Origin of the sequence: Prevotella marseillensis (genome assembly GCF_900625065.1) — a bacterium.
GTDB classification, from domain to species: domain Bacteria; phylum Bacteroidota; class Bacteroidia; order Bacteroidales; family Bacteroidaceae; genus Prevotella; species Prevotella rara.
On sequence record NZ_UYXY01000001.1, the window covers coordinates 3061544 to 3414838 of the forward strand.

Below are 353295 nucleotides of genomic sequence, written 5' to 3' on the forward strand. Positions count from 1 at the left end.
GCGCGTACCTCGAAACGTCCGAGAATCTTTCCGACCTCATCCTCCGGGTTGGTGGTGCTGCCGCCCACGTGGCTCACCACCTCTTCCAGTGTCTGTTGGGCGGTGCAGGCTATCCATACCCGCGACTCGCAGACTTCTTCCAACCGCTTGACCAGCGATTGGAGTTGTAGCAGGAGGTCGCGGTGCTCGCCAATGAACTGGCTCACCTCATCGACAAAGAAGAGCAAGCGGAAGTTGCGGTTGTGCTTGGCGTCAATATATTCCTTCATCTCCGCCGCAAACGATTCCACAGATACGTTGATGTCGTTGTTTAGAATTTTGGTACGAATAACATCTGTAGCCAGCGTGGGGTCTACCTCCTTGGCCATCTGCAAGGCCAGGTCTAACCGCCCGGCGGCAAAACGTGAGATGTTACGTTCCCAATCATAACCTTTGGATTTCAGATAATCCTTGAACTCGCCGAACTTGCCGTCATCGTCCAACGCCTTTTCCAGATACTGCGCCAAAGCGAGGTTGAACGAATTGTAGCCACGCTGCGCGTTGAACTGGTTCCAGAAGATGGTGGTGAATGCCTGGGCCTGGTTGGCGTTGGCATCGTGTACGTCGCCGATGTTGAACATCACCATCTGCACATCGGCCTGTGTGGAATACCATTTCTTCAACGCTTGGATTTCAGAAAGGGAAACGCCGTGGTCGTCGAGCTTGGTCATGCCATTGGAATTGCGCATGATTTCCTCGATGGCTTCTTCCAGACGCATGAAAGCCATTTCGCTGTAATGGGCATTGAGGCAGTAGCTGACATATTTCAGGAAGTGGGACTTACCCGTACCGAAATAGCCGTTAATCCAAATGCCTACGTGGCTGCCTTGGTTCTGGCGGATATTGACCAGGATGTCATAGAGGTTGATGACGATTTCTTCGGTGAACACGTATTCCACGATTTCAGTCATCACGGTATCTTCACTGAGGTCGGATGCCGACACAGCCGGATTCACTTTGCGGTCGAGACCTTTTGAATATAGTTCTCTGAATTTCATATCGGAAGCGTTATTTGTTGACTAATAAGATGGCACGGTAGGTGTGGGAATCCTCCAGTATGTCGAATAAACTGAAGGAATTTCCCTCCTGATGTCCCGGATAGAAGAGGATAATCTTATACCGCGAGGTATCATTGTATTTCTCGTACCGGGTGAGAAACACGTTGGTACGCAGGTAAGGGAACATCTTGCCGATGCCGTGGATGAACACGTAAGGCTTGTTGTAGCCGTCGTTCAGAGCCATGTGGGCTTCAATCTTATCGCGCACAAAGCGGATGAAGTTGTCGGAGTTCGCCTCCGAAGTCAGTTCCGTGGTCACCATATCGGGATGGAGCCTGTCGCCCTCGAACGTGTCTTCCAGCAACGACGTGTCGCCGAACTTCTCATTCTGGAGATACTCGCAGAACACGCGGAACAAATCCAACACCAGGGCGTTGACAAAGTTGGTGGGACGCTCCAGCTTCTTCTTGAACTCCTGTATCTGCCGACGCATCTCGTATTCCTGGCTGGCAGGATACTGGTATATGTAATAGTTGTAGAAGATGTTGCCGCTCTTTTCATCGAGGAACAGCGGCGAACAAAGATACTCATACAACTCGTCTACGGTCATTCTCTTCATGGCAAATGGGATTTGATTTCGTTAATCTCATACGGATAAAGGAAACAGGCTTCCAGAAACCATTCCTCGCCCGTATGGATGTAATAAGCCGATTCTTCCGGACAGGGCCTGACCGGAGTCAGCTCGTCCGTTTTCTCCTGCAGCAGTCCGGTCTGCCGCAGGATGGTCAGATAGCAGCTGGCACATTTCTTTTTCGTGGCAGCTGACCAGCCGTCCACAAAAGCATCGTGCGCGGAGATTTCGTTGAACTCCATCTGTATGTCGTCAGCCGTGAGCTTATGGTCAATGGAGTTCCACTTCTTCATGGCCACATTGACATGAAAGTCAAATACGAGCTTATAGGCTTTCAGGATGGCATAAAACAGGCCAGCCCTTTGCCCTGCTTCGCTCCAATGCTGCCATTCTCTCCAGAATTGTGCCGGTACGGCTGCATAACGCCGCTTGAATTCCACAGCAAAACGCTGGCGCGAGGTGCGGGAATTGACTTGAAGGATCTGGTTGTTTTCAACCTCTTCCTTCAACAGACTTTCAGCATCCGCACTCATCAAGACGGGAAGGATGCGTTTGAACTCATAATAGAGAAACGTGCATCCCGTCAGGGAAGTATATGGACTATTGTTCTTTTGCATACAAATCATTCCTGGCGTATTAAATCATTTACTGTCACACCGAGGCATTTGGCAATCTCGATGAGGGTTTCCAAGTTGGGTTGTGCACTGTTGGTACACCACTTTGAAATGGTTGCCGGGTCTTTGCCTAACTGCTCTGCCAGCCATTTATTGGTACGTTTCTTTTCGGCAAGCACCACCTTCAACCGATTTAAGTCTTTATTTTCCATATTGCATCAGTATGTATATGGCTACAAAGATAATAAAATTACTACAAGAACATTCTAATATTGGAAAGAAACATCTGAATCAATCAAGAAAATGCTAATTTCGTCAATTATCTGCCACTCGCTACTTCTTGTTTCTTTTCCCGAAATACATTCAATAACATTTTGCGGACTTCTTCTGTCTTATGCATAAAGCCATCCTACTTACTCCGTGTCAATGACACCAAGTAAATTCGTCTGATAGGAATTTACAACGGTTTGGGTGTCCCAATCCGTTGCCACAGAGAGAGCCTGCAAGACTCCACTACATTCCATTTCGCAGGCTCTCACAATGGCAACGGTATTTGGAAAACAGATTGGACTGGGATGCTATCCTATGAATAGGACTTGCTTTATGGAGTTTTTCTTAGCCACCTTTGGGCATCTTGGCCGGGTACGTTTTACCGTGCAAAACTACTGCGGACGGGAGAAATGTCAAGCACCGTCATGGGCTTTCGGCTGGAGGGCTTGACGGAAGCCTTCCGCAAATTTTCTCGTCCCTCCAAAATTGGGGTATTCCGTCCGCACTCTCCGGCCTCATACTTGCCTTATTCTCCCTTGTGTCCGCAGTGGCCATTTGCACGTAAAACGGTATTCCCGGCCAAGAAGCTCAAAGGAGCTTCACAAAAGGGAAAAGTATCAGATTTCACCAACTCTTAAAAACAAGGATTTATGCGGACAAGAAGAATGACTATCGAGCAAGGCCGGAGAGTGGGCATAGACCGCTTTCCCAACTTCCACAAAAGCGGAAGCGTCAGGGGCATGAAACGGCTGTACTACGGCAAGGACTGCCTGTTGGTACGTTGTGGCAGCTACATCTACAATGTTTCCGCTGAACTGAGAATTTACTATCAAGCAACCATCTAAAACTTTTCAATTATGTATGAAACAGATTTTCCCGAATACGGGCAGCAATGCGAACTGGTCACACCGTGGCGTGGCTACCATCGCGGAACGATTGTGGGCAGGACTGCAAAAGGCTTTATCGTGCAGTTCAGCAGCGGAGCGGAAATAGAAGTGTATGACGACGAAATAGAATTTGACTGATATGAGCAGACTGATGACACCCCGGTTGGAGGAAGCCTTGGAAGGCTATCCCCTTTATTCCCAGGACGGCAAGGGAAAAGAAGCGGTTTGCCGTGCCATCTTCGCTCTTGGAGCGGTACGCTGGTTCATCCTTGAAGGTGAGAGAGAAGAGAACGACACTATCCTCTTTGGCATCGTGGTAGGACTTGCGGAGGACGAATACGGCTATATCTCTCTTAACGAATTGTCGGAAGTGGAGCTTGACCTTACGGCACAAGGCTTGGGTAAGCTACAAGTAAGGCTACAGGAGAATTTTACTCCTACGCCGTTAAAGAACTTGCAGGACTTCCGTCTGCAACAGTTCTTAGCCAGATTTTAACATTAAAATAACCCGTCAGCCATGGTGCAATCAACCGAGTGCCACGGCTGACATAAACATCAATAACCATGCGAACGAGAAACAAGATTATAAAGGAAGTCATCCAATGTGCAGAGGCAAACGGATGGCATGTGGATGCAGAGAAGCATCAGGACAAGAATATCGTCATTTTTGAGTTTTCCCAATTCACTCCTGCCGGACAGGATTTCTTCTTTTCTGCCACGATGCAAGGACGCAGCCTTGAAAGTCTGGTAAGCGATATGGAAGAGTATTACGAGGGTTTTGACGCTGATTCGGAAGCCTATCTATGGCTGGACGGTAACGGACACGGCAAAAATGGCGCACCTTACCGAATGAAGGATGTACTGGCCGACATGGAAGCGGCGGAGGGTATGGTCTGTAAACTGCTTGAAGCGGTCAGGGGGCTGGCAGATTGACCACGAATACAAACATGGCCTGCTATATCTCTATTGGTGTGGCAGGCTATGAAATTTTCATCCTATCTCCGTTTGCGCCCTTTCTTCGGGAGGCCGGCAGTCTTGTAGGCAATCAGGTCATCACCACGGAATTGTATTCTCTGGTTGTCCTGCATCCGGAAGAACGGCAACGGCCTTTCCGTATGGGTAATGTAATCATAGATGGTACACCGGTGTATGCCGAGGAAACGCGCCGCATCGCTTACCGAATACGACTGTTCCGGCTTTATCTCTGAAAAATGTTTGCATATATCCATATCCACTTTGTTTTGGCATTAAAGATACAATGCCGAAAATCAAAATGAAACAGGTTAAACATGGGAATACCACGTAGTTTGTAGGATTTTCAGGGAATATGTGTCCGTCTGTTCAGAAAGGTAATCATCTTTACATGAAATGGCAACGGGACAAAAATCTAAAAAACAGATAGGCATATATATTTCAGCGTTGACAAGGTTGACAAGAAAGCCAATGTACAAACTTGATTATACAGTTTACCAGAAATGCTTATTATTCAATACTTTATCTTTTTTTCTTATAGAAATAAGAATAAATATAGATACGTGTGTTTTTGTCAACCATTGGCTACAAAATTCATAGGATTTTCAAAAGCGTCAACGCTTGTCAACGTTTGTCAACGCATCGTTTTTGATGCAAGTAACTGATACGATGCAACTTGTATCTTGTCAACAACGTCAATCCCAAAATGTGTGCAGATTATATTTCGAAATACGCCTTAAAATAAGGCCACCCAATTGGATGGCCTTAACGTGCATAATCAGATAAACTTGTTCAATTCCTCTACCAACAGATGTACGGTGGTGGAAGATTCTTCCATAGCCGGATTACCATGTGAGACATCGGCAAGAACGGCAGAGGCATTCTTAATGGCCTGCGACTGCAAGTGGAGCAATCGGTTATACATAATAGCCCCGAATCCTTCCGTCTTGGAATAGGGTATTCCTGAAAGCCTTGACAGCATGTCGGCATAACTGTTCCTGTGCAACGCCCCTTTGTAGAGATTGAAGTGCAGCAGGAACCAATATTCAAACGCCTGGTTGCTATAGGCCACCTTGAAACCGTTTTTTTCGGCCAGTGTAATGGCTTCATTGAAGTCCTTTGCAGGAAAATCGTCCTTGTCGAACACTACCCAGCACTGGTCATAAGTCCGCTTCTTCTTTTGGTCGGCGTCACGGATACTAATGGCCTTGCTCACAAGACTGGTCGTGTTCATTGCCTGGCCTACCGCCTTTACCGTGGCGGCGGTCATTCTGAAGGCCTTGAAATAATCCGGTTCCGTGCGGACACCTTCACATACGATGAGAAACGACTGCTTTACTTCTCTCGTGCTTTGGCGGCGTGTCAATGAAGCGGAACGATGGTCTTTCTTTTTTGTCTTTCCCATGGTCATCCCTCCGCCGTAAATATTGTTTCCATATCACCTATAATGGGCGTGGCACCGAACTTACCTTGCAGGTAATCCCGCTCGAAAAGTGAACTGCCACGCACTTTATACTCGGCCAGCGAATAGGCTTCTGTCGCGCCGAAACTATCCTTTTGAGTGAACCATACCTGGTCTCTGCGGAACAGACCTGCACTGAGCAGGAACGTATCATGGGTGGTAAACAGCAGTTGCGCTCCTTTGGAATTTGTCTCCGCCGAGTTGAAAAGCGTGATAATCTTGCGCACAAGCAACGGATGGAGTTTGGAGTCAAGCTCATCCACCACCAGACGTTTGCCATTGTCCAGCGCATCTATGATAGGATATGCCAAGGAGAAATATTTGATGGTTCCCTCGGATTCGTTTCCGTTAAACGAAAAGGCTACATTATGGGTCGCTTTTCCTTCATCATCGTACTGACGATGGCTGCTTACGATGCGGTTGTCAATCTTGGCTATGTTGTCTATGCCCAAATCCGCATATTTGGCGAAACGAACTATACGCTCACGCATCTTTTCATCGTCCAGATGCCTGATGGCTTGCGACCACATTTTCTCGTCCTCGCTACAGAACAGGACTTGTGTGTCGCCAAGCCAATGCAGGATATTGACGGCGGTCGTTTCGTTGAACTGGGCGGCAGTGGAGAGAAGAAGCGCGTTGCCGCGAACCATTTTCTTGTTGACCAAATCCTGTATCAACGGGCTTTTAGCATGAACGGTGGTTGTTTCCCCTTCGCGGTAGAATATCTCTACCTCTTTGGCACGTTTCCTGTTCATACGGCGGTAAAGCCATTCGGCATGTATAGCTTTGGGGGCTACCTCAAAGCCGTAACGGTAGATGTATTCACCGACGGCGAAGGTGGCCTCCATCGTGGTCGGCTCATGGGCGGTGGAAATGTTCAGGCGGAAGTTCTCCACGTCTATGCTTTCGCCAGCCTGGCTGTTCTTGAACGAATCCATGATGAAACGCTTGTAAAAAGCGATGGCCTTCAATACATTCGTTTTTCCTGAAGCGTTCGCCCCGTAAATCACCGCACTGCGCACGAGTGACAATCCCATGTCGGAAAGCGGAATGACATCATTAGGTTCCGAAAGGGATTCCTTTAGGGTAGTGGCCACGAAGGATAGTTTAAGTTCATCCTTTATGGACAGGAAATTGCTGACACAAAATTCGAGAATCATATATTTAACCTTGTTATTTGCTGATTTTTTGCAAATATACAAGTTTTCTTCCGTATTTGGTAAAGATAGCTGGATTTTCATATCTACTAAATTGATTTATTTCCTTAGTTTGAACTATTCAGCATTGGGCCAACCGGGTATTTTGCAGTAAAACAGCCTGAACTTATAATAGTAAAACTTGTCTTACATATTAGAGGACAAAAGCATGTCACGAAAGATGCCACGAGAAAATAACTGAACGTCAGATGATTGCGTTAGGTTTAATCCGTGAGAATAAAGGCCTGACCATATCTGAAATGTCCCTAAAGACAAATGTGACATTACAACTTTTCAAGAATTAGGCATCATATCAAGGGAAGGCGGTCGCAAAGACGGTTCATGGATTATAAAGCAAGATGAGGAATAATGAACTGTTTCATTTCATGAGACCTCATTTGCTAAATCCATCTCGTCTTGAACCATTTCCGTTTCAAGGTCAAGCCCAAACATATCCTTCAACTGTAAGTAGTCGAAACACAACGCTTTCGGACGGTTGACCTTGACTTTCTTAAGCTGTTGGCCGCCTGACACCTCTATCGTGTAATCCGGCAGACCATTTGGCAATAGTATGGTGAACCTGTCCTGCTTCAGTCCAAGGAATGACGGATGCGATTTGAGGTAGGACATGATGGTTGACCAGTTGGAGCGGTTGGCCGTGGCATTTTGGTTACGGCTATTGAACAGGGAGGCCACAGCTGCCATATTCAAGTAAAGAATGGGACGTGCTTCCATGAACTCGATTTCTTCCTTGGCAGCCAACGGACGGAAGCTCTTCAGGTAACGGATGCGGTAATGCGCTTTCTCTACGCACTTACCCATCGTCTGGAAGCCTTGCAGCATGTTCCAAAAATCGGCAACTTCGGAACTTTCTTGGGCTAGCTCGTTCTGGACACGTATTCCTTTGACGGCGGTATCGAACAGGCCGGTATAGCTGAAAGGCACATCCAGCACGGTTTCCAACGTGCGGAACGTGGCCAAAGGAATCACCCAGTTACCGAAAATGCGGTCATGTATCGTCTCGTCTTCCATCTTGGCGGCCAACTCATGCTTCACGATGGAGTAGGTATCCGAAAAGTTCTTCTCGAACAACTCCCGGTGATTCAGTATCTCTATGGTCAGGTGTGTCAGTCCCAAGTTGCACAAGGCTACCAAATCTTCATAGTGGCTTTTCTCCTTTGGGCTGAACGAGGTCTTGGAAAAGGCAAGGAACAGGACACGGGTGTAGAGTGCCATGTCCTGCGTGGGCTTATCCTGTCCGCAAAGCACCACACCCGTACTGACAATGGTCTGCGCCGCCATGCCGTCCGTACCCGTGTTTTTCTTTGTCTGACCGCCACCACCCCAAAGCCCTTTCAGATAGGCTATCTTACGGATGTCAAGGTCGTTCTTGTACTCATCAAGTACCACGAGCGTATTGACCGCCTGCGACACCCGGTCGTTCATAGCAGGTACGGAAGTGACACCAAGGTTTGGTGGATCCACTCCGTGTAGAAAGAACGCCTGCAATGAAGTGGCAAGCGTTGTCTTTCCTGTTCCCTTTTCACCGAAGAGGTTTAGAATAGGGAAATGCCTCGTGCGGCGGAAGATTACATCCCGGAACAGGGTGGACAGCAGATAGCAGAAAGCAACGGTAGCGTTCTCTCCGAATACATCCATCAGTTGTTTCACATAATCGTATAACTTTATGCCGTTACGGTTCTCGTGCACCATCAGACGCTCGAACTGAAATATCTCCGGATTGTAGATGTAGATTTTGGACATGGCAGGAATGTAGTACGCCTTTCCGTTGATGTCACGGACAATGCCGAGGTCATCCACAGCTTGAAATTTTCCATTGACAAGAAGTCCATTCCCAAAGGCGAAGAAACCTTCTGTGGCGTTCCATCCTAATTTGCGCACCCGTTCCGCTGTATCGGTTTGGGAGTACAAGTACTCCTTGACACGGTTGAGCTTGTCGATTTTTGCCAACCACACATAGTTGCCCACGGAGCCGACCTTCTGCTGGAAGCTGTTTAGCGAACACAATTCGGATTCCCTCAGCTCAATGACACGGCATATATTATAGGTGTTGCGCATCCTGAATATGCGTGTGCCGTTGTTCTCGTCCTCGATGTGGAACAGCGGTTCCATGATGAAGTTGGAAATCCTTGACGGCTCCTCGTCGTCATCCCCGGTGGCGTAATAACAGTTCTCCCGAATGAACAGCCCGTGTTGGCGCAATAATTCCGCTTCACGCTGCCTCTCATCCATCGGTGTGAGTTTGTCCTGCCTTTTCCGCGCCTCTCCACGGGCTTGCGTTACGGCATCACGCCACAATTTGGCTTTTCCGTAGATTTTGGCCAGTTCGTCAATACACTGGTTAAACACCAGCTGGTCTTTCACATAGCGCATCAGGTCGGCTATCTCTGACACGCATTTCCGTTCTTCCACCAAAGAATCCGCTACAAGAAAGCGTTTCTGTGCCAGCCAGACAATAAACAGCCTTTCTTTCAATGAGATGTAATCCTCCCGGCAATGAATGAAGCTGTCGGCGTCGTTCTTTCCGGGTTTCACTTCCCGGCCTTTTTTACCGTCGGGGATTTCGGCAAACGGCAGTTCCCTGACGGTTACATGGAAGCCTTTCCTGACTGCGGCTGTCCCGTTTGCCATGACCGCCTCAAACCCAGGACCGAAGGGTTTGCCGTCACTGACATCGGAATCGGGGATAAAGCATAATGAAGAGGTGTATTTTTTCAATAGCTCAAACTGGCTGTCCGTCCATGCTGTACCCAATGCGGCCACGGTATTGTCGTAGCCGACGGACTGCATACGCAGCACGTCGGGCGCACCCTCCACGATGATGAAGTACTCCGCATTGCGTTCACGGCTCGCCCTGTTTATACCGAACAGGCATTCCCCCTTGGCATACACCGCGCTGTTTGGTGAATTGATGTATTTCGGTGCTTTCGGATTGTTTCCGATGTAACGGGCGGTATAAGCGATGATGCGTCCCCATCTGTTGCGTATGGGAATCATTATCCTGTGTCTGAACATGGCATAGACACGACAGTCATCTCCGCGCCGGAGCAGACCCAGCTCGAAAAGTACATCCTCGTCCAGTCCTTTTGTCCGGCAGAACTCCATGAACGCACCTCCGTCACGCGGCGCGTACCCGATACCAGCAACCGAACAGAACTCTTCCGGCCATCTTCCATAAGCATATTCACGGGCAAGGCGGCTTTCATCACTGTCAGGCATCAGCAGGCTGCCTACAAAGAAGTCCTGTACATGGCCGAGTATGGCAAGAAGCGTTTCCTTGTGCTGAATCTTTGCGACTTGCTCCTTGTCCTGTCCTTCCACATACTCAATGGGAATATTGTGCCGTCTGGCCAGGAACTCGATGGCTTCCATGAAGGAAAGGTTCTCTTTCTCCATGATGAATGTGATGGCATCGCCGCCACGGTTACAGCTGAAACAGTGGAACAGGTTCTTTCCCGGACTGACAGAGAAAGAACCTGTCCGCTCCTCATGGAACGGACAAATGCCCATCAGGGTCGAGCCTTTCCTTGACAGCCTGACATACGGCTCCAATACATCCCCTATGGCAAGCTCCCTGACCTTGTTGATTGTTGACTCGCTTATCATAAGGTGGTCAGAATTTTCCAACAGTCAATTATGGACTGGCCGGAGTATTTTGGACGGCTGGCATTATCGGGATTAAGCGGCTTGATATAGCCGCTTTCCTTATATTTTCTAAGCGTCTTGTAACTGACACCCAGTTCCGCGCAAGTACGCTTGACCGAATAAACCCCTTCAGGGTCACATGTTGGTACTAATTCTCTCATCCGCTGTAATGTTTTATCGTATGCCTGTTCCGTATGTCTCATGAATTACAGTATAGGCATATCCTGATATTGTTTTCTTATTTATTTTTATCTAAACTATTTTTGTTTATATCGGAAGAAGTATTATCGAAATAGTCCTGAACCGTGCGTTGCAGGAGGCGGAGGTCAGCCGTCCTGTATTCCACTTTGCCAGGTCTCTTGTAGCATACCACTTTCCCTTGCCGTCTCCATCTTTCGACATTCCGGCGGCCGAACATCTCGTAAGCCTTCCTCTGGCTGACAAATTCCGGATCTGCATTGTCGGATTTCAGGTATTTGACAATTCTTGCCGCAAGATCGTTCAGGAACGTGTCATAAGGGATTAGGCGGTCTAAAAACTGGAGGAACTGCATAAATCCAGGATTTACAAGGTACGCATTACGGTAATGGTCTGTTTCTCCCTGTCCGTCCGTGTCTTGAACTGACGGTTGTAGATGGCACCAAGTTCCGAGGCTTGGGTTCGGACGCTTTTCAGCCTGGAGATGTGGAAGGTGATTTCATCGCCAACTTCGAGTGCGACAAGCGCGGGACGGATTTTTTCCATGTTTTCTGCCATAATATTTGTTTGTTTAATGATTAATGTTTAACTTTGTAGTCACTAATTCAATTTGTATCATCGGCAAAATAACATAAAAAGGTTTATATAGCCAAATATTTGTTTGATAATTGTTGATTTAATATTGCAATTTAAGGTTTGACCCATGAATATAGATATAAAAGACGTACATGTGGGACAGGCTATTGACCAACGCCGCAACGAACTCGGCCTTTCTAAGTCCGAACTTGGACGCAGGCTTGGCATCCCCCAACAGCATATCAACCGCCTTCTGGAAAGGGAGACGATGGAGACCAAGCGGCTTGTCAAGGCTTGCAAGGCGTTGGACTTTAATTTTTTCGCCTTGTTCTGCCCGGTCAACCCCCAGATATCCGCATACCTCGCGGCAGTAGCATTGGACGGGGGAGATGCCAATAACAACATTGGCGATAGCGGACTTGCAGCCCAGCTTACCGCCGAACAGACCAAGGTGGAAAACTTGAACGGCACTATCAAGCTACTGAAGGAGCAGATAGATAGCCTGAATGCACAAATTATCCGTCTGGATTCCAACCTGAAGGACAAAGACGCAATTATAGAACTACTAAAAGAAAGGAGGCAAAATATGTAGCATTAAATACTGTGGTCAATATGATGATTGGCACATAGTAGCGCAGAATGTTTACACCAATATCGGTAGTTAGCTGATTTTCATATATATATTGCTATCATTTCGACTGCTATTGAGTTTGGATATTCGATGGGAACTCGATAAGAGAAATCAAATTCACGAGACTGTTTGCTATTTGTTTTCTACATAGTACATAACTCATTGAATATGAATATCTAATTAGAGTGGCCCAAGCAGCTGTAGAGGATACTCTATAAGAAATCTGCTTCTTTAATTTATATAGTTAAGACAAGCGTTTTCCATTTGTTTTCCCCAAACACTTAGATGACTGATTGTCAATATAATATTAAAGCGGCGCAGGCTGCTATGTGTCGTTCCTTGGAGCCATGTCAGCTGTGTCATATAGGCATGTCATGACCTTTTGCCGTGTCGCGTTTCTTAGGCTTTGCGCATGTCTTTTTTGTGGTTCATCCGATGTTTCGAGTGATATGTTAATAAGTTAGCGGAATTAATCTAATGCATACTAAATTCTGCCAATGGGCTTGTTGTTGATAAAGTTTACATATTACAGAATGGTAAGTGCACTATTTTGCTAGTGATTTCGGCAAACAAACCATCTGTTATTTTTGCATAATTTCTGATGAACATGAACTGATTTGTTAGTTGCGAGAATATAGTTTCTATTCTTTTTTCTTGCTCTTGCAAATGGAACGAATGTCGGTTTTCAATTCTTTTGGTTGAGCTGATATGGACATTTCAGTCTTATATGCTGTTTCGAATAGATCAAATTGCACATCAGTTTCTATTATCCCTTGTATCCGTGTATGCCGCAATTGTGATAATCTGGCTTTAATCCTTTATGTAATTGAAATCAACCGTGCTTGCCTTAGACAAATCGTATGAGTGGATAACTTTACTTAACCCACAGAGTGCGTGTAATTTATATCCGAAATAATTAGCGTTTTGAAAAGTATAAAATCCAAAGTCGAGAGCTTGTGAGAACTCATCGGTTCGTCCCGTTTTTACAATGCTTACTCCTTGAAACGCAACAAACTTGTATTGGCATGGAATCTACAAAGAAATGTTTCTTTCCATTATTCATTTTCATGGCGATATTCTTACGTATTTCTTCACATAAGCCTGTGGCTTTCTTCCTGCGGTCATTGAACTGTTTTTGGATATGAGATTGTGGATTCTGTATTTGTATTCCTGTAGCTTATACTCAAATAGCCATTTCTCTCTGTCAATGCTTTCCGTTTCGGCTGTCAAAGACAAGGCTATCACTTCCAAATCCGAAAACTTATGGATTGGACTGCGATGGGGTATATTGTTATGTTCATTGACGATATTTTTATAGTATTGCTTGCATATCTAAAGTATTTTTACGAATTTTGTATGAAGATTGTACATACGATGACTGAAGCTTAAAGGCTTAGGCATCACTAAGTTACTAAAAAATAACGATATATGCAACTTATTATTCATGTTTATCAAAGTAAATTAATTTCGCCAACGGCTAAATCAATATAATTCTAATAAATTAAGATACTAGAACAAGTGATGTTTTTAGAAAGATTGAAGTAAGAAAAAATATTAATTAGTTTATAAAAATAGAGGAAAATAGGAAATGAAAAGAATAATGTTATTAATTATTTTGTTTTGTTCTTTTTTGAACTCATTAATTTCTCAGACAATAATAAAAATGGAAGAGAGTAATGGTGTATATAAGATTCCTTGCATAGTGAATGGAGCAAGAATGAAGTTTATTTTTGACACTGGTGCCACTTCTGTATCAATGTCAAAACAAATGGCTAACTATCTATTAGAAAACGAATATATTTTGAAAGAAGATGTTATAAGTTCTGGCCAATCGTCCATAGCTGATGGAACAATAGTTGACCACGTTGTAATAAATTTAAGAGATATTGAAATTTCAGGTTTACATTTACACAATGTTAAAGCTGTTGTGTTAGATTCTCAAAATGCACCATTGCTTCTTGGTCAAAGTGCAATACAGAAACTTGGTAGATTTGAAATAAACGGAAATATTCTTAAAATATTAGATGAAGGCAAGTTAGATGAAAATCAAATAAAACAATTATTTACAGATGCTTTTAATGCATTAGATAATGAATTATACACAAAAGCAAAAGAGTGTTTTGAACAATTATATTTGTTGGGAGAACTATCTGATTATGGAAAGTATGAATATGCTCGAACATGTATGCGTTGCAAAGATTATGTAAAAGCCTATTCTGTTACTAACGAAATAAAAGATTTTGATTTTTTCAAAAAAAATGACATTAATATATTTTTCTTGTTGGGATGGGTAAATGAATACAATAACAAGTATGATGATGCCATTGTATATTATAAAAAGGCTTTTGATTTTCCTTCTGCTACATACGAAGATAAGGCTGGATATGCAGAATGTATGGCATTTATTTATAAAAAATTGAAAGATTATCAAAATGCTAACAAAAACTATCAAATGGCTATATTATGTTATGGGTATGAGTATGGAGTTAATGACCAATATATATTTGATGACTGCTTTGGTAAATTGGATAAAAATAAAAAATCCTATAGAAACGATAATATAGACAACTGTGTTTTTAATTATATAGAAACGGCTTATGATGCTGGCGTATATAGTAATAAAGATTATTTATATTCTATTTGTCTTTTAGCGAAAAATCAAAATAAGTATGCAATTAAAAGGTGTAATAAAGCACAAATTGATTTTGATGAATTTCTAAATGGATATTAATTTTTATTCGAAATACGCCGATTTTATAGTACCTCTTTCAGAAGTCTACGGCATGTATAGTGTATTAATGTGTTTGTCAGCAAAATAAGTATTAGTATAAACTTAAAAGAAAAGTTATGGAATTAAACGAATTGAAAGAAATATGGCTGTCTACGTTTCCTAATAGTAGCCATACAAATGACGTAAAACGTTTTATACGTTATGCTTTAGAACTTGCAAAAGTCAACGGTTCACTTAATCATGCAGAAATGAGCGCAAGAGGCATCAGCCCTCGTCGTATAGAGGAATATCAACGTCAATACGAATTTTTACGAGATGTCCTTGAAGTTCTTGATGAGAGATAAGATGAACGCATACGATACGTTATGCATTTTTTTGCATAACGTATCGTGAAAATATTTTCGTTATGAGAGAGCATTTTTATAATGCTTTGATGACTTATGTGTAAATTCTTACAATTTTTTATTTTCTTAGAAAAACACCTGAAATGAAATAACGGTATTCTTTATACAGTAAATATAAGTAAAAACAAGTATATGTTTGAATAGGAGAATAAACAAAAAGAGTACAGATTTATGCCCCTGTTTATCCTTTCGGCAGCCGTTGCTGCAATGTTTTTCGTGTGAAAAACATGCTTTTTCAGTTATTAAATCCCCCGTCAGCCGCAGAAATTACCAATTGTTAACTGCCTTTCGTTTTTAAACACTTACTTTTGCGCCCCGATATCAACAACTAACAACCGTAAAGTATGATGAAGGACAGTATAGATTTCGGAACAACAAAGGTGTCAAGCCTTTTCAGCAAGCTGCTCATGCCCACGTTGCTCGGCATGGTGTCGTCGGCCCTTTTCGTTATTACCGACGGCATATTCGTTGGCCGCGGCCTTGGCAGCGATGCTCTGGCGGCGGTGAATATCGTTGCGCCGCTGTTTCTTATAAATACCGGCATCGGACTTATGTTCGGCGTGGGCGCATCGGTGTTGGCGTCTATCCATCTGTCTCACGGCAAGCCGAAGACGGCGCGCATAAACGTCACTCAGGCCGTGATAGCCCTCAGCATGCTGGTGGCGGCGTTCAGTGCGCTCATCGTGTGGCGTGCGCCCGGCGTGGCATGCCTGCTTGGCAGCTCTGAGCGTCTGCTCGTGCCTGCCGTCGAGTATATCTACGGCGCCGTGCCGTTCTTTGTGTTCAGCGCCATGCTCAGTGCCGGAATGTTCTACATAAGGCTCGACGCCTCGCCGCGCTACGCCATGATGTGCAACGTGGTGCCGGCTCTGCTCAACATCGTTCTCGACTATCTTTTTATCTTTGTGTTCCACTGGGGCGTGATAGGCGCGGCCGTGGCCACCAGTCTTGGCTATATAGCCGGTGCCGGCATGGTGCTGTGGTATATGCTGATGATGGGGCGCACCATAAAGCTATGCCGTGTTAAGACCCATCTGCGCAGTCTGCGAATGACGCGCCGCAACGTGGGCTATATGTGCCGTCTGGGCTTCCCGTCGCTGCTCTGCGAGGCGGCCATCGCCACCATGATGTTTGCCGGCAACTATGTGTTCATAGCCTATCTCGGCGAGGACGGCGTGGCGGCCTACAGCATAGCGTGCTATGTGTTTCCGATAATCTTCATGGTGTATAACGCCATAGCGCAGTCGGCTCAGCCCATACTGAGCTACAACTACGGCGCGCGGCTCACCCGGAGGGTAAGCTCTGCCTTGCGCATGGCTCTGTTTACGGCCCTTGGCAGCGGCGTGATGTTTCTGCTGATAATGTATTTCTTCGCGCCGGACATAGTGTCGCTGTTCATTCCGGCAGGCTTTCCTGCCAACACGATAGCTGTGGGCGGCATGCCCCTGTTTGCGCTGGGCTTCGTGCCGTTTGCCGTCAACATCGTGGCCATAGGCTATTGTCAGAGCGTTGAGCGCGACGCTGCCGCCATGTTCATCACGGCCATGCGCGGCTATGTGCTCATGCTGCTGTGCTTCTGGCTGATGCCCAAGCTGTGCGGAGTGAGCGGCATATGGCTTGCCGTGCCCGTGGCAGAGCTGCTTACGTGCGTATTAATCTTTATGATGTATTTGAGAAATCGGAAATGATTTGCTACCTTTGCGGCTGTCTATGGCCTTATGGCGGCGGCTGCCGCGGCCTGTCGCTGTCCGTGCTGACTTGGCCGGGATGAATGCAGGTGCAGGTGTGCTGCCGTGCTGTCAGGCAGCGGTGCCGGCGTAACGGGCGTCTGCACGCACGACGGCTGAATGCCCGGTGCCGGCCGTTGGCTGTGGGATATTCGGGCAAAAGGCATGCCGAACGATTTTAATACGTGTGATTATGGAAACTTTTGAGGAGTGTCTGTGCCGGCGCAGCGGACTCAGCATGAGCGACGTTGAGGCTCTCAAGGCGCACATGACACGCATGGAGATACAGAAGGGCGACACGCTTGTGCGCAGGGGAGGGCGCAACACTGACATATATATTATAGTGGACGGGATATGGCGCGCGTCGTATGTCAATTCCGACGGCAACGACATAACCCTGTGGTTTGCGTCAAAGGGCGACCTGCTCTTCTCGTCGTGGTGCTTTGTGGGCAACATGCCGTCGATGATAGCGCTCGAGGCCATGAGCGACGGCGTTGTCTATGGCATAAGCCGCAGCGACGCCGAAGACTTCTTCATGTCGTCGGTTGAGGCTGCGCGCATAGGCCGCAGGCTCTATGAGAAGGAGATTTTCGAGATAGAGCGGTGGCAGCTCAGCAGCGGTGCGCCGAGGGCACGCGAGCGATATGAGACTCTGCTGGACGAGAAGGCCGAACTGCTGCAGCACGTGCCGCTGAAATACATCGCCTCGTATCTGTTCATAACGCCCCAGTCGCTCAGCCGCATCAGGGCAGAGATGGCGCGCGGCAGGAAGAAGAGACACTGACTCATGGCGGACGTAAACCCATGTAGGCAATTATGCCCCATACGGTTTTATCTTTTATGTATATTCCTGTGTTCAGCCGTCTTTCAGTTTTCAGTTCCCCTTCTTTCGTCCGTTTCCTATTGACATAGCCTGCCGTTCATGCTGATAACAAGACGAAATACAGCTCAATATAAAGCAAAATGCAGACCTAATCATAGCGCCTTATGGCGGTTAACGTGTCAGGCTGCATCACGATGACAGTGCGCCCACCTGCGGAAGTTTATGCCGCAGGCGGGCGCACTTATTTCAGCTGTTTTTCCACGGCTGTTTGCCCGTTTTGCAAAAGCTGTCCTTTTGCGCTGCAATATGTGGCATATTGGCGCCCGAAAGGATAGCTTTCGCATCGCCGTTTGCCGCCTTTTGCGCGGTGATGCCTGCCGCCGTCGTGTGTCGGTGCCGCTTGGCAGCATTGCCGGCCGTCTCCGTTGCCGCTTTTTCATGCTCAGAGTCTTGTTTCTGATGCCCACATGATGTTCCCCAAATGTCAGTCTTCCGCACTGCCTGATGCGCCCTTTCAGTGCCGCCGAGGCAGGATTACATGGGGGCAGAACACGGCAAAAGACAGTGAAGACGGCGTTTTCCGTTTTTTGGGTACATTTATCTGTAAATAATATACCATGCCGCATGCAGGAATATAATAATTTTGTAGCGTCAGAAAAAGGCATGCTCCGCAGCGCTCTTAATCGAGTGACGCCATGCAGGGGCATAAGCCTGAAGAGACAGCAAGAGCAGTTGTTGAACCAAAAAACTATGTAAGTATGAAAAAGTTTCTTTATTATGTCGTTGCGTGTTGCCTTGCCGTATCGCATATCTCGTGCGCCAAGGACAACGGCAGCGACGCCGCCGGCACCACACCGGCAACGCCTGGCGGACAGGCGGACGATGTAATGGTGGTGTACTTCTCGCAGACCGGCACCACCGAAGGCGTGGCGCGCCACATAGCCGACATAACCGGCGCAGACACATGGCGCATTGAGGCGGCAGAGCCTTACACCGCGGCAGATCTCGACTACAGCAATCCGCAGTCGCGCTCGTCGCTCGAGCAGAACGACCTCGACGCACGCCCGGAGATCAAGGGCAGCGTGCCCGACCTGAGCAAGTGCCGCACGATATACCTTGGCTACCCCATATGGTGGGGGCAGGCGCCGCGCGTTGTCTACACCTTCGTTGAGAGCTGCAACCTCAGCGGCAAGACCGTCATACCCTTCTGCACGTCAGGCTCGAGCGGCATAGGCTCAAGCGCAACCCTGCTGCAGGCGCTCGCGCCTGCAGCCACATGGACCGCAGGACGCAGGTTTGGCGCAGGCACTCAGCGCAGTGAGGTGGAACAATGGATAAAGTCGATGGAAACCGCAACAGATGAAGACAACAACATAAATTACAGCAAGATGAACATAAAGGTGAACGGCCGCACCCTCACGGCCACAATGGCAGACAACAGCTCGGCAAGAGCGCTGATAGACCTGCTGAAAGAGGGCGACATCGTGATAGACATGAGCGACTACGGCGATTTTGAAAAGGTGGGCAGCCTGGGCCACACGCTGCCGCAGAACAACGAGAACATAACCACGGAGGCTGGCGATCTCATTCTGTATCAGGGCAACAATTTCGTTATCTACTACGACACCAACACGTGGAACTTCACGCGTCTGGGCAAGATAGACGGCATAAGTAAGGCAGAGCTTAAAGAACTGCTCGGCAAGGGCAACGTAACTGTAACACTTTCGGCACGCAAGTAAGCGTGCCTTTTTTATTTTCCGCCGCTGTATATCATCTTTGTTATCGCGCCTATCTTGTTCTGTCGGTCGATGGAGAAGGTGCGGCTGTGGGCGTCGATAAACCTGAACAGGCTCAGGGCCATGTCTAGCTGCTGCGTCCTGAACGGCTCGGGGCGGTCGTCGGTCTCGGCATAATACAGCTCGGCAAGCATCTCCATGCGGCTTATGCGCTCCTCCTCGGGATACTTTTCGAACGATGACATTATCTCGTCATGCGTTGCCGTGTGATAAAACTCATACGAGCCGAAGTACTGGCGGAACAGGTCTTCGGCCGTCTTGCGGCGCGCTCCCGCCTCGTTCTTCTCGAGATAGCGCTGAAGCGCCGCCATAAACTCACGTATAAGTCGCGAAATGTAGTCTCTCTGAAGCATGTCTTCCTTTGTTTGTTATGTTTCGATGTCAGCTCTTTCTGATGTCTTTATGCTGCCTAAATGCCGGCAGACTCCTGCACGTAGCCGTACAGCTCCTTGTAGAAGGCGTGGCGAGTCATGGTCTGCACGCTGCCAACTATTATCAGTTTCATGCGTGCCCGGGTTATTGCCACGTTCATGCGGCGCAGGTCTGACAGGAAGCCTATCTGCCCGTCGTCGTTCGAGCGCACGAGCGATATTACGATGATGTCGCGCTCCTGCCCCTGAAATCCGTCAACGGTGTTCACCGTTATGCAGCCGCGGTAGGGCTTGAAGAACTCCGCCTTGCGCACCATGCGGCGCAGCAGCTGCACCTGGGCGCGGTAGGGCGAAATCACGCCCACGTCGATATGCTCGTCGGCTATGCGCTGACGGCCAATCTTGGTGAAGTAGTTTTTAAGGGCTTCGAGCGTCAGTTCGGCCTCAATCTTGTTTATCCTGCCGAAGCTCTCGCCCACAAACTCCTCCTTAGCGTCGCTCTCCGACGTGTCTATCCATGTTATGGGGTTGTCGTAGTCGAGTATGCCGCGGTACTTAACCTCGGGCGCCGACTCCACGCGTCCGTCGTAGAACCAGTTGCTCGAGAAGCGCATTATCTGTTCGTTCATGCGGTATTGCACCGTCAGCAGCGTAACCACCGACGGCTTGCGCGCCACGATGCGCTCCATGAGCGTTGTGCCCAGTCCGCCCTTCAGCGCGGCAATGCTCTTCACCGTGGGCGGAAGCTGACAGTGGTCGCCCGCCAGCACCACGCGCGATGCCCTGCGTATGGCTATCCAGCATGCAGCCTCGAGCGCCTGTGCCGCCTCGTCGATGAACAGCGTGCCGAACTTCTGCCCTGACAACAAGTGGCTTGCGCTGCCCGTAAGCGTTGAGGCAATGACCTTGGCCTCGCCGAAGAGCTGCGAGTTTATCCTCAGTTCGAGTTCCACGGCACGGCTCTTCAGACGGTCCATCTTCTGGTGCCAGCCGTTGTCGCGGCGCTTGCGCTCCTGCCGCAGCTTGCGTATGGCCTGGCGTATGCTCCACAGCTGCGGATAGTCGGGATGAGCCTCGAAGCGGCGTTCGTAGGTAAACGACAGCATCTTGTCGTTCACCTTCGTCGGGTTGCCTATGCGCAGCACGCTTATTCCGCGGTCTACGAGCCGCTCGCTAATCCAGTCTACCGCCATGTTGCTCTGTGCGCACACCAGCACCTGGCTCTCGCGCCGCAGCGTCTCGTATATGGCTTCAACGAGAGTGGTGGTCTTTCCCGTGCCCGGAGGTCCGTGCACAATGGCCACGTCCTTGGCGCGCAGCACCTTGTTGACAGCCTCCTGCTGCGCCCTGTTGAGCCACGGAAAGCTTATCGGGGCAAAGCTCAGTTCGGCAGCCGGCACGCCCGAATAGAACAGGTCGCGCAGATAGGCAAGGCGGTTGTCGCGTGCGCCTATCACACGGTCTAAAGCCTCGAACATAAGCCGGTAGCTCGTCTCGTCGAAAAACAGCTGCACGCCCAGTCCTTCGGTGGCCTGCAGCTCTGCCACGGGTGCGTTGTCGGGCACGGTGACCACAAGGCGGTCGCCGTCGGCATAGCTCACCGTGCCGGTGAAATCAAAGTATCTTATTGACTTGCCTTCTGCAGCCTCGCTCATGCGGAAGAAGCACACGGGGCGTCCGAACTCGAAGTTGTGCTCAATGTCGGTGTCGGCAGTGCGCACAACCTCGACAGAAAGCTGGTTGAGCGAATTGTAGTAGCTGCGCACGAAGCGCAGCGGATGCCACGCGTCGCCACGCTTCACCTTGCGCGCCAGTCCCGTTGTCTCGGTCTGACGGCGGAAGGCCTCCTTCTCGCTGTTGTACTCTATCTCCAACAGCAGGCGTTGCTGGCGCAGGGCCTGAACGGATGATGACTGAATGTTGTTCACAGATGCAAAGTTAACAAATTTCAGTCAACGGCAGCGCTTCGGCGCTCATATTTGCGGCAGAAACAGATAAAAGCCACGAGTCCCATGACGACGAAGGGCACGCCCACGAGCGCCGACCAGCGCGGAGTGGCCCCGTGCTCCATGGGCAGGCCGCCGCAGAAGGCCCCTATGGCGTTGCCCAGATTGAACGCCACCTGTATGGCAGCGCCGCCAAGCAGCTCGCCGCCCGGCGCATGCTTAAGTATAAGAAACTGCTGCGGACTGCTCAGGGCAAACAGGCAGCCCGTGCACACCACCATCAGTGCGGCCGATATCCAGCCGTAGCCGGCCAAAAGGAATATCAGCAGCAGCGTGGCTATGGTTATGGTCTGCGTGACGGCGGCCACATGTCCCGGCCGATGACGGTCGCACAGGCGGCCGCTGATAAGGTTGCCCGCCACCATGCCGAAGCCTGCGGCTATCATCAGTGCCGACAGGGCCTCATGAGGGAAGCCTCCCACCGACGTGAGCAGCGGACTGACGTAGCTGTACCAGCAGAATATGCCGCCGTTGCCCAGCATCGTGGCGGCAAGGATGAGCCATGGCGCGCCGTGGCGAAGGAAGGCAAACTGATGACGGAAGCCCTCGTCGGGCAGTGCACCCACCGACGACGGAATCCACTTCCACACATAGTATATCACGATGATGCTGATGAAGATGAGCAGCATGAACGGGAAGCGCCACGATATGTGCGAGCTGAGAGCCGTGGCAAGAGGCACGCCGAAAAGATTGGCCACGGTCATGCCCGCCACCATTATCGACACGGCACTCGTCTTGTGCGCCTCGTCGGCCAGCTTTACTGCCACGATGGACGCCACGCCGAAATAGGCGCCGTGGGGCAGACCTGAGATGAAACGGGCCACGACAAGCATGACGAAGCTCTGCGCCATGGCCGAGAGCGCAGCCCCGAAGAGGATGAGGCCGGCAAGAAACAGCAGCAGGCGCTTTAGCGGATACTTGTGGAACGCCACCAGCAGAGGGGCGCCGCAGCACACGCCCAGGGCGTAGGCCGATATGCAGTGGCCGGCAGTGGGGATGCTGACATCGAAATAACGCGACACATCGGGCAGGATGCCCATCATGACAAACTCGGCTATGCCCAAGGCAAGTGTGCCGAAGGCCAGAGCCACCAGACTTTTCTTCATTTGCTTAGCTTTGATTATTTATCCTGAAACACTGCTGTCCAAAGAAAATATCTTAGACATGATTTAAATTAATCGTTTACAATGAGTTACGCGAATATTATTTTTTCGAGATTTGATTTTTTACTTTTGCAAATCGTATTGCAAGAGGCGGAAATCATGAATCAGGGAAAGACCGTATTCGCTCAGATTATGTCGCTCATACCAAGATATGAGTTCGACAAATGCGTAAAGAGATACAATGGCAACAGACATGCCATCGGGTTCAAATGCAGAGACCAGTTCTTGGTGATGAGCTTTGCCCAGTTCACCGACCAGATTAGCCTCCGCAGCATTGATGCAACACTGGTTGCACTGTCTTCCAAACTCTATTCGAGTGGGATAAAGTATATCCAGCGTTCTACCTTGGCCCATATTAATGAGACAAAGGACTGGCGTATATACTATGACTTTGGGCAGATTCTGATTGCCTGGGCAAGGGAACTGTATCAGAATGAGCCTTCCCGACTTGACGTGGACGGCATCGTATATGCCTTTGATAGCAGTACAATTAAGTTGTGCCTTCAGCTCTGTCCGTGGGCACGCCTGCATCATGACAAAGGTGGAGTGAAGATGCATACGCTGTTGGATTTGCGTGGTTCCATACCAACCTTCATCTATCTGACAGAGGCTGCTGTCCACGACTCCAAGGCTATGAGCCTGATTCCTGTAGAGCCGGGCAGTTACTATCTCATGGATAAGGGCTATGTTGACTTCAGGCAGTTGTTCAACCACTTCCATCGTCAGCAGGCGTTCTTCGTAACAAGAGCCAAGGACAACATGAAGTATGAAATGGTGGAGGAACGCCTCGTTGACAAGCACACTGGTGTTATTAGTGACTCTGTAATCAGACTTACCGGTCCTAGAACCTCCAAGTGGTATCCTGAAACTCTCCGTATGGTCGTTTATGAAGATTATGCTACAGGCAATGTCTATAGATTCCTGACCAACGACTTCACCCACTCCTACCTGACTATCGCAGAGCTCTATAGGGAACGCTGGCAGGTGGAATGTTTCTTCAAATGGATAAAGCAGCGGCTGCATATCAAGTCGTTCTATGGTACGAGCCAGAATGCGGTTTTCTCGCAGATTTGGATTGCCATCTGCGACTATCTGCTGCTTGCCATTGCAAAGAAAGTGTATAATGTCGATCAAGATCTTTATATTTTATCGTCCGCTATAGGGAAAGTTCTCTTCGAGAGGAAACCCTTAGGCGAACTATTCGTTAAACCAAAACGTCCGATGAAAAACTCCGATGATGGTCAGTTGACTCTATGGGAAAATTTCTTTGGACAGTAGTGATCCTGAAAAACGCATGCAAAGTTAATGCAACTGCATTAAAACGCAAAGCCGCCGCCCCCTCATTTTTGCGCCACGGGCAAAAATCTTGACATAGGCCTAAGCCGCCTGATGGCGTAGGGCGAGAAATGAGATAACCATGAAGGCGCAATGCCGCGTGCCCGTGTCTGCGTATAGGGGCAGCCGCAGGCAGCCCAGTACATGCCGCTGGAAGATGCCGCTGAAATGTAAAGATATATTACCGGGCACGGTCGTGCCGCCCAATATGTGCCCTTTCAGGGGCTGAAAGGTGGCCTTTTACAACGCAAAACACGGCCTTTTGCAGTGCAAAAAGCCGTGTTTCATAACATACTGGATATCAAAACATTACGTCGGCTGCCAACAGCGGTGCCGGTGTCAGATGTTCTTGTCGTTCTTGTTGCCCTTCACTATCTCCGAGGCGTTGATGTATCCGCGGTCGATGGCCTTCACTATCAGGTCGGCAATGTTGCGCGCGCCCAGTTTCACGAAGAGCCGCTTGCGGTGGGCTTCAACCGTGTTTTCAGATATGAAGAGCATGTTGGCTATCTCCTTCGAGGTGTATCCTCCGGCTATCGCCCTCAGTATGTCGGTCTCTCTCTCCGACGGATGCTCTATGCGCTGCGTGTATCTCGATATCTTGCGCTTCACTCCCGGGCAGAAATACTGCTCGCCGCACATCACGGCCGCTATGGCGCTGACCATCTGCATGAAGTCGGTCGACTTGAACAGTATGGCGTTGACGTCCTTGTCGAGCATGCGCCTTAGCAGCCATATCTCCTCATGTATGGTGTTGACTATTATCCTTGCCCCGGCGTGGCGCGAGCGTATCTTGTCGATGAGCTCAAAGCCGTCGATGTCGGGCAGGCCTATGTCTATTATGTATATGTCGAAGCTGTGGCGGCCCATGGCGTCAATCAGGTCGGCCGCACAGCCAAACGTCTCGACGTTTTTGGCGTTGCAGCCCTGCATCAGACTCTTGAATCCCTCAAGAATCAGCGCGTGGTCGTCAACTATTGCAACCGACAGGTCCTGCAGCAAATATTTTTGTGCCTCGTTCATCGGGGCAAAATTATACCATACATTCATATTTGCAATAACGGAAATCCGTGGTTTTTTTAAGAAATTTTATGTCTTACGGCCTTGTCTTCTTTTCGGGCAGACTGCTTATGGTTAGTCTGACGGTGGTGCTTCCGCCCTCGCTCTCCGTGGTTATCTGTCCGTTGATGGCCGCCGCTCGCTGCCTCATGGTGCGCCGTCCGATGCCTGCCGATGCGTGCTGCTGTGGCTGTCCGTTGTCGCTCACGGTCAGACTGAGGCTGTTGCCTTCAAGCCTCATGGCCACGTCTATGCGCGTTGCGCCCGAGTGCTTCATGGCGTTGGCCACGGCCTCCTGCGCTATGCGGTATATCTCGAGCGCCGTAGCGTCGGCCACCCGGCTCCAGTCGGCATCTTCGGGCACGGCCTCATACGTTATCTCACACTGCCCTGCGCCTGCCGCCTGACACAGATAGTCGTCGAGCACCATGCTTATGTCGGCATAGCTGAACTCCGGCGGCATCATCTCGTGCGATATGCGCCTCACCTGCTCGCGGCAGTCGTCGAGCATGGCGGCCTGTCCTGCGGCGTCGCCGTTGCCCGCGGCAATCTTCAGCTGCACGGTGTACAGGCTGTTGCACACGCCGTCGTGAAGTTCGCGCGCCAGTCTTTCGCGCTCGTTCTCCAGTCCGTCCACATACTTCTGCATGAGCCTGCGGTCGGTGTCGGCCTGCAGCCTGCGAAACTCCTCGGCCTGCATGCGCGCCCTGCGCCTCTGCCTCATGATGTAGACCACGGTCAGGGCAGCCAGCACCGCCACAACGAGCAGTCCCGTGCTGACATACATGCGCGTCTCGGCCAGCTCGGCCTTCTTCTGCGCCAGCTCGAGTTCCTTCTCCTTGGCCTGATATTTCACGGTAAGCTCGCGCATGCTCTCGGCCTTCTGGCTCTCAAACAAGCTGTCCTTCAGGGCCACGGCCTTGGTCATGGCTCCGTAGGCCTGCTCCCACTGTCCGAGGCGTGCGTAGGCCTCGTGCATGTTGTTGTAGCAGTCGTACACCACGAAGGGCATCTGCTCTATGCCCTTGATTGTCAGAATCTTCTTGAACAGCGGCAGCGCCCCGCGCCAGTTTTCGTGATTTAGTTCAATGCTGCACAATATCTGATAATATGCCACGAGCGTCATCGTCGATTCCACCTTGGGCTCCAGCGTGCGGCACCGTCCGCGCCACATGTCTGCCCCCCGCCTGTCGCCCAGTCTGTCGGCCGTGGCCACCATATATGCCGCCGCGCTCATGGCAGCGTCGGTCTGTCCCAGCTCCATGGCGTAGCCGTAGCTCCGTGTCAGCATGTCGGCAGCCTTGTTGTTGTCGCCCGCCATGAGAAACATCAGTCCGTTCTGCGACAGCATCTGCGCCTTGAAGGCCTTGTCGGCACACTTCTGCGTCCAGTCTACCGACAGTCCGGCGTAATACATGGCCTCCTTCTTGTGCTGCATGTCTATGTGCAGCGTGGCGAGGTTGAGGTAGAGGGCAGCCGCTTCCTGGCGTGCGTCCTCGTCGGCTTTAGCCTTAAATTCGGCAGTGGTGCAGAGCTTCATGGCCTCGTTATAGTGTCTGAGCGCCTCGTCGGTCTTGCCCATGGTGCGCAGATACACGCCCATCGACGAGTTAATGCCCACTATTGCCGTGGTGTTGCGGCTTTTCTGTGCCACGTCGAGAGCCTCGCGCGCCACTATAAGTGCCGAGTCGTTCTTTCCGCCGGCATGCAGCGCGTCGGCCTTCTGCCTCAGTTCACTGAGCTTGTCGGCAGCCGCCAGAGGCACAACAGCCATCATTGCGGCCAAAAATAAAATCAGTCGTAATCCTTTCATGGTAATAACAGGTTAGGGTTCATTAATATAAGGCTTGTCTTAATAGCAGCAATAAAGAGGATGGCACGCACATCAGGCGCGGAGCCTGCGTGCCGTAGTATGTTCTGTGGGCGTGCGCAATAACAGCCGTTGCACACGCCTCGGCCGGCGGTTAGCCAAGAGTCTTTATCTCTTCGTCGAGCTCACGCCTTATCTGGCGCATCTCGCCGGCTATCCTTTCGCACATTTCCGCCATGTCGGCGTCGGCCACGCTGCCTATGTGTTCGGGCGACAGGGCCTTCAACTCGTCGACAGAGCGCGCCCCTATCATGGTCAGCATGGGCAGCGCCTTGTGTGCCACGCGGCTTATGGCGGCGCGGTCGGGCCCTGCCTTGGCCTTGTCGAGCGTGGCCATATGGCCGTCTATCTCGGTCATGAAGCTCGAAAGAATCTCGCGGCACGCCTCGTTGTCGCCTGCGGCAAACTCGGTTACGGCCCCGAAGTCGTGCCCTCCGGTCCTGCTGCCGTCGTCGTCTCCCGTGGCATCAGGTGCCTTGTCTGTGCGGCATTCATCGCCGTTGCCGTCTTCATCGGTGCCCCCGCCGCCGTCAGCATCAGCCTTTTCGGCAACCGTTTTGCCGACATCAAGTTCAATGCCTGTGGCAGCCTGGAGCGTGGCACACAGGCGGTAGGTGTTGAACGGCTTGAAAAGGCACGCGTCGAAGCCAGCCTCCAGCAGTCTTGGCTCTATGCTCGGCTCGTGCGCCGTCATGGCTATGAGCAGCGTGTCGTATCGTCCGGCTATGCGGGCAGCCATCTCCGTGCCGCTCATCTCTGGCATCTCTATGTCTATGAAGAACACGTGCGGGCGCAGGTCGGCAAGCTGCCTCAGTGCCTCGTCGGCATGGCTGCATGCCGTTATGTGCCATCTGCCGCCCGAAATGCCCGTGAGCATCTCGCGCAGAAGCTGCAGCTGCAGGCGGTCGTCGTCAACAATCAGTATGCTGATTCTGTCGGCCGTCATGCCCTCAGGCCTGTGTCCGGGCTTTCTGCCGGCGCCTGCCGGCCTGCTTTCGGCAGCCGCTGACCCGTCGTCGGCTATGCCGTTGCCATTGAACTCAAGCGGCAGCGACACATGGAACGTTGTGCCCTTGCCCTTGACCGACTCGAGCGTGATGCGCCCTCCGAGCAGAGTGGCCAACTCGCGGGCTATCGACAGGCCCAGGCCCACGCCCTCGGTGCCCTGCGCTCCGGGCAGACGCGTGAAGGCGTTGAATATGCGGCGCGCCTCCTCGGGCGTCATTCCGCGTCCCGTGTCGGCCACATCCACCTGCAGACGGCTGCCCTGCATGTGCGCCGATATGGCTATGCTGCCCTGGTCGGTGTATTTAAGGGCGTTGCTTATAATGTTGTCGAGTATCTGCTTTATGCGGAAGGCGTCGCCCAGACACAGGCGTGAGCCGCATCCGGAGGTGTCGCTCTCGACGGCAAGACCCTTGGCCCCGGCCTGCGGACGTATGCCTTCGGCACAGCTGTCGACGAGCTGTCGCGGACTGAAACTGACGCTGCGCGTCTCCACCTTGCCGCTCTCAAGGCGGTGATAGTCGAGCAGTGCGCTGACCAGATGGAGCAGATGTGTGGCAGAATTCTTGATGTTGCTCAGGTAGGATGCCGCCTTTCCGTCTCTTACATATTCGCCGAGCAGCTCTATGAAGCCCGATATCGAGGCTGCCGGAGCCTTTATGTCGTGGGTGATGGTGAGCAGCAGACGCTCGCGCTGCGCCATTATGCGCTCCGTCTCGGCCTTTGCCCGCTCGAGGTTCTCGTTGTAGATGCGTGCCCTGCGCATGTCGCGCCTGACGTAGAGCAGCAGCACCACGGCCGACATGACGGCCACCAGGGCAAGCGATATTATCTTGAGCATGACGCTGCGGCGCCCCGACAGGTCGGTGTCTATAGCTGCCTGCAGTGCGCGGTGCTCCTCGTCGCGTATGTCTTCGAGCAGCTGCTCTATGCGCCGGGCCAGCTGCACGCCCACCAGCTGCTGCGTCTGCCGCTTCTCGTCGAGCTGCTCCTGGCGTGCCCTGCGCGCCTTCAGTTCCTCGCGCTTAATCTCCTTGAGCACTCCGGCCACGGTGTCGGCTATGTTGATGCTGTGGCGTGCAGAGTCGGTTACGGCCTTGCGGCTGCGGTTGCTCACCTGTATGGTGTCGGCATGCTGCTTGCGGAAGGCGTCGGCAAGGCGTGCAAAGAAGCCCTTCTTGCTCTTCACGATGTCGTAGACCACCTCCTTGTTCTCCTGCACTTCCACGGATTTAGGATGTATCACAACCGAATCTTGCCCCTCCTGCAGCTTGATAACTTTCTCGCGGAAAAACTTGTCAGGGTTGTTTCTGGCCATCTCGTCTACAATCATCAGCGTGTTTTCGCGCTTCAGCAGGAGCATGCTGCGCAGCGAGTCGATCTTCAGGCATTGCGAACTGTCGCTGACCATGGCCTTCAGCGAGTCGGCCAAAGCCATGGTCTTGCGGAGCGATGCGTCGAAATTGTCGAGCTCGTCGGTGTTGCCGAGGCACAATGACCTCTCGCAGTTGTCGGTTTCGAGAAAGCAGTAGATAAGACTGTCAACCACGTCGCGCCGCTCCATAAACTCGCGCTCGGCCTTGTCTATCTGCATGAAGGCCCTGGTGTTGCCGTAGACCAGCCACACCGCCAGGGCGAGCACCAATATTGCAAGCGTGTATCCCGCCGCTATCTTAAACTGTACGCCTGTCTTCATCCGTTTCAAGTATTAGTCCAAGCGCAGACTTCAGCGCTGCCTGCGCGTCGTATTGCATGCCAACCGGGCGTGCCGGGAGCAATGTCCCATTTTTGCAAAGATAAAGTAAAAATATGTCAACGATGCATTATTTTGGCAAAAATAACCGCAAAATGTTCACTTTTTGTAAGTTTTATGCCTTTTTTAGTATCACCTTCGGGCATGATGCATATAAACAAGGCAAACCCCGTCAGCTGGCTGTTACAGCTTCCGGGGCTCGCTTTTGAGATAAAACGCCTTATCTCCGAAAAAATGAATTAACCTATTATTCTTGTCTTAACCGAACTTTTTATTCAGCTGTAGCTACTGTGTCTGCAGGAGCGGGAGTTGTTACTGTTGTGTCTGATACTACTGTGTTCTGTACTTTATTTTCGTTCTGACCTGCAAATACGTTGCTAACTGAAACCAATGCGAGAGCTGCTACTGCAGCGAAAACTAACTTTTTCATAATGCTTTCTTTTTTTATTGTTAATAATTTTATTTTCAACGTTCTCGCTTATTCATATTGCAACAGCCGTGCCAAACTATGCCAGAAGCAGCTATATCGGTGATTATCAGGCGGTTATGATATTTTTGGGAATTGTGGAATGTGTGGAAAAGTGTGGAAGAGGTGTGGAATTTTTCCACAAAAAAGTGTGGAAACGCCGTTCTACACCTCTACACACGCTCCGCTTTGGCACGCCGGTGAAGATTTTTCGGGGCGTGATCTGCTGTAAAATCTATACCGGTCATCAGGCCGGTGTAAGGTTTAGCCGTGCAGGCATGCTGACGCCTCCGGCCGCCTTATTATATTAAGTCATAGGCTTGCCGCCTGAGGCTATTTTCTAAAAGCATGCCTTTTGCCCTGCGATATGTGGCCTTTTGCAGCCTAAAAGCATACCTTTTGCAGGCTGATTTGCGGTCTTTTGCATCGCACGCGCAAACGCCTGTCAGTCAGATACTTGCAACTAGGGTATTGCGGATGCCTGCGCCACGGCACGCATGAACTGCCGCCCTGCGCCAAGAAGCATGGCAGGGCAGCCACGCGGCTACATGGGCCGGATGTTGAACTCGCGCCACACGGCCGCCTGGCGGTAGGCATCGAGCGAGGCTGAGGGCACAAGCACCGCTGTACGGCGCGACACGCCGAAGAAAGCGTCGGCACCCACTGCGGGCGGCTCCGTTGCCCCTACCGTTATCTGGCGCAGCGACGTGCACACCCTGAACGCCCTGTCGCCTATGGACGTAACGCCTTCGCCTATGACCACGTTGCCAAGATTCATACAGTATTTGAACGCCTCGCTGCCTATGCTGGTGGTGCCTGAGGGCATGGTTATGCTGCTTATGCTGCGGCACTTCTCAAAGGCTCCGTCGCCAATGCTTATCAGACTGTCGGGCAACACTATCGAACTGAGCGATACGCAGCCGCTGAACGCCTTGTCGCCAATGCTCATGAGCCGGGCAGGAAGCGATATCCGGGTAAGGCTGCCGCATGAGGCAAAGGCCTCGTCGCCTATGTAAGTCAGTGAGCCGGGCAGGGATATTGAGCTGAGTGAGCCGCACTCTCTGAAGGCAAGGTCGTCTATTATGGCAAGACCTTCGGGCAGGCTAACCTCCCTGAGCGAGCTGCATCCGCCGAACGTGGCTGCCTCTATGATGCGCACACCGGCCGGAACGGCAGCCGACAGAAGCGACCTGCAGTCCATGAACGCGCCGCTGCCTATGCTCCTGACGCCGTTGCCCATGCTCACGCGCGATAGCATAAGGCATCCGCTGAACGCCTTGCTGCCTATGCTCTCCACGCTGGCAGGCAGCGACATCGACGTAAGCTGGCTGCAATAGGCAAAGGCCTCTTCTCCGATATGCCGTATGCCCTCGGGCAGGCCTATGCGCCTGAGGCTGCTCTTGACGCTGAATGCCGTTATGCCTATGCCTGTTACCTTATAGCTGATGCCGCCGTGGCTTACCGTGGCAGGCACGTCTATCTCGCTCTCGTAGCTCTCGCACGAGCTGACGTCAACCTCGCCGGCAGTCTTGTCGGTTACGGAGTAAGTAAGGTTTCCTACGCTGAATGTCTGCGCCAGGGCGCATGCCGATGCCGACAGAAGGGCTGTCAGCACTACTAATGTCTGTCTGATGATCATGGTATGAACTGTTGAAATGTTTTTAATAATGTCGTATCGACTTGTTTGTATGCACGCCGTATGCCGTTATGCAGGCTGGCTGAAAGGTTACTGCGGCTGCTGCGGCATAAAAAAGAAGGTGAACGGCCAAAGCATCAGTGCCCGGTCTTCACCTTCAATATTGCTTGCGGCAGGATTCTGTCAATTCGGCCGATGCGCTTTTTGCATTTTAGCAAGTGTATCTTTGTAATCCGACGGTAGAGTATAGCTGACTGTACGCCCGACAGGACTTGACAAAAAGACACCGGTAATGTCAGAAAAGCGGCCCGAACGGATGACGGGAATATATGCATCCTTTATAATCCGAAATTACAGACTCCGCCTTATATATAATACGTCAGAAGCAGCCGGTGCCGTCGAAGCAGTGAGTGCAGAGCTTGCACTTGGGCAGACCGATGGCGTCGACGAGGTTTTCGAGCGTGTTAAACTTGAGCGAAGTGAGGCCCAGGCGCTCGCGTATTATCTCCACCATGCGCTCATATTCGGGCGAGCCTGTGGTGGCATATTTCTCAAGATTCTTGTTCTCGTCGCCCTCAAGCTCCTTTATTATGCGGCGCGTTATCAGTTCGAGGTCGCTCTTCGACGACGTGAAGCCGATGAACGGGCAGCCGTAGATGAGCGGCGGACAGGCTATGCGCACGTGAGCCTCGCGCACGCCGTAGTCGAACAGCACCTTAACGTTGTCGCGCAGCTGCGTGCCGCGCACGATAGAGTCGTCGCAGAACAGCAGACGCTTGTCCTTGAGCATGGCGCGGTTGGGTATCAGCTTCATCTTTGCCACGAGGTTGCGCAGCTCCTGACGGCTTGGAGTGAAGCTTCGCGGCCATGTAGGCGTATATTTAGATATGGCGCGGTGGTAGGGCACACCCTTGCCTTCGGCATATCCGAGAGCCATGCCCACGCCCGAGTCGGGTATTCCGCAGGCGCAGTCTACCTCCGACTTGTCCTGCTGTCCCATCTTCTTTCCCATCTCGAAGCGCACCTCCTCAACGTTGCGGCCTTCGTAGCATGATGTGGGGAATCCGTAGTAAACCCACAGGAACGAGCATATCTGCATCTGCTTCTCGGCCTTGCGCATCTGCTCTACGCCGTCGGCCCTGAGGCGCACAATCTCGCCCGGACCAAGGTAGCGGTCGATTTCATAGTCGAGGTTAGGAAAGCTGCTCGATTCGCTCGTGGCTGCAAACGCGCCTTCCTTGCGGCCTATCACGATAGGCGTACGGCCCCACTTGTCGCGCGCCGCTATGATTCCGTCCTCGGTGAGTAGCAGCAGCGAGCACGAGCCTTTTATCTTGTTGAACACATTCTCGATGCCCTCAACAAAGTTCTTGCCCATGATTATCAGCAGCGCTATGAGCTCGGTCTGGTTGGTCTTGCCCGAACTCAGCTCCGCCAGATGCATGTTCCTGGCCAGCAGATCCTGCTCAAGTTCGCTGATGTTGTTTACCTTGCCCACGGTTACGATGGCAAAGCGTCCTAAGTGTGAGTTGATGATGATAGGCTGGGCGTCAGTGTCGCTGATGATGCCTATGCCTGAGTTACCTGAAAACTTGCCGAGCTCGTCTTCAAACTTAGTGCGGAAGTATGTGCTCTCAAGGTTGTGGATTGAGCGCATAAACTGTTTCTCCTCCGCATTATAAGTGGCAAGTCCGCCACGCTTTGTTCCCAAATGCGAATTATAGTCAGTACCGTAGAACAGGTCTGTAACACAATTCGACTTCGAGATTGTTCCGAAGAATCCTCCCATAAGATATGTTTTTGTTAGTGTTCAAGAATCCGAATGGTTTTCGGTGGCTGCAAAGTTACAAAAATATTGGCTAATCATAAACAGCCGGCATGCAGTTTTTTTAACCCTGACAGGGCTTTATTATTCAGCCGGGATTCTCGCTTAATGTAAATCAGACGGCCATAAGCCCGATATAAAACGGCAACACAGCCGGGTGTAAAATGGCTGGTCAGGGACAAAAAATATCCGGCCCGGACACGAAGTCCGAACCGGAATGTGAACTATGTAAAACAAAAATTTATTGTTATGTCATCGTAACCTACGGCCATATCTGCTGTAAGGCGAAAGCTCAATCCTGCACTTTCCAGTCGGATATAGTCCCCGTCTCCGACGAGAAGCTGGCACCAATCTTGAACACACGGCGGCTGTCTGATTCGTATTCGCGGGCATAGCCCTTGTCTTCTATCTGACTGAGAGCCTCGTCTGCCGTGCCGTCGAGCTTGAACTCAAAGATATAGACATACTGCGGAGTCTCCACCACGCAGTCAACACGCCCCTGGCTCTGCACTTTCTCCGTGTAAACGGTGTAGACGCTGATAAGACGCATGATGAGATAGAACGTGTACTGGAAGTAGCGCTCGCGCTCCGCCTCGTTGTCCTTGCGGCGCATGGTGTAGGGGATGCTCGACAGGAAGGAGGTGAACAGCGTGCGCAGACTGTCAGCCTCGCCTGCCTCCATGGCGTCAATCACGTCGAATATCCAGCCGTTGAGACGCTCGCGCGGCTGAAGATACGAAGAGGCAATCATCGTGAGAAAGCCCTTCTTTACTTCGTCGTTGGGGAAGTCGAGAAGGAATGTGTTATGGCGCATGTTGTAGTCCTTTATCGTGAGGTAGCCGCTTTGGTATATCATAGGCAGCGGGCGCTCCACGTCGGCTTTATAGTCGATGAACTCCTCCATGGCGTAATATTTGCCCGTAAGCTCGTTCATGTTCTCGTTGAAGTGTGCAAGCAGGCGGATTAGATAGGTAGGAGTGCCCGAGCGAAACCAGTAGTCGTCAACGCTAAGACTGTCAAGAGCGTTGAGCAGACTGAATGGATTGTAGACGCCCGTCATACGCTTGCTGAAGTGATATCCGTCATACTGGCGTCTGAGCCGCTGGCGCATCTCATCCGGAGTGCATTGGTATTCAACGGCAAGGTCGGATATAGGACTGCTGAAATAATGCTCAAGCTCATCCTGCGTTATGCCGCAGAGCGTTTCGTAGCGCGCATCCATGCTGATGTCCTTTGGCTGGTTGAAGCCGCTGAACACGCTGACCTGCGAGAACTTGGTTACGCCTGTTAGCAGGACAAACTGCAGATGGGCGTCGGCTCCCTTAAACACGGAGTAGAAGGCCTTGAGAACGTTACGGTGGCGGTCTTCAAGCTCGCGGCTCATGTCGAGCACGTCTAGTATCGGTTTGTCATACTCGTCTATCAATACCACCGCGCGGCGGCCTGTCTTGGCGTGGGCAGTACGCAAAATCTCAACAAAGCGGTCGCCGTAGCCCAGCTCGTTCTGACGTACAGGCATGTCATAAAGATGTTCCCATTCCGACAGACAGAAGTTGAGTTTCTGCTCAAGTTCGCCCGCATTTGTGAAGTTTCCGCCGTTGAAGTCAACATGGAACACAGGATAAACGTTCCACTCCTTCTCCATGCCGTCGATGGCAAGACCCTTGAAAAGATCCTTGCGGCCAAGATAGTAGTTCTTCAGCGTAGACACAAGCAGACTCTTTCCGAAGCGGCGCGGACGGCTCAGGAAGTAGATTCCGCCCTCATGCGTGAGATCGTAAATCATATCCGTCTTGTCTACATAAACGTAGCCGTCTTCTATAATCCGGTCGAAGCTCTGTATTCCTATTGGGTATTTCATTTTTGCGTTTTTCCTTTCTATGTATGGTTGACTTATACGGCGGAAGTCCGCCCGTTCATTATGCAAATATAGTGAAAGGCGAGTGCAATGCAAAACAAAAAAACACTTTTTTTGAGTTTGCCTTGCCGAGCCGCCTCCTATATTATGTAAATATAGTGAAAGGCGAGTGCAATGTAAAACAAAAACCACTTTTTTTGAGCTTGTCTTTCCGAGCCGTCTCCTATATTATTAAATATAGTGAAAGGCGAGTGCATTGCAAAACAAAAACCACTTTTTTTGAGTTTGTCTTTCCGAGCCGCCTCCTAATATTATCTATTGTTATGCGGATATACACAATTTTCGCTGAAGACAGAAAACGCATCGGTATCAGCTGCTGTTTATGCGTGCACATAAAAAACATGAATTTCTGTCTTATTTTATGGTAAAATGTCCATAAAACATCCGTTTTTGACGCTCATACATATTAAATATTCACTTTTTTAAGTTTGTGAACCATTGTGAACTTGTTTTGCGTTTGCTTTTGGCGTATCTTTGCACTCACAAACGATAAACCTTATAAAGACTGTTGGGTATGATTAAGAAAAATATACTTATATGGATGACTGCCGCACTTGCATTCTGCGCATGTTCATCAAGTGAAAACAACGGAGATGAAGGCGAAATCGACCCGCCGTCGCCCCACGCCGTGCCTATAAAGATAAGCACTACGATGGAGAGCGTAGACGGCACGAGAGCCACAGATTACGGATTTGAGGCCGGCGACAGGATAGGTCTGTTCGTAGTGAACCATAATGCTGACGGAACACCGGGAACGCTGCAGCCGGTCGGCAACCATGTTGACAACATGAGGTTTACATACAGCGGAACATGGACTCCTGACGAACAGATATACTGGAAAGACGAGACCACACACGCCGACTTCTATCTCTACTACCCCTACACACCGTCGCTGACATCGGTAAACGCAATGCCGTTCAGCACGATGGCCAACCAGAGCAACACAAGCGACTATAAGGCATCCGACCTGCTTGTGGGAATTACAAAAGACGTGGCACCCACAGAGGCTGCCGTTGGCATAACTGCATCGCACGTGATGAGCCAGATGCTGATAAATCTGGCGGCAGGCAACGGATTTACCGACGAGAGCCTGGCCGCAGCATCAGTAAGCGTGAAGATAAACGGCATAAAGACACAGGCCACGGTAGACCTTGCAACAAAAGCCGTTACGCCCACGGGAACAGCCACAAGCATAACACCGCTGAAAGAAAACGGAAGCTACAAGGCCATAATAGTGCCGCAGACAGTGGCACAGGGCAACCTGGTGACTGTAACCGTTGACGGCCGCGACTACAACCTGCAGAAGGCATTCACATTTGAGAGCGGCAAGCGCCACAAATTCACCGTGACGCTGAGCAAGACAAGCAACGGAATAAACGTCGACATAGATGATTGGGAAGACGACGGCACAGATAATGGCGGAACGGCAGAATAATGTTTCAGGTCGGTTGTACTAATGTAGCATGTAAAAATTTAACGCCATTAAATAAAGTCTGCAGATGATTACCATAAAAAGCAACCAATACAAACTTTTAATATATATAATCACAGTCTGTCATTTATTGGCAGGCTGTTCTGACGATCTTTTCGGCGGAGACGAAAGCCGCGGCAGCGGCAACCGCATAACACTGTCGGGCGAGATTGACCAGCTGGCGGTTACGAGAGTAAACGACAGCGGGTTTGCCGACGGCGACGTGATGGGCGTGTATATTGTCGACTATAACGGCAACACGCCCGGCACTCTGCAGCCGAGCGGCAACAGGGCAGACAACGTGCGCCATACATATGACGCCGCCAACGCCAAATGGAACTCTGCCTACGACATCTACTGGAAAGATGACCACACACACATTGACGTCTACGGATACTATCCCTTCGGCAGTCCGGAGAGCATAGACGCCTACCCGTTCACCGTGGAGCGCGACCAGAGCAAGCCTTCGGAGGACGGCGTGATGGGCGGATATGAGGCCAGCGACTTTCTGTGGGGAAAGGTGGCCGACGTGGCTCCGACAGACAGAGTAATACGTCTGCCCATGGCCCACCGTATGGCCAACGCCCACGTAACACTTACCGAGGGAACAGGCTTTGCAGCCGGCGAATGGGCGCAGACAGAGCGCACTGTGCTCGTGGCCAACCTGATACGAGGGGCAAAGATAAACCTTAACGACGGAACGGTGAAAGCCAAAGGCAGCGTAGAGCCTACGGCCACAGTGCCTGCAAGAGTAGGCGACGAGTGGCGTGCAATAGTTGTGCCTCAGACAGTAGCGGCAGGCACAACGCTGTTCACTATAACCGTGGGCGGCATACCTTATAAGTTCAGCAAGAACGAGGCATTCACCTATACTGCCGGAAAGATGAGCAACTTCACCATCCGTGTTGACAAGAAAGCCGAAACAGGACAATACACTCTTACGCTCGTCAACGAGAGCATCACGCCATGGGAGAGCGACCTCGTAAGCCACGACGCCGAAGGCAAGGCGTATATTGTGATAAACACGACACGCGGACATCTTAAAAGTTCTATAATTGCTGCCAACAAAGACTACACAAAGCTGAAAAACCTGAAGATAACAGGAGAGATAGACGCAACAGATTTTGAGTTTATGAAAAATGAGATGACTCAGCTCGAGGCGTTGAATTTGAAGGATGTCAAAGTGTATGGAAGGTTTGGAAACCAAGAATGGAACGGGATAAGTGATAATGTAGAAAAAGAGGGCGTGATACCAGTAGGTGCTATGTCTGATAAAAAATCATTATTATATCTAGTGCTACCAGATAAATTGGAAGCTATAGGTTCTTCCGCATTTGATAACTGCACAAATTTAACGGGCTCTTTGCTCATTCCTGAAGGTGTAACACGAATTGGTAGTGGTGCTTTTAGTCAATGTAATGGTATAAAAGGAAGTTTATCTTTACCAAGTACTCTTAAATATATTTCTCGTGAGGCATTTTATGGATGTGATTTTACTTGTCAATTAATTCTTCCAATGAATTTACAATATATAGGGTTTTATGCTTTTTCTGATAATAATGGATTTTATAATAATTTAATTTTACCGGATGAACTAACTTATATAGGACCTTATGCCTTTAATTCTTGTGGAAGTTTAAAAGGTGATTTAAAAATACCACAAAAAATTAAAGAAATATCAGAAATGGCTTTTTATGCTTGCGGTTTTAATGGTACACTTTATCTTCATAATGGTATTACAAAAATAGAGCATTCGGCATTTAAGAATACTTCTTTCAAAGGAGAGCTTATACTTCCTATGAATCTTACAAAAATTGGCGATAATGCTTTTGATGGTTGCTCTTTTTCTGGTGAGTTAAAACTTCCGGAGAGTTTATTATCAATTGGTAATAACGCATTTAATGGAAATAGTAGGTTGTTTGGAATTTTGGAATTTCCTGATAAAATACAGACTATTGGAGATTACGCCTTTAGTTATTGTTCAGGCTTGCAGGGATTAGTTATTCCAAAAAATGTTGAAAGCATTCGCCAAGGTGCCTTTCTAAATTGCTTCGGCATAGGCTCTATCGTATGCGAAGGAGACATTCCACCTTATCTTGGTAGCGGTGCTTTCGACGGCGTGCCAAAGGATAACTTTACGGTTGAAGTGCCTGAGTCGGCTGTTCCACAATATCAGACAGCCACCGGCTGGAATGAGTTTAAGCGCATTGCCGCCCATCATGAGTTGGTATGCCGTCCGTCTACGGTATGCGCACTGAACAACGGACATACGCAGACATTGGTGCTGGATGCTGAAGGCGAATGGGAAGTGGAGAGCAAACCCGACTGGTGTGAGCTGTCGCCAATGAGCGGTAACGGCAAGACGGAAGTAACCATAAGTATAAACACTTTGTCGAAAGGTGCAGGCAACAGAACCGGCGAAGTGGTGTTCAAACTGAAAAATGAAGACTATACCCATACGTGCAGCGTAAGCCAGTATGACTACATCTATGGTGAAGACGAGTGGCTGACGCTGCAGAAGGCGACACGAGGCAATACCGGCGGAATAAATGTTGTGATTATAGGCGACGGATTCAACGCCAAAGACATAGCCGAAGGCGACTGTCTTCCTGCCCTGAAAGAGGCTGCACAATATCTTATAACCATAGAGCCTTATAAGACATACTCAAAATACTTTAACATCTACATTGGCTTTGCCATGTCTAACGAGAGTGGTATAGGTTCGGTGAACACCATACGCTACAACCGTTTCGGCACAACATTCACTAGCGGCACTGGATTAAGTGCCGACTATGACGAGATATTCAGATATGCTCTCAATGCCCCTACAGTAAATCAGAACAACCTGAACCAGACGCTGATAATAATTGTGCCCAACACTACCGAATACGGCGGCATAACGCAGATGTGGGAAGACGGCTCGGCTATAGCAATCTGTCCGCGTAGCACAGACGCATATCCTTACGACTCGCGTGGAGTTTTGCAGCATGAGGCAGGAGGCCATGCCTTCGGCAAGCTTGGCGACGAGTATATATACCACAATGTCTTCATCGACGCATGTCTTTGTAAGTGTTGTTCCCATGTGGGTGCTATTAATCAGGCAAAGTCGCTCGGCTGGTACGACAACCTGTCACTTACGGGCAAGATGCACGAAGTGCCATGGAGTCATCTGATATTCGACAACCGATACAGCAATCTTGTAGATATTTATGAAGGCGGATTTATGCACAGTCGCGGCGTGTTCCGTTCAGAGCAGAACTCGTGCATGAACAACAATGTGCCATACTTCAACGCCATAAGCCGCGAGAGTATAGTAAGGCGAATAAAGAAATATGCCGGCGAGACATTCTCGTTTGAGGAATTTGTGGCCAACGACAAGACTGATGCAAGCAGCGCAGTCAGTGCCACACGCGGCGTAGGCTCAACATCAACATATCACGGACGACAGATGCCGCCCAAGATACATAAGGGCAGTCCGCTAAAGAGCATAAGGAAAGCGCGCAGGCACAGACGCTGACCACGTTCGGGTCTATATAGATGGCGGCTAAAGTCTTAACAAATGATAAAGCCATAAGATTATGAGAAGACAGAACCAATACAAAATTTTAATATATATATTAGCATTCTGCCACCTGTTGGCAGGATGCTCTGATGATTTGTTTACTGACGACACAGGTCGCGGCAACGGACAGAAGATAACTTTGTCGGGCGAGATAGACCAACTGGCCATTACGAGAGTTAACGACAACGGATTTGCCGACGGCGACGTGATGGGCGTGTATATTGTCGACTATAACGGCAACACGCCGGGAACACTGCAGTTGAACGGCAACAGGGCAGACAACGTACGCCATACGTTCGACGAAGCTGCCTATAAATGGAACTCGGCCTATGATATTTATTGGAAAGACGACCACACTCACGTGGACATATACGGATATTATCCCTTCGGCAGTCCCGAGAGCATAGACGCCTATCCGTTCACCGTAGAGCGCGACCAGAGCAAACCATCGGAAGACGGCACGATGGGCGGCTATGAGGCCAGCGACTTTCTGTGGGGCAAGGTGGCCGACGTGGCTCCGACAGATAAGGTTATCCGTCTGCCCATGGCTCACCGCATGGCCAACGCCCGTGTAACCCTCACAAAGGGTACAGGCTTTGCCGACGGAGAATGGGAGCAGACAGAGCGTGTGGTACTAGCCACCAACCTGATACGCGAGGCTACGATAAACCTTGCCGACGGAACTGTAAAGGCAAGCGGCGGCATAGAGCAGACATCAACAATGCCGGCACGCGTAGGCGACGAGTGGCGTGCAATAGTTGTGCCTCAGACCGTACCGGCAGGCGCCACGCTGTTCAGCATAACCATCGGCGGAATACCTTATAAGTTCAGTAAGAACGAGGCGTTTACGTATACGGCAGGAAAGATGAGCAACTTCACAATCCGCGTCGATAAAAAGTCTGTAAGCGGACAATATGCCCTCACACTTGTAAGTGAGAGCATCACGCCATGGGAGAATGACCTCGTAAGCCATAACGCCACGGCAAAAGAGTATGTCATAATCAACTCTACCCCCGGTCATCTTAAAGACGCTATCACTGCTGCCAACAAGGATTATACAAAGCTGAAGAACCTGAAGATAACGGGACAGATAAACGGAGTTGATTTCTACTTTATGAGAGACGAAATGACATCACTACAGGCTCTCAACCTGAAAAATGTGAAGATATCCCGCACTGATGTCAAATTGCATTATGGCTCAGGAAGTTTACAACCAAGAACGTATGACGAGGATGAGATACCAGAGGGTGCCATGGCTGAAAAAAACAGTTTAAACAGACTTGTATTGCCAGACACTTTGAAGATTATAAATAGTTGCGCATTTGAAAGTTGTAAAAATCTGACAGGTTCTCTTATCATTCCAGAAGGTGTAACAGAAGTCAAGACTGCAGCATTTGGTGACTGTGCATTCAACGGTTCACTATCCCTTCCATCAACATTAAAAAAACTTGGTAATGGATTCGAGTCTACTTGGTATAATGGAACTTTCACTAACTGTAAATTTGTCGGTGAACTTATTCTGCCTGAATCATTGGAATTTATCGGTGAGAGAAGTTTTGAAGGATGTTCCGGACTATATGGAAATCTGCATCTACCCGACAAGCTGAAAGAAATTAGAAAAAGAGCTTTTCAGAATTGTAAAAATCTGACTGGCGACATCACAATTCCACAGGGTGTGAAGATTATTTCTGAAGAATGTTTCTCTGGAAGTGGATTTAATGGTAATCTGCAGTTGCATGACGGAATATCAACTATTGAAAAGTCTGCATTTAACAATGTTCCTTTACGTGGTGATTTAAAGTTACCAAAAGAATTAAATATTATCAGTGATTATTCTTTCTCTGGATGTGATTTTTCCGGCGTATTGTCACTTCCGAGTTCACTGACTTATATAGGCGAAGATGCCTTTTACGGAAACTGGCGCCTGATGGGAACACTCGAAATTCCGCAGGATGTGGCGAGCATTGGCAAAGAGGCTTTTGCTAATTGTCGTTCTTTGGAAGGAATTGTCTTTCCAGAAGGTATAGAAAGTGTGCGAGATGGAGCCTTTAAAGAGTGCTACGGCATAGGTTCTATTGTATGTAAGGGAGAAATGCCTGCCTATGTTGAAGGCACGGCTTTTGAAGGTGTTGCCAAGGATAACTTCACGCTTGAAGTGCCCGAAAGTGCCATAGCCCAGTATCAGGCGGCACCGGGATGGTGCGACTTCAAGCGTATAGCCGCCCATCATGAATTGGTATGCCGTCCGTCTACGGTATGCGCATTGAATAATGGACACACTCAGACATTGGTGCTGGATGCCGAAGGCGAATGGGAAGTGGAGAGCAAGCCCGACTGGTGTGAGCTGTCGCCAATGAGCGGCAAAGGCAAGACAGAGGTGACCATAAGTATAAACACTTTGTCTAAAGGTGCCGGCAACAGAACCGGCGAAGTGGTGTTCAAGCTGAAAAATGAAGACTATACCCATACGTGCAGCGTAAGCCAGTATGACTACATCTATGGTGAAGACGAGTGGCTGACGCTGCAGAAAGCAACACGAGGCAACACAGGCGGAATAAACGTTGTGATTATAGGCGACGGATACAACGCCAAAGACATAGCCGAAGGCGACTGTCTTCCTGCCCTGAAAGAGGCTGCTCAATATCTTATAACCATAGAGCCTTATAAGACATACTCAAAATACTTCAACATCTACATAGGTTTTGCCATGTCTAACGAGAGCGGTATAGGCACGGTGAACACCATACGCTACAACCGTTTCGGCACAACATTCACCAGTGGTGTCGGCTTGCGTGCCGACTATGACGAGATATTCAGTTATGCTCTTAATGCCCCGACCGTAAATCAGAACAACCTGAACCAGACACTGATAATAATTGTGCCCAACACTACCGAATACGGCGGCATCTGCCAGATGTGGGAGGATGGTTCGGCTATAGCCTTCTGTCCGCGGAGCACCTATGGCTATCCGCTCGACACCCGCGGAGTGATACAGCATGAGGCAGGCGGTCACGGCTTCGGCAAGCTTGGCGACGAGTATATCTACCATAACGCCTTCATCGACTTCTGCAACTGCACGTGCTGCGGCCATGTAGACGCCATCAACTGGGCAAAGTCGCTCGGCTGGTACGACAACCTGTCGCTTACGGGCAAGATGCACGAAGTGCCATGGAGCCACCTTATTTCCGACAGCCGCTACAGCGATGTTGTTGACATCTATGAAGGCGGATTCATGCACAGTCGCGGCGTGTTCCGTTCAGAGCAGAACTCATGCATGAACAACGAAATTCCTTATTACAGCACAATAAGCCGCGAGAGCATCGTAAGGCGTATCAAACGCTATGCCGGCGAGACATTCTCGTTCGAGGAGTTTGTTGCCAACGACAAACGTGATGCAGGCATCGTCACCCGCGGCATGGGTGTCGGTTCTGTAAGCGTCGGGCACGGACAGCACATGCCGCCCAAGATACATAAGGGCAGTCCGCTCAGCAACATGCGCAAGGCACGCCGCCACAGATAAAAACATGAAACGGAAATTGTGAATAACGTGAATAATACTATTTTAGTATAAATTTTTAAGTAAATTAAATAATAAAGACGATGAAAAAGCGTATTATACATATAGGTCTTGCACTTGTTGCGCTGATAGCAGCCGGATGCAGCCAGGAAGACGACACACCGGTAGACGCAAGGCATACGCCCATGAGGTTTGAGGTGACTCATCCTTCACAGCGCACAAGGGTGACCGACTCGGGATTCGAGAACGGCGACAGGATAGGTCTGTTCGCAAGCAGCACCGACAAGCCCCTCGAGATAGGCGGCAATCTTGTGAACAACGAGCCGCTGACGTGCAGCGGCAGCTCATGGACCGCAAGCCGCACGCTCTATTGGGACGAAGGCACGTACAACTTCTATGCCTATTATCCTTACATGACGTCCGTAAGCTCTATCGAGGACCTGCCCTTCAGCGTGCAGACCGACCAGAGCACGGCCGACGGCTATGAGGCCAGCGACTTCCTGTATGCACAGACCAACAACGTCAGCGCGTCAAATTCTCCCGTAACCCTGGCCTTCAAGCACATAATGAGCAAGCTCACCATACGCCTGATAAAGGGCGAGGACTTTGAAGGCGAGATGCCTACATACGCCGAGGTGTATGTGCACAACACTGTGCCTGAGTCGACCATAGACCTAAGTGCCGGCGTTGCCACAAAATATGTAAGGGGCAACGGCACCACGATAAGGGCCCGACAGATGAGCAGTTATATCTATTCGGCCATAATAGTGCCTCAGCGCGTGGCCAACCGCATGCCGCTGATAGAGGTTGTGATGGACGGCGTGTCGTATCTCTACGAGAGCACGTTCCAGTTTAAGCCCGGCACGGAACATCTTGTAAACTTCATCATATCAGGCAACCCTGAACAGATTAAAATTGAAATAGGAGGCGAGATTGTCGGTTGGCAATAGTCTTGCCGGTTATCAACTTGAATGAAAGCGACAATATATATACTATCCATACTAACTCTCATTTTAGGGGGTGTGGCTGTGGCTTTGGGGCTGCAGCCCACCCTCGGACAGACTGACAGCAAAAAAAACATCAACAGATACGGGCTGCATGAGGGGCTCGAGCTTGTTGGCCGCGTTGACGGCAAGGGATATGAGACCTTTGCGGTGGTAGACGAAAACGACAGACTGCTCTTCGCCATACCGCTGCGCAACTGCATGTTCGACGTGCGCTACCGCAACGGACAGCTGCGCTTCCGCGAGAACGGCACAGACCGTGAGGGATTTGTCGACCGCAACGGCAACGTTACGTTCTTCAGCACAGGCACCGGCATACCCTCTACGGTTGAGCAAGAGGAGAGCAGCACCATGGCGCAGGCGCCTGGACAGAGCACATACGAAGGCGGACAGAATAGCGGCAAGGCAGACAGGTCGGGCAGCATGACCGACGGCGACCTGAAACAAATGGCACGCAGCAATCCTTTCTATAAGGAGGCTGCCAAGATCCTTGCAGGCAAACTGTCGGTTGACGACGCCCAGCGCCGCCGCGTGATACTCAACTACTGCGAACACTTCCGCATGGCTTACACCACCAAGGACATCGACTTTCTGCGCCAGGTGTTCAGCGAGCAGGCCCTCATCATCGTGGGCAACGTGGTCAAGACCAAGGCCGGCAGCGAAGGCAAGTTTATGCCGGCGTCGCGTGTTGAGTATAACATCCGCACCAAGAAAGAATACATATCGCGGCTAAGCAAGGCTTTTGCCGCCAGCAAGAACATAAGCGTAAAGTTCTCCGACTTCCGCATAATGCGCCATCCAACAATGGACGGCATCTACGGCGTCAGCCTCCGCCAGCAGTACAAGAGCGACCGCTATGCTGACGACGGCTACCTCTTCCTGCTCTGGGACTTCCGCAATGAGTCGATGCCGCTGATACATGTGCGCACATGGCAGCCGACAGAGACCATCAGCGATGATAACGAAGTGATGAACATCAGAGACTTCAACCTGGAGTAACTAAAGACAAGTTAAGCTAAGACAAACGACATTATCACTTTAAACAAACCTATATGACAGGCAAGATGTTACATATACGCACGTTAAAGGCACTGCTGCTGACGCTCATGCTCTGCATGGCAGGCTGCGGCACGGCCCTGGCACAGCAGTTCAGCGTGACTAAGTTTCGCGTCTTGCCCAACGACGTGAGCGCCTTTATCACTCCGGTGCGCGACCTCAACGACGAGGCGTGCGCCCTGCTGAAGGTTACGGCCACGCCCGAATATGCCTTCTCGTCGCCTTTGGGCATTGTCATGCGTAAGGACAATGTAGGCGAGATATGGCTTTATCTGCCCAAAGGCACAAAAAAGATTACCATAAAACATCCTGAATGGGGCGTCATGCGCGACTATAAGTTTGAGAAACCGCTTGAGAGCCACATGACCTACGAGATGGTCATCAACTCGCCCAAGCCTGACATAGCCCTTAAGCACGACACTATTGTGCTGACAAAGACCATCGTCGACACAATAGCCGTGAAGAAGCGGCGGCCGAAGCTGCCGCTCAGGACTCATGCCCTGTTTACAGTTTCGATGCACGAAAACGGACCTTCGTGGGGTGTCATGGTGGCATTAATGCGCCGCCATGGCTTCTTCGTTCATGCAAGTGCCGACCTGCGCAGCATAGGCAAGACCGTAACCACCTGCGACAAGGAAGGATTTACCGACGGAAGCAGCATAAAACCATATTACACAGGACAGACACGCCACTCGACATACACCGTGACGGCCGGAGCGATACACCGCCTCGGGCGCATGGTCAGCCTGTTTGAGGGCATTGGCTATGGCCGCACGGCCACGGCATGGGAGCTGGCTGAGAGCGAAGGAGGCGGACTTGCGCTCAACGACGGCCTGACACACAAAGGCCTTGCAGCCGAGCTTGGCGTGGTGCTGTCGTTCGGACGGATAAGCGTGTCGGCATCTGCCGTAACAATAGCCGGACGCCAGTGGCAGGGCTGCATAGGTGTAGGCATTAACATTGGCAAAAGATGAAGACAAGGATATTATCACTCACCACACTGATAGCGCTGCTGCTGACGCTGGCCGCATGCAGCAGCGATGAGGCTCCGGATAACTTTGAGCCGCGCCTCGTAACGGGTGAGGCTTCGGGCGTAACGCGCACAGAGGCCGTCATCGCAGGCGAGGTGGTGCTGCAGGGAAGCACCGACATGCCGGAGCTGCGCTTCAGATACGGCACGACAGACCAGATGGACCACACCACGGGTGTGCTTGCCCCCGACGGCAACAAGGTGAAAATGCAACTGACGGGGCTTCAGCCGGGCACGATGTACTACTACAGACTTCATGCTACCAATGGCCGCGTGGAGCTGCATGGCAACACGATGACCTTTGTAACCGTGCCAAACGATAGGCCCACGGTGGGCGTGCCGACAGTGCTGAGTCAAGGCCCAATGAGCGTCATTGTAGAATATGAAATAACGGACGACGGCAACGAGACCATAACCTCCACGGGATGCTACGTAACCGACATTGAGACAGGCGACACGCAGAGCGTAGAGGCTGAGACGCCGGGCGCTGAAGGCGTTGGCATGAGGGTGCGCATAGGCGGACTGCGCCAGAACGCCACCTACGAGATAAAGGCCTACGCCGCCAACGGCGAGGGCGAGAGCGTGGGCGAGGCGCTGACCATAACCACGTCTGACGCTGTTCTGCTGGCCGATGCGGGCGAGTTTGAAGAGCTTATGGGTGACAGCAAATACGAGTATATTACGTTGTCTATTGCCGGCCCTATGAACGGCGACGACCTGCGGTGCCTGCGCCAGATGATGGGACGCGACATCGATGGCTCTGCCACGGCTGGCCGCCTTGCACAGGTAAACATGGCCGACGCCCATATCGTGGAGGGCGGAGGAGTGTACGGCTCGTCGCGATACACCGAGAATAATGTAGTGGGTTACGGCCTCTTTGCCGACTGCACCCTGCTTACAAGCGTTACTCTGCCTTCCGATGCCGTCAAGATAGAGAAAGACGCCTTCATGAACTGCACGGCGCTCAGAGAGATAACCATACCGGCATCAGCCACCGACATCAGTCCGTCGTCGGGCTGCACGGCGCTCGCCGCCATCAACGTGTCGGCCGCCAACACTGCATACAGCAGCATAGACGGAGTGCTGTTCGACGCCGGTGCCACAGAGATACTGTGGTTCCCCATAGGCAAGCAGGGCGACTATACGCTGCCGTCTACTGTCAAGGCCATAGGCGACTATGCCTTCCAGGGTTGCCACATAACACGCTTCACCCTGCCCGACAACCTCACGGAGATAGGGCAGGCCGTGTTCTACGACAGCAGCGTAGAGGAAGTGGTCATGCCGTCAGGGCTTAGACTCATACCCACAGCCACCTTCCAGAAGTGCGACAAGCTCACCACGGTGCGCCTCGGTGCAGCCACAGAGCTGATATCCGACTATGTGTTCGACGGCTGTCCGCTTGAGCATCTGTATGTCGACGCACAGTATCCGCCCGTGTGCAACAGCAACGCCCTGACCAGCACGCCCGACTTTCTGCCAACATGCACGCTGCACGTGCCCAAGGGACGGCGCAACTTCTATCGTGCTGACTCGAGCTGGAAGCGCTTCGGTACAATCGTAGAGGAATGACGCGTGCTGCTCATTTACAAACAAAACAGCATTTAAGTTTATGACAATGAATACACCTGAAATAGAGGAGCTGAAGCTGCTCATTGAACAGAAATATGGAAAGACGCTCGGCACGACAACCGACTTTGAGGAGTTTTCGGTTCATCTGAGCCACGACACCGGACAGAACGTGTCCGCGTCGACGCTCAAGAGGCTCTGGGGATATGTCAACGACAGCCATAAGCCGCGCATGTTTACGCTCGACATCCTGGCCCAGTATCTTGGCCATGCCAACTATTACGCCTTCGTTTCGTGGCTCAAGACAAGCACACGCTACAACTCGTCGTTCTTCAACGCCAAGCAGCTTATCAGCAACGAGCTCGATGCCGGAACTGAGGTGGAGATAGGCTGGAGCCCCAACCGCCTGGTGCGCCTGCGCTACGTGGGTGAGAGCCGCTATGAGGTGGTGTTGTCGCAGAACAGCAAGCTCGTGCCCGGCGACAGCTTCGTCACAGGATGCTTCATCAAGGAGCAGCCGCTCTATCTGCCCTACATCGAGCGACCTGACGGCCGCACGGCGCCCTTTGTGGCAGGCCGCAACGGCGGACTAACCATAATTAACGTCATCAACATCGAGAAATGAACAATTCAGACACCGAAATATTGGACGACAGCCCCTCAGGATACATGAGCGACATATACGGCGAGATGGACAGCGCCGTGCGCATACCCGTGCAGAACGCCTTCAGAGACATAAGCGAGTTCTATGTGTCGAGGTCGGGACACACGCGCCTGCTGACAGCCACACGCTTCGGCAAGCGCTATACGCTGAAATGCCTGAAGCCCGACTTTGCCTACACGCCCGTCTACCGTCAGGCCCTTGCCAAGGAGTTTGAGATAGGACTGCAAATGGACCATCCGCATATCTGCCGCACCATAAGCATGGAGGAGGTGGCAGAGCTGGGCACGGTCATCGTTATGGAATATATCGACGGCGACACACTGAAGAGCCTCATTGACAGCAAGATGCTGACGCCCGACATGGCGCGCAGAGTAACCGAGCAGCTGGCCGATGCGCTCGGATACATACACAGCAAGCAGATAATACACCGCGACCTGAAGCCTTCGAACATAATGATAACGCACAACGGCCACAACACCAAGCTGATAGACTTCAGCCTGTCGGACAGCGACTATTTCAACGTGCTGAAATGTCCTGCCGGCTCATCGGGCTACATCGCCCCGGAGCAGCTTCAGCCCGACGCCAAGCCCGACATCTATTCGTTCGGAATGGTGGTAAGAGACATGGCCCGGCTTACTGGCGACGCCTATCTGCGCCGTATAGCTGCAGCCTGCACCCGGCGCAACGCCTCTGAGCGTCCGGCAGACATGTCGGCCGTGATGTCGCTGCCGCGCACAGACAACCGGCAGCGCATCGTGGTTGCATTGCTGGCATTAGTTGTTGCTGCGCTCACTGCTTATGTGGCTGTTACGCTCTACAACCGTTCCACGGCATCAGACGACGCACGGCAGGACAACGCTCCGATAGAGATTGCTCCCGACAGCAACCGCGCCTTAGACTACACCCTGTGGCCCGAACGCGGTGAAAAGTAGAGCCAGTCCCCAGACAATTTACATCTTCTTCCGTAGTCTCCCCCGGCAAATAGGCGTAAATAGTATTTTTTCCTACGTGGTAAGGCGAGCGAAGTTTCGCTCCCAAGGCTCTATTTATACCTGTCGGTTTGAAGGCGAAATAGAACGACATAATATCCCTCCGAACGATACATCTTGTGAGTTAGAATACGAAGAATCGGATAATGATGATTTTAACCACAATCAGTCATTATCCTGCGCATAGCTTTATCTATTTTGTGCATTCATGTTTTTCAGCCGTCTTTTTGTCCGCTTATAAATTTTCGAAAAATACTAAACACTATTATTTTATTCATAGGGTTCGTATTTCACCTCTAACAAACAATATATTGTTTCTATACAAATGCTCCAGCCCATTATGGTTGTACAATCTTTGGCCTGATATTTATATAAAAACGATGCTGGCCATTAAAATACTACAAAAAATGTATATACACTTTTTGTTGCAACAATTTTTGTAATTACATTTTATGTATTATATTTGTGTTGGAAATCAAAAATAGAGCGTTATGGAAACTCCGTTTATATTTGGAAAGATTGCTACCGAGAAGAATTTTACCGACCGTGAGAAAGAAACAGCCGACCTGCTTCAGAGCTTTACGTCGTTAATCAATACAATTATTATATCTCCTCGTCGCTGGGGTAAGAGTTCACTTGTAAATAAGGCTGCAAAGTTAGCGATGGCGCAGGACTGCAACCTCCGAATCTGCCATATCGACCTTTTCAATGTTCGTAGCGAGGAGCATTTCTATTCACTGCTCGCCCAGAAGGTTATTGCCGCCACTTCCTCAAAATGGGAGGAAGCAATAGAGAGCGCGAAGAGTTTCTTTTCGCATCTTGTCCCCAAGATAACAATCGGTATGGACCCCACCAATGAGATTTCAATCGACTTTGATTGGGAGGAGGTAAAGCGCAACCCCGATGAAGTGCTCGACCTTGCCGAAAAGATTGCCAGGAAAAAGGGGCTGAAAATCGTGATTTGCGTAGATGAGTTCCAAAATATCGCAGAATTTACTGACCCAGACTATTTCCAAAAGAAGTTGCGTTCCCATTGGCAGCTGCACCAGAATGTGGCCTATTGTCTCTATGGTAGCAAACGCCACATGATGATGGAAGTTTTTAGCGACTCGTCCAAACCATTCTATAAGTTCGGTAATCTGATGTTTCTAAATAAGATTGAAACGCCTTGCCTCGTGGAATTCTTCAAGAGTCGTTTCGCTGATACAGGCAAGAACATCGACGATGAAGCAAGCCATTTGATAGCAAAGCTCGTGGATAACCATCCATACTACGCACAACAGCTGGCACAGCTTTCATGGCTCAGAACAAAGGATGTATGTACTGTTGAGATTGTGCGTGAGGCACACACGGCATTAGTGGAGCAGTTAAGTCTGCTGTTCGTAACAATCACTGAGACACTTACGACACAGCAGCTGAACTATCTTAAAGCCCTTATAGCCGGCGAAAAAGCCATCAGTTCGACTGAAGTGATGCATCGCTATCAAATCTCTTCAACGACCTCAATATCCCGTTCAAAGGCAGCTCTTATCAAGAATGATATATTGGATAATAAGGCCGGTGAAATCTCATTCCAGGATCCGATTTATGCCTATTGGTTGAAGACTGAATATTTCGCAAAATGATTTATAATTAAAAAACTTTATGATTAATATGCCAAATGACATAACCTTAAAATCTGTTCGTAATTTACTTGGAATGAAGTTCTTTATACCAAGTTACCAACGTGGTTATCGCTGGACCGAACAACAAGTAAAAGACCTGTTGAATGACATAAAGGAATTTATTGACAACGGAACAAATAATATATACTGCATTCAGCCATTGGTAGTTAAAGAACGAGACCAAGATATACTCTCGAAAATTAAGAAGGCTAATAGTATAGATGAGGTAAAGCAATTTCTATTAGGTTCTTGGGAGGTTATTGATGGCCAGCAAAGATTGACAACAATCAAAATCATTTTAACCGTTTTGCAAGAAAAATCTTATGAACTAGAATATGAAACACGTACAGAGTCAAAAGATTTTCTAAATGATATTTCCATAAAAAATAATGCCGAAGCTGAAAGCAATATTGATTTTTACCACATGCACAAAGCTTATGTCACAATTAGCAATTGGTTCAATGGGAAGGATGAAAGTTTAAAAACGATGTTTCTTGAAACAATAAAATCAAAAGTTCAATTTATCTGGTATGAGACCAAAGAAGCGCATCCTATCGAAGTCTTTACTCGTCTAAATATTGGCAAGATTGCATTGACCGATTCGGAACTTATCAAGGCATTGTTCTTGAATGCGTCGAATTTCAAAAATCAAGACCAAGACTCTGTCAGATTACAACAAATTGAAATCGCGAACGAATGGGATGAGATTGAATACACATTGCAGAACGACGAATTTTGGCTGTTTATTCAAAATGAGCTTAAATACTCCAAACCTACGAGAATTGATTATATCTTTGATTTGATAAGAAAACAAGATGCGTTAGAATTAAAAGAATTATTAACCGAAAATACCAAGATATCCAATATAAATCTCGATGAGAAGGAATTAAAAAAAATAGTGAATGAAAAATATAGCGAAGAAATTGGCATTGACGAGCACACTATTTTCCGTTACTTCTATCTTTATTTTAATCTGAACAAGCATAAAATAGATTCAGAGTGGCTTAGACAAACTTGGCTAATTATCAAACGTTATTTCCTGATCTTCAAAGAGTGGTTTAATGATTTGGAATTATATCATTATGTTGGTTTCTTAGTAGAAAGAGGCGAAAAGATTGAATCTTTGATAAAAAAATACGATGGAGAAAAAGAGTCGTTTGTAAATTATGTAAAGATAAGAATCAAAGACAATCTAAAAAGTTGCAATAATTTACAACAGGAATATGAAAAAGGTAAGCCCAAAACCGCATGTTATCCGATTTTACTTCTTTATAATCTCCAAACAGTTATTGCTCAAAACAAGAAGTTGGAAGAAAATAAATATGGCATGTCTATATTCTATAAATTCCCTTTTCATTTAATGAAGAAAGAAAGTTGGGATATGGAGCATATTGACTCTGATACCACTAACCCCTTAATCAAGTTCAGTGACCAAAAGGAATGGCTAACTGATTGTTTGAAAGAAATTAGTGATGATAATATAAAAAGAGAGATTCTTCAATTTATTAAGGCAAAAGATCAACCGGAGGACTTTGATAATTTGGCATTCAAAATTGATCAATATATAAATAAGGGCTGTGAAAGATTACAAGAACCTAAAAAAGAAGGTGACATCAATCAGAAAAATTTGATTTGGAATTATTGCTTGCTTGATTCCAGCACAAATAGAAGTTATGGTAATGCGATTTTTCCCGCAAAAAGGCGAAGGATTATTCAAAAGGATAAGGGGGAAAATGGAGTTTCATTCATACCTCCATGTACAAAGAATGTTTTCTTAAAATACTATAATCAACAGACAAATGTTTTGCGTTGCTGGGAAAGACAAGATGCCAAAGCATATCTTATGGATATAAATAATGTTTTGTCTATCGCTGATTTTATAGAAGACCAGAAAGAAAAGATTGATAAACTATAACAGAAGGATTGAGACTATGGGATATAATAAATATACGTTCTGGCAACTTATTTCGGAAAAGAGAATAGTTATTCCGATTATCCAACGCGATTATGCACAGGGTCGTGAAGGTAAAGAATATGTACGAAAGGGTTTTTTAGAACAGTTGGGTAATGCTATTTTTAAAAACGGGTCAATAGAACTTGATTTTGTCTATGGCACAGAAAATGATAAGACTATGTATCCGCTTGATGGTCAGCAACGTTTGACTACTCTTTGGCTATTGCATTGGTATGTAGCTTATCATGCAGGAAAAACAAATCTGGCTTCATTTACAGAAGATGAAAAGAAGAAACTTAAAAATCAATCTGGAAAATTAGAAAATTTTGAAGCATCGAAACAAGAAATAGTCAAGACAATTAGTACACTAAAAAATTTCTCGTACGAAACACGAACGTCTTCACGAGAGTTTTGTGAAAAACTGTGTGAATTGGAATACAAAAAAACTGACAATATCGTAAAACACATAATGAGTCAAACATGGTTTTTCTCTATATGGAAACAAGACCCAACCATTCAGGCTATGCTCAGAATGTTGAGTGGTACTAGTAATACAAATAGTCAGGATAGAGAATTAGTTGATGGCATTGAAAAACTGTTTGAAAACAATAAAGACTTCCCCGCGTATTGGAAATATTTGACAGAAAATAATCAAATCACTTTCAATTTTTTACCTTTGAATTCTAATGAAATTCCAATTTCAGATGATTTGTACATAAAAATGAATGCTCGTGGTAAGGCCTTAACAAGTTTTGAAAATTTCAAGGCAGATTTAATTGGTTGGATGAAAGACAGTTCTAATCCAGAGAGAGAGGTATTCAATCAACTAGTTGACTGCGATGGCCGAAAAATGCCTTATACTTTAGCATTTTCGAGCGATATTGACAATAAATGGACTGACATTTTCTGGGAAAACGGTAAAGGCTTGGGAAGAGTAGATGAAATCTATTTTGCTTTCTTTAATCGCTATTTTTATAATCTCGTTATCACGAAAGATGGTTTTAAAGATGACAATGCGTCTCAAGATGTTTATTATGCCTATTTCAGTGATTTAAAAAACCCAAAGGATAACGACAAAAAAATTGCTTATACCTCGTTTAATTTTTATAGGCATTTTTTAAACTCAGAAATAATCAATGATATATACACAATTCTGAATAACTTTTACAGTAGCTTTAGAAAATGTAAGAATATACACGACATATTAGGTTGTAGCTGGAATAAGGACTTTCATTTTATTCCAAAATTTTGCAAAGATGGTGAGGAATGGAAGACTATAGATGACAATTCTGGCAACAGGATATATGAGGTAACAACCCTCAATCAGATGGAGAGAGTCGTTTTCTATGCAATATGCAAATATTTTAAATCAGGTACAACTAATGAAGATGGCACTTCATTAAAAAATTGGATGCGTTTTATCTGGAACTTAGTTTCTGATTATGATGGAAATGATACTCCTGCAATAAGAAGTATTGGCGCAATGCAAGCAGCAATTAACATTATTAATAAGATTCATAACCCTCTAGATATTTATAACGAACTGAAAAATCAGAAAGAAGAACCCTCAAAATCAGAAATTAATAATCGTTTTAATGAAGAAATCGCCAAAGCAAAACAGATTCTTATAAAACAAGCGGATGCAAATGCGATAGGACCTGATGAGACACAGATTATCGAAACTGAGAATTATGCCTTTTTTAGGGGTGCCATTCGTTTTTTGTTTACTGATGAAAACGGGACTATGGATGATTGGAGCAATTTTTCAAAAAAATGGGAGAACGCTAACAAGTATTTTAATGTGAATGGATTAACAGAATATGGGCAAAATGATGCTATTGCTAACCGTATTATATTATCATATTGTAGCGACTGGGAGAAACAAATTCAATCATATCCACATAATGACAAATTTATATTCAGTTATTCTATTGCCACATGGCGTAACAACATTTTAATGAGAACCAATATTTACGCAAGGCCTATCCATAATTTACTTATGGGTAAATCTATATGTGATTCAACATTTCTTGTAAACAATGATAATTGGCGTAATATTGCGTTTAATAGAATTGTTAATACTAATTTAATTGCAAAAATTAATACTGGTTATTATGGCAATCGTGACAAGTATTACATTCGTTTGATTTATGATGGACTATCGCTATATCCGAGTAGCACAGGTATCATCTTGACACTAAACAATAGAGATAAATTTTTAAGTGAACTTATTGAAAAAAAGAAGGTAAAAATAACAGAAGGGAAGTTATTAGACACGCAGCCAGTTAAAATGTTCTATGGTTGGCATATTGATTTTGTATATAAAGAATACACATTTAGATGGCAACATTGGAATAGGATTGATATGTACGAAACAGACAAGCGATTGGAAGATTATCAAGAATACAAAGATAAATGTATTATTTATGGAGAACAAATACAGGATTCAAATGATTTAGTCACTAAACTAGAGCGGTGTATAAAAAATTATAATGATATTAAAAATAAATAGAAAAAAACAAGGAAGTTATATGTTACTTGTTGTGTAGGATATATAACTGCCTAAAATTTCGGCTCTGATTCCCATTCGGTTTCAGAGCTATTTTTGTACCTTTTCTCATCAAAAATGGTATTATCCACAAATCTTTGTACCGCATTTTGATATTCAAGAAATTACACTTACTTTTCAAAATGGAGGATAAGTCGAGAATGAAGCTAAAAATCATTAACTTACACATTCTCAGATACTTGCTAACTTGCTGGCCGTACATTTTAGAGCGCCATACTATTGATAATCAAAGATGTACACATATTGCATCGAATAATAGGATAAATGCTGATTTTAATCAATGATAATATTTATATTGATCTGAGCTATTCTTGATTAAAAATAAGCTATAATTTGCCAAATCTCTAAAATTTAATGTGATTTGGCAAATTATATTGATTTTTTGTGCTTGTTTATGTAAAAAACAAAATTCTATAGTTATGGTAATTGTCCGAATTTGCCCTGCTTTTGTATCTTCTGGAACGTTATTATCATTGATAATAAAATTTGCCCATATTGTATCAACAAATAATTTCACTACTTTCATACAAAAACTAAAAACATGGTAAAAAGTCAGGACAAAATTTTTTTGTAATCTGGAGATGAAGGCTTTAACGGATGTTAAAGAAATGATACTCAAAGTGCTCTTATTTTAACTTATGTTTGCTTTTATGCGGCTAAAGGGTGTGTGAGGATGATGTTTTTGGGGCATGGAAGGGCTTGTTTTGCGTTGCAATAGCACTGCTTTTGGAGCGTAAACCTATGACTTTTGCAGCGAAAGTGGCCGAGTAATATATTTTAACACTGCGGCTTTTGCTTTCAAAATGGCTTAAATGTCTGTATGCCAATGCTTTAGTGTGAATGCTCGTTTTTGATGTTTTTCAGACAAAATCGCGGAGACGTGAGGAGCATGGGCATTCTGAAGGCGTCAAACGGTATGGATTTTGTCTGAAATATTTACAAAATGCGGCGGCGCCACGGTGTGTGGTGTGCCGCATGACCTTCATAATGTCATTACATAGATACCGTCAGAATAAGCATCGTCAGTTGGCTTAGTCTGCTTATACAGCTGATTACTTTTGGCCTTAATAAGGGGAAAATGTGAAATTTATAGGCTTTTTAGATGCGGAAAGTGTGAAATTTATGGCTGTATATTGTATGGAAAATGTGAAAATAATGAGGTAATATGGTACGGAAAGTGTGAAAAATATGGGTTTTTATGATGCGGAAAATGTGAAATTTACTATATTTGCAGATGTATCAAGACGTTTGGAAATATGGAGAAGTTGCTGAAAAGAAAGATTGACAAATATCTGACTGACTGGAAGAACAGGCCTGACAGGAAGCCTCTTATCATCAAGGGCGCCAGGCAGATAGGCAAGACGCGCTCAGTAGAGTGGTTTGCCGGTCAGAATTATGCAAGCGTGATAGAGATAAACTTTATCGAGCAGAAAAAATACCGTGAGATATTCAACGACGGATTTGAGGTGGACGCAATACTGAAGAATATATCACTGCTGAATCCTGAATTGAAGTTTATCCCCGGCAATACCATATTTTTCTTCGACGAGCTTCAGGCGTGCCCCAACTGTGCCACGTCGCTGAAGTTTTTTAAGCTCGACGGCCGTTTCGACGTAATCTGCTCAGGCTCGCTCATGGGGATAAGCTATAATGAGATAGAATCTAACAGCGTGGGATATAAGGAGGACTACGAGATGCACTCGATGGACTTTGAGGAATTTTTGTGGGCAAAGGGCTATAACGACGAGTTCACGGCCGACCTGCTAAGTCACATGCTCGACGTAAGGCCGCTGTCTGAGCTGCAGATGGACACACTGATGAGCCTGTTCCGCGACTATGTCATAATCGGAGGCATGCCCGAAGTGGTCAGCACGTATGTTAGGAACAAGAATTTCAGCGGCACGCTCGACATTCAGCGCCAGCTGCTGAAAGACTATGAGGAGGACATAACAAAATATGTTGAGGGCCTGGACAAGGCAAAGGTGAAGGCGGTGTATAACCATATCTCGACCTTCCTGGCAAAGGAGAACAAGCGGTTTCAGATAACCAAGATAGCCAGAAACGCGCGCAACAGAGACTATATGGGATGCGTTGAATGGCTCGCCGATGCCGGAGTGGTGAACGTGTGCTACTGTCTTAATCAGCCCGAGCTGCCGCTGAAAGGCAACTACGACCCAAAGATGTACAAGATATACTTTAAGGACACAGGACTGCTGATAGCCTCGCTCGACGAGGAGGCACAGGAAGACCTGAGGGCAAACAGGAATCTAGGCACGTACAAAGGGGCGATATACGAGAATATCGTAGGCGACATGCTCGTAAAGCAGGGCTATCGGCTGTTTTACTATCACAGCGACAGGCCGGCTCTTGAGATGGACTTCTTTATAAGAAGCGCCGATTCGCTCATACCGGTGGAGGTGAAAGCCAACGACGGGGCTACGGCTTCGCTGAACAGACTGCTGAATGACGACAAATATAATGACGTGAAATATGGCATCAAACTGGGCTACAGGAACATCGGATTCAACGGCAAATTCTATACTTTTCCGTATTTCCTGACTTTCCTGCTGCGAAGATTCGTGGCTGAGAGCAAACGCAGCTGTTAGTGGAATTAGTAAAGCCGTATGGCGGCATGAGGTTTTATGGTGTGTAGAGCCTGTTTCTGTCGTGCCATATATTATTATGAAATGTGGCGCCGGGCATGTAAACGGGCAGTCTGTCGTGCCGCATTAATCGTTTAACAGGTAAAAACATATCCGCATGAGCGACATTTCATTTACATGCAAATATTATTCGCCGCTGGGAGAGATAACCCTGGCATGCCGCGACGACAGGCTTACGGGGCTGTGGTTTGACGGACAGAAGCACTACGGCAGCACGCTGACCGGTAGGACCGAAGAGGCAGACGTGCCCGTGTTGAGGCTTGCCGTGAGGTGGCTCGACGAATATTTCAGCGGCCATGATCCGCAGTTTGTGCCGCCGCTGAGCCTTATGGGCACGCCGTTCAGCCGCCTCGTGTGGCGCAAACTGATGGACATTCCATGCGGAACTACGCTGACATACAAGGAACTGACGCTGCGCATGGCTGCCTGCGGCGAGTGTGGCGCTGGGGCTGTGAGGGCCGTGGCGGCAGCGATAGGGCGCAATCCCGTGTCGCTCATAGTGCCCTGCCACCGCGTTATCGGTTCGGGCGGAAGCCTGACGGGATATGCCGGGGGCGTATGGCGCAAGGAATGGCTGCTGCAGGCGGAGCGCTCTATGGCAGAAGGCAGACTGGTGTAGTGAGGCTGTTGCGGTTCGGCCGGACAGAGGCTTCATGTGGGGCGCATTGTGGGGTGTGTTGTTATGTGCGTCGGGATTGTTATGAGGCAAAAATTTAGGCTGAACAATAACGCCGGATTTGGGCTGGGCTGACCGCTTGTCTTACGGGTGGTGGCGCAGCCCGTAAGGCTGTCTACGAAAAAGGCCGCCGTGACCCTTGCGGGCAGGCAGCCTCAGTTTAAAATAACATTATAAAATAAATTGTGATATGTTGTCGTCATGCCTTGCGGCATGCGTCCGGGTACACACTTTTAAATGGCATCGGCAGACTTAGAAGTTTACGCCGAAGTTGAGCGACAGACATCCGTTGTGCGACGTGTCGAACGTGTCGTGACAGATGTTAGACAGACCGATGTCGTATGTTATGTCGAAGTAGAACAGGTCGTAAGCCACGCCGCATCCTACGCGCAGACCTCCGTCAAAGCGCTGGAAGGCATCGTCGGAGAACGAACTGAAGGCCTTGCGCTCGTCATAGTTCTTCATCTTGCCGCCCACGCCGCATGCCAGGTATCCGCCGAACTGCGGCTGCACGGAGAAGTGGTCGGTGATGCTGTAGATGTATTTCAGCACGATGGGCATCTCTATGTAGTTGAGGTCGTAGGTCATTTTCTTCTTCTCGCCCATGTCGTTTATTATGTCTTTCTTTCCGCCTTTCTCGGTGTAGAAGAGTCCCGGCTCAAGGTAGAGCGGAATGTCTGCCGACAGCGGAATGCCCACCACTGCTCCTACGGTCAGGCCTGTCTGCGAGTCGCTGCCGTCGAGCGTAGGGTCGTCAGAGTTGACCGTTGAGAACGCCGGACCTATGCGGAAACCGTAATACATGTTGCCCGTGCCCAGTCCGCTGTCGTGGCGTCCGTAAGAATATTCCAGTCTTCCGGTGCTCTCGTTGTAGTAGCGGCTGTGGCTGTAGTGCTGTGCCGATGCCGGCAGTGAGAGTCCTACTGCTGCCAGTGCGGCTATGGCAAATCTCTTAATTGTTTTCGTGCTCATAAGTTTCTGAATATTGTTTACTTGGTGCAAAGAAACTAAAAAATGGCGAGATGTCAAAAGGAAAAGGCCTAAATTGCATAGGGAAACCCCTAATATGCGCCCTTGTGGCGCTGTCCTGTGTGCTTTTGGGGCGGCTGTATTTGCCGGCACGCGCAGCCGAAATAACCATTGGGCGGTTATTATTTTTATTTTTCATGACATTTATGTCTTTATTATTAATTTATTTATAAATTTGCAGAAAAATTTAAAAAACCATGGAAACATTACTTCCTTACGCACTGTTGTGCCTCACATCAATCTTCACGCTTGCCAATCCTCTCGGCACGATGCCCGTGTTTCTTACCATGACCCAGGGCATGAGCGAGGAGCAGCGCCAGTCTATCGTAAAGCGCGCCACCATCACGGCGCTGATCATCCTCATCGTGTTCACCTTTGCCGGCCAGTTTATCTTCATGTTCTTCGGCATATCCACCAACGGCTTCCGCATAGCCGGCGGCGTGATAATCTTCAAGATAGGCTACGACATGCTGCAGGCACGCTACACGCACGTGAAGCTCAACTCTGACGAGATAAAGACCTATGCCAACGACATATCGATAACGCCGCTGGGCATACCTATGCTCTGCGGTCCGGGCGCCATAGCCAACACCATCGTGCTGATGAGCGACGCCCATACAATAACGATGAAGAGCATACTGATAGGCTCGATAGTGTTTATCTACGTGCTTACATACTTCATCCTGCGTGCCTCCACGCGCCTTGTGAGCGTGCTCGGCGAGACGGGCAACAACGTAATGATGCGCCTTATGGGCCTTCTGCTTATGGTCATCGCCGTTGAATGTTTCGTCGGCGGAATGAAGCCTATACTTATAGACATAATAAGTCAGGGCGCGGCAGGTGCCTGACGTGATATAATATAATGCGGTATGACGCGTTGAATGCGGCAGTCGGGACAAGTGTCCGGGCTGCCGCATTTATTGTCTCAAAACGCTTCTTAGGCAGCATATAGCTCAGCCTGTTTGGCTTATTCCTGCCTTCGTCGTCCGTCTTTTGTCGGCTTCTTCTTGGAATATCAGCCACGCCTGCGGAACGTCAAATGAAAATTCCGCTCAGTATTAAAGCAAAAATTCCGGCCGGATTATAATAACAGATAGGGGTTAAAATACAGGCAGTATTCTGAATATAAGATATTGTGTTTGCGGTTTCATGTATGGCAGGGTGCCGCCGGATGTTTTCTTTGGCATGGTGTGTTATGTCCTTAAAAATGTCATATGGCATGGCGCCGGCAAAGAGCATATGGACGGCTGAGGGCACGCTGGGGCTGAATGGATAGAAACAATGCGACGGCTGACAGATTTTTGCCTTGAAATTGTCTGCAAATTGTATTGTTATGACGACTAATTTTAACTTTAAGGGCTGATTTTATAAAAGATTATTACATTTTTACAAAATATCTTTTGTTTTTATAAAATTTTGCTTATATTTGCTTTCGGAATGCTATAGCTTTTAAGAAACAACATGTATAACCTCTAAATCAAACGCATTATGAACAGAAATTTTATCTCCCTTATCATCGCTGTATTGTTTTCTTCGGCATCATTTGCCCAGCAGTATGAATATAAGCTGACCGGAATAACATCGAAGCACACTAACGACTATTACAAATACTTCTACGACGATGCCAACGGCCGTGTAGACAGTGCGGTGCAGTATCGCGAACTGGCAGGCTTTATCTACGACTATACGCTGAAATATATTTATGACGAAAACGGAAACGAGGTGCTCGAGAAGGGATACCAGAAGTTCTCGGGCGACGACTTCTATACATATTCTACGCAGGTGAGATACACTTACGACGAGAACGGACGCATCTTAAGCCGTGCCAACTATAACCTTAACCGCAAGAAGGGCGAGTTTGAACTTGGCGGTGTCTATGAGTATGTCTACGAAGGCGACAAGCTCGTTAAGCGCAACACCTACGTTGACGAGGCGCTGACGGAGAAATTCGAGGAGGTGATCTATACTTATGACGACAAGGGACGTCTGGACGAGGAGAATGTCTATTCGTCGTTCTTCGGCGATGAGATGACGTTCTCGAGCGGCACGAAGTATATTTATGACGACAAGGACCGTATGGTTGAGAAGATAAGCACCATTGGCGACTTCTTCACCGGCGCGAAGATGCCAGCCGGAGGCGAGGTGTGCACGTATGACGAAGCCGGAAACATTGTGGAATGGATGACATACAGCGAAGTGAAGGAGCAGCCGTCGAGCCGTGATGAATACACGCACGACCTGTCGCTCGAGACTGTCAACACGCTTTATCCCGTGGAGAACGAGTGGGACGGAACGGTTTATCTCAACTCGAAGAACGCCATACTCTCAAACATCGTTTATCAGACGGACAGAAACACGGGCGAGATGGCTGTGTATGACGAGCTTGTGATGGAATATGCTCCTGTGGCGTCTACCGGAATCAACGTGATACGTCCGGCTGTGAAGGACATGGTGCAGGCTGTTTATGCCGACGGCAGAGTGCGCCTGACGGGCGTGGCTGAAAACGAGCCTGTAAGAGTGTACAGCCAGACGGGCGTGCTGATGGACATGAAGAAATATAACTCGCAGGAGGGTATAAGCATCAGCAGCATGCCGGCAGGTGCATACATCATCTCTACAAGGCTGGGCTCTGTAAAGGTGTGGAACAGATAGGATTATATTAGCAAGATAGAAAATACAACGTCCGCAGATTCTGCCTGATGCAGACATCTGCGGACGTTGTTTTATTTCGACCGGCTTCAGGGCCGTATGTGTTCTGTGTTATGCCGCCGCTTATTGCGGTGCCGTGGCATTATTGCTGTTGCTTTGCTGATTTGATGTGCTCCTGCGCGAAGTGCCACACCACGATGCCTGCCGTTACCGACACGTTGAGCGAGTGCTTCGTGCCGAATTGCGGTATCTCAAGGCATCCGTCGCTGGCATCTACCACCTCCTGGCGCACGCCCTTCACCTCGTTGCCCAGCACGACGGCATAGCGTTGGCCGGCGTCGGGCACAAACTCGTTGAGCATGGTGCTGCCTTCACACTGCTCCACGGCCATCACCTTGCATCCCATGGCGTGCAGCTCGCTTACGGCTTCGGCAGCCGTCTTGAAGTAGCGCCACTCAACGCTGTCCTCAGCTCCGAGCGCCGTCTTGTGTATCTCTACGTGCGGCGGACATGCTGTGATACCGCAGAGCCACACAGCCTCTACGCGGAATGCGTCGCACGAGCGGAACACCGAGCCTACGTTATACAGGCTCCTCACATCGTCGAGCACCACGATGAGCGGCATCTTCTCAGAACTCTTGAACTCGTCTACCGTCAGACGGTTCATCTCCGTAACCTTTAACTTGCGCATCGATTCAAATTGAGAATTGATAATTGAGAATTGAAAATTATGATTTGACCAAGAAGGCGGGAATTGTGAATTAAGAATTATGAATTGTCAATTCAAATGAATTCTTCACTCTTCACTTTTAGTTTTTAACTTTGAACGCCAGCGCATACATTCTGATCTGCTTGACCATGGCCAGCAGACCGTTTGAGCGGGTGGGCGAGAGATGGTCTTTCAGACCGATGCGGTCGATGAAATAGAGGTCTGTGTCGAGAATCTCCTGCGGCGTGTGTCCGCTCAGCACGCGTATCAGCAGGGCGATGATGCCCTTGACGATGAGCGCGTCGCTCTCAGCCGTGAAATAAATCTTGCCGTCCTCATAGTCAGCCTGCAGCCACACGCGGCTCTGACAGCCGTCAATCAGGTTGCTCTCCGTCTTATACTTGTCGTCGAGCGGCTTCTGTTCGTTGCCCAGGTCAATGAGCAACTGATATTTGTCCATCCAGTCGGTGAAGTCAGAAAACTCCTCAATCACCTCGTCCTGTGCTTCATTTATTGTCATAATATCCTTTGTTTTTAATGTGTTTGTAAACAGTTTATTATTTTATCTTATATCATGGCCATATTATCATGGTCATTTTAATTGTCTGATATTTAATTACTTACACGTTATAATTACTTGTTTGTCATCTTTCTCTTGGTCATTATTTGGCCATTTAAGTTCTCCGCGCTTCTTCAGTTCCTCAATGCCTAAGATGAACGCCTTGTCAATAAGCACGGAGTTCCTTTTATAATTGTTGCTTATTTCGTAATATGTGCCATAACCTTTACCACTTGCAGTAAGGATATTTTGGTCAACCATGTGTTGTATATAAACTCTTACCTGGCGTCTTGTAAGATGACCGTCAAGAAGTTTCACAAAGTCTCCCATTTTGGCTTTGTTATATTTTGTGAGGAATGGTATAATTATAGATGTAACCTGTGAAGTGTTCCAGTCGCTCTTTTTTGAATATTCTGCCGTATTTCCTGTAAATTCGTAGTAACTCCGGCATAATATGTAATGTATGCCGTTGGTCTTTCCGCGCTTTTCTATCAGGTTTCTGTCCATAAGTTGCTTTATTACAGCCTTGTCTAAAGCTGTAGTTTTTTCATTTCTTCTTATTTTGTCTAAAACAACAATTTCAAAGACAGACAATTTATTGTCTTCGGCAAGATTCTGCTGTACTGATTCTATGAAAAGGGCAAAGGCCTTGTCTTGGATTATGGCCGACAATATAAGTTCAACGTTGAATGCATCACTGCCTGAATAGTCAGGAGCTTCTTTTCCTTCAGACAATGTTCTGTAGAATATCTTGTCTATGCCCTGACCGGAACGCTCTACAATACCTGTTTTTGATAGGACATCTGCCAGCAGGCGGTTTCTAGGTGTGCTTGGTACTGTGAGGATGTTGTCAATAGTTACTCCATGAGGAAAACCGCCGGCATTAGTAACAATAAGTTTTTGCGGATATTGCTTGATCACGGTTTCACTGTGCCGGGTGTAGTCTCTGTGGGTTATCGCGTTGTTTATGGATTCGCGTATAACCTCTTCGTTGAAATAAGGAACATCAAAGATGTATGGTCCTTCTTTAATCTGGAACTTACCGTTGCGCAGGTCGATGTCGTGCCACAGCCTGTCTATCATTATAAAGAACGGCTGCGAATAGGATATCCTATTGTCGAAGGTTATTTGCGATTCTGAATGGCGGTATTCAAGCATCACTGATGCCTGGGGATATACACGCTTGATAAAATCCTCTTTGCCGAGTAATATCACGGCGGCATTGGTTACTCCTTCATCAGTTATCAGTTGCAAGTCGCTAAGAATCTGTCTGTTGCTGAGTGTGAGAAATATCGGATTGTTCTGTTTTTTTGCATATTTTTCCTTAAGAACAGACAATGCGTCAGGATCTAATTCATCTAAAGTGGCATCACGACAAATCTGTTGTGAAAAGTCGGGCTCATTTTCCTGAATAATACTTAGATAAACTTCATCCGACATAGGTTTCAGTTCTTCGCCTACTCTCATTAGTGGAACGTCTTCAAACTTGAATACTGTTCCTGCCGGTCGTGACGGAACATCTATCACGAGAACACGGCCTTTTTTTTCGGCTTCATCTTCATACAGTTCGTATATTTTCGGTCTTATGCCTGTGTCGCGGTATATGTTTGCCTCCAGTTCGCCCGTGCTGTTTTCATTCTGTCTTGTTCCTACAACTTTATGCGGATACTTATCTTCCATGCCGATTACGAGCGAACCGCCTTTTTCGTTGCATAAGGCGGTAACATAACCCAATATGCAGCGGCGGCGTTCCGAAGGTTTCAGTCGCGAGCCTCCGTCATAGGCTACGTTTCCGTGTTCACCTTTCTTGAACTCCACTTTGTCTTCCGACTCTTTGCAGTATTTAAGTTGCTCTATCGACCACATAATATAAACAGCAAATATTTTTTTAATTTAGCATATAGGCTAATCACGTCATTTTACTTTAACTTCCGTCTTATGAAAGTGAAAAACGAAAAGTGAAAAATCCAAATGCAAAGTTGTTTTATGTCAACAAGTCATTTGATTCTAACTCCTTAACTCCCAAGAAGAACAGCATTTGACTTTAACTCCTTTAACTACTCTAACTCCTTTAACTCCTAAGAAAAATCAATATTTCGGCTCCACCTTAACCAGCTTAAACAGCTTGTCGCTCGGTCTAACCTTGTCGGGTACCTTAAACGATACGCGGGTGCCTTTCTGCGCTGTCTCAACGGCATGAGTGTCGTCGTGAATCTCCTCGACGGTTACATACATCACGCCCGTGGTAGGACCCGTTATAAGCATCTTGTCGCCTACAGAGAATTCGCACGCCTCGCACGTAAACTCTGCCACGCCGAGCTTAGAGAAATACTTGACGCCCTTGCCCACGTAAACCTTGCGCTCCGTGGCGTTAGAACCATAGTTCTTGTTCCATTCGCCAAGGCGCTGTCCCTGGTAGTATCCGTCCCAGAAGCCGCGGTTGAACACCGTTGCCAGGCGCTCGTCCCATTCGTCCTTCTTCTCCTCGGTGAACGTGCCGTCAAGCACACTCTGTATGGCCTCCTTGTAGCATTTCACCACGGTGTAGACATACTCAGCGCCGCGCGCACGGCCCTCTATCTTGAACACCCTTACGCCGGCCTTCATCATGCGGTCGATGAAGCGCACCGTCTTCAAGTCTTTCGGGCTCATTATATATTTGTTGTCAATCTCCAGCTCCGTGCCTGTCTCCTTGTCCGTCACGATGTAAGAGCGGCGGCACAGCTGCATGCACTCTCCGCGGTTTGCCGAGCGCGACGCGTTGTCAAGACTCAGATAGCACTTGCCGCTGATGGCCATGCACAGCGCGCCGTGGCAGAACATCTCTATGCGGATCTTCTTGCCCGACGGTCCGCAGATGTTCATCTGCTCCGCCTGCTCATGTATCTTTGCCACCTGTTCCATGTTCAGCTCGCGCGCCAGCACCACAACGTCGGCAAACTGAGAGTAGAACTTCAGCGCCTCGATGTTGCTTATGTTAAGCTGTGTAGACAGGTGAACCTCCTGGCCCACCTTCTGGCAGTAGGTCATCACGGCCACGTCGCTCGCTATCACGGCCGATATGCCGGCCTCCTTGGCGGCGTCTATTATCTGGTGCATCAGCTCTATGTCGTCGTCATAGATGATGGTGTTCACCGTCAGATAAGTCTTCACGCCCCTTTCGCCGCACGTAGCTGCAATCTCGCGCAGGTCGTCAATGGTGAACGTGCTTGCCGAGTGAGCCCTCATGTTCAGCTTCTCGATGCCGAAATAAATCGAGTCGGCACCTGCCTGCAGTGCTGCCTGCAGGCTCTCGCGGCTGCCCACGGGTGCCATTATCTCATAGTCGGAAATGTTAGTGTCCATAACTTATTGTGAAATCTTGTTGTCAATACCCATTTGTCAAAGCCTTTCGGCCATTATAAAAAATGCCCGCCGTTAAAGGACGACGAGCCAGCCTCAATGTTTTCACAACGGAATAATCCTTATTGTGATTTGCTTAAAATTCTGTCTGCAAAGATACTAATAAAATGCTAACACTCAAATAGTTTTTCATATTTTTATCATATTTGCCCAAGAGCCTGTTTAACCTTTATCGGTCGTAAGCCGGTATATGGTTTGTTTCTGCAGGCAGATTGATGTTTTCATCTGTCTATTTTACATATTGCTGTCTTGCCGTCTGCTATTTAGCAGGCATAACGGGCTATGTCTAGAAAATAGCGGACGGCAAGATATTCAATATAAAACGGCAATAGGGCTATCTTAGCTTCATTCCTATAAAAATAAGAATTTCTCTCTCGATTATAAAAAACTTAATATTTAGTCAGGCATTAAATCAGATTATCTGTTTGTCAACGTGTAATGTATAGCAAACTATCTTGCCGTCGGCTTTTTTGACGGTATATTCAACTTCTCCATTAAGGTTTAGCCCCTTTCGTTGTTCTTCCCATGTTATTTCTTTTACCGGACGGTTGTTTATGGCTATGATTATATCTCCAATTTCAATACCGGCCTTTTCTGCTATTCCGCCTTTGTATAATCCGTTCACTATCCATCCTTCATAAATATCCGTGCGGTCAAAAGTTGCCATATGGGTTACAGATGATAGCATATACATTCCTTTATTCTTGTTGCGTTTCACCCACACTGAAGAGTTTTCCGGATCTAAGACAATATCGTATAACGACCATATTTTATTTCCAATCAGACCTAAATATGGCTTACCAAATGACAGAGCGCCTTTTTTATTAACAGAATAATCTATTACGATGTCTTTAAGTGTATCTGTCATACAGAATTGCGCGGCTCTTATAATAAACTGGTCAGAACCGCCGCCAATGCCGCCGGCTTGTGTCCTGAAGTATGCTTTCGGTATGTCATCAATATTCAGAGAAGATGCTGCCTCGTTAGTAAGACTGATTGAGGAACCACATCCTAAATCCATTCTGAACCATCCTTCCAAGGTGTTCTTCTCGTCAATCTGAAGTTTGGCCTTTACATCAATACGGTTTTTCTCAAATCGTGCGTCAAGTTTTATATAGTTATCAAGCAAATCATCTTTAAACGGTTTTTTAAGCTGTTTTATGTATCCTTCGCTAAAATTGATTTCCAAAGGAGATGTCAGTAGGTGAGTGTTGCCTAACAAGCCGTCGGTATGTCTGCCGAGAATGTCGCGCAGCTTAATTATAGGAGTAATCTTGTTTTGATATTCCATATCGCCGCAGTGAATCTTGACGGGCTCGATGAATATCTCTACGCTTTGAGGTCCGCTGTTGCCTGCTCCCCCGATTTTGGCCCTGCCTTTTCTGCCGAAAGCATTTTGAAGATTATTTACTTTCAGATAATCTTGGTCTAAGTATAGAAAATCAGCCCCGGTGTCATAAATTAGGGTAACAGGTATGGTGTCATTAAGCGTACACTGAAAATACAGATGCCTGTCAAAGATAAATGGTATTGCCCCTTCAGGAATGGCCGCAATGCCTTTTAATGAGAAGAAAAACAGGAAGAGAGAAATAATATAAAGATTTCTTTTCATAGGCTTAAATATTTAATTAGTATTGTATTAATCTAAGATAAGCTGTCTCTATTATGTGCCGACGTGCTGTCTTTCCGTTTTAGGCAGCCGGCATGGTCAGTTTGCAGGCAGGCTTATTATGTTTCCGTTGAAGCTCTCCTTCATTCCCACTGCGGTCTCTGCCTGTTCCACCATCTGGTTAAGCTCCTTGTTGGGCTTCACCAGTGCCGCCATGCTCAGGAAAGTTCTGTAGTAGGCCTTCTCCATGTCGTGCTTGCCCACAAGTCCGTATGCCTGCGCCGTGTTGAATATCGTGGCCATGCTGTTGCGGTTAAGTTTAAGCGCCTCACGCCATGCGTATATTGCCGACCAGTATTTGCCCTGCTTGTAGTAGCCCTCGCCCAATGCGCGCTTTACTACAAACAGCACCGTATGGTCCGGCTGCATCAGTTCGATTGATTTTTCCAGATAGTCAATGCCCTCGGCCACGCTGTCCATGTCAACACACACGATGCCGAGCCGGTAAAGGCATCCCGCATTTTGCATTTTGCTCTTTTCGGCTGCCTTGGTGAGCCATCTGCGTGCCATAGGGTTCTTGCCCGTCTGCATGTAGGCCATGCCGAGCGAGTAGACAGTGTTGTAGGTAGAGTCGCCCAGTTCAAGCAGCCTGTTGTAAGCATTTATTGCCTTGTCGTAGTCGCGCATCAGGAAGTTTGCGTCGGCATATTCGCGCAGCACGGGCAGACACGCAGAGTCTGTCTGCATATATCTGGCCGTAATGTCATAAGCCTTCTGCGGCGACGATATGTTGTCGTCGCTGTTGTATATGCGTGCCATATATGCCGTCACGATGCCGTCCATAGGGCACCTGCTCAGCAACCTGTTACCCCATTCAATTTGTTTTGCCGTGTTGTCCATGTATCTGTAGCAGTCAAACAGCCGGCGCATCGTCTCCTGGCTCAGACTGTCGGCGCCTTTCTTTGTCATACCTTCGAGCATTGCCGCGCATTTGCGGTATTCGCCGCGCATAAACAGGCAGTGCGCCATCTTGTCCTTTATAGCGTCAGAGCTGTCGGCCTGCAGCGCCTCGCCGTAATATCTCATGGCGTTGAACGTGTCGTTTATTTTCATGCAACTGTCGCCCAGCGCTTCTGTTGCGTTATTGTCGGCTCTGGCTGAGGCTGCCGTCAGGGCCATTAGCAATAGTATAAGACTGATGATTTTCATGGCAATAAAATTTTTATTTTAGCGATATATTCTTTTCTTTATGCAGAAGGCAAATTTCTGTTTATGTTATGCAAATATAGCGAAAATATAAGAATGTAGTACAGAATATATTATTTTTAACTAAGTTATTTAGTTTATATTCATGGTCTTCATTGTTTGCCGTGTATTTTTCTTTGTGACGACATACGGTTAAGGTTATTATTCAAGCGCTAAACGTGGTGTTGCTTTTTGTGTCGATATGCCCGCATGTTGATATTATTCTTTAGAAAGTTTGGATTATTCGATAAATCAAGAAATTGAAGTAAGATAACATGAAAAAACTTTCATGACTTGCACAATCGCCATTGCAGACATACATTCTTTGTTTAATCAGAATCAGTCTCTTGCATGTTTTCTTAGAAATCCTTACCGTCTATATCTATAATCAGCACACCATCCTCTTCCAACATGTTTTTATTAACACCCAGTTCATCCCAAATTTTATTATATTTCTTTATCCATTCGTCGCATTTTACGGCCTTTTTACCCCATGTGGTGTCATTTTTAAAGTTAAGAAATATAAGTTTAACATCATTATAGTCTGTTTTCTTGTTCTTAGACAGTTCTTTCATCTTTTTCAAAAACGCCAGTCTGTTTGAAATCTGATAGTATTTGTGCAGCCATAATTTATTTTCTTCGTTTGAGTTATAATGTTTTTTAATGCATAACAGACTTTTTATTTTCATGCCGTAATTTTTGTTCTGATCCTGATTAGAGCCGTCAGGCTCACGGTTTCCGAGGCATATTTCATCCAAGTGCGATTTAGCTTCTATAAGATATAGATTATTATTTTCGTCTTTTGCTATACCATCCCATTGCGGTTGTCTTGTCGGCCAAAAATCTTTGAAATCTTCGCTAGATAATCCAAGTTCGCCACACATCTTTTCTCCGTTCAGTTGAAGTTCTTTAAAATTATCCTCCTTAATCGGGCATATCCAGTTGAGCTTAATACCAAGCACCTTATCCAACAAATCTTTATGTTCTTCAACCAATAATTGAATCATGCCTTTACTTCCTTTGGGATAATTGTTTCTATTCATAGCTTACACGATTTTGGGATAAAATAACATAAATAAGAATTGGCAGTTTCGCAAGTATTTTGTATCTTTATGATTGAAAATAAGATAGTTACAAATAGTACGAGCGATGATAACCAAATACAAAGTTACTGAATTATTCTGTATTGTCGATGAATCTGAGTATCGAATTTTCAATAAATCTGCATATTCCATCACCATGTGATGACGGTATAAGGCACAGAAACCATAAAGGTAGCATGTTGTTTCTTTGATAATAAGTCGGAGTCATCAATTGTAATAAAGGAGAATACTCTATGATTTGAACTTTTTTAATATTTCTTATCTCGAACTTGTTTATAATATTTTACTTTGGCTATTTTCATTAAGTTGAAAAATTTTTTGTTACATCTTTGTTTTTGCATTTTCAATATAATATAAATATTATAGATAAAAAAACAATAGCCCAAAAGATTTTGTAAAGGCACTAATAATATGATAATATTTAAAAATTTTTATATAGTTATTTTATTTTCTAAATTCGAAAAAATCCTGAATTTTTACTATGGAATATGTATTTTATATGAAAGTAGTAAAATTACTTGCCATAGTTTGATTATAATTGGATTTGCTGCAAGGTTTTTCCAATTAATTTCTTTAAATTTGCAATTAAAAATTGGTGTTATGGAGTTTAATGTAAGTTTTTTAAAACATATATCGAGTATAATTGCACCTTCTGGTTATGAAAAAGAAGTTATTGACGTATGGTGCAAAGAAATATCGCAATATGTAGATGAAATAAATCTTACAAATATAGGTAATGCTGTAGCAGTAAAGTATGGCTGTGGGGATAAACGAAAAAAAATAATGATAACAGCTCATGCTGATGAAATAGGAATTATAGTGACATATATTGATAACAATGGTTATTTGTATTTTGATGAAATTGGTGGAATAGATACCAATATTCTTCCTGGTAGAACCGTTTTGATTAAAGGTGTCGATAATAATATTGTTAGGGGTTGTATAGGTGTTAAACCTATTCATCTTCAGAAGGAGTCTGGTTCTAAACAATCTTTAAATCCCGAAGATTTATGGATTGATATTAATGTTGACAATAAAGATTCGGCTCTAAAACTAGTTGAAATTGGTAATGTAGGAACATTAGAATCATTAGCGTATCAGCAAGGAAATAAGTTGATAGGTAAGGCTATGGATAATAGGTGTTCTCTTTCTGCAATAGTTTCTATAGCTCAGAAACTTGCAAAAAAAGAGTGCAATGATGACATCTATTATATTGCTACAACTCAGGAAGAACTTAGGGGAAGAGGTGCTCAGACTGCTGCATTTACTATAAACCCGGATATTTGTATTGTTCTAGATGTAACCCATGCAACAGATTATCCTGGGATGTCACCTGTAAGAGATGGCGAAATAAATTTGGGAAAAGGGGTTGTTATTGCAATTGGTCCTAATATGGACAATGAAATTACAAAAAAAGTTGTATCTTTGGCGAAAAATTTAAATCTTAGCTATCAGCTGGAGGTTTGTGCACGCCCAACAGGTACAGATGCCAATGTGATTCAGATTAGTCGTAATGGAATATGTACTTTGTTATTAAGTATCCCATGTCGATATATGCATAGTCCTGTTGAGACTATAGATATTGAAGATTTAAAAAGCTGTTGTACTTTAGTGACTAAGTTAATAGAGAACAGGTATTATTTATAAACCCTAAATTCCGCAGCATTTTAGTTTAACTTATTTTATAAGTACCTGAGCAACAAAAAGTTGCTCAGGATTTTGCTATGTCAGATTTTTCACCTATCTTAGTGTTGCAAATCAAAATATGTATCAAACCCGACAGACATGGCAAAGGTAGCAATAAAATCTGAGAAACTCTCTCCTTTTGGAGGAATTTTTTCAATAATGGAGCAATTTGACTCCAATCTCTCATCTGTAATCGACTCAACCCTCGGTATGAGATGCAGGCTGTATGGTTATCAATACAGCGAAATCATCCGTTCGCTTATGAGCGTTTATTTCTGTGGCGGCTCATGCATAGAGGATGTCACCACTCATCTGATGTACCACCTCTCGCTTCATCCGACACTTCGCACATGCAGTGCCGACACGATTCTCAGAGCCATAAAGGAACTGACCCAGGATAACATTTCCTACACATCCGACACTGGCAAGACCTACGACTTCAACACGGCAGACAAGCTGAATACACTGCTCCTCAATTGCCTATTGTCCACAGGGCAACTGAAAGAGGGCGAGGGGTATGACGTTGACTTCGACCACCAGTTCATAGAGGCTGAGAAGTATGATGCGAAGCCTACATACAAGAAGTTCCTTGGTTATCACCCTGGCGTGGCGGTTATTGGCGACTTGATTGTCGGCAGTGAGAACAGCGACGGCAACACAAATGTCCGTTTCCACCAGAAGGACACGCTGAAGAGGTTCTTTGAAAGGTTTGAACAGAACAAGCTTATTATCAACCGTTTCAGAGCTGATTGCGGCTCGTGTTCTGAAGAGATAGTGGAAGAGATTGCTAAACACTGCAAGACCTTCTATATCCGTGCCAACCGATGCAGTTCGCTCTACAATGACATCTTTGCCCTCAGAGGTTGGAAGAAAGTGGAATTGGGCGGCATTGAGTTTGAGCTGGCCTCCATTCTCATCGAGAAATGGAAAGGGAAGGCATACCGTCTTGTGATTCAAAGACAGAAGCGGATAGACGGCGAACTCGACCTGTGGGAAGGAGAATACACCTACCGCTGCATCCTTACAAATGACTACGAGTCTTCCGAGAAAGAGATTGTCGAATTCTATAACCTCCGTGGAGGGAAGGAACGCATCTTCGATGACATGAATAACGGATTCGGCTGGAACAGGCTTCCAAAATCCTTCATGGGAGAAAACACGGTGTTTCTTCTGCTTACGGCACTCATACGCAACTTCTATAAATTCATCATGGCGAGGCTTGACGTGAAGAGGTTCGGACTCAAAGCAACAAGCCGCATCAAGGCGTTTGTCTTCAAGTTCATCTCTGTGCCAGCCAAATGGGTCAGGACATCAAGGCAGTATGTGCTGAATATCTATTCATGCAACAACGCTTATGCTGATGTGTTCCAGAATGACTTTGGATGACACCGACAACTTATGGTCGTGATTTTGCGTATTGCCTCAAGTCGCATGGTGGGGTAAGGGGATTTAATGCGTCTTTGTGGCGATTTTTGCTGCGTTGCACCCTCTTTTGCCACAGTGTCGCTACCTTTTTGACCTCTGTGTCATCTTATGAGGGCGGTTGCGGATTTGAGGTAAACTAAAAAAAATAATAAAAATGAAAAAGAAAATTACATTTAACTGGTCAGAAAAAAAATTTTCTGATGCAGAACGCGTAGGAGCTATGTATTGCTTTAAACGCTGTGATGTAAACCAGAATTAATTTTTGGTTTACAAAAAGATTGATGCCCCAAAAAATGGGGCATTTTTTTATTTTAAATTATTCTTGATAATTATGAATGGAGAATTAGATTACGATGATATACTTCATTTCCCTAAAGAAATAGTTGTAGAAAAAATAAATAATTATTATTTGGTTATTGCTGTTCAAACTGCAAATTGGATAGTTTTATATAATTCCAGTCAGATAGATTTTCTAAACATGTTGCGTTCTGGAATATGCGTTGGCGATATAATAGGAACTATAAAGACTGAAAAAGCGATGGTTGACCTAAAGATCGTTTTGGCTGCAATTTTTGCAAGAAAGTTAGCAGGAGTCAATGAAGATGTACCTAAAGAATATCTTGAAGGTTACAAAATGCTTAATATATATATTACAAATGCATGTAATCTTAAATGTAAACATTGTTTCATGCTATCTGGAAAGAAACTGGAAAATGAATTAGCATTAGAAGACTGGATGAAAGTATTAACTTCATTTAAAGAAAATGGAGGAGAATTTGTGACTTTCTCTGGTGGAGAACCTCTTATGTTTAAAAATTTTCCACAAATAATAAATCATGCCCATAATTCAGGATTGAAATGCACAATCCTTTCTAATGGTCTGTTGTGGTCTGATAAATTGATAAAAGAGTTAGCTCCAATTATTGATGAAATTCAGTTTAGTCTTGATGGAGTTGATGAAGAGACAAATTCTGCAGTAAGAGGAAATGGACACTTTGAAAAAGTTGTAGATACGATAGTAAAATTTGCTAATGCAGGAGTAAAGACATCTGTAGCTACAACATTTACTTATGATAATCTCAATGCGAATACGCAGATTAGGTACAAGAATCTTGTTGACGCGATAAAAGGAAAGACATTTGGTAATGATGTATTCTTCAAACTTAGCAAAAAGCTTCTTCCTGGTAGAAATGTTAATTTTACGGCTGAAGAGAATGAAAAATATTCTGCAATAATAAAAGATATAGAAAAGTACGTTGATGAAAATGCTGATTATGAGAATTTTCTTGCAGGCCATACACCAAATTTAGTAGCAATAAATTGTGGTCTTGGAGGTATATCTATCAGTGCAGATGGAAATGTTTATTTCTGCAATAGAATAAATGAAATGGAAACATTTGGCAATGTTACAGAAAAGCCAATGTCGTTTTTCATGGAAAAAGGTAAGGAAATACATTTGGCTACTTCAGTGGATAATGTGATACCATGTAAGGATTGTGAGTTGAGATATATTTGTGACGGCGGATGTAGAATTGATGATTTCGATTTTGCTGGTAAAATGCAATCTTCTGTTTTACCATATCATCAAGTCAGTTGCAATGATGATAAAAAAAGCAGATTAAAGAAAAGAATGATAGATAGCTTTAATTATTTTTACAAGTTTGACTAATGGAATATAGGCTGGTATGTATATTGAATAATACGACTGCGAATAAAAATGTAGAAATTGAAGTTTGTATAGAAACAGGCTCCAGGTCTTTGTCTCCGTTTCAAAGAAAAGTAAACGGAGACGATATTCGTCGTTCTAAAACTTTTCAGACAGATCATTTGGCTCAAATTCTGTTTATGATTGGGCAGGAAAAACAGCCGTTTATTTTTTTTCCTGTACAAATGACAAATGAAGAGCTTATTCAGGTTTTGTCTAATCATGAATGGATATACCAGCGTTCTAGAGGGAAAAATTCATCTCTAAAAAGAATAAAGAATATAAAATCTGTTTTGAAAAGTTCTTTATTTGCTGATAAAATACACATCTGTAAAGGAAAACTTATAGGTAGAGAAATTTACATATCAGATATTCGAATGTGGTGGAAAAATATGAATTTAAGATTTAGATATGAGGATTCTGCTACACTATATCCAATATGTTATACTTCTATTCCGATTAAAGATGATAATAACAATTTCTTTTATAGGGATAAAGAGAATGAAGATATATTTATAGAATCCATAAATTTAAGTATAGATAGATTATATAGCACTTTATCGTTAGAAAAACCTGACGTGGAGATACTTAAAGATTTTACATCTAAGGGGTGGAAACTCTATTTTCCTTCTTCGAAAGGGACGTATTCTGCTGCTTCATATCATAGAGAAAAGAATGGAATTGAGTGGTTTTCATCTAAAAATGAAGGAAGCGATGATTCTTTAAATATTGAAGATATACTTTATGCATATCTTAATAGCAGAAATTATACAGAATCAGATGGTAATTTTAATTTGTTTGATTCTGATAAGATAAAGAATCTTACTCCAGAGAAGTTTGTCGGTAGTTTGATTCCCAACAATATAAATATCGAGAATTTTTATAAACCTATAATACCTTTATCTGATAGCGAAAGAGAAAAAATAACTTCGATAGTTATTGAAAATGTGAATGTACATTTGAAACCATATCAGATGGATGGCGTTATGTGGTTGTCTCAGCTCAGAAAGAATCATAGGGGAGGGCTGCTTGCTGACGATATGGGATTGGGCAAGACATTACAGACATTGGCTTATCTTACTACAATAACTGAAGAAAATAACAGATTTCTTGTAATATGTCCAGCTTCACTTACTGCAAATTGGAAAAATGAGATAATGAAGTTTACTCCCCAATTATTAGAAAGAATTGAAATACAGTCATACGAAGCCGTAAGGATTCATGCCTCGGAATACCACAAAAGAGAATTTGATACAATAATAGTAGATGAAGGACAAATGGTAAAGAATGACAATACACATCGTCATAAAGCCATAGAGTCACTTAACAGGCATTATTTGATTATACTTAGTGGTACTCCCATTGAAAATTCTATTGATGAAATATGGGCACAATTTAAACTTATACAGCCAGAAACTGAGCTGATATATAATAAAATCAAGAGTTTGACTGATACTAACGATAGAAAGAGGGTAGTGGAACTGTCTAAAATGTTTCTGTCACCGTTTATATTAAGAAGGACAAAAGATGAGGTTTTGAATCTGCCTGATATGGTAGTGGAGAACGTATATATAGAGCTTTCGAAGGAAGAAAGAGAAATATATTCCAAAGTAAGAAAAACATTTCTCCTTGCTATGAGTGATGGAACTAGTGGACGATTGACCAGTATAGCACTTGAGGGGTTATTAAGATTAAGACAATGCTGTGTAAACACCAGTCTTTTGCCACTTAGTCTGAGTGGAAAAGCGATTATAGACAGTTCTAAATTCAATTTCGCAATAAAACTGATAAAGGATTTCGTTTCACAAAACCATAAAGTATTGTTGTTTTCACAATTTACTTCAGCTTTGGAGTTGCTTGTAAAGCATCCGGGGTTAAATAAACTGACCCCGTTGATACTTACAGGTGAGACGCGTAATAGACAAACACTTGTCAATACATTTCAGAATAATCCTTCTGCTACAGTTATGATGGTAAGTATAAAGGCTGGAGGAACAGGACTGAATCTTACTGCTGCCGATAGAGTAATTCTTCTGGATGACTGGTGGAATCCTGCTGTTGAGAGTCAAGCTTTTGCACGTACTCATAGAATAGGTCAGAAAAATAATGTTGAGGTATATCGTTTGGTTTGCAAAGATACGGTTGAAGAAAAAATTTTGGAACTGCATAAGAATAAAATGGAGATGTCAGAATTATTTAATACTATAAATGAAAAACTTACAATTGAAGAAATAAAACAACTTTTTGACTAATAAATCTATATATATGGAATATTTAAGTAATGCGCTGAAAGCTGTTTTTAAGGAACAGGATGGCGATGAAGTCCTTTTTTGTGCGGATATGTTACCAAAGTGTAGTCAATATAACAGAGGTGAAATTCCGCGTCCTGATACCGAAATGAATGAATCTCAAATTCAATATCTATTAAGAAAAGTAAATTCCTATAATACATTGGATCAGGAATCTATGGTAGGTCAGGTTGTTATTTCTGAATGGATGGAACCTTTAAAAGCTCATAAAGAGTTAAAATTCTTTGACCAGTCAGTATTCAATATGTTATTACATTTTGCTTGTAAGACTATATATTTAAAAAACAATGATCCGGTTTGTCATTATTCTAAATTATTAAGGTGGCATAATGTTTCTAATCTCTTTGGGGAAGATACATTCACAACTGTATATGCAGCATCTCTTGATATTGTAAATAGGTCTAAAAGGGAGTTCTTTGATTGGCCTGCATATATTGATCACGATAATAAGGAGCTAAATGCTCTGTTTAAAAATCGTATGTCAGATCTTCATATGCACTTGAAAGGTTCTTCATATAATTTTGATATGAGTTGGCTTTCGATAATGAACAATATTACTAGTATGGAGGATGTTTTTACTGAAGTATATAATTTGCGGAAAACTTACGGATGGGACAAGGACCTTTATGCAAAAATGTATAGAGCATGCGCTATACGTTTATATTTAGCTTCACGTACTGGGTTACTCTTGGAAAAAGATAGACTTACTTTTGCTCAATTGGCAAATATAATTGACGATAAAAAGTATTATGCAAATAAGGTTATTGCATCTAGTAAAAAAATTGACGAATCAGCTAAACGTCAATTATTAGAATCTCATTCTTTAGAATTTTTACTATCTAAAGCGAAAGAAACATCAAAATATTTTGAGAACAGATCTGATTATCAGGATTTGGATTATATTAGAATACCTCATTATAATAAGGATAATATAAGGTCTGTACTTTCATCAGAAAGAGAATTGATGTATAAAGTCTTCAAATTATTGTTGGAAGGGTGTGATGACTATAAAGATATAAGTTCGCTTTTCTACGCTTACCTATGTTATAAAATTAAATTCCGTAACTCAGTTTTACAATTAAATACAACTGTTGGTTTTTATAATTTTACATTGTTTGAAGAAATTAAAGACAAGTTTATCGTAAAAAACTATAAGAAATATCTTTATAAAGCAGCGATAGAATCATTTTTAATAAATGGTAAAGAAAGATATCTTGAAACACGCATAGTTCCTGATACGACAGAAGATGGAATAGCAGAAAAAATAAAAGAAATTGTAGAAAGTATTGACAAAAAATTCAGATTTAATTTCTCCATTATCTTTCATTTCATAAAAAGCCGTGATGAAAGAAATGATAAGGAGTATAGGCATAAGGAATTAAGAGAAGATATTAAAAAACGAGCTTTTGCTATCTATAAGTTCCGTAATAACGCCAAATATCTAGGAATAGGTTCTGAGGATTATGCTCTTGCTGGATATGTAGTAGGAATAGATGCTGCAAATTCAGAGATATATTGTCGTCCAGAAGTCTTTGCTCAGGCTTTTCGGTTTCTTAAAAATCATAATGTCAAAAATAATGGAAGACAAAGACCTAATGATTTGAATATTACCTATCATGTAGGAGAAGACTTTTTTGATATAGCAGATGGACTCCGTGCTGTTGAGGAAGCAATGATTTATTTTAATTTGAAGAATGGCGACAGATTAGGTCATTGCCTTGTTCTTGGTACTGATGTAAGAAAATATTATACGATGCGCTATAACACAATTTGTTGTACTAAACAGGTACTTCTTGATAATATGGCGTGGTTACACCATAAATGCAAGAGACTATTCGGTTTTACTTCTCTTTGTTATTATTTGGAAGGCATATTTAATCAATACTTTTATGAAGTATATCAAGGACAAATATATCAGGATGGTAAGATTAATTATGAGTTATTGGATGATCCTGATGTTAAAAAGGATATCAATGACTATTATCAATCGTGGGTATTGAGAGGAAATAATCCTAAATTTGCCAGTGACAGAGAAAAAAGTGATGATGAATTAGAGCAAGAATGGGATAACTATGCAGAGAATCATGAATATGGAATAAAAATTGCAGATTTTAATGTTAATGCATTAGAATTATTTGACCAATATCATAAAAATGATGTTATAGAAAGAGGTGCGGAAGCTGTAGCCTTTACAATAAAAGAAAGCTATGTAGAAGATTTTTATAAACTTCTTGAGGCAATACAGGAGCAATTGCTTCAAGAAATTGAAAAGAAGAGAATATCCATAGAATGTAATCCAACATCGAATTATAAGATTGGAGAGATGTCAAGTTATGATGAGCATCCTATATTGAAATTCTATAATAGTGGTTTGAATACTCCATACCCAAAACATGACATTGCTGTTTCAATTAATACAGATGATCAAGGTGTTTTCTCAACATCACTGGAAAGAGAATATTCATTAATAGCTTTAGCAATGGAAAAGAATCAGACAGAAGGATTTAAAAATTCACCTCGAAGAATCATTGACTGGCTTGATAAAATAAGGCAAATGTCTGTTGAGCAACAATTTGATAATGATATTTTTAATTATAAATAAATTTTAGTTATGAGAAAATTTTACAAAGAATTCGCTTTAAAGAAAGTTCTTGAATGTGGCGGTGCAGAATATTGGAAAAAAGTCAAGGTGGGAAAAGTTGTTTATTTAAATGATTTAGATGAAGAAAAATTTAAGGATTTTTCTAAACAAGTTGGAGTTAGTATAGATAAAAAAGGAAAAAAAATCATTGGTGTTATTCCAGAAGAAGAAGGAACACTTATTAAGGACTTCCTTGATATGGGATGGGATAAATTATTCTGTGCAATAATCAGTCAAAACGATGATTCAAAAACATTGGAGAATCGTTTCAAGGTAGCTATCTATATAGCTAAGGGACTATAAAATATATAAAATCATTAGTGTCCCATTTTAACGGGACACTAATGATTCAATATGTTAAATTTAATGCCTTTGGATTTAATGTAGATTTTGGAAAAACTAATTATGCAAGAATTGAACAAGAAAATATAATTTGTAAAGCATTAAATTCTGTGGACATAACTTTCAATGTTTATATTTATTTCGAGCGGAAATGTTATAATCTTTGTCTTCAATATAGCAAAGAATATAATAAATTAGATTTTGAATTATTAAAACTGAAAAGATTAAATGTGCATCACAAATATTATGTTTTAGGAAAGAAACCATGGGAATATGACAATGACGCTTTAGAAACTTTATGTTTAGAGTGTCACAAGAATAGGCATAAATTATCATCTGTACCAATATATCAAACATCAAATAATGAGATTCCTGTGAGATACGCTTCGATATGTCGGAGATGTAATGGAACAGGATATTTGCCACAGTATAAATATTATGAAAATGGAATCTGCTTTGAATGTGGAGGTGAAGGAGTTGTTTTAGATGATTTGTAAAAAATGATGTTGAATTAATATTGCTAAATGGAATTTATAAAGACAATTTTTCTTTGGAAAATACAAAATTCAGATATATTCTATTTCAATAAAAATAATTACTCACCTTAATATGTCAATGGTAAAAACTTATGACAAAAATATTTTTCAATCTGGAAAATGTAAAGTAAACGTATGTTAATTAAACGACAATAAGAACGTCGCTTCATTAACATACGTTTGCATATAAGCCGAAAAATGCCACTAAAATCAGTCATTTCTGGGCCTGAAACCATAAGTTTGAGCTTCAGAAATGGCACCTTTTCATCCGTAAACGGGCCACTTTTTATGCGTAAGTGGCCCGGTTATGTTTTTTAACACTTCTATTTTTCACTCTTATTTGCTGCAACTCCTTGTTAGTCAGTGTCTTAACAAAACGCTCCGTTTTTTGCCCTTTTCTGCCCCAAACCGCGGTATGGCGAAGAGCATGCGTGTTCTGAGAGCGTCAAACGGTCGGGAAAACATGAAGAATGTTTACAAATTAGTTGCGTTATATTCATCAGATCTAATCTGAAAACTGCTATAGTTTATTATTTCATAAATAATATAATTGTTTATAACGCGCCTCGGCAAAGCCAAGATGTTTGTTACTATGCAAAGATAAGAATTTTAAGGCAAATTATCGATTTAATGATTAATATTGTTTGCAATAAAAATATCCGCAGCACCTCAATGGGAGAGGGCTGCGGATAGTAATTCTTAAGATGTCCATGCGGCTGCCGTTATCGTGGCGGCCCGCCGTATGTGTCTGTATGGGCTACATTAAGTCCATGTCCTGATAGGTGTCGCTGCCGAAGTGATCCGTCGCGTTGTCGTCGTCGAAGCCGTCGCTGTCTGTCATGCCGTCGTCAGTCATGTCATGGCTGTCGCTGCTGTCGTCATACGGTTCGATGTCTTCATAGCTGTAAATGTCGTCGTCTTCGTCTGCCGGTGATATGTAGGGCAGGTCGAAGTCGGTGTCGAGCTCCTCGGGTATCTCGTATCCTCCGTCTACAAGATTTTCGTAGTAGTCGTCTACCTGGTCGTTGGCGTCGAGTATCTCGCCCATGGCGGGGTCGTCGGCACACATGTCCATGAAAGCCTCTTCCTCGTCGGGCGTCATATTTCCGTCGAGCCATGCCGAAAACATGTTCTCGTCAAGGGTAAAGTTGCCGTAGTCATCCATGTCGCATTTCCTCCGTTCTTAGTGTCTTTAAAAATTGTTCTTTAGCCATCTTGTGCTTGTTGTAGAAGGTGTTCATGTTCATTCCCATCATCATGGCCGTCTCCTCGTTGGTGTGTCCGCATAGATATCGCAGCCTTATCAGCCTGCTGTATCTTCTGTTGGGCATCAGCCTCAGTATGGTTTCGGCGTCGTCGGCCTGAAGAGATGAGATGTCTAACTCTATAGATGCGGGAATGGTGTCGATTCTTACACCCTGGCCGTCAAATTTTTCAGAAATTTGTTCTGTCGGCATTTTTGTCCTGCGCTCATATCTCTTGTAGCAGTAGAAGAGGCACACGGCCTTTAGCCATGTGAAGAGCGTGCTCTGGTATCTGAACCCTTCGAGCTTGCATTGTCCGCCGGCTTTGTCGGGAGTCATTATGTGGACGTATATTTCGCTTATAAACTCCATGCACGACGAGCAGTCTGTGTGGTAGTTGTCGTACACAGACTTGAAGAGCGGATAGCATTTACGGTAAAAGAAGTCCCTTGTGACCCGGGCGTCGCGCTGCAGCAGTGCCCGGACCACTTCACGGTCAGTGATATTCATGTCAGCTTATGTTGTTCTTACTTCTTGCCGCCGATGAGAGACTTCAGCGAGAACGGCTTTTTCTGATAGATCATCAGTTCGGCTTTCTCATCGTAGCATTTTACGGTGAGCACGCCCGAGCGTTCTCCGTCTGTCTTGTTGGGGTCGGCGGTAAGCGTCAGCTTGTTGCCGTTTTTGGTGACGTCGACCCATTCCGGGAAGGTGTAGGTCCAGTCGTCGTAGTTGCAGTTTACCGTCACCTCGTGGTTGTCGCTCTTCTTGCCTGACGACTTAAATTCTACCGACGACACCGACAGGCTGAGCCTTACGGGGTCTTTGGCCACCTCGGGCGGAACGGCAGAGTCGGCTTTCTCGAGCACGACGGTTTCTTTTTTCGTCACGGTCCTTGTCTTTCGCGTTATCAGCTTGATGTTGCTCCTGCATATTGCAATCTGGTTGTCGCACATGGCCTTCTTGGTGCTTGAGTCGTAGGCCTTCTTGGCTGCGCTGAACTTTGCAATGGCCTGTTTCTGCGAGCTTACGGTCTGCTTCAGCTGCAGCTTCTGTCCCTGTGCAAACAGGCGGTCGCCGGCGGTCTGTGCGTTGGCCTGAAGAGACAACACGGCAATGACAACGGTTAAAAGAAGTTTGGCAATAGTACTCATAGTTCAAAAAAAAGATTATGGATTATAACTTAATGCGTCTGTAATGTTCTTAACTCTGGTGTGGAATTCTTTGGCTATATCCTGCATGTCGCTGGCCTCAAAGTCTTTAGCCTTGGCTTCCAGTTCGGCCTTTGCCTTCAGCAGGGCGTCCTTGGCCTTGTCGCGGTTGAGGCTTATGTTCTTGGTGTCAGGCTTGTTCTCTGTTATCTTTTTGGCAATGGCCAGTGCCTCCATGTATTTCTTGTAGGCGTCGATATAGTGGCGTTCGTATCCCTCGTCGTGCCTGTCGCCCGTGGCGAGGCTCTTGTCGGCCGTGAGGGTGAGGGTTTCGGTCTTGGTGCGCAGCGAGTCGTTGGTGGCTTTTATCTCGAGAGCTATCTGCTCCTGCTCCACCTTCTTGTTGTGATATGACACGCCTCCTATGGCTATTATGGCAACCGCTATGGCAGCGCAGGCGGCAGCTATGGTTATTCTTGTCGACTTCTTTAGCTGTCGCTTCTTTCCGTCGAGGTTTTCTATAGCCACGCGCATCTGTGCCGCTGTCTGATAGCGCACGTTCTGGTCTTTGTCGGTGGCGCATTCTATTATCTTGCGCATGCCGCGGTCTTTGATCTGTGCGAGTGGAATTTTCTTGTGCAGCTGTTTCTCGAGCACTACGTGCGACTGTCCTTCAAACGGCACATGGCCTACGATGCACTGATAGAGCAGTATGCCCATGGCGTATATGTCGGTGGTCTGGTTCTGGTGTTTCAGGTCGCCTATGGCAAGCTCTGGCGCGGCATATTCAGCCTTGCCCATGAAGGTTCCGGCAGTTGTCAGTCCGCGGTCGTTGGTGGTGAGCTTGTTCACCTGCTTCGCAATACCGAAGTCGATCAGCTTGATGTGTCCGTCCTCGGTCAGCATGATGTTCGACGGGTCGATGTCGCGGTGGACGTATCCTGCGTCGTGCAGCGCTATGAGTCCTGAAAGCACGTTGAGCATTATGGTCTTTGCAAAGTGTACGGAGTCGGCCTGAAACTCTTTTAGCAGCTTCTTGGCAAACGGATTCTCGTGGCCGTCGGCGTCGGTGCACTTGCCTTCAAAGATGCTCGACAGCGGAATGCCGTTAAGCAGCTCGCTGACAACGTGGTAGTGCTTGCGTGTCATCGTGCCGTGCTTAGTCTCGGTTTCGATGAATCCGAGCATCTCTATCAGGTTGTCGTTGCGCAGGCGTATTGATGCCTCGCGCCGTGCCCTCTCTATGGCGTGTGGCGGCAGGTCTTCATAAAGAAACTTTATGGCGACGGGGCGCGATATGTTGGTCGCTATGTCTATGCAGACGCCCTTCATCACCTTGCCCATGCCTCCTTCGCCTATTGGCGGATTGGCGGTGTCAACCTCAAAACATATGTTTTTTCTTTTCTCTTCTTCTCCCTGTAGTCTTATTTTTGCCATTTTTTTATTGTTGTTTTTTTCAGTTCTTTGCTTGTAAAGGTGTTGTGTGTTAATAAACAGGCAGGCCGTACTTGTTCTCCTCGTCACTGTCGGTGGCAAGAAGTATTATCAGCCATATTGTGCCTATGAGCGGTATCAGCGATATGAAATACCACCATCCGCTGTGGTTAGTGTCGTGCAGGCGCCTGACAAGCACCGATAAGTATGGCACGGTGAGCAGCAGGATGCATAATACTGAACAGATAGATAATGATATCGTGCAGCCGTCGTAGCCTCCCAGCAGATAGCCTATGACGGAGAATATGGTGAGCGAAACGATCTGCACAATAAAGATGAAAAGCCAGAACCACCAGAATTCTGATCTCGATGCGCGCCCGCTGAAGGTGGCATATTTGTTTATGCATGATCTGACTGAATCTGTGAATGTCATGACAATATGTGTTATAATAAAAAAGTGCCGGAACCGCTTTGACCGCTACCTGAGGCGCAGCATGCAACGCGTCGCTGCTGCAGCCAGGTGTCCGGGCAAATCCGGTTCTGACACAACGTTGATGAAATGTTATTGATTCTGCTGTGTGCTAAGTTCTGAAGGAGTGAACACTACGGTCATCTCGTTGCCTTCCATCTCGTAGACATACTGAAGTCCGATAGAATTGCGCGACAGTATCTTTACAAGTTTCTGCATTCCCGGCTCTGTCAGCTTCTTTGACAGCGTGCTCTTCACCGAGTCTGCCGCAACGTTGCTGAAGCGGTCGTCGCTTACCTTTATCCTGTATGTGAAGAGGCTGTCGCCCTGCTTGTATTCACATTTTGTCAGCACCGTTCCGTTAGCAAGGTCTTTGCCCGGCTGTGAGTTTATCTCTTCAACAAAGTTCTGCAGCAGTTCAATGTCTTTGTTCTTTTGCTTGCAGCTTACGCACAAAGCCGCCGTCAGCACGGCTATGGCGGCAAATATGATTAACTTTTTCATGTTGTGTGTGTTTTACAGGATATTAAACGTGGTGGTGTAAATTACGTCGCCCGACTCGATGACTTCCACCTTGTATTCGCCGGCCTTCCAGAATCCTTCTTTAGGCGAGCCGAACTGTCCTAACTCTATCATCTGGTTCTTCTTCGACTTCTCGAGTGTTATGTTCATCTCCGAGGTTACTTTCTTTCCTGGCATGCAGATGGTCTTTCCGTTAGGTCTTGTAACCCTCAGCTGCAGGTCGAAGTCCTGTGCCTTCTCTCTCCATGGCGCAAACTCTATGCGTGCCTGTATGTATCTTGCGTTGAAGCTGCGCAGAGGCTGGTCGTAGGGCGTCTTCTCCACGCCGTCGGCATCGAGCAGGCGGAAGGACATGTTGACAATCTTGTCGGTGAGCACGCTTGGCGGAAGGTCCTTGCGTGCCTCCTCTTCCAGTCTGTTCATTGATTCGCGCTCAGCCTTTAGAGCCGTCTGGTATTCGTTCTTAAAGTCGGTGTCTACATCCTCAAATCTTGAGAAGTAGCTTGAAAACACTGCCGTGAAGTCTTCGGTCTTTGCGGCATATACCTGTATGGCTATCTCAACCTTCTTGTCTTCAACGGTAAGCTTCACGGTCTTGTGCTTGCGGTTTACCTCGTTGGCAGCTATTATGCTGGGTATGCGCTTATACGACATCTCGTCAGCGCCCACCTTGAATGCCTTTCTGTGGAAGGTGTAGAGTATGGGCGAGTTCTCGTCGAACGTTATCCAGTAGAGCACTCCCTCGCGGCGGAAGCATACACTGTTGTCAGACGTGTCGACAGAAGGTTCGTATTTCTTCTTCTGCAAATAGTTGTAAAGTTTTAGCTGTGCGTCTTTCTGAGCCGGAGTCAGATCGCCTGCCGATGCTGATGCCGTAAACGCTAAAAGCAGGCAGATAATGATTTTTAAAGTTTTCATCGTCTTATAGGTGTTATTGTTCTTATTCTTTTATATTATGGCTGTCCTTTCGTGGTTCATGTCGTACACTATCATGCGTATGTCAACATACGACGGCGTCGACGTCGACTTTCTAAGTGTTGACACAAACTGCCGCAGGACGTTGAGCATTTCGCTTGTTATCTGTTCTGATGAAAAGTTCTCGATGTATACGGCCAGGGTAACGGCGTCGTTGCCTACGGTTACGCTTTCTATTGTCAGTCCGTCGGCTATCCTCGTGGGGCACTCTCTTGCCGCTTGTCGCCATGCTGCCTGCCAGCCATAGCCTCCGGTCATGTTCTGCCGTTGCTCCACCTGCAGGCTCCATTTGCCGTCTGTGTTTGTGGCTGTGCCCAGCTTGCGGTTGTTCTTGTCGTAGAAGACGCATTTATACTGTGTGCCTGCCCTGTAAGAGTAAACCAGTCGGTGCCATCCCTGACTGTTGTCCACGGGGCGGCCTCCGGCTCCGTAGCATGCCGTTTCCGTAAGCTGGTTCTGCTTGTTGTACTTATATTTTACGGTGCTGTATCCGCTTGCCGTGTTTGCCGGCTTGCCGTCGGCGCCGTAATAAGATTCGCTGCTTAGCATGCGCATCCCGTTGTATGTGTATGTATACTTGTGTATCTTCTCGCTCTTGTCGGCAACGGCTTTACCGTTGATGTCAAAGTATGCCTTCGAGGTGATGTCGCCGGCTTCGTTGTATGTGAATCTGCACTCGCTCCATCCCTGTCTGCCGTTTATGCTCTTTCCGTATCCGTCATAGCACATTATCTTGGTCATGTTGCCCCGCTTGTCGTAGACGGTGCGGCCTTCAGCCGCGATGTTGTTGGCTACAACGGGCTTGCCGTCAATGCCGAATGAAATCTGATGGCTCACCTTGTTGGCAATTCTGTCGTACTGGTTGTAGTATTTGTGCACCTTCTCGTTGTCGCATCCTCGTGTGCCGTTCTGCGTGAAGAACACTTCCGAGGTCTTGTTTCCGCGCTCGTCGTATTCGCGCTTTATGACAGCAAGGTTCTGTCCGCTGATGTTTTTCAGCCTGCCGTCGGTTCCGTAGTATTCCTGTTGCACGCACATGTTGTTCGAGTTGTATTTCATCACCTCTTTGTGATATCCCCCGTCACACAGTGCCGGCCTGTTTCCGCTGCTGAAGTAGGAGCGTTCGGTTACGTTGTCGCGTCCGTCATATTTGTATCTGATCTCATATTTTCCTGCGGCAAGCTTTCCGTTTGTGCCCATGGAGCGTTCGGCCGTTACGTTGCCTTTCTGGTCGAACTCCCACTCATAGTATGCCACACCCGACACCGACATCAGTTTTCCGTCGGTGTTCTTGTGCCTTTCTGATATGCAGTTGCCCTGGCTGTCGTACTCGTATTCCACGCGTGAGCAGAAATTGTTGAGCACGCACGGGCGGCCTTCGGTGTCGAGGAAGTAGCGCGCTGTCTCGTTCCCGTTGTCGTCATATTCATAGCACACCGTTGACGCTCCCTGTGATGTCATGGCCGGCTTGTCCTTGTCGTCGAAGTAAGAGAACTTCGTGCAGTTTCCGCGGGCGTCATATTCTTTGGTGAAATAGCAGAAGTGCATGTCTGAGAGCATTATGCGCTCCTTGGCCGCGCCCATGTAGGTGAGTCTTGCCAGGCGTCCCTGCTTGTCGTATCTTGCCTCCAGGCCGGCGTATCCCAGTTTGGCAGGTGCGTATATCTTTCCGTTTTTGTCGAAGTAATATTCTGTGAGCATGTTGCCCAGCGAGTCGTATGTGCTTTTCTTGTGGGCAAAGTAAGCCGTCTCTACGAGTTCGCCCGACGCGTCGAGCAGCTTGTGGTCGATAATGTTCCCCTTGTCGTCGTTGACAAATTTCTGTTTCGAATATGTGGCTTCGTCATCCGTGTCGTTGAAGTATGCCGCATTTCCTTTGGCATCGACATACGAAATGCCCGACAGGTATCCGTTGTCATCATACTCGTTGACATATCCGCTGACGCCTTTAACGTATGTCAGCCTGCCGTCTACACCGAGATACTGTCTCTTCTTGCATGTGCCGTCGTCGTTGTATTCGTAGAGTATGCCCGCAAATGCGTCGTCCTTGCGTATCATCGGCTGGCCGTTTATGTCGGTGTATTTCTCTGATGTGCGGTTGCCCCATTTGTCGTAGGTCAGCAGCACCACCGGGCAGTTGTTGCCGTCGCTGCTCGGCTTTCCGTCCACTGTGAGGTAAACAATCTTAGACAGGTTGCCGTCATCGTCGTAGGTGAATTTCTTCACGCCGAGGCCGAATTGTGTGGCCTTGGGCTTGCCGTCTTTTCCAAGATAGTGTTCCTCTATTACGCGTCCTTCGTCATCAAGGACATATCTGCGGCCGAAGATGCCTTGTCCGTCGGGCACCCTGACATTGCCGAATCCGGCATATTCAACCTTCACGAGATGTCCTTCGTCATCATATTCGAGAATGTACTTTGATATCTTTCCCTTTCCGTCGAGAGAAACATCGAATGCGCTTTGAAAGAGCTTCACCTGTGCGTTGAGCGTCATCTCGGTGCCGAGTTCGTCGTCCAGCTTGAAGGTGCAGGTCTTCATGTTGCTGTCATAGTCTTTTACGTACAGCACCTTGCCGCTGCGGTCCATGAATTTCTCAGAGTCAACCTTTCCGCTTCCTTCGGTGTAAAGCAGCGTCATGTCAACTATGCGGTCTTTGTCTTCAGAGTCGTGATGGTCAACCAGCTTGCCCTTGCTGTTCACGTACGACACGCGGCGGAGCTTGTGTCTTGAATACTCGAAGCGGTACGACGCCTCGCGGTGAGACATTTCGCTGCTGCTCAGCCGGCCCACTCCTTCGGGTATGCCGTAGACTTCAACATAATCGCGATAGTATTTTACCTTTGTGCGGTAGTAGTCCCATGTGAAGAAGCCCACGAGCATCAGTATCACCGCTACGGCTGCTCCTCCGTAGATCAGCGGGCGCGGTATAGGGTCGGGGGCAATGGCTTTTTTCACGGCGGCCTTCATCTCCATGCACGACTGATAGCGTGCTTCGGGAATCTTTTGTGTGGCTTTGTCTACAACCTCCTGTATCTTGTTTGATATATAAGGATAATATTCTGCCATGCGCGGCATGTCTTCTCTCACCACCTTCTGCCTTATTTCCTGCGCCGTAAGCATGGTTGAGTCATACGGCGCGCGGCCTGTCAGCATGTGGTAAATCAGCACTCCGATTGAATATATGTCCGAACGGGTGTCTACGTTCCTGCCGTAAATCTGCTCGGGGCTCATGTATGTCGGTGTGCCCATTATGTATCTGCTGTCAGCCATGTTCGCCTCAGACACAATCTGCGCTATACCGAAGTCCATTATCTTAATATGCCCGTCTTCCTGTATGATTATGTTCGAGGGCTTGATGTCGCGGTGAACAATGCCTTTTGAGTGGGCATATTCAAACGCATCAAGTATCTCACATATCATGGGATAGGCTTTCTTTTCGACAATCAGGCCGTTTCTCTTGTTGATGAAGTCTTCGAGCGTTATTCCTTTGACATATTCCATTATAAGGAACACGCCTTCAGGCGTTTCAACATAGTTGAGGAATTTCACAATGCCCTGATGGTCGAGCGAGCAGAGCAGTTCGGCCTCTTGCTTGAATCGTGCGCGGAGCGCGGGGTTACGGGCTATTTCAGGCTTCAAGGCCTTTATTGCCACCTGTTGGTCAATGTTCGTGTTTACTGCAAGATAAACACTGCCCATGCCGCCTGAGCCCAGGTGGCGCACAATTCTATAATTAAGGATGTCTGTCGGTATCATGTTGCTTCAATGAATGATTTTCAAGGTAGACGTCAGGTTTTTTTATGCCATTGCGCCGGAACTTACGGTCTGTCGCATTTCTGCGGCTTTTTCTTACGGTTTTCTCTTGATTCCGGCAGGTTTCCAAAAGGTGTCCTTTTATGTAGTGAAAGGTTATCTTTCAGAAGACGAAAGCCCATGTTCCGCAGGCTGAAATGATATCTTTTGAAATTATAACTGTCAGCTGCCAGTCAGGATAATTCCGCCGGCGGGTAATGTCTCCAAGAGTCTTATATATCAGTAATGGAAGGTTATCACACAAGGATGACGAATTTCCACACGACCATGGATATGATGGACAATATTGCCGCACCCCATCCGAGCCTGCGGTGGTCAGACTTGTATTTGTATATTTTTTCGCCGCTCACCATCTCCACCTTTCCTGTGGCTACCACCATGCCAAGTATTATTCCTAAGAATCCGCCGAGAATGGCAAATATGTAGGCTGCTATCAGCCATCCCGTGGCATCCTTCTCTACATATTTAGCGTTTTCTTCATTGGGCTTGGATATGGTTGTCGTTTCCGACACGGTGTTGTCATCTTCCGTCGGCGTGTCTTCCGCGTCCTGTATGGCACGTGCACGCTTGTCGAGTTCTTCCACCACTTTGTTCCAGTCGAGATGTCCCTCAATCACTCCTGCGAGATAAATCTCCGGGGCAGGCCCGCTGGCGGGGATGTTTACCGAGGTCTTGCATACAGACTTGCGGTTTACGATAGTGCCGTTTGAGCTGCAGTCTGTAAACACATAATATTTTCCTCCGGTAAACTCCTTCAGCTCTATGTCAGCGTGGTGGCGGCTTATCTTTCGTGCCGAGTCGTTCACTATGATGTCGCACATCTCGCGGCCTACGGATATCTTCACCGGCATGTTGCGCGATGATATGTTGCTTACGTTGGTGCCGTTGCTCAGTGCCGACATAAACTCGTAGCAGCTTTGGTAGCGCTGCATCATGTTCTTGGCCGTAGCCTTGTCGAGCACCTTCTGCAGCACGTCGGATATGCCCTTCTTGTATTTGGAGAGCTTCGGAAATTCGTCGTTTATTATCGAGTCTTTCGTCTCAAACTCGTTGGAGAGCGTGTTGAAGGCATGGTGTCCTGTGAGCATATAGAAGAACACGCAGCCTACGGCATATATGTCCGAACGGTAGTTTATGGAGTAGCCGGCAGCCTGCTCCGGACTCATATATCCGTTGGTGCCGAGTATAGAGCCAGGTATGGTGTTGCCGTTATTGTTGTCAAGATCCTTGGCTATGCCGAAGTCCAGCAGGCAGATGCTGCCGTCAGGGCGCACCATGATGTTCGACGGCTTGATGTCGCGGTGCACGATGTGTGAGTCGTGTACGCACTGCAGCGCGTCGAGTATTTTCATCATCATCTCCACAGCCTGCTGTTCTGGTATGGGGCCATGCCTTGTTACATACTGTTCGATGTTCAGTCCTTCAACAAGTTCCATGACGATATAGTAGCACTGTGTGTGCTCGTCGCGGAAGGCCGAATAGAGCTTTACGATAGAGGGATGGTCTATTCTTACAAGGAACTTCACCTCCTTTTCTATTCTGTCTATTATCGACCAGTCGGTGGCAAATTCCGGGAGAATCTCCTTTATCGCCACTATGTTGCCCTTGGTGTCGCGTGCACGGAATATTCTCCCCATGCCTCCACGGGCAATAGGCTCGTCGTCAATGATATAGTTAGCAATTTGTCTCATCGAGATAATTATTTTTCGCCTTTTAGATTTTCATACACAATGCCATCTTTCTCTTTCCTGCCGGTGTCTCCGCTCTTTTCCTCGACAATCTTTTTCTTTATCTCTTCTGTCTTTGAGCTTCCTTTCTTGTCAGTTGTTTTTTGAGCTTCTTTCGTGATGGCTTTCTTTGTAGATATTTTGTTGTCTGTAACCTTTGGCTTTACGGTCTTGACGGGCTCGCTTTCCTTTACGGTTATCACCTTCTTCACCTCCTTTGTGCTATTGGTAGTCTCGGGTGCTGAAGGTTCAGCGGTCTCAGCTTTCGGCTGCGGCTTTGCCTGTGTCTGTGTCTTCTTCATTATTACCTCGGGCTTTGTCTGCGGCTTGCTGTCCTTGTTCAGGTACCAGTAGATGCCTCCGCCGGCTATTGCCACCATCAGCAGGCCTATTATGGAGTAAAGCAGCGTGTGGCTTTTCTTTGCGCGTGTTGAGGTGTAGCCGTTGGGCTGCATGCTGCCGCGCTTGCCTCCTCCGCCAGGAAACTCCACGAGCTGCACCGTTATGTTGTCTACTCCTCCTGCATCGTTGGCCTGGCTCACCAGCATGTCTGCACGCTCCTTCAGCGGCAGGTCATAGCGTGTTACGGTGTTGAGTATGGCATTGTTGCTGACCATGCCGCTGAGGCCGTCGGAACACAGCACAAACACACCGCCCGGCTCTGGCGTTATAGGCATCTGTCCTATCACGGGAGGTGTCATGTTCTCAAGTCCGAGGGCATTGGTTATCTGGTTCTTGTCCTGATGATGCTCGGCGTCTTCCTTGCTTATCTGTCCTGAGTCGACGAGCGCCTGGACATACGACTGGTCTTTGGTTATCTGATGTATGTTGCGGTTGGCCACGTAGTATATGCGGCTGTCTCCCACAGAGCCGTAGTAAACCTGTCCGTCCCTGATGATGATCATCACGCATGTAGCTCCCATGCCGCTTAGTCCGTCGTTCTGCGAAGCCCTGCGCAGTATGGCCTGGTTGGCGGCAATGATAGAGCTGTTGATAGCCTCTTCGGCTGTGGCGAATGTGTTGTCGGTCAGGATGTCCTGTATCACGGCCACGGCGAGCTGCGATGCCACGTCGCCGGCCTTCTGTCCGCCCATGCCGTCGCATACTACAACGACTCTTCCGTTTGGAGAGTCGAACGTGGTCATGCTGTCTTCATTAACGCTGCGCACCCTGCCCGTGTCGGTGCAGTTGGCTATTATATAGTTTTCCATGATTTTATCCTATTTGTGGTATTGCTATGAAAATGAACACGGTGCTGCCCAGGCGTATTATGTCGTAGTTCTTCAGTTCGCCTTCGTCTGAAAGCTCCTTGTTGACGAAGGTTCCGTTGCTCGACTGCTCGTCGCGGTATTTGAACTTGTTGTCCACGTTTCTGTAAAGTAGCGACATGTGGCGGCCCGACATCTGCTTGTCTTCCGGCACGCAGATGTCGCACGAGCGGTCGCGTCCGATAAAGTTCTTGCCCTCATAAATGTTGTATGACTTGCCCAGCGGATCGCGGTTGTAGGTTACCAGAAATCCTACCAGCTTGCGTCCCTGTGCCGTGGGCACGCCTTTTGGCTGTCTGATTATGGTGCCGTTCACGGGTCTTTGTGCCGACTGCTGCTGTCCGGGGAAGCGTGTCTCGCCGGCAGCGTCCATTCCGCCCATCACAGGCGAACCCATTGCCCCCTGCTGCGGCATTCCTGCAGGAGGGGCAACGCGTGTTCTGTATGCTGAGTCAGGAGCCTGGTCGAACGGAGGCATTCCGAAATCTTGTTTTGAGTTAAACTGTGTGCTGTTGCCGTCTTTAGGGCACAACGGACATTCGTCACCATAGATATTAGAGTCGTATATATGTCCGTTTGGACAAGTTTTCTTAGGCATATTCTTAATTGTTTTTATTGTTTGACTATCTGTGTTATTTCTCTATTTATCCAAGAAACTCCTCATTCTCCATCATAGAGTCGAGCGATTCGCTGTTCTCGTCGGCCTCGGCATCAGCATTGTTTTCGGCCAGGTCGCTGTCGTATTCAATGTTGTCAGGCTCGCCGTATGTTTCGGCTTGTGCCATTGCAGGATCGTCCACTTCGGGAGTGTATGTGCTGTCGTCAGTATAAGTATCGTTCTCGGCTATATATTCTTCAGGCTGTCCGTCGGCAGCATATATGTCGTTTTCGGCTATGTCTTCGTTGAATCCGTCGTCTATACGGCTTTCAGGGTTGGGCAAACCTTCCATTTCGGCTGAATATCTGTCGTTTTCTGCCAGATACTGGTTAGAGTTATATCCGTCTACCAGTCCGTTAGGGTTGTAGTCAGGATTGTTCTCTGCGAAGTCGCCGTGGTATGCCTCGCCGGTCTTCTCGTCTTCAAAGTTGTTGTATATAGGCTCCTGGTTCTGTGCTATATAGTTTTCATTTGCTTGATGCTGTTCATCGTATCCGTTTATCTCCTGTGGGGTGAATCGCTCGTTGGTTACCTGAGCCGTTTCGTGTCCCATGTGTATGTTGTCCGACTCGCTGAGCTGCATGAACTCGTCCTGGTCGAAGCGGTTGTTTCCGTTAGAGTCTACGGCGAGCAGGTCAGCCACGCCGTCGCCGTCGCCGTCGGCTATTGCGAATTTATGGCCGTTGATGGTGCCTTCCTCGATAGAGCCTATCTTTGTGTCGCCTACATAGAAGTTTGTGGTTTCGTCCCATGTTACGTTCGGCTCTTCTGCCGCCTGTGCCTCCTCATGATACACTTCTGCCGCCGGTTTTTCCACTATCACCACGTGTTCTGTCGTTGTGTGCGTAGCGGTGTGAGTCTCCTGGGTTTCTTGTGTTTCAGCTTCCTTATATTCGCTTCCTGCCTCGGCTCCGCCTATTATGTCTTCAGTTGTAAGCGTCTCGTCTGCCGTCTGTCCTTCAGGCTGTCCTGCCGCATAGGCTGCTCCGCCGGCCACTGCCGCTCCTCCTAAGAAGGCAGCTCCGCCAACAGCTATTCTTTTTGCTGCATTGCTCTTCTGGATGGCTTTATCCTCATAATCCTCAACGTTCATTCCTGGGTTAGTTCCGTTAGTATTCATAATCTTACAGTTTAATGGTTATTTTTTTCGTTTTCTGTTCTCAGAGGCTTCAGCCCTTAGCCGGCCTTGCCTTTATATTAGTATAGATTTGTTTAGGATGACTTTCTTACGGTTAACTCAAAATTTTTTCAGGCGGGCGTCGTTCATTATAGGAGATATAGACTGAAAACCTGCGCATATATTTATTTTTATGTATGCCTATTTGGTTATTTTTATCACGTAGGTTTCAGGGCTGTCGTCGCATACGAGGGCATAGAAGCCGGGTGAGAGATAGGTGAACGATATGCTGCTAATGCCGCCCGACATGTCGGTTGTCGACGGGTCAATGCAGTTGGTCTTTCTTGTCTTGGTGGTGTAGCCCTGGCTCTTTGTGCCGTTTTTCAGTTCCACGTTGTCGAGGGCTATCAGATGCCAGCTGCCCTGAAACTTGGCGCCGGCAGCCTTGAAGGTGGTAACGATGCCTTCGGGAAAGGGATACACCTTCTTGTCCACATAGGCCGTGACGCCGTCTTCGGTCATTGTCCTTGCCCTTGATATGGCAAACTCGTTTACGTAGACTCTGCCGGGCTTGTATGTCTCGCCGTCTTCACCTGTGTATGCTGTCCTGTATTCCGTTACGTCGGCTGCCAGTATCTTCTCTTTCGAGCCGTCCTCGTGCAGCAGCGTTACATATTGGTCGTCGGTCTTGGCGCCATAATGCTGAACTGTCATTATGCCGTCCTTGGATGTTCCGTCCTTCATCACTATCGTGTTGACAAATCCTGCCTGACCGAAGAGCGGCTGCGAGAGCGAGCGTGCCACCTTGCGTATCTCGCGTATGTTGCCCATGCCCAGCTCTACCGTTGCCGAACTTGTCTTTACAGCCAGCGTCTGTCCTATCTTCTGCGACACTATGGTTCCGCGGTAAGTCTTTCCTGCCGCCGTCTCCACCTCGTCGTCAACGCCCGTGGCCTCTTCAGCCTCAGGAGCCTTGCGCCTGATTTCCTGTATGTCGTTCCATTTTATGCTGAATGTCGTCGGCACGGCCTGCAGGTAAGTGTCGGTCTGCGCGTTGCCCTTTTCGGTCTTCACCACGTCGGTGTAGGTGTAGTTTCCGGTCGTTATGCTGTGCATCATCAGATAGCGCCCGTCGGCGTTTCCCTGCAGAGCCTTCGTCTCCATGGCCCAGCGCTTCCATTCGCGCGGAAGTTTTTCGTATCTTACATATTTGTCTTTCTTCGACTTTATTTCGCCGTCGCTGACCACCAGCAGTGCTTTTGTTGCCTCCACGGTGATGTCCTTGCCAGGTCTCTGAACCACGATGTTGCCCGTAATCTTTGAGCCGTTTTTCATTATCAGGGTGGTTTTCTGCTGTGCGTATGCAGGAATTATGATGGTCAACAGGAGAATAACTGCTGATGCAGTCTTGTATATAGTTGTCCGCATTATTGTTAAAAACGTTTTTATTATTCTGTGTTTTATCTGCTTTCTGCCGGCAGCTGTTGCTGTCATTCTTACTTAATGCCGGTCGGTATTTATGTCAGCCATCCGGCCTTTGGCTTATTGCCCATGCTGCCGGATGTGCTTATTGTCAGTTTATTACAGGCATGTTGTCCGTGCGTGCATTCACGTTGGCCGATGCCTTGGTCTGCCCTGCGTTGCCTTTAGCCTTTACGGCTTTGCCTGCGCTCTGCTTTCTGCTGCTGCGCCTGTTTGCGTCGTTGTCGCCTGCAGCGGCTTTGGTGCCTATGGGTATCGACATCTCCGTGGGGGCAACCTTGTTGGTGGAGTCTTTGTTCCATTCGCCCTTGCCTTGCTCTACATATTCCTTAGGTGCCGCAGGAGCTGCTTCGGGTGCCGGCGCCTGTCCGGCAGACATGAGCCATACCGCAGCAATGATGACAACAACCAGCAGTGAGGCTGCCGCAATAATTGTCTTGCGCATTGTTACGTAAGGGTCCTTTACCAGGTTCCAGTCGAAGTTCCAGCGGTCTCCGAGCCTTATCTTGTCGTTTCTTGTTACGGGTATGGATGTTCCTTTCAGCATTCTCCTTTCGTTGATGAAGGTGCCGTTGCTGCTTGTGTCGCTTATGGTCATCTTGCCAAGCAGGTTGAACGAGATGACCATGTGGTGTCTGCTCACGTTGTCCCTTTCGTCGGGTATGACAATGTCGCAGTCGTTGCCGCGTCCTACTGTTATTTTCTTCATGCGTTATGTCTGTCTTTTTTTATTTCTTCTTCTTTATCAGCCTTATCTGCTCTGACAGAGCGTCCTTTATGCGCCGCATGTAGCTGTACTGGTATGTTGAGTCTTTCTTCATGTCGACAACTATTGCTGTAAGGTTGTCGTGGCTTTCGCCGTTCTGTATGCCTATGGCGTTGACTCTTTCTGTCAGATAGCGTAGGGCTTCGTCGGGACGCTTTGAGGCGTTGAACATCTTTATAATCTCAGGTTCGGGCTCACAGTTCCATATGCCGTCGGAGCAGAGTATGAACCTGTCGCCGGCCCTGTAGGGTATCTTCTCCACCTGGACAGCAGCCTGCGGCCTTATGCCCAGGGCTTTTGTTATTATGTTGGAGAAGCTCGACAGGCGCGCCTGCTCTTCGGTCATCAGATTTTTCGCAACCATCTCGAACACCTTTGAGTGGTCGAAGGTTCTGAATATCTTTTTTCCGCCTCTCAGCTGGTAGATGCGGCTGTCGCCTATGTGTGTCAGATATGCCGCCTCGGGCGTTATGGCCACAACCGTCGTCGTGGTGCCCATGCCGCGCAGCGGCGGGTCGTTAAGCGCGCGCCTGTAGATGGCTGCGTTGGCGTTGGCAACGGCGCTGCTTACGGCCTCTGGCCCAATCTTCTCTGCCGGCACTTCGGCCAGGGTCTGCACTATCTCCGTGGCCGCTATGCGCGATGCTGTCTGTCCGCCGTTCATGCCGCCCATGCCGTCGCATACGGTCAGGATGACAGCCCTGCCGCTGACCATGCCGCCGTATGAGTCCTGGTTTTCTTCGCGTCCGCCTATGCCGGAGCGTCCGTATGCCTCGCATGTGTCTGTTGAGGCTATGAGTTTTATTTCTTCAAGGCCGATTGTAGATGTAGGATGGTTATCGTTCATTGTCAAGCGATATATGTTTCTGTATGATGGTTTACGGGCGTGTGGCCGGCGCATCAGAACATGCCCGATATGACGGTGCGTGACGAGTCGTCGCTGCTGCCCGATGGTGAGTAGAAGTTGTCCTGTATGTCAGCCTCGGGGCGGGCGTCTGCTGCCGTTGCGGCGCTTGCAGCCGCCATGCCTGTCTCCTCAAAGCCTTCGTCCTCAAAGAGGCCGGCCTCCTCCACGTTGAATGTCTTTACGAGCAGCTTGTAGTGTCTGCCTATGCTTATGACGTCGTTCTCGTTTACGGTCAGAGTGTTATATCTGGCGTCGGTGCCGTTCACTTCGGTTCCGTTGGCCGAGTTGTAGTCTGTTATGGTCATGTTGAAGCGCACGGGGTTGCCCTCCTTGCGTATGTAGAGTATGGCGTGCTCAGGCGACACGGTCTTCTCCCTTAGGCACACGTCGCATCCGGCTGCCTGCCCTATGGCGTTGCGTCCGAGATAGAGCGGAAACATCTCGCCAAGCAGTCCGTGGGATATGGAGAAGAGACAGCCCACTATCACGCGGTTCTGCATGGTTATCTGCCGGGTGTCTCTGTCGGCCACGGCTGCGCCTGACGCGCTTTGTGCCTGGAAACCCTGTCCCTGCGCACCGGCTATGCACGTGCGGTTGTCGTCGTTGCCCGAACGTGTGTAGAGGCTGCTGAACGCTGCCTCGTCATACTCGCTGCTTCCGGGATTGTCGTAGTCGACGCCCGGTACTATTGTCTTGTTCTGTGACATAATCTATCGTTGTTCAGTGTTTACACCATTTGAAACCTCATCAGGGTTTCGCCCATCTTTATCATGTCGCCCGTCTTCAGGCTGTAAGCCTTGCCCTTGGGTATGGCATGCCCGTTGACGTATACGGGGTTTTCTGTCTTCACGGATGTTATCTGGTAGACAATCTGCCCTGCGGGCGTTTTCACGGTACGCATGCCTGCATGTATGCGGCTCATGGCTATGTCGGGTGTTATCTTTATCTGTGCGGTGCTGTCAGAGCTCTTGCGTCCCAGGTTGTAGTAGTTGCCGTGGGGCAGGCTAATAGTGCCGAAGCTCATGCCCTGGAAGCTCACCTGCAGTATGCCCTTGCTCTTCTGCTGCAGCTCGGGTATGAGCCTTGTCTTCAGTCCGCCGTTGAGGCCCTCTACCACCACCGTCTTGTCTCCCTGTCCGTTGATGACCGACGTGGGCAGTCCCTGGGGCTCGCCTCCTGCCGTAACGGGGGCGCCTGATGCCGGCGCTGCCATGGTCTTCTCTGAGTGCTGCTCCTGCAGTATCACGCTGAACGGCACCTTGTATGAGCATTTGGGACAGCAGAATGTTTCGGGCGGACGGCGCTGAAGCTCGAATCGCCGGCCGCAGTATGGACATTTTATTATCATTGTTGCTATAGTTGTTTTTATTTTACGTAAACGACCACCATGCTGTCGTCGAATTTACCCCACATCTGCGGATGCTGCTGGCCTTCAGTGTCGCTGATTACTCTCGGGTTGACATAGTTGAACAGCTCGCGCGCCGTAACCTTCCTGTCGCCGTTCCTGTCGGCGGCGCCCCTGAAGGCCTCGAGTATGCGGCTGATGAAGAATGAGTTGGTCATGTCGGGACTTTCCCACGAAACCTCGTTGGCACGGCTCGACGTGTAGAGCATCACGCTTGTCTTCTGCGTGCTGCGCTGCGGCGTCCTGCCGCCTTTGCTGTTCTTCAGCGTTAGTCCTCCCGAATAGCATGCCATGGCCAGAATCACCTTGCGGCGGGCCTTGGCCGACTTCATGATGTTCTGTATCTCGTTGTATGTGATGAGGCTCGAGGCGTCTTTGGTCTCGTAGGTGGTAAGTCCGCCCTGCACGCCGTGGCCGCTGTAGACGAAGATTATCTCGTCGTTGGGCGTAGACTTGGCAAACTCCGACTTGAGCACTCTCAGTATGTGGTCGCGCGTGGCGTTAGAGTTGAGCAGCATGAACACGCTGCTGCCGTTGTATTTGTAGAAGAAGCGCGACACGGCACGGGCGTCGCCCACCGAGCAGGGCAGGGGCGGGGCCACCTGCGGATACTTGTACTCGCCTATGCCGACCGACACCACGTAGGTCTTCTGCGGAAATGCCGCTGCTGCCAGCAGTAGCATCAGCGACAGCGATATCAGCTTAATCATGCTTGTGTGTTTCATAATATGATGTCTTTTTAAGGTTGCTATTTTCCCTTGAACTTGCACTTGCAGCTGCTGTTGGGGCATTTGCCCTCGGCCAGGATGTTCTCATAGAGCTTTGTGCCGAAGTGGTAGCCGCACTTGGGGCAGCAGTATTTCTTCCTGAAAAAGCGCTCGTTCTGGTCCTTGCGCTGTATGAGGCTGCGGTTCTTCACGTCAACTATGATCCACGAGAAGCCTATGGCTATGATGCTGCCTGCCACCTTGATGGCAGCGCTGGCGGTGGTGTCGCCTGCAAAGTCCTTGGGCAGAAGCATCGTCAGCAGTATGGCAAAGATACTTCCCAGCGACAGCGACGCCATTCTCATCATCATTATGTTCGACGTCTTGGCCTCGAGCGACATCTTGTTGCGGTTGTAGGTCTCGTAGATGTTGCGCAGCTCGCTTATGTCCACGGCGTCGTCGGTCTTGGGCGGCTGCTGCGCCATAAGCTCCTTTATGCGGAAGGTGTGTCTTGCCCCGAGGCGCACAAGCGTGTTGAGGCTCACCGGAACCTCGCCCGTAAGCCGCTTGAAGCTGCCGCTGGCCGACATTATCCATGTGCCGTTGGTCGAGTTGTTGTCTCTAAGGGTCATTTTGCCGGTGGCCTCGTCAAGATGAAACAAGGCATGCTCGCGGCTTATGCTTGGTTCGGTCAGTTTAAATGGCTGATTACCAAATTTACCGATTAAGATATCCATATCTGTTTAAAATATATTTGCTGTAGATATAATTTGTTTCTTTACTGTTCTGTGACTTTTTGTAAAAATGCCTTCGGGACGTATGCCGTCACTATCGTGCCGAAGCCATTGATGGTTACCCCCACGCGGGTTTGCCTTTTTACGCGGCAGACAAAGCCGCTGAATCCGGTGAACTTACCGCTTATTATCTTCACCTTGTCCCCCTTGGATATGTCGCTCTCAGTGTCGGAGATGAACATCTTGTTCTCGTCTTCAGTTTCATACCATTTGAGGAAAGACTCCATCTGGTCGTCGGGAACTATGAGCGGCTTTATTCCGCTTTTGCCTATCGGACAGCCGTTTTCGTCTTTGTTGGGGATATAATAGTGATGAAGAAAACTGAGCCCGGGGCTTCCCACGTATTTTCTTATCATTCTCTCGGTGGTGTGTACAAACAGAAAGTTGGGTATCAACGATTCTGTTATCAGCTTGCGCTTGCCGCCTATTATGCGCATTTTGTTGGTTACGGGCAGGAACACTTCTATGTTTTCCGCCTCAAGTATGTCTTTGGCTTTTCTCTCCTGTCCGTATGCAGCCCTCATCAGGAACCACACAGCCTCCTGGTCGGGCTTGTCGGGCGGGTCGGCACTTTGTCTCCGGACACTACGGGGGGACACCCCTTTAGCTGATTTACACGTTCTGGGGGACACATCGGAGGCAAATCCGGTGTTTGAGGTTTGCCCGCCTCGCCGGGTGTTCTCATTAGACAACGAGCACATTTTGTCTTAGCGTATTGCGGTTAAGCGCTAAATACATAATTAAAAGACACACCCGTCAGGAAATGTTTGCTCAATTCTCAGATAACAAAGCTTATGCCTGTAAATATCTTTAAGTTAGTAACAAGTTGCAGGTAAATGTCTTTAATATGCAAAATAAGTAAATTGTATACCTTATCCGGTGTTAGCCTGATGGGCCTTGCACTTGAGGCCCCGACAACATTCTGTCACCAGCAGGACCTTATGCCCGCCGTTATCAGTGAACTGTGTTCAGCTTCACCGGAGGTAACAGATATATTAGTTCGTCGACAAAATTAAATAAAAATATAAATATAAACAAAAGATAACGCAAAATAATGAAAAATTTTTTAACCAAAATCGGTTATTAGTATTCGGTCTGTATTTTTTATATTGATCTGATTTTGGTTAGATTTTTCATAGGCGCTTTTTAATTCATAGTTTAAATGAGGCGTGGAGATGGCGGTAAAAACTTATGACAAAAATATTTTTCAATCTGGAAAATAAAATTTTTTATCGGTCTACAATAAATCAGAATACTTCTAAAAAGTGTGCACTTATTAATAAAGATAATAGATATAAAAAGAGATTGATATCTGTGACAGTTTATAGAAAGTTGTCTGAATGGATTTATCAAGGTGGTTCTATCTTTATCTGTTGGATAATAATGTAACTAGCGTCATATTATCTGTGTTGATTTTGAAGACAGAGTAGATTAGGAATGTCGCACTCCGGATGTAATGTTGTATGATGTTCACTATAGAACCGAGGACAAGAGCCTATACTACGAGATATATTATAAACTACTTCTATAACAAATTTCTCAAAGACTAATTTGCAGATAATCAGTATTCAAGATTTTAACTACTTACTGGAAATGTTATTTTTGTGGAGGTTACTGTCTTGCTAAGTTGGATTTAACCTAAAGGGCTGGCACGATAATACGTGTCAGCCCTAAATTAAAGGTTTATCGAACAGTAAATATTTTGGTATGACAATATTATTTTCTGATATAGAACTTATTCTGAATGAGAAAATCAAAAATAAGTCAGATTTTTTAATTCGTCATTTTACAAGAATTTTTTTGACATAGACATTATTACCAGCCTCTATACGAATAATATACAGACCTTTTGGATAACTTGCAAGTGAAAGATTGCCGCTATCAGTATATGCGACACATACACCTGAAGAATTTATAAGACTCAGGTTGTCAAAGTCTCCTTCGATTGCAATTATTTTGTTTTCTTGTATATATGATATTTCTATTCCATCTGCTATAGATTCGTTGATGTTAGAGGTCCCATCATAATAGAAAGGTAACGAAGTGTCAGAATTTCTTCCGTCAATATAATATGCTTCTACATAATAGTTTGCTCCTTTTATGGGTTGGGGGTCGACAAAACGTGCCTGAAGCCTATCAATTATCAAATTGTTGAGTTGTTCGCCATCTCGATAAACGTTATAATTAAACACCTTACCTTCATCCTCAGAGGGAGTAAATTCTGGGGTATCTGTTATACAGCCGGTGATGTCCCAACAACAGAAACCATTTTCTGCTTGGCCCTGCTCCGCATAAAAATCGGATATCTTTTTCCAAGTTTTACCATTATCGTCAGAATATAGATCACTCTTACCTGGTAGGAATGTTTCCGTAAGTACACAGCATGCGGGCATTTGTGGGGCATCGTAATCAAAGAATTTAAGGCCTATTTTTAGTTCTTTGCTAGCGTTAATCTTCAACGGCTCATCTAGAGCGACAGTGAAAACTTCATTGTAGGGGAGATTTTCTATTTTTTGTTCGCGTACAATTTTATTGTCTTCAAATATAATTACAGATGCGTTTATACCCAGTATTGTTTCTACATAACTATTATAGTTGATTATCGAAGAAATCCCCGAAAGATACTTACCGTCAAAAATTTGAAGGTCTTTATTGTCAAATGCATTTGCCACAATAAACTCGTTACCTTCGTTACCAATAGCCCATCTTCTTGTCATAGAAGGAACATTGATATGATTTAGCAAATAAGCAGATGACGGACTCTTCCATGTAAGGTTCAGAGATTGGTCTTCTTTATTAAGTAGACCGATGAGTCCTGTAGGAGCAGCAGCATCTGCATCTGAACTTATCTTTATGTTATCAGCATAAGCCATGTATTGTGCCAGGCCTAATCCAAACTTGCGCAAGCGCATCTTGAATATTTTTCCTGCCACAAATGATGAAAGATCTGCTGATAGAGTATTGAATGCATAGCCTGTAGATGATATGTCTTTCAATGACCATGCTTTCACTTCTTTCCAACTTTTTCCATTATCAGTGGTTATTTCAACACTGATGGAGTCTTTGTCAAGTGTTTGATTGTCTTCTTTAAGTAGAGAATACTGAAATAAGAAACTTACGTTGATTTTATTAAGTTTTGTGGCATCAAGTGGCCTTGATACGATACTTCCAGAATATGGCTCTTGTGAAATGACTGTAGACCAAAGACTACTCTTTATCAAACCATAATCTACAATCAAATCCCACATAGCATCCATGTCCGGTCCGTAATCCTTAACTCTTTCCCAGTAATTTGTGTCAAAATAAGTAGATTCAAAATCTTCTAATAATGGTATGGCATAAGTATCAGGAACAGAGGCTGTAAGAGGTTCAGACATAGGTGATACAATGGTTTTTCCATCAGCAAGATTATATACGCCTTCAATTGTATATATAGGATGCCCACCAACACCATCTTGTATCAACACAGTGGGTTTGTCCTCGGGAATCTCTGCAGTCTTGTTGCCATCTCGATAAATAATATATTTGATAAGTGTAATGTCTTCATATTTTGTGTCATCTTTTATCCATGAAAGTGTAACCTGTCCTGCATTCTCTGATATTGCAGAAAGTCCAATAGGTGTTGGAGGAATAGAAACATCAAATTTCTCTGATTTGAGAATCCAGCTTTTAGGAGTTTGTCCAGCCATAATCTGAATATCGGCATTGCCTGCAATTATATTGCCGTCTGCAGACATTGCAATAGGAAATGCCTGAGACTTCTTATTATAGTCAAACTCGATGTCTGGCATTATTCCACTTGCAAAAATGTCCATATAATATGTAAGGTCTAGTATGCGGTTGTCTTCATATGAATACCAGAAAGAACGAGTGTAAGCATCTCCCATGAAAGCAGAACCGTAATTATATGCAGCGGTAACGTTGCCGTTATTATCTATTGCAGCATTGCTAATAACACCTTTAAAGGCATAATTAGGTATAAGATGACTGACGGAATTTTCCACGTCATAAATATAAGCGTATTGAGAACTTCCTTTTATAATGATATACTTGCCGTTAGAACTTATATTTAATACGTCCATGTCTCCAAAAGATCCTGCTATTTCATTTCCGATATCATTATTTGTAATAATTTGACATGTTCCGTCTTTCCATAATGATATATAAGCATTGTTTAATTTGTCTACAGCTTTTCCAACAATTAAATTACCATCTTCAGAAATAAATCTAGGTATAGCGTATTTAAAATCATTCGGTACATTAAGCCATTCATGCTTCCATATTCCATCTTCCAGTTCCGTCCAAATGCACGGATAATATTGAGCACTGTTTCCTGTACTAATATAACCACACACTTTTTTACCGTCTGATGATATTCCCACAGATCTTGACCCATCTCCTAGATATTCAAAAGCAGATGTATTAAAGTCGCCATAATACAGACGTGTACATTTGCCGTCTTTCCATACAGCTGCAGTATTGGCAGGTCCTTCTGCTTTGCCGAATGCATCTTCATAATAAATAATAGTATTAAGATCTTTTGCTGTTCCGCATATAATGCCATTATCGGTAACATCTTTGAATTCACCAGATGTTTCCAGATTTTCTTCATCAAATTTGGTGATCCAGTTAAGTTTGTCTGTTGTTGTGTCATAAAGAAAACTTTCGGTGGAAATACCATCTAAGTTATTCTTGAAGTTTACTCCAACAACATATTGGCCGTTAGCTGAGATAGCTGATGTGAGAGTATATTCCCCTAGGTTCTTGAAATCTTTGTCTGCTTTTACAGTGCTATAACCTACTATAAAAACAGCTGCTAATAAAAGTAATTTTTTCATAATAAGGACTTTAAGTTAAACATGCGATTAATATCATCGCAATATTACGAAAAAAATGTTACAGTTGTTTTTTTTTTTTTATTTTGGTCTTTTTTAACAAAAGCAGACAAATGCCACTAAAATCAGCCATTTCTGAGCCTGAAACCATAAGTTTGAGCCTCTGAAATGGCACCTTTTCATCCGTAACTGGGCCACTTTTTATGCGTAAGTGGCCCGGTTATGTTTTTTAACACTTCCGCTTTTCACTCTTATTCGCTGCAACTCGCTGTCAGTCAGTGTTTTAATAAAGCACACCGTTTTTTGCCCTTTTCTGCCCAAAATCGCGGTATGGCGAAGAGCATGCGTGTTCTGAGAGCATCAAACGGTCGTGAAAACATGAAGAATGTTTACAAATAAGTGCTGCTGTCAGGTGTAGGGAATCTTGTAAGTGAGATGCCGGAAACAGTCATACGCCCTATGATGTCAGAGATAAAGCTCACATTCTTTTCTTGTTGAGCATACTTTCTTCAGCATTATGTTTGCTGCAGAGAGGAGTAGTCTGTTCACCTTTCTTGCGCCGTGAGGACATACGGCGGCGCAGCGCATGCATGATATGCAGGTCTTCTTGTCCACCTTTGCAGGGTTGTCTGTGCTGATAGCGCCTGTCGGGCATTTGGAGGCGCACAGGCCGCAGCTTGTGCATTGGGCTGTGGGGCGGGGCACGAAGCCTACGCTTCCGGCCTTCTTGTACGGTCTGTTGCCGGGTATTGCAGGCGTGGCAGAGTCGTTGCTGTTCAGCTTGGCGGCTATCTGTTCGGCAAATTTGTTAAGTGCGGTATAATCGTCCTGGTCGGGGCGGTTGGCGGCATATCGGCGGACAATAGAGTGTTCGGCTATGGCTGCCACGGCGGCTACGATGCTGAATCCTGCCTTAAGGGCGCAGTCTTGCAGTTCGGCCAAAGTGTCCTCATAGGCACGGTTGCCGTATACGCATACTATTACGGCCCTTGCGCCGTTGCCGCTTATCTGCGTTATGCGTTCAGCTGCCGGGGCAGGCACGCGTCCGCCATACGACGGCACGGCTATCACGGCCACGTCGTCGCCGTTGAGAGCAACGCCCTTAAAGTCGGCCTTGCGGTCGGTAAGGTCAATGTTTACTATGTCGTTGCCGAGCTTTGCGGCAATAAATCCAGCCACCTTTTCGGTTCCTCCCGTCGGGCTGAAGCATATTTTATATATTTTCATTATTCTTTGTCTGATGTTTGTTTTGTTGCAAATATAATAATTTTAAGGCAAAGTCAAATGAAAAAACTTTGCTGTTTTTTATTTGCCATTGCTCTCGCTTTTGGCTATCTTTAGATAAGATAGTGTGCGGCTCGGCAGTGTCAAATGAAAAAAACTTTGTTGTTTTTTATTTGCCGTTGCTCTCGCCTTTGGCTATCTTTGAATAAGATAGGATGCGGCTCGGCAGTGTCAAATCAAAAAACTTTGTTGTTTTTTATTTGTCGTTGCTCTCGCCTTTGGCTATCTTTAGATAAGATAGAATGCGGCTCGGCAGTGCCAAATGAAAAAACTTTGTTGTTTTTTATTTGCCATTGCTCTCGCCTTTGGCTATCTTTAGATAAGATAGGATGCGGCTCGGCAGTGCCAAATGAAAAAAACTTTGTTGTTTTTTATTTGCCATTGCTCTCGCCTTTGGCTATCTTTGTAGCAGAAATGGTTTAGATTATGAAATACACAACAGATAAACGATATTCGGAGCATGGCACGGAGGGGAGATGTGCGGTGTCGTCTCGCAATAAGGTTATTTGTCTTTTGCTCTTTGTCGTAGGACTGCTCATGCTCGGCGGAGGCATCTACGGGCTTGTGTCGCTGTCGAAGGCTTCAGGCGCTTTGGACCATGCCACCGGCGTGATAGACAAGCTCAGCTATAAGAGAGAATACCGGCACCGGAAGAGACGTACGCACTGGGAGATGCGCATAAGCTACGAGACAGAGCGCTACGGCAAGACGTATATATCGGAGAAGTGCTATCTGCCATTCTGTAGTGAAGGCGACAGCATTGAGGTGCTGTATAATCCGGATAACCCCTACGACGTGCGCATTCCGGGCAATGAGCGCTGCATATGGTTTACGCTGCTGGGCGTAGGACTGTTGTGTATGTCGGGCGTGTGGCTGATGCTCAGGCCGCAGCGGCAAAAAGAGCGGCATGCTTAGCGCCATATAATAAAATAAATGTTCTTTATATATTGCGTTATGTCCGTTTTGCTATGCCATATAATGACTGAGCAAAACGGATATAATCATGATTTTGTTTTGATAGGGGTTGATGTCTTGTTCTATTTTTTGCCTTTCAGCATCTTCAGCGCAGCCGTTAGTGCCGAGTCGGTCTTGCCCAGTGCGTCGCTTTCGGTATATTCTACGCAGACGTCAGGCTTTATGCCGGTGTTGATAATATCGGAACCGTCGGGATTGGTGAAGCGGCATTCTGCTATCAGCGACGAGTAGCCGTGCCCCCAGTTGCAGAATTTAGGACTGCTTATCACGCCCGCTGTCGGCGTGCCTACAATCTTGCCGAGCGACAGGTTCTTCATTGTTGCGGCAAAGTCTTCGGCTGCCGATGCCGTAAATCCGTCAACAAGAATTATAACGGGGGCGGTTATTCTCAACGAGTCGGGCGTGTTGTTCTTCATCACGAACCAGCCTTCCTGAACGGGCTGCATGGCCACGCCGTTATAGTAGTCGGCCAGTTGGCTGACATTTTTGCCGTACATCTCGTAGGCCGTGTTAGCCACTCTTGTCATAATCTTTAAGCCGTCGAATATGTTAGTGTTTCTGTCGGCGATATGTCTTATTATGTTGTGCCACGACTCGTCTGTTCCTCCTCGGTTTCCGCGTATGTCGAATATCACGCCTTTGGCAGACAAGAAATCAGAGAGGTTATTCTCAAAAGCGCTTTTTATTGTGCCGGGCAACGTGAACGTGCTCATCTTCATATACATGATGTTGCCTGGCAGCTTCTTTATGCGGCATTTGGCCGTGTCGCGTCTGATGCTCCAGTCGTCAGTGTCGTCGTAGTTCCTTATGCTTGTCATGAGTTTTGTGTTTATGGTCTTGCCCTTAGGAGTAGTTATCTCAATATGATATTCCGCGCCTTCCTTGCCTGTAAGGAATATGTCGAGAGCCTTTCTCTTTCTCCATTCCATGTTGGGAGCCGAAACATACGGATAGACATGCTTTTGCAGATATTCGTCGAGCGTCAGGCCGTCCACCTTCTTAATCTCGCAGCCAACAGGCAACAGCGGTTTTAGCTGCCTTGTAGTGTTGGTTATCAGCAGTTTGTCTCCAGCCCATGTAAGTATCAGCGGCACCCTGTAGCGTATGATGTTGCTGTCGTTAAATCGCGTGTGTCCCTCGTCGAAGTGAGCCATGAACTGCGTCATTAAGCCCGAAAACTCCTGTTCGCTTTCGGCATTCAAGACCTTAGTAAGATAGCATCTGTAAAGACTGTCAGGATTAGTCTCCTTGAATTTCTCAGGAAATGCAAAGTTGTTGCTTATTTCTTTCCATATCGAAGAAAGTATATATATTCTTTCGCTCAGAGTAGTGTCCGCCTTGGCCGTGTATGGCACGATGCACATTAAGGCCAAAGCCGCAATAATTATTCTCCTGATCATGTTACGATGTTTTTGCTGAATGTATAGAGTTAAGTTGACTATGCAAATCTTCAGTATGAATTATGCTGACTAATATGTGAAACTTGTAGCCTTAAAACATCCCCGTTTTAACCGCCACAAGAGTAATCACAATTTTCCATTCTCAATTCTCCATTCTCAATTGGCAAATGCCCCTTCACGCCTCGATGTTGTATTTCTGAATCTTGTTATACAGTGTCTTGCGGTCGATGGCGAGCAGTTGGGCCGTCTTGGTCTTGTTGCCGCCCGTGGCGCGCAGGGCGTCTATTATGCGCTGTCGTTCGGTCTGCTCGTCGTGCAGGGCCGTGGGCTCCTGTCTCATGGGGCGCGTCATGGCCTTCGACAGTTCCTCGGTGCCGATGTATGAGCCGCGCGTAAGCAGGGTGGCACGCTTCACCACGTTGTTAAGCTCGCGCAGGTTGCCCGGCCAGCTGTATCGCGCAAGCATCTCCGACGCCTTGTCGTCGAATCCCGCCACGTTGCGTTCCAGCTCCTCGTTGGCCTGACTGACAAAGAGGTCGGCAAACAGAAACAGGTCGGCGCCGCGGTCTTTAAGTTCGGGCATATATATGGTGAACTCGTTGATGCGGTGATAAAGGTCTTCGCGGAACTTTCCGTCGGCCACGAGCTGCGCCAGGTTGCCGTTGGTGGCGCACACCAGTCGGATGTCCACGCTTATCTCCTTGGGCGAGCCTAACGGGCGCACCTTGCGCTCCTGAAGGGCACGCAGCAGCTGCACCTGCACGTCGTAGGTCAGGTTGCCCACCTCGTCGAGGAACAGCGTTCCGCCGTTGGCCTCCTCAAAGGCTCCGCGCTTGTCGGTAGTGGCGCCTGTGAAGGCTCCCTTGGTGTATCCGAAGAACTCAGAGGCCGCCACGTCCTTGGGTATGGCTCCGCAGTCGAGCGCAAAGAAGGGCTTGCCGGCGCGGCTGCTCTGGCTGTGAATGCGGCGCGCAACATACTCTTTGCCCGTGCCGCTGGCTCCGAGAATGAGCACCGACATGGGCGTTGGCGCAACGAGGTTTACGTAGTCGTAGAGCTGGCGCGAAGCCTCGCTCGTGCCTTCTATGTATTTCTTGGCGGCCGTGTGCGGCTTCTGTTCTGCCGCCGCATTGTTGTCGTGGGCTGCTGATGTTGCTGCTGTATGTGTGGCACCTGCCGTGTCGGCTGCTGCTGTGTTGTGGCTGTCGAGCGCGTCGTTTATCTTTTGCAGCAGAATGTCGGGCTGCACGGGTTTGGCTATATAGTCGCACGCTCCCGACTTCATGGCCAGCACGGCGTTCTGCACTTCGGCATAGCTCGTCATCACGATGAAGGGCGTCTGCATGTTCTTCTTGCGCAGCCAGTTGAGCAGAAACAGACCGTCGTGGTCGGGCAGACGGAGGTCAGACAGTATGAGGTCGAAGCCCGTGCTGTCGGTCACGGCCCGTGCCGCGGCGCTTACGGAGCTTGCTCTCTCAACCGTGAAACCCTTTTTGCGCAGCCATGTCTGCATCATGGTTGCGTATGTAAGGTCGTCTTCAACTATAAGGATACTTGCCATGTAGGTCAGAATGTTGTTATGATAACAACTGCGTGTCGTCGTGCAAAATTAGCTTTTTTATTATACATGGCGCAATAAACCGTTGTTTTTTATTGCTTTTTAAAACTTTGAGATTAATGTCTGCGGCTTTCAGATATATTGATTTTTGATTATTCGACTGCTATTTGTGCTTTGCGTTGCGTGCCTCGCCGCAAAAAATGTTATATTAGCAGAACATAATCTACAATTTAAAAATCGGAAAATATTAATATCATGAAAATCAAGATTACATTACTGTTTGTTGTCATTGCCGTGCTTCAGCCGCTGAGGCTTTTCGCGGCAGGTAAAGGCAATGCAGGCAAGCCCCGCGTGATAGTGCTTACGGACATTGAGAACGAGCCAGACGACGCAATGTCGATGGTGCGCTTCCTGACATACTCTAACCAGTGGGACGTTGAGGGACTTGTTGCCACAACGTCGGTGCATCAGAAGAAGGAGACGGCAGCATGGCGCATACGCGAGATTGTGACGGCATACGGCAAGGTGAGAGACAATCTGCTGAAGCACGAGAAGGGCTATCCTTCGGCCGGCTATCTGCTGTCGGTGATAAAGGAGGGACGCCCCGACTACGGCATGCACGCCGTGGGCAAGGGCATGGACTCTGAAGGCTCCGAACTGATAATCAAGGCCGTAGACCGCAGCGACAGCCGTCCGGTGTGGGTGCTTGTGTGGGGCGGCCCCAACTGTCTGGCGCAGGCACTGTGGAAGGTTAAGGCCACGCGCAGCGAGAGCGAGCTTAAGGCTTTTGTGTCGAAGCTCCGCGTGTATGCCATTTCAGACCAGGACGACAGCGGCGTGTGGATAAGAAAGACGTTCAAGGACCTGTTCTATATCGTCAGTCCGGGCTTCCATCGCCTTGGCGGATACCATTACGCCACATGGAGCGGCATCAGCGGCGACAAGTTTCACGGCCGCTTTGCCGGAGCCGACTTCAGCATAGTTGACAATCCGTGGCTCGACGAGCACATACGCAGCAAGGGCGAGCTGGGCAAGCAGTATCCCTACATGAAGTTTCTGATGGAGGGCGACTCGCCCACGTTTATGTATCTCATTGACAACGGACTGGGCTGTGCCGAGCATCCCGACTGGGGCAGCTGGGGCGGACGCTACGAACTGTATCAGCCGCGCACGGAGCGCTGGTTTATTGAGCCTGAGACAAGACCGATATGGACCGACGCGCAAGACGAGGTGATGGGCTGCGACGGCTCATGGCACACAAGCAACAAGGCCACGATATGGCGCTGGCGCGAGGCTTATCAGAACGACTTTGCAGCACGCATGGACTGGACCGTGAATGACTACGACGAGGCCAACCATCCGCCTGTGCCTGCACTGGCATGTCCGGCAGAGATGACAGCCGCCACGGGCGACACCATAAGACTGAGCGCCCTGGGCACATCTGACCCAGACGGCGACAGCCTTTCGTACAGCTGGTTCTACTATCCCGAGCCTGGAACCTTCAACGTGGCTACGGCGCGCACGGGCAGTCCGCTAAAGATAGTGGGCCACGACAGCCGCGACGCCTACTTTATAGTGCCCAAGGGCGGCCGTCTCGGCACGATGCACATCATACTGGCCGTTACCGACAACGGCACGCCGCGCCTTACGCGCTACGCCCGTGTAATAGTGAATGTTGTTAAATGACGTTATTGAAAATAAATACTGTTTCAAATGAAAAGAATATTTTTAGCTTTGAGCCTGCCGTTGATAATATTGCTGTGCGGCACTCCGTTCCAGGCTGTGGCTCAGGATGACAGAACAAGAGTTATCGTGACGAGCGACGGCGAGATAGACGATGAGTGCTCCTTGGTGCGTTTCCTGCTGTATTCAAACGAATGGGACATTGAGGGTATCATAACATCAAGCTCGCAATATCACTGGCATGGCCATAAGTGGGCCGGTGACGACTGGATGGAGCCTACGCTGAATGCATATGCCGAGGTCTATCCCAATCTTCTTAAGCACGACAGGAGATATCCTTCACCTGAATTTTTGCGCAGCCGTACTTATCTTGGCAATGTAGAGACTGAAGGTGAAATGGACAAAGTTACTAAAGGCTCACAGCGTATTGTTGAGGTGCTGCTCGACAATACCGACAAGCGCCCGGTGTGGATACAGGCATGGGGAGGCACGAACACCATAGCCCGTGCGCTGAAGACCATAGAGGAGACTTATCCTGAGCGCATGGCCGAGGTGGCAGACAAGATGAGGCTCTTCCTTATATGGGAGCAGGACAGCACATATCAGGCTTATATACGCCCTCACTGGAAGAAATACAACATAAAGACAATCATATCTGACCAGTTTGAGGCCATCGCCTACCGCTGGAAAATGGTTCAGCCTGATTATATGCAGAAGTATTATGAAGGCGCATGGATGAAAGAAAACATATTGCAGAATCATGGTGCCTTGTGTGGTTCGTATAAGGCTCATGACAATGGCGACTTCCGTTCAGAGGGCGACTCTCCGGCTTTCCTGCATACAATAAATGTCGGACTGCGTAATCTGGAGAATCCCTCATGGGGCGGATGGGGTGGCCGTTATGTGCTGGTGCGCGAGAACACATGGCTTGACCCTGTGCCTGTTGAAGGATATAAGTATCCTGAAGGCCGCTGGTATGGCGATAACGGCTGGGGGCGATGCAGTCTTCGTCCCGGCAGCACTGCCACCGACGAACAGCGCAGCGCTTACTTTAAGCCAATGTGGAGATGGAGCATTGCAATGCAGAACGATTTTGCGGCCCGTGCCGACTGGTGCGTCAAGTCTTATGCAGAAGCCAACCATCAGCCTGTGGTTGTGCTGGCGCATAGTGCCGACATAAAGGCCAAGCCGGGCAGCAAGGTCAGTCTTAGCGCTGCGGGCACTTCCGATCCCGACGGCGACAGCCTCACCTTCAACTGGTGGCAGTATGCCGAGGCCGGCACATATCCGGGTTCTGTTGATATATCAGACAGCGATTCTGTCAATGCAATGCTGACAGTTCCTGCCGATGCAAAGTCCGGGCAGACCATACACGTGGTGTGTGAGGTTACCGACAACGGCACGCCGCGCTTTACGCGCTACGCCCGTGTGGTTGTTACAGTGAAATAAAAACATTAAATACAATTTAATATTATATGCAGAAATTATCAATATTGTTATGCTCCTTGTTGCTTGCGGCTTCGGCATGGGCAGGCAGCAAGGCCGATCCGGGCAAGCAGGCCATAGTGCTCGAGGAGTTTGTGTTCATGAAGTCGCCCACGCGCGACTGTCACGCATCGTCTATAATGGAACTGTCTGACGGCACTCTGCTATGCACATGGTTCGGCGGTACGCGCGAGCGCGCCAAGGACGTAAAGATATGGCTGGCGCGCAAGCCCAAGGGCGGCACGTGGCAGGAGCCTGTGGCCATAGCCGACGGCGAAGGCGGCACGGTGTTCAATCCGGTGCTGGTGCAGCTCAAGGGAGGCGACATACAGATATATTATCTCTGCCCGACGATAGACGAGGGCCGCGTGATAACCTCTTCTGACAACGGCCTCACGTGGAGCCGCCCCGTGGCCCTGCCCAAAGGCTTCGTAGGTCCTGTGGTCAATAAGCCCGTGTATCTCGACGACGGCACCATCGTGGCAGGAGCCAGCCTGCAGGACGCACCCGGCAAGCGCATACACGTGGAGCGCAGCACCGACAACGGCCGCACATGGACCAAGACGCCGGCGCTGAGCGATCCTGCCGGAACAAAATATAAGCTCATTCAGCCCACCTTCCTCGTACACTCGCAGAAGCGCCTGCAGCTGCTGGCACGCCCCAACGGCAGCGGACCTGACACGAAGATAGCGCAGACATGGTCGGACGACGGCGGACTGACATGGGGCCCGATAACCGACACCACGCTGCCTAACAACAACTCGGCCATAGACGCCGTTACGCTGAAGGACGGCCGCCATCTGCTTGTCTACAACCACTCTACGCGCAACGACACCACAGGCGGGCGCAAGGGCAGGGGCATTCTGACTGTGGCAATGACGCGCAACGGCATCGACTGGGAGGCTGCCGCCGTGCTTGAATACCGCACCGGCGCAGTGCAGTATTCGTATCCGGCAGTGATACAGACGAGCGACGGACTGGTGCATATCACCTACTCATGGCACCGCAAGCGCATAAAGCACGTGGTGATAGACCCCTCAAAGCTCGTTACCTATCCCATTGTAGACGGCGTGTGGCCCAAGGACAAAATGCCGTGGACAAAGAGCACCGAGACCGAAAGCGTGGCCCAAGGCACAGAGGTGCTGCAGTGATGGGCAGAGCCTGCACTGTAGCTTTTATATAAGGTTAAAACAAGTCTTACTGAACCATGAAGAATCTTATATTTTCTGTTGCAGCTGCCCTCGTGCCGGCTCCGACCACGACGGCATGCCCGACGCATGGGAGCGTGAGCACGGCCTCGACCCGTCTGACCCTGCCGACCGCAACGGCCTGGGCAGCAACGGATACACCAATCTTGAGAACTATCTCAACAGCATTGCGCCCTGACGTTCATGCCTGTGGCAAGCCTGCGTGCTGCCATGGGCCATTGCTCAGGCATGATGCACTGTGTAAATAAAAGCCTGGCGGCAACGTCTGACGTGTGGTATGATGACGGTCTGAAGTGTATGTACATCTGATAAAGAGAAACTTTTCCGGCCAAATCATAATCACTTATCTTGGCTTAAAACTAATGTTCGCAGCTTTTAGACATACGTTTTTTTCTTCTTCTCAGCCGTCATGGTGCCTTGCGTCAGCCTGTAAATCAAAAACACGCCGAAAATCGTAACCATTTTATATGTTTTTCCTTTCAGTCTAAATGTTTCGTGTGCTTTATATGACTGTACATTAAGCAAATCACATTCATTTGCTTTCATACTGTTAGTGGCCCGTTTACGACCCGTAAGTGGGCCACTTTTTATGCAAAACCGGCCCACTTTTTAGTCGTAAGTCATAGGCTTTTTTACGGATATGTTCCATATTCATATCAGCATGAAGAAACGTATTTGTAGGAAATTAGGTCAGAAGTGCGGCCGGATATTAAAAAAATGTTATATATTTGTGCTTGAATATAAGATATTAATGAGAAAACAAATCCTCAGGCTATTGTTCGTCGCCATATGCATGATGTACGTGCAGAATGGCTTGGCGGCATCTTCGGGCGGCAAGTACACACGCCTGATAAGCGGTGTGTCGTCAAAGTCATACGAAGAGATATTCCGCATGGCTGCTGTCTGTGAGAAGCGTGAGCAGGCAGACAGTGCCCTTGTGCTATACATGGTTGTACGCAACCGTATGAAAGAAGGGTTGAGCGATAAGGAAAGAACTTATTGTGCCGAGGCTTATCTGAAGTCGGGCGACATATATTATGATAAGGGCGACTATTCGGGTGCGCTCGAAATGTATATTGAAGGACTGAAGATTTGTGAGACAGGCAAGAAGCTTAAGCTTGTAACCGTATTCTATAAGAATATCGGTAAGGTGTATTGCCTATTTTATGATTTTGAGCGCGGACTGTGGTTTTACCGTAAAGGCTACGACCTGAGCCGCCGCTACGGCGACACTGCTACGGAGCGCAAGCTGCTGATAAATCTTACCGGACTATGCATATTTCAAGGTAAGATTGCCGAAGCCAGGAAATATCATGAGGCTTCGGTCAAGTTTAATGACGGAGGCGACTATGAAAGCAGGTTTATGAATGCTTTCAACCAGTGCATGCTATTATCGGCAAGCCAGGATTATCGCGGAGCCATATCCGGCTTTAAGCGCCTGGCTGAAGACGGCATCAGCCATAAGATACCTTTTCAGTATGTGTGTTCGGTGTATCAGGAGCTTTACAGGATATACGACAAGCTGGGACAGAACGACCAGATGCTCCGTTATCTTGACAAATGCTGGAACACGGCCACCAGACACAATCTGCAGCATATGTATGTAGAGGTGCTCGACGACTACTCTCGGCTTTATCAGGCTGAAGGCAACGTGGCCCTGGCACAGCAGTACAAGGCAAAGTTTCTGACCATGAGCGACTCCATTTACAACATCCGGCGCTTCGACATGGTGAAGAGCATGCAGCTGCAGTATGAGATGTCGAAGGCCGACAAGGAGATAACCACGCTCTATGCCAGGCAGCAGAGCCGCGAGCAGGTGATATTCCTTCAGAGAGTGATTCTTGCTGTGGTAATGTGTGTTTCGCTGCTTGTTATGGTGCTGTTCATTGTGGTTTACAGACAGAAGCGCAGGCTCGACCGCAGCTATGCCGACCTGTATGCCGTCAACCGAAAATATATTGACAATCAGGAAGTGATGAAAGTGCGCCATCAGGATGCCCTCAAGGTGATAGAGCAGCTGAAGGATAAGCTGGCTGCTGCCAGCCATGCTGCTGACGCTGGGCAAGGGCACGATGGCGGCAGTGATGCAGCCAATGCGGGCAGCGAGACTGATGTGGCCAGGCAGAAGCCGCTGACCGTGAGCGACGATGAGCGCATGGCACTTGTTGAGGCCATAACAGCCATAATGGAGAATACGGAGGAGTTTTGTTCGGCTGACTTTTCCATTGAGAGGCTTGCCACGCTCGTCGGCTCAAATCAGAAGTATGTGTCGCAGGTTATAAACTCAACGTTCAACAAGAGTTTCAGAGACTATGTCAACGAGTATCGCGTGGCACTGGCGTGCAAGAGACTTGTTGACGGCGGCGACTATGCCAACCTTACCACCAAGGCCATTGGCGAGAGCCTCGGATATAAGTCGCACACATCGTTCATAAACATCTTCAGAAAGCTCACCGGACTCACTCCGGCACAATATCAGAAAATAGGAAAAGAGTCTGTTTAGCCGGAATCTTTCTTTATAAATTTGCTGTATCGTCGTTTGCTCTTTCGCAGGCACTTCGCAATTCATAATTCATAATTTATAATTGTCTACGCCGAACTACGTTTACACTTTGCATCTGCTTTTCACTTACGCAGGCGTTTTTAATTTTTAACTTTTAATTTCTCCGCCTTGCGCCAATAGGAACAAAAAGACGGGTTAGAGTATCTGTCTGCCTGTAGCGGCTAAACCATAGATTGTAATTGTCTGTTGAAGTTTAAGTTGTTTTTAGTAACTTAATCTGCCTTTATTTGTGTTATTCCGTACAAAATAGCCTTGTTTCTGCTACAAATTCATGAAATTGTAGTTTTTTGATTTGCAGTCTTTTTCTCTAATCTTTACTTTTGCTGCACAGTTATTCACTTAAATTTTTTGAGTATGCGAAAATTATATCTTGTCACATTGCTGTCATGTGTGTTGGCTGTTGTTTGTAAGGCAGCCGGCAACGGTACAGATGTAAATAATGCTTCACGTACGGGCAAGGGTGGGGCTGAGTTTAGAATACATGCTGTTGATCTAGGCAGATTTGTTGCCAATCCTGACAACGCAAGAAGCCGGAGACGGAAAGCCCTTCAGGCAAAAGCTGCAGGACAGAATGCTGCCACCCCACACCGCACCATGAGGCTGGCCGACATAAACGAGGTTAACAGGCTTGCAGCCACAGCTGACATGGAGAGGCTCGACAGCGTGGCTTGTACCACAGACCAGACCGGCACGGAAGAAAAATATAGTCTGCAGACCTTTGAGTTTGACGCCAACGGATGGCCCGTGAAGCGCGTCAACAGCCTGTATGACACAGGCAGCAGAGCTTATGTGCCGGTGGAGGTGTATGAGTTTAAGTGGAACGAAGACGGCCTGTGCGAGTCGCAGCTCGCCTACAGCGATGTCTATCAGTCGGGCGAGAGGCGCGACTATGTATACAATGAACAGGGCCTCGGCATAGAGCAGACAGTGTATACATACAGTCCGGCAGGTGCCGACAAGTGGGTGCCGTCATGGAAGGGCGTTTATAAATACGACGGCCGCGGCAACATCATCGAGGAGCAGCTGAGCACGTATAACGCCGCCGACGCTACATGGGCGCTTGCAACGATGAACAGGGCAGCATGGGACGAGCAGGGCATGCAGACGCTCTTTGAGCCTTACAGCTGGAACGGTACAGAGTGGACAGGCATTGACGAAAAGCAGGAGTACACATGGATAGACAAAGACCACATGACACTCTGCAACAGCTACATATGGGACACTCAGGCTAAGGCATGGATGCATTATGTCATACTTGAAAACGATTTTGACGACAGGCTTAACCTGCTGCGTCGAGAGAAGATGTTCTACAACAAGACGCTCGGCAACTGGGCTGGATGCGAGACCTACAACGGGTCGTATTATGAGAACGAGAAGTCGATACTTACATACGACGAAAAGGGACGGAAGCTGACAGAGCGCGCCTATGGTGCACCCACCACTGACGGTTATATCCTCGGGGCCGGCACGGATTATGTATGGACCGAACTGCCCGACGGCGGATGTCAGGCTGAGTATGTAGGATGGCTCGGCGAGTCGAAGGAAGATAATATCAGCTATACAGGCATAGAGCGTTACGATGCTGCGGGCAATCAGACCTATGTGCTCGACAATATGTATAATTATACCACCGGAAGCATATTGCACGACTATGAGCGCACAAGCACCTTTAATGAGAACAATGACATACTGACGGAGATTACTTATACATTTACTGCCGACGCTGAGAACAGAAGGCAGCCCGACTTGGCAGTGTATAACACCTACGATGAGCATTACAACATCATTGAGACCGTTAACCAGACAGGCTCCTTGGGCGGCGGCATACCCTTCGGCGCCCCGTCATCAGGCACAGCCGGCGATGAAGATGTTGAATGGCAGAACTCTACAAGGTTTGTATATGTGTATGAGAACGACACTGTGCGCATAGACAAACAGAAATATATGTGGAAGAACGATGAATGGACGCTCAGCGAGAGATACTCTGACGAGTATGAATACACCGTGCCTGTGGAGAACATCGTGGCATGGCCCGGCTTCAATGCTTACCATAAGCTGATGCAGACAACGTCTTCTGTGCTTAGCGGCAATGTGCTTGTAAGCAATGTGTTTAAGTATCATTACAGCGATTTTAGCACCTCTGGCATATCCGGCACGGTTGCAGGCGGTTCGGTACGGGTGTATCCGAGAGTGGTAGAAAGCGGCTTCAATGTTGAGGCCACAGCCGGAGCCCGCGTACGTGTCTATAGTATGAGCGGCGCATGCGTGGCAACGTCAGACCAGTCGTGGGTGTCTGTAGAGGGCTTGCCCGCGGGAGTATATGTAGTCAATGTGGAAGGACATAATATCAAGATTGTAAAGAGGTAATACTTAAGTGGGGGAGCGGGGCATGCCGTTGAGCCGCATGCCGCTCCCTTCAAATTCTGTCATTTGTGTGTTTTTCTGATGTGAATGGGTCGGGCATTGAAGCTGTCCTTACCGGCGGTTTCGTCCCGGCACATCCGCAGGAGTACTTGTATTGTATTTTTTTACCAACTAATAAAATAATTACCATGAAATTAAAATCAGTTATCATCGCAGCATGTTCATGCCTTTGCATTCAGGCAATGGCAGACGGAACGTTTTTCAGACAGTTTAAGGACAACGGCAGGATAGCTGCCAGGCTGCATGCCGTTACGACGCAGCGCGGCATGGTATTGTCTCGTGCCGGACTTATGGCCGAAAGGGCGCTGCCCGCCGCCGCGCCTGCAGGACGCCTCAGGCTTGCCCCGGCAGAGCGTAACGCTGAAGAGGGCACGCTCAAGCTCGACAGTATTATCCAGGTTAACGTTGACGGCACAAAGCTGCAGAAACAGCAGTATGTGTATAACGACCAAGGAAAGGAGATAAACAGAAAGACATCCTATTGGAATGCGTCTACGCAGACCTGGGACGAGCCTTATGAGGAATATGATTATGAGTGGACCGACTATGGCTATATATTGAGCCAGCGCGGTGTTTACAACGGTCAGGGCGTGCGCATGGACTATAAGTATAACGACAAGCGTCAGGGCATAGAGCAGATTAACTATGAGCTTGACGCCGACGGCAACTGGGTGCCTACGTCAAAGGGCGAATATGAGTATGACGACAACGACAATATCATATCAGAATACGTTTATGCATGGACAGGCAGCGAGTGGCTTGTGGCAACGCATAATACAGCAACGTGGGACGCAAAGAAGCGTCAGACCAGCTTTGAGTCGTACACATGGGACGGCTCGGCATGGGTAGGCGCCGACAAAGGCGAGTATGTATGGTTCGACGGCCCTTATGACCCCGGCTATGTTGAGGGCAGCGGACTCGATCCGGAGCGCATGTCTTATAAGTACAACTACTTCTGGATTGACGGTGCGTGGCATAACTATTATATCTTCGTGAACGATATAAGCGAAACCGACGGAAGGCTTCTAGGTCAGGCTGAAAAGTATTACAACCGCAAGGAAGGAAAGTTCAGCGGAGGCGACGACTGGGACGGCCGTCTCAGTGCTGACTTGGCTTTTACGTGGGAAGGCAAGCTGACATACGATGAGCATGGCGCTAACTTGTCCAGCGAGACCTACAGATGTCTGCCTGACAGCTCACGCTGGGTGTTGCTCGGCACTACGGAGTATGTGTGGGAATATGATGATACGGGGGCACGTCAGGGCTACACCAATGTCGTTAACTGCCTGTATGACGGCCAGTGGAACAAGACTGGTGAAGTGACCAACCAGCGCGAGTATTACGGTTACGACGCCGAAAACCGCAGAGTATGGATATTACAGCAGGTGGCAGATGGAAACGGAGTTCTTAAAGACCTCTTTGAGGAGAAATACATCTATGACGATAAGGGGCGCCACGTATGCACGGCTGTGTGGGACTGGGACGATAAGGGCGTGCGCAAGCCATCGTCGCGCACAGAGCAGTATTATGACGATGATGATAACATTATAGAGACTATCAGCAAATCTGGCGGAGGAGGATTGACTCCTTTAGGCGCTCCTATGACGAAGGCTCCCGGACTTACCGACGAGGACAACGAGGGATGGGTGAACTCGGCGAGATGGCTGTACACTTATGACCGGGGCTACATGACATCTAAGATGGGATACAGATGGCAGCAGGAGCAGTGGACAACGAACACCGGGCAGGACTGGGTGTACGACTTTGACAACCCTGCCTCCGAGGTTGTTGTGCCCGAAGGATGGACCGACCCGTTCAAACTCGACGCAGTTACCGACTATTTAGCCGACGGAGCGAACGGATGGCTCACCATGCCTCGCGAGTATTACTGGACAGAGTTTGTCTCTACCGGAATTTCAGATGCCGTGGCCGACAACGGCAGCGTGCGCATCTATCCGCGTGTGGTTGAGAGCGGCTTCAATGTTGAGGCTCCTGCCGGAGCTCGCGTGCGTGTCTACAGCATTAGCGGCTCATGTGTGGTTACTTCAACCTCATCATGGGTGTCTGTAGATAATCTGCCTTCAGGCGTTTATATCGTCAACGTAGAGGGATACAAGACCAAGATTGTGAAGAAATAGTAAAAAACTTTTCTAGACTTGATTATTAAGTGAAATAGGTTATTATCACAAATATCAGGAATGATATGAATAATTAGCTGTATCAGCCTGTATGGCAAGATACGGCTCATGAAAATGGCACTCGTTGAAACTGTCAGCGAGTGCCATTTGAGTATGGATATTTAGTCGGTCAATATCATGGCTATTATTTTTCGGGCACGTAGAATTTATCCATCAGCGGAAGCACCATTGTAGGATCATTGCAGAACTGTTGTCCTGTTATCTCTTTTTTCTCCACCATTTCGACCAGTTTAGGGAACTCCCTGAAATATAGTTTCATGGCAGCCTTCATGCCTACATTGATTCCGCCTATTCCGAGCCAATAGGCTTTGGCTATCTCATCTCCTTTCTTTAGATAGTAATATCGCCAAACATAATTGATTATGGTCTCCTTCTTGTTCACTGTATAATCCGTTGTGGGCGTTATATATCCATTGACATTCTTTCCTTCGTAAATTAGCCGTAGGAATACTGGCTTTTTAAAAGGCTTTGGATTTTTCTTAAATAGATTGGGTACGCTCTTCTGGGCCTTTACCGATTCGTAAATTAAGGGTAAGGAGTCATTGAGAGTTGACGTGTAAACTATTCTTTTCACTTCTTCTGATGTGTAGGTACGGGCTTTACCTTTGTAGGTGTCGCTTATATCCAATTCGTATAACTGTGAAGTTATGATTTTTGTGAGCGGAATCGAGATGTAACCTTCAATTACCGTGCCGTCTGTCAGCGTGCAGGTTACTTTGTAGTCGTCAGGATTGTTGCGTGCTGTCGTTGGCAGCGCCATGAATAGTAGTGAAAGTATTAAGATAAGTTTATTCATTGTGTTTTATTTTAAGGTCGTTTACAATAAGGTTATTGAACACAGATAAACAAATTTTGCAAGTTATAGTTGTTAGACCATGCTTGTAAAATTTGGCTTGTAGATTACTGCTGATCAGTATAAAAGTTCGTCGCTTGCCAAATGTGCGTTGCACTATGCATGCCGAATGCATAGATAGTATTTTCTTTCAATACTTAACGGATGGTATTCTCTTAATTCTGCCAATTTGAACCTGTAATGTAAGACATGGCTATTTTATCAATGTAATATTTGTTCGTCGCTCCGTTTGCATCTATAGAGCGAGACAAAATTCCTATATCAGTTTAAATATTACTCACAACCGGTTCCGTTTGTTCTTTGTCGTTACATAAACATTTTGCAAATGCAGAAAAAAGCCTCAATACAATTTAGACGTAGTTTTTTTCGTGCACCTCCTTTTTTAGTTAAGAAATTATATCCATAGCCAAAAATACGATTTTTTTTCTAATTTTGTATATAAATATCAATATTTTATAGAAAATGAAACGAAAATAATATGAATATCATTATTTTCATTTTTCTTATTTGTTGCATAGAAAGAAGTTGTTATTGTTCTGACGGAGAGGAAATGGCTATTGCGCTTGCGTTATTGCGCACATTTGTGGCAAAAGAATGAAGGTGCGTCAGAATGTATTTTAGCATACATATTCTGATGCACCTTCCTTTATTGTTTATGTCGTAAAGATGTTCCTGCCGTGTGTTGTCGTTGGCGTTTATGCCTGCGTCGTGCGCTCATGTAGGCAGGATAAAGAGTTATTTCTCGTTCAGCACTTTGTCAAACTGCTTGGCGAAGAACATTATCTGATAGTCTATCGAGTCGTGCCAGTAGTCGCCCGTATGGCCGCCTGGGCGTACGTAGAAGTCATGCTTCACGTTGAGTTCGCGCAGGCGCTTGTGCGTCTGAAGGTTCACGGGATAGAAGAAGTCGCTGTAGCCGCAGTCGATGATGATGTTCTGGCGTGAGCCGAGCAGGCGGTCGAGCGAATAGTATACGGAGTGAGACTTCCACACTGTCTCGTTCTGAAACTTGTTGCCCAGCACCTTCTCTATCTGCCAACAGTTGGGATACTGGCAGATGTCCATGCATCCGCTCGTGGTGCCTATGTTGCCGAACACGTCGGGATGCTGCAGTCCGTTCCACATGGCTCCGTGTCCGCCCATGCTCAGGCCTGTTATGGCTCTCAGCTCGCGGCGCGCATAGGTGGGGTAGTGGGCGTCGATATACTCGGGCAGCTCCTTTGATATGAACGTTTCAAACTGCATCGACGGGTCGACGGGCGAGTCGACATACCAGCTGTTCTGTCCGTCGGGGCAGACGATGATGGTGCGGTAGGTGTCGGCCAGGCGCGCCACGTCGGTTATTCCAGGCCATGTGGTGCTGTTGCCGCTGTAGCCGTGCAGCAGGTAAATCACGGGATATTTGGCCTCGCCTGCGGCGTCGGGCGTGTATACTATGGTGCTGAGGCTGCGCTTCATCTTTTGGCTGTACACGCTCAGCGTGTCAACCTTTGCAGCGCGTGCCGCCGTTGCGGCCAGCATTATTATCAGCGCCGTCAGTATTGTTCTTGTAATGTTTGTCATGTTGTTATGCTTATTTTTCATTGTCTTTTTCGTCAAGCCGCCTTACAGCCTCCTCAAAGGCAGTTCTGAAGAAGTGGCCTTGGGCTATGAGGTTGCCTATGCGCTCGGCGTTCATCTTCATGCAGGCATACTGTCCCTGTGTGATGTTGGGTAGAATGGTGTCGAGCTCTTTCAGCGAGTCGACGCACAGACCTATGCCGTGCTTGCTTACAAACGGCGCCAGGGCGGCCTGCTTCCATATTATCACGGGCAGCGAGCAGCGCAGATAGAGCGACGTCTTGTGCGGATTGTTTATCTTGAGATATTCGCCCCAGTCGCCCGTGCATCCGTCTTCAGAGGCTCCGTCCCACACCAGGCCGAAGTGGCCACGCGCCGTGGCTATAAGCTCGTCTGACTTTACGAAGCCCATCAGCTCAAACTTGTCGGCGCCCTTTGCCTTGCCAATCTCGAAGCCGTTGCCGTAGAGCCTCACCTTGAACGAGCTTATGTGCTCGCCCCAGCGGTAGAGGAAGGTGTTCTTGCGGTGGCTCAGCGCTCCGGCATACACTATGGTGCGCATGTCTTCGCTGCTGTTGTTCTTTGCCGCCTGCGTGTCCGACAGATAGTCGAATATGCCCAGCGTGCCCACCATGGCGCGGCATCCGTGGCTCTCGAGCCACTGCTTCATGCTGTCGTTGTGGGCTATTATGTAGTCGGCGTGGTTGAGCCGGCATATCTCCTTCTCGGGCGTGAGCGCCTTGCGGCGGAAGCTGCCCAGGTCGTGTATTATCACAACTACGCGCGCTCCCCTCATGTGGGCCATGCGGCACACCAGCGTGAAGTATTTTTTCAGCGGATACTGCAGCAGCAGCGTGTCGCCGCGTTTCAGGCTGAAGGGCGACTTTATCACTCCGGCGAGCGTCAGGAAAAAGTGCGCCAGCTTGTTGTTGTATGTGGTCTGCCTGAGTCCGGCGTTGCCGAGGCCCATGCTGTCCATAATCTTCTCTATGTCAGTCTTGGCCTTGTTGCCCGCGCTGCCCAGACCCTTGTAGTTGCGCGAAAGATACTTACAGTTATTTAATTCATAATTCATAATTCACAAATCATAATTGGCTGATGCCTAACTTTGTTTCACAATTCTGAATTCATAATATGGGGCAGAGAAATTTTCTTAAGTATTAATTATTAATTCTTACTTCTTAATTTCCCATTTCCTTTTCTGCCAGCTTGAGAGCCTCGGCCACGGTGTCGTCCATGTCGAAGTAGGCATACTGCCCGAGTCGGCCTCCAAATATTACGTTGCCCATGCTGCGCGCCATCTGGCGGTATTCGGCCGCTATGGCGTTGTTGCGCTCGTTGTTGACGGGATAATACGGCTCGAGGCCCTCGCTCCATGTGGCGGGATATTCGTAGGTTATCACCGTCTTGGGCTGAGTGCCGTATTCAAAGTGCTTATGCTCAATGATGCGGGTGTAGGGCACATCGGCCGAGGTGTAGTTCACCACGGCGTTGCCCTGGAAGTTGGGCGTGTCTATCACCTTGGTGTCGAACCTCAGGCTGCGGTATTCGAGCCTTCCGGCGCGGTAGTCGAAGTATTTGTCAATGCGTCCGGTGAACACTATCTTGTCTGCCAGTGAGCAAAGCTCGTCGCGGCGGCTGAAGAAGTCGAGCTGCAGTATGGTCTCCGTGTCCTCCAGCAGGGCGTCGATGAGCCTGTTGTATCCGCCCTCGGGAATGCCCTGATACGGGTCGTTGAAGTAGTTGTTGTCGAAAGTCATGCGCACCGGCACACGCTTTATTATCTCCGCCGGCAGTTCGCGTGCGGGCCGTCCCCACTGTTTCTCGGTGTATCCCTTTATCAGCGTCTCGTAGATGTCGCGTCCGCAGAGCTTCAGCGCCTGCTCCTCAAAGTTGGCAGGACACTCTATCGAGGCATACTCGGCGCGCTGCTTCTTGAGCATCTCCTCGGCCTCGGCAGGCGTGCGCGTGCCCCACAGCTGATAAAAAGTGTTCATGTTGAAGGGCAGGTTGTACAGCCTGCCGTTGAAGTTGGCCACGGGCGAGTTGGTGAAGCGGTTCATCTCAACCAGCCGTGTAACATATTTCCACACCTCCTTCTTGTCCGTGTGGAATATGTGAGCGCCGTATTTATGCACGTTGATGCCCTCAATGCTCTCGCAGCGGATGTTGCCTCCGGTGCTGTCGCGCCTGTCTATCACGAGGCACTTGCGTCCAGCCTTGCGCGCCTCGTGGGCAAACACAGCCCCGAAAAGGCCGGCTCCGACAATAAGGTAATCGTATTTTTTCATAGTAACAAGTGTTTTTTATGTGCCAGCATGCTGCCGCCAGTGCTGCGGCGTGCGCCTTTCAGCGCTTTTTCTGCTTGCCGGTTATCTTTCTGAAAGCTTTCTTGAATTTGCCCGTTACGGCCCGCTTGTGCTCAAACTCGTCGAGCTTCTTTATCACCAGCGCCACGGTCTTGTCGGCGTCGAGGCCTCTTATTTGGGCGTAGCGCCTTATCACATAGTCCATGAGCCGCTTGTCGTGCGTGAGCCGTTTCAGGTTTTCGGCGCAGTCGTCCTCCGTCGGCTGTATGAACTTTGAGCGGTTGGTGTCTATCAGCCAGAAGCTGAAGCCGCCGTCGGCAGTCCTCTCATACAGTATGTTCGTAAGGTTCAGGTCGCCGTGCATCACTCCCTTTTCGTGCAGCCGTGCCAGCAGATGAGCCAGCGCGTCGGCCGCGTCGCGGTCAAAGTCGTCGCGTCTGAGCAGGTCGGTGAGCGGCGGCAGCATGCACGACTCCGACACAAAGTAGCAGTCGGACATCAGTATGCCGTTGCCAAGCTCAAGATATGCCACTTCGCGGGGCGTGTTGAATCCCCTCTCGCGCAGCATGGCGGCAAAGAGATATGCCCTTGCGGCCTTGCTCTTCTTGAAGAACGAGTAGGCCACGCGCTGCACGGGGTTGGGCCGCTTGTAGTGTTTCACCACAAGCGTGCAGCCGTCAACGCAGAACGACTTCACTGTGTTGCGTCCCTTGTAGAGCGTAGTGCCACCCTGACTGAACGTCTGAGGCAGGCTGCCCACAAAGCCGCTGAGCGCGCTGAAAGCGCTGTCCACAGTCATGGTCATTATCTTTTCCTTGCTCATGGGCGGCTCAGAGGTTAATGTTCTCGTAGTGCTTAAACCACTCGATGAAGTTCTTTATGCCCTCGTGCAGCGCAACCTTCGGCTTGTAGCCTATCTCGGTCTCGAGCTTTGTGGTGTCGGCCCAGGTGCGGCTTACGTCGCCCGGCTGCATGGGCAGTAGTATTTTTTCGGCCTTGCGGCCAAGGTTTGTCTCTATTTCGGCTATGAAGTCGGTAAGGCTTACGGGGCTTCCGAGGCCTATGTTATACACCTTGTAGGGCAGTCCGTTAGCCGTTCCCGTTCCGTCGGGCGTCTTGTCGAGCACCATGATGGTGCCGTTGGCTATGTCGTCGATGTAGGTAAAGTCGCGCATCATGTCGCCGTTGTTGAACACCTTGATAGGCTTGCCGCCGCTAATGGCTCTTGCAAATAGCATGGGGGCCATGTCGGGGCGTCCGGCGGGACCGTATACGGTGAAATAGCGCAGGCCGGTGCAGGCTATGCCGTAGAGCTTGCAGTAGGCGTGGGCCATGAGTTCGTTGCTCTTCTTGCTTGCTGCATAGAGGCTTACGGGACTTATCACGACGTCGTCTTCGGAGAAAGGCACCTTGCTGTTCATGCCGTAGACTGAGCTCGACGAGGCATAGACGAGATGCTCCACGTTGAAGTTGCGGCAGCACTCGAGTATGTTCAGAAAGCCAATCCAGTTGCTGTGCATATAGGCATATGGGTTCTCTATCGAGTAGCGCACGCCTGCCTGTGCCGCCAGATGTATTATCTTGTCAAACTTAACCTGGTCGAACAGCATGTCGAGGGCGCCCTTGTCCTCGATGTCGAGGCGCAGAAACGTGTAGTTGGGCCATTTGGTGCTCACCGTGCGGTGGCCCATGCGCAGGCTGGCGTCGGCCTCTATCCCTGCCCGGCGCAGGCGGTAGAACTTCAGCTCGGGCGAGTAGTAGTCGTTGATGTTGTCGATTCCCACCACCTCGTCGCCTCTTTCGGCCAGCATTTCGGCGCAGCGGCTGCCAATGAATCCGGCCGCGCCGGTTACGAGTATCTTCATCTTCTGTTGATTTTTATCTGTTCGGGAGCCTGACTCCTTGCTCCGTTGTCATTCAGTTGTTGTCCTTCTTCTCGAGATAATCAGTTATCTTTCTTGCCACTACGCTCCAGTCGAAGTCGCGTATGGTGCGCAGTCCTGCCTCGCCATACTTCCTTCTCAGCTCCTCGCTCTGGTAAAGCTCCTTGATGTGGCGTCTGAAACAGAAGCGCCAGCGTGCCGAGCGTATGCCGTTCTCCTTGTCGCGCAGCAGGTCGAGCGTGCCGGCCTTGGTGGCTATCACGGGCACGGCGCACGCCATGGCCTCGGCCACGGTGTTGTTCCATCCGGTGTAGCGCGGGTTCTCGGCCGACACAAAGCAGTCGGCACGGTTGAAGAGCTCCCAGTTGCGGTCGAAAGGATGGCCCACGACAAACTCGAAGGGGCACTTGCACGTAAACTCCTTTATGCGGCGTGCGGCGCCTTCGTCAACCGGCGTGTCATAGAGGAGCAGCTTTATGTTGTAGCCCTGCGCATAGAGCTTTTCGCACGCGCTCACTACGTAGTGGGTGCCTTTAACGCGCTCCACGATGCGTCCGTATGCCATGACGACGAACGGGCGGTCTTTAACCTCATAGCTCTCCTTGGGCTTATAGTTGGCAACGGTTACGCCGCCGATGGCCTTGAACGACTCGCGGCCGAACTTCTTGAGGTCGTACTCGTATACGTTCGACGAGCAGGCGAATACCTCTACCTCGGGATTTTTCATCAGCTTGGCCACGTTGTCGCTCTTTCTGACGTGATAGAATATCTTGTGGCGTGCATCAGACTCAAGCACCATGGGCATCATCTTCACCGTGGTGGTCCACAGGGCGTCGAGCTTTGTGCCTTTAATCTTGTCGAAGGTGCTCATCTCGCCCTTGAAGTCGAACCAGTCGGGGCCCTTGCCGTCGGGTGTGAACACTATGAAGCGGTGGCCCTGCTCGACAAAGATGTTGCCGAGCTCGAGAAAGCGCTTAACGCCGCCGTAGAGCTTTGTGTGGGGCAGTAATACTCCTAATATCATATATAGTTGTTGTTAATTCGGATGAAATTTTATATTACCTTTTGTCGCGCTGCCGGCATCCTGCGTATCGCATTGATATTCAATGGCTTGCAATATGCCGTCTTTTGGTTTGCAATATGTGGCCTTTCAGCCTGCAATATGTGGCCTTTCAGCCTGCAATATGTGGTCTTTCGCGATGCGATATGTGGCCTTTTGTATTTCAGTCTGCCAGCAGGCCTATTTTGTACGGTGCCGGCAGGGCTGCGGGCTTATTGTCTCTTGTCGTTGTCCCAGAACTTCCACAGCGGTCCGAAATCCTTTGTCAGCATCCACCACAGAGCTTTCAGTCGTCCGCGCAGGATGTTGGCCTTCAGATGGCCGTCGTGCCTGTAAGTGTCAGTAAGGCGGCTGTCGAAGTCGTGTCCCTTGTAGGTGAAGATGCGTCTGAAGGTGGAGTTTGTCATGCCCCACTTGAGCAGAAACTGCATCTGTCCCATGTTCTTGCGTATGCGGGTGGTAGATTTTGTCTCGAAGTGATACACGCGGCTTGCCGATATGCCCTTCATCATCCTTATGCCGCAGAGATACAGCTTGGCGGTGAAGTCGGGGTCGCTGTACATTCCGGGCGAAAGCTCTATGCTGTAGCCGCCCACGAGGTCCCATATGTCGCGGTGAACGATGTTCGGCGGCAGCGTTGCGCCCGTCCAGTCGTTCATCTTATAGGTGCGGAACTCGTTGAGCAGGTCTTGCTCCCTGAATGTCTCAGGCGTGTCGCCATAGTCGGCGTTTATTATCGAGTCGCCCTTTGTGCGGGGCTGTATTGTCGTCGACGACAGGAAGAACCGGTTGTCGGGCAGCGCCTTTATCTCGTCATACAGCGCCTTGTCCCATTCAGGCAGCGCATACATGTCGTCGTTGATGAAGAGCATATAGTCGGTCTTCACCTTGCTGCGCATCATGTTCATGGCCAGGCACACGCCCACGTTGGTCTGCGAGTGGGTGTAGTCGAGGCCCTGCTGCCTCACCCATTCGAGCGTGCCGTCGCTTCCGTCGTTGACGTGTACTATAATCTGGTGCCTGTATGTAGAGTTCTTCCTTATGCTGTCCACGCATATCTTAAGGAAGGGCAGGTTGTTCCATGTGGGTATGAGTATGGAGAATATTTCGCCGTTCATAGTCGTTACGTTATTTTGCAGGGCTTCGGCGGCGGCATTGCTTACATCCGCCCGTGCCTTTGCTTTGTTTGTATTATATGGTTATAGCCCCTTTGGCGTGTCCTTGCCGTCAGATGCCGAGCACGTCCCTGTAGACGTTCATCACCTGCTGGGCCACGTTGTTGCCCTCAAACCGCGTTATATACTGGCGGCTTGCGGCTATGCGCTCCTCGCGTCCGGGTGCTCCCTTGACAACCTGCTTTATGGCTTCGGCCATGGCATAGACGTCGTCGGGGTCGACATATATGGTGCCGTTGCCGCCTGCCTCCTCAAGACAGCTGCCCGTGCATGCCACAACGGGCAGTCCGCTCTGTATGGCCTCGATGACCGGAACGCCGAAGCCCTCGTAACGTGAGGGGTAGACGCACGCCTCGGCCATCTGATAAATGGCGGGCAGGTCTTCGTTGGGCACGTTGTGAAGTATCTTCACGCGGCTTTCGAGAGCGTTCTCCCTGATATACGCCTTCACCTTTTCGGTGTATGAGGTGGCCTTGCCCACTATCACCAGACTTATGTCCTCGGGCAGCATCCTCAGTGCCTTGACGGCCAGCAGCACGTTCTTGCGCTCCTCGATGGTGCCCACGTTGACGATGTAGCGTTCGGGCAGCATGTAGCTCGTGTGCACCTCTTGCATCTTCTTCTCGCCCTCGTGCATCTTGTAGCGCGAGCCGCAGCTCTGATATATAACGTCTATCTTTTCGGGGTTTACGCCTCCGTAGAGCATTATGTCGCGCTTGGTGCATTCGCTGATGGCTATTATGCGGTCGGCCTCGGCACAGGTCTTTCTGAACTTCCACGCATAAATCTTGGTGTCGGGCCAGTTGTACCATTCAGGATGACGCATGAAGATGATGTCGTGAATGGTAACCACGGTCTTTATGCCGGCCTTCTTTATGCCAATGGGCAGCTCGCCCGAGAGTCCGTGATAGAGTTTAACGCCGTCGGCGCGGAGGTCGTCCACCATTGAGTGCATGCGCCACCATGCTTTCTGCAGGCCTGAGAGGTTCCTGCGGGGATACACAAATCTTACGCTGGCCGACTCTCTTACCTGGCTTCTCAGCGCGCTGTCGCCCTTGTCGGGGGCGTAGAGGTGGAGATTTATGTCGGGCGTTATAACCTCCGAGAGGTCGTTGATCAGTGTGCGGGCGTAGCTTCCCAGTCCGGTGCGGTTACATACAATGCGCTTGGCGTCGTATCCTATAATCATATTTTGCATATTTTGTTGCGGGCTGCATTCTGCCTGGCCGCCGTGCCGGCTTGCGCCGTCTTGCCGTTCCAGGGCACTTTGCCGCATGCTTGCCGCTGTTGTGCAGCGCGGCGTGTGCCGGCCCATTAATGTTATATGTTTCACGTGTGACAGGCTTCCGGCCTACTTTCTCACCACGTGTCCGTTTTCAATCTTGAACTCTTTGTCAAACTCCTCCCTCGTGCGTTTCCAGCGGTTGTGGCTCCACAGATAGAAGCGCGGCTCGCGCCTTATGGTCTGCTCGAGCATGACAAAGAACTTTTTGGTTATCTCAAACTCAGGCATTTCGCCGGGCTTGTCGGTCATGAGCTTGAAGGTGTAGATATATTTTCCGCGTTCGGGGCGTTCAACGTCGATGTAGAACACGGCGTTGTTCATCTTGCGCATTATGCGCTCGGCGCCCGTGAACACAGGTGTGTCGTGGTTGAGGAACGGCAGCCACAGGTGGATGTTGCGGTAGCGGGGCGCCTGGTCGGCTATGTAGCCGAAGAGATTCATGAGGTTCTGGCTGCGGAACGACACGAGATATCTCAGTATGTCCTTCTTGGGGACGCACACTCCGCCCATGCTCTGGCGCATGTTGATGAACAGGCGGTCGAAGAGCTGGCTGCGCAGGGGGTGATATATCAGTCCGATTACGGCCTCGGGATGCTTCTTTATGACAAGGCCTGTGGCCGAGAGCAGCTCCCAGTTGCCGTAATGTCCGAGTATGCCGGCGCAGGTCTGGCCTCTGTCGAAGCACTCCTCAATCTTGTCGATGCCCCTGAACTCGATGCGGCTGAGCAGCTCCTGACGGCTGACGGACATGAGCTTGACGGTCTCTACGAAGTAGTCGCAGAACCACTTGTAGAATCCGCGCTCTATGCTGATGCACTCCTCGAGGCTCTTCTCGGGGAATGCCGATGTTATGTTGCGTCTGACGATGTCGCGGCGGTAGCGCACTATGTGGTAGAGAACGAGGTTGGCGATGTCTGATATCACATAGAGGGCCCTGTAAGGCAACTTTGACACCAGATAGAAAATGCCGTAGATTATGTTATATAAAAACTCTTTCATTCCTCTTTCTCCGGTTAGTTGATTACAGTGTCTGCATGTCGTTCAGCTTCTTGTAGTAGCCGTCGATGGCGAGCAGCTCCTCGTGGGTGCCGCGCTCAACGATCTCTCCCTCGTGTATGACGCATATCTCGTCGGCGTTCTTGATGGTCGACAGGCGGTGGGCAATGGCCACCGTGGTGCGCGTCTTCATCAGATGCTCGAGCGCGTCCTGCACCAGTCGCTCGCTCTCGGTGTCGAGAGCCGACGTAGCCTCGTCGAGGATGAGTATCGGCGGGTTCTTCAGTATGGCGCGGGCTATGCTCACGCGCTGGCGCTGTCCGCCCGAGAGGCGTCCGCCGCGGTCGCCTATGTTGGTGTCGTAGCCGTGTTCCGACTCCATGATGAAGTCGTGCGCGTTGGCTATCCTTGCGGCGTTCTCTATCTGCTCCTGCGTGGCGTTGTCTACGCCGAACGATATGTTGTTGCGGAAACTGTCGTTAAACAATATGGCCTCCTGGTTAACGTTGCCTATGAGCGAGCGCAGGTCGTGCAGTCCCATGTCCTTCACGTTCACTCCGTCGATGAGCACCTCGCCCTCCTGCACGTCGTAGTAGCGCGGTATGAGGTCTACGAGCGTCGACTTGCCGCCGCCGCTCTGGCCTACGAGCGCCACGGTCTTGCCCTTCTCGATGGTGAGGTTGATGTTGCGCAGAACCCACTTCTGGTCGTACTTGAACGACACGTTGCGGAACTCTATCTTGCTCTTGAAGTCGGTTATGTGCACCGGATGCTCAGGCTCCTTGATGTTGCTCTCGGCCATGAGTATCTTGTCCACGCGCTCCATCGAGGCGAGACCCTTGGGTATGTTGTAGCCCGCCTTCGAGAATTCTTTCAGCGGATTGATTATGCTGTAGAGTATAACGAGATAGTAGATGAACGTGGGGCCGCTCAGAGTCATGTTGTTTAGCACCAATACACCGCCGAACCAGAGCACTATGACAATCATCACCGTGCCGAGAAACTCGCTCATCGGGTGGGCCATCTGCTGGCGGGTGTTCACGCGGCGTATGTTCTCGCGGTATTCAGAGTTAATCTTGTCGAAGCGGCGGTTCATCTTCTCCTCGGCGCAGAAGGCCTTTATGATGCGCAGTCCGCCCAGCGTCTCCTCCACCTGGCTCATCGTGTCGCTCCACAGCGACTGTGCCTTTATCGACTTCTGCTTCAGCTTGCGGCCCACAAAGCCCATGAACCAGCCCATGATGGGCACTATGACGAGCGTGAAGAGCGTCAGCTGCCAGCTGATGACGAGCAGCGTGGCAAAATAGAACACTATCAGTATGGGGTTCTTGAAGAGCATGTCGAGGCTCGACATTATGGAGTTCTCAATCTCCTGCACGTCGCCGCTCATGCGCGCTATGATGTCGCCCTTGCGCTCCTCGGAGAAGAATCCGAGCGGCAGCGACGTAATCTTGCGGTAGAGCTGGTTGCGTATGTCGCGCACCACGCCTGTGCGTATAGGAATTATCGTGGCCGACGAAAGGAAATAGGCACCCGTCTTCAGAAACGTCATGAAGGCCAGAAACAGGCCTATGACGAGCAGCGTTGTGGTGGCGCCCATGCTCCCGATCATCTCGTAGATATAATAATTGGCGTTGTTTATCAGCACATCTTTCATGTTGCCGCTGCCCCAGTCCATCAGTCCGGCAGGCACGCTGGCCGCCTGAGTCTTGAAAAGTATCTGCAGGATTGGTATTATGGCCATGAAAGAAAAGATGTTCAATACCGCCGAAAGGATATTAAACACCACCGTCAGTACCAGGTATTTTTTGTAGGGAGGTACAAAACGGCGCAATACTTGTAAAAATTCTTTCATCTATCCGTGGGTTGTTCTTTTTATGGAATTTAGGTTTATTCCGGTTGCAAAGATAGTGTTTTTGTGCAAGAAAACAAAATATGGCGGCCGTTTTAGTTCATTATGGGGCTGTCTGAGGGGCCGCAAAGGCGATATGGGGGCTGTTTGAGGGGCTGATCCATGCCGGTTGTCATACTGCCGGAGCATGCCGGAAGGCACGCCGCTGTCGGCTTTTTCGTGTTCTGTCAGCGCCTTGCAGCATGAAGGACCGGTGCCGTTAGTTACAGTTTCGTGCCCCTGTCGTGCGGCTTGTAGGGCGGCGCTTCGGGGCGGAATGTGTCGGGTTGTATAACGCATTGATACACAATGCGTTGCAAAAGACCATGTTTCGGGCTCTAAAAGATGGCCTTTTAGGCTGCAAAAGACGGTCTTTCGGACGGCGAAAGGTGCCCTTTCAGAACATGAAAGGCGGCCTCTTGATGATAAGAGTGCCGCCTTTCTCTTCAAAGTTAATATTATCGTGCTTCCAATTAGTCGGTTTTATGCCTCGCCACCGTCTGCGAGCACGCCTTTGAGCGTTGCGCTCGAGCTGTCGGTTATCCTTACCCTTACGGTCTGGCCGATGTGGCAGTTGCCCTTGTCGAACACCACCACTTTGTTCTGTCCGGTGCGTCCGAAGAGCTGTTCGCGGCTGCGCTTGCTGAAGCCCTCTATCAGCACGTCGAACTCCTTGCCTACGTCCTTGGCGTTCGACTCTGCCGACAGCTTGGTCTGCAGCTCTATCATCTCTGCCAGGCGGCGCAGCTTAACTTCCTCTGATACGTCGTCGGGCAGGTGCTTCGATGCGTATGTGCCGGGGCGCTCGCTGTATTTGAACATGAAGGCAGAGTCGTAGCCCACCTCGCGCATCAGCGAGAGCGACATCTGGTGGTCTTCCTCAGTCTCGCTGTGGTAGCCCACGAATATGTCGGTAGATATGGCGCAGTCGGGTATTATGCGGCGAATGGCCCTTACGCGGTCCATATACCACTCTCTTGTATATTTGCGGTTCATCAGCTTCAGTATGCGGTCTGATCCGCTCTGCACGGGCAGATGTATGTGATGGCAGATGTTGGGCATCTCGGCTATCACGCGCAGCGTGTCGTCGCTCATGTCCTTCGGGTGGCTCGTGGTGAAGCGTATGCGCATGTCGGGCACGGCCTCTGCCACCATGCGCAGCAGTGCCGGGAACGCCACTTTCTCGCTCTTTGCGTCGGCTTTGCCGTCGTTACCCTCGCTGTTTACTTTTTCATTTTTACTTTTTAATTCTCCTAAGTAGGAGTTAACGTTCTGTCCGAGCAGCGTAACTTCCTTGTATCCGTGTTCGTGCAGGTCGCGCACCTCGCGCAGAATGCTCTCCACGTCGCGGCTGCGTTCGCGTCCGCGTGTGTAAGGCACGATGCAGTAGTGGCAGAAGTTGTTGCATCCGCGCATGATGCTCACGAATCCGCCCACGTGCGGTCCGCATATTCTCTGCGGCATTACGTCGCGGTAAGTCTCTGTGGTAGACAGCTCGATGTTCATCGCCTTGTGTCCCGTCTCGGCCTGAGCTATTAGGTCGGGCAGGGTGAGATAGGCGTCAGGGCCGGCCACGAGGTCGGCATGATGGTTCTCGAGCAGGTCTTCCTTCACTCTCTCGGCCATGCATCCCAGCACTCCGATAATCATTCTTCTGCCCTTGCGCGTCATGGCGTGCAGGGTGTCGAGGCGGTTGAGCACTTTCTGTTCGGCATTGTCGCGCACGCTGCACGTGTTCAGAAACACGGCGTCGGCTTCGTCAACGCTTTCGCACAGTTCATATCCGGCCATCTTCATCACCGAGGCCACAACCTCGCTGTCGGCCACGTTCATCTGGCAGCCGTAGGTTTCTATAAATAGTTTCTTCATCTTCGTTGTTATTGGTGTTTTAGGGGGATGGGAGCAATGGGATGGATGAGACTTATACTTTGCCGGCTGATGCCGCCGCGCAGGGCTTGCGGCTGTCGTCGGCGGGCGTCCGCTCACTCTCTTTCATCGCCCAGTATTATCTTTGTTATCTCGGCCATGAGGCGCGCGTTGTCGGCGTCGCTCATCTTCGAGTCTTTTATCAGTATGGCTATGGCCACCTGTCTGCCGTCGGGCATGGTCACCACTCCGGCGTCGTTGTCTGCCATCTTGGTGCCGTCAGCCATGCGGAATCCCGTGCCGGTCTTGTGCGCCAGCGTCATTCCTTGGCTCAGTCCGGCCTTTATCTTGTCGGCTCCCGTGGTGGTTGCGGCCAGCGCCTGCTTTATGCAGCGGTCGTATTCGCCGCTGAGCAGACGGCCGTCGTATAGCTTACGGAGCAGCCACACCACCGACTCGGGCTTGCTCCAGTTGGCATAGCTGTTTATCGGTGCTTCATACATCGTGGCCTCCGTCTCCGACAGATGGCAGTCTTTTATGCCCATGGCGTGTATCTCGCGGTCAACGCTGTCTATGCCTCCTGCCATGGCTATCAGTATGTCGGCGGCGTTGTTGTCGCTCTCGGCTATGGCGTAGCGTATCAGCTGCGGCAGCGTTATGCTGAACCTGCCGTCGGGATGCAGCTTCATCAGCGGACTGTATGTGTCCTTGCGCATCTGCTCAGGCGTTATGTTGAGCGTCGTGTCCACCGCTGCGCCCCTGCGCTCCATATCTTTCAGCAGGGCAACGGCCACGTGGAGCTTGAACACGCTCATCAGCGGATACAGCCTTTCGTTGTTCATGCTGTGCATGGCGTTGCCTTCCATCCATGCCACGCCTATCTCGGCATCTTTGCCTTCAGCGAGTTTCTTTATGGCAGCAAGCTTCTTCTGTCCTTCGTATTGAGGCATTTCTGCCGTCACGGCAGCGCCTTCAGTCGTGCTTTCACAGCCACTTTCGCGGCCGGCAGCCTGCGTTCCGGCGCAGCACATAAGGCATAGCGCAGCTGCGGCTGCCCTCATCGTTATCTCTTTAAGCATTGTCTTTGCTCCTATGTTATGTCGCCTTTTCCGGCCGTATGCACCAATGCGTGCAGCAGCCGGCAGCCTTTGGCGCTTATTTCGTTACTGAAGTTATCTTGTTGCGCGTGCCTCTCATGTTGGTGAGGAAAGCCTTTGCCGAACCGAACTTCAGGAACATGTCGAGCCTTACGGGTATGTGGTTGGCGTCGTCGGTTACGAAGAAGCGCGCTATCTCGCGCCATTCGCCCTTGTCCTTCTCGGTGTACGACAGTTCGAGGCAGCGGTATTTCACGCCGTTGTCGGCCTTCACGGTCTTGCGTCCCATGAATTTCAGCTTCGCCGGGTTAAGTCCGTTGCCGTCGGCGATGGGGAAGTCAACCACGTAACCCTTCTTCCAGTTGGCCGGGTCGAAGCTGCGCGCCCTGAGAAATATGTTCATCATGTCGTAGACACACTCGCCGGGAGTCACCGTGCGCTTCTCCACCTTGCCGTCCTTGTGCAGCCGGCTCTGTGTTATCTTGCACTTTCCGCCCGGATAGCTGTACCACACCTGGTCTACGGTGTAGCGCTTTCCCTCGAGCGCTCCCTTGCGGTAGTAGAGCGGTGCGAGGTTGGTTGTTGAATAGCAGAGCAGCGTGTCGCGCATCACGAACATCTTGTCCATCTTGCTGTTGCCCCTTGTGGTGAGGCTGGCGCGGTAGGCCTGCTGCCCGTTATACTTGCTTTGCACTATCGACATCGAGGCGGTGCCTACTCTTACCCATACAAACTTCCAGTTGTAGTACAGGTTGTATGACAAGAACTCGCCCGACTTGAAGGCTGTGTTTCTGAAGCTACACTGCGCCATGGCTGCCACGGCAGTTGCAATCAGCATTATTGCCAGTGTGAGTGTTCTTAGATGTTTCATGATATGTGCATTTTTGTTTGTGTCCTGTTCTTTCCGTGCCGGCCGGCGGCTTGCTGTCAGCGTGCCTGTCGTTCGTGCCGTCAGTTGCCCGGATATGGTATGCCCATGCTCTTGGCCCGGTCGAGGTTACGCTTCTTTATGGTCTTTTCCTGTTCGGGCTTCTGCTTTGTTATTTCCATGGGCTTTTGCTTTTCGAGGCTCCGTGCCGTTGGATTCCATGTCAGGTTGAGGTCCCATTTAGCCTTACATTCTATCTTTTCGGGATAGTAGTAGGTGGTTTCGGCCTGGCGGTCGGCGGCATATTCGCCCGTGTCCCACTTGCCGTTCTTGTTCGAGTCGATAAACATCCTGGCGTAATATGTGCCCGGCTTTACGTAGAAGAACGACGCGTTGCCGTCGGTTGTGGTCGTCTCTTTCACCACTTCGTCAGAGTTGTTGAGCATCTGTACCACCACCGTGGTGTCGGCCATGCCTGTTATGTTGAACATAAGCGTGGCAAAGGCGTCTTCGGTCTGTATCTTGAAGCCTGTCTTGAACGGCGCGGTGGTCTTGCCGTAGATGTCGGTGAAGGCCATGGTGTCGGTCTCCAGACTGTATTCCGTGCCCGGCCGCCACTCTCCGAGCAGCTCGTAGATGCGGTTGGTGCCTGCCTTCTGCCGCAGCACGAACGGCGATTTATACCACAGCGTGTCGTGCTTCGAGTAGAGATGTATGCAGGCCGTGTCCACCTTCTGCAGCGGTGTGGGCATCTCGATGGTTATGTTCTGGTCGGGCGCAGGCTCCGACTGCACGTTGTATTTGGGCTCGAGCGCCTCGGCGGGCATCTCCGTCTGGTATTCCTTGCCGCGCTTCTTGGCTTTCTCCTGTGCCTTCTGCCACTCTTCAAACTGCTCTTTCTTCTGCTTCATGCGCTTCTCGTAAGGCTCCTTTGACAGCACGTCGAGCGTGTCGGTCTGCATCTGCAGCACTCCAAGCGTGTCGGTGGCGAGATATTTCAGCTCCATTCTGAGCGTGTCCTGGTTGACGAGCGTGGTGTCCTTCAGCCAGTAGGTGATGGTGTCCTGCTTTTCTGTCGTCTCAATGATGAAGGCGTCCTGCTCGTTGAAGTTGAGTCCCTTGATCTCCGGCAGCTGCTTGTTGCCGTAGCTGAAGTAGAGCGTGAAGCGGTTGGCATAGGCTCTTTCGCTCTTCAGCAGGTAGCGGTCGGTCTGCTCTTCGGTGAAGGCTCGCAGCACGATGTCGTCGGGCAGGAAGTGGGTGTAGGGCACCCGGCGTATGGAGTCGATGCGGAGCGAGTCGCGCCAGATGGTGTCCTGCCTTATGTCGGGCTTGAAGGTTGGCTCTATTATGTCGTGATTGAATGCCAGCTGTTCGCTCTTCTGATTGAAGATATAGTTGTTGTCGGCGTCAGAGAGCGCGTATATGCGGTATTTTCCGGTGGCAATGCCTTTGATGATAAACTTGCCGCGGCTGTCGGTTCTCGACACTCTGAGCATGGGCTGGCGTGTGAATATGCTGTCGCTCAGGTCGCTGTAGAGGCCTACGAGGATGCCTTTAATGGGCTCGAGGTTCTGCGCGTTGAGCACGTATCCTGCCACTTCGAGCGTGTCGATGTGGTCGCCTGTCGAGAAAGTGTAGGTGTAGTTGCCCAGCGGGTTGCTCTCGTTGTTGTCGCTGATGGCGTCGGAGAAGTCGACGGTGTAGGTGGTGTTGGGCTTGAGCGAGTCTTTAATCTCCACCACGATGCGCTTTCCGGCGGCCTTGATTTCGGGCGTCTCGATCTGCGGAGGCGATATGACGACCTTCTCGGTGGGGTTGTCCACCTGGATATATTCGTCGAAGTTGATGCCTATCTTGCGCGTCTTGACGTTTATGCTCTTGTCGGCGGGCGAGCTTCCGGTTATTCTCGGCGGCGTCTCGTCATACCATCCGCCGTCGGGCTGTCCCATCCTGGCGCACGACGTGATTATCACGGCGGCCATGAACGTCAGCAGGGCCAGTGCGCCTTTCTTCAGGCGTGCTGCTCTGTGGCGTGCCTCGGCGGCGTGTGCGCTGCCGTTTGTGGTGCTGCGCCGTCTGCTGTTGCGCTGTGTGTCAGTGTTCATCGTCTTCGGTGTTAAATCTCAGCATTTGTTCTATGATGTCGCGGCTGTTGCTAAGTCGCGGCACCTTGTGCTGTCCGCCCAGTTTGCCCTTCGACTTGAGCCAGTCGTTGAACAGGCCCGTGCGCGCCTTCACGATGTCGAGGTGCTGAAGGGTTATGTCCTTGTAGCGCTTTGCCTCGTAGTCGCTGTTTATCTCCTGCAGCTTCTTGTCGAGCAGTGATGCAAAGCGGCCGAGGTCGTCGGGCTCTCTTGAGAACTCGATGAGCCACTGGTGGCGGCACTTGGCGTTGCCGTCCATGAACACCGGGGCGGCTGTGTATTCGAGCACCTCGGCACCCGTCTCGCGGCAGGCGTGGGCAAGGCCCTGCTCGGCATTGTCGACGATTAGCTCCTCGCCGAAGGCGTTGATGAAGCTCTTGGTGCGTCCGGTGATTATGAACTTGTAGGGATTGGTTGACGTAAACTTGACGGTGTCGCCTATGATGTAGCGCCACAGTCCGCACGACGTTGATATGACCATGGCATAGTTTACGCCTGTCTTGACGCCTGTTATGGGCACTACGGTGGGATTTTCGGCTCCGAACTCGTCCATCGGGATGAACTCGTAGAACACTCCGTAGTCGAGCATCAGCAGCATCGACGGGTCAGAGGGGTCGCTCTGCAGGCCGAAGAAGCCCTCGCTGGCGTTGTAGGTCTCCATGTAGTGCATGCCGGGCGAGGTGATGAGCTGCTCATACTGCTTGCGGTAGGGCGTGAAGGCCACGCCTCCGTGGAAGAACACTTCAAGGTTGGGCCACACCTCCTCGAGGTGAGTCTTGCCCGTAAGCTCCATCACGCGTGTCAGCACGGAGAGCATCCACGAGGGCACGCCGCTCAGGTTGGTCACGTTCTTGTTCATCGTCTCGCGGGCTATGCGGTCGCGCTTCACCTCAAAGTCAGACAGCAGCGCCGTCTGCTTGCACGGCACTCTGACCATGTTTGCCAGCGGACTGATGTTCTCTATCAGTATGGCGCTGAGGTCGCCCACAAGGCTGTTGCGCAGATTATAGTTGGGCGAGTGGCTTCCGCCCAGTATGAGGCTCTTGCCGTCGAACAGCCGGCTCTTGGGGTTGTTGCGCAGATAAAGGGCCACGGCGTCCTTGCCGCCCTGATAGTGAAGGTTCTGCAGACCGTCGTGACTTACGGGTATGAACTTGCTCTTGTCGTTGGTCGTTCCCGACGACTTGGCATACCACTTTACCGTTCCGGGCCAGAGCACGTCGCTCTCGCCGTGGCGCATGCGGTCGATGTCATTCTTCAGTTCCTCATAAGTGTTCAGCGGCACGTTAGCCGCAAAGTCCTCGTATGACTTCATATTGCCGAATATGTGCTTTCTGCCGTATTCGGTGTCCTTGGCACGGCCCGTCAGATATGCCAGCACCTCGTTCTGAAGTGCCCCGGCCTCGTTGATGTGCCGCTCAAGCTCCTTCTGCCGCGGCAGAAACAACTTGCCAATTATGCTAGTAATGCTCATCTTCTAAGAGGTATTTTTAAGCTGCAAAGTTAGTCTAAACTTTTGTAATACGATAAGATTTTTAATATTCTTAACACGCGCGCACATCTTTATGCCGGGGCCTTGCAGGCCGTGTGGCGTGCGTGCTGCCGCCGGCCGTTTTATGAAAGATGCCCTTTTGCAGCCCGAAAGGGCACCTTTTGCATGGCTGAATATAACGCCCTGTCAGCCAGTATGTTACAATTCGCCTTTCGCCTTGGCTGCACAGGCACCGTAAGCAGCGGCGGCACGGCATGAGAAAATGCTTCAAAAACCATGCCATGCCCATGCCACGGCGCAGCCCTTGCCCTGCCGCGGCGCAAAATAAACGGCCCGACATTGCCGGTTTTCAGAAAAAAATCATATATTTGCAGAAACATACCTTACACACATAACAAGCATAACTTATGAGTCATCCACTATGGTCTGATGAATACTGGCTGCTGCTCATGCAGCTCTATCAGCGCAAGCCGGCAGGCATAAAGCCCCTCTACTCGCGCGGAATGGTAGAGCTGAGCCTCGAGCTGCACATACCTCCACACTATCTTTACGAGCAGATGTTCAGTCTGCGCCGTGCCGCCACGCCCCGGCTCGGGCGACTCTGGGCCACATACGGCGATAACCCCAGGCGCCTGTCGCGCGACGTGAAAGTGCTGAGGAGCATGGCAGGATTCAGCAACGCAGCCCTGTTCTACGACGGAGTGGCCATGCACGAGTCGTTCGAGCGCGACTTCAGGCCCATGCCCTCATGCGGCCAGCTCATGCCGATGATGCTTATAATAATACTCGACCAGTACTTCCGACTGACGCCCGCCACGATGGTGCGCAACACGCCCGAGATAGCCGAGCTGTCGAAGCTCATGGGCATAAAGGCCGACGTGGTGGTGGAGGTGATGGAGACGTTTCAGACCTTCGACCCTTATCTCAACCGCAGCAAGGCCCAGCCGTCGCCGCTCACAGACGAGTGCCGCCGCGTGTGGCAGCGCTACGGCAACGGCAACCCCGAAGAGCTGTCGTCGCTGGCAGCGCAGCTGAAGGCATATTTCGGCTGAAAACGATGCATACGGAGCAATCGCTAATATTCAGATATAAATACTAATTGAAGAAATGAGAATGACAATCAGGACAACGTTGATCAACGTTATGCTGCAGGTGGCGTGTGTGCTTGCGGCAGGAGCGCAGGTGCAGGAGCCCTGCGGAGTGTATGAGGCAGCCGACAAGGTGGACGGGCTAACCCGCCAAGGCTACATGGAGATAAACATAAAGGAGCCCGCCGTGCCCGATTTTTCGCAGACATTCGTCAAGGGCGCCACCCACAACTTCAGTCTTTTGCCTTCAGACTTCATGAAGAAGCCCTCACGTTATTTTGCAGGAAAGAAAGCCACGGGCTTCATCAAGTATCGCAGCAAGATACTTATCAGCAACACCGAAACCCTGATGCTGACCGACCCCGAGCCCATGCAGGGCGGCTACAGGCTTAAGTGGGCAAGCGACATGGGCAAGACCGGCACCTGCACGATGACCATTGCAGCCGACGGCACGCTGTGGTTCACAGGCCTTGGCACCTTCGACAAGAGCATAGGTCCCGACAAGCTGGTGTTCGTAAGGCAGCCCGGGCAGACCGCAGCCAGGACATATCTGGCAGCCGGAAGCGACAAGCCGCAGCAAGGAGGCGGCACGCCTGCCGCAGACAAGCCCGCTACAGGACAGACCGCCAACGGCCCGAAGGGCGGAGAGACGTCGGCATCAGCCGTGGACAAAGGGCAGACCACAATGCCCACCGACGGCACGCCGGCCTACAAGCCCGCTACCGACGCCGCTGGAAACATAATGCTGCCGAGGGCAAGCAGCGGCACGCTGACAGGCAGATGGATAGGCGACGGCGGACTGATGATAAAGCTCAACTCGATTATTAAGTCATACAGATATTCCAATGCCGCATATCACGGATTTATAACCATGGAAGGACCGGGATACATCAGCGAGGGAATCGTCGCCGTGGTGAAGCACTCTGACACCTGCGTCGGCCTTTACAGCATACCGCTCGACACCGATGTCAGGCAGATTCACTACTCTGAAATACATCTCGGCCCCACAGGCCGTGCCTCCACTTACCATCTCTGCGGAAGCGTTGAGGTGCGTTCGCAGTCATACAAACTGATGACCAACACCGCCATCTATAAGCTGAATCCCATAGACACACGCTATTACGGCATGTTCTCTACGGGCAACGAGGTGAGGCCCGTGCCCCTGAACTTCTACTTCAAGCAGTCATACGACGACGGCTACGGCAACGTGAAGCTGGGCTACGGCTGCATAACCTTGTCGTACAACATGGGCAGCTACATCGACAACGACTTCATTTATGACGCACAGATACAGGAAAACGGCAGCGTAAGGATAAAGTATCAGTGCGGCAGAACCGATAACAAATACTCTGCACTGCTGGTATGGAACAAGGGCAGAAAGTCGTGGTCGGTCACTCAGATTAGGCGTATTGAGGGCAGCAGCGACGACTGCTACATGATGAACAGCCCGCAGATAACGTTCAAGGACGATATCATGTAGGCATACGTCTTGTTGTCAGGCTGCGGCACATGGCTGCCGTGCTGGCGTAACAAATAAACAGAAGAGGCTGTCTCGGGTGTAATCCCTGACAGCCTCTCTTGCTTAATTTAACAGAATTAATGATGAAGCAAGTGCGGATGTCTTGCTATGATTTATAGCTCCGCTATCTTTTTAATAAAAGCCTTGCCGTTTTTTATGAATATTCCACGCTCCGGACTGTCAACCTTTCTGCCCGAAATGTCGTATATGCTGCCGTTGCTGCCGTTGTCGGTCAACGTCTGGTCAATGCCCGAAGCCGAGCTTTCGTTTGTTATGTAGACCACGTCTCCGGCCTTGGTCTCTATGTCATAGAGCCAAGTCTCGGGCAGCCTGTTGTTCACGCTCGAGTTGTCAACGTCAACATATTCGTCTCCTGATATCTTCTTTACAGGCATAGAGTAGGTGTAGAACAGCGGATTGGGGTTTTCGCCTTCAGCCTCTTTCACCTCATGTGTGTCCGACTTGATCTTTACGGGCACCCTTAGTCTGAGGTTTCCGCCGAGCGTTGAGCGCAGACGGGCACTCATCAGCTTGCCGTCTTTCCACACCATGTCCTCAAGCACGAAGCCGCCTATGGCTCTCAGACCCTTAATTTCGCCGTCGGCCCATTCGTCAGGAACAGCCGGCATTAGGTTTATAAAGCCGTCGTGGCTTTGCATAAGCATCTCTGCAATGCCCGCCGTACAGCCGAAGTTGCCGTCAATCTGGAATGGCGGATGTGCATCGAACATATTTGGATAAGTGCCTCCGTCCTGTCCTTCGGTCCTGTCTGCCGGCACAAGCGACAGCTGGTCTTTAATCAGCTTGTAAGCATGCTTGCCGTCAAGACATCTTGCCCAAAGACAAACTTTCCATCCCATGCTCCATCCTGTCGACTCGTCTCCGCGGTACATCAGCGACACCTTTGATGCTCTGAACGCAGCCGGTGTGCGGTAGGGAGATATTGCCGTGCCGGGATACAGTGCCCACAGGTGTGACACGTGGCGGTGATGGTCGTCAGGGTTGTCCCAGTCGTCGCGCCATTCCTGCAGCTGTCCGTATTGTCCTATGCGCAGTGGCAGCATCTTGTCGCGCAGGCTCAGCAGCGATTTTGCGAAGTCTTCGTCAGTGGCAAGCGTCTCGGCAGCCCTTGCGGTGTTGGTCAGCAGGTCGCTTACGAGCTCGTTGTCCATGGTTATACCCGCAAAGATGTTCTGTCCTTTATATGCTTTTGGTGAGTTTTCGGGTGAAACCGACGGGCAGACAACCATGAATTTGTCGCGGGGATCCTCTACCATGAAGTCGAGGAAGAACTCTGACGCTCCTTTCATTAGCGGATAAACCTCTTTTAGATAGTCGGTGTCTCCGCTGTAAAGATATCTGTTCCATAAGTGCTGGCAGAACCATGCGTTGGCCGTTGGCCACACTCCGCTGTAGGCTTTGTCCACGGCTCCTGTCATTCTCCACAGGTCTGTGTTGTGATGAAGCATCCATCCGTTGCATCCGTACATGTTCTTTGCCGTTTCGGCTCCTATCTCGCTGAGTTCCTTTATCATCTTTATCAGCGGCTCGTGAAGTTCCGGCAGGTTTGTCGATTCGGCCGGCCAGTAGTTCATCTCTGTGTTAATGTTCACCGTATAACGGCATTTCCATGCAGGGTTTGTGCTGCCGTTCCATTTGCCTTGCAGGTTGGCGGGCTGGCATCCAGGCTGTGATGAACATATAAGCAGGTATCTTCCGAACTGGAAATACAGTTCTACGAGCTGTGTGTCGTTGCCTTCAGCAAAGTCTTCAATGCGTTTGTCTGTAGTCTTCGACGGGTTGCTGTTCTCTCCGAGGTCAAGGCTTACTCTGTCAAACTGTTCCTTATAGTATTCTATATGTTCGGCTTTTGCCGTCTCATAGTCGCGTCCGGCATTCTTCATATATTCGTCAATACGCTTCTGAGGGTCGGCCGAGATATCCTTATAGTTCACAAAGTTGGTTGCCATGGCTATGTGGAAGGTCACGGCGTCGGCGTCTTTCACAATCAGCGCGGTGTCGTTCTGTGTCATTGCACCGCCTTCGTTGTCAATTTTTGCGTTGACTATGAAGTTCAGTTTTCCGGGCACGTTGTTTGCGGCTTTTGCCGTGGTTCCGCTCAGTGCGAGTGTGTTTCCGCTTACAGAGCGGTCAACTTTCACGCCGTCAGGATAAAACAGGCTTGCTTTCAGGTTTATTGCGCCCTTCTTTGATGCCGTGACTCTGATGATGAGCATCTGGTCGGTGAACGACGTGAAGGCCTCTTCCGTGTAAGTTACGTCGCCCACTCTGTAGGTTACTGTTGACACAGCGTTGTCTATGCTGAGCTGTCTGCGCAGCGAAGAGTAGTCTTTATGGCCGTCGTATTCGATGCGCAGGCTTCCTGCCGGCTGGTATGATGCACCGAATCCGTAGTCTCTGTCGGCCAGAATTTGTGTCTCGGCCAGCGCCTGTGCCTCGTCGCTCTTGCCGCTGAAGACCAGCTGTCGCAGGTTATCAAGATACTTAGGTGTCTCAGCGTTGTAGTTTTTGTAGGGCGAGCCTTTTGATATAGTCTCCTCGTTGAGCTGATATTCCTCGCATACGGGATTGCCGTATACCATTGCCGCTATGCGTCCGTTGCCGAGCGGCAGGGCTTCGTTCCAGTTGCCGGCAGGCTTGTCGTACCATAGCTCCAGCGGTTCTCCGGCATAAGAGCCGAGCGCCATTGCCAGCGTTGTGATGATTGTTAATAGTTTTTTCATTATTGATAGATTTTAAAATAGATTGTTTGTTCGATGCAAAGGTATTGTTTGTGGCAATGCTTATGGTGGACAAATATTTTAAAAAGGTTCAAAATAGTCTTTTTGTCACGACGTAAACGGGGATTTTATGTTTTTTTCTTACTTTTGCAGTAGAATAATGATATTATGAGAAAAGCAAGTCTGGCAATCTTTTGTTTTTTGTTTATGACGTTATTGTGTGCGGCTTCCGACGTGCGTATTGTACATTTTGACAATGACGACGGGCTCGACCACAACATTGTTACGTGTATTATTCAGGACCGGGAGGGGTATATATGGCTGAGCTCGCGCGACGGACTGAGCCGTTACGACGGCTACAGCTTTGTCAATTACAAGGCTCAGCCCGGCGACGGCTGTCCTCTTGAGTCGAACCGTATTGACCAGATTTGGGAGTTGCCAGACAATAATATACTCTGCATGTCGGGACACCGGACCCTCAACCTGGCGGGATGCAAGTATTATGTATTCAACCGCAAGACGGGCAAGTTTGAGGTTTACAGGGGCAAGAACCTGCCCGGAGGCTCATATTATGTGGCCGACGAGAATGTGATGAGGCGCATATCTTCTCTGAAAGAGTATGAAGGCCTGGAGACAAGGGTGATGTGCGAGGACAGGCAGGGAGGCTATTGGGTGCGCACCAACCGCGGCATAGACAGGGTTACGTTTGTGAAGGAGCCTCTGAAGAACACGAAGTTCAGCAATTTTGGCGAAGAAGTGGTCAGGGCCTTGCATCAGGACAGGGCCGGACGGGTGTGGATTGCCGACAAGAACGGCTTTGTGAGGATTGTCGACCGCAACCTGGGCAATGTCAGATATCTGTCTGCCGACGGCAGGATTACGCCTGCTGCGGCTGTATTCGGCCATAACGTGTATTGTATTTATGAAGACCGCCACGGGCAGATATGGCTCGGCACCAAGCCCGGCGGGCTGTTCAGGCTGCGCAGAAAAGGGCAGGGATGGGTGCTCGACCGCTATGTCAGCGGCAGCAGAAAGCTTTTTGGCATTAACTGCAATTCTGTGTATGCCATGGCTGAGGACAGATACGGACGCCTGTGGATAGGCACTTATGGCGGCGGACTGAATGTGGTGGAGAGGCCGGAGGCCGACATGCCGCGCTTTATCAATAAGGACAATGTGCTTTCAGGCTATCCGCGCGGGGCGCTCAAGGTGAGGTGTCTGATGATGACACGTAGCGGAGTGATGCTTGCCGGAACCGGCAGCGGGCTGTATACGTGCATGATTGACGGCAAGCCGCTGCGCCGGCTGAAGTTCTGGCGAAACGTGAGAGACCCTCATGACCCGTCGAGCCTGAGCAACAATGAGGTGATGGCGCTGGCACGCGACAGCAGAGGCAGGATTTATGTGGCCACTTATGGCGGCGGAACCAACAAGATTCTGTCGCGCAACCTGCTGAGCAACAACATACGCTTCAAGGCTTATACCACGGCTCAGGGTCTTGCCTCGGATGTCAATGTGTCGTTGGCAGCATGGCGTGGCGACAAGCTGTGGATAGTGTCAGAGGCCGGTCTGACGCTGTTTGACACTAACCGCGATGTTATGATTAACTATATGAGAGGCTTCTTCAGGGAGGGTTTTGCCTTCATGGAGACCATGCCGCTGTGTCTTGACAACGGCTACATGCTCTTCGGAACCACTCAGGGCGTGTTCGGTTTCAGCCCGTCTGATGTCGGCAAGAGCAATTTTGTGCCGCGTATTGTGTTCGGATGCGACGACTATGTTGAGCTTCCGGCCGACAAGAAGAACTTTACGATAGAGTTTTCGGCGCTCGACTATAATAAGAATGAGGATATATGGTATGCCTACCGCATGGACGGAGTGGACGGCGAGTGGATATACACCAAGTCGCATTCGGTAAGCTATGCGGGCATTCCGCCGGGAACGCACACCTTCAGGGTGCGCTCAACCAACGGCGACGGCATCTGGACTGACAATGAACGTACCGTGACGATACACCGTACCCCGGAACTTACGGAGACGCCCCTGGCATGGATGCTGTTTGGCGGGGCGCTGCTTGCAGCCCTGATAGTTATATATAAGGTGGCAAGATATATCAGCCGGCTGCGCAAGGAGGTGAACGAGATAACCACGGTTACTAATGAGAAGATTGAATATCTTAAGAACAAGGTGCATGAGCTTCTGACAGAAAGGCGCGACATGGACGTCGCCGAAGGTGAGGAAGCAGCCGCCGAAACCACTGACAGCCTGTTCAGAAACAAGGCCATGGGATTTATCAATGACAATATAGCCAACTCTGACCTGTCGATAGACGACTTCTGCAAGGCCATGGGCATGAGCCGCACTGTGCTCTATGTAAGGGTGAAGAAGGTTTTTGGTTCGTCGCCCAACAACTTTATACAGGAGATACGCATTAAGAAGGCTCTTGCTTTAATGAAAGATCCGGGCGTGAGCATATCGGAAGTGGCCTACAAGTGCGGATTCTCCGACCCTAAATACTTCAGCCGCTGCTTCAAGAAGACTATGGGCTGCAGCCCTACCGAATATATGAAGAGGGGCGAGACGGCAGAGCCGTAGCGTCTGGCTGAAAGGCGTGTTGCATGCCCCGGTCTTATAAAATCCGATAGGGCATAGTGCCGCATCTGTCTTAATCTTACAGGCAGATTGATGCTTGCGGCTGAAAGCATAATTCTCCCGATGAGATAAAAGGTGGCCTTTCAGCGTGCAATATGTGCCCTTTTGCATCGTAAAAGGTATCCTTTTGGCGGCTAAAAGACTACCTTTTGTAAAGCCGTCCTTATCATGCTGATAATCAGCTGGTTAGCCGCTGCGTCCGAGCGGCCCTGCATCATGCGTCGTGCAGGCGTGCCGTTATTGCCGGAATAGCAGACTACGATACGTCAGAGCCTTGTTATGCATAAGTTAAGATAATAAAAAAAGCCGGAGCATACCTCATTGATGATATGCCCCGGCTGTTTTAGTATAGGCGCAGCTTTATTACGGCGCTCAGTGCGTTATTTCATTATCTTTATCACCTTCACGGTGCCGTCGCCCATCTGTCGGCGTATGATGTTGATGCCCTTTACGGCCGATCCGAGCTTCATTCCCGATGTGTTGTATATGTCTTCCTTAACGGTTGTCTCGCTTCCGGCTCCGTTGATGCCTGTAGTGGTCTCGTATGTAGTGCCTTTGCTCAGGCTTCCGTATTCGTTGACAGCCTTTACGGTGAATTTTCCGCAGGTGCCTTCGGCAGGCTTGAAGCTTGTGTCTGTAGATATGCTTACCACCTTGTCGTCGGCGTCAGTTACCACGTAGCATATAGCATATGCCGACTCGTCCCAGCTCAGCGTGCTGCTTGCCGCGTCGTATCTCATGTTGGCAGGAGCGCTCACGGCCTCCATCAGCTTGCGCGGGTTCCATCCGTCAGTGCCTCTTGTTATGGCCTCGTATGTGTATGCGGCAGCCTCCTCGTCGGTAAGTGTAGCCTTGCATGTGCCCGTAACCTTCTGTCCGGTGTCGCCGTCAGTATATTCATATTCGGTGCGTCTGTTGCTCAGGTCAACAGGATTGCCGTCGGCATCCATGCTGTTGTATTCGGCAAACAGAGCCGGAATGGCTCCCATGTTGTTCCAGCCCTCAGGCTTTATGCCTATCTTCATCGTAGTGTTGAGCCATACGGTCTTTGGAGCGTTGTGCCACGGGCGTCCCAGCGCCGTCTTGTTGTCGTTGGCAAGCTCGTTGCCGTCTATGGTGCAGTTGCTGAACACGTATCCGAACTTTGTTCCTTCCTTATGGCATGGTGCCACTATCACAGATCCGCTTCTGACGTTGTATAGCGTGCAGCCTTCGAGCAGGACGTCGCCTCCGCCGTAGAAGTAGTCTACCGCACCCTCAATCCAGCAGTCTTTCACGTAGTGGCGGTCGGCCATGTTTCTTGAAGAAGTCTGCCATGTGTCCTGATAAGAGCGGAACTTGCAGTTGTAGAACGTCATGCGGTCGTTGCGCGAATACATGGCCAGACCCATCGGTCCCGACTGGTTGTCAACGCCCCAGCTGTTATAGAAGGTTATGTTCTCAGTGTAGAAGTCGCTTGCATTCACCTCAACCACGCTGCTGTAGCCGTAGTTGTCTGACTGCGGATTGTTCGTAGACCATTCGTATCCTACGTCAGAGCTTCCTCCGTTGTTGATGGTATGCTTTATCACGGTATTCTCCTTGTCCTGTCCTATAAGGTGTATGAAAGGCTTGCTCTCAGGTATCAGCACGAGTTCGTCATACTCTCCGTTCTCAACAAATATGAGGTAAGGCACGCTGCTGTTGTCAGGAGCGGCGTCGATAGCCTCCTGAACCGAAGTGAAGTCGCCCGAGCCGTCGGCAGCCACCACGGCGTCGAACACTTTCTTCTCGGGTTGCGGGCGCTGCATTGTGGTAAACTTGAATGTCGTGCCTTCAAAGGCGTTGCCGTTGAGGTCGGTCAGTGCGCCCTTGGGTACAACCACCTCACACTCGGTGCCGTATCCCATGTCGGCATAGGCATAAGTGGCTGTCTTGCTTCCGAATACAGGTGTCATGGCCTTTCCGTTTATCGTTACGTCGCCTGAGCCTGCTTTCACCTTCTCGTTGAAGTGGAGCACCACGTTGCCTGATGCTGAGGCAACGTCAGAGCCGGCCTCGGGCGATGTGGCAACAAGCTTCGGTGCCTCATGGTCGTCCTTCTGTTTGTTGTCGGCATATACAACTATGTCGGCAAGATAGAATCCCTCTGTGTCGCTGTCCGACGGCTCGCCGGCCAGTCCGCTTTCGGTGTCGCCTATCCAGCGTACATACACCTGTCCGCTGAGACCTTCGGGCAGCGTGCCCTCAAGCACCATCCACTGGCTGCTCTCGGTGCCGCTTCCCATGTCGATAGAGCTGAGGTCGGTGTAGTTTACGCCGTCGGTAGAGTATTGCATCTTCTGTATCTTGTGCACGCAGGCGTTGTCGAGAGCCGCCAGTGAGTGCACCTTGATGTTCTTATATCCGTCCACTACAAACTTAGCCACAAGGTAGCGTGGGTTGTCCATGTCGGCCCTTTCGGTGTAGCGGCGTATGCAGTTGCGCTCAATGCCGCCGAAGGTGCGTGTGCTTGCACCCCAGTTGGTTGTCTTTCCGTCGCCTTCATACAGCTGAAGGTTGCCTGTGTTGTCTGTCGTGAAGCTGTAGTCTCCGGGGCGGTTTCCGCGCGGCTCGCTTACGCTGAAGTCCCATCCTACGATGAACGGAACCACGTCGAACGTAGCCGTAAACGTCTTGTCGCCGTTCATCACCACAGTCTTCTGCGCGTCGCTGCTGCCGTCGTTCCAGTAGAGAAAAGACGTTACAGAGTTTGGCACCACCTTCATCGTAACGCTTGTTCCGCTTTCATACTTACCGTCAACGGGTTCCGGCGTGAGCGACACGTTGCCCCATTTGGCTCCGTCGCCGCTTTTGTTTATGTTGAGGGTGTATGTCTCAACCGAAGAATACACGGCTGTGATGTCCATGTCCTTCTCAATGTTGAACGTGTATGGGTTCTCTGTCGACAGTATCTGTCCGTCTTTGTCCTGCCACTGCTTGAATCTGAATCCGTAGTTGGGCGTTGCCGTTATCGTAACTTCGCTTCCGGCCTCATAGTTAGCCTTTGCCGGAGTTACCGTTCCGGCGTTTTCCGGGCTGTTGGTAACGTTCATGTGTACGGCATTTGTGAGGTTCTTCAGCCATCTCGGGTCGCCTATCGGGCCTCCGTCTGTAGCTGCCGTAGCCATGGGCGACTCTGAGGTTATGCTGAAATCGCCGTTTTCAGGGTCAGGGAAAGGTATGTTCGTCAGTCCGAAGTCGGCCAGCGTATAGTCCGAAATCTCTGTGTCGGCCGCGCTTGCCTGATTGTATGTTCCGTAGTCGGCTATCAGGTTTTTCTCTGCCAGCAGATATCCGCCCGTGGTGTTTAGTATGTTTGGCGTCTGTCCGTCAACGCCGGCTTTGTATATAATGTTGTTTCTGAATGTGTATTCAGAGAACAGTCCCACTTTGTTCCCAGTGTTGCAGATGGCATATTTTGATGCTTTCGACCATTTGTAGACTGTGTTGTTGCTGAATGTGAACAGCATGTCGATGTCTACATTCATTGAGTTGGGCGAGAAGAAGCTCTCTCCGCCTTTATAGTTATATAGTGTAGAGTTGGTTACGCTCACCTCTCTTACGCCGTGTTTCGGGTAGATAAAGTTGTATCCTCCGTCGCCGCAGTCGTGTATTATACATCTGTCCATCTCAATCTTGTCTATCGCATGCCCCTCGTTGTTGGTACGCAGGAAGCATCTGTTAATGGCCGACAGGTCGCAGTTGCGCAGTGTGATGGTCTTTATGTCACCATAGGTGAGGTCCATGAAGTAGCTGTCGTTGGGTTTGATAACGAGCCCCTCCATAATAATTCCGCCTCCGGTTACAGACGCATCGCTTCCGCGGAACTTTACTCCGAACACCACTTCGGCTCCTTCTGCAGCCTTCAGGGTGACAGTCTTGCCGTCTGGAAGATTGATGTCTCCGGTGTATGTTCCCTCTTCCATGAGCAGAACGTCACCGTCTTTTGCTCCTTCATACGTTGCCTTGAACGTAGAAGGGTCTACATTGATGTCTGTGGCGCTGCATATCAGCGGCACAAACAGAAATAATAATAATGCTTTTAGCTTCATGATAGATTTTTGATTTGATTATATTTTTTTAGTGCTCAAAGGTAGATATAATGCCCTTCATGGTGGTTCAAAATAATACTGAAAGGGTGGATAATCGTATATTGTAGCCTTGTTTGGTCCGATATTATGGCTGTTTGGGATTGTTTTCCGCTGTTTTTGCTGTTGTCATCATGTGCATGCCGTTGCCTGTCTTATGGCTTGCGGCTGTAGATGATATAGGATTGTCGTGGCTGATGCAGGTTAAAAAATATGGTTGCAGGGTTGCGTGCATAGTTGTTTTTAAGTAACTTTGCGCTTATGAACAAGATTATATTGCTGTCGGCAGTACTGTTCATGCTGCTTTCGTGCAGCAGGAAGAGTGAGGACAAGGAGGCGTTCAGGGTGGAGGTGATGAACAAGATCACGCCCGTGAAAGACCAGGGGAACAGTTCGCTCTGCTGGGTATATGCCATGCTGGCCACCATAGAGAGCGAGTGCCTGATGAAGGGCGACTCGGTCAATCTGTCGGCTGCCTATGTTGCGCGCAACCTTATGCGCCGGCAGGCTGAGAGATGCTATCTTACGCAAGGCCGGTCGGGCTTCACCACGCGCGGCGTGGCGCCCATGCTGATACACATGATTCTTGACTCGGGCCTGATGCCATACGACTCTTACCGCTCTGAATGCAACTTCAACGTGCTCTGCCGCAAGCTCGACTCGCTCTGCCGCAACGCCGTAGGGAGGCGCACGGGGCTCGACGCGCTGATGAGGAGCACCGACAGCATGCTCGATGATGTGATTAATCCCGTGCCGCTGCACGTGTGGATGCTCGGGGCTGAGTACACTCCGCAGCAGTTTGCGCGCAGCGTGTGCCGCGACGATGAGTATCAGGCGCTGACCAGCTTTACGCATATGCCGTTTTATGAGGACGTGGTGCTCGACGTGCCCGACAACCGTTACGGCGACAAATTCTACAATGTGCCCATAGACACGATGATGAGCCGCATTGAGAGTGCGTTGCGCCGCGGCCACAGCGTGTGCTGGGAGGGCGACATAACTGAACCGGGATTCTCGTTTGAACGTGGCGTGGCACGTCTCCGTGACAACCGTAGCATGGCGTCGCAGGATGAGCGTCAGCGGTCGTTCGAGACCTTCCGCACCACCGACGACCACTGCATGGAGCTGATAGGGATAGCCCGCGACAGGAAGGGAGACCGCTATTTTATATGCAAAAACTCGTGGGGCACCGGCAATCCTTACGGTGGACTGATGTTCATGTCAGTGGCATACGCAAGGCTTAAGACTGTTGCCGCGGTTGTGCCGGTGGACACTGCCGACCTGCGCCGCATCCGTTAGGCCTGTGGCATGCATCCTGCCGGACGGCAGAGTCAGCCGTTTTACAGTTCTGTAAGCATCCTTCCGCATAGCGGTGTGTATGCTTTAACGTTTAAAGGGTATGTTCTTGCGTTGCTATACGTATGCTTTCGCGTTGTAAAAGCTATGCTTTTGCGTTGCAACATGTATGCTTTTGCATTGTAAAAGCTATGCTTTCATGCTGCGATATGTGCCCTTTTGCGGTGTAAAAGACGGCCTTTTGCAGTGCGGCTAGACATGGGGCAAAGAGCCGTCGGGACGTGTGAGAGTGTAGATCAGTATGTTTATAACGATATATTTATTTTGTTTTTTATGAACGACAGAAAGTTTTTGAGTGATAACATTAAGGCAGTGATACTTGATTTTGACGGCACCGTGGGCAATTCGCGCGGTCTTATAGTGCGCACAATGCAGCAGACTATAAGGCGGCTGGGGCTGCCGGAGAGAACCGAAGAAGAGTGTGCGTCGATGATTGGGCTGCCGCTGAAGGAGACGTTCACGAGGATTATCGACATGGACGACACCATGGGCGACCGCTGTGCCGAGGTGTACAGAGAGATATTCAAGGAGAACAACCAGCCGGGAGTGGTGAGCCTGTTTCCTAACGTGCGCGAGACGCTCGACGCAATACACCGCAGCGGCAGGATGATAACGCTGGCGAGCAGCCGCTCGAGGGCGTCGCTGCTGGGCTTTGTGGCCGACATGGAGCTTGGCGGATACATATCCTACGTGCTCGGTGCGGGCGATGTGCCCAACGCCAAGCCTGCACCAGACATGGTGGTCCGCACGATGGAAGACCACGGACTGAGGCCCGACGAGTGTGTCGTGGTGGGCGATACGGCCTTCGACATAGGCATGGCTCATGGCGCCGGCGTGTGCGGTGTGGGCGTTACTTACGGCAACGGCAGCCGCGAAGAGCTCGAGGAGTGTGGCGCCGAGTTTGTGATTGATGATTTTTCGCAGCTTTGCGGCATCCTGAAAATCAACGGATGATGCCTCGGTGAGGCTGCATGTGGTGTGGTAAACAATAAAACAAGATAAAAGCATCGGCACGTGTCCCTGCGCGGGAGCTGTGCCGGTGCTTTTATCTTTGTTCTGAAAACGCGGCTGCTTCGGCTGCCGCTATTATATCTTCTTTAGACATCTGGCGTGGAGTGGCAGTGATGTCCGACAGGTCAAACTCGCTGTCAGCGCTGCTTCCGGCCTGCTTTTTCTCTTCAGGTTCAGGTTTTACGTTGCTCACGGGCTCGCTGCTTTTTGCCTTTTCAGGCTGCTTGCTGTCGCCGGCGGTGATGATGAAGTCTTCCTTCTGCTCGATGTCCGGAACCACCACTACGGGTTCTTCCTCCATCTTTGTACGGTCGGCCTTGGCTGCAAACACGGCGTCGATGAACTGCGGCTTGCGCCTCAGGCTCTGCAGGGTCTGCTTGCTTGCCAGCTGCTGGCTCTCCTTCTTGGAGTATCCCTTGCCCGAACCGCCCTCGAGTCCTTCAACGATGGCCTGATAAACGAATATCGGGTTGTTGTTCTCGTCGCGTTTCTGCTCTATGAGCTTGAAGTCGAGCTTTACGCGGTTCTTCTGGCACCATTCAATGAGCTTGCTCTTGAAGTTGACCTCCTTGTAGGCCACCTTGTCGAGATTGATAAGCTGTGAGAGTATGCGTTTCTTCATGAAGCGCATGCATGCTTCGTATCCGCGGTCGAGATAGATGGCTCCCACGAGTGCCTCGAAGGCGTTTCCGTCCATGTAGCTGTTGTGTGACGAGGAATGTCCGTTTGACATTATGAGCTGGCTGATGCCAATCTCTTGTGCCAGTTTGTTGAGAGTTTCTCGCTGCACAATCTTGCTTCGGGTGTTGGTAAGGAATCCTTCGCGCTTGCCTTCGAAGTGTCTGAACACGATGTCGCCCACAATGGCGTCGAGAATGGCGTCGCCCAGGAACTCAAGCCGCTCGTTGTTTACGGGGCGTCCCTTCTCGTTGCGCTTGGCTATGCTCTTGTGGAGCAGTGCCTGCTTGTAGAGACTGATGTCGTGGGGATAAAAGCCGATGACGTTGAATAAAGAAGAATAAAGCTCCTTTTCCTTGCGGAAAGGGAGCTTCATTTTATCAATAAAGTTGTTAATCATCATATTTCTTGAAGATAACACAGGCATTGTGTCCGCCAAAGCCGAAAGTGTTGCTCATAGCGGCGCGCACGGTGCGCTTCTGTGCCTTGTTGAATGTGAAATTGAGATTATAGTCTATTTCTTCGTCCTTGTCGTCTTCTTCGTGGTTGATTGTAGGCGGTATGATGTCGTTCTGAACAGACAGAACGCTTACCATTGCCTCAACGGCTCCTGCTGCTCCGAGCAGGTGTCCGGTCATTGACTTGGTAGAGCTGATGTTGAGCTTGTAAGCTGCATCGCCGAATACCTCCTTAATGGCCTTAGCCTCTGAAATGTCGCCCACGTGTGTAGATGTTCCGTGAACGTTGATATAGTCTATGTCCTCCGGTTTCATGCCGGCGTCGTCGAGCGCTGCCTGCATAACGAGCTTTGCTCCGAGTCCTTCGGGGTGAGATGCTGTTATGTGGTATGCGTCTGCGCTTTCGCCTTCGCCCACCATTTCTGCATAAATCTTAGCTCCGCGAGCCTTTGCGTGCTCAAGTTCCTCAAGGATGAGGCATCCTGCGCCTTCGGCCATTACGAATCCGTCGCGGCTTGCGCTGAACGGACGTGATGCCCTCTGCGGGTCGTCGTTGCGTGTAGAAAGGGCGTGCATGGCGTTGAAACCGCCAACTCCGCATCCGCAGATAGCTGCTTCGGCACCTCCGCTCACGATGACGTCAGCCTTGCCCAGACGGATAAGGTTGAAGGCGTCGGCGATGGCGTTGGTTGAAGATGCGCAGGCAGATGTAGTGGCATAGTTGGGGCCGTGGAATCCGTAGTGGATTGATATCTGGCCGGCAGCGATGTCGCTGATCATCTTGGGGATGAAGAACGGGTTGAACTTAGGTCCGTTCTCCTTGTGCAGGGCGTTGTAAGACACTTCGTCCTCGAAGGTCTTGATACCGCCGATGCCTACGCCGAAGATTACTCCGATGCGGTTTTTGTTTACTGTCTCCAGGTCCATGGCGCTGTCTTTAACGGCCTGCATTGCGCTGACCATGGCCAGCTGTGTGTAGCGGTCGAGCTTGCGCGCTTCCTTGCGGTCGATCCAGTCGTTGATGTTGAGGCCTTTCACCTCGCATGCAAACTGGGTCTTGTACATGGAGCTGTCAAACAGCGTAATAGGAGCTGCGCCACTGACTCCGGCCAGCAGGTTGTTCCAAGTTTCCTCGGCTGAAAGACCTACCGGGGTTACAGCGCCCAGTCCTGTTACTACTACTCTTTTTAATTCCATTTAAATAATTATCGGAAATTATTATTTGGTGTTAGCCTCGATGTAGCTGATAGCGTCACCTACAGTGGCAATTGTTTCTGCTTTGTCGTCAGGAATAGAGATGTTGAATTCTTTCTCGAATTCCATGATGAGCTCTACAGTGTCAAGAGAATCTGCACCAAGGTCGTTTGTGAAGCTTGCTTCAGGCTTTACTTCTGTTTCATCAACACCAAGTTTGTCAACGATAATAGCTTTTACTTTTGATTCAATTTCTGACATGATTGTAATGTTTTAAAAATGTTTATAAATAAATTCCAATTCCAAAAATCGGTGCAAAGGAACGAATTTTTATTTAAGTGTGCAAATATTTTTGCAAAAAAAGAGCCCAAACTTGCACACATGCCGTTATAGTGTGCAAGTTTTGTTGTCTTTTTACACCGTTTTTGTGTTGATTTTGTCGGTTTTGTTGAATTTTGTGCGCACACAGCGGGCATGTTGTATACAGACTGCTTACGGCCCAGTCGACGGCATGCGGCATAAATGCCTGTATTACAGAGGGTTGCAAAAGGGCACCTTTTAGACGCTAAAAGATGCCCTTTTGGAGGACGAAATGTGCCCTTTTGGAAGGCAAAAGGCCATGTTTTGCAGGACGGCCCTGCCGGGCGTATGCCAAGGCGAATGGTGGTCTGTCTTCATGCCGGCCTGCTGGCGCCGCTTATCCGCATATCGGGCGTTGTGATGCAGCCTGCTTTTTGCTTTATGTCGGGCTTGCTTCCGCTTGATTTTTCGCAGGCATAGAGGCCTTTGTCAGGAAGAAACGGGCGGAAATATGCCGATAGGACATGTGAAGACGGCTGGGGCGTGGATGCACACTACGGATAAAGCCGGATGATGCCTGCTGACAGTTTCCCATTTATGCAGTGCTGTGTGCATGTGCCGCTGGCATGATTACGCCCTGCCTGCGGGGGCCGATTCGCGCCGCAGCGGATAGTTGCCGCGCAGCTCCTCGAAGCTTTCGGGCGATGCCTTCAGCCGCGAACTGTCGTCGAGCGGATTGTAGAGCTGCAGGCTCAGGTCGTCGGGGTCGGCGGCAGCAACGAAGTCCTGAGGCAGTTCGGGCGGACTGATGATGCACGGCACGCTGATGCCGAAGTGGCGGCATAGGCCGCTTATTACCATGTTGTCGGCGTTAGCCTTGCCGTCGGCGCTGTAGCCTGCTATGTGAGGCGTGGCTATCCATGCCCTGTCCATGAGCCTGAGGTTTATCTGCGGCTCGTGTTCCCAGGTGTCTATCACGGCATCTTTCACCTTATTATATATAAGGGCGTCGAGCAGCGCGTCGTTGTCTACCACGGCTCCGCGGCTCGTGTTTATTATGACAGGCCTGCGCTGCAGCCGGCCGAAGAAGTCGGCGTCGGCCATGTGCAGCGTGGGGTGGGGGCCGTCCTTTACGAGCGGCACGTGGAACGTTATCACGTCACACTGCTCCTCTATGTCGCTCATCGCCACGAAGGGGCCGCTCTCGCCCCGCTCCTGCCGCGGCGGGTCGCACACGAGCACGCGAATGCCCATGCCGGCTGCCACTTGCGCCACCTTCGACCCTACGTGTCCGCAGCCCACGATGCCTATCGTTGAGTTTTCGGGGCGCATGCCCTTATCTCTTTTGAGCAGTATCAGCACCGAGCGCAGATACTGGGCCACTGAGGCAGAGTTGCATCCCGGACAGCTCATCCATTCTATCCCGGCGCGCTCCAAGTAGGCTGCGTCTATGTGGTCGAAGCCTATGGTGGCCGTTGCCACGAACCTTACGCGGCTGCCGCTGAGCAGCTTTTCGTCGCATCGGGTGCGCGTCCTGACAATCAGGGCGTCGGCGTCGCGCACGTCGCCGGGTCCTATCTCGCTCCCCTTCAGATACACGGCGTCGCCTGTTATGCGGCTTATGGCGTCGCGTATGTAGGGAATCTTGTCGTCAATCACAATTTTCATAATAACAATGATTTATGCTCCGCGGTGCACGCAGCCATAGCGTTGTGCAGCCGCCGGCGTTCAAATACAAGTCCAAAGTTACGAAAAATATTCTGTTTTGTTGGCTGATTAAAAATAATTTATTAGCTTTGCATTTAATATAATAGCGCCGTCAGCGCTCCGGCCGGACATGCCGGCTATGCCTGCGGCACGTCAGCAGAAGTATTAACTAAAACAAGAGCAAATGGCATTTACCGAACTTTGTAACGAGATTTTCAGCCGGGCGATAAACGACTATCACCAGGCCGACGACGTTGACACCAAGGTGAACAACCCCTACGGAGAGGGCACGATAGAGAACAGCCTGTATATGAAGTGCTGGATAGACACCGTGCAGTGGCACCTTGAGGATATCATACGCGACCCGCAGATTGACCCGGCAGAGGCTCTGCTGCTGAAGCGCCGCATAGACCGCAGCAACCAGGACCGCACAGACCTCGTGGAGCAGATTGACAGCTGGCTCAGGGACAAGTATAAGGACGTGAAGGTAATGCCCGACGCACGCATAAACACCGAGAGCCCCGCATGGGCTATCGACCGCCTGTCGATACTCGCGCTGAAGATATACCACATGAAGGAGCAGACAGAGCGCGCCGACGCCGATCCTGAACACCGCGAAAGGTGCAGGGCCAAGCTGGATGTGCTGATGCAGCAGCAGGTTGACCTCGGGACAGCCATCGACCAGCTGCTCGACGACATCGAGGCCGGCAGAAAGTACATGAAGGTTTACAAGCAGATGAAAATGTATAACGACCCGGCCACAAACCCGGTGTTATACGCCAAAAATAATAAATGAGGACAGAGCACATACTCATAATGAGATTCTCGGCCATGGGAGACGTGGCCATGACCGTGCCCGTGGTCTATTCGCTCGCAAGGCAGTATCCCGACGTGAGGATCACCATGCTGAGCAAGCCCTTTGCGCGCCCGTTCTTCGAGCGCATGCCGTCCAACGTGAGCTTCATGGAGGCTGACATCAAGGATGAGTATGACGGAGTGAAAGGGCTCAACGCTCTCTACCGCCGACTCACGGCAAAGAACTTCACCGCTATAGCCGACTTCCACAGCGTGCTGCGCTCCGACTATCTGCGCATGCGCTTCAACATAGACCGCTATAAGGTGGCTCACATCGACAAGCACCGCAGCGGCCGCAGGCAGCTCGTGGCCATGTCGGACAAGAAACTCGTTCAGCAGCCGTCGCCGTTCAGCAACTATGCCGATGTGCTTGCACGCCTGGGCTACCCCATAAAGCTCGACTTCAAGTCGATATTCCCCGAAGGTGGAGGCGACATCAGCCTGCTGCCGGAGAGCATCAGGCGCAGCGGCGAGTTCACGGAGAAGTGGATTGGCATAGCCCCGTTTGCCGCCCACGAGGGCAAAGTGTATCCTCCGCGGCTCATGGAGCAGGTCATAAGGCTCCTGACAGAGCGCCATCCCGACTGCCGCATATTCCTATTCGGCAAGGGACAGCGCGAGACCGAATACTTCGGTGAGTGGTGCTCAAAATACAAACAGTGTGAAAGCGTGGCCGAAAAGCTCGACGGCATAAGTCTCGAACTTGTCCTGATGAGCCATCTCGACCTCATGATTTCAATGGACAGCGCCAACATGCACATGGCATCGCTTACAGCCACGCCGGTGGTCAGCGTATGGGGCGCAACGCATCCCTTTGCCGGATTCATGGGCTGGGGACAGAGCATGGAGAACGCGGTGCAGATAGATCTGCCCTGCCGGCCATGCAGCATATTCGGAAACAAGCCCTGCATCAGAGGCGACTACTCGTGCCTCAAGAACATTTCGCCCGAACAGATAGCTGCAAGGGCTGAGTTCGTGATGTGCGGCAGAAAATAAACTATCAGTTAATATCTAATTTATTAATTAAAAAGTAAGCATTATGAAAAAGTACATTTGTGACACTTGCGGTTATGTATATGACCCCGAAGTAGGCGATCCTGATAACGGCATACAGCCCGGAACAGCATTTGAGGACCTTCCAGAAGATTGGGTTTGCCCTCTATGCGGAGTTGGTAAGGACGAATTCTCAGTAGAAGAAGACGATTAATTCACAGTCGGATATAAAAAGCGCGGAAAGCATCTGTTAAGGCTTTCCGCGCTTTTCTTGTTTCAAGACACGGCCCCGGCGGCAGCTGAAGCGTTGCCTCAAGGCGCTTGCAGGTCAGACAAAGTTGAAAAAATAGCTGAGCATACATGCTGCAACGACGAACGCTGCAAGCAGGCACATTACCGCAAACACGATCTTAGACATTCTCTTGCGGTTCTTGGCGGCCATCAGACTCTTTTTCTTAAATACCTCCGATTCGTCTGTGTGGTCATAGTCTTGTCTTTTGTTTCTTCCCATTTCTTTTATTAATTATTATTTTTTATTACATGCTATGTCATCTTATAAGACTTGCCGGAATTCCGGCCGTAATTCAGGATATGTCATGATAGCGATTTTATTATGCTAAATCTTATTGCACAGACAATCCTTGCACAGAATATCCTAAAATCGTTTCTGTGTCGTTAAAATAATAGTCAATATGCAGGAGGTTGTTTGTTATAGGCCAACGCCTATTTTCATTTCATTCAGATAATTTCGGGCTGCAAAATTATCATTTTTCTTTGGAATAATGAATAATAACGTCATTTTTTAAGTATCTTTGCGGTAAAGAAATAAAAAAATAGTTGTTTTATGGATAAATTATTGCTTTTAGTCCTGTCTTTTTTACTTTTTCAGTCTCCGCTTGAAGCACAGACAGCCCGTGATGAGATAAGAAACAATGTGTGTCTTTCGGCCAGCAACTATCTGGCTTATCCCGGTCCGTCTCAGAAAAAGCTGACGCCCGCCCCCAAAGGTTACAGTCCTTTTTATATAAGTCATTACGGCCGCCACGGCTCGCGCTATCTGATAAGTCCTGACGACTATGATGTCCCGGTGCGTGTCCTTGCCTGTGCCGACAGCCTCGGCAAGCTTACGCCGCTCGGAAAGGATGTGCTCAGACGTGTGACGATGCTCCGCGACGAGGCAGCAGGCCGCCTGGGAGAGCTCACCGAGCTTGGAGCCGAGCAGCACAGGCAGATAGCCCGCCGCATGTATGAACGCTTTCCCGAGGTGTTCAAGGGCAATGTCGTGGTAGATGCAAAGAGCACCGTGGTGATACGTTGCATCCTGTCGATGGAGAACGAGATGCAGCAGCTGCTCCTGATGAACCCCAAACTGACGATAAAGCACGACGCGAGCATGCACGACATGTATTACATGAACCAGAGCGACCCTGCACTTTATGCGCAGAAGATGCCCCGCCGCGCCGAAGTTATGTGGAAAGAATATTGCAGCCGCCGTGTAAATCCTGAGCGGCTGATGCTAAGTCTGTTCAGCGACAGCAGCTATGTTAGGTATGAAGTGGACGCTTCCGACCTCAACTATAAGCTCTTCTCGCTGGCGTCAAACCTGCAGAGCTCGGAGCTCCGCCACAAGATTACGCTCTACGACATATTCACCGGCGACGAGCTCTACGCCAACTGGCAGATGGAGAACACGTGGTGGTATATCAACTACGGCGCATGTCCGCTCAACGGAGCCACTCAGCCCTTCTCGCAGCGCAACCTCCTGCGCAACATAATACATCAGGCCGACAGCTGCATAGCCCTCGACAGGCCCGGTGCAACGCTGCGTTTTGGTCACGAGACGATGGTGCTGCCGCTGACATGTCTGCTCGGCATCAACGGTTACGACAGTCAGATATCAAGCCTTGACAGTCTTGAGAGCAAAGGATGGATCAACTATAAGGTGTTCCCGATGGGCGCAAACATACAGCTGGTGTTCTATCGCCGCAACCGCAACGACAAAGACGTGCTCGTAAAGGTGCTGCTCAACGAGAACGAGGCAACGCTCCCCGTAAAGACCGATTGCGCGCCTTATTATCGCTGGAGCGACTTTAAGAAATACTATCTTGACAAGCTCGACACGTATAAGAATTAGTGACGGTGATGCAATATGTGCCCTTTCAGGTTGCAAAAGGCCACCTTTTAGCTCCTGATATGCCACCTTTTACAACCTAAAAGACGGTATATTGCAAGTGGTTGGATAACAGCGTGTTACGCAGGCCTTGGCAGACTGCCCCGTATGGCCGTGCGGCAGGCTGTGATAAGCGCAGCCGGCACACCGCTTATGGTGAGCAGAACCTTTTGGGGCCGTAAGGAAAAATATTCAGTATTAATTACTCTTCTTCACGGAAAAATATTAATTTTGCAGCGTTATGGCACAAAATCTCATTCAGACACAGGCGCAGAAACAGGTTCAGACACAGCGCCTCACTCAGCAGCAGATGCTCGTGGTGCATCTGCTTGAAATGCCGTTGACAGAACTGGAGCACAGCGTGGCGGCCGAGATTGACGACAATCCCGCCCTTGAAGTTGCCGGGCCAGACGACGTTCAGCCTGCCGACGACATGCATGAGAGCGTTTCCGGTTCAGACGAAGACGACGACTTTGACACCGTCAACGAGCGTGAGGAGCGCGAGTCGGCGCTCGACCAGGCCCTTTCGGGCATCGGAATGGACGACGAGATGCCTGAGGCCGCGCAGTATGTGGCAAGCAACAACCAGAATGCTGACTATGAGGAGATAACCTACGGCGACCAGGTGTCGTTCTACGACAGGCTCAAGGAGCAGATGGTAGACGTGGAGCTTACGCCCCGCGAGCACGAGATTATGGAGTATCTCATCGGTTCGCTCGACGGCGACGGACTTCTGCGCAAGGACATTGCCACGCTGAGCGACGAGCTGGCCATATACCATAACATAGATGCAAGCGAGCATGAGATAGAGCATGTGCTGCATGTGCTGCAGACGTTCGACCCTGCCGGCATAGGCGCACGCAACCTGCGCGAGTGTCTCCTGCTGCAGATAAGGCGCAGGGACAAGTCGGAGATGCGCTCGATGATGGAGCGTGTGATAACAGAATGCTTCGACGAGTTCATGAACAAGCGCTGGGACAAGATAGCATCGCAGCTCGGCATCGACACCGACACCGTGAAGACGGTTCACAACGAACTGCTGAAGCTAAACCCGAAGCCCGGCTCTTCGCTCGGCGAGACCGAGGGACGCAACATCCAGCAGATAACTCCCGACTTTATAGTAGACACGGCCGACGACGGCACAGTGTCGTTCTATATCAACAGCGGCAACGTGCCCGACCTCTATGTGTCAGACTCCTTCACCGACATGGTGAAGAGTTACCAGAAGAACAAGAGCAAGATGAGCCGCAGCGAGAAGGAGGCCCTGCTCTACGCCAAGGAGAAGGTGGAGCGCGCCCAGGGCTTTATCGACGCCATAAAGCAGCGCCGCCACACTCTGTATGTCACCATGAAGGCCATAATAGACATACAGAAGGCATACTTTCAGGACGGCGACGAGAGCGACCTGAAGCCCATGATACTCAAGGATGTGGCCGACAAGACCGGCCTCGACATATCCACCATATCGCGCGTAAGCAACATGAAGTATGCCCAGACACGCTGGGGCACGTTCAAGCTGCGCCACTTCTTCAGCGACAGCGTTAAGACAGAGAGCGGCGAGGAGATGTCGACGCGCAAGATAAAGGCCGCCCTTAAGGACATAATTGACAACGAAGACAAGCGCCGCCCGCTAAGCGACGACGCCATAAAGGATAAGATGAACGAGAGCGGATACCCCGTGGCACGCCGCACGATAGCAAAATATCGCGAGCAGCTGGGCATCCCCGTCGCCCGACTAAGAAAGAAATGAAAGAGAAAGAGATTATTTTCACGGCCAAGGTGCTGAGCGTTCTGTTCACGCCTTTCTATCTTCCGATATTAGGCCTTTTGATTCTTTTCATCTTCAGTTACCTCAGCCTGTTGCCCCTGACCTACAAGCTGTTCCTGCTGTTGATGTTCTATCTGTTCACGGTATTTCTTCCTACGGCCCTTATCCGTTTCTACCGGCGCTATCAGGGCTGGACGCTCATAGAGCTGGGCAGCCGCGAGAGGCGCGCCATTCCTTATGTGATATCCATTTTTTCTTATCTTCTGTGCTATTACATAATGGCTGCCACCCATGTGCCCCACTTCATGGGGAGCATCCTTATAGCAGCCCTTGTGATACAGGTGGCCTGCGCCATCATAAATCTTTTCATCAAGATATCCACCCATACGGCAGCCATCGGCGGCGTTACCGGTGCGTTGCTGGCTTTTTCAGTTATATTTTCGTTCAATCCGGTGTGGTGGCTCTGCATTGTGCTGCTGCTTGCCGGCATGGTAGGCACGAGCCGCATGATTCTGCGTCAGCATTCTCTGCGCCAGGTGGTGCTGGGCTATCTGGCAGGCGTGGCATGCTCGTTTGTGTCTGTGCTGCTGTTCTGAGCAGTGCGTCTTTGTGCCTGCGGCGCTCAGTGTTGTGGCCGCAAGCCGTAAAAGTTTCGACCAGATAATGTATATTTAAAATAAAACAAGCTTAATATGAAACCATTAGTAAGTATCATCATGGGCAGCACGAGCGACCTGCCCGTTATGGAGAAGGCATGTAAGTTTCTCGACGAGATGCATATCCCGTTTGAGGTTAACGCCCTGTCGGCCCACCGCACGCCCGACGCTGTTGAGGCTTTTGCCAAAGGAGCCAAGGAGCGCGGCATCAAGGTGATAATAGCCGGAGCCGGAATGGCTGCCGCCCTGCCGGGCGTGATAGCAGCGTCGACCACTCTGCCGGTTATCGGAGTGCCCATCAAGGGTATGCTCGACGGTCTCGACGCCATGCTGAGCATCATACAGATGCCGCCGGGAATACCTGTTGCTACGGTTGGCGTAAACGGCGCAATGAACGCTGCCATACTGGCCGTAGAGATGATTGCGCTGGCCGACGAAGAGGTTGCCGCACGCCTTGCTGACTATAAGGCAGGACTGGGAGCCAAAATCGAGAAGGCCAACAAAGACCTCGCCGAGGTGAAGTATGAGTATAAGACAAACTGATTTATAATTCAGGAGTTAAAGTAGTTAAAGAAGTTATCGCTCACGACGTGAGCTGAGTAGTTAAAGTCAAATGCCTTGTCTGTTATGGCAGGCAAAGTTAGTGCATGTCATTTCTGTGCTTTGCTTAGTGGAAATCTGTGTAGGCAAACATTGCTATGCAGCATTCTGAGATATATGACAGTTAAGATGTTTCTCTTTAACGGCCCTGCTTTAGTGCAGGACGACAGGCGTTGACGAAGACATCATCATGACATATGACTTTAACTACTTAGCTCACGTCGTGAGCGATAACTTCTTTAACTACTTTAACTCCTAAAAAAGTACAAGTCATGGACATCTTTAATTACACCCGAAGGGATAGTTCGGTTGTCAATGTGGGCGCAACTCCGCTGGGAGGAGACAATCCGGTGAGGATACAGTCGATGACAACCACGTCGACCAACGACACCGAGGGAAGCGTGGAGCAGGCCATACGCATAATTGAAGCCGGAGGAGAGTATGTGAGACTCACCACACAGGGCGTGCGCGAGGCCGAAAACCTGAAGAACATCAATGCCGGACTGAGGAGCAGAGGATATAACACTCCGCTCGTGGCCGACGTCCACTTTAATCCTCACGTGGCCGACGTGGCCGCGCTGTATGCCGAGAAGGTGAGGATAAACCCGGGCAACTATGTCGACCCGGCGCGCACGTTCAAGAAACTTGAATATACCGACGAGGAATATGCCGCAGAGCTGCAGAAGATAGAGAAGCAGTTTGTGCCCTTCCTCAACATCTGCCGCGAGAACCACACGGCCATACGCATAGGCGTAAACCACGGCTCGCTCTCCGACCGCATAATGAGCCGCTACGGCGACACACCTGCCGGAATAGTGGAGAGCTGCATGGAGTTTCTGCGTATATGCAAGCGTGAAAACTTCACGGATGTGGTAATCTCGATAAAGGCCAGCAACACGGTTGTCATGGTGCAGTCGGTTCGCCTGCTCGTCGAGGCAATGGACAAGGAAGGCATGAAGTACCCCTTGCACCTCGGAGTAACCGAGGCCGGCGAGGGCGAAGACGGCCGCATAAAGAGTGCCGTGGGCATCGGAGCGCTGCTGGCCGACGGCATTGGCGACACCATACGCGTGTCGCTGAGCGAGGAGCCGGAGGCTGAGATACCCGTGGCGCGCCATCTTGTAGACTATGTCGGCAAGAAACAGGGCCACATGCTCATACCGGGCAAGGCCTTTGAGGGCTTCTGCTGGACATCGCCCGAGCGCCGCAAGACACGCGCCGTGATGAACATCGGAGGCGACAACGTGCCCGTTGTGATATCATCACGCCTCGGCAGCGACGCCGCTCCGGCTGATGCTGCAGGCAAGGACATGACGCCCGACTATATATACACAGGTCAGACTCTGCCAGCAGAACGCTTTGCCGGACAGCGCTACATCGTAGACTTCGGCGTGTATGCTGACCTCGAAGACAAGACCGGCGTATATCCCATATTCCCATATAACGCCGTGCCGCTGATATCTTCAGTAGACGCGCCGCTGAAATTCCTTGTACTCCAGTTTGGCGTCGACACCGACGAATACACGGCCTGCCTCAAGTCGCACCCCGAAGTGGTGGTGATATGCGTCAGCAACCATCAGAACCGTCTCGGCGAACAGCGCGCCCTGCTGCACGACATGATGTCGGCAGGACTCACCAATCCCGTTGTATTCTGCCAGATGTACCGCCACTCGCAGGACGAGAAGGGCAACTTCCAGCTTGAGGCGGCAGCCGACATGGGTGCGCTGATGTTCGACGGACTGACCGACGGACTGTGGCTCATGAACGACGGCACGCTCTCGGCAGCCGACATAGACGCCACGGCGTTCGGCATACTGCAGGCTGCACGACTGAGAACGTCGAAGACCGAATATATCAGCTGTCCCGGATGCGGCCGCACACTCTACGACCTGCGCTCTACGATAGCCCGCATCAAGGAGGCCACCAAGGACATGAAGGGCCTCAAGATAGGCATAATGGGCTGTATAGTGAACGGTCCGGGCGAGATGGCCGACGCCGACTACGGATATGTGGGCGCTGGACGCGGCAAGATATCGCTCTACCGCAGAAAGGAATGCGTGGAGAAGAACATACCCGAGGCCGAAGCCGTTGACAAGCTGCTGAAGCTCATCGAGAGCGACCGCGCAGCCAATGCAGCCGGCTGAAAGCCGCTATAGCAGCTCACGTATTAAGCTGGTCCGAAGGCTTCAGGCGCATCATTCAGGTCAGGTTTAAGCCCCGTCATGAAGCCAGTCGGCAAAGCCTTCGTAACATACTGACATTCAACGTATTGCAAAAGGCCGTCTTTTACACGCTAAAAGACGGCCTTTTACGTGCCGAAAGCATACCTTTTGCAAGGCGAAAGGTATGCTTTCGCAAAACGCCTCTGCAGCAACGGCCTTGCAGGCAGCCCTCGTCAGACCTTTAGACGCCGGTGCCGCGTTGCCTTGCTCAATATAGCATTAATCAATATAAATCTTGCCTATCTCGCTTTTTTGGCGTATTTTTGCCAAACGAAGACACTAAGGCCGCTTGCCGGTGCCTAAGATGCGCATGGCTTCCGGCTTTCGTCTGTCATACATACCAAGATATTCACCAATGGCAATAAATATTCTGAGCATACCGGTCAAGGCCTGTAGGCCTATCGTGCTGGCTCTGCTTTCGTTGGCGGCGGTTGTCGTTTTTGCACAGTCGGCCGGCAGTCTCGGCAGGCGGTTGGCAGGCGTTGCCGTGGATAAAATCAACAGCGAAGGCGACAGATGTCTCGAAGAGGGAAAGGTAGACAGCGCCATGGCCTACTATATGGTTGCCGCCGGACGTTATGACAGCGCTATGGACAAGGACGATAAGTTTTCGTGTGTCGACGCACTCAACAACATCGGTGCAATAAAGTTTTTCCTCCATCACGATTATATCCAGGCATTTTCCTATCTGACAAAAGGCTTGGAGATTTCAGAAGAGACAGGCTACGACAAGATAAAAGCAAAGATTTATGTCAATCTTGCCGGCGTACACACCATCTTCGGCGACTCGGCAGTTGCTGCCCGGCTTATGAGCGAGGCGTTCAGGATAAGCAAGGAGCAGCATGACTGGTATATCTACACGGCCGCCTTCATCGATCTTGCCAACCATCTGGCCGTCAACGACAACCTGGCAGGCATGAAGGATGAGGCCGACGACTTCTCGTCGACATCCATACCCGACAGCATTAAGATGAAGAACTATGCGCTGTGGCTGTGCCGTGGCGTCAAGCTCTATCAGCAAGGGCGCTACGACGACTGCCTCAAGGCCCTTAAGTCGGCTGCCGGGCACGTGAAGCCCGACCTGCAGGAGAAAATATGTCTGCACATCGTCGATATGCTTGCGGCCAAGGCATATGCGGCCAAGGGCATGTATGGCATGGCTGTTAAGCGCCTCAAGTCAAACATGACAGCCGACATACCCATATATTCGCTCTACAATTCGTATAAGGCCCTGTCGGCGTTTTATGCCAAGATGGGGGCAGCCGACTCATCAGAGGCATATCGTGTAAAATACCTTTTGATAAACGACACAACCTTGTCGTACAGCGACTATATGCGCATACGCGACTACGAGTGCCGATTCCTTCCGGCAAGAGTTATGGGCGAACTTGATACCTCAGGTGCATCCGGCATTTCCGGCGGCCTGATAGCCGTTCTGCTGGCATTTGTATCAGCATCAGCTGCCGGCACGATGATATGGCTGAGGTCACGAAACCGCCGCAAGGCTAAGGCCGGTGGCAGGCCGACAGCCGGCAGGGCAACATCTGTCCGGCATTCAGGCGGGGTGCAGCAGACCACCGGGCCTGACGAAAAGACACAGGAACTGGCACGCATGATAAGACAGTTTATGGAGACATCGGCCGAAATCTATCAGCAGGATTTCTCGCTCGAGAAGATGGCAGCCATGCTCGGGATACACACCCGGACGGCTTCGCGTGTCATAAACGAAGTGTTCGGCATCAATTTCAGCACCCTTCTGTCGCAATACCGCATAGAGGAGGCGTGCCGGCGCCTGTCGTCTCCTGAATATGCCAACGTAACCATACAGGCCGTAGCCGTAGACATTGGCTTCAGAAGCCGTAGCAATTTCGCCATGGTTTTCAAGAAGTTCACAGGCGTTTCGCCCAACGAGTATCAGAAGGAAGCCTTCGGAAAAAAGGCTTCCGATTGACATAAAGACACCAGAAAACGTACAAATATGTTCTAATTTCCGAAATTAGTTCGCATTTTTATAACTTTATCTTGCTTCTGAATTACACATTAATGATATTTGCATTTGTCAAGTTCTAACCTAAAAAACACACTTGTTATGAATAACTTTACAATGCACATCATTAAAGCCGCGGCCATGACGCTCGTCGCTGCGGTATGCATAACCGTTCAGGCCGCAGGCCCGAAACGCGTTGTTCAGGTTCAGAAAGCTAAAAAGCAGGTAGTGATAACTGATGTAAACTCTGATGTTACGCCGGCACCGCTGAAGATACGGCCTAACAATGCCAGTGCCGCTCAGCGCGATATCCTTATCGATGAAGACTTCTCGAAGGTTACCGGAGGCTCGATGGAAACTCCCGACACCACCAAGTTCTTGGCTTCATCATATTACGAGCCGGGCATATTCATCGACCCCTCAATGACTAAAGACGGCACGTGGGCAGGAGAGTCGGTCTATGCTGCCGGCGGCGCATTGTATCTTAAGACTTACAACCCCATGATTTACGCGGCCCTGATGACTCCGCTTGGCGACTATTCGGGCGAGATAACACTGACTTTCAAGGTCAAGGCCATGCCGTGCTGGATTGTGTACAACGAAGATCCTGAGACAGGTGAGGAAATATGGGGCCTCTCCAGAGGTTCAACCATAGGCGTGCAGGTGTGCAGAGGCGGTTACACTTCGAGTCAGCTGGCCGATACCGACCTGGAAGACGGCAGCGGATATTATACCACGCGCCTCTACGAAAATCAGGGATGGACGGAGATAGAGCTCCACTTCAACAACTATTCGGGCGACAGCGACGGCTATATCTGCTTCTTCACCGAAGGCGCAGTGCTCATTGACGACGTTAAAGTGACGTCGGCGCCGACGTTCCTTGCCGCACCTAAGGTTGTAGGCGTAACCGACTTCCAGGCCGACAGGTTCACTATTGAGTGGCAACCTTTGCGCAAGGCGTTTGAATATTACGTCGACCTGTATAAGATGACTTATACTTCTGACACGGACGGAGCCTTCTCTGAAGATTTTGAAAACTACACCGCACCGCAGGAAGGATGGGGCGTTACATCTTCTGAAATATCACCCGACAAGGGCATGGATGGCTCGAAGGCCATGGTAATGTATGACCGCGACACGCTGACAACGCCCGAAAATGGTGCAACCTACAAGACGATGGACTTCTATATGAAGTTTGTTACACATTACGACGACCCATATATGTCGATGGCAACTGTCTATGTGGATGGTCTTACCGAAAGTGGCTGGAAGACTGTGGCCTATATTTATGCCTCATATTTTATTGACGGAGACATTGTCAGACTGGGGTGATGAAAGCAACGACACTTACTACGACTATACCGACGGCACGAGCTACACGTTCACCGGACTTGACCCTGAGACAGAATATTACTACTCTGTGCGCGGACATTATGTGTTCACCTTCTCAGACAAGTTGATCTATCACGCATTCGGCGTATGCTCGCCTGAAGTGCTGCCGGCAAGCAACATAGACTCGAACGGAAGCTTCACGGCAAACTGGAATCTTGCCCCGAAGGCCACCGGATATACGGTTGAGATGTTTGGCGTGACGAAAGTGGAGGAGGATGATGCCGACTTCATACTGCTTGAGGAGACATTCGATAAGATTAATGACGAAGTTACATCGGCCACCGACTGGCGCTCGCCTGAAATACTCGGCAACGATGACAGCAGCCGACTTGACCAGTACACCGCATTGCCGGGATGGACAGGTGTGGGCAACACCATCGCCCAAGGTATGCTCGGATGCGAAAGCTCTTCGTATATACTCACAGAAATAGTGACGCCCGAGATATATGTAGGCAACGATGATGAAATCAGAGTGTATGTCAAGGCGTATGGCGGATTGGGCGACCAGCTTATATTAAGAGTGGACGGAAAGTCGTATTTCGTGCCGTTTGAGCAGTCAGAAGAGGGCACCGGATATATCAACGGACTGTATTCACTGCCTGTAACGTCAGAGTTTGCGCAGATTGTGATGTTCACCTCTAACTATGGAGCATTCATGCTTGACGAGATTCGCTTCACCCAGGCTGTCAATAAGGGCGACGTCGTGATTACGCCTATAGCGGCTGTGGACACTGACTCTGAAACAACTTCCTATATGTTTACCGGCCTTGACGGCTACGGCTTTGATACTTACGGATATTATGTAACGTCGCACTTTGAACTTGAAGGCAAGAGCACGACATCGCAGCCGTCAGAGACTGTTGTTGTAAACTTGCAGACCGGCGACAGCCATGTCACCACAGGCATGGATAGTGCTAAGGCTGATGCAGGTGTCAGCGAAGTGGCGCGCTACTCGCTCGACGGCCGCAAGCTCTCGGCTCCTCAGAAGGGAATAAACATATTGAGGATGAGCGACGGCACGACACGCAAGGTTATCGTGAAGTAATGTGCCAACAGATGTGACATATAATTACCTGAATTGTGAGGCTCCGTCTCTTCTTCCGTCATTGGAAGTAAGAGGCGGAGTTTCTGCTTATAAATTCAGACAGCTTTGATTACCACAAACCGGGCGTCAGGATTATGCCAATAGAAAATAAAAAGACTGCTGAAGGCATGAATGCAAAAAGTAGATGAAGCGATATGCGGTATAATGACAGATTGGGGATTTACTTTGCCGTTATCGTTAATGGTGCAGGCTGCAATCCGTGTTGAGGAGCAAAATAAAGGCCGGTTAACGGCTGTCTGGCCCTGTATATAATGTGCTGAATTGGCATTTTGCGTCCGCCTTCGTAACATACTGACATTCAACGCATTGCAAAAGGACGTCTTTTACACGCTAAAAGACGGCCTTTTACGTGCCGAAAGCATACCTTTTGCAAGGCGAAAGGTATGCTTTCGCAAAACGACTCCTCGCATGCCGCTCCGCCGTGCCTGCCTGTCGGCTGTTTGTGCCGTTATAACCGATGATATGGTCTATAATTCAGACCGACCGCCATAAAACACTCCTGAAAGACAAATAATTAGCGCTAAAATTAGAATTTTATATAAAATATATTTACCTTTGCAATCAAATATAAATATATATGAAAACAGAATTAAATTATCTTGACAGGAACGAATTTAATTTCGAGCCTTCTCAAGAGGTAAAGGACGCAATTAAGAATTTTGATCTTAACAAGCTCTGTTTTTACACACGTATCTATGATCAGGGGAAGAAGAGCATATTCTCGGTATTCCTTTCAGAACAATACAGCATCGACGAGAAGCAGATTGTGCTGGGCTACGGCGCAGAGGACCTGCTGAAGATGGCCGTTCACTACTTCCTTACGGGCAGCGACGGCAACAAGACCATGCTGATACCCAAGTTTTCGTGGTGGTATTACAAGTCGATAGCCGACGAGGTTGACGGCCGCACGCTGCAATATCCTGTGTATGAGACCGAAGACTCGTTTGCATACGACTTCGACGGGCTGCGCCGCATGATAGCTGAGGAGAACCCGAAGATACTGCTCGTGGCGTCGCCCAACAATCCTACGGGCAACGGACTCACGCCCGATGAGCTTGAACAGCTGGTGGGCATGGTGCCTGCCACTACCGTTGTGCTCGTCGACGAGGCCTATGCTTCGTATGTAACCGAAGACATATCTTACATAAGAAACCTCATAGCAAAATATCCCAACATAATATTCTGCCGCACGCTGTCTAAGTTCTACGGACTGCCGGGCCTGCGCCTTGGCTTCGGGTTCATAGGCAAGGGCGAGACGATGGAGCGCTTCAGCCGCTATGCCAACAAGTATCTGGGATACGACCGCCTGTCGGAGGAGATTGGCATTGCCGCCCTTAAGTCGGACGCCCACTACCGCGAGATAGCCCGCGTGATGGACGAGGCGCGCCGCATGTACACCGACGAGATAGGCTCTCTGCCCGGATTCAAGGTGTATAAGTCGATGGCAAACTTCATCCTCATTAAATATCCTATCGAACTGAAGGCCGCCCTGCAGCAGGAATTTGCCGGACAGAGCTATAAGGTGAAGTTTATGGACGAGCCTGACATCAACTCGCACATGCGAATAACCCTCGGACGCAGGGAGCAGAACCGCATGGTGGCTGACATAATACTAAAAGTTGCAAAGCGATGATAGCCGTAATATTAGCCGCCGGAATGGCGTCGCGGCTGCGTCCGCTCACAGACGACCGCCCGAAGTGCCTGCTGCGCGTGGGCAGCAAGTGCATACTGCAGCGCACGGTAGACAGCCTTGTGGCTGCCGGAATAAGGCAGATAGTGGTGGTTACGGGCTATCGCGGAGGCATGATACGCCTGTTTCTCGAGGGCAACTATCCCGACATCGACTTCCACTTCATTGAGAACGCCGACTTCAAGACCACCAACAACATATATTCTCTGTGGCTCACAAAGCCCTATGTTGCCGGACGCGAGTTTATGCTGCTCGACAGCGACATCCTCTTCGACGGCCGCATAGTGGAGCGTGTGCTTGCAGCGCCCGACACAACCCTTGCGCTCAACAGCCACAAGCTGGGCGAAGAGGAGATTAAGGTGATAACCGACGAAGACGGAAAGGTGAGCGAGATAAGCAAGACATGCAGCATAGACAAGGCCATAGGCGAGTCTATCGGCATAGAGAAGATATGCGCCGACTATTCAGAGGCACTGTTCAGCGAGCTCGACCGCATGATTGAGGGCGAGCATCTTGTGGACATATTCTATGAGAGAGCCTTCGAGCGGCTCATCCCGCAGGGCCATAAGTTCAGCGTGGTGGACACCTCCGACCTCTTCTCTATAGAGCTCGACACCGTTGAAGACTTTAATCAGGCTTCACAACTGATACCCCGTGAACTGTTCTGACACATGCCGTCAGAAGGCCGACAATCATCATACATAAAACAAAAAGCTGTTATGGCTGAATACAACATACGTGAGCTGCAGCTCAGAATACTCGAAACGCTAAAGGCTGTAGACAACGTCTGCCGCGAGCACAACCTGCGCTACTATATCTGGGCAGGCACAATGATAGGGGCGGTGAGGCACAAGGGCTTTATTCCTTGGGACGACGACCTCGACATTGCCATGCCGCGCCCTGACTACGACCGCCTCATTGAGCATGCTGCAGAGTGGCTGCCTAAGCCCTATGAGATGGTCTGCGCCGAGAACGACGGCGTCTATCCGCTGCCGTTTGCCAAGATTCAGGATGCCGACACCACGCTCATAGAGCGCATGCACCTTAAGTATCTGGGCGGCATTTATCTCGACGTGTTCCCCATCGACGGAGTGCCCGAGGGCGCAGTGGCGCGCAAGCTCCACTTCGCACGCTACGAATATTACAAGCGAGTGCTCTATCTGCTCTTCCGCGACCCCTACAAGCACGGCCACGGACCAAGCTCGTGGGTGCCCCTGCTGTGCCGCCGCATGTATACGCTTGCAGGAGTTCAGCAGCGCATAAGCCGCCTGCTCCACCGCTACAGCTACGACAAGTGTCGCCTTGTGGCCGACTATGACGACGGCTCAAAGGGCGCAATGGACAAGAAGATACTGGGAACGCCGGTGCCATACACCTTTGAAGATACCAAGGTGATGGGCGTTAGCGACTATGACACATATCTGTCTAACAAGTATGGCGACTACATGACCATACCAAAACACAGCGCCCAGCGCCAGCACAACTTCCATTATCTCGACCTGAATCATCCTTACAGAGAGTTCAAGCAATGACAAATACAGAGCAGGACGGCAGCCGCCGTCCTGCTTTTTTATTGTTCCTGCCTGTCTTTTAAGTTCGTTTTATTTTGCCTTAATCCGTATTTTATTCTGCCTTAATCTGTATTCCATTCTGTCTTAATCCACCTTCCACCTTGTCTTAATCCGTCTTCCGTTCAGCCTTCTCTGTTCTGCGTGTCATCGTTATCCGTCCCTTTAATTTGCCGTTATCTTCATTTCCTTTTCATTCAGACAGCCTTACGGGTTGAGGCCGCGCTGCATACGGCCTTATGCCTGTGGCAGTCTGTGCGCCGGATGACGTTGCGGCAGACAACAAAAAATCCGGACTTATGCATCTTTACGATGTCGCATAAGTCCGGATCTATATGTCATGGCCCTGTTGCAGGCCTTATTTTATTTCTCTAAGTCGTGCTTCAGCCAGGCTTTAAGCCTTCTTTGTGCTCTTTATCAGATAAACGATGAGCAGGGCATAAGCTACGAGCGAGCATATCTCAGACAGCGGGTTGGCCAGCCATTCGGTGTTGAGCACGTCAACTTCGGCAAAGCGCAGCAGTGCACTTACAACGCCCATGAGCGCTCCTCCGGCAATGAATCCGCTGGCAATGAGCGTTCCCTTCTCGCCGCGCTCTCTGTTTACTTCCTCGTTCTTAGAGCGTGTTGTAACATACCAGTTGATGGCTCCGCCGATAAGCAGCGGTATGTTGAGCTGTATTGGGATAAACATACCGAGGGCGAAGGCCAGTGCAGGCACCTTGAGCCATGTCAGCACGATGGCTATGACGGCTCCGATGGCATAGAGAACCCACGGTGCGTCGATGCCGTTCATGAGCGGATCGATGACAGCCGCCATTGCGTTGGCCTGAGGAGCGGCAAGCTGTCCGCTGGCAAATCCGTAGGTCTTGTCGAGCAGAATCATCACTCCACCCACTGTGGCAGCCGAAACCAGAGTGCCGAGGAACTTCCATGTCTCCTGCTTGCGCGGCGTAGAGCCGAGCCAGTAGCCTATCTTAAGGTCGGTGATGAACGAGCCTGCAACTGACAGAGCGGTACATACCACGCCGCCCATGATGAGTGCAGCCACCATGCCGCCCGTGCCTTTAAGGCCTACTGCCACCATAACCACAGAGGCAAGGATGAGCGTCATGAGCGTCATGCCCGACACAGGGTTAGATCCTACGATGGCAATGGCGTTGGCAGCCACTGTGGTGAAGAGGAAGGCTATTACGGCAACGAGCAGTATGCCCACAACGGCGAAGAGCAGGTTGCCCTCCATTACGCCGGCCCAGAAGAATATGAAGGTGATTATTATCGTGGCTATCGAGCCTATGGCGATAATCTTGAAGGGGATGTCGCGCTGTGTGCGGGGCAGTTTCTCGGCAGCAGTCTTGTTGCCCTTCATCTCCTTTGCGGCAAGACCTACGGCCTGCTTGATGATGCCCCACGACTTGATGATGCCTATGATGCCGGCCATGGCTATGCCGCCGATGCCGATATACTTGCCGTAAGCGTTGAAGATGTCTTCAGGCGCCATGGCTCCTACGGCTGTGCTTATTGACGGATCCCACTGGTTGAGCACCGTGTCGGGGAACATCAGCGCCATGGCGGGCACGATGAGCCACCACACTGCCAGCGAGCCGAGGCAGATGATGAAGGCATACTTGAGGCCCACGATGTAGCCGAGACCCAGCAGGGCGGCTCCGGTGTTTACCTTAAACACGAGCTTGGCCTTGTCGGCGAGCATCTCGCCCCAGCCGAACACGCGTGTGGTGAAGTTCTCGTTCCACCATCCGAACGTTGCCACGATGAAGTCGTAGAGACCGCCCACCAGTCCGGCGAGCAGCAGCGGCTTGGCCTGCTTGCCGCCCTTGGCTCCGCTGACGAGCACCTGTGTGGTGGCCGTTGCCTCGGGGAAGGGATACTTGCCGTGCATGTCCTTAACGAAGTATTTGCGGAACGGTATGAGGAACAGTATGCCCAGGATGCCTCCCAGCAGCGAGCTGAGCAGGATGTTGATGAACGAGGCGCTCATCTCAGGATACTTGTCCTTGAGGATGTAGAGGGCGGGCAGGGTGAATATGGCACCTGCCACCACGGCTCCTGAGCACGCTCCGATGCTCTGTATGATGACGTTCTCGCCCAGGGGGTTGCGGCGCTTGGCTGCCGTAGACACGCCCACGGCAATGATGGCTATAGGTATGGCGGCCTCGAACACCTGGCCTACGCGCAGGCCAAGGTATGCGGCAGCGGCCGAGAAGAGTATGGCCATGAGCACACCCCATGTAACCGACCAGCCGTTGACTTCGGGATAAGCCTTGTCGGGGCTCATCACGGGCTGGTATTCTTCGCCCTCCTTCAACTCGGTGAAGGCGTTTTCGGGCAACTTAATGTTGTCTTTAATTTCGTTTTCCATTGTGCTTTATTGTTTTTTAAGGTTTATTTTATCATCACTTTAGACGTTGCCACGGTGCCGTCGGCCATCTTTCTGACTACGATGTTGAGGCCCTTCTGCGGCTGCGACAGCTGCATGCCCGACGGCGAGAAGTAGGTTACCGACAGCGTCTCGGCTGCGGCTGCGCCCGGGTTGGCTATTGCTGTGGTTACGCCCTGGCCGTATTCAACGTTGAGAGTGGCTCCGGCGTATGCTTTCACCTCGTCTTTCACGAGGCTTGCGTCGTAGCCTTCGAGCTGATAGTGGTCAGAAGGTATGAAGTATTCTATGCTGCCCGAGCGCTTCTGTTCGTCCTCGGCGCCGATGTTTCCGGTCAGCGTTATGTTGTAGTCGGTGTATTCTCCGCTTGTGGCGTAGTTCTTCCATGGGTTCTTAACGTCGTCGAACACGCACTTTTCAACGTATGCGTTGCACTTGTAGCCTGTTCCGATGCAGTAGTTGGTGAGCGACGACGAGTAGAGGCAGTTGAGCAGATGCACCTGTCCGAAGCGTATGCGAGGCATGCGCTCGCGGCATCCCTCGTCCCACCAGCAGCTGTAGAATGTGGTGCGCAGCTTGCCCTCGCTCTCGGTCTCGCTGTCGCTTCCGCCCCAGAGGTTGCTGTAGCGGTGGTCGTCCGAGCCGCCTGAACCTCCCTCCCAGGGCTCTTTCAGATAGCGGAAGCGGCACCATGATATGCTGATATGGTCGGAGCCGTTGTTGCAGTCGAAGTTGCCGTCCACTCCGTCCTGAAAGTCGCAGTGGTCAACCCACACGTAGCTGCAGTTTGTAAGGTTAAGGTTGTCGTTGCCGTCGATGTCGAAGGCGCCAGCACTCTTGAACGTTACGTTGCGTATTATTATGTTCTTGCTGTTCTTGAACGACAGTATGCCGCTCTTCTTGACGTCGGTAGAGTGGATGCTGTTTACCAGGGCCGAGCCCGGCAGTCCGTAGATGGTCTTGTTCTGCACGTTCTCCATGCTTACAAGGCCTGTTATGTCAATCTCTCCCTCAATGTAGATAGTGTGCTTGTAGGTGCCTACGAGCGCCGTTTTCAGCTCGCTCATGGTGGTCACCTTGATGGCGCCCTCGTCGTTTCCGCCCGTTATGGTGCCGCCGACAGTGCCCCAGCCCACCGGACTGTTGTAGTCGTGGGCTGACATCTGTGCCTTTGCGGCCGTGCCAACGGCGAGCAGCATGAGTGCGCACAGCGTTAGTTTTGAAATGTTCATAAGACTTTTGTAGTTGTTAATTTTCATATACGATTCAGCCCGGCGCCGGCCCCGGCCATGCGCCCTGTGAGCGCGTGAGGTGCAGGCGGCGCCAAGGTCCGCTGATGTTTGCAGCTGCAAATTTAATTAAAATATGACAACAACATAGCAAAAAATGCTTTTTGTTTAGTTTTTGTTTGCAATAGTTCCGCATGGTTTCGGGCACTTCTGCCGCCAGCCGTTGCGGGGCAGAAGTGCAAAAGGCCACCTTTCACACTGCGAAAGGTGGCCTTTTGCACGCTAAAACGTGGCCTTTTAGAGCCTAAAAAGCCATGTTTTGCACGGGTGTATGTAACTGTCTGTAATACAACGCGTTACATCTGCCGATATGATTGCCCTTGACAGACACGGCGCCTTGTCTCAGGCATCATTTCATGAGTATGTCCGACAGCTGGCGCATGCCTTCAGATGCTCCTGCCGTTATCTGCTTCACGTCGTGGCGTCCGGCAGCCATCACTGGCTTGGGGTCGATGAGATATACGGGCACGCCGGGCCTTACATACTGCACGAGGCCTGCCGCCGGATAGACGTTGAGCGACGTGCCTATGATTACGAATATGTCGGCGCCCATGGCCTCTTCGGCCGCCTTCTCGATGTTGGGCACCGCCTCGCCGAAGAACACTATGTAGGGGCGCAGCAGCGAGCCGTCGCCGGCCTTCTCGCCGGGCTTCACCTCAAGGCAGTCGGGCGTGAGCGTCTTGATGAAGTGGGGGTTGTCTACGTCGCGGCTCGAGCACACCTTCATCAGCTCGCCGTGCAGATGTATCACCTTCGAGCTGCCTGCCTCCTCGTGCAGGTTGTCCACGTTCTGCGTAACCACCGTTACGTCATACTTCTCTTCGAGCGCCGCCACAAGCCTGTGTCCCTCGTTTGGCCTGGCAGCCTGCAGCTTCTTGCGCAGCATGTTGTAGAAGTTATTTACATACACGGGGTCGGTCTCCCACGCCTCATGTGTGGCCACGCGCGCCACGGGATAGTTCTCCCACAGTCCGTCGGCGTCCCTGAACGTGCTCAGCCCGCTCTCAACCGACATTCCGGCACCAGTAAGAACAACAATTTTCTTCATCACTTTTCTATAGTTAAAAGGTTATCCGGCAGTCCTTTCCCGGGCCGACTAGCCGCCGTTCTTGGTGCGGCTTGATGCGGCTGGCGCCTGCAGTTGGCATATCAGCGCGCCGCCGCCCGGCCAAAAGACTATTAACAATGCACAAAATTAGTGATTTTTCTTCAATAATAATTCCGTAATCAGATAAAAATGCTACCTTTGCACGATTTTATTAAGGTAGTAATCATAAACAAATAGACAAAGAAAATGGATAAAGTAAGTTACGCTTTAGGATTGGGCATCGGCCGCCAGCTGGCACAGATGGGTGCGTCAGAGCTGAATATTGATGATTTCGCTGCGGCGATCAAGGACGTTATCGCGGGCAACGAGCTCAAGGTATCTAACCGTGAAGCGCAAACAATAGTACAGGATTACTTCCGCAAGCAGGAAGAGAAACTCAACGCCGAGCGCGCCGAGAAAGGAAAGGTTGCCAAGGCTGAAGGCGAGAAATATCTGGCCGAGAACGCCAAGAAAGAAGGCGTGGTTACGCTTCCCAGCGGACTGCAATATATGGTGCTGAAGGAAGGCAACGGCAAGAAGCCGAAGGCTACCGACCAGGTGAAGTGCCACTATGAGGGATTCCTCATCGACGGCACAGTGTTCGACAGCAGCATACAGCGCGGCGAGCCGGCAGTGTTCCCCCTCAACCAGGTTATAGCAGGATGGACAGAAGGCTTGCAGCTGATGCAGGAAGGCGCCAAGTACCGCTTCTTCATACCCTACATCCTCGGCTACGGCGAGGGCGGTGCAGGAGCTTCAATACCTCCATACGCAGCGCTGATATTCGACGTTGAGCTGCTCGAGGTGCTCTAAGCGGGCAGCCCGGCATGGCGGCAGGAGCCGTTAAAGTAAAGAATAAATAAAACAATAACGAATAAAAACAAAGATGAAAAAGCTTACATTCGCAGCCGTTTGGGCTGTAGCAGCCGCATCATTGGTTTCTTGCGGCAATTCAACACCTAAGGCAGACCTGAAAAACGATGTCGACACAGTGAGCTATGCCATAGGTATGGCACAGACACAAGGTCTGAAGGACTATCTGGTAAGAGGACTCGGAGTAGACACAGCATACATGGACGAGTTCTTCAAGGGACTTAACGAAGGAGCCAACGCAGGCGACGACAAGAAGAAGGCCGCTTACTACGCAGGTATACAGATCGGTCAGCAGATATCTAACCAGATGGTTAAGGGCATCAACCACGAACTCTTCGGCAGCGACTCAACAAAGACTATATCTCTGAAGAACTTCATGGCAGGCTTCATCAGCGGTACAACCGGCAAGAACGGACTCATGACCGTTGAGCAGGCTCAGCGCGTGGCTCAGCTCAAGATGCAGGCCATCAGAAGCAAGGCCATTGAGGAGCAGTATGGCGCCAACAAGAAGGCTGGCGAGAAATATCTTGCTGACTATGCCAAGAAGGCCGGAGTGAAGAAGCTCGAGGGCGGCGTGCTCTACAGAGTTATCAAGGAAGGCAAGGGCGAGATGCCTACAGATACATCTACCGTAAAAGTTCACTACGAAGGAAAGACAATCGACGGCAAGGTGTTCGACAGCTCTTACGAGCGTAAGGAGCCTGTAACGCTGCGCGCCAACCAGGTAATCCCGGGATGGACCACAGCCCTGACACACATGCCTGCCGGAAGCGTTTGGGAGGTTGTAATACCTCAGAACCTCGCTTATGGCGACCGTGAGCAGAAAGACATCAAGCCTTTCTCTGTGCTTATCTTCAAAATAGAACTTATCAGTTTAGGTAACAAATAATTAAATGAAGAAAATAATTTTAGCAGCACTCGCCATTCTGGTGAGTGCTTCTTTCAATACGGCAGACGCTGCCGCAAAGAAGAAGAAAGACAAGAAGGCCGTAGAGGAGCCTGCAAAGATTAGTCTGATAACCAAGTCTGACTCGCTCAGCTATTCAGCCGGCATGGTGCGCACCGACGGCCTTGTGCCCTACCTGAAGCAGGGCTTCGGCGTTGACACAGCCTACATGGCCGACTTCATCAAGGGATATGAAGACGCCGTGGCAAGGGGCATCGACGAAAAGACAAAGGCATACTTTGCCGGAGAGCAGATAGCCCTGATGGTAAGCCAGCGCATGCTGCCCTTCCTGAAGGACGAGTTCAAGGGCCAGAGCGACTCTATCAGCGAGGCACTCTTCAACAAGGGATTTGTCAGCGCGCTGAAGAAAGACTACACGCTGATGACAGACTCTGCTGCAAAAGACTATTTCGACAAGGCCTTCAAGCAGGCTGTCGATGCGCGCAACGAGGCCACACGCAAGGCCGGCGAAGACTTCCTGGCTGCCAACAAGACCAAGGAAGGCGTGGTTGCGCTTCCCAGCGGACTTCAGTATAAGGTGCTCGTAAAGGGCAACGGAGAGATTCCTTCTGTAGACGACGAAGTAACCGTGAAGTATGAAGGACGGCTGATAGACGGCACTGTGTTCGACAGCAGCTACAAGCGTCCCGGCGAAACAGCCAAGTTCCGCCCCAACCAGGTTATCAAGGGATGGACAGAGGCCCTCACAATGATGCCCGTTGGCAGCAAGTGGGAACTGTACATACCGCAGAATCTGGCCTACGGCGACCGCAAGGCAGGAGCCATCAATCCTTACAGCACGCTGATATTCACCGTCGAGATGGTTTCGGTAGAGAAGGCTAAGAAGCCCGAGGCCGAGGCTGCCGCAAAGGGTGCTGACAGCAAGAAGACAGCAGCGAAGACTGCCGCAAAGAAAACAGCCAAGACAAAGAAATAGTGTTCATTTGTCATAAAAAAGCATGGGAGACCGGCCAAGGTCTCCCTTTTTTTATTTCATTCTGCATAAAATGCGCTATTTTTTATGTCAAAATGTTGTATAACTCATTTTTAATATGTAAATTTGCTCGCATCAAACATACTGGAAACCAAAAGAGAATATAACTTAAAAAATAAAACTAATAACATTATAAAATGGAAAAGATTGATAGTCTTGATAAAAAGATTTTGAGCATTCTGTCAAAGAATGCCAGAATTCCGTTTAAGGATGTAGCAGCAGAGTGCGGCGTATCGCGCGCAGCCATACATCAGCGTGTACAGCATCTTATCGAGGGTGGCGTCATCACAGGCAGCGGATTCGACGTAAATCCCAAAAGTCTTGGCTACACAACATGCACATACGTGGGCATAACGCTTGAGCGCGGAAACATGTATAAGTCGGTAGTTGAGCGCCTTGACCACATACCCGAAATCGTTGAGTGCCACTTCACCACTGGTCCTTACACCATGCTCGTAAAGCTCTACGCACGCGACAACGAACAGCTCATGGACCTGCTTAACAACCAGATGCAGGGCATCCCCGGCGTAGTTGCAACCGAAACCCTTATTTCTTTAGAGCAGAGCATCAAGAGAGAAGTGCCCGTTCCGCAGGGAGAAAGCAGATAGTGTGAGGCTGGAGCAATGAAATCGTTTGATATTCAGAGCAGTCTCGACGACATATACGCCCGTTATCCTGAGGCCACTCGCCAGCCGGTGATTGGCCTCACAGGCAATTTTGCCGACGGCGACGCGCGTCTGTGCGAGCAGTATTACATGTCCGTGGTGAGAGCCGGAGGCACGCCGGTGATAATTCCGCCCGTTGCCGACAAGGACGTGATAATCAACACGCTCGACAAGATAGACGGACTGGTGCTCACCGGAGGCGGCGACATCAATCCGCTGTGGGCCGGTGAGGAGCCTTCGCCGCGCCTGCACGGCATCAACCACATGCGCGACAAGGCCGAGCTGCTGACCGTAAGGCTGGCATACAACCGCCAGATACCTATGCTCGGAATATGCCGTGGCATACAGACGCTCGTTACGGCCCTCGACGGCGAGGTTGACCAGGACATAGCCGAGAGCTTTGCCGCCGCACACGGGGCAGGCCGCGCTGCCGCGGCAGCAGGCCACAGCCTGATAAAGCACAGCCAGGACGCCGACCGGAGCGAGCCCACCCATACGGTGAGGATAAGCCGCGAGTCGGTGCTCTATTCGTTGTATAAGACGGAGACGCTTGCCGTCAACTCCATACACCATCAGGCCGTAAGGGCTTCAGGCAGGCGCTTCAGCGTCAGCGCAAAGGCACCCGACGGCGTGATCGAGGCCATAGAGAGCAGCGAGTTCAAGCCGTTTATCGGCGTGCAGTGGCATCCCGAGTGGCTCGGCGAGAGCGGACAGGTGCTGTTCAGATGGCTTGTAGACCGTGCACGCGACTTCTATACGGCCAAAGACCTTCACCGCCGCATGCTTACGCTCGACACCCATTGCGACACGCCTATGTTCTTTCCGCAGGGCATACACTTCGACCAGCGCGACCCGCGCATTCTCGTCGACATGCACAAGATGGCCGAAGGACATCAGGACGCTGTCATCATGGCGGCATATCTGCCACAGCCCAAGCTCGGCGAGACCTTCTCGTCGAAGGTGGCATTTAAGGTTGACGGGCCGCTTCAGTATGCCGACCTTATCTTCGACAAGATAGAGGAGATAGTAAACGCCAACAACCGCTACTTGAGCATAGCGCGCACGCCTTCCGACCTGTATGAAGACAAGCGCAAGGGGCGCCGCTCCATAATGCTCGGCATAGAGAACGGACTGGCGCTTAACCACGACATATCCAACGTAAGATATTTCGCAAGGCGCGGCGTTGTCTACATCACGCTCTGTCACAACGGCGACAACGACATCTGCGACAGTGCCCGCGGCTGCAACACTCATGGCGGAGTGAGCCGCTTCGGCGAGCAGGTCATTAAGGAGATGAACCGCTGCGGCATAATGGTAGACCTCAGTCATGCCGGCGAAAAGAGCTTCTACGACGCGCTTAGCATAAGCAGCAAGCCCATCGTGTGCAGCCACAGCAACTGCAAGGCGCTGTGCGACGTGCCGCGCAACCTTACCGACGACCAGCTCAGGGCTCTTGCCAAGCATGGCGGAGTGGCCCACATAACGCTCTATCACGGCTTTCTGCGCAACGACAGCCAGGAGGCCACGGTCATGGATGCCATAGCTCATCTTGAGCATGCCATCAGCATTATGGGCATAGAGCACGTAGGACTGGGCACCGACTTCGACGGCGACGGAGGCATAAGAGGCCTGGCAGACTCGTCAGAGCTTATCAACTTCACCCTGCATCTTCTGCGCCGCAGGTACAGCGAGCGCGACATCGCCCGCATATGGGGCGGCAACTGGCTCAGGGTCATGGCTCAGGTGCAGAATAATCTGTAACTGACAGGTCTGTGACAGGCTTGCAGCTGAATTTGTCTTTATAAGTAATAATCATCTAAAATACTTTTCGCCACGGCTTGTCCGGCGGCGAGGTGATACGAACATGAGAATAATAACCAAAATGTTGATGCTGGCGTTAATTATCGCCATGGCGTCTTGCGGAGGCAACAAGAAGGCGGCTTCTGATGCCGATATGGCTGCGCAGCAGCCGGTTGGTCCTTCGTTTAATGCCGATTCGGCCTATGCTTACTGCAAGGCTCAGTGTGATTTCGGACCGCGCACGATGAACAGCGAGGCGCACGACAAGTGCGGCGAGTGGATTATTGGCAAGTTCCGTCAGTATGGCCTTACGGTGATACCGCAGAACGTTACGCTCACCGGTTTCGACGGCACTCCGCTCAAATGTACCAACATCGTGGCGAGCTACCGTCCGGAGCTTACCACCCGCATCCTGTTATGTGCCCATTGGGACAGCCGTCCGTGGGCCGACAACGACCCGGATTCGGCCAACTGGCGCAAGCCTGTGATGGGTGCCAACGACGGTGCCAGCGGTGTTGCTGTGATGCTCGAGATTGCACGTCTGCTGGCAAGCGATACGACGAAGCTTAATCTTGGCATCGACTTTGTGTGCTTTGACGCTGAAGACCGTGGCGTGCCGCGCTGGAGCACAGTTCCCGACAATGGCGACTCGTGGGCTTTGGGTGCGCAGCATTGGGCTGCCAATCCGCATAAGCCGGGATATGAGGCACGTTTCGGCATCCTGCTCGACATGGTAGGAGGCCAAGGCTCGAAGTTCTCTCAGGAAGGATTGTCAAAGCAGTATGCCCAGGGTATTGTCGACAAGGTTTGGGCTGCGGCAGAGGCAGTGGGCTTTGGCAGCTATTTCCCGTCGACAGACGGCGTGATGGTTACCGACGACCATGTGCCTGTGAATGATGTGGCAAAGATTCCTACGATAGACATCGTTCCATATTATCCTGACTGCCAGCAGAGCAGCTTCGGTCCTACATGGCACACGATTAACGACACGATGGAATATATCGACAAGAACACTCTTCAGGCTGTAGGCCAGACTGTTATTCAGGTGCTTTATTCAGAGAAACCATAAGACAGTAATATAATAATAAAATAGGCACGGCCATGCGGCTGTGCCTATTTTATTGTGGGGATGAGGATAATGGGAGAGATGGGACTTATAAAAGCCATGAGTCATATTAATCTCATAAGTCCCATAGCTCCCGTTCTTCCAATTAATTTTATAAGTCTCATTTTTCCCATTAGTCGCATTCTTAATTACAGCTGTCCCGACTCAACCATCAGCACAACACGTTCTGTGAGTCGGTCGGTTTTTTCGGGGTCATATTTCTTTGTCAGACTGGCGCCGAAAGCCCAGGCGAAGGCCTGATAGAAGCCTGCCCTTATGGGGCTGATGAACGAGCGTATAAGGTCGTAGGCCGATGAGTTGCACTCGCGATAGACGAGCTTTATGAGCAGCTTGCCCTGCGAGTACGACAGCTTTTTCATTCTTGGCGTGTATCTCTTCTTGATGTCTTCCTCTACGCGCTTCATGTGCTCGTCGCGCGCCTTCTTGTTGGGCAGCGTCTGCAGATATTCGTAAGTCTCGATGATAACCCTGTTAACCTCTTTGGCTATGGGCAGCACCTTCTTTACGTTATACACCAGACGGTTGTAGGCGGCGCGCTGCTTGGCATTCTTGAACACCGGCTGCGGGTATACATACACGTTGTTTAGCTCAACATACTGTATGCTGTCGCCGTCAATGAGCACTTTGCCCACCTTCACCATAGGCACAAACGTAGGGTTGTCCATGTCAACCTCGTTGTCCTCGGGATTGTCGCCTTTCTTGTCTTGTGCCGTAGCCGTGGCCGCAAGCATCAGTGCCATCAGAGCCGTTATGAATATTCTAAGTCTTGTCACGGTTGCAAAAATAGTTATTTTATGCAAGTTGCCGAAGTTATGTTAGTTAAAGAAGTTTTCCGGCAGTTAAAAAAACAGGGCAGACATATCGCTTTTACTGCGGTATGCCTGCCCTGACTGTCTTATTGTCTTGTCACCATCTTTCTTGAAACAGCCATGAGCGCCACGTAGAGCAGCGCGCCGCTCACCAGTCCGGCCAGTGCGTCTATGGCATAATGGGCCTGTATGTAGACCGTGGCGAGGCACAGCAGGACGTAGAAGGGCAGCAGCACATAGAGCAGGCGGCGGTTGCCGCTGTGCCATGTAAGCAGCATCAGCACGGTGCTTATGCCCACATGGCTGCTCGGGAAGGCTGCCGTGGGCCTTTCGCCGGCCGCCTTGGCGTCTTCAACAAAGTGATAGAATATGCCGTCCTTGTATCCGGGACTGGGCAGACAGTCCTGATAATAGTTGAAATAGTCGTGAACGTTGGGGAACACGCCGTTGGCTATATTGGTCAGTCCGGCAGCCTTGTAGTAGAACGTAGGGCCTGTTACGGGCACGAGAACGAACACCACATAATAGATGAAGAAGGCTGTGAGCACTACGAACGATGCACGCTCGAACTCGTGGTAGCGGAAGGCGAAGTAATAGAGCACCACGAGCGCTATCATCGGATAGTAGGAGGCGTAGCCCATGTCCATAAGCTCGCTCACCACGGGCCACGGCATGGCCTTGCAGAACAGCAGGGCCGGCTGGCAGCCGAACATGTCCTGCTCCCATTGGGCAAACACGTGGTCGAGGTTGGGCAGCATGCGGTTGATCTCGTAGGTGTCGGGATACCACCAGCCCAGCAGCGCCATCTGCACCACCACGCGTGCCAGTCGTGTAAGCCGGCACGGCAGCATGCGGTAGACGCCCCACAGCGCCACCGTGATGACGGCAATGCGTATGCGCCCCCATATCATGGCGTCGGGGTTGGCCGCCTTGGTGTATGTGAAGAACACTATGAGCAGTGTGAGCACGAGATATGCCAGCACCACCCACTCGAGGGCAAACAGCCCCTTCTTGGGTTGCTTCTCTATTGTGAAAAGCTGCTTGATGAATTTTATCATTTTAAGAGATTGTTAGTGGTGGAAGAGGGGATGGGAGAGAACGGGAGAGATTGGGGATGTGGGGCTGATGAGACTTATAGGACTTATGTGAGCCATGCGCCCCATTTCTCTCATCAGTCTCATTAATCTCATTTTTCTCATTAGTCCCATTATTCTCATCTATCCAATTATCCTTATAATTTCCTTTACAGCCATCCGTTGTCTTTATACCATTTTATTGTTGCCGCCACGCCGCGCTTCAGGTCATATTGCGGCTTGTAGCCGAGCTCGTTCTCGGCCGGCTTGATGTCGCACATCCAGTTGCGCTGTTTCATTATGTTATACTTGTCGTTGTTCAGTGCCGATATCTTGCCCGTAATGCGGGCTGTCCATTCGCCGGCAAAGGATATTATGCGCAGCAGCCACAGCGGCGCCTTTATGCGCAGCAGCCAGGGATTGCCCAGCTCGTTGCTTATGAGGTCGCTGAACGTGCGCGACGAGTATACGCGGCCGTCGCTTATGAAGTATCTTGAACCTACGGTGCCGTGGTCGAGGGCAAGGAATACGGCCTGCACCACGTCCATGACATATATGAACGTAAGATGCTGAGGTCTGTAGCCTACGGCGAAGTCAACATGCCTGCTTATGCTCTGCGCCATCATGAAGTAGTCTTTCTCGCGCGGGCCGTAGACGCCCGTGGGGCGCAGCACTATAAATGGAAATCCCTTTATAGCCTCGAGCCTTTGCTCGCTCTCCAGCTTGCTCTTGCCGTAGGCCGTGTCGGGGCGTGCCTCGTCGGCTGCCGTTATCTCGGTGTGAGGCTCCTGCTCGCGCGCCGGACCCATCACGCTCAGACTGCTCAGATAGACAAAGCGCCTCAGCCCCGTGTTCTGTCTGCGCAGCGCCAGCGCCAGGTTGGCCGTGCCTTCGGTGTTCACCTTGAAGAAGTCGCTGCTGTGCAGGCATTTGGTTACGCCTGCCGCATGCACAACATAGTCAAACTGCTGTCCGCTCAGCTGCTTCTCCAGCTTGTCCAGGTTGCCCAGGTCGAGCTCTATAAAATGTATTCTGCTGTCGTTTAGATACTTCCTTGAGCTGCTTTTTCTTACGGCTGCCCATGTCTCGAATCCTCTTTTCAGCGCCTCCTCGACAATGAAGCTGCCTATGAATCCGCTTGCGCCCGTTATGAGTATTTTTTTCATTTATAGGATGTTGCTTCGATTTCAGGCCACAAAGTTACTAAAAAATCCGGCACAATTGCGCAAGTTGTTGTTATTAAAGTCTTTAAAACATAGTTTTGTAGCTGTTTGGGCATGCCGCCGCATGTTATAAAACATGAAAAAACACAGGCGTTGGCATGTATTATTAAAATATTTCGTTAGTTTTGTCAGTGGTTGTGCAGATTGCGTGCAGTCTGTGTTGCCGATAATTTTAAATTAACGACAAACATTTAAAACCGAATGATTATGAAACCTTTAAATCTTTTTCTGGGCATAGCCTTTGCCTGTGCGGCCTTTGGCTGCAGTGCCAATTCACCCAAAAGCGATGCTGCCGCTGCAGCAGCCGACACTGTCGCAAACCGCTCTGAGGCCGTGATATCAACGATAATGGAGCGCCGCAGCATACGCAAGTATAAGCCGCAGCCGGTTAACCGCGACACGATGAAGATGATACTGAAGTGTGGCATCAACGCGCCCAACGGCATGAACAAGCAGTCGTGGGAGGTGCGCGTGGTTGACAATCCTGAGTTTATCGACGGCATTACGGCTATCTACAAGAAGTATAATCCGGAGGCAGCGGCTGACGCGTCGTTCAAGAATATGTTCCGCAATGCGCCCACCGTGGTGTTCATAGCCAACGACCCGTCGTATGACTGCTCGCAGATAGACTGTGGACTGCTTGGCGGCAACATGATTTTGGCAGCCCAGTCGATGGGCATAGGCTCGTGCTGTCTTGGCGGTCCGGCCCGCTTCATGCGCACGCCCGAGGCTGCCGAATATCTCAAGAAACTTGAGTTCAGCAAGGGCTACGAGCTGCTCTACTGCATAGCCTTCGGCTATCCCGACGAGGCTCCCGAGGCTAAGCCGAGAAATGAGGCCAAGGTGAGGTTTATTGAATGATATCTTTAGGAGATATTTATTTAGTAGTTAAGGAGTTAGGGGGAGTTAAGGAGTTAAGACAAATGCCTTTATGGTATTGTTCTGGCCAGTATGGGTCTCATCAGCCTTATTAGTCTTATCACTCTCATTTCTCCCATAATTCCCATCCCATGAAACAGGGGCTAAGGCGAAACGCCTTAGCCCCTTATTTTATGGGAGTAATGAGACTAATAAGAATGATAGCCCGCATACCCACAAGACCATATGTCTTGGCTCCCTCTAACTTCTAAAATAATTACTTAACATACTCAGCAAAGTCTGTCAGATGCATGTCGCCCTTGCGCATCAGAGTGTCGTGCATGGCGAAGGCAGCTGTCAGGCAGTGGCGTGTCTGTCCCATCTTGGCAATCTTCAGATAGTCGCGCAGCAGCGGACGGTAGTCAGGATGAGCACAGTTCTCTATGATGAGGTGTGCACGCTCTATTGGGCTCTTGCCTCTCAGGTCGGCCACACCCTGCTCTGTAACGATGATGTTTACATCGTGCTCAGAGTGATCCTGATGGCTTACCATCGGTACGATAGAGCTGATAAGACCGCCCTTGGCAGTTGACGGACAGGTGAAGATGCTTATGTATGCGTTGCGCTCAAAGTCGCCGCTTCCGCCAATACCGTTCATCATCTTCGTTCCGCTGATGTGTGTAGAGTTGGCGTTGCCGTAGATGTCAACCTCGATGGCAGTGTTGATGGCAATAACGCCCAGTCGTCTGATAACCTCAGGCGAGTTTGAAATCTCGCTCGGGCGCAGCGTCAGGTGCTGCTTGAAGTAGTCCATGTTGTCGTAGATCTGCTTCAGACATTCGTTAGACACTGTCAGCGAGCATGTAGACGCGTCCTTGATGCGTCCCTCGAGCATCATGCCCACCACGCTGTCCTGCAGCACCTCGGTGTAGATGTTGAAGTTAGGCACGCTCTCGTCGTGTCCCAGTGCGCCCAGTATGGCGTTGGCAGTGCTGCCCACGCCGCTCTGCAGCGGCAGGAACGACTGCGGTATGATGCCCCTCTTCATGTCGCTGATGAGGAACTGTGCCACGTTGTGTCCAATCTGGTCAGTTATCGGGTCGGCATCCTTGAAGGCTCTTGCCTCGTCGGCTATGTTACATTCTACAACGCCCACAATCTTCTTGGCGTCTATCTCTACATAGGGTGTGCCTATGCGGTCGTTCACGTGTGTGATAGGTATCGGCTGTCGGCACGGCGGGTCGAGCGGCTCGTATACGTCGTGCAGATATTTTGCCTCGGGGCTGTGGAATCTGTTAAGCTCCAGCACCACGTGCTTTGCCAGGCGTGCCACTGTAGGGCTGATGCCTCCGGCAGCCGTCAGGTAAGCCTTGCATGTGTCGGCGCCTTCCTCGATGTCGCACACCTCAATTATCGCCCAGTCAACCTCTCCCATAAAGCCGTAGCGCAGCTCCTGTGCCATGTGGCTCAGGTGGATGTCGTTGTAGGCTATCTCGCCTGCGTTTACGTGCTTGCGGAAGTCAGAGTTGGTGGTGTAGGGTGCGCGGTATTTTATAGCCTGCGCGTTCGACAGGTCGCCGTCGGTGCTCTGTCCTGTAGAGGCGCCGGTGAACAGTCCTACCTTAAACTCTCTGCCGGCCTCGTGCTCAGCCTGAGCTATCTTGGCCAGCTCCTTGGTTACGGCCTTGGCGGTGCCTGCGGGCGTAAATCCGCTCAGACCTATGTTCTCTCCGTTCTTAATCATTGCCGCAGCTTCGGCAGCAGTTATGCGTGTATAAGCCATGGTGAAAAAATTAAAAATTATGTCTTTATTCAGGTTAAACTTTTGGCAAAGTTACCTAAAATCAGCGGTAAAGCAAAATAAATGGCCTTATATTTTTCAGCTCGGCAAGTTAAATTATGTCATGCCCGATGTGCCGGGGCGCAAGTATGCGCGCCCGCGTGTACTTTATATTATGCATATATGTTTTGTTTGTCCTGTCTCTTATGGCTGTTCTGTTCCGGCTGGTTTCATCTTGCATGCCTCTTCATTCATTTAATTAAGTATCACCGCTTCGGGTGATGCCTCTTGCGTTGCTGCATCCGTGGGTGTACCACCCACGGTTACTGAGGTGTAGCCCTTCGGGCTCGTGGTGTGTTTTTGTCGTTTTTGCTTCATTCGCTTTGCTGTTCCTTTTGTGTTAGAGCTGCATACTTGCCGTCATACCTCTTCATGCGTTTAGGCTTGCTTGTATGCTTTTAAACATTTCCTTTTTCATGCGCTCTTATGCTCTTTCATATTGTATATTCATATTTATGTCTTTCCTTTTCATGTGTTTTGTTCTAGATGCCGCAAGAGGATATGCAGCCCGTAGGGCTTCACTTCTGTAACCGGGTGTGGCGCAGCCTTGCTAAGCCACGCCCGGACTCCCCGATGCAGTGGCGACCTGCACCCGAAGCGGTGCTACTCTTATATTATCATGACATATTTTATAATTATAAAGATAAAAGCACAATAAAAGTCTGGCATGGGAGTTTCATAAATAATAAAGAAAAACATATTATTAAACACTCACATAAAGATTCAGGACACATGAGCTATTCAAAGATAATTATTCATTTCGTATTTGTTACCCATTTGCGGGGAAGAACTATATACATAGAACATGAGAAAGAGCTTTATGCTTATATACTGGGAATCGTGAAGAAACTCGGGGCCAGACTGATACGTATTGGCGGTATGCCCGACCACGTACATATGATAACAGAGTTACCTACAAAGTTGTCGGTGGCAGAATTTGCACGTATAGTGAAGCAGAGTTCTAGTGTTTGGCTTAAGGGTAATGTGAATTTTCCGGAGTGGGACGGATGGGCCGACGGATATTCTGCATTTTCCTGTTCCGCAAATGAACTGAGTAGGGTTGTGGAATATGTGAGAGGACAAAAAGAACATCATAAAAAAGTGTCGCTGAGAGATGAATATATTAACTTCTTGAATTCAATGGGTATTGAATATGATGAGAAATATCTTCCTTTACATTGACAGTCATTATTAATTAAAAGTATCACCACTTCGGGTGATGCCTCTTTGGGGTGTCTGAATCCGTGGGTGTGCCACCCCCGGTTACTGAGGTGCAGCCCTTCGGGCTCGTGGCGTGTGCGTTTTTTGCGTTCTTGCTTCATTCGCTTTGATATTTCTTTTGTGTTAGAACTGCATACTTGCCGTCATACCTCTTCATGCGTTTTGGCTTGCTTGTATGCTTTTAAACATTTCCTTTTTCATGAGCTCTTGTGCCTTTTCATATTGTATATTCATATTTATGTCTTTCCTTTTCATGCGTTTTGTTCTAGATGCCGCAAGAGGATATGCAGCCCGTAGGGCTTCACTTCTGTAACCGGGTGTGGCGCAGCCTTGCGTAGCCACGCCCGGATTTCCCCTATTCGTGGTGATGTGCACCCGAAGTGGTGCTATTTTCGTATTATCTTTATCCTTAATTATGAAGTATCACCGCTTCGGGTGATGCCTCTTTGGGGTGGTTGAATCCGTGGGTGTGCCACCCACGGTTACTGAAGTGCAGCCCCTCGGGCTCGTGGTGCGTGCGTCTTTTGGAGTTCTTGCTTCATTCGCTTTGCTGTTCCTTTCGTGCTAGAAGTGCATACTTGCCGTCATACCACTTCATTCGTTTTGGTTTGTTTGTATGCTTTTAAACGGTCTTCTCTTCATGCGCTCTTGTGTCCTTTCATATTGTATATGCATACTTACGGTTTCCTTTTCATGCGTTTTGTTCTGTATGCCGAAGAGGATATGCAGCCCGAAGGGCTAAACTTTCGTAACCGGGTGTGGCGTAGCCACGCCCGGATTTCCCGATGTGTAACGATAAGCACCCGAAGTGGTGCTACTTTCGTATTATCTTTATCCTTAATTATGAAGTATCACCGCTTCGGGTGATGCCTCTTGCGTTGCTGCATCCGTGGGTGTACCACCCACGGTTACTGAGGTGCAGCCCTTCGGGTTCGTGGTGTGTATTGTCTTGCTTTATAATTTGCTCTTTTACATGCCAAAGTGTCATTTCGTTTTTGTACGGATTTTCTGACGAAATAGAAAATAATGAGCCATGTATGGCCGTGTTTTGGTAAACAATATTTACATTTATGCCCAAACGGGCAGCTTTTTCTGAATAACTCGGCCACTTTTACATCAAAAATAGGCCGTTTCAGACCTTGAAACCACCCTGTTTTTATTGAAATAATGGCTTTTTTGTCCTAATTGGGACAAAAAACATTGCACACATTGCCTTCATCCGGCGTAACGCCTTATGCCGTAGCGCGTTGCGCTTGCACACGAAAACTGCCCGTTTTTGCGGCCGGATGATTTTAATTTCTGAATACTTCAGTATGAGAACGTCAGTCTGAATCACATTGTAAGCCATATGCTTTTTTTCGTTTCATCGTGTCATTCAGTTGTCAGGCATGTGACCTAATAGTTTGGTTCAGGCCTGCCTTGGGGATTTTGCCTGATTGCCGTTGATTTTTCGTCGGTCATGGCGGGCTATGGCGGGAAAAGGCAGACTGCAGGGCAACAGGAGGAAACAAGAATACGGCTTAAGGCATCAACATGTTTTTAAAGCATAAATCGTATGCGGCCTGATGGCCGATTGGGGTTAAGGTGTGTGTGTTGTGAATGTTTTTATATAGCTATGATTAGCTAAAATATAATTATTATTTCATTTGTTGTCGATGTTTTTATCTAAAAGTATCTTTGAAACACTCAAATTTTTAAATGCAAAAAAGTGTTTATTTAAACTTTTTTAACGCGGGGGGCGCTTATATTAGCTTATTGTTATTTTTGCAATTGAATAATTGAAAAATAAAATTCTTTAATGAGATATGCCTAACAGGCTGGTCTTTTGAAAAAATGAATAATGCACAAAAATGTCGAACCAGCTTAACCTTAATGGTGCCAGCATTCTGACTACTAATGTGAAATACCGGTAATCGAAGTAGATATTTAGTATAGTCTTAAGGTGAATACCCCCGATGAAGGCAATCATGTAATAGTGGTTGAAAAACTAAACTGCTAACTGAAAAAACCAAATATGGTGTATGTTCGGTCTGAGAATGCAGTTTTATCTACTAACTAATAAGATGAAAGCGGAAGCATATCTGATGATATGATTGATGCAATAGCCTGAAAAATGAAAATTAAATACTTATAGGATTTATGATTAAACGCATATTAAGTACAGCACTAGTCGTATTGGCTACTTCGCTCTCGGCCATGTCACAGAATGTGGCTCTGAAGACCAATGCATTATACTGGGCTACCACAACTCCAAATATAGGAATTGAAGCCTCAGTAGGTAAGAGAAGCACGCTGCAGCTGTTCTATGGTCTTAATCCGTGGAAGCAGTCGGGCGGCGACCAGTCGAGTCTGCGCCACTGGCTTGTTATGCCTGAATACCGCTATTGGTTCTGCGAGAGCTTCAATGGCTGGTTCATTGGTGCTCATCTTATGGGCGGACAGTTTAACGTAAGCAGCGTTGAGCTGCCTTTCGGATTCTTCCCCGAGCTTAAGGACCACCGCTATGAAGGATGGTATGCAGGCGGAGGCGTTACGGCAGGATATCAGTGGATGATATCTAAACACTGGAACTTTGAGGCATCTGTCGGACTTGGATACGATTATATAAAGTATGACAAGTATAAATGCGGAATATGCGGCGAGAAACTCAAGTCGTCGCACACTAACTATTTTGGCCCCACAAAGGCTGCGCTGAGTCTTATTTACATATTCTGATTCACTTAACAAAAATAGAATTATGAAAAGATTATCTATATATTGTGCATGTATGTTATTTGCGCCGCTTGCGCTGCAGGCACAGAGCGCGGGGCTTAAACTTGCTGATGAAAAGATTAGTGTGGAGAACCTCAGGGTGGAGAATACAAGCCAGACAATGGTTGTTAATCTCGATCTTAACATGGACTCACTGAAGCTGGCTTCTAATATGCGGCTCGTTTTTACGCCCATCATCAAGAATAATACCGAAGAAAGACTGATGCCGCAGATTGTCGTTAACGGACGTAAGCAGGACATATCTTATCAGAGAAGCGGATATAAGGATTTTGCCGACAATGCGGTGGTGGTTAGACGAAAGAACAACACCGAGCAGACGCTGCATTACAGTGCTGTGCTGCCTTATGAAGACTGGATGAAGAACTCTAACGTCATCGTGGCTGAAGACCTCTGCGGATGCGGCGACATAAAGGATCAGAACACTGTTGAGCTGAAGCGCCTGCGCACGCCGTTCATGCCGTATATGCGACCCGAGGCAGAGGGACAGAAGGTGCGCCACGAGCAGGGACGCGCGTTTATCGACTTCCCCGTAGACAAGATAACTCTATATCCTTATTATCGTAACAACCCGAGAGAGCTTGATAAGATAATAAAGACTATCAACCTTGTGAAGAACGATAAGAACACTACAATAACAAATATCGAGATACACGGATACGCATCGCCCGAGTCGCCTTATGAGCATAACGCATATCTTGCAGAAAACCGTGCTAAGACGCTTAAAGATTATGTGCGCAAGCTCGTAAATCTTGACGACACTACGTTCTCGGTAACTTCTACTCCTGAGGACTGGGAAGGACTCAGAAAGTATGTCGTTGAGAGCAATCTGCAGAACCGTGACGCCATACTCAAGCTTATAGACAATACATCGTTAGACATTGATGATAAGGAATGGAAGATAAAGCTTACTTATCCTGACGACTATCGTTTCATGCTCGAAAACTGGTATCCCGCCCTGCGCCACTCTGACTATGTGGTGAGCTACAGCGTGCGCCCGTTCACCGTTGAAGAGGCTAAGGAGATTATGAAGACCAAGCCCCAGCAGCTCTCGCTCGAGGAGATGTTTATGGTGGCTCAGACTTATGAGCCGGGCTCGCGCGAGTTTAACGAGATTATGGAAACGGCAGTACGTATGTATCCTGACAACCCCACAGCCAACATCAATGCTGCATGTACACGACTTCAGTATGGCGACATTGAAGGAGCAAAGCGATATCTTGACAAAGCCGGCAATATGCCGCAGGCTATTCATGCAAGAGGAGTTATTGCCATGCTTGAGGGAAAAATCGAAGAGGCAAGACTGCTCCTCAATCAGGCTAAACAGGCCGGGGCTGAGAATGTAGACAAAAACCTGCAAATAATCGACATGTAATAATATGATAATATAACTAATTTAATTTTTTAACCAACCCAATTTTTAAAATTATGAAGAAAGTAAAATTATTTTCCTTCGCATTGGCGGCGCTGATGCTGGGAGCGTGTACAAATGAAGACGTCATCGACAATGGCGGACAGACCGTATTGCCGGGTGAAAAGGGTTATATCTCTTTGGGCATTAATCTGCCTACTACCCCTTCTTCTCGTGCTGCAAACGACAACTTTGGTGATGGTACATCAGATGAATATGCTGTTGATGATGCAACACTGATTGTTCTTGAGGGTACTTCAGAAGATGCTGCTACTGTAACAGGTGTTTATACTCTTACACTTCCGGATGCAACAAATGTTGGTACTAATACTGATAATATAACAACATCTTATCAGTTGACACAGAAAATTAAAAAGCCATCGGCAAATAACAATCTTTATGCTTTAGTCGTATTGAATAAAGGTAATGCATTAGGGGACACTAACGATTATACAGGAAAAAATTTGGAATACTTTATGACTACAGTTATTGATGAAAGTAATACATTGATAAATAGTAATAGTCATATTCTGATGACAAATGCACCTCTTTATACAACACCAGGAGGGACAACTAATCCTGATGGCGGTAAAGTAGTTACTCTTACAGAGATTAACCCAGAGAATGTATTTACAACAGAGGCTGAGGCAAAGGCTAATCCGGCTGCAAATATTTATGTAGAAAGAGCACTTGCTAAAGTTACTGTAACTCAGGGAAGTGCCTATTCTTCTGGAAATGGGACATTTACATCTGCTTCAATAGAGGGATGGACTTTGGATGTTACAAATAAGGTATCATATCTTGTCCGCAATATGGTTGGCGCTAATTGGTGGAGCTATAATGCATCAACAGCTACTTCTCCTGAAGTTGGAGCTGCTAATGACTATCGTTTTGTAGGTTCTGTTCCTGTAAGTGCCGGTCTTTACCGTACATATTGGGGAGTGGACCCGAATTATAGTAGTTATAGTGCTGTTGATTTTAACAATTTAAATGGAACCACACCTACATCGCTGACAAGTGTTGGTGAATTAAGTGCTATGTATTGTAAGGAAAATACATTTAACGTTGCGAATCAGAATCAAAATCAGACAACCCGTGTAATTGTTGCTGCTAAGTTGAAATTTGATGGCGAAACTGCAGACGCAACAGGAACTTTCTATACATTTGACAACAATAAAGATGTTATATATAACACAGAGAATATACAAAATTTGGTGAAAAAATATTTCATTGAGAATGAAAATGTAAGTAATGTGCTGAAGGATAAATTAAATCCTGGTACGCAGGATGTTGCTTCAGTACTTGAGGTTTCCTTTGACAAGACCGCAGGTGATGTTAAAGTTGCAAATATTACATTTAAAGACGGTGCAGGCACCCTATTTAAGGAAGGCAGCGTTCCTACTGAACTACAAAACGGTGGTGAAGCATATAGTGCTGCATTAACGGAAATTAATAGTCATGTTTATTCATGCTATGCAGATGGAATTGCTTATTATCCTGTTATGATTAAGCACTTTGGTGATGATTTGACACCTTGGTCTGCAGATAATAAAACCGAATCTTATCCTGACCCTGATGCTGAAGCAAAATGGCTCGGCCGTTATGGTGTACTACGTAACAACTGGTACAACATAGAAGTAACATCAATCAAGTCTATCGGTTCAGCTGATGTTCCAGATCCATATGGTGTTCCTGATGATCCAGTAGAGTCTTGGATTTCTGTTAAGATCAATGTCCTCTCTTGGGCTAAGCGTAGTCAGAGCGTAGATCTGTAATAAGATTGAACTTCATAAAAATTAAAGTTAATTGACAACATCCGTGTGCGGCCGGTATAGGCCGGCCGCACATTTTCTTAAAAAGGCAGAAACCACAGAGGTGTGGCCTGCATGTAAGTCTGCCCGCAGAGACACCATGATATACGGCGGGGTGTAGCTCCGGCACAGGGAGAGGAGCCGTTGCGGAACAATATTGCCGCAAACCAAAACTGATAACAACGAGGCACGACGCTCACGGGTAAGTGCCCACAACATAATAACAACAGCCTAAGGCTAAACATCTGCTTAAGCAACACAGACAGATCAACATCCGGGGCTGCCCCGGCGCAGTTAAAAAAAATAGCTTATGTCGCCGCGCAACGACAATGTGACAAAGAGATTAATAAAGGAAATAAAAACAAAAAATATATATGCTTATGAAGTATCTTTCGATAAAGCGTCTGACTTGGCTGTTATTAGCGGCTTCAGTATCGATATTTACATCGTGTGACATGATGACCGACGACAGAGACGACTGTCCCATGGGGTTGTATCTCAACTTCAAGTATGACTATAACCTTGAGCGTGCCGACATGTTCAACGACCATGTGGGAGCTGTAGATGTCTATGTGTTCGACGAAAATGGCAAGTATGTCACACGCCAGTCAGAGGCCAATGTAGGCAGTTCGCGACCATTGGCCGACCCGGCTTATTCTATGCATATGAACCTCGACCCGGGCAAGTATAAGTTTATAGTGCTTGCCGGACAAGACTCTTACGCGGAGCAGATGGAGTCGGGACGCGCGCGCTTCGTGCGCTCTGACCTTACTGCGGGCGATGACATGACCGCAATGAATATCAAACTCGACACAACGCCGCAGGGCAACAATGTGCTCCTCGTAGACAATCACGGGCTGCCACTCGACACGCTCTGGCACGGCATGGAGGTTGAGCCGGTTGAGGTGTTCGCTGAAAAACCTACTTATCACACCATCTCGCTCATGCGCGACACAAAGAAAATAAACGTGACGCTGCGCGAACTCGACGACCCCACACAGATGGACATTGCCAAATATGACATGACCATCACCGACCGCAACTCACACATTCTCTGGGACAACTCGCTCGACGAGACCAACACCGTTATCTACACGCCGCACGCCACATGGAACACCGACGACCGCACGCCGGCAACCGACGTTAACGGCGACCCCATTGACGGAGTGGGCAAGATAGCTCATGCCGACTTTATGACTTCAAGAATATTGTACCACGATGATCCGAAAGACGACGGCATACTGTCTGTCGTAAATAAAGAAACTCAGCAAGAGGTTATACGTGTGAATCTTCCCGACCTGCTTAGTCGTCTGCGTACGAGCGAGGATATTTACCGCTACTCGGCACAGGAGTTCCTCGACCGCGGATACGACTATCAGCTAGACTTCTTCCTCAAGGGCGACCGCCTTTACTACGTTGAAATAAGCATCAGTGTGCTTGGATGGAGCAAGCGAGTGCAGCTTGCAGAACTGTGATGGATACAGCTAACCCAATAATCGAGAATGGCTATGAACAAAGATATATTACATACGGTTAAGAGCGTCATGGGATGTTTGCTTATGGCATCTCTCGCGGCGGGCTGTGCGCAGGAAGACATCGGCACCACTCCTACTGGCGGAGGCGGCATGTCGGCATCTTCTTATGTGTCGTTCAGTTTTGCCTCGCTGCAAGGCGCGTCTACGCGCTCTAATAATCCTACGGGAGGCGAAACAGGCGACGGACTGGAGACAGGACAGGCTAATGAAAACGCAATAACATCGGCTGTAGCTTTCTTCTATCAGGGAACGGAACAGGAGGGAGTGAACAGTGCTGGCAATATACCGATCAAGGCTGCCGTGACGTTTAGCAAGGCAGACTATACTGAGCCGGGCAACGGCATCGACCGCACCTATACGACAGCTGCAAAGCAGGTAGACCTTGAAAATGGTACCTACAATGTGATTGTGGTGGCAAATCCGGGCACAGACTGGTGGACAGGCAGGTCGCTCAAGCTCGCCGACGTGCGCGACCATATACATACCGCGGCATGGACAGCTTCAGAGTCTGGATATTCAAACTTTGTAATGACATCAGCTGCCGACGCCACGCTGACGCTTGAATCTAACCCGGAAGATGATCCTGCCACTGCTGAGGTAAACGTAGAGCGCATGGCAGCAAGGCTCGACTATAAGGCTGAAGCATCTTATACCTGTACCGATCCGAAATATTCCGGTGCCACTGTTGAGATAACCGGCGCAGCCCTGGTGAACAATCTTACGGCAGGCAGCTATCTGTTGAAGCGCGTGGCTGACGATGTTAACGGCACCAATCTGTCTTATCTCGGTGATGAAACTGCTGACGCTAACTATGTAGCAACAAATTACGTGCTCGACCCGTGGACGGCAGTCAAGACATCAGACAACAACAGCTTTACCATTGACGGTGAAGTTAAAACAGCCGAAGACCTTTACGGCGAATGGTTTGGCAACATCTCGCAAAACCCTAATTATTGGGCTGATTATGTTCAGCCGGGAATAGAAGTTTCTGACGGAACAGAAAAATGGCAGCGTATAGGCTATACACTCGAAAACACTACGGCAGCCGATGCGGCAGGCAGCGACTACAGCACGGGCGTGGTGTTCAAGGCAAAGTTCCATCCGCAGGGCGTGGCAAATTATACCGAAGGAGAAACATTCTTCGTGTATGGTACAAAGATTTATGCCTCAATGGAGGATATGATGGCCGGATTTTATGGAAGTGAGTTTGCTGATTTAGACAATATAACAAGTTGCGCGACATGGGGGGATGTAAAACAGTTTATTACATCCACGTTGCTTGCCAATGATCCGTCGGGATATAACAAATATCTTGAAGGACTGGCTGAGGGTAAAGACGATTCGGAAACTGTTGCGAATGCTTCTTCGCTTACATGGGGCAAATATATGCTGAATGAGTGTGGCTATTCAAAAGACGAAAATGGAAAAGTGGTTCTTGACCAGAATGGTAATGTTACGCGTATTGCCTTGCAGCCTTACGGAACGCGCACATACGAAGACGCCACATGCTATTACACATGGTGGGTGCGCCACAGCAATGACAATGATGATACAAAGAAGGGTATAATGGAGTATGCCATTGTGCGAAACAATATATATAAACTTACGGTCAACAGCGTTTATTCGCTCGGAGGCGAAGTACCGGAAGAGGAGAGTCTGATTGTTGACGTGTATGTTAACGACTGGCTCCTGCTCGACCCGGAGACTCTGCCTATGTGATGTAATGAATATAATGAAAAAACACTGACGTTATGAACAAGATAAAGCAACATATATATAAGGCTATGTTCTGGCTGCTGCCATGGCTGTGCGCCGTGCCACTCGCCTCATGCTCGTTCGACGACGACATCGACCAGGGCGACGACAATGCTCCCGCCATGCTTCAGCTGAGCATCACGGCACGTGAGGAAGGCGACCTGAACACAAGAGAGGGTACCGAAGTGGGGCAGAACAGCGAGTATATGCACAACCTGCTCGTGCTATTTATACAGAACGGCAAGGTAGTGAAGAAATTCTTGCCTGATTTGAGTAATGACGAAGCGGCAAAGGTGGGAAACTTGAAGACATGGACCTCAGAGAACTTCACGCTAACACTGGGCACATACACTGTGTATGCCTTTGCCAACATTGATACTTATTATGATGGCCAGTGGGGCAGCCTTACAGGATTGGGAGACGGCGAATCTCTTACGGAGAAGGGTATTTATATAGACAATATCGTGCTTGATGATCCTGCTGCAAAGATTAATTTTGCTGATGGTAAGTTTATCCCTATGAGTGCAAAGCAGCAGGTTGTGGTTACGGCTACCACCAAGAGCATTTCTATCGGTCTCGACCGCCTTGTCAGCAAGATAAGAATGAGCATCACGGGCAAGGCCAACACAAAGGTTACAGCCCTGTCGTTCGGCGGATATGCCGACAAGATAACTCTCTTCTCAGATAAAGCTTTGGAAGGTGAGGCATACACAACGACAAAGACTATAACTGTTCCTGGTGACGGCACTCTGAAAGCTGACGGTACAGGTACAACAGGAACACTTGTTATTCCTGACTTTTATGTAAACCCTTCACCGGCAGACCATAAATTTAATGTCAGCGTTACTACTGACGAGATGAACGGAATTACATACGAGGCAACCACCTCAAGAGGCGAGCTTCCGCGCAACAGCATCTTCCCGCTTACGCTGCAGCTCAACGACTATGGCCTCGATCTCGCAGCGCAATGCTGGGTAAGCCCGATAGGCAGTCTGCCGGTGGAAGTTCAGATTACAGGCTTTGATAATACATATCAAATAGTAGTGCCCGAAGGATGCCAGTTTGAGTTTACCGTAAATGGAGTGAAAAATAGTGGAGGAACAACCACAGTTACTAATCCTGAATGTAATTGGAATATTCCAGAAGGTGTTGACGGCATAATCTTTGAAAGCCAAACTACTAATGTGAAAACTATTAAGGGCCATGTTACGGCATCTGCCGGCAAGACTTTTGATTTGAGCCTTTTGGTTACGTGGCAGGATAATGGAGCAACATACAACCGCACATACACAGTAAAGGTATTTACCGACGACATTACTAACTTCCCGTTTAAGAGCAAAACGCGTACACCGGAGTTCGGCCTCGACTATCTGCGTCATGAGATGCTCAATATGTTCATAAAATAAATCAAGGAGGAACTAAATCATGAAATACAAACATAATTTATATACGCTTCTCATCCTTTTCTGCGCAATGTTCGTTGCCCAGAATGTTGTGGCGCAGGTGAAAGGGGATAAATATAATGAAACTAATGCGTCAGTAACGATTACGCATAAGGCTGCGAAATGGTTTGATCTGCGAAGCGGGATATCCGATGCTGCAAAGGCAATGGATACCTTTGATGATGATACAAAGATGTTTACGCTTCAGGATGGTAAAACGGAAGTCCAGGCGGCACATACTTATATGGATACGATTTATGTGCATAAGGGTACCTCTGTGTCACTTGAGATTCCTGATAAGTTGGGGACTAATACCAGTATTAAGTCTTATCAGCGTTGGCATAGCTTCCGTACGGATGGCACATTTCGTACTATGAATACGGAAGCGAATGAAGTATGGGATTTGCTTACTCCGGCAGTTAGTGGTACTTTCTTCCGGTATGCTAACGGCTATGTTGGTTATCCTAAAGGGGCAAATATGTACAAGGTAAATTTCTACGTACCTACCGACGAGGAATTTAAAGCATGGTTCGGTGAAGATGCCGCAAAAAAATATGATAATAATTTTTATCTGGTAGCCTGTGATGTTTCTTCATACACTGATTATACTAAGAATTTTGACAGGGAGAGTTCTTCGGAATCTTCATTCAACAAGCCTCAAAGCGACGGCAATACATACGAACCGACGCTTACGCATCGTGTACTTTTTTATATCGTAACAGTGGATAATCGTGATACAAATCCAACTGTAACGTGGCAAGAAGGCATGGGACGGTTGAATGATTCTGCATACCAAGGAGGAACGCTTGACGAAGGGAAGAAGTATCTGGAAGAATATGATATCTCGTTCCCTTATACAAGAGTGTCTGATAATACGAAAGAGCTTGTAGCGTTGTCGAAGGATGCCTGGTCGTATGCCATACCGGGAGTTTCGAAAGATGCCGATAGTGATACATTAAACATATCTTTGCAAGATAACGGGTCTGGAATCACGTTGGCAACAAAAGAGCTTACTGGAATGACCCGTATTATACAATTTAACTATCCTAATAAAAATAATACGGATAAGACACAATATGTGAATGCCGACAACAGTAAGGCAACCATTTATGTCACCAAGACTGTTGGAGGTACGACGTATAACTTAGCCAGATTTAATCTTACTTTCATACGCGATACGAGATTGCTGACGCAAACCCAGTTAGAGCAAATTGAAAATGGAACGATTCAAAATGAAAATCTGAAATATTATCAGTTCCGTACAGATAAGTATTTGGAGCAGAATTATCAGTTGCTGACGTCGCTTAATTTTGACTACGATCCTGCGGTGGCTGACACGTATGGCTCGGCATCGTTCTATCCATTCCCGCTGGCATGGACCTCTAACTCCTATTCGTTCTATGATGGCGCTAATAATAACGATTTCGAGAATAGTAATAAATATCCGGAATGGGGATTTTATTCTATTATGAACGATTTTATGGAAGGTGATCATTGGACTAATGGTACGAAAAATGCCTATGCCAAACCCCTTCCCGGCAGCAACTACCATATGTATATCGATGCTTCCGACCGTCCTGGAGTAATCGCCCGCCTGCCGTTCAGACGCAAGTTGTGCAAGGGTTCAGAGCTGTTTGTCACAGCCTGGCTTAAGAGTGCGGGTTGGAATTCCTCTATGGCTGATGCAAACATGCTTTTCTCTATTATGGGTGTGAAGACAGACCCAGTCTTGGGGACAGTGTATGAGCCTATCTATCGCCAGTCTTCCAGTCAGGTGCGCCGTACAGACTATCTTAAAGGTGGCATGCCTGGTACCGGCAGCGATACAAATGAATGGATGCAGATGTATTTCTCGTTTGTTATAGACGCGGATGCTGACTATGACTCGTACGTACTTCAGATAGACAACAACAGCGCGTCGACCGGTGGTGGAGATATGTATATCGACGACATACGTGTATATATAGCTACACCGAGTGCTGAGGTGAGGCAGCTGGATGCCACTTGTACGAACGAACGTACCTTGATGAGTATTAAGCTTGACTGGAATCGTTTGCTTTCGCGCCTTGGTCAAGAAGAAGGTCAGGACAAGGTTGATGCCATTGACTTCTGCTTTGTAGACAAGGCAAAGTATGATGATTATCTGGCACAGAATTCGGGTAAGTTCCAAGAGGCGATAGAAAACTCCGTGGTCGAAGTCGGCGACAATACTTCTGATGGCGGATACAATCAGAAATATAACACGCTGTATTTTAATCTTGATTTTGACAAAAATACAACTTATGATGATAAACCACATCCTCGTTTGGCCAGTCAAAATATAGTAAACGGTAAATATAGCTTCTATCGTACGACGGATGAGTCCGGAAATAAAGCATTGGCTGTAGATTTCTATTCAGACTTAACCCCTAACCGTGCTTATATGATGCTGATTCAGGTCAATGACGGGAATGAGGCATCCTCGAGTGATTTCCAAGAAAGCATTAACAATGATGAGTGTGGCATAAATACCTCTTTTACCGTTACAGCACAGACACTGCTTCGTGTAAATGGAGAGGTGGTGGATCCGTCTACGGATTTCTGCGCCGGACAGATATTCAACTTCTCGGCTCAGGTGCGTGTGCCTAAGCAGGAGGACGATGGATCAGAGTCTTATATTATAGTAGATAAAGGTGTATATTTCGATTGGTTCTTTGGGACTGAAGCAGAGTATATGCAGAATGATTTGGTGTATGGTGTGTCTTTGGAGCAGGCACTTACCACATTCCGTGAGATTTACCCCGATAATGAAGATCTTACTGGTGTGGAGCCAGGACAACATACTGTTACAGGAACGTCGGAAAGCATCGAGTTGACAGAAAATATGATTTCTGTTATAAAGAAATATTTAGAAGACACAGGTGAGGCTGATGGAGCACACAACCGGTTGGTTTTGCATAAGGAGAATCTTGATATAACCTTATTGAACTCAGGATTGAAATTGGTTATTCAACCGATACCGATGATATTCCCTCCGGACGATACAATCGATAAAGATTCTTGGGCAAAAGTTTGTTGGAATTATGTTCCGTTGGAACTTAATGTCTCTGGCGATGCTCCGCAGTTGCATGCAGGTTTTAATCCCGTTCAGTATCCTGCGGATGATTTCAATCCCTGCTTGCGCATAGGTATGGACCAGATAGCTGAGACAACAGCCGACAAACCGTTGAGAGTGGATCTGCGTGGTGCTAAGTATGTCTCAGAGAACGCAACATATATCGGTATGGTTACGGCTACGTCTGCAGATGTATATAGCAAGATATATCTTATCGATACCGACGACCCCGCATATAAGAGTAAGTATTTCCCTGAAGGGTTTAGTGAATTCTCGTTGCCTATCGGCTACATAAAGTCGTTGCACGCTCAAGAGTATAACGACAAAAGTGAGTTTAATGACTACATGGAAATATATTTTGATACGGAGACAACGCAGTCTAACGACTTCCGGTTCCAGCCCAAGGAAGGATATTACTATACCTTTGCCGTTCACTTTGAGGAGCACGGTAAAGAAGGAAGTGATGTCAGCAATGCGTGCTTCGGTAAGTTTACGGTAAAGACGAAAGTCGTTCCTGAATATCTGGTATGGCAAGGTACGGACGTCGCCACACTCAACTGGAACAATGATGCCAACTGGAAACGCGCGGATGCGACGGACATTAAGAATACTGACGGTAAATATGAAACTAATGAAGTAAACACGACGGACAATGGCTTTGTACCTATGCTGTTCTCCAATGTAGTTATGCCGAGAGGCAGCAAGGCTGAGCTCTATATGGCAGGTTATACGACTAAGGAGGGCATACAAGAATGGGATAGCGATCGTCCTTCTCACATGGGGCTGCCGACAGAGAATATCCAGTATGACCTGATGGCCTACGATAATACCAGCGATAAAACGCTCTCCACACAGCGCTACCGTGTGAACATCTGCCGTGACATCCACTTTGAGCCGGGCGCACAGATGCTGCATGCCGAGGAATTGATATATGATAAGGCATGGACAGACGTGGAGATTACTCCGGGACAATGGACAGCCGTAAGCACACCGCTGCAGGGCGTTGTTGCCGGCGACTGGTATGCTCCTACAACAGGAAAGCAAGAGACAGAGTATTTCAAGGATATCAACTTCACTGATGGAGGCTATAGCCGCCTGAATCCTGCCGTTTACCAGCGCAGTTGGAGTACAGGAGCAAAAATCGTTGAAAACTTGCAAGGTACGAATACCCCTGTATCATTTACTACAGAATGGAGCTCTGCATACAACGACGCAAGCGTGCCTTATGTTGCAGGTGGTGGATTCTCTATCAAGGGTGTACTTAAAGATGCAACATCATTGCTGTTCCGTTTCCCGAAGGCTGATGCAAGCTATGATGTAAGTACAGGAACATTGAATCGTGATAATGCAGGCAAGCTGCTTGTCAGCAACATGGTTGATCGCAGTGATCCGTATACGTATGTTCATTCTGATAAAGTTACAGTTACGCTTACTCCGTCTGCTGACGGCAAGTATCTGATGGTAGGTAATCCGTTTATGGCTTCGCTCGATGTCCAGGCGTTTGTTGCTGCCAATAGCGACGTGCTGGCACAGAAATATTGGTATAATTCTGATGTGACTTCAACAGCAGTGACATACGATGCCGATACTAAGACGTGGTCTGAAGGAAAATATCTTGCAGTTCCTTATTCAGTATTTTATGTTGAGGCTGCTGATCCTGCCACTGCAACCGATGGCGTAACCGTAACGTTTATGGCTGATATGCAGGAGATGGGTGCGTCGAATTTGCCAATTCCTGCACCTGCTTCTCTCAAGATAACGGCAGAAGACGCTGAAGGCTCAAGCAGCGCGGCTGTGCGCTATGCCGCTTCGGCAAGCAACGGCTTCGGCATGGAGGACGCACAGATGATTAGTGGACTGACAGGCAATGCCGACAACGCTCCTAAGGTTTACACCGTAGCCGGCAACACGGCAGTGAGCGTCAACCAGCTGAAAGACGCACAGCGTATACCGTTAGGCGTTACGGCAGCCGACGGCTCAGTTGTAACCCTTACGTTCAGCGGCGTGGCAGCCGTTAAGGATGCCGCTATCTACGACGCCGAGCTGCAGAGCGAGACACCGCTCTACGAAGGCTATCAGCTCACGGTGAACGGTCCGTCATACGGCCGCTACTTCCTGATAGGTCACGGCTCGGGCACAACAGGCATAACCGAAACGGGCGCAGAGGGCAACGTCAGCGTAAGCTCTATCGTTCCGCGCCAGGTTGTCGTTACGTCAGACACGGCTCTGCGTTCAGTGAGCGTATGGTCGGCAGGCGGTGCACTTCTGAAGAAAGTATCGCCCAGCGGCAACTTCACCTGCACTCTCAATGGTGTCGACAGCGGCATGGTTGTCGTGCGCACAGAGACAGAGAGCGGCTCGCAGGTGACGAAAATAAGAGTTAGGTAAGTTTTTTATATTTTGACCGACAGGTCAAGTTGCAGGAGAGAATGGGAGTGTCCGTGAGGATGCTCCCATCATTTTTTATGCCAGTTGTGAGGACATACCGGAAAGAACGGAGATGGGACATATGACTGCCGGTGAGTAGATGACGATGCCAAATTTGCCGTTTGTTGACTATTTGTAAGATATATGTACTGTTTTTTAGCCTGTTTTACGCTAATACGTGCGTTTGATGTGTTAAAAACCTGATAATGTTTGGCACAATGAAAAGTTAGCACTATCTTTGACACTGAAAGGAAGGAGGCAGGACATAATGCCGAAACACCTTAATAATATAGTAAAAACACATAATTGAAATATAAACCTTAAAACTATGAATTCAGAAAAGAATATCCGTATGGAGCACGACCTCCTCGGCGCACGTGAGATTCCGGCAGACGCATTGTATGGCATACAGACATTGCGCGGCGTTGAGAATTTCTCAATCAGTAAGTTCAAACTCAGCCAGTATCCTCTGTTCATCAACGGTCTGGCATACACAAAGTGGGCTGCTGCTGAGGCAAACCATCAGCTCGGGCTGCTTACCGATGCCCAGTATGAGGGTATCAAGGCTGCTTGTCAGGACATATTGGCCGGTAAGTATCACGACCAGTTCCCCGTGGACATGATTCAGGGCGGAGCAGGCACCAGCACCAATATGAACGCCAACGAGGTTATCGCCAACATTGCGCTGAAACACATGGGCTTCAAGCCGGGCGACTATGAGCACTGTTCTTCTCACGACCACGTGAACCGCTCACAGTCTACCAACGACGCATATCCTACGGCTATCCACATGGGCATGTATGCCAGCCATCTTGCCCTTGTTCCACATATCAAAGAGCTTATCGCGGCATTCCGCAAGAAGTCGGAAGAGTTTGCACACATCGTAAAGATGGGACGCACACAGCTCGAGGACGCTGTGCCGATGACTCTCGGACAGACCTTCTCTGGCTTTGCAAGCATACTTGAGGCAGAGCTGCTGCATCTCGACCAGGCTGCAGCCGACTTCCTTGAGGTCAACATGGGCGCAACTGCCATAGGTACGGGCATCTGCTCTGAGCCGGGCTACGCAGAGAAGTGTGTTAAGGCTTTGGCAGAGATTACCGGATGGGACATCACTCTCGCAAAAGACCTCGTGGGCGTAACCTCAGACACATCTTGCATGATAGGCTATATGTCAGAGCTGAAGCGCATTGCCGTTAAGATGAGCAAGATAAGCAACGACCTTCGACTGCTGGCCAGCGGTCCGCGCTGCGGTCTCGCAGAAATCAATCTCCCGGCACGTCAGCCCGGTTCGTCAATAATGCCCGGAAAGGTAAATCCCGTTATTCCTGAGGTTGTAAGCCAGGTTGCGTTCAAGATTATCGGCAACGAGCTTTGTGTCACAATGGCCGGCGAGGCTGCCCAGATGGAGCTTAACGCCATGGAGCCTGTCATGGCTCAGTGCTGCTTCGAGTCAGTAGACCTTATGGCCAACGCATGCGACACACTGCGCACGCTCTGTGTTGACGGCATTACTGCCAACGAGGATAACTGCCGCCGCGAGGTTAACCGCAGCATCGGCATCGTTACAGCCCTCAACCCCTACATCGGTTACGAGCATTCTACAGAGATTGCCAAGAAGGCCATGGAGACAGGCCGCGGTGTTGTTGAGCTTGTGCTTGAGGAAGGAATACTTACTCAGGAAGATCTCGACACCATCCTTGATGCCAAGAACATGGTTCGCCCTGTTAAGCTCGACATCCACCCGAAATGCTAGTTTTGATGTTCCTGCTTTCTGCCTTTAACTTCGTTTAAGGGCTAAGTTGATATTTTCCGTGCCGTCCGGTTCCTTTCATGGGAATTTGGGCGGCACGTCCTTTTGTCATCTCTTATGGTGCGCAGCGTCTCTTTCGCCATGTGGCAGGCTGTGATACATGCCTGCTGATGCCTCTCTGCATCTTCTTAACAAGCCACTTGCCAAAATATGAAAATCAAAAGGCCGGTTTGGCCCTGAAAAACATGCCACTTTTGAGTGAAAAGTGGCCGAGTTACGATGCGTAAACGATAGGTTAATGATTTGAAACCTGTATACCTGATTTTGATTACAGTTTTTCTTTTCCCGCCTTTCTCTCTGAATGTTCTTTAAGCATAATCGTGCTTTCTCCTTATGATTTTTTTGCAGCTAATGGAGGCAGGCGTTGTCGCTGTCTGTCTGTTACCCCCAAATCAGTCATTGGATTGCACGTAGCTTTATCAATTTTGTGCATTCCAGTTTTCAGCCAGTCTTTTATTTCTATTGGCGCAAGGCGCTAAGCGCATACCAAGTTCAGCGCAGGCTAATTAAACAGCGTTTCCCGATAATCATTGTATTACAATGGTTTACGATAAAATGGAATGTTTGATGATATGTGGACGCACCTGAGGTGCGTCCCTACATTGTACTACTTGGAGGCTCCAAAAGTCTTGTTGCTTCTTGTCGCAAGCACTACGTTGGCATTTGATTCTAACTGCTTGAACTCCTTTAACTTCGGCGTAGCCAGTTATAAGAGTGCTTGTGAAAAATTAACGAAAATCTGCTCAAGATAAAACAAAAATCCCGACCGAATCTTAATAACAGATTGGGGCTTTAATGTGATTCAAGTATAAATAGCCGGAATGTGAAATCTTATTCAGCGAATATTTTTATCCGTGGCATATAAATGAGAGGCGTGGCTTCTGATGTTCACTTTTGACATATTTTCAAAAAACATTGCATTGATTTTGTTAAACCAATGATTTGCGTTATCTTTGCATAAGATAATCAGCATCTCGGCATAACACTCAAACGTGGTTTGGCGATTCTGCTCTCGATTTGCGTTATCTTTGCATAATAATAAGCTGCATCTCGGCATAACATTCAAGCACGCTTGATGTTTCTGCTCTCGATTTGCATTATCTTTGCATAAGATAATCAGCGTCTCGGGGCATAACGCTCAAACGTATCTTGGTGGTTTTGTTGTCGGGTTGCGTTATCATTCTGTTAATGACATGTTTAATTTTAAACAATAAAATATGGAACAAAAGTTTTTTATATATAACACTCTGAGCCGCCGTAAGGAGCTCTTTGTGCCTATCCACAGCCCCAATGTGGGCATGTATGTGTGCGGCCCTACAGTGTATGGCGATCCGCATCTTGGCCATGCACGCCCGGCAATAACCTTCGACATCCTGTTCCGCTACCTCAAGCATCAGGGCTATAAGGTGCGCTACGTCAGAAACATCACCGACGTGGGCCATCTGGAGCACGATGCCGACGATGGCGACGACAAGATAGCAAAGAAGGCACGTCTGGAGCAGCTCGAGCCTATGGAGATAGCACAGCACTACACCAACCGCTATCATGACGCCATGAAGGCGCTCAACGTGCTGCCGCCAAGCATTGAGCCTCACGCCACGGGACACATCATAGAGCAGGAGGAGCTGGTGAAGCAGATTATAGACAACGGCTTTGCCTATGAGAGCAACGGCAGCATCTATTTCGACATCGCAAAATATAACGAGAAATATCACTACGGCATACTGTCGGGACGCAACCTCGACGACGTTATCAACGCCAGCCGCCAGCTCGACGGTGTGGGCGAGAAGCGCAACCAGGCCGACTTCGCCCTGTGGAAGAAGGCGCAGCCCGAGCACATCATGCGCTGGCCGAGCCCCTGGAGCGACGGTTTCCCCGGATGGCACTGCGAGTGTACGGCCATGGGACGCAAGTATCTCGGCGACCACTTCGACATACACGGCGGAGGCATGGACCTCGTATTCCCGCATCATGAGTGCGAGATTGCGCAGGCCGTGGCAAGCCAGGGCGACCAGATGGTGAAATACTGGATGCACAACAACATGATAACCATCAACGGACAGAAGATGGGCAAGAGCCTCGGCAACTTCATCACGCTCGAGCAGTTCTTCACGGGTAACCATCCGAGCCTCGACAAGGCTTATTCGCCCATGACGATACGCTTCTTCATCCTCTCTGCCCACTACCGCGGCACGGTAGACTTCTCTAACGAAGCCCTGCTGGCAAGCGAGAAGGGACTGGCCCGACTGATGTCAGGCATCGCCGACTTAGACCGCGTGCCCGTGTCAGACAAGTGCGACGCGCAGACCGAGGAGTTTGTGAAGAACCTGCGCCAAAAGTGCTACGACGCCATGAACGACGACCTTGCCACACCTCAGGTTATCAGCTATCTGTTTGAGGCCTGCGGAGTGGTCAACAAGCTGCTCGACCACAAGGCCACTATCTGTGCCGACTGCCTGAAGGAGCTTGCCGACACGATGCGCCTCTTTGCGATAGATCTGCTCGGACTGAAGGAAGAGAAGGGCAACTCGTCTGACGCACGCGAGGAAGCCTACGGCAAGGTGGTTGACATGGTGCTGAGCCTCAGGGCAAAGGCAAAGGCCGAGAAAGACTGGGCCACAAGCGACCGCATACGCGACGAGCTGGCTGCTGCCGGATTCGAGGTGAAAGATACCAAGGACGGCTGCGTATGGAAACTCGACAAATAAGGTTGATGTAAGGCGACAGAGACCTGTGATGTGTATGTCCGCCGCTTCAGCTGAGTATCCGTCTGATGCTTATATATACACATCTTATATAATATATAAAGAGCAGCGGTATGTTGGCCGCCCGTTTCCTACGGCATGCGTGCCGCTGCTCTTTCTTTCAAAAAAGTTTTTTATCCAATGCAGGATAGCCTCTTATGTGAGGCATTAACCAACAGAGGTCAGACTATGAAAAATATTGCTTACGTTTTGTCTTTATTGATGTTAACGCTCATGACGGCCTGTTCCGACCGTAAGGAGTATGTTATAGCCATGTCGCAGTGCAGCGAGGACATCTGGCGCGAAAAGCTCAACACCGAGATGCTTGCCGGCACTTATCTTTACGACAACGTCACGTTGAGGGTGGCCTCGGCCAACGACGACAACGTAAGGCAGACTGAGCAGATAAACGGCTTTGTAAACGATGGCGTCGACATCCTTATTGTCGCCCCAAACCAGATGAACACCGTTACGCCGGCCATCGAGAACGCATACAACAAAGGCATACCCGTAATACTTTTCGACCGCAAGACCGGTTCAGACAAATACACGGCATTTATCGGCGCCGACAACGTAAAGATGGGGCGCACCATGGGCGAGTATATCGCGTCGCGCCTTGGCGGCAAGGGGCGTGTCTTGGAGATTACGGGCCTTAAAGGCTCGTCGCCGGCCATAGAGCGCCATCAGGGCTTTGCCGACGCCCTGAAGCACTATCCGGGCATCGAGCTGGTGGCCGTGAGCAGCGGTACATGGATGCAGCAGAGCGGGCGCAAGGCCATGGAGGCCATGCTCGACAGCGTGGGCGGCAACATCGACTACGTGTTTGCACACAACGACCGCATGGCCCTAGGCGCGCGTCAGGCAGCCCAGGCACGCGGACTGGCAGGCCGCATAAAGTTTATCGGCATCGACGCCCTGCCGGGCAAGGGCGGAGGCATCGAGCTGGTGCGCGACGGCGTGCTCGACGCATCATATATCTATCCCACGCGCGGCGACATGGTAATGCAGCTGGCCATGAGCATTCTTGAGAAGCATCCCTACCAGCGCGAGAACCTGATGAAGACAGCCCTCGTAACTAAAGACAACGCCGAGGTGCTGCTGATGCAGGCCGAAGAGATGAACAAGCTAAACGACAAGCTCAACATGATGCACGACCGCGTGAACATGTATCTCACGCAGTACAGCCATCAGAAGGTCTACCTCATGATGTTCATCATCATCCTTGTGCTGCTGGTGCTCTCGTTTGTAGCCTTCTACCGTACCATCGTAGTAAAGCGGCGCATGCGCGAGGATGCTGCCAACGCCAAGCTGGTGTTCTTCACCAACATAAGCCATGAGTTCCGCACACCGCTCACCCTCATTGCCGACCCTGTCAGGCGCATGCTCGAGGCCGACAACCTGACCACGCAGCAGCGCTCCATGCTCTGCCTGGTAAGAAAGAATGTCGACGTCATGCTCAGACTTGTTGGCGAGATTCTCGACCTTCGCAAGATTCAGAACGGCAAGATGCAGCTCACCGTGAGCCGCTTCAACCTGTCGGACAGCGTAGGGCAGTGGGTGGCCAACTTTGCGCCGCTGGCCGACAGCAGGGACGTGGAGCTGAGCGTTGACTGCGGCCACGACATAAACATAGAGGCCGACCTGTATAAGATGGAGCGTATATGCTATAACCTTATCAGCAACGCCATAAAATACAACCGCAAGGGCGGCAGAGTGAGGATAAGTCTTGCTGCCGACGGCGGCATGGCGCGCCTGACCGTAAGCGATACGGGCATAGGCATACCGCGCGACAAAATTAACCACGTGTTCGACCGCTTCTTCCAGGCATCAGCCGAAAACCGCGGAGGCACGGGCATCGGACTTGCCATAGTAAAGGCCTTCGTCGACCTTCATCATGGACAGGTTACGGCAGAGGCCAATGCCGACGGCGGGGCAACGTTTACGGTGAGTCTGCCGCTGACGCAGCCCGGAGAAACCATAGTGGAGCAGCCTGATGCAGCAGCTTTGGAGACAGGCGACAGCGTTCCGGCAGACATACCTATGGGCGGCGGTGTGGAGATGATGACGGCACAGGACGACGGCGATCGCAAGTCGATAGTGGTGGTAGACGACAACAGCGACGTTAAAGACTATATCGTCAGTCTGCTCTCGGCCCACTACGATGTAAAGTGCGCGTCCGACGGCCGCGAGGGCCTCGCCTTGTGCGTCAAGTATGTGCCCGACCTGGTTATCTGCGACGTGATGATGCCCGTGATGGATGGTCTTGAGATGTGCCGCCGGCTGAAGGCGGAGACGGCCACGAGCCATGTGCCCGTCATACTGCTCACGGCCCGCACCTTCGACGACCAGCGCGCCGAGGGCTACGACTGCGGCGCCGACGCCTACATAACCAAGCCCTTCAGCAGCAACGTGCTGCTGTCGCGCGTGCGCAATCTGCTCAATGAGCGCATGAAACTGAAAAATATCTATTCGGGTGCCGAGGCAGAGGAGGACAAGGCTGCCGACGATCCCGATACACGCTTTGTGGCCGACTTCAGACATCGCCTGAAGGAGCATCTGTCTGACTCAGAGCTCAATGTGGAGACTCTTGCCGCCGAACTCGGCCTTAGTCGCGTGCAGCTCTACCGTAAGGTGAAGCAGCTCACAGGTTCGTCGCCCGTTGAGATAATACGCATAACGCGCCTGAAGGCTGCCGAGCAGCTGCTGCGCACCACATCGAAGACCGTGTCGGAGATATCCTACGACGTAGGTTTCTCGTCGCCGTCTTATTTCACCAAGTGTTTTAAAGACTATTTCGGCCATCTGCCCAACGAGGGCCGCGGCGTGTAGTCGGCTTGTCAGATAAATATCAGCAAAAAATAATTATTGCGTGGTGTGTGTCAAAACTCCATTCTTAAAAAATATGAGCTGATAATTTGAAACTTGAGCATCTCCAAAAAGCTAAATGAAGGGTCGTATAATTACTCAATACAGAGTTTTATACGACTCTTTTTAGTGCTATGGTTATAATCTGTAACTTTGTAGAGTGCCCATTTTAGTTTTGACACACTCTCTCTTTTCATTCCCGGTGCCAACCAGACAAAACAAAACTTCTTAACCTAATATTTATCTTCGGGATTCGTCTGCATTATTGTTCGTCCTGTCTGTTCATTCCTGCCCTGCCGCCGTGTCCAGCCACGGCATATCTCTGTTGCCGCATCAAGGAATATAAAGAAAATGTTAATAAGTGTGTAGCCCTTTTAGGCTTTATTGGCCATGAAACGGGCAAAACAGACCACAGAAATCGTACAAAGTGTGTAAATTTTGTTACATGAACGAAATTTTTAATTCATTGGTATAAAATTGTTAACAGAAATTTCATAATCTAAATAATTTTGCTAGCGACAAAAGTCACGATAAACAATTTATTAAACCATAAAAACGCAGTAAAAATATGAAGAACATTAAACTAATGCTATCAAGCGTAAAGCGTATTGTGCTGTTCTTCGTCTTAATGAGTTTCGGCTTGTATGCCACGGCTCAGACAACGATGGAAGTCAGCGGTACGGTGAAAGACGATCAAGGTGAGACGGTTATTGGAGCCAGTGTGCTTGAAGAAGGTACGACAAACGGTGCTGTAACCGACATAGACGGAAACTTTAAATTAAAGGTGAAGGAAGGCGCCAAGATCAGAATTTCTTATGTAGGTTACAACACAGTGACGCTTCCGGCGCGTCAGAACATGGTTGTAAAGCTCGAGGAAGCCGGCAACATTATGGACGAACTTGTTGTAACAGGTTATACCACTCAGCGTAAAGCCGACCTTACAGGATCTGTGTCTGTAGTTTCGACAGACGACCTGAAGACAAGTCCGGATGCCGACCCGATGCGTGCATTGCAGGGCCGTGTTCCGGGTATGACTGTTACAGGCAACGGTTCGCCAATAGGAACAGGAACAGTAAGAATACGTGGTATCGGTTCGTTCAACTCTTCACAAGACCCGCTTTTCGTAATCGACGGTGTGCCAACAACAATGTCTCTCAACTCTCTTAACACTAACGACATTGAGAGCATGCAGGTGCTTAAGGATGCGGCTTCGGCTTCTATCTATGGTTCGCGCGCGTCTAACGGCGTCATCATTATCACGACAAAGCAGGGTAAGAAAGGCGGCAAGATGAAGGTTGACTTCTCTGCAAATCTTACGGCTTCGTTCTACACATCACAGTCATTGATGAACCTGTGTAACTCTGCCGAATATGCCACTGCAATGGCTCAGGCAGCCCTGAACGACGGAATAGACCCTGTTACATATGCAGCCAACTACGGACTTAATCTCAACGCCGCCAACGGAACCCCTATCACGGTATGGAATCCGGCAACAGAACAGTATGAGAATTATACTGTAAACGGCCGTTATGACGGATTTATCAACAGCGCAAAAACAATGAAATATTCAGATACAGACTGGCTTGACGAGATTTCGCGTACAGGCTTCTCTCAGAACTACGACCTGTCTATATCTAACGCAACAGACAAATATTCGGCATTATTCTCTTTAGGATACAAAAAGAACGAGGGTATATTGAAGTATACTTCGTTTGAGAATATTTCTGCCAGAATGAATTCTTCTTACAACATTAACAAGAATCTGACAGTAGGCGAAAACTTCACCATAACATGGTCGAGACAAGTTGACTGTGCGCCAATGGAGAATGCCTTGAAAATGGCTCCTATCGTGCCGGTATATGAGACTGACGGAACAACATTCGGTGGTCCTGTAGGAAGCATGTCCGACCGTCAGAACCCGCTCCGCGAGATGTATCAGAACCGTGATAACCATCTTGACTACTGGCGTCTGTTCGGTAATGCATACGTAGAGCTGAAGCCGATTGAAGGCCTTGTGCTCCGTTCAAGTTTCGGTATCGACTTCTATACATCTTTTATACAGTCGATGAATCATACATTCCATTCAGATATCGTCAACAACAACGTTGCAAGCACAACGCTCTCTAACAAGAATGATATGAACTGGACATGGTCTAACACAGCCACTTACAACTTTACGCTTGCCGACAAGCATGATTTCTCTGTTCTGCTTGGTGTAGAGTTGTCAAAGCAGAACTCTATCGACTGGTCAGGCTACAATGAAGGCTATGCACTCGAAGATCCTGACTATATGTGGCCTAACGCTGCAACAGGCACAGCCCGCGTTGCCGGCGCAATGGTAGGATACAGGCTCGCTTCTTTCTTCGGTAAGGTTGACTATAATTATGATGATCTTATCTTGGCTTCGTTCACGATGCGCCGCGACGGTTCTTCACGTTTCGGCAAGGGCAACCGCTGGGGTACATTCCCCGCAGCCACATTAGGCTTCCGTGTATCCAAACTGCTTGAGAAAGACTGGTTAGACGACTGGAAAATACGTTTGTCATGGGGTAAGACCGGTAACCAGGCTATAGACAACAACGCACAATTCGGACTGTATGTCGCTGATTATGGATTAGACCGTATAACCTCTACAGCCTATGACCTTTTCCTTCAGGGCTCGGGCACATTCCCTTCTGGATACCGTGCCACACAGCTGCCTAATGCAAACCTGAAGTGGGAGTCGGCCACACAATATAATATAGGTACAGACTTTACGCTGTTCCACAACATGCTCTATGGTTCTATCGACTGGTATATCAAGGATGTTGACGACATGCTTATCAATCCGGCATATATCGGTACAAAGGGCGAGGGTGGTGCAACATGGATGAATGGTCCTTCGCTGCGCAACTGGGGTATGGAGTTTATGCTCGGATACCGCAAGACACTGCCATGCGGACTTGGACTCGACATCAACGCCAACGCCGACTTTTTCCGCAACAAGGTTACATCACTGCCCGAAACAGCAACAGGATCTTATGCTCATACGTCTAAGGAGAATCTCGTAGAGTCAGGACAGCCTTATGGTTCAATAGTAGGATACGTTGTTGAGGGACTTTATCAGACACAAGAGGAAGTTAATGCATCCGGTCAGGCCAATGCGCGTGTGGGCGGACTGAAATACGCCGACCTCGACAAGAATGGTGTTATCAACTCTGATGACCAGGATTGGATCTACAATCCCGTTCCTAAGTTCTCTTATGGCATCAACATAGGCCTTACATATAAAGGTTTCGACCTGAGCATGTTCTGGCAGGGCGTTTACGACAAGGATGTTTATAACAACCAGAAATTCCAGACAGACTTCTGGGCTGTTACTGACGCAGGATCTAACAAGGGTAACCGACTGCTCAACGCATGGAACACCAACAATACCGGCTCAACCATCCCGAGGCTGTCAACGACCAATACAGCCGACGAAGGCCGCGCATCAAGCTATTTCGTTGAGAACGGATCTTATCTGAAACTGCGTACGCTGCAGGTGGGATACACATTCCCTTCAAGTCTTATTTCAAAGCTTAAGATGACAAGTGCACGCGTTTATCTTTCAGGCCAGAACCTGCTTACAATAAAGAGTTCAAGCCTTACATGTCCTGATCCGGAGAACCCGGACTGGAACTATCCGTTGTCAACATCACTCTCATTCGGATTACAATTAAGTTTCTAACATTTTAACGATTTATCAAAATGAAAAAGATATATAGCATATTAGCAGCATGCGTCCTGGGCCTTACGCTGACAAGCTGTGACGATTTTCTTGACTATACTCCTACTGCTGTGGTAGACGAGGATAAGGCCTTTTCTGATCCTGAAGGAATGGTTACCTCTGCTTACGCCATGCTCGGCGACTGCTGGTTCTCATATCCGTTTAATCTCTTTCCTTATGGAGACATAACGTCTGACGACTGTCTTAAGGGCGGAAGCGGACCTAATGATACAGGATATCATGCCATGGATATATGGACAACACTGACTTCTACCACTCCGGGTGAGATGGATGAGCTGTGGTATCGTCTTTATTGTGCCGTGTCTCGCTGCAACCGTGCATTGCTGTCACTTGAACGTAACGGCGAGAGCAAGCTCGGAGCTGAGACTACACGCCAGCGTGTGGCTGAGGTTAAATTCCTCCGTGGACATTTCTACTATAAGCTGCTCACCGTATTCCGTAAAATACCTTGGATTGATGAGAGGGTAGAAGACGACGGAACACAGGAGTCTGTAAGAAATGACCAGTACACTTATGAAGAACTCTTCGGCAAGATTATCAGCGACTTTAAGGTTGCTTACGATGTTTTGCCGGTAAAAGAGCCGGGACAGGACGGCCGTGCCAACAAGGTGGCAGCCGCTGCATACCTTGCAAAATGCTATCTTAACCTCGCATGGGGTAACGGATATGAAGCAGGTACAGGTGTTGACCACATCAACACAAACTATATGGACAGCGTTGTGATATACACCGACGAAGTTGTCAACTCTGATTACGGTTATCTCGAGGATTATGGCGACATTTTCCTTCCCGAATATAAGAACAGTAAAGAGTCTGTGTTTGCAGTACAGTGTTCTGACTATGAGGATGACCATACTACTTACGGCCGTGCCAACTGGTCGGTGATGCTTAACGGCTGCTGGGGTATGTGGTCTTGCGGATGGGATTTCCACAAGCCTTCTCAGAACCTCGTAAATGCCTTCAAGACAAAGGACGGTCTGCCAATGTTTGACAATTACAACGACAGTGTTGACTATCCTATCAACGGACAGCCTACTGCACAGAAGTGGGATCCGAGATTGTTCCATACTGTAGGAATGCCATCTTTCCCATACAAATACGAGAAGGAATATACGCAGACTATGGCTAACTCTCGCGACGCTACCGACTATGGCTATTATACATCGCTTAAGGAAGTTCCGCAGCGTTCTAAGGGTGAAACATTCAATGATTCATGGCAGGCTTTTGCAACAAACGATTATGTAATACGTTATACAGATGTCATGCTTATGCGTGCTGAAGCACTTATCGAACTTGGCCGTCTGTCTGAGGCCCGCGTCATCATCAACGATATCAGACGCCGTGCTGCCAACTCTGTGAACAAGCACATTGAATATGCTGCCGACCAGTGCCAGATAGCAGAATATCCTGTTTCTCCGTATTTCGACAACAAGGAGAACGCACGCAAGTGCCTGCGCTGGGAGCGCCGTCTTGAGATGGCTATGGAGAACGGACGCTTCTTCGACCTGCGCCGTTGGGGTGTTGCTTCTCAGACACTTAACGCTTACTTCGCAAGCGAGCAGAACTCTACATACAGCTTCTTCGACCACAACGGCAACGTGATGGAAGGCGCGCCCGTATCATACGATGAAAACGGCAATGTTACAAGTGCCAGGGAACAGCATTACGGACAGTATTACCGCGATGCTCACTTTACGGCAGGCAAGAACGAGTTCTTCCCGATACCTTATAATCAGTTGTTCTACATACCTGGATTATACACCCAGAATCAGAATTATGATTAAAGGATAATTGCCGGTTGCATTCATGGAATAGAAGATGATAGGTATTTTAAGTTGATGAAGATACATCCGGCGGATGTGCGGTGTATTTTGCATAAGATTTCGTGCGGATGTATCTTTTAAAGGTAATAAGATTGTTTTTAAAAGGATATTGCCAATATTGTATACATTGGTAAAATTATAATGACGGCGGTCGTGTAGGTGCAGCATGCAGAAATGCTGCCGACATTGCAGATTCATAAAGGATACAGCATAACAGAAGAGTGTGCCTTGTTAAGTGCTGAAACGTATTTTGAACAAATAACAGCTCTGATCAGAACTTGCAAAATATTAACCGTCCGTCTTGAATAGAGAAAAATTTTTAGGATATATAAAGAATATAATCATGAAAATAAGAAACATACTTGTAGCATTACTTCTTGGAACAGCCTCTTTTCAGGTGGCTGCACAGAATTGTAATGTGTCTTTCCTGAGCAAGTCGCATTGTATTATGCGCGCTGAGGGCAATAGCCGCTACGTGCTGCTGCCTGTGCAGGAGTCATCAGAAATAACCAATGTCAAAGTGATTGTTGACAATAACGTTGTAAAGACATTGAACGTAAAGCTTGCCACAGACAATATAGACTATTACGTTCCGCTGGACATCTCGAAGCTTGACGGCAAGAAGGTGTTGTTCGACTTCCATGTAAACGGAGTTGACGGCAAGCCTACGGCAATGAAGGATTATGCCTGCTGGAAAAACATTTCTTATGCCGACACCTTTGACACTGCTAACCGCGAGAAGTTCCGTCCTGCATATCATCACACGCCTGCATACGGCTGGATGAACGACCCTAACGGAATGTTCTATAAAGACGGCGTATACAATCTTTATTATCAATACAATCCGTACGGTTCACAATGGGAGAACATGACCTGGGGACACTCCTCAAGCCGTGACCTCGTAAACTGGACCGACGAAGGCTTGGCCATTGAACCCGACGGCCTTGGCACAATCTTCAGCGGCAGCTGTGTGGTTGACAAGGACAATACCGCCGGGTTTGGTGCCGGAGCCGTAGTGGCATTCTACACCACGGCAGGTGAGAACCAGACGCAGAGCATGGCCTACAGCACTGACAACGGAAAGACATTTACCAAATATGACGGCAACCCAATTCTGACTGCCGACGTGCCAGACTTCCGCGATCCGCACGTGTTCCGTCACGAAAAGAGCGGTCGCTGGATTCTGATTCTGGCAGCAGGGCAGGAGATGCGCATATACTCTTCGGCCAACCTGAAAGACTGGACCTATGAGAGCAGCTTCGGCAAGGGCTACGGATGCCATGAGGGCGTGTGGGAGTGCCCCGACCTCTTTGAACTGCCTGTTGAAGGCAAGAACTACAGCAAGTGGGTGCTTGTGTGCAACATAAACCCCGGCGGACCTGCAGGCGGCAGCGCCACACAGTATTTCACCGGAACATTCGACGGCCATAAGTTTACCTGTGACACAAAGCCCGAGGTTACAAAATGGGCCGACTATGGCAAGGACAACTATGCCGGAGTAACTTTTGACAACGCTCCCGACGGACGCCGCATAATGATAGGCTGGATGAGCAACTGGCAGTATGCCAACCAGGCGCCCACACAGCAGTATAGAAGTGCCAACACCATTGCGCGCGACCTGTATCTCTATACAGACGGAACGACAGAATATCTGGCCTCGAAGCCTTCTGTAGAGAACGAGAAAATGAGAGGAAAGGCTGCTGTGAAGAAGAATATTTCAGGCTCGAAGACCATAAGCAAGATGTTCAGCAAGCCGCGCGGCACCTATGAGGTGGTGCTCACTCTGGGCAATGACAATGCCGGCAACGTTGAGCTTGTGCTCTCTAACACAAAGGGCGAGAACGTAAGCATGATGTATGATGCAGCCAAAGGCACACTGAGCTTCGACCGCCGCAAGAGCGGAAACGTTTCGTTCAGCGACCAGTTCCCTGCCGTGTCTGTGGCTCCCGTTGTAGGATCTAAGCTCAACGAACTGCGCCTTTATGTAGACAACTGCAGCGTTGAGGCCTTTGCCAACGGCGGACGCTCGGTTATGACCAACCTCGTGTTCCCGTCAGAGCCATACAACAGCATATCAGTTAAGTGCGACGGCAAGAAGAAGTCGGCCTCGCTCGTTGTATATCCTTTAAACAAATAACTTATGAAACCAACCAAGACCATATATCTCATCCCAGTGATGTTCTGCTTCTTCGCCATGGGTTTTGTCGACCTTGTCGGCATAGCCTCCAACTACGTGAAGTCAGACCTTGGGTTGAGCGACTCCGTCGCCAACGTGTTCCCCTCGCTGGTGTTCTTCTGGTTCCTTATCTTCTCAGTGCCCACAGGCATGCTTATGAACCGCATCGGGCGCAAGAACACGGTGCTTCTGTCTCTTGCCGTGACAGCCGTTTCGCTCGTTCTTCCGCTCTTCGGCGAGAGCTTCGCCATAATGCTTCTGTCGTTCTCATTGCTCGGCATAGGCAACACCCTGATGCAGACATCGCTCAACCCGCTGATCTCGACCGTAATCCGCGGCGACAACCTTGCCAGCACCCTTACTTTCGGTCAGTTCATCAAAGCCATCGCCTCTTTCCTCGCCCCCTACATAGCCATGTGGGGCGCCACGGGCGTGCTTCCTTCTTTCGGCATGGGCTGGCGCGTTCTGTTCCTGGTATACTTCGTTGCAGGCGTGCTTGCCACGCTCCTTCTGCTGGTAACCCCCATTAAGGAAGAAGCTCCGGCAGGCAAAGTTTCGGGCTTCGGCGACTGCCTCCGCCTTCTCGGCAAGCCCATCGTCCTTCTGTCTTTCCTTGGCATCATGTGCCATGTTGGCATCGACGTCGGCACCAACACCACAGCGCCCAAGCTCCTGATAGAGCGTCTGGGTATGAGCCTTAACGACGCCGCCTTCGCCACGAGCCTCTACTTCATCTTCCGTACGGCAGGCTGTCTGACTGGCTCGTTCTTCCTCCGCGTGATGAACAACCGCGTGTTCTTCGCCATAAGCGTTGTTATGATGGCTTTGAGCATGTGCGGCATGTTCTTCGGCACGTCGAAGGCCGTGCTCTACACGGCGATAGCGCTTGTAGGCTACGGCAACTCGAACATCTTCTCGATAGTGTTCTCTCAGGCGCTTCTCTCAGTACCCGATCGTCAGAACGAGGTTTCGGGCCTGATGATCATGGGCCTTTTCGGCGGCACTGTGTTCCCCCTTCTGATGGGCTTCGCCTCCGACGCTGCAGGCCAGGCTGGAGCCGTAGGCGTGATGTCAGTCGGCGTGGTCTATCTCCTTTATTATATAAACAAGGTAAAACATTGACAAACTTCAAACAAACAAGCATAACGATATGAAAGATATAATAGTAGGTCTTGGCGAAGCCCTTTGGGACGTTCTTCCCGACGGCAAGAAGCTGGGCGGAGCTCCTGCCAACTTCGCCTACCATGCCGGCCAGTTCGGCTTCGACTCCGTGGCAGTAAGCGCCGTGGGCGACGACCGCCTAGGCGACGAGACCCTCGCCGCCCTTGACGACAAAGGTCTTAAATACATGATGCCTCGCGTACCTTATCCCACGGGCACTGTTCAGGTTACGCTCGACGACGACGGCATCCCGACGTATGACATCCGCGAGAACGTGGCCTGGGACAACATCCCCTTCACCCCGGAGCTTGAGGCCCTTGCCCGCGACTGCCGTGCAGTGTGCTGGGGCTCTCTGGCCCAGCGCAACGTTGTTTCGCGCGATACTATCGGCAAGTTCCTCGACGCGATGCCCTCTGACAAGGGCGTCCTGAAGATATTCGACATCAACCTGCGCCAGAACTTCTACACGAAGGAAGTGATAAGCGAGTCGGTGAAGCGCTGCAACGTGCTTAAGATAAACGACGAGGAGCTCGTTGTGATAGGCCGCCTGTTCGGCTATCCGGGCCTTGACATGAGCAACAAGTGCTGGCTGATACTTGGTAAGTACAACCTTGACATGCTTGTGCTGACATGCGGCGTCAACGGCAGCTACGTGTTCACACCCGGCAGCGTGTCCTTCCAGGAGACCCCGATAGTAGAGGTGGCAGACACTGTAGGCGCTGGCGACTCGTTCACGGGCACGTTCTGTGCCGCCATATTGAGCGGCATGGACGTCAGGGATGCCCATGCCCTTGCGGTAAAGGTGTCAGCCTATGTGTGCACACAGAGCGGCGCCATGCCCGTAATACCTGACAACATCAAAAGTTTTATAAAGCGCTGAGACTGACAGCGCCAAGGCCCATGCCGGCAGTTTCGTGCGGTTCTGGCAGTCGTGCCGTTTCGTTACGGAAAGCCTTATGGCAATTTGTTCCTATCGTTCTTGTTGCCGTGTGGCAGGTGCGGGCTTTTTATTTAATGATTTCTTCATGTTTCAGCCGCATCCATGTCTTATATTGAGCTTACAGCCGTCATCTTTTACGCCGTCGTGGCTGCCTGTGTAAGGATAAGGCTAACGGCAAGATGCCGACAGAAAGCACAATGACAGACGAAGGTATTAGTTTGGCTGACGAACATAATATGCGGTCTGCTGACCGATTTTGGGTTTTAAGATTGTTTTTATTGGGTAATGTTGTCTCTGCAACACGGCACACACAAAGGATTGTGCATCGTGTTGTGGAGACATTTCTTTTTGTCGTTTTTACAGCCGTCAGGCATGGCAATGTGTCATCAGAGTTTTGTCAGAATTTTCAGACGAAATAGAATTCGTGAGGGCAGCGGAGGCATGGCGGCGGTAAACAATATTTACATTATCATGCAAAAGGTATGCTTTTGAAAAATTACTCGGCCACTTTTGGATGAAAAACAGGCGGTTTTTGCACCGTAAACGGGCCTGTTTTTTTATTGAAATAATGGCTTTTTTGTCCTAATTGGGACAAAAAATGTTGCACATTATGCTCTTTATGAGTATAACACTCTGATGCTTAGACTGTTACGATTGCACGCGAAAACTGCCCGTTTTTGCGGCCGGGAGATTTTAATTTTCAAATATCGCAGTATGAGAGCGTCAGCATAAATCAATGTGTAAGCGTTTGGCTTCAATGCGGCTCAATGTGTATTCGGCCGTTGCCGCAGTGGCACGCGGTGAAGAACTTTCTGCTGGCGGCGGCTGTGTGGCGGCAATGGGCGGGAGTAGTGGGATGCCGTGTGCCGCCGTGATGTGCGTTGCAGGCACGGCATGACTACCGGCAAGGGGATAAAGAAGGCGGCCCTTTCGCGAGGAAAGAGCCGCCTGAAAATAGGTTAGGGTGATAATCATGCAGCAGGATTAGCTGCTGACTTTTACTTTACAATCATCTTTTGTGTGTAAACTCTGCCGTCAACATTGATGCTGATGATGTAGATGCCGGCCTTAACTCCGTTCAGCGACAGGCGGTTGCCTTCAGAGCGTGACACGCATACGCCGCTGATGTCAACGAGAGTGGCATTGTCAAACTTGCCGTTGATGGTCAGGCAGTTGTCACCTTCATTGCGTGTTATCGTCACGTTGTCGGCTATGTTGTGCTCAATGCCTGTTACGTCGTCGAGGCAGAACTGCTCAGAAGCCTCCGACTTCGTTCCGTCGTAGAAGAAGCCAACTACCTGGTAGCATGCGTCCTCAGTAGGTTCGGGATCGGTGAAGCGGGTCTGCAGTCTGTCGATGACTCCTTCGTTGAGCTGCTCGCCGTCGCGGTAGATGTTGTATGCAAACAGATCGCCCTCTGCAACCGGTGTGAGTTCAGGATTGTCTGTGATGCATCCGGTGATGTCCCAGCAGCAGTAGCCCTGCTCAGGTGTGCCCTGCTCGTTGTAGAATTCAGAGAGTTTCAGCCAGCTTGCGCCGTTGTCTTCAGAGTAGAGGTCGCTCTTGCCTGCAACAAACTTGTCGCTTATAATGTAGCATATAGGTATCTGCTGCTCGTCGTAGTCGAATATCTTAACACCTATCATCAGCTCTTTGGTTCCGTCGATGAGGAGCGGCTCGTCGAGAGCAACGGTCAGAGCCTCGTTGTATGTCATGTCCTTTATTTCCTGTTCGCGTACCATCTTGCCGTCTTCAAACACTACAACTGAAGCATGTATGCCCTTTACGTCTTCCATTCCGCTATAATAGTTGATGGTTGTCTGCACGCCTGAGAGATATTTGCCCTTGTATGCAGCCAGGTCTTCAGGTTCAAACTTGTTGGCGGCAATAAGTTCCTTGCCTTCGTTGCCTATGGTGTATTTGTTGATGAAAGAAGGATCGTTGATGTAGTTGAGCTGGTAAGCGCCTGAGAGGTTCTGCCACATCAGTGAGAGCGACTTGCCGTCTTTGCCCAGTGTGCCTGTAAGTCCGGCAGGAGCCTTTGAGCCAGAGCCTCCGGCCTCAATCCTCAGGTTGTCTACGTACATCATGTATTGAGCAACGCCCTGTCCGTGCTTGCGCAGACGCAGCTGGAAGATTTTGCCTGTTGTTCCGGCAGAGATGTCAAGGTTAATTACGTTGTAGCTGTATTGTGCATAGATGTCTTTCAGCGACCATGCCTTTATCTCCTTCCATGTCTTTCCGAAGTCGGTAGAGATGTCAACGCTGATAGAGTCTTTCTCGAGATCTTGGTCTACGGAGTTCAGCGGTGTCATCTGCATGAAGAACGACAGGCTTACTGATTCTGCCTTTGTGGCGTCGAGCGGGCGTGATATGAGGCTTCCTGAATAAGGCTGCTGTGAGAATACCATGTAAGAAATGCTGCTGCCTATCAGTCCGTAGTCCTGCATGACGCCCCACATTGCGTCAGTAGGATCGCCGTATTCAACTTTAGACTCCCAGTAGTTTGTCTCAAGAGAGTTTGACGAGAAGTCGTCGAACAGAGGCATGTCGTATGTGTCGGGCACAGAAGCCTTCAGAATGTTTGACTTTGGCGAAAGCATCTCGCCGCCCTCTGCTGTCTCGAACACTGCTTCAACGGCATAGCCCGGGTGTCCTGCCGGAACGTTGTTCTCGGTCAGAGTCATCGGCTTGTCGGCTGTAACGTTGGCAACCTTTTTGCCGTCGCGGTAGATGTTGTATGACTTCAGGGTCAGGTCTTCATATTTAGTCTCGTCCTTTGCCCATGTCAGCGTAACCTGTCCTAAAGCCTCCGACTTGGCAGAGAGTCCTGACGGGGTTACAGGGATAGACACGTCGTATCTTTCTGATTTCAGAATCCAGCACTTAGCCTTCTGTCCTACGGCAGCATAGATGTCGATGTTTCCTACTATTACGTTGCCGTCGGCAGATATTGCCATGGGCACAGCCTGTGTCTTCTCGCCATACTCAAATGTGAAGTCGGGAGTAACTCCGCTGGCAAACAGCTGCATATAGTAAGGGAAGTCGAGGTTGCGGTCCTCCTTGTATGAGTACCAGAACGGGCGTGTATATACGTCTCCGCCGAAGAATATAGAGCCATAGTTATAGGCAGCCACCACGTTGCCCTCGTTGTCTACGGCTGCATATTCTATGTTTGCTGCTGTATCGAAGGCAGGAATCTTGCGTCCTTCATTGGCTTCAATGTTGTAGAGATATACCATGTTGGACGGATTCTTGGCTACGATGAACTTGCCGTTAGCGCTCACTGACAATATCTTCACCTGTCCGCCGTAGCTTGAAGACTCCCATCCTATCTGCTCGTCTGTCACGATGGTGTATGTTCCGTCTTTCCATAGTGCCACTTGCTGGTTGTTTGTAGCGTCTGTAATGGTTCCTACAATAGTAGTGCCGTCGTCAGAGATGAAGTAAGGTCTTCCACCTTTGGCATCTTCTGGTAATGCGAGCCACTCGAGAGTCCATTTGCCGTCGTTGCCCTCTTTCCACATACACGGATAGAATGATGAGGCATTGCCTGTGCTGATATATCCGCAGACGGTCTTTGAGTCGGCCGAGATGTCTGTAGCCTGTGAGCCGTCACCCAGGAATTCAAACTTAGATGTGTCGAAGTCGCCGTAGTAAAGAAGCGTGCATTTGCCGTCTTTCCATATCGCGGCAGAGTTGGCTGGTCTGGTTTCAGTGCCAAACATGTCAGAGTAAGTTATGAGAAGATCCGGGTCCTTTGATGATCCGCAAATCACGCCGGCGTCGTTTACGGCCTTAAATTCTCCTGACTTGCTGAAGTCGTTTTGGTCAAACTCGGTAAGCCACTGTGTCTCACCTGTGTTGGTGTCATACAGATAGCTGACAGAATAAGAGCCGTCAACCATGTATGAGGGATTCACTCCTACAAGATATTGTCCGCTGGGTGAAATCGCCACTCCGTAAGTTAACTCCGGTAATGTCTTAAAGCTTTTGTCTGCCCATGCATTTTCAGCAAATGTTGCAAGTGCAACAGCCAATAAAAGTAACGTCTTTCTCATGAGTATAACAATTTAAATTAAACATAATATGATACTTCGAGGTAACAAAGTGTCTGTCATTTGCAAATTTAAATAAATGTTGTTGTTTTCTTTAAAATATTCTGCCGTTTTCACTTCATATGTATCAATATGAAGTAAAAAGCCCCTGTTTTATGTTGCTTAATCAGTAATAAATGCGAATTAAACGGAAGATTTTAAAGACAGATGCGTTATAGGCATCCCAGTTTGGATGCAGGCATGACGTTTCAGGCAGAAAGTATTATGGGTAAGACAGACCCCCTCGTGCTGTGTCTGCAAGGCTGTCGGCAGACGGTGATTGGCTTATAACTGACAGCCGGGCATGCAGTATGCCGCACCGTCATGACAAAGCCGGCACTGTTAGTATGGAGAGAACTGTATGTCGGCGTGGCTGCAATGCGTCTTCAGCCATCAACTCGTAGTATTGCATATGCCGTATGCAAAGAAATAGCCGGACGTCTTTATTAAATATATGTATAAAGACATCCGGCTATATTGTTTTTTATTGAAATAATGCTATAAGCAACGGCATCAGTACTTGAACGAACTGCCGCCCAAGAACTCGCGCAGCAGCGATGTAGGAGGCAGCTGGCGGTTGGGTATCGGGGCGATATACTTGAGGAACTTCAGCAGGCGGTAGGCCTCGGCGTGCTCCTCCATGTTCTCAGGCACAAGCTCGAGCAGCGGTTCGGCCTGGCTCTTTATGACGGCAAGCTCGAAGAGCAGGGCAGAGTTGAACATCACGTCGGCATTCTCCTGATAGGGGAATATCCACTTGTTCTCGCCGGCACGCACGCTCGGCCAGCGGCGTATGGTCTCGGCGGCGCTCACACCGCGGTATTTGTAGTCGCGTATGATGCGGCGCAGCAGTCGGTTGTCTGTCGTCGGTATATAGTTGTGCGTGTCGAGCAGTATGGTTGTCAGTGCCGATGCATACACGCGGAACTTCTGTTCCTCTGGTATTTTGGCCGTGAGTTCGGGGTTGAGTGCGTGGATGCCTTCCACTACGAGCACGTTGTCGGGCAGCAGTTTCAGCCTGCGTCCGCTCTTCTCGCTGCGTCCCGACTGGAAGTTATAGCGCGGCAGCTCAACCTCCTCGCCCGCAAAGAGCGCGTTGAGCTGCTCGTTGAGCAGCGGTATGTTGAGCGCGTAGAGGCTCTCGTAGTCGTAGTCGCCCTTGTCGTCCTTAGGCGTAAGCTCACGGTTGACGAAATAGTCGTCCAAAGAAATCTGCACAGGCTTGATGCCGCACGTTAGCAACTGTATGGACAGACGCTTGCAGAACGTTGTCTTGCCGCTCGACGACGGGCCCGATATCAGCACCACTCTTACGCCCTTGCGCGCTGCTATCATGTCGGCAATCTGCGATATCTTCTTCTCCTGAAGGGCTTCCGACACGTTGATAAGGTCGGTAGAGTGGCCGTTCTTTACGGCGTCGTTAAAGTCGCCCACGGTGCTCATTTCCAGAATCTTCTGCCAGCGGTGGTGCTCCTTGAATATCTCGAACATCTTGTCCTGCCTTATCAGGTCGCCCAGGCGCGACGGGTCGTCTCGTAGAGGTATGCGCAGCAGCATGCCGTCGTAATACTTCTCGAGGCCGAAGAGATACAGCTGGCGCGTGTTGGTGAGCAGCGTGCCGTAATAGTAGTCCTTGTATCCGTCGATTTCGTAGTATGTGGTGTAGAGCGAGCCTACGCTCTTTAGCAGCTTAACCTTAGAGTCCATGCCCATCTCGGAGAACATGCCGATGGCCTCTTCCGTGGTGCATTCGTGGCGGCGTATGGGCAGCGCGTCGTCGATAATCTGCTGCATTCGCGAGCGCAGCGCGTCGGCGTCGGCCTCGGTGAGCGGTCGTCCTATGTTGATGTTGCAGTAGTAGCCGTTAGACACGGGTATGTCTATCACCACCTCGGCTCCCGGCCACACGTCATGCGCGGCCTTGCACAGCACGAAGAACAGTGTGCGCGTGTAGGCTCGCGAGCCTGAGGCCGACCTTATGTCAAGAAATTCAACATCCTTGCTGTGATACACTCTGTAATTGAGTCCCTCCACCTTGTTGTTTACTTTTGCGCTGATGGGGCCGTAATCCATTTCGAGATTAAATTCACGAAAAACATCAGAAAGTGTACTTCCTATTGCAAAATTTTTAATTTTTTTATTATTTTTGCAACGTATTTGAATTGTTTGTTTCATATCCATGCGGTTAAACGATTTACGCTCGTAAAGATACTCCGTTTTTCGCATCACATCGCAACATGACATGATAAATTAAATTAAAATATGTCGATTTGGATTTTTTTTAAGATTATTGGAGCATTAGCCCTTCTTATCTACGGTATGAAAGGCATGAGCGAAGCTCTGCAGAAGATGGCAGGCTCACAGTTGCGCCACATCCTCGGCACGATGACTAAAAACAGGTTTACCGGAATGCTCACCGGTATGTTCGTAACTTGCTCAGTGCAGTCGTCGTCGGCCACGACGGTAATGACAGTATCGTTTGTCAACGCCGGACTCTTGACATTGGCTCAGGCCATATCAATTATTATGGGAGCCAACATTGGAACTACGCTTACGGCATGGATCATGAGCCTCGGATTCTCGTTCAACTTCACCGATGTGGTGTTCCCTGCCTTTATTGTCGGCATCCTGCTAATCTACACCCGGCGCCACCGCTACATAGGCGACTTCCTCTTCGGCATAGCCTTCATGTTCTTCTCGCTGGCAATTCTCAGCGACACGGGCAAGGAGATGGACCTTGGCCACAATCAGGCTCTGTTAGAGTTTTTCAGTTCGTTCGACACTAACAGCTACATAACAATAATCGTATTCCTTCTTATCGGTACCGTGCTGACCTGCATCCTGCAGTCGTCGGCCGCCCTGATGGCCATCACCATGGTGCTCTGCTCGAGCGGCGTGCTGCCCATATATCTGGGTATAGCGCTCGTGATGGGCGAGAACATCGGTACTACCGCCACGGCCAACCTGGCCGCCCTCGGAGCCAACACACAGGCGCGCAGGGCTGCGCTGGCCCATCTGGTGTTCAACGTGTTCGGCGTGCTGTGGGTGCTGTGCGTGTTCTATCCGTTTGTCGACCTTGTCTGCAACTTTGTCAACTACGACCCGCAGTCGCACGACCTCAATCCAATAAAGCTTTCTGTAGTGCTGGCAGCGTTCCATACGTCGTTCAACATCTGCAACACCTTTATACTTATATGGTTCATACCGCAGATAGAGAAACTTGTCTGCTGGCTCATCAAGCCCCGCACCAACGACGAGGAAGAGGAGTTCCGCCTGCGCTACATCGGCGGCAACAGCATCATGGAGACGCCGGAGCTGTCGGTGCTCGAGGCACAGAAGGAGATTATTCTCTTTGCTGAGCGCATACAGCGCATGTTCGGATTTGTGCGCGAGCTGCTCAACACCACCAACGACACGGCCTTCACGAAGCTCTTTACCAGAATAGAGAAGTATGAGGGCATCAGCGACAACATGGAGATAGAGATTGCCAAATATCTCGACAGCGTGAGCGACGCCCACCTCAGCGACGAGACCAAGGCCAGGATAAGGGCCATGCTCAGGGAGATATCGGAGATTGAGAGTATCGGCGACAGCTGCTACAACATTGCCCGCAACATCAGCAGAAAGTTTAAGGGCAAGGAAGACTTCACCGAAAGCCAGTATGAACACCTGCACCAGATGTTTGAACTTACCGACGACAGCCTGACGCAGATGAACATCATGCTCTCGGGACGCAAGGACAAGCTCGACGTTAACCGCTCGTTCAACATAGAGAACGAGATTAACAACTATCGCAACCAGCTGAAGAGCCAGAACATCAACGACGTGAACAGCCATGAGTACACCTACGCCATCGGCACGATGTATATGGACATAATATGCGAGTGCGAGAAGCTTGGCGACTACGTTATCAACGTTGTTGAGGCCCGAATGGGTACGAAGCAGAGAGAAGCCTGACCATGACACGGCCGCTGCGGCGGCATGGGCATGGCATCAGCAATAATAAGGTCAGGCCAGGGCATGCCGCTCCTGCCTGACTGATATACATGCTATACGGCCGTCCGTATTGTCTTCCGGCATCTACATTTGCCGGAGGCAGCGCCGACGGCCTTTTTTGTGCGGCATCGGCAGGCATGTTGTCAGCCGGTTGAACGGTGCGCCGTTGCTGCTGCGTGCCTAATCGTTGGCGTGTGTGGCTGCGCCATGTTGCGGCAGCCATGCCGTACTGGCAAAATTAACCTATGACTTGCGCATGAAAAGTGGGCCGTTTACGGTGCAAAAGTGGCCCACTTTTGCACCATAAACGGCCCACTAACAGTCTGAAAGTAAATCGGCGGCAATTCCTTAAAGAATTGATGAATATTCATCATAAAACAATCTTCTGTTAATGAAAAGTGGCTGAAAATGTTACGATTTTCAGCCACTTTTTGTATATCCCTGTTTCCGGCGTCAGCAGGTAGCCGTCTTGCAGCTCCTGAACAGCATGCCCGATGAGTTTGTTATTGAATGTTTTTCTGCCCAAATTCGTCTTCATCGTTCTGTCTTATTTTGGTTTTATCTTGAGCGTAGAGGCTTCCGCTTTTTCGGAGACGTTTTTCATTTTTAACTTTTAACCCAATCGACAGATTTTGGTTAAACGATATGCACCGTAATACGCGGCTCGCTTTTAATCCTGTGCGGCCGGGTATTGTGTCATAGGGCCGGATGTGGAATAATCGTATACTAAAAGTTAAATAATGTTTTTCACTGCAAAATAATACACACATTTGGAGCTTCTAACAGTCAAAAACACTTCAAAAACTTTTTTAGACAATAAAGTTTTCATATATTTGCCACCATTATGAAACATAAATGTAATAACCTCATGCTGGCATTAGTCATCCTGCTGACCCTGCCGGCGTCTGCCACAGAGAAGGTTGTCCCCATTCGCTATGGCAATATGGACAATTGGACCATACGTAAGATAGAGGAATCTGCAATCATCGGGGGACAGACAAAGACGCTGTATGAGATAGGACCAAGCCGCACCATAAGCGGCAACAAGCCTTACGTCAACGGCGGAGGTTCGCCTTGGGGCACGTCTAACGTGATGGCAAAGGTCATGGGGGTGGTAAAGACCAACAACTCGGTCTACCGCGACAAGCACGGCAGCGGATATTGCGCCAAGCTGACCACTCACATCGAGAGCGTCAAGGTGATGGGCCTTATGAACATCAAGGTGCTGGCGGCAGGCTCTATCTTCCTGGGAGACATGAAGGAGCCGATAACCGGAACCAAGGACGGACCAAAGGCCATGAACAACGGTATACACTTTACGGGCAGGCCCAAGGCGCTGCGCTACGACTATAGGGTGAAGGTGGCCGGTACGGCCAACAGAATAAAGCAGACCGGATTCAGCAAGAGTTCTACCGTGGCAGGCAAGGACTACGCCATAACCGTGCTGTATCTGCAGAAGAGGCATGAGGACAGCAAAGGGAACATCACGGCCGAAAGAGTGGGCACGCTCGTAGTGAAATACGGGACAAGCACCAACGGATGGGTGAACAACGCCACATATCAGATACTTTACGGCGACATAAGGAACAATCCTAACTATGACGCAAGGACCATGGGGCTGCGCAAGACCGACTATGCACGCAACAGCAAGGGCAAGAGCGTGCCCGTGGTTGAGACGGGATGGGCTGCCAAGGGCACTGCGCCTACGCATCTGATGCTGCAATTCTCGTCGAGCCATGGCGGTGCATACATCGGATCGCCCGGAAACACTCTGTGGATAGACAATGTTGAACTTGTTTACTGATAAAGACAACAGCTGATGAAGACTCTGCTGCTTACAACCCTCATGGCGCTCGGAACCGCAGCCGCGGGGGCGCAGGATACCGGAGACAGGGCCGAAACTATAGTGGCCGACACGTGTGAACAGGCCGGAACATGTCCTGCCGACACTACGGAGAAAAAGAAGAAAAAGGGACTGATTAACCGCGTCATCGACTATTTTGCCGACTCGAACAAGGAGAAGCCTTACAAGAAGTTCGACTTCAGCATAATAGGCGGACCGCACTACAGCACCGACACCAAGCTCGGACTGGGACTTGTTGCCACCGGACTGTATCGCACCGACATGACCGACTCGCTCCTTACGCGCTCTAACGTGGCCCTTTACGGCGACATCACCACGGCAAACTATTATAAGATTGGTGTGAGGGGCAACCATATATTTCCGCACGACCGCTGCCGTATGGTCTACGACGTGTCGTTCGACTCGTTCAAGAGCGACTTCTGGGGCATCGGCTACGAGATGGGCAACAACGACGCCAACAAGTCGGAGATGAACCGCTGCCAGGTCAATGCCGACATAAGTCTGCTGTGGCGCTTTGCCGACAATCTGTATGCAGGTCCGGTGCTGGTCTACGACTTTGCCTATGCCAACAACGTAGAGCGCCCCGAACTGCTCAACGGCATGGACAGGCGCACATGGAACGTTGGCGCGGGCGTCTCGCTCGTTTACGACTCGCGCGACGTCATAACCAACCCTCACAAGGGCTTCTATGTCAACCTGTCGCAGTATTTCCGGCCGGCATTTCTCGGCAACGACTATGCCTTCAGCACCACCGACCTTCATGCCAGCGCATACGGACGGGTGTGGAAGGGAGGCATCATCGCGGGCGACATCACCAGTACGCTCAACTTCGGCAATCCCTCGTGGGGCATGATGGCGCTGCTGGGCAGCTCTTATTCCATGCGCGGATATTATGAGGGACGCTATCGCGACAAGCACAAGATAGAGGCGCAGGTTGAGCTGCGTCAGCATCTGTGGGGGCGCAACGGCATGGTGGTATGGGCCGGAGCGGGCACGGTGTTCAGCAAGTTCAGCGCCATACGCGCCGACCGCGTGCTGCCCAACTTCGGCATAGGCTACCGCTGGGAGTTCAAGAAAGACGTGAACATACGCCTCGACTACGGCTTCGGCAAGAGCGGACAGTCGGGCTTCCTCTTCCATATCAACGAGGCCTTCTGACCTCGTCTTCTCTGCGGCTGTGCCTTGTCATGCGCCGTCAGCGGACATCATAGTCCCCTGTCTGCCGCATCATAGCGCCCGCCGCTTACGTTCTACGGCAGCTGTCGCCGTGAGGCTGTGTGCTGCCGCGCCGTGACAAAGTTCTGTCGGGGCGCCTGCAACGACATAATCAACAAACAGACAATAAAAGGAAATGATCAAATCAACAGACATAATAAGATGCTGCGCCTCGCCGCACGGCATATTCTGGCTTACTGTTGCCGTGCTGGCAATACCCAACGTGGCTCTGTGCTTCACCGAGCGCATGGGCATCATGGCCTCCGTCACCAACATCGTGCTGCCCGTAGCGGCCGTATGGCTGCTCATGGCGCTGGGCCGTAAGCCCGGCAAGACGGCTCTGCTGCTTTTTCCGCTGATGTTTCTGGCCGCCTTCCAGATAGTGCTGCTCTATCTCTTCGGCCATTCTATTATAGCTGTCGACATGTTCCTCAATCTTGTTACCACCAATGTGGGCGAGGCCATGGAGCTGCTCGACAATCTTCTGCCGGCAATAGTAATCGTCGTGGTTATTTATGTGCCCGTGATAGTGCTGGCCGTTGTGTCGCTGCGCCGCGGCGATGTGCTCAGCCGCAGTTTTCTGCTGCGCCAGCGACGCCGTTCGCTTGCGGCTCTCGTTGCAGGGGCGGCATGCATGGCGGGCTGCTATCTTGCCGGTCGCGACTACAGCGCACGGCTGCATCTGTATCCCCTCAACGTGTTCTACAACATATATCTTGCCGCCGACCGCTACAAGGCCACGGCAGATTATCCACAGACATCGGCCGGCTTCAGGTTTAATGCCGTGCCCACCCATGCCGCCTCAGGGCGCGAGGTCTATGTGCTGGTTATCGGAGAGACGGCGCGTGCCTACAGCTTCGGGCTTTACGGCTATTGCCGCAACACCACGCCCATGCTTCAGCGCACTGGTGGACTCACGGTGTTCAGCGATGCCATAACGCAGTCGAACACCACGCACAAGAGCGTACCGATGCTCATGTCGGCAGCCTCGGCTGAAGACTACGGCCGTATATACCGCGAGAAAGGCATCATCACGGCGTTTCGCGAGGCAGGCTTCCACACGACATTCATATCAAACCAGCGGCCTAACCACTCGTTTATTGACATCTTCGGCAAGGAGGCCGACGACTGGAAGTTTATAAAAGAAGAAACTGAACGCAGCGATATGTATGACGAAGATATGCTGCGTATGGTGAACGACATACTGGATAAGAAACGTGCAAAGGAGCTGATTGTGCTGCACACGTATGGCTCTCACTTCAACTACCGCGAGCGTTACAGGCGGTCTGAGGCCGTGTTCAGGCCCGACAACGCCAGCGAGGCCAAGGTGTCTAACCGCAGGCAGCTGCTCAACGCCTATGACAACAGCATCAGGAGCACCGACCGTTTCTTGTCGTTGCTCATACGTCAGATCGACCGCAGCGGTGCCGTGTCGGCCATGCTCTATACCTCAGACCACGGCGAAAACATCTTCGACGACGGCCGCAGGCTGTTTCTTCATGCTTCGCCTATACCTTCATACTATGAGCTGCACGTGCCTCTGCTGATATGGATGTCGCCGTCTTACAGGCAGATGTATGCCGCCGAGGCCGCAGCCGTCGGCTATAACAGCCGCAAGAGTGTGGCCACGAGTGCGTCGGTGTTCCACACCATGCTCTCGCTTGCAGGCATATCAACGCCCCTGCGTGCCGACAGCCTGTCGGTGGCAAGCAGCAGCTATAAGCCGGGCGAGCGCCATTATCTTAACGATCACAACTTGCCTGTGGCTATAAAGAAGATTTTGCGTGGAGACGAAGATTTTGTTATGTTCAGAAAGATGAACCTGAAATACTGACGCTGCAGCCAATGCTGCTTCTATTATTCTGTGCATGGCTCTTGGCGTAGATGTGCTGATGTGGCCTGTAGGTGCTATCCGGCGTATGTGAAATAAAGCATCATGGCACCGAACAGCAGCCACAGCACATTGAACACAATGTCTGACATGCGCCTGTCGGGCTTTCTCTTTGTCAGTGTAAGCAGCCCCATAAGGCCCCTTGCAGCAAACAAGGCATAGACCATTGCCCCAAGCGTGGCGTTGTCCCGGTACATTGTCTCAGCCATAACAAAGAGCAGGATTACCAAAAACGAAAAGCATCTGAACACCTTGACATACGCATTTGGCTCTTCTGTGTCTTTGTCTTCTTCATTTCTTACTTTATTAACCATATTCAGCGCTACTGTAATCACTGCCAGAATGAGAAAGAAGTAAAACGCTGACGAGTCAAATCCAACAATCAGACCTATAGCTATCGGAAATAAAAATATCGAGTAACTGCCCAGTGCGTCTTTTGTCCTGCCGGCAGCGCAGCACAGATGTAATGGTATCATATATAATCTCCTCTTTCTTTTTTAATCATTGAATCTGAACATAAACACATGATGCAGACCTCATGCCACGGCTAATGCCGCCCGTTCTCGCAGCCATGCCTGCTTATCTATGCCGACATTGCTATTCATGCCGGTGCGTTATTAATGCGTTATGCCTGATAAATGCACGTGCGTCATCTGCCGTCGCGCATCAGCGCGACAAGATATACGGCAAGCGAGGCCACAAGCACGGCTACGGCAAGCAGCACAGCCCACAGCCATGACACATTAAGCGTAAGCTGCCAGAACTTTACGGCAGAGGCCATAAACGCAACTCCCGACACCATGTCGGCAGTGTCGTTGCCAAAGTCTTTCTTCTTGTGCATACTTGTCATGATAAACGCGAGCGAGCCAAGCGCCACTACTGCGCTCGCCGACACCATAAACCAGCGGCCGGAGGCCAAGCCCACGGCATCTATAATGCCTATAGCCGACCCCATGCACGCAAGCAGCAACAGTCCGTTGTAAAGCCGCCCGGCTGATTTTCTCAACATTCTGTATACAAGGGCTACGGCAGAAACCGCAAATGCCGCCAAATAGAAATATGACGAAGGCATGCCCAGCGTTACGGCCGCAACCTTTAACAGCTTGTATGCGGCAAAAAAGAACACCAGTTCCAGGCATAAGTCCATGCTGTCGTGGCTAACCTTCTTGCGCCGTCTTGCCACAAACGCCGCCACAGACAGCACCACGGCGACGCCAAGACCTGCGATTAAACTTAAATTGCTCATATTATGTTTCCATATTTCATTTCTGTAAATCTCTTCGTCTCCCTTATTCGATGTACGTAGCCACAAGCGCCAATCCGCCTAACAGCAGCAAAATCACATTGAACGTAATGTCTAATATGCGCCAGTCGGGCTTCCGCTTTTTAAACGTAAGCAGACCTATAACTCCTTCCGCAACAACCAAGATATAGACGATTGTATAAAGCGTGTCGTTGTTATGGAACGCAAATCTTACAACTAAGAAGAATATCAATACTATAGACGAAAACCATTCGTAAAGCCTGGCAAGTGTCTTTTTATTCATAACATTTCTGTTTAATGTGTTAATAACGATTTTAGGTAAAACACATCCGCCTGCGGTTGTGTCTACCTTTAAATTCTATTGTGCCGTTAAGTCTTTTGCATTTGCATGCTCTCTTCGTCTGCCTTATTCGATGTATATTGAATAAAGCATCACTGCACTGTACAGCAGCAACAGCGCATTGAACACGATGTCAAATATGCGCCAGTCGGGTTTCCGCTTTTTAAACGTAAGCAGTCCGATAAGTCCTATTGCCGCGAACAAGACATAGGCGATTGTATTAAACATAGTGTTACCCCGGCACGTGAGATCGAATATCAAGAATAAGCCGAATATTAAAAACGTAAACCAGCTGAACAACTGAGCAAATGTGATTTTATTCATAATTATATCTGTTTAAGGTGTTAATACATAACTTTGGGCAGGAACATCTCCGCCTGCGGTTGCGTCAATCATTAATTTTCATGGTGCCGTTAAGTCTCCGGCCTTTACGCGCCATAAGGCTGCACTGATTTCTTTTTACGTTTGAGTATTCTGAAGTCATTAGTTTATTCAAAAGGCAAATCTACAAAATTATTTCCATGTTTCCTAATATTCGCGCCATTTTCGTGCATAATTATTCTAATCCGCTACATAACGACGATACAGCCCAGCGTGTAAGAAACGTTCATGTGCCTTTTGGAATTTCCATACATCGATAATTGTGTGGACACTTCCGACCAGATGTCTTTCTTTACTTGTCCCCTTGCACATACGCAAAAACACAATCCCAACGTCATGCCGACGATAAATATTATTCTTCTCATAACCAATGTTTTTTTATTATTAAAAATTTAACTTACAACAATTCAATATCCTATCCGCCGGCGCAGCCGATAAATCTCAAAAATAACTTTGACAAATTCTTTTTCTTCGACTCATTCTGCCTCCGTCGCTTTTGTAAAGTTATAAAACGCAAAGCCATACTGCCAAACTTTTATCCATATTTTTTCTGAGCGCGTCACATTTTTATTTTGGGTTTAAATCTTTGATTATCAATGTTGTACATATAGAAATGCAACAAATTGAAACACAAAAATGTGACGCTTTACGGCATTGACAACAAGCAAAAAACTCATAAAAACTTGCACATAACAGAATTAATCAATAACTTTGAGCATCTGAAAAGCCACAACATGAAACACATTTTGACTATAATATTTCTTATCGTAACAATCGCTGCATGCCAAAGACACGGCAATGTATATGATTGTCTTGTAAACGCAGACAGCCTTATCGACAAAAATAAGGACAGCGCAGCAATAAGACAACTTTTGACAATCAACAAAAGCGATTTGAAAACAGATGAAGAACGGGCATACTATGGTCTGTTGCACGACATGGCAACATACAGACTCATGTTTCCGGTTGAATCAGACTCCGGCATAACCTATAGCGTAGCATATTACAGAAAAACGGCCAACAAATATAATCTGGCAAGAGCATTATACTATAAAGGTATGATTTCTTTTGAGAAGAATAATATAAATGTTGCCTTAACTTGTCTGAAAGAAGCCGAACATCTTGCGTTAAAAGTAAATGATGCAAAATTATTAAGCAGGATTTATGCCAATCTTGGCACAATAAATACCACTATTGGCAATCAAAACACGGCTCTACATTATGAAAAGAAAGCACTGGCGCTTGCCGAAAAGCGCAAAGACTGGGCTTTGACTTGCCTGATTTTGGATAAAATTGGAAATATTTGCACTTCACTTAATATGCTTGACAGTGGTGCATATTATACAGAAAAATCAATACCTCTTGTTAAATATTTAAGAGATGAAGAAAAAGTTGATGTTCTTACAGACATCAGTGCCGAATTCTCTAACCAGGGGAAATTGAGTAAAGCAGAGAAATACGCCAAAATGTCTTTATCAATAAAGCCCACATCATACGCTTACTACATTCTTGGCTCTATATATATTGAACAAGGAAAAGAGAGCGAAGCGTTTGAACTGTGGAACAGGGCAATGAGCAAAGGCAGCCCTATAGTGAGGGCAGAAGTTATGTCGTGGATGGCAGATGTTAAAAAAGAACAGGGAGAATATCGCGAGGCTGCCGAACTGATAGAAAAGTCGAAGGCGATGAAAGACAGCATTGAGCAAAGCAAAAACACGGAAAAGATGCTGAGCCTGCAAAACGAAATAGACAAGGCAGAGGCCGCGCGGCAGGCTGACATGAAGCTGAAGACGGCGGCTGTGGCGGCAACGGTGGCAGTGGCGGCACTCGCGCTGCTGCTGGTGGTTCACCGAAGAAAGATAAACCGAAGCAAAAAACGGCTCGGCGAGATTGAGCGGCTAACCGACAGATACAGAAAGGAGATAGACGAGCTGAGCCTGTCGAAAGACGAGAACGAGAGAAAGATTGGCAGCCTGAGCCGCAAGCTCGACACGCTCAGGGAGCAGAGAGCGGCAATAATAGGACTGGGACAAAGGCGATATGAGGAGATTATCGGCGGAGGAAACACGGCCGAATGGAAGAAAGCCGACTTTGAGGCAGCCGTTGAATACGGCCGCACGCTGATGCCCGAAGACATAGCCGCCATAGAGAAGAGCCACAGGCGGCTGACGCCATACAACACGTTTTTCCTTATGCTGCCCCTCGCCGGCCTCACTGACAGCGACATCCAGCGTGCCATGAACATGACGGCGGGCGCCGTAAGGACGATGAAATACAGGTTGAGGAGAAGCCCCCTCAACTCCCCCCGTGGGGGAGCTTAGGTTAGCCTTGATGGTGTAGGCACTTGTTGTAGTGTGGCCGTGCAATGGCTCCGTGGAGGAGTTTAGGTTAACCTTTATGGCGTAAGTGGCTTTATCATGGTTTAATGCATTCGGTATGGTGATGTACGCATTGTTGTTATGTTGCAATGCAAAGGTTGTGTATTGATGATTTTGGCTTGTCTTGTCCTTGCAAGCTGGCTTTGCTGTGGCTGTGTGTCAGCTCAGTGTCTGCGAGCGTTGGTTATATGGCGATGCAAGTCTTGGCAAACCGGCAAGAAAAAGCCGGAGAACAAGTTTATTCTCCGGCTTCCCCTGATTGTTTTTATTAAGATACCTGCTCTAAATTTAATTAGAGAGAACCATTCAACGGTGCGGCCTGTGTGTAAGTTCTTGCTCCGAGCTCCTTGTCGAGCATGTATATGCCGTATCCGTTATCTTTAATCATCTTTATGTTGTCTATAATGGTCTGGGCTGTTTCTTCCTCCTCAACCTGCTCGTCGATAAACCACTTCAGCATGCTCTGTGTAGCAAAGTCGTTCTGCTCGTGTGTCAGCGCATACAGGTCGTTGATCATGCCCGTAACCTTCTGCTCGTGCTTCAGCGTGCTCTTGAACACATCGAGAATAGAGTCCCATTTTGTCGGAACCTCGTCGATGGCCTTCAGCTCCACGCGTCCGTTGCGAGAGTTGATGTAGTTAAACAGAATCTTGGCGTGGTCTTGTTCTTCCTGAAACTGCACCTCAAACCATTTTGCCATACCCGGCTGGCCTTCTGCGTGGCAATAGGCAGCCATAGACAAATACAAATATGCCGACCACATCTCGGCATTAATCTGCGCATTGAGCGCCTCTTCAACCTTCTTATTCAACATAATTCCTACTTTTTTTATTTTTAATAGTTCTGTTTTTCATTTCTCGGATATAGTGAAAGGCGAATGCATTGCAAAAACAAAAACTTTGTTCCTGATTTTGTATTGCCGAGCCGCATCCTATATTATGCAAATATAGCGAAAGGCGAATGCATTGCAAAACAAAAACTTCGTTCCTGATTTTGTATTGCCGAGCCGCATCCTATATTATGCAAATATAGGAAAAATAAATCATACGGCAAGCTATGCTGTATATTTATTATTTTTTTTTAGCATTATTGCAGTTTTTGCTGTCATCATGCAATGCCGCTTCGGCAGTAGCGGCAGGCTGCCTGCAACAGAAAACTTTTTTATTTTGACGCTCTCAGAATGCCGCTTTTCTGCGCCGGCCTTGCTTTTTGCCCGAAAAACGCAGAAAACGGGCCTTTCTGTCAATGTGCTGATATATAGGCATTTATGCCGGTTGAAGAGAAAAGACGTGTGTGTTAAAAAACATTACTCGGCCACTTAGCATGTCTAAACGATAGGTTTAGCAATGAAAAGTGGCACTGTTTGCAGTGCAAAACCTGCGGTTTTAACCTCCGAAACAGGCATTTCGGGCATGAAAAAGCAGCGTAAAAGCAAACGTATGTTAAACAGATGGCCTCATGCAGCCCTTCTGTTTAACATACGTTATACGTCGGATTTCTATTTCACAGAAAACTCTATACATAAATTTTGTAAAGAGTTTTCTGTGGTGACAATGCCTGCCAGACATGCAGTTTGTGGGGTAAGTCATATTGATGAAACCCGGATAAGATGCCAAATAAGTCCATTATGGCAGAAGTGATATTCATCGCATGCGGCCTTGCCATGCAGGTCTGTCATAATTCTGCGGTTGTCGTAGAATCATGGTCTTGCCGGCTCGGCCGGCATTTATGGCCTTGCAGTAAAGCCATATTATGCGTTGGCACGTTTCCGCGTATCACGCTGCTATGCCGTATAGGCAATGATGCTGTATTTTATGTCATGTGTCGGTATGGGCATGCCCGGCAGGCTTAATGAGTAGGCAATCACTTGCAGACCGCTCTTACGGGACATCCGCTGAAGCGGTTGCCTGGCATCAGGCTTGTGGCATAGTCGCGGTATCCCACAAACTGGTAGGCCTGGTCGCTTGTGCTGCTTGGCATGTTTGCAGTCCAGTAATAGAAGCTGATGCCGTTGCCGGAAATGTCCTCGTTGATGTAGATTCCGGCAGCAGGCAGGAATATGCTGTTGTTGTTAGACGCCGTAACGAGATATCCGTTTACGCCGTTCTGTGTGGTCCATGTCCATGTGCAATATTGCATCAGCTCTCCATACTGCTCAAGGGTAGGTGTGGTCCAGTTTTCGCCCAGCTCGTGCGCTGCCATGTCATAGCCTGAGCCTTGTATGTCGTACACGTTGACGGTGTCGTTCATTTCTTCTGCAACGTTATAGTAAATCGACTCGCGCTGTTCGCCCACAGGTTCAAAAGTCTGTGTAGCAGCATCGTAGAAAGAATAGTTCTCCTTGCTGTATGTGTCCTTCACTTCAACTTCAGCCCATGCATAGATGTTGCCGGCCTTTTCGGGCGATGTGGCTCCTATGTTCATGTTTGCCCACTTGGTTCCGCTTGGCAGGGCCATGTCTACGGCTTCAAACTTCTTTGTCTCCATATAGTTGCCTATAACCGGGCGTATGCCGTATCCATAGTATCTGTATGCACAGGCGTCGGGGTCTAAAGAGTCTTCCATGTCCTCGCCCGGGGCGATGAACAGTGCATAGCCTAAATATTCGGGATCTTTGTATCTTGATGAAGACCAATAGTTGCCTATTACGCCTACCGACTGAATGTGGTCTGTTATGACGCCGTTGAACGGTATGAATATGCTGTTGCCGTTCTTTCCTGTCACTTTATATCCCCTCATGCCGTCTTCTTCGGTCAGTGTCCATGTGCAGTATTCGGCAAGCTCCTTATACTGTGCGCATGAAGGTGTGCGCCACTGTCCGCCCCATTTTACGTGAGCAACGTCAATGTCCGTATTGCCGAAGTCTAAGGAGTCGCCTTCCCATTTAATCCAGACCTCGTTGTCGTAATCGTACAGAGTGTAGTTCTCCCATGAATACAGGGTGTGAGTCTCTGTCTCTCCCCATCCGTAATAGTTGCCCGGCTCCGAAGGCTTGCTGGCGCCCACGTTGAAGTCGGCCCATAGAGTGCCGCTCGGCAGTCCGAGGTCAACAGGAGTGCCGACAGGCATATCTTCCTCAAATGTTATCTGCTTTACATCGGCTGTTGGATATTTTGCTATTGTGCCGTCATTAAGTTCCACGCGCATCACGTTTTGTGCTGAAGCGGTAATGCTAACGATTATTCCGATTAATAGTATGATAGATTTTTTCATTTTCTTGCTATTTTAATTGTTGAACGTCCTGCTTTTATGATATAAATGCCCCTCTCCATTCCGTTTAGCGAAATGTCAAGCGAGCCTGACTCCGGGATTGTGTATTGGCTGATAAGAACTCCGTTTACCTGATAGAGGTACACTTTCATTCCTTTCTCGAAGCCTGATAGCTGCGCTCCGTCAGCATTGACGGTTATGCGGCCTTGCTGCTCTTCAGACAGGGTCTGCTTTATGTCTGTAGTCTGCTTGTCTATGGTTATCCTGTCTATGTCGGCCCGTGCCACTTCTATGTTCACGTCGGTGGCGGTAAGTATCAGGTTTTCTTCATTGTAAGTGATAACCGGTTTGCTTGACAGCAGATAACAAGTTTTTTCACCGTTTGTGTACCACAGTACGACAGACTCGTCCCCCGTGTCGCCTGCATGGCAGATATGGCTGTACGAGAACAGGGCTATCGCCACGAAAAGCAATTTGATTTTCTTAAAATGTTTCATACACTTGCGTTTTTTTTAATTAATTCAGATGGAAATAAAATTCCAGAGACAATGGCCAATCGTCTGCGCAAATTTAATTTGGAATAAGATTTAAGAATGAAGAAAAAAGTGCTGAAAAAGCGCAAAATCACGATTTTGCGCTTAAATTATGCGTTATTTTCCCGTTTTTAGGTGAAAAACGGCAGAATAACGTTATTGTATTGCAAGCTGATCGTCTGCTTCGTCTGCAGTTTTTGTCTGTTCGTTTTTCTGCATAATACAGTCAGCTGCGTAAGAAATCCTGTAGCTGACTTTCTATAAAGCATCTCTGTCTGTAAGTCTGCCTAATGTCCGCAGGCCTATGACTGCTCGGCTGCCCTGTTCTTCTTGTCGGCCAGCTGCTGATATTTTGACGGGAACAGACCAGTAACCTTCTTGAAGGCAGTTCTGAAGCTGTTAACCGACTTAAAGCCCACGCTGTTGGCTATAGCCTCCAAGGTCATGTTTCCGTAGTTGTCTCTGTCGCTTATGCGCTTGCAGGCTTCCTTTATTCTATATTCGTTTATAAACGTGTTGAAGTTGTTGCCCGTAAGCTGATTTATCACCTGCGACACGTTTTTGGGCTGCTCGTTCACCATCTGTGCAAGCCTGTTCAGGTTAAATTCATAAGAAAACACTTCAGAGCTTGTGTCAAGCACGGTTCTTATTTCCGACATGAGCGCATAGCTCTTCGACTCATTGATGGGATTGCCCTGATACTTTCTCGAAGGCGCATCGGCTCCTATTCCGGCCCTGTCGAGCCGTTCCTGCCTTTCGCGCTGTTCCTGTTCAAGTATCTCCTGGTTTTTGTTGAACAGCATCTCGTTGTTTATCCGCAGGGCCTTATTGCGCCGGTAAAGCTCCACCAGAAGCACCAGTATTATCACCACGACAACGGCGCATAGACCTATTATGTAGTTCTTTATGGTGTTCATCATGTCGGCCCTCGTAATCTGCTCGTCGAGCTTGTTGATCTGGCTTAGAAACTGTATGTCCTTTACGCTTGCCAGCTGCTGATAGTTGAGCAGCGTGTCCTTCAGCTGATAGAACTTGTTATGGTAAGTATTTGACCTTTCGGCTTGTCCTGCCTTGCTGTAGTATCCTGCAAGCAGCTCGTAGCATTGCAGCTTGCTGTCTTTAAGGTCAAATTTGTAGCTCAGGTCAAGTGCCTTCATGGTGTATTCGGCAGCCTCTTCGTATTTTTTCTGACAGGCAAGCGTTCCGCCGATGTTTACAAACATTAGTATGCGGTTGCGGATATAGTCTCTTTCTTCGCTTGTATGGGGATATTGCTCCTTGAAGTATTGCAATGCCCTGTCGTAGTCGTTGTGTTCCTTTGCAATGACGCCTTTATAAAGGAGAGATGTGTATTTAAAAAGATTTGCAGGATGTAGAGATTCGGTTGCCGCAAACTGTTTCCATTCTCCGGCAAGGCTGTCCATGCAGTGAAGCGCCGCACATACGGTGACCATATTGCCGAAGCTGTTGATTATTCCATTGGAGTCTTTCTGGCGCAGACCTTCTCTGAAGGCAATGCGGTAAGCGTCAAGCGCCTTCCTCATCAGCTTTTCGTCTTTGCCTTCTTCCGCCAGGGTCTGATAGAAGCAGCCTAAGTTTAGCTGTATCTGGGTTTCGCTGTGATTAATCTCATTGGCTATGTGCTGTGCGGTGATCAGCGCATCATAAGATTTTGCATAGTCGAAATACGTAAAGAAGCGGATATACCATAATCCGTTGTAGGCGCTTATAACCTTTATCTTGTCCTCGTCGGTCATGTCCTTGTTATATCTGTGCGTGACAATAGTCAGGCAGAGCATGGCGCTGTCGGTGTTTACCCCGTTTACGAGGTATTTTTCGGCCTTTTTGAGGAGGACGGAGCTTGACAGTTTTGAATAGGAGCTGTAATTCCTTAATGAATTGTTGCTGCCCTGTGGCGCTGCTTCTGCAAACGGCATTATTGCCATAAGCATGATAAAAATGAAAATGCTTTTAAGCGGCTTGATGTTTTTCGTATTCATTGTCTGTCTTTATATAGTCATTTGTAGGTTCTGATTAACTCTGTCCACATATCCGTGTTATGCCTGTTTCCTGTTAAGGCTGAGGAGATGCCTGAATGCATGTCCTCGCTTTTTATGTCTGTTCTCTTTTTGTCTTGTTGTGTCAGACAACAGAATAATGGTATTGTTGTTACAAATAAAACCGGCAGAGCGCGCCCGGACAGGGCAGGCTTCTTGGGCGTGGCTTATAAAGGCATTTTATGTAATTACCGATATATGTTGTAAAATTACTAAAAATTTTCTTTGTATACAAGAAATGCATTTATTTTCAACTCCTAATCCTTGCGGGCACGGCATGAAGCCTGCCGGTTTGTCAGGTTCGTTGTGTTTGGCCGTATAAGTTTACGGCCGTTGTTCACCTAATAATATTATTGCCTGACAATATATAAATTGCCTCTTTGCAACGCTGCCTATTCGGCGTCGAGCAGCACGAAGGCAGCCCAGAAGAACGGGCTGGGGTGGGTGGCGCGCAGGTTGGCCACTGCCAGGCTGAAAGCCTCGTGCTTGGAGCGGCCGCCGAGCCACAGGCGATAGAAGTCTTGCATGAAGAGCGACGTGGCGCGGTCGTTGACGTTCCATAGCGACAGAATCATCGACCTTACGCCAGCCTCCTTAAATCCGCGCTGCAGTCCGTAGACGCCCTCAAGGCTGTAGTCGCCGAGCGCCGTCTCGCATGCCGAGAGCACCACGAGGTCAGTGCGGCTAAGGTCGAGCATAGACAGCTCGTTGGCCGTCATGATGCCGTCGTTGCCGTCGGGCTTCTTTTCGCCCATCCATGTGGCGTTGGCTCCGGCAAAGGCCAGTCCGCTGCGCTGCATCGAGTGATAGCGTCCGCCGGGGTGATTCTTCAGGAAGGCGTTGCTTTCAACGTTTTTCTCGCTGATGTAGAAGCCGTGCGTGGCCAGGTGTATTATGCCCGGGCTGTTGTCGTCGAGCGCGTAGAAGTTGGCCTCGGTGGCGTTGTCGCCCATATATTTGTCTATGGCTATGCCTCCGGCAGTCATGTTTTCGGCAATGGTGTCGGTCTCTGCCCGTGTTTCGGCCAGGTCGGCAAAGGCCACCGACAAGGCTGCGCGTGAGCCGTCGGCGTTTTGTGTCATGCTTTCGGGCATGTTGCCGTAGTTTATTCCGCCGAAGAGCGCTGCCGAGCTTATCTTGCCTGTTCTGCCTCGTGTGGCGAGCAGGGCCGTGGTTGACAACTGATGAAGGTCGTAGCAGTCAGCCAGACAGCTGTCTGCCGACACAGGCAGTGCGGCGAATGCCACGCGGTTGAGGAATGCCGTGGGCGAATAATACACCGTCTTTATGCCCTCAAGCTCGCCGGCGAGCGGTGCCCATATCAGGTCGTAGAGCTTTGAGCGCCCGTAGGTGTAGAGCCGTCGGGCCCGCGTCTCGGCAGGGAAGTTGTCAACCCTGCTCAGCGTCTCGTAGCATTCGGCGGCGTTACACAGCCTTACATACCGCGGCCGCTCGCAGCCGGGGCGCACCACGAGCGCCATGAGCGAGCTGTCGCCCAGCACAAACTCCACTGCCGCCTCCTTATCCTTCAGACTGCTTCTGACATCCTGCCATGACACCACGCGCATGGTGTCGGCACGAAACTTCACGGTCTGCCTTGACAGCCATTTCTCCAGCCTGTCTATGCTGCGCTGCATCTTGGCGTGTGCCCACGATGATGCCGAGTCGGTCATGTCCATGCTCATTGCCCTCTTCTGCTTGTTCAGCATGTCGAGCGTGTCGAGCTTGGCTGCAAGCGCCTTGTCGCCCGAGCGCAGGATGGAGCGGCGCAGCCTCTCCCACGAGTGCAGCAGCAGACCCTTGTCAAACAGGGCTGCGTCGTATACGTCGGCAGCAAGCTCTGCGGGGCGGCGCGACAGCATGTCGTTGAGGCGTATGCCCGTGTTGCCGTATGAATTAAGAAACTCGGCGCGCTCGTTAGACGACATGAAGTCGAAGTTGGCAAGCACATACGAGCGTATGCGCCCTGCCTGTGCCACGGCAGTCTCAACGGCCTCGTCGTCGTGGTGCAGCGTGTTGGCAAGGAAGGCCATCCTGTCGCCAATCTGAAGCTTCTCGAACGTGCTGAACCTGTCGATGTGCTGACAGCACCGCTGCGTATGTTCGTATGCCTTCTGCCAGTTGCTCTCCCTGATGTAATATTCGGCCATGGCATTGTCTGCCTGCCAGGGTGTGCCGCTTGCGGTGTATGCCTCTGCCATGAGGTTAAGGTAGTGCAGCTCAAGCTGCTTGTCGGCTTCCACCTTGCCATACCACTTCATAAGACTGCTGACTATGCTCAGCCATGTGGGAGTGGCGCGATAGTCGTAAGGCTTGACATATTCGGGAAAGTCTTTCTCTATTTTGTGCATCAGCGGCAAGGCCTGTTCTTTGAACATGCTCATCATCCTGTAGAAAAACTCCTTGCCCTTGCGGTATTCGGCAGCCTTTTCTGAAGTCTTGCCATATTCTTCCGCGCTGCTGTCCATTTGAGTCTTGCCTTCGGCCGCGGCGTCGAGCGCCACGGTAAGTATGCGCAGTGCGTAGTTGTAAAGTATGTCGGGCGACTGTCCGGTGCGTTCATACACAGACGCTATTATGGGTATCTGCTCCATCACGGCAGGCAGATACTGCAGCAGGTCGTTGGGCGTGCGCCAGTTGATGATGATAAACCTGTTCCACAGGGCTTCAAGATAGAGGGCCGACTCCTGCAGTCCGGCAGCCTCGATGGCAGCTATGTTCTGTTCGTTGAACAGTTCGGCCTCGTGGTCGTTGCCCTGAAAGAAATAGAGGCTGAACAGCTCGTTGTTGAAGTCGAACAGCGTTGCGTCAAGAGGTTCGCACAGCTGCGAGGCCAGTTCCCAGCCCTTTCGCAGCGCCTTCTCTGTCAGGTCGTGACGGTTGAGATAGTTATAGTAGTGAGCCAGAAGCATGTAGCCCCTTACCGTTTCGCTGTTCAGGTCGACGGTGTCAGCCATATACAACTTTTCAGCCTCGCCGAAAACGTCGGCAAGCCGTGCCGTGTCGGTAATATGGGCGTTGAGCATGGACTGGCCGAGCAGCAGGCGCGTGTATGCCCGGTCGTAAGGCAGGTCGCGCAGCGCGTCGAGTTTCAGCAGGGCGTCAAACTGTCGTATGGCTCCGTCATAGTCGCCTATGCTGTTGAGATATAGTCCGTAGTTGAGCAGCGGCATCGTGGGCGGAATGCCTACCTCTGCATAGAGTTTCAGCGTCTTGTCGTATTCGCGCCTTATCGTGTCGGCCGACTGAGAGTAATACTGCGCATATCCAGCCGTTTCGAGCTGTATGTCAGCCGTTATGGGCAGCGCCTTTCCGCCGGTAAGCACGTCGAGGTCGCCGGCCAGTCGGCGTGTTATGGCCAGTGCGTCCTGCGTCCGTCCGTTCCTGTTGCATGCCTGCGCCAGTCGGCGTGCCGCCGCAAACAGCCGCCATGAAGGCTTTAATCTGCGGTCGAGTGCCATGGCCGTAAGTTCCTGCAGCCTCGATGCCAACGTAGTAACGTCGCTCTTCTCGTATGCCTGCATGAAGCACATCTTGTCCATGATATATTGTCCCGGGTCGTCGGCGTAGGTGATGCGCGCCGTGGCGTCATATATCTGCTCCATCTTCATCACGTCGGCCACTGACGATGCACCCGCAGCCATGCCCAGGTTGAGCCCGTAGATTACGGGCAGCGACAGATACGCCCTAGAGCTTGCGCCGTAGTATCCGGCGTAAGGTTCAAGCTCGCCGGCATATTTCCAGTCGAATCGCAGCGGATATCCGTTGGTTGCCGCTATATAGTCGCGTATGGCCTTCATGTCTGTTATCATCGGATGTCCCTGCGGCATCTTGCTTTCGGTTATGGCCACCACGCTGTCGGCAGCCGCCACGAGCGCAGCCCCGTCGCCCGGTATGGCCCCTGCCATCAGGCAGTTTATCCACGGCACCATCGTGTCGGGACTGTCGTTGCCCAGCAGCCGCCTCAATATGGCGAGGCTCTCTCTGTAATAATAAGGCGAGTTGGTTATAATCCCGGTAAATGGGATGATGTCGTAATGTGTTGTGTCGATATCCTTGTCGGCAAACAGCACGCTGTCGGTTGCCTGCTTGAAGTCGTTGTCAAACTCGGTGCGCTCTTTCATTATGGCCAGCATGTGCATCATCTCTGCCTTGCTGACCGTTTCAGGATGACTCTTGTAGAAGCTCAGAAAGTCTTTCTCGAGGCCGAATATCTCCCTTATGCGCATAGGGCTTTCGCCTTCAACATAGCTGTAGAGCAGGTGCTGGCGCGCTATCTTGTAAAGCAACTGCGACTCTTCGGCCGTGGCTATGCCGTCTACGAGACTTATCGCCCGCTCTATCGTGGGGATACAGGCACTGTCGTAGTATGAGCCCTGCAAGTTGGCAAGGTTGTAGAGCGTACGCGCCAGCGCCTCGGGACATTCTTCCGAATATCGCTCGGCTGCGTCGGCGCAGGCCTTCAGCGCTGCCATCTTCATGCTGCCTTTCGGGTCAAGACGGTTGGACGCCAGCATGTCTGCATAGTCATTCAGCACAGGAACAAGCCTTGCAGCCGCCCTTATGCGCTCTGTTGAGGCTTGGCTCCTGTCGAGCGAGCTTACGGCGTCGGACGCCTTCATTATCAGCATAGCCTCGTCATGGGCATCGGTTGCTTCGGTGTTTCGGGCATGCAGTACGCAGACTGTTGCCAGGCATATCAGCACGGCGACAGACAGCTTATGAAGATTTATACGGAATGGCATCATGGCATGAAAATCTTTAGTTAGTAAAAAAGTCGGACCGAAAGACACGGCAAGACAGATAATATCCGCAAATTTATGATTATACGAACGTTTCTTGTGTCGGCAACGCATCGCCAACGTCTTTACAAAGATACGCTTATTTTTTGACAACACGCAAAAAATGCTGCCCCAATATGCCTTGTTTGTGTCCTTAAGGTAGCTGCGGCTGGCAGTTTTAACCGATATGTAACATAAAATTAATTATTTAAGGTGAAATTAATGCTGAAGTAAGAAATTATTTTCGTAACTTCGCACAGAAAGGCTATGCCACGCCTGCACGGCGCAGAACAGCACAGAGCCCTCAGGCAGGGCTGATGCACAGACCGCGCACAGAACCGAGGCTGACGGCAGGCCGGGAATTAAAAAAAACACAAGATTATGGCAAAAGGAAAAAAATCGACAAAGAGGCTGACCAAGAACAAAATATCGGAGATGCTGCAAAACCTCTTTCTGCAGAACTCAGACAAGACACTAAGTTTCAAAAACATATTCAAGACTCTTAACCTGAAGACTCATCCGGCAAAGATGCTGGCAGTGGACGTGATGGAAGAGATGGCATGGGACGACTTCCTGAGCAAGGTGAGCGACAACTCATACAAGCTGAACACCAAGGGACAGGTGCAGGAAGGCCGCTTCATACGCAAGGCCAACGGCAAGAACAGCTTTGTGCCCGACGACGGCGGCAAGCCCGTGTTCGTGGCTGAGCGCAACTCGCTCTTCGCCCTTACCGGCGACCGCGTCAAGGTTACGTTCATGGCGCGCAGGGAGAACCATATCAAGGAGGCTAAGGTTATAGAGATACTTGAGCGTGCGCGCGACACGTTCGTGGGCAAGCTGAGAGTTGAGAAAGACTTTGCCTTCCTTGTTTCGAACAGCGACATATTTGTTCACGACGTAATAATACCGAAGAACAAGCTGAAGGGCGGAAAGAGCAACGACAAGGCGCTGGTGAAGGTTACAAAATGGCCCGACACAGACAACAAGAACATTATAGGCGAGGTGGTTGACATTCTGGGCGAGACCGGCGACAACGACGTTGAGATGAACGCCATACTGGCACAGTATGGTCTGCCGTACAGATATCCCAAGAAGGTTGAGGAGGCTGCCGAGAAGATAAGTGCCGAGATAACCGAGGATGACTATAAGGAGCGCGAGGACTTCCGCGACGTAACCACGTTCACAATTGACCCGAAGGACGCCAAGGACTTCGACGACGCCTTGTCAATAAAGCCGCTGGGCAAAGACTTGTGGGAGGTTGGCGTGCACATTGCCGACGTGTCTCACTATGTTACCGAAGGCTCCATAATAGACAAGGAGGCACAGAAGCGTGCCACGAGCGTGTATCTCGTTGACCGCACCATACCTATGTTGCCCGAGCGCCTTTGCAACTTTATATGCTCTCTGCGCCCCGACGAGGAGAAACTGGCTTACAGTGCTGTGTTCAACCTCGACGCTGATGCCAACGTGAAGAGCTGGCGACTGGTTCACACCGTGATAAAGAGTAACCGCCGCTTTGCCTATGAGGAGGTGCAGCAGATCTTGGAAGACAACGGAGTGGTGGAAGGCACGGGCGAGCCCGCACCGCCTGCAGGCAAGGACGGATACAAGGGCGAGTTTGCCACGGAGCTGATAACGCTCGACATGCTGGCAAAGAAGCTGCGCAAGGCGAGATTCAAGAACGGTGCGGTGAAGTTCGACCGCGAGGAACTTCATTTCGACGTTGACGAGAAGGGCAAGCCCACACGCTGCTACTTCAAGAAGTCGAAAGACGCCAACAAACTCATCGAGGAGTTTATGCTGCTGGCCAACCGCAGCGTGGCCGAGGGTGTGGGCAAGGTGAAGAAGGGGCAGAAGGCAAAGACGCTGCCTTACCGTATACACGACGTGCCCGACCCGACAAAGCTGGAGCGTCTGCGCGAGTTTATCGTGAAGTTCGGCTACAAGTTGAAGACAGAAGGCACCAAGGGTGAGATATCGCGCAGCCTGAACAAGCTGATGGACGACTGCAACGGCCGCCGCGAGCAGAACGTGATAGAGAGCGTTGCGCTGAGGGCAATGATGAAGGCTAAATACAGCGTGCACAACATCGGCCACTACGGACTGGCTTTCGAATATTACCCCCACTTTACAAGCCCTATCCGCCGTTATCCCGACACGATGGTTCACCGCCTGCTCACACGCTATCAGAACGGTGGACGCAGCGCAAACAAAGAGTATTATGAGGAGCTGTGCGAACACTCGAGCGACATGGAGCAGATAGCACAGAACGCCGAGCGCGACTCTATAAAATATAAGATGGTGGAGTTTATGGCCGACAAGATAGGCAACGAATATCCTGCCCACATCAGCGGCATAACGTCTTACGGCATTTACTGCGAGATAGACGAGAACCACTGCGAAGGCATGGTGCCCATGCACGATTTGGACGACGACTACTACGACTTCGATGAGCGCAACTACTGTCTCGTTGGCCGCCGTCATCACAACAAATATCAGCTGGGCGACCCGATAAAAATCAAGGTGGCACGCGCCAACGTTGAGAAGCGCCAGCTCGATTTCACACTGGCTGAGGAACAATAAAAATACAGCCGTGGCAACTGCAAATGCCGGCATGAAGCATCAAGGCTCATGCCGGCATTTGTTATATCATAACAGCCAGAATATGTATGATAACCCCTGTTATGGGCTTGTCAAGGTTACAGATTGTAACTTGTTGATGATAAAACGGCATATACAGCGTTTTTTGTCTGACTTATGCGGCCGGTTTTTATGGCTTCGTGTATAACGGCGTTTCAGATTAAAAGCAAAGTTTTATCTTATTTGTTGTAATGTCGCTTTTTGTTGGCGTGCAGATGTTTATATGCAGAAAAACAGATACTTATGGCAAATCATGCCGGTAGATAGCCTCAGGATTGATGTGCAGATGAATCTGTCGTTGATGGCATGCTGCAGAGCTACACCTTATTATATTATAATAGGCAGCGCTGACAGCCTGCTTTCAGTTTGAAATTTTTGTGGTTTTAGGCATCGTTTATTATCTTTTCGCCCTTGCCGTGGCAGAAAAGCTGCTGTACGTGATGCCTGAAGGTTGCCGTGCAGATATGCTTTGGCTCGTAAATATGCGTGTTTCAGGGCCTTTCAGCGTTTTCTTGATGTAGCGAAAAGATGTTTTTTAGCAAAAAATAGCTCTGACATATTATTTTTTTCATCACTTTTATTGTGTTATTATTGTTATTGAAACACTTAATTTTTGTCGCAGAAGTGAACAATTTTCGACAAAATGCTGTCAGATGCTAAATATTTATGCAAAAAGATTTTGCGGTTTCGATAATCTTTACGACCTTTGCAATTAATCTTAAATACATAGCATTGTTCTCGCGTTTGGGTCAGCCCGGCGCGGCAACAGACAGTAGAAAAACATACTAATAAGTTATAAAGTTTAAAAAGACTTTTTATGGCAGAAGAATTGGAAGTAAAACAGTTAGATGATGTCGTAGTGCGTTTTTCGGGTGACTCCGGCGACGGCATGCAGCTGGCGGGAAACATCTTCTCGACAGTTTCGGCTACGATAGGTAATGGAATCTCGACGTTTCCGGATTATCCGGCAGACATCCGCGCCCCGCAAGGATCGCTTACGGGTGTTTCGGGCTTTCAGGTTCACATCGCCAGTGGACGTGCTTACACTCCCGGCGACAAGTGTGACGTGCTGGCGGCCATGAACGCTGCTGCACTGAAGACTCAGTACAAGTTTGCCAAGCCACAGGCTACGATAATCATCGACACCGACAGCTTCGGTCCGGCCGACCTGAAGAAGGCCGAGTTTAAAACTGACGACTACCTGGGCGAGATGGGCATCGACCCCGACCGCGTGGTGGCTTGTCCGATAACTCAGATGGTGAAAGACTGCCTGGCAGACAGCGGACTCGACAACAAGACCGTGCTGAAGTGCCGCAATATGTTTGCTCTCGGCGTCGTATGCTGGCTGTTTAACCGCAATCTCGACTTCGTTACATCGTTCCTGCGCGAGAAGTTTGCCAAGAAGCCTGCTGTTGCAGAGTGCAACATCAAGGTGGTGCATGCCGGATATGACTACGGCCACAACACTCACGCAAGCGTGCCCGCCACTTACCGCATCGACTCTAAGAACAAGGTTAAGGGACGCTACATGGACATAACGGGTAACAAGGCTACTGCCTATGGACTTATTGCCGCTGCCGAGAAGGCCGGCCTTAAGCTCTATCTTGGCTCATATCCCATCACTCCTGCCACAGACATCCTGCACGAACTGGCTAAGCATAAGTCGTGCGGTGTCATGACGGTGCAGTGCGAAGACGAAATATCTGGATGCGCCAGTGCCATTGGTGCATCGTTCGCCGGTGCTCTGGCCGCAACATCTACATCAGGCCCCGGCATCTGTCTTAAGTCAGAAGCCATGAACCTGGCTGTAATCGACGAGCTGCCGCTCGTTGTCATCGACGTTCAGCGTGGCGGTCCGTCAACAGGTCTGCCTACAAAGAGCGAGCAGACCGACCTGCTGCAGGCTCTCTTCGGACGTAACGGCGAGTCGCCTATGCCGGTGATTGCCGCAACAAGTCCTACAAACTGTTTCGACTCTGTATATGCTGCAGCCAAGATTGCTCTCGAGCATCTTACTCCTGTTGTGCTGCTCACCGACGCTTTTGTGGCTAACGGTTCGTCAGCATGGAAACTGCCCGATATCAACGAGCTGCCCGAAATTCATCCTCACTATGCAACACCTGAGCAGAAGGGCGTTTACACTCCGTATAAGAGAGATCCGGAGACAGGTGCACGCTACTGGGCTATACCGGGACAGGAAGGCTACGAGCACATCCTGGGCGGACTGGAGAAAGACGGCGACACAGGTGCCATCTCTACCGATCCGGAGAACCACGACAAGATGTGCCGTCTGCGTGCAGCAAAAGTGTTCAAGATTCCTGTTCCAGACCTTGAAGTGCAGGGCGACGCCGACGATGCCGACTTGCTGATCGTTGGTTTCGGCGGAACATTCGGCCATCTGTATTCTGCTATGGAAGAGATGAGAAGTGCCGGTCATAAGGTGGCTCTCGCTCACTTCAACTATATCAACCCGCTGCCTAAGAACACAGCTGAAGTGCTGGGCAAGTATAAGAAGGTAGTTGTGGCAGAGCAGAACCTTGGTCAGTTCGCAGGCTATCTGCGCATGAGAATCGACAACTTCATGCCTTATCAGTTCAACCAGGTTAAGGGTCAGCCCTTCGTGGTAGGCGAGCTTGTAAAGGCGTTCACCAAAATAATTAATAATTAAGAAGTAAAATACAAGAGTAAAGAAGTAATGGAGTAAAGGAGTTAAGACAAATGTCTTGAAGGCCGTATTGGCCGTGGATATCCTTTACTGTGGATAAGAAGAGATTGCTGACATAACAATCAGACAGATTTCATGGCATGCTTGCATGATAAATCGCTGCGCTTGCTGTTGTCTTAGCTCCTTAGCTTCATACCCTTTGCTCCATAAAAATAATTGCAATGGAATATACTGCGCAAGATTATAAAAAGGGACAGCCGCGGTGGTGTCCCGGTTGCGGCGACCATTTCTTCCTCGCATCGCTGCACAAGGCTATGGCAGAACTCGGCGTTCCGCCTTATCAGACAGCCGTCATTTCAGGTATCGGATGCTCAAGCCGTCTGCCTTATTATGTAAACACTTATGCCATGCAGACCGTTCACGGACGTGCTGCGTCTATTGCTACGGGCGCCAAGGTTGCCAATCCCGACCTGACAGTATGGCAGATTAGCGGTGACGGCGACGGACTCGCCATCGGCGGTAACCACTTCATCCACGCCATGCGCCGCAACATCGACATAAACATGATTCTGCTCAACAACCGCATCTACGGACTCACCAAAGGCCAGTATTCGCCTACTTCTCCGCGCGGATTTGTCAGCAAGTCGTCACCTTACGGCACAGTTGAGGACCCGTTCCTCCCGGCAGAACTGTGCTTCGGAGCACGCGGCCACTTCTTCGCACGTGCCGTTGCCACCGACGCTCAGGGCACAGTAGACATCCTCAAGGCTGCATATAAGCATAAGGGTGCTTCTGTGTGCGAGATTCTGCAGAACTGCGTAATCTTCAACAACGGATGTTATGATCCGATCTACAAGAAGGAAGTGCGCGCCAAGAACGCTATCTACGTTCGCCACGGCGAGCCGCTGATCTTCGGCGAGAACAATGAGTACGGACTCATGCAGGAAGGTTTCGGCCTCAAGGTTGTTAAGCTGGGCGAGAACGGCATTACAGAGAAAGACATTCTCGTGCATGACGCTCACTGCCTTGACAACACTCTGCAGCTGAAACTTGCCATGATGGACAACGAGCACGGATTCCCCGTTGCGCTCGGCGTCATCCGCGACGTTGAGGCTCCTACCTACGAAATGGCAGTTAAGGAGCAAATCGAAGAAGTAAGCGCCAAGAAGAAATATCACAACTTCATGGAGCTGCTCGAAACCAACGATATTTGGGAAGTTAAATAAATATAGGGCAAAATAAAAGTCTGTATAAAAAGAAACGCCCCGCAAATAGTTGTTTGCGGGGCGTTTCTTCTTATATGTTTTTCCTTAATCCTAATTTTGATAAAAGCAGTCTGAGCTAAGAAAAATAGTCTGTCATGATTACAGCTTGCTGCCGTAGCACAGGTCGCCGGCATCGCCGAATCCCGGCACGATGTATTTGTGCTCGTTCATGCCCGGGTCAACGGCTGCGCACCATATTGTGGTCTTGTCGTCGGGCAGAGTCTTCTTTATGTGGTCTATGCCGTCGGGTGTGGCTATCACGCAGGCTATGTGTATGCGCTTGGGCGTGCCTTTGGTAAGGAAGGCCTTGTAGCCCAGCTCCATCGATCCGCCCGTTGCCAGCATGGGGTCGGCTATGATGAGCGTTTTGCCGTCGATGCTCGGCGTGGCAAGATATTCAACATGTATGCCCACCTCGGTGTGCTCGTTGTCGGTATATTCGCGGTATGCGCTCACAAAGGCGTTTCCGGCGTGGTCGAACACGTTGAGGAATCCGTTGTGGAAAGGCAGTCCGGCACGGAATATCGTGGCAAGGATAATCTTGTCGGCAGGCACGCTGACGCGCGATACGCCCAGGGGCGTGGTTACGTCTTTCGTCTCATATTCGAGCGTCTTGCTTATCTCGTAGGCCATCATCTCGCCCACGCGCGTTATGTTGTTGCGGAACAGCAGACGGTTCTGCTGATAGTTTACGTCTCTTATCTCTGCCAGATATTGGTTTAAAATCGAGTTGGTTTCGCTAAAATTAATTACTTGCATGCTTTTGTTCTTTTTCTGCAGTCTTTCGTGACTGTATGTTATGTATTTGTGCAAAAGTAAAAATATTTCTCGATTTTTGCAAAGTGCAAATTGCAAAAATACTTCGGGCCGTTTAAATTTTTAATACTTTAACCTAAAAAGACTTTTTATAGGTGTTTTTTATACCCTTCATTGTTGGCTGATAATCGATTTTTTGCTAACTTTGCAGCCGATTTAAGGTAACTATCAGGAACAAATAATTCACTTTTTAATATATTATTAAAATGGCAAAGTTTGATAAGTCAGTTTTAGAAAAGTATGGAATCACAGGTACAACTGAGGTTCTTTACAACCCGTCTTATGAGGTATTGTTTGAGGAAGAGACAAAAGACGGCCTTACGGGTTTTGACAAAGGTCAGGTGACAGAACTCGGTGCAGTAAACGTAATGACAGGTATTTACACCGGACGTTCTCCTAAAGATAAGTTCATCGTAATGGATGAAACTTCAAAGGACACTGTATGGTGGACTTCAGACGAATATAAGAACGACAACAAACCTGCTTCTCAGGAAGCTTGGGCTGCTGTTAAGGAAATAGCAAAGAATGAGCTTTCAAACAAGAAACTCTATGTTATCGACGGTTTCTGCGGTGCCAACAAGGACACACGTATGGCTGTTCGTTTCATCATGGAGGTAGCTTGGCAGGCTCACTTCGTAAAGAACATGTTCATCCGTCCTTCTGAGGAAGAGCTTGAGGACTTTGAGCCTGACTTCGTTGTTTACAACGCTTCTAAGGCTAAGGTTGAAAACTATAAGGAGCTCGGTCTGAACTCAGAGACAGCTGTTGTGTTCAACGTAACTTCAAGAGAGCAGGTTATCATCAACACATGGTACGGTGGTGAGATGAAGAAGGGTATGTTCTCTATGATGAACTACTTCCTGCCGCTGAAGGGCATCGCTTCAATGCACTGCTCTGCTAACTGCGACAAGAACGGCGAGAACACAGCTATCTTCTTCGGTCTGTCTGGTACAGGTAAGACAACTCTGTCTACAGACCCGAAACGTCTGCTTATCGGTGACGACGAGCACGGATGGGACGACAACGGCGTGTTCAACTTCGAAGGTGGATGCTACGCTAAGGTTATCAACCTCGACAAGGAGAGCGAGCCCGATATCTACAACGCTATCCGCCGCGACGCTCTGCTCGAGAACGTAACTGTTGACGCTGAGGGCAAGATCGACTTCACAGACAAGAGCACAACTGAGAACACTCGTGTTTCTTATCCTATCTACCACATCGACAACATCGTTAAGCCTGTTTCTCACGCACCGGCTGCTAAGCAGGTAATCTTCCTGTCAGCTGACGCATTCGGCGTACTGCCTCCTGTATCTATCCTGACTCCGGAGCAGACTAAGTACTACTTCCTCTCTGGCTTCACAGCTAAGTTGGCTGGTACAGAGCGTGGTATCACAGAGCCTACTCCTACATTCTCTGCTTGCTTCGGTCAGGCATTCCTCGAGCTGCATCCTACAAAGTATGCTGAGGAGCTGGTTAAGAAGATGGAGAAGAGCGGTGCTAAGGCTTACTTGGTTAACACAGGTTGGAACGGAACTGGCAAGCGTATCTCAATCCGCGACACACGTGGTATCATCGACGCTATCCTCGACGGTTCTATCAACAACGCTCCTACAAAGAAGATACCTATGTTCGACTTCGAGGTTCCGACAGAACTTCCTGGAGTTGATCCTAAGATCCTCGATCCGCGCGACACATACGCTGACGCTGCTGAGTGGGAAGCTAAGGCTAAAGACCTCGCAGGCCGCTTCATCAAGAACTTCGTTAAGTACGAAGGAAATGAGGCTGGTAAGGCTCTCGTAGCTGCAGGTCCGAAACTCTAATTCTGAATAAAATAGATTTAGATATCCTTTTAAGTAGGCGTGCCTTATGGCATGCCTACTTTCTTTTTGTGCCCTGCCGTATGGTCCGTGGCGTCCTGCCGTGCAGCGTGAGGTGAGTCTGCCTGACAGCCCCTGATGCCTGTAGGCGGGGTGGGGCAGATGGATAATCCCAAGTTTGCCGTTATTGTTCAGTCTTTATTTTGGCTTTATATTGAGCGGATTGTAGTTTTCGCCTTTAGCGGTTATGGCAGGCCATGCCATGGAAAGACAGATGAAAATGCTTCAATAGAGACAAAAGACGGCTTGAAGGCATGAATGAACAAAATGGATAAAGCCATATACGATATGATGACGATTTGGGATAATATGAAACAGAAAAGTTTTTCGTATTTACTCGTCACTCATCACGGCGGTGTGTTATGCGCTGTATGTCAGACGTTTGCAGTGTGATGAGTTGATGTATTGACTCATCACATCTGCCGCATGGCATCCCGGCGTGATGAGTTGCAGATATGGTTTGCTGCGGCTTATATTATTGACAGTCAGTAGGTTATGTCATATTATCGTAGGTGAGGAGCCTTTCTTGAAAACATATTGCATTTTACGGCTTTGCAAAAGCATACCTTTTACGTTCCAAAAGGTGCCCTTTCAGCCTGCAAAAGGCCATGTTTCGGCGTGCCGTTTGCCGTCTTTTGCAAAGCAGGCTGTTTTTGTGGTGCCGGCATTAGGCAAGGCATCATGCTTCTGCGCATTTCACAGTTGTCAACATTTCATGCCATATCCCCTCTGCCTTATATAAATTATGCGGTTGCGCTTTTATTTTTTATCCTGCCGGCATGAAAGAAAAATAAATTCAGTATATTTGTAAAAAAATATCCCGTGCGTGTCATGGTGCGTCTTCCGCCCTTGTATGCCCTGCGGGGATGAGTTTCTTAAATGTTTAACCTAACCATCTTATCTTAAAATTATGAAACCTGCAATGCTGCTAAAAGCTATTATCAGTGTGTTGTTATTCTCGTCTGTAACTGCGGCTCAGGCTCAGACTGCCCGTCCGTTCAAGGGTGCCTGGTATGCCGACGGACTGTATGTCGACATCGACTTCTACGGAAAGAGCATATCTGACCCTAACTCGATGGACGGCGACCCGTGTGCCGGCACAATAAGAATCAAGCCCGATGACACGTCGATGGCGTATACGATTGAAAACCTTAAGATGAGCGGCAACAGGGCCACGGCCACAGCCTACTTTGCCGAGAAAAACTCCAAGCTCAGCTTCGAGTATATGGCAGACGGCAGTTTGAAGATGACCAGCAGCGACGGCTTCTCGTATGTGGACGACGAACTGAAGAAACTGCCGCAGAATTCGTATGTCCTGCACAGGGCGTCGCCGTTCAACGGTGAATGGAAACTGGCAAAGGGCGACGGCACGCTGCGCATAAACCTCTACTACAAGAGCATGTATGAGGAAAACGCCGAAGGCGGAAGCGAGATGTGCTACGGAACTATTTATGTTGCATACGGCAACGGAATGAAGGTGGACAACAGCCTGATAAGGGCCCGCAAGATAGAGGGCAACAAGGCTGTGATTGAGTATGTAGGCGGACGCGACGGCAACACTTACCGTGCCGTGCTTGTTTATAACCCGTCAACACGCCAGATTACGGTCAAGTCGCCCGTGTCTGTCGGTGCATCAGGCGGAGTTAAGGAGAGCTTTGTGGTAGACGGCATGGTGTTCACGCGCCGCTGACGCCGCTGCGTGATAGTCGTTTTGTCCCTTTCAGGGCGGTATGTGCGCCCGGCCTGCATGCGTGTGCATGTGTGGCCGGGCGCGGCTTTTGCCATGTCCTGCCGCCGGCTTTTAGCTCCCGTGCAGGCTTCCGCCGCCCGGTTTCCGTCCGTGTATGCTGCGGCGTGAGGGGGCATGTTACGTGCCCGTTCGGGCCGTTTTAGGCAGTTGTCCGTCGTGCGGCAGCCTGTTTGCGTTGACGAAAAACAAGTGTTTTGATTTAAGTCAAAAAAACAGCTTTTTGATGCAAAAAACAAAGGAAAACGCTTGTGTGTTCGCACACAATGCGCTATCTTTGCTTCGTGTTCGTGAGAATACGTTTTCATAGGTTAGTAGTTTGATAGATTTAAGGTAAAGATTATGTTATTAGATTTTTAATTAAGTGATGTTGGTCTTAAGTTTTGTTGATGACCAAAATGTACATCATTAATTTGATTAACACCAACATCAGTTAAGGTTTTGTGAGGTCGGCGTGAGTGATTCATACCGGCCTCTTTTTTATAAAAACTTTAAAAAAACTTATATATGTATATAAAAAGTCCAATTTATTAATAATTTAGACAATAAAGTATTTAAAATCAGGCTTTATTTAAGGAATTCTGATTAAATTTGCAGCTAAAAATAGAAAATATTCAGCGAATGAAACGTATTATCCAGTGTTTGGCAATACTGTTCTCCGGGACATTTTTACTGGTTTCATGCCTTAGTGACGACAACGACAACAATTTTGTATATTATGACGACACCGCCATAACGTCATTTTCTTTAGGTACGGTCAATCAGTATCTTCACACTCTGTCATCCGAAGGAGAGGACAGCGTCTACAAGGTAGAGATTACCGGCAGCAACTACAAATTCTACATCGACCAGCTTAAACGCGAGATTTACAACCCCGACTCTCTGCCCGCAGGCACTGATGCCGCGCACGTGATATGCAACGTGGGAAGCAAGAACTCGGGCATCGTGGTGATAAAGAATGTAGACAGCGACACCCTGTCGTATTACAGCAGCTCTGACTCTGTAGACTTCACACAGCCGCGCGAGTTCAGAGTCTATTCGGTAGGCGGAGCATACTATCGTGCCTACAAGGTCAGCGTGAACGTCCATAAGGAAGATCCCGACTCATTCCGCTGGAACGCTCTGCCCGTGGAGCCGCGCTTTACGGCCATGAGCGGCATGAAGGCCGTTACGCTCAACGGCAAGGTGATGCTGTTCGGAAGCAACGGAACGGCAACTACTGCTCTGACAACTGATGCGGCAGGCACATGGACCGCCCTGACTGCGGCAACTCAGCTCGACGCCGACGCTTACAAGAGCGTTATCGTGAAGGACAACATGCTGTATACGCTCAGCAACGGCACCGTGATGACATCTGCCGACGGAACAGCTTGGACAGCAGTGGCAGCCTCTGATATCAGACAGCTCCTTGGCGCAGGCACAAGCAAGATGTATGCCATGGATGCGGCAGGCAGACCCGTAAGCTCTGTCGACAACGGTGCCACATGGACAGCCGACAACATAGTAGGCGACGAGGCAAAGCTGCCCGTGCACAATGCCGGACTTGCCACCTTCGCGCTTAACACAGACAAAAGCTCAGAGCGCATAATAATAGCCGGCAATCCTGCCGACGACGCCTTTACGGCAGACTCTGTGGCTTTCGTGTGGAGTAAGATAGAGGAGTATGCCCCAGGTTCGGAGCAGCACTCATGGATAGAATGCAACGAAGAGAACAGCTATCAGCTGCCGCGCCTGTCTGACCTCAAGATGACACGCTACGGCGACGTGCTCATAGCCATGGGCGGAACAGCGCTCGGCACATGCAAGGAAAAAGCATTCGGAAAGATATATGTAAGCCAGGACAACGGACTTACATGGCATACTGACGACAGCTATGTTATGCCCGAGGGCTTCACCAACGGAACGAGCAACACGTTTGCCATAACGGTTGACGACGAAAACTGCCTTTGGATAATATGCGGCGGCAACGGACAGGTGTGGCGCGGAAGACTCAACAAGCTGGGATGGGCCGACAACCAGACCTCGTTCACAAAATAACAAAATAACCGTATAATAACAGTTCACCACCCGTAAATGAGAAAAATCCTGCTTTGCATCATTGTCTCGGCGCTGTCGCTTTGTGCAATGGCACAAGACGACAACGAATATAAGATGGAGATTGGTGTGGGTGCAGGCATGGTGGCATACGAGGGCGACTTCAACGGCAACGTGACCAAGAACATGCAGCCCATGGCGTCGCTCATTCTCAGACGTGTAATCAATCCGTACATGGGCCTTAAGCTCGACCTCTCATACGGAAAGCTGAAGGGCAGCTCGGCCGGGCTTGAGACATGGTATCCCGAGTATTCCGACAATCCGGTTGAATTCAGCAACACGCTCATCGACCTCGGAATAACTTATGAATACAACTTCTGGCCTTACGGCACGGGCCGTGAGTACAGAGGAGCCAAGCGCCTCACTCCGTTCATTTTCCTCGGACTTGGCGCAACATACGTAAAGGCAGACGCCGACAACGTGTTTACGGCAAACCTTCCGCTCGGCCTGGGCGTGAAATATAAAATAGGGTCGCGGCTGAACCTTGGCCTTGAGTGGGCTGTCCACTTCTCGCTCAGCGACAAGCTCGACGGCGTGGCAGACCCTTACTGCATCAAGAGTTCGGGACTTTTCAAAAATACTGACTGCTATTCGGCTCTGAAGCTGACATTAACCTACAGCTTCATGCCTAAATGTATAACATGTAATAAAGATGACTGAGACTAAGATTGACATGAACCGCATACCGCAGCACATTGCCATCATCATGGACGGCAACGGCAGATGGGCAACTGAGCGCGGCAAGAAGCGCAGCTACGGCCATCAGGCCGGTGTTGAGTCGGTTAGGAAAATCACGTCAGAGTGTGTGAAGCTCGGCGTGAAGTATCTGACGCTTTACACCTTCTCAACCGAAAACTGGAACCGCCCCGCCGATGAGGTGGCCGCACTTATGGGCCTTGTGCTCACGGCTCTTGAGGACGAGATATTCATGAAGAACAATGTGCGCTTCCGCGTTATCGGTGATGTCGACAGGCTTCCGCTACAGGTCAGGGAGAAGCTGGACGAGACAATGGAGCACACCAAGGACAACAGTGCCATGACTATGGTGGTGGCTCTCAGCTACTCTTCAAAGTGGGAGATAACCAACGCCGTAAAGAACATAGCCGCCGAGGTTAAGGACGGACGTCTCGCAATCGACGCAATCGACGAGAATGTCGTGGCAGACCACATGCAGACACGCTTCATGCCCGACCCCGACCTGCTGATACGCACGGGCGGAGAGGTGCGCATATCCAACTATCTGCTCTGGCAGATAGCCTATTCGGAGCTTTATTTCTGCGACACTTACTGGCCCGACTTCGACGAGCAGAGCCTGCATGAGGCCATTGCAAGCTATCAGAAGCGCCAAAGACGCTTCGGCAAGACCGAGGAACAAGTTGAAAACGATAATTAATATTCAAGACAACAGACATATAAGATGAACAGAATAATAGGATGCTTGACACTGCTCGCTGCATTGCTTTTCAGCATTGGGGCTGTAGCGCAGGAAAAGATTGTTAATCCTGAAATCTCTTATGCGGGCACTCCGCGTTCCGGTGTTATCGGCGGAATCGCTGTGTCAGGCGTGGAAGGTTACGAAGATTATATGCTTACGGGTATTTCGGGCCTTACCGTCGGCCAGAAAATAGAGCTTCCGGGTCAGGAGATTACAGAGGCAGTGAAGCGCTATTGGAAGCACGGACTGTTTTCAAACGTGCAGATTGCGGCCGACTCTATCGTAGGCGACAAAATCTATCTGCACTTCTATCTGGCTCTGCGCCCGCGTGTGTCAACCATTAATTATATAGGTGTGAAGAAGTCGGAACGCGAGGACCTTGAGACAAAGCTCGGACTTCTTAAGGGCAACCAGATTACGCCTAACATGATAGACCGTGCTGAGCTGCTGGCCAAAAACTATTTCGACGACAAGGGTTATAAGAATGCTGAGATAAACATACGCCAGCGCGACGACGTAACGGCTAAGAATCAGGTGATACTTGACGTCGAGATTGACAAGAAGGAGAAGATGAAGGTGCGCCAGATTATCATTGAGGGCAACAAGAACCTGAGCGACTCTAAGATTAAGGGCGGACTGTTCACAAAGGGTGCCTTCACCAAGACACACGAGGCCGGCAAGCTGTCGACATTCCTTAAATCGAAGAAATATACCCCCGAACGATATAAGACTGATAAGCAGAACCTTATAGACAAGTATAACGAACTTGGCTATCGCGACGCCACCATCGTTGAAGACAGCGTATGGAACGTTGACGACAAGCATGTCAGCATTTATCTGAAGGTGGACGAAGGAAAGAAATATTATATAAGAAACATAACATGGGTGGGCAACACCGTGTTCTCAACCGACTATCTGAGCCGTCTGCTCGGCATGAAGAAGGGTGATGTGTATAACCAGAAATTCATGCACAAGCGACTCTCTGAAGACGACGACGCTGTGGGCAATGAGTACTGGAACAACGGTTATCTGTTCTACAATCTGCAGCCTACCGAGGTGAACATCGTGGGCGACTCAATCGACCTTGAGATGCGTATCATGGAGGGCAACCAGGCCCACATCAGCCGTGTGCGCATCAACGGTAACACCCGTGTGTATGAAAACGTTGTGCGCCGTGAGCTGAGAACAAAGCCGGGCGACCTCTTCTCGAAGGAGGCCTTGATGCGTTCGGCACGTGAAATGGCGTCTATGGGACACTTTGACCCTGAGCAGATCAATCCGGATGTAAGACCTAACTATGAAGACGGAACCGTTGACATCAACTGGGATCTTGTTCAGAAGTCTAACGACCAGGTTGAGTTCTCGCTCGGTTGGGGACAGACCGGTGTCATCGGACGTATCGGCTTGAAGCTCAACAACTTCTCAATGGCCAACCTCTTCAACAAGAATAAGGAGCACCGCGGCATATTGCCAGTCGGCGACGGTGAGGTGCTTTCTATCGGAGCGCAGACCAACGGTACGTATTATCAGTCGTACAACGCATCTTACTCAACCAACTGGTTCGGCGGAAAGCGTCCTATACAGTTCACCGTCGGAGCTTACTTCTCTAAGCAGACCGACGTGTCGAGCAACTATTACAACAGCGCCTACATGAATAATTATTATAACTACCTTTACGGTTACGGAAACAGTTACAATAATTATTATGAAAACTTCTACGACCCCGACAAGTATGTCAAGCTGCTCGGTGTGTCAGTGGGATGGGGTAAGCGTCTGCGCTGGCCTGACGACTACTTCCAGTTGTCTGTCGAACTGGCCTACCAGCGCTATATGCTGAAGAACTGGCAGTACTTTATCGTTACCAACGGTAACTGTAACAACCTTAACCTGGGCATCACCCTGTCGCGTGTATCTACCGACAACCAGCTCTTCCCGCGCCGCGGTTCAGAGTTCATGGCATCGCTCACAATCACTCCGCCTTGGTCAGCGTTCGATCATAAGGACTACAAGAACCTTGCCGTCAATCCGGAGTCGCCGACATACACAGCCGAGCAGCAGGAGAAATACCGCTGGGTTGAGTATCACAAGTGGAAGTTCCGCGCCAAGACATATACCGCACTTACCAACGGACAGAAGTGTTTCGTGCTCATGACCCGCGTAGAGTTCGGTCTGCTCGGTTCTTACAACAAGTATAAGAAGTCGCCTTTCGAAACCTACTATATGGGTGGTGACGGTATGAGCGGCTACTCAACAGGCTATGCCGAAGAAACTATCGGCTTGCGCGGATACGACAACGGTAGCCTCACTCCTTACGGATATGAGGGCTATGCCTACGACCGCTTCACTCTTGAGCTTCGTTATCCGTTCCTGCTCGGCAACACCACAATCTATGGTCTTGGATTCCTTGAGGCAGGTAACGCATGGAACGACACCAAGGACTTCAACCCGTTCGACATGAAGCGTTCAGCCGGTATCGGTGTCCGCATCTTCTTGCCGATGGTAGGTCTTATGGGTATCGACTGGGCTTACGGCTTCGACAAGGTGTTCGGCACACGCGGCGGCTCACAGTTCCACTTCATCCTCGGACAGGAATTCTAATGGCTTAGATGCCGAATGTCAAGATAAAGAGAGTTAATAAATTGGCCGTCAGGACATATAGGCGTATCTGTCACGTCGGTTTTGTCAGTTTAATTTATAATAAGGAGAAGAAAGTATGAAGAAGATATTGATGATGTTTGCCATGCTGGCCGTTGCATTTACGGCCAGTGCGCAGAAGTTTGCTCTTGTCGACATGGAATATATCCTGAAGAACATCCCTGCCTATGAGCGTGCCAACGAGCAGCTCACCCAGGTGGCCAAGAAGTGGCAGGCAGAGGTGGACGCCCTCAACACAGAGGCTCAGACCATGTACAAGAACTATCAGAACGAGGTGGTGTTCCTCTCTCAGGAGCAGAAGAAGGAGCGCCAGGAGGCCATAATGAACAAGGAGAAGGAGGCCAGCGAACTTAAGCGCAAGTATTTCGGACCGGAGGGCGAGCTCTTCAAGAAGCGCACCAGTCTGATGACTCCGATTCAGGAGGAAATCTACAACGCGGTGAAGGACATTGCCGACTTGCGCGGATATTCGCTCATACTCGACCGTGCGTCAGACACAAGCATCATTTTCGGCTCGCCGAAGATAGACATAAGCAACGAAGTGCTGTCGAAGTTGGGCTATTCTAACTAATGTCTTGTGTTTGAACAAGATATGGCCGGCGCCTGAAATTAAAATAAAAGCGCATTTCACACTCTTTTATTTTGTAGTTCTCGCTGCTTGCATTATCTTTGCAGACAAATAATAAACATTTAAATATAAAAATTGCAATTAAGAAATGAAAAAACTAGTTTTAATGTTGTTGCTGTGCGCACCTCTGACATTGTTTGCCCAGAACGCTAAGTTCGGACATGTTGACGCACAGGCTATCATGCAGAGCCTTCCCGAATTCATCAAGGCCCGCGGCGAGCTTGAAGCTCAGTCAAAGCAGTATGAGAATGATATGAAGGCCATGCAGGACGAAATTCAGAAAAAGTCTGACGAGTATGACCGTACAAAGAGCACAATGAACGAGACAAAGCGTCAGGAGACAGAGGCTTCACTGCAGCAGCTGTTCCAGAAATATCAGCAGGCTCTGCAGGACAACCAGCAGGCTCTGCAGAAAGCTCAGCAGGAGAAGATGCAGCCTATCATGACCAAGATAATGACTGCCATAAAGAATGTAGGCAAGAACGGCGGATATGTTTACATCATGGACGTATCGGGCGGCATACCTTACATCAGCGACACTCTGAGCAAGGATGTTACGGCAGATGTGAAAGCTGAAATGAATAAACTGAAATAATTAAACACTATAACGAGCGCTGCTTTCCATCAGGGAGGCGGCGCTTTTGACTTTTTAACTATGCCTCTATGAAGAAACTTATTCTTTTTTTGTTGTTGCTCCTGCCGGCTGCCATGGCCGACGCACAGGTTAAGTTTGGTTATTTAAGCTATAGCGAGGCCATCAAGGCCATGCCCGGTTATGCCGACATGCAGAAGAGTCTGGCTGAGCTTAAGCGTCAGTATGCCAACGAGACAAAGCGCTCTGAAGAAGAGTTCAACCAGAAATATGAGGCGTTTCTTGAGGGTCAGAAAGACTTTGCGCCTTCAATTCTGAAGAAAAGACAATATGAGTTGCAGGAGCTTCTCAACAACAGCGTGTCTTTCAAGAAAGAAGCTGCCCGCCTGCTCGAGCAGGCCGAGGCCGACATGTATGCGCCTCTGAAGAAGCGTCTTAACGAAATATTGCGTCAGGTTGGCCGCGAGCGCGGATATGCCTTTATCCTCAACACCGACAACGACGCCGTGCCGTATATCGACACTACGAGCGGTGAGGATATAAGCTCGCTGGTGCGCAACATGTTTACATATTTGGAGAAATAGCAGCATGCCGGCTCAGGCCGTGCATGCCGTACAGTTATTTGTCATGCCGGCATGTCTTTGAGGTTCTGCCTTATGGCCTCAGACGTGCGTGGCTGATGTCTTTTTCAGGCCGGAGCAGTGCGCCTTGTGTGGCAGGTCCGGCCTTATTTCCACGGCTGTATGCCCGTGCTTTATTGACTTAATTTGTCAGCAGCGCATTTGCAGGCAGCCTTCAACGTATAAAATATCAGTGCTTATGCAGCTTTCAGAAAAACCAGGCCCTATAGGAGTGTTCGATTCGGGTTACGGCGGACTTACCATCCTGCATCAGATGCGCAACATCCTGCCACACTATGATTATCTTTATCTTGGCGACAACGCACGTGCGCCTTACGGAGCGCGCTCGTTCGACGTGGTTTACCAGTTTACGCGGCAGGCTGTCATGAAGCTTTTCAGCATGGGCTGTCATCTCGTAATCCTGGCATGCAACACGGCTTCGGCCAAGGCCCTGCGCTCCATTCAGCAGAACGACCTGCCCTCTCTCGACCCTAACCGCCGTGTGCTGGGCATCATCCGTCCCACGGCCGAGTGTATAGGCAGCATCACTCAGAGCCGCCATGTGGGCATCGTTGCCACCGAGGGAACAATAAAGAGCGAGAGCTATGTGCTCGAGATAAACAAGCTATTCCCCGACATCACCGTTACGGGCGAGCCTTGCCCAATGTGGGTTCCACTTGTGGAGAACAACGAGTACGATGGTCCGGGGGCCGACTATTTTGTAAAGAAGCGCATTGAGGACCTCATGATACGCGACCCGCAGATCGACTCAATCATCCTCGGCTGCACTCACTATCCGCTGCTGCTCAACAAGATTCTGAAGTATACGCCGCGCGGTGTCAAGATAGTTCCGCAGGGCGAGTATGTTTCCAACAGCCTAAAAGACTACTTTGTGCGCCATCCCGACATAGAGGCAAAGTGTACAAAGAACGGCTTGTGCCATTATCTCACCACGGAGAACACCGACAAGTTCCGCGAGTCGGCTCAGCTCTTCCTGCATGAGAGGGTTGACGTAGAGAACATCACGCTGGGATAAATCCGCAGGCTTGCCTATTTGCGGCTTACGGTTTTTGTTCAGTTCTTAATAACATACCGTTCAGGGCGGCATGCTGCAATGTTTTTTGCAGCGTGCCGCCCTGAATCTTTCCCGTCTGTTTCGCCGTTGCAGCAATCTGCTCCTGTGCCATCTGCTAGGATTTATTCCAACCACACAAGGTTTTTGCCTTATATTTATAAGCGTTTTTTCTCCGTGTTGCCGGCGCCCGTGCCTCTGTATCGGTCACGTGTTACGTTGAAGTTGTACTGCAGTGTGAACATCAAGCATCGCATGTCGCTGAAATTCTTCTGGTTAAGCGTTACGGCATTGTTGTATAGAGTAAGATTCTGGCGTGAGCCGTTGAATATGTCGCGTGCCTCAAGTGTCATGCTAAGTCTGTTCTTGCAGAAATCCTTGTATAGCTTTGCATTTATGTATGAAGAATGGGCCGCATAGATATTTCTGTCATTTCCCGCAGTTGTAAACTGGCAGTCGATGTTCAGCCAGATGTCCATTGGCAGATGTATCGCATTTTGCCATTGCACAATGCCTATGGGCTTGTTCATGCTTTTGCTGTTGCCGTTGACCACAATGTCAAACCACTGCGTAAACATTCCCACATTTACACGCGGCTGCCATATCCCAAGCCTGAACTGTCCGCCCATAAATGCCTGCACGAAGTGCCTCCTGCTAAAGTTCTCATAAGTAAGGATGGTTTTCTCTCCGTCGTTGCTGTATGGCCTGGTGGTATTTACAATGGGATTGTCAAAATAGGTATAGGCCACCTGTGCAAAATAGTTCCTCCACACCATTCTGTACTCCAGGTTGTGCAGTCTTGTTGGCTGTAGGCGCGGATTGCCCGACTCGTACGTCATTCTGTTAAGATATGAAACATTGGCATTCAGCGCCGAATAGCCCGGCCTTTCCACCCTGTTGCCATATGATAGCGACATCTGCAGGTCGCCCAGTCTTGTGTTGGCATTGAATGAAGGGAAGATGTTGTTATAGGTCCGGCTGAGGTTGTTTTCAGACCGAGAATGCTCAAAATAGTCATAGTTTAGATGTTCATACCTCAGTCCCGCACCGATGCTTATCCGGCCTAACTGCTGCATTATCTCAACAAAGCAGGCCATATTGCTTTCCTTTATCGTTGAATGACTGCTGTTGAGGTTAGCATATTCAGTATTGAAGCGGTTGTCTGTGCTGGATCTTGTATATTCCTCGCCCAATGTCAATACACCTTTCCCTACAGGATAGCTTAATGCCAGTTTCTCGGCAGCCATGCTGGTCTTGCGTTTGCTGTATGTCGTTATGTAGCGGTCTTCCTGCATCAGACTTGTCTCTTCATTAGTGGTCTGCTGCGTTCCTCTGTTCCAGATGTAATCGGCATTGAAGTCGATGCTTAGTTTGTTTATCTGTCCGTTGTAATAAATGTTCGCAGCATGCCTTGGAGTGTTCTCCGATATGTCGTCGGCATCAGTGCTCCAACTGTCGTAAAACGTTCCGTTTTCAGACACATCGCTTTCAAGAAACGACCTTATTTCATTCTTTGCATATTCGTTCTGATAAAAGGCTCCTATGTAATGGCCGCTGCTGATTGTCCATGAAAAGCCCAATTTGCCTGAAAAGCCTTTATAATGCCTGGTGTTGGCCGTGGAGAGCTGTTGGTTCCATTCTGATTTTGTAACAGTAGCCATGTCTGTAAACTTCTTTTCCCTGCTTCTGCCCGTATCGTATGTCAAGGTGGAGAATACTTCAAAACCTCCTGCACGGTATTTAAGGTTCATCATGTTGCCACTTTGAAAGTAATGTCTGAATCCGTCTTCCGACCTGAACGTGCCGCTCCATCCGTCGCCCTGTGGCTTTTTCGTGCGGATGCGTATAACGGCCTTTGCATCTGCCGCATAAGATGAACCTGGATTGCTTATCACCTCCACATTCCGGATATTGCCGGACAATAGTGTTGATAATTCCTGCAAGTCGTTGATCTTACGTCCGTTGATATAAACGGCAGGCGTCCCCTTGCCAAATATTTCCAGATTGCCGTTGGTTTCAACAACCATTGGAATCTGTCTGAGCACATCTTTTGCCGTTCCTGCCTTGGCCAGGATGCTGTTCTCCACATTCGTTACCAGAGCGTTTCCCTTCAGATAAGTTTTAGAGGCGTTGCCTTTTATCACCACATTCTCCAGCATGGTGTTGGCTGAGGCCGTCATCATGATGTCGCCCAGTTCGCCGTCAGGAGTGATGTCGACATATCTTGAGTCGAAACCCACGTATGACAGTCTTAGCCTTAATCCCTGCGCTGCGTCGTATGACAGACAGAAACAGCCGTTGCCGTCGGTAATAACTCCGTCGACAAATGCAGAATCATGAAGAAGTACCACATTTACAAATTCCATAGGCACCCCGTCAGTATTGGTAACACGGCCTTTTATGTCCTTGCCGGATAAAGAGGATAAGGCAAGGCCTGCTGTCACAATCAATGTGAAACGTTTCCTTATGTTCATTGCTTCTCAATCTCCTTCCATTCAATTATTCTGTCTTTATCTCCGTTGCATACCACATGGGCTGTATGTATTTCTTTTACGCCATTTTCTGAAACCACATAGTAAGTTACGTTGCAGGCGAAACGCAGCTCGCCGTTTTCCTTATAGTCTTTACATAAGAATCTGCTGCCGAGTTCTACCTTTTCTCCCTTGGCAAGTGTGGCCTGCACATGGTTTACTACCGCCTCTTCAAAACTTCTGTTGGTCCTGTTGCCGTGTCCGGGCAGATGCAGTTGTCCGGCGGATGCAAGCACAATAAGCATTATGACCAACAGGCTGCCTGCTGTTTTTACAAATCTGCTTTTTCTCATTATAGTTCTTCTCCGTTTTGTTGATATTATGGTTTGTCGTCAGAGGCCGGGCGTCATGATAGTATGCCCCATGCGCCCTTTATGGATTTAGACTTCTGACGATGCAAAGTTACGGCGAAGAAGAACCTTACGACGACTAAACAGGCAAATAAAAAGTCTTAATAAGAAAAGCGTAACCTGCTGAATATCAGTGGTTACGCTTTTTGTAAATCTAAATGTCGCCCTGCCGCGTCTTAATCGGCCTTAATGCCGTTGATGTAGGATACGATGTCCTGTCCTTCGGCAGCCCCGGTCTTCTTCCTGATGGAAGTCTTGCGGACATAAATCGTGGCATCCGACTGCTGTGTTACTACGCCAATCTCTTTTGTTGAGAAGCCGGCACACAACAGGCAGGCAATCTGTATCTCCTTTTCCGTAAGCACATTGCCGTATCGTTCCGTAAGCCTGTTGTGGAAGTTGTCATAAAGACGGTCAATTACAAGATAAAGATCAGGCCACACAAGCAGACTGTCTGTCTGAATCTTGCCCTCACTGATGCCGGCTATGCGTTTCAGAAGAGCCTGGTTATGGTTGGTCGGGGTGCTTGCCACCATGCGTATTATTCCAAGTTGCTGCAAAAGTATTTTCTTGAAGAAGGCGTCGTCTTCACTCTTCTGCTGCTTTTCTTCAGGTGTTTCTTCCGCCGGAGTCTGCGTCTCTTTCAGCATCCTTTTCAGCGTGTCTATGCTGTTTTCGGCTTCTGCCAGCCGGCTTAGTCGGTTCCTGTAATATATCCATCCGCCAGCCACGCCGAGCAGAAGCAACAGCACGGCTGCCGCCAGCATCCATCCCATACGCTGTCTGTCAAGTCTCAGTTCGTGGTTTGCCCACTGCAGGCGCTCCTTCGCTTCCTGCCGTCTTGCCAGGATGCTCTCCTTGGCATGCATGTCGGCAGTTATCGAGTCGCAATACCGGGATAAGCCAACATAAGATACGGGCTTTCCGTCCCCGTAGTCTAACAGGCAACGCTCCAGTTCTATCACCATCCTGCGCGAAATGTCGTCAAAGCCTTTTGCCTCAAGTCTCGCTTCGCTCTCTATGGCCTTTTCGTTGCAGATGCGCGCAGAGTCGGGCATGTGCAGATTGATATAGTTTCCGGCCATGGCCATCTGAATGGCCGACAGGCCTGCCATCTGCGGCATCATTCGGCTTATCTCGCGGTAAACGTTGTTAGATTGGCGATACTTTCCGTTGTTTGCCAGATAGTCGGCATAGTTGCGCAGAAACTCACACGCCATGGCCGTGTCGCCGTTCTCAGTGGCCATCCTTACGCTTTGGCTGTAAAAGTGTTCCGACCGAGGGTCTCCCGCTAACGAAAGGTTCAGCCCTATCTTATAGTTCAATATTGCTTTGTCACGTTCCGTCGGATTAAGTTCCAGCGCCCTTTTCATCACCTCGGCAGCCTTGCTGTATTCCCGCTGAAGCTCAAGCAGCCTTGCCTGTTCGGCCATCAGCTTAACCCGTTTTGTTGAATCCTTAATCTTGCCAATCCCTTTGTTTAGGACGTTTATGGCGTCAGCCTTCTTGCCTTTCCAGTTCAGGTACGATGCCTCCAGAAGATAGCTGTCTGTTTGCTTGTCGGCCTCTTCACGATAGTGCATGATGGCCTCCGGCAGCTGTTCGTCCTCAGCCAGAGACATCCCCAGTATCTGATGGGCCATAGCCCGGTTCCATACCAGGTGCAGCTGCTCTTCCCTGTTCAGTCCGCCGGCATTTTCTATAGAGTCCAGTATGGCCAATGCCTTCTCCGGTGCTGTCTTCAGCATATTGTCGCTTAGCTCCAGCGCCTTTCTTCCGGGTGAACTGCATGACGCAAGCAGCACCGCAACCAGCATCATTATATATATTGCCTTTTTATGCATAAATAGCTTATTTCATGTTTGTTGTCATGCAAAGATAAGGATTTTAAGGCAAATCCAAATCAAAATACTTTGTTGTTTTCGTTCGCTGTTACACACGCCTTTGTCAGTCTTTGTCGCATAGATGTTTCCGGGGGAGTAATGCATCACAGATAAACACTGTTCGGGCAGTCCGTCTAAGGTTTGTGTGCGGGTTGGTTTTGCGGTAATATAGACCGTCTTTTATGCGCTTTTGTAATGTATTGATATTCAATGTGTTGCAAAAGGTGGTCTTTTGGCTCCTGAAAGACCATGTTTTGCAGCCTAAAAGGATACCTTTTACATCGCAAAACGTGGCCTTTTACATTCATGCTGCTTTCGCCATGCCTTTTCTTTTGCGTCAGCAGACCTTTCGTTCTGCTGCTTTTTGCCTTTCTGTCCATGTGTTTTGGTCCATGTTCCGGCAGTAGTTCTTGTGCCTTGTGTCGATGTTCCTTGCCGTCATGTCTGTCAACTCGCTGTTTACCTGCCGATATGTTAAATTTAAAACATTTATGTAAAAACATGGTGCCGTTAACATAAAAACACTTAACCGTTGCCCACGCAACGGTTCGCCGTATGGCGATTAAAAGGGAACCGGGTGAGAATCCCGGACAGACCCGCTGCTGTAATCCGCCCTTATATCGGGGTGCGAACAATGAAGCCACTGACATTTTTTCGGGAAGGCGTTCGCATCCGGGCGGTAAGTCAGAAGACCTGCCTTGCTGTTTTAATAACCTTCCGCAGCCTCGTGGATTAGGCTTCAGGAGAGCATTCTTAATTTTTTATGAAACAAAGATTAGCCATTATGTTCTTGTGCATGGCTGTCTTTACGGGCTATGCGCAAAAGCATGTGAGCCGTCTCGACAGTGTGCAGAGACTTAACGAAGTGGTAGTGCTGGGCAACAGCCAGCGCAGTGTCATTCCGTCGCAGCAGCTTAAGGGCGAAGAACTGCAGCGGCTCAACAGCCTGAGTGTGGCCGACGCGCTAAGGTTCTTTGCCGGCGTGCAGCTGAAAGACTACGGCGGAGTGGGCGGCATCAAGACCGTCAACATACGAAGCATGGGCACCAACCACGTGGGAGTGTTCTACGACGGCATACAGCTGTCTAACGCGCAGAACGGACAGGTGGACCTCGGCATGTTCTCGCTCGACAACATGCAGGCAATATCGCTCTACAACGGCCAGAAGAGTCAGATATTCCAGTCGGCAAAAGACTTCAACTCGGCCGGCTCCATATACATGTGGACGCGCCGCCCCGTGTTTGCTGACAGCACCAACTATCATCTCAAGACTACGCTGAAGACAGGTTCGTTCGACCTTGTCAATCCCGCCCTGCTCATAGAGCTGCGCCTTTCCGACAAGGTGTCGGCGTCGTTCAGCGGCGAGTGGCTCAGCAGCAGCGGCAAGTATAAGTTCCGTTACCGCCGCAAGGCCGTCATGACCGACGAGATAATGTACGACACCACCGCCGTCAGACAGAACGGCGACGTGCGCGCCACGCGCATGGAGGGCGCGCTCTTCGGCACCATCAACGGCGGCGAGTGGATGCTCAAGGCATACAACTACACCTCGGAGCGTGGCGTGCCGGGGGCCATTGTCAACAATGTTTGGCGCCGCGGCGAGCGCATCTGGGACAACAACTCGTTTGTGCAAGGCTCAATACAGAAAGATTTCGGCAGCCGTTATCACACCCGTCTCATGGCCAAGTATGCCTATTATCTCACCAAATATGTCAACAAGGACACCACCGTGATGATGATCGACAACGTTTACCGGCAGAAGGAGCTGTATCTATCTTCGTCACACCTATATAACATCACCAACTTCTGGGACGTTTCGGCTGCCTACGACGTGCAGTGGAACACGATGGATGCCGATATGTACGGCTTCGTTTATCCCACACGCTGGCACCATTTTCTCTCGGCAGCCACCGCCATTACCCTCGGCCGCGTCAAGATGCAGGGCAGCCTTGTGCTCAACTACGTTCACGACCGCACCCGTCTGGCCAAGTCGGCAGGCGACAAGACCGTGCTTACTCCCGCCTTCTTCCTGTCGTGGGCGCCCTTCGGCAGCTCCGATTTCACGCTCCGCGCCTTTGCCAAGCGCAGTTTCCGCATGCCGACGTTCAACGACCTTTACTATGCCGACATGGGCAACTCGCAGCTGCGGCCCGAATACACCACCCAATACAACATCGGTTTTGCCTACGACAGTCGCCGCAGCCGCGGCTTTCTGACCGAATGGAGCCTTCATGCCGATGCTTACCGCAACTTCGTCCGCGACAAGATTGTGGCGTATCCCAAGGGCGCGCAGTTCCGTTGGACCATGCTCAATTTGGGCCGTGTGCGTATCACCGGCGTCGACCTGACCGGCTCAATCACGCTCAATCCGCTGCGCGACCTTTACATCACCGGCAAACTTCAGTACACCTATCAGGAAGCAATCGACGTAACCAGTCCGGCCGACACCTACTATCGCGACCAGATACCCTACATTCCATGGCACAGCGGCTCGGCAATCGTTCAGGCAACATGGCGCTCATGGAGCCTTAACTACAGCTTTATCTACACCGGCGAACGCTATAATCAGCAGGAAAACATCGTTTATAACCACACGCAGCCGTGGTACACGAGCGACATCTCCATTGCGCGCAGCTTCCACTGGAGCCGCTATTCGGCCAAGGTTCAGCTCGAAGTGAACAATCTCTTCAGCCAGGACTACGACGTGATACTCAACTATCCCATGCCCAAGCGCAACTATCGTCTTACCCTAAGTTTTGAATTATGATGCACAACATACATTTTCTGTATATCCTCCTGCTGTCGGCTGTCCTGCTGTCGTCATGCCGCGAAGATGAGGTCGTGGTGCCTACGGAGTACGACATACTGCCCGTAACCGTGCCCGAAGGCAGCGATGTCGTAGGCATGTACCTGCTCAACGAGGGCAACATGGGCAGCAACAAGTGCACGCTCGACTATCTCGACTTCGTGCAGGGCTACTATGTGCGCAACCTCTACGCCGAGCGCAATCCCCATGTCATAAAGGAACTTGGCGACGTCGGCAACGACATACGTGTCTACGGCTCAAAACTCTACGTCGTGGTCAACTGCTCCAACAAGATGGAAGTGCTCGACGCACGCACCGGGGTGCGCATATCTCAGGTGGACATACCCAACTGCCGCTACGTAAACTTCTACCGCGGCCACGCCTACGTCAGCTCCTATGTCGGCCCGGTTCAGCTCAACAACCCTAACGCCGTTAAGGGTGCGGTCTACAAGGTGGACACGCTCACGCTCAAGGTGGTGGACAAATGCACCGTTGGTTATCAGCCCGAAGAACTCGAAGTGCTCGGCGAATACCTCTATGTGGCCAACTCCGGCGGCTACATGGCGCCCAACTACGACAACACCGTGTCGGTGATAGAGTTTGAAGGGTTCAGGCAGATGCAGAAGATACCCGTCGGAATCAACCTCCACCGCATCAGGGCCGACCGCCACGGACGGCTTTGGGTTACGTCGCGAGGCGACTATGAGACCATAAGCTCTAATCTCTACGTGCTCCAGAAGAAGAGCGGACGCAACGAGATGGAAGTAACCGACACGCTCAACATTCCCTGCTCGAACTTCTGCATCAGCGGCGACTCGCTCTATTACTACAGCACCGAGTGGAACAACTACACCCAGCAGAACACCATAACCTACGGAATAATAAACACGGAGACGATGAAGCGCGTGAGCGACTCGTTCATAACCGACGGCACTCAGGCCGACATCACCATTCCGTATGGCATCAGCATACATCCCGACACGGGCGACATATACATCACCGACGCCAAAAACTACGTGTCGAGCGGCGTGCTTCACTGCTATTCGAAAGACGGAAAACACAAGTGGAGCGTGCGCACGGGCGACATTCCTGCCCACATGTGCTTCATAAAAGGTTCTTCAAAATAATTCATTATGAACAGAATAAAACATCATATAGTGCGCCTTTCGGTCATGTCTGCCGTTGTTGTGGCGGCTGTGTTGCCGTGTTCGTGCGAACGCGACGCCGAGAATGTCAGTTCGGGTCTTGACGACTATTACTACATCGAGCGCATGAAGAAGCTCAGACTTGCCCCTGCCTACACCGGCGACTCTTACCGCTGGACCGTCAGGACGGCATCGGGCGCCGACTCGCTCCTTTCCACCGACCGCGAGTATATCTTCCTCGCGCAGCACGAAGGCGAGTATGTGATTACCTTCGAACTTGACGACGGCGGGCGCGGATATAAGCAGACATTTCCCGTTACGGTGCTTCACGAGGAAGTGGAGTATAGTCCCTATACGGCAAGCGTGTATGAATATTGCCCCGCTCCGGGCCAGTTTGTCAACACGATGCCCATATATGAGCCAGGCGACGACACTGAAACAATGAGGCAGAAAGCCGAGGACGACCTCGTGAACGACGTGATGATAACCCTCGGAGCCTATGGAGGCTACGTTACGTTTGCCTTCGACCACACCGTGGTGAACGTGCCGGGCGAGAAAGACTTCTACATAAAAGGCAATTCGTTCTACTCCGACATACCCGGATATGCCGAGCAACGGGGCGGCAACTGCGAGCCGGGCATAGTGATGGTGGCGTTCGACCGCAACATGAACGGACGCCCTGACGACGACGAATGGTATGAGCTTGCCGGCAGCGAATATAACAACAGCGCCACGATAAAGAACTACGGCATAACCTACAGCCGTCCGGTGGAGCACGATCCTGTTCCCGACGCGTCGGGAACGCTCACCGACACGCTCTACATACCATGGAAAGACAACCGCGGAAACAGCGGACATATATATAAGAACATGTACCATACGCAGAGCTATTATCCTGAATGGATAGATGCCGACGAGCTTACGTTCAGCGGAACGCGCCTGCCTGACAACGGCAAGGACGTGAGCGGATGGGGCTCTTACTATGTTCTCTACTCATATCCGTGGGGCTATGCCGACAACCATCCTAACGACTCCATCGGCCTTAACAGCTTCGACATAGGCTGGGCTGTGGACAGTCAGGGGAACAAAGTCAGTCTGCCGGGCGCCGACTTCATACGCGTCTACACCGGCGTAAACCAGTATTGCGGATGGGTGGGCGAGACCTCTACCGAGATTTCGCGTGCGCAAGACCTGCACGTGCAGGCCGACATGCAGCCCAATGCGGCTCCCCTGACCATAAGACGAGCAAAACAGACAAATAAATAACAAACATGTTTAATTTTTAAAAGTTAAGTTCTTTATGAAGAAAAAGATTTACTTATTGTTGTTTGCACTGCTGTCGGGCGTGTTTGCCATTGCCCAGACAATAAAGGTGCAGGGCGTTCCGCGCAACATCAAGAACGGAACCGTAATGATGTCGGCCACCGACAACACGTGCGATGTCGACTTCTCTAAGATTACGCGCTGGATAGGCGAGGGCGACAAGCAGGCCGCGCTCGTCATCAAATGGAACGACAGCCGCGAGGAACGCCTCTATGTGTGGGGCTACCGCTGGACCGACGAGGCCGACGGAACGGGTGCAGCAATGCTCTGCAACATAGCAAAGAACGACCCTAACTTTATCGTTCTCGTTTATGGCAACACTCCTTACGGCACCACCATTGGCGGTGTGGGCTACGACCTTGACGGCGACGGATTCAGCATAACAAAGAACGGCGAGGCCGTGGAGCCTGATGAGGACGGACTGCTGCATACCACCAGCTACGACTTTGACAGCTATGTGTCGGCCGACGAGGACGACCTCTGGTTCTCAGGCTGGTATGACGGCTATCTGTCTTACTGGGTGTGCGACACTCCGGGCGAAGCGTTCGGCTACTCTAACGTGGGCGCAACGGGCCGCAAACTCGTCGACGGATGCGTTGACGGATGGTCGGCCGTGAGAGACATGAGCGACATGAACATGGGCAACATGATTGGCGAGCTGTATTATCTGCCTGCGCTGACGTCAGAGCCCGTGCTGGTTGACTACACCAAAGGCACATTCATCGTGAACGAAGACTGGTATGGCCACCAGAACTCTACCGTAAACTTCCTCACCGACGAGGGCGAATGGGTTTACCGTGTGGTGCAGAAGGAGAATCCCGGCGTTGAGCTTGGAGCCACCGTGCAGTATGGAGCAATCTACGGTGACAAGTTCTTCATCATAGCCAAGCAGCCCAAAGATCCGGGCGCAAGCATCATGGGCGGACGCATAACCATCTGCGACGCCAAGACAATGAAGGTGCTGAAGCAGATAGAAAACATTGCCGTTGACGATAATGGCTCAAGCATTGCCGACGGCCGCGGCTTCCTCGGAGTGGACGAGCACAAGGCATACGTAGGCACAAGCAACGGTATCTACGTTCTCGACCTCGACAAGCTGGAGATTACGGGCAGCGTAGGCGGAGCCGGAACAGACAGCGACGACCCGTATCAGCAGCTCTACGGCGGACAGATTGGCAACATGGTGCGCGTGAACGACCGCGTGTTTGCCGTTCATCAGAAGAACGGACTGCTCGTAATCAATCCCGCAACCGATGAGGTAGAGCAGACCGTTGAGGCTCCCGAAGGATGGGGCTTCGGCTCTGTGGTACTGTCGAAAGACGGCAACCTGTGGCTCAGTCTGGCAGCATCGTCAGGTTCAGGTCAGGCCGACACACGTATAGTAAAGCTCAACCCTGCAACGCTCGAGCAGACCATCATAGAGTGCCCCGAAGGCATCTTCGGTCCGGCAAACTCATGGTATGCATGGACACCCGACTGCTTCTGCGCAAGCAAGCAGAACAACGTGCTCTACTGGAACGGTGGAAACAGCAGCTGGTTCAGCGGCAAGACTGTCTATAAATACGACATCGACAGCAACACCTTCAGCACGTTCATCGACTATAACGACGACCCCGACGGCTGGCAGATCTACGGATGCTCGTTCCGCATAGACCCTGTTACCGACGAAGCCATAGTAAGCCTCTACAAAGGCTACGGCGACCCGACCTACGTTGTGCGCAAATATGACAACGAAGGCAAGCAGATAGCTGAGTATTCAATGATAAGCAACTACTGGTTCCCGTCGCTTCCGGTATTCCCCGACAACGAGGCTCCTGTCGTTGCCGACATCGACCCCGTAAGCCTTACAACCGAGGACGGCACCACCGTTTCGCTGAAAGAAGTGGCTACCGACGCCGACAATATGGATGCTGCCATCGTGAAGACTGTCAAGGAGGTGAGCGACGAAGAAGTGCTGAAGGCTGAAATGGCCGACGGCGACCTCGTGATAACTCCGCTCAAGGCAGGCAAGGCAGACATAACCATCCAGATCAACTCTAACGGCAAACTGGCTGAGACCGTTGTAAGCGTAGAAGTAACTGAGGCTACAGACATCGATGCCGTTGAAGGCGTCAAGGCTGAGGAAACTGGCCGCTACACGCTCGACGGCAAGATGCTCAACGCTCCGCAGCGCGGCATCAACATAATCCGCATGAGCGACGGCACAATCAAGAAGGTTATCGTGCGCTAAATCATGCAGCAGCATGCGCCCCTCGTGGCGCATCACACATCAACGGCACGCCCGGCATCGTATGTCAGGCGTGCCTTTTCTTTTTGTCGGTAAGTCATGATGAAGATGCGTAAATAATGGTCAAAACGCATTTTCAACCCCGTTTTCGCCTGTCTTTTATCCGCCTTTGTAACCGCTTGATATTCAATGCGTTGCAAAAAGCCATGTTTTAGCCTCTAAAAGACCACCTTTTGCAGCCTGAAAGGTTACCTTTCGCAATGCAAAAGACGGCATTTCGCATTTCGTCTGCCGGCGTTCCGATTTTTTAAACCTTTATCCCCGCCGCGCCTTTCTCCGTGAGAAATATTTTCATTAACTTTGCATCCCGTCAGAGTAACATCCTTATAGCTTGCAAAAACAATGGAAAATAATTATGCTATACAGTTCCCCGAGATAATGAAGGGGAAGAAAATCCTTTATGTTCATGGTTTCAGTTCATCGGGACAGTCGGGCACTGTCGTCAAGATTCGCGAGATGCTGCCCGGCGCCACCGTAGTGGCTCCCGACCTGCCACTGCATCCTGCCGAGGCCATGGACCTGCTTCACCATACTTGCGAGACTGAAAATCCCGACCTGATTATCGGTACGTCGATGGGCGGAATGTATGCCGAGATGCTCTACGGATACGACCGCATATTGGTAAATCCTGCCTTTCAGATGGGCGACACCATGCTGAAGCATGGCATGCTGGGCAAGAACACCTTTCTTAATCCCCGTCAGAACGGCGTTCAGGAGTTTATCGTAACCAAGTCTCTCGTGGAGGAATATAAGGAGATTACCGCCAAATGCTTTGCCGGCGTAACCGAGGAGGAGAGCCGCGACAGGGTGTTTGGATTATTCGGCGACGAAGACCCCGTGGTGCATACGCGCGACCTGTTCTCGCAGCACTACCGCAACGCCATCAGCTTTCACGGCGAGCATCGCATGAACGACAAGATATTGCTCCACTCTGTGCTGCCCGTAGTGCAGTGGATAGACGACAGACAGGAGCATCGTGAGCGCCCAATAATATACGTCAGCATAGACACGCTGCGCGACGCACGCGGCAATCAGATGTCGAGTGCTATGAAGGCGTTCCGCTATCTCTTTGAGCATTACGCCATGTATATCGTTGCTCCGTCGCCTGCCTACAACCCTGAATACATTGCCGAAGTGATGCGCTGGACTGAAGACGTGGTAAACGTTCCGGCATGGCAGCACCTTGTGTTCACCAACCGCAAGGACCTTATCTACGGCGACTACCTCATCGACCCGTCAGAAGAGTATGGCGCAGCCGACTTTATGGGCACGCTAATCAAGTTTGGAAGCGACACCTTCAAGACTTGGGAAGAGATAATAGAATTTTTCAGCAGGCTGGGAGGACAATGATAATTCATAATTCACAATTCATAATTCATAATTGGGCAAATCAGAACTTCGTTTCATAATTTGTACGAGAATATCACTTTATATCGTATGTTATATATAATAACACCCGCCCAATTATGAATTATAAATTGTGAAACACAAGTTCGGCATTAGCTAATTATGAATTATAAACGTGAATTATAAAATCGTGAATTGTGAATTATAAAGACGTTAATAGTGAACTCTTTTCTCGCGTTTTAGAACTTACGCGCCTTTATGATACTGCCGATGCTAAGAGCGTCAACAAGATGGCGCACGAGACGCTGGTGCTGACTTGCCATGAGGGACTGCGCGACACGGGACAGGCCTTCGGTAACCTCTTTTCGCAGGTCGACTATCTGTGCAAGAGGCACAACGTCAAGCTGCCCGACTGGATTGCAGTTCAGGCCATGCGCCGCCATACCAACAGCAGTGAGCCGCTCTCGCGCGAAGATTTCTTCTACGACATGCGCGCCCTCAGCCGCTTCATCTCTGCCGTTACGGGCACCGACGTGCCGGGCGAGCTGCTCCGTGTGCTGCCTGCCGAGCGCAAGCCTTACACCAAGGCCGAAGGCACCGACGTAAGATACGTGAGATGTATCGTAAGAGGGTTCGACGACAAATATATCTATGTGTCGGCCGAAGACGTGCTCGGCGGAGCCATGCTTGCTGCCGACTATACGGCAGACGACCTCACTTATCTCTCCGAACTGCTGCGCGAGGGCATGCAGCTCAACCTGCTCGACTGCAAGCTTGAAGGCTCATGCACATACAGCGGCAGCGAGGGCGACGTGAAATGCGACATCATCGTGCCTTCGCTCGTTATCGTAGAGCCCGACTATCTTATCGACATCAGCTCAATAGCCGCATGCTTTAAGGAGTACGGCCATCATCCGCTGATATACACCATCGACCGAATGAAGCCGCGCGCCAACAGTCAGGCAATACTCCTCGGTAATCTTGCCGGCAGCGTGCTCGACGATATTATCAACAGTCGCGGCACCTACAGTATGGCGTCTACGCTGAAGTCGAGTTTCAGCGAGAAGGCTCTCGAATATTCAACCTGCACCGACTTCAATCCTGCCGTGTTCAAGGCAAATGCCGCCGTGCAGGCATCAAACATCAACGCCGCCGTAACGGGCATGTTCGGCGAATACGACCGCAGTCGCGTTGTGCTCGAGCCGTCGTTCGTCTGCGAGCGTCTTGGCCTTCAGGGCCGTGTCGACCTCATGACCACCGACTTCCGTCTGCTTGTTGAGCAGAAGTCGGGGCGCAACCTCAACATAGAGCGCGCCGCACAGTCGGGCGGCAAGGGCCTGCAGCTTGAGCCTCATTATGTTCAGCTGTTGCTTTATTACGGCGTGCTGAGATACAACTTCAATCTTGGTTTCAACAAGACAGACATCCGTCTGCTCTATTCTAAATATCCCCCGGCACAGGGCTTCCTTGCCGTAGCCTTTTATCGCAAGCTCTTCGCTGAGGCCATCAGTCTGCGCAACAAGATTGTCGCTGCCGACTTCGACATAGCCCTCGACGGCTTCGACAGCGTGCTGCCCGAACTTACGCCCGCCACGCTCAACACCACAAAAACCGCTTCGTCGTTCTTTCAGCGCTACCTTCTGCCGCAGATAGAGACAGTAACGGGACCGTTGGCAGCCATGCCGCCGTTAGAGCGCGAGTATTTCTGCCGCATGATGACGTTCGTATATCGTGAGCAACTCTTAGGCAAGGTAGGCTCGCAGGAAGGCGTAACAAGCTGTTCGGCAGACCTCTGGAACATGCCGCTGGCAGAAAAGCTGGAGACCGGCAACATATACACCGGCCTGACAATAAAGGCAAAGGAGTGTGCCGAAGGCAGTTCCGTGCCCGACCGCATAACGCTCTCCGTGCCCGGACAGGGCGAAGGCTTCTTGCCAAACTTCCGCCGCGGCGACATGATTTATCTCTATCAGTATCGTGCCGACAGCGTTCCCGATGTGCGCAACGCCATACTTTACAAGGGAAACATCGACGAGCTGCATACCGACGAGATAACAGTGGTGCTGACAGACGGACAGCAGAACCCCGACGTTCTGCAGGTTCAGCATCCCGAGGATATGCCCGACGACATGCATAAGTCAATGGTATATGCCGTAGAGCATGCCGGAACAGACGCTTCGGGCAGCAGCGGAGCGCGCGCATTGCTTGAGTTTGTAACCGCTCCCGACGACCGACGCAGTCTGCTTCTCGGTCAGCGTGCCCCTCGCAGAAACGATAGCGTAAGGCTCACAAAGAGCTATAACCCAAGCTACGACGACATACTGCTGGGCGCAATGCAGGCATCCGACTATTATCTGCTCGTCGGTCCGCCCGGCACGGGCAAGACATCAATGGCTCTGAGGTTTATGGTTGAAGAGGAACTTACGCGCCCCGGTGCGTCGGTTTTGCTCATGGCATACACCAACAGGGCCGTGGACGAGATATGCGCAATGCTCGAAGACGCCTCGCTCGACTATCTGAGGCTGGGCAGCGAATACAGCTGCGACCGCCGTTTCAAGCATCGTCTTATTGGCGAGGCTGTGCGCAACTGTCCCCGTCTGTCCGACATCCGCAAGCGCATATCCTCGGTGCGCATCATCACCGCCACAACGTCAATGCTCATGTCGCGGCCTTTCGTGTTCAGCCTGAAGCACTTCTCGTTGGCCATTGTCGACGAGGCGTCGCAGATACTCGAGCCTGGACTTATCGGTCTGCTTGCCGCCCACGACCACGAAGGCGGCGTGCGCACGCGCTGCAGCATCGACCGCTTTATCCTTGTAGGCGACCATAAGCAACTGCCGGCTGTGGTGCTGCAGAGCGAAACCGAGTCGGATGTGAGCAGCGAGGCGCTGCGTGCCATCGGACTCGACAACTGCCGCAACTCGCTCTTTGAGCGTCTGCTGCGCACAGAGCGCGCCGCCGGCCGTACAGAGTTTACAGGTGTGCTGCGCCGTCATGGCCGTATGCACCCCGACGTGGCAGAGTTCCCCTGCCGTGAGTTCTACGCCAGCGAGCATCTAGAGCCTGTTCCGCTGAAGCATCAGAAGGAAACGTCGCTCAATTATGCCGACACAGGTCATACCGACAAGCTCGACACGCTGCTGCGCACTCACCGCATGATCTTCATTCCGTCGCAGCCGTGCCGCCGTCCCGATGTGTCCGACAAGGTGAACACAAGCGAGGCAACCATAGTGGCCGACCTTCTGAGCCGTCTTTACTCCATGCTCGGCAGCAGTTTCAGCGCAGCCAAGAGCGTGGGCGTAATAGTGCCTTACCGCAACCAGATAGCCGTGATACGCAAGGAGATTGAGAAAACCGGGATAAAGGAGCTTGAAGACATATCCATAGACACCGTAGAGCGCTATCAGGGCAGCCAGCGCGACGTGATAATCTATTCGTTCACGGTGCAGAACAGGTGGCAGCTTGAGTTTCTTGCAGCCAACTGCTTCATGGACGACGCACGCATCATAGACCGCAAACTGAACGTGGCCATGACCCGTGCGCGCCGCCAGATGATAATGACCGGCAACGTTGAGACGCTCAGCCATAACACTGTCTTCCGTGAGATGATAAGCTATGTGGAGTCGAAAGGTGGCCTGTTCAGATATTACGAATAGCCTTTCATGACGGCGTTTGCGGTTGTTCAGTCGTTGTTGAGTAACAATATGCCTCTTGGCATCTGCCGTCGTGAATGGAGAATAAATACAAAAAAGTTTTTCTCAGAAACTCATCACTCGTCACATTGCAGCATAACTTTCAGTTAGTCAGATTGTTGCAGTGTGATGAGTTGCCGTCCGCACTCATCACGCCGGCAGCGTAAAGCCCTTGATGTGATGAGTCGGCAAGTCAAAACGTCACGCCTTAAGGCGTTGAATATTAGAGCGTTACAGGCAGATGTGACGAGTGATGAGTTTCTGAGAAAAACTTTTTAGTTTAATAAACATCGGCCTTTTGCAGCGCAAAAGCTATCCTTTTATGCTGCAAAAGGCCGTGTTTTATGGTGCAAAAGCATACCTTTTACAATGCCGTTTGGGGTGTTTTGTAATACAGAAATATGACTTCTGCGTGATGCTTACGGCCATTGGGCATTGCGGATATGCAGTAACGGTGTTGCCGTTAAATGCCATTCGGCATAATCTTCGTTACGTTTTAATATCTTAGAAGAACGTTTCGGGCTCGCGTCTTGCCGAGAAAGCCGCTGTAAATTTAGCCGCAGCTTCGGCATAAGCGGGCAGATATATGGCGCGCGAGCCGTGAGGACAAACCACCACGCAGCGTCCGCATGCAATACATTTGGATGTGTCTGTGCTGCAAGGGTCGCTTTCGCTTATCGCGCCGGCAGGGCAGAGTCTTGCGCAGGTCATGCATTTAGTACATGTATTCTTGTCGCCCGTGGGGCACATCGGCACTTTGTGAGCCTCCCTGTACGGGCGGTTGCCTTTCACTTCAGGGTCGCCCAAGGCGTCAGTTCCGGCAGCATCGGCGAGCAGTTGGGCACATCTCTTGCCGAACGCGGCAGCCTTTTCAAGGTCGGAAGCATCGGGACGGCCCTCAGCAACCTTCGGGAATATGCAGTGGCGGCCTATGAACGCGCCGGCAGCAAACGTGCGGAAGCCGTTGCCGTTGAGCGTGTCTTTTATCTCGAGCAGCGCGTCGTCGTAGTCGCGGTTGCCGTAGACGCACACCGCAACGGCAGGAGTGTTGTTGCCGTGAACCATCTTCAGCGCCTCGGCGGCAGCCTCGGGTATGCGTCCCACGTAGACAGGAGCGCCAACAATGAGCATACTGTTGTCGCCGCTGAGCGTTATTTCGCTCTCGGGCAGGGCGTTGGTCACGTCGTGTTCAATGATGTTTCCGCCGATGGCCTTGGCTATTTCCCTAACTATTGTGCGTGTGGTGTAGGTTGCACTGAAGTACACCACGTGAATGTCCGTTATGTTCATAATTTGTTTTTTGTATAAAATGAAGCCGATAAAATGTTTCTCTATGCAAATGTAAGAATAAAAAACGCACGGCGCAAGCATACGCCCCGTGATTTTTATGTGTTGAGGCTGCGTGCCGCGCGGTGTGCCTGTAGCCGTGAGGCATGAGCAGACGTCGCTGCGGCGTGTGCCGGAATATAAAAAAGTAAAAGATATAACATTATCCATGATATGGGTATGCAGGTTAATGCCGATAATAGTTATCTTTGCAGCGTGCAGTAAAACGGCCGCTCTGCGGTGCCGGAGCGGTCATGGTGAAGGCACAAATGAAACGACAGTTAACGAAAAAAGGACAATATATCATTATGACATTGAATGACTTTTTGGCTTATGTGGCCACAGGCAAACCGCTGAACACACCCGAGATATGCAGTTTTATGGACGATATGAGCAACGAGGCGCGCCGCGTTACGTTCAGGCTCAACGCCGAGTTTCACACTCAGGAGGAAGTAAGGTCACTGCTCTCAGAGATTATGGGATATAGCGTTCCCGACACGCTGAGAGTGTTTCCGCCGTTCTATACCGATTTCGGCAAGAACATACACATAGGCGAAAACGTATTTATCAATGCCTGCTGCCACTTTCAGGATCATGGAGGCGTAACCCTTGGCGACGGCTGTCAGATAGGCCACAACGTGGTGTTTGCCACGCTCAACCACGGACTTGAGCCCGAAAACCGCCGCTTCACTTATCCTGCTCCGATAGTCTTGGGGCGCAACGTGTGGGTAGGTTCTAATGCGACGATACTTCAGGGCGTTACGATAGGCGACAATTCGGTGGTTGCTGCCGGAGCCGTGGTAACCAGGGATGTGCCTGCCGACACAATAGTTGGCGGCGTTCCGGCGCGCGTGATAAAGCATATCTGACGCTGTCAGGCTATAAACGGCATTCAGAGCGGCTTTGGGTCTTGTAATGAAATATGTGTAAAAAGGGTAAAATAATCAGTAAATGTGGTATCGTGGCGACGGAGGATATGTGCTAACTTTGCACCGTAACCAAAATATGATAGCATGAAACTGATTAATGTAACAATGATTGCGGCGGCTATGTTGATGGCCGTATGCAGTCAGATAAAAGCTGAAGAGAATATGAAAAACGTACTAAACGAAAAGCAGCAGTGTATGGCTGCCATTGCATGCCTTGAGGCAAAGGGCGACATCGACGGTCTGACTGCCGCCATCAACGCCGGATTTGACGCCGGACTTACCGTGAGCGAGATTAAGGAAGCCCTGTCGCAGTTGTATGCCTACACGGGATTTCCGCGCAGTCTTAACGCCCTTGGCACACTGCAGAGCGTTGTCAATAGCCGCCGTCAGCAGGGCAAGGCGTGCGAGGAGGGCAAGGATGCCGACCCGATGGCAGAAGGATACGACTCACTGAAACAGGGAACGGAGGTGCAGACCAAGTTGAGCGGCAAGCCGTTTAACTATGATTTCGCCCCAGCCACCGACTATTATCTTAAGGCTCACCTGTTTGGTGACATCTTTGCGCGCAACAATCTCACCCACGCCGAGCGCGAGTTGGTTACCGTAAGCGCGCTGTCAGGCTTGCAGGGCGTTGAGCCGCAGTTGCAGTCGCACGTCAGCGGAGCGCGCAACATGGGGCTGAAGGACGACGAGATACGCTCAATACCGGCCACGCTTGCTGCCCGTGTGGGCGAGGTTGAGGCATGGCGCGCTGCCAAGGCCATTGCGGCAGTGTTCGGAGAGCCGTTTGATGAGGGCAAGCCCGTGGAGCAGATGATGTTCCCAAAAGGCGACTTCAATTCGGCTTATGCCAAATATTTCATCGGCAACAGCTATCTTGCACCGCTCAGTCAGGGCAAGGTTCCAGTGTCTAACGTAACCTTTGAGCCCCGTTGCCGCAACAATTGGCACATCCATCACAAAGGAATACAGGTGCTGATATGCGTCGGCGGCACAGGCTGGTATCAGGAGTGGGGCAAGGATGCCCGAATGTTGAAGCCCGGAGATGTGGTTGAAATACCCGAAGGCGTTAAGCATTGGCACGGCGCAACCAAAGACAGCTGGTTTCAGCACGTAACGTTCACCGTTGCCGAAGAAGGCGCGTCGAACGAATGGCTCGAGCCGGTTACGGATGAAGAATATGACAAACTGTAACTTTCAACATGTCTTTATAACTATAACACCCCGCAGACAATAGCCTGCGGGGTGTTATGTTTTGTTGCTTATGACATTATGTAAGTCGCCATTCACCTATGTCCTGTGATGTAGCCGGCTTTTATTTCGCCATACATAAATTATTATTTAAGATGCTTCAGCATCCATTCCATCTGTCCGTATTCAGTGTCGTCAGATGTCCAATGCTCGTTGATAGGCGTCAGCAGCGCTTCTTTCGGACAACTTAGAGTGTTCCATACGGCATAGCTTGTTGTCGGCGGACAAGTGTTGTCGTTATATCCCCAAGTCATATAAGTGTCGGCTTTCACGTGGCGCGCAAAGTTTACGACGTCATAATAAGCCATGGTCTTCATGTTGTTCTCGGTGAGCATGCCCTCAATGCGGTTGAAGTGAGGATATCCGCCGGTAAGTCCGGCGCTGTATGCCGCCATGTCGCTCAGCGCGGGATGATTGACAATGCACTGCGTCACGCGGCTGTCGAGTCCGGCAGCCACCAGCGCAAGCGCTCCGCCCTGACTGCCTCCCTGCACGATTACGTTGCGTCCGTCCCATTCAGGCAGCTGCGTCAGCAGGTCGATGCAGCGCACAAGAGCCAGATAGACGCGCTTCATGTAGTAGCGGTCGCGGTTGTCTATGCCGTTGGCAAGATAGCCGTTCTCCTTGCCGTTGAATGCTTTAGATATGTCGTTGAACATCTCCTGACTCATTCTCGGGTCGAGTCCGTGAATCTCCATCTCCATTCTTATACATCCGTTCTCGGCATAATACTTGTGGCGCAGCGGCTCCTTTATGGTCTTTATGCCTGCTCCCGGAGGGCACAGCACCACCGGACAGCTGCCCTTTGCGGCGTTTTTGGGATAAAAGAGATATGCATATACGGCCTGTTTCTGCTTGTTGAGCGTCAGTTTCACGAGGTAACAGTCAATCTTGTCGGTGCAATATTCGTCGGCTCTTTCCTTTGTATATTTCAGCGGAACGGCCCTCATGTCCTCAATGTTCTTGTTCCAGAAGTCCGTAAAGTCGGCAGGCTCCTTGGTGTAAGGCCTGATTTTATCTACTGAAAATCCCACTTTTATGTGATGTTCGTAGGTCTTGCCGTCAACCGTGGCCTTCAGTCTGAGGTCGCGGAAGCCCGGAGTCTTTCTCGTTCCCATGTCAATTGTGGCCCTTCCGCCGTTGAGTTTCACAGAGCCTTTCTTGTCAGCCTCCAGCATGTCGTCGGCTATTTCGTAGTTCACCTTGCAGTCTCTCGGTATGCCGTATTTATACAGCTGCACCTCAATCTTAGCCTTTTCGCCCGTCTGATAGAGCCAGTCGGCATGGTCGGGCACGGTCAGCCACAGATAGTCAGAGCGGTAAGGATAGTTTTCGGCTGCGGCATATAGCCATGCAGCAACGGCAAAGATAAGCGTAAAAACAATTCTTTTCATTGGTTGTAGTATATTAGTTTTTGTGCAAAGGTAATGCAAACAGCCTTAACGGCAAAATAAATCAAGGCTAATCAGCATTTTTGTTGAGGCTTTGGTGAGGGGGAATTGATGAGAGGGATGGGACTTATGCGACCATGTGAACTTATGATTTGGAGTTATGGGGATGTTGGTTATTGGGGCATTTGGGTGCATTGCGGCACCCAAATGTTTACTGTCCGCCGTCAGCCGTTGCGGTATTCATGGGGCGTGCAGCCTGTAATCTTCTTGAAAACCGTGTTGAAACAGCTCTCGGCACAGAATCCCAGCATCGACGCTATGTCGCCTGCCGTCATGTCGGTAGACAGCAGCAGTTCCTTTGCCATCAGTATCCGCCTCAGCTGTATGTATTCGCTCACGCTCTTTCCCGTCTCGTGCTTCATCATGTCGTTGAGATATTCGGCCGACATTTTCAGTTCGGGCGCTATCCGGCATGCCGTCAGCATGCTCTGCGTGGCGGCCTTGCCCGAGCGCAGAAAGCCGTCTATTATGCCGTCAACGGTCTTTATTGCAGCCGTGTTGGCCTCGTGGCGGGTGATAAACTGGCGTGTGTAGAACCTCTGACAATAGTTGAGCAGCAGTTCGATGCAGTTGCTTATTATTGCCTTGCTGTATTCGTCTACGCCCCATTTCAGCTCGCAGTCGATGCCGTCGAGACATCTGCCTATCACCTTCAGTTCGCAGCACGACAGATGGAGCGCCTCGTCCGTGTGGTATTTAAAGAACGAGAAGTCCTTTATCCTCATGCCCAGCGGCGTGCATCTTATTATGTCGGGATGAAATATCAGCATCCTTCCGCCGCACTGTCTGAGGTCTATCTCGCTTGCAGGCGTGGCAAACGTCATGGTGGCTTCGGAGAAGTCGTAGTAGTGCTGTCCGCATTTGCCGGCGGTGCATCCGTCGCTCACCACCTTCACCGCATAGCAGTCGGTGGCCATGTTGCGGCAGCTGCTCTTGCCCGACATGTCTATCAGGCTCACCTGCGGATGCCTCGTCTCCTTGTCGAAGGCGCGGTTGCACTCGCACACATAGTTTGTCGTGTCGCAGATATGGCGCATTGTGTCTCTCGTCATCTTGTCTTTTCAGCGTTAGCCGTCATCGTCCTACACCGATGCCTTGCGGTATTCGCTCGGCGTCATGCCCGTGTTGCGCTTGAAATAGCGGTTAAAGTGCTGCGAATACTGGAAGCCCAGACCGTAGCTTATCTCGTTGATTGTCTTTCTTGTACCCAGCAGTTCGTCCTTTGCCAGGTCCATAATCTTGTTCTGTATATACTCCTGCGGCGTGCGTCCCGTCTCGCGCTTGATGAGATCGCCGAAGTAGTTGGGCGACAGGAAGCATTTCTCTGCAAAATATTTCACCGTAGGCAGACCGTTCACTGCGGCCGTATCGCCCTCGAAATAGCCGTCGAGCTCGTTCTCAAACTTGGTCAGAATGTCGCGGTTAACCACCTTACGGGTGATAAACTGGCGCTCGTAGAACCTCATGCAGTAGTCGAGCAGAAGTTCGATGTTGCGGCATATCAGCTTCTTGCTGTGGTTGTCTATCGGGCGTTCGGTCTCAATCTTGATTTTCTCGAGACAGTCCTTGTATATCATCTTCTCCTGTTCCGACAGATGGAGCGCCTCGGTTGACGAATAAGAGAAGAACGAATACTGCTTTATCTCCTGTCCAAGCGACGTGCCGCGTATAAGGTCGGGGTGAAAGAGCAGGCCGAGAGCGTTGGGCTCATAGTCGGGTCTGTGCCTGACATGGACAACCTGTCCGGGCGCAAAGCTCGTAACCGTGCCCTCCTGATAGTCGTAGGGCATGCGGCCGTAGGTTATGTCGCCGCAGTAAGTCTGCTTCAGGAACAGGGCGTAAACGCCGTAATAGTAAGACACCTCCTGCGGAAATGCCTTCTTGTCGGCCTTCTTCAGGTCTACCACTGCCACGAGCGGATGCTTCGTCTCAAAGCCCATCGCCTTGTTGTATTCGTCGATGGAGTTGAATTTTATCAGGTTTTCCATGCTTAAATAGTTTATTCTTTCTTGTTGAACTTCAGCCGGCTGCAGCGCATAGGGGCTTATGCCGTGTTGCCTGCTGCTTGCCGATGCTAATGCAAAGATACTTCTTATCGGCATAACAGCGTGTGTACGATTTACTGAATTTGTTATATTTATTACTTTTTCAGCAGTTTTTCGCCTCCTTATCGCATATTGTTATACCAAATGTTTACCTTTGTGTAGAATTTCACAAATGTTTATGCACACACCCGGTTACCGTTTCCGCCGTGCCATGAGGCTGTTGCCCGTGTTGCTGTCTTTGGCAACATGCGCCGGCGTTTATGCCCAAGACTCGCTCAAATACAGACGCCACGACCTGGCGCTGACCATAGGACGCACCGACAGCAGCGCGGTGCGCATGTCGTATCTTAACGTCGGTCTGCTCGGTGGAGCCGCCCGTCTGCACGGCTTCCAGCTCAATGCCATGACGTCGTTTGTCGGCAGGGAGATGCACGGAGTGCAGCTCTCGGGCCTGTCGGGTGTGGCGATGAACATGCGCGGCGTGCAGCTTTCGGCGTTCAGCAACGTCAGTCTGTCGCCCTTCAGGGGCCTTCAGCTTGGCGGAGTTACCAACATATCGCGCGGCGTGGGCGGCGGAATGCAGCTATCCGTGCTGGCCAACATCAGTTCGAAGGTGATGCGCGGCGCACAGCTCGGCACGTATAACTATGCCGACACGCTGCGGGGATGGCAGATAGGACTGGCCAATGTCTGCATGGAACATCCGCACGGCGTGCAGCTCGGACTGGTAAACTACAGCCGCGACACAGTGGCGCACAAGATAGGACTGGTGAACATCAACCCCAAGACGAAGGTAGACTTCATGTTCTTTGGCGGCAACAGCAGCAAGATTAACGCCGCATTCAGGTTCCGCAACCGCAGCACTTACAGCATAGTTGGTGCCGGAACGCATTACATGGGGCTCGACGAGAAGTTTTCGGGCGCGCTGTATTACCGTCTTGGACAGTATTTCAACCTCGGCCGCCGCTGGTCGATCAGCGCCGATGCGGGCTTTTTTCACATAGAGACCTTTCAGCACAATTCGGCCGACAAGCCCGAACGCCTATACTCGCTGCAGCTGCGCGCCAACGTAGACTACAGGCTCAACGACAACATCGGGCTGTTTGCGTCGGCAGGATATGGCTTTACAAGATATTATGAGCATAACCGGAAATACCGCAACAGGGCCATAGTTGAGGCGGGACTGACCTTTGCCTACAACCGCGGCGGACTGAAGGGCAGGGCAAGTGATGACGAAACGGAGGCAGGCGTAACTGATTCGGTGTCGATATATGCCTTCGACAACCCTGAGAATATGAAGAAACGGCCGTGGAAGGCGGCTGCCGAGGCTGTCGGAATAAACGTGCTCGTGAACTGCTTCGACCGCTTTGTGCTGTGCGAAGACTTTGCCAAAGTTAATCTGAGCAGCATCAAGGAGAACTTCAAGACGGGCTTTGTGTGGGACAACGACCAGTTTTCAACCAACCTGTTTGCCCATCCTTACCACGGCGGACTATATTTCAACGCCGCCCGAAGCAATGGCCTGAGCTTCTGGGAGTCGGCGCCTTATGCCCTTGGAGGCAGCCTGATGTGGGAGCTGGCGTGCGAGGTTGAGCCGCCTGCAATAAACGACCTCATGGCGACAACCATCGGCGGAATATGCATAGGCGAGGTAACCCACCGCGTGTCTAACCTCATTTACGACGACCGCGAGCGCGGAATGCGCCGCTTTCTGCGCGAGTTTGCCGGTGCGCTGGTGTGCCCCATCCGTGCGTTCAACCGCATATTGAGCGGCGATGCGTGGCGTGTGCGCCATGATTATTACAAATATCACGACTACAGCCGCATACCTGTGGCCTTCACCGTGTCTGTAGGCGACCGCTATCTTGCCGACGAGGGCGGACTGTTCAGGGGCGAGCACAATCCGTATGTTGACCTGTGGCTGCGCTACGGCGACGCATTCAACGGCGAGGAGAGCAAGCCTTACGACTATTTTACGGCCAACGTAACCTTCGGACTCAGCGGCAACCAGTCGCTTATAAGCAGCGTTCATCTGTTAGGAAAGCTGTGGGGTGTAAACTTTTACGACGAAGAGGAGATGACGGCGGTGTTCGGTCTGTTCCAGCATTTCAACTATTACGACTCTGAAGCCGTCAAGGAAGGCACGTCGCGTGTGCCTTACCGCATATCCGAGGCAGCCAGCTTCGGTCCCGGTCTTATCTACCGCTTCCCCAAGGTGGGCAACGTCGGGCGCATGGAGCAGCGCCTCTTTCTCGACGCCATACTGCTCGGAGGCTCGCTGAGCGACTATTACAACGTGATAGACCGCGACTATAACATGGGCAGCGGATTCAGCGCGAAGGCACAGACCGTGCTCGAGTTTCCGCGCTTCGGCAAGTTTACGCTCAACGCCGACTTCTACAGCATATACACATGGGTGGGATATGAGGACAAGGACCTCGAGAACACCGACCCGCTGCACCTCAACGCGCAGGGCGACAAGAGCAGTGCGGCGCTGCTGGTGATTAATCCGCGCCTGCAGGTTTATCTCAGAAAGAACTGGAGTCTCGACCTGTTTGCATCGTATTATATGCGCGAGACAAGATATAAATACCACGACAACGTGCGCTCGGAGACTTTCGAGGTGAGGATGGGACTTAGCTACAGTTTCTGATAACGTCATGTCTGTGCCGGAAAAACGATGGCAATGACATGCCGTAGACATGGTTTAATGTGGCTTGTTGCTGCCGTTCGGTTTGTCAGTCTAGATGAAGAACAAATATAGAGTGTGCCGCATTTAATGGTTAACAACCGTTAAGTGCGGCACATCTGGTTTAACATAAAAAGGGCGAAAAACGGCTTGTGAAATCTTTTTCGCAGGTTTTCGGCCGAAAAATCGGTGTTTTCTTGTGATTTGTGTAATGTATTGTCAGTCAATACGTTATCGCTTTATGTATATTGAATGGCCATAAACTAAATTATAAAACATGGCCTTTTACATTGCAAAAGGCCGTCTCTTGCAGCGTAAAAGGCCGTGTTTCGTATGGTGAAAGGCTGCTTTTTGCAACCTGTTTCACTGCTTTATCACCTGTATTTCAATGTAAAATTGTGCAGAATAGACCTCCTGTCTGTATTTGATAAGCACATTCGCACACTCTGAAGACATTTGTCTTTTCTAAAAGGCGCACTTCTGACGCATCTCTAAATGTTAACGTCCGTCGGCTCTATGTTAACGGATGTTTAGCTGATAGAAGTATTTCCACAGCGGCGCAGCCATCAGACTCTGTTTTATTTCGTCGTTCACGAGCAGTTGCATCACCTCGTCCTTGGTCATAACATGCACCTCGATGTCCTCCGTTCGGTCGAGATGCTGACTGCCAACCTTCTCAACGCCCGTAGCCACAAAGCAGTGGGTTATGTTGTTGGTAGTGCTTGTGTTGCCCGATACGGCCATCAGTTCGTGCCATTCTCCTCCGGCATAGCCTGTTTCTTCGAGCAGTTCGCGGCGCGCGGCGGCCTCAGGGTCTTCGCCCTTCTCGCACACACCGGCAACAATCTCGAAGCAAGTCTGGTCTATTCCGTGGCGATATTGTCTTATCATCACCATGTTGCCGTCGGTTGTCAGCGCTATCACGTTGATCCATGTGGGGTATTCCAGCACGTAGTATTCATCGTTAACGACGCCGTTGGGCAGTTCCACGGTGTCGCGGCGCGCCGTCAGCCACGGCCTTTGTATAAGATATTCGCTTTTCAGCGTCTTCCATTTCATGTCGTCTTCCATAATGTATCTCCTTTATGTCTTTATTTTCCCTGTGTTCGGATTTATTACGCCTGTATGCCGTCTTTATCAGTCTTGCGGCATTATAATGCGTCTGAATCCGGCAGGGCGCTCAAATGTCATTTCTTTGCCTGTGGCAGGATGGCGGAAGGTTATTGCCTCAGCGTGCAGATACAGGCGGTCGGCAGGGTGGCCGTAGAGGCTGTCGCCTGCTATCGGTGTGCCAAGTCCGAGCCTGTGTGCGCAGTGAACGCGCAGCTGGTGGGTGCGTCCGGTGTGTGGAAACAGCTCTATCAGCGTGCGTCCTGCTGTCTGTCCGATAATCTTATAATCGGTTACGGCAGCCTTTCCGTTGTCGGTGTCCACCTTCTGATACGGGCGGTTAAGCGGGTCGGCGATGAGTGGCAGACTTATTCTGCCGCTTTTTTCTGCCTTGGGTGTGCCGTCGAGCAGTGCCACATAGCGCTTGCTGATGCTTCTTTGGCAGAACTGCTCCTGCAGGTTCTTGTATGCCTCTGGCGTCTTGGCAAGTATTATCAGTCCCGATGTGTCCATGTCGAGGCGGTGAACGGGCACAGGCTCGTAGCCTTCGACATAGTTTTGGGCTATCAGCGATGCTGCCGACTGGCGGTCAGACTTGCCTCTGACAGACAGCATTCCGGCAGGTTTGCATGCCACGATGAGCCATTCGTCTTCATAAACAATCTCGGGCTGCCGCTGTTCGGGCGCCTGTCGCGGGTCGGGATCAACGTCGAGGCCCTGCAGCATGTGCGTTAGTATGGGCAGACATTTGCCTCGGCAGGCAGGATAATAGTGCAGATGGTGGCGTATTTCGCTCTTTGGCGAGTCGCCCCACCAAAACTCCGCCATGCACACCGGGTGCAGATGGTTGAGATAGGCATGCTGAAGCAGCTTTGGAGCGCAGCAGTCGCCGGCTCCTGCTGGCGGCACGTGCTGAGGCGTGTCGGCAAATATTGAGCATAGTCCGCGCCGCTCTCCGCGTGCGTTGAGCATGTTGTATTGTTCAAAGAGCCAGTGTTGCAGACTGTCTGACATGGCCTTACGCTTGGCTTTCAGTTGCCTTATCTCGTCCTGAAACGGCTTTAGCCGTGCCTCACATTCGGCCATTTGCTCTTTGTTCCGCTTCTTCATGCGGTGCAGTTCAGCCTTCATAAAGCGGCTTTCGTTCAGCATCCGTTCCTCCTCTTCGGGCGTTATGGGCGCGCCGCTCTGCCTTTTTGCATCGCGTGCTGCCTTTGCCTCCTTTATTTTCAGCCGGTATTGTTCCTCCTCCGCGGCTGTTTCGGTCTTGCAACTCTCGAGTTCATGCAGGGTGTTAAGATAACTTTCGCCCTTCTCAATGCCGTCAATCGTGCGGTTTATGGCCGAAATACGTGCCTCGTTGGTCTTGAAATATCCGTCAACCGGCGTGGCATCGAACACCGGCGGCACAAAATAAGGATGGTCGTTGCTGCCGTCGAGCAGTCCTGAAAATGCCGCCGTGAAGCCCAGTCGGCCTTCTTCGTCCTCAGCGACAAGCACCCCGAACATCTTGCCGTGCTGCAGTTCGTAGCGCCATTTGTCCACTCCTGCTATATATCTCTGCACCTCTCCGGCGGCAAGCAGGCAGAGCGGATGAGGCTCGTAGCAGAAAGGGAAGGTGAACTTCTGCGGCTTCGGTATATCGGTGTGTATGGGATGAAACTCTGTAAGCATGATGCAAAGATACGTAAAGACCGCAGCTGAGCCAAATGTAAGCCGCAGTTTTTTGACCGCTCCGTGTCTTCACGGGCTGTGTATGCATGCGGGCCGTCCGGCGGAATGGCAGACATCGGCTCTCCGTCTGACAGTGATTTATTGGCGGTTTGGGCATGCTGGCCTGAATGAATGTGCGGCTCGGGACTGTTGGCGAGGTCGTTCAGCGCTGCGCTCGGTTGAGGGCTGTAATCCCAAATCTGGGATCAGACTGCGTATAGCTTTATCAATTTTGTGCCTTTATGCTTTCAGTCTGTCTTTTTGTTTTTATCGGTGTCTTTTAGTTAGCTTCTTCTTGACATAGTCCGCTATGCCTGCGAGAAATCTAACCAAAATCCGTTCAATATAAAGCAAAAACCTAGACCGAATACTAATAACCGATTTCGGATAAACGGAACGAGGCATCCCGACCATTCGGGATGCCTCGTTGTAGGTTGATGTTGCGTCGGACATGTGTCGGTCCGGGCACATTATGTAGTCTTGTTATTTAACGACAAACTTCTTTCCGTTCATGATATACACGCCTTTCTTCAGCTTCGATGTGTCGCCGTTGCGGGCTGCTATCTGTCCGTCTACTGTGTAGATGTCGCCTTTCTTCAGGCTGTCGCTGCCGTCGTCGGTGAGAGATGTTATTCCCGTAGTCTCTCCGTATTCAACAGAGTTCGACTCTGCCGACTCGTCTTCTCCTGTTGTTGCCGTTACTGTATATATGCCGTTGGCAGCATTCTCTACGACAAACGATGTGGCTGTCAGGCCTGTCTGTATCGGCATGCCGTCTCTGTATACCGTATATGTAACTCCGTCTGCCTCAGGGGCGCTTGCCTTCTCGGTGTCAATCTTTTGGTCGGCAGCCTTTATTGTGGCTGATATTGCCCAGTTGTAGTTAAACTTATAGTCCTTGTTCATCGACTTCCAGTAGCCCGGAGTGCCTGAAGCCGAGATGAGGTCGCTGTAATAGTCAGCCACGGTTGGGCCGTCGTCGCATACGAGAGGCTTAACTCCCGACATGTAAGACAGGTGATAGCCCACGCCGATGTCCTTGCCTTCAATGACCTTTACTGGTTTGTTCAGGCGCACGGTGTTGGCTCCTACATTGAGCGTAGATACGTTGATGTCCTGCATGTAGACAACGTTGTCGCCATACATAACCACAGCTGCCGCGGTCTGTAGGTCGGTAGAGTTCAGTCTGAAGTTAATGTGTGATATCTCCTGGCCCACCTTGTCGGCCATCTCTGCTGCCGGGAATTTTATCACCATATAGCCTTCAACGACATTGCTGCCGGTCATGCCGAATGCCATATAATTTCCGCTGCCGTTTTCGTAGGTAAGTACGGGCGCCTCGCTAACGGGCTTCCATGTCAGGTTAAGGTTCTTTCCGTCTACTGCTCCGCGCAGGTCGTAAGGTGCCTGGGTGCGCTGTGCAATGGTGTTTCTGAATGTCATGAGGTCGCTTGCTGGCGATTCCCATCCGTTTTCGTATACAGACGTTACGTAGTAGTAGATAATACCGTATTCGGTCAGTGTCTCGGCATAGCTCGTCTCTGTTGTTTCGAGCAGCATGTCTCCGTTTCTGTATATGCGGTAGCTCTTCACCTTGGGCTTGTCTGCATTTGCGGCAGCGGCCTTGACAGGCTCTTTTGCCGTACAGATGCCAAACTCCATGCCCTCAGCATCAGCCGTAGCCTTCGTCTTTATGATTACTCTCTCCATGTCATTGCCGTTGAGCTTGACGCTGCTAAGCCTTGCAGCCTTGACCTTCGACGGGCTTTGTGCAGAATTGTCGTCGATTATCAGTGCGCCGATAACTACGTTCATGCCCTTATAGTCAGAGGCTATCGTGCTGAGGTTGAGCCATGAGCCTGCGCCTCCCGCAAGGTTGACTACGGCTCCGCCTTCAGCCTCCGGACCTGCATCGAGCAGTATCGGTGTGGTGTTGGCTGGCAACGTGGCCTCATAAGCGAGGTAGATGTCCTTTCCTTCGGGCACCTTTACGTCTATTTCTCCATCGAAGTCAAGGGTGTAGAGATAGCCGGGAGTTATGTCGTTCTTGGTTAGCTGCTTCTCATAGAGCACTTCTCCGCCCTCTGCAATAATCTTTAGCTTGAATTCGTCGAGGTTATCGCCGAGGCCGAATGTGAGCGAATGGAACTTGAATCCGGCATATTCAGCCAGTTCTTCTTTCGTAAATCTTGCTCCGTAAAGCAGCGGCATCTCCTCTGCAAAGCCTGCAATGTAGGTTGCTCTGCTGTAGTGTTTCAGCTCATAGGCATTTGAACTCCATGCTATGTTAATGTTCTTTCCGTCCTGACTGTTGTTCACGATGGTCGGAGCCTTGTATTCTTCAGGCAACGTGTATGTGAGATATGCGGTCTCGGCGTCTGATTTCTTGCCGCCTTCTCCTTTGGTTACAACGGCATATTGGTATGTTCCGAGGTCAGAAACAACGTCGGTATATGACGGGCCTGCTACGTTTTCGGCAACTAACTCGCCGTCGCGGTAAATGTCATATCCCGTGATGTTCTGCGGCTCTGATGCCTGACTGCTGAGCGCTTCTACGTCTGCTGACAGCATGAAGTTGCCCGGTATCTTGCCTTCAGACAATGTCTTCCAGTATGGACTCGACTCGGCAAAGCCCTTAGAAGACGGACTTGAGGTTGAGAAGCTGTTGCCCTTCACCTCTATTGCCTCTGTGTTGTCTACGCCAACGGGGTGGCCTTTGGCTGTGTGGGTGTAGTAAAGACCGAATGCATAGCCGTGGCCTATCTCCATCTTGTAAGGCTTTTGCAGCGCGAACTTGTTCCATTCGTTGGTCTTTATGGCTGTAACCATGTCGGCGCTGACCTCTTCAAAATAGTCGATGACGCCGTCTTTCATTATGAAGGCGGTTACAGAATTTATCGTGCCGTCGTTGAAGACGTATGCATTTATGGCTGTAATCTGATGGTCGGGGAATGCCGCCATGTCTGTAGCCGAGAACTCATGCTTGATCCATACTTTAGGCGATGTGCTCGAGGTGCCGCCTATTCCGTTGGATACTTCTTTGCCGCTCCATGTCATTTCGGCACCGCGCTTTAGCGGACTGCCCCATGTTATCGTGCCCGACAGGTTGTCTGCCTTGCCTGATATGCACGGAACCGGAGGCATGCAGCCGTATACTGACAAGGTGCTGGCCAGTGTCTTGGCAGACATCTTCTCGTCGGCGTCATACACGGCAGACACCTGATATTCATGTTGTCCGTCGCTTTCGCCATTAAGGGTGTAGCTTGTGGCATCGGCAATAAGCTCGCCGTTGACTTTCTCGCCGTCGCGGTAAACGTTGTATCCCTTAGGTTCTCCGGTAGAATTGTTTGCGAGAACGGCAGTTATGAGGAAGTCGCCCGGGCCGTCGCTGTGCCATGTTTCTCCGTCGTATGAGTATAGATTGCCCTTGCCGTATGTAGGAGCGCGGTCGCAGATGGCAACCATGTCGAGGTTTCTTCCGTATGAGTATTTGATTGATATCAGCACTTCCTTGCCCTCGGGGATGGTGTATGGCGTGTCAAACTTTACGTTTCTCCATGAGTTTTTCTCAAATCCTGCGAGGTCGGCGGCCTGCTCATACACCGGCGTACCGTCTTCGAAGATAACCACTGAGGCTTTGTACGCTTCGCGATATTCCCAGTAACGTACATCGGTAATGGTTTGTCCGGCATAGGCTGCAAGTTCAGATGCGCTGAACTTACTTGCGGCATAAAACTCGATTGACCCTTCAGGATCTTTCAGTACGCCGTCCATGCCATTGTAGTCCTCGTCATCGTGCCACTGCAGAATGATGTTGTCTGTTGGCTTCTTCCAACTTAGCGTTACGTCAGAGAAGGTAACATCGGCCTTAAGACTGTGAGGCTGACCGTTTTGCGCATGGATTTTCTCCGTCCCTGAAAACCCAAAAGCAATTGAAAAAAGTACAATTGCGCGTAAAATGTTCTTTTTCATAGGGCTGTGATGATTTAAAATAAAGCAGCAGGTTAATAAGCTTCCGACTTGTAATAAATAGGTTAATTATCTTGTCTCGGATCTACATTCAGCAGCGCCACTATCCCGTTGAATGCAGGAAATGTTCTTCTTTGGCAAATATATGAATTTATTTTATACTGCAATGCAATAAATTAATATATTTTCATTACTTTTTGATAAATCGAAGATTTTATCGGAAAAATACGTGAATTATTGAGAAATATGGACTAAAAAGTTATAATTCGTAGATAAATATGCCTCGTCCGGTTTTGTGTGCCATATAAAAAGAAAGGAGATGCATGTGGCTCATGCATCCCCTTTACAGCTGATATGCTTATGGAAAATTATTTCAGCTTTGTGTAACCATATTTAGCTGTTTCGCCAAGCTCTTCCTCGATGCGGATGAGCTGGTTGTACTTAGCCATACGGTCTGTGCGGCTCATAGAACCAGTCTTGATCTGACCAGAGTTAGTAGCAACAGCGATGTCAGCGATAGTAGTATCCTCTGTCTCGCCTGAACGGTGAGAAGTAACTGTTGTGTAGCCGTGACGGTGAGCCATCTCGATAGCGTCGAGAGTCTCAGTCAGAGAACCGATCTGGTTAACCTTGATCAGGATTGAGTTAGCAGCACCCATCTTGATACCCTTCTCGAGGAACTTAACGTTAGTTACGAACAGGTCATCACCAACGAGCTGGCAGCGGTCGCCGATGGCAGCTGTAAGTTTAACCCAGTTCTCCCAGTCGTTCTCGTCGAGACCGTCCTCGATAGAGTCGATAGGATATTTTGTGATAAGTTCTTCAAGATACTTGATCTGCTCCTCAGCAGTAAGTTTCTTTCCGTTAGGATCCTTCTTCTTGCCGTCCTTCAACTGACGATAGTCGTAGAACCACTCGCCATTCTCGCATACTGCGAACTCGCTGGCAGCGCAGTCCATAGCGATCTTAACGTCCTTGCCCGGCTCGTAGCCTGCGTCTTTGATAGCCTGGCAGATGCTGTCGAGAGCGTCCTCGATGCCGTTCAGTGCGGGAGCGAAACCACCCTCGTCACCTACTGCTGTAGAGAGACCGCGCTTCTTGAGCAGCTTAGCAAGTGCGTGGAACACCTCAGCACCCATGCGGATAGACTCTTTGATAGAAGGAGCGCCAACCGGACGGATCATGAACTCCTGGAATGCGATAGGAGCGTCAGAGTGAGCACCACCGTTGATGATGTTCATCATAGGAACCGGCATTGTGTAAGAGTTGCAGCCGCCGATGTAGCGGTAGAGCGGCAGGTTGAGAGCCTTGGCAGCAGCCTGTGCTGTAGCCAGAGACACACCGAGAATTGCGTTTGCGCCGAGCTTGCTCTTTGTAGGAGTTCCGTCGAGAGCCAGCATCTTATAGTCGATGGCACGCTGATTGAATACGCAGTCGCCCTTCAATGCAGGTGCTATTATTGTGTTAACGTTTTCAACAGCCTTCAGTACGCCTTTGCCCAGGTAGCGGTTCTTGTCGCCGTCGCGAAGCTCGAGTGCTTCGTTCTCACCTGTAGATGCTCCAGACGGAACAGCTGCACGGCCCATTACGCCGTTTTCGAGGGTTACTTCAACTTCTACTGTAGGATTGCCTCTTGAGTCGAGGATTTCTCTTGCATGAACTTTTTCAATCTTCATATTACCTTATTTTTAAAAGAGTTGTATTTTTGTTCTCGGTTTTATGCCTGCAAAGTTACTGCCAAATTAGTAATATAAGGTATAATTTGCGAATCTATTTTGAAAGATTTAATCTTTTTTAATACATAAAAATGTGTATAATGTTTTTACCGTCTAAATTGTCATATCGAGGTGTCGTTTGTACCCTTATACGTGTCATGTCAGCTGTCAGTTTTGCCGTCAGCGTGTCTAGTCCGGCCGTTGGCGCGCCCGTTTTCAGCCTCCGGCATGCCGTGTCTTGCCTGTCTTCGTAACGTGCTGATAATTAATGCGTTGCAAAAGGCCATGTTTTAGCCTCCAAAAAACCACCTTTTAGCGTGCAATTTGTGCCCTTTTGGAATGTAAAAGACGGCATATTAGAAAGCGGCGCCGTTCAGTATGCAGAAAGCCGGGCCTTGTCGTGAGGTGAAATAACTGAAATATGGCATCGGGAGATATGCTGAAGTTGCAGGTGAACTATGACGACATGCCGGGGCTGACATCAGGACCGAAGTGAATTATTCGGCGCTGCCTTCGTCGGCAGATAAGGTGATGTATCCTCTTTCGCTGTGCCGTAAACTGGCAGGCAAAGGACTTGGCAATGTGCCCGAAACTGACGCGGTGATACATATCAACAGCAATGCGCAATGGTGTGTAGGGGCAGGCCGTGACGCCGTTGCTGCCTCAAAGAGTCTTGCCTATGCCATGCTTAGGGCCATGGCTTCAGCCTTGGGTTTCGGCTCGGGCATGCTGATATTGAAGATAAAGTATGACGGCGGCGAAGTTAAGACAGTGAAATACGTCAACAGATAGCATCTTTGTCGTCAGACTGCTGTCTGCCGGCAGACAGTGGCATATTCATCCATGCGCAACGTTTGCTGAAACTTAATGGTTCTGCTATTTCAGCAGATACTGTTTGCGGCTCTCCATTATGTCGTCCATATTGCTCAAAGCCCAGTCTATAAGACTTTCTATGAGCGGAATGAGCGTCAGCGCCCTTTCTGTCAGGCGGTATTCAACGCGCGGCGGCACCTCGGCATACACCTTTCTCGACACGAGGTCGTCGGCCTCGAGAGCCTTCAGCACCTCCGACAGCATCTTCTGCGATATGTCCGGAATGTTGCGGCGCAGTTCGTTGAACCTCATCACGCCGTGCCCGTTGAGCGTTATCAGCACAAGCATCGACCATTTGTCGCCTACGCGCGACAATATGTTGCGTATGGGGCAGGTGGGATATAATGTGTCTTTTAGTTCGTTCTTAATCATAAAAACATTGATTACGGTTTACAAAAGTAACCAATGTTCTTAAATAAACCGCATCTGCGGGGCTCTATTTTGAATAAAAATGTCTTTCTTCCGGCGTGCATCCCCAGATGTGATGTGCCCATGCGTCTTGGCGAAAGCCATTATGCGAGTGTGCTGTTGTTAAAGTGTGTAAAAGTGATTGGCGTAAATGGCTTGGTTTCAGCATTAGTAACCTCCGCGTAACCGGCTGAGAATTTTGTAACCTCTTGATACATACGCAGATATAAACTAACTTTGCATCGTGAACAATAAAAGCATAATAAGATGAAAAAGTTAGAGATTATAGGTAGCGGCGACAATTTTACCGCAGTTACAACAGGCAGTTTCAACGAGTTGCGTGAGCACGAAATCGACTTCGGCGGCGGTGTGGTTCTCAAAGGAAAGGTATTTGCAGGCACGGCCCTTGGTGCCACAGGCTCTGAAATTTCGTTACAGACCTTTGCTCCGGGCGAGGGCAGCACCTTCCTTCATGCACACAAAACACACGAGGAACTGTATATCATCGTGAGCGGCAAGGGCGAGTTTCAAGTAGACGGCAAGACCTTCGCAGTGGCTCAGGGCAGCGTAGTGCGTGTTGCTCCAGCCGGGATGCGTGCGCTGCGCAACACGGGTGCGGACGACATGGTTGTTATATGCATCCAGTATAAAGCCAATTCTTTCGGTGCCGACGACACTCCCTTTGCAGACGGCGTGATGGCCGAGGGCGGCGTAGAGTGGTAATATTTGCCGGCCGTTAAGGCTTTCCATACAGCATAAAGTATTATCAACCAAAAGGGGATGCATCAAATTATGCACCCCCTTCATTACTTTTTAAGTAATATCGAGAAAACAAACTATTTTCCGATTACAACTTTCTTGCCTCCGATGATATATATGCCACGCTTCAGCGATGGCATATCCATTGATGTTTCGCCAACTTTTCTGCCTGTGACATCATATATGGCAGACGGGGCAGACGGACGCTCCACAGATACTCCTGTTACGGATGTGGCGCCTGACCAGTCGATATCGTTCAGGATAGCAGCATTTTCAACCTGGCAATTGGTGACGTCAGACGGGTCATAGTTGCTCACTACGGTAATGATCTGCATATTGCTCTTTACACAATTGTCTGGTACCGTCAGATCGCACTCATAGTAATAGTTGTCATTGGAGTCCCAGTTGATGGGCTCGCCCCATGTGCTGTTGTAAGCCCTGATAACATGGCGCTGGATATAGTCGCTGCCGCCGTTGTTCTGTGTGCTTGAATGAATTTCGTTCTCAACCAGATAAACCGTCAGGCGTATATCATCGCCGCCGAATACATGGTCGCGTCCGCCCGTTACGGTGACATGCAGCATGCGGGTGTCAGGGTCGTAGACGGCTTCTGGCAGGATTGCCACCTCTGTAGTGAGACTCTTCAGGTAGTCGAATATACTGATGTATTCACCCTTTTCGCGTGGCGCATCCATGACAGGTGTCGACGGGTATGTAAAGCATGTACGGTCCCACATAATTGCCGGAGCGTAAACAGCCTCGGTGCCATAGAGCCAAAGCATGTCACGGTCGCACTGCTGTGTGAACTGATCCTCGTAAAATCCGGAGTGATGGCAAACGACGGCTATCTCATTGATATAGTTGTTGGAGGCGAGAGCTTCGTGGATAGCCTCTGCTGCCGAAGGGCAGTTGGAACAATTCTCTGTGGTGAATTCTTCCAGCAAAGGCACTTTGACAAACTTATACTTAGTGACATCATAAGATGTAGAGTCGCTGTTGTTGTCTTCGTTGACGTCGGCACCCTCTTTCAGGTTGCATAATTTGACTTTCAGACTGACGTTGCGCTCCTTTTCCCCGCGCGGGGTGATATAGTCTACCACAACTTCCTTTCTCTCTCCGGGGAGTATTGACTGATTTACCGGATAAGATACGGCTTCGCAGCCATTCTCATTGGTCCAGACGTCGAAGCCGCTGATTATGCGACTTCCATGATTGGTGATTTGGAGCGTCAGCGGCTCTGCAGAGCCTACCTGTATGCGTTCAGGCATTGAGATTGAGTCGATGCCCAAATCAAAGGTCGGCATGTTGTCGGCGGTTATGATGGCACCGATGCTCAATACGGCATCAGACACTTTGGAACTGTCAGCCCATGTGCCGTCGAGGTTGACCATAAGTCCCTGCTCGTGCTGTGGCTTGACAGCCGAAATGGCATAGCAGGCGCCTTTCTGGTAGATGGTGTAGCCAACATAGAAAGGCTTGTCGCTCATTGCCACCGGCAAGTCCTGCACCTCGTTCCAACCCTTCACTATAGACTGTCCTTGTTTGCTTCCGATAGTCTTGGCAAAGATATTATTGCCGTCAAGTTCATAGCGTGCCCATACCTGCAAGGAGTCGATGTTCAGGCGTGAAGCAAGTCCCACCTTTACTCCGGCTATCTTTATATTCTTCAATCCGCCAATCTTGTCTTGACCTATCAGGCATGCTGCCGATACGGTTCCTTTACCGCCCTTACCGATGGTACTTGATGTCTGTATTGCACTGTTGCAATAGCTGAGCAGCATCTGTCCGTCTTCCTGTGCCGCGGCGGGAATTGCAGTCCCCAAAAATAGGACTGCAATTAAAAAGAGAATGTTTCTACCTTTCTTCATATTCCTTTATCGTATGATTTGTTTGCGAACTACATTATGTCCCGTTCCGTCGACAGACTTCTCGATGATGATGCCCTTGCTGTTCTTGTCGGCCTTTTTTCCGTCAATTGTATAACGTATGGTATTTTTGCCGAATGCGTCAGATATGGTGTCACTGATTCCCGTTGATGTACCTGAAGTAACAGTGACATTGTCAATCTGCAGCAATCCGCTCTTTGGCTGTGCATCGGTGTAGAACGCAATATGGACATTTTTGCCGGCAAATTCCTTGAGGTCAATAGTCACAGGTTTATAAGAAATAGGCTCTTCATCCTCTGTGAATACTGTGGTAAAGGTGCTCGGGTCGGTTCCTTCACCCACTTTGACGCTGTAGCTTACGGTGTTGGCATTAGCAGAGCGGACAGAGCGCAAGAATGTGAGCGTAGCTCCATTTTCTGGAATTGTTATCATTGGCGATACAATGTAGTCATCAGCTTGCTCGTTAATCATATTTGCATTGAATTTTAGTATGCCTCCTCCGAGATCTGCGAATTTACCTGTGTTGCCGCCTTCTGTCTGCCATTTTATGTTGTCATAGTCGTTGTTGAGAATCGACCAGCCCACCATGCTCTCAAAATCATCAAAGTATATGAGGTTGGATGTGTCAAGAGCCTTGGCGTTGCATTTCAATACAACATCGCCGTTGCTTGTCTTTATGGTAACATCACCGTTCTGTTCGCCCTTGGCTGTCGGAGTGAAGACAACCTTTATCGGAACTACACCATATTGTACGGCGCGGTTCCATCCGTCAGGATCAGACTGTCCGGTGAAAGCGCCGTTGCCATTAATGTCGCCCAGCTCCATTTGTGTGTCAGATAGATTGAGAACATTTACTGTGGCTGTTGAATAGTGACCGGGATATGTTTCCGGCATATTGACAGTTTCGCCTTCCCATATAGTAACACCGTTAAGATTGTCAAACAGTTGCAGCTTCAGATGGCTTATGGTGTAACGGTTTGTCAGTTTTGCCTTGCCGTCACCATTGGTACAGAATGCAAATACCACATAATGCATGCCTGGTTTGAGATAAGTAAGCGCAGGTGTGGCTATTCGGTAGCTTCCGTCAACGCTATCACCCTCTAGAACTTCTGCATATAATGCGTCGTCAATGGTGAACATTGCATAGTCATCATCTGTACCGTCAACAGTGCCTTCCCATCTGAGTACACCTATCTTGCCTTGAGGAACAGTGAAGAAGCAGCCCAGACTTGAATAGCTTTCAATGCTGTCATTCGGATTGTCGTTGCCATTGTAGGTTGTATTACCATCTACAACAAACGGAATGTCGCGGTCGGAAATAAAGAGGAAGTCGCCTTCATCTACAATTTTACTATAATCGTATGGCGTTTCCACTACGGCCTTACAGTGAATTGTATAGTCGCCGGCGCTGGTCTGCAGGGTTACATCGCCCTGATAAGTGCCTACGGCATTGGCCAGGAAAGTTATCTTGACAGGAACAGATTCAAACTCGCCTAGTTTGTCTTTAGAAACCGTGGCGCTGAAGTTTGTTGAGTTCTTTATACCTTTAATAATAAGGGAATCACTGCCCTCGTTCTTGATGGTAATCGAAGAATCGGCATCTTCTACAGTGTCAAGATTTAGGAAGTAACGACGCATGTCAAGATTGTCGCTCGAAATTGAGGCATCAGCTGCTTTGTAGTCTACTATTTGATATTTTAGGTCGCGCAAGTAGACATAGTCCTTGCCGTATTTGACAGCTCCGGTGTTGACCATTAAGTCTTTTTTATAACTAAATGAGAGAGTGTGTGATCCAGGTGCTATTTCAACGCTGCCTTTCACGTTCTGCTCGCCTTGTTCGTCGTAAATAACCACATTTTTATCATCACAGTCAACATGGAATTCGTCATAGCTTGAGAAGCGTGGGTCATATACAGCATCCCAGCTTGCCACTACCTTCTTACCTTGTGGAACGGTGACAGTGGCATAGAGAGTTGAAGAGGTCATGCCTTCTCCTTGGTTGGTGGTTACGGCCACAGTTTGCTGTTCGATAGTATCAGTTAGCAGCCAAGGATAATCCAGACTGGTATTATATGTAACAATGTCGCTGCCTTCAGAGGTTATCTTCTTATAGTCAGGCACATCCTCAACATTAGCAACTACGTTTACAGTCTTGTCGCCATTGTCAGTAGATAGCGTAATAGTACCGGTAAACTGTTTTGCCTCTTTAGGAGTGAATTTAATGTTGATAGTAGCTGATTCACCAGAACCGAGGTTGCCGCTCGGATTTTCAATGGTAAGTTCATCACTGGAAACATCAACAACATATTCGGCTGCCTCAGTACCCGTGTTGACAATACCTATGGCTTTCTCAACCGTGCCGCCTACGAAGCAACGGCCGAAGTCGAGTTCGTCTCTGTCGGCAATTATATTAGGCCCTTCACCTTTCTTGAACATCTTGCCGTCGAAGAATATGGAGTTAAAGCCTCCGTCATAATATCCGAAATAGTCGTCATATGCCAATAAGCTGGCGGCAAAGTCCTGACGGAGAGTTATTGTGTTTCTGTCAGAAGACACATCCATTACAAGAGCGTCGTACGATTCCCAATAGCCAATGCCGTACATATCACCGGCTTGAAGAAAAAGATCGTAATCTCCGTCTTTACCGATAATCGCGCACTCTTTATACGGATCGGTCCAATATGAAGGAGTGTTCACTGTGATAGTGTTTGCATCCTTATCCCAGATGCCCGTAATGGTAGATGGTGACGACATATTTATCAAGTTGGTAATCTTAGCCTCGCCGCTATTATCGTCAAGTTGTATATAAACAGGATAAGTCGTCAGTTTGCCGCCTTCAATAAATATATTATCGCCGGTCTGAGGGTCAAACACGCTGTAAGCCCTCATAAGATACTCGTCGCCAGGATAGACGGCTTCAGCTTTTGGAGCAGTGAGCCGTGTGTCAACTTTTTTCTTGGTGAGTTTAACAGGCTGCTCAACAGAGTCTGTCGGCTCATGCAGACGCATAAGTTTATACTTGCCCTGTGCAAATGCAGGCTGGAAGGATAAAAATGACATCAACATAAGTAATAATTGCCATACAGTTACAAAGTGATAATTTTTCTTCTTCATAAGCTATAGATTTTAATGTTATACGTTCGCAAAAATAGAAATTAATGTTTGTCACAATGTTTTTAACAATCATCATTCAGTATAAACATAATGCTTGTTGCATACAGATTATTATATACATTTTTGTATAACATGCTGATAATCAGGCATTATAAAATATACATACAAAATAGAGACAAAAAAAGGCTATATATTATTCTGTTGGCTTAAAAAAAGGATTAATATTATGAAACGTTAAAAAATATGTGTATTTTTGCATCGATTACACAGAACGACAATATGCAGAATTCATCCATATTACGATATTTATTCTGCTTGGTTATGGTATTCATGTCCATGATGAGCCTTGCCGGTCCGGCTAATTCCAGTGAAGACACGATGACTGTGAAAAAAGCCGAATCCATCATCACGAGTACCGTGATTCAAAGCAGTTCCCTTGGTATATACTTTGACGCGCTAACTAAACTAAAACAGGTGAAGTCGGCAGAGGAAATGCAACGATATACCTTACAGACTTTGACAGGTTTTGCCTCAATAGCACTCAGCCTTAAGAGATTCGATCTTGCGAACCTACTATTAAGCAGGGCACAACTTTATTGCACAAAGAAAGACAGTATTACTTATTATGAGATTTACTCCGGTATTGCTTACATTGAATTGTCTGAGGGCGGGTTGAAGGCTTCGTATGCCAAACTATTGAAAACACTTGAATTCTACAAGAAAAGAAACATGCACTATCAATACATCGTGACACTCATAAACCTAGCCACGTATTATAGACTTACAGACAACCGGGCTAAAGCTAAGATAATTCTTAAAAACGCCTATAAAGAAACTGTTGCGCATAAGCAAACCTTATTGCAGATAAAAGTGCTGCAGACTCTCTTTGCATGTGATGATGACAATGAGCTCGACTATAGTCTTATCACCACAGCTATCAGACAGGCACAGGCTAATAATCTCACGCCGTTCTATCCAAAATGCCAGTTGGCACTGGCGCGTTATTATCAAGGTAAACTACAGGATGAACAGGCTTTCGTCGCCTTTGATAAAACCATTGAGTTGGCAAGAAAATACAACGATAATGATTGCTTGATTGAGGCTTTGAGACGTAAGGGTGACATCTATGAGCGCAAAAACAACTACCAACTGGCTTACTATCTCTACCGTCAGGTGCTCACAACAGAGGCACAAGAGGAAGAGAGAAATAAGAAGACCATTCAGGATTTCATGGCCAATACGCAGAATTTGCTAAATTGGTGTGATAAAAATGTGAGAATGGAGCATGGAACGTTTAAGCTGGTAGATGAAGATGGAAACAATGTAACTGGTATATATGTTGCTGTTGGAGCTTTTGTATTGGCCTTGCTTTTGGCTGCGGGCAGGCTCTTGCGTGACAAGCGGAATATGTCTGCAGCACTTGAAGCCGAGAAGCTGAAAAACGACGAGCTGAGTTCTTTGCTCAATGATACGGCAAGTAAAGTTGAACGCAATGATGCGCTCATTGCCGAGATGGAGCAGCAGATAAGTTATCTTTTATTGTTCTATAATAATCATAATGTACTACTCGACAAAATTCGCAATGCTGTGCGTTCTTGTTATGGAAAAGATAACTCTGTCAACAATGAGTTGCGTAAGATCTGCGCACAGATTATGGATTATCGGCTTATTCCGATCAGTTCCTGCTTTACTGAAAAGCAAGAGAAAATAATGAAAAACTATCAGGATAAGCTTTTAAGTCTTTATCCAAAACTGTCAAAAAACGAGGTTCTCCTTGCCACCTATATCTATTTAGGATTGAGTACCCATGAAATCTGTATACTTACGGGCAACCAGGCACAGAGTGTCAACATCGGACGTTATAGGTTGCGCAAGTCAATGAATCTCGACCGAGAGGCTAGTCTGGAAGTAGTATTGAGAAATGTCTATCAGCCTTCTTTTCGAACGGATAATAAGAATTGATATTCATGGAAAATTCCATCATAGAGAATTATTGTTACCCTTTGGCCATCCAACATCTTTATTGAAAATGCATTTTAATGGTATTTAAGGAGTTGAAGATGTTACAGATAGCTCAGTTTCTTAGTTGGGCCTCTCTAAATGATGTAGACATCTTATGGGGCATTTGGAGGCTGTCCGCATTTCGCGCTTATGCATACTAAAATCAGTATTGCCTGCCGATAAATTTCGTTATTTGAGCGATAATGATTACCTTTGCGTACGTAACTTTTCTTGCTAAAATAAATCAATAACTTAAATCTTATGAGAAAATTGTTTTTTTCATGCTTGATGCTTGCCGCATCTCTGTGCCCTTCTGTGGCTCAGCAGGCCGAGACGCTCGGACGCGGACTCGTGGCCGTAAAGACAAAGGCAGGCGTCTATCTGTCGTGGCGATGCCTGACGTCTGACAAAAGCAGTCAGGGCTACGACGTGTATCGTGATGGAGTGAAGGTTAACGCAGAGCCGATAACCGGCAGCACCAACTATGTTGACGCTTCGGGAACGGCAGATGCCAAGTATGTCGTTAAGGCAGTTGACGGCGGACAGGTGGTTGAGACCACGCCTGAGGCAGCCGTATGGCCTGAAGTGTATAAGAAAGTACACCTTGACAGACCTGCAGGCGGCACCACTCCCGACGGCGTGGCCTACACATACAGCCCCAACGACTGCTCTGTGGGCGACGTTGACGGCGACGGAGAGTATGAGATAATAGTTAAATGGGACCCGAGCAACTCGAAGGACAACTCGGAGAAAGGTGCCTACACGGGTAATGTGTATATCGACGGATACAAGATTGACGGCACGAAGCTGTGGCGCATAGACCTCGGACGCAACATACGCGCCGGCGCTCACTATACGCAGTTTATGGTCTACGACCTCGACGGCGACGGAAAGGCCGAGGTGGCATGCAAGACAGCACCCGGAACCATAGACGGACAGGGCAAGGCCGTGCTGATGGGCGACGACAAGGTTACCGACGACTATCGCGTAAGCAGCGGCTCGAACAAGGGCATAATAGTGTCGGGTCCTGAGTATCTCACGGTGTTCAACGGACAGACCGGCGCCGAGATTACCACCGTTAGTTATGTGCCGCTGCGCTCAGTACGTTCAGACTCACAGTGGGGCGACTCTTACGGCAACCGCTCTGAGCGCTATCTGGCGTGTGTGGCTTATCTCGACGGACAGAAGCCTAGCCTGGTGATGTGCCGCGGCTATTATACGGCATCGTATCTCTGTGCATGGGACTTCGACGGAAAGAACCTTACGCAGCGCTGGCTGCATAAGTCGGAAACTGCCGGCGAGGGCATCTACGGCGAAGGTGCTCATGCCCTTACGGTTGGCGATGTTGACGGCGACGGCTGCGACGAGATTGTATATGGAGCAGCTTGTGTTGACCACGACGGCTCTGTGCTCTACCGTACCGGTGCCGGACATGGCGACGCCCTGCATCTTGGCGACTTCGACCCCGACCATGACGGACTTGAGATATGGATGGTGCATGAGGAGAAATCGGCGGCATTCCCCTGGGACGCAGAGTTCCGCGACGCCAAGACGGGCGAGGTTCTTTGGGGACAGAAGCAGAGCGGCAACGACATAGGCCGCGGCGTAGTGGCCGACGTGAGTGAGAAGTGGCGCGGATGCGAGGCTTGGGCAATAGCCGACTACACGTCAGGCTCGAAGGCTACGGCAACATACGACTGCAAGGGTAACAAGGTGGCAGACAAGCGTCCGTCGTGCAACTTCCGCATATACTGGGACGGCGACCTCTATGAAGAGCTGCTCGACGGCACAGATATAGTTAAGCGCAACGCCACGCTGACGAGCGATGCCGCAAAATGGAGCCTCGGACAATACAGCAACGCGCAGTCGTGCAACACGTCGAAGAAGACTCCTTGTCTTTCGGCCGACATCCTTGGCGACTGGCGCGAGGAGGTAATACTGTGGGACGGAAGCACAAGTTCTGACCTGCTTATATTCACCACGACGGAAGAAACTAAATATAAGGTGCCCTGCCTCATGCAGGACCACATATACAGAATGGCCATAGCATGGCAGAATGTGGCATACAACCAGCCGCCTCACCTTGGCTATTATCTGCCCGACAGATTCTCTACCGATGCATCGCTGCGTGCGGTTAGCGGACAGCTCAACCAGACCGTGGAGCAGGGCGAGGCCATTGAGGCCATTGTTTATGAGTGGAAGAACGCCACGGGCGTGGCTGTAGAGGGACTGCCCGACGGCGTAACCATGTCGGTGGACAACTCTTCAAGGCAGTTTACAATAAGCGGAACGCCTTCGGCCACAGGTACATATAAATATAAGGTGTCTACCACTGGCGGCGAGACCACTGCAACTATAGAAGGAACGATAACCGTGCGCGACAAGATTGTGCTGACGCCGCTGGCATGCTATCCGTTCGATGAGATCAGTGCTGGCTCTACTCCAAACACCGTAGAAGGCATGGCAGAGGCTGTTGGCGCACCGGCATCTGTGCAGGGCATCAAGGGCAATGCCGCACAGCTCGACGGAGCTTCTTACTTCACACAGATGGCATACAACCAGATACAGCTCGGCACGGAAGACTTCACCGTGGAGTTCTGGATGAAGTCTGCCGACGATGCCGCTTACATATTCCATAAAGGCAGCATAACGGCCAACGCTGCAGCCGGAGCAACAGGCAAGTGGGTTGGTCTGGAGTATAAGAACGGACTGCTGAAGTTTGCCGTTGACGACAACGTAACCAAGAGCGAGGCTTCAGCCGCAGGTACTGCTTACTTCAACGGCGAGTGGACTCACATCGTTTGCGTGCGCGACAGCTATACAAAGGCGCTGAAATTGTATGCCAACGGAGTGCTGATAGCCGAGGCTGCCGATGCCACAGGCGACATATCAGACAACGACGAGCCGCTCACCGTGGGCAATGTCAACGTGAGCCTTAACAACTTCCTTGAGGGCACAATCGACGAGTTCACTATATATAAAGGTGCAATGAGTTCCAACAAGGTTAAGGGGCGCTACAATGAATACATCTCTTCGGGCATTGAGACAGTGCCTTCCGTTCATCCAGCAGACAAGCTGACACTTGTTTCGGCTACGAGCGGCATGGTGGTTGCACGCGGAGTCGGCGCCCCCGAGAACATCACCTCTGGCGTTGCACCGGGTTATTATATCCTGATAATTGACCACGGAACATCGTCAGAAGTGAGAAAGTTTGTCAAGAAGTAAATCATCCTTACAGGCTGTATCCCCGGTTCCGGCTTTTCCGCCGGCTCGTTTCCGGGGCACAGACCGTGTATAATGTCAATAGGCGCCTGTCTGCCGGCTGTTTCTTTTTCCTTTTTTTGAAACGCCGGCGGCAGGCGTCTCTCTTTCGGCTACATGTCGGTAGACGGCATGGCCGCTGTTTATGAAAATATGTCATAACCATACTGATGCAGTGGCTTTTACACTGAAAATCAGTTAAAAAGGCTGTTTTTATTTTGCGTTTAGAACTAATTGCCTTAACTTTGCACACTCTTTTATAATTAAGGTAAATAAAATGGCATATTTCTTCACTTCAGAATCAGTATCAGAAGGGCATCCTGACAAGGTTGCCGATCAGATTTCAGACGCAATACTCGACCAGTTCCTGGCTTACGACGACAAGGCCCGCGTGGCTGTTGAGACGCTCGTGACCACAGGACAGGTTGTCATTGCCGGCGAGGTGCGCAGCGATGTGTATATCGACCTGCAGACCATTGCCCGCAAGACGATAAAGAGAATAGGATATACAAAGTCGGAATATCAGTTCGACTGGAATTCTTGTGGTGTGCTCAACGCCATACATGAGCAGAGCGAGGACATCAAGCGCGGCGTTGACCGTCAGGATGAAAGCGAGCAGGGTGCCGGCGACCAGGGCATGATGTTCGGATATGCCTGCAACGAAACAGAAAACTACATGCCGCTGTCGCTCGACCTGGCGCACATGATAATGCGCACGTTGGCCGACATACGCAAGGAAGGCAAGCAGATGACATATCTGCGCCCTGACTCAAAGAGCCAGGTTACGGTTGAATACGACGACAACGGCGAGGCCCGCCGCATAGACACCATCGTGGTTTCAACACAGCACGACGAGTTTGATCCGGATGACGACGCTATGCTTGCGCGTATTAAGGATGACGTAAAGAACATCCTTATGCCGCGTGTAAAGGAGCAGATACACAGCGAGAAGGTGCTCGCGCTGTTTGACGACAACATAAAGTATCTTGTCAATCCGACAGGAAAGTTTGTTATCGGAGGCCCTCACGGCGACACTGGTCTTACGGGCCGCAAGATTATCGTAGATACCTACGGCGGCAAGGGCGCACACGGCGGAGGCGCATTCTCAGGCAAAGACTCGAGCAAGGTTGACCGTTCGGCTGCTTATGCCGCACGCTATATAGCCAAGAACATGGTGGCTGCCGGCGTTGCCGATGAGATGCTTGTTCAGGTAAGCTACGCCATAGGTCAGGCTGAACCTGTAAGCATATATGTAAACACTTACGGCAGAAGCCACGTAAAACAGTCGGACGGCGAGATAGCCGAGGTTATAAAGAAGATGTTCGACCTGAGGCCGAGAGCCATAGAGCGCGACCTCAAGCTGCGTCAGCCTATCTACAGCGAGACAGCCGCTTACGGACACATGGGCCGCAAGTATGAAAAGGTGATGAAAACCTTTGAGAGCCACTACCACGAGACAAAGACCATCGAGGTGGAACTCTTCACATGGGAGAAGCTCGACAAGGTAGACGAGATAAAGAAAGCATTCGGACTGTAAAGTCCATATGCATGGAAGATGTGTCAGAACACACAGGCGTTGCGCGTGTGCGCATGCCGTGTCTTGACACATCCTCTTGTTATATATAAACTAACAAAGTAGGGCAGAAAACAAAAGATGACAGAGCTTCAGGCTGATTCGACGAACGTACATGAAGAAGTAGTGCCGGCCGAGCCGCTGAAGGCGGAGACACCGGCCAAGGTGAAACACCCGTATGAGGTGTTGCAGCAGTTGCCTGCTGACGCCACTCCGGCCCAGCAAGACTCTGCCATACAGTCGGTGTTCCATGTTGAGAACACTCATCTGAGCACGCGTCCCGACACGCTCCATCTGCCCGGACACGACAAGGGCAAGAGCGCGAAGGACATAAGCCTGCCGCAATACTACAAGCAGAACTTCTTCTCAAACGACTCGATGTATCATCCCGAGCTCGACGGCGGACGCTACGGCGTGGCCGGCGATCCTGTGCCATACACCATAAGGGGCGACAACACCATCACTGCTTTGCTGCTGGGATGCTTTGTGCTGGCTCTTATAGCATTTTCCAAGTCGCGCAGGTTTCTTTTCAGGCAGACCAAGAATTTTTTTTATGAGCCAAGGACGCTGACCACCGAATTCTCGGAGACTACCAACGAGCTGCGTTTCCAGTCGTTCCTCGTGCTGCAGACGTGCTTGCTGTTTGCGATAGTGTCGTTCCTTTACACACAGGACTGCGTTGCCGACACGTTCATCCTCTCGTCGCAATATCAGCTCGTGGCCATCTTCTTTGGTGTCTTCGTTGGCTATTATGCCCTCAAGATGCTGATCTACTGGTTTGTCAATAGCGTGTTCTTCGGCAAGAAAAAAAGTACAAGATGGCTCAAGTCGTTTTTGTTCATCACGTCGTTTGAAGGCGTGGCTCTTTTCCCTCTCGTGATGCTTCAGTCTTATTTCGACTTGTCTATACAAAACGCAGTTTTTTACGTCGCTTTTGTTATAGTTCTAGTGAAATTACTGCTGCTTTACAAGAGTTATGTAGTGTTTTTCGGGCATAAAACCTTTTTTTTGCAAATAATTTTGTACTTTTGTGCCCTTGAAATTATGCCCTTGCTATCATTGTGGGGTGTTCTGGTGATGATTGTAGACTATTTAAAAATAAATTTTTAGGGTATTTACTGATGGTAAGAAAGATATTGATCTCACAGCCCAGACCAAGTAGCGAGAAGTCACCGTATTTTGATATGGAAAAAGAATACGGAGTAGAGTTGGTGTTCCGTCCTTTCATAAAAGTTGAAGGACTTTCTTCAAAAGACTTCCGCCAGCAGAAGATAAGTATTCTCAACTATACGGCTGTTGTGTTCACGTCGCGTCATGCGATCGACAACTATTTCAAGCTTGCCAAGGAAATGAGGCTTGAAATACCTGAGACGATGAAGTATTTCTGTGTAACTGAGACTATAGCTCTGTATATCCAGAAATATGTGCAGTATCGCAAGCGCAAGGTGTTCTTCGGAAAGACCGGAAAGATAGACGACCTGCTGCCCACGATGATAAAGCACAAGACAGAGAAGTATCTCATCCCCATGAGCGACGTTCACGACGACAGCGTGAAGACTCTGCTCGACTCGAAGAAGCTCAACCACACGGAGTGTGTGATGTACCGCACCGTAAGCAACGACTTCACAGAGGAAGAGATAAAGACATTCGACTACGACATGTGCATCTTCTTCAGTCCGTCGGGAATCAATGCCTTCAAGGGCACCTTCCAGGACAGCAAGAACAACAATGTTATAGTCGGCACATTCGGCCCTGCCACAGCTAAGGCTGCCCACGACGCAGGACTGAAGGTGGAATTCGAGGCACCTACAAAGGAGCATCCTTCAATGACAAGTGCCTTGAAAGACTTTTTGGAGAAGAATAAATAAAGATACAAATAAAATATTATGTCGGCATCCGGTGTTCTGACATTCAGGAAAGAAGAGCGGATATGCAGAAAGACAGAGATAGACAAGCTCTTCAATCGCGGAGGCAGCCGCTCGATGGCTGCGTTCCCTGTGAGACTTGTGTATCTCAAAACCGATGCCGAGGCAGGCGTGCCTGACGTCAGAGTGCTGGTGAGCGTGTCGAAGAAATGCTTCAAGCGTGCCGTGAAGCGCAACAGGGTGAAGCGGCAGCTTCGCGAGGCTTTCAGACTTAACAAAAGCATTCTGTACGAGCAGCTTGAGCAGCAGGAAGGCACGGCTCTGCTTATTGCTCTGATTTGGATAGACGACAAGCTGTGGCCAACCTCCGAGGTTGAAAAGAAGGTGGTAAACCTTATGCACCGGCTGTCGGAGAAAATAGAGAGGCAATGAGAAGCATTCTTAACCATATTTCCAAAATATTGGTGTGGCTGCTGTCATTGCCTATCGTGTTTTATCAGCGTTGCATTTCTCCCTTCACTCCGCCTTCGTGCAGGTTTACGCCCACGTGCTCTGAATATGCACGCCAGGCCTTAAAGAAGCACGGACCGATAAAGGGGCTGGCGCTTGCCATATGGCGCATACTGAGATGCAACCCTTGGGGCGGAAGCGGCTACGACCCCGTGCCATAGTCTTAAGGCTGCCGCTGTCGGGAGATTATGGCGTATGGGCATCCTGCGGCCGTGCCGTGCGGCATCAGGCTTTGAGCCGCAGCTCATCTGAAAGAAGCCTGTGTGGCTTTTATATGTTTAACGAACAAAAAATAAAGAAAAATACGATGAATAAGAACTTTGTAGAAGAATTGAAATGGCGTGGCATGCTGAGCCAGATAATGCCGGGTACGGAAGAACTGTTGCAGAAAGAGCAGGTTACTGCTTATCTGGGCACTGACCCGACAGCCGACTCGCTGCACATAGGCCACCTCTGCGGCGTGATGATGCTGCGTCACCTGCAACGCTGCGGACACAAGCCGCTGGCACTCGTGGGCGGAGCAACCGGTATGATAGGCGACCCTTCAGGCAAGAGCCTTGAGCGCAATCTGCTCGACGAGGAGACTCTGCGTCACAACCAGGAGTGCATAAAGAAGCAGCTCGCCAAGTTCCTTGACTTTGAGAGCGACGCTCCCAACAGGGCAGAACTTGTGAACAACTACGACTGGATGAAGGACATGGGCTTCCTGCAGTTCGCGCGTGAGGTGGGCAAGCACATCACCGTAAACTACATGATGGCAAAGGAGAGCGTTCAGCAGCGCCTTAACGGCGAGGCACGCGACGGTCTGTCGTTCACCGAGTTCACCTATCAGCTGCTTCAGGGCTACGACTTCCTGTATCTCTATCAGCACAAGGGCTGCAAGCTGCAGATGGGCGGCAACGACCAGTGGGGCAACATGACCACCGGAACCGAGCTTATACGCCGCACGCTCGGCAGCGAGGCTGAGGCTTACGCGCTGACATGTCCGCTGATAACCAAGGCCGACGGCAAGAAGTTCGGCAAGACAGAGAGCGGAAACATCTGGCTCGACCCGAAGCGCACATCGCCTTACAAGTTCTATCAGTTCTGGCTCAACGTTAGCGATGACGACGCAGAGCGCTATATCAAGATATTTACCAGCCTTGACAAGGAGACCATCGACGCCCTCGTAGAGGAGCACCGTCAGGATCCGGGGCGCCGCACGCTGCAGCGCCGCCTGGCTGAAGAAGTAACCGTTATGGTTCACTCTCGCGAGGACTACGACGCAGCCGTTGAGGCTTCTAACATACTGTTCGGCAAGTCGACAAAAGACAGCCTGCTGAAACTCGACGAGCAGACATTCCTCGACATCTTTGAGGGTGTGCCCCAGTTTGAGGTTTCAAAGGACAAGATAGGCCTGCCGGCTGTAGAGCTGTTCACCACAGAGGCAGCCGTGTTTGCCAGCAAGGGAGAGATGCGCAAGCTCGTTCAGGGCGGAGGTGTGTCGCTCAACAAGGAGAAACTGGCCGCATTCGACCGTGAGATTACTTCTGACGACCTCATCGACGGCAAGTATCTGCTCGTTCAGCGCGGCAAGAAGAACTATTTCCTCATAACTGTGAAATAATTTGTCGGCAGTGCGTTCTTGAAATGTCAAAAGGCTGTCCGACAGGGCTTTTGCGTAATAAAAATGCAAAACTTGCGGCCTTTTACATTCAAAAAATAAGAAAAAATTTGGTAGTGGCGTAAAAAACCACTACCTTTGCACCCGTGATTGTCCAATGGTGTAATGGTAGCACAACAGGTTTTGGTTCTGTTTGTAGTGGTTCGAATCCGCTTTGGACAACATTTTTAAATATTATTCATATAATAATCGCACCTTTCATAACGTAGGGGTGCGATTTTTTTGTTATCTTTGCAAGCAATTAAAGGGCAGCCCCCGTATGCTTCATTCACACCGGCTTTTTTGTCGGACTCAGAATAGTGCCTGCCGGGGCGGGCCGGATTATGTGGTGAAAGCTTCAGGCCGGCGTGCGGCGCAGCTTTCACATTGTATAGAATACAGTCTTCATCAAAAAACAATTAGTTTAAAAACAAATACATTTATGAAAACAAATTACGAAATCCGCTATGCAGCGCATCCGGAGGATGCAAAAAACTATGACACCAAGAGAATCCGTCGCGACTTCCTTATCGAGAAAGTGTTTGCGGCTGACGAGGTAAATATGGTTTACTCAATGTACGACCGCATGGTTGTAGGCGGTGCAATGCCCGTTAACGAGGAGCTGAAGCTCGAGGCTATCGACCCGCTGAAGGCCGACTACTTTACAACACGCCGTGAGATAGGTATCTTCAACGTAGGCGAGGGCGAAGGCGTCGTTAAGGTTGGCGACGAGACATTCACTCTCGGATTCAAGGAGGCACTGTATATTGGCCGCGGCGACCGCGACGTGTTCTTCAGCAGCAAGGACGCGCAGAAGCCGGCCAAGTTCTACTTTAACAGTACAACAGCCCACAAGGAGTATCCTTGCAAGAAGGTTACAAAGGCCGATGCCGTTGTTGCCCACATGGGTTCGCTCGAGATGAGCAACGAGCGCGACATCAACAAGATGCTCGTTTCTCAGGTTCTGCCCACATGCCAGCTGCAGATGGGTATGACTGAGCTTGCAACAGGCAGCGTATGGAACACTATGCCGGCTCACGTTCACAGCCGCCGCATGGAGGCTTACTTCTACTTTGAGGTGCCCGAGGATCAGGCCGTATGCCACTTCATGGGCGAGATAGACGAGACACGCCACATCTGGATGAAGGGCGACCAGGCTGTTCTGTCTCCCGAATGGAGCATCCACAGTGCCGCTGCCACTCACAACTATACCTTTATCTGGGGTATGGGCGGCGAGAACCTCGACTACGGCGATCAGGACTTCTCAAAGATTACGGATTTGAAGTAAATATATTTCAGTAGTTAAAGAAGTTAGAGTTGTTAAAGGAGTTAAAGCCAAATGCACTTATAGGCCGTTTAGTTTGAACACAGACAGAATGACAATGAGCAACAAGACATTTGACTTTAACTCCTAAGCTCACGACCGTGAGCGGTAACTGCTTTAACTACTATAACTCCCTATAAAAGAATAAACACCCATGGATACATTTTCAAAGAGATTTTCACTTGAAGGAAAAGTGGCACTGGTTACAGGAGCCGCTTACGGAATAGGCTTTGCCATTGCTGAGGCTTATGCGCAGGCCGGCGCAAAGATTGCGTTCAACTGCCGCTCACAGCACCACATGGACCAGGCTCTGGCCGACTATAAGGCTAAGGGCATCGACGCCAAAGGATATATCTGCGACGTTACAAAAGAAGACGAGGTTAAGCAGATGGTGGCCGACATAGAGAAAGAACTCGGCACAATAGATATCCTCGTAAACAACGCCGGCATCATCAAGCGCATACCTATGACAGAAATGTCGGTTGAAGACTTCCGTCAGGTTGTCGACATCGACCTCAATGCGCCTTTCATCGTGTCTAAGGCCGTTATTCCGGGCATGATAAAGAAAGGCCACGGCAAGATTATCAATGTCTGCTCAATGATGAGCGAGCTTGGTCGTGAGACAGTGTCTGCCTATGCTGCAGCTAAGGGCGGACTGAAGATGCTCACACGCAACATCTGCTCAGAGTTCGGCGAGCACAACATACAGTGCAACGGTATCGGTCCGGGCTACATCGCCACACCGCAGACTGCACCGCTGCGCGAGCGTCAGGCCGACGGCAGCCGTCATCCGTTCGACAGTTTCATCGTATCTAAGACTCCTGCTGCACGCTGGGGCACACCTGAAGACCTTATGGGTCCGGCAGTGTTCCTTGCATCAGACGCCTCAGACTTCGTAAACGGTCATATCCTTTACGTTGACGGCGGTATACTTGCTTACATCGGCAAGCAGCCTTGATAAATAATTATTGTCTTATGCGGCGTATGTGTAAAGTTACCACGTACGCCGTATAGACATTTAATATTTATAAGGGTTACCTCACAATTACGCTAAAACTTGATTAAAATTAATACCAACATATTTATTAAGAGTAAATTAAATAATACGTTATGAATAAGAAAGGACTTTGGATTTTTTTGTTTTTGTTTTTTGCTATTACCAGCACAAATAGTACAGTAATTAATGATTGGCCTCGAATACCATTGCTGACGATAACTACAGAGAATGGTGAATTCCCGACATGTGAAGTGGCTTATCCGCCTGAGGGATGTGTAGGAACAGGAATAACAGCCAATGACTATGTATGTGGCCGGCTCGTGATGACACTTGATGGAGAAACACTTTATGACTCGGGTGATTATATAAAAGATGAGTCAGGCATGAGAATAAAAATCCGTGGAAATAGCACCGGTGCTTCTGCCGGACAGAAACCATACAAAATAAAGCTGTCGAAGAAGTTTGACCTGCTGTGCCGTGGAGATGAAGGATATAATGAAAAGGACTGGAATCTGCTAAAGATAAGCACATGGAATCCGGCATTTTCAAATGCGGAGAGTAATATACTTACGGTATTGGGCTTCGTGCTGAGTGAGGCTATAGGTATGGAATGGACTCCTGGCTATACCTTTGTTAATCTTGTTATGAATGATAAATATATGGGAATGTATTATCTTACAGATGCCATAGAGCGCGGCGACAAAAGGGTTGATATAAAGAAATCAGGCTATCTTATAGAGAACGACGCCTATTGGTGGAACGAAGACCTGTATTTTAAAACAGACCATCAGAACTCTGTCATGGGGTGGACATACAAGTATCCTGACGCTGAAGACGTGGATGACGCCATAAACGGTAATATCCAGGCATACGTTAACGATTTTGAGGATGCTTTGTACTCGGGAAAGGACGTTGATGAATATATCGACCTGGCTTCTTTTGCAAAATGGATTCTGGTTCATGACATTCTTAACTCGGATGATGCCGCCGGTACAAACATGTATATGTACAAACACGATTATGATGAGAGTAATCCTGTGGCAACAAAATTGATGATGGGCCCGTTGTGGGATTTTGATTCTTCATTTAAGACTGATGCCGATGACAGATGGAGCCAGCTTCACGAATTGGATTATTTTTATTATCCCAAATTGTTTGAAAATGAAAAATTCGTAAAGGAATATAAGAAACAATGGGAAGAGATAAAGCCGACATTGGCAGAAGATGTTAAAAACGGCCTTGAAGCGTTGAAGACAACTTATGGAGATGCTTTGCAGAAAAGCATGGATTTGCATAAGACTGCATATCCTACAGAGTGCAGTAATAGTCTTGAATCTCAGATTGATGAGATAAATGGTAAAATCGAGAGTAGAATTGTCGGTCTTGACAACCTTGTGAGCCAGCTTCAGACTTCAGGGGTACAGCAAATAGACGAAAATGGACCTAAGCATAAGATTATAGCTGTATATGACATTTATGGCGTAAGATGTCAGGAGGACGATATGGACAAGCTGCCTAAAGGCATTTATATAGTAAAGTATAATAACGGTTCGTTTGAAAAATGGTTGAATAAATAATATCTTTTTATCGAGAGATATAGATTTTTAAAGTGCAGGATATCATCATTAATTTTTGATGTCCTGCACTTTTTATTTTATTTCTATGCCATGAAATAATTTAGTTTATAAAAACGCGCTGAAAATCGTAACATTTTTATCCTGTTTTGCTTTCAGACACGGACATTGTGGCCTGTTTCGCTGCTTTTTGTTAAGCTAATTGTATCTGTTTTGTTTCAGACTGTTAGTGGCCCGTTTTTGCTCCGTAACTGGGCCACTTTTTGTGCAAAAGTGGGCCGTTTTTTATCCTTAAACAATAGACTTTTCAGGCGAGTCTGCACATATAATCTAGCATGGCAGATGCTGCGGCATTATTTTCATGTACGGATTGCTGATTCTAAGCCTTAAATCATATTCAGACTTTTGCATATTTTTCATAATTTTCAGCATCAGCATTCCTTACCGGCAGCCATAGCTACATGACGTGCTGAGACATGATAATATGCCTGCATGAAAACAATGTAGAAAATAAGTTGGATATGCTTCCTTATATAATTAATAAGGTATAAGGATTTTTCGTTGTATATCTCTTACCAAGAGATAGAATTCCGATGCAAATATATGAACAAATACTAATATCTGCAAATGATTTAATGATTTTTTTTCAAAAACGTTGAAAAAAGCATTAATAACAATAACTATTGACAAAAAGAGCTGAAAATCCCGATAACAGCAAGGTTTCAGGGCATATGTCTATCTCCTGACTTCGTCACTCAAAAAAACTAAACATTATAATTCGTTGATAAACAATATTTTGTAATTTTGTGTCACCCATTTTAGGGTGACACGATGCAAAAAACATGTTTATACGTAAAAAGAAATACCCATCAGGCAATGTAGGTGTCATAGTGGTTGAAAAGGTCAAGGGCAAGATGAATGAGCTTACCACTATAGGTATAGCGCGCACTCAAGAAGAGGTAGATTCTCTCGTAATGAAAGGTCGTAAATGGATATATGAGGAACAGGAACACCGCCATCCACGGCTGGATCTTTTCGGTGAGGAACGTAAGAAGTGTGATGCAGAACTTCTGAGTGCCGAACAGATGCTTTCGTGCATAACCAACATCTCGATCAATGGAGCGGACCTGATACTTGACCGTGTCTTTGACAGCGTTGGATTCAACAGGATAGATGATGAGGTATTCCGCCAACTTGTAAAAGCCCGTTTGTCTTATCCTGCAAGCAAAGCTGCGACAGTGGAGTATCTGAAGAATCATTTTGACGAAGATGTCAGCCTGTCGAAGATCTATCGTTATTTGGACAAACTGAGCGATAACCAACATAAGATAGTTCAGGACATAAGCGTCCTTCACACGAAGAATATTTTAGGCGGCCACATCGGTGTGCTGTTTTATGATGTCACCACACTCTATTTTGAATCGGACTATGAGGACGAGCTTCGCAAAACCGGTTTCTCCAAGGAAGGGCGTCATCAGAACCCTCAGATTATATTGGGACTGTTGGTCAGCATTGGCGGCTATCCGCTTGCGTATTGCATCCATGAGGGCAACAAGTACGAGGGGCACACGATGCTTCCGGTAGTGACTGAATTTGTCCGGAAATATGAGCTGGAAGATTTTGTCGTGGTGGCTGACTCAGGGTTGATGAACAACGATAATATAGCCGACCTTGAAGCAAACGGTTACAAGTATATCATCGGTGCGAAAATCAAGAACGAGAGCAGGAAGATACAGGAATGGATACTGGAGCAGCCTAAGACGGACCGCCAAATGGTTGAATACGATAAAGGTAACGGACAGAGGTTGTTGGTCGGATATACAGAAGAGCGTGCCCGAAAGGATGCTTATAACCGTGAGAAAGGTATACGCCGTCTGGAGAAGGCATACCACAGAGGTACGCTTACCAAAGACAATATCAACAAGCGTGGATACAACAAATTCCTGAAAATGGAAGGAAATGTAAAGGTGACCATCAATTACGAGAAACTGGAGAAGGATGCGAAATGGGATGGTCTCAAAGGATACCTTACCAATACGAATATACACGTCAATGACGTATATGCCGCCTACCATAACCTGTGGCATGTTGAAAGAGCTTTCCGCATATCAAAATCAAAGATTGAGATAAGACCAATGTTTCACTTTACAAGGCGCAGGATAGAAGCACATGTCTGTATCTGCTTCGTGGCCTTGAAAGTTTACAAGGAATTGGAGCGTCTGCTGAAACTATCAGGCATAAATATGAGTGTGGACAAGGTGCTCGAACTTGCTAAAACTATAGTGACTATACAGATGACATTGCCTCAAAGTAAGCAGACTATCAACAGAACTATGCTGATGAAACGTCATCAACGCATTGCTTCATTGTTTACTGATGATTTTTGGGTGACACGTTGACGAAGTCAGGAAAAAGCATTAATAACAATAACTATTGACAAAAAGAGCTGAAAATCCCGATAACAGCAAGGTTTCAGGGCATATGTCTATCTCTTGGTAAGAAAGAGCGGGTTTTTAGATAATCCAAAAATAATTATATATATAGTTTTTAATTAAATTAGTTTATCAAATGAAAAGAAAAATTTTCAGTTCTTTGCTTCTTGTAGCGTTCCTATGCGCTTCAATGAGCATGTTCGTTTCTTGTAAAGACTATGAGGATGACATCAATGCGAACAAAGATGACATCACTGCTTTACAGAATCAGTTGGCTGACTTGCAGACTACACTGTCAAACGAGTTGAGCAGTGTAAGAAGCGAGTTTAATACTCAAATCTCTGATGCCAAGGCTCAGCTCCAGGCTGCCATCGATCAGAAAGCTGATCAGGCTACTGTAACTGCACTCGAGGCAAGAGTTGCTACTCTGGAAGGTGACCTCGCTGCTAAGGAGGCTGCTTTGAACGCAAAAATTGATGCTGTAAACGAAGCTGTTACTGGTCTTGACGGAAGACTTGAGAGCGTTGAGGAAGCTTTGGCTACAATCACAGCCATGACAGGTGACTTCGAGAAACTTCAGAAGACAGTTAATGACTTGAAGGGTAGAGTTGAGGCTCTTGAAAGCCTTGACATCGCTACTATCGCAAGAGAGGCTGTTGCAAAGGATCTCGAAACTCAGCAGAAGGCTCTTGAGGATTTCAAGCAGCAGATTGCTGACGCTGACTATCAGGGACAGATCGACAAACTGAAGGAGCAGATCGAGGCTCTGCCTACAGCTGACGACCTGAAGGATCTTGCCGACAAGCTTGAGGCTTATGACATTGAGAACATCGAAAAGAGAGTTTCTGCAGCAGAGGAGGCTATCGCTGAACTTCAGAATTCTTTGTCTGACTATGCTACTGTAACAAGCGTTGATGAGCTTGAGAAGGCTCTTCAGAAGCAGATTGACGACCTGAACAACCTTATCAGCGGTGAGGGTGGTCTTAACGACAACATCAATACTCTTACTGTTTTTGTTGAGAAACTGCTGAACAGCATTTCTCTCGTTCCAGATCTTTATGTTGGTGGTATCGAGGCTGTTGAGTTCCGTGTACTGAGCTATGTTCCTGTTGTTCCTGGAACAAGCGGTACCGGTGAGCTTAAAATTGCACCTGTCTATGTTGACAACGGTCAGACGACAGCTACTTACAGACTTAACCCAAGCTCTGTTAAGGAAGAGAATATTGATGCAGAGAATATCGACTTCGTTGCTGCTACAGCTGAGGTAAGAGCCGTGCTCGATAACTCTCCGGTTGCTTTCAACGGTATCGAAAGCTTTAAGAACGGTCTTATGACTGTTAAACTGAAGAAGACTACAACAGGATCTCTTGATCTTGGCAACAACAAGACTTACATCGTTGCTCTGAAGGTTCCTCGTTTCAACAAGGATAATACTACAACAGACATCTATTCTGAGAACTCTCGTCTTGTAGAAACTACATTCAGACCGAGAATAGCTAAGCTTGCTTGGAACGCTTCTGACGCTCAGCATCACTATGCTGACAGCACAAGCATCTGGAACTCTAAGGTTGACAACAACGAGCTTGTTACTACAGAGGTTTACTACAATGAGACAAAGAATCTTGCTGAGCTCGTAACAGGTTGCTACCTGAACGGAGCTGACAAGCACACTCAGATTACAAGAGATGAGTTGAAGAAGTATGGCATTGCTTTCCGTTTTGCTATTCCTTCAAAAACTTACAACACAGCTGCTCCTAACGGAACAGACCAGCAGCAATTTGCAACAGTAACTCCAGAGGGTGTTATTTCTTCAAAACTTCCTGATGGAGTAACTAACAACATGGCTTGCGTAGGTAAAGAGCCTATCGTTCGTATCATGCTTTGCGATACAGTAAACAATAATCTTCTTGACGAGCGCTATATGAAGATTAAGTGGTCTCAGAAGATGCTTGATGACGTAACTCTTGATGACAAGGTTGACGAGAAGACACTTAGCTGCGATGCAATGACAGCAGAACTTACATGGGATTGGCTGATCACTAAGGTTTATGCAAAGGTACAGGCTGAAGGTCTTGATCAGGCTACATTTGAGAAAGTTTATTCTTTCAATGATATAACAATTGATCCGGCTAACTCAACAAATGGCGATTTAGTATTCAAGAACACTACTAACGAGAATGGTGATGCTCTTGCTGCTACATGGACAATTGATGCTGACGACGTTAAGACTATAGATCAGAAGAAGGGTTATGTAACACTTGAGAAGGTTATAACATTCAAATCTTCTATGCCTGCTCAGTATCCTGACCTGAAGATGACTTGGAAGTTCACTGTTAAACTGCCTGAACTGCCTGCTATCGCTGGTTACTTCGATACATACTGGTTCGAGAAGTATAACACTTATGACGTGCTGCCTGTTCAGTATGGTACACCTGCACAGACAGAGGCACAGGTAGTATACCGCAACAACCTCACAAGTGCATTCGGTTATACATCAGAGTGGGGTAAAGGTAACAACTTCTTCATCAAGAACATGACAGAATGTGGTCTTTGGGATCTTCAGTTCTCTGCTGACCAGACAATCGCCGGTTACACAGTTAACGGTAATGACCTTGATGAGGCTGGTATCGATCAGGTTAACTTTAACGGTTATCTCTTGAAGAATGGTGTTCAGAATTCAGCTCGCCTGACATGGACTGGCCGTGACAAGTCTTGGGGTACTTCATTTGATACAGAGGCAACTCCTTACCTGTTCGTTCCGAGAAACAGAGAGGATGCTTGGAACCTGATCAACCCGCTTGCACAGGCTGACGAAAAGGGTATTCCTGCTAGAACTCACGACAAGAAGATCAGCATCAGCGTATGGGCTAAGATTAATGGATACAACAAGGTTCTCGTTAAGAAGTATGATGTATGCCTCATAGCTCCGATCCGTGTAGACGCAGTATCTAAGGGCGGTTTCGAGGAAGGTCTCGTAAGCGGTTCTACAGTTGACGCTGGCAAGCTTGTTTCAATAACAGACTTCCGCGGATACGCAGTGGCTCAGACTGCTATCGGCAATCCTACTGAGTTTGAGAAGTATGCCGTACAGCTCTGGAAATACTATGACGTTAAGTCTATATTCTTCGATCTGAGCAAGGCGAAGTACACACTGGCTGTTAATGGTGGTAGCGTTGTTGCAAACAACGACCTGTCTTATGCTGATGCTATGACAGCTGCTAAACTCTCTGAGCTTACAAACAAAGCTGTTAACCTGTCACTGAGCCAGAGCGGCAACAACATCACCTTCAAGAACAATGGTGGTTCTAACGTAGAGGAAATGTTCTATGTTTACATCCCTGTAACAGTAGAATATGCATACGGTAAACTGACAGAGTATGTCAAGATACCTGTTTATCCTCGCGGTCAGGTGCCTGCATCTGTAAAAAGACGTTAAGGAGTGATGCTACAGATGACTTTGAGTAAAAGGAATCTGAAAGGAAAATAAAACTTCAATCGGGAGCGCTCCTTGTAATTGAGGGGCGCTCCTTTTAAAAATAATAAAGTTTCTATGATTAAATCAGCTAAATATGTCGTAATGGCCTTGGCCCTGTTTATTGTGGCTTCTTGTGGCGATAAGAAGAAAAAGGAGACTATCTTGCCGGCAGATCCACGTATGGACCAGCAGATGGTTCGTACAAGCAAGGACACCATGATGCTGCTCGACATGACAAAGAAGTTCTTGGAAACTTTGAAGAACAACGACATCGACGGAGCTATGAGCCAGCTGTATGAGGTTAAGGACAACAAGGTGATGCCTCTTTCGGAAGAACGCTCAAAGGAGATACGCAAGACTCTTACCACATTCCCGGTATTGTCTTACAAGATAGATGAACTTCTCCTCTATAGCGACAGCGACACCGAGGTGCGTTACACGATCGAGTTTTTTGAGAAACCTAAGGGCGACAACCGTCCTAACACGATAAAATGCTCGGTTAATCCGACACGTGTTGGCGGCAACTGGTATCTCACCATTGCCAAGGTGGCTCAAGAGAATAATTATAAGAACAATTGAAAAAATTAAAACCATTAGCTATGCGTTATTTAAGTTTATTATTGGCCGCAGGTTTCCTGTTTATGGGAAATCCCGTGTCAGCTCAGGAAAGCGAACCTGAGTACGAGTTCAACAGGCATTGGTTTGTAAGCGTTCACGGCGGTGCCCAGTATACATTGGGCGAGGCCTCTTTTGGCGACTTGCTTTCTCCTACGGTTCAGTTAGGTGCCGGATATCAGTTTACCCCGTGGTTTGCCACACGTCTTTCTGTAGGTGCTTGGCAGAGCAAGGGCGGCTGGAACGGATACATGCTGGACGGCAAGGCCGTAAACACTACGTATAAGTACAACTATGTAGCCCCCGGCATTGACTTTATGTTCAATCTGTCTAATGCCATCTGCGGTTACAACCCAATGCGTCTGTTCAGTGTTACAGCTTTCATCGGCGGCGGTGCAAACATCGGCTTTGGTAACGATGAGGCCAACGAACTGGCCAACGCAGGCTATGACATGCGCTACGTGTGGAGCGGCACAAAGGTTCGTCCCGTAGGCCGTGGCGGTCTGTCGTTCGACTTCCGCGTTAGCGACCGCGTAAGCCTCGGCATCGAGGGTAACGCAAACGTCCTCTCAGACAAGTACAACTCAAAGAAGGCAGGCAATGCCGACTGGTACTTCAACGCTCTTGCCAGCGTTACAATCCGTCTGGGCAAGACCTACAAGAAGAAGGCTGCCCCGGCTCCGGAGCCTGTAGAGCAGACTATTGTAGAGCCTGTCGTTGAAGAGAAGCCGGTAAGCGAGCCTGTTGTAGAAGAAGTAAAGGACGAGGGCATGAAGCGCGACGTATTCTTCACGATAAACTCAAGCGTTATCCGTGAGTCAGAGCGCGAAAAGGTAGTGGAACTTTCTAAATATTTAAACAATCATAAAAATGCAATTGTCGAAATAACAGGCTACGCTGATGCCGGAACAGGCACTACTGCTATAAACAGCCGCTTGTCTTCTGAGCGTGCGGAGGCTGTTAAGAAGATGCTTACAGAACAATGCGGTGTGTCTGCGTCGCAGATAAAGACCTCTTACAAGGGGTCTGAAGTCCAGCCGTTTGCTGACAACGACATGAACCGTGTATCAATTTGTATTATATCCAATTAGTCGATTGCAGGAGGGTGGAGACATTTGGGCTTGTGAAAGTCGTAGTCTCCTCCCGTTTTTTTAAAAAAAAGATCATTTACACTGTTGAAAATCAAGACACAAGCTAGACTGGACTTTTTTTCTATTTCTTATTCTTACAAATTCTTTTTTCACAGATTTCTTATTTCCTGTTCCCGTTCTTTTATAGTTTTATTGATGCGCCTCAGTCTGGCATTATGCTGCTGCATGATGCTTTTGTTTTATCATGCGCAAGGTTGATCTTTAAGTCTTTTATAAGTCTTACCGTCTGCTTTTCAGATGCCTGATATGCCTGTGAAAAACATGGTCTGAATATTCTCGCTTAAAGTGAAAATCCTGTATGTTTGCTTGCCGTTTTCTCATAAATGGCGGTGCTGACATGCTTCAGCGCATCTGCCGGTGGGGATAAACAAAAAAGCCTGCATCCGTATGGATACAGGCTTATGTATTTTCGAAGCTTTTATTTAGTTCAAAGCATCAGTTAATTCTGCTCCGGCCTTGAATTTCGCAGCCTTCTTAGCAGCAATCTGTATCTTCTCCTTTGTAGAAGGATTGATACCCTCGCGAGCCGGGCGCTCGTTAACGCTGAATGTTCCAAAGCCAACAAGTGCAACTTTATCTCCTGCTACGAGAGCGTCTTTGATGGCTGCAACGGTTGCGTCGAGTGCTTTCTTTGAATCAGCTTTTGACAAACCTGAGCCAGCAGCTATTTTTTCAATAAGTTCTGTTTTGTTCATAATTAAAATTGTTATTAAAATATTAGAGTATAAAATTATCCCAACCTATTTTTATCGCAAATATAGCCTAATCATTTTATTTGTCAAACAAAAAATAAAAAAAAGTGAAGAATTTAATGAAAAAAAGTTGGTATATGCCCTGCTTTATGCTATATAACAGATATTTTTAGTATTTTTGCCGACGTTTATTATGCTAGAAAAATTATTTTGAGTATGTTCAGAATACCTGCTATTACAAAGAATTTGCTGATTATCAATGTGCTGATGTTCGCCGCCACATGGGTGTTCGGCCGTCAGGGCGTCGACTTGAACAGCGTGTTTGGACTTCACTTCTTCCTTGCGCGCGATTTCCAGATATATCAGCTCTTCACTTATATGTTCATGCATGCCGGATTCACGCATCTGTTCTTCAACATGTTTGCCCTGTGGATGTTCGGCTGCGTGGTTGAGAATGTGTGGGGACCTAAGAAGTTTCTCTTCTATTATATGGTCTGCGGAGTCGGTGCCGGACTTATACAGCTGATAACACAGTTTGGCGAGTTCTACATGCTTGCCAGCGACCAGATACCGGGCTTTGGCTTCGGCGATATAATGGCAGTGGCGCATAACAGCTCGGCTATTCTCAATCTTTGGACAACAGTAGGCGCGTCTGGTGCCATTTACGGTGTGCTGCTTGCTTTCGGCATGCTGTTTCCTGAGGAGCGCCTGTTCATATTCCCGCTTCCGCTGCCGATAAAGGCCAAGTGGTTTGTGTGCATCTACATCGTTGTTGAGCTGTTGTCGGCTCTCGGCACGTCAAACAGCAGTGTGGCTCATTTCGCCCACCTCGGTGGTATGCTCTTCGGATGGCTGCTGATAAGATATTGGCGCAACAATCCGGGCGGAGGCACTTTCGGAAGGTCGAAGGGACAGCAGTTCTTCGACAACCTGAAGAGCAACTGGGAGCGCCGCTCTCACCGTAAGTCGGACAATGCCGGAGGATATGACAGGACAAGAAACGAATCAGACTGGGACTACAACGCCCGCAGGAAGGCTGAACAGGACGAGATAGACCGCATACTCGACAAGGTTAGACGAAGCGGATACGACAGCCTGAGCGAGGAGGAAAAACGTAAACTCTTTGACGGAGGAAAATAGCACATGACGGATGTGCTTTATTGTGAATGAAAAAAATTAAAGACCTTACTTTGCAGATAATAGCCGGGGCCAATGTGGCAACGGCTGTTACCATGTTTCTGGTAGGCCTGTCGGACCGCATCAATCCGACAGAGCATCCTATAATGGCCAATATCGGACTGATATTTCCAGGCTTTATATTTATCAATTTCTGCTTTCTCGTCTTTTTTGCGGTGTTCAGGCGCAGGTACATGCTTATTTCCCTGCTTGGCTTTGTTGTCAGCTATTCTTCCGTGCGTACTTACTGGCCGCTTAACATCAGCCGCGACGTGCCGCCTGGCTCGATAAAGGTGATGTCGTATAATGTGCATAATTTTGCCAGCGACAATGCCCCCGAAGGACACGACAATCCGATACTTGAATATATTGTGGCTGCCGATGCCGACATCGTGTGCCTGCAGGAAGCACGCATTGACGATGACATAAAAAACGCGATAAAGGGCGTATACGAATACATCGACTCTGTGAGGAGCAAGGACGGGGGCGAGTGTCTCGTCTTGATGAGCAAGTATCCGATAGTGGCGCGCGAGCGCATCGACTATGTGTCTAAGGGCAACGTCAGTGCAGCCTTTAAGGTGAAAATGGACGGCGACACGGTTACTGTGGTGAATAATCACCTTGAGACCTCCGGACTGTCGCTTGCTGACCGTGCCGGCTTCAAGGACATGGTTAAGGGCAAGGCTGGAAGCGACACGGTGAGGGCTGAGTCGAAACGCCTGGCAGTAAAGCTGGGAGAGTCTGCCAAGATACGTGCGCCGCAGGCTGAGGCCGTGGCCGAATATGTGAGGAATAGCGGCGACAACGTGATTCTTTGCGGCGACTTTAACGACAACCCCATATCGTACACTCACCGTACTCTGGCGCGCGAGCTTACCGACTGTTATGTTGAGTCGGGCAACGGTCCGGGCATATCCTATCACCACAACGCCATCTTTGTGCGCATAGACAACATAATGTGCTCAAAGCTGTGGCAGCCCTATAAGTGCAAAGTTGACCGAAGTATCGGCTATTCAGACCATTACCCCATTTATTGTTGGCTCAAAAAGCGTGGAAAGGATAAAAATAACCGCTAAAATGAATAATAAGAGGCATTAAATTTTTCAAAGTTTAAAAAAATAATTATCTTTGTGCCCTATTAATATCAAACTCGAAAAAACATTAAAAATTAATAATAATCAAAATGCAAAACAAAGGAATTGTAATTGTTACAGCCGTCTTATTGACGCTTGCAAGCATTTTCTATTTGTCTTTCTCTGTCGCAACTAGCTATTACGACAGTCAGGCAGCAAAGATTAAAGACCCGATTGACCAGCAGAACTACAAGGATTCTGTTAAATATCTGGGTATTTATTCTTACCAGAAGTGCTTGGAGACGCAGATTGGTCTGGGTCTTGACCTTAAAGGCGGTATGAACGTAATCCTCGAGATTTCTGTTCCTGATGTTGTAGACGTGCTGGCTGACCACAAGACAGACGCTGCCTACGTTAAATCAATGGAACAGGCTAAGAAGGAGGAAGAGACAAGTCAGAGTGATTTTATCTCTCTTTTCATTAAGTATTATCATCAGAATGCGCCCGGACATCGTCTGGCTGAAGTTTTTGCCACACAGCAGCTTAAGGGCAAGGTGAGCACACAAAGCTCTGACGCTGAGGTGGAGAAGGCTCTGCGCGAAGAGGTTCAGTCGGCTATCGACAACTCTTACAACGTAGTGCGCAACCGTATCGACAAGTTCGGCGTTGTTCAGCCCAATATCCAGAAACTTGAGGGACAGCAGGGCCGTATCATGGTAGAAATGCCTGGTATCCGCGAGCCTGAGCGTATCCGTAAACTTCTTCAGGGTAGCGCCAACCTCGAATTCTGGGAGACATTCAACAGCGAAGAGGTTACTCCGTATCTGGCTCAGATCAACCAGCGCCTTGCTGCCGGTTCGTCTGCTACTGCCGCTGATACAACAGCCGTAAGCGACAGCACAGCTGCCAAGGCTGAACCCGCAAAGGCAGAGGCTAAGCCTAAGTTCCAGATAAAGAACGATACAAAGAGCGCTGCCAAGGCTACTGAGACTGATGCACAGCTCGCTCTCGCCAAGAAGCAGAATCCTCTGCTGGCTATGTTGCAGCTGGCTCCGCAGGGCTCACTGAGCGTTGTAGGATATGCTAACGTACGCGATACAGCAGCAATCAACAAGATTATCACATCAGAACTTGCCAAGCAGGTGCTCCCGTCTAACCTGAAACTTCTTTGGGGCGCTAAGCCTGCTGACGGACTTTCTGTAAAGAATGTGTTCGAACTTTATGCAATAAAGGTTACACAGAGCAACGGACGTGCTCCGCTTGAAGGCGACGTGATAACAGATGCTACAGACCAGTTTAACAACGTTACAGGTGCTCCTGAGGTAAGCATGACCATGAACTCAGACGGTGCACGCCGCTGGGCAGCCCTTACAAAGGCTAATGTGGGTAAGGCTATTGCCATCGTGCTCGACGATGCTGTTTACAGCGCACCTCGCGTAAGCGGTGAAATTCCTGGCGGACAGTCGTCTATCAACGGTAACTTCACCATTGAGGATACAAAAGACTTGGCCAACACGCTTAAGTCAGGACGTATGCCTGCACCTGCACGTATCGTTCAAGAGGATGTCGTAGGACCTTCACTCGGTGCACAGTCAATCCAGCAGGGTCTTATCTCGTTCGTTGTAGCCTTCGTATTGCTGATGATCTACATGATCGTCATGTACGACCTGATTCCGGGTATGATGGCCAACTTGGCACTTATACTTAACCTCTTCTTTACGTTAGGTATTCTAACCTCCTTCCAGGCGGCGCTGACCATGCCGGGTATTGCCGGTATCGTGCTGTCATTGGGTATGGCCGTCGACGCTAACGTGCTTATCTATGAACGTACCAAGGAAGAGTTACGCAAGGGCAAGCAGCTCAAGCAGGCTATCGAGGCCGGTTATGGCAACGCCTTCTCTGCTATCTTCGACTCTAACCTTACCTCAATCATAACAGGTGTCATCCTTTATGTCTTCGGTACAGGTCCTATCCGCGGATTCGCCACAACTCTTATAATCGGTATCTGCTGCTCATTCTTCACAGCCGTTTATCTTACACGTCTCGTTTATGAGCACAAGATGAAGAAAGACAAGTGGCTGAACCAGAACTTCACAACAAAGATATCTCGCAAGTTCCTGCAGGGCACAAACATCGGCTTTATGTCGATGTACCGTAAGACCTTCACAATAGCAGGTATTGCAGTTGTGCTGTTCGCTATCAGCTTCGCAGTTCGCGGTCTCAGCAAGAGCATCGACTTCACAGGTGGACGTAACTATGTAATCAAGCTTGAGAAGGCCGTAGAGCCTGAGCAGGTAACTGCAGTGCTCCGTCCGGCATTCCCGAACAGTACAGTGAGCGCAATTGCATTGGGTACAGACCACAAGACCATCCGTATTTCAACTAACTATAAGATTGACTCTAACAATCCGGCAGTTGACAACGAGGTAGAGGACATCCTGTTCAAGTCGCTCTCAAGCGCAGGCATGGTGACACAGAAGAGCGTAGAGGTGTTCAAGAATCCTGATGTACGCGCAGGCGGCTCTATTATCAGTAGTGCCAAGGTGGGTCCGTCAGTTGCTAAGGATATCACTTACGGAGCTATCATAAGCGTCATATTCGCTCTTATAGCCATCTTCTTATACATCCTCATCCGTTTCCACAATGTAGCCTTCTCTGTTGGTTCAACAGTGGCTCTGGCTCTCGATACGATAATCGTTATCGGCTTCTATTCAGCATTGTGGGGTCTGGTTCCGTTCTCTCTCGAAATCGACCAGACGTTCATCGGAGCTATCCTTACCGTTATCGGTTATTCAATCAACGATAAGGTGGTTGTGTTCGACCGTATACGTGAGAACCTCGGACTGTACAAGAAGCGTGACTATTGGACAATATTCAACGACTCTCTGAACGAGACATTGGCACGTACAATCAACACGTCTTCAACAACGTTGCTGGTATTGCTTTGTATCTTCTTCCTTGGAGGTGACAGCATCCGCAGCTTCTCGTTCGCGATGATTCTTGGTGTTGTATTCGGTACACTGTCTTCAATCTTCATTGCAGCTCCTATTGCTTACATCACTTTAGGTCGCAAGGCCAACAAGACATCAGAGGTTAAGGCTGCATAAGTGTTTTACTGAATAAGACGTTAAGTCATATATTCAATATAGATAGGGTGGATACGCATCAATGTGTATCCACCTTTTTTGTATATTCTTATGTATGGCTTTCCTGTGTTCTGTCACAGATTTTGGGCTGCTGTAAGAATATTTTTCATTAGTAACTCATTACACGTTGTAATTTGCTGTAATGTCCTGACAAACAGAGAGTTAGAACGTGATGAGTTGGGCTGTCAACTCGTCACGCAGATATCATGGAGAGAATCATATATTTGAAGTCAACCAAATTTAGGTAAGGACAACAAGATAATGATTTACTTGTTGCGTGATGAGTTAAAAACACAACTTGTCACATTACTTATCTATGAAACACAATATGTTATGTTCGGATGTGACGAGTGATGAGTTTTTCGTAAAATTATGCTGCGATGATTATAATGCTTTTTGTTAATTGTATAAGCTGGCAAACCATTGTTATTCATAAATGTCTTGATTAGGTAATATTCAAATATGGTTAATGACGGATATTGGATGAGTGGTATTATTTTAAATTCTGAACGGTTTCGTCTAACCGTTTGATGAATAAACATTTAACGGAGTATCTGAAAAGTAATGGTAACGACTAGGAAACCGTGCGATTTTCAGCGTTTTGCGGTGTTTTACTATCAA

At 49.3% G+C, this 353295-nt stretch carries 248 protein-coding genes, 1 tRNA gene, 1 pseudogene and 1 riboswitch (1 of these 251 running past the window's edge); of the genes and pseudogenes, 131 read left to right on the forward strand and 119 right to left on the reverse strand.

Annotated elements, in window-relative coordinates; translation table 11 throughout:
- The 4 genes in view from brxC to EJL04_RS12245 are tightly spaced (at most 10 nt apart) and all read right to left on the reverse strand, a layout consistent with a single transcriptional unit that may run on beyond the window.
- On the reverse strand, positions 1–1037 hold the 5' portion of the coding sequence (gene brxC / locus EJL04_RS12230; protein ID WP_125105113.1) for a BREX system P-loop protein BrxC. The gene continues 2617 nt to the left of window position 1, outside the view; only the first 1037 of its 3654 coding nucleotides appear in the window; the start codon lies at positions 1035–1037; its stop codon lies beyond the left edge, outside the window.
- A 10-nt stretch (positions 1038–1047) separates the two neighbouring features.
- Positions 1048–1656 (reverse strand): DUF1788 domain-containing protein, encoded by a 609-nt coding sequence (locus tag EJL04_RS12235; RefSeq protein WP_239466172.1) that lies wholly within the window; start codon positions 1654–1656, stop codon positions 1048–1050.
- The gene (locus EJL04_RS12240; RefSeq protein ID WP_241209993.1) at positions 1653–2294 is read right to left on the reverse strand and encodes a BrxA family protein; all 642 of its coding nucleotides are present in this window, start codon (positions 2292–2294) and stop codon (positions 1653–1655) included. The genes EJL04_RS12235 and EJL04_RS12240 overlap by 4 nt, the downstream gene beginning before the upstream one ends.
- Complete coding sequence (locus tag EJL04_RS12245; protein ID WP_022384501.1) at positions 2291–2494, reverse strand: helix-turn-helix transcriptional regulator; 204 nt, start codon at positions 2492–2494, stop codon at positions 2291–2293. The genes EJL04_RS12240 and EJL04_RS12245 overlap by 4 nt, the downstream gene beginning before the upstream one ends.
- A 708-nt stretch (positions 2495–3202) precedes the next feature.
- On the opposite strand from EJL04_RS12245, the gene EJL04_RS12255 reads away from it, so the two are divergent.
- The 4 genes from EJL04_RS12255 (at position 3203) to EJL04_RS12270 (ending at position 4372) form a co-directional block, all read left to right on the forward strand.
- On the forward strand, positions 3203–3397 hold the full coding sequence (locus tag EJL04_RS12255) for a hypothetical protein (protein WP_087250977.1): 195 nt from the start codon (positions 3203–3205) through the stop codon (positions 3395–3397).
- A 12-nt stretch (positions 3398–3409) separates the two neighbouring features.
- Complete coding sequence (locus EJL04_RS12260) at positions 3410–3577, forward strand: hypothetical protein (protein ID WP_022384503.1); 168 nt, start codon at positions 3410–3412, stop codon at positions 3575–3577.
- A gap of 1 nt (position 3578) precedes the next feature.
- Complete coding sequence (locus tag EJL04_RS12265; RefSeq protein WP_125105114.1) at positions 3579–3935, forward strand: DUF2958 domain-containing protein; 357 nt, start codon at positions 3579–3581, stop codon at positions 3933–3935.
- A gap of 68 nt (positions 3936–4003) precedes the next feature.
- The gene (locus EJL04_RS12270; protein ID WP_125105115.1) at positions 4004–4372 is read left to right on the forward strand and encodes a hypothetical protein; all 369 of its coding nucleotides are present in this window, start codon (positions 4004–4006) and stop codon (positions 4370–4372) included.
- A gap of 62 nt (positions 4373–4434) precedes the next feature.
- On the opposite strand, the gene EJL04_RS12275 is transcribed toward EJL04_RS12270, so the two are convergent.
- The 7 genes from EJL04_RS12275 to EJL04_RS12305 all read right to left on the reverse strand — a co-directional run bounded on the left by EJL04_RS12275 (position 4435) and on the right by EJL04_RS12305 (position 11491).
- On the reverse strand, positions 4435–4668 hold the full coding sequence (locus EJL04_RS12275) for a helix-turn-helix domain-containing protein (RefSeq protein WP_022384507.1): 234 nt from the start codon (positions 4666–4668) through the stop codon (positions 4435–4437).
- A 521-nt stretch (positions 4669–5189) separates the two neighbouring features.
- A complete protein-coding gene (locus EJL04_RS12280; protein ID WP_241209994.1) occupies positions 5190–5816 on the reverse strand; it encodes an RloB family protein in 627 nt (208 codons plus the stop codon).
- 2 nt (positions 5817–5818) lie between these two features.
- A complete protein-coding gene (locus tag EJL04_RS12285; protein ID WP_125105117.1) occupies positions 5819–7033 on the reverse strand; it encodes an AAA family ATPase in 1215 nt (404 codons plus the stop codon).
- Between the two features lie 420 nt (positions 7034–7453).
- Complete coding sequence (locus tag EJL04_RS12290) at positions 7454–10696, reverse strand: DNA primase (RefSeq protein ID WP_125105118.1); 3243 nt, start codon at positions 10694–10696, stop codon at positions 7454–7456.
- Positions 10693–10896, reverse strand: a complete 204-nt coding sequence (locus tag EJL04_RS12295) for a MerR family transcriptional regulator (RefSeq protein WP_087331214.1) — start codon at positions 10894–10896, stop codon at positions 10693–10695. Before EJL04_RS12295 ends, EJL04_RS12290 begins: the two co-directional genes overlap by 4 nt.
- 77 nt (positions 10897–10973) lie before the next feature.
- On the reverse strand, positions 10974–11288 hold the full coding sequence (locus EJL04_RS16650; protein WP_125105119.1) for a hypothetical protein: 315 nt from the start codon (positions 11286–11288) through the stop codon (positions 10974–10976).
- Between the two features lie 11 nt (positions 11289–11299).
- Positions 11300–11491 carry a hypothetical protein gene (locus tag EJL04_RS12305; protein ID WP_087207580.1) on the reverse strand — a complete coding sequence of 64 codons (192 nt, stop codon included), beginning with the start codon at positions 11489–11491 and terminating at the stop codon, positions 11300–11302.
- A gap of 145 nt (positions 11492–11636) precedes the next feature.
- Between EJL04_RS12305 and EJL04_RS12310 the strand changes: the two genes are divergently transcribed.
- A complete protein-coding gene (locus EJL04_RS12310; RefSeq protein WP_022384518.1) occupies positions 11637–12101 on the forward strand; it encodes a helix-turn-helix domain-containing protein in 465 nt (154 codons plus the stop codon).
- 565 nt (positions 12102–12666) lie between these two features.
- Here the strand turns inward: EJL04_RS12310 and EJL04_RS12315 are convergent.
- Positions 12667–13586: pseudogene (locus tag EJL04_RS12315) on the reverse strand (IS982 family transposase).
- 142 nt (positions 13587–13728) lie between these two features.
- On the opposite strand from EJL04_RS12315, the gene EJL04_RS12320 reads away from it, so the two are divergent.
- The 5 genes from EJL04_RS12320 to EJL04_RS16510 all read left to right on the forward strand — a co-directional run bounded on the left by EJL04_RS12320 (position 13729) and on the right by EJL04_RS16510 (position 19564).
- On the forward strand, positions 13729–14871 hold the full coding sequence (locus EJL04_RS12320; RefSeq protein WP_125105120.1) for a retropepsin-like aspartic protease: 1143 nt from the start codon (positions 13729–13731) through the stop codon (positions 14869–14871).
- Positions 14872–14987: 116 nt separating this feature from the next.
- Positions 14988–15215, forward strand: coding sequence for a hypothetical protein (locus EJL04_RS12325; RefSeq protein WP_125105121.1), 228 nt, complete (start codon positions 14988–14990; stop codon positions 15213–15215).
- Between the two features lie 407 nt (positions 15216–15622).
- Positions 15623–16963 carry an MATE family efflux transporter gene (locus EJL04_RS12330; protein WP_125105367.1) on the forward strand — a complete coding sequence of 447 codons (1341 nt, stop codon included), beginning with the start codon at positions 15623–15625 and terminating at the stop codon, positions 16961–16963.
- A 232-nt stretch (positions 16964–17195) separates the two neighbouring features.
- A complete protein-coding gene (locus tag EJL04_RS12335; protein WP_125105122.1) occupies positions 17196–17786 on the forward strand; it encodes a Crp/Fnr family transcriptional regulator in 591 nt (196 codons plus the stop codon).
- 797 nt (positions 17787–18583) lie between these two features.
- A complete protein-coding gene (locus EJL04_RS16510) occupies positions 18584–19564 on the forward strand; it encodes a flavodoxin (RefSeq protein ID WP_206429380.1) in 981 nt (326 codons plus the stop codon).
- Positions 19565–19575: 11 nt separating this feature from the next.
- Here the strand turns inward: EJL04_RS16510 and EJL04_RS12350 are convergent, their stop codons facing one another.
- Genes EJL04_RS12350 through EJL04_RS12360 form a run of 3 tightly spaced genes read right to left on the reverse strand, consistent with a single transcriptional unit; the run spans position 19576 to position 23104 of the window.
- The gene (locus EJL04_RS12350; RefSeq protein WP_125105123.1) at positions 19576–19974 is read right to left on the reverse strand and encodes a hypothetical protein; all 399 of its coding nucleotides are present in this window, start codon (positions 19972–19974) and stop codon (positions 19576–19578) included.
- A gap of 56 nt (positions 19975–20030) precedes the next feature.
- Entirely contained in the window at positions 20031–21920 is a 1890-nt protein-coding gene (locus EJL04_RS12355; protein WP_241209995.1) for an AAA domain-containing protein, read from the reverse strand.
- A 20-nt stretch (positions 21921–21940) separates the two neighbouring features.
- Positions 21941–23104 (reverse strand): MFS transporter, encoded by a 1164-nt coding sequence (locus EJL04_RS12360; RefSeq protein ID WP_125105124.1) that lies wholly within the window; start codon positions 23102–23104, stop codon positions 21941–21943.
- Between the two features lie 156 nt (positions 23105–23260).
- On the opposite strand from EJL04_RS12360, the gene EJL04_RS12365 reads away from it, so the two are divergent.
- Entirely contained in the window at positions 23261–24439 is a 1179-nt protein-coding gene (locus EJL04_RS12365) for an IS4 family transposase (RefSeq protein WP_420899303.1), read from the forward strand.
- Positions 24440–24835: 396 nt separating this feature from the next.
- Here the strand turns inward: EJL04_RS12365 and EJL04_RS12370 are convergent, their stop codons facing one another.
- The 7 genes from EJL04_RS12370 to EJL04_RS12395 form a co-directional block, all read right to left on the reverse strand.
- Positions 24836–25519, reverse strand: a complete 684-nt coding sequence (locus EJL04_RS12370; RefSeq protein ID WP_164511763.1) for a response regulator — start codon at positions 25517–25519, stop codon at positions 24836–24838.
- Between the two features lie 73 nt (positions 25520–25592).
- Positions 25593–27368, reverse strand: a complete 1776-nt coding sequence (locus EJL04_RS12375; RefSeq protein WP_125105126.1) for an ATP-binding protein — start codon at positions 27366–27368, stop codon at positions 25593–25595.
- A 151-nt stretch (positions 27369–27519) separates the two neighbouring features.
- Positions 27520–30126: a hybrid sensor histidine kinase/response regulator gene (locus tag EJL04_RS12380; RefSeq protein ID WP_125105127.1), complete on the reverse strand. Its 2607-nt coding sequence runs from the start codon at positions 30124–30126 to the stop codon at positions 27520–27522.
- A 328-nt stretch (positions 30127–30454) separates the two neighbouring features.
- Positions 30455–30613 carry a hypothetical protein gene (locus EJL04_RS16405; RefSeq protein ID WP_021855864.1) on the reverse strand — a complete coding sequence of 53 codons (159 nt, stop codon included), beginning with the start codon at positions 30611–30613 and terminating at the stop codon, positions 30455–30457.
- Between the two features lie 580 nt (positions 30614–31193).
- On the reverse strand, positions 31194–32288 hold the full coding sequence (locus tag EJL04_RS12385; RefSeq protein ID WP_125105128.1) for a leucine-rich repeat domain-containing protein: 1095 nt from the start codon (positions 32286–32288) through the stop codon (positions 31194–31196).
- Positions 32289–32664: 376 nt separating this feature from the next.
- Positions 32665–34074 (reverse strand): amidophosphoribosyltransferase, encoded by a 1410-nt coding sequence (locus EJL04_RS12390; RefSeq protein WP_021855866.1) that lies wholly within the window; start codon positions 34072–34074, stop codon positions 32665–32667.
- A gap of 328 nt (positions 34075–34402) precedes the next feature.
- Entirely contained in the window at positions 34403–35971 is a 1569-nt protein-coding gene (locus tag EJL04_RS12395; RefSeq protein WP_125105129.1) for an ATP-binding protein, read from the reverse strand.
- A gap of 571 nt (positions 35972–36542) precedes the next feature.
- Between EJL04_RS12395 and EJL04_RS12400 the strand changes: the two genes are divergently transcribed.
- The 12 genes from EJL04_RS12400 (at position 36543) to EJL04_RS12455 (ending at position 57017) form a co-directional block, all read left to right on the forward strand.
- On the forward strand, positions 36543–37463 hold the full coding sequence (locus EJL04_RS12400) for a fimbrillin family protein (RefSeq protein WP_021855869.1): 921 nt from the start codon (positions 36543–36545) through the stop codon (positions 37461–37463).
- Positions 37464–37527: 64 nt separating this feature from the next.
- Positions 37528–41016 (forward strand): leucine-rich repeat protein, encoded by a 3489-nt coding sequence (locus EJL04_RS12405; protein WP_125105130.1) that lies wholly within the window; start codon positions 37528–37530, stop codon positions 41014–41016.
- Positions 41017–41077: 61 nt separating this feature from the next.
- On the forward strand, positions 41078–44581 hold the full coding sequence (locus tag EJL04_RS12410) for a leucine-rich repeat protein (RefSeq protein ID WP_125105131.1): 3504 nt from the start codon (positions 41078–41080) through the stop codon (positions 44579–44581).
- Between the two features lie 80 nt (positions 44582–44661).
- Positions 44662–45528: a fimbrillin family protein gene (locus tag EJL04_RS12415; protein ID WP_125105132.1), complete on the forward strand. Its 867-nt coding sequence runs from the start codon at positions 44662–44664 to the stop codon at positions 45526–45528.
- Between the two features lie 21 nt (positions 45529–45549).
- Positions 45550–46581: a hypothetical protein gene (locus EJL04_RS12420; protein ID WP_125105133.1), complete on the forward strand. Its 1032-nt coding sequence runs from the start codon at positions 45550–45552 to the stop codon at positions 46579–46581.
- Between the two features lie 53 nt (positions 46582–46634).
- Positions 46635–47612 carry a hypothetical protein gene (locus tag EJL04_RS12425; protein WP_053397625.1) on the forward strand — a complete coding sequence of 326 codons (978 nt, stop codon included), beginning with the start codon at positions 46635–46637 and terminating at the stop codon, positions 47610–47612.
- Positions 47609–49237 (forward strand): leucine-rich repeat protein, encoded by a 1629-nt coding sequence (locus tag EJL04_RS12430; protein ID WP_125105134.1) that lies wholly within the window; start codon positions 47609–47611, stop codon positions 49235–49237. Before EJL04_RS12425 ends, EJL04_RS12430 begins: the two co-directional genes overlap by 4 nt.
- A 40-nt stretch (positions 49238–49277) precedes the next feature.
- Entirely contained in the window at positions 49278–49859 is a 582-nt protein-coding gene (locus EJL04_RS12435; RefSeq protein ID WP_053397623.1) for a hypothetical protein, read from the forward strand.
- On the forward strand, positions 49856–50830 hold the full coding sequence (locus EJL04_RS12440; protein ID WP_125105135.1) for a serine/threonine protein kinase: 975 nt from the start codon (positions 49856–49858) through the stop codon (positions 50828–50830). The genes EJL04_RS12435 and EJL04_RS12440 overlap by 4 nt, the downstream gene beginning before the upstream one ends.
- 548 nt (positions 50831–51378) lie before the next feature.
- Positions 51379–52512, forward strand: a complete 1134-nt coding sequence (locus EJL04_RS12445; RefSeq protein ID WP_125105136.1) for an AAA family ATPase — start codon at positions 51379–51381, stop codon at positions 52510–52512.
- A 28-nt stretch (positions 52513–52540) separates the two neighbouring features.
- The gene (locus EJL04_RS12450) at positions 52541–54466 is read left to right on the forward strand and encodes a DUF262 domain-containing protein (protein ID WP_125105137.1); all 1926 of its coding nucleotides are present in this window, start codon (positions 52541–52543) and stop codon (positions 54464–54466) included.
- Positions 54467–54482: 16 nt separating this feature from the next.
- On the forward strand, positions 54483–57017 hold the full coding sequence (locus EJL04_RS12455; RefSeq protein ID WP_125105138.1) for a DUF262 domain-containing protein: 2535 nt from the start codon (positions 54483–54485) through the stop codon (positions 57015–57017).
- 334 nt (positions 57018–57351) lie between these two features.
- Here the strand turns inward: EJL04_RS12455 and EJL04_RS12460 are convergent, their stop codons facing one another.
- Positions 57352–57600, reverse strand: a complete 249-nt coding sequence (locus tag EJL04_RS12460) for a hypothetical protein (RefSeq protein WP_125105139.1) — start codon at positions 57598–57600, stop codon at positions 57352–57354.
- A 730-nt stretch (positions 57601–58330) separates the two neighbouring features.
- Here EJL04_RS12460 and EJL04_RS12465 point away from each other — a divergent pair.
- Positions 58331–59680, forward strand: coding sequence for an ATP-binding protein (locus EJL04_RS12465; protein ID WP_125105140.1), 1350 nt, complete (start codon positions 58331–58333; stop codon positions 59678–59680).
- A 154-nt stretch (positions 59681–59834) separates the two neighbouring features.
- Positions 59835–60356 (forward strand): methylated-DNA--[protein]-cysteine S-methyltransferase, encoded by a 522-nt coding sequence (locus tag EJL04_RS12470; protein WP_338142726.1) that lies wholly within the window; start codon positions 59835–59837, stop codon positions 60354–60356.
- Positions 60357–60665: 309 nt separating this feature from the next.
- Here EJL04_RS12470 and EJL04_RS12475 read toward each other — a convergent pair whose 3' ends face one another.
- Complete coding sequence (locus EJL04_RS12475) at positions 60666–61385, reverse strand: porin family protein (protein WP_053397614.1); 720 nt, start codon at positions 61383–61385, stop codon at positions 60666–60668.
- The gene (locus EJL04_RS12480; RefSeq protein WP_125105141.1) at positions 61366–61581 is read right to left on the reverse strand and encodes a hypothetical protein; all 216 of its coding nucleotides are present in this window, start codon (positions 61579–61581) and stop codon (positions 61366–61368) included. Before EJL04_RS12480 ends, EJL04_RS12475 begins: the two co-directional genes overlap by 20 nt.
- Positions 61582–61639: 58 nt before the next feature.
- Here EJL04_RS12480 and EJL04_RS12485 point away from each other — a divergent pair, with 58 nt between their 5' ends.
- Both EJL04_RS12485 and EJL04_RS12490 read left to right on the forward strand, forming a co-directional pair.
- Entirely contained in the window at positions 61640–62290 is a 651-nt protein-coding gene (locus EJL04_RS12485) for a MarC family protein (RefSeq protein WP_053397613.1), read from the forward strand.
- A gap of 640 nt (positions 62291–62930) precedes the next feature.
- The gene (locus EJL04_RS12490) at positions 62931–64094 is read left to right on the forward strand and encodes a hypothetical protein (RefSeq protein ID WP_125105142.1); all 1164 of its coding nucleotides are present in this window, start codon (positions 62931–62933) and stop codon (positions 64092–64094) included.
- A 139-nt stretch (positions 64095–64233) separates the two neighbouring features.
- Here the strand turns inward: EJL04_RS12490 and EJL04_RS12495 are convergent, their stop codons facing one another.
- The 7 genes from EJL04_RS12495 to EJL04_RS12525 form a co-directional block, all read right to left on the reverse strand.
- Entirely contained in the window at positions 64234–64782 is a 549-nt protein-coding gene (locus EJL04_RS12495) for an RNA methyltransferase (RefSeq protein ID WP_053397611.1), read from the reverse strand.
- Positions 64783–64900: 118 nt separating this feature from the next.
- A complete protein-coding gene (locus EJL04_RS12500) occupies positions 64901–65320 on the reverse strand; it encodes a SufE family protein (protein ID WP_125105143.1) in 420 nt (139 codons plus the stop codon).
- 96 nt (positions 65321–65416) lie between these two features.
- Positions 65417–67225: an ATP-binding protein gene (locus tag EJL04_RS12505; protein WP_125105144.1), complete on the reverse strand. Its 1809-nt coding sequence runs from the start codon at positions 67223–67225 to the stop codon at positions 65417–65419.
- Positions 67226–67447: 222 nt separating this feature from the next.
- Positions 67448–68704 carry a U32 family peptidase gene (locus EJL04_RS12510; RefSeq protein WP_053397610.1) on the reverse strand — a complete coding sequence of 419 codons (1257 nt, stop codon included), beginning with the start codon at positions 68702–68704 and terminating at the stop codon, positions 67448–67450.
- Positions 68705–69173: 469 nt separating this feature from the next.
- Positions 69174–70373 carry a PDZ domain-containing protein gene (locus tag EJL04_RS12515; RefSeq protein WP_125105145.1) on the reverse strand — a complete coding sequence of 400 codons (1200 nt, stop codon included), beginning with the start codon at positions 70371–70373 and terminating at the stop codon, positions 69174–69176.
- 96 nt (positions 70374–70469) lie between these two features.
- A complete protein-coding gene (locus tag EJL04_RS12520) occupies positions 70470–71579 on the reverse strand; it encodes a tetratricopeptide repeat protein (protein ID WP_125105146.1) in 1110 nt (369 codons plus the stop codon).
- A gap of 395 nt (positions 71580–71974) precedes the next feature.
- Positions 71975–72658 carry a hypothetical protein gene (locus tag EJL04_RS12525; protein ID WP_125105147.1) on the reverse strand — a complete coding sequence of 228 codons (684 nt, stop codon included), beginning with the start codon at positions 72656–72658 and terminating at the stop codon, positions 71975–71977.
- Between the two features lie 471 nt (positions 72659–73129).
- Between EJL04_RS12525 and EJL04_RS12530 the strand changes: the two genes are divergently transcribed.
- The 7 genes from EJL04_RS12530 (at position 73130) to EJL04_RS12560 (ending at position 83323) form a co-directional block, all read left to right on the forward strand.
- On the forward strand, positions 73130–74365 hold the full coding sequence (locus EJL04_RS12530) for a M20/M25/M40 family metallo-hydrolase (RefSeq protein ID WP_125105148.1): 1236 nt from the start codon (positions 73130–73132) through the stop codon (positions 74363–74365).
- A gap of 138 nt (positions 74366–74503) precedes the next feature.
- The gene (locus tag EJL04_RS12535; protein WP_125105149.1) at positions 74504–75790 is read left to right on the forward strand and encodes an IS1380-like element ISBf11 family transposase; all 1287 of its coding nucleotides are present in this window, start codon (positions 74504–74506) and stop codon (positions 75788–75790) included.
- A 301-nt stretch (positions 75791–76091) separates the two neighbouring features.
- Positions 76092–77498 carry a radical SAM/SPASM domain-containing protein gene (locus tag EJL04_RS12540; protein WP_241209996.1) on the forward strand — a complete coding sequence of 469 codons (1407 nt, stop codon included), beginning with the start codon at positions 76092–76094 and terminating at the stop codon, positions 77496–77498.
- Entirely contained in the window at positions 77498–79786 is a 2289-nt protein-coding gene (locus EJL04_RS12545) for a DEAD/DEAH box helicase (RefSeq protein WP_125105150.1), read from the forward strand. The genes EJL04_RS12540 and EJL04_RS12545 overlap by 1 nt, the downstream gene beginning before the upstream one ends.
- 13 nt (positions 79787–79799) lie before the next feature.
- The gene (locus EJL04_RS12550) at positions 79800–82445 is read left to right on the forward strand and encodes an amidohydrolase family protein (protein ID WP_125105151.1); all 2646 of its coding nucleotides are present in this window, start codon (positions 79800–79802) and stop codon (positions 82443–82445) included.
- Positions 82446–82454: 9 nt separating this feature from the next.
- A complete protein-coding gene (locus EJL04_RS12555) occupies positions 82455–82787 on the forward strand; it encodes a hypothetical protein (RefSeq protein WP_125105152.1) in 333 nt (110 codons plus the stop codon).
- A 41-nt stretch (positions 82788–82828) separates the two neighbouring features.
- A complete protein-coding gene (locus tag EJL04_RS12560; RefSeq protein WP_125105153.1) occupies positions 82829–83323 on the forward strand; it encodes a hypothetical protein in 495 nt (164 codons plus the stop codon).
- A 796-nt stretch (positions 83324–84119) separates the two neighbouring features.
- Here the strand turns inward: EJL04_RS12560 and EJL04_RS12565 are convergent.
- The 22 genes from EJL04_RS12565 to EJL04_RS12670 form a co-directional block, all read right to left on the reverse strand.
- Positions 84120–84527, reverse strand: coding sequence for a hypothetical protein (locus tag EJL04_RS12565; RefSeq protein ID WP_021854096.1), 408 nt, complete (start codon positions 84525–84527; stop codon positions 84120–84122).
- Positions 84520–85116 (reverse strand): RNA polymerase sigma factor, encoded by a 597-nt coding sequence (locus tag EJL04_RS12570; RefSeq protein ID WP_021854095.1) that lies wholly within the window; start codon positions 85114–85116, stop codon positions 84520–84522. The genes EJL04_RS12565 and EJL04_RS12570 overlap by 8 nt, the downstream gene beginning before the upstream one ends.
- A 17-nt stretch (positions 85117–85133) precedes the next feature.
- Positions 85134–85760, reverse strand: coding sequence for a BACON domain-containing protein (locus tag EJL04_RS12575; RefSeq protein ID WP_082335126.1), 627 nt, complete (start codon positions 85758–85760; stop codon positions 85134–85136).
- A gap of 15 nt (positions 85761–85775) precedes the next feature.
- Positions 85776–87194 (reverse strand): serine/threonine-protein kinase, encoded by a 1419-nt coding sequence (locus EJL04_RS12580; RefSeq protein WP_021854093.1) that lies wholly within the window; start codon positions 87192–87194, stop codon positions 85776–85778.
- 49 nt (positions 87195–87243) lie between these two features.
- Positions 87244–87624: a DUF805 domain-containing protein gene (locus EJL04_RS12585; protein WP_021854092.1), complete on the reverse strand. Its 381-nt coding sequence runs from the start codon at positions 87622–87624 to the stop codon at positions 87244–87246.
- A gap of 129 nt (positions 87625–87753) precedes the next feature.
- Complete coding sequence (locus tag EJL04_RS12590; RefSeq protein ID WP_125105154.1) at positions 87754–88164, reverse strand: hypothetical protein; 411 nt, start codon at positions 88162–88164, stop codon at positions 87754–87756.
- 12 nt (positions 88165–88176) lie between these two features.
- Positions 88177–89100 carry a hypothetical protein gene (locus tag EJL04_RS12595; RefSeq protein ID WP_125105155.1) on the reverse strand — a complete coding sequence of 308 codons (924 nt, stop codon included), beginning with the start codon at positions 89098–89100 and terminating at the stop codon, positions 88177–88179.
- Between the two features lie 30 nt (positions 89101–89130).
- Complete coding sequence (locus EJL04_RS12600; protein ID WP_125105156.1) at positions 89131–92913, reverse strand: serine/threonine-protein kinase; 3783 nt, start codon at positions 92911–92913, stop codon at positions 89131–89133.
- A gap of 293 nt (positions 92914–93206) precedes the next feature.
- The gene (locus EJL04_RS12605) at positions 93207–94661 is read right to left on the reverse strand and encodes a protein kinase domain-containing protein (protein WP_125105157.1); all 1455 of its coding nucleotides are present in this window, start codon (positions 94659–94661) and stop codon (positions 93207–93209) included.
- 8 nt (positions 94662–94669) lie between these two features.
- On the reverse strand, positions 94670–95908 hold the full coding sequence (locus EJL04_RS12610; protein ID WP_125105158.1) for a Stp1/IreP family PP2C-type Ser/Thr phosphatase: 1239 nt from the start codon (positions 95906–95908) through the stop codon (positions 94670–94672).
- A gap of 4 nt (positions 95909–95912) precedes the next feature.
- Positions 95913–96563: an FHA domain-containing protein gene (locus EJL04_RS12615; RefSeq protein ID WP_053397597.1), complete on the reverse strand. Its 651-nt coding sequence runs from the start codon at positions 96561–96563 to the stop codon at positions 95913–95915.
- Between the two features lie 46 nt (positions 96564–96609).
- On the reverse strand, positions 96610–97743 hold the full coding sequence (locus EJL04_RS12620) for a hypothetical protein (protein WP_125105159.1): 1134 nt from the start codon (positions 97741–97743) through the stop codon (positions 96610–96612).
- Between the two features lie 198 nt (positions 97744–97941).
- Complete coding sequence (locus EJL04_RS12625; protein ID WP_125105160.1) at positions 97942–99168, reverse strand: hypothetical protein; 1227 nt, start codon at positions 99166–99168, stop codon at positions 97942–97944.
- Positions 99169–99313: 145 nt separating this feature from the next.
- Positions 99314–99931: an FHA domain-containing protein gene (locus tag EJL04_RS12630; RefSeq protein ID WP_125105161.1), complete on the reverse strand. Its 618-nt coding sequence runs from the start codon at positions 99929–99931 to the stop codon at positions 99314–99316.
- Between the two features lie 19 nt (positions 99932–99950).
- Positions 99951–100835, reverse strand: coding sequence for a PP2C family protein-serine/threonine phosphatase (locus tag EJL04_RS12635; RefSeq protein ID WP_164511764.1), 885 nt, complete (start codon positions 100833–100835; stop codon positions 99951–99953).
- Positions 100836–100888: 53 nt separating this feature from the next.
- Complete coding sequence (locus EJL04_RS12640) at positions 100889–101602, reverse strand: FHA domain-containing protein (RefSeq protein ID WP_125105163.1); 714 nt, start codon at positions 101600–101602, stop codon at positions 100889–100891.
- Between the two features lie 20 nt (positions 101603–101622).
- Complete coding sequence (locus tag EJL04_RS12645) at positions 101623–102243, reverse strand: FHA domain-containing protein (RefSeq protein WP_125105164.1); 621 nt, start codon at positions 102241–102243, stop codon at positions 101623–101625.
- Positions 102244–102260: 17 nt separating this feature from the next.
- Positions 102261–103025, reverse strand: coding sequence for a caspase family protein (locus EJL04_RS12650; protein WP_164511765.1), 765 nt, complete (start codon positions 103023–103025; stop codon positions 102261–102263).
- Between the two features lie 23 nt (positions 103026–103048).
- Positions 103049–103744, reverse strand: coding sequence for an FHA domain-containing protein (locus EJL04_RS12655; protein WP_021854078.1), 696 nt, complete (start codon positions 103742–103744; stop codon positions 103049–103051).
- Positions 103745–103785: 41 nt separating this feature from the next.
- Positions 103786–104400: a UpxY family transcription antiterminator gene (locus tag EJL04_RS12660; protein ID WP_164511766.1), complete on the reverse strand. Its 615-nt coding sequence runs from the start codon at positions 104398–104400 to the stop codon at positions 103786–103788.
- Between the two features lie 1182 nt (positions 104401–105582).
- A complete protein-coding gene (locus tag EJL04_RS12665) occupies positions 105583–108639 on the reverse strand; it encodes a T9SS type A sorting domain-containing protein (protein ID WP_125105166.1) in 3057 nt (1018 codons plus the stop codon).
- A gap of 462 nt (positions 108640–109101) precedes the next feature.
- A complete protein-coding gene (locus tag EJL04_RS12670; protein WP_125105167.1) occupies positions 109102–109863 on the reverse strand; it encodes a 4Fe-4S binding protein in 762 nt (253 codons plus the stop codon).
- A 483-nt stretch (positions 109864–110346) separates the two neighbouring features.
- Here EJL04_RS12670 and EJL04_RS12675 point away from each other — a divergent pair, with 483 nt between their 5' ends.
- Entirely contained in the window at positions 110347–110835 is a 489-nt protein-coding gene (locus EJL04_RS12675) for a DUF3592 domain-containing protein (RefSeq protein ID WP_125105168.1), read from the forward strand.
- 122 nt (positions 110836–110957) lie between these two features.
- Here EJL04_RS12675 and EJL04_RS12680 read toward each other — a convergent pair whose 3' ends face one another.
- Both EJL04_RS12680 and EJL04_RS12685 read right to left on the reverse strand, forming a co-directional pair.
- On the reverse strand, positions 110958–112295 hold the full coding sequence (locus EJL04_RS12680; RefSeq protein ID WP_125105169.1) for a S41 family peptidase: 1338 nt from the start codon (positions 112293–112295) through the stop codon (positions 110958–110960).
- A gap of 175 nt (positions 112296–112470) precedes the next feature.
- Complete coding sequence (locus EJL04_RS12685; RefSeq protein ID WP_125105170.1) at positions 112471–113856, reverse strand: sigma-54-dependent transcriptional regulator; 1386 nt, start codon at positions 113854–113856, stop codon at positions 112471–112473.
- A 252-nt stretch (positions 113857–114108) separates the two neighbouring features.
- On the opposite strand from EJL04_RS12685, the gene EJL04_RS12690 reads away from it, so the two are divergent.
- Genes EJL04_RS12690 through EJL04_RS12700 form a run of 3 tightly spaced genes read left to right on the forward strand, consistent with a single transcriptional unit; the run spans position 114109 to position 118172 of the window.
- Entirely contained in the window at positions 114109–115539 is a 1431-nt protein-coding gene (locus EJL04_RS12690; protein WP_125105171.1) for a nucleoside hydrolase-like domain-containing protein, read from the forward strand.
- 27 nt (positions 115540–115566) lie between these two features.
- A complete protein-coding gene (locus tag EJL04_RS12695; RefSeq protein ID WP_125105172.1) occupies positions 115567–116985 on the forward strand; it encodes a DUF1593 domain-containing protein in 1419 nt (472 codons plus the stop codon).
- Positions 116986–117011: 26 nt separating this feature from the next.
- Entirely contained in the window at positions 117012–118172 is a 1161-nt protein-coding gene (locus EJL04_RS12700; protein ID WP_125105173.1) for a sialidase family protein, read from the forward strand.
- A 432-nt stretch (positions 118173–118604) separates the two neighbouring features.
- Here EJL04_RS12700 and EJL04_RS16410 read toward each other — a convergent pair whose 3' ends face one another.
- Positions 118605–118775: a hypothetical protein gene (locus tag EJL04_RS16410; RefSeq protein WP_164511767.1), complete on the reverse strand. Its 171-nt coding sequence runs from the start codon at positions 118773–118775 to the stop codon at positions 118605–118607.
- A gap of 205 nt (positions 118776–118980) precedes the next feature.
- Between EJL04_RS16410 and EJL04_RS12705 the strand changes: the two genes are divergently transcribed.
- From EJL04_RS12705 to EJL04_RS12715, 3 genes are all read left to right on the forward strand, one after another.
- A complete protein-coding gene (locus EJL04_RS12705; RefSeq protein ID WP_164511768.1) occupies positions 118981–120732 on the forward strand; it encodes a helix-turn-helix domain-containing protein in 1752 nt (583 codons plus the stop codon).
- Positions 120733–121146: 414 nt separating this feature from the next.
- The gene (locus tag EJL04_RS12710; protein ID WP_125105175.1) at positions 121147–123159 is read left to right on the forward strand and encodes a T9SS type A sorting domain-containing protein; all 2013 of its coding nucleotides are present in this window, start codon (positions 121147–121149) and stop codon (positions 123157–123159) included.
- Between the two features lie 185 nt (positions 123160–123344).
- On the forward strand, positions 123345–125354 hold the full coding sequence (locus EJL04_RS12715) for a T9SS type A sorting domain-containing protein (protein ID WP_125105176.1): 2010 nt from the start codon (positions 123345–123347) through the stop codon (positions 125352–125354).
- Positions 125355–125538: 184 nt separating this feature from the next.
- On the opposite strand, the gene EJL04_RS12720 is transcribed toward EJL04_RS12715, so the two are convergent.
- The 16 genes from EJL04_RS12720 to EJL04_RS12795 form a co-directional block, all read right to left on the reverse strand.
- On the reverse strand, positions 125539–126210 hold the full coding sequence (locus EJL04_RS12720; RefSeq protein ID WP_125105177.1) for a hypothetical protein: 672 nt from the start codon (positions 126208–126210) through the stop codon (positions 125539–125541).
- Between the two features lie 792 nt (positions 126211–127002).
- Entirely contained in the window at positions 127003–127830 is an 828-nt protein-coding gene (locus tag EJL04_RS12725) for an alpha/beta hydrolase (protein WP_125105372.1), read from the reverse strand.
- Between the two features lie 10 nt (positions 127831–127840).
- A complete protein-coding gene (locus EJL04_RS12730) occupies positions 127841–128902 on the reverse strand; it encodes a glycosyltransferase (protein ID WP_021854520.1) in 1062 nt (353 codons plus the stop codon).
- Positions 128903–129008: 106 nt separating this feature from the next.
- The gene (gene glf, locus EJL04_RS12735; RefSeq protein WP_125105178.1) at positions 129009–130118 is read right to left on the reverse strand and encodes a UDP-galactopyranose mutase; all 1110 of its coding nucleotides are present in this window, start codon (positions 130116–130118) and stop codon (positions 129009–129011) included.
- A 58-nt stretch (positions 130119–130176) separates the two neighbouring features.
- Entirely contained in the window at positions 130177–130959 is a 783-nt protein-coding gene (locus EJL04_RS12740) for a lipopolysaccharide kinase InaA family protein (RefSeq protein WP_125105179.1), read from the reverse strand.
- A gap of 7 nt (positions 130960–130966) precedes the next feature.
- Positions 130967–132001 (reverse strand): NAD-dependent epimerase, encoded by a 1035-nt coding sequence (locus EJL04_RS12745; protein WP_125105180.1) that lies wholly within the window; start codon positions 131999–132001, stop codon positions 130967–130969.
- Between the two features lie 52 nt (positions 132002–132053).
- Positions 132054–133043 (reverse strand): glycosyltransferase family 4 protein, encoded by a 990-nt coding sequence (locus EJL04_RS12750; protein WP_021854516.1) that lies wholly within the window; start codon positions 133041–133043, stop codon positions 132054–132056.
- A gap of 248 nt (positions 133044–133291) precedes the next feature.
- The gene (locus EJL04_RS12755; protein ID WP_125105181.1) at positions 133292–134197 is read right to left on the reverse strand and encodes a glycosyltransferase family 2 protein; all 906 of its coding nucleotides are present in this window, start codon (positions 134195–134197) and stop codon (positions 133292–133294) included.
- 109 nt (positions 134198–134306) lie between these two features.
- Positions 134307–135443, reverse strand: coding sequence for a glycosyltransferase family 4 protein (locus EJL04_RS12760; RefSeq protein WP_125105182.1), 1137 nt, complete (start codon positions 135441–135443; stop codon positions 134307–134309).
- A 162-nt stretch (positions 135444–135605) separates the two neighbouring features.
- Positions 135606–136538 (reverse strand): lysophospholipid acyltransferase family protein, encoded by a 933-nt coding sequence (locus tag EJL04_RS12765; protein WP_021854513.1) that lies wholly within the window; start codon positions 136536–136538, stop codon positions 135606–135608.
- A gap of 22 nt (positions 136539–136560) precedes the next feature.
- Positions 136561–138390 (reverse strand): ABC transporter ATP-binding protein, encoded by a 1830-nt coding sequence (locus EJL04_RS12770; protein ID WP_021854512.1) that lies wholly within the window; start codon positions 138388–138390, stop codon positions 136561–136563.
- Positions 138391–138909: 519 nt separating this feature from the next.
- Entirely contained in the window at positions 138910–140295 is a 1386-nt protein-coding gene (gene miaB, locus EJL04_RS12775; RefSeq protein WP_125105183.1) for a tRNA (N6-isopentenyl adenosine(37)-C2)-methylthiotransferase MiaB, read from the reverse strand.
- A 113-nt stretch (positions 140296–140408) separates the two neighbouring features.
- Positions 140409–141371: a class A beta-lactamase gene (bla, locus tag EJL04_RS12780; protein ID WP_053397570.1), complete on the reverse strand. Its 963-nt coding sequence runs from the start codon at positions 141369–141371 to the stop codon at positions 140409–140411.
- Positions 141372–141447: 76 nt separating this feature from the next.
- The gene (locus tag EJL04_RS12785) at positions 141448–142260 is read right to left on the reverse strand and encodes a DUF3108 domain-containing protein (RefSeq protein WP_021854509.1); all 813 of its coding nucleotides are present in this window, start codon (positions 142258–142260) and stop codon (positions 141448–141450) included.
- Between the two features lie 80 nt (positions 142261–142340).
- Positions 142341–144365 carry an Ig-like domain-containing domain gene (locus EJL04_RS12790; protein ID WP_125105184.1) on the reverse strand — a complete coding sequence of 675 codons (2025 nt, stop codon included), beginning with the start codon at positions 144363–144365 and terminating at the stop codon, positions 142341–142343.
- Entirely contained in the window at positions 144355–145878 is a 1524-nt protein-coding gene (locus EJL04_RS12795) for a GH3 auxin-responsive promoter family protein (protein ID WP_125105185.1), read from the reverse strand. The genes EJL04_RS12790 and EJL04_RS12795 overlap by 11 nt, the downstream gene beginning before the upstream one ends.
- Positions 145879–146303: 425 nt before the next feature.
- Between EJL04_RS12795 and EJL04_RS12800 the strand changes: the two genes are divergently transcribed.
- Entirely contained in the window at positions 146304–146948 is a 645-nt protein-coding gene (locus EJL04_RS12800; RefSeq protein ID WP_053397567.1) for a hypothetical protein, read from the forward strand.
- A 55-nt stretch (positions 146949–147003) separates the two neighbouring features.
- Complete coding sequence (locus tag EJL04_RS12805) at positions 147004–148464, forward strand: hypothetical protein (RefSeq protein WP_125105186.1); 1461 nt, start codon at positions 147004–147006, stop codon at positions 148462–148464.
- Positions 148465–148616: 152 nt separating this feature from the next.
- Here the strand turns inward: EJL04_RS12805 and EJL04_RS12810 are convergent, their stop codons facing one another.
- Positions 148617–151247: a glycoside hydrolase family 95 protein gene (locus EJL04_RS12810; RefSeq protein WP_082335121.1), complete on the reverse strand. Its 2631-nt coding sequence runs from the start codon at positions 151245–151247 to the stop codon at positions 148617–148619.
- Positions 151248–151451: 204 nt separating this feature from the next.
- On the opposite strand from EJL04_RS12810, the gene EJL04_RS12815 reads away from it, so the two are divergent.
- Positions 151452–153839, forward strand: a complete 2388-nt coding sequence (locus EJL04_RS12815) for a two-component regulator propeller domain-containing protein (RefSeq protein WP_164511769.1) — start codon at positions 151452–151454, stop codon at positions 153837–153839.
- A gap of 437 nt (positions 153840–154276) precedes the next feature.
- Here EJL04_RS12815 and EJL04_RS12820 read toward each other — a convergent pair whose 3' ends face one another.
- Positions 154277–157969, reverse strand: a complete 3693-nt coding sequence (locus tag EJL04_RS12820) for a pectinesterase family protein (protein ID WP_125105188.1) — start codon at positions 157967–157969, stop codon at positions 154277–154279.
- 297 nt (positions 157970–158266) lie between these two features.
- On the opposite strand from EJL04_RS12820, the gene EJL04_RS12825 reads away from it, so the two are divergent.
- The gene (locus EJL04_RS12825) at positions 158267–159304 is read left to right on the forward strand and encodes a cysteine protease (protein WP_125105189.1); all 1038 of its coding nucleotides are present in this window, start codon (positions 158267–158269) and stop codon (positions 159302–159304) included.
- 330 nt (positions 159305–159634) lie between these two features.
- Positions 159635–160315 (forward strand): HAD family hydrolase, encoded by a 681-nt coding sequence (locus tag EJL04_RS12830; protein ID WP_206429381.1) that lies wholly within the window; start codon positions 159635–159637, stop codon positions 160313–160315.
- Between the two features lie 91 nt (positions 160316–160406).
- Here the strand turns inward: EJL04_RS12830 and rnc are convergent, their stop codons facing one another.
- From rnc to pdxB, 4 genes are all read right to left on the reverse strand, one after another.
- Positions 160407–161450, reverse strand: coding sequence for a ribonuclease III (rnc, locus tag EJL04_RS12835; RefSeq protein ID WP_125105374.1), 1044 nt, complete (start codon positions 161448–161450; stop codon positions 160407–160409).
- Positions 161443–162705: a beta-ketoacyl-ACP synthase II gene (gene fabF, locus EJL04_RS12840; protein WP_021854496.1), complete on the reverse strand. Its 1263-nt coding sequence runs from the start codon at positions 162703–162705 to the stop codon at positions 161443–161445. The genes rnc and fabF overlap by 8 nt, the downstream gene beginning before the upstream one ends.
- Before the next feature lie 21 nt (positions 162706–162726).
- Positions 162727–162963: an acyl carrier protein gene (locus tag EJL04_RS12845; protein ID WP_021854495.1), complete on the reverse strand. Its 237-nt coding sequence runs from the start codon at positions 162961–162963 to the stop codon at positions 162727–162729.
- A 669-nt stretch (positions 162964–163632) separates the two neighbouring features.
- Positions 163633–164670: a 4-phosphoerythronate dehydrogenase PdxB gene (gene pdxB / locus EJL04_RS12850; protein ID WP_125105190.1), complete on the reverse strand. Its 1038-nt coding sequence runs from the start codon at positions 164668–164670 to the stop codon at positions 163633–163635.
- A 223-nt stretch (positions 164671–164893) separates the two neighbouring features.
- Here pdxB and EJL04_RS12855 point away from each other — a divergent pair, with 223 nt between their 5' ends.
- From EJL04_RS12855 to rd, 3 genes are read left to right on the forward strand one after another with little or no spacing between them, the layout of a single operon-like run.
- Complete coding sequence (locus EJL04_RS12855; protein ID WP_021854492.1) at positions 164894–165505, forward strand: DUF4254 domain-containing protein; 612 nt, start codon at positions 164894–164896, stop codon at positions 165503–165505.
- Positions 165502–166560 (forward strand): glycosyltransferase family 9 protein, encoded by a 1059-nt coding sequence (locus tag EJL04_RS12860; RefSeq protein ID WP_053397560.1) that lies wholly within the window; start codon positions 165502–165504, stop codon positions 166558–166560. Before EJL04_RS12855 ends, EJL04_RS12860 begins: the two co-directional genes overlap by 4 nt.
- Positions 166561–166603: 43 nt before the next feature.
- The gene (gene rd / locus EJL04_RS12865) at positions 166604–166771 is read left to right on the forward strand and encodes a rubredoxin (protein WP_021854490.1); all 168 of its coding nucleotides are present in this window, start codon (positions 166604–166606) and stop codon (positions 166769–166771) included.
- Between the two features lie 114 nt (positions 166772–166885).
- Here rd and EJL04_RS12870 read toward each other — a convergent pair whose 3' ends face one another.
- Entirely contained in the window at positions 166886–167068 is a 183-nt protein-coding gene (locus EJL04_RS12870; protein WP_021854489.1) for a hypothetical protein, read from the reverse strand.
- Between the two features lie 333 nt (positions 167069–167401).
- Here EJL04_RS12870 and EJL04_RS12875 point away from each other — a divergent pair, with 333 nt between their 5' ends.
- The 11 genes from EJL04_RS12875 (at position 167402) to EJL04_RS12925 (ending at position 181679) form a co-directional block, all read left to right on the forward strand.
- A complete protein-coding gene (locus EJL04_RS12875) occupies positions 167402–168691 on the forward strand; it encodes a histidine-type phosphatase (RefSeq protein ID WP_125105191.1) in 1290 nt (429 codons plus the stop codon).
- Positions 168692–168968: 277 nt separating this feature from the next.
- Positions 168969–170477 carry an RNA polymerase factor sigma-54 gene (gene rpoN, locus EJL04_RS12880; protein ID WP_021854487.1) on the forward strand — a complete coding sequence of 503 codons (1509 nt, stop codon included), beginning with the start codon at positions 168969–168971 and terminating at the stop codon, positions 170475–170477.
- A complete protein-coding gene (locus EJL04_RS12885; protein ID WP_053397558.1) occupies positions 170474–171091 on the forward strand; it encodes a phosphatase PAP2 family protein in 618 nt (205 codons plus the stop codon). The genes rpoN and EJL04_RS12885 overlap by 4 nt, the downstream gene beginning before the upstream one ends.
- Before the next feature lie 96 nt (positions 171092–171187).
- Complete coding sequence (purE, locus tag EJL04_RS12890; RefSeq protein ID WP_021854485.1) at positions 171188–171694, forward strand: 5-(carboxyamino)imidazole ribonucleotide mutase; 507 nt, start codon at positions 171188–171190, stop codon at positions 171692–171694.
- Between the two features lie 329 nt (positions 171695–172023).
- Positions 172024–173895, forward strand: a complete 1872-nt coding sequence (locus EJL04_RS12895; RefSeq protein ID WP_125105192.1) for a 4-hydroxy-3-methylbut-2-en-1-yl diphosphate synthase — start codon at positions 172024–172026, stop codon at positions 173893–173895.
- 433 nt (positions 173896–174328) lie between these two features.
- The gene (locus tag EJL04_RS12900; protein WP_164511770.1) at positions 174329–175924 is read left to right on the forward strand and encodes a helix-turn-helix domain-containing protein; all 1596 of its coding nucleotides are present in this window, start codon (positions 174329–174331) and stop codon (positions 175922–175924) included.
- Between the two features lie 138 nt (positions 175925–176062).
- Positions 176063–177292: a hypothetical protein gene (locus EJL04_RS12905; RefSeq protein WP_125105194.1), complete on the forward strand. Its 1230-nt coding sequence runs from the start codon at positions 176063–176065 to the stop codon at positions 177290–177292.
- Positions 177249–178397, forward strand: coding sequence for a hypothetical protein (locus tag EJL04_RS16515; RefSeq protein ID WP_206429382.1), 1149 nt, complete (start codon positions 177249–177251; stop codon positions 178395–178397). The genes EJL04_RS12905 and EJL04_RS16515 overlap by 44 nt, the downstream gene beginning before the upstream one ends.
- 637 nt (positions 178398–179034) lie before the next feature.
- A complete protein-coding gene (locus tag EJL04_RS12915; RefSeq protein ID WP_053397554.1) occupies positions 179035–180090 on the forward strand; it encodes a pyridoxal phosphate-dependent aminotransferase in 1056 nt (351 codons plus the stop codon).
- Complete coding sequence (locus EJL04_RS12920; RefSeq protein ID WP_053397553.1) at positions 180087–180815, forward strand: phosphocholine cytidylyltransferase family protein; 729 nt, start codon at positions 180087–180089, stop codon at positions 180813–180815. The genes EJL04_RS12915 and EJL04_RS12920 overlap by 4 nt, the downstream gene beginning before the upstream one ends.
- Before the next feature lie 51 nt (positions 180816–180866).
- Positions 180867–181679: a LicD family protein gene (locus EJL04_RS12925; protein WP_053397552.1), complete on the forward strand. Its 813-nt coding sequence runs from the start codon at positions 180867–180869 to the stop codon at positions 181677–181679.
- Between the two features lie 430 nt (positions 181680–182109).
- On the opposite strand, the gene EJL04_RS12930 is transcribed toward EJL04_RS12925, so the two are convergent.
- The 3 genes from EJL04_RS12930 to EJL04_RS12940 all read right to left on the reverse strand — a co-directional run bounded on the left by EJL04_RS12930 (position 182110) and on the right by EJL04_RS12940 (position 186450).
- A complete protein-coding gene (locus tag EJL04_RS12930; RefSeq protein ID WP_053397551.1) occupies positions 182110–184095 on the reverse strand; it encodes an OPT family oligopeptide transporter in 1986 nt (661 codons plus the stop codon).
- A gap of 23 nt (positions 184096–184118) precedes the next feature.
- Positions 184119–185345, reverse strand: coding sequence for a pectate lyase family protein (locus tag EJL04_RS12935; RefSeq protein ID WP_164511771.1), 1227 nt, complete (start codon positions 185343–185345; stop codon positions 184119–184121).
- A gap of 406 nt (positions 185346–185751) precedes the next feature.
- Complete coding sequence (locus tag EJL04_RS12940) at positions 185752–186450, reverse strand: SIR2 family NAD-dependent protein deacylase (RefSeq protein ID WP_125105196.1); 699 nt, start codon at positions 186448–186450, stop codon at positions 185752–185754.
- 246 nt (positions 186451–186696) lie between these two features.
- On the opposite strand from EJL04_RS12940, the gene EJL04_RS12945 reads away from it, so the two are divergent.
- From EJL04_RS12945 to EJL04_RS12970, 6 genes are all read left to right on the forward strand, one after another.
- Positions 186697–187302 (forward strand): BamJ family beta-barrel-assembly machinery protein, encoded by a 606-nt coding sequence (locus tag EJL04_RS12945; protein ID WP_021854477.1) that lies wholly within the window; start codon positions 186697–186699, stop codon positions 187300–187302.
- Between the two features lie 73 nt (positions 187303–187375).
- Positions 187376–188251: a BamJ family beta-barrel-assembly machinery protein gene (locus EJL04_RS12950; protein ID WP_021854476.1), complete on the forward strand. Its 876-nt coding sequence runs from the start codon at positions 187376–187378 to the stop codon at positions 188249–188251.
- 4 nt (positions 188252–188255) lie between these two features.
- Positions 188256–189245: a BamJ family beta-barrel-assembly machinery protein gene (locus tag EJL04_RS16740; protein ID WP_125105197.1), complete on the forward strand. Its 990-nt coding sequence runs from the start codon at positions 188256–188258 to the stop codon at positions 189243–189245.
- A 194-nt stretch (positions 189246–189439) separates the two neighbouring features.
- On the forward strand, positions 189440–189910 hold the full coding sequence (locus EJL04_RS12960) for an Lrp/AsnC family transcriptional regulator (RefSeq protein WP_021854474.1): 471 nt from the start codon (positions 189440–189442) through the stop codon (positions 189908–189910).
- 15 nt (positions 189911–189925) lie between these two features.
- Positions 189926–191728 carry a membrane dipeptidase gene (locus tag EJL04_RS12965; RefSeq protein ID WP_125105198.1) on the forward strand — a complete coding sequence of 601 codons (1803 nt, stop codon included), beginning with the start codon at positions 189926–189928 and terminating at the stop codon, positions 191726–191728.
- Between the two features lie 148 nt (positions 191729–191876).
- The gene (locus EJL04_RS12970; protein ID WP_241210016.1) at positions 191877–192836 is read left to right on the forward strand and encodes a M28 family peptidase; all 960 of its coding nucleotides are present in this window, start codon (positions 191877–191879) and stop codon (positions 192834–192836) included.
- A 185-nt stretch (positions 192837–193021) separates the two neighbouring features.
- Here the strand turns inward: EJL04_RS12970 and EJL04_RS12975 are convergent, their stop codons facing one another.
- The 3 genes from EJL04_RS12975 to EJL04_RS12985 all read right to left on the reverse strand — a co-directional run bounded on the left by EJL04_RS12975 (position 193022) and on the right by EJL04_RS12985 (position 195941).
- Positions 193022–193633: a DUF4294 domain-containing protein gene (locus EJL04_RS12975; protein ID WP_053397664.1), complete on the reverse strand. Its 612-nt coding sequence runs from the start codon at positions 193631–193633 to the stop codon at positions 193022–193024.
- Between the two features lie 155 nt (positions 193634–193788).
- Positions 193789–194760, reverse strand: coding sequence for a phosphatase PAP2 family protein (locus tag EJL04_RS12980; RefSeq protein ID WP_053397545.1), 972 nt, complete (start codon positions 194758–194760; stop codon positions 193789–193791).
- A 185-nt stretch (positions 194761–194945) separates the two neighbouring features.
- Positions 194946–195941, reverse strand: a complete 996-nt coding sequence (locus EJL04_RS12985; protein WP_125105200.1) for an NAD-dependent epimerase/dehydratase family protein — start codon at positions 195939–195941, stop codon at positions 194946–194948.
- Between the two features lie 264 nt (positions 195942–196205).
- Between EJL04_RS12985 and EJL04_RS12990 the strand changes: the two genes are divergently transcribed.
- Positions 196206–196859 carry a nitroreductase family protein gene (locus EJL04_RS12990; protein WP_125105201.1) on the forward strand — a complete coding sequence of 218 codons (654 nt, stop codon included), beginning with the start codon at positions 196206–196208 and terminating at the stop codon, positions 196857–196859.
- 274 nt (positions 196860–197133) lie between these two features.
- Here the strand turns inward: EJL04_RS12990 and EJL04_RS12995 are convergent, their stop codons facing one another.
- Positions 197134–198639 carry a butyryl-CoA:acetate CoA transferase gene (locus tag EJL04_RS12995; protein ID WP_053397543.1) on the reverse strand — a complete coding sequence of 502 codons (1506 nt, stop codon included), beginning with the start codon at positions 198637–198639 and terminating at the stop codon, positions 197134–197136.
- A 789-nt stretch (positions 198640–199428) separates the two neighbouring features.
- On the opposite strand from EJL04_RS12995, the gene tnpA reads away from it, so the two are divergent.
- A complete protein-coding gene (gene tnpA / locus EJL04_RS16415; protein WP_164511772.1) occupies positions 199429–199878 on the forward strand; it encodes an IS200/IS605 family transposase in 450 nt (149 codons plus the stop codon).
- A gap of 880 nt (positions 199879–200758) precedes the next feature.
- On the opposite strand, the gene EJL04_RS16420 is transcribed toward tnpA, so the two are convergent.
- Positions 200759–200905: a hypothetical protein gene (locus EJL04_RS16420; RefSeq protein ID WP_164511773.1), complete on the reverse strand. Its 147-nt coding sequence runs from the start codon at positions 200903–200905 to the stop codon at positions 200759–200761.
- A 1151-nt stretch (positions 200906–202056) separates the two neighbouring features.
- Between EJL04_RS16420 and EJL04_RS13005 the strand changes: the two genes are divergently transcribed.
- From EJL04_RS13005 to EJL04_RS13075, 15 genes are all read left to right on the forward strand, one after another.
- The gene (locus EJL04_RS13005) at positions 202057–202632 is read left to right on the forward strand and encodes a DUF3575 domain-containing protein (protein ID WP_125105203.1); all 576 of its coding nucleotides are present in this window, start codon (positions 202057–202059) and stop codon (positions 202630–202632) included.
- A gap of 22 nt (positions 202633–202654) precedes the next feature.
- Positions 202655–204061: a DUF3868 domain-containing protein gene (locus tag EJL04_RS13010; RefSeq protein ID WP_125105204.1), complete on the forward strand. Its 1407-nt coding sequence runs from the start codon at positions 202655–202657 to the stop codon at positions 204059–204061.
- Between the two features lie 53 nt (positions 204062–204114).
- Complete coding sequence (locus tag EJL04_RS13015) at positions 204115–205872, forward strand: Mfa1 family fimbria major subunit (RefSeq protein ID WP_125105205.1); 1758 nt, start codon at positions 204115–204117, stop codon at positions 205870–205872.
- A gap of 410 nt (positions 205873–206282) precedes the next feature.
- Positions 206283–207383: a FimB/Mfa2 family fimbrial subunit gene (locus EJL04_RS13020; RefSeq protein ID WP_241209997.1), complete on the forward strand. Its 1101-nt coding sequence runs from the start codon at positions 206283–206285 to the stop codon at positions 207381–207383.
- Between the two features lie 33 nt (positions 207384–207416).
- Positions 207417–209162, forward strand: a complete 1746-nt coding sequence (locus tag EJL04_RS13025; RefSeq protein ID WP_164511774.1) for an Mfa1 family fimbria major subunit — start codon at positions 207417–207419, stop codon at positions 209160–209162.
- Between the two features lie 32 nt (positions 209163–209194).
- The gene (locus EJL04_RS13030) at positions 209195–210604 is read left to right on the forward strand and encodes a hypothetical protein (protein WP_125105207.1); all 1410 of its coding nucleotides are present in this window, start codon (positions 209195–209197) and stop codon (positions 210602–210604) included.
- Positions 210605–210623: 19 nt separating this feature from the next.
- Positions 210624–216122, forward strand: a complete 5499-nt coding sequence (locus EJL04_RS13035; protein WP_125105208.1) for a hypothetical protein — start codon at positions 210624–210626, stop codon at positions 216120–216122.
- A 367-nt stretch (positions 216123–216489) separates the two neighbouring features.
- A complete protein-coding gene (locus tag EJL04_RS13040) occupies positions 216490–217917 on the forward strand; it encodes an aspartate ammonia-lyase (RefSeq protein WP_125105209.1) in 1428 nt (475 codons plus the stop codon).
- Between the two features lie 1274 nt (positions 217918–219191).
- A complete protein-coding gene (gene cysS, locus EJL04_RS13045) occupies positions 219192–220682 on the forward strand; it encodes a cysteine--tRNA ligase (RefSeq protein WP_125105210.1) in 1491 nt (496 codons plus the stop codon).
- A 225-nt stretch (positions 220683–220907) separates the two neighbouring features.
- Complete coding sequence (locus EJL04_RS13050; protein WP_125105211.1) at positions 220908–223547, forward strand: hybrid sensor histidine kinase/response regulator transcription factor; 2640 nt, start codon at positions 220908–220910, stop codon at positions 223545–223547.
- Positions 223548–224247: 700 nt separating this feature from the next.
- Positions 224248–227292: a SusC/RagA family TonB-linked outer membrane protein gene (locus EJL04_RS13055; protein WP_394330564.1), complete on the forward strand. Its 3045-nt coding sequence runs from the start codon at positions 224248–224250 to the stop codon at positions 227290–227292.
- 20 nt (positions 227293–227312) lie between these two features.
- On the forward strand, positions 227313–229136 hold the full coding sequence (locus EJL04_RS13060) for a RagB/SusD family nutrient uptake outer membrane protein (protein ID WP_021854449.1): 1824 nt from the start codon (positions 227313–227315) through the stop codon (positions 229134–229136).
- A gap of 382 nt (positions 229137–229518) precedes the next feature.
- Complete coding sequence (locus EJL04_RS13065) at positions 229519–231312, forward strand: glycoside hydrolase family 32 protein (protein WP_125105212.1); 1794 nt, start codon at positions 229519–229521, stop codon at positions 231310–231312.
- Between the two features lie 3 nt (positions 231313–231315).
- Positions 231316–232473 carry an MFS transporter gene (locus EJL04_RS13070; protein WP_125105213.1) on the forward strand — a complete coding sequence of 386 codons (1158 nt, stop codon included), beginning with the start codon at positions 231316–231318 and terminating at the stop codon, positions 232471–232473.
- 28 nt (positions 232474–232501) lie between these two features.
- Complete coding sequence (locus EJL04_RS13075) at positions 232502–233392, forward strand: carbohydrate kinase family protein (protein ID WP_125105214.1); 891 nt, start codon at positions 232502–232504, stop codon at positions 233390–233392.
- 1058 nt (positions 233393–234450) lie between these two features.
- Here the strand turns inward: EJL04_RS13075 and EJL04_RS13080 are convergent.
- Positions 234451–237513 (reverse strand): T9SS type A sorting domain-containing protein, encoded by a 3063-nt coding sequence (locus EJL04_RS13080; protein WP_125105215.1) that lies wholly within the window; start codon positions 237511–237513, stop codon positions 234451–234453.
- A 549-nt stretch (positions 237514–238062) separates the two neighbouring features.
- Complete coding sequence (locus tag EJL04_RS13085) at positions 238063–239724, reverse strand: nucleoside kinase (protein WP_125105216.1); 1662 nt, start codon at positions 239722–239724, stop codon at positions 238063–238065.
- 87 nt (positions 239725–239811) lie between these two features.
- Between EJL04_RS13085 and EJL04_RS13090 the strand changes: the two genes are divergently transcribed.
- Positions 239812–241506, forward strand: coding sequence for a Na/Pi cotransporter family protein (locus EJL04_RS13090; RefSeq protein ID WP_053398943.1), 1695 nt, complete (start codon positions 239812–239814; stop codon positions 241504–241506).
- Between the two features lie 427 nt (positions 241507–241933).
- Here EJL04_RS13090 and EJL04_RS16425 read toward each other — a convergent pair whose 3' ends face one another.
- A complete protein-coding gene (locus tag EJL04_RS16425; protein WP_164511775.1) occupies positions 241934–242083 on the reverse strand; it encodes a hypothetical protein in 150 nt (49 codons plus the stop codon).
- Between the two features lie 306 nt (positions 242084–242389).
- Between EJL04_RS16425 and EJL04_RS13095 the strand changes: the two genes are divergently transcribed.
- The 3 genes from EJL04_RS13095 to EJL04_RS13105 all read left to right on the forward strand — a co-directional run bounded on the left by EJL04_RS13095 (position 242390) and on the right by EJL04_RS13105 (position 246458).
- A complete protein-coding gene (locus tag EJL04_RS13095) occupies positions 242390–243349 on the forward strand; it encodes a PCMD domain-containing protein (RefSeq protein WP_125105217.1) in 960 nt (319 codons plus the stop codon).
- 15 nt (positions 243350–243364) lie between these two features.
- Positions 243365–244567 (forward strand): BamA/TamA family outer membrane protein, encoded by a 1203-nt coding sequence (locus tag EJL04_RS13100; protein ID WP_125105218.1) that lies wholly within the window; start codon positions 243365–243367, stop codon positions 244565–244567.
- Between the two features lie 193 nt (positions 244568–244760).
- The gene (locus tag EJL04_RS13105) at positions 244761–246458 is read left to right on the forward strand and encodes a phosphoethanolamine transferase family protein (RefSeq protein ID WP_125105219.1); all 1698 of its coding nucleotides are present in this window, start codon (positions 244761–244763) and stop codon (positions 246456–246458) included.
- A 74-nt stretch (positions 246459–246532) separates the two neighbouring features.
- Here EJL04_RS13105 and EJL04_RS13110 read toward each other — a convergent pair whose 3' ends face one another.
- The 5 genes from EJL04_RS13110 to EJL04_RS16430 all read right to left on the reverse strand — a co-directional run bounded on the left by EJL04_RS13110 (position 246533) and on the right by EJL04_RS16430 (position 248865).
- Positions 246533–246991 carry a hypothetical protein gene (locus EJL04_RS13110; RefSeq protein ID WP_125105220.1) on the reverse strand — a complete coding sequence of 153 codons (459 nt, stop codon included), beginning with the start codon at positions 246989–246991 and terminating at the stop codon, positions 246533–246535.
- A 173-nt stretch (positions 246992–247164) separates the two neighbouring features.
- Positions 247165–247761 carry a hypothetical protein gene (locus tag EJL04_RS13115; RefSeq protein ID WP_125105221.1) on the reverse strand — a complete coding sequence of 199 codons (597 nt, stop codon included), beginning with the start codon at positions 247759–247761 and terminating at the stop codon, positions 247165–247167.
- A gap of 43 nt (positions 247762–247804) precedes the next feature.
- Complete coding sequence (locus tag EJL04_RS13120) at positions 247805–248062, reverse strand: hypothetical protein (protein ID WP_053398936.1); 258 nt, start codon at positions 248060–248062, stop codon at positions 247805–247807.
- A gap of 123 nt (positions 248063–248185) precedes the next feature.
- Positions 248186–248443, reverse strand: coding sequence for a hypothetical protein (locus tag EJL04_RS13125; protein WP_125105222.1), 258 nt, complete (start codon positions 248441–248443; stop codon positions 248186–248188).
- A gap of 245 nt (positions 248444–248688) precedes the next feature.
- The gene (locus tag EJL04_RS16430; protein ID WP_162207773.1) at positions 248689–248865 is read right to left on the reverse strand and encodes a hypothetical protein; all 177 of its coding nucleotides are present in this window, start codon (positions 248863–248865) and stop codon (positions 248689–248691) included.
- Positions 248866–249234: 369 nt separating this feature from the next.
- Between EJL04_RS16430 and EJL04_RS13130 the strand changes: the two genes are divergently transcribed.
- Positions 249235–250821, forward strand: coding sequence for a tetratricopeptide repeat protein (locus EJL04_RS13130; RefSeq protein ID WP_125105223.1), 1587 nt, complete (start codon positions 249235–249237; stop codon positions 250819–250821).
- A gap of 349 nt (positions 250822–251170) precedes the next feature.
- On the opposite strand, the gene EJL04_RS13135 is transcribed toward EJL04_RS13130, so the two are convergent.
- The 5 genes from EJL04_RS13135 to EJL04_RS13155 form a co-directional block, all read right to left on the reverse strand.
- Entirely contained in the window at positions 251171–251692 is a 522-nt protein-coding gene (locus EJL04_RS13135; protein ID WP_021853677.1) for a ferritin, read from the reverse strand.
- Between the two features lie 1049 nt (positions 251693–252741).
- Positions 252742–254091, reverse strand: a complete 1350-nt coding sequence (locus EJL04_RS13140) for a hypothetical protein (RefSeq protein ID WP_125105224.1) — start codon at positions 254089–254091, stop codon at positions 252742–252744.
- Positions 254088–254585 (reverse strand): hypothetical protein, encoded by a 498-nt coding sequence (locus EJL04_RS13145; RefSeq protein WP_125105225.1) that lies wholly within the window; start codon positions 254583–254585, stop codon positions 254088–254090. Before EJL04_RS13145 ends, EJL04_RS13140 begins: the two co-directional genes overlap by 4 nt.
- 338 nt (positions 254586–254923) lie before the next feature.
- Positions 254924–256621, reverse strand: a complete 1698-nt coding sequence (locus tag EJL04_RS13150) for a helix-turn-helix domain-containing protein (protein WP_125105226.1) — start codon at positions 256619–256621, stop codon at positions 254924–254926.
- A gap of 449 nt (positions 256622–257070) precedes the next feature.
- Entirely contained in the window at positions 257071–261426 is a 4356-nt protein-coding gene (locus EJL04_RS13155) for a CHAT domain-containing protein (protein ID WP_164511776.1), read from the reverse strand.
- 414 nt (positions 261427–261840) lie between these two features.
- On the opposite strand from EJL04_RS13155, the gene rnr reads away from it, so the two are divergent.
- The 3 genes from rnr (at position 261841) to EJL04_RS13170 (ending at position 267990) form a co-directional block, all read left to right on the forward strand.
- On the forward strand, positions 261841–264042 hold the full coding sequence (gene rnr, locus EJL04_RS13160) for a ribonuclease R (RefSeq protein ID WP_125105228.1): 2202 nt from the start codon (positions 261841–261843) through the stop codon (positions 264040–264042).
- Positions 264043–264916: 874 nt separating this feature from the next.
- Positions 264917–266767 (forward strand): 2-oxoacid:acceptor oxidoreductase subunit alpha, encoded by a 1851-nt coding sequence (locus EJL04_RS13165; protein WP_125105229.1) that lies wholly within the window; start codon positions 264917–264919, stop codon positions 266765–266767.
- Between the two features lie 218 nt (positions 266768–266985).
- Positions 266986–267990 (forward strand): 2-oxoacid:ferredoxin oxidoreductase subunit beta, encoded by a 1005-nt coding sequence (locus EJL04_RS13170; protein ID WP_125105230.1) that lies wholly within the window; start codon positions 266986–266988, stop codon positions 267988–267990.
- A gap of 138 nt (positions 267991–268128) precedes the next feature.
- Here the strand turns inward: EJL04_RS13170 and upp are convergent, their stop codons facing one another.
- Positions 268129–268788, reverse strand: a complete 660-nt coding sequence (upp, locus tag EJL04_RS13175) for a uracil phosphoribosyltransferase (RefSeq protein ID WP_125105231.1) — start codon at positions 268786–268788, stop codon at positions 268129–268131.
- Positions 268789–269051: 263 nt separating this feature from the next.
- Between upp and pckA the strand changes: the two genes are divergently transcribed.
- The 10 genes from pckA (at position 269052) to murI (ending at position 281529) form a co-directional block, all read left to right on the forward strand.
- The gene (pckA, locus tag EJL04_RS13180) at positions 269052–270665 is read left to right on the forward strand and encodes a phosphoenolpyruvate carboxykinase (ATP) (RefSeq protein WP_021853553.1); all 1614 of its coding nucleotides are present in this window, start codon (positions 269052–269054) and stop codon (positions 270663–270665) included.
- Between the two features lie 967 nt (positions 270666–271632).
- The gene (locus tag EJL04_RS13185) at positions 271633–272412 is read left to right on the forward strand and encodes a hypothetical protein (protein WP_125105232.1); all 780 of its coding nucleotides are present in this window, start codon (positions 271633–271635) and stop codon (positions 272410–272412) included.
- Positions 272413–273090: 678 nt separating this feature from the next.
- Positions 273091–274506, forward strand: coding sequence for a BamI family beta-barrel-assembly machinery protein (locus EJL04_RS13190; RefSeq protein ID WP_125105233.1), 1416 nt, complete (start codon positions 273091–273093; stop codon positions 274504–274506).
- Positions 274507–274542: 36 nt separating this feature from the next.
- A complete protein-coding gene (porG, locus tag EJL04_RS13195; RefSeq protein ID WP_021853548.1) occupies positions 274543–275223 on the forward strand; it encodes a type IX secretion system protein PorG in 681 nt (226 codons plus the stop codon).
- Positions 275216–275956, forward strand: coding sequence for an isoprenyl transferase (locus EJL04_RS13200; protein WP_021853547.1), 741 nt, complete (start codon positions 275216–275218; stop codon positions 275954–275956). Before porG ends, EJL04_RS13200 begins: the two co-directional genes overlap by 8 nt.
- 24 nt (positions 275957–275980) lie before the next feature.
- Positions 275981–278596, forward strand: a complete 2616-nt coding sequence (locus EJL04_RS13205; protein WP_021853546.1) for a BamA/OMP85 family outer membrane protein — start codon at positions 275981–275983, stop codon at positions 278594–278596.
- 115 nt (positions 278597–278711) lie between these two features.
- A complete protein-coding gene (locus EJL04_RS13210) occupies positions 278712–279224 on the forward strand; it encodes an OmpH/Skp family outer membrane protein (RefSeq protein ID WP_021853545.1) in 513 nt (170 codons plus the stop codon).
- Positions 279225–279369: 145 nt separating this feature from the next.
- Entirely contained in the window at positions 279370–279876 is a 507-nt protein-coding gene (locus EJL04_RS13215) for an OmpH/Skp family outer membrane protein (RefSeq protein ID WP_021853544.1), read from the forward strand.
- A 68-nt stretch (positions 279877–279944) separates the two neighbouring features.
- On the forward strand, positions 279945–280457 hold the full coding sequence (locus EJL04_RS13220) for an OmpH/Skp family outer membrane protein (protein WP_021853543.1): 513 nt from the start codon (positions 279945–279947) through the stop codon (positions 280455–280457).
- Positions 280458–280692: 235 nt separating this feature from the next.
- The gene (murI, locus tag EJL04_RS13225) at positions 280693–281529 is read left to right on the forward strand and encodes a glutamate racemase (protein ID WP_125105234.1); all 837 of its coding nucleotides are present in this window, start codon (positions 280693–280695) and stop codon (positions 281527–281529) included.
- A gap of 25 nt (positions 281530–281554) precedes the next feature.
- Here the strand turns inward: murI and EJL04_RS16745 are convergent, their stop codons facing one another.
- The 4 genes from EJL04_RS16745 to EJL04_RS13240 all read right to left on the reverse strand — a co-directional run bounded on the left by EJL04_RS16745 (position 281555) and on the right by EJL04_RS13240 (position 286290).
- Positions 281555–281680 carry a hypothetical protein gene (locus EJL04_RS16745; RefSeq protein ID WP_277595980.1) on the reverse strand — a complete coding sequence of 42 codons (126 nt, stop codon included), beginning with the start codon at positions 281678–281680 and terminating at the stop codon, positions 281555–281557.
- Between the two features lie 43 nt (positions 281681–281723).
- On the reverse strand, positions 281724–284039 hold the full coding sequence (locus EJL04_RS13230; RefSeq protein ID WP_125105235.1) for an outer membrane beta-barrel family protein: 2316 nt from the start codon (positions 284037–284039) through the stop codon (positions 281724–281726).
- Positions 284036–284389 carry a hypothetical protein gene (locus EJL04_RS13235; RefSeq protein ID WP_125105236.1) on the reverse strand — a complete coding sequence of 118 codons (354 nt, stop codon included), beginning with the start codon at positions 284387–284389 and terminating at the stop codon, positions 284036–284038. The genes EJL04_RS13230 and EJL04_RS13235 overlap by 4 nt, the downstream gene beginning before the upstream one ends.
- Positions 284390–284622: 233 nt before the next feature.
- Positions 284623–286290 (reverse strand): helix-turn-helix domain-containing protein, encoded by a 1668-nt coding sequence (locus EJL04_RS13240; protein ID WP_125105237.1) that lies wholly within the window; start codon positions 286288–286290, stop codon positions 284623–284625.
- A 565-nt stretch (positions 286291–286855) separates the two neighbouring features.
- Positions 286856–287044, forward strand: a riboswitch (cobalamin riboswitch).
- 48 nt (positions 287045–287092) lie between these two features.
- Here EJL04_RS13240 and EJL04_RS13245 point away from each other — a divergent pair.
- The 4 genes from EJL04_RS13245 to EJL04_RS13260 are packed head-to-tail and all read left to right on the forward strand — an operon-like array spanning position 287093 to position 293833.
- A complete protein-coding gene (locus EJL04_RS13245; RefSeq protein WP_125105238.1) occupies positions 287093–289096 on the forward strand; it encodes a TonB-dependent receptor plug domain-containing protein in 2004 nt (667 codons plus the stop codon).
- Positions 289096–290262: a YncE family protein gene (locus EJL04_RS13250; protein ID WP_125105376.1), complete on the forward strand. Its 1167-nt coding sequence runs from the start codon at positions 289096–289098 to the stop codon at positions 290260–290262. The genes EJL04_RS13245 and EJL04_RS13250 overlap by 1 nt, the downstream gene beginning before the upstream one ends.
- Before the next feature lie 6 nt (positions 290263–290268).
- Positions 290269–291546 carry a cell surface protein gene (locus EJL04_RS13255; RefSeq protein ID WP_241209998.1) on the forward strand — a complete coding sequence of 426 codons (1278 nt, stop codon included), beginning with the start codon at positions 290269–290271 and terminating at the stop codon, positions 291544–291546.
- Between the two features lie 34 nt (positions 291547–291580).
- On the forward strand, positions 291581–293833 hold the full coding sequence (locus tag EJL04_RS13260) for a DUF5074 domain-containing protein (protein WP_125105239.1): 2253 nt from the start codon (positions 291581–291583) through the stop codon (positions 293831–293833).
- Between the two features lie 32 nt (positions 293834–293865).
- Here EJL04_RS13260 and EJL04_RS16435 read toward each other — a convergent pair whose 3' ends face one another.
- The gene (locus tag EJL04_RS16435) at positions 293866–294030 is read right to left on the reverse strand and encodes a hypothetical protein (protein ID WP_164511777.1); all 165 of its coding nucleotides are present in this window, start codon (positions 294028–294030) and stop codon (positions 293866–293868) included.
- 202 nt (positions 294031–294232) lie between these two features.
- On the opposite strand from EJL04_RS16435, the gene EJL04_RS13265 reads away from it, so the two are divergent.
- Both EJL04_RS13265 and EJL04_RS13270 read left to right on the forward strand, forming a co-directional pair.
- Positions 294233–295240 (forward strand): YqiA/YcfP family alpha/beta fold hydrolase, encoded by a 1008-nt coding sequence (locus EJL04_RS13265; protein WP_125105240.1) that lies wholly within the window; start codon positions 294233–294235, stop codon positions 295238–295240.
- A 194-nt stretch (positions 295241–295434) separates the two neighbouring features.
- Positions 295435–298893 carry a DEAD/DEAH box helicase gene (locus EJL04_RS13270; protein WP_241209999.1) on the forward strand — a complete coding sequence of 1153 codons (3459 nt, stop codon included), beginning with the start codon at positions 295435–295437 and terminating at the stop codon, positions 298891–298893.
- A 540-nt stretch (positions 298894–299433) separates the two neighbouring features.
- Here EJL04_RS13270 and EJL04_RS13275 read toward each other — a convergent pair.
- Positions 299434–300219 (reverse strand): 4Fe-4S binding protein, encoded by a 786-nt coding sequence (locus tag EJL04_RS13275; protein WP_164511778.1) that lies wholly within the window; start codon positions 300217–300219, stop codon positions 299434–299436.
- 344 nt (positions 300220–300563) lie between these two features.
- Between EJL04_RS13275 and EJL04_RS13280 the strand changes: the two genes are divergently transcribed.
- Both EJL04_RS13280 and EJL04_RS13285 read left to right on the forward strand, forming a co-directional pair.
- The gene (locus EJL04_RS13280; protein WP_125105242.1) at positions 300564–301124 is read left to right on the forward strand and encodes a sugar O-acetyltransferase; all 561 of its coding nucleotides are present in this window, start codon (positions 300564–300566) and stop codon (positions 301122–301124) included.
- Positions 301125–301268: 144 nt separating this feature from the next.
- A complete protein-coding gene (locus EJL04_RS13285; RefSeq protein ID WP_125105243.1) occupies positions 301269–302378 on the forward strand; it encodes a carboxymuconolactone decarboxylase family protein in 1110 nt (369 codons plus the stop codon).
- 143 nt (positions 302379–302521) lie between these two features.
- Here EJL04_RS13285 and EJL04_RS13290 read toward each other — a convergent pair whose 3' ends face one another.
- The 3 genes from EJL04_RS13290 to EJL04_RS13300 all read right to left on the reverse strand — a co-directional run bounded on the left by EJL04_RS13290 (position 302522) and on the right by EJL04_RS13300 (position 305874).
- Positions 302522–303829, reverse strand: coding sequence for an acetylxylan esterase (locus tag EJL04_RS13290; RefSeq protein ID WP_125105244.1), 1308 nt, complete (start codon positions 303827–303829; stop codon positions 302522–302524).
- A gap of 221 nt (positions 303830–304050) precedes the next feature.
- A complete protein-coding gene (locus EJL04_RS13295; protein ID WP_125105245.1) occupies positions 304051–304938 on the reverse strand; it encodes a helix-turn-helix domain-containing protein in 888 nt (295 codons plus the stop codon).
- Between the two features lie 30 nt (positions 304939–304968).
- Positions 304969–305874 carry a helix-turn-helix domain-containing protein gene (locus tag EJL04_RS13300; RefSeq protein ID WP_125105246.1) on the reverse strand — a complete coding sequence of 302 codons (906 nt, stop codon included), beginning with the start codon at positions 305872–305874 and terminating at the stop codon, positions 304969–304971.
- Positions 305875–306109: 235 nt separating this feature from the next.
- Between EJL04_RS13300 and EJL04_RS13305 the strand changes: the two genes are divergently transcribed.
- Positions 306110–308584 (forward strand): DUF3943 domain-containing protein, encoded by a 2475-nt coding sequence (locus EJL04_RS13305; RefSeq protein WP_241210000.1) that lies wholly within the window; start codon positions 306110–306112, stop codon positions 308582–308584.
- 555 nt (positions 308585–309139) lie between these two features.
- On the opposite strand, the gene EJL04_RS13310 is transcribed toward EJL04_RS13305, so the two are convergent.
- From EJL04_RS13310 to eno, 4 genes are all read right to left on the reverse strand, one after another.
- Entirely contained in the window at positions 309140–309694 is a 555-nt protein-coding gene (locus EJL04_RS13310; RefSeq protein WP_206429391.1) for an NUDIX hydrolase, read from the reverse strand.
- A 63-nt stretch (positions 309695–309757) separates the two neighbouring features.
- Complete coding sequence (locus EJL04_RS13315) at positions 309758–311404, reverse strand: RluA family pseudouridine synthase (protein WP_125105248.1); 1647 nt, start codon at positions 311402–311404, stop codon at positions 309758–309760.
- Between the two features lie 522 nt (positions 311405–311926).
- Positions 311927–315415: a rhamnogalacturonan endolyase family protein gene (locus EJL04_RS13320; RefSeq protein WP_125105249.1), complete on the reverse strand. Its 3489-nt coding sequence runs from the start codon at positions 315413–315415 to the stop codon at positions 311927–311929.
- A 365-nt stretch (positions 315416–315780) separates the two neighbouring features.
- Positions 315781–317088, reverse strand: coding sequence for a phosphopyruvate hydratase (gene eno / locus EJL04_RS13325; RefSeq protein ID WP_053398730.1), 1308 nt, complete (start codon positions 317086–317088; stop codon positions 315781–315783).
- A 531-nt stretch (positions 317089–317619) separates the two neighbouring features.
- On the opposite strand from eno, the gene EJL04_RS13330 reads away from it, so the two are divergent.
- A complete protein-coding gene (locus tag EJL04_RS13330; RefSeq protein ID WP_125105250.1) occupies positions 317620–317919 on the forward strand; it encodes a hypothetical protein in 300 nt (99 codons plus the stop codon).
- Between the two features lie 84 nt (positions 317920–318003).
- Here the strand turns inward: EJL04_RS13330 and EJL04_RS13335 are convergent, their stop codons facing one another.
- Positions 318004–318372: a winged helix-turn-helix transcriptional regulator gene (locus tag EJL04_RS13335; protein ID WP_125105251.1), complete on the reverse strand. Its 369-nt coding sequence runs from the start codon at positions 318370–318372 to the stop codon at positions 318004–318006.
- A gap of 303 nt (positions 318373–318675) precedes the next feature.
- Here EJL04_RS13335 and EJL04_RS13340 point away from each other — a divergent pair, with 303 nt between their 5' ends.
- Positions 318676–319131, forward strand: a complete 456-nt coding sequence (locus tag EJL04_RS13340; RefSeq protein WP_125105252.1) for a cupin domain-containing protein — start codon at positions 318676–318678, stop codon at positions 319129–319131.
- Positions 319132–319244: 113 nt separating this feature from the next.
- On the opposite strand, the gene EJL04_RS13345 is transcribed toward EJL04_RS13340, so the two are convergent.
- Together EJL04_RS13345 and EJL04_RS13350 are read right to left on the reverse strand one after the other, a co-directional pair.
- Positions 319245–321035, reverse strand: coding sequence for an Omp28-related outer membrane protein (locus EJL04_RS13345; protein WP_125105253.1), 1791 nt, complete (start codon positions 321033–321035; stop codon positions 319245–319247).
- A 6-nt stretch (positions 321036–321041) separates the two neighbouring features.
- The gene (locus EJL04_RS13350; RefSeq protein ID WP_125105254.1) at positions 321042–324167 is read right to left on the reverse strand and encodes an Ig-like domain-containing protein; all 3126 of its coding nucleotides are present in this window, start codon (positions 324165–324167) and stop codon (positions 321042–321044) included.
- Between the two features lie 336 nt (positions 324168–324503).
- On the opposite strand from EJL04_RS13350, the gene EJL04_RS13355 reads away from it, so the two are divergent.
- The 16 genes from EJL04_RS13355 (at position 324504) to EJL04_RS13430 (ending at position 346527) form a co-directional block, all read left to right on the forward strand.
- On the forward strand, positions 324504–326129 hold the full coding sequence (locus tag EJL04_RS13355; RefSeq protein ID WP_164511779.1) for a tetratricopeptide repeat protein: 1626 nt from the start codon (positions 324504–324506) through the stop codon (positions 326127–326129).
- A gap of 300 nt (positions 326130–326429) precedes the next feature.
- Complete coding sequence (locus EJL04_RS13360) at positions 326430–329393, forward strand: rhamnogalacturonan lyase family protein (RefSeq protein WP_125105256.1); 2964 nt, start codon at positions 326430–326432, stop codon at positions 329391–329393.
- 313 nt (positions 329394–329706) lie between these two features.
- Entirely contained in the window at positions 329707–330966 is a 1260-nt protein-coding gene (gene metK, locus EJL04_RS13365; protein WP_125105257.1) for a methionine adenosyltransferase, read from the forward strand.
- Positions 330967–331083: 117 nt separating this feature from the next.
- The gene (locus tag EJL04_RS13370) at positions 331084–332112 is read left to right on the forward strand and encodes a DUF4271 domain-containing protein (RefSeq protein ID WP_021853514.1); all 1029 of its coding nucleotides are present in this window, start codon (positions 331084–331086) and stop codon (positions 332110–332112) included.
- A gap of 11 nt (positions 332113–332123) precedes the next feature.
- Entirely contained in the window at positions 332124–332870 is a 747-nt protein-coding gene (locus tag EJL04_RS13375) for a uroporphyrinogen-III synthase (protein ID WP_053398739.1), read from the forward strand.
- A gap of 18 nt (positions 332871–332888) precedes the next feature.
- Positions 332889–333299 (forward strand): ribonuclease P protein component, encoded by a 411-nt coding sequence (rnpA, locus tag EJL04_RS13380; RefSeq protein WP_125105258.1) that lies wholly within the window; start codon positions 332889–332891, stop codon positions 333297–333299.
- Entirely contained in the window at positions 333296–333538 is a 243-nt protein-coding gene (gene yidD / locus EJL04_RS13385) for a membrane protein insertion efficiency factor YidD (RefSeq protein ID WP_021853511.1), read from the forward strand. The genes rnpA and yidD overlap by 4 nt, the downstream gene beginning before the upstream one ends.
- 146 nt (positions 333539–333684) lie before the next feature.
- The gene (tyrS, locus tag EJL04_RS13390; RefSeq protein ID WP_021853510.1) at positions 333685–334983 is read left to right on the forward strand and encodes a tyrosine--tRNA ligase; all 1299 of its coding nucleotides are present in this window, start codon (positions 333685–333687) and stop codon (positions 334981–334983) included.
- Positions 334984–335131: 148 nt separating this feature from the next.
- Positions 335132–335202: transfer RNA gene (locus tag EJL04_RS13395), tRNA-Gln, on the forward strand.
- Positions 335203–335461: 259 nt separating this feature from the next.
- Complete coding sequence (kduI, locus tag EJL04_RS13400; RefSeq protein ID WP_021853509.1) at positions 335462–336307, forward strand: 5-dehydro-4-deoxy-D-glucuronate isomerase; 846 nt, start codon at positions 335462–335464, stop codon at positions 336305–336307.
- 190 nt (positions 336308–336497) lie between these two features.
- Positions 336498–337301, forward strand: a complete 804-nt coding sequence (locus EJL04_RS13405) for a gluconate 5-dehydrogenase (RefSeq protein WP_021853508.1) — start codon at positions 336498–336500, stop codon at positions 337299–337301.
- Positions 337302–337453: 152 nt separating this feature from the next.
- Complete coding sequence (locus EJL04_RS13410; RefSeq protein WP_125105259.1) at positions 337454–338917, forward strand: CotH kinase family protein; 1464 nt, start codon at positions 337454–337456, stop codon at positions 338915–338917.
- Between the two features lie 839 nt (positions 338918–339756).
- Entirely contained in the window at positions 339757–341313 is a 1557-nt protein-coding gene (locus EJL04_RS13415; protein ID WP_125105260.1) for an IS1634 family transposase, read from the forward strand.
- Positions 341314–341482: 169 nt separating this feature from the next.
- Positions 341483–344782 (forward strand): coiled-coil domain-containing protein, encoded by a 3300-nt coding sequence (locus tag EJL04_RS13420; RefSeq protein ID WP_125105261.1) that lies wholly within the window; start codon positions 341483–341485, stop codon positions 344780–344782.
- 114 nt (positions 344783–344896) lie between these two features.
- Complete coding sequence (locus EJL04_RS13425) at positions 344897–345400, forward strand: hypothetical protein (RefSeq protein ID WP_125105262.1); 504 nt, start codon at positions 344897–344899, stop codon at positions 345398–345400.
- 20 nt (positions 345401–345420) lie between these two features.
- Positions 345421–346527, forward strand: a complete 1107-nt coding sequence (locus EJL04_RS13430; RefSeq protein ID WP_125105263.1) for an OmpA family protein — start codon at positions 345421–345423, stop codon at positions 346525–346527.
- Between the two features lie 482 nt (positions 346528–347009).
- Here EJL04_RS13430 and EJL04_RS13435 read toward each other — a convergent pair whose 3' ends face one another.
- On the reverse strand, positions 347010–347282 hold the full coding sequence (locus EJL04_RS13435; RefSeq protein WP_021853382.1) for an HU family DNA-binding protein: 273 nt from the start codon (positions 347280–347282) through the stop codon (positions 347010–347012).
- A gap of 213 nt (positions 347283–347495) precedes the next feature.
- On the opposite strand from EJL04_RS13435, the gene EJL04_RS13440 reads away from it, so the two are divergent.
- From EJL04_RS13440 to secDF, 3 genes are all read left to right on the forward strand, one after another.
- Positions 347496–348419: a rhomboid family intramembrane serine protease gene (locus EJL04_RS13440; RefSeq protein WP_125105264.1), complete on the forward strand. Its 924-nt coding sequence runs from the start codon at positions 347496–347498 to the stop codon at positions 348417–348419.
- 26 nt (positions 348420–348445) lie between these two features.
- Positions 348446–349531 (forward strand): endonuclease/exonuclease/phosphatase family protein, encoded by a 1086-nt coding sequence (locus tag EJL04_RS13445; protein ID WP_021853384.1) that lies wholly within the window; start codon positions 348446–348448, stop codon positions 349529–349531.
- Positions 349532–349638: 107 nt separating this feature from the next.
- Positions 349639–352635, forward strand: a complete 2997-nt coding sequence (gene secDF, locus EJL04_RS13450) for a protein translocase subunit SecDF (protein ID WP_125105265.1) — start codon at positions 349639–349641, stop codon at positions 352633–352635.
- The last annotated feature ends 660 nt before the right edge of the window (positions 352636–353295 follow it).

Excerpts from the sequence above, each read along its gene's own strand:
- EJL04_RS12235 (WP_239466172.1), bottom strand. The coding sequence starts at position 1,656 with ATGAAGAGAATGACCGTAGACGAGTTGTATGAGTATCTTTGTTCGCCG.
- EJL04_RS12240 (WP_241209993.1), bottom strand. The coding sequence starts at position 2,294 with ATGATTTGTATGCAAAAGAACAATAGTCCATATACTTCCCTGACGGGA.
- EJL04_RS12245 (WP_022384501.1), bottom strand. The coding sequence starts at position 2,494 with ATGGAAAATAAAGACTTAAATCGGTTGAAGGTGGTGCTTGCCGAAAAG.
- EJL04_RS12255 (WP_087250977.1), top strand. The coding sequence starts at position 3,203 with ATGCGGACAAGAAGAATGACTATCGAGCAAGGCCGGAGAGTGGGCATA.
- EJL04_RS12260 (WP_022384503.1), top strand. The coding sequence starts at position 3,410 with ATGTATGAAACAGATTTTCCCGAATACGGGCAGCAATGCGAACTGGTC.
- EJL04_RS12265 (WP_125105114.1), top strand. The coding sequence starts at position 3,579 with ATGAGCAGACTGATGACACCCCGGTTGGAGGAAGCCTTGGAAGGCTAT.
- EJL04_RS12270 (WP_125105115.1), top strand. The coding sequence starts at position 4,004 with ATGCGAACGAGAAACAAGATTATAAAGGAAGTCATCCAATGTGCAGAG.
- EJL04_RS12275 (WP_022384507.1), bottom strand. The coding sequence starts at position 4,668 with ATGGATATATGCAAACATTTTTCAGAGATAAAGCCGGAACAGTCGTAT.
- EJL04_RS12280 (WP_241209994.1), bottom strand. The coding sequence starts at position 5,816 with ATGGGAAAGACAAAAAAGAAAGACCATCGTTCCGCTTCATTGACACGC.
- EJL04_RS12285 (WP_125105117.1), bottom strand. The coding sequence starts at position 7,033 with ATGATTCTCGAATTTTGTGTCAGCAATTTCCTGTCCATAAAGGATGAA.
- EJL04_RS12290 (WP_125105118.1), bottom strand. The coding sequence starts at position 10,696 with ATGATAAGCGAGTCAACAATCAACAAGGTCAGGGAGCTTGCCATAGGG.
- EJL04_RS12295 (WP_087331214.1), bottom strand. The coding sequence starts at position 10,896 with ATGAGAGAATTAGTACCAACATGTGACCCTGAAGGGGTTTATTCGGTC.
- EJL04_RS16650 (WP_125105119.1), bottom strand. The coding sequence starts at position 11,288 with ATGCAGTTCCTCCAGTTTTTAGACCGCCTAATCCCTTATGACACGTTC.
- EJL04_RS12305 (WP_087207580.1), bottom strand. The coding sequence starts at position 11,491 with ATGGCAGAAAACATGGAAAAAATCCGTCCCGCGCTTGTCGCACTCGAA.
- EJL04_RS12310 (WP_022384518.1), top strand. The coding sequence starts at position 11,637 with ATGAATATAGATATAAAAGACGTACATGTGGGACAGGCTATTGACCAA.
- EJL04_RS12320 (WP_125105120.1), top strand. The coding sequence starts at position 13,729 with ATGAAAAGAATAATGTTATTAATTATTTTGTTTTGTTCTTTTTTGAAC.
- EJL04_RS12325 (WP_125105121.1), top strand. The coding sequence starts at position 14,988 with ATGGAATTAAACGAATTGAAAGAAATATGGCTGTCTACGTTTCCTAAT.
- EJL04_RS12330 (WP_125105367.1), top strand. The coding sequence starts at position 15,623 with ATGAAGGACAGTATAGATTTCGGAACAACAAAGGTGTCAAGCCTTTTC.
- EJL04_RS12335 (WP_125105122.1), top strand. The coding sequence starts at position 17,196 with ATGGAAACTTTTGAGGAGTGTCTGTGCCGGCGCAGCGGACTCAGCATG.
- EJL04_RS16510 (WP_206429380.1), top strand. The coding sequence starts at position 18,584 with ATGAAAAAGTTTCTTTATTATGTCGTTGCGTGTTGCCTTGCCGTATCG.
- EJL04_RS12350 (WP_125105123.1), bottom strand. The coding sequence starts at position 19,974 with ATGCTTCAGAGAGACTACATTTCGCGACTTATACGTGAGTTTATGGCG.
- EJL04_RS12360 (WP_125105124.1), bottom strand. The coding sequence starts at position 23,104 with ATGAAGAAAAGTCTGGTGGCTCTGGCCTTCGGCACACTTGCCTTGGGC.
- EJL04_RS12365 (WP_420899303.1), top strand. The coding sequence starts at position 23,261 with ATGAATCAGGGAAAGACCGTATTCGCTCAGATTATGTCGCTCATACCA.
- EJL04_RS12370 (WP_164511763.1), bottom strand. The coding sequence starts at position 25,519 with ATGAACGAGGCACAAAAATATTTGCTGCAGGACCTGTCGGTTGCAATA.
- EJL04_RS12375 (WP_125105126.1), bottom strand. The coding sequence starts at position 27,368 with ATGAAAGGATTACGACTGATTTTATTTTTGGCCGCAATGATGGCTGTT.
- EJL04_RS12380 (WP_125105127.1), bottom strand. The coding sequence starts at position 30,126 with ATGAAGACAGGCGTACAGTTTAAGATAGCGGCGGGATACACGCTTGCA.
- EJL04_RS16405 (WP_021855864.1), bottom strand. The coding sequence starts at position 30,613 with ATGAAAAAGTTAGTTTTCGCTGCAGTAGCAGCTCTCGCATTGGTTTCA.
- EJL04_RS12385 (WP_125105128.1), bottom strand. The coding sequence starts at position 32,288 with ATGATCATCAGACAGACATTAGTAGTGCTGACAGCCCTTCTGTCGGCA.
- EJL04_RS12390 (WP_021855866.1), bottom strand. The coding sequence starts at position 34,074 with ATGGGAGGATTCTTCGGAACAATCTCGAAGTCGAATTGTGTTACAGAC.
- EJL04_RS12395 (WP_125105129.1), bottom strand. The coding sequence starts at position 35,971 with ATGAAATACCCAATAGGAATACAGAGCTTCGACCGGATTATAGAAGAC.
- EJL04_RS12400 (WP_021855869.1), top strand. The coding sequence starts at position 36,543 with ATGATTAAGAAAAATATACTTATATGGATGACTGCCGCACTTGCATTC.
- EJL04_RS12405 (WP_125105130.1), top strand. The coding sequence starts at position 37,528 with ATGATTACCATAAAAAGCAACCAATACAAACTTTTAATATATATAATC.
- EJL04_RS12410 (WP_125105131.1), top strand. The coding sequence starts at position 41,078 with ATGAGAAGACAGAACCAATACAAAATTTTAATATATATATTAGCATTC.
- EJL04_RS12415 (WP_125105132.1), top strand. The coding sequence starts at position 44,662 with ATGAAAAAGCGTATTATACATATAGGTCTTGCACTTGTTGCGCTGATA.
- EJL04_RS12420 (WP_125105133.1), top strand. The coding sequence starts at position 45,550 with ATGAAAGCGACAATATATATACTATCCATACTAACTCTCATTTTAGGG.
- EJL04_RS12425 (WP_053397625.1), top strand. The coding sequence starts at position 46,635 with ATGACAGGCAAGATGTTACATATACGCACGTTAAAGGCACTGCTGCTG.
- EJL04_RS12430 (WP_125105134.1), top strand. The coding sequence starts at position 47,609 with ATGAAGACAAGGATATTATCACTCACCACACTGATAGCGCTGCTGCTG.
- EJL04_RS12435 (WP_053397623.1), top strand. The coding sequence starts at position 49,278 with ATGACAATGAATACACCTGAAATAGAGGAGCTGAAGCTGCTCATTGAA.
- EJL04_RS12440 (WP_125105135.1), top strand. The coding sequence starts at position 49,856 with ATGAACAATTCAGACACCGAAATATTGGACGACAGCCCCTCAGGATAC.
- EJL04_RS12445 (WP_125105136.1), top strand. The coding sequence starts at position 51,379 with ATGGAAACTCCGTTTATATTTGGAAAGATTGCTACCGAGAAGAATTTT.
- EJL04_RS12450 (WP_125105137.1), top strand. The coding sequence starts at position 52,541 with ATGCCAAATGACATAACCTTAAAATCTGTTCGTAATTTACTTGGAATG.
- EJL04_RS12455 (WP_125105138.1), top strand. The coding sequence starts at position 54,483 with ATGGGATATAATAAATATACGTTCTGGCAACTTATTTCGGAAAAGAGA.
- EJL04_RS12460 (WP_125105139.1), bottom strand. The coding sequence starts at position 57,600 with ATGAAAGTAGTGAAATTATTTGTTGATACAATATGGGCAAATTTTATT.
- EJL04_RS12465 (WP_125105140.1), top strand. The coding sequence starts at position 58,331 with ATGGAGAAGTTGCTGAAAAGAAAGATTGACAAATATCTGACTGACTGG.
- EJL04_RS12470 (WP_338142726.1), top strand. The coding sequence starts at position 59,835 with ATGAGCGACATTTCATTTACATGCAAATATTATTCGCCGCTGGGAGAG.
- EJL04_RS12475 (WP_053397614.1), bottom strand. The coding sequence starts at position 61,385 with ATGAGCACGAAAACAATTAAGAGATTTGCCATAGCCGCACTGGCAGCA.
- EJL04_RS12480 (WP_125105141.1), bottom strand. The coding sequence starts at position 61,581 with ATGAAAAATAAAAATAATAACCGCCCAATGGTTATTTCGGCTGCGCGT.
- EJL04_RS12485 (WP_053397613.1), top strand. The coding sequence starts at position 61,640 with ATGGAAACATTACTTCCTTACGCACTGTTGTGCCTCACATCAATCTTC.
- EJL04_RS12490 (WP_125105142.1), top strand. The coding sequence starts at position 62,931 with ATGAACAGAAATTTTATCTCCCTTATCATCGCTGTATTGTTTTCTTCG.
- EJL04_RS12495 (WP_053397611.1), bottom strand. The coding sequence starts at position 64,782 with ATGCGCAAGTTAAAGGTTACGGAGATGAACCGTCTGACGGTAGACGAG.
- EJL04_RS12500 (WP_125105143.1), bottom strand. The coding sequence starts at position 65,320 with ATGACAATAAATGAAGCACAGGACGAGGTGATTGAGGAGTTTTCTGAC.
- EJL04_RS12505 (WP_125105144.1), bottom strand. The coding sequence starts at position 67,225 with ATGTGGTCGATAGAGCAACTTAAATACTGCAAAGAGTCGGAAGACAAA.
- EJL04_RS12510 (WP_053397610.1), bottom strand. The coding sequence starts at position 68,704 with ATGGACACTAACATTTCCGACTATGAGATAATGGCACCCGTGGGCAGC.
- EJL04_RS12515 (WP_125105145.1), bottom strand. The coding sequence starts at position 70,373 with ATGAAAAGAAATCTTTATATTATTTCTCTCTTCCTGTTTTTCTTCTCA.
- EJL04_RS12520 (WP_125105146.1), bottom strand. The coding sequence starts at position 71,579 with ATGAAAATCATCAGTCTTATACTATTGCTAATGGCCCTGACGGCAGCC.
- EJL04_RS12525 (WP_125105147.1), bottom strand. The coding sequence starts at position 72,658 with ATGAATAGAAACAATTATCCCAAAGGAAGTAAAGGCATGATTCAATTA.
- EJL04_RS12530 (WP_125105148.1), top strand. The coding sequence starts at position 73,130 with ATGATAATATTTAAAAATTTTTATATAGTTATTTTATTTTCTAAATTC.
- EJL04_RS12535 (WP_125105149.1), top strand. The coding sequence starts at position 74,504 with ATGGCAAAGGTAGCAATAAAATCTGAGAAACTCTCTCCTTTTGGAGGA.
- EJL04_RS12545 (WP_125105150.1), top strand. The coding sequence starts at position 77,498 with ATGGAATATAGGCTGGTATGTATATTGAATAATACGACTGCGAATAAA.
- EJL04_RS12550 (WP_125105151.1), top strand. The coding sequence starts at position 79,800 with ATGGAATATTTAAGTAATGCGCTGAAAGCTGTTTTTAAGGAACAGGAT.
- EJL04_RS12555 (WP_125105152.1), top strand. The coding sequence starts at position 82,455 with ATGAGAAAATTTTACAAAGAATTCGCTTTAAAGAAAGTTCTTGAATGT.
- EJL04_RS12560 (WP_125105153.1), top strand. The coding sequence starts at position 82,829 with ATGATTCAATATGTTAAATTTAATGCCTTTGGATTTAATGTAGATTTT.
- EJL04_RS12565 (WP_021854096.1), bottom strand. The coding sequence starts at position 84,527 with ATGGATGACTACGGCAACTTTACCCTTGACGAGAACATGTTTTCGGCA.
- EJL04_RS12570 (WP_021854095.1), bottom strand. The coding sequence starts at position 85,116 with ATGAATATCACTGACCGTGAAGTGGTCCGGGCACTGCTGCAGCGCGAC.
- EJL04_RS12575 (WP_082335126.1), bottom strand. The coding sequence starts at position 85,760 with ATGAGTACTATTGCCAAACTTCTTTTAACCGTTGTCATTGCCGTGTTG.
- EJL04_RS12580 (WP_021854093.1), bottom strand. The coding sequence starts at position 87,194 with ATGGCAAAAATAAGACTACAGGGAGAAGAAGAGAAAAGAAAAAACATA.
- EJL04_RS12585 (WP_021854092.1), bottom strand. The coding sequence starts at position 87,624 with ATGACATTCACAGATTCAGTCAGATCATGCATAAACAAATATGCCACC.
- EJL04_RS12590 (WP_125105154.1), bottom strand. The coding sequence starts at position 88,164 with ATGAAAAAGTTAATCATATTTGCCGCCATAGCCGTGCTGACGGCGGCT.
- EJL04_RS12595 (WP_125105155.1), bottom strand. The coding sequence starts at position 89,100 with ATGAAAACTTTAAAAATCATTATCTGCCTGCTTTTAGCGTTTACGGCA.
- EJL04_RS12600 (WP_125105156.1), bottom strand. The coding sequence starts at position 92,913 with ATGATACCGACAGACATCCTTAATTATAGAATTGTGCGCCACCTGGGC.
- EJL04_RS12605 (WP_125105157.1), bottom strand. The coding sequence starts at position 94,661 with ATGAGACAAATTGCTAACTATATCATTGACGACGAGCCTATTGCCCGT.
- EJL04_RS12610 (WP_125105158.1), bottom strand. The coding sequence starts at position 95,908 with ATGGAAAACTATATAATAGCCAACTGCACCGACACGGGCAGGGTGCGC.
- EJL04_RS12615 (WP_053397597.1), bottom strand. The coding sequence starts at position 96,563 with ATGCCTAAGAAAACTTGTCCAAACGGACATATATACGACTCTAATATC.
- EJL04_RS12620 (WP_125105159.1), bottom strand. The coding sequence starts at position 97,743 with ATGAATACTAACGGAACTAACCCAGGAATGAACGTTGAGGATTATGAG.
- EJL04_RS12625 (WP_125105160.1), bottom strand. The coding sequence starts at position 99,168 with ATGCGGACAACTATATACAAGACTGCATCAGCAGTTATTCTCCTGTTG.
- EJL04_RS12630 (WP_125105161.1), bottom strand. The coding sequence starts at position 99,931 with ATGAAGAAAATAACAGTAGGACGCGGCAACGACTGCGACATTGTCATA.
- EJL04_RS12635 (WP_164511764.1), bottom strand. The coding sequence starts at position 100,835 with ATGAACGATAACCATCCTACATCTACAATCGGCCTTGAAGAAATAAAA.
- EJL04_RS12640 (WP_125105163.1), bottom strand. The coding sequence starts at position 101,602 with ATGTCACAGAACAAGACAATAGTACCGGGCGTCGACTACGACAATCCC.
- EJL04_RS12645 (WP_125105164.1), bottom strand. The coding sequence starts at position 102,243 with ATGATAATAAAATGTCCATACTGCGGCCGGCGATTCGAGCTTCAGCGC.
- EJL04_RS12650 (WP_164511765.1), bottom strand. The coding sequence starts at position 103,025 with ATGAAACACACAAGCATGATTAAGCTGATATCGCTGTCGCTGATGCTA.
- EJL04_RS12655 (WP_021854078.1), bottom strand. The coding sequence starts at position 103,744 with ATGGATATCTTAATCGGTAAATTTGGTAATCAGCCATTTAAACTGACC.
- EJL04_RS12665 (WP_125105166.1), bottom strand. The coding sequence starts at position 108,639 with ATGAAAAAATTACTTTTATTAGCAGCTGTTTTTATAGTAGGTTATAGC.
- EJL04_RS12670 (WP_125105167.1), bottom strand. The coding sequence starts at position 109,863 with ATGAAAATATATAAAATATGCTTCAGCCCGACGGGAGGAACCGAAAAG.
- EJL04_RS12675 (WP_125105168.1), top strand. The coding sequence starts at position 110,347 with ATGAAATACACAACAGATAAACGATATTCGGAGCATGGCACGGAGGGG.
- EJL04_RS12680 (WP_125105169.1), bottom strand. The coding sequence starts at position 112,295 with ATGATCAGGAGAATAATTATTGCGGCTTTGGCCTTAATGTGCATCGTG.
- EJL04_RS12685 (WP_125105170.1), bottom strand. The coding sequence starts at position 113,856 with ATGGCAAGTATCCTTATAGTTGAAGACGACCTTACATACGCAACCATG.
- EJL04_RS12690 (WP_125105171.1), top strand. The coding sequence starts at position 114,109 with ATGAAAATCAAGATTACATTACTGTTTGTTGTCATTGCCGTGCTTCAG.
- EJL04_RS12695 (WP_125105172.1), top strand. The coding sequence starts at position 115,567 with ATGAAAAGAATATTTTTAGCTTTGAGCCTGCCGTTGATAATATTGCTG.
- EJL04_RS12700 (WP_125105173.1), top strand. The coding sequence starts at position 117,012 with ATGCAGAAATTATCAATATTGTTATGCTCCTTGTTGCTTGCGGCTTCG.
- EJL04_RS16410 (WP_164511767.1), bottom strand. The coding sequence starts at position 118,775 with ATGAAAGCAAATGAATGTGATTTGCTTAATGTACAGTCATATAAAGCA.
- EJL04_RS12705 (WP_164511768.1), top strand. The coding sequence starts at position 118,981 with ATGAGAAAACAAATCCTCAGGCTATTGTTCGTCGCCATATGCATGATG.
- EJL04_RS12710 (WP_125105175.1), top strand. The coding sequence starts at position 121,147 with ATGCGAAAATTATATCTTGTCACATTGCTGTCATGTGTGTTGGCTGTT.
- EJL04_RS12715 (WP_125105176.1), top strand. The coding sequence starts at position 123,345 with ATGAAATTAAAATCAGTTATCATCGCAGCATGTTCATGCCTTTGCATT.
- EJL04_RS12720 (WP_125105177.1), bottom strand. The coding sequence starts at position 126,210 with ATGAATAAACTTATCTTAATACTTTCACTACTATTCATGGCGCTGCCA.
- EJL04_RS12725 (WP_125105372.1), bottom strand. The coding sequence starts at position 127,830 with ATGACAAACATTACAAGAACAATACTGACGGCGCTGATAATAATGCTG.
- EJL04_RS12730 (WP_021854520.1), bottom strand. The coding sequence starts at position 128,902 with ATGAATTATGAATTAAATAACTGTAAGTATCTTTCGCGCAACTACAAG.
- glf (WP_125105178.1), bottom strand. The coding sequence starts at position 130,118 with ATGAAAAAATACGATTACCTTATTGTCGGAGCCGGCCTTTTCGGGGCT.
- EJL04_RS12740 (WP_125105179.1), bottom strand. The coding sequence starts at position 130,959 with ATGAGCAAGGAAAAGATAATGACCATGACTGTGGACAGCGCTTTCAGC.
- EJL04_RS12745 (WP_125105180.1), bottom strand. The coding sequence starts at position 132,001 with ATGAAGATACTCGTAACCGGCGCGGCCGGATTCATTGGCAGCCGCTGC.
- EJL04_RS12750 (WP_021854516.1), bottom strand. The coding sequence starts at position 133,043 with ATGATATTAGGAGTATTACTGCCCCACACAAAGCTCTACGGCGGCGTT.
- EJL04_RS12755 (WP_125105181.1), bottom strand. The coding sequence starts at position 134,197 with ATGAACGGCGAAATATTCTCCATACTCATACCCACATGGAACAACCTG.
- EJL04_RS12760 (WP_125105182.1), bottom strand. The coding sequence starts at position 135,443 with ATGATTATAGGATACGACGCCAAGCGCATTGTATGTAACCGCACCGGA.
- EJL04_RS12765 (WP_021854513.1), bottom strand. The coding sequence starts at position 136,538 with ATGAAAGAGTTTTTATATAACATAATCTACGGCATTTTCTATCTGGTG.
- EJL04_RS12770 (WP_021854512.1), bottom strand. The coding sequence starts at position 138,390 with ATGAAAGAATTTTTACAAGTATTGCGCCGTTTTGTACCTCCCTACAAA.
- miaB (WP_125105183.1), bottom strand. The coding sequence starts at position 140,295 with ATGAAGAAACTATTTATAGAAACCTACGGCTGCCAGATGAACGTGGCC.
- bla (WP_053397570.1), bottom strand. The coding sequence starts at position 141,371 with ATGCTTAAAGAGATAACGATGAGGGCAGCCGCAGCTGCGCTATGCCTT.
- EJL04_RS12785 (WP_021854509.1), bottom strand. The coding sequence starts at position 142,260 with ATGAAACATCTAAGAACACTCACACTGGCAATAATGCTGATTGCAACT.
- EJL04_RS12790 (WP_125105184.1), bottom strand. The coding sequence starts at position 144,365 with ATGAACACTGACACACAGCGCAACAGCAGACGGCGCAGCACCACAAAC.
- EJL04_RS12795 (WP_125105185.1), bottom strand. The coding sequence starts at position 145,878 with ATGAGCATTACTAGCATAATTGGCAAGTTGTTTCTGCCGCGGCAGAAG.
- EJL04_RS12800 (WP_053397567.1), top strand. The coding sequence starts at position 146,304 with ATGAGTCATCCACTATGGTCTGATGAATACTGGCTGCTGCTCATGCAG.
- EJL04_RS12805 (WP_125105186.1), top strand. The coding sequence starts at position 147,004 with ATGAGAATGACAATCAGGACAACGTTGATCAACGTTATGCTGCAGGTG.
- EJL04_RS12810 (WP_082335121.1), bottom strand. The coding sequence starts at position 151,247 with ATGAAAAAACTATTAACAATCATCACAACGCTGGCAATGGCGCTCGGC.
- EJL04_RS12815 (WP_164511769.1), top strand. The coding sequence starts at position 151,452 with ATGACGTTATTGTGTGCGGCTTCCGACGTGCGTATTGTACATTTTGAC.
- EJL04_RS12820 (WP_125105188.1), bottom strand. The coding sequence starts at position 157,969 with ATGAAGCTAAAAGCATTATTATTATTTCTGTTTGTGCCGCTGATATGC.
- EJL04_RS12825 (WP_125105189.1), top strand. The coding sequence starts at position 158,267 with ATGAACAAGATTATATTGCTGTCGGCAGTACTGTTCATGCTGCTTTCG.
- EJL04_RS12830 (WP_206429381.1), top strand. The coding sequence starts at position 159,635 with ATGAACGACAGAAAGTTTTTGAGTGATAACATTAAGGCAGTGATACTT.
- rnc (WP_125105374.1), bottom strand. The coding sequence starts at position 161,450 with ATGATTAACAACTTTATTGATAAAATGAAGCTCCCTTTCCGCAAGGAA.
- fabF (WP_021854496.1), bottom strand. The coding sequence starts at position 162,705 with ATGGAATTAAAAAGAGTAGTAGTAACAGGACTGGGCGCTGTAACCCCG.
- EJL04_RS12845 (WP_021854495.1), bottom strand. The coding sequence starts at position 162,963 with ATGTCAGAAATTGAATCAAAAGTAAAAGCTATTATCGTTGACAAACTT.
- pdxB (WP_125105190.1), bottom strand. The coding sequence starts at position 164,670 with ATGAAAATTGTGATTGACGACAAGATTCCCTACATACGCGACGCCATA.
- EJL04_RS12855 (WP_021854492.1), top strand. The coding sequence starts at position 164,894 with ATGGCATTTACCGAACTTTGTAACGAGATTTTCAGCCGGGCGATAAAC.
- EJL04_RS12860 (WP_053397560.1), top strand. The coding sequence starts at position 165,502 with ATGAGGACAGAGCACATACTCATAATGAGATTCTCGGCCATGGGAGAC.
- rd (WP_021854490.1), top strand. The coding sequence starts at position 166,604 with ATGAAAAAGTACATTTGTGACACTTGCGGTTATGTATATGACCCCGAA.
- EJL04_RS12870 (WP_021854489.1), bottom strand. The coding sequence starts at position 167,068 with ATGGGAAGAAACAAAAGACAAGACTATGACCACACAGACGAATCGGAG.
- EJL04_RS12875 (WP_125105191.1), top strand. The coding sequence starts at position 167,402 with ATGGATAAATTATTGCTTTTAGTCCTGTCTTTTTTACTTTTTCAGTCT.
- rpoN (WP_021854487.1), top strand. The coding sequence starts at position 168,969 with ATGGCACAAAATCTCATTCAGACACAGGCGCAGAAACAGGTTCAGACA.
- EJL04_RS12885 (WP_053397558.1), top strand. The coding sequence starts at position 170,474 with ATGAAAGAGAAAGAGATTATTTTCACGGCCAAGGTGCTGAGCGTTCTG.
- purE (WP_021854485.1), top strand. The coding sequence starts at position 171,188 with ATGAAACCATTAGTAAGTATCATCATGGGCAGCACGAGCGACCTGCCC.
- EJL04_RS12895 (WP_125105192.1), top strand. The coding sequence starts at position 172,024 with ATGGACATCTTTAATTACACCCGAAGGGATAGTTCGGTTGTCAATGTG.
- EJL04_RS12900 (WP_164511770.1), top strand. The coding sequence starts at position 174,329 with ATGGCAATAAATATTCTGAGCATACCGGTCAAGGCCTGTAGGCCTATC.
- EJL04_RS12905 (WP_125105194.1), top strand. The coding sequence starts at position 176,063 with ATGAATAACTTTACAATGCACATCATTAAAGCCGCGGCCATGACGCTC.
- EJL04_RS16515 (WP_206429382.1), top strand. The coding sequence starts at position 177,249 with ATGCCTCATATTTTATTGACGGAGACATTGTCAGACTGGGGTGATGAA.
- EJL04_RS12915 (WP_053397554.1), top strand. The coding sequence starts at position 179,035 with ATGAAAACAGAATTAAATTATCTTGACAGGAACGAATTTAATTTCGAG.
- EJL04_RS12920 (WP_053397553.1), top strand. The coding sequence starts at position 180,087 with ATGATAGCCGTAATATTAGCCGCCGGAATGGCGTCGCGGCTGCGTCCG.
- EJL04_RS12925 (WP_053397552.1), top strand. The coding sequence starts at position 180,867 with ATGGCTGAATACAACATACGTGAGCTGCAGCTCAGAATACTCGAAACG.
- EJL04_RS12930 (WP_053397551.1), bottom strand. The coding sequence starts at position 184,095 with ATGGAAAACGAAATTAAAGACAACATTAAGTTGCCCGAAAACGCCTTC.
- EJL04_RS12935 (WP_164511771.1), bottom strand. The coding sequence starts at position 185,345 with ATGAACATTTCAAAACTAACGCTGTGCGCACTCATGCTGCTCGCCGTT.
- EJL04_RS12940 (WP_125105196.1), bottom strand. The coding sequence starts at position 186,450 with ATGAAGAAAATTGTTGTTCTTACTGGTGCCGGAATGTCGGTTGAGAGC.
- EJL04_RS12945 (WP_021854477.1), top strand. The coding sequence starts at position 186,697 with ATGGATAAAGTAAGTTACGCTTTAGGATTGGGCATCGGCCGCCAGCTG.
- EJL04_RS12950 (WP_021854476.1), top strand. The coding sequence starts at position 187,376 with ATGAAAAAGCTTACATTCGCAGCCGTTTGGGCTGTAGCAGCCGCATCA.
- EJL04_RS16740 (WP_125105197.1), top strand. The coding sequence starts at position 188,256 with ATGAAGAAAATAATTTTAGCAGCACTCGCCATTCTGGTGAGTGCTTCT.
- EJL04_RS12960 (WP_021854474.1), top strand. The coding sequence starts at position 189,440 with ATGGAAAAGATTGATAGTCTTGATAAAAAGATTTTGAGCATTCTGTCA.
- EJL04_RS12965 (WP_125105198.1), top strand. The coding sequence starts at position 189,926 with ATGAAATCGTTTGATATTCAGAGCAGTCTCGACGACATATACGCCCGT.
- EJL04_RS12970 (WP_241210016.1), top strand. The coding sequence starts at position 191,877 with ATGGCGTCTTGCGGAGGCAACAAGAAGGCGGCTTCTGATGCCGATATG.
- EJL04_RS12975 (WP_053397664.1), bottom strand. The coding sequence starts at position 193,633 with ATGGCACTGATGCTTGCGGCCACGGCTACGGCACAAGACAAGAAAGGC.
- EJL04_RS12980 (WP_053397545.1), bottom strand. The coding sequence starts at position 194,760 with ATGATAAAATTCATCAAGCAGCTTTTCACAATAGAGAAGCAACCCAAG.
- EJL04_RS12985 (WP_125105200.1), bottom strand. The coding sequence starts at position 195,941 with ATGAAAAAAATACTCATAACGGGCGCAAGCGGATTCATAGGCAGCTTC.
- EJL04_RS12990 (WP_125105201.1), top strand. The coding sequence starts at position 196,206 with ATGAAACCTTTAAATCTTTTTCTGGGCATAGCCTTTGCCTGTGCGGCC.
- EJL04_RS12995 (WP_053397543.1), bottom strand. The coding sequence starts at position 198,639 with ATGGCTTATACACGCATAACTGCTGCCGAAGCTGCGGCAATGATTAAG.
- tnpA (WP_164511772.1), top strand. The coding sequence starts at position 199,429 with ATGAGCTATTCAAAGATAATTATTCATTTCGTATTTGTTACCCATTTG.
- EJL04_RS16420 (WP_164511773.1), bottom strand. The coding sequence starts at position 200,905 with ATGACACTTTGGCATGTAAAAGAGCAAATTATAAAGCAAGACAATACA.
- EJL04_RS13005 (WP_125105203.1), top strand. The coding sequence starts at position 202,057 with ATGATTAAACGCATATTAAGTACAGCACTAGTCGTATTGGCTACTTCG.
- EJL04_RS13010 (WP_125105204.1), top strand. The coding sequence starts at position 202,655 with ATGAAAAGATTATCTATATATTGTGCATGTATGTTATTTGCGCCGCTT.
- EJL04_RS13015 (WP_125105205.1), top strand. The coding sequence starts at position 204,115 with ATGAAGAAAGTAAAATTATTTTCCTTCGCATTGGCGGCGCTGATGCTG.
- EJL04_RS13020 (WP_241209997.1), top strand. The coding sequence starts at position 206,283 with ATGCTTATGAAGTATCTTTCGATAAAGCGTCTGACTTGGCTGTTATTA.
- EJL04_RS13025 (WP_164511774.1), top strand. The coding sequence starts at position 207,417 with ATGAACAAAGATATATTACATACGGTTAAGAGCGTCATGGGATGTTTG.
- EJL04_RS13030 (WP_125105207.1), top strand. The coding sequence starts at position 209,195 with ATGAACAAGATAAAGCAACATATATATAAGGCTATGTTCTGGCTGCTG.
- EJL04_RS13035 (WP_125105208.1), top strand. The coding sequence starts at position 210,624 with ATGAAATACAAACATAATTTATATACGCTTCTCATCCTTTTCTGCGCA.
- EJL04_RS13040 (WP_125105209.1), top strand. The coding sequence starts at position 216,490 with ATGAATTCAGAAAAGAATATCCGTATGGAGCACGACCTCCTCGGCGCA.
- cysS (WP_125105210.1), top strand. The coding sequence starts at position 219,192 with ATGGAACAAAAGTTTTTTATATATAACACTCTGAGCCGCCGTAAGGAG.
- EJL04_RS13050 (WP_125105211.1), top strand. The coding sequence starts at position 220,908 with ATGAAAAATATTGCTTACGTTTTGTCTTTATTGATGTTAACGCTCATG.
- EJL04_RS13055 (WP_394330564.1), top strand. The coding sequence starts at position 224,248 with ATGGAAGTCAGCGGTACGGTGAAAGACGATCAAGGTGAGACGGTTATT.
- EJL04_RS13060 (WP_021854449.1), top strand. The coding sequence starts at position 227,313 with ATGAAAAAGATATATAGCATATTAGCAGCATGCGTCCTGGGCCTTACG.
- EJL04_RS13065 (WP_125105212.1), top strand. The coding sequence starts at position 229,519 with ATGAAAATAAGAAACATACTTGTAGCATTACTTCTTGGAACAGCCTCT.
- EJL04_RS13070 (WP_125105213.1), top strand. The coding sequence starts at position 231,316 with ATGAAACCAACCAAGACCATATATCTCATCCCAGTGATGTTCTGCTTC.
- EJL04_RS13075 (WP_125105214.1), top strand. The coding sequence starts at position 232,502 with ATGAAAGATATAATAGTAGGTCTTGGCGAAGCCCTTTGGGACGTTCTT.
- EJL04_RS13080 (WP_125105215.1), bottom strand. The coding sequence starts at position 237,513 with ATGAGAAAGACGTTACTTTTATTGGCTGTTGCACTTGCAACATTTGCT.
- EJL04_RS13085 (WP_125105216.1), bottom strand. The coding sequence starts at position 239,724 with ATGAAACAAACAATTCAAATACGTTGCAAAAATAATAAAAAAATTAAA.
- EJL04_RS13090 (WP_053398943.1), top strand. The coding sequence starts at position 239,812 with ATGTCGATTTGGATTTTTTTTAAGATTATTGGAGCATTAGCCCTTCTT.
- EJL04_RS16425 (WP_164511775.1), bottom strand. The coding sequence starts at position 242,083 with ATGAAGACGAATTTGGGCAGAAAAACATTCAATAACAAACTCATCGGG.
- EJL04_RS13095 (WP_125105217.1), top strand. The coding sequence starts at position 242,390 with ATGAAACATAAATGTAATAACCTCATGCTGGCATTAGTCATCCTGCTG.
- EJL04_RS13100 (WP_125105218.1), top strand. The coding sequence starts at position 243,365 with ATGAAGACTCTGCTGCTTACAACCCTCATGGCGCTCGGAACCGCAGCC.
- EJL04_RS13105 (WP_125105219.1), top strand. The coding sequence starts at position 244,761 with ATGATCAAATCAACAGACATAATAAGATGCTGCGCCTCGCCGCACGGC.
- EJL04_RS13110 (WP_125105220.1), bottom strand. The coding sequence starts at position 246,991 with ATGATACCATTACATCTGTGCTGCGCTGCCGGCAGGACAAAAGACGCA.
- EJL04_RS13115 (WP_125105221.1), bottom strand. The coding sequence starts at position 247,761 with ATGAGCAATTTAAGTTTAATCGCAGGTCTTGGCGTCGCCGTGGTGCTG.
- EJL04_RS13120 (WP_053398936.1), bottom strand. The coding sequence starts at position 248,062 with ATGAATAAAAAGACACTTGCCAGGCTTTACGAATGGTTTTCGTCTATA.
- EJL04_RS13125 (WP_125105222.1), bottom strand. The coding sequence starts at position 248,443 with ATGAATAAAATCACATTTGCTCAGTTGTTCAGCTGGTTTACGTTTTTA.
- EJL04_RS16430 (WP_162207773.1), bottom strand. The coding sequence starts at position 248,865 with ATGAGAAGAATAATATTTATCGTCGGCATGACGTTGGGATTGTGTTTT.
- EJL04_RS13130 (WP_125105223.1), top strand. The coding sequence starts at position 249,235 with ATGAAACACATTTTGACTATAATATTTCTTATCGTAACAATCGCTGCA.
- EJL04_RS13135 (WP_021853677.1), bottom strand. The coding sequence starts at position 251,692 with ATGTTGAATAAGAAGGTTGAAGAGGCGCTCAATGCGCAGATTAATGCC.
- EJL04_RS13140 (WP_125105224.1), bottom strand. The coding sequence starts at position 254,091 with ATGAAAAAATCTATCATACTATTAATCGGAATAATCGTTAGCATTACC.
- EJL04_RS13145 (WP_125105225.1), bottom strand. The coding sequence starts at position 254,585 with ATGAAACATTTTAAGAAAATCAAATTGCTTTTCGTGGCGATAGCCCTG.
- EJL04_RS13150 (WP_125105226.1), bottom strand. The coding sequence starts at position 256,621 with ATGAATACGAAAAACATCAAGCCGCTTAAAAGCATTTTCATTTTTATC.
- EJL04_RS13155 (WP_164511776.1), bottom strand. The coding sequence starts at position 261,426 with ATGATGCCATTCCGTATAAATCTTCATAAGCTGTCTGTCGCCGTGCTG.
- rnr (WP_125105228.1), top strand. The coding sequence starts at position 261,841 with ATGGCAAAAGGAAAAAAATCGACAAAGAGGCTGACCAAGAACAAAATA.
- EJL04_RS13165 (WP_125105229.1), top strand. The coding sequence starts at position 264,917 with ATGGCAGAAGAATTGGAAGTAAAACAGTTAGATGATGTCGTAGTGCGT.
- EJL04_RS13170 (WP_125105230.1), top strand. The coding sequence starts at position 266,986 with ATGGAATATACTGCGCAAGATTATAAAAAGGGACAGCCGCGGTGGTGT.
- upp (WP_125105231.1), bottom strand. The coding sequence starts at position 268,788 with ATGCAAGTAATTAATTTTAGCGAAACCAACTCGATTTTAAACCAATAT.
- pckA (WP_021853553.1), top strand. The coding sequence starts at position 269,052 with ATGGCAAAGTTTGATAAGTCAGTTTTAGAAAAGTATGGAATCACAGGT.
- EJL04_RS13185 (WP_125105232.1), top strand. The coding sequence starts at position 271,633 with ATGAAACCTGCAATGCTGCTAAAAGCTATTATCAGTGTGTTGTTATTC.
- EJL04_RS13190 (WP_125105233.1), top strand. The coding sequence starts at position 273,091 with ATGAAACGTATTATCCAGTGTTTGGCAATACTGTTCTCCGGGACATTT.
- porG (WP_021853548.1), top strand. The coding sequence starts at position 274,543 with ATGAGAAAAATCCTGCTTTGCATCATTGTCTCGGCGCTGTCGCTTTGT.
- EJL04_RS13200 (WP_021853547.1), top strand. The coding sequence starts at position 275,216 with ATGACTGAGACTAAGATTGACATGAACCGCATACCGCAGCACATTGCC.
- EJL04_RS13205 (WP_021853546.1), top strand. The coding sequence starts at position 275,981 with ATGAACAGAATAATAGGATGCTTGACACTGCTCGCTGCATTGCTTTTC.
- EJL04_RS13210 (WP_021853545.1), top strand. The coding sequence starts at position 278,712 with ATGAAGAAGATATTGATGATGTTTGCCATGCTGGCCGTTGCATTTACG.
- EJL04_RS13215 (WP_021853544.1), top strand. The coding sequence starts at position 279,370 with ATGAAAAAACTAGTTTTAATGTTGTTGCTGTGCGCACCTCTGACATTG.
- EJL04_RS13220 (WP_021853543.1), top strand. The coding sequence starts at position 279,945 with ATGAAGAAACTTATTCTTTTTTTGTTGTTGCTCCTGCCGGCTGCCATG.
- murI (WP_125105234.1), top strand. The coding sequence starts at position 280,693 with ATGCAGCTTTCAGAAAAACCAGGCCCTATAGGAGTGTTCGATTCGGGT.
- EJL04_RS16745 (WP_277595980.1), bottom strand. The coding sequence starts at position 281,680 with ATGGCACAGGAGCAGATTGCTGCAACGGCGAAACAGACGGGAAAGATT.
- EJL04_RS13230 (WP_125105235.1), bottom strand. The coding sequence starts at position 284,039 with ATGAACATAAGGAAACGTTTCACATTGATTGTGACAGCAGGCCTTGCC.
- EJL04_RS13235 (WP_125105236.1), bottom strand. The coding sequence starts at position 284,389 with ATGAGAAAAAGCAGATTTGTAAAAACAGCAGGCAGCCTGTTGGTCATA.
- EJL04_RS13240 (WP_125105237.1), bottom strand. The coding sequence starts at position 286,290 with ATGCATAAAAAGGCAATATATATAATGATGCTGGTTGCGGTGCTGCTT.
- EJL04_RS13245 (WP_125105238.1), top strand. The coding sequence starts at position 287,093 with ATGAAACAAAGATTAGCCATTATGTTCTTGTGCATGGCTGTCTTTACG.
- EJL04_RS13250 (WP_125105376.1), top strand. The coding sequence starts at position 289,096 with ATGCACAACATACATTTTCTGTATATCCTCCTGCTGTCGGCTGTCCTG.
- EJL04_RS13255 (WP_241209998.1), top strand. The coding sequence starts at position 290,269 with ATGAACAGAATAAAACATCATATAGTGCGCCTTTCGGTCATGTCTGCC.
- EJL04_RS13260 (WP_125105239.1), top strand. The coding sequence starts at position 291,581 with ATGAAGAAAAAGATTTACTTATTGTTGTTTGCACTGCTGTCGGGCGTG.
- EJL04_RS13265 (WP_125105240.1), top strand. The coding sequence starts at position 294,233 with ATGGAAAATAATTATGCTATACAGTTCCCCGAGATAATGAAGGGGAAG.
- EJL04_RS13275 (WP_164511778.1), bottom strand. The coding sequence starts at position 300,219 with ATGAACATAACGGACATTCACGTGGTGTACTTCAGTGCAACCTACACC.
- EJL04_RS13280 (WP_125105242.1), top strand. The coding sequence starts at position 300,564 with ATGACATTGAATGACTTTTTGGCTTATGTGGCCACAGGCAAACCGCTG.
- EJL04_RS13285 (WP_125105243.1), top strand. The coding sequence starts at position 301,269 with ATGAAACTGATTAATGTAACAATGATTGCGGCGGCTATGTTGATGGCC.
- EJL04_RS13290 (WP_125105244.1), bottom strand. The coding sequence starts at position 303,829 with ATGAAAAGAATTGTTTTTACGCTTATCTTTGCCGTTGCTGCATGGCTA.
- EJL04_RS13295 (WP_125105245.1), bottom strand. The coding sequence starts at position 304,938 with ATGACGAGAGACACAATGCGCCATATCTGCGACACGACAAACTATGTG.
- EJL04_RS13300 (WP_125105246.1), bottom strand. The coding sequence starts at position 305,874 with ATGGAAAACCTGATAAAATTCAACTCCATCGACGAATACAACAAGGCG.
- EJL04_RS13305 (WP_241210000.1), top strand. The coding sequence starts at position 306,110 with ATGCACACACCCGGTTACCGTTTCCGCCGTGCCATGAGGCTGTTGCCC.
- EJL04_RS13315 (WP_125105248.1), bottom strand. The coding sequence starts at position 311,404 with ATGCTTACAGAGTTTCATCCCATACACACCGATATACCGAAGCCGCAG.
- EJL04_RS13320 (WP_125105249.1), bottom strand. The coding sequence starts at position 315,415 with ATGAAAAAGAACATTTTACGCGCAATTGTACTTTTTTCAATTGCTTTT.
- eno (WP_053398730.1), bottom strand. The coding sequence starts at position 317,088 with ATGAAGATTGAAAAAGTTCATGCAAGAGAAATCCTCGACTCAAGAGGC.
- EJL04_RS13335 (WP_125105251.1), bottom strand. The coding sequence starts at position 318,372 with ATGATTAAGAACGAACTAAAAGACACATTATATCCCACCTGCCCCATA.
- EJL04_RS13340 (WP_125105252.1), top strand. The coding sequence starts at position 318,676 with ATGAAAAAGTTAGAGATTATAGGTAGCGGCGACAATTTTACCGCAGTT.
- EJL04_RS13345 (WP_125105253.1), bottom strand. The coding sequence starts at position 321,035 with ATGAAGAAAGGTAGAAACATTCTCTTTTTAATTGCAGTCCTATTTTTG.
- EJL04_RS13350 (WP_125105254.1), bottom strand. The coding sequence starts at position 324,167 with ATGAAGAAGAAAAATTATCACTTTGTAACTGTATGGCAATTATTACTT.
- EJL04_RS13355 (WP_164511779.1), top strand. The coding sequence starts at position 324,504 with ATGATGAGCCTTGCCGGTCCGGCTAATTCCAGTGAAGACACGATGACT.
- EJL04_RS13360 (WP_125105256.1), top strand. The coding sequence starts at position 326,430 with ATGAGAAAATTGTTTTTTTCATGCTTGATGCTTGCCGCATCTCTGTGC.
- metK (WP_125105257.1), top strand. The coding sequence starts at position 329,707 with ATGGCATATTTCTTCACTTCAGAATCAGTATCAGAAGGGCATCCTGAC.
- EJL04_RS13370 (WP_021853514.1), top strand. The coding sequence starts at position 331,084 with ATGACAGAGCTTCAGGCTGATTCGACGAACGTACATGAAGAAGTAGTG.
- EJL04_RS13375 (WP_053398739.1), top strand. The coding sequence starts at position 332,124 with ATGGTAAGAAAGATATTGATCTCACAGCCCAGACCAAGTAGCGAGAAG.
- rnpA (WP_125105258.1), top strand. The coding sequence starts at position 332,889 with ATGTCGGCATCCGGTGTTCTGACATTCAGGAAAGAAGAGCGGATATGC.
- yidD (WP_021853511.1), top strand. The coding sequence starts at position 333,296 with ATGAGAAGCATTCTTAACCATATTTCCAAAATATTGGTGTGGCTGCTG.
- tyrS (WP_021853510.1), top strand. The coding sequence starts at position 333,685 with ATGAATAAGAACTTTGTAGAAGAATTGAAATGGCGTGGCATGCTGAGC.
- kduI (WP_021853509.1), top strand. The coding sequence starts at position 335,462 with ATGAAAACAAATTACGAAATCCGCTATGCAGCGCATCCGGAGGATGCA.
- EJL04_RS13405 (WP_021853508.1), top strand. The coding sequence starts at position 336,498 with ATGGATACATTTTCAAAGAGATTTTCACTTGAAGGAAAAGTGGCACTG.
- EJL04_RS13410 (WP_125105259.1), top strand. The coding sequence starts at position 337,454 with ATGAATAAGAAAGGACTTTGGATTTTTTTGTTTTTGTTTTTTGCTATT.
- EJL04_RS13415 (WP_125105260.1), top strand. The coding sequence starts at position 339,757 with ATGTTTATACGTAAAAAGAAATACCCATCAGGCAATGTAGGTGTCATA.
- EJL04_RS13420 (WP_125105261.1), top strand. The coding sequence starts at position 341,483 with ATGAAAAGAAAAATTTTCAGTTCTTTGCTTCTTGTAGCGTTCCTATGC.
- EJL04_RS13425 (WP_125105262.1), top strand. The coding sequence starts at position 344,897 with ATGATTAAATCAGCTAAATATGTCGTAATGGCCTTGGCCCTGTTTATT.
- EJL04_RS13430 (WP_125105263.1), top strand. The coding sequence starts at position 345,421 with ATGCGTTATTTAAGTTTATTATTGGCCGCAGGTTTCCTGTTTATGGGA.
- EJL04_RS13435 (WP_021853382.1), bottom strand. The coding sequence starts at position 347,282 with ATGAACAAAACAGAACTTATTGAAAAAATAGCTGCTGGCTCAGGTTTG.
- EJL04_RS13440 (WP_125105264.1), top strand. The coding sequence starts at position 347,496 with ATGTTCAGAATACCTGCTATTACAAAGAATTTGCTGATTATCAATGTG.
- EJL04_RS13445 (WP_021853384.1), top strand. The coding sequence starts at position 348,446 with ATGAAAAAAATTAAAGACCTTACTTTGCAGATAATAGCCGGGGCCAAT.
- secDF (WP_125105265.1), top strand. The coding sequence starts at position 349,639 with ATGCAAAACAAAGGAATTGTAATTGTTACAGCCGTCTTATTGACGCTT.